Source organism: Paeniclostridium hominis (assembly GCF_014306135.1).
In the GTDB taxonomy this organism is placed as follows: domain Bacteria; phylum Bacillota; class Clostridia; order Peptostreptococcales; family Peptostreptococcaceae; genus Paraclostridium; species Paraclostridium hominis.
Window position 1 is genome coordinate 1 of the sequence record NZ_JACRWD010000002.1, and the last position, 372,870, is coordinate 372,870.

At 27.3% G+C, this 372,870-nt stretch carries 375 protein-coding genes, 2 rRNA genes, 1 other RNA gene, 2 pseudogenes, 2 riboswitches and 3 other annotated features; of the genes and pseudogenes, 31 read left to right on the forward strand and 349 right to left on the reverse strand.

Features of this window, described 5'->3' with window-relative positions; all coding sequences use genetic code 11:
- From H8891_RS07850 to H8891_RS07980, 27 genes are all read right to left on the reverse strand, one after another.
- Positions 1-2,150, reverse strand: a 2,150-nt coding sequence (locus tag H8891_RS07850; RefSeq protein WP_187006000.1) for a chemotaxis protein CheA, incomplete at its 3' end; no start/stop codon positions are given.
- Between the two features lie 94 nt (positions 2,151-2,244).
- Complete coding sequence (locus tag H8891_RS07855) at positions 2,245-3,984, reverse strand: HAMP domain-containing methyl-accepting chemotaxis protein (protein ID WP_187006001.1); 1,740 nt, start codon at positions 3,982-3,984, stop codon at positions 2,245-2,247.
- 623 nt (positions 3,985-4,607) lie between these two features.
- Positions 4,608-5,228, reverse strand: coding sequence for a hypothetical protein (locus tag H8891_RS07860; RefSeq protein WP_187006002.1), 621 nt, complete (start codon positions 5,226-5,228; stop codon positions 4,608-4,610).
- Between the two features lie 18 nt (positions 5,229-5,246).
- Positions 5,247-5,831, reverse strand: coding sequence for a hypothetical protein (locus tag H8891_RS07865; RefSeq protein ID WP_187006003.1), 585 nt, complete (start codon positions 5,829-5,831; stop codon positions 5,247-5,249).
- Positions 5,832-5,911: 80 nt separating this feature from the next.
- On the reverse strand, positions 5,912-7,846 hold the full coding sequence (locus tag H8891_RS07870; RefSeq protein ID WP_187006004.1) for a [FeFe] hydrogenase, group A: 1,935 nt from the start codon (positions 7,844-7,846) through the stop codon (positions 5,912-5,914).
- Between the two features lie 183 nt (positions 7,847-8,029).
- A complete protein-coding gene (gene ispG / locus H8891_RS07875) occupies positions 8,030-9,091 on the reverse strand; it encodes a flavodoxin-dependent (E)-4-hydroxy-3-methylbut-2-enyl-diphosphate synthase (RefSeq protein WP_187006005.1) in 1,062 nt (353 codons plus the stop codon).
- 31 nt (positions 9,092-9,122) lie between these two features.
- A complete protein-coding gene (gene rseP / locus H8891_RS07880) occupies positions 9,123-10,151 on the reverse strand; it encodes an RIP metalloprotease RseP (RefSeq protein WP_207723602.1) in 1,029 nt (342 codons plus the stop codon).
- Between the two features lie 12 nt (positions 10,152-10,163).
- Entirely contained in the window at positions 10,164-11,315 is a 1,152-nt protein-coding gene (locus tag H8891_RS07885; RefSeq protein WP_187006006.1) for a 1-deoxy-D-xylulose-5-phosphate reductoisomerase, read from the reverse strand.
- 64 nt (positions 11,316-11,379) lie between these two features.
- Entirely contained in the window at positions 11,380-12,156 is a 777-nt protein-coding gene (locus tag H8891_RS07890; protein WP_187006007.1) for a phosphatidate cytidylyltransferase, read from the reverse strand.
- A gap of 12 nt (positions 12,157-12,168) precedes the next feature.
- Complete coding sequence (locus H8891_RS07895; RefSeq protein WP_147543396.1) at positions 12,169-12,903, reverse strand: isoprenyl transferase; 735 nt, start codon at positions 12,901-12,903, stop codon at positions 12,169-12,171.
- 30 nt (positions 12,904-12,933) lie between these two features.
- A complete protein-coding gene (locus tag H8891_RS07900) occupies positions 12,934-13,137 on the reverse strand; it encodes a hypothetical protein (RefSeq protein WP_187006008.1) in 204 nt (67 codons plus the stop codon).
- Positions 13,138-13,139: 2 nt separating this feature from the next.
- The gene (frr, locus tag H8891_RS07905; RefSeq protein ID WP_187006009.1) at positions 13,140-13,697 is read right to left on the reverse strand and encodes a ribosome recycling factor; all 558 of its coding nucleotides are present in this window, start codon (positions 13,695-13,697) and stop codon (positions 13,140-13,142) included.
- Positions 13,698-13,719: 22 nt separating this feature from the next.
- A complete protein-coding gene (gene pyrH / locus H8891_RS07910) occupies positions 13,720-14,424 on the reverse strand; it encodes a UMP kinase (protein ID WP_147543393.1) in 705 nt (234 codons plus the stop codon).
- Between the two features lie 62 nt (positions 14,425-14,486).
- Positions 14,487-15,392 carry a translation elongation factor Ts gene (gene tsf, locus H8891_RS07915; RefSeq protein WP_147543392.1) on the reverse strand — a complete coding sequence of 302 codons (906 nt, stop codon included), beginning with the start codon at positions 15,390-15,392 and terminating at the stop codon, positions 14,487-14,489.
- A gap of 63 nt (positions 15,393-15,455) precedes the next feature.
- Positions 15,456-16,178, reverse strand: coding sequence for a 30S ribosomal protein S2 (rpsB, locus tag H8891_RS07920; RefSeq protein WP_147543391.1), 723 nt, complete (start codon positions 16,176-16,178; stop codon positions 15,456-15,458).
- A gap of 279 nt (positions 16,179-16,457) precedes the next feature.
- Positions 16,458-17,639, reverse strand: a complete 1,182-nt coding sequence (locus tag H8891_RS07925) for a D-alanyl-D-alanine carboxypeptidase family protein (protein ID WP_187006010.1) — start codon at positions 17,637-17,639, stop codon at positions 16,458-16,460.
- 74 nt (positions 17,640-17,713) lie between these two features.
- Positions 17,714-18,676: a potassium channel family protein gene (locus H8891_RS07930; protein WP_187006011.1), complete on the reverse strand. Its 963-nt coding sequence runs from the start codon at positions 18,674-18,676 to the stop codon at positions 17,714-17,716.
- Positions 18,677-18,794: 118 nt separating this feature from the next.
- On the reverse strand, positions 18,795-19,766 hold the full coding sequence (locus tag H8891_RS07935; protein ID WP_187006012.1) for a serine/threonine-protein kinase: 972 nt from the start codon (positions 19,764-19,766) through the stop codon (positions 18,795-18,797).
- Positions 19,767-20,102: 336 nt separating this feature from the next.
- A complete protein-coding gene (locus H8891_RS07940; protein WP_187006013.1) occupies positions 20,103-21,392 on the reverse strand; it encodes a VanW family protein in 1,290 nt (429 codons plus the stop codon).
- A 109-nt stretch (positions 21,393-21,501) separates the two neighbouring features.
- Positions 21,502-22,137: an endonuclease/exonuclease/phosphatase family protein gene (locus H8891_RS07945; protein WP_187006014.1), complete on the reverse strand. Its 636-nt coding sequence runs from the start codon at positions 22,135-22,137 to the stop codon at positions 21,502-21,504.
- A 30-nt stretch (positions 22,138-22,167) separates the two neighbouring features.
- Positions 22,168-22,326, reverse strand: coding sequence for a hypothetical protein (locus H8891_RS07950; protein ID WP_187006015.1), 159 nt, complete (start codon positions 22,324-22,326; stop codon positions 22,168-22,170).
- 533 nt (positions 22,327-22,859) lie between these two features.
- Complete coding sequence (locus H8891_RS07955) at positions 22,860-23,732, reverse strand: DMT family transporter (RefSeq protein WP_243207813.1); 873 nt, start codon at positions 23,730-23,732, stop codon at positions 22,860-22,862.
- 57 nt (positions 23,733-23,789) lie between these two features.
- Positions 23,790-24,371, reverse strand: coding sequence for a CDP-alcohol phosphatidyltransferase family protein (locus H8891_RS07960; protein WP_187006016.1), 582 nt, complete (start codon positions 24,369-24,371; stop codon positions 23,790-23,792).
- An 8-nt stretch (positions 24,372-24,379) separates the two neighbouring features.
- Positions 24,380-25,036 (reverse strand): TVP38/TMEM64 family protein, encoded by a 657-nt coding sequence (locus tag H8891_RS07965; RefSeq protein WP_207723603.1) that lies wholly within the window; start codon positions 25,034-25,036, stop codon positions 24,380-24,382.
- A gap of 20 nt (positions 25,037-25,056) precedes the next feature.
- The gene (locus tag H8891_RS07970; protein WP_187006017.1) at positions 25,057-26,166 is read right to left on the reverse strand and encodes a (Fe-S)-binding protein; all 1,110 of its coding nucleotides are present in this window, start codon (positions 26,164-26,166) and stop codon (positions 25,057-25,059) included.
- Positions 26,167-26,252: 86 nt separating this feature from the next.
- Positions 26,253-26,939 (reverse strand): TVP38/TMEM64 family protein, encoded by a 687-nt coding sequence (locus tag H8891_RS07975; protein ID WP_187006295.1) that lies wholly within the window; start codon positions 26,937-26,939, stop codon positions 26,253-26,255.
- Between the two features lie 444 nt (positions 26,940-27,383).
- Positions 27,384-28,676, reverse strand: coding sequence for an NCS2 family permease (locus H8891_RS07980; protein WP_187006018.1), 1,293 nt, complete (start codon positions 28,674-28,676; stop codon positions 27,384-27,386).
- A 226-nt stretch (positions 28,677-28,902) separates the two neighbouring features.
- Between H8891_RS07980 and H8891_RS07985 the strand changes: the two genes are divergently transcribed.
- On the forward strand, positions 28,903-29,247 hold the full coding sequence (locus H8891_RS07985) for a RidA family protein (protein ID WP_147543382.1): 345 nt from the start codon (positions 28,903-28,905) through the stop codon (positions 29,245-29,247).
- Positions 29,248-29,568: 321 nt separating this feature from the next.
- Here H8891_RS07985 and H8891_RS07990 read toward each other — a convergent pair whose 3' ends face one another.
- The 9 genes from H8891_RS07990 to H8891_RS08030 all read right to left on the reverse strand — a co-directional run bounded on the left by H8891_RS07990 (position 29,569) and on the right by H8891_RS08030 (position 37,360).
- Positions 29,569-30,816, reverse strand: coding sequence for a hypothetical protein (locus H8891_RS07990; protein WP_187006019.1), 1,248 nt, complete (start codon positions 30,814-30,816; stop codon positions 29,569-29,571).
- A 13-nt stretch (positions 30,817-30,829) separates the two neighbouring features.
- Positions 30,830-31,654, reverse strand: a complete 825-nt coding sequence (locus tag H8891_RS07995) for a hypothetical protein (RefSeq protein WP_187006020.1) — start codon at positions 31,652-31,654, stop codon at positions 30,830-30,832.
- Positions 31,647-32,339 (reverse strand): ABC transporter ATP-binding protein, encoded by a 693-nt coding sequence (locus tag H8891_RS08000; RefSeq protein WP_147543379.1) that lies wholly within the window; start codon positions 32,337-32,339, stop codon positions 31,647-31,649. Before H8891_RS08000 ends, H8891_RS07995 begins: the two co-directional genes overlap by 8 nt.
- A gap of 11 nt (positions 32,340-32,350) precedes the next feature.
- Entirely contained in the window at positions 32,351-32,707 is a 357-nt protein-coding gene (locus tag H8891_RS08005; protein WP_147543378.1) for a GntR family transcriptional regulator, read from the reverse strand.
- A 142-nt stretch (positions 32,708-32,849) separates the two neighbouring features.
- Positions 32,850-33,821, reverse strand: a complete 972-nt coding sequence (gene asrC / locus H8891_RS08010) for a sulfite reductase subunit C (protein WP_187006021.1) — start codon at positions 33,819-33,821, stop codon at positions 32,850-32,852.
- A 12-nt stretch (positions 33,822-33,833) separates the two neighbouring features.
- The gene (gene asrB / locus H8891_RS08015; protein ID WP_187006022.1) at positions 33,834-34,625 is read right to left on the reverse strand and encodes an anaerobic sulfite reductase subunit AsrB; all 792 of its coding nucleotides are present in this window, start codon (positions 34,623-34,625) and stop codon (positions 33,834-33,836) included.
- Position 34,626: 1 nt separating this feature from the next.
- Positions 34,627-35,637 carry an anaerobic sulfite reductase subunit AsrA gene (asrA, locus tag H8891_RS08020; protein ID WP_187006023.1) on the reverse strand — a complete coding sequence of 337 codons (1,011 nt, stop codon included), beginning with the start codon at positions 35,635-35,637 and terminating at the stop codon, positions 34,627-34,629.
- Between the two features lie 134 nt (positions 35,638-35,771).
- On the reverse strand, positions 35,772-36,455 hold the full coding sequence (locus H8891_RS08025) for a Crp/Fnr family transcriptional regulator (RefSeq protein ID WP_187006024.1): 684 nt from the start codon (positions 36,453-36,455) through the stop codon (positions 35,772-35,774).
- Between the two features lie 176 nt (positions 36,456-36,631).
- Positions 36,632-37,360, reverse strand: a complete 729-nt coding sequence (locus tag H8891_RS08030; RefSeq protein ID WP_187006296.1) for a DUF975 family protein — start codon at positions 37,358-37,360, stop codon at positions 36,632-36,634.
- Between the two features lie 108 nt (positions 37,361-37,468).
- Here H8891_RS08030 and H8891_RS08035 point away from each other — a divergent pair, with 108 nt between their 5' ends.
- Complete coding sequence (locus H8891_RS08035; protein WP_187006025.1) at positions 37,469-38,236, forward strand: YaaA family protein; 768 nt, start codon at positions 37,469-37,471, stop codon at positions 38,234-38,236.
- Between the two features lie 50 nt (positions 38,237-38,286).
- Here the strand turns inward: H8891_RS08035 and H8891_RS08040 are convergent, their stop codons facing one another.
- Positions 38,287-38,613, reverse strand: a complete 327-nt coding sequence (locus H8891_RS08040) for a hypothetical protein (protein WP_187006026.1) — start codon at positions 38,611-38,613, stop codon at positions 38,287-38,289.
- A 155-nt stretch (positions 38,614-38,768) separates the two neighbouring features.
- Between H8891_RS08040 and H8891_RS08045 the strand changes: the two genes are divergently transcribed.
- A complete protein-coding gene (locus H8891_RS08045) occupies positions 38,769-39,536 on the forward strand; it encodes a hypothetical protein (protein WP_187006027.1) in 768 nt (255 codons plus the stop codon).
- A 55-nt stretch (positions 39,537-39,591) separates the two neighbouring features.
- Here H8891_RS08045 and H8891_RS08050 read toward each other — a convergent pair whose 3' ends face one another.
- From H8891_RS08050 to H8891_RS08070, 5 genes are all read right to left on the reverse strand, one after another.
- Entirely contained in the window at positions 39,592-40,170 is a 579-nt protein-coding gene (locus tag H8891_RS08050) for a hypothetical protein (RefSeq protein ID WP_187006028.1), read from the reverse strand.
- 79 nt (positions 40,171-40,249) lie between these two features.
- Positions 40,250-41,785 (reverse strand): glycerol kinase GlpK, encoded by a 1,536-nt coding sequence (gene glpK / locus H8891_RS08055; protein WP_187006029.1) that lies wholly within the window; start codon positions 41,783-41,785, stop codon positions 40,250-40,252.
- Positions 41,786-41,892: 107 nt separating this feature from the next.
- Complete coding sequence (locus tag H8891_RS08060; protein ID WP_187006030.1) at positions 41,893-42,354, reverse strand: hypothetical protein; 462 nt, start codon at positions 42,352-42,354, stop codon at positions 41,893-41,895.
- A 123-nt stretch (positions 42,355-42,477) separates the two neighbouring features.
- A complete protein-coding gene (locus H8891_RS08065) occupies positions 42,478-43,746 on the reverse strand; it encodes a SulP family inorganic anion transporter (protein WP_187006031.1) in 1,269 nt (422 codons plus the stop codon).
- A gap of 139 nt (positions 43,747-43,885) precedes the next feature.
- Positions 43,886-44,074: a DUF1858 domain-containing protein gene (locus H8891_RS08070; protein WP_187006032.1), complete on the reverse strand. Its 189-nt coding sequence runs from the start codon at positions 44,072-44,074 to the stop codon at positions 43,886-43,888.
- A gap of 346 nt (positions 44,075-44,420) precedes the next feature.
- Between H8891_RS08070 and H8891_RS08075 the strand changes: the two genes are divergently transcribed.
- Complete coding sequence (locus H8891_RS08075; RefSeq protein ID WP_187006033.1) at positions 44,421-44,873, forward strand: hypothetical protein; 453 nt, start codon at positions 44,421-44,423, stop codon at positions 44,871-44,873.
- Positions 44,874-44,921: 48 nt separating this feature from the next.
- On the opposite strand, the gene H8891_RS08080 is transcribed toward H8891_RS08075, so the two are convergent.
- Entirely contained in the window at positions 44,922-45,179 is a 258-nt protein-coding gene (locus tag H8891_RS08080; RefSeq protein WP_187006034.1) for a TIGR03905 family TSCPD domain-containing protein, read from the reverse strand.
- A gap of 202 nt (positions 45,180-45,381) precedes the next feature.
- Between H8891_RS08080 and H8891_RS08085 the strand changes: the two genes are divergently transcribed.
- Positions 45,382-45,828: a hypothetical protein gene (locus tag H8891_RS08085; RefSeq protein ID WP_187006035.1), complete on the forward strand. Its 447-nt coding sequence runs from the start codon at positions 45,382-45,384 to the stop codon at positions 45,826-45,828.
- A 91-nt stretch (positions 45,829-45,919) separates the two neighbouring features.
- On the forward strand, positions 45,920-46,675 hold the full coding sequence (locus H8891_RS08090; protein ID WP_187006036.1) for a peptidylprolyl isomerase: 756 nt from the start codon (positions 45,920-45,922) through the stop codon (positions 46,673-46,675).
- Between the two features lie 58 nt (positions 46,676-46,733).
- Here H8891_RS08090 and H8891_RS08095 read toward each other — a convergent pair whose 3' ends face one another.
- Entirely contained in the window at positions 46,734-47,138 is a 405-nt protein-coding gene (locus H8891_RS08095; protein ID WP_187006037.1) for a CBS domain-containing protein, read from the reverse strand.
- 159 nt (positions 47,139-47,297) lie between these two features.
- Positions 47,298-48,449 carry an amidase domain-containing protein gene (locus H8891_RS08100; RefSeq protein WP_187006038.1) on the reverse strand — a complete coding sequence of 384 codons (1,152 nt, stop codon included), beginning with the start codon at positions 48,447-48,449 and terminating at the stop codon, positions 47,298-47,300.
- A 158-nt stretch (positions 48,450-48,607) separates the two neighbouring features.
- On the opposite strand from H8891_RS08100, the gene H8891_RS08105 reads away from it, so the two are divergent.
- The gene (locus tag H8891_RS08105) at positions 48,608-49,222 is read left to right on the forward strand and encodes a GNAT family protein (RefSeq protein ID WP_187006039.1); all 615 of its coding nucleotides are present in this window, start codon (positions 48,608-48,610) and stop codon (positions 49,220-49,222) included.
- Between the two features lie 197 nt (positions 49,223-49,419).
- Positions 49,420-49,740 (forward strand): YlbF family regulator, encoded by a 321-nt coding sequence (locus H8891_RS08110; RefSeq protein WP_147543357.1) that lies wholly within the window; start codon positions 49,420-49,422, stop codon positions 49,738-49,740.
- A 54-nt stretch (positions 49,741-49,794) separates the two neighbouring features.
- Here H8891_RS08110 and H8891_RS08115 read toward each other — a convergent pair whose 3' ends face one another.
- Positions 49,795-50,496 (reverse strand): M15 family metallopeptidase, encoded by a 702-nt coding sequence (locus H8891_RS08115; protein ID WP_187006040.1) that lies wholly within the window; start codon positions 50,494-50,496, stop codon positions 49,795-49,797.
- 106 nt (positions 50,497-50,602) lie between these two features.
- Complete coding sequence (locus H8891_RS08120; RefSeq protein ID WP_187006041.1) at positions 50,603-51,889, reverse strand: hypothetical protein; 1,287 nt, start codon at positions 51,887-51,889, stop codon at positions 50,603-50,605.
- Between the two features lie 230 nt (positions 51,890-52,119).
- Here H8891_RS08120 and H8891_RS08125 point away from each other — a divergent pair, with 230 nt between their 5' ends.
- Both H8891_RS08125 and H8891_RS08130 read left to right on the forward strand, forming a co-directional pair.
- Positions 52,120-52,314, forward strand: coding sequence for a hypothetical protein (locus tag H8891_RS08125; RefSeq protein WP_147543354.1), 195 nt, complete (start codon positions 52,120-52,122; stop codon positions 52,312-52,314).
- 131 nt (positions 52,315-52,445) lie between these two features.
- Positions 52,446-52,601, forward strand: a complete 156-nt coding sequence (locus H8891_RS08130) for a hypothetical protein (protein WP_187006042.1) — start codon at positions 52,446-52,448, stop codon at positions 52,599-52,601.
- Between the two features lie 47 nt (positions 52,602-52,648).
- Here H8891_RS08130 and H8891_RS08135 read toward each other — a convergent pair whose 3' ends face one another.
- The 5 genes and pseudogenes from H8891_RS08135 to H8891_RS08155 form a co-directional block, all read right to left on the reverse strand.
- A complete protein-coding gene (locus H8891_RS08135; protein WP_187006043.1) occupies positions 52,649-53,656 on the reverse strand; it encodes a DUF4097 family beta strand repeat-containing protein in 1,008 nt (335 codons plus the stop codon).
- 541 nt (positions 53,657-54,197) lie between these two features.
- Positions 54,198-54,365, reverse strand: a pseudogene (locus tag H8891_RS15715) (DUF1700 domain-containing protein); the annotation flags it as partial.
- Between the two features lie 13 nt (positions 54,366-54,378).
- Positions 54,379-54,690, reverse strand: a complete 312-nt coding sequence (locus tag H8891_RS08145) for a PadR family transcriptional regulator (protein ID WP_187006045.1) — start codon at positions 54,688-54,690, stop codon at positions 54,379-54,381.
- 189 nt (positions 54,691-54,879) lie between these two features.
- Positions 54,880-55,911 (reverse strand): M42 family metallopeptidase, encoded by a 1,032-nt coding sequence (locus tag H8891_RS08150; RefSeq protein WP_187006046.1) that lies wholly within the window; start codon positions 55,909-55,911, stop codon positions 54,880-54,882.
- Positions 55,912-55,930: 19 nt separating this feature from the next.
- Positions 55,931-57,265 carry a hypothetical protein gene (locus H8891_RS08155; protein WP_187006047.1) on the reverse strand — a complete coding sequence of 445 codons (1,335 nt, stop codon included), beginning with the start codon at positions 57,263-57,265 and terminating at the stop codon, positions 55,931-55,933.
- Positions 57,266-57,365: 100 nt separating this feature from the next.
- On the opposite strand from H8891_RS08155, the gene H8891_RS08160 reads away from it, so the two are divergent.
- Entirely contained in the window at positions 57,366-58,481 is a 1,116-nt protein-coding gene (locus H8891_RS08160; RefSeq protein WP_187006048.1) for an MGDG synthase family glycosyltransferase, read from the forward strand.
- A 9-nt stretch (positions 58,482-58,490) separates the two neighbouring features.
- On the opposite strand, the gene H8891_RS08165 is transcribed toward H8891_RS08160, so the two are convergent.
- The 3 genes from H8891_RS08165 to H8891_RS08175 form a co-directional block, all read right to left on the reverse strand.
- On the reverse strand, positions 58,491-59,177 hold the full coding sequence (locus H8891_RS08165; RefSeq protein ID WP_187006049.1) for a hypothetical protein: 687 nt from the start codon (positions 59,175-59,177) through the stop codon (positions 58,491-58,493).
- 190 nt (positions 59,178-59,367) lie between these two features.
- Positions 59,368-60,636, reverse strand: coding sequence for a cation:proton antiporter (locus H8891_RS08170; protein WP_147543346.1), 1,269 nt, complete (start codon positions 60,634-60,636; stop codon positions 59,368-59,370).
- Positions 60,637-60,965: 329 nt separating this feature from the next.
- The gene (locus H8891_RS08175; protein ID WP_187006050.1) at positions 60,966-61,754 is read right to left on the reverse strand and encodes a M23 family metallopeptidase; all 789 of its coding nucleotides are present in this window, start codon (positions 61,752-61,754) and stop codon (positions 60,966-60,968) included.
- Between the two features lie 158 nt (positions 61,755-61,912).
- Between H8891_RS08175 and H8891_RS08180 the strand changes: the two genes are divergently transcribed.
- Complete coding sequence (locus H8891_RS08180) at positions 61,913-62,293, forward strand: hypothetical protein (RefSeq protein WP_187006051.1); 381 nt, start codon at positions 61,913-61,915, stop codon at positions 62,291-62,293.
- A gap of 70 nt (positions 62,294-62,363) precedes the next feature.
- Here H8891_RS08180 and H8891_RS08185 read toward each other — a convergent pair whose 3' ends face one another.
- Positions 62,364-64,262, reverse strand: coding sequence for a type I glutamate--ammonia ligase (locus tag H8891_RS08185; protein ID WP_187006052.1), 1,899 nt, complete (start codon positions 64,260-64,262; stop codon positions 62,364-62,366).
- Between the two features lie 225 nt (positions 64,263-64,487).
- On the opposite strand from H8891_RS08185, the gene H8891_RS08190 reads away from it, so the two are divergent.
- A complete protein-coding gene (locus H8891_RS08190) occupies positions 64,488-65,333 on the forward strand; it encodes a 3'-5' exonuclease (RefSeq protein ID WP_187006053.1) in 846 nt (281 codons plus the stop codon).
- A gap of 29 nt (positions 65,334-65,362) precedes the next feature.
- Here H8891_RS08190 and H8891_RS08195 read toward each other — a convergent pair whose 3' ends face one another.
- Genes H8891_RS08195 through H8891_RS08205 form a run of 3 tightly spaced genes read right to left on the reverse strand, consistent with a single transcriptional unit; the run spans position 65,363 to position 67,470 of the window.
- Positions 65,363-65,689, reverse strand: coding sequence for a hypothetical protein (locus H8891_RS08195; protein WP_147543341.1), 327 nt, complete (start codon positions 65,687-65,689; stop codon positions 65,363-65,365).
- Positions 65,690-65,747: 58 nt separating this feature from the next.
- Positions 65,748-66,500 carry an exodeoxyribonuclease III gene (locus tag H8891_RS08200; RefSeq protein WP_147543340.1) on the reverse strand — a complete coding sequence of 251 codons (753 nt, stop codon included), beginning with the start codon at positions 66,498-66,500 and terminating at the stop codon, positions 65,748-65,750.
- A 19-nt stretch (positions 66,501-66,519) separates the two neighbouring features.
- Entirely contained in the window at positions 66,520-67,470 is a 951-nt protein-coding gene (locus H8891_RS08205) for a galactose-1-phosphate uridylyltransferase (protein WP_187006054.1), read from the reverse strand.
- 270 nt (positions 67,471-67,740) lie between these two features.
- Between H8891_RS08205 and H8891_RS08210 the strand changes: the two are divergent.
- Positions 67,741-68,954, forward strand: a pseudogene (locus H8891_RS08210) (pyridoxal phosphate-dependent aminotransferase).
- Between the two features lie 62 nt (positions 68,955-69,016).
- Here H8891_RS08210 and H8891_RS08215 read toward each other — a convergent pair.
- On the reverse strand, positions 69,017-69,469 hold the full coding sequence (locus H8891_RS08215; RefSeq protein WP_147543337.1) for a MarR family winged helix-turn-helix transcriptional regulator: 453 nt from the start codon (positions 69,467-69,469) through the stop codon (positions 69,017-69,019).
- Between the two features lie 258 nt (positions 69,470-69,727).
- Between H8891_RS08215 and H8891_RS08220 the strand changes: the two genes are divergently transcribed.
- Both H8891_RS08220 and H8891_RS08225 read left to right on the forward strand, forming a co-directional pair.
- Complete coding sequence (locus tag H8891_RS08220; RefSeq protein ID WP_330604965.1) at positions 69,728-70,783, forward strand: PTS sugar transporter subunit IIC; 1,056 nt, start codon at positions 69,728-69,730, stop codon at positions 70,781-70,783.
- A 350-nt stretch (positions 70,784-71,133) separates the two neighbouring features.
- Complete coding sequence (locus tag H8891_RS08225) at positions 71,134-72,189, forward strand: PTS sugar transporter subunit IIC (protein ID WP_330594302.1); 1,056 nt, start codon at positions 71,134-71,136, stop codon at positions 72,187-72,189.
- 61 nt (positions 72,190-72,250) lie between these two features.
- On the opposite strand, the gene H8891_RS08230 is transcribed toward H8891_RS08225, so the two are convergent.
- The 4 genes from H8891_RS08230 to modA form a co-directional block, all read right to left on the reverse strand.
- Positions 72,251-73,081, reverse strand: coding sequence for a DegV family protein (locus H8891_RS08230; RefSeq protein WP_187006055.1), 831 nt, complete (start codon positions 73,079-73,081; stop codon positions 72,251-72,253).
- 62 nt (positions 73,082-73,143) lie between these two features.
- Positions 73,144-74,190, reverse strand: coding sequence for a sulfate/molybdate ABC transporter ATP-binding protein (locus H8891_RS08235; protein WP_187006056.1), 1,047 nt, complete (start codon positions 74,188-74,190; stop codon positions 73,144-73,146).
- 2 nt (positions 74,191-74,192) lie between these two features.
- Positions 74,193-74,867 carry a molybdate ABC transporter permease subunit gene (gene modB / locus H8891_RS08240; protein ID WP_187006057.1) on the reverse strand — a complete coding sequence of 225 codons (675 nt, stop codon included), beginning with the start codon at positions 74,865-74,867 and terminating at the stop codon, positions 74,193-74,195.
- A gap of 32 nt (positions 74,868-74,899) precedes the next feature.
- Positions 74,900-75,652: a molybdate ABC transporter substrate-binding protein gene (gene modA, locus H8891_RS08245; RefSeq protein WP_187006058.1), complete on the reverse strand. Its 753-nt coding sequence runs from the start codon at positions 75,650-75,652 to the stop codon at positions 74,900-74,902.
- A 160-nt stretch (positions 75,653-75,812) separates the two neighbouring features.
- Between modA and H8891_RS08250 the strand changes: the two genes are divergently transcribed.
- Positions 75,813-77,039: an NAD(P)-dependent oxidoreductase gene (locus H8891_RS08250; protein ID WP_207723604.1), complete on the forward strand. Its 1,227-nt coding sequence runs from the start codon at positions 75,813-75,815 to the stop codon at positions 77,037-77,039.
- Positions 77,040-77,086: 47 nt separating this feature from the next.
- Here H8891_RS08250 and H8891_RS08255 read toward each other — a convergent pair whose 3' ends face one another.
- The 8 genes from H8891_RS08255 to H8891_RS08290 form a co-directional block, all read right to left on the reverse strand.
- Positions 77,087-77,458 (reverse strand): ribosomal maturation YjgA family protein, encoded by a 372-nt coding sequence (locus H8891_RS08255; RefSeq protein ID WP_187006059.1) that lies wholly within the window; start codon positions 77,456-77,458, stop codon positions 77,087-77,089.
- 97 nt (positions 77,459-77,555) lie between these two features.
- The gene (locus tag H8891_RS08260) at positions 77,556-78,494 is read right to left on the reverse strand and encodes a polysaccharide deacetylase family protein (RefSeq protein ID WP_187006060.1); all 939 of its coding nucleotides are present in this window, start codon (positions 78,492-78,494) and stop codon (positions 77,556-77,558) included.
- A 164-nt stretch (positions 78,495-78,658) separates the two neighbouring features.
- Complete coding sequence (locus tag H8891_RS08265; RefSeq protein WP_187006061.1) at positions 78,659-78,814, reverse strand: hypothetical protein; 156 nt, start codon at positions 78,812-78,814, stop codon at positions 78,659-78,661.
- Positions 78,815-78,952: 138 nt separating this feature from the next.
- On the reverse strand, positions 78,953-79,525 hold the full coding sequence (locus H8891_RS08270; RefSeq protein ID WP_187006062.1) for a xanthine phosphoribosyltransferase: 573 nt from the start codon (positions 79,523-79,525) through the stop codon (positions 78,953-78,955).
- Between the two features lie 93 nt (positions 79,526-79,618).
- Positions 79,619-79,720, reverse strand: a riboswitch (purine riboswitch).
- Between the two features lie 184 nt (positions 79,721-79,904).
- On the reverse strand, positions 79,905-80,510 hold the full coding sequence (locus H8891_RS08275) for a hypothetical protein (RefSeq protein WP_187006063.1): 606 nt from the start codon (positions 80,508-80,510) through the stop codon (positions 79,905-79,907).
- Positions 80,511-80,761: 251 nt separating this feature from the next.
- Positions 80,762-82,306 (reverse strand): murein biosynthesis integral membrane protein MurJ, encoded by a 1,545-nt coding sequence (murJ, locus tag H8891_RS08280; protein ID WP_187006064.1) that lies wholly within the window; start codon positions 82,304-82,306, stop codon positions 80,762-80,764.
- A 236-nt stretch (positions 82,307-82,542) separates the two neighbouring features.
- Positions 82,543-83,520, reverse strand: a complete 978-nt coding sequence (locus tag H8891_RS08285) for an LCP family protein (RefSeq protein ID WP_187006065.1) — start codon at positions 83,518-83,520, stop codon at positions 82,543-82,545.
- Between the two features lie 836 nt (positions 83,521-84,356).
- Positions 84,357-84,593, reverse strand: coding sequence for a lipid II flippase MurJ (locus tag H8891_RS08290; RefSeq protein ID WP_243207814.1), 237 nt, complete (start codon positions 84,591-84,593; stop codon positions 84,357-84,359).
- Positions 84,594-84,912: 319 nt separating this feature from the next.
- Between H8891_RS08290 and H8891_RS08295 the strand changes: the two genes are divergently transcribed.
- Complete coding sequence (locus tag H8891_RS08295; RefSeq protein ID WP_187006066.1) at positions 84,913-85,449, forward strand: VanZ family protein; 537 nt, start codon at positions 84,913-84,915, stop codon at positions 85,447-85,449.
- Positions 85,450-85,520: 71 nt separating this feature from the next.
- Here H8891_RS08295 and H8891_RS08300 read toward each other — a convergent pair whose 3' ends face one another.
- The 49 genes from H8891_RS08300 to H8891_RS08540 form a co-directional block, all read right to left on the reverse strand.
- Positions 85,521-86,885, reverse strand: a complete 1,365-nt coding sequence (locus H8891_RS08300) for a PTS ascorbate transporter subunit IIC (protein ID WP_187006067.1) — start codon at positions 86,883-86,885, stop codon at positions 85,521-85,523.
- 37 nt (positions 86,886-86,922) lie between these two features.
- Complete coding sequence (locus tag H8891_RS08305) at positions 86,923-87,195, reverse strand: PTS sugar transporter subunit IIB (RefSeq protein ID WP_147543324.1); 273 nt, start codon at positions 87,193-87,195, stop codon at positions 86,923-86,925.
- Between the two features lies 1 nt (position 87,196).
- Positions 87,197-87,598 carry a PTS sugar transporter subunit IIA gene (locus tag H8891_RS08310; protein ID WP_187006068.1) on the reverse strand — a complete coding sequence of 134 codons (402 nt, stop codon included), beginning with the start codon at positions 87,596-87,598 and terminating at the stop codon, positions 87,197-87,199.
- Positions 87,599-87,617: 19 nt separating this feature from the next.
- Positions 87,618-89,678, reverse strand: a complete 2,061-nt coding sequence (locus tag H8891_RS08315; protein WP_187006069.1) for a BglG family transcription antiterminator — start codon at positions 89,676-89,678, stop codon at positions 87,618-87,620.
- Between the two features lie 124 nt (positions 89,679-89,802).
- On the reverse strand, positions 89,803-90,729 hold the full coding sequence (gene galU / locus H8891_RS08320) for a UTP--glucose-1-phosphate uridylyltransferase GalU (protein ID WP_187006070.1): 927 nt from the start codon (positions 90,727-90,729) through the stop codon (positions 89,803-89,805).
- Positions 90,730-90,795: 66 nt separating this feature from the next.
- The gene (gene murJ, locus H8891_RS08325; protein WP_187006071.1) at positions 90,796-92,340 is read right to left on the reverse strand and encodes a murein biosynthesis integral membrane protein MurJ; all 1,545 of its coding nucleotides are present in this window, start codon (positions 92,338-92,340) and stop codon (positions 90,796-90,798) included.
- Positions 92,341-92,507: 167 nt separating this feature from the next.
- Complete coding sequence (locus tag H8891_RS08330) at positions 92,508-93,674, reverse strand: nucleotide sugar dehydrogenase (protein ID WP_187006072.1); 1,167 nt, start codon at positions 93,672-93,674, stop codon at positions 92,508-92,510.
- Between the two features lie 45 nt (positions 93,675-93,719).
- The gene (locus H8891_RS08335; RefSeq protein WP_187006073.1) at positions 93,720-94,886 is read right to left on the reverse strand and encodes a glycosyltransferase family 2 protein; all 1,167 of its coding nucleotides are present in this window, start codon (positions 94,884-94,886) and stop codon (positions 93,720-93,722) included.
- Positions 94,879-95,553 carry an LbetaH domain-containing protein gene (locus tag H8891_RS15605; protein ID WP_187006074.1) on the reverse strand — a complete coding sequence of 225 codons (675 nt, stop codon included), beginning with the start codon at positions 95,551-95,553 and terminating at the stop codon, positions 94,879-94,881. Before H8891_RS15605 ends, H8891_RS08335 begins: the two co-directional genes overlap by 8 nt.
- Before the next feature lie 74 nt (positions 95,554-95,627).
- Complete coding sequence (locus tag H8891_RS08345) at positions 95,628-96,842, reverse strand: O-antigen ligase family protein (protein WP_187006075.1); 1,215 nt, start codon at positions 96,840-96,842, stop codon at positions 95,628-95,630.
- A complete protein-coding gene (locus H8891_RS08350) occupies positions 96,826-98,067 on the reverse strand; it encodes a glycosyltransferase family 4 protein (RefSeq protein WP_187006076.1) in 1,242 nt (413 codons plus the stop codon). Before H8891_RS08350 ends, H8891_RS08345 begins: the two co-directional genes overlap by 17 nt.
- 137 nt (positions 98,068-98,204) lie before the next feature.
- The gene (wecB, locus tag H8891_RS08355) at positions 98,205-99,332 is read right to left on the reverse strand and encodes a non-hydrolyzing UDP-N-acetylglucosamine 2-epimerase (RefSeq protein ID WP_187006077.1); all 1,128 of its coding nucleotides are present in this window, start codon (positions 99,330-99,332) and stop codon (positions 98,205-98,207) included.
- Complete coding sequence (locus tag H8891_RS08360) at positions 99,332-100,462, reverse strand: polysaccharide biosynthesis C-terminal domain-containing protein (RefSeq protein ID WP_187006078.1); 1,131 nt, start codon at positions 100,460-100,462, stop codon at positions 99,332-99,334. Before H8891_RS08360 ends, wecB (H8891_RS08355) begins: the two co-directional genes overlap by 1 nt.
- A 32-nt stretch (positions 100,463-100,494) precedes the next feature.
- Positions 100,495-101,550 (reverse strand): nucleoside-diphosphate sugar epimerase/dehydratase, encoded by a 1,056-nt coding sequence (locus H8891_RS08365; RefSeq protein ID WP_187006079.1) that lies wholly within the window; start codon positions 101,548-101,550, stop codon positions 100,495-100,497.
- A gap of 6 nt (positions 101,551-101,556) precedes the next feature.
- Positions 101,557-102,774 carry a glycosyltransferase family 4 protein gene (locus tag H8891_RS08370; RefSeq protein ID WP_187006080.1) on the reverse strand — a complete coding sequence of 406 codons (1,218 nt, stop codon included), beginning with the start codon at positions 102,772-102,774 and terminating at the stop codon, positions 101,557-101,559.
- A gap of 10 nt (positions 102,775-102,784) precedes the next feature.
- On the reverse strand, positions 102,785-103,759 hold the full coding sequence (locus tag H8891_RS08375) for an NAD-dependent epimerase/dehydratase family protein (RefSeq protein WP_187006081.1): 975 nt from the start codon (positions 103,757-103,759) through the stop codon (positions 102,785-102,787).
- Positions 103,760-103,781: 22 nt separating this feature from the next.
- Complete coding sequence (locus H8891_RS08380) at positions 103,782-104,387, reverse strand: sugar transferase (RefSeq protein WP_187006082.1); 606 nt, start codon at positions 104,385-104,387, stop codon at positions 103,782-103,784.
- On the reverse strand, positions 104,388-105,233 hold the full coding sequence (locus tag H8891_RS08385) for a formyltransferase family protein (RefSeq protein ID WP_187006083.1): 846 nt from the start codon (positions 105,231-105,233) through the stop codon (positions 104,388-104,390).
- A 16-nt stretch (positions 105,234-105,249) separates the two neighbouring features.
- Positions 105,250-105,945, reverse strand: a complete 696-nt coding sequence (locus H8891_RS08390; protein ID WP_187006084.1) for a PIG-L deacetylase family protein — start codon at positions 105,943-105,945, stop codon at positions 105,250-105,252.
- Complete coding sequence (locus H8891_RS08395; RefSeq protein WP_187006085.1) at positions 105,914-107,881, reverse strand: polysaccharide biosynthesis protein; 1,968 nt, start codon at positions 107,879-107,881, stop codon at positions 105,914-105,916. Before H8891_RS08395 ends, H8891_RS08390 begins: the two co-directional genes overlap by 32 nt.
- A gap of 23 nt (positions 107,882-107,904) precedes the next feature.
- Positions 107,905-108,633, reverse strand: coding sequence for a CpsD/CapB family tyrosine-protein kinase (locus H8891_RS08400; protein WP_207723605.1), 729 nt, complete (start codon positions 108,631-108,633; stop codon positions 107,905-107,907).
- Entirely contained in the window at positions 108,630-109,328 is a 699-nt protein-coding gene (locus H8891_RS08405) for a YveK family protein (RefSeq protein ID WP_187006086.1), read from the reverse strand. Before H8891_RS08405 ends, H8891_RS08400 begins: the two co-directional genes overlap by 4 nt.
- 345 nt (positions 109,329-109,673) lie before the next feature.
- Positions 109,674-110,594: a UTP--glucose-1-phosphate uridylyltransferase GalU gene (gene galU / locus H8891_RS08410; RefSeq protein WP_187006087.1), complete on the reverse strand. Its 921-nt coding sequence runs from the start codon at positions 110,592-110,594 to the stop codon at positions 109,674-109,676.
- A gap of 25 nt (positions 110,595-110,619) precedes the next feature.
- The gene (locus H8891_RS08415; RefSeq protein WP_187006088.1) at positions 110,620-111,786 is read right to left on the reverse strand and encodes a nucleotide sugar dehydrogenase; all 1,167 of its coding nucleotides are present in this window, start codon (positions 111,784-111,786) and stop codon (positions 110,620-110,622) included.
- A 30-nt stretch (positions 111,787-111,816) separates the two neighbouring features.
- Positions 111,817-112,782, reverse strand: a complete 966-nt coding sequence (locus H8891_RS08420) for a N(5)-(carboxyethyl)ornithine synthase (protein WP_187006089.1) — start codon at positions 112,780-112,782, stop codon at positions 111,817-111,819.
- Between the two features lie 43 nt (positions 112,783-112,825).
- Positions 112,826-113,740, reverse strand: coding sequence for an ATP-grasp fold amidoligase family protein (locus tag H8891_RS08425; protein WP_187006090.1), 915 nt, complete (start codon positions 113,738-113,740; stop codon positions 112,826-112,828).
- A 108-nt stretch (positions 113,741-113,848) separates the two neighbouring features.
- Positions 113,849-114,289 (reverse strand): serine O-acetyltransferase, encoded by a 441-nt coding sequence (locus H8891_RS08430; RefSeq protein ID WP_187006091.1) that lies wholly within the window; start codon positions 114,287-114,289, stop codon positions 113,849-113,851.
- Positions 114,290-114,300: 11 nt separating this feature from the next.
- Complete coding sequence (locus tag H8891_RS08435; protein ID WP_187006092.1) at positions 114,301-115,512, reverse strand: O-antigen ligase family protein; 1,212 nt, start codon at positions 115,510-115,512, stop codon at positions 114,301-114,303.
- Positions 115,509-116,573: a glycosyltransferase family 4 protein gene (locus H8891_RS08440; RefSeq protein ID WP_187006093.1), complete on the reverse strand. Its 1,065-nt coding sequence runs from the start codon at positions 116,571-116,573 to the stop codon at positions 115,509-115,511. The genes H8891_RS08435 and H8891_RS08440 overlap by 4 nt, the downstream gene beginning before the upstream one ends.
- 17 nt (positions 116,574-116,590) lie before the next feature.
- Entirely contained in the window at positions 116,591-117,433 is an 843-nt protein-coding gene (locus tag H8891_RS08445) for an ATP-grasp fold amidoligase family protein (protein ID WP_187006094.1), read from the reverse strand.
- A gap of 15 nt (positions 117,434-117,448) precedes the next feature.
- Positions 117,449-117,925, reverse strand: a complete 477-nt coding sequence (pssE, locus tag H8891_RS08450; protein ID WP_187006095.1) for a PssE/Cps14G family polysaccharide biosynthesis glycosyltransferase — start codon at positions 117,923-117,925, stop codon at positions 117,449-117,451.
- A complete protein-coding gene (pssD, locus tag H8891_RS08455; RefSeq protein WP_187006096.1) occupies positions 117,922-118,380 on the reverse strand; it encodes a PssD/Cps14F family polysaccharide biosynthesis glycosyltransferase in 459 nt (152 codons plus the stop codon). The genes pssE and pssD overlap by 4 nt, the downstream gene beginning before the upstream one ends.
- A gap of 24 nt (positions 118,381-118,404) precedes the next feature.
- The gene (locus H8891_RS08460; RefSeq protein WP_187006097.1) at positions 118,405-119,091 is read right to left on the reverse strand and encodes a sugar transferase; all 687 of its coding nucleotides are present in this window, start codon (positions 119,089-119,091) and stop codon (positions 118,405-118,407) included.
- A 68-nt stretch (positions 119,092-119,159) separates the two neighbouring features.
- On the reverse strand, positions 119,160-119,891 hold the full coding sequence (locus tag H8891_RS08465; RefSeq protein WP_187006098.1) for a CpsD/CapB family tyrosine-protein kinase: 732 nt from the start codon (positions 119,889-119,891) through the stop codon (positions 119,160-119,162).
- A 2-nt stretch (positions 119,892-119,893) separates the two neighbouring features.
- Positions 119,894-120,586, reverse strand: a complete 693-nt coding sequence (locus H8891_RS08470; RefSeq protein WP_187006099.1) for a YveK family protein — start codon at positions 120,584-120,586, stop codon at positions 119,894-119,896.
- A gap of 611 nt (positions 120,587-121,197) precedes the next feature.
- Entirely contained in the window at positions 121,198-122,112 is a 915-nt protein-coding gene (locus H8891_RS08475; protein ID WP_243207815.1) for an LCP family protein, read from the reverse strand.
- A 191-nt stretch (positions 122,113-122,303) separates the two neighbouring features.
- Positions 122,304-123,452 carry a glycine/sarcosine/betaine reductase complex component C subunit alpha gene (gene grdD / locus H8891_RS08480; RefSeq protein WP_187006100.1) on the reverse strand — a complete coding sequence of 383 codons (1,149 nt, stop codon included), beginning with the start codon at positions 123,450-123,452 and terminating at the stop codon, positions 122,304-122,306.
- Positions 123,453-123,729: 277 nt separating this feature from the next.
- Positions 123,730-125,265: a glycine/sarcosine/betaine reductase complex component C subunit beta gene (gene grdC / locus H8891_RS08485; RefSeq protein ID WP_187006101.1), complete on the reverse strand. Its 1,536-nt coding sequence runs from the start codon at positions 125,263-125,265 to the stop codon at positions 123,730-123,732.
- A 180-nt stretch (positions 125,266-125,445) separates the two neighbouring features.
- Entirely contained in the window at positions 125,446-126,789 is a 1,344-nt protein-coding gene (gene grdB / locus H8891_RS08490) for a glycine reductase complex selenoprotein B (protein ID WP_187006102.1), read from the reverse strand.
- 25 nt (positions 126,790-126,814) lie between these two features.
- Positions 126,815-127,294, reverse strand: a complete 480-nt coding sequence (grdA, locus tag H8891_RS08495; protein WP_187006103.1) for a glycine/sarcosine/betaine reductase complex selenoprotein A — start codon at positions 127,292-127,294, stop codon at positions 126,815-126,817.
- Between the two features lie 68 nt (positions 127,295-127,362).
- The gene (locus H8891_RS08500; protein ID WP_187006104.1) at positions 127,363-128,649 is read right to left on the reverse strand and encodes a glycine/sarcosine/betaine reductase component B subunit; all 1,287 of its coding nucleotides are present in this window, start codon (positions 128,647-128,649) and stop codon (positions 127,363-127,365) included.
- Between the two features lie 66 nt (positions 128,650-128,715).
- Positions 128,716-129,033, reverse strand: a complete 318-nt coding sequence (gene trxA, locus H8891_RS08505; RefSeq protein ID WP_147543297.1) for a thioredoxin TrxA — start codon at positions 129,031-129,033, stop codon at positions 128,716-128,718.
- Positions 129,034-129,178: 145 nt separating this feature from the next.
- Positions 129,179-130,141, reverse strand: coding sequence for a thioredoxin-disulfide reductase (gene trxB, locus H8891_RS08510; RefSeq protein WP_187006105.1), 963 nt, complete (start codon positions 130,139-130,141; stop codon positions 129,179-129,181).
- Positions 130,142-130,184: 43 nt separating this feature from the next.
- Positions 130,185-130,556: a GrdX family protein gene (locus H8891_RS08515; RefSeq protein ID WP_187006106.1), complete on the reverse strand. Its 372-nt coding sequence runs from the start codon at positions 130,554-130,556 to the stop codon at positions 130,185-130,187.
- Positions 130,557-130,650: 94 nt separating this feature from the next.
- Positions 130,651-130,771, reverse strand: a riboswitch (glycine riboswitch).
- A 282-nt stretch (positions 130,772-131,053) separates the two neighbouring features.
- Positions 131,054-131,836, reverse strand: coding sequence for an ABC transporter ATP-binding protein (locus H8891_RS08520; protein WP_147543294.1), 783 nt, complete (start codon positions 131,834-131,836; stop codon positions 131,054-131,056).
- 15 nt (positions 131,837-131,851) lie between these two features.
- Positions 131,852-132,868 carry a FecCD family ABC transporter permease gene (locus H8891_RS08525; RefSeq protein ID WP_187006107.1) on the reverse strand — a complete coding sequence of 339 codons (1,017 nt, stop codon included), beginning with the start codon at positions 132,866-132,868 and terminating at the stop codon, positions 131,852-131,854.
- A gap of 2 nt (positions 132,869-132,870) precedes the next feature.
- Positions 132,871-133,884 (reverse strand): FecCD family ABC transporter permease, encoded by a 1,014-nt coding sequence (locus H8891_RS08530; protein WP_187006108.1) that lies wholly within the window; start codon positions 133,882-133,884, stop codon positions 132,871-132,873.
- Positions 133,885-133,973: 89 nt separating this feature from the next.
- Positions 133,974-134,912, reverse strand: a complete 939-nt coding sequence (locus tag H8891_RS08535; RefSeq protein WP_187006109.1) for an iron-hydroxamate ABC transporter substrate-binding protein — start codon at positions 134,910-134,912, stop codon at positions 133,974-133,976.
- Positions 134,913-135,092: 180 nt separating this feature from the next.
- A complete protein-coding gene (locus H8891_RS08540; protein ID WP_187006110.1) occupies positions 135,093-136,787 on the reverse strand; it encodes a M3 family oligoendopeptidase in 1,695 nt (564 codons plus the stop codon).
- 268 nt (positions 136,788-137,055) lie between these two features.
- Between H8891_RS08540 and yidA the strand changes: the two genes are divergently transcribed.
- Positions 137,056-137,865: a sugar-phosphatase gene (gene yidA, locus H8891_RS08545; protein ID WP_187006111.1), complete on the forward strand. Its 810-nt coding sequence runs from the start codon at positions 137,056-137,058 to the stop codon at positions 137,863-137,865.
- A gap of 124 nt (positions 137,866-137,989) precedes the next feature.
- Here yidA and H8891_RS08550 read toward each other — a convergent pair whose 3' ends face one another.
- The 10 genes from H8891_RS08550 to H8891_RS08605 all read right to left on the reverse strand — a co-directional run bounded on the left by H8891_RS08550 (position 137,990) and on the right by H8891_RS08605 (position 145,800).
- Positions 137,990-138,532, reverse strand: a complete 543-nt coding sequence (locus tag H8891_RS08550; RefSeq protein WP_187006112.1) for a VanZ family protein — start codon at positions 138,530-138,532, stop codon at positions 137,990-137,992.
- A gap of 195 nt (positions 138,533-138,727) precedes the next feature.
- A complete protein-coding gene (gene saoL, locus H8891_RS08555) occupies positions 138,728-139,354 on the reverse strand; it encodes a MerB-like organometallic lyase SaoL (protein WP_243207816.1) in 627 nt (208 codons plus the stop codon).
- A gap of 11 nt (positions 139,355-139,365) precedes the next feature.
- Positions 139,366-140,118: an ABC transporter ATP-binding protein SaoA gene (saoA, locus tag H8891_RS08560; RefSeq protein WP_187006114.1), complete on the reverse strand. Its 753-nt coding sequence runs from the start codon at positions 140,116-140,118 to the stop codon at positions 139,366-139,368.
- Entirely contained in the window at positions 140,118-140,921 is an 804-nt protein-coding gene (gene saoP, locus H8891_RS08570; protein ID WP_330604964.1) for an ABC transporter permease subunit SaoP, read from the reverse strand. Before saoP ends, saoA begins: the two co-directional genes overlap by 1 nt.
- A complete protein-coding gene (gene saoB / locus H8891_RS08575) occupies positions 140,888-141,682 on the reverse strand; it encodes an ABC transporter substrate-binding (seleno)protein SaoB (protein WP_243207817.1) in 795 nt (264 codons plus the stop codon). The genes saoP and saoB overlap by 34 nt, the downstream gene beginning before the upstream one ends.
- Positions 141,669-142,778: an ABC transporter substrate-binding subunit SaoX gene (saoX, locus tag H8891_RS08585; protein WP_187006118.1), complete on the reverse strand. Its 1,110-nt coding sequence runs from the start codon at positions 142,776-142,778 to the stop codon at positions 141,669-141,671. Before saoX ends, saoB begins: the two co-directional genes overlap by 14 nt.
- Before the next feature lie 32 nt (positions 142,779-142,810).
- On the reverse strand, positions 142,811-143,275 hold the full coding sequence (gene saoC, locus H8891_RS08590) for a Cys-Cys-COOH (seleno)protein SaoC (protein ID WP_187006119.1): 465 nt from the start codon (positions 143,273-143,275) through the stop codon (positions 142,811-142,813).
- Positions 143,265-144,344, reverse strand: coding sequence for an efflux transporter SaoE (gene saoE / locus H8891_RS08595; RefSeq protein ID WP_187006120.1), 1,080 nt, complete (start codon positions 144,342-144,344; stop codon positions 143,265-143,267). The genes saoC and saoE overlap by 11 nt, the downstream gene beginning before the upstream one ends.
- A gap of 11 nt (positions 144,345-144,355) precedes the next feature.
- The gene (gene saoT / locus H8891_RS08600; protein WP_240067705.1) at positions 144,356-144,610 is read right to left on the reverse strand and encodes a thioredoxin-like (seleno)protein SaoT; all 255 of its coding nucleotides are present in this window, start codon (positions 144,608-144,610) and stop codon (positions 144,356-144,358) included.
- Positions 144,611-144,798: 188 nt separating this feature from the next.
- The gene (locus H8891_RS08605; RefSeq protein ID WP_187006122.1) at positions 144,799-145,800 is read right to left on the reverse strand and encodes an ion channel; all 1,002 of its coding nucleotides are present in this window, start codon (positions 145,798-145,800) and stop codon (positions 144,799-144,801) included.
- Positions 145,801-145,983: 183 nt separating this feature from the next.
- Between H8891_RS08605 and H8891_RS08610 the strand changes: the two genes are divergently transcribed.
- Together H8891_RS08610 and H8891_RS08615 are read left to right on the forward strand one after the other, a co-directional pair.
- Positions 145,984-146,412 carry a hypothetical protein gene (locus H8891_RS08610; protein ID WP_187006123.1) on the forward strand — a complete coding sequence of 143 codons (429 nt, stop codon included), beginning with the start codon at positions 145,984-145,986 and terminating at the stop codon, positions 146,410-146,412.
- 93 nt (positions 146,413-146,505) lie between these two features.
- Positions 146,506-146,811 carry a DUF1540 domain-containing protein gene (locus tag H8891_RS08615; RefSeq protein WP_187006302.1) on the forward strand — a complete coding sequence of 102 codons (306 nt, stop codon included), beginning with the start codon at positions 146,506-146,508 and terminating at the stop codon, positions 146,809-146,811.
- Between the two features lie 92 nt (positions 146,812-146,903).
- Here H8891_RS08615 and buk read toward each other — a convergent pair whose 3' ends face one another.
- From buk to H8891_RS09045, 86 genes are all read right to left on the reverse strand, one after another.
- Positions 146,904-148,001: a butyrate kinase gene (gene buk / locus H8891_RS08620; protein WP_187006124.1), complete on the reverse strand. Its 1,098-nt coding sequence runs from the start codon at positions 147,999-148,001 to the stop codon at positions 146,904-146,906.
- Positions 148,002-148,004: 3 nt separating this feature from the next.
- Complete coding sequence (locus H8891_RS08625; protein WP_187006125.1) at positions 148,005-148,583, reverse strand: indolepyruvate oxidoreductase subunit beta; 579 nt, start codon at positions 148,581-148,583, stop codon at positions 148,005-148,007.
- 1 nt (position 148,584) lies between these two features.
- Positions 148,585-150,369, reverse strand: coding sequence for an indolepyruvate ferredoxin oxidoreductase subunit alpha (gene iorA / locus H8891_RS08630; protein WP_187006126.1), 1,785 nt, complete (start codon positions 150,367-150,369; stop codon positions 148,585-148,587).
- Positions 150,370-150,432: 63 nt separating this feature from the next.
- The gene (locus H8891_RS08635) at positions 150,433-151,689 is read right to left on the reverse strand and encodes an aminotransferase class I/II-fold pyridoxal phosphate-dependent enzyme (protein WP_187006127.1); all 1,257 of its coding nucleotides are present in this window, start codon (positions 151,687-151,689) and stop codon (positions 150,433-150,435) included.
- A gap of 51 nt (positions 151,690-151,740) precedes the next feature.
- Entirely contained in the window at positions 151,741-152,523 is a 783-nt protein-coding gene (codY, locus tag H8891_RS08640; protein ID WP_187006128.1) for a GTP-sensing pleiotropic transcriptional regulator CodY, read from the reverse strand.
- Positions 152,524-152,663: 140 nt separating this feature from the next.
- Complete coding sequence (gene topA / locus H8891_RS08645) at positions 152,664-154,766, reverse strand: type I DNA topoisomerase (RefSeq protein WP_187006129.1); 2,103 nt, start codon at positions 154,764-154,766, stop codon at positions 152,664-152,666.
- Positions 154,767-154,794: 28 nt separating this feature from the next.
- Positions 154,795-155,883 carry a DNA-processing protein DprA gene (gene dprA / locus H8891_RS08650; protein ID WP_187006130.1) on the reverse strand — a complete coding sequence of 363 codons (1,089 nt, stop codon included), beginning with the start codon at positions 155,881-155,883 and terminating at the stop codon, positions 154,795-154,797.
- Positions 155,884-155,908: 25 nt separating this feature from the next.
- On the reverse strand, positions 155,909-157,435 hold the full coding sequence (locus H8891_RS08655; RefSeq protein ID WP_187006131.1) for a YifB family Mg chelatase-like AAA ATPase: 1,527 nt from the start codon (positions 157,433-157,435) through the stop codon (positions 155,909-155,911).
- A gap of 26 nt (positions 157,436-157,461) precedes the next feature.
- Positions 157,462-157,806 (reverse strand): YraN family protein, encoded by a 345-nt coding sequence (locus H8891_RS08660; protein WP_187006132.1) that lies wholly within the window; start codon positions 157,804-157,806, stop codon positions 157,462-157,464.
- 165 nt (positions 157,807-157,971) lie between these two features.
- Positions 157,972-158,994, reverse strand: coding sequence for an alpha-hydroxy-acid oxidizing protein (locus H8891_RS08665; RefSeq protein ID WP_187006133.1), 1,023 nt, complete (start codon positions 158,992-158,994; stop codon positions 157,972-157,974).
- A gap of 56 nt (positions 158,995-159,050) precedes the next feature.
- Entirely contained in the window at positions 159,051-159,818 is a 768-nt protein-coding gene (locus H8891_RS08670; RefSeq protein ID WP_147543275.1) for a ribonuclease HII, read from the reverse strand.
- A gap of 92 nt (positions 159,819-159,910) precedes the next feature.
- Entirely contained in the window at positions 159,911-162,031 is a 2,121-nt protein-coding gene (locus tag H8891_RS08675; RefSeq protein ID WP_187006134.1) for an adenosylcobalamin-dependent ribonucleoside-diphosphate reductase, read from the reverse strand.
- 168 nt (positions 162,032-162,199) lie between these two features.
- Positions 162,200-163,528, reverse strand: a complete 1,329-nt coding sequence (gene brnQ, locus H8891_RS08680) for a branched-chain amino acid transport system II carrier protein (RefSeq protein WP_187006135.1) — start codon at positions 163,526-163,528, stop codon at positions 162,200-162,202.
- Positions 163,529-163,835: 307 nt separating this feature from the next.
- Entirely contained in the window at positions 163,836-164,741 is a 906-nt protein-coding gene (gene ylqF, locus H8891_RS08685) for a ribosome biogenesis GTPase YlqF (protein WP_243196505.1), read from the reverse strand.
- A gap of 167 nt (positions 164,742-164,908) precedes the next feature.
- On the reverse strand, positions 164,909-165,253 hold the full coding sequence (rplS, locus tag H8891_RS08690; RefSeq protein WP_147543272.1) for a 50S ribosomal protein L19: 345 nt from the start codon (positions 165,251-165,253) through the stop codon (positions 164,909-164,911).
- A gap of 106 nt (positions 165,254-165,359) precedes the next feature.
- Complete coding sequence (trmD, locus tag H8891_RS08695) at positions 165,360-166,052, reverse strand: tRNA (guanosine(37)-N1)-methyltransferase TrmD (protein ID WP_187006136.1); 693 nt, start codon at positions 166,050-166,052, stop codon at positions 165,360-165,362.
- A 15-nt stretch (positions 166,053-166,067) separates the two neighbouring features.
- On the reverse strand, positions 166,068-166,583 hold the full coding sequence (gene rimM / locus H8891_RS08700) for a ribosome maturation factor RimM (protein WP_147543270.1): 516 nt from the start codon (positions 166,581-166,583) through the stop codon (positions 166,068-166,070).
- Positions 166,584-166,671: 88 nt separating this feature from the next.
- Entirely contained in the window at positions 166,672-166,899 is a 228-nt protein-coding gene (locus tag H8891_RS08705) for a KH domain-containing protein (RefSeq protein ID WP_021127821.1), read from the reverse strand.
- 21 nt (positions 166,900-166,920) lie between these two features.
- Positions 166,921-167,193 (reverse strand): 30S ribosomal protein S16, encoded by a 273-nt coding sequence (gene rpsP / locus H8891_RS08710; protein WP_147543269.1) that lies wholly within the window; start codon positions 167,191-167,193, stop codon positions 166,921-166,923.
- A gap of 38 nt (positions 167,194-167,231) precedes the next feature.
- The gene (gene ffh, locus H8891_RS08715) at positions 167,232-168,584 is read right to left on the reverse strand and encodes a signal recognition particle protein (protein ID WP_147543268.1); all 1,353 of its coding nucleotides are present in this window, start codon (positions 168,582-168,584) and stop codon (positions 167,232-167,234) included.
- Complete coding sequence (ylxM, locus tag H8891_RS08720) at positions 168,581-168,949, reverse strand: YlxM family DNA-binding protein (protein ID WP_187006137.1); 369 nt, start codon at positions 168,947-168,949, stop codon at positions 168,581-168,583. The genes ffh and ylxM overlap by 4 nt, the downstream gene beginning before the upstream one ends.
- Before the next feature lie 101 nt (positions 168,950-169,050).
- Positions 169,051-170,298, reverse strand: a complete 1,248-nt coding sequence (gene ftsY / locus H8891_RS08725; RefSeq protein WP_187006138.1) for a signal recognition particle-docking protein FtsY — start codon at positions 170,296-170,298, stop codon at positions 169,051-169,053.
- A gap of 11 nt (positions 170,299-170,309) precedes the next feature.
- Positions 170,310-173,867: a chromosome segregation protein SMC gene (smc, locus tag H8891_RS08730; RefSeq protein WP_187006139.1), complete on the reverse strand. Its 3,558-nt coding sequence runs from the start codon at positions 173,865-173,867 to the stop codon at positions 170,310-170,312.
- A gap of 27 nt (positions 173,868-173,894) precedes the next feature.
- Positions 173,895-174,965 (reverse strand): elongator complex protein 3, encoded by a 1,071-nt coding sequence (locus H8891_RS08735; RefSeq protein ID WP_187006140.1) that lies wholly within the window; start codon positions 174,963-174,965, stop codon positions 173,895-173,897.
- A gap of 1 nt (position 174,966) precedes the next feature.
- Positions 174,967-175,668: a ribonuclease III gene (gene rnc, locus H8891_RS08740; RefSeq protein ID WP_147543263.1), complete on the reverse strand. Its 702-nt coding sequence runs from the start codon at positions 175,666-175,668 to the stop codon at positions 174,967-174,969.
- Between the two features lie 134 nt (positions 175,669-175,802).
- The gene (locus H8891_RS08745; protein ID WP_187006141.1) at positions 175,803-176,219 is read right to left on the reverse strand and encodes a CD1247 N-terminal domain-containing protein; all 417 of its coding nucleotides are present in this window, start codon (positions 176,217-176,219) and stop codon (positions 175,803-175,805) included.
- Between the two features lie 92 nt (positions 176,220-176,311).
- Complete coding sequence (efp, locus tag H8891_RS08750; RefSeq protein ID WP_147543261.1) at positions 176,312-176,869, reverse strand: elongation factor P; 558 nt, start codon at positions 176,867-176,869, stop codon at positions 176,312-176,314.
- Positions 176,870-176,896: 27 nt separating this feature from the next.
- Positions 176,897-177,964: a M24 family metallopeptidase gene (locus tag H8891_RS08755; RefSeq protein ID WP_187006142.1), complete on the reverse strand. Its 1,068-nt coding sequence runs from the start codon at positions 177,962-177,964 to the stop codon at positions 176,897-176,899.
- The gene (gene aroQ / locus H8891_RS08760) at positions 177,965-178,405 is read right to left on the reverse strand and encodes a type II 3-dehydroquinate dehydratase (protein ID WP_330604963.1); all 441 of its coding nucleotides are present in this window, start codon (positions 178,403-178,405) and stop codon (positions 177,965-177,967) included.
- A gap of 49 nt (positions 178,406-178,454) precedes the next feature.
- A complete protein-coding gene (locus H8891_RS08765; RefSeq protein WP_187006143.1) occupies positions 178,455-178,961 on the reverse strand; it encodes a shikimate kinase in 507 nt (168 codons plus the stop codon).
- Complete coding sequence (locus H8891_RS08770) at positions 178,958-179,491, reverse strand: hypothetical protein (RefSeq protein WP_187006144.1); 534 nt, start codon at positions 179,489-179,491, stop codon at positions 178,958-178,960. The genes H8891_RS08765 and H8891_RS08770 overlap by 4 nt, the downstream gene beginning before the upstream one ends.
- Positions 179,481-179,903, reverse strand: coding sequence for a pilus assembly FimT family protein (locus H8891_RS08775; RefSeq protein ID WP_187006145.1), 423 nt, complete (start codon positions 179,901-179,903; stop codon positions 179,481-179,483). Before H8891_RS08775 ends, H8891_RS08770 begins: the two co-directional genes overlap by 11 nt.
- Before the next feature lie 20 nt (positions 179,904-179,923).
- Positions 179,924-180,421 (reverse strand): hypothetical protein, encoded by a 498-nt coding sequence (locus H8891_RS08780; protein WP_187006146.1) that lies wholly within the window; start codon positions 180,419-180,421, stop codon positions 179,924-179,926.
- Positions 180,418-180,771 (reverse strand): type II secretion system protein, encoded by a 354-nt coding sequence (locus tag H8891_RS08785; protein ID WP_187006147.1) that lies wholly within the window; start codon positions 180,769-180,771, stop codon positions 180,418-180,420. Before H8891_RS08785 ends, H8891_RS08780 begins: the two co-directional genes overlap by 4 nt.
- A 1-nt stretch (position 180,772) precedes the next feature.
- Entirely contained in the window at positions 180,773-181,621 is an 849-nt protein-coding gene (gene aroE / locus H8891_RS08790) for a shikimate dehydrogenase (protein ID WP_187006148.1), read from the reverse strand.
- Positions 181,622-181,779: 158 nt separating this feature from the next.
- Positions 181,780-184,053, reverse strand: coding sequence for a sensor histidine kinase (locus tag H8891_RS08795; RefSeq protein WP_187006149.1), 2,274 nt, complete (start codon positions 184,051-184,053; stop codon positions 181,780-181,782).
- Between the two features lie 36 nt (positions 184,054-184,089).
- A complete protein-coding gene (locus tag H8891_RS08800) occupies positions 184,090-186,165 on the reverse strand; it encodes an ATP-binding protein (RefSeq protein ID WP_187006150.1) in 2,076 nt (691 codons plus the stop codon).
- Between the two features lie 401 nt (positions 186,166-186,566).
- Complete coding sequence (sigK, locus tag H8891_RS08805) at positions 186,567-187,217, reverse strand: RNA polymerase sporulation sigma factor SigK (RefSeq protein ID WP_147543251.1); 651 nt, start codon at positions 187,215-187,217, stop codon at positions 186,567-186,569.
- Positions 187,218-187,295: 78 nt separating this feature from the next.
- Positions 187,296-188,987 (reverse strand): peptidoglycan D,D-transpeptidase FtsI family protein, encoded by a 1,692-nt coding sequence (locus tag H8891_RS08810; RefSeq protein WP_187006151.1) that lies wholly within the window; start codon positions 188,985-188,987, stop codon positions 187,296-187,298.
- A 58-nt stretch (positions 188,988-189,045) separates the two neighbouring features.
- Complete coding sequence (gene udk, locus H8891_RS08815; protein WP_147543249.1) at positions 189,046-189,675, reverse strand: uridine kinase; 630 nt, start codon at positions 189,673-189,675, stop codon at positions 189,046-189,048.
- 58 nt (positions 189,676-189,733) lie between these two features.
- The gene (locus H8891_RS08820; RefSeq protein ID WP_187006152.1) at positions 189,734-190,669 is read right to left on the reverse strand and encodes a peptidase U32 family protein; all 936 of its coding nucleotides are present in this window, start codon (positions 190,667-190,669) and stop codon (positions 189,734-189,736) included.
- Entirely contained in the window at positions 190,662-191,330 is a 669-nt protein-coding gene (locus H8891_RS08825) for an O-methyltransferase (protein ID WP_187006153.1), read from the reverse strand. Before H8891_RS08825 ends, H8891_RS08820 begins: the two co-directional genes overlap by 8 nt.
- Positions 191,331-191,433: 103 nt before the next feature.
- Complete coding sequence (mltG, locus tag H8891_RS08830; RefSeq protein WP_187006154.1) at positions 191,434-192,489, reverse strand: endolytic transglycosylase MltG; 1,056 nt, start codon at positions 192,487-192,489, stop codon at positions 191,434-191,436.
- Positions 192,490-192,626: 137 nt separating this feature from the next.
- Positions 192,627-193,952 (reverse strand): pyrimidine-nucleoside phosphorylase, encoded by a 1,326-nt coding sequence (locus H8891_RS08835; protein ID WP_187006155.1) that lies wholly within the window; start codon positions 193,950-193,952, stop codon positions 192,627-192,629.
- 40 nt (positions 193,953-193,992) lie between these two features.
- Complete coding sequence (locus H8891_RS08840; RefSeq protein WP_187006156.1) at positions 193,993-194,814, reverse strand: purine-nucleoside phosphorylase; 822 nt, start codon at positions 194,812-194,814, stop codon at positions 193,993-193,995.
- A gap of 21 nt (positions 194,815-194,835) precedes the next feature.
- Positions 194,836-196,005, reverse strand: a complete 1,170-nt coding sequence (locus H8891_RS08845; protein WP_187006157.1) for a phosphopentomutase — start codon at positions 196,003-196,005, stop codon at positions 194,836-194,838.
- Between the two features lie 21 nt (positions 196,006-196,026).
- Positions 196,027-196,908, reverse strand: coding sequence for a tyrosine-type recombinase/integrase (locus H8891_RS08850; RefSeq protein WP_187006158.1), 882 nt, complete (start codon positions 196,906-196,908; stop codon positions 196,027-196,029).
- Between the two features lie 17 nt (positions 196,909-196,925).
- Positions 196,926-197,525 (reverse strand): hypothetical protein, encoded by a 600-nt coding sequence (locus H8891_RS08855; RefSeq protein ID WP_147543241.1) that lies wholly within the window; start codon positions 197,523-197,525, stop codon positions 196,926-196,928.
- A gap of 65 nt (positions 197,526-197,590) precedes the next feature.
- On the reverse strand, positions 197,591-198,121 hold the full coding sequence (locus H8891_RS08860) for an NUDIX hydrolase (protein ID WP_187006159.1): 531 nt from the start codon (positions 198,119-198,121) through the stop codon (positions 197,591-197,593).
- Positions 198,093-199,190, reverse strand: a complete 1,098-nt coding sequence (locus H8891_RS08865; RefSeq protein WP_187006160.1) for a DUF3866 family protein — start codon at positions 199,188-199,190, stop codon at positions 198,093-198,095. Before H8891_RS08865 ends, H8891_RS08860 begins: the two co-directional genes overlap by 29 nt.
- Before the next feature lie 4 nt (positions 199,191-199,194).
- A complete protein-coding gene (locus H8891_RS08870; RefSeq protein WP_187006161.1) occupies positions 199,195-200,019 on the reverse strand; it encodes a glycosyl transferase in 825 nt (274 codons plus the stop codon).
- Between the two features lie 5 nt (positions 200,020-200,024).
- Positions 200,025-200,717, reverse strand: coding sequence for a glycosyltransferase family 2 protein (locus H8891_RS08875; protein ID WP_187006162.1), 693 nt, complete (start codon positions 200,715-200,717; stop codon positions 200,025-200,027).
- A gap of 19 nt (positions 200,718-200,736) precedes the next feature.
- Positions 200,737-201,606: a copper transporter gene (locus tag H8891_RS08880; RefSeq protein ID WP_187006163.1), complete on the reverse strand. Its 870-nt coding sequence runs from the start codon at positions 201,604-201,606 to the stop codon at positions 200,737-200,739.
- Positions 201,607-201,625: 19 nt separating this feature from the next.
- Complete coding sequence (gene steA / locus H8891_RS08885) at positions 201,626-202,747, reverse strand: putative cytokinetic ring protein SteA (protein WP_147543235.1); 1,122 nt, start codon at positions 202,745-202,747, stop codon at positions 201,626-201,628.
- Positions 202,748-202,837: 90 nt separating this feature from the next.
- A complete protein-coding gene (locus H8891_RS08890) occupies positions 202,838-204,040 on the reverse strand; it encodes a CCA tRNA nucleotidyltransferase (RefSeq protein WP_187006164.1) in 1,203 nt (400 codons plus the stop codon).
- 92 nt (positions 204,041-204,132) lie between these two features.
- Entirely contained in the window at positions 204,133-204,945 is an 813-nt protein-coding gene (spo0A, locus tag H8891_RS08895; protein WP_330594180.1) for a sporulation transcription factor Spo0A, read from the reverse strand.
- A 120-nt stretch (positions 204,946-205,065) separates the two neighbouring features.
- A complete protein-coding gene (locus H8891_RS08900; RefSeq protein WP_187006165.1) occupies positions 205,066-206,040 on the reverse strand; it encodes a SpoIVB peptidase S55 domain-containing protein in 975 nt (324 codons plus the stop codon).
- 94 nt (positions 206,041-206,134) lie between these two features.
- The gene (recN, locus tag H8891_RS08905; protein WP_187006166.1) at positions 206,135-207,820 is read right to left on the reverse strand and encodes a DNA repair protein RecN; all 1,686 of its coding nucleotides are present in this window, start codon (positions 207,818-207,820) and stop codon (positions 206,135-206,137) included.
- 19 nt (positions 207,821-207,839) lie between these two features.
- Positions 207,840-208,649 carry a TlyA family RNA methyltransferase gene (locus H8891_RS08910; RefSeq protein WP_147543230.1) on the reverse strand — a complete coding sequence of 270 codons (810 nt, stop codon included), beginning with the start codon at positions 208,647-208,649 and terminating at the stop codon, positions 207,840-207,842.
- Positions 208,650-208,662: 13 nt separating this feature from the next.
- The gene (dxs, locus tag H8891_RS08915) at positions 208,663-210,525 is read right to left on the reverse strand and encodes a 1-deoxy-D-xylulose-5-phosphate synthase (RefSeq protein WP_187006167.1); all 1,863 of its coding nucleotides are present in this window, start codon (positions 210,523-210,525) and stop codon (positions 208,663-208,665) included.
- Positions 210,526-210,566: 41 nt separating this feature from the next.
- The gene (locus H8891_RS08920) at positions 210,567-211,004 is read right to left on the reverse strand and encodes a divergent PAP2 family protein (RefSeq protein WP_187006168.1); all 438 of its coding nucleotides are present in this window, start codon (positions 211,002-211,004) and stop codon (positions 210,567-210,569) included.
- A 9-nt stretch (positions 211,005-211,013) separates the two neighbouring features.
- Positions 211,014-211,901: a polyprenyl synthetase family protein gene (locus tag H8891_RS08925; protein WP_187006169.1), complete on the reverse strand. Its 888-nt coding sequence runs from the start codon at positions 211,899-211,901 to the stop codon at positions 211,014-211,016.
- Between the two features lie 2 nt (positions 211,902-211,903).
- Entirely contained in the window at positions 211,904-212,119 is a 216-nt protein-coding gene (gene xseB / locus H8891_RS08930) for an exodeoxyribonuclease VII small subunit (RefSeq protein ID WP_187006170.1), read from the reverse strand.
- A gap of 2 nt (positions 212,120-212,121) precedes the next feature.
- Positions 212,122-213,327, reverse strand: a complete 1,206-nt coding sequence (xseA, locus tag H8891_RS08935; protein ID WP_187006171.1) for an exodeoxyribonuclease VII large subunit — start codon at positions 213,325-213,327, stop codon at positions 212,122-212,124.
- Positions 213,328-213,329: 2 nt separating this feature from the next.
- Complete coding sequence (locus tag H8891_RS08940; protein WP_330604961.1) at positions 213,330-214,295, reverse strand: hypothetical protein; 966 nt, start codon at positions 214,293-214,295, stop codon at positions 213,330-213,332.
- On the reverse strand, positions 214,276-214,782 hold the full coding sequence (gene nusB, locus H8891_RS08945) for a transcription antitermination factor NusB (protein WP_187006172.1): 507 nt from the start codon (positions 214,780-214,782) through the stop codon (positions 214,276-214,278). Before nusB ends, H8891_RS08940 begins: the two co-directional genes overlap by 20 nt.
- 93 nt (positions 214,783-214,875) lie before the next feature.
- Positions 214,876-215,223 carry an Asp23/Gls24 family envelope stress response protein gene (locus tag H8891_RS08950; protein ID WP_187006304.1) on the reverse strand — a complete coding sequence of 116 codons (348 nt, stop codon included), beginning with the start codon at positions 215,221-215,223 and terminating at the stop codon, positions 214,876-214,878.
- Between the two features lie 102 nt (positions 215,224-215,325).
- A complete protein-coding gene (locus H8891_RS08955) occupies positions 215,326-215,961 on the reverse strand; it encodes a SpoIIIAH-like family protein (protein WP_187006173.1) in 636 nt (211 codons plus the stop codon).
- A gap of 75 nt (positions 215,962-216,036) precedes the next feature.
- Positions 216,037-216,585, reverse strand: coding sequence for a stage III sporulation protein AG (locus H8891_RS08960; protein WP_187006174.1), 549 nt, complete (start codon positions 216,583-216,585; stop codon positions 216,037-216,039).
- Positions 216,586-216,601: 16 nt separating this feature from the next.
- A complete protein-coding gene (locus tag H8891_RS08965) occupies positions 216,602-217,165 on the reverse strand; it encodes a stage III sporulation protein AF (RefSeq protein ID WP_187006175.1) in 564 nt (187 codons plus the stop codon).
- A gap of 12 nt (positions 217,166-217,177) precedes the next feature.
- Positions 217,178-218,341 (reverse strand): stage III sporulation protein AE, encoded by a 1,164-nt coding sequence (gene spoIIIAE / locus H8891_RS08970; RefSeq protein ID WP_147543220.1) that lies wholly within the window; start codon positions 218,339-218,341, stop codon positions 217,178-217,180.
- 14 nt (positions 218,342-218,355) lie between these two features.
- The gene (gene spoIIIAD, locus H8891_RS08975; protein ID WP_243207825.1) at positions 218,356-218,733 is read right to left on the reverse strand and encodes a stage III sporulation protein AD; all 378 of its coding nucleotides are present in this window, start codon (positions 218,731-218,733) and stop codon (positions 218,356-218,358) included.
- Between the two features lie 21 nt (positions 218,734-218,754).
- On the reverse strand, positions 218,755-218,952 hold the full coding sequence (gene spoIIIAC, locus H8891_RS08980; RefSeq protein WP_021122904.1) for a stage III sporulation protein AC: 198 nt from the start codon (positions 218,950-218,952) through the stop codon (positions 218,755-218,757).
- Between the two features lie 10 nt (positions 218,953-218,962).
- Complete coding sequence (locus H8891_RS08985) at positions 218,963-219,484, reverse strand: stage III sporulation protein AB (protein ID WP_187006176.1); 522 nt, start codon at positions 219,482-219,484, stop codon at positions 218,963-218,965.
- Positions 219,474-220,442, reverse strand: coding sequence for a stage III sporulation protein AA (gene spoIIIAA, locus H8891_RS08990; RefSeq protein WP_187006177.1), 969 nt, complete (start codon positions 220,440-220,442; stop codon positions 219,474-219,476). The genes H8891_RS08985 and spoIIIAA overlap by 11 nt, the downstream gene beginning before the upstream one ends.
- A gap of 150 nt (positions 220,443-220,592) precedes the next feature.
- Positions 220,593-221,831 (reverse strand): beta-ketoacyl-ACP synthase II, encoded by a 1,239-nt coding sequence (fabF, locus tag H8891_RS08995; RefSeq protein WP_187006178.1) that lies wholly within the window; start codon positions 221,829-221,831, stop codon positions 220,593-220,595.
- Positions 221,832-221,844: 13 nt separating this feature from the next.
- Positions 221,845-222,069 carry an acyl carrier protein gene (acpP, locus tag H8891_RS09000; RefSeq protein WP_187006179.1) on the reverse strand — a complete coding sequence of 75 codons (225 nt, stop codon included), beginning with the start codon at positions 222,067-222,069 and terminating at the stop codon, positions 221,845-221,847.
- A gap of 46 nt (positions 222,070-222,115) precedes the next feature.
- Positions 222,116-222,865 (reverse strand): 3-oxoacyl-[acyl-carrier-protein] reductase, encoded by a 750-nt coding sequence (gene fabG, locus H8891_RS09005; protein ID WP_187006180.1) that lies wholly within the window; start codon positions 222,863-222,865, stop codon positions 222,116-222,118.
- Entirely contained in the window at positions 222,865-223,815 is a 951-nt protein-coding gene (gene fabD / locus H8891_RS09010; RefSeq protein WP_187006181.1) for an ACP S-malonyltransferase, read from the reverse strand. Before fabD ends, fabG begins: the two co-directional genes overlap by 1 nt.
- Positions 223,808-224,758, reverse strand: a complete 951-nt coding sequence (gene fabK, locus H8891_RS09015) for an enoyl-[acyl-carrier-protein] reductase FabK (protein WP_187006182.1) — start codon at positions 224,756-224,758, stop codon at positions 223,808-223,810. Before fabK ends, fabD begins: the two co-directional genes overlap by 8 nt.
- 10 nt (positions 224,759-224,768) lie before the next feature.
- Entirely contained in the window at positions 224,769-225,755 is a 987-nt protein-coding gene (locus tag H8891_RS09020) for a beta-ketoacyl-ACP synthase III (RefSeq protein WP_187006183.1), read from the reverse strand.
- 35 nt (positions 225,756-225,790) lie between these two features.
- Positions 225,791-226,795, reverse strand: a complete 1,005-nt coding sequence (gene plsX / locus H8891_RS09025; RefSeq protein WP_187006184.1) for a phosphate acyltransferase PlsX — start codon at positions 226,793-226,795, stop codon at positions 225,791-225,793.
- Positions 226,796-226,807: 12 nt separating this feature from the next.
- Complete coding sequence (fapR, locus tag H8891_RS09030; RefSeq protein ID WP_187006185.1) at positions 226,808-227,365, reverse strand: transcription factor FapR; 558 nt, start codon at positions 227,363-227,365, stop codon at positions 226,808-226,810.
- Between the two features lie 189 nt (positions 227,366-227,554).
- Complete coding sequence (rpmF, locus tag H8891_RS09035) at positions 227,555-227,731, reverse strand: 50S ribosomal protein L32 (protein WP_021430121.1); 177 nt, start codon at positions 227,729-227,731, stop codon at positions 227,555-227,557.
- Between the two features lie 13 nt (positions 227,732-227,744).
- A complete protein-coding gene (locus H8891_RS09040; RefSeq protein ID WP_187006186.1) occupies positions 227,745-228,272 on the reverse strand; it encodes a YceD family protein in 528 nt (175 codons plus the stop codon).
- Positions 228,273-228,416: 144 nt separating this feature from the next.
- Positions 228,417-229,613 (reverse strand): acetate/propionate family kinase, encoded by a 1,197-nt coding sequence (locus tag H8891_RS09045; RefSeq protein ID WP_147543207.1) that lies wholly within the window; start codon positions 229,611-229,613, stop codon positions 228,417-228,419.
- A 322-nt stretch (positions 229,614-229,935) separates the two neighbouring features.
- On the opposite strand from H8891_RS09045, the gene H8891_RS09050 reads away from it, so the two are divergent.
- Positions 229,936-231,201: a nucleotidyltransferase gene (locus H8891_RS09050; protein WP_187006187.1), complete on the forward strand. Its 1,266-nt coding sequence runs from the start codon at positions 229,936-229,938 to the stop codon at positions 231,199-231,201.
- Positions 231,202-231,291: 90 nt separating this feature from the next.
- On the forward strand, positions 231,292-232,488 hold the full coding sequence (ylbJ, locus tag H8891_RS09055) for a sporulation integral membrane protein YlbJ (RefSeq protein ID WP_187006188.1): 1,197 nt from the start codon (positions 231,292-231,294) through the stop codon (positions 232,486-232,488).
- 47 nt (positions 232,489-232,535) lie between these two features.
- On the opposite strand, the gene H8891_RS09060 is transcribed toward ylbJ, so the two are convergent.
- From H8891_RS09060 to H8891_RS09085, 6 genes are all read right to left on the reverse strand, one after another.
- Entirely contained in the window at positions 232,536-233,054 is a 519-nt protein-coding gene (locus H8891_RS09060) for a hypothetical protein (protein ID WP_147543204.1), read from the reverse strand.
- 1 nt (position 233,055) lies between these two features.
- Positions 233,056-233,553: a pantetheine-phosphate adenylyltransferase gene (gene coaD / locus H8891_RS09065; protein WP_147543203.1), complete on the reverse strand. Its 498-nt coding sequence runs from the start codon at positions 233,551-233,553 to the stop codon at positions 233,056-233,058.
- 2 nt (positions 233,554-233,555) lie between these two features.
- The gene (gene rsmD / locus H8891_RS09070) at positions 233,556-234,110 is read right to left on the reverse strand and encodes a 16S rRNA (guanine(966)-N(2))-methyltransferase RsmD (protein WP_187006189.1); all 555 of its coding nucleotides are present in this window, start codon (positions 234,108-234,110) and stop codon (positions 233,556-233,558) included.
- Between the two features lie 40 nt (positions 234,111-234,150).
- Entirely contained in the window at positions 234,151-236,211 is a 2,061-nt protein-coding gene (recG, locus tag H8891_RS09075; protein WP_187006190.1) for an ATP-dependent DNA helicase RecG, read from the reverse strand.
- Between the two features lie 76 nt (positions 236,212-236,287).
- Complete coding sequence (locus H8891_RS09080; RefSeq protein ID WP_187006191.1) at positions 236,288-237,910, reverse strand: DAK2 domain-containing protein; 1,623 nt, start codon at positions 237,908-237,910, stop codon at positions 236,288-236,290.
- 15 nt (positions 237,911-237,925) lie between these two features.
- Positions 237,926-238,276: an Asp23/Gls24 family envelope stress response protein gene (locus tag H8891_RS09085; protein WP_187006192.1), complete on the reverse strand. Its 351-nt coding sequence runs from the start codon at positions 238,274-238,276 to the stop codon at positions 237,926-237,928.
- Between the two features lie 208 nt (positions 238,277-238,484).
- Between H8891_RS09085 and rpmB the strand changes: the two genes are divergently transcribed.
- Positions 238,485-238,673, forward strand: a complete 189-nt coding sequence (rpmB, locus tag H8891_RS09090; protein WP_021122933.1) for a 50S ribosomal protein L28 — start codon at positions 238,485-238,487, stop codon at positions 238,671-238,673.
- 137 nt (positions 238,674-238,810) lie between these two features.
- On the opposite strand, the gene H8891_RS09095 is transcribed toward rpmB, so the two are convergent.
- The 19 genes from H8891_RS09095 to dapF form a co-directional block, all read right to left on the reverse strand.
- A complete protein-coding gene (locus H8891_RS09095) occupies positions 238,811-238,957 on the reverse strand; it encodes a 2-oxoglutarate translocator (RefSeq protein ID WP_243196504.1) in 147 nt (48 codons plus the stop codon).
- Between the two features lie 131 nt (positions 238,958-239,088).
- Complete coding sequence (locus H8891_RS09100) at positions 239,089-239,739, reverse strand: thiamine diphosphokinase (RefSeq protein WP_187006193.1); 651 nt, start codon at positions 239,737-239,739, stop codon at positions 239,089-239,091.
- A gap of 9 nt (positions 239,740-239,748) precedes the next feature.
- Entirely contained in the window at positions 239,749-240,405 is a 657-nt protein-coding gene (gene rpe, locus H8891_RS09105) for a ribulose-phosphate 3-epimerase (RefSeq protein ID WP_187006194.1), read from the reverse strand.
- A 2-nt stretch (positions 240,406-240,407) separates the two neighbouring features.
- Entirely contained in the window at positions 240,408-241,292 is an 885-nt protein-coding gene (rsgA, locus tag H8891_RS09110) for a ribosome small subunit-dependent GTPase A (RefSeq protein ID WP_147543195.1), read from the reverse strand.
- A 180-nt stretch (positions 241,293-241,472) separates the two neighbouring features.
- Positions 241,473-243,305, reverse strand: a complete 1,833-nt coding sequence (pknB, locus tag H8891_RS09115) for a Stk1 family PASTA domain-containing Ser/Thr kinase (RefSeq protein ID WP_187006195.1) — start codon at positions 243,303-243,305, stop codon at positions 241,473-241,475.
- A gap of 12 nt (positions 243,306-243,317) precedes the next feature.
- Entirely contained in the window at positions 243,318-244,067 is a 750-nt protein-coding gene (locus tag H8891_RS09120) for a Stp1/IreP family PP2C-type Ser/Thr phosphatase (protein ID WP_147543193.1), read from the reverse strand.
- Between the two features lie 18 nt (positions 244,068-244,085).
- The gene (gene rlmN / locus H8891_RS09125) at positions 244,086-245,120 is read right to left on the reverse strand and encodes a 23S rRNA (adenine(2503)-C(2))-methyltransferase RlmN (protein WP_187006196.1); all 1,035 of its coding nucleotides are present in this window, start codon (positions 245,118-245,120) and stop codon (positions 244,086-244,088) included.
- Between the two features lie 8 nt (positions 245,121-245,128).
- Positions 245,129-246,454: a 16S rRNA (cytosine(967)-C(5))-methyltransferase RsmB gene (gene rsmB, locus H8891_RS09130; protein WP_187006197.1), complete on the reverse strand. Its 1,326-nt coding sequence runs from the start codon at positions 246,452-246,454 to the stop codon at positions 245,129-245,131.
- 56 nt (positions 246,455-246,510) lie between these two features.
- Positions 246,511-247,215 carry a zinc metallopeptidase gene (locus H8891_RS09135; RefSeq protein ID WP_187006198.1) on the reverse strand — a complete coding sequence of 235 codons (705 nt, stop codon included), beginning with the start codon at positions 247,213-247,215 and terminating at the stop codon, positions 246,511-246,513.
- A gap of 2 nt (positions 247,216-247,217) precedes the next feature.
- Positions 247,218-247,955, reverse strand: a complete 738-nt coding sequence (locus tag H8891_RS09140; protein WP_187006199.1) for a DUF116 domain-containing protein — start codon at positions 247,953-247,955, stop codon at positions 247,218-247,220.
- Between the two features lies 1 nt (position 247,956).
- On the reverse strand, positions 247,957-248,889 hold the full coding sequence (fmt, locus tag H8891_RS09145) for a methionyl-tRNA formyltransferase (protein WP_147543188.1): 933 nt from the start codon (positions 248,887-248,889) through the stop codon (positions 247,957-247,959).
- A 15-nt stretch (positions 248,890-248,904) separates the two neighbouring features.
- Entirely contained in the window at positions 248,905-249,345 is a 441-nt protein-coding gene (def, locus tag H8891_RS09150; RefSeq protein ID WP_147543187.1) for a peptide deformylase, read from the reverse strand.
- A 19-nt stretch (positions 249,346-249,364) separates the two neighbouring features.
- The gene (gene priA, locus H8891_RS09155) at positions 249,365-251,821 is read right to left on the reverse strand and encodes a primosomal protein N' (RefSeq protein ID WP_187006200.1); all 2,457 of its coding nucleotides are present in this window, start codon (positions 251,819-251,821) and stop codon (positions 249,365-249,367) included.
- 131 nt (positions 251,822-251,952) lie between these two features.
- On the reverse strand, positions 251,953-253,152 hold the full coding sequence (gene coaBC, locus H8891_RS09160; protein ID WP_187006201.1) for a bifunctional phosphopantothenoylcysteine decarboxylase/phosphopantothenate--cysteine ligase CoaBC: 1,200 nt from the start codon (positions 253,150-253,152) through the stop codon (positions 251,953-251,955).
- 4 nt (positions 253,153-253,156) lie between these two features.
- Positions 253,157-253,426 (reverse strand): DNA-directed RNA polymerase subunit omega, encoded by a 270-nt coding sequence (gene rpoZ / locus H8891_RS09165; RefSeq protein ID WP_147543184.1) that lies wholly within the window; start codon positions 253,424-253,426, stop codon positions 253,157-253,159.
- Between the two features lies 1 nt (position 253,427).
- A complete protein-coding gene (gene gmk, locus H8891_RS09170; RefSeq protein ID WP_187006202.1) occupies positions 253,428-254,042 on the reverse strand; it encodes a guanylate kinase in 615 nt (204 codons plus the stop codon).
- Between the two features lie 14 nt (positions 254,043-254,056).
- Positions 254,057-254,320: an extracellular matrix/biofilm regulator RemA gene (gene remA, locus H8891_RS09175; RefSeq protein WP_147543182.1), complete on the reverse strand. Its 264-nt coding sequence runs from the start codon at positions 254,318-254,320 to the stop codon at positions 254,057-254,059.
- A gap of 11 nt (positions 254,321-254,331) precedes the next feature.
- On the reverse strand, positions 254,332-255,213 hold the full coding sequence (locus tag H8891_RS09180) for a YicC/YloC family endoribonuclease (RefSeq protein ID WP_187006203.1): 882 nt from the start codon (positions 255,211-255,213) through the stop codon (positions 254,332-254,334).
- A 3-nt stretch (positions 255,214-255,216) separates the two neighbouring features.
- Positions 255,217-256,047, reverse strand: a complete 831-nt coding sequence (dapF, locus tag H8891_RS09185; protein WP_147543180.1) for a diaminopimelate epimerase — start codon at positions 256,045-256,047, stop codon at positions 255,217-255,219.
- Between the two features lie 179 nt (positions 256,048-256,226).
- Here dapF and H8891_RS09190 point away from each other — a divergent pair, with 179 nt between their 5' ends.
- Positions 256,227-257,996, forward strand: coding sequence for an Rqc2 family fibronectin-binding protein (locus H8891_RS09190; protein ID WP_187006204.1), 1,770 nt, complete (start codon positions 256,227-256,229; stop codon positions 257,994-257,996).
- 11 nt (positions 257,997-258,007) lie between these two features.
- On the opposite strand, the gene H8891_RS09195 is transcribed toward H8891_RS09190, so the two are convergent.
- The 53 genes from H8891_RS09195 to H8891_RS09455 all read right to left on the reverse strand — a co-directional run bounded on the left by H8891_RS09195 (position 258,008) and on the right by H8891_RS09455 (position 311,595).
- Complete coding sequence (locus H8891_RS09195; RefSeq protein WP_147543178.1) at positions 258,008-259,255, reverse strand: uracil-xanthine permease family protein; 1,248 nt, start codon at positions 259,253-259,255, stop codon at positions 258,008-258,010.
- A 101-nt stretch (positions 259,256-259,356) separates the two neighbouring features.
- Positions 259,357-259,890: a bifunctional pyr operon transcriptional regulator/uracil phosphoribosyltransferase PyrR gene (gene pyrR / locus H8891_RS09200; RefSeq protein WP_187006205.1), complete on the reverse strand. Its 534-nt coding sequence runs from the start codon at positions 259,888-259,890 to the stop codon at positions 259,357-259,359.
- Between the two features lie 194 nt (positions 259,891-260,084).
- Positions 260,085-261,005, reverse strand: a complete 921-nt coding sequence (locus tag H8891_RS09205; RefSeq protein ID WP_187006206.1) for an RluA family pseudouridine synthase — start codon at positions 261,003-261,005, stop codon at positions 260,085-260,087.
- An 8-nt stretch (positions 261,006-261,013) separates the two neighbouring features.
- Positions 261,014-261,457: a signal peptidase II gene (gene lspA / locus H8891_RS09210; protein WP_187006207.1), complete on the reverse strand. Its 444-nt coding sequence runs from the start codon at positions 261,455-261,457 to the stop codon at positions 261,014-261,016.
- 121 nt (positions 261,458-261,578) lie between these two features.
- Positions 261,579-262,331: a polysaccharide deacetylase family protein gene (locus tag H8891_RS09215; protein WP_187006208.1), complete on the reverse strand. Its 753-nt coding sequence runs from the start codon at positions 262,329-262,331 to the stop codon at positions 261,579-261,581.
- A 15-nt stretch (positions 262,332-262,346) separates the two neighbouring features.
- Positions 262,347-262,838: a TraR/DksA C4-type zinc finger protein gene (locus tag H8891_RS09220; RefSeq protein WP_187006209.1), complete on the reverse strand. Its 492-nt coding sequence runs from the start codon at positions 262,836-262,838 to the stop codon at positions 262,347-262,349.
- A gap of 11 nt (positions 262,839-262,849) precedes the next feature.
- Positions 262,850-263,227, reverse strand: coding sequence for a DUF5665 domain-containing protein (locus H8891_RS09225; RefSeq protein WP_187006210.1), 378 nt, complete (start codon positions 263,225-263,227; stop codon positions 262,850-262,852).
- 110 nt (positions 263,228-263,337) lie between these two features.
- On the reverse strand, positions 263,338-264,342 hold the full coding sequence (trpS, locus tag H8891_RS09230) for a tryptophan--tRNA ligase (RefSeq protein ID WP_147543171.1): 1,005 nt from the start codon (positions 264,340-264,342) through the stop codon (positions 263,338-263,340).
- 12 nt (positions 264,343-264,354) lie between these two features.
- Complete coding sequence (locus tag H8891_RS09235) at positions 264,355-265,053, reverse strand: 5'-methylthioadenosine/adenosylhomocysteine nucleosidase (RefSeq protein ID WP_187006211.1); 699 nt, start codon at positions 265,051-265,053, stop codon at positions 264,355-264,357.
- A 49-nt stretch (positions 265,054-265,102) separates the two neighbouring features.
- Positions 265,103-265,344 (reverse strand) — a binding site (T-box leader).
- A gap of 118 nt (positions 265,345-265,462) precedes the next feature.
- Entirely contained in the window at positions 265,463-267,151 is a 1,689-nt protein-coding gene (locus H8891_RS09240) for an AbgT family transporter (RefSeq protein WP_187006212.1), read from the reverse strand.
- 288 nt (positions 267,152-267,439) lie between these two features.
- On the reverse strand, positions 267,440-270,547 hold the full coding sequence (gene ileS / locus H8891_RS09245; RefSeq protein ID WP_147543168.1) for an isoleucine--tRNA ligase: 3,108 nt from the start codon (positions 270,545-270,547) through the stop codon (positions 267,440-267,442).
- Between the two features lie 56 nt (positions 270,548-270,603).
- Positions 270,604-270,836, reverse strand: a binding site (T-box leader).
- A gap of 65 nt (positions 270,837-270,901) precedes the next feature.
- Positions 270,902-271,411, reverse strand: coding sequence for a DivIVA domain-containing protein (locus H8891_RS09250; protein WP_187006213.1), 510 nt, complete (start codon positions 271,409-271,411; stop codon positions 270,902-270,904).
- Positions 271,412-271,423: 12 nt separating this feature from the next.
- The gene (locus H8891_RS09255) at positions 271,424-272,209 is read right to left on the reverse strand and encodes a YlmH family RNA-binding protein (protein WP_187006214.1); all 786 of its coding nucleotides are present in this window, start codon (positions 272,207-272,209) and stop codon (positions 271,424-271,426) included.
- A gap of 21 nt (positions 272,210-272,230) precedes the next feature.
- Entirely contained in the window at positions 272,231-272,482 is a 252-nt protein-coding gene (locus H8891_RS09260) for a YggT family protein (RefSeq protein ID WP_147543165.1), read from the reverse strand.
- 23 nt (positions 272,483-272,505) lie between these two features.
- A complete protein-coding gene (locus H8891_RS09265) occupies positions 272,506-272,976 on the reverse strand; it encodes a cell division protein SepF (protein WP_147543164.1) in 471 nt (156 codons plus the stop codon).
- 28 nt (positions 272,977-273,004) lie between these two features.
- Positions 273,005-273,709 (reverse strand): YggS family pyridoxal phosphate-dependent enzyme, encoded by a 705-nt coding sequence (locus H8891_RS09270; protein WP_187006215.1) that lies wholly within the window; start codon positions 273,707-273,709, stop codon positions 273,005-273,007.
- A 16-nt stretch (positions 273,710-273,725) separates the two neighbouring features.
- On the reverse strand, positions 273,726-274,934 hold the full coding sequence (locus H8891_RS09275; RefSeq protein ID WP_187006216.1) for an HlyD family efflux transporter periplasmic adaptor subunit: 1,209 nt from the start codon (positions 274,932-274,934) through the stop codon (positions 273,726-273,728).
- A 120-nt stretch (positions 274,935-275,054) separates the two neighbouring features.
- A complete protein-coding gene (spoIVA, locus tag H8891_RS09280) occupies positions 275,055-276,527 on the reverse strand; it encodes a stage IV sporulation protein A (RefSeq protein WP_187006217.1) in 1,473 nt (490 codons plus the stop codon).
- 83 nt (positions 276,528-276,610) lie between these two features.
- Positions 276,611-277,633: an NAD(P)H-dependent glycerol-3-phosphate dehydrogenase gene (locus tag H8891_RS09285; RefSeq protein WP_187006218.1), complete on the reverse strand. Its 1,023-nt coding sequence runs from the start codon at positions 277,631-277,633 to the stop codon at positions 276,611-276,613.
- A 29-nt stretch (positions 277,634-277,662) separates the two neighbouring features.
- Positions 277,663-278,274 carry a glycerol-3-phosphate 1-O-acyltransferase PlsY gene (gene plsY / locus H8891_RS09290; RefSeq protein WP_187006219.1) on the reverse strand — a complete coding sequence of 204 codons (612 nt, stop codon included), beginning with the start codon at positions 278,272-278,274 and terminating at the stop codon, positions 277,663-277,665.
- 11 nt (positions 278,275-278,285) lie between these two features.
- The gene (gene der, locus H8891_RS09295) at positions 278,286-279,608 is read right to left on the reverse strand and encodes a ribosome biogenesis GTPase Der (RefSeq protein WP_187006220.1); all 1,323 of its coding nucleotides are present in this window, start codon (positions 279,606-279,608) and stop codon (positions 278,286-278,288) included.
- 14 nt (positions 279,609-279,622) lie between these two features.
- Positions 279,623-280,951, reverse strand: coding sequence for a DUF512 domain-containing protein (locus tag H8891_RS09300; protein ID WP_187006221.1), 1,329 nt, complete (start codon positions 280,949-280,951; stop codon positions 279,623-279,625).
- A gap of 91 nt (positions 280,952-281,042) precedes the next feature.
- Positions 281,043-281,234, reverse strand: a complete 192-nt coding sequence (locus H8891_RS09305) for a capping complex subunit for YIEGIA (protein ID WP_187006222.1) — start codon at positions 281,232-281,234, stop codon at positions 281,043-281,045.
- A gap of 15 nt (positions 281,235-281,249) precedes the next feature.
- On the reverse strand, positions 281,250-282,164 hold the full coding sequence (locus H8891_RS09310; protein ID WP_187006223.1) for a YIEGIA domain-containing protein: 915 nt from the start codon (positions 282,162-282,164) through the stop codon (positions 281,250-281,252).
- Between the two features lie 12 nt (positions 282,165-282,176).
- Positions 282,177-283,109: a YIEGIA domain-containing protein gene (locus H8891_RS09315; RefSeq protein ID WP_187006224.1), complete on the reverse strand. Its 933-nt coding sequence runs from the start codon at positions 283,107-283,109 to the stop codon at positions 282,177-282,179.
- 60 nt (positions 283,110-283,169) lie between these two features.
- On the reverse strand, positions 283,170-284,456 hold the full coding sequence (locus H8891_RS09320; protein WP_187006225.1) for a HAMP domain-containing sensor histidine kinase: 1,287 nt from the start codon (positions 284,454-284,456) through the stop codon (positions 283,170-283,172).
- 12 nt (positions 284,457-284,468) lie between these two features.
- Complete coding sequence (locus H8891_RS09325; RefSeq protein ID WP_187006226.1) at positions 284,469-285,161, reverse strand: winged helix-turn-helix domain-containing protein; 693 nt, start codon at positions 285,159-285,161, stop codon at positions 284,469-284,471.
- A gap of 17 nt (positions 285,162-285,178) precedes the next feature.
- On the reverse strand, positions 285,179-285,889 hold the full coding sequence (pgeF, locus tag H8891_RS09330; RefSeq protein ID WP_187006227.1) for a peptidoglycan editing factor PgeF: 711 nt from the start codon (positions 285,887-285,889) through the stop codon (positions 285,179-285,181).
- Positions 285,890-285,893: 4 nt separating this feature from the next.
- A complete protein-coding gene (nrdR, locus tag H8891_RS09335) occupies positions 285,894-286,349 on the reverse strand; it encodes a transcriptional regulator NrdR (RefSeq protein ID WP_147543150.1) in 456 nt (151 codons plus the stop codon).
- A gap of 26 nt (positions 286,350-286,375) precedes the next feature.
- Positions 286,376-286,639 carry a YlmC/YmxH family sporulation protein gene (locus tag H8891_RS09340; RefSeq protein WP_147543149.1) on the reverse strand — a complete coding sequence of 88 codons (264 nt, stop codon included), beginning with the start codon at positions 286,637-286,639 and terminating at the stop codon, positions 286,376-286,378.
- A gap of 71 nt (positions 286,640-286,710) precedes the next feature.
- Positions 286,711-288,396 carry a bifunctional diguanylate cyclase/phosphohydrolase gene (locus H8891_RS09345; protein WP_187006228.1) on the reverse strand — a complete coding sequence of 562 codons (1,686 nt, stop codon included), beginning with the start codon at positions 288,394-288,396 and terminating at the stop codon, positions 286,711-286,713.
- Positions 288,397-288,463: 67 nt separating this feature from the next.
- The gene (locus H8891_RS09350; RefSeq protein ID WP_187006229.1) at positions 288,464-288,583 is read right to left on the reverse strand and encodes a cyclic lactone autoinducer peptide; all 120 of its coding nucleotides are present in this window, start codon (positions 288,581-288,583) and stop codon (positions 288,464-288,466) included.
- A 23-nt stretch (positions 288,584-288,606) separates the two neighbouring features.
- Complete coding sequence (locus H8891_RS09355; RefSeq protein ID WP_187006230.1) at positions 288,607-289,248, reverse strand: accessory gene regulator ArgB-like protein; 642 nt, start codon at positions 289,246-289,248, stop codon at positions 288,607-288,609.
- Between the two features lie 6 nt (positions 289,249-289,254).
- The gene (locus H8891_RS09360) at positions 289,255-289,716 is read right to left on the reverse strand and encodes a hypothetical protein (RefSeq protein ID WP_147543145.1); all 462 of its coding nucleotides are present in this window, start codon (positions 289,714-289,716) and stop codon (positions 289,255-289,257) included.
- A 127-nt stretch (positions 289,717-289,843) separates the two neighbouring features.
- Entirely contained in the window at positions 289,844-290,617 is a 774-nt protein-coding gene (sigG, locus tag H8891_RS09365; RefSeq protein ID WP_147543144.1) for an RNA polymerase sporulation sigma factor SigG, read from the reverse strand.
- A gap of 90 nt (positions 290,618-290,707) precedes the next feature.
- The gene (gene sigE / locus H8891_RS09370; RefSeq protein WP_187006305.1) at positions 290,708-291,430 is read right to left on the reverse strand and encodes an RNA polymerase sporulation sigma factor SigE; all 723 of its coding nucleotides are present in this window, start codon (positions 291,428-291,430) and stop codon (positions 290,708-290,710) included.
- Positions 291,431-291,460: 30 nt separating this feature from the next.
- Positions 291,461-292,297: a sigma-E processing peptidase SpoIIGA gene (locus H8891_RS09375; RefSeq protein ID WP_187006231.1), complete on the reverse strand. Its 837-nt coding sequence runs from the start codon at positions 292,295-292,297 to the stop codon at positions 291,461-291,463.
- A gap of 133 nt (positions 292,298-292,430) precedes the next feature.
- On the reverse strand, positions 292,431-293,603 hold the full coding sequence (ftsZ, locus tag H8891_RS09380; protein ID WP_187006232.1) for a cell division protein FtsZ: 1,173 nt from the start codon (positions 293,601-293,603) through the stop codon (positions 292,431-292,433).
- A 588-nt stretch (positions 293,604-294,191) separates the two neighbouring features.
- Entirely contained in the window at positions 294,192-294,926 is a 735-nt protein-coding gene (locus H8891_RS09385; protein ID WP_187006233.1) for a cell division protein FtsQ/DivIB, read from the reverse strand.
- A gap of 189 nt (positions 294,927-295,115) precedes the next feature.
- Positions 295,116-296,369 (reverse strand): UDP-N-acetylglucosamine 1-carboxyvinyltransferase, encoded by a 1,254-nt coding sequence (murA, locus tag H8891_RS09390; RefSeq protein WP_187006234.1) that lies wholly within the window; start codon positions 296,367-296,369, stop codon positions 295,116-295,118.
- Positions 296,370-296,452: 83 nt separating this feature from the next.
- Complete coding sequence (gene murG, locus H8891_RS09395; RefSeq protein ID WP_187006235.1) at positions 296,453-297,661, reverse strand: undecaprenyldiphospho-muramoylpentapeptide beta-N-acetylglucosaminyltransferase; 1,209 nt, start codon at positions 297,659-297,661, stop codon at positions 296,453-296,455.
- A gap of 15 nt (positions 297,662-297,676) precedes the next feature.
- The gene (gene spoVE, locus H8891_RS09400; protein WP_187006236.1) at positions 297,677-298,804 is read right to left on the reverse strand and encodes a stage V sporulation protein E; all 1,128 of its coding nucleotides are present in this window, start codon (positions 298,802-298,804) and stop codon (positions 297,677-297,679) included.
- 31 nt (positions 298,805-298,835) lie between these two features.
- Positions 298,836-300,194, reverse strand: a complete 1,359-nt coding sequence (gene murD, locus H8891_RS09405) for a UDP-N-acetylmuramoyl-L-alanine--D-glutamate ligase (protein ID WP_187006237.1) — start codon at positions 300,192-300,194, stop codon at positions 298,836-298,838.
- Positions 300,195-300,212: 18 nt separating this feature from the next.
- The gene (gene mraY / locus H8891_RS09410; RefSeq protein WP_270646579.1) at positions 300,213-301,178 is read right to left on the reverse strand and encodes a phospho-N-acetylmuramoyl-pentapeptide-transferase; all 966 of its coding nucleotides are present in this window, start codon (positions 301,176-301,178) and stop codon (positions 300,213-300,215) included.
- Between the two features lie 39 nt (positions 301,179-301,217).
- A complete protein-coding gene (locus H8891_RS09415; RefSeq protein WP_187006239.1) occupies positions 301,218-302,591 on the reverse strand; it encodes a UDP-N-acetylmuramoyl-tripeptide--D-alanyl-D-alanine ligase in 1,374 nt (457 codons plus the stop codon).
- A gap of 252 nt (positions 302,592-302,843) precedes the next feature.
- A complete protein-coding gene (locus H8891_RS09420) occupies positions 302,844-304,823 on the reverse strand; it encodes a stage V sporulation protein D (RefSeq protein ID WP_187006240.1) in 1,980 nt (659 codons plus the stop codon).
- Between the two features lie 11 nt (positions 304,824-304,834).
- Positions 304,835-305,191, reverse strand: coding sequence for a septum formation initiator family protein (locus H8891_RS09425; protein WP_187006241.1), 357 nt, complete (start codon positions 305,189-305,191; stop codon positions 304,835-304,837).
- 136 nt (positions 305,192-305,327) lie between these two features.
- Positions 305,328-306,263 (reverse strand): 16S rRNA (cytosine(1402)-N(4))-methyltransferase RsmH, encoded by a 936-nt coding sequence (rsmH, locus tag H8891_RS09430; RefSeq protein ID WP_147543132.1) that lies wholly within the window; start codon positions 306,261-306,263, stop codon positions 305,328-305,330.
- Between the two features lie 23 nt (positions 306,264-306,286).
- Positions 306,287-307,021, reverse strand: coding sequence for a prolipoprotein diacylglyceryl transferase (gene lgt / locus H8891_RS09435; RefSeq protein ID WP_187006242.1), 735 nt, complete (start codon positions 307,019-307,021; stop codon positions 306,287-306,289).
- A 9-nt stretch (positions 307,022-307,030) separates the two neighbouring features.
- A complete protein-coding gene (locus H8891_RS09440; protein ID WP_187006243.1) occupies positions 307,031-307,810 on the reverse strand; it encodes a tyrosine-protein phosphatase in 780 nt (259 codons plus the stop codon).
- 110 nt (positions 307,811-307,920) lie between these two features.
- The gene (yfmH, locus tag H8891_RS09445) at positions 307,921-309,207 is read right to left on the reverse strand and encodes an EF-P 5-aminopentanol modification-associated protein YfmH (protein WP_187006244.1); all 1,287 of its coding nucleotides are present in this window, start codon (positions 309,205-309,207) and stop codon (positions 307,921-307,923) included.
- 9 nt (positions 309,208-309,216) lie between these two features.
- Positions 309,217-310,479: an EF-P 5-aminopentanol modification-associated protein YfmF gene (gene yfmF / locus H8891_RS09450; RefSeq protein ID WP_187006245.1), complete on the reverse strand. Its 1,263-nt coding sequence runs from the start codon at positions 310,477-310,479 to the stop codon at positions 309,217-309,219.
- 9 nt (positions 310,480-310,488) lie between these two features.
- On the reverse strand, positions 310,489-311,595 hold the full coding sequence (locus H8891_RS09455) for a CbiX/SirB N-terminal domain-containing protein (protein WP_187006246.1): 1,107 nt from the start codon (positions 311,593-311,595) through the stop codon (positions 310,489-310,491).
- A gap of 113 nt (positions 311,596-311,708) precedes the next feature.
- On the opposite strand from H8891_RS09455, the gene ychF reads away from it, so the two are divergent.
- Entirely contained in the window at positions 311,709-312,806 is a 1,098-nt protein-coding gene (gene ychF, locus H8891_RS09460) for a redox-regulated ATPase YchF (RefSeq protein WP_147543126.1), read from the forward strand.
- 48 nt (positions 312,807-312,854) lie between these two features.
- Here the strand turns inward: ychF and H8891_RS09465 are convergent, their stop codons facing one another.
- The 3 genes from H8891_RS09465 to deoC all read right to left on the reverse strand — a co-directional run bounded on the left by H8891_RS09465 (position 312,855) and on the right by deoC (position 318,907).
- Positions 312,855-314,309, reverse strand: a complete 1,455-nt coding sequence (locus H8891_RS09465) for a UDP-N-acetylmuramoyl-L-alanyl-D-glutamate--2,6-diaminopimelate ligase (protein ID WP_187006247.1) — start codon at positions 314,307-314,309, stop codon at positions 312,855-312,857.
- 154 nt (positions 314,310-314,463) lie between these two features.
- Positions 314,464-318,000, reverse strand: coding sequence for a pyruvate:ferredoxin (flavodoxin) oxidoreductase (nifJ, locus tag H8891_RS09470; RefSeq protein WP_147543124.1), 3,537 nt, complete (start codon positions 317,998-318,000; stop codon positions 314,464-314,466).
- 235 nt (positions 318,001-318,235) lie between these two features.
- Entirely contained in the window at positions 318,236-318,907 is a 672-nt protein-coding gene (deoC, locus tag H8891_RS09475) for a deoxyribose-phosphate aldolase (protein ID WP_187006248.1), read from the reverse strand.
- Positions 318,908-319,156: 249 nt separating this feature from the next.
- Between deoC and H8891_RS09480 the strand changes: the two genes are divergently transcribed.
- Complete coding sequence (locus H8891_RS09480; protein ID WP_147543122.1) at positions 319,157-319,537, forward strand: winged helix-turn-helix transcriptional regulator; 381 nt, start codon at positions 319,157-319,159, stop codon at positions 319,535-319,537.
- 81 nt (positions 319,538-319,618) lie between these two features.
- Here H8891_RS09480 and pduL read toward each other — a convergent pair whose 3' ends face one another.
- The 9 genes from pduL to H8891_RS09520 form a co-directional block, all read right to left on the reverse strand.
- Positions 319,619-320,188, reverse strand: coding sequence for a phosphate propanoyltransferase (gene pduL, locus H8891_RS09485; protein ID WP_187006249.1), 570 nt, complete (start codon positions 320,186-320,188; stop codon positions 319,619-319,621).
- 82 nt (positions 320,189-320,270) lie between these two features.
- Complete coding sequence (gene aroA, locus H8891_RS09490) at positions 320,271-321,533, reverse strand: 3-phosphoshikimate 1-carboxyvinyltransferase (protein WP_187006250.1); 1,263 nt, start codon at positions 321,531-321,533, stop codon at positions 320,271-320,273.
- Complete coding sequence (aroB, locus tag H8891_RS09495) at positions 321,526-322,554, reverse strand: 3-dehydroquinate synthase (RefSeq protein WP_187006251.1); 1,029 nt, start codon at positions 322,552-322,554, stop codon at positions 321,526-321,528. Before aroB ends, aroA begins: the two co-directional genes overlap by 8 nt.
- Complete coding sequence (gene aroC / locus H8891_RS09500) at positions 322,539-323,711, reverse strand: chorismate synthase (protein ID WP_187006252.1); 1,173 nt, start codon at positions 323,709-323,711, stop codon at positions 322,539-322,541. Before aroC ends, aroB begins: the two co-directional genes overlap by 16 nt.
- Positions 323,712-323,760: 49 nt before the next feature.
- On the reverse strand, positions 323,761-324,363 hold the full coding sequence (locus tag H8891_RS09505) for a flavodoxin family protein (protein ID WP_187006253.1): 603 nt from the start codon (positions 324,361-324,363) through the stop codon (positions 323,761-323,763).
- A gap of 10 nt (positions 324,364-324,373) precedes the next feature.
- Positions 324,374-325,258, reverse strand: coding sequence for a SpoIIE family protein phosphatase (locus tag H8891_RS15300; RefSeq protein ID WP_243207819.1), 885 nt, complete (start codon positions 325,256-325,258; stop codon positions 324,374-324,376).
- A 311-nt stretch (positions 325,259-325,569) separates the two neighbouring features.
- Positions 325,570-326,133 carry a GAF domain-containing protein gene (locus H8891_RS15305; protein WP_243207820.1) on the reverse strand — a complete coding sequence of 188 codons (564 nt, stop codon included), beginning with the start codon at positions 326,131-326,133 and terminating at the stop codon, positions 325,570-325,572.
- A gap of 103 nt (positions 326,134-326,236) precedes the next feature.
- The gene (locus H8891_RS09515; protein ID WP_187006254.1) at positions 326,237-326,728 is read right to left on the reverse strand and encodes a hypothetical protein; all 492 of its coding nucleotides are present in this window, start codon (positions 326,726-326,728) and stop codon (positions 326,237-326,239) included.
- 33 nt (positions 326,729-326,761) lie between these two features.
- Positions 326,762-327,559, reverse strand: a complete 798-nt coding sequence (locus H8891_RS09520) for a nuclease-related domain-containing protein (RefSeq protein ID WP_187006255.1) — start codon at positions 327,557-327,559, stop codon at positions 326,762-326,764.
- A 278-nt stretch (positions 327,560-327,837) separates the two neighbouring features.
- Between H8891_RS09520 and H8891_RS09525 the strand changes: the two genes are divergently transcribed.
- A complete protein-coding gene (locus tag H8891_RS09525; RefSeq protein ID WP_187006256.1) occupies positions 327,838-328,311 on the forward strand; it encodes a hypothetical protein in 474 nt (157 codons plus the stop codon).
- Positions 328,312-328,339: 28 nt separating this feature from the next.
- Here H8891_RS09525 and H8891_RS09530 read toward each other — a convergent pair whose 3' ends face one another.
- From H8891_RS09530 to hpt, 10 genes are all read right to left on the reverse strand, one after another.
- Positions 328,340-328,507: a hypothetical protein gene (locus H8891_RS09530; protein WP_147543113.1), complete on the reverse strand. Its 168-nt coding sequence runs from the start codon at positions 328,505-328,507 to the stop codon at positions 328,340-328,342.
- 108 nt (positions 328,508-328,615) lie between these two features.
- Positions 328,616-328,834: an alpha/beta-type small acid-soluble spore protein gene (locus H8891_RS09535; protein ID WP_021123091.1), complete on the reverse strand. Its 219-nt coding sequence runs from the start codon at positions 328,832-328,834 to the stop codon at positions 328,616-328,618.
- Positions 328,835-329,044: 210 nt separating this feature from the next.
- Entirely contained in the window at positions 329,045-330,268 is a 1,224-nt protein-coding gene (locus H8891_RS09540; protein WP_243207827.1) for a BaiN/RdsA family NAD(P)/FAD-dependent oxidoreductase, read from the reverse strand.
- Between the two features lie 5 nt (positions 330,269-330,273).
- Positions 330,274-331,119, reverse strand: a complete 846-nt coding sequence (locus tag H8891_RS09545; RefSeq protein ID WP_187006258.1) for a phosphatase PAP2 family protein — start codon at positions 331,117-331,119, stop codon at positions 330,274-330,276.
- Between the two features lie 121 nt (positions 331,120-331,240).
- Entirely contained in the window at positions 331,241-331,642 is a 402-nt protein-coding gene (locus H8891_RS09550; RefSeq protein WP_187006259.1) for a PTS sugar transporter subunit IIA, read from the reverse strand.
- A 13-nt stretch (positions 331,643-331,655) separates the two neighbouring features.
- Positions 331,656-332,495 (reverse strand): PTS system mannose/fructose/sorbose family transporter subunit IID, encoded by an 840-nt coding sequence (locus H8891_RS09555; protein ID WP_207723176.1) that lies wholly within the window; start codon positions 332,493-332,495, stop codon positions 331,656-331,658.
- Positions 332,485-333,252, reverse strand: coding sequence for a PTS mannose/fructose/sorbose/N-acetylgalactosamine transporter subunit IIC (locus H8891_RS09560; protein ID WP_187006260.1), 768 nt, complete (start codon positions 333,250-333,252; stop codon positions 332,485-332,487). The genes H8891_RS09555 and H8891_RS09560 overlap by 11 nt, the downstream gene beginning before the upstream one ends.
- A 14-nt stretch (positions 333,253-333,266) precedes the next feature.
- Positions 333,267-333,743, reverse strand: a complete 477-nt coding sequence (gene agaB / locus H8891_RS09565; protein ID WP_187006261.1) for a PTS galactosamine transporter subunit IIB — start codon at positions 333,741-333,743, stop codon at positions 333,267-333,269.
- A gap of 171 nt (positions 333,744-333,914) precedes the next feature.
- Complete coding sequence (locus tag H8891_RS09570; protein WP_187006262.1) at positions 333,915-334,853, reverse strand: ROK family protein; 939 nt, start codon at positions 334,851-334,853, stop codon at positions 333,915-333,917.
- A 99-nt stretch (positions 334,854-334,952) separates the two neighbouring features.
- Positions 334,953-335,474 (reverse strand): hypoxanthine phosphoribosyltransferase, encoded by a 522-nt coding sequence (gene hpt, locus H8891_RS09575; RefSeq protein WP_187006263.1) that lies wholly within the window; start codon positions 335,472-335,474, stop codon positions 334,953-334,955.
- A 221-nt stretch (positions 335,475-335,695) separates the two neighbouring features.
- Here hpt and H8891_RS09580 point away from each other — a divergent pair, with 221 nt between their 5' ends.
- Complete coding sequence (locus H8891_RS09580) at positions 335,696-336,784, forward strand: pyridoxal phosphate-dependent aminotransferase (protein ID WP_187006264.1); 1,089 nt, start codon at positions 335,696-335,698, stop codon at positions 336,782-336,784.
- A gap of 3 nt (positions 336,785-336,787) precedes the next feature.
- Here the strand turns inward: H8891_RS09580 and H8891_RS09585 are convergent, their stop codons facing one another.
- The 13 genes from H8891_RS09585 to H8891_RS09645 form a co-directional block, all read right to left on the reverse strand.
- Positions 336,788-337,174 carry a DUF1232 domain-containing protein gene (locus H8891_RS09585; protein WP_187006265.1) on the reverse strand — a complete coding sequence of 129 codons (387 nt, stop codon included), beginning with the start codon at positions 337,172-337,174 and terminating at the stop codon, positions 336,788-336,790.
- 71 nt (positions 337,175-337,245) lie between these two features.
- Positions 337,246-338,250, reverse strand: coding sequence for an aspartate--ammonia ligase (gene asnA / locus H8891_RS09590; protein ID WP_187006266.1), 1,005 nt, complete (start codon positions 338,248-338,250; stop codon positions 337,246-337,248).
- Between the two features lie 137 nt (positions 338,251-338,387).
- Positions 338,388-338,649, reverse strand: a binding site (T-box leader).
- 337 nt (positions 338,650-338,986) lie between these two features.
- Positions 338,987-340,699, reverse strand: a complete 1,713-nt coding sequence (gene ptsP / locus H8891_RS09595; RefSeq protein WP_187006267.1) for a phosphoenolpyruvate--protein phosphotransferase — start codon at positions 340,697-340,699, stop codon at positions 338,987-338,989.
- 83 nt (positions 340,700-340,782) lie between these two features.
- The gene (locus H8891_RS09600) at positions 340,783-341,043 is read right to left on the reverse strand and encodes an HPr family phosphocarrier protein (protein ID WP_147543102.1); all 261 of its coding nucleotides are present in this window, start codon (positions 341,041-341,043) and stop codon (positions 340,783-340,785) included.
- Positions 341,044-341,094: 51 nt separating this feature from the next.
- Positions 341,095-342,306, reverse strand: a complete 1,212-nt coding sequence (locus H8891_RS09605; protein WP_187006268.1) for a patatin-like phospholipase family protein — start codon at positions 342,304-342,306, stop codon at positions 341,095-341,097.
- Between the two features lie 209 nt (positions 342,307-342,515).
- The gene (locus H8891_RS09610) at positions 342,516-342,860 is read right to left on the reverse strand and encodes a hypothetical protein (protein ID WP_187006269.1); all 345 of its coding nucleotides are present in this window, start codon (positions 342,858-342,860) and stop codon (positions 342,516-342,518) included.
- 50 nt (positions 342,861-342,910) lie between these two features.
- Entirely contained in the window at positions 342,911-344,644 is a 1,734-nt protein-coding gene (locus tag H8891_RS09615) for an Eco57I restriction-modification methylase domain-containing protein (RefSeq protein ID WP_187006270.1), read from the reverse strand.
- Positions 344,645-344,712: 68 nt separating this feature from the next.
- Complete coding sequence (locus tag H8891_RS09620; protein WP_187006271.1) at positions 344,713-345,621, reverse strand: patatin-like phospholipase family protein; 909 nt, start codon at positions 345,619-345,621, stop codon at positions 344,713-344,715.
- 99 nt (positions 345,622-345,720) lie between these two features.
- Positions 345,721-346,503 carry an N-acetylmuramoyl-L-alanine amidase family protein gene (locus tag H8891_RS09625; protein WP_187006272.1) on the reverse strand — a complete coding sequence of 261 codons (783 nt, stop codon included), beginning with the start codon at positions 346,501-346,503 and terminating at the stop codon, positions 345,721-345,723.
- A gap of 72 nt (positions 346,504-346,575) precedes the next feature.
- The gene (gene uppS / locus H8891_RS09630) at positions 346,576-347,220 is read right to left on the reverse strand and encodes a polyprenyl diphosphate synthase (protein WP_147543092.1); all 645 of its coding nucleotides are present in this window, start codon (positions 347,218-347,220) and stop codon (positions 346,576-346,578) included.
- Positions 347,221-347,520: 300 nt separating this feature from the next.
- The gene (locus tag H8891_RS09635) at positions 347,521-347,715 is read right to left on the reverse strand and encodes a hypothetical protein (protein ID WP_187006273.1); all 195 of its coding nucleotides are present in this window, start codon (positions 347,713-347,715) and stop codon (positions 347,521-347,523) included.
- 52 nt (positions 347,716-347,767) lie between these two features.
- Positions 347,768-348,289 carry an amidase domain-containing protein gene (locus H8891_RS09640; RefSeq protein ID WP_187006274.1) on the reverse strand — a complete coding sequence of 174 codons (522 nt, stop codon included), beginning with the start codon at positions 348,287-348,289 and terminating at the stop codon, positions 347,768-347,770.
- 4 nt (positions 348,290-348,293) lie between these two features.
- The gene (locus tag H8891_RS09645) at positions 348,294-348,878 is read right to left on the reverse strand and encodes a polysaccharide deacetylase family protein (protein WP_187006275.1); all 585 of its coding nucleotides are present in this window, start codon (positions 348,876-348,878) and stop codon (positions 348,294-348,296) included.
- A 152-nt stretch (positions 348,879-349,030) separates the two neighbouring features.
- Here H8891_RS09645 and H8891_RS09650 point away from each other — a divergent pair, with 152 nt between their 5' ends.
- Complete coding sequence (locus H8891_RS09650) at positions 349,031-350,002, forward strand: LCP family protein (protein WP_187006276.1); 972 nt, start codon at positions 349,031-349,033, stop codon at positions 350,000-350,002.
- Positions 350,003-350,876: 874 nt separating this feature from the next.
- Positions 350,877-350,966, forward strand: a complete 90-nt coding sequence (locus tag H8891_RS15720; protein ID WP_408637163.1) for an IS3 family transposase — start codon at positions 350,877-350,879, stop codon at positions 350,964-350,966.
- 145 nt (positions 350,967-351,111) lie between these two features.
- On the opposite strand, the gene murJ (H8891_RS09660) is transcribed toward H8891_RS15720, so the two are convergent.
- From murJ (H8891_RS09660) to H8891_RS09760, 19 genes are all read right to left on the reverse strand, one after another.
- Positions 351,112-352,653 (reverse strand): murein biosynthesis integral membrane protein MurJ, encoded by a 1,542-nt coding sequence (murJ, locus tag H8891_RS09660; RefSeq protein ID WP_187006278.1) that lies wholly within the window; start codon positions 352,651-352,653, stop codon positions 351,112-351,114.
- A gap of 64 nt (positions 352,654-352,717) precedes the next feature.
- On the reverse strand, positions 352,718-353,539 hold the full coding sequence (locus H8891_RS09665; RefSeq protein ID WP_187006279.1) for a LicD family protein: 822 nt from the start codon (positions 353,537-353,539) through the stop codon (positions 352,718-352,720).
- Positions 353,521-354,570: a glycosyltransferase gene (locus tag H8891_RS09670; RefSeq protein ID WP_187006280.1), complete on the reverse strand. Its 1,050-nt coding sequence runs from the start codon at positions 354,568-354,570 to the stop codon at positions 353,521-353,523. The genes H8891_RS09665 and H8891_RS09670 overlap by 19 nt, the downstream gene beginning before the upstream one ends.
- A gap of 90 nt (positions 354,571-354,660) precedes the next feature.
- Positions 354,661-355,401, reverse strand: a complete 741-nt coding sequence (locus H8891_RS09675) for a WecB/TagA/CpsF family glycosyltransferase (protein WP_187006281.1) — start codon at positions 355,399-355,401, stop codon at positions 354,661-354,663.
- A gap of 18 nt (positions 355,402-355,419) precedes the next feature.
- On the reverse strand, positions 355,420-356,511 hold the full coding sequence (locus H8891_RS09680) for a glycosyltransferase family 4 protein (protein WP_187006282.1): 1,092 nt from the start codon (positions 356,509-356,511) through the stop codon (positions 355,420-355,422).
- A 79-nt stretch (positions 356,512-356,590) separates the two neighbouring features.
- Complete coding sequence (locus H8891_RS09685) at positions 356,591-357,892, reverse strand: O-antigen ligase family protein (RefSeq protein ID WP_187006283.1); 1,302 nt, start codon at positions 357,890-357,892, stop codon at positions 356,591-356,593.
- Between the two features lie 14 nt (positions 357,893-357,906).
- Complete coding sequence (gene wecB, locus H8891_RS09690; protein ID WP_330604958.1) at positions 357,907-359,016, reverse strand: non-hydrolyzing UDP-N-acetylglucosamine 2-epimerase; 1,110 nt, start codon at positions 359,014-359,016, stop codon at positions 357,907-357,909.
- Between the two features lie 24 nt (positions 359,017-359,040).
- On the reverse strand, positions 359,041-359,739 hold the full coding sequence (locus tag H8891_RS09695) for a sugar transferase (protein WP_187006284.1): 699 nt from the start codon (positions 359,737-359,739) through the stop codon (positions 359,041-359,043).
- A 188-nt stretch (positions 359,740-359,927) separates the two neighbouring features.
- Complete coding sequence (locus tag H8891_RS09700) at positions 359,928-361,625, reverse strand: phospho-sugar mutase (RefSeq protein ID WP_187006285.1); 1,698 nt, start codon at positions 361,623-361,625, stop codon at positions 359,928-359,930.
- A 164-nt stretch (positions 361,626-361,789) separates the two neighbouring features.
- A complete protein-coding gene (locus tag H8891_RS09705; RefSeq protein ID WP_187006286.1) occupies positions 361,790-362,479 on the reverse strand; it encodes a sugar phosphate nucleotidyltransferase in 690 nt (229 codons plus the stop codon).
- Between the two features lie 19 nt (positions 362,480-362,498).
- Complete coding sequence (locus tag H8891_RS09710; protein WP_187006287.1) at positions 362,499-363,425, reverse strand: DMT family transporter; 927 nt, start codon at positions 363,423-363,425, stop codon at positions 362,499-362,501.
- Positions 363,426-363,428: 3 nt separating this feature from the next.
- Positions 363,429-365,282, reverse strand: a complete 1,854-nt coding sequence (locus H8891_RS09715; protein ID WP_270647732.1) for a phosphotransferase — start codon at positions 365,280-365,282, stop codon at positions 363,429-363,431.
- Between the two features lie 157 nt (positions 365,283-365,439).
- The gene (locus H8891_RS15495; protein WP_187006289.1) at positions 365,440-367,287 is read right to left on the reverse strand and encodes an N-acetylmuramoyl-L-alanine amidase; all 1,848 of its coding nucleotides are present in this window, start codon (positions 367,285-367,287) and stop codon (positions 365,440-365,442) included.
- Positions 367,288-367,616: 329 nt separating this feature from the next.
- Positions 367,617-369,401 carry a family 10 glycosylhydrolase gene (locus tag H8891_RS15500; RefSeq protein WP_276510621.1) on the reverse strand — a complete coding sequence of 595 codons (1,785 nt, stop codon included), beginning with the start codon at positions 369,399-369,401 and terminating at the stop codon, positions 367,617-367,619.
- 291 nt (positions 369,402-369,692) lie between these two features.
- Positions 369,693-370,030: RNase P RNA component class A (gene rnpB / locus H8891_RS09740), an RNA gene on the reverse strand.
- Positions 370,031-370,140: 110 nt separating this feature from the next.
- Complete coding sequence (gene galE / locus H8891_RS09745; protein WP_187006290.1) at positions 370,141-371,154, reverse strand: UDP-glucose 4-epimerase GalE; 1,014 nt, start codon at positions 371,152-371,154, stop codon at positions 370,141-370,143.
- A 35-nt stretch (positions 371,155-371,189) separates the two neighbouring features.
- Complete coding sequence (galU, locus tag H8891_RS09750) at positions 371,190-372,077, reverse strand: UTP--glucose-1-phosphate uridylyltransferase GalU (protein ID WP_187006291.1); 888 nt, start codon at positions 372,075-372,077, stop codon at positions 371,190-371,192.
- A 468-nt stretch (positions 372,078-372,545) separates the two neighbouring features.
- Positions 372,546-372,662: ribosomal RNA gene (gene rrf / locus H8891_RS09755) — 5S ribosomal RNA — on the reverse strand.
- A 79-nt stretch (positions 372,663-372,741) separates the two neighbouring features.
- A 23S ribosomal RNA gene (locus H8891_RS09760) occupies positions 372,742-372,870 on the reverse strand; the annotation flags it as partial.

Below are 372,870 nucleotides of genomic sequence, written 5' to 3' on the forward strand. Positions count from 1 at the left end.
ACATCAAATATTAAGCTTATAGAACCATCTTCTAAAATAGAACATCCTGATATGTAAGAATGTACCTTTTCAAACTGTGTTAATAATGTAGGTACTGGTTTAATTACAACTTGTTGTTGTCCAATTATACTATCTACAATAATACATACACTTCCCATTTCAGATTCAACTAATATCATAACTCCCTCATCAGAACTTGATTTATCCATTCCTAATATATTTGATAATCTACGAATCTTATAGCAATTTCCTCTAATAATACTATGTTCTTCTCCATTTGGATTTTGAACTATTTCATAAGCCCCATGTCTAAATACTTCCTTTATGTTTAAGGCTGGAATAATGTATATTTCATCTCCTATTTTTACCTTCATACCATCTACTATTGCTAGTGTTAATGGAATACGAAGTATAATCATTGTTCCTTTTCCTTTTTCACTGTCTATACTAATAGATCCTCTTAGTTTACGAATGTTAGTATACACAACATCCATTCCTACACCTCTACCAGAGTACTCACTTACTGCTTCTTTAGTAGAAAATCCTGGTGCTAGTATAAAGTTATAGGCTTCTTTATCACTGATATCTTCAATATTCTTATTTGTAATGCCTTTTTCAATTGCTTTTTTAACAATAGATTCTTTATCTAATCCTCTACCATCGTCCTTAATAATAATAACAACATCTCCACCAGTATTTTTTGCTTCTAATGTTACAGTTGCTTTTTCTGGCTTTGAAGTCAATTTACGTTCTTCTGGTGTCTCGATACCGTGATCCATACTATTTCTTACCATATGCATTAAAGGATCTGATATATTTTCTAAAATATTTTTATCTACTTCAGTTTGTTCCCCTATTAACTGTAATTCTACTGATTTTCCTGTTTTTCTACTCATATCCCTTACAACTCTTTGCATTTTTGTAAAGGTAGAAGAAATTGGAACCATACGAATTGACATAACTACATCTTGTAGTTCGTTTGTTAATTGGTGTAATCTTCTCGCTTGTTTTTCAAAAAGATCTCTATCAAAATTTTCTAGTTGTGACTGTTTTTCTACCATAGATTCAGTAGTAACAATTTCTCCAACTAAATTCATTAAAGTATCTACTTTACTAATGTTTACAGTTAAGTAACTATTTTTGTTATGTGCATGTGATTGATTATTTTCTTTTTTTACATTCTTTTCTTGCTTAACTTCTTTTTCTATTTTTTTATCAACATCTGATTTAGCAACTTCTTCTTTTTTAGTTTCTTCCTTTATTTCTTTTACTTCTTCTTTTACTTTTTCTTTTGCTTCATTTAATTCTTCTTTTGATGAATTATCAATAACTTCTACAACACCATTTACAGTATCATTATTACTTAAATTAACTTCTCCAAAGATATTTTCTAACTCCGCTTTATCTGTGACTTCTTTAATTTCAAAACTTTCTAAAAACATAGTTTCTTTAATAGGTTTTTCAAGTACAGATTTTTCTTCTGAAGTTTTTACATATAAAATAAATCCATCTTTGATTATAGTATCATCACATTCACCCATTAAATCTTCAGGTATAGTTTTTATAAAAGAACACATATTTTCAATTGAATTGACTACTCCAAATGCTCTAATACCTTCCATACCACATCCATTTTCAAATAAAACTTTTATATAAAAATATTTATCTTTAGTTGTTTGTTCATTATTATTATCATTATCACAACTTTGTGGTAATTCTATATCTGAATTTTTTTCACCATTATTTTCTTTAGCTCTTTTTAATAAATTTACAACTTTTTCATGTAATTCATCTATACTAGCTTCTGGAAGTAATCCATCTTGAATATTTAACATTTCTTCTTTTAGAAAATCGATACTAGATAATACAATATCAATTAATTCTTCCCACTTATCACTAGAAAGTTCAAGTCCGCTACGTATTTCATCAAAGACATCTTCTATACTATGAGTAAGTTTTGTTATACTATCATAACCCATCATAGCTGAAGAACCTTTAATAGTATGCATTGTACGGAAAATCTCTTCAATTTCTTCTTTCCCCAAACTTCCCGTATCTGATTGTCCTCCAAGTAAAATCTCTTCTAACTGCTCTAATAATTGCATATTTTCATACACGTAAAATTCATTTAAAGAATCCATTCCACTCATATTTTTCTCCTTTATTAATTAAAAAACATAATAAATCTTGTCTTTAAAAATGGAAGCATAAAAGCTTCCATTTTTATCAAATTTATAACATATTTTATTGGACTTCATTCATTCCAAAATAATTCATTTCATCGCTATTAAAACTTAAATGCTTATTAGATCCATTAGCATCTTTTAAATTAAAGTTTTCAATAAGTGCTTTAAGCATTTGAGCTTGTCCACTTAATTCTTCACTAGCAGCAGCACTTTCTTCTGATGTTGCAGAGTTTGTTTGTACTACTTCTGAAATTTGTTCTATTCCCAGTGTAATTTGGTTAATTGCACTAGCTTGTTCTTCAGATGCCTTTGCTATTTCATCAACAACTACAGTAGTTCTATTTGTTGTACTTATTATTTTTTCTAATGCCTTAGCCGTATTGTCTACAATTTCAGTTCCTTTATCCACTGCTTCTATTGAATTTTCAATAAGTGTAGCTGTATTCTTAGCAGCTTCTGCTGATTTAGCAGCAAGATTTCTTACTTCATCAGCAACAACAGCAAATCCCTTACCAGCTGAACCTGCGCGTGCAGCTTCTACTGCAGCATTTAATGCTAATATATTTGTTTGGAATGCTATATCATCTATTGTTTTTATAATTCTACTTATTTCATTAGAAGTAAATGAAATTTCTTCCATAGCCTTAACCATTTGTTTCATTTGCTCGTTACCATCTTTAACTTGACGACCTGATTCCAATGTTAATTCATTAGCTTCTTGAGCATTTTCTGCAGTACCTTTAATCTTATCTGATATTTCAATTATAGTTGCAGATAATTCTTGAATTGCGCTTGCTTGCTCAGTAGCACCTTGCGATAACATTTGTGACCCACTTGCAACTTGATTAGATGCTGCTCCTACTTCTTCTGAAGCTACATTTATTTGTGACATTGTTTCACTTAAGTCATTAGTTATTTTATTTATTGATTTCTCAATATCTTTAAATACTCCTATATATTCCATTTCAGTTGAAACATCAAAGTTACCTGATGCAACTTCATTTAATGTATGTACTGAATCATTTATAAGTTCTTTAGTCTTGCTACTCATTTGACGCATACTATCTGATAAAGATCCTAATTCATCTTTTGATTCGTAATTAATAGTTATATCATAGTCTCCATCAGCCATTTTATTTGCTGCTTCTTCTATTTCTTCAATTGGTTGCTTTAATCTATTTGTTATGTATAAACATGTAGCTAATCCTGCTACTATAGTAAATATACTAATTGTTATAGAAGCAAAAGTTGCTCTTGAAGCAGTGTCTTCTACTCCTTTATTAAATTTAACACCATAATCTTCTGCATCTTTATTAAGACTTACTGCATCATCTACACACTTATTATATGCATTAAAATATGGAGTGTTTTGTCTAAGCATTTCTATTGCTTGCTTGTAATCACCTTTATCTATAAATACAAAAACATTGTTACATTCTTGTTTTAAATTGTTTACTGAGTTTTGAAGCTCATCAATTGCACTTTTGTTTTCACTAAAAGAATTATTAAGTGTCTTTATACTCTTATCGATACTGTCAAAAGTACTCATCATTTTAGCTTTATATTGTACTGGATCTTGTTCCATAACTGCATTACCAATATATCTTGCAACAGCAACTAAATCTCTACGAACTTGCATAGTTTCAGTCGTTGATACATAAGGTCCTGTAAATAACTGATTACTTAATTTTTCTGCTCCCTTTAATTTAGATATTGTATAAAAACTTGTAAATGCTGAAAGCATTAATAAAATACCAAAAGCTAAAGTTAGCTTTTTACCTATTTTTAGATTTTTCATACATATTCCTCCCTGCAATTTTTTATTATATTTCTCTGCATCGACAATAAAATTTCCCTATTTTATAGAGTGTTAAATAATTTACTATATATATTTAGTAATATTTAAAATATATATAATTTTTTACTTTAAATATTTAAATATACATATATTACCTTTATACTTATGGAATTTTTTCCTAATTCAAATATAAGGTACTACTTTCTATTAAATTTTATTAAAAATCAATCTTTACTGTTAAAATTTTTTTGAATTCTTTATAATATTTTAAAGAATAAGTAATAATTCAGATTATTTAACCTAAATTCATATTGCTAATGTCAGTCTTAATAATTTTATGTAATTAATTATTTTTTCAACTCATCCTTCTATACGGATAAAAAAATATATACTTTAGATTCTACACTATTAATTTTCTTGTATTAATTTTATTATGAAGATCACTAATCGCAATAAATTCTAGATTTAATTTTAAAAAATTCACAAATTATTTTTTACATATACTTAGAAAGTAAATCTTCTTACATTAGATACAAATTCATTTGAATATATAAAAAATTATGTAAATAAAAAAATAAAAGCACTTAAATTATAAGTGCTTTTATTTTTTTATTTACATATATTTATTTTTTATTTATTTTATTTTTATTGTCTATACCGAAAAATTCTTGTGCATCTTTCATCAAATTGTTAAAATCATTTCTTGTTGTATTATCTACATTTAATAAATCATTTATACCTTTTCTAAATTCTACCTCTGATTTTTGCATTAAATTATTTGGTACTTCATCTAATTTTTTAGTTCTAGTTTTTAGTTCTGCTATTAATTTATTTCCTTCTGCTATCAATTTATCATTCATATCTTTTACTTTAGGATCTTCTGTTTTTACTCTTTTTAAAGAATCTACAAACTCTTGTAAATTTTTTTCACTATCTTTATATGCTTTTTTTAATCCTTCAAGATACTTTTCATTTCCTGGGTAATCTTTTGTTTCTTTTTCTACCAATATTTCATTATATCCATTATAATTTTCTAATCTAGCAATGTTGCTTTCATATAATTTACCGAATTCATTCTTATAACTTTCCATACTCATATTACCATATCTATTATCCTTAGTTTCTGTTGTTGATTTTGTTACTCTATTTTCATCTGTTTTTTTCGGCATTTTATTTGTACATCCTACCGTCCCAAATGATAATAACCCTATTAAACTTGCCGCTAAAATTTTTGAATATTTCATATTATACCTCCAAATTAATTATTTATTTAATTCTATATCTAGATAATTTCTTATACTTTCTATAGAATTTTCAAACTTAGTTTTTATATAACTTTGTATAGATATATTTTTTTGTAAATATACTATAAATTCTGATTTTGCCATTGAATAGTTATCTGGTGGTATATTATCTATTTCTTTAATCTCTACTTCAATTTCTTTTATTAAATTCAAAGTATTTTCTATTAATTCATTATTTAATTTAGTAAGATCAATATCTTTAGTAACTAAATTATTCATTCCTTTTTTAAACTCGATCAATTGTTGATTTGATATATTCAATAGCTTTTTATATTTATTTAAACTTTTATAATTATCTTCATTATCTTGTTTTAATAGAAATTTTTTTATATCATCATATTCTTCTTTTTCAATCGGATCTATATATTTTTTATATAAATTTGTAAATATATCATTATATTCGTATATACTTAAACCTTCTTGATTATTATTTCTGATGTTGATTTTATTTTCTCCATATTTATTATAAATTTCACATCCCATAAACAAAATATTACCAATCATAATCACTAATGCTACTGATAATATTTTAAGGTTTTTCATTGTTTACTCCTTCCAATTTCTTACAAACTTATTATTTCCGCTATGACAACTTTTATTTATACAATATTAATTTTAAAAATTTATTTCTTAACTTTAACAAAATATTTAGTGTGTAAAAGTTCACGAGCTTTATCACTTAATGGATGATCTAAATATTTATCATATATAGCTTGTACTTCTGGATTTTCATTAGATTTTCTTAAATTTAATGATCTATCTATATTATTTAAGCCTTCTGCCCTTTTTTCTATTGTTTCGGCTCTCTTTCTAGCTTTAGGTTGTCCACCTCCACCTACACATCCACAAGTACACGCCATTATCTCTATTGCATGGAAAAACTCTTCTTTATTTCTTATTTTATCAAGCATTTTACCTGCTTCCTTAAGTCCATAAGCAACTCCTATTCTAAGTTTTAATCCACCTACTTCTAAATCACAAGCTCTAAATGAATCCCATCCTCTAAGGCATTCAAATTCTACATTTTCTATTTTTTCTCCTGTCATATTCTCTATAGCAGTTCTAGTTGCTGCTTCTATGACTCCCCCAGTTCTTCCAAATATAATTCCTGCACCAGTATAATCTCCTAAAACGTGGTCTATCTCACTATCCTCTATATCCTGTAAATTTATATTTGAGTTTTCAAATATTTTTATAAGTTCTCTTGTTGTAATAACATAGTCAACATCATAATTAAAATCTCTTGAAAATTCGTGTCTTGATGCTTCATACTTTTTAGCCACACAAGGCATTATAGCAACTGATATTACTTGATCTCTAGTAAGACCTTTTTCTTTTGCCCATAAATCTTTAGCTACGGTTGCGAACATCTGCATAGGTGATTTAGCACTTGATGGCACATCTAGCATATCTCCATAGTTTTGTTCTATAAATTTAATCCACGCAGGACAACAAGATGTAAGTATTGGTAATCTAACATCTTCATCTCCTGAAAAATGTTTTTCTAATCTTTCTTGAAGTTCTGCTGCTTCTTCCATTATTGTTAAATCAGCTGCCCATGTAGTATCAAATACATAATCTACACCTAATTTTCTTAGACCTGCTGCTATTTTTTTTTCTACATTTACTCCAGGTTCAAATCCAAAAGCCTCTCCTATAGTAACTCTTATCGCAGGTGCCATTTGTGTTATAACCACTTTATTTGGTATAGCTAAATCTCTTAAAAACTTAAGAGTATTATCTCCTGCTGTTATTGCGTCTACAGGACAAACTGGAATACATTGTCCACAGTGTGTACATCTATTATAATCAATGTAATGCTGTTGTTTTCTATCTCCATGTATACAGTCAACTGGACAAACTCTTTCACAAGCTCCACAACCTATACATTTAGTTGTTATAGTCAATTTTATAAGATTATTACATTGAGCTGTGTAACATTTTCCTTCTTCTATGTGCTCTTCTATTTCATCATAAAATTTATCAACAATTTCTTGCATTATGTTGTGATTTTGATTTAAAGTATCCTTTACAATACTTGCAAGTTCTCTTAATATGAAAATATCTCTCATATTAGCTCTGCCTTTGCTTATTCTATCTAAAATTTTCCACATATGAAGTATCTCATTTTTTACTTTTTGATACTTTTTATATTTTTCTTCTTTCATTTTTCCTATTAAAAAATCTATGTAAAATTTAGCATACTGAACTATACAATCTTCTTGTGAAAGTATTATGATAGTTTTACTAGTATCTTTATCAAAAAAATTAAAGTCTAATTCTTTATCTAAACTATCTTCTGTTAAAAATCCCCCAAATGGTATACCTAATTGTGCAGCTTTAAAGTTGCTATTTTTTATTATTCCTCCCGCTAAGTCTATAACATCTCTAAGTGTAGCTTTTTCCGGAATTTCGATTATCCCAGGATTATTTATTTTACCTGAAATAGCAATATTTCTTTTGCTATTATCAGTTATTTGCTTTAGCTCTTCTTCACTAAACACAGAAAATACTGATCCCAATGAACTCTGTATTATACTCGGTTTTTTATCTGTCATTTCTTAACACTCCTTTATATAAATTGGTATTTAAACTATTAATTAACTTATCCATTATCGATAAATACTATTCTTGTTATTTATACAAAAATATCCTAATAACAAGAATTGATTAAATGGCTAATATAAATAAAAAAGCTGCTAAGTTAAGATTTAAAATCTTAACTTAACAGCTCTTTATTATTACTTATTATATAAATCTATCTCTGCTAACAGTTCTTCTACTAAACTATCTCCTTTTATTTTCCTTACTATCTCACCTTTTTTAAATAATAGACCTTCTCCTTTACCACCAGCTATACCGATATCAGCTTCTTTAGCTTCTCCTGGCCCATTAACTGCACATCCCATTATAGCTACAGTTATGTCTTTATCAATTTTATTAATTTTCGCTTCTACTTCATTTACTACATCTATAAGATTTATATTACATCTTCCACAAGTAGGGCATGATATAACTTTTATCTTATCATTTAATAATCCTAAACTTCTTAATATTTCTTTTCCTACTATTACCTCTTCAGTTGGGTCTCCTGTAAGAGATATTCTTACAGTATCTCCTATACCCTTTAATAAAAGAGCTCCTACGCCTATTGAAGATTTTATAGTTCCTTTTTTGACACTTCCTGATTCTGTTATCCCTATATGAAGTGGATAATCAACTTTCTTAGATATAAGTTCATAAGCTTCTATAGTTTTATATATATCTGATGATTTAAGAGATATAACTATATTATAAAAATCTAAGTCTTCAAGTATTTTTACATGGCCTAGTGCACTTTCTACTAAAGCTTCAGCTGTGGCAGAACCATATTTTTGTAACAAATCTTTTTCTAAAGAACCACCATTTACACCTATTCTTATTTTAAGGTTTTTCTCCTTACATTTGTTTACGACCATTTTTACTCTGTCTATATTCCCTATGTTTCCTGGATTTATTCTGACTCCATCTACACCTTGTTCTATAGCTTCTAGTGCTAATTTATAATCAAAATGTATATCTGCAATCACAGGTATATTTACATTTTTCTTTATTTCGCCTATGTTTTTAGCTGCTTCCATATCAGGAACTGCAACTCTAACGACATCACATCCAACTTCTTCAAGTCTTTTTATTTGTTCTATAGTTGCTTTTGCATCTCTTGTATCTGTATTAGTCATAGATTGTATAGATATTGGATTGTTTCCACCAATTTTAAGACTTCCCACACTAATTTCTCTACTTAATCTTCTTTCGTAACTCATTGTCTCACCTTCACCTTCTAGTCAAACTTTGCTACATTCTAATTAATTTAACTATATCTTTATATGTTATAAATAACATAAATATCATTAATGTAGCAAATCCTATTAAATTTACCATACCTTCTTTATTAGGATCTATTTTCTTTCCACCTCTTAAAAATTCTATAAATAAAAAGAATAATCTTCCTCCGTCAAGAGCTGGTATAGGTAATAAGTTTAATATTCCTAAGTTTAAACTTATTACAGCTGCAATTTGAAGAACACTTACTAACCCTGATCTAGTTGCATCTGCAACAATGCTTATTACACCTACAGGTCCTGCAAGAGAACCTTCGACTCCACCTGGTAAATTACCTGTTATTAATTTTCCTAAGAAAGTAACCATTTGAACAGTCATATTTATAGTTGCTTTTATTGCATTTCCAAACGCTCCTAATATATCTTTTTCATTTTTGGGAGATATCCCTATTAAATAATTTCCATCTTTAAACTCAGGCTTAACCTTAACATTTTTTTCTTTTCCATCTCTATTAATAGTTATTGATAACTCTTTTCCATTTGACGATTGAATTTCTTTACTTAATTCATTCCAACTTTTAATGTTAACTCCATTTATTTCAGTTATTTTATCCCCTGATTTAATTCCTGCTTTTTGAGCCACGCTATTTTCCATAACAGTTTGTAAAGTTGTTGTTGGCTTACTCGGATTTCCTATATACATAAATACAGGAATTAAAATTATAACTGTAAGTATTATATTGAAAAATGGACCTGCAAATAATATACTAGCCCTTTGTAATATGCTTTTATTACCAAAAGCTCTTGGATCCTTCGAATCACCATCTTCACCCTCCATAGCAACATATCCACCAAGAGGTAATAACCTTATACTGTATAATGTCTCTCCTTTTTGAAAACTATATATTTTTGGCCCCATACCTATAGCAAATTCATGTATCCTAACCCCTGCTCTTTTAGCAAATAAAAAGTGTCCTAATTCATGAATGAATACTATTATACCAAAAGCTAAAATAGCTGCTAATACAGTTATTATATTCATACCTTCACCACCTTATTTAATACATTTTTTTACGAATTCTCTACTCCAATTATCTGTATATAATATTTCTTCTAATGTTGGCTTTTCTATACTCTTATGAGCATCTAATGTTTTTTCTATATAGTATGGAATATCGTAGAATTTTATTTTATCTTCTAAAAATTCATTAACTAGAACTTCATTAGCTGCATTTAAAACTGCTGAGTATGTTCCTCCCATATTTAAACTATCATATGCTAACTTTAAACAAGGAAAAGTATTTAAATCAGGTTTTTCAAATGTTAAGCTACTTAACTTAGAAAAATCTAATCTTTCAAAATCATTAAGTATTCTTTCTGGATAAGTTAATGCATATTGTATAGGAAGTTTCATATCCGGGCATCCCATCTGAGCTATTATTGAACTGTCTACAAATTGAACCATTGAATGTATTATACTTTGAGGATGTACAACTACATCTATTTTATCTGAGTTTACATCGAATAACCATTTAGCTTCTATAACTTCTAATCCCTTATTCATAAGAGTAGAAGAATCTATACTTATTTTTCTTCCCATACTCCAATTTGGATGTTTTAATGCTTCGTTTTTAGTTACATTTATTAAATCATTTTTAGACTTACCTCTAAATGGTCCTCCAGACGCAGTTAATATTATGCTTTCTATTTCTTTTTTACTCTCCCCATTTAAACATTGGAATATTGCACTGTGTTCACTATCGACAGGAAGTATTGCTACATTTCTTTTCTTTGCTTCTTCCATAACTAATTGACCTGCTGTAACTAATGTTTCTTTATTAGCTAGTGCTATAGTCTTACCTTTTTTTATTGCTTCAAGAGTTGGTACTAAGCCTATCATACCCACTATTGCAGTTAAAAGCACATCAATTTCATCTAAAGACGATATTGTAATTAACCCTTCCATTCCGCTTAATACTTCAATTTTTATATCACTTGGTATCATTTCTTTTAATTCTTTTGCACTATTTTCATTATATACCGCAACATATCTAGGCTTAAATTCCTTTATTTGCTCTAAAAGTAGGTTTATGCTACTATTTGCAGATATAGCTACAACTTCAAATTTATCTCTATTTTTTCTAACTACATCTAAAGTTTGTGTTCCTATCGATCCTGTTGATCCCAATATTGATATTTTTTTCATACTATTTATATTCCTTTCCAATAATTTATATACTATACAATTAAAGCTTCAGAGGAACCTGAAGCTAAATAAATATATATATTGCATAGTAAACAAATGGTGCTACTAGTATAACACTATCAAATCTATCTAATATACCACCATGTCCTGGTATTAATTTTCCATAATCTTTTATTCCTACGTATCTTTTTATAGCTGATGCAAATAGATCTCCAAATTGTGCTACGATACTTCCAATACTTCCTACTAAAATCATATGAGTTATATCTAATTTAAATATATATCCAAAAATTACGCAACAAATTGTAGAACCTAAAATACCACCAATACTACCTTCTATCGTTTTCTTAGGACTTATGCTAGGTATTAATTTATGTTTTCCAAATAGATATCCACTAAAATATGCAAAGGTATCTGTCATAAATGATATTATAAATATCAACCATACATAAATTCCGCCTAATCTAAAATTATTTATTGTTAAAACTATATAATCTAAAAATATTGGTATATAAAATATACCTATAAATGTTATAGAAAAATCTATTATGTTTTTCTTATTCGATAAAATATAAACTATTCCTATTAAGAATAATATAAATACAAATATATATGTATATTCGGTTTGTAATTTAAAAATATTTTTTATAGATAAGTATATAGCAAATAAATACCCCAAAATACTTATAGGTTGTATACTTTTGCTTTTAAATGCTTTATAGAACTCATCTAACCCAATTATTCCTATAATAGCCTCTGCTATGTATAGTGGCAATCCTCCATATATTACAAATAGTAATAATGGAATTAAAGCTAGTGCTGCAATGATTCTTACAACCATAAAATAATCTCCTTACTTAAGTCCACCAAACCTTCTATCTCTATTTTGGTAAACATATATAGCTTTTCTAACCTCAGTTTCATTGAAATCAGGCCAGTATATATCTGTAAAATAAAATTCAGAATATGCAATCTCCCACAATAAGAAGTTACTTATTCTTTGTTCACCACTAGTTCTTATTATTAAATCTGGGTCTGGTATAGACTTTGTACTTAAATGTTTTGTTATAGTATCTTCATTTATATCTTCTATATCTATTTTACCACTTTTATAATTTTTTACTATATCTACAACTGCATTTTTTATATCATTTCTACTACCATAATTTAAAGCTATATTTAAGTTTAATCCAGTATTATCTTTAGTTACATCAATTGCATTTTTTATAGCATCTATAGATTTACGTGGTAGTACATCTATATCACCTATAGTTGTTATTCTTACATTATTTTTATGTAATTCTTTTAACTCTTTATTTAAATATGTATATAATAGATTCATTAAAGCATCTACTTCTAACTTTGGTCTTTTCCAATTTTCTGTTGAAAATGCATATAAAGTTAAATGTTTTACCCCTAATGCTGAGCACTCTTTTGTAACTGCCCTTATAGCTTCAACCCCAGCTTTATGTCCAACTGTTCTTGGAAGTAGTCTCTCTTTAGCCCATCTACCATTTCCGTCCATTATTATTGCTATATGAGTAGGTACATTACTTAAGTTTATGTCATATATATTATTTTTATTCATAAACTACCTCCCAATAAAATTTTCTGACTCCTATTTTAAGGAGTCAGCAAAGTAAGTTTGTATTATCTCTACACTATTATCTAACTCAGATATTTTAATAACTCTAGGTACGATTAATTTTTCTTCATCTTTATATCCTTTTATGGTAGTTATAGTATAGTTTTTATTTTCTTTTTTAAAGAAATTTTCTACCTCATTTGTATGAAGTCCTAATAAATTGTAGTATTTTTTCAATATTATACCGCCATTATATCTTGTTCTTTAGCTTTTAATAAAGAATCAACTTCTTTTATAAATTTATCAGTTACTTTTTGAACTTCATCTTGAGATTTCTTTAAATCATCTTCAGTTATTTCGCCTTCTTTTTCCATCTTTTTAAGCTTATCGTTAGCATCTCTTCTTTCATTTCTTAATCTAACTTTAAACTCTTCTGCAACTTTGCTAGCTTGCTTAGCTAATTCTTTTCTTCTTTCTTCTGTTAAAGCTGGAACTGATATTCTTATAACTTGTCCATCATTAGTTGGATTTAATCCTAAATCTGAGTTTCTTATAGCTTTTTCTATTTCAGGCATAGCTGTTTTATCCCAAGGATTTATCATTAAAGTTCTTGGTTCTGGTACAGATATAGCACCAACTTGATTTATAGGAGTTGGTGTTCCGTAATAATCAACTCTTATTTTATCTAACATTTGAGCATTAGCTCTTCCTGCTCTTATAGTAGTAAATTCTGTTTTAAGTGCTTCTATTGTTCTGCTCATTTTTTCTTCTAATTGTTTTTTTACTTGTGCGCTCATTGTTAATCCTCCTTATATTTAATTATTTTACAGTAGTTCCTATATTTTCACCCATAACTGCTTTTATTATATTCTCTGTAGAAAGTTCAAATACCTTTATTGGTATCTTATTATCCATACATAAAGATGTAGCAGTTGAGTCCATAACTTTAAGTTCTTTTTGTAATACATCTATATAACTAAGTTCTGTAAATTTCTTAGCATCAGCATGTACCTTTGGATCTTTATCATATACTGCATCTACATTTTTAGCAAGTAATATAACTTCAGACTCCATTTCTGCAGCACGAAGTGCAGCTGCTGTATCAGTTGAGAAGTAAGGATTTCCTGTTCCCGCTCCGAATATAACAACTCTAGATTTTTCTAAGTGTCTAACTGCTTTTCTTCTTATATAAGGCTCTGCTATTTGTCTCATTTCTATAGCAGTTTGAACTCTTGTTAATACATCTATATTTTCAAGAGCATCTTGTAGCGCCATAGCATTCATAACTGTAGCTAACATTCCTATATAGTCAGCAGTAGTTCTATCCATTCCTTCAGATGTTCTTCCTCTCCAGAAGTTACCTCCTCCAACAACTACAGCTACTTCTACACCAATTTCTTGTATTTGCTTTATAGCTTGTGCTATGTCATTTACAACTTCGTTATTTATACCAAATCCCTTATCTCCAGATAATGCTTCTCCACTTAATTTAAGTAATACTCTTTTGTACATGGGCTTTGTCATTTGAAATCCTCCTTAGTTAACTTTTTAAAAAAGAGAACACCGAAGTGTTCTCTTTTGGTTAATTACTTAAGTTGCTTAGCAACCTCTTCAGCAAAGTTTTCTTCTTTCTTTTCTATACCTTCACCAACTTCGAATCTTACGACTCTAGCAACCTTTATTTCAGAACCTACTTTTTTAGCAACGTCTGCAACTAATTGCTTTATAGTTAAATCTGGGTTTTTAACGAAAGTTTGCTCAACTAAACAAACTTCTTTTAATTGTTTTTCTAATCTTCCCTTTATCATCTTTTCAACTATATTAGCTGGCTTTCCTTCGTTTAAAGCTTGTTGAGTTAATATTTCAGTTTCATGAGCTATGTACTCTGGATCTACATCATCCTTAGAAACATATTTAGGGTTCATAGCAGCAACTTGCATAGCTATATCTCTTCCCATTGCTAATACTTCAGCATCTCTAGCTTCTGTTTCTAATTCAACTAATACACCTATTTTTCCACCACCGTGGATGTATCCAGCAACTTGTCCGTTTGTAGATATTTTAGCAAATCTTCTTATATCTAACTTTTCTCCTATAGTAGCTATTCTGTTATTTAATACTTCAGATAAAGCTCCTTCTTTGTGAGATTCAGTTAATAATCCAGCTACATCTTCTTTTTCAGTAGCTAAAGCTATTTCAGCAACATCTTTAACGAAAGTTTTGAAATCTTCGTTTTTAGCAACGAAATCTGTTTCTGAGTTTATTTCAACTATAGCCCCAACAGTGTTGTCAGCGTTTATTTCTATAGCAACTAAACCTTCAGCAGCTATTCTATCAGATTTCTTAGCAGCTTTAGATAATCCTTTTTCTCTTAATATATCTATAGCTCTTTCCATATTTCCTTCAGCTTCTTGTAAAGCTTTTTTACAGTCCATCATTCCGGCACCTGTAGTTTCTCTTAACTCTTTAACCATTTGTGCAGTTATAGCCATTGGTATTCCCTCCTATATATTACTAATGGTAAGGGGATATACCCTTACCATTAAATTATGTTATTATTCTTGATCTTCAGTTACTTCTTCTTGATCATCAGCTATAGCTTGTCTACCTTCTATTATAGCAGTTGCCATAGCACCAGTTATTAACTTAACAGCTCTTATAGCGTCATCGTTTCCTGGTATAGCAAAGTCTAATTGCTCAGGGTCACAGTTTGTATCAACTATACCTATTACTGGTATACCTAATCTGTGAGCTTCTTGTATAGCTATGTTTTCTTTTCTTGGATCTACTACGAATATAGCAGCTGGTAATTCAGGCATATCTTTTATACCGTTTAAGTATTTTTCTAATTTTTCTTTTTCAGCTCTTAATTTTATAACTTCTTTCTTAGGAAGAACGTTGAATACTCCTTCTTCTTCCATTTTTTCTAACTTTCTTAACTTGTCTATTCTAGTCTTTATAGTTTTGTGGTTTGTTAACATTCCACCTAACCATCTTTCATTAACGTAGAACATTCCACATCTTTCAGCTTCTTCTTTTATAGCTTCTTGAGCTTGTTTCTTAGTTCCTACGAATAATATTGGCTTTCCAGTTTCAGCTATTTCTTTAGTGAACTTGTAAGCTTCTTCAACTTTTTTAACAGTTTTTTGTAAGTCTATTATATATATTCCATTTCTTTCTGTGAATATATATTGAGCCATCTTAGGGTTCCATCTTCTTGTTTGATGTCCGAAGTGAACACCAGCTTCTAATAATTGTTTCATTGATATTACTGACATTTTTACCTCCTGGTTTTACCTCCGACCTGGTCAACTCTTTAAAAAACCATTTAGGCACCTTTTAAAGATCACAAAGCCGTGCGTTATTTTATTTTTTACCTCAGTTAGTATATCATAGGCGATTATAAATTACAATATTTTTTATAAATTTTATATCATTATATATATGTACTATTAACTTACATTTTCTTAAATAATTATTTACAAATAATAACCTAAATATTCATTATATTATTCTTTAATATAAGATAGGGATATAACCCCTATCTTATATTAATTTTAATTGTTAAATAACATTTTTACTTTTGTAATAAGAGAAGCACTATCTACATCATTTGTACTTATTATATCTACACTGCCTAATACTTCTCCATTATCAGCATAATATTTTATAACACCTACTACATCACCTTTTTTTACAGGGTATTCTAATTCTTTCAATGTAACTTGAGTATTTATATGTTCTTTATTTCCTATAATAGTATATAACTCTTCTTTTGTTCTTAACTCTACTTCTAGCTCTTTAAGTCCTTTAATATATTTTTTTCCTATCAATTCATTTTGAGTTATAACTTTTTCTGTATGGTAATTTTCTTTACCATATCTTAACATATCAAGAGAAGCTGATAATCTCTTATTTTTATGATTTGCTCCTAAGCTTACTCCTATGATTCTATATTTTCTCATGTCATTTTCTTTTTTCACATTCATAGAAAATGATAAACAATATCCAGCATTACCTGTATATCCTGTTTTTATTCCATCTACGTCTGGTATCATTCTAAGAAGTGGATTTGTATTGTTTCGTTCAAATCCTCTGTCTGGGTTAGAATAAGTTATCATATCTGTAATAGATACAACTTGTTTTTCATATTTATCAAACAAATATTTACCAAGAGTGGCTATATCTCTAGCTGTAGATATATTTTGTTTAGGTTGAGCCTTTGGGTTTTGTAAATCATATATAGGTAAACCATGAGGATTTACAAAATTAGTATTATTCATTCCTATTTCTTTTGCTTTTTTATTCATAAGTTTTACAAAATCATCTACATCTTTTGATATGTGAGTTGCTATAGCTATTGCTGCATCATTTCCAGATACTATCATAAGTCCTTTCATAAGTTCAATAAAAGGAACTTCTTCATTTTCTTTTAAGTGGTAACTAGAACCTCTTACTGAAGCTATCTTTTTGGTTATTTTAACTTTTTCTTTGGGATTAACTTTATTACTTTCTATAGCTTCTATAGCTATTAAGAAAGTCATCATTTTACTTAAACTTGCTAATGGTCTTTTTTCATCTGGATTTTTAGCATATAGTACTCTATTTGTATCTTGGTCTATTAATATTGATGATAAAGAATACTTATCTACTTCTTTTTCATTTGCAAATGCAGTATATGGAGTTATAGCTGCTAAAATTAAAATAAATGATATAAACTTTTTTACTCCTGATGTCATTTTTTCACCTTCTTAAATTAATAAGTATATATTAATTTTTAACTTATTAATCTAAATATATATCTAGTAATTATTTACTTTCTTGAAATCTTCCTAAAAATTACAGAAGCCCAAGAAGCTGCCATAGTTAATCCAAGAAACACTTCAATGCTTACTAATATTTTCCCTAAAATATTAGGTACTAATATATCTCCATATCCGACAGTAGTGAATGTAATCATACTAAAATACCATAAATCTATATAATGTTTTACTATTTTATTAATATTATAATTTTTAATTGTATTTAATCCTATAAATTCATTATTTATATTTTTTACTCCAGTAAACATATAAAATAACGCAAATATGCTTATTATTAAAAGTGATATTATAAATATATTTACAGGTTTTTCGCCATATCCAATAACATACCGAGATAATAAATCTATAAACTTTGTATTTACATATTCAACATTGCTATCAAAATTTTTTCTTTTTATACATTTACCCCCATAATACCTTTCCATATAATAATAGTGACCAAGCTTTTCATAATCGCCAATAATACCAGCTTGATTTTTAGCTATCCTATAATTCACCTTTGCATATTCATAATCTTTCTTTTCGTAAACTATATCTTTAAGTATTAATTTACAACAATGGCTTAAAAATACACCATCTAATTTAGGTAAATTATGCACATCTTCAAAAAGCAATTTTTGTCCTTTTATTTTTGACTTTATAAATATATTTTTATTAGTTATATCTTTGTTAAAATTTATATTTTTAAATATACAATCTCCATAAAAAATACAATTAATAAATGTTATATTTTTCTTAAATCTAGTATTTTTAAAAATTATATCTTTTTTAAACTCACAGTTTTCAAATATAACATCATTATTAAATATGCTATTTGAAAAATTTATATCTTTATATTGTCTTAATTCATCTATTTTATTAGTATCAATAACTATAACCTCATTAAATATTAAATTAGTATAATCTATATATTCTTTTTCTAGCTTATTTTCTTTAGCTTTTTTAATATCCATAGGTTATGTTGCCTCCAAATTTATTTTTATTAATTATTTTTGAATTTATAATATTTTTTATTCAATTTCAGTGTAAATAAAAAAACTGTATCAAAACTTAACTTTGATACAGCTTTTTTTACATCGAAATACCTAATATTAAAAATGAAATAATTGCAACTAACCCAACTGCTGCAATTTTTTTAAATTTATAATCTTTTTTCACAACATCTATATTTTTAATAACTTCTAACTCTTCTACTAAATTTTCTTTATTCTCCTGAATATTTTCAACTTCATACATATATTCACTTAAATCTATAATTACCTCTTGTGGAGTTTTGTATCTATCATCTCTACTTAATAACTTATTTATTATATGTAATATTTTTTCTGGTACAACTTCAGTATTAAACTTATTCCAATTTATACCTTTATCCATTTCCATTAGAATATCTTCTTCATTTTCTAAGCTTCCAAATGGATGTTCTCCAAAAACTAACTCAAATATAATTACTCCAAGTGCATAAAAATCGCTACTTTTATCAGTGTAACCTAAGCAAATTTGATGAGGACACATATATCTTAAATCTTCAGAAAACATCTTTATTCCATTATTAAAAATTTTATTATTAGCTTTTATAATTCCTATATTACCTAATTTTACATTATATCCTTCATCTATAATTATACTTTCAGGATGCAAAAAACCATGATATATATCATAGCTATGAGCTACTTCTAATGCATTTAATATTTGTCTTAATATAATAACAATTTCATCCATGTTTAATCTATAATACCTAGTTAATTCTTCTAAGGTACTACCTTCTACATATTCACTTATAGTATAGTATAAACTACATCCATCTTCTAGAGTATGAACCCCTACATCTTTAAGTTTAAGTATGTTTGGAGAATCTATTTCATTCATAGTCGTAGCTTCATCTATTAAGTTAGATACAAATTTTTTACTCCTTATTACATCTTGATCTATTATATTTATAATAACCATTTGGCCATCACAAGAATCTTTACCTTTATATAAGCATGATTTAGATCCTCTTCCAATTTTGTCTATTATCTCATACCTATTGCTTATATATAACAAATAAACTCCCCCCCTATGTATTACGAACTTGTTCTTTAACACTTCATTCTTATTATAACACCTTATGTAAATTATTGGAAAGTAAATAAGAATTGTATAAATATATTTAAATAGTTTTGTCAAGTTTTAAGATATTATAGTTTATCTATGTCATCATACCTAAGAATTATCTTATTATAATCCATTTAAATACTAAAATCGTAAAATAGGTTTCATTTAAAAATTCTATAAAAATATCCGTATATGATTTCCTAATCAACATAGTCAACTTGACTACTTTTATAGAAATTATATACGGATATATACTTATATTATTTAGCAAATTATTAATTAATTTTATTTTTTCTTATATGAGCTAGTTGTTATATATTCACTTTTTATTATGTTCCCTGAAGAATCTTTAAAATCTCTGTAGGTTTTGACTACATTACCATTTCCACCTTTAACTTTTTCAACTCTTATGCTTATGTTTTTTCTATCTTGTGAATTTCCATATATTTTACTTGTAACAACACCATTATAAGTTGTATTTTTTATATATATAGGATGATTATATGGATTTTTAAATTTCAAATCTAAATATCCATCAACCACAGTTGCATCCTTACCAACAGGTGCGTAAGCAGATGGTAAAGAGTGATTTCTGACCTTGGTTATATCTAGCCCAGAATATAGTGCTGAGTTATATATAGTTGTAGATACCTGACATACTCCACCTCCAGTACCATCCTGTAATTTACCATTAACTATAACAGGAGCATTTTTGTATCCATTAGCTTTACTTCTAGGTCCTGTTGATTCATTATATGAAAATTCTTCTCCTGGCATAAGAATTATATCACTTGTACTATTAGCTGATTTTATAATATTATGAGTTCTGTTAGGCACTGAATTGTTAAATTTAGTGCTATGAGTAGCTAATACTGAATCTACACTTTTTAATACTTCTGTCTTTATTTTTGGTTCCTCTTTTTTAACAACTAAATTTACAGTTTTAAAATTTTTCTCATCTATAGAGTTTTTTATTTTATATTTACTTGATTTTATATCTACCTCTCGCCCAACAACAGAAGGAGTTATATCAAATCTACCTGAATCAGATATGTACAGCTTAGCATCTTTTACTTTAGAATTTACCTCTTTAGCCATATTTTGTAAGTAATTATCTAATTTATTTTCATCATATACTGATTTTATTTTGAAACTTTCTTTATTTCCACTTTTTAAAGAAATTACTTTCTTAACATTTTCTAAATATGAATCTGTTTTATTAAAATTGTAAGCATTAGATATAGCTTCGTCCAAATTGTATTTTAATCCTATATCTGATGGCTTTATATTAAAAGTTTTATCTTCATAAGATATAACAATAGATTTAGGTGTATATTTTTTATTTAATAATTCTTTAGCTTCTTTTTGGTTAAGATTTGATACATTAACACTTTCTATATATACATTGTTTGCAATTTTACCATTGTATATATACTTATTATTAAATGAGTTTATTCCTATAAAACCTATAATTCCAGAAATTACAATAGCACAAACTATAATTGCAAATTTTTTTTTATAATTTTTTAACTTAGTACTATCTTCATTTTGTTCTAATAATACATCTTGTTGCATTATATCCCCCCTAACTTTACCTAAGTTTATTATATTTAAAACATTTTTCTAAAACAATGATTCTTAGGTATATGTAACTTTATTGTTACAATTGTAGGAAGGTAAGTATTTATATATTAAATTCTCCAATTACTGGGTAGTGATCAGATAAATTTTTAAAATCCACTTTATATTTTTTAACACATATATTTTGAGATATAAACATATAGTCTATTCTAGATTTGCTTATTTTGAAAGTTTCAACATTTTCTTTATCAAATAATTTAGCTAAATCATAATAATTATCTATGCATAAATTTATTTGATTAAAATCTCCACAAATTATTATTTTTCCTCTTAATTTATTTAAATAATTTATCACTTCTTCTATTTGCTGTTCTCTCTCATCCACATTTAATCCTAGATGAAGGTTTATTAAATTTATTAACTTATTATTAATAAATAATTCTAGATGAATAAATCCTCTTCTTTCATTTTTACTAGTTAAATGAATTCCTCTTACCAAACTTATATTTTCTTTACAATATATACTTATTCCATATTCATCATTTTTTAGATTGACATTAGATAAAAAATATCCATTTAATTTAAGATGAAATAATATTTTTTTATGAATACTTCCTAAAACTTCTTGTAGACATATTATATCAGCATCTATACATTCTAAATAGCTTAATATTTGTGTCAAGGTATTTTCATTATTTTCATTCATACCCCTGTGAATATTATAAGTTAATATTTTCATTCATGACCCCCTATATATTCATCTAACTCTTTAACATCTTTCTTTTCTTATTCTTGTACACTTACCTTGATTTATAACAAATAAAAATCCCATTTTTTTATATATTTCGTCTAACTCCCCTATACTAACTTCTCCATTTCTTAAGTTTTTTATAGTTATATCCTCTATTCTTCTATTTGATATTATCATAGGTTAATCGCTCCTTTATTAATCAATAATTTATACTATTTTATTCACATAATTTAATATTTATTACCAATAATTTTTCGAACATTCGTTCTTCGCAAGAATTATTATACACCAAACACTCGTTCGATTTCAATAGAAAAATATTATTTTTTATATTTTTTTGTCATTAATTGGATTTTGTTAATTTTTTAATAATTCAACAAAAAAATAGGAGTACTGTATAACATATTTAATATGTTATACAGTACTCCTATTTATAAGCATTTATTTATTTTATCTATTTAAGGAATCATTTATTTATATTGTATACAGTATACTATACACTATTAATAACATTCTGTCAATATAATAAATCATATTTTATATAAATAGTATAACTATAATATTTAAACAAAACTGCTTTTAATTTTATAGTTAATATATTTAAATTATTTATAATTAAACTCATTATATAATTACCTATTTTGCTATCTTTTCACTTAACATTTTAATACACAATATATTTTGTAATAAAAAAATTAAGAGTCAATATGCTAACTCTTAATTCTTTTATTATATAAAAACATATAATATGATGCTGTAAATATTATAATATAACCTATAAAACTATATGAATCTGGCATTGTATTAAATATTATTATACTTATAATTGCTGAGAATATTATATTTGAGTAATCAAATATTGATATTTCTTTAGCTGGAGCATACTTATATGCTAATGTTACCCCAAATTGACCTATACTCGCAAATATTCCTGCTAATATTAAATACGTAAATTGTATAAGGGTCATATGTTTATAAACCATTATAGTGAACGGAAGTATTAAAACCGTAGAAAATAAAGAAAAGAAAAAAACTACAGTATAAAACTTTTCTTTTCCTCCTAAAACCCTTAAACAAGTATATGCTGATGCAGCAAATATAGCTCCTAAAATACCAGAAATATATGGTATCATTTCAAAGTCAAAAGTCGGTTTTATTATAAATAAAGCTCCTATAAATGCTATACACACAGCTATAGCTTGATTAGATTTAATCTTTTCTTTTAAAAATATAGCTGAAAATATTATTACAAAAAATGGACTCAATTTATTTAACATGTTTGCATCAGAAAGTACTAATCTATCTATAGCATAATAATTTAGAATTATTCCTAATGTTCCAAATATAGATCTAAGTATTAATATTTTTCTATTTTCTTTGTTTCCAAAAAAACTTTCTTTATACTTAACTATCATTGCAAATGATATTATGCAAGATACTAAATTCCTAAAAAATGTTTTTTGAAAGCTTGGTAAATCTCCAGATAACTTTATAAAAGCTGACATCATAGCAAATCCAAAGGCTGATAATATTATAAAGATAATACCTTTATTTCTGTCACTTATATTATTTAATTTTCCCAAGTCTATCACCTCCTATATAATTTATTATATACAGTATACTACATAACTAATATATTTTTATAATAGTTTCTTAGCTTCTACTATTCTTTGTATAATAGTTATAAATATAATAAAAGAAAATATATTAGTAAAAAATAATATATACTTTGGAAGCAATATAATTAAACTAAACATTATAAAACCTTCACTTCTCTCGGCTACCCCAGCTTGATAATAAAAAGACTTTATACCTTTTTTCTCCACCAATGCTCCTACAGTTAAAAATATAGTCATAGAAATTATTATACAAATCAAAAGTATTATAAAACTCATTCTTGCATCTACATATTTTAAGGCCAGTACTAATATCATACAAGTCTCAACAATTCTATCAAAAGTTATATCCATAAGAGTCCCAAATAACGATGTAGTATTAGTTTTTCTAGCTATAGCACCATCTACAGCATCTAAGTATCCTGATATCCAAAGTGTTAAAACTGCTATTATATTCATATCAAAATATATAAATACACTTGTTAGTATACCTATCAAAAGAGCTATAATAGTTACATTATTAGCTGTTAGTTTTAATTTTAATAAAAGACTTGCTCCACTATTTATAATTGGATCTACATACTTTCTACCATGTGTATCTAACATATAACCTCCTACTTTTTATAAAAACTTACAAATTTATTTTTTAGAAATATCGACGCTATAACTAATAATATTAGTGCCATTATCGACATATAAAAGCCATTGCTACCTATATTAACTGATTGTGCACCTATATTAGTAAATACAAGTATTCCCGGTATAGTACCTATAATAGTTGCAAGTAAAAAATCTTTATATTTTATAGATGTAAGGCCAGCTCCGTAACTTATTATATCAAATGGAAATAATGGAATTAATCTTAACATTAAAACAACAAAGAACCCTTTAGAGTTTATCATAGATTCAATACCATCTAATTTTTCCTTAGTTAATTTTTTTACAAAATTTCTACCAAGCTTTCTAGATATATAAAAAGATAAACTTGCTCCTATTAATGCTCCTATAAGTGTGTATATATACCCTTTAAATAATCCAAATATAAGACCTCCCCCTATCGCTAAAACAGAGTCTGGGAAAAGTGTTAAAGGAACTAAAGCAAACATAATTATATATACTAAAGGTGCTAATTTCCCAAAAGAGCTGACATAAGCTTGTATATCTTTAGAATTTATATTCATATTTAATAATTTATATATTGTGCTTCCTACTATTATAATTAATATTACAGATATTAAAATCTTTAAAATTTTATTTATTTGACAATTCATAGAAATCTCCTATTAGTTAATTATTTTGATAATTTTACAGTTTTATATCTCATTTTCCATTTATCTACAGTGCTACTTTTACTTTGAGTAAGTTTTTTATGATTTATAAAATTTTCATTAAATAATAAATCAAGAATATGAAGTATATTTTTATCACAATTAAGTAAAGATTCACAGCAAGATTCACAATAACAAACAATGTTTTTGCAATTTGTTTCATAGCCTCTATTTTTCATTTGTTTTAAAGCTAAATTTTTGTTCGTTACACCAACCATACCACCAGCACCACAACAAACTGTATTTTCTCTGTTATTTTCAAATTCAATTATATTTGCTCCTAATTGTCTTAATATACTCCTTACACTTTCATGTATATTACTTTGATTTCTCACAGAGCAAGAATCATGTACTGCAAAATCTAAATTTTTATAATTGTTTTTTAATTCACTTGGTATCCCAAACTTTTCTATAACTTCATATATCGAAATTACTTTTATATCCTTACTATTTTTACTTATAGTATTGTAGCAATTAGGACAGGCAACTATAATTTCTTCAATACCTTCATCATGTATTTCTTTCTCTAAACTAGAATAGTATTTATTAAATTTTTCTATATCTCCCATAGCTATTGTAGGCTTTGAACAACACTTAAAAGTAATTCCAATATTTTCATAGTGTGTATTTAAATATTTATAAGTTTTTAAAACTATATCTTGGCTATAGCTACTTAAACTACATCCAGGTAAAAATACAACTTTGCTATTTTTTAAGTTCTTACTTTTTGAAAATAATGGAGAAAAACTATTTATTTGATGAAATCTAACAACATTATAGCCTTTATCTTTAACTGATTTTTTCTCATTTGAAATTACATCTTTTCTTATATCATAAAAGGTAGACTTTAAATCTATATCTTTTGGGCATTTTTGTGTACACAAATCACATAACATGCATGAATATGAAATTTCACTTAAATCAATTTTATCTTCTAGTATTTTTGACATTAATTCTTTTGGAGAATTACTAAATTCTTTCATCATAGGACAATTGTTAAAGCATAATTTACAATCTATACACTTCTCCTTATCTTCCATAACTTTATTAATGATTTTTTTGCTTAATTTCATGCTATCACCACCTTAGTCTCAAACATATAAAACGGAATATCTCAAAATACTCATATTATAGTATCTTAAAATATTCCTTATTAAAATCAATATTGTTTTAACTTCTTTTCATTGTATATTTTCTTTAAAACATATATAAAAATACTTATTGCACTTAATATAAGTAATCCCATCATCATAAGCTTTGCACCACCTGTAAGCATACCACCTACATAAGAGTATATTATAGTCGCAGGCAATTGACCTATACCTGTTGCTATAAAAAATGATACAAAACTCATAGATGTTAACCCTGCTGCATAGCTTACTATATCAAATGATATAAAAGGAAGTAATCTTGCTATTAAAATCGTATGTTTTCCATATTTTTCGAAAAACTCATCTATGCTATCAAGCGCAAATTTACTAGTAAGTTTTTCTACCGTATCTCTTCCTAAAAATCTAGCTATATAAAAACACAGTGCAGCTCCTGCCATAGCACTTGTCCATGAAAGTATAGCCCCTTTTACCCATCCAAATAACGCTGCATTTGCAAATGTAATTAAAAACGCAGGAAGTGGAGCTACAATAGATTGAAGTATCATGAGTATGAAAGATACTATAGGTGCCCAAACACCAAATGATAATATATATTTTTTTAAACTTTCTAAATCTAGCATACTTAAATAATATACCATCTGATTTATAAAATTATTAATTGGATTAACAAATAGATATACCCCTATTACTAGCGCTAAAATTCCTATTTTAATAATTATAGATTTTTTATTCATTTTTTTCACAACTTTATCCTCCCACCTTATTATAGGATCAAATTTATCCCCTATATATTAATAAAAATCTATATAACATTTATCCCCTTTTATAAATTAAAGAATTCAATGATAAATTATATTACCTAAATAGATTTTAATACTCTAATTAAGTTGATAATTGTCATATTACGCATTATACCTAGGATTATACCATATAAGTACTTTTGTTTATTATAGAAAAATCCTATATTAATTTATATTTGTATAGATATATACTATAACCCATAATTTTGTTATAAATATAATAAAAGACTAGCAATACTGCTAGTCTTTTATACACTATAGAAACTTTGTTTTAATTCTTATTTATTTTATCAGTCATAATTTTATATCTTTTGTATTTTGTGAAATTTTATATTTGTAATTTCTTTTTATGCTTTCAGTTAAAAAGTTAAATTTTAATTAAATTAAAAATTTAAGTAAGAAAACTAATCCTATTATAACTGTAGTTAAACTTATTTCTTTAACTTTTCCAGAAAATAATTTTAATACTATATAAGATATTACTCCAAATACTATACCATCTGCTATAGAATAAGATAGAGGCATCATTATTATAGTTAAAAATGCTGGTATAGCTTCTGTAAAATCTACTAATTCTATTTCTTTTATTGGTTCTATCATAAATAATCCAACTAAAACTAATGCTGATGCTGTAACAGCTGGTGTTATAATAGAAAATATTGGTGCAAAGAATAATGCTAAAAAGAACATACATGCAGTAGATACAGCTGTAAGACCTGTTCTACCACCTTCAGCAACTCCTGATGCACTTTCAACAAAAGTACTTACAGTACTTGTTCCTAAACAAGCTCCGATTGTAGTACCTACTGCATCTGCAAATAATGCTTTTTTAACGTTAGGAACTTTTCCATCTTCATCTAACATTTTAGCTTTTGTAGCAACTCCAACTAAAGTTCCTATAGTATCAAACATATCCATAAATAATAATGTAAATAAAACTATTAACATATCTATGCTAAATATATTATGCCATTCAAAATTAAATAAATTAGAAGATATTGAAGGTGGCATACTAATAATTTTAGTAGGTAAATCTATAATTCCCATAGGTATTCCTATTATAGTAGTTATTATCATACCTATAAATAATGCACCTTTTACATTCTTCGTTAATAATATAGATGTTATTAATATTCCTATTATAGTTAATAATCCTGTTCCTGATGTTATATTTCCAAGTGCAACTATAGTTCCTCCACCATCTGGATGAACAATTACTCCAGCTCCTTCAAGCCCTATAAGTGATATTAAAAGTCCTATACCTACTGATATAGCTTTTTTAATATTGTTTGGAATAGAGTCAACTATAGCTTCACGAACATTAAATATAGTTAATATTATAAATATTATACCTTCTAAAAATACTGCTGTTAGTGCAAACTGATATGAATATCCCATTCCAACAACTACTGTATATGCAAAAAATGCATTAAGCCCCATTCCTGGTGCTAGTGCAAATGGCAATTTTGCATATAGACCCATAATTAATGTTGCTACAACTGCTGAAAAAGCAGTTGCTGTAAATACTGATCCTGAATCCATTCCTGCTGCAGATAATATACTAGGATTTACTATTAATATATATGCCATAGTCATAAATGTAGTTATACCTGCCAAAATTTCAGTCTTTATTGTAGTGTTATTTTGTTTAAGTTTAAAATACTTCTCCATTTAAGTCATCACTCTTTCTGTCGAATTTTGTTGTTTCACAGAATTATATAATATCATATTTTGATATTTTGTACATACTTTTTCGAATATTTTTTTTAATTTAGGTTTTATTGTATGCATTTTTAATCATTATTATTTTTATATTAGATTGATTGAAAATGTTTTTATATTATCTTATAATTAAAGTCTGAACATAAACTAATAATTTTATTCGGAGGTACTTATTATGGAAATAAAAAGATATGAAGGAACTGGAAGAATGAGTAGAGCTGTTGTTCATAACAATACTATATACTTATGCGGTCAAACTCACGGAGAAGGTGACGTTAAAGAACAAACTAAAATGGTTTTACAAAAAGTTGAGGATTTATTAAATAAATATGGATCTGATAAAAATCATATTTTATCTGTTACTATATACTTAAGAGATATGAAAGATTTTGCTGATATGAACTCTGTTTGGGATGCTTGGGTAAATGAAGGTTTTGAACCTGCTAGAGCTTGTGTTGAAGCTAGATTAGCTAGAGAAGCTTTATTAGTTGAAATGTCAGTTACTGCTGCTGTTAAATAAATTTTAATTAATAATATACTTAAGAACTACACTTTTTGGGGTAGTTCTTTTATTTTTTATAATCCCCAGATAATTTCACATGTATTTATATATAATTATAAGTAGAGATATATTTTTTATTAGATAGAAATTTTATGAAAATATTTATCAGTGGCGATATCAAAAGAACTTAGGGCATTGTTAAGGCTAATGAAATTAATATAAACTCACAATTTAGCATGTATCATAATTAAACTTCCAAATAACTCTAATTTTGAAGTTCTCAGAATGATTTTATTTTTAGTTTAATAAAAAATGAGCTATTTAAATAGCCCATTTTTTCTATAATTCATCTTTTGTTAATATATGATTAATTGGATAGTCTAAGCTATCATTTATATATTCACCTTTATAAAGAATTTGTCCTGTTTTTTCATCTAATACTACTATGTCATTTTTCATTCTTTCATCTTTTGAATATTTTCCATTTGAGTCTTTCCAACTATTTATACACATATATATTTTATTATTTAAAACTCTAAAAGCTACGACATCATAATTACCATCAACATTACCAGTTTTATAATCTTTATCTACATAATCTATTTTATCATTTTTCAAATCAATTTTCGAAAGTTTAATATTAATATTTTCTTCTTCACCATTATTATGTTGTAATAAATATAATATATCTCCTTCTACATCAGAACTTATTGTTATATTTCCACCTAATAATGATGTTGAACTATCTTTTATTACTGGCTCTTTTATAGTATTAAATTTATTATTATTTATATCATAATATACTAAATAATAATCTACCTTACTCTTATCTTTTAAATTTGCTTGTTCTACAAGAGTATAGATTTTATTGTTTTTATTAAAACCTTCAGTTAAGTTTAAAATAGCTTTATAACCTTCTTTTTCAAAAGCTTTATAGGTATTATTTTTCTTAACTTCTTGATTATTTAAATTAAAAGTGTATAAATTTAAAGAACTATCTCCAATACTAGTTAATTCCCCTTTATGATTATAATCTATACCGTCTACTATTGAGTTTAATATATATACTTTATCATTTTTTATACCTACTACAAATTTATGTTCAATATTTTTATCTTCTTTTATTTTTTCTGGTAATGTAAAATACCACTCATTTATTTCACCAGTTTTTAAATCTTTATTATGGATAGTAAACTCTTGAACAAATTCACCATTTTCATTGTATGTTGTAGAAAAACTTTCTACATATCCTACATTTTCATTTGACTTATATATTGTATTTCCCTCTGGATAAGAATTTTTAAACAAATCTGGATTAGAAATTATAATCTTATTGTATTCTCCTCTAAACTTTTCATTATTTTTATATTTATTAACTTTAAATCCATCTTTAGATACAATTGATTGTATACTTTTGTACAAATCAGTTTTTTGACTTTGCAAAAATACAACATCTCCTAAATTTTCTTTACTTCCTTGAATATCTACTAAATCATAACTTGGTTCATTGATAACGCCACCTACTCCTATACCTATAAGAGAGGCTAAAGTTATTATTAAAACCGATATTGATAATTTCTTGTTCATACATAAACCTCCCTTAAATTGAAATCTTCTTATTCATAATATAATATGATAAAAGCAAAGATATCATAAATAAAAATATATAATACCCTATATGAACAGTTAGTAAATTAAGTAACAATAATCTACTAAATTTAAATAAGTATAAATATCCAAATATAGATAATGCTATATATAAAATCCCTAATATTACCCCTACTTTTTTAACGCTTCTTTCTATTAAAACAGCTGTAAATATAACTACAACAGCTAATATAACCCCAATTATATCTACCATTAAGAATTCCACAATATTTGGTGATACTATATTAGGTATTCTTACACTGTGCATCATATTTTTAAATATATTTAAAAATATTGGAGACTGTATTCCAGCTAAGTTCTTAACTATAGTTAAATTTATATACCAAAATACAAACTGCGATACTATAGTTCCATATATCATAACAACTATAGTTATTAGTTTAGATAAATATATATTAAATCTTGACTGAGGTAAGCATAATAAGGTATATATTGTTTTACTTCTTGAATAATAATCTCTATACCATATTATAAGAGCATATAATAAACACATTAGCACTGCTATTCCAAGTGCAATAGTTCCATATATATATATATCTTCCACAGTAAATGTATTTACAAATTCATACCCTGTATTAGTTTTTAATATACTTATATTCATTGGAAGTTTATTATCCATACTAATTTCTTTCACAGAATTTTTTATACTAATTGCTAATCCGGCTAAGTTTCCTAGAAATAGCATACCTATCAATGCAAAATATAGTTTATATATCCTTTTAAATTCTATATTGTATAAACTTAATATTTTATTCATTCTTATACACCTCCCTCATCTTATCAATTATAGATTTCCCTTCTTCTTCACGAGTTTTTTCTGCATTAAATATTAAAGATAACTTTCCTTCATCTATTAAAATAACATCATCTGCTATCATCTCTATTTCTGCTATTTCATGAGTTGTTATTATTATACTTTGTTCATCTGTTATATACTTTGTAATTACACTTAAGAAGTCTTCTCTTTTAAATATGTCTATCCCTGAAAATGGCTCATCAAGTATTGTGTATTTTGCATTTTGAGCAAAACCTAATATTATTTTAACTCTAGCTATATTACCTTTTGAAAGATTAGCTATTTTTCTATCATCTGTTAGTTCAAATAATTCAAGCATTTCATAAGCTTTTTTCTCATCCCAGTTTTTATAAAACTCTTTCATAAATTCAAAGCTTTCTTTTATAGTTAATTGTGCAAAATAATTGTCTACATCTGGAACAAAAGCTATTTTATTATAAGTTTTATAATTTAATTTTTCACCATCTATAAGTATCTCGCCACTATCTAATTTTATAAGTCCACATATAGCTTTTAAAATAGTTGACTTTCCAACCCCATTTATACCTAATATACAAGTTATCTTACCTTCATGTATTTCAAAAGATATATCATCTAATGCCTTAACTTTTTTGTATCTCTTTTTAGCATTTTTAACTTCTATCACAACCCCACCTCCTAATATCTATCGTTTATTATTTTTATAAGTTCTTCTTTATTTACATTTATAGCTTTCATATTCTCTATAAAAACATTCATAGACTCATTTATCAAATCTTCTTTTATTCTAGTTATAAGTTCATTATCTGTAGTTATATTACTTTGGTAGTTTCTTTGAGTTGTAATTATCCCCATATCTTCCATCTCCTTATATGCTTTTTGAACAGTATTTGGGTTTACCTTAATATTTACTGCCATCTCCCTTCTAGATGGTATAGGGTCTCCAGGCTGTAAATCTCCCCTTACAATTTGCTGTTTTATGTATCTTATAATTTGTATATACACTGGTTCTTTGTCATTTGGAATAAAGTTCATATCCTCACCTCCGTATTACTGTACTATATCAGTAGTACACTTCATAAGTGTATTATATATATAATACACTTATAGTTCAAGTATTTTTTATAATTTATTAAAATAAATAAAAAATGGATGACTCTATTTTGAGTCATCCATTTTATTTATATCTTATTCCGCTCCAATACACATTTTCATTAACTTGTGCTATATCCGGCAATTCTACACCTTCTAATACCCATTTTTTAAATTCCATAAAACCTGTTCTATCAATAATATAACCTACATGTTCTTTTCCTGTTGGAGCATTTTTATCTATATACGCCTCAACATATTTATAAGTATTTTTTATAATCTTAACTATACTTTCTTCATCTGCCCAAACTATAAAATCTTCTCCAAGTCTTGGGTTTTTCTTTCCTGTTCTCCCCATTATAGATAGTCTGAAATATTTTTTTTCATCTCTAGTCCATGCATTTGTTGGGCAGTTTAGTACACACTCTCCACATCCTATACATTTTTTATGATCTCTAACTGGTCTATAGTTTTGCGCACTTAAGGCTTCTATTGAAAGTTGTTTGCACTTTTTAACACATGCCCCACAATATACACATCTTTCTTTTTCAAACTTAGGTAATGCCATACCTATTATTCCAAAATCATGCATTCTAGCTTTAATACAATCATTTGGACACCCTGTTAATGCTACTTTAAAGTGAAAATCATTTGGATAAATTTCTTTTTCAATTCTCTTTGCAAATTCTGTAGTGTTGTATTGAGCTTTAGGACAGACTTTATTTCCAATGCATGAAGCTATATTTCTAGTACCTGCAGCTGGATATCCTTTATCTTTTTCATATTGATTTATATTCATTTTTTCTATAACTGGTTGTATTATCTTATTAACTTCATCCATTTTTTCCATAGGAATCCCCAATATTTCAAACCCTTGTCTTGTTGTCATGTGAATTTGCCCATTTCCATATTCATTTGCTATTTTAGAAATTATCATAAGACTTTCTGGATCTACACATCCACCAGGGATTCTTACTCTAAGAGCTGTTTCATATTTATTCTTAGTTATTCTATATGCATTTTTCATTACTTTCTTAGTATTTAAATCTCTTATCATAATCTTACCCTCCTAGTCTATTAAATTTTTAGCTTCAAAATAGTTAAATACAGGTCCATCTATACATATATAAGTATCATCCATTTTGCAATGTCCACACTTACCTACTCCGCAACACATCTTTCTTTCATATGAAACCCATATATTTTCTTCATTTAAATCTCTTTTTAAAAATTCTCTTACTGTAAACTTCATCATCATAGGTGGTCCCACAACTATAGCCGATACATTATCCATATTTTTAATTTCAAGATCTGGAATATATTTAGTTACAAGACCTACATGCCCTTCATATTCTTCTTCTGCATTATCCACAGTTACTATAACATCTAGTTTTTCACTCCATCTTTTTAAATCATCTTTAAATAAAATATCTTTAGGTGATTTAAATCCTACTATTAGCTTAAAGCTTTTACATTTTCCAAAGTTATCGTAATAATAGTCCATTATACCTCTTACTGGTGCTAATCCACTTCCTCCAGCTACTACTATAATTTCTTTATCTTCATAAAGTGAAACATCAAATCCATTTCCATATGGCCCTCTTAAGAAAAATTTATCTCCAACTTTATAATTAAATATTTCATCTGTAACCTTACCTACTTTTCTTATTGTAAAATCTATATAATCTTTACCTATTCCAGAAACTGATATAGGACTTTCTCCATATTTAGGTATTGATATTTCATAGAATTGACCTGGCAATACACCTTTAGAATTACACTTTGTTCTAAAAGTCCATTCAATCTCTGTATGTTTTATTATTTCTAAAATTTCAGCTCCAACTGGTATATATGGATTCATATTATTTTTCCTCCTTATTTACTAGGTCATTTACTTTTTCTATACAAGTTGAAAAAGATATATACTGTGGACATGCATCATCACATCTACCGCATCCAACGCACATTTGATATCCAAACCTCTTGTTAAAATCATATATTTTGTGTAAAGTTTTAAATCTCATTCTATCTCCACGTAACTTTCTAAATGAATGTCCTCCAGCCATATCGGTATATCCATCCACATGACATGATGCCCATACTCTTCTTCTTTCTCCTACATTTTCATTTTCTTTATAAAAGATATCTTGCATAGTAAAACATGTACATGTAGGACATACAAAGTTACATCTACCACAAGCTATACATCTATCATCGTATTCTCTCCACATATCATCCATGCTCACCTTAAGAGGATTTATACTTTTATTTATACTTACGCTTATATCATTTTCTTTGACATAATCTACTTCAAAATCTATAACTTCTCCATCAAAGTAATTAATAAACTCTTTATCATTTATATGTAATTGTATTTCATCATTTCTTAAATTCAGACCTATTGAGTAATTATCAGTTTTATTAGAGTTCATACTTACACAAAAGCAATTTCTAAAACTTTTACTACATCCTATAAGAACAAATTTTACTTTCTCTCTAATTCTTTTGTAAAAGTAATCTTCTTCTTTTCCGTTTCTTAAATATATCTCATCTATCCTTTTAATCCCATTAATATCACAAGCTCTTAAAAAAATTAATATATCTTTATCATATTTTTGATTAGCTTCTTTAAATTCATCTTCTGTAAAATAAAATAGAGTTTGCGATATTGGTAAAACAATTTCCTTAGGAGAAAAATTTGACTTTTTATTTAACTCAATTTCCTCTATACTATCTACTTCTTTATATCTAATTACATCTGTATCTGAGTACGTTCCTTTGTATGGCAATGATACAGGTGCAAATAACTTATATTTTTCTTTTAATTTCTTTAATGAATTATTAAATTCACTTGTAGATAATTTTATTTTCATATAACCCACCTTCTCAATTATTAGTTTGTTAAATAAATATTAACATTATTTTAATTTTACTTCCGTGATATATATCACACTTTGACTAAAATCTAACAATTTTTAAATATAAAAATAGCAAAATACTTTAGTTCCTAATTCCCTTTAAAGTATTTTGCTATTTCAGCTTTTCTTACATATATATTTTTATTTATAAATTTTACAAGTTCATGTTTTTCTAAGATTTTCATTGCTCTTGATAAACTTTCTCTTGGACATCCTAACATATCAGATAAATAAGTTATAGTTATTTTTAAATCTATAAAATGCCATCCATCTATTTCTTTTCCATATTCATTAGCTAGCCTATAAAGTTTTGCAGCTAATCTTTTGTCTATTTTTATTGAAATAGAGTTTTTAACTTGTCTGTATAATCTTCTGTTTCGCCTTTCCATATAACTTATAATATTTTTGGTTAATTCAAAGTCATTTTTCATCATATCTAAAAAAGCTTTTAAATTATATTCTAGTATTAAACAATCTTCAAATGCTTCACAACTTATAGTAGATTTTTTAAATTCTAAACTTATTTCATTTATCATCTCACCTTTGTTTAATATAAATATTATTTTTCTATCTCCATTTTCACTTATTTTAAATATAGAAGCCTTTCCTTCAACTAGAATATATACCTTATCAACTATATCTTTTTCATTAAATAATATGTGTTTTTGATTTAGAGAAATTAAATTTCCATTTCTAAAAATTTTTTCTTTTGTGCTATCATCTATATTTTTAAATATTTTTATATGTTCTAAATTATATTTATTATTTCCCATAAAATCTTGTTCTCCTTGAAAGTTAATCCTCTAATCTACATTTTACTTTTTTGTTTAAACTCTGTCCACAGATTAGTATATGTTTAATTTTATTTATATAATAAATACTTTTAACAATTACAAAGTTCATAAAAAATATAAAAATAGCTATCTAAAAATTTAGATAGCTATTTTATTTAATTATTTATACTATTAAAGCTTAAGTCTCTATAAAAATTAGCTTGCGTTAAACTCACATATGGAATTAACCATAAATAACCTATTCCTAATGTAATAATAGCAAGAATTGCCCATCCTATAAAACTTAATTGTATAACAAAATATCTCCATTTATTACCTTTCATCATCTTTATACTCAAACTCATAGCTTCAATAGTACTTAAATGTTCGTGTTCTATTATTATATATGGAGTTAAAGCTAAAGCTAAATCAAATATTGTAAGTGCAATAATGAATAAACATATTACCAATATTCCTATAATAGCTCCTAGTCCCCATGTTATATCAGTAAAAATAAATGAAGCAATAGCTCCACCAACAACAAACATTACTATAAACATTGATACGAATACAACTAAGCTTATTATAATTGTAAAAATTAGTGATTTTACTAATTTACTCATGGATACTAATAAATCACTAAAACTAACATTTCCTATTTTTTCAATGAACATTAGATAAAAATTAGGTAATCCTACAGTTGCCCATACCCCAAGGCCAAAAACTAATATAAATGTTATAATTGAGCTAGTTTCATCTTGAAATAAACTTAATACAGTTGACAATACAACATATAACAGTGTTAATACTACAGGAATTGTCCAATGCCCTTTTAATTGACTCTTTGATAGCTCTTTTAATTCTACCCTATTAATTTTAAACTCCTCCTCTAACCCTTTAGTTATATACTAAAAAAATATATACATTATATTATATTAAAAACTTTGATTTTATTGATTAGATTCTTATTTTATTGATATATATTATATATAAATAAATTTTGAGGTGACATAATGATAACAATAATTTCCCCGGCAACAACTATGAACTTTGATAGAAATGTAGATATTAAATTTTCTAAACCATTCTTTGATAAAGACATAAAAAAACTTATAGATATACTAAAATCTTTAGATATTATTGAAATTGGAAATTTTATGAATTTAAGTGATGACTTAGCTAATTTAAATTACGATAGATATAAAATTTTAGGTACTGATAAAAGTAAATATTTACAAGCAATACTTGCATTTGATGGACAAGTTTTTAACTGTATAAATGTTGATGATTTTAATGATGATGATTTTGAGTTTGCTAATAATCATCTAAGAATTATGTCTGGATTATATGGCATTTTAAAACCATTTGATTTAATCCAATCTTATAGACTTGAGATGAAAGCTAAACTAAAAAATGAATTAGGAAATGATTTATATAAATTTTGGAAAAATAAACTAACTTCTTATTTATATGATGAGCTTTTAAATCAAAATGATAAAACTTTAGTAAATTTAGCTTCTAATGAATATTCTAAAGCTATAAATCTTAAATCTTTATCTAAAGATTTTAATATTATTAACATAGAGTTTAAAGATTATAGAGAAAATAGTAACTCATATAAAGTTATTGGTCTTTACTCTAAGAAAGCCAGAGGCTATTTAACTAGATATATAATAAAAAATAAAATAGATAATATAAATGAACTTAAAAACTTTAATTACGATGGATATGTTTTTAATAATGAACTTTCAGATAGTAATAACTTCATATTTACTAGATAAATTTAAGCAAAAAGTCTAAATAAAAATTATTTTATTTAGACTTTTTCTTATTATTTTATATCTATTATAAAATTATCTTTAACCGTAGAGTTTCTACCTGACAAATCTTTTAATATAAGTTCTACATCTATATTATAAGTTTTATATCCTAGCTGATTAATATTTAATATTTTATAACTATTTACCCATTTCTCTGAATCATATCTACTCCATTTATAAGTTTCATTATCTCTTAATTCTTCTATAAATGCCTGTTTTATCTTTTTATTTAAATCTACGCTTAAATTTCTTCTAAATCCTATATTACTCATAAATGATAAGATAACTAAGCATATTAAAATTATAAATCCAGTTACTTTAAATCTTTTTATATTCACTATACCACCCTTTTTAAGATTTTTCTGATATAGTTAATTTTAACTTTTTTAACTTTTATTATTCTAATATATTACTTGTATATTAAATTTTTATAGATTATAATTTTAATTTTTGGGTATATACTAAAAGACTTAAAATTTGGAGGTTTCTGAATATGAAATACAATTATAATTTAGAATTAAATAATATAGTAGAAAAAATATATAAAGAACTGATATATAAAATAGCTATTAATGATTCAAGAATAGATTTTTCAAAGGATAAAATAGATAATACTAAGAAATTACTTTCTAGTGAAAAAGTTTATATAGGAAGCGATATGGATGAATTTATAATAAATTATATACCTAAAGGTCATGAAGGAAATTTATTTAGAGTTTGCATCGCAAAGTATCATAATAGACTTCATCCTAGATTTGAAAACTATAAAGGCGAGCCTATAGTTGATTCTAGCTATAATAAATTTGCATTACTTCTTTGGGAAGAACATATGAATAATTTACTAATTTCAGATGTTCAAAATTTATTTAATCAAAAAAATTTCATAAACTTTGTAGATGATAAATTAGATAATTATATAGATGAGTTATCATCTCGTATTACTGAATATAAAAATAAATTAGTAACTATAGATTTTAAAAATAAAGAAAATCTATTAGAGACTATAGCGAATATGATATTAAATGAAGAACTTCCTTTTGAGCTTTCTCACTCAATAGTTGATATGGACAAGCTTAGAGATGATATGACTAAAATGGCTACATCATTTGATATGTATAATGAATTTGATAAACTAGAAGACGATACAAAATACTGTTTAATAAATTACTGTAAATATAATCCAGATGATTTACTTAATGAATTGACAAGTAATCATGGATTTAAATTAGTAAGTAATGGCTGTTTAATTAAAAATAAATAATATAAACAAAGGTAGTATAACTATTTTTTCTTAATTTAGTTACACTACCTTTTAATTATCTTTTTATAATATGTCCAAAGAAGTTTGTATCTAAATGGTCAAACTCTACATGTTTTTCTCCTCCATAAGTAAAGTATATCCCATCTACCCATTCACCTTTATACTCTCTTTGAAGTAAACTTTCAACTAAAGTATAGCAAGTTATATTTGCACCAGTGCTTCCTTGGAAAAATCTATTACTCCAAAATTTTTCATTTTGATCTTCACTAATATCTATATATGCTATATTATCTTTTATTTTTAAGCATTTTATAGGAGCATTTTCAAATTGTACTTTTGAAACTTCACTTATAACTAAATTTAATTTATCTTCTATAGATAACTTTTCATCTATTGATACACTTCCTGTAACTATAGTTTCATTTGTATTAGCATCCTTACTTAAAATTTTAAGTTTTGATTGATTTGTATTTGAAACCTCATTTCCTTTATTATCAGTATCAGATTTGTTTTCACCTTGAGTCTTATTTACACTCGGTACTTTATTTTCTATATTTTTTTCTATTCTACTACATCCTGTTAATAAAAAAATACTTATAAATACCAAACTAAAAATTTGTTTAAACTTTTTCATATGTATACCTCCATATTTTTTATATAATATGTATTTAATAAATTGTATGAATTTACATATGAAAATATTTTAAATATTTTTAGTTTATGCTATTTAACTCAGATACTAATTCTTCATCTTCCTTCGCCCATAAAAGTGATCTTTCAACTGCTCTTTTCCATCCCTTATATAATATTATTCTCTTTCTTTCATCCATATTAGGTATGAATTCTTTTTCTATTTCCCATTTTTCTTTAATTTCATCTACACTTTTATAAAATCCTACTGATAGTCCAGCAAGATATGCTGCCCCTAAAGCTGTGGTTTCTATAACCTTAGGTCTATCTATATTAACATTTAATATATCTGATTGGAATTGCATTAAAAAGTTGTTAGCACTAGCTCCACCATCTACTCTAAGACATTTTAAATCTATATCAGAATCCTCTTGCATAGCATTTAAAACATCCTTAGTTTGATATGCAATAGATTCTAATGTTGCTCTAACTATATGACCTCTTTTTGCTCCTCTAGTTAACCCAAATATAGCTCCTCTTGCGTACATATCCCAATAAGGTGCTCCAAGTCCTGTAAATGCTGGAACTACATAAACTCCATTAGTGTCTTTTACTTGATTTGCATAATATTCTGATTGTCCTGAGTCATATATTAATCTAAGTTCATCCCTTAACCATTGAATGGATGCTCCACCAACAAATATACTTCCTTCTAATGCATAATTAACCTTTCCATCCACTCCCCAGGCTATAGTCGTTAGTAATCCATTCTTAGATTCAACTATTTTATCTCCTGTGTTCATTAATAAAAAACAACCTGTTCCATATGTATTTTTAACACTACCTTTTTCAAAGCAAGTTTGCCCAAATAGTGCAGCTTGTTGATCTCCTGCACATCCTGATATAGGTATCTTTGCCCCTGCTAACATTTCTCCATCTGTATATCCATATATTTCACTTGATGGCCTAACTTGTGGTAGCATACTTTTTGGTATATTTAGCTCATTTAATATATCTTCATCCCACTTTAATTCTTTTATATTGTATAACATAGTTCTAGATGCATTTGAATAATCTGTAATGTGAACTTTCCCTCTAGTTAAATTCCATATCAACCAAGTGTCTACTGTCCCAAATAAAAGTTCTCCATTTTCAGCCTTTTCTCTTGCACCTTCCACATTTTCTAATATCCAGTTTATCTTCGTCGCTGAAAAGTAAGCATCTACTATTAATCCTGTTTTTTCTTTTATGATAGGTTCTAATCCTTTTTCTTTTAATCTATCACATATATCTGCGGTTCTTCTACACTGCCAAACAATAGCATTATATATAGGCTTTCCTGTGTTTTTATCCCAAACTATAGTAGTTTCTCTTTGGTTTGTTATACCTATTGCTGCTATTTCATCTGGCCTTACAGATGAAGTTTCCAAAACTTCTCTTAAAACCCCGCTTTGACTTCCCCAAATTTCCATAGGGTTATGTTCTACCCAAGAAGGCTTTGGATAAAACTGAGTAAATTCTTTTTGTGCAGATGAAACTACATTACCATATTTATCAAATAAAATCGCTCTGGAACTAGTCGTTCCTTGATCTAGTGCTATTATATATTTTTTTTCCATATCTATCTCCTTAAAGTCATCTTATTAACATACTATGCTTTAAGTAAATATTAACAATAAAATACATCTACTACAATGACTTTAAATAAAGTTATTTTTTAAACAAGTTATCTTTTTTCTATTTTATAATTGCAATTTTTATAAGTTATAGGTGTTCCACTTGTTTTATTGTTATGATATTGTACTACTTCAATTTTGTGTATACCTTCATTTAAATCTTCCTCATATATAGTTAAATTTATAGAATTAGATTTACCTAGTTCTTCTATCGTATTTAATTTTTCATCTATGTATATATAGCTAGACTTAGAACTATCAAAATCTTTTGATTCAAGACCTAATTGAACTAATCCTTTATAATCATCTATGTATATAACTGGTGTTTCTCCATCTTCTGAATTATCAGTAGGCGTAGTTATTATAATTTTACCCTTACCCATTTCACTTGTTAATTTATTTGGAATTACCTTATCTTCCTTTAACTTTTGATCTACAACTTTTTCAGAACACCCAACTATTAATATAATTACTAAAAAAATCATTGGAAATAAATATAGTAATCTTTTCATATAAACCTCCATAAAATCTATATTAAAGATTATTATTCCCAATATAATAAAAAAAAAGCATGAATTATATAATTCACACTTCTTTTTCTAAATTTAATTATATAGAAATTTAAATAATATACATTAAGCAGCTTCTAATTCATCTTCTGCTTTTTCATTTCTATCTTTTACAAATTTAAGTATATAATGAACAACCATACCTACACCTATTGCAAATACTAAATCAAATACTACCGTAAGTGTAAAAGTTATAATTAATACTAAAACATCAGATTTGCTTGAAGATAACAATTCTTTAAAATGTGACCATTCTCCCATATTGTAAGAAACTACTATAAGTATTGCTGCTAACGTAGTCATAGGTATAAGCTTAGCAAGAGGCATTAGTATAACCATTATAAGTAATAATGTTATAGCATGTACCATTCCTGATATAGGGCTTCTTCCTCCATTTTTAACATTAGCTGCTGTTCTAGCTATAGCTCCAGTTGCTGGAATTCCTCCAAATATTGAAGAAGCTATATTCCCAAGTCCTTGTGCTACTAATTCCATATTTGAATCATGCTTGTCATCTATCATATTATCAGAAACTACGCATGAAAGTAGTGACTCTATTGCACCTAATAAAGCAATAGTCATAGCCGGCTTTATTAATTTTGTAATTGTTTGTAAGTCTATATGTGGTATTTGTGGTTTTGGTATAGATGATGATATTTCATTGAATCTAGTCCCTATTGTATCTGTTGGTAAGTTAAATAAATTTACTACTAAAGTAGATAGTATTAATACTATTATTGATGCTGGTATTTTCTTGTTTACCTTAGGCCAGTAAACTAATATAAAAATACAAGCTATTCCTATTAGAAATGATGCTATATCGAAAGTGGATATATGTTGTATATAGCTTCCTATTTTACCTATAAACTCAGCTGGTACATTTTTTATCTTAAATCCAAAAAAATCCTTTAACTGAGTTGTAAGTAATGTTACTGCTATACCACTAGTAAATCCTACTGTTATAGTTTGTGGAACATATTTTATTAAAGATCCAAATTTAAGTAATCCCATAACTACTAATATAACTCCTGCCATCATTGTAGCAGTTATAAGTCCTGTTATTCCATAAGTTTTAATTACACCATAAACTATTACAACGAATGCTCCTGTTGGCCCACCAATTTGAACCTTGCTCCCACCTAAAAAAGATATTATAAATCCTGCAAATATAGCAGTTATAAGTCCTTTTTCTGGAGATACTCCAGATGATATTGCTAAGGCTATAGATAAAGGAAGAGCTATTATAGCAACTATAATTCCAGCTATTACATCTTTACCTACTTGCTCTTTTGTTAATTCATTTTCTTTTATCATTTTAAATAACTTTGGTAACACTTAAACACTTCCCTCCAAAACTAATTGTTGCAACATTTAATATATTAATCCTATTTTTAAATAAAGTCTATACAATAATCATAAAATTTATATAAAAATAAAAAAAGATACTCCGCATCCGAAGTATCTTTTTTTATTTTTATATTTCATTCAGTTTTTGTAATAATTCTTCTAAATCTATTCCATGTATATATGCTGCTTGTTCTAAAGTTTCCATTTGAGCTGATGGACATCCTAAACATCCCATTTCATACTTCATAAGTACATCTACAGATTCTGGTTTTTTGCTTATTAATTCCCCTATTAATATGTTTTTATCTATTTTCATTTTAAATTCTCCTTTTGATATATCGTTCGTATTTTGTTTTAATTATCTGTGTTTTAATATTATAATAATTTCAGATTATTTTCTGTAACATAAGTTACATTTTTATAATTTAATATAAAATAATAAAAATTATAAACTTTTATTAAGATAAAATTTTATTTTACGTTAAAATTTTACATTCTCCTTTATTTTCTTTTTAATATTTTTATGATAAAATATGTTATATATTTATACTTGCTTGAATATAAATTTAAATATGAAACTTGTACATAATATAAATATATTTTAAATTTCAAGCATGACTTGTTATCATAATTTAAATTTGAAACAATCTAGGAGGATTAATATGAGCTTAAAGGACAAATTTGCACAATCATATGCTAGATCAAAAACAATGACTGGTCCAGAAAAAAAGGCTAATGAAATAATGGGAAAACTATTACTTAGAAAAAGTATTATACCTATGATTATAATGTTAGTTATTTGGATTGGTGGTATAGCTTTAAAAGTTAATGGCTGGGTTTTATTTGGTGTTGAAATAGCTTTAGCTGTGGGAGCTTACTTCTATATTAAAAAACAAGGTGATAAGTATCAAAACTTTAAACCTTTTGTAGGTAACTTAATAAGTCTTGAGAAAAAAGGTAAAAAAGAATATGTTGCTATAATAAAACAAGGTAAAAAAGTTGATAAACTACAAATAAAATATGGTGGAGAAGACTTAGAGAAAGTTAAGAAAAATCAATTAGTACAAATAAGTTATAATAAAGATGAAAAAATAGCTATAGTTGTAACTAGATAAATAATTTAAAGGAAAAGCTTCTACTTATGCAAAAGTAGAAGCTTTTTTTTACTCATTTAGTACGTATTTTTTATATATTTTTAGTGCATTAGCTAACTGATCCGGACATGATGTTTCTCTGTTTTTACACGGTATTCTTTCAAATGTTTCTATTATTTCATCTATTGTTTTACCTTCTATTAAATTTTTAATTCCTAATAAATTTCCTGCACACCCTCCTTCAAATATAACATCAACTAACATGTCTCCATCTAAATCTAATAAAATTGATTTTGAACAAACTCCATTAGTATAATATCTATACATATACATCACCCTATTATATATTTTATTAATATATTATTTATAAAGCATAAGATTTATGTGAATATTTTATGAAATTTTATTAATATATATTTTTAATAAATAAATTAATAGTTATAATTATATATACATATTAAATTTGTATTGAATATCTTTAAAATTTTTGTATATAATCTTATAGATTAAATGTTAGGAAGTGATAAGTTTGAGTACGGCAAATAAATATAATAAACTAAATTTATTCAATAATATATTTAAATTCTTATTTCTTGCATTTTGGATTATATTTTGGTTCGTAGGTATTATACTAACAGATAATAAATTTAACAAATTATCTTCATCTTTATTCATCATATATACGTCTCTTTGCATAACATATATAGTAACTTATATAGCTTATATGAATTATACTAAAATTTATGAAGATAAAATAGAGATTTTTTATAAATTAGTTACTCTCATATCCTTTATTTTTTCATCATATACCTATTATATGTTCTCAGTTAGTATATTTGGATTTTTATTAAAGTTAATATTTTTAATTATATATATGTATATATCAATAATTAAAGTTCATAAATATAAGCTAGAAGAAGGAGTTGTTGGAATAATAGCTTCTATTTTAATGATATTTATGCTTTTAAGATACTAGTTTTGAAATATTAGACATATCTAGAATTTTTTGATATTATTTATTTTAATAGTTAATACTATAATAAACAAATTACAAAGGAGTTAATATTATGGAAAGAAAAGTTTTAGCTACTATTGGAGAAAAAGAAATAACTAATATTGATATTGAAAATGCTTTAAAAAGCTTAGATCCATACCAAGCTATGCAATTTAATAATGAAGAAGGCAAAAAAAGATTATTAGAAGATTTAGTTAATCAAGAGTTATTCTATCTTGAAGCTAAAGAAGAAAATTTACATAACGATGAAAACTTTAAAGCTGAAATGAAAAAGATAGAAGAAAATATGTTAAAGCAATATTCTATAAACAGAGTATTAGCATCAGTTAAATTAACTGATGAAGAAATAGCTAATTTCTATGAAGCTAATAAAACTAGATTCGTTAAACCTGAAACTGCATCAGCTAAACATATACTAGTTGATAACGAAGAAAAAGCTAATGAATTATTAAATAAAATAAATAACAATGAAATATCATTTGAAGAAGCTGCTAGAGAGCATTCTTCTTGTCCATCTAAAGATGCTGATGGTGATTTAGGCACTTTCCCAAGAGGACAAATGGTTCCTGAATTTGAAGAAGCAGTATTTTCTATGAACAAAGGAGAAGTTAAAGGTCCAGTTAAAACTCAATTCGGATATCACTTAATAAAAGTTGAAGATAGAAATGAAGGTGGACAATCTGAACTTGATGAAGTTAAAGATGACATAGCTAAAAGCTTAATGTATCAAAAACAAAATGAAGTTTATTCTTCAAAGATAAATGATTTAAAATCTAAATATACAGATATGGTTAAATTTAATGACTAATATATTTATATAAATAAAGAGTAACTTAAATTAATATTTTAAGTTACTCTTTTGATTTTTAAGACTTTATCTTTTTATAGCAATATTCAATTATATCTCTTCTTTTTATTATCCCTATGAAAATATTTTGATCATCTATAACTGGAACAAAATTTTGATTCATAGATTTAGATATTAAATCTTCTATATTAGCATTTATAGATACAGGCTTATTGTCCATTCGTCTTTTTATATCACATATATATACATCTTCTATAGCTTTTAAATCTAACTTCAAATCGTTTTTCAAATACCATAGGAGATCTCCTTCTGTGATAGTCCCCACATATTCTCCACTACGATTTATAATAGGTATAGCAGAGTATCTATGATACTCCATTTTCTCTAATGCCTGTCTCATCGTATAATCATCATATATATATGCTACTTCACTTTTGGGTGTTATAAAAAATAGTATATTCAAATACTGAACCTCCTAATAAGTAGTCTAAATTAAAATATATTTATTATCATTTTACCATATATTAACCAATATTAAAATAAATTAGATTTTGTTATATTATAAAAACCTTTTAAATTAAAAAGTAACTACCCTAAAAGAGTAGCTACTTTTTAATTTTTATTAATAATGAACTTTTATTAAATGAAATCTTATAGATTTATCACTCCATCCTAAATCCCATGGAACTAGTAATCTATCAGTATTATGACATGTAACAAGTGGATACCCTCTTGAATCTAATCCTGTTACAGTAGATACATGGGTTATCCTTCCACCCTTTTCGTATGCTACTATATCTCCAGGCCTCATATTGTAAGCAGTTTTGTACACGTCTTCATAAGATCCTTTAGATATTAAACTCCCTCTTCCACTATTTAATAAATAATTTTTAAATCCTTGTGCATTTACCCAGGCTTTAGTTCCTGAATTACCTTCATAATTCCAAATTCTATTTTTCTTAAATCTTTTACTTTCATACATTATTTGAGAAGCAAAATTTGCACAGTCTCCTCCATCTGGGTTAAAATCTTTATATTTTGGATTAAATTTCATTCCATGTTCTTCATCAGCTGCTGCTCCACAATATTTGTGAGCATATTCCATTGCTTTAGTTTGTTCATTAGTTAAACTTATTGGTTGATTTTCCTTTGATAAAATATAATTTCTAATATCATCAGATTTTATATTGTCTAGATGTAATGAATCAGCAAATGGATCCGTATACCATTCTTTAGTTATTACATATTCATTATCTACTATTCTCATATTAAGATAATGATAAGTACCTATTCTAAACATATTTTTAGTATCTAATTGATTTTCATATGAATAATTATATTCTGTAGATACTGCACATATTATTCCATATAAATTTTCTTCTTTTTCTTTAACTTTTCGAACTTTAACTCTAGTTTTTATATCATTAAATTTAACACCTTGTTTATATGACCAATTTTCTAGATATTTCATTTTTGTAACTTCTTGTTCATATGCCCAAAGTCCAAATTTATGATCTATATCATATAGCTTTTTTAAAACTTCATCATTCTTAGTTAATATAGCTTTATTTCTATTATCAAATAAATTTTCAAGTAACAATTGGAATTTAGAAATCTCTGAATCCTCTTCTAATTTTGTAGAAGCTCCTTTTCTTATAAAGGTATTAATATTTTCTTTGTTTGCTTGTATTAAAGTTATAGTACTAATTATAAAAACACCTACTAAAACTAGTATTTTCCTTATTTTCTTGTTTTTTTCTTTTCTTGAGTTCAAATTTGTGCCTCCTATCAAATAATAGACTTAAGCTTAAGAATATGGAGTATTTTAAAGCTATTATAATATTTTTTATAGTTTTTACATTTTTTTAATCAAATATAATCAAATTTATGGTATAATTGTCTAACATTAAATCAAAGGAAAGAGGTGCTTAGTTGCTAACAAAAGTTAAACTATCTAAAGTAAATAATGTTCTTACTAATAATATATATGCAAATATCTGTTTTTTAAGTGAGGAAAATTTTGGTGATATATCAAAACTATATGAAGAAGTAAGTAATTCTATGGATAATAAAAATTGGTTAAAAAATAGAGATTATGACTCTTTGAAAAAAACAATAGAAAATGGTGGATTTATAATTGGTTGTTATGTAGGTTTAGAACTTATTGCTTGTGCTCTTTGTGATGTTCCTAACATAAATGATTTAGAAACTTTATCTTCTTTAGGTATTTCCATAGAAGATATAAAAAATACATTTATATCAGGTTTTGTTATGGTACATCCTATGTATAGAGGCAATTCTTTACAAAGTAAATTACTTGATTTAAGAATAGATATAGCTAAATCACAACAGAAAAAATATATAGTTACAGTTTCTGCTGTTGATAATATACATAGTCTTAACAATATAATAAGCAAAGGATTTGAATTTAAGACTCAACAAAAAAATGAACATGGAATTTTAAGAAATATTTTCATTAAAGACTTATTCCCAAGTGATATAAATGAAAATATAATAGATGAAAATATAATAACTTGTGTAATATAAAAGAGACCTTGTAAAAAGGTCTCTTTTCCACGTTGTATAGTTCTTATAGGTCTTTTTGTTTCATAATATATACTATTCTATAAAATTAAATTTGATACAAATTTAATTTTATAGTTTTGGTAACACTTCTAAATATTTTTTATAAAATAATTTATAGGCATCAAATTTTTTGTTTAATTCTAAAGGGGGAAAATAATTTGAATATAAATGAAAAGGCAAAAGAACTAGCTTTTTGCATTAGGAGTAGTAATGAGTTTAAATCTATGAATAAAGCAAAAAAAGAGTTAGATAAAAATGCATCTTTGAAAAAGCAATTTGATGAGTACGTTAAAAAGAAAAATTTAATATATTCAAGATATAAAATTGAAGATGCATCAAAAAAAATAAGTCAACTAAATAGAGATTATGATAAATTTTTTAATCATCCTTTAGTTTCTAATTATATGAAATCTAATCGCAGTTTTAACACTATGATGGAAAATTTATATAAACAAATAGAAGCTGAATTAACTAAATAAAATATTATTCCATAAAATTTTAAAATAAAGGAGATTATTTAAAAATAATCTCCTTTATTTTTCGAAATGTTGATAATCTTTTAAAGTATTCCAATCTCCACCCCAAGTCCATCCTCTCTTTATAAATGCTTCGTAACATGCATCTCCTTTTTTTATCATTCCTTTGACATTAATCGTTCTATCTATATACTTTTCTCCTTCTTTAGGACTTACTTGACCATTTTTAACCATAGGATTTATAAGTGTGTTAATATCTATTGCTAAACCTTTAGCATGATTAGATAATACATTAGATCCCTCTATAACTCTATAGTTGAATGCAGATGTATTGTTATCTTTCATTGCTAGATTATCATCTGCATTATACTCATCAATTAATCTCATTTTTTCTATTGGATATTTTTTTTCAAAAAGCTCTTTAAATATATCTAAAACCTCATTATCAACTGATTTATTAACTATCATTTCTCCTATATGAGGTTTATCATCAAATCCATAATATGTAATTGTTAAATAAGATAATTGGCTTATGTCCACTAAATCTTTATTAGGAATAGACTTACCCAACATTTTTTCATACACAGATTTTGGTATATCCTCTTTTTTAAAAACTGGAGTAAATTCCTCTTTTTTCTTATCAATACTAATTTTATTATTATTACTTACATCTTTAACGTCTTTTTTATCACACCCAATAACAAATACAAGTATTACACCTATAATTAATATATAAAAACTACATTTAAAAATTTTCATGTTAATTGCCCCCTACTCTTAATATAAATAAATTTTATTCAATCTTATTTTACAATAAATAAATCAAAGCTCATAGTCTTAACTATGAGCTTTGATTTATTTATTATTAATCTTCCATATTTTGCATCATGTTTTGCATCATATTTTGCATATACATATAGTAATTCATCCACATATCTTGCATTTCTTCCATTCCCATTTTATCCATATGCATATATGGTTCATCCATAGATGGGTACTTACAAGCAAAATCTCCCATGTATTGCATTGGCTCCATATTATATATTGGATTTATATATAGTCCAGTCTCTTCTTCTTTTATTAAAGTGATATCATCTAAATCACAGTAATTATCTTCATAATAATACTCATTTTTTTTATTACATTTATCAAACATATCATAATATCCATATTCACATTCGTTATTTTTCTTCATTTCTTTCTTAGGTTTTTGAGTGTATGTTGGGCATACATATTTAACTTCGCAACCACAACTTGGATTCATTTTTTTACCACACTTAACATATTTATCTTCACATTTATCATGCTTATTATATTTTTTATCACACTTGTCGTGTTTATCATGGCAAGATTTAGGCTTGCAAGGTTCTTCTATTCCTAAATCAACATAACAGCTTTTTTTCATTTTCTTACAATCATCCATGTCATAGCATCCTTTTATTTTATCTTGACATTTTTTCATCATATCTTCACATTTTTTAGATTTATCTTCATACTCTTTTATTTTTTCTCCTGCTGCTTTATAACAGTTCATAGCTTTTTCATCACACTTCATAGCTTGAGAATATAAGCATTTTGCTTGTTCATTTTCATTTTGCGCTTTTTCATATAAACACTTAGCTTTTTCACAGAATCTCTCAGCCTCATCCCCTGCAGCTTCTGCTTCTTTGTATAAACATTTAGCTTTTTCGCAAAGTTCTTCTGATTTGCATAAAAGGTCATTTGCTTGTCTTCTTAGTTTTTCAGCTTCACATTCATTTTCTACAGATTCTTTAGCCAATCTTTTTGCTTTAGCTTCTAGTGCTTTAGCTTTTTTATCAAATTCTCTAGCTTCTTCATATGATTCAACTGCTAAACATTCGCAGTCTAAAGCTTTTTTGAAAAGTTTTTCAGCTTGTTGAGCTAGCTTAACACATGTATCGTCAAATTTTATTTCACAGTCTTCACATGGTCCTGGAGGACAACAAGACATATCATGTTTTTTATGCATATCATAATCTTTACATGGATCTACTTTCTTACATGGATCGCACTTTTTATAAACTGGCTTTTTGCATGGTTCACAGTAAGTATCTTTCTCTTTTTTACAATGACAACCTGAATTCATAGCACAGCTATTATTAGATTTTTTCTTTTTTCTCATAATAGTCATAGATAGTCAAAACTCCTTTGTTGTATTTTTATTTTAACTAAGCAAATTAATATGCTTAATAATAATTATATGAAAGTAGCTTTTTCTGGTTACTAATAAAATCTAAAAGTTATACATAAATTACCTTTAAACTTATTTTTTTCTTACTATAAAATATTAGTTATTGCATAATATACTATTGAATAAAGATTTATCAAAACATAAAATTATAGTTGATTGGAGTGATTTAATTGGATAACAATAAAATTAATAATCAGATTGATGATTATACAAAAAAAGGACAAGAGTATATAGAAAAAGCTGATAATAAAGCTAATGAACTTTTATCAAAAACTAATACATTAGCTCACGATATAGTAGATAAAGCTAATGAAATGACAGAAGATATGGAAAATATGTTAAAAAAAAAGACAATTCTAAAGTAAATTATTATAATGATGATTGCTGTGGTATTAGTTATGAGTGTTTTGATGAACCTAAAACTACAGTTGACTATGTAAAGGATTATGCTAAACAACATCCTGTTATAACCGCTACAGCAGCTTCTGCAACAGTATTGACAGGAGTAAGCTTAATTAGTCCTAAAACTAGAAAAATAACTGTACCTGTTGCAAAATATGCAATCAAGCAACAAGCTAAATTTACATTAGGAATTGGAATGCTTGCTATGGCTTCTTATTTAACTAATAAAAATAGTAATAATGTTTTTTAAATAATAAAGGAGCTTTTGAAAAGCTCCTTTAGTTAATTTCAATTATATTATTTTTTATATACATTTATATTATCTGAGTTAACATATACATTATATTTTAATTCATTTTCTTTTTGGTCTCTAAAACTACCTTCAAATTTATTTATTAATTTATCAGATTCAACATCTTGATTTTCATTATCAAAATGTATACCTTTTAATGAATTTAAATCAAAATGTATATTATAACGATCTACAGGTAAATCTAAATAAACATTTCCTGATTTATTATCTATATTTAAATTTTTAGCAATAGGTATATTAGATTTTATATCTATAGTATCAAAATCTCTACTAGATGTTATTATATTTATAGATTCTGGTATGAAACTTTCTATATTATCTACAAATATATCATCTGGCGTAGATTCTATATAAACACTATCTTGAGTACTTATATCTATATTTTTTATTCCTAAAAGTTCACTAACTTTTAGATTTATAGTTCCCATAGAACTAATTTTTAAATTTTCTAGATTTTTACTTTCTTTAGGCAGTATAATTTGACCTTGTGAAGTGTTAAATTCTATTTTATTAAGTAACACATCTTTATTTTCTACTATTAAATCTCCAACACTAGTTCTAACCTTTATATCTACATGATTTGGAACAAATACTATAATTTTATTATAAGAGTTATTGATCATATTTAATATAGCATCACCAAATCCTTGTATTTTTGAATCTAAATATTTATTTTCATTATTTGATTTTATTTTAAATTCCTTATTATTTTCATCTATAGTAAATGAATTAGTACTTAAGTTACCTACTTGTTTTATTATAAGTTTATCTGAGTCACTTTTTCTTATCTCAACATTTAAATTCTTAGTTTCTATATATAATTTATTTATATCTACTTTCTTTTCATATATCTTAACTTCTTCATTGGCTTTTTTTATAATTTCATTTACATAATTTGTTGCAAATGGAACGGCATTCACTGCTGATGATATAGTTCCTATAATTCCTATTACAATTAATATAACCGCAAATACTGTTATTTTTTTATTCATCTATATCATCTCCTTTATAATTTACTTTTCTTTCTTTTGCATTTATATATATCTTTTTATTCTTTAGCCAATTTATATAACGCTTATATAATTTTTTTCCTAATTTTAATAAATATATATATACTTGAATTCCCAAAATATCAAACCCTAATATAGTTATACTTGTAAATATTATCAATAAAGTTATAGATTTATCTAAAGCAAATAATGGACCTGATGTTATTATTAATGTAACGAATGCAATATTTGATGCTATTATTCCTATACCTATAAAAATCATAAATAATACAAATAAAACTCCTATAAATACTAACCCTGTACTTAATACTGTTAAAAGTATTTTTATAAGTTTAGTTGATAATCCTTCTTCATCATTTTTTAAGTCTGGAGTTAATTTATTATTTATAATTTCTTTTGATTTTTGATACTTATCTCTAAATTTTAATTTAATTTTATTTAAATTATCATAAATTTTATCAAATCTTTTGTTACTTGAATTTATCTTGCTTGAATTCATTTCATCTACCAAATCCCTTACTATAGATTTAGGAGACCCCAATGACTCAATTATTTGTATATCACTTTTTCCCTCTATTTCGCCATCTATAAAGTATTCTTCATAATCTCTTAATATATCATTAACTTCATCATCTGAAAAATGATTAGATAAGTAATCTTTTAATATCTCTAAAAACTCTCTTTTATTCAACACAACTACCTCCTTAATCTAAATTTATAAGATAATCTACCGCACTAGTGAAGTTTTTCCATTCACGTTTAAGATTTATTAAATTATCTCTACCAAGCTCAGTTATTTTATAATATTTTCTTGCTGGCCCTTCACTTGATTCTAGTATATATGTTTCAAAGTAACCTTCTTTTGTAAGTCGTCTTAATAAAGGATATATAGTTCCTTCATTAACTTCAATTACTTTAGATATATTTTGTACTATCTCATATCCATACATATCTTTTTTATGTATAAGAGCTAGCACACATATTTCTAAAACACCTTTTTTAAATTGTGTATTCATATACTCTATCCTTTCTACAATAAACAAACTACTATGCTTTATACAGTACCTTGTTTAATTATCATATTTTTATATTAACACAATACTATGCATTACACAATACTATGTTAAATATTTTTTCATACCTCATTTCAAATGCTAGCAAAAAAGCTGTTAAGACACTATATAATATGTCTAACAGCTTTTTTATTATTTAATATATTCCATTATTAGTTTTATAGTTTCTATTATAGCTTTTATATTTGTTCTTTCATATCCATGTGATGCAAATATACCAGCACCTATTAAAGCAGTTTTGGCATCATATCCAGCTCTTATCATAGCCCCTGCATCTGAACCATAGTTTGGATAAGTATCAACTTTATATCCTATATTATTATCCTTAGCTAAATTTATAAGTCTAGTAGTTAACTCATAATCATACGGCCCACCTGAATCTTTTGCACATATACATACATCATACTCAGTTGAATTTTGGCCTTCTCCAGGGCATCCCATATCAATCGCTATAAATTCTTTTGTTTTTTCTGGTATAGCTGCTGATGAACCATGACCAACTTCTTCATAATTACTAAAGAAGAAATTTATAGTATTTTTAGGTTTTATACCAACAAGTTTTATATATTCTATTATATATAAAACTGCTGCTACTGAAGCTTTGTCATCTAAATGTCTAGATTTAATAAATCCAGAATCAGTCATTTTAACTCTTGGATCAAAAGATATAAAATCCCCTACTTCTATTCCTAACTTTTGAGTATCTTCTTTTGTAAATACTTCTTCATCTATAACTACTTCATAATTAGCTGGAATTCTTTGTAATTCTCTAGCATCTGAATGTATGTGTACAGATGGTTTAGTAGTTTGTATAGTACCTTCATAAACCTTACCATCTCTTGTATGTATTTTACAACACTCCCCCTCAATAGAGTGCATCATATATCCGCCAACTTGAGTTAGTGCTAATCTTGAATTAGATTTAATTTCTTTTACCATAGCTCCTAACGTATCTACATGACAAGATAAAGTTTTTTGATATTCTGTATCTTCCCCTTCTATAGTCGCAACTATAGCTCCTTTATTTGTAACTTTATAGTCTACATTATGTGTTTCTAAAATTTTTTTTATATACTCCATTATGTTTTGAGTATATCCTGATGGACTAGGTATGTTTAATACATCATTTAAATACTTTTTTACTAAATCAGATTTATAATCCATAATCTAAACCTCCTATTATCTATAAATAAATTAAATTTAAATAATAAACTAAAGATATTAATATTAGAGTTATTAATAATTTCTCCATACCAATTATTATGAATTCTACTTTTTTTAATGGTATGTTTATTCCACTTGAATATAATATATTACCAGTTATTGATATCGTTTGCATAATAGATATAACAAATATTATAAAAATCGATATATTAGATATATCATTATTTATAAACTTTATAACTCTATTAGCATTAAATAAACTTAAACATATACACTCGCTTAATTGTATTTTATTTGGTAATTTTAGCAGTTCCATAATCGGTTGTATAATATGACTAATAGTATTAACTAATCCAGTATTATTTATTAAAAACTCTCCTATAAATATAATTATAACTAAATTTGGTAATATTGTCATAATTATATTAAATGATTCTTTAAAACTATCTATCATAAGTGTAGATAACTTATTATTTTCCTTATTTAATAAATATTTTCTTACAGCATTTTTAAATTTATCTTTTTTAAAATTACTTTCTTTATACGATGTTTTATTTAAGTAAGACTTTTTCTTGTTCTTTAATGGCCATATTCTACATACTAAATAGTTTACAAATAAACTTAAAAATAAAGATATAATCATTGTTAATAATTTAGATTCTAATTTTAATTCATCAGCTATATAAAAGTAATTGATTATACTAGTAAAAGAAAAACATGAAACTAATATACAAGCTTCATTATGCCTTAGCTTTCCTTTTTTATATAATTTATTTGTCATAAACATACCACTAAATGTATCTATAAATAAATATATCATAATATTTAATATGCATTTTCCACTTAGCTTAAAATTTTTTTTCATATACTTATGAAAATACGCTTCTACTATATCCAAAAGACCATATTCAGTTATAAGTGGCATAAATATAGAACTTAGTGAAAGTAATATAACTGATTTTAATACTAAATCTTGCATAAATAGTAAACTATCATCACTATATAAGTTATAATCTTTTTTTGAGAAAATTATAAGTATAAATATTATACTTATAGGTTTTATACATTTAATTATATTACTAAAAATATCACAATCTTTATCTTTATATTTTAGTATTGGCAATATTGCTCCTATAGATACCATTATAAAAATATATATTTTAATTAATTCTATATACTTTTCTTGTATAAAAAAGTACATATGATATAAAATTGTATTTGTATGTCCATTTATATTTATAGGTATAAAAAATATAAATATACCTACTATTGAATATATTACTATTCTAAATGAATCCATTAATTCAAAATCTTTATATAAATTTTCCTTACTTTTTATACCTGTTCCTTCCATTTATTCACTCCTTTGCATATATTTAATATATATTTGATTTAATAATTATATAAATGTATAATACTATCATCAGCTAAATTTATAAAGAAGAGGTGATATATTGGATAATACCAATAAAACTATCTTAATTCTCACAGCTCAATTTGGTGCAGGACACATAAGTGCTGCTAATGCTATTAGAGATTACATTCTTGAAAAAGAACCTACATATAATGTGGTTATACAAAACTTTATAAGTGCTAGTCTTCCTAAAATGAACAAACCACTTGTTAAACTTTATGAGGCTAATACAAAATATACTCCAGGACTTTATAATTATTATTACTATCTAAAAAAGTCATTTGATTCAAAACATGATGTATCATATAAGATGTATACACCTAAATTATCTGAGTATATTTTAGATACTAATCCAGACCTTATAATATCTACATTTCCAATGGCATGTGCTTGTGTTGATCATTTTAAATCTAAAAATCCTGATTTTAAAGTTCCTGCTATAACTGTAGTTACTGATGTCGTAGATAGTTTAGAGTGGATTTACCCTAGTACAGATATGTATTTTGTCGCTTCTCATGAAATTAAAAACAGATACGTACAAAAAGGTATAAATCCTAATATAATTAAGGTCACAGGTGTTCCTGTAAAAAAAGAATTTAATAACCATTCTAACTTAACCTCTAATAAACATAAACTGCTTATAGTCGGTGGTGGTAGAGGTCTATTTGATATGGAAACTGATTTTTTTTACTACATAGATGAATTAATACATGAATATAGTGATAAATTAGAAGTTACTATTGTATGCGGTAAAAATAAAAAACTATATGATAAATTAACTGATAAAAAACCCCTTAAAAATATAAATGTACTTGGCTTTGTAACTAACATGCCATCTTTATTAAAAGAGCATACGCTATTAATAACAAAACCAGGCGGTGCAACTTTGTTTGAAGCCATAAAAAGCGAAATACCTATAGTCGTTATGCTTCCTAAAGTTGGACAAGAAATTGAAAATGCCAAATTTATTATAGATAAAGGCATAGGTATTATATATAACGATGAAAGTGATTTAAAAGAATTATTGGATGCATTAGTAAAGCAAAAATTAGATGATAGAATATCATTTATGAAAGATAATATGGCTAAGTTTAAAAACTCTATAGATTCAGATAAAATAGCACATTTTGTCACACAAATAATAGGGACTGTTTAGAATAGTCCCTTATTTATTTAGATTTTTATATTTATCAAAGTTTATCACTCTAGGTTCTGAGCTCATAAATTTAATATTTTTTATTTTTCCATTTTGCAATATATCATTTATCTTTCTTTTAAAATAAGTAACTAGCACTGCTTCAATTATAAAAAACAAGGTACATATAACTATCTCTAAATTTAAGTTTTTTAAATATTCATTTTTACCTAAAATAATAATTGAATATAATCTAATTAAAACTAGTATCAATATGTGTAAATTTGCAATATTTGTGATTTTATAGAAATCTTTATATAAATTATTCCTTTTTATAGTATTCATGATTTGAACTTGACTTAAATTTAATAACTTAAGAACATCTATATATAATTGCTTAAATATATTTTTATTAAATAAATTTAAAGTTATTATAAATATAGATAGTAATAATAAGCAATAACTATCATATATGTATATATGATATGAATCAGTTAGACTTATCTTTAGAGATTGAATTACAGTATATATTGATGCAAATAATATTCCTGATAAATTAAATCTACATTGAGTATATTTAATTAATATAGAATAAGATATAAATAATATAAATGATATGATTGTTGAATAAAATTTAGCCTTTTCTTTAAAAAAGGCAAATAAAATAATTGGAGCTATGAAATAAATTAGTACATCTCCTAATAACCTTTTTTTCATTAACCAACCCCCAATTTATTGAATTTTTCAAATTTTTATATATAAAATAAATTCTATTAATATCTATTTTTTCCTTCTATATCTATATAAAATTTAATCTGGATTAGTTAAGTTTTTATTTTCATATATAAAAAATAAAAAAACTATCTAAAAAAGTTTAATATAAACTTTTTTAGATAGTTTTTTATTATTATGCTACATCTTTAGCTTTTATATTTTCATCTTTTTCTTCTTCTAATAAATCTAACTTTTTAGCTAATAGTTTAGTTGTACTAGCTTGTACTATTAATGTTATTAATATTGTCATAAACACTACTGATGATATTATTTCATACCCTTGTATTTGCATAGAAACTATTATCCCTGATAATGCAGCAGGTATAACTCCTGTTTCTCTTACCCACATCATAAATAATTTATCTTTAAATTCCCATTTAGCCTCTCTATCAAATAAAGTACATATCAATACTACCAAAGGTCTTGCCACAAACATTAGGACTAATACTACTAATAATGATGGTAACCAATATTGACCAAGTGCAGCTAAGTCTACATGTGTTCCTAAAACTATAAATATAGCCATACGACATAATGCTCCTACACTTTCTCTAAAGAAATGTTCTGCATGAAAATCTTCTTCAGGTACCCATAATCCAAATAATTTTCTATTTCCTGCTATAAGTCCTGCTATAAATACAGCCATATATCCACTACCATGTAATTTAGTAGCTATTTCGTAAGCTAATGCAACTTTTAAAACTGATATTATTGGAGCATATGAATGAAATACTCCCCACTTTTTATCAGATACTAGTAATGAAAATATTAGTCCTATTGCCATACCAACAATTAACCCTACTACAACTGAAACTATCAATTCTTTTAAACTTTCTCCAGCTGAAAATGAACCAGATGTTATAACTGCTAATAAAGTACTTACTAATATAGCTCCAACTGCATCATTAAATGCCGACTCACTAACTACAGTTTGCTTTATTTTGTTCTTTATATTAACTTGCTTAAACACTGGTATAAGTGCCGCTGGGTCAGTTGATGCTATAACTGCACCTATTAATAAAGCTGTCATTATAGAAACTGGAAATATCTTACTAGTTGCAAATCCTACTACTACAGTAGATATTACTACACCTAAAGTTGCCAGTAACCCAACACTGACTTTAACTTTATTTAATACTCTTAAATTTACTTCCCTACCACCTTCATATAGTATAAATGCCGATCCAAAGGTTAATATAAGATTATTTTCTATTGGAAAAGATTCTACACTTATTATATTTAAAACTGCAGGACCTATTATTATCCCCGCAATCAAATATAATATTACATCAGGTAGTTTTAATAGCTCACTAACTTTCCCCAATATTATACCTGTTACAACTACTACCGAAAATATAAATAATAAATTATTAGTAGCTATAGCTTCCATTGTATTCTCCATTTAATTCACCTCTTTTTTAATTAGATATCTAACTATTTTACTTAACATTGAATAAGTATAATACTATAAATTTGTAAAGTCAATTGTTTATAAATATTTCTTTTTTTTTGGAAAAATCAGAAAATTAGTTTTCTAACCTTTAAACTTTAAAATATTTAATCAATTGAATATTTTTTATAAATATATATTTTAAAATAAACTTTTTTTGTTATATTCCTTATATTTTAAAGTAAAAATAAAAAAGCATAGATAATAAAGTAAAAACTTTTTGATATTATCTATGCTTTTATTATAATTTTTTATAATTTTTTATAATTTTTTCACTTAATTTATTTGATTGTTATATCTAATGGATTTTTTAATTCTCCATTTACACTTATTTCAAAATGAACATGATTTCCAGTTGATTTACCCGTAGACCCAATTTTAGCTATAGATTCTCCTTTTGATACTATATCTCCTTCTTTAACTATATTTTCACTATTATGACCATATATGGAAACTTTGCCATCAAAATGTTGTAAATAAACAACATTCCCATACCCATTTTGAACTCCTGAAAAAGTTACAACTCCATAATCTGTAGCCACTATATCAGTTCCATAGCTAGCGGGAATATCTATACCTTTATGTAACTTTTTTTCTTTAGATATAGGATGAATTCTATATCCAAAAGGTGAACTTATATCTTTAAATCCTGGAACTGGCCAACATCCATAGTTAATAGTATCTTTTATATCAGCTTTAAGTTTAGATTCTTGTTCGTTTAAATCATTTATATTAATATTTAATTGATTTTTTAAATTTTCTAATTCTTGTATCTCTTCTTCAAAAGTTTTTTGAATTTCATTATTATCTTTTAAACTACTATCATCAATGAAACTTAACTGTACAACTTCAGTATCATTTATATCATTTGTATATGATCTTTTAGATTCTATTACTTTCTCTATTTTAGAAATTTGTTCATTTATGCTCTTTTGTTCTATTTTTAAATTGTATATATTTTTTACAGTTTCTTCATTTGTAGTAGCTTGACTTTCTAATCCATATACATTGAGTGTGTTTATAGTAGTTATTAAGCTTAATATTATTAATATTTTAAAAGTTTTAATCATAAGCTTTTCCTCCTTTTCCATCACTGTTTTTTAATATGGACAAATTTACTATAAATTATTCAAAAATCATAATATGTACAATCACAATATACAACTAAACTTAGTAGTATATTGGAGGACACTTTTTATTTTTCTATATTAATAAGGGGGAAGGTAGTATGTTTAAAAATCAAGAAATCCTATTCGGAGTTATATCTTCTATATTTATATTAATATATGTGTCTATATACATACTTCAAGACATATATTTATTAATTAGTTCTAAGTATTTAAAATCAACTATAAATAAAGTACTTCCTGCTCTTAATAAGCTTAATACCATATCTTTAATACTTGCTTTAGTGTTTATGATACCTCATATTTACTATTTAAGAGAACAATTAACATCATTTGATACTGGATATATACTTTTATTTTTATTGATGATAGCTACATTTACTAAAATTCATTTTTTAAGTAAATTTAATATAAAACAGTATTCATCTATAATAGCTTATTTATTAACAATAAACTTAGCTGTACACATATTTTTTAGGTAAATTTATTTTATGAAATTAAAAAGAGCAATTAAGATTTTACTTGATTGCTCTTTTATATTTTTATAAAAATTTAAAATATATTCTTTTGATATTGTATATATAAATGTTGCACTTCTTTCATTTTATCTTTCATTTCTATTTGTAACTTTGAAGCTAGTTCATAATCTTTACTTTCTATAGCTTCCTTTATTTGAGTAAATAAAGATTTTTTACTCATAGTATCTTTCATTAAATAATGTTTTAAATTATTTATATTATCCCAAGCTACTTCATCTAATGTATTCATATCATCAGTATCATGTAATTTTTTTAAACTTCTTATTATATCTATATTATCTTGTATAATTCTATTTTTAAGTTCTTTTTTCCATTTATCTATTGCCCCAGTTTTAAATGAATTTATAATTTTCTCAGTAAATACATCCCCTTGTATTAAAGATTCTATTTTATAACTTTGAATTTCTAAGTTTTTCATATTCTCATAAACTGTAGCTGGTGGAATTGAAAATCTTTGATTTCTTTCTTCAATACTATAATCTTCAAATACATCATTCTCATCTCTATATGATCTATCTTTTTCTAAATAAAATCCATCTTCTCCAATTTCTTTAGATAATTCTTTTTCCAAGTCCTTAGTACTTAATTTACTTTCTGCTACTGCTTTTATACCATGAAGTATAGTTTGATAAGCTCCTGCTATAACTAAGTATGTATTTGATAGTGGATTTGGTGATCTTAATTCAAATCTTGTAGACAAAGGACTGTTTATATCTCTTATAAGACCTACTAAAATAGATCTATTTCTAGATGGTAACTCATAAGTATGTCCTAATGATGTAACTATACACACAGGCGCTTCAAATCCAGGTACTAATCTATTAAACCCATCATTTGATGATGTTACAAACGGATTTAACACTTCATAATTTTTAAGTATACCCATTAATGCCCCATATCCAAATTTAGTTGTATAATCACTTGTCATGTTATATGGAGAAAATAAATTTACTATTTTTCCATTTTTAAGTTTTGCACTTATACCAAAGTGTGTGTGTTCTCCACTTCCAGCTACTCCATCTAAAGGCTTAGCCTTAAATGTAACTTCTAGTCCATTTCTAGAAAATACATCCTCTATAACTTCTCTTGCTAGTAACTCATTATCAGCACATTGAAGTGGTGTTGAATATTTCCAATCGATTTCCAACTGCTCCATAGCATGATTTGTTTTACCATCTATGCTTATAGAACTAGTTATTCCTCCTACTTCTTTGTGTCCCATTTCTGGTTCTAAACCTAATTTTTGAAGTATTGTTAAACTATTTTCTAAACAAGTTCTAATTATTCCTTTTGTTCTTTTCCAATATTGTTCCTTAAGGCTTTGAGATACATGAAGTGCTTCTAAATCTACTTTATCTTCTGGAGTATTAACCCAAAATTCTAATTCTGTAGCTGAAGTTAAATTTATACTTTCTATATCATATGGGTTTTCTATTTCTAATTCTTCAATCATGTGTGGATATTTATGTATTATCTCTAGTATAGAATCTTTTATATACTGTTCTGATTTCTTTAGTATACCTCTTGAACAAACTCTCTTACCTTCATGCAATAAAAATGATGGTATTTTTAAAGTTCCTATTGGTAAGTTGCACTTATCGCATATATTTTCCATATTATAATCTATATACCATACAGCATCATTATCCGGCATTAAATCTACTTTTGCATTGTTTAGTGTTGCTATGTTATATAATTCAACACTCGAACCATCTGTTTGTATACCAGAATTTAAGAAATCATTAATATCTTCTAGGAAAACTTTCATAGGTATTTTTTCATCTATAGCGTTTCCGCCTAGGTCAACACCCATAAGTGAAACAAACATTATATTTTTATGCTTAGATAGTATTTCTTTTAAATCTTTTTCGTTGTGATTTTCTTTTTTTATAACATATAATAAAGATTGCATTGTTGTTCTTCCTTTCACTTATTTTATTTTACGAATTGTACATTACAATATATTTAACAATAAATTGTAGTTTAAGTTCGTAAGTTAATTTATATTATTATAGTATAAAGATATAATATTCGCAATATTTTTCACTTTTAAACTTAAGTTTAAAATCCTATGTATAAATTTTTTTTTACATAGGGTATACTAAATTAATAACTAATAATTTTAGGAGAGATTTGTATGGAATATATAGTTTTCGATTTAGAATTTAATCAGGGATTTGATAAAGAGAATAATAAAACATACTCTGATGAAAAATGTCCCTTTGAAATAATACAAATAGGAGCTATAAAATTAGATGCTAATTTCAATATAATTGATAAATTTAGCAGTTTTGTAAAACCAAATATATATAAAGATATTCATCCTTTTGTTGGTAAGATGACTCATATAACACTAGATAAAGTTAAAGACGCGCCTTCATTTAATACTGTGTATAAAGACTTTAAAAAATTTATATCAAGTAAGTCCAGTATAATGTGTGTATGGGGATCAGGCGATTTAAAAGAATTGTACAGAAATATAAATTATTATTCACTTCCATCAAAAGGATTACCCAAGCTCTATATAAACGTTCAACAATATGCTTCATCTTACTTTAATAATCCAACAGGACAAAGTATAGGTCTTCAAAACGCTATACAGATATTAGACCTTCAGGAAAATAAAGCTTATCATGATGCATTAAATGATGCTTATTACACAGCATTAGTTCTTAAAAATATTTATAATGAAAATATAGTTGCTGATACTTATGTTTATACTCCAGTAAAACCTAATAGAACTAGATCAAAATCAGCTAAGAAGAAAGTTGATTATAATAGCTTATTTGAGGAATTCAAAAAAATATTAGGAAGAGATTTAACTTCTGATGATAAAAAACTTATAGATTTAGCTTATAAAATGGGGAAAACAAATCAATTTTTAATAGATGAAGCTTCACAACCCCAACCTAAAACTAAAGTTTCAAATAAATTTATTAAAAATAAATCTAAAAATGGATTTAAATATAAAAAAAGAAGATAGGTCTTATAAATTAGGACCTATCTTCTTTTTTATACATTTAAAAATAACATTTTTATTTCTTCATACTGTGCAAATTCTACAATTTCCACAGGTTTATCTTCACTTCTATATTTTTCGTCTTTACCTACATATACATCTACATTCCCAATTTGATTATATATTCCATCTATAATATTTAAAAAATCTTCACTTTTTAAACTTTCACCTTTTGATTTTAAAAATATTATACTTTCATTTCCTTCATCTCTAATTATTGATTCTATTCCAAATAAAAGACTATCTTCCTTTATATAAACAACTTTAGCACCTAGTGCTATTCCTTTATTAACTTTTTCTTTAAGCTGTAATAAATTCATAATTCCCTCCTTATTAAAAGTATATTAAATTATATTAAAGAAATTATGAATTTATGTTTTATTTTATAACTAATTCTACAGGACAATGATCAGATCCTAAAATTTCAGTGTGAATACTAGCTGAAACTAATCTATCCTTTAATTTTTGAGAAACACAAAAATAATCTATTCTCCATCCTGCATTATTTTTTCTTGCATTGAATCTGTAAGACCACCAACTATAAACTCCTTCTTTATCAGGATTAAAATATCTATAAGTATCTATAAATCCAGAGTCTAAAAACTCAGTAAATTTGTTTCTTTCCTCATCTGTGAAACCTGCATTTTTTTTATTAGTCTTAGGATTTTTTAAATCTATTTCTTTGTGAGCTACATTTAAATCTCCACACATTATAACTGGCTTGATTTCATCTAATTTATTTAAATAACTTCTAAAATCATCTTCCCACTTCATTCTATAATCAAGTCTTTTTAATCCCTGTTGAGAGTTTGGAGTATAAACTGTTACAAAGTAAAAATCTTCAAACTCTAAAGTTATAACTCTACCTTCATTATCATGTTCTTCAATATCTATTCCGTAACTTACACTAAGTGGTTTCTTCTTTGTAAATATTGCAGTACCTGAGTATCCCTTTTTAGTGGCATAGTTCCAATAATCATAATATCCTTTTAATTCTAATTCTATTTGACCTTCTTGTAATTTAGTTTCTTGCAGACAAAATATATCTGCATCTACCTCTTTAAAATAATCCATAAATCCTTTAGTAACACAAGCTCTTAGTCCGTTAACATTCCATGATATAAATTTCATATTTTTCTCCTTTGTTTATCTATTTAAATATTATTTTTTTTGCAAAGTCTTTTGGCAGTGTAGAAGATACATAAATTCCATTACTTATCTCAAATCCTCCAAAACTATATTTTCTAGGTATTACATGAAAATGTAAATTAAATAAATCACTACAATCTATATTTTTAGGGTGTGAATGCATACATAAATTAAACGGCATATAACCACATACTTTATATATTTTTTCAAATAAATTTTTAAATATATATGCAAGTTCATGTATATTATCATTTTCTAAATCTTCAAACTTAGTACTATCTTTACATATAATTCTAACTTCATTACTATACATAGATGCATAAGGAACTAATACTATAAATTTACTACCATTATACACAACTCTTTCATTTAAACTTAATTCTTTTTTAATTGTCTTTTTGTATAAACTTTCATTTTCGTTTTCATAATACTCTTTTAATATATTAATTTCATTTTTAACATCTTTAGGCACCATGGACATGGAAATAATCTGTGAATGTGGATGGATTAGAGATGCTCCTGCTTTTTTTAAGAAGTTTTTAAATATACTAACATATAATACGTCTTTATCATTTATATACTTCTCATATCTATTTTTATACATTAAAAACATATTATTAAACTCTTTTTCACTCATGTTATAAAAAGAACCATTATGCCTATAAGTATCTATCATCACTTCGTGATTTCCTCTTATACCTTCACAACTTTCATCTATAATTGGGTATTTATTATAAACTGACCTACAAACCCACTCTGACCCATTACATATTTCAAATGTTTTTTCAGCTGCATATTCTTCATTACCTCTACAAAATGGACAATTTAAATCATATATATCATAAACTTCTTCTTCATCCATAATTGGTTTAATATCAGTAGGTCTGCTTGACCTATCAGGTGCAGATATAACCATATCACCACTAAATAAGTCAATTCTTACATCTTTCATACCAAGCACCTCTTCTAAGAGTATTTATATATCAAATCATATATATTTATATCTTATATAATATTTTCACAATAATATTTTGTTATAACTATTTTTGTAAATTAATCAAATACACATTTATAATTTTACAGATTTTAACATCAAATGTAAATCCTCTTACTCTTTTATTTTAACATTAAAAATTGAATGATTTTTAATATAACTTCTGCTATTATACTCTTGTAAAGAGATTTTACAGATTTTTCAAACAAATAATAGGGGGTATTAAAAATGAACTTTTCTAATAGAGTTATATCTATGCAATCTTCACCTATAAGAAAGCTAGTTCCATATTCAACAGCTGCAAAGGAACGAGGATTAAAAGTTTATCATTTAAATATAGGTCAGCCAGACATAAAAACACCTAAAAGCTTTTTTGATGCTATTAATAATTTTAATAGTGATGTGTTAGAATATGCAGTATCTCAAGGATTACCTGAGTTAATAGAGGAAATGATAAATTATTACTCTACATATGATATAGACTTTAAAAAAGATGAGATACTTATAACTAATGGTGGTAGTGAGGCTTTACTATTTGCTATGATGGCTACTTGTGACCCCGGAGATAATATCTTAGTACCTGAACCATTTTATACTAACTATAACGGATTTAGCTCTTGCATAAATGTTTGTGTAAAACCTATAACTACACATCCAGAAGAGGGATTTCATTTACCTAAAAAAGAAGATATAGTTTCTAAAATAGATAAAAACACTAAAGCAATACTAATATCTAATCCAGGAAATCCAACTGGTTGTGTATATACTAAAGAAGAAGTTTATATGCTATCTGATATAGCTATAGAAAATAATTTATGGATAATAGCTGATGAGGTTTACAGAGAGTTTGTTTATGATGGACTTGATTATATAAGCTTTGGTAATATAGATAAAGTAAAAGATAGAGTAATAATAGTTGATAGTGTGTCTAAAAGATATAGTGCATGTGGCGCTAGAATAGGCTCTCTTGCTTGTAAAAATAAAAGTTTCATATCCCAAGTTCTAAAGTTATGTCAAGGAAGATTATGTGTGTCTACACTTGATCAAGTAGGCGCCATAGAATTATATAAAACGCCTAAATCTTATTTTAACGAAGTTAATGAAGAATATAAAAAAAGAAGAGATGTATTATCAATGAATTAATGAAAGTTGAAGGAGTTATATGTGAAAAACCTAAAGGTGCATTTTATATACTTGCTAAATTACCTATAGAAAATGCTGAAGATTTTGTAATTTGGATGTTAAATGAATTTGAGGTTGATGGAGAAACTGTAATGGTATGTCCTGCTGAAGGATTTTATGCAACAAAGGGTCTTGGAAAAAGCGAAATCAGACTTGCTTATATATTAAATGAAAACGATTTAAAGAAAGCTGCTAGTATATTAAAGCAAGGTATTGAAAAATATATTGAAATTAAAAATAATTTAGCAACTAATATATAAAAAATAGGCATTCAATTGAATGCCTATTTTTTACTTGTTACTCAAATTGGGTTTTTATATACTTATTTTAAATTTTCTTTTATAAGTATATCTTCTAAATTTTTTATTGACTGCATGAACTTATCTCTATCCTCTTCACTTAATTCTAAAAATCTAGATTCTAGCTTTTTACCTAATTCTTCTAAAAAGTCTTTAGCTATTACGTCTCCTTCATTAGTTAAGTTTAATATATACTTTCTTCTATCTCTTAAGTCCCTTGTCCTTGTTAAGTATCCTTTTTTAGTTAAGTCATCTACCATAGTAGTAAGACTTCCTTTTTCTATATTTAATTTTTCACATAAGTCCGTCATTGTTATTTCCCCATTATTTTTTATGAATACAAGTGCTCTTAATTGAGTTCTATTTACATCAGTATTTGCTGCATATTCTTTTAAAGATTCTAGATATAAACTTGCATGTATCTTTGGAAAAGTTTTAGATACAAAGTCTATAATATCTTTTATTATTTCATTCATACTTTCACCTCCAACCCCTTTAGATTATCGTCAAATACTAGTTTACACTAATTCTTTTGTATAAACAACACCAAAACAACAATTCATGTTTATTAAAGCTTTTCAATATTTTTTAAATCTTATTTTATTTTCTACATTTTTCTACATTTTCATACATTTTGCACTATTTGCAAAATTTACATTTTATAATATAATTTTAATCACTGCTTAAAAAGCGTAACGACTATTTATTTTAATCACCGAGGAGGAAATTTTTTTATGATGCAAATTATAACGAGTACAGCATTACTTTTGGCTGTACTAGCATTATTCAGTCTATTTTGTTACAAAGCACCTTATGGTATGAAAGCTATGGGTGCATTAGCAAGTGCTGCTTGCGCAAGTTTTTTAGTTCAAGCATTTCATGGTGCATTATTCGGAGAACAAGTTCATATTGCATTCTTAGGAAGCGTTGGATCTGCTACTGGTAGTTTAAGTGGAGTTGCTGCAGCTATATTAGTTCCATTAGCTTTAGGTGTATCTCCAGTATATGCAGTTTTAGTTGGTTTATCAGTTTCTGGTTTCGGAATACTTCCAGGATTTGTTGCAGGATATTTAACAGCATTTGTTGTTAAATTCTTAGAGAAAAAAGCTCCTGCTGGTCTTGATTTAATAATTATAATATTAATTGCTGCTCCTTTATCAAGAGGAATCGCTACATTTATGGATCCACTTGTAAAATCTACATTAATGCAAATAGGACAAGCTTTAACAGCTGCTTCTTCAACATCTCCAATATTTATGGCTATAATACTAGGAGGATTAATAACTGTTGTTGGTAATACACCTTTATCATCAATGGCATTAACATCTGTAATAGGATTAACTGGACTTCCAATGGCAATAGGTGCATTAGCAGTATTCGGTTCTTCTTTCACAAACTTCGTATTTTTCTCTAAAATGAAATTTGGTGATAAAAAAGACACTATTTCTGTTGCAATAGAACCATTAACTCAATCAGATGTAATATCTGCAAATCCAATACCAGTATTTACTACTAACTTTATAGGCGGAGCATTATCAGGTATTGTAGTTGCTTTAGTAAGTATGTACGTTGCTCCACTTGCAATAAGCGTTCCTGGTATGGCTACTCCAATCGCTGGTTTTGCTGTAGCAGTTGGACAAAACGGAACTCCTGCTTTAATTGCTGCTGGTGGATGTATAGTAGCAAGTGTATTCTCTGGATTATTAGGACATAGAATATTCAGTAACCACAAAATAGTTACTGTTGCTGAAATACGTGGTGAAAAAAACAACGAATGTACTGCTGCTTAGACCAGTATGTTTTACATAAAATGATATTATAAATAAAGTTGCTTTTACATTGTTAAAAGCAGCTTTTTTCATATTTAAGAACAATTTTCATAAAAAATCTTACTTATTCAAAATATAAACTAGCATATATCTACTCTATAATAACACTCCAAAACAGCAATCTGATGCGGTTGCAATTTTAACATTATTTTTCAAACTTTACTTTATTTTCTAACTCTTTCTACATTTTTCTACATTTAAACTATTTACAAAAATGTTTTTTTATAATATAATTGACTCATAGCTTCCCGAGACAAGCGGGAAAACAATAACAAGCATTTGTTTATTTTACATTTAAGGAGGCAATCATTATGATGCAAATACTTACAAGTACAGCATTATTATTAGTTGTACTGGCATTATTCACTTTATTTAGCTACAAAGCTCCTCATGGTATGAAAGCTATGGGTGCATTAGCGAGTGCTGCATGTGCAAGTTTCTTAGTTGAAGCATTCCACGCTTCATTATTTGGACAACAATTTGGAATAAAATTCTTAGAGCAAGTTGGATCTGCAAACGGTAGTTTAGGTGGAGTTGCCGCTGCTATATTAGTTCCATTAGCTTTAGGTGTTTCTCCAGTTTATGCAGTTTTAGTTGGTTTATCAGTTTCAGGATTCGGAATACTTCCAGGATTCGTTGCTGGTTACTTAATATCATTCGTTGTTAAGTTCTTAGAGGAAAAAACTCCTGCTGGACTTGACTTAATAGTAATAATATTAATAGCTGCTCCTTTATCAAGAGGAATAGCTCAAGTTATGAACCCAATAGTTAATGATACTTTAATGCAAATAGGACAAGCTTTAACAGCTGCTTCTACTACATCTCCAATATTAATGGGTATAATACTTGGTGGCTTAATAACAGTTGTTGCTACTGCTCCATTATCATCAATGGCTTTAACATCTATAATAGGATTAACAGGTCTTCCAATGGCAATAGGTGCATTAGCAGTATTCGGTTCTTCTTTCATGAACTTCGTATTCTTCTCTAGAATGAAGTTTGGTGATAAAAAAGATACAATAGCTGTTGCTATAGAGCCTTTAACTCAATCAGATATAATATCTGCTAACCCAATACCAGTATTCACTACTAACTTTATAGGTGGAGCATTATCAGGTGTTGTAGTTGCTTTAATAAGTAGTTATGTTGCACCACTTGCAATAAGCGTTCCTGGTATGGCTACTCCAATAGCAGGTTTTGCTGTAGCAGTTGGACAAAATGGAACTCCTGCTTTAATGGCTGCTGCTGGATGTATAGTAGTAAGTATTGCTGCTGGATTTATAGGACATGCATTATTCAAAAACTACAAAATAGTTAGAGCTGATGTAATCCGTGGAAATGGAAATAACGAAGATACAGCTGCTTAGTCAGTTATTATATAAAAAAAGCACATCAAATGATGTGCTTTTTTATTTTTACTTATATTAGTTATTTAACACAAAATATTCCTAATATGCCTGGCCCTGCATGAGACCCTACACAAGATCCAACATCTGTAATTAATATATCACTAATTCTAAGCTCATTATTTGTCATATCTCTTAATTTTGTCATATCACTTTCACAATCCCCATGTCCTATAGCAATACCCATTCCCTCAGTATAGTGTTTTTTAGCTAAATCAACCATTTTAGCAAATACGTGTTTTTTTCCTCTTGCTTGAGCCACTGGTGTAACTAGTCCATCCTTAACTTCTAATATAGGTTTTATATTGAGCATATTACCAATTACCGCCTTAGAAGAAGATATTCTACCGCCTCTTTGTAAATACTTTAAATCATCAACAGAGAATACAACATACATATTATCTCTCATGTACTCTAATTCTTTTATAATCTCTTCTATAGATTTACCTTCACATGCCATCTGAGCAGCTTTTACAACCTGCATACCACATCCATATGAAAAATTTAAAGTATCAAATGTATATATTTTTCCTTCAGTATCATTTTTAGCCATAACAGCACTTTGATAAGTTCCTGTAGCTTTCGATGATCCCGATATGTATAATATTTCTTTACCTTCTTTTATAAATTTATCAAATACTTCTTTAAATTGGGCATATGTAGCTTGCGATGTTTGAGGAAGTTTACCTTCTCTTAACATGTCATAAAAATTTTTAGGTTCTAAATCTATTCCATCTTTATATTCATCTTCTCCAAATCTAACAGTTAAAGGAACCATTTCTATATCATATTTTTCCCTTAAATTTTTAGGTATATCAGATAAACTATCACATATTATCTTTAAATTATTCATAATAATTCCTCCTTCACAAATAATATTATACAATAAACTCAGATTCTATTAAAATTTAGTTGTTAAAAAAAGCATAGTTTATCTTTATCAAATTCTATATTTATAAAATTTCCACTAAGTGAATTCATATCAGTCTTTTTTATATTAATATAAATAGGAGATAATTTATCAGACTTAGCTTTTTTTAAACTTACAGTATAGTCAAAAGGATTTTCTATAATATTTATAAGTTCCATATTAAATACCTCAGTCCTTCTATTATTACTAATTTTTATATCCTCTTCTCTTATACATACATAATTTAAATCTTCATTTATACTCATATTGTTTACATTTATATAAATATCCCAATCTATGGCATAAATAACTTCACCTTTTATAAATTTAATTTTTGATATATTCTTAAAACCAGTTAATTTAGCCTCTTTCAACGATTTTGGACTTTTAAATAATTCATCTTTACTTCTTTTGTTGATTGCTAATCCATTATCATATACAACTATATCATCACAAACTCTATAAGCTTCATTTATATTATGAGTTACAAATATAGTGTTACCTTCATAGCTCTTAAGTGTATTTCTTAAATTTTCTTCCATAATATCTCTTAGATGATAATCAAGAGCTGAAAATGGTTCATCTAAAAGTAATATTTCCGGTTCTTTAACTAATGCTCTAGCCAATGCGACTCTTTGCTGCTGTCCCCCTGACAACTGATTTGGATATAAATCTTTTAACTTCTTCAAATTAAATTTATCTATATATTCATTACAAATTTCATCTGTAGCAAATTTACTTTTATTGATTAACCCCAATTTTATATTTTCATCAACTGTCATATGAGGGAAAAGTGCATAATATTGAAATACAAAACCTACATTCCTATCTTGAGGTTTTAAATTTATATTTTTACTAGAATCGTATAACACCTTATTGTTCACTATAATCTTTCCTTTATCTGGGGTTTCAAGTCCTGCTATACATTTTAAAGTAATACTTTTACCACAACCAGATTCCCCCAATAATCCAGTAATTTTATTATTTTGATTTATATTTACTTTTAGAACATAGCTATTTAACTTTTTTTCTATATCTATATATAAAGACATCTTTAATCCCTCTTTCCAAGTTTTCTAAGCTTAGATTTTGATATACAATTAGACACTACTATAACTATAGATGATAATCCAATCATAATCATAACCCAGAGCATTGCTTGATTCATATTTCCGCCTTCAGCCTCAAAAAATATAGCTATTGGCATAGTTTGAGTTTTACCCGGTATATTTCCTGCTACCATCAAAGTTGCTCCAAATTCTCCAAGTGCCCTAGCAAAGGATAGCACTACTGCACCAATTATTCCTGGATAAGCTAAAGGAATAACTATTTTGTAAAATATCTGCTTTTCACTAAGTCCTAGTGTTCTAGCTGCGTATACCATATTATTATCTATTTGTTCAAATGAACCTTTTAAAGTCCTATACATTATTGGAAAGGATACTACTGTGGCTGAAATTACTGTCGCTGTCCAAGTAAATATTAAATTTATATCAAAGTTTTTAAGTAAAATTCCTACAGGACCATTTTTACCTATTATAATTAACAAAAAAAATCCTACCACCGTCGGCGGTAGTATTAATGGCAAAGTTAATAATGTATCTATAATATTTTCATACTTACCTTTATACCATGCCATTTTATAAGCAATTAAAATACCTAATGTAAAGGTTATAAATGTTGCACTTAAAGACGTTTTTATCGAAATAATTAATGGTGAAATATCCATTTGATAATCTCCTATCTAAATTGTTGTCAAACTTATGATTCATACCCATAATTTTTTAATATGTCCTTAACGTCATTGCTAAGTAAATATTTATTAAACTTTTTAATTTGATCTAAATTATTTTCTGATTTAATTATTCCAACTGGATATACTATAGGTGAGTGTAAATCATTTGCAATATTGTATATATGTAAATTTTTCTTGTTTATTGTATCACTTGAATATAAAAATCCTGCATCTACATTTCCAGACACTACCCATGCTAATACTTCTTTTGCATCTTTTCCATATACAAGTTTGTTTTCTATGTCATTTTTTATACCTTTATTAATTATTACTTCATTTGCATATTGACCTACTGGAACACTTTTTAAATCTCCTATTCCTATCTTTTTATATTCATTATTTTTTAAATCATCTATGCTTTTTATATCTTTTGTACTACTAGCTAAAACTAATCTATTTTTTGTAAATTCATTATATTTATTATCTATCAAATAATTATCTTTTTTTAATTCATCCATATATTTTTTAGAAGCTGATATAAATATATTACATGGAGCTCCTTGAACTATTTGTTGCTTTAGAGAACCTGAAGATCCAAAATTTAAAACTAAATCTATATCTTTATTTTCTTGTTCATACAACTTTTCAATTTCTTGAAATGGATTTTTTAAACTAACTGCAACACTTACATTAATTTTTGTTTTTTCATGTTTTTCGCATCCTAAAACAATCATTCCTATCGAGAGTATTATAAAAAGACTTAATAATTTTCTATACATAGTAAATACCTCCTATTTTATACTTTTAATTATATATTTACTCAAATTTATAGTCAATTGCGCAAATATTCTAACAAGATTTGTATTTTTCGACTTTATTATATATTATAAATAGTTATTTTAGGGTATAATAGTATATATTATTAGAGGTGGTGATAATTTGTTAGATTTAAATTTAGAAGCTAATAGATGTTTGGTATGTAAAAATGCTAGATGTAAAAATGCCTGTCCAATTAATACAGACATACCAAATGTTATAAATTTATATAAAGAAGGTAAATTAAAAGAAGCTGGTGAACTTTTATTTAATAACAATCCTTTATCTGCAGTTTGTTCAATAGTATGTCCTCATGAAAATCAATGCTTAGGAAACTGTATTAGAGGTATTAAAGGTGAACCTATTCAATTTTATAAAATAGAAGAAGAAATTTCTAGAAAATTTTTAGAAGAAGCTAAGTTTGATAAAGTTGATAAAAATGGTAAAAATATAGCTATAGTTGGTTCTGGTCCTGCTGGCCTTACAGTGGCACTTGAACTTGCTAAAAAAGGTTATAACATAACTGTATTTGAAAAAAATGAACAATTAGGTGGTATACTTAGATATGGTATCCCTGAATTCAGATTACCTAGAGAAATAATAGATAACTTAGTTGATATATTAAAATCTATGGGAGTTAAATTTAAAATAAACTCTGTTGTAGGTCCTGTATTAACTCTTGATAAATTATTTGATGATGGATATGATGCTATATTTATAGGTACTGGAGTTTGGAATCCTAGAAGACTTGATATAAAGGGTGAGAGCTTAGGTCACGTTCATTATGCAATAGATTATTTACGTTCTCCTCAAAACTACGATTTAGGTGATAAAGTAGTTGTTATAGGTGCTGGTAATGTTGCTATGGATGCTTCTAGAAGTGCCAAACATTATAGCTCTAAAGATGTTTATGTAGCTTATAGACGTGACTTTGAAGATATGACTGCTACTAAAGCTGAAATACATGAAGCTATTGAAGAAGGAGTACAATTTATGACTTATAAAGCTCCTGTTAAAATAGTTAATGAAGGAATTATTTTAGCAGATACTAAAAAAGTTGTAGATGAAAATGGTAAAACTTCTTTAATTACAGTAGAAGATAGTGAAAAACTATTTAAATGTGATTCTATACTAATTGCTGTTAGTCAACTTCCTAGAAATACTATAGTTTCTAATAATAAAGGTCTAGATGTTAATAATAGGGGTCTTATTATGACTGATGATAGTGGACATACTACTCGTGATGGTGTATTTGCTTGTGGAGATGTTACACATGGAGCTAAAACAGTTATAGAAGCTGTTGTTGCTGCTAAAACTGTTGCCAACTCTATAGACGAGTATTTAAAATAAATAGTTAAAAAGCTATAGAAATTCAAATTTTTCTATAGCTTTTAATTTTATTTACTTAATTTATCTACCACACATCCTAAAATTATTCCTATACTATAGCTGATTAAATCTTCAAATAAAAATCCATGTCCAAGAATCAATCCTCCAATTATAGTATTTCTTATATTATTTATCCATTGAGCTTGATATAATTGACTTATTTCTATAGAAAAAGAAAATAAAAAAGCTAGTACTAAACTTTTTGTAATATTTAATTTAGGAAATAAAAATCTAAATCCAAAGTAAACCATCATAGCCCAAAGCATATCTCCAATAAAAGGAGCAATATTTCTTGGGAATATAAACATAAACTTTCTAGATAGCAACCCCATAAACATAATTATAATTGTAATTATAAAATATCTTATCCTATTTTTCATAATATCCTCCATACTTTTAATTATACATAAAAAAAGAGCTAATCTCTATTTAGATATAGCTCTTCTTTATATATAATTTAATTTTTAATTTACATAATTATACTAAAACCTTAAATTGATATCCATTATCTTTGAAATATTTTATAATTTGAGGAAGAGCCTTAGCAGTATTTTCTTTACCATAAGTATCATGCATTAATACAACTACCATATCTTTTCCTGCTGATGTTTTAACAGCATAATCATATAATTCTTGAGGATTCTTTTTCTTTCCTTCAGCATCTCCACTTAAAGCATTCCAGTCAATAGATGCTATACCATTTTCATCTAAATACTTATCTAAAGGTTGCATACCTTTCCAAGACATATGTCCACCTGGACATCTTATAACCTCAGTTGAGAAGTAAGGTCCTAAAACATCTTTTAATATATCATCAGTCTTTTTAAAATCTTCTTTGAATGATTCTAGGTTTAAAACTCTATTAGGATATAATATACCATAATCGTGACTATATGAGTGATTAGCTATAGCATGTCCTTCTTCAAATTCTTGCTTTATAAGTTCTTTGGCTTTTTCTCCACCACGCTCTATATTTTGTCCTGTTAGAAAAAATGTTGCTTTAACATTTTCATCTTTTAAAGTTTTTAATATCTGTGGAGTAACTGTAGTTGACGTACCATCATCAAAAGTTAAAAATACTATCTTTTCACCGTTATTAGAATAATCCATTTTTTTTAACTTGTCTTCAACTTTTTTAGCACTGTAACTATAACTTTCCGCTCCATGCTTAACACCAATCATTTTTTTCTTAGCTTCTTCAGCCTCTTTACGTTTTTTCTCTTCTTCAGCTAATCTTTTTTGTTCTGCAATCTTTTGTTCTTGCTTTTCTTTTATAGCTTCATCTACATAAGCTTTAACTTTGTTAAACGAACCAAAGATTACTAAACAAGCTACCATTAACAAAAATGCTCTTTTTATGTTTACCTTTCTTCTTCTATTTTTGTTTTTAGGATTTTCAAAAATATTTTTCTTCATAAAAATTCCCCCCTAACTGTCGTTTCCTGTCATTTTTTCTTATGAATTAATTATACTATATATAACTATCTTTTTGTATTACAGATTCGTAACAACTATTTCAAAATTGTAAATTAAGTATTTTTTAAATAAAAAAACTGCTTACGCAGTTTAATTTCGTAGTATTATATTTTATTTTCTTCTTTATATTCATAAAGATAATTTGAAATACTCCCAAATTCTTGATAATACATTATAGTAGTGTTTATAATAATATATGATAACCCCAACATTATTAAAATCAAGGTAATCCCAATTACCAATTTTATCTTTAACCTCATATGGGACCTCCCTTTTTTAACCCATTTTTTCCCATATTTAGATTATATAATATTTTTTTATTATTTAATAGTAATTCTTATCTATTTTTTTCTACAAATTAATTCATAAAAATAAAAAAGTCGGGATATCCCAACTTTTTATCTAAAGTTTACTTTACCATCTTTAATTGAATCAAGTACAACTAATGATTGTAAGTTTATATTTTTAGATTCTAAAAGCTTAGCTCCTTCTTGGAATCCCTTCTCTATAACTATACCAACTCCAACTAAGTTAGCTCCAGCTTGTTCAACTAATTCATTTAATCCTATAGCTGCTCTTCCATTTGCTAAGAAATCATCTAAAACTAATATATTTTCACCTTCATTTAAGTATTTTTTAGAAACTCTTATAGTATAATTTTTAGCTTTTGTAAATGAATATACTTGAGCTTCATATACATCTTTATCTAAATTTTTTGATTCAACTTTTTTTGCAAATACAACTGGAACATTTCCAAAATGTTGAGAAGCTATTGATGCGATAGCTATTCCTGAAGCTTCTATAGTAAGTATCTTATCAATTTTTTTACCTTCAAATCTTTTAGCAAATTCTTTACCTATTTCATTTAAAAATGCTACATCTAGTTGATGATTTAAGAAACTATCAACTTTTAATATATCATCACCTGAAACTCTTCCTTCAGTTAATATTTTTTCTTTTAACTTTTCCATAAGTACTCCTCCGAATTGTAGTACCTGCATAAATGCTTTAAGAAAGCTTATAAAAAAACTCCTGTCACAAAAGACAGGAGTTTATATTTTCTATATAATAAATAAACTTCCTGTAGTCAAATCATTTACGGTGATTTGGTAGAAACTCTTGACCCTTATTGTCAAATTTATACAGGTATAATAATTAGTTGTTTAGTTTATCTAATTATAAATCATTAGAGTATATTAATCAATATTAAATTTCTCATATATATTGTAGCTTGCATTCTATCTTTTAAATTTAATTTAGCAAATTTAATAATATGTTTTTCACTATATCCTCCGTTATATAAAGTTTTTTAGACATGTCTACTTTTTTTATAAATCTATTTAATAATAATTACGTATCTAATTCTTCTGTTACTTGTGGATTTTCTGGCTCTATCGGTTGCTCTGGTGATGTCGACGGTTGTTGTGTTTCTGGTTCTATCGGTTGCTCCGGTGATGTCGGTGGTTGTTGTGTTTCTGGTTCTATCGGTTGCTCTGGTGATGTCGGTGGTTGTTGTGTTTCTGGTTCTATCGGTTGCTCCGGTGATGTCGGTGGTTGTTGTGTTTCTGGCTTTATCGATGGTTTTGATATTATTGGTTGTTGTGGCTTTTGTTCTTGTATTGATGGTTTCTGATAACTTTGTATCTCTAGTTTTACTGGTTTAGTTTTTTGTTTAATGTAGTTTTGATTTTTATATGTATTTTTTTGCTCATTTTTTGTTTTAATTTTTTTAGTTTGTTCTTTGTTTTCTTCAACTTTAATCGAATCCTGAGTTACTTGTTCTGTTTTTTCAATTTCCTTTAAATTAGCTACAATATCTTTTACAGCCACTTCTTGTTCTACCCTTTTATATTCTTCTTTATCAAGCACTATAGGTCCTTGAGATAAAGTAAACCCAGATACTACCGCAGTTGTTAATATTGTTGATGCTGCTACTATTTTACTTTCCTTATTCATTTGTTTACTCCTTATTATATATTCTTTTTATCTCAATTCTCTTGATTTTATTAATTTTCCTTTAGTTAAATTCTTTCATATTTTTTCTATGATAGTCAAAACTTCTATAAATTTGTATATATCTATAAATTTATAAACTTATTTCTAGAAAATAAAAACAAAAAGAGTCTATTTTTAAATAGACTCTTAATACAGAAATTATATATATTTTCTTTTATACTTAATTTTTATGTTAATATTTATTAGATTTCCTATGCTCTAGTTGCCTTTTTCTTAATCATATCTATAAATATATATATCTCATCTACTTTAAATACTATAACTAATACAGCATATACTATAGCTCCAATTCCTACAGATATACCTAATGATATGGCTTCTTTTATAAATCCTAATCCTAATATAGCAATACAAAACTTATAAGCAAAATAAGTTATTAATCCCATTATAAGACTTGCTATTAGCGACTTAAAAAATGTATTTTTTATTTTATCTTGCCCATAATAACCCATTCTTTTCTTTAGACTGCCAAATAGTAATAATATACATATAATAGCCGATAAGCTAGTTGCTAATGCTAAACCACCATGCCCCATAACCTTTACTAAAGCTAAATTTAGAATAATATTAAGAATGACTGCTAAAACACCATTTATCATAGGCGTTTTAGTATCTTTTAAAGAGTAAAATACCTTACCTAATATGTCCCTTAACCCAAATCCTATTGTACCTACTGAATAAAATATTAAAGCAGTAGCAGTAAGCGATGTAGATTTTGCATCGAAAGCTCCTCTTTGAAATAATACTCTAACAACAGGAGTTGCTAAAACTATTGCACCTACTGTCGTTGGTAGTACTACTAAATTTACACAGTTAACACTATTAGCTATAGATTCAGCGAACTTTTCCTTATTATTTTCAGTAGATAGTTTTGACAATGTTGGATATATAACAGCTCCTATAGTAGATATAAATAATCCTAAAATAAACCCATTTAATTTACTCGCACTATTTAATGCAGTTATAACTCCATCACCTAACCCTGAGGCTAGACTTCTATCTACCATAGTATTAACTTGGTTAACTGCAACTCCTATAAATACAGGAATTACTAGCCATAACATCTTCTTCAAGTATTTATCTTTAAAGTCTAATACAGGTTTAAACTTATAACCTTTTTTAATTGCAAATGGCACTTGGAATAAAAACTGTGATGCCATTCCAAGTAATCCTCCTATAGCTAGAATATCTATATTCTTCATAATAGCACTCAACGCTATAGATGCTATTACTACTATGTTGTTAGGAAATGCTATCATGCCTGGTATAGTGAAATCTCCTTGTATTTGTAGATATGAAGTCATTATATTGCTAAGTCCTATACAAACGACACCTATTATCATTATTCTTACGAATCTAACAGTTAATTCTAGTTTTACTCCTATAAAGTTCATAGCAAATAACTTTACTAATGGCACTGCAAATATATATCCTAATATGGCTAAAATTAAACTTAAGATTACTACTATACACATTATGTTATTAGAAAATTTTAACGCTCTTTTTTCTCCACCATGTTCTAAGACTTCATGATATAGCGGTATAAAAGTTGTAGCTAAAGCTGTTCCTATTGCTGCGAATACCACTAAAGGTATATTCATAGCTGTTATGTATACGTCACTGTATGCACTTGTTCCGTAAAAGTATCCAAGTACTATCTCTCTTGCAAACCCTAAAACCTTTGATAGCATAGTGACTACCATAAGCCAAAATGCTGATTTTGCTAAACTACTCATATCTTCCTCCAATTTCTAACTTTGCCTAAATAATATTATATATAAACTTTTATAAATTTAATATAAATTTAACATATTTGTAATAATATTGTTTTTTTATTTTAACTTCTTAACATTAAAGCATTTATTTATCAAAAACTTTACTTCATTCATTTATTTTTCATATTTAAACTTATATCTATATAAAAATATTTTTACTAAAAAACTCATAGATTATAATCTATGAGCTTTTTATACTACTTTTTATAAGGTTGCCCAAATATAAATTCATGTAGAGCATTCAAATTATAATCCTTATCCCACTCTAAAACCCAACCTTTTTGTTTGCTTATAATATGACCATTTCTATGACCTTCTAATGGAAATTCTAGTTGTTCAATATTACTATCTTTTATATTATAAACTGTAAATCCTAAATCTATCATCTCCATAGGACTTATATTAGTTTTAGTATTTCTTAACAATATGTCAGCAGCCTTTTTATACATCAGAGGATCTTGTTTTAAAAATTCGTTATAAACACTTTGAGCAACTTCTCTATGTCTATTGTCTCTTGCAAAAGCACTATCAGTATATCTAATTCTACTAAATGCTAATGCTTGGTACCCATTTAATTTTTGTACCCCAGGCTTAGTTATATATTCCTTAGGAGCTTTATTTTCTCTATCTCCATAGTATTTATAGCAAGCATCTATATAAGTATTGATTTCATTTATATCTTTAGCTTTTATATCTACTGTCACTCCTCCTATCTCATCTATAACATCTATAAATGAAATAAAGTTTACAGCTACATACTTATCTATATTTATATCAAAGTTGTTTTTAAAAACTTCTTTTAATAAGTCAATTCCACCATATGCATATGCATGAGTTAATTTCTCATATCCGTGTCCTGGTATATCAACATATGTATCTCTTGCTATTGATGTTATCTTTAACTGTTTGCTTTTACTATCTATTGTAGCTAACATAACAGAATCAGATCTATTTCCTTTATCTATACGAGTTCCATCTATACCTACTAAAAGTATATTAGTTATACCATCTACCATCTTGCCACTTTGTTCCTCACCTTGACTAGATTTATATTTATTATCTGAACCTTTAACATAAATAGAATCTAACTTCGCATAAATATATCCAAATGAACCTAAAATTATTATAGCTATAGCTATAAATATTCCTAAAATTACCTTTGTGGGTTTTCTCATACTAATACCTCTTATCTAAATTGTAATTATAAACTGATATTGCTAATTGTAATTATAAACTAAGCTTATATAATTTAAACCTTCAGCTACATAATCAGCAAACTTCTCTTTATTATTTTCGGTAAATAGTTTAAAAAGTGTAGAGTAATATATATAATTATTTATATATATTATAACTAAAAAAAGCTGATTCCCAAGTAATTTAGAAGTCAGCTTTAATATTATTTAGACTATCCATTAAAAGTTCCTATACAAATATTTATGAAATATAGTTTTTGTGAAATATATGATTTATGGTTAAATACTTTAGTTGGATTTTGTGGAGCTAAATTATATTTTAGTATTCAAATGTCTTTTTTAATATATAAATAGTATTATCGAAATTTTATTTAATATTTATAAAAACGTTGAAGTATGTGTTGACCTAGGTGTTTTTTTGTCAACAGTAATTTTAGGTTTATATGTTGACGAATTTTCTCGGTAACACTTAGGGTACCTAATTTGGTAACATTTTAAATTAGACGTTCTAATGGTTTCATCCTAGTGTTACTGATGTTGACGAATTTTTATGTAAAATGGTAAATTAGGGATAATTAGTTATATATTTATCTAATTTAGATATAAGTTATTGCGAATTTTTTTCGGTAACGTTAAGAATAGATATTTCATTTTGAAATATCTATTTTGTAGATATGCTATTATTAAATCGAATTAAAATGTATCTATTACTACTATTTTATCTTATGATTTTTTTAATTTTTTCTTTACCATACTTATCAACATATTGCTACCAAATTTACACAGTTAATACTAGTTGCTACTGACTCTGCAAGTTTTTACTTATTGTTTATACTATATAACTTTGATAATGTGGGATATATAACCGCTCCTAAAGTGGATATATATAGTCCAATTACAAATCCATTTAATCTATTTGCATTATCAAGAGCAGTTATAACTCCATCTCCAAAACCTGATGCTAAATTTCTATCTACCATAGTGTTTACCTGGTTAACAGCAAGCCCTATAAATACTATTCCTATTATCATTATTCTTACAAAATTAACAGTCAATGCTGATTTGCTAAATTACTCATGTTTTCCTACCATTTCTAATTTTGCCTAGCTACTTTTATATACAAATTTGTGTAAAATTTAAATAAACTTAGCTTATTTGTTATACTATCATTTTTACTTTAAGTTTTCTCATCAGTTAAAACTATTTCCTTACATCCTGACTATACCTATTATTCCAATATTATAACCTTCTCAATACTTTATCAGCTTTATCTATTTTTCATACTTATTCCTATTTCGAATAATTTTTTGTATCTATATTTTATAAATAGTCTATAATTAGTTATACAGTATTATTTTTAGGAGGATTTTAATATTGGTAATAGATTTTAATTTAATGGTTTTAGTGTGTTTTATAGCTATTTATATTTTTTCAAGATCATTAATTTGTTTTATAAAGGGTACTAATTTAAATATTAAAAATGAAATAACTAATTTGGGTTTATATATGTCGGTAGTATTTGTTTTTTCTGCTACCCTATTTCCTATTAAGTTAAATGTAGCCTATGAAGGATTTGAGATTTATAACTTAATTCCACTTAAGGTACCTATAGGTATTTTTATGAAAAACAGCTTTGGATATTTTTTATATCAAACACTAGGTAATATAGCTTTATTTGTTCCATTTGGATTTTTTGTTTATTCAAAGAGTGGATATAATATGAAAAAGACTATTATATGTTGTTTTGCTTTAACGTTATTTGTAGAGTTTATCCAAGGATTTATACCTTATAGATTTTGTGAGATAGATGATTTATGGTTAAATACTTTAGGCGGGTTCATAGGAGCTATAATTTATATATATTATCTAAAGTTTAATGATAAATATAAAAAGATTAATAATATAAATTAAATAAAAATAAAAGAGTGTATTTCTATTTTTGATAGAATGCACTCTTTTATTTTTAATATTTTTTATATATACTAAGCTACTTCCCTAACTTCATCACTTTTCTTAAAATCAAAACTCATTACAACCAATACTGCTAATATTCCCACAAGTACTGCTGTAAGTCCAAATCCACCTACAAATTGTTGTATCTTACCTAAAAATATTCCAACTACTCCAAAATCTCCATCTGAAAATGTAGAGTTAGCTATTCCTAAGTTTCCAAGTACAGGAAGTAATGCTACTGGTAATAATGATATTACTACTCCATTTAAAAACGAACCTAGTATAGCTCCTCTTCTTCCACCAGTTGAGTTTCCAAATACTGCCGCTGCTGCTCCTGTGAAAAAATGAGGGACAACACCTGGTATAATTATTACAAGTCCTGCTACTCCTAGCACTAACATAGATACTACTCCACCTATAAATGAGCTTATAAATCCTATAAGAACTGCATTTGGTGCATAAGGAAATACTATTGGACAATCTAGTGCTGGTTTTGAATTTGGAACTAGCTTAGTTGCTATTCCTTTAAATGCAGGTACTATTTCATTTAATACTAGTCTAACTCCATTTTGTATTAATATAAATCCTGCTGCAAAAGTTAATGCTTGTATCATAGCATAAACTATAAAGTTTTTACCATCAGATAAATTTGTTTCAACATATTCAGGCCCTGCAACTAATGCAACTATTATGTATAAAGTCAACATAGTTATTGATATAGAAACTGCTGAATCTCTTAAGAAACTTAATGACTTAGGAACTTTCATTTCCTCTGTTGACTTAGACCCTTTTCCTACAGCCTTTCCGATTCCTGCTGCTAAGAAATATCCTATAGAAGAAAAGTGTCCTAATGCTACTGAATCATTCTTAGTTATTCCTTTCATAAAAGGCTGACATACTGCAGGAGATATAACCATTATAAGCCCTAGTGCAAGTGATCCTGTAAATATTAAATGTGGTCCACTCATTCCACTTGAAACTAATATAACAGCTATCATACAAGCCATAAATAAAGTATGATGTCCTGTTAAGAATATATATTTAAATTTAGTAAATCTCGCTATAAGTATGTTCATCAGCATACCAAAAGTCATTATAAGAGCTGTATAAGTACCATACTCATCCATAGCCATAGCAACTACAGCTTCATTATTTGGTATAACTCCACTTACCTTAAATCCATATTCAAACATTTTACCAAATGGCTCAAGCGAACCTACTATAACTCCAGCGGCTGCTGATATAACAACAAATCCAACCATTGCCTTGATAGTTCCTTTTATTACGTCTTCTATTGGTTTTTTCTGAAGAACTAAACCAATTATAACCATTACCCCTATCAACACAGCTGGTTCAGATATGAAATCTACAATAACTTTTAAAAACCCATTCATAATGTCCCCTCCTAACGTCTTTTTATATTATCAATTTCTATAATCCTAAAGCTGCTTGTAACTTTCCTTTTAACTCATCTTTATCAAATAAAGCATCTAGTACTATTAAATTTGGTAAATGAGATGCACTTGATTCTAAGTCACTAGCTGTTATAAATATATCTGCTTGTTCTGGTGTAGCATCTGCTAAAGAGTTATGAGATACTTCATATCCACTTAACCCTAATTCTCCTAATATTTCATTAACATTCATTTCAACCATAAAACTTGATCCTAATCCTGATCCACAAACTGCCATTATTCTTTTCATTTTAAATTACCTCCATAATTTCTTCTTCTTTATTTGTATTTAATATTTTATTTAATTTACTTTCATCCATACATATGCCTGCTACCTTTTGCATAAGCTCTAAATGTGATTTACTATCTATTGAACTTAATGTTAAAAATAAACTAGTTTCTTTTCCCAAAAAATCTACTGGTTCATTTAATTTTAAAATGCATAGATCTGTTTTTTTAGCACCATCCTCTGGTCTTGCATGTGGCATTGCAATTTTTGGTGCTATACAGAAATATGGTCCATATTCATCTATTTTACTTATTATTGAATCAAAATAAGATTTTTCTATAGATCCTCTATTTTCTAAAATATCACATGATATTTTTATAGCTTCTTTATAATCATCTACCTGGTTAATAACTTTAACTATCATACTATTCCCTTTCTTCTGTTTACCTTGAATATTTGTCTATTAGTTTTAAAACTATATTTTTATCATCTGTATTTATAATTGTTTCTATATTATCTTTATCTCTAAGCATCTGAGTTAAACAAGCAAGTGCTTTTATATGTGATTGCTTATCTTTAGGTGCTAAAGTTACTATCATTTTCACATTATGATTTTCATCATTAGAAAACTTAATTTTATTTTTAAATGTAGTAATACTCATTCCCAACTTATTTACACCGTTTTCAGGATTAGCATGAGGCATAGCAACATTTTGTGCTATTACTATATATGGTCCTAATTGGACTACATTATCTATACAAGCATTCACATATGAATTTTCGATATATCCAAGTTTTATAAGATTTTCTGATGCTACTAATATAGCCTCTTTCCAATCGCTAGCTTCTTTATTTAAACTTATAGTGTCTTCGTATAAAAGTTCTTTAAGTGTAGCTTTTTGAATTTTTGACTTCTCTCTACTGTTAATTATTATAGTTTTTATTTCTTCTCTCAATTTTTCTTTATCTGAAATATTTGCATGTCTTTCAATACTACTCATAATCTTATCTATTGTTTCTTGTTCTTTGTTAAATGTCGATTGAGCATTTGAAATTTGAGATACTAAATTTTTCTTATCTAAATCTGTAAGTACTGGACTTACTTTTATAAACTTAGATACATCTTCATCAATATCTACAGTACTTATAGCAAAATCATAATACTTATCGTATTGTTTAAACTTTTCTAAAGATAAGATATCTTCTATTTCAATAAGGTCAAATAACTCTTGTATCTGATTTTTTAATAATTGAGAAGTAGCCATACCAAAATTGCATACTATAACAATTTTAGGAATTTTTATTTCTACACCCATCTTACTTGTATATCCACCAAAATACATAGATACATATGCAATTTCATCTTCATTTAAAAACATATCCATTAAATTGTCTACATGTTTTATAGCTTGCTTAGTAAATTGATATATAGATTTATACTTTTTCTTAATTTCATTTTTTACTATGTTGGGATAATACACACCATATTTAATTCTAAATAAAGAAGGCATTAAATGATTAAGTATGTCTTTTTCCAAAGTTTCATAATCATCAATTGATATACATGATATTTTTTCAAACTCTTTTATCATCATCTTAACTGAAGAAATATATTCACCTTTTAATTTGTGTTCATTGAAAAATTTTCTAATATCATTATCACTAACCAAAAATGTTTGTATATAGTAAACTTCCATATCACTTATATCCTTAGCTATGATATTTCTTATAATATTCAACAATACTTCAGCATCATTATTAGAAGTTAGATTTTGTAAAAATTGAATATCTTCTTTATGAAAACAGTTCATGCTTTTCTTGTAATAATATTTATAAAAAATAGTTAAATACATTAAGATGTAATTTAGATTATTATGTTTTAAAATATCTAAGTCTAATTTTTCAATTTCTGTTTTTATATATTTGTATTCTTCAATTAGTTCATATTCATAAAAAAGGTATCCATACTCATTGTATAAGTTTATAAACAAGTATCTTTTTTCTTTTTCTTTTCCTTCTAATACATATCCCCCTTGAGTGTTAAGAATTAAGTTATATTTATTTATATATTTCTTAACTTCTTTGATATCACCTAAAATAGTGTTTCTACTTACATATAGACTGTCACAATATTTTTCTATAGTCGATTTTTCTAAACCTATTAGTAAATCTATAATTATTTTTATACTTCTTTCTTTTGGTGATAGTATATAATCATCTGTTGAGTATTTTAATAATTTTTTTATATCATCTTTGTCACATGGGTTTATGTGATATCCTAGGTTTCTAATGTTTGTTATCTCTAGTCCGCTTTTTTGTAAGTATTCATTTATTTTAGATATATCATAATAAGCAGTTCTTTTAGACACATTTAATGACTTCATTATTTTTTCAAGCTTTGTATAATCATTATTTAATAGTATGTCTAATATTTTTTGTAACCTTATGTTGAGTTGCATATCTGATATCCCTTTCTTGATTTTATTATACTTTATTATAATCATTGCACAAAAGTCAAAATTAAAGCACTATATAAGTGCAATAAATTGTACTCTGGTGTTAAAACATATATAAATATAAAAAAACTGAAGGCTAGTTTTACTTTGCCTTCAGCTTTATGTATATTTATTAATTTATTTCTATATCGACTGCAACCTCATCTATAACAAACTCAGTACTTTTAGCTTCATCAATCTTTTTTGTTAAAAAGTTCATAAATTCATCTCTAAGTTCTGGTCTTTTAAGTGCAAAGTCTACTGTAGCTTCTAAGAATCCTAATTTATCACCTACATCATATCTTATTCCTTCAAAGTTATATGCATATATAGCTTCATACTTTGCTAAAGTTTTAAGCGCATCTGTAAGTTGTATCTCTCCACCTTTTCCTGGCGCTTGCTTTTCAAGTATTTCAAATATATCAGGAGTTATAATATATCTTCCTAGTATAGCTATATTTGACGGAGCTTCTTCAACTTGTGGCTTTTCAACCATATCATTAACTTTGTATACTCTATCTTCTATGTATTTAACATCTAGTATACCGTACTTATCTGTATCTTCTTTAGCTACTTCTTGGACTCCTAATATAGAAGTATTATATTCATTATATACTCTTATAATTTGTTTTAGACAAGGCTCCTGGCTATCTACTATATCATCCCCTAATAATACAGCAAATGGCTCATTTCCCACAAAGCTCTTTGCACAGTATATAGCATCTCCAAGTCCTTTTGGCTCTTTCTGGCGTATAAAGTATATATCTACCATGTTAGAGATATCTTGTACCATTTTTAACATTTCTATTTTTCCCTTTTGTTCAAGTTCTAACTCTAGTTCAATAGAACGATCAAAGTGATCTTCTATACTTTTTTTACTTCTTCCTGTTACTATCAATATCTCTTCTATCCCTGATTGTACAGATTCTTCTATTATGTATTGTAGAGTTGGTTTATCAACTATCGGAAGCATTTCCTTTGGTTGAGATTTTGTTGCTGGTAAAAATCTTGTTCCTAATCCAGCTGCGGGTATAACTGCTTTTCTTACTTTCTTTTTCATAATATGCCTCCCTAATTTATGTAAAAATAAATACCCTTAATTCACGTAATTAAATGCATTTTGATTTTATGCTTTTTTTACCTTTTTCTTTACCATATCTATTAGCATATCTATCTCTTCTACCTTAAACACCTTAACTAATAAAGCATATACAATGACTCCTACTCCTACAGATCCTCCTAGAGATATAGCTTCTTGTATAAATCCTAATCCTAACATTCCATTAAAGAACTTATAAACAAAATAAGTAACAACTCCCATTACTAAACTTGCTATTAATGATTTAAAAAATGTATTTTTTATCTTATCTTGTCCATAATATCCTATCTTTTTCTTTAAACTACCAAATAGTAATAATATACATGTAATAGCTGATAAACTTGTAGCTAATGCTAGTCCACCATGTCCCATAACTTTTACTAACGTTATATTCAACACGATATTAAGAGCTACAGCTATCATACCATTTATCATTGGTGTTTTAGTATCTTTTAAAGAGTAGAACACTTTGCCTAATATATCTCTTAATCCAAATCCAATCATACCTACTGAATAAAATACTAATGCAGTTGCTGTAAGAGCAGTAGATTTTTCATCAAAAGCTCCTCTTTGGAATAATATTCTTACCACAGGTGTAGCCAACACTATCGCTCCTACTGATGCTGGTAATACTAATAAGTTTACACAGTTTACACTTGTTGCTACCGATTCTGCAAACTTTTCCCTATTATCTTCAGTAGATAACTTAGATAATGTAGGATATATGACAGCCGATAATGTAGCTATAAATAAACCCATAACAAATCCATTTAATCTATTCGCATTGTTTAGTGCAGTTATAACTCCATCCCCTAGTCCCGATGCTAAACTTCTATCAACCATAGTATTTACTTGATTAACAGCAACACCTATAAATACAGGAACTACTAGCCATAACATCTTCTTAAGATATTTATCTTTAAGGCTTATAACTGGCTTAAATCTATATCCTTTTTTAATAGCAAATGGAACCTGGAATAAAAATTGAGATACCATCCCAAGTAACCCTCCTATTGCTAATATATTTATATTTTTAGTAAGTGCACTTATTATTATCGATACTATTATAATTACATTATTAGGAAAACCTATCATGCCTGGTATAGCAAAATCACCTTGTATTTGTAAGTATGCAGTCATTATATTACTAAGCCCTATAAATATAATTCCGATCATCAATATTCTAACAAATCGAACAGTTAGTATTAGTTTTTCTCCTGTAAAATTCATTGCAAACAACTTTACTAAAGGTTGTGCAAATATGTACCCAAATATAGCTAATAGTAGGCTTAAAATTACTACAATACATACTATATTGTTAGAAAATTTTAGAGCTCTTTTTTCTCCTCCATTTTCTAGCGCCTCGTGATATAAAGGTATAAATGTTGTTGCTATAGCTAATCCTATTGCTGCGAATAATACTAATGGTATATTCATAGCAGTTATATATATGTCACTATATGCACTTGTTCCATAAAAGTATCCTAGTACTATCTCTCTTGCAAATCCTACTACTTTAGATAACATAGTAACTACCATAAGCCAAAATGCCGATTTCGCTAAATTACTCATAACTTCCTCCCGGTTTTAATGTTGTATTATATACAAATGTATGTAAATTTAAAATAAATATATATATTTGCATATAATTATAGTTACTATAATATATATATTATATTTAACAAATGGAGAATAAATGCAAATGCCTTTATTCTCCATTTGTTAATATTTAAATTTATTTAATCTCTATTAAATAAGTCTCTCGTGTAAACTTTATCTTCTACATCACTTAACTCTTTAGCTAACCTATTCGATACAATGACATCACACATATTTTTAAATTTATCTAAATCACTAATAACTTTAGAGTTATAAAAAGTATCTTCTTTTAATGCTGGCTCATATACAACAACTTCAATACCTTTACCTTTTATTCGTTTCATTATACCTTGTATGGATGATGATCTAAAATTATCCGAGTTAGTTTTCATCGTTAATCTATAAATCCCTACAACTTTAGGTTTTCTAGCTATTATCTGATCTGCTATATGATCTTTTCTAGTTCTATTTGCATCTACTATAGCACCAATGATATTGTTAGGCACATCTTCATAATTCGCTCTTAACTGTTTAGTATCTTTTGGTAAACAGTATCCACCATATCCAAATGAAGGATTATTGTAATGAGTTCCTATTCTTGGATCTAATCCAACCCCTTCTATAATTTGTTTCGAATCTAATCCTCTAATTTCTGCATATGTATCTAGTTCATTAAAGTAAGCTACTCTAAGCGCTAAATATGTGTTAGAAAATAATTTTACTGCTTCTGCCTCTGTAGAGTTAGTAAATAAAACTGGAATATCTTCCTTTATAGCTCCTTCAGTAAGGAGTTGTGCAAATCTTTCTGCTCTGTCTGATTTCTCTCCTACTATTATTCTGGAAGGATATAAATTATCATATAGAGCTTTTCCTTCTCTAAGAAATTCTGGTGAAAATATTATATTGTCTGTTTTAAACATAGTTCTTACTTTTTCTGTATATCCTACCGGCACAGTTGATTTTATAATCATAGTAGCATCTGGATTTATAGCCAATACATTAGCTATAACAGCTTCAACCGTTCGAGTATTAAAGTAATTTTTATCTGGATCATAGTTCGTTGGAGTAGATATTATTACGTAATCTGCTTTCTCATATGCTTTAAATACATCTGTTGTAGCAACTAAATTCAATTTTTTATTCAATAAATATTCTTCTATCTCTTTATCTACTATAGGAGATTTTTTGTTATTAATCATGTCTACTTTTTCTTGTATTATATCTACTGCAACGACTTCATTATATTGCGCTAATAATACCGCATTAGATAAACCCACATATCCAGTTCCTGCTATAGCTATTTTCATACTATTCACCCCTCATATAGTTTCTTTTCTAATCATTACATGAATTTATTTTAATTTTTTTATTCTTTTAATTACATATTTTAGCCATTCTGTATACTTAAACTTAGTATACTCTAATAAGTCTCCTTTATTTGCTTCACCTTGATAGTACAAGTGTGAATTGTATCTATGTATTTTTGATTTGATATAATTTTTTTCAATAATACTAGTATCGTATAAGAATATACCATTTCCTTCTATTTGATTTATTACATTCATCTCATGTGGCTTTAATTCTAAACCAAATGACTTAATAATTCTAAAATCTTCTAATCGAGTCGTTAACCAGTATTTTTTATTTTCTTTATTTTGCTTCATTCCATATATGTCAATGCATAACTCACCTCTGTCTATTCCTAGCATATCCCCTAGGTCCTCTCTTTCAAAGAATGAATCATACTTTATTGCATTTTTATTAAACGGCATAAATTTATATTCTTTTTTCCCATACATTAAATCTGTTTGGTATGCAGGGCTATTGGCAATTGCATGGCTTCCCATATTATTAAAATTACTTGAGTGACTTATATTTGGATATACAAAGTATTTATTATTCTCTATACAGTACCTTATGTGATACTTTAACCATGATTTATTTGACCATTGGAATAAATTTGAGGGAACTTTATTTGAATACTCAAAGCTATCACCATTTTTATTATACCATTCCATAAAATTATTCCATTCTTTTCTGCTCCATACTTGTCCCCATGATTGCGCATATTGTATAAAGAATGAATCAAATTCGTTTTTTTCATTTTCAAAAACTTTTGAAGCATCTATATTTCGCTTATGCTTGTATAAAGATATTCCTGCTATATTTTCATTATTTTCATAAAATTTAATTGCTTGTTTAGTATAGTTGTAAAAATACGGTGAGACATAAGTGTCATCTTCTAATACTACTATGTATTCATATTCTTTAGTCAAGTTTCCACACTCAATTACATGTTTTTTCAACCCTAACCTCTCACTCCTAATTATTACTGTTTTATTTCCAAACTTCCAATTAAATTCTTTTACATACTTGTATAAATCTTCATTACCGCTATTATCAATACTAATAATTAAATCTATACAATCATCATATACCGCTCTATCCAAAGATTTAAGCAATCTTTCTATACAATGCAATCTATCATATCCAATTACTACAATAGCTATATTATCCATTTAATTGCTCCTTTATAAACTCATCTATATTGCTAAATTTATCTATATTATCAATAATCCACTCTTCACTTCTATCCCACCATTTTAATTCATTTAAAATAGTTATTTGCTCATCTGTAAATCTTTGTCCTATTTTTTTAGCTGGAACTCCTCCGTATATATAATATGGTTTACAATCTTTCGTAACTAGTGAATTAGCACCAATTATAGCTCCATTTCCTATCTTCACACCACTAATTAGGCTCACATTGTCACCTATCCATACATCATTTCCGATAATAACTTTAAATGCTTTATTTTCATTGTTACTTTCATCAAATAATTGTTTTTCCACATATGTAAACCCAGCTTGCTTTTTTAAAGAAAAAAAAGCAGGATGAGTCGATACAAATATTTTCGTAGGATGAGTACCCATAATTAGATTTATATTGGATGCTATTGAACAATATTTACCTATCCTCATACTTGCTAAATTATTATTTCTACCCGTGTAAGTTCCATAACCTATATATGAGTTTGATATTATATTGTTTTCTCCAATGCGGTTTCCACCTTCTACTACAGTTTTAAAATTCACTCTTGTTTTTTTCCCTATAGATACACTTTTTCCTAATTCCATTTTTTTTCGTAAAATATAAAATACTAATCTTTTTACTACCTCATTCACCAAATCACACTCCTCAACTTTAACTTAATTAATTTTAATTTTTTCATAATTTACATAACTAATAAATTGTATCATTATACTTTTGATATTCTTTCTAAATAAATAGTTTGATCTAATACTCTCTTTGTCATTCCATTTATAATACACATAACTATAAATATATAAGGTACACCTTGTAATATAGGCTCTACTGAAAAATTCAGCAATAATGCTGAATATATAGACAATACCATATATTTATCTTCTTTTTTTATTCCGTTATGTTTCATAAATTTAATTATAGTTATCAAAGTCATTATAGTGTATATAACTAAAATAAAAAATGGTAAAATACCAACCTCTATAACTGTATCTAACCATAAGTTATGGGCGTAATTTAAACTTCCCTGAATTTTATTTCCTCCTAAAGGATATTCAAACATTTCATCAATTACGGTTTCATACATTTCAAATCTTGGGTCTTTATCTAATTCAGTTTCATATTCACTATGTACACGCTTATACAAAGGCGATTGTTGATATATATTTTTAAAATCAAAAACATTATATATAGCAAATGCTACAACAATCAGCAATACTAGATTAATTAAAAATTTTTTTACTATCTTTTTATTATATCTATTTATAAATAGATATAATATTGTATTTATCATAAATACAATAGCTACTATAACTAAAATACTTCTAGATGCAGTCTGTGTTGTTGAAAATATTGAAAACAAAACACATCCTATAATTATAAGTTTTAATCCAAAATTTTTTTCTATAAATATAGAATAAAATACTAAACTACAAATCATTGTAAATAAAACTCCTTGTAGTGTAGCTGTCATAGCTATACCTGACCATATATCGGGTATATGTCTTCCATCCATTCCCTTTTTTAAAAAAAATATCATATTTAATGCTCCATGAATAAACGTTCCGAATGCTAATATAAGTAATGCATGTTTAATCTTTATACCATTAATTTCCCCACATATATGGTATCCAACTATATACGCGATTATCGGGCCTATCCAAATTACAATAAAACTTTGCAAACTTATAGGATTATATATTTTATATATTAAAAAATATAGCGTAAAGCATATCGATAATACAATAAGCTCATATGTTATATATAAATATCTTTTTTTTGTCAACATCCAAATGGAAAAATTAAACATTAATATTAATATTATATAATTTGATTTATTTAAGAAATCAATTGCAAATAAAAATATGGTCAATATTAATAATACGTCAATTAAGCTACCTTCATTTTTTAATTTATTTCTTTTTATCATTTTGTTCTCCTAATAAATCAAAGATCTTCTTAGTTTGAGCTATGCTATTTTTTTCACTTAGTACAAATTCTCTAGCTCTTTTTCCTGCTGCATTTAATTCTTCTCTAGTCTTTTCACAAACTTCTACTATTTTATCTCTTAATGATTCAATTGAGTCATTTTCTATATAATAAATATAGTCATCATATTCTGTTGGGATACCATCCAGTTTATATGCTATTAGTGGTGTTCCTGACGATAAATATTCTAAATTTTTAGACGGAAAACTATATTTAGTAAATTCTTCTTTATTCTGCCTTGGATTAATTAAAACGTCAGCTTCATTTTGTAACTGTAAAACATCTTCCCTTTTAATTTGACCTTTAAATATAATACGCTTATCTGTTTTTTCAGCTTCTAATACTTCATTTATGCTGTCTCCATAGCCACACAATATAAGTCTATAATCTTTATTATCTATCAACCTAAATGCACTTATTAAATTTAATATGCCATATCTTCTATTTAATGTTCCCGTATATAAAATTATTTTTTCACTTTTTTTACTCTCTTTTAACTTATCATCTTTTTGTTTTAATATATCTGTAGCTATTCCTTCAACAACAATATAATTATTTACATTTAAAGCTTTTGACATTTGCTCTGTTAACAAAACAAAATTATCTATATATTTCAAATTTTTACTTATTGATTTTATTTCAATGTGTTTAAGTATTTTATATATTTTAGATACATCATCTGAGGTATTCATATATTCTGGTAAATCTGGTACTATTATACAAGTTTTTATATTTGGGTTAACCATTTTTATATATTTAAGTGCTTTAACAAATACAGATGTTAATGCGTATGCTATAATTACTTTATTTTCTTTCTTATCATTAGCCCATAGCTTCAAATATTTTTTTATACTAAAATATCTTAAATATTGCTTAACACCAAATATATTAATAAATCCAACATTAATATTTTGGGATTTAACATTTTTTCTGAATTCGCTAGTTTTTATATATAATTTTTTATATCGTTTAGGATACGATCCTATGTATAATGAATTAATAATATTTATAGGATCTCCATTATTCGCTTCTAAACCATTTATGAAATTCCACTGTAATACATTTGCTGCATTATCAATATTTCCAATAGAATTAGCTACAATTTCTTCTTCAATTTCCCTTGGAAATAATCCACCTAAAAAAGTAATATCCATATTACTTGACATTAAAAATTCTTCCTCCCTAACAAGTATATTTAATAAAAATAATATGCTTATAGCAATATATTGCTATAAGCATATCTAATATTAAAATTAATATACTTATATATTTTTAATAGCTATTAATTTCTAGTCTTTTTATACTATAACTTTCCCCATACAGTTTTATCAACAATATGCGTATAGCTTTGAATTAACTTTACTACTTTTACAGATACATTTGTATCTTCATAATCATTTGGTAATACAACTTCTTCATTATTTTCTTTCATTATTACCGCAAGTTCAACAGCTTGTTCTACATCGTCTCCTTTTATTCCTCCAATAACAACCGTCCCCTTATCCAATACTTCAGGTCTTTCAGTAGATGTCCTTATAAGGACTCCTGCAAAATTTAATATAGCACTTTCTTCAGAAAGAGTTCCGCTATCTGAAAGCACACAGTAACTATTCATTTGAAGCTGATTGTAATCCATAAATCCAAATGGTTTTAAACTTTGAACTAATGGGTGGAAGTTAAATCCTCTTTGCTCTATAAACTTCTTACTTCTCGGATGAGTTGAGTATATAACAGGCATTTGATACTTTTCTGCTATGTTATTTATAGAGTTCATTAAAGACATAAAATTTTCTTCGTTATCAATATTTTCTTCTCTATGAGCAGACACCAATATGTATTTTCCTTTTTCAAGATTAAGTCTTTCTAATACATCACTCTTTCTAATTTTATCCATATTTTTTGTTAAAACTTCTTGCATAGGCGACCCCGTAACAAATATTGTTTTTCCATCTATTCCTTCTGAAATTAAATATCTTCTTGAATGTTCTGTATATGGTAAGTTTATATCAGCTATATGGTCTACTATTTTTCTATTTATCATTTCAGATACATTCCAATCCCAACATCTATTTCCAGCTTCCATATGAAATATTGGACACTTTAACCTTTTTGCAGATATTGCTGACATCGCTGAGTTTGTATCTCCTAATACTAATAATGCATCTGGATTTTCTTTTTGTATAACTTCATAAGATTTAGCTATTATATTCCCCATAGTTTCACCTAAATCCTTTCCTACTGTATCTAAATAGTAGTCTGGTTCTCTTAATTCTAGATCTTCAAAGAATACTTGGTTTAATGTATAGTCCCAATTTTGTCCTGTATGAACTAATATATGTTCAAAATATTTGTCACATTTTTTTATTGTTTCTGAAAGTCTTATTATCTCTGGTCTAGTACCAACTATCGTCATTAATTTTAATTTTTTCATTATTTATTCACCTCTAAAAAATAAGTATCTGGTTTTTCTGGATTAAACATTTCATTTGACCAAAAAAGTGTTATAACTTCATCTTGTCCTATATTTTCTATAGAATGAGTATACCCTGGTGGTATATCTAATACCTGTGGTATTTCACCATCTACTATATACTCTATTACCTTGTCTTCATCTATCTTTCTAAAGCTTATATTGGCTTGTCCTTGTATAACTATAAACTTTTCAGTTTTAGTGTGATGCCAATGGTTGCCCCTAGTTATTCCCGGGTGTGTTTTAGATACAAACATTTGACCGAATTGTTCTGACTTAACAAGTTCAGCTAACCATCCTCTATTATCTTCTTTCTTATCTAAGAAGTATGAAAAATCATCTTCTTCTAAATATGTTAAATATGTAGAATATAATGCTTTATTAAATCCATCACTTAAATCAGGTATTAATAAACTTTTTCTCATATTTCTAAACATCTTTAAAGAATCTACTATATTCCCTAATGTTCTCTTATATACAGTTGTTACTTCATAGTAATATTTATCTATTTGTACACTATTTGCTCCTATATCTTCTATAGCATCCATTATAGCCGCCACAACATCATCTATATAAACTAAATTTAATTCTATTGATGGATCATTAACCCATATATCTAAGTCATGAGCTATATTGTAGCAAAATGTTGATACTGCTGAGTTATAATTAGGTCTACACCACTTTCCAAATAAGTTTGGTAGTCTAAATATATATACCTTAGCATCACATTCGTCACTATATTTAACTAATGCATCTTCTGATTGTTTCTTACTTTTACCATAATCATTGTCTAAAACAGCATGAGTTGATGATGTTATTAATATTGGAGTATTTTTGTTTTCTTCTTTTAAAAATCCAACTATCTTTTCAGTAAGTCCTCCATTGCCTTCATAAAACTCTTTAGTTTCTTTAGGTCTATTAACTCCTGCTAAGTGAACTATAAAGTCAGCATCTAATGTAGCTTTTTTAAGTTCTTCCTCTGTATTATTTCTATCTATAGTAAGTACTTCATATTTCTTAGCTTCATTTAAAGCTACTACCGTATTTTTACCTACAAATCCATTTGAACCTGTTACTAATATTTTTTTCATATTAATCAATCCCCACTATTAAAATTTTTATATTATTTAGTTATAGCTACTTCTTTAAGTCTTTGTTCTTCTTCAAAGTTTGCTAATTCTTCTTGTATATAATCTAACTTTAATAGTAATTTTTTCATTCCTTCTACATCTAGTCTTTCTGTGTTATGTGAATGGTAATCATCTAATATAGATACTTTTTCTTTCCCATCTTCAAAGTAATTATCATAATTTAAATCTCTATTATCGGCACAAATTCTATAGTAATCGCCACAGTCTTCTGATTTTCCTAATTCTTCTCTTGTAGCTAATGTTTCATATAGTTTTTCTCCATGTCTAGTACCGATTATCTTTATTCCTGTTTCACTAGATCCAAATAATTCCGTCATAGCCTTAGCTAGGCACTCGATTGTAGCCGCTGGAGCTTTCTGTATAAATAGATCTCCTTGTCTAGCATTTTCAAAAGCATATAAAACTAGCTCAACTGCATCCGGTAAACTCATCATAAATCTTGTCATATTAGGATCTGTTACTGTTATATCCTCTCCTCTTTTCATTTGATCTATAAATAAAGGTATTACAGATCCCCTTGAAGCCATAACATTGCCGTATCTTGTTACACTTATTAATGTATCTTTAGGATCTACTTGTCTAGCTTTTGCTATTGCAACTTTCTCCATCATAGCTTTTGATATACCCATAGCATTTATTGGATATGCCGCTTTATCTGTACTTAAGCATACAACTTTTTTTACTTTATTATGTATACATGCATTTAATACATTTTCTGTACCTATTACATTTGTTTGAACAGCTTGCATTGGATAAAATTCACAAGATGGAACTTGCTTTAATGCTGCTGCATGAAATACATAGTCAACACCTTTTAGTGCATAATCTATACTATTATGATCCCTTACATCTCCGATATAAAACTTCAACTTATCATTTCTATAAGTTCTTCTCATATCTTCTTGTTTTTTTTCATCTCTACTAAATATACGTATCTCTTTTATATCTGTATCTAAAAATCTATCTAATACAGCATTGCCAAAAGACCCTGTTCCTCCAGTTATCAAAAGCACTTTATTTTCAAACATAGTTTTCTAATCCTCCATAAGTTTATTTCTATACATAATATTTACAAATTTAACTGTTACAATATTACGTTCATAGTTGTTATTAAATATGTCTTCAACATTGTTTTGTATATCTTTATATAAATTTAGTTCTCGATTCATACTTAGTATAAAATTAGTTATTCTAATTACTTCCCCTGAATCAACCCTTATTCCTAACTTATTCCCTTCTACTAAACTACCTATTTCACTATCTTTATTCATTATTGCAATTATAGGTTTTCCTGCTGCTAGATATGAATATGTCTTGGATGGCACCCCTAATCCTTCTATTCCTTTGTCTAATGTTGTTATAAATAAATCAGCTGAATTTAATAGTTGATTGTAAGTTTCTCCATACTGATAATCAAAAATTTTTATATTTTCTAACCTAAATTTTTCTACATATGCTTCTATATCTTTCTTTTTATATCCATCTCCTACAAATATAAACTTTATATTTCTCACTTTTTTTAATTCATATGCTGCTTTTAATATTGTTTCTATATCATGAAATCTACCTATATTTCCTGTGTATATTATGTTGAATGTATCATCTATATTGTTTTTTATAGAGAATTCATTAACTTTGCTTATTTTGTATATTTTTTCTTTATCTGCCCAGTTCGTTATTATTTCAATTTTATCTTCTGGTACTTTCTTATTTAGTAAATTTTGTTTCATATCTTTACCCAGAACAATAACTTTATGTGCATTATTATATATTTTTTTATTTATAGCAGTCATAACTTTACATATTAACCCATCATCTTTTATTGCACCTACTTTAACTGCCATATCAGGATATATATCATGCAATAAATATATATATGGTTTCTTCCGTATTTTATTTACTAAATACCCTATAAGGGGAAGTATTGGTGGGTTCGATACTAATAATATGTAATCATAATCTTTTTTTAGTATAGTATTTATAAATGCACTTACTAAAAATGTTAAATAATTAGTTATTCTACCTAGTGCTTTATTTCTATTAAACTTGGAACTGTATACCCTTTTTATGTTTATTCCTTCATAAACTTCTTCTGATTTTAGATCACTATTTTGACCTCTGTATGAACAATCTGATGTTATTACATCTACATCGATTCCATTTTTAACAATGTCTTCAGCAAGTTCCGTTAATACTTTAGGTGTTGAGCTTTTATCAGGATAAAAATATTCTGACAGTATCAATAACTTCATTTTTATCACCTTACTTTCCATATTCACTTATGCAATCCCATTTATTAAATTCATTTACTTCATCAGTATCTATAAAATCTAATGAATCTTTAAAATCATACGTGTTATCTGTCATTAATACATCTATATTTCCTGATATATTTTTTATTTTATTTATGGGCACTATATTCCCACACTTTATAGCTAACCTTGATATTCTATTAGGAATCTTTATTATCTTAGCTCTCGCTATATCCTTTTCAAATTTCTTAATTATAGTTTCATATGATAAACTTTCCGTTCCACATATATATGTATTTCCTATAGCTTTATCTGATTCACCAATAGTTTTCATCATCTGAGCTAGATCTTTATAGTAAATAGTACTTTTTCTGTTTAGCCCATTACCAAATTGAACTAATAAACCCTTTTGAGCTAAGTTATATAACTTCTTAAAATTGCCTCTATCATTCCCTCCATATACTACTACAGGCTGTACTATGGATACTGGTAACTTTTTTTCTCTATATAGTTTATTAGCATATGCTTCTGCTTCATTCTTGCTCCTTGCATATGGTGTAATTGGATTTCTTGTAGTTTTTGTACTTATAACATTGTCTTGTGACTTACCATATACTGCAACTGTACTTACAAATACTACCTTCTTAATACTATACTTTATTGATAGATCAAATAATTTGTTTGTAGCGTCTCTATTTATTAAATAAAACTCATTCTCTTCTTCTTTATTTTTAGGTTTAGTGTGAACTTTAGCAGCTAAATGATATAAACAATCTGTATTTTCAAGTTCACTTTCCCAATTTTCAATATCTATCATATCACCTTGAAATATCTTTAGCCTTTCTTTATACTCCTTAGACAAGTTGTTCAGTGATGCATTGTTTCTTCTACTCATAGCCTTAACTGTATATCCATCAACTAATAATTTATTTACAAGCTCTAATCCTATCCATCCACTCGCTCCAGTGACCAGTGCTGTTTTCATTTAATCTAACTCCTTTTTTATTTTATGAGTTTGCTTTACCTTCTTCTTTAGCAAATTTATCTTCTCCGAACAATACAACCCCGACTGTTAAAAGCATAATTTTTATATCCATTATTAAACTAAAATTATCAACATAATATACATCTTTCATATGTCTTTCATCTAGAGATATATGAATATTTCCGCTTACTTGAGCAAGTCCTGTTAATCCTGGTCTCATATTAAATCTTTTTAGTTCTTCTTGTGTATATTCACCCAAATAGTCCATTCTTTCTGGTCTAGGTCCAACCAAACTCATTTCTCCTTTTATTACATTTAGTAATTGTGGCAATTCATCTATTTTATATCTTCTCAAGAATTTTCCTATTTTAGTTACTCTATCATCATCTACAAATACTTCTTTTCCTTTTATCATTTTTTCAGATCCAGGCCTCATAGTTCTAAACTTATATACTTTAAATATCTGGGTTCCTTTACCAGGCCTCTCTTGAAGGAAGAATACTGGTCCTTCTGAATCTAGTTTGATTATTAATGATATCATCAATCCTATTGGAAAAAAAATCACCAGTATTACTAGTGATGCTGCAATATCAAATGCTCTTTTTATAATTAGTTGTAAACTTACCATTTATTGCACCACCTCTAAAATTTCTATTTCATAATCTATAGGTATTATGTAACCATCTTTTAATTTTATTGATATAGATTCATCTACAGCTTCTCCTGTTGCTGTTTTAGCTGTCCATATAATTATCTTTTTATTATTATCTTCATAAAAAGCTCCTGGATATGGTTTTGTTACTGCTCTAACTAGTCTATCTGCTTCTAAACAAGTCATTTGATTACTGATTCTACCATCTTCTGCTTGTCTTCCTTCCCAGTATGTTGCTAGACTTTCATTTTGTTTCTCTAGGGTTACATTATTATTTACTATGTCATTCCAATATTTTTCCATCAAAGTTATATGTGCACTATTTACTTTTTTATATAAAGTTGTTGCATTTTCTCTTTCTTCTATAGATATCTCAACTTGACCTAATACTAATCCTGTATCTACACCTTCATCTAACTTAAACATTGTTACTCCTGTTTTTTCTAGACCTTTTATTATCGCCCAAGGAATTGCTGCTCTTCCTCTTCCCATTGGTAATAGTGTTGGATGCATTCCTAAGCATCCTAGTTTAGGAGTATCTAATAGTTCTTTTTTAGCTATTTGTGACCATCCTATTATGAATAACCAGTCTATATCTTTTTCTTTTAAAGCATTTATAACTTCTGCTTGATTTATATTTTCTATTTTAACTAGTGGTATATTGTGTTTATTTGAAAATTCGTCAAGATATATTCTTCCTGATTTATGCTTAGCTCTTTCATCTTCTAAAGTTATTAATAACTCTAATTCTCCACCTATTCTATATATTTCTTCTATACAACTAAGTCCTAATTGTACAACAGTTGCAAAAGCAATTTTCATAATATTTTCTCCTTAACTAAATATTGTCCGATATATCAATTCTTCTAAAGGCACTTTCAAATGCTTCTGCGTACATAGTTCCTGATTGACTTCCTCTGTATGCAGCTAAACCTGTTATTCCTTCTTTGCTTCTAGGGTGAGGATACGGCCTCATTACCCCCCTATATAATGATAATGCTTCTATTTTTTTCTTTACTCTTTCTTCTCCAACCTCAACAAATACATTGGGTGTAAATTGTCTTCCACTCGAATCTGTAGACCATTCAGTTGCAGAAGGTACCTCCATAAATAACAATTCCTTTAATGGCTTTATATCTGTCCTTCTTTGATATATTCTAGTTGCAGCTTGGCATGCAATAGAAGTATGGTAATGATCATTGTTTAAGTCTTTAGGATGATGTGTAAATACTACATCTGCCTTAGTTTCAATAATAGCATTCTCTATAAATTGAACTAAATCTAGATGCTTCACAGTGTTAAGTGCTATGTTTGGGAAAACTCCTTTTATAACTCTTTTTATACCTACCATATTTGTTGCACTATTTATATCATAATTAAGTTCTTCTGTTTCTGGCCTATATTGGCGCACTTCTACATCCCCACATAGGATACACACATTAACTTCTTTATTTTCTTGTGCTAATTTATATATCGTAGCTCCAGCTCCTAATATTTCATCATCAGGGTGAGCTACTACTACAAGATAAGACATAATTTATTTCTTCCTCTCTTATATTTTTGTTTTGGACCTCTCTTAACTGTTTTTCATTTACATCTTCTGGTCTAATATAAGTAGTAACTAGTTCTCTCATAACATTATCAATTAGATCTACTTCTTCCTTATCAACTATATCTTTTAATACTTCTAAATGTTTTTTAGCTCTATCAACATCAAACTCTATTGGCTTTCCAATAAATATCTTCTTATGCTCAGTATCCATTAATCCTTCCTCAGACATAAGTAACTCTTCATATAACTTCTCTCCAGGTCTAAGCCCAGTAAACTTAATATCTATATCTACATTAGGCTCAAATCCACTTAGTCTAATTAAGTTATTTGCCAAATCAACTATCTTTACTGGATCTCCCATATCAAGTACGAATATCTCTCCACCCTTTGCCATAGCTCCTGCTTGTATAACAAGTTGCACAGCTTCAGGTATAGTCATAAAATACCTAATAATATCTGGGTGAGTTATAGTTACTGGCCCACCTTCTTCAATTTGTTTCTTAAAAAGTGGTATAACGCTACCATTGCTTCCAAGTACATTTCCAAACCTAACAGCTACAAACTCTGTTTCACTACTTTTGTTCATAACCTGAATTATCATCTCAGCAGCTCTTTTAGTAGCTCCCATTATATTAGTTGGATTAACTGCCTTATCGGTAGATATAAGTACAAATCTTTTAACTTTATACTTATCTGCCATGGTAGCTACATTTTTCGTTCCAAATATATTGTTTTTTATAGCTTCACTTGGGCTATTTTCCATAAGAGGAACATGTTTGTGTGCAGCAGCATGAAAAACTATATCTGGTTTATATGTATTAAATATTTCATCTAATCGTTTTCCTTCTCTGACCGAAGCTATAATTGTTTTTAAATTTAATTTATTTTGATACTTTCTTATAAGTTCTTGTTGTATTGCATATGCATTATTTTCATAGTTATCAAGTATTACAAGTTGTTTTGGATTAAAACTTGCAACCTGTCTGCATAGCTCACTTCCGATACTTCCTCCCCCACCTGTAACAAGTACAACCTTATTTTGTAAATACTCACTCATCTCTTTTAAATTAACTTTTATAGGTTCTCTACCTAATAAGTCTTCTATCTCAACATCCCTAATTTTTTTTATATCAACTTTTCCATCTATTATTTCAAATATGCCTGGTATAGTTCTAAGTTTACATTTTGTATCTTTGCAAACTTCAATAATTTCTTTTTTCTCTTGTTTAGTTATATTAGCTATTGCGATTATAATTTCGTCTATATCATTTCTTTCAACTACATTTTTTATGTGGTTTGTTGTTCCTAATATTGGTATATTATGAATTCTTCTTCCCATTTTATTTATGTCATCATCTATAATTCCTACTGGTTTTTTTAAAAGCTGCGGGTTGTTTTTTAATTCTTGAATTACCATATCTCCCGCACTTCCAGCTCCTACTATTAGTACTTTGCTAGCTTTATCTTTTAAGTTATCTCTAATAGCTATTCTTCTTGCCGTTCTGTATATTAGTCTAATTCCACCCGTTAGTGATATTGTTAATATCAAATTTAATAAATAAAAAATTATTGAAAGTTGTCCCCCTACAAACTTATGTATTAAATATGATGGCATTACTGCTATTGAACAAGCTAATACTATAGATAGTAGTTCTTCTTCTCCTGCGTATCTCCATAGACTGTGATAACACTTAAATACAGTAAGTAATGATATATTTATTACTATATATATTACTGATAGTAATATCATTTCATGTTCTAATGGTTTAATTTCGTGAACTAACCATACTGATACTATAAACGATATTAATATACATACTATATCTGCAAATTTTAATATTAGTTGCCTTGTTTTATATTTACTTAAAGCTTTATCTAATAAATTTTCTTCTCTTGGAGATCTGATTTGCGCATCCATTTAAATTTTACACCCCCTTTAAATTAAAAATGTGCTAATTTTTTAGCTTTCTTTTTATGCTTAGCTTTTCTGCTACTATCATTTTTTTCATAGCAATAACTATAGTATCCATAAGCATTGTCTTCCCCTGTATATTTATTTAAAATAACTCCTATGATATTTGCTTTTACTTTTTCTAATTTTTCTTTTGTTATTTTTGCCATTTCTATATCTGTTTCTCCAGATCCTACAACTAATATTGTCGCATCTGCGTAATTAGCTATAGCCCCTGCATCCGTTATAACTCCTATAGGTGGAGTATCTATAAATATGTAGTCATAACTTTCTTCTAGTGTTTTTATAAATTCTTCCATTTTTTTAGATATTAGCATTTCTGATGGATTAGGTGGCATCTTCCCAGCTGCTATTATCTGTAAGTTATTAATTTCTGTATTTTGTACTACTTGTTTAAAATTCTTTTGTCCACTTAATATTTCTGTTAATCCATATGTATTTGTCAAGCTAAAATTTTTGTGTACACTAGGATTTCTAAGATCTGCATCTATTATTAGAACTTTTTTTTCTTCTAATGCTGCAAAACTTACTGCCATGTTTGATATAACTGTTGTTTTTCCTTCATCTTGTTTACTGCTAGTAACTAATATTGTTTTTATATTTTTATCTATGCTAGAAAATTTTATATTAGTTCTTATACTTCTGTAAGCTTCTGATACTGGTGATTTTGGTTCTTTAAATGTTACTAAGCTTATCATTTTTTATTTCCACCTCTCTTCCCCTTGTACTCATCTGGAACTACTCCTAATAAAGGCAGTTCTAAGTATTTTTGTATATCTTGCGGTGACTTTATTTTATTATCCATATACTCAAGTAAAAATATTACAAATAATGAGATCATAACTCCTAAAACACCTGCTATTGCTATATTCATAATTTTATTAGGTTTTACTGGAATTTTGGGAACTATAGCTTTGTCTATTACTTCTACATTATTGGCCTTTGTTATTCTTTTTACTTCCTTTGTAAATGCTTTTGGTATTGCATTTGCTATATCTGCTGCTCTTTTAGGGTTATGATCTTGTACAGAAACTTCTAATATTTGTGTATCTGTTACTGGTGATACACTTAATTTTTTTTCAATTTCTGAGTATCCACCTTTTATTTTTAATTCTTTTGCTACTTCATCAAGTACTACTTTTGATTTTATTATTTCTCCATAAGTTACTGCCAGTTTTTGAGATACGCTTATCTGGTCTCCTGTTACTACATTTGTACCTGGTGCTTTGTCGCTATTTACTATTAACGTTGTTTTAGTTTGATAAATTGGACTTAATACAAAAAAGCTTATGATTCCACTTACAAGCATTGCAATAGTTGTTATTAAAACTATTATCCAAGCTCTTTTTTTGATAATCTGAAAATATTCTTTTAAGTCAATAGTTTCTTCCATTTTTACCTCCATTTTCTTTGATTTTATAAATTTTTAGCATTTTATAGCTATTTTTCTTTAATTCCTACTATTTTACTTTGTTTTTTTGTAGTTTTCTGTTTTATTCTTCCTTATTATAGTAAAAATTTTTACAACTTCAAAATAATTCGTTCTGTGTTTTTTTGCATTTTATTCCTTTTTTTTGTAATTTTTGTTATTTTTCGACAGATTATTCTGTCGAATATCATTAAATTTGTCGAAAATTTTCTAAATATTATTTATCTTTTCTAACTAATTTTTTACTTTTTGGTAATAATAATTAAATTTTAAATAAAAAAATTCGTAGGTTTTATCCTACGAATTTTTTTATTGTTCTATTTCTATTTCTGCTTTTGGTGATTCAATAGATTTATTTCTATTATTAACTTTTACTTCTAAGAATTTCATAAATTCTTCTCTTAATTCTGGTCTTTTTAGTGCAAAGTCTACTGTAGCTTCTAAAAATCCTAGTTTATCACCTACATCATATCTTCTTCCTTCAAAGTTGTATGCATATATTGCTTCATGTTCACCTAATGTTTTTAGTGCATCAGTTAATTGTATTTCTCCACCTTTTCCAGGTTTTTGATTTTCAAGTATATCAAATATAGCTGGAGTTATTATGTATCTCCCTAGTATAGCCATATTCGATGGAGCTTCTTCAACTTTTGGTTTTTCAACCATGTCTTTTACTTTGTATACTCTATCTTCTATATATTTAACATCTAATATTCCATATTTGTTAGTGTCTTCTTTTGCTACTTCCTGAACACCTAGTATAGATGTATTGTATTCATTGTATGCATTTAGTAATTGTTTTAAGCAAGGTACATCATTATCTACTATGTCATCTCCTAAAAGTACTGCGAATGGCTCGTCTCCTACGAAACTTTTAGCACAATATATTGCATGTCCAAGTCCTTTTGGTTCTTTTTGACGTATAAAGTATATATCTACCATGTTAGATATACTTCTTACTAGTTCTAACATTTCATTTTTACCTTTTTGCTCTAATTCAAGTTCTAATTCTATACTGCGGTCAAAATGATCTTCTATAGATTTTTTACTTCTACCTGTAACTATTAATATTTCTTCTATTCCTGAGTTTACTGCTTCTTCTATTATGTATTGTAGTGTTGGTTTGTCAACTATAGGAAGCATCTCTTTTGGCTGAGATTTAGTCGCAGGCAAAAACCTTGTTCCTAATCCAGCTGCTGGTATTATGGCCTTTCTTACTTTCTTTTTCATTTAAATTTCACCTCCAAATTCAATTTTAATCTCTATTAAATAAATCCCTAGTATAAACTTTTTCTTCTACATCAAAAAGTTCTTTTGATAATCTATTTGATACTATAATATCGCATATTGACTTAAATTCATCTAAATCTCTTATAACTTTAGAGTTAAAGAAGCTATCTTCTTTTAATACTGGCTCATATACAACAACTTCTATTCCTTTTTCTTTTATTCTCTTCATTATTCCTTGAACCGAAGATGCTCTGAAATTATCTGAGTTAGTTTTCATTGTTAATCTATAAATTCCTACTTTTTTAGGATTTCTTTTTATTATTTGATCTGCGATATGATCTTTTCTTGTTCTGTTCGCATCAACTATAGCACCTATTATGTTGTTAGGTACATCTTCATAATTTGCTTTTAATTGTTTTGTATCTTTTGGAAGACAATACCCTCCATATCCAAAAGAAGGATTGTTATAATGACTTCCTATTCTTGGATCTAAGCCTACCCCTTCAATTATTTGCTTCGTATCTAATCCTCTAAGTTCTGCATATGTATCCAATTCATTAAAATAAGCTACTCTAAGTGCTAAATATGTATTTGAAAATAATTTTACAGCTTCAGCTTCTGTTGAATTTGTAAATAATACTGGAATATCTTTCTTAACCGCGCCTTCTAATAATAAGTTTGCAAATTTCTCTGCTCTTTCTGATTTTTCTCCTACTATTATCCTTGAAGGATGTAAATTATCATATAATGCTTTTCCTTCTCTTAAAAATTCAGGTGAAAATATGATATTATCCGTATCAAACATAGCTTTTACTCTTTCTGTATATCCAACTGGTACTGTTGATTTTATTACCATAGTAGCTTGTGGGTTTATGGATAATACATTTGCTATAACAGCTTCTACTGTTCTTGTATTAAAGTAGTTTTTTTCTGGATCATAGTCTGTTGGTGTTGATATTATTATAAACTCTGCATCTTTGTATGCTTTATAAGCATCTGTCGTTGCTATTAGATTTAGGTTTTTAGTAGTTAGGTATTCTTCAATTTCTTCATCTACAATTGGAGATTTCTTGTTGTTTATCATATCTACTTTTTCTTGAATTATATCTACTGCTATTACTTCATTGTTTTGTGCTAGTAATATAGCATTAGATAAACCTACATATCCAGTTCCTGCTATTGCAATTTTCATTGTTGTCTCTCCTTTTTGCAAGTTTTATAATTAAAGTCTTTTTTGAAACTTATTTATTCTATCATCTATAATGTTTCCTTGGCTTATTATAATTGCTTGTTTTAGTGTGTTGTTTGTTTGTTCTTTTTCTTCAATTATTAAATCTATGTACTTACATACCTCTTCACTTAGTGATTTTGATACGGTTTTGTAGTAAAGTGACGGTGTATGGTCAACTACATAGTGTAGTATTCCTTCCTCATAGTAAATTGGATCTTCTATAGTTGTAGCTTTACTCGTTTCTATACCTCCGTTGGCATCACAGCTTATGTCTATTATCATGCTACCTTTTTTCATTCTTTTTAAATCTTCTTTGTAAACTATATGGTCAGTTCTTTCTATATCCCATAAGATTGTGTTTACTATTACATCGTATTTATGTAGTTCATGCTTAAATAGTTCTTCTGTTTTTCTATCGTATACAGTTACGTCTGCGCCTAATGCTTTTAATATATTTAAAGCTCCTCTTCCTGTGTTGCCTTTGCCTAGTATCGCTACCTTCGTATCATAAGGCATTTTTTTGTATAAGCTATATGCGTGCAATATTGAAGCTTCTCCAGCTATTTCATTGTTTTTCCAAAATACATGTCTTCCGTATTCATACATGTCTTCCCATGCTATTGCTGTGCATTTGCTGTTTACTATTTTGTCTGTAATGTGCTTGTTTTGAACTGCATGTATCCATCCAAATAATACTTGTCCTGTTGATAGTTGTTCTAAATATTCTGCATCTCCTATTTTAGGGTCGCATAAAACATCTTTTTTTAGAAGATCTTCTCTATCTACAACTTTAGCTCCCGCTTTTATATAGTCTCTATCTTCAAACCCTAGTTTTTCTCCATATCCTTTTTCAAAAAACAACATATCTTTATTTTTAATTTTATATATGTCTTCTGGCGTTAATGCTCTTCTATACTCATTTTCTTTTGAACTAACTAAAAATCCAACACTCCTCATAATAACTCCTCCTATGTTGACTCTTTGCTTTGTTTTATTTGTCTTATATTATCTTTTCTTTTGGTAGTGTGATTAAATCTCCCATCATGATATCTACATCTTTATCTAATCTACTATCTATTCCTCCACATGGAGTAAAAGTCATTTCTCCTAATACTGGTCGTCCATCTACATCGTAGAAATCTACCCTAACAAAAGGAAATGGCTCGCTTAGTTTTTGTGCATATTCTATCATTTTTTCAAAAGATTTTGGTTTGTATATATTTTTAACTTTTCCTTCTTTTTGAACAATTTTAGAGTCGTTATTATAAGGAAGTATGTTCCACTTATTGTCTAAGAAATAAAATTTAGCTCTTTCGCTTCCTCCTCTTTCCTCACATACCATAGTAAATTTTGCTTCTCCATTAAAGCAAAAGACTTTATAGTCTACAGGTCCGTTTCCATCTCTTCCTTCTATGAATTTTTCAGCTATTAGTTTTGCTTCCATTTTATCGTATTGCACTTCTGCTGATACTTGTGAGTATCTACTTTTTAACCAAATGTTACATTTTTCTTTTGTTTTTTCTAAATCTAATTTTTCTTTGTCTGTACAAATTATGTTATATCCGCATCCATGAGTCCCTTTTAGTGCAAATTTCTTTGGTAATTTATTAAAGTCTATATCTTCTGCATTTTTGTACATTCCATATATAGGGTTTAATATCTCTTCTAAACCACAACTTTCAACGTATTCTCTTACATCGTACTTATCACCACATTTGGCAACTCTATCATCTTGCCAGTATAGTTTTAGCCATTGAATTTTTTCGTTAAAAGTTATAGGATTTTCTAAATCTAGCCTTTTTTTCATAGCAAATAGAAATAGTACTTTTGAAGCTACTACTGGTGATATTTGATACAGTATTGGCGATATTGAGAACCACACCTGCTTTTGAATGTTTCTTAATTTTGATTTCAAGAATAAATCCTCCCATTGTATATATAATTTGTTTATCAGTGTGTTTTTTTACGGTATATTTTGCTATGTTTTATGCTTGGTTTAGTGTTATATTCAGTTTTTGATTTGTTATTTTGTATATCCTATTTTTTTTGCTGGTATTCCTGCCCAAATTTCATTTTCTCCTGTAGAACAAGTTAGTACTGAGTTTGCGCCTACTAAGCTTCCTTTGGCGATTGTTAAAGTTCCTTTTTTACATAAAATTTTTGCTCCAGCGCATATTATTGAATTGTCTCCTATTTTAATTTTCTCAAATTCACTTTCGTGTATTTCTTTATGTATATCCGCTCTTCCTAATGTAACTCCTTGGTATAGCTTTACGTTATTTCCTATTTCAGTTTGTGGATGAACCACTAGACCTGGTGCGTTATGTGCTAAAATAAAATTTTCTCCTATAACTACTTCTCTAGGTAAATCTATTTTATATAAGAGATGTAGTAAAAATCTTACAACTCTGCTTTTAGCATGTCTATTTCTATATTTTAAAATTATCTTTAATAATTTTTCCATCCGGTCCCTCTCTACTTATTTATTTTTTCATAATAGCTTTTTCGAATCGTCATAAACAGTGCTAAAACCATAAATAATGCAGCACACTTGTTACTTGAATATATAGGTTCTGCTATACTTGTTACTACTGTATAGCAAATTAATCCAAATGTAATAATTTTACTTTTATAGTCATTGTAGCCTTTTAAAAATTGAACAAATATAAAATATAAAACTAGTATTAGTAATACAACTCCTATAAATCCAGTTTCTCCCATTATCATTGCCCAATATGTATCAGCTATATAAGATGGCATACTTGGAGATAATCCCCATACACTACTTAATCCGTATTCATAATATAATGGAGAGTAAAACTCCCTAGACATATATGATCCAAATGTTCCAAATCCTGTTCCTAAAGGGAAATAGTCTGTGGCTATTTTATATCCTGCTGTGTATAAGTATCCTCTAGCTCCATTAAAAAATTCTGATATTATTCTCGGTAGTGCTATGTATACCATTATTGGTATTAAAAGTATAAAGTATTTTAATTTGAACTTTTTAATTAATTTCATGAAATAAAATAATATTATATAAACACATATAAATGCTATGGCCTTACTTCTTCCTGTAAAAAGTACCAATAAACTACTTGCAATTATTACTGAAAGTTCACCTTTAGTTTTGTTTGTATAGTTATAATATAAAAGTATTGTAGTCATTGAAATTATCGCAAAGAAAGCAAGTTCTGTTGGATGTGAAAATCCTATAGAAACTGTATGTAGACCAAATCTCATACCTTGATCTTCTAAAAAGTTTAAAGGAATATTTACTATACCTATTAGTGCTAATATGTATAATGATATTTCTAGTACTTTACTTATATTTTTTAATATACTTGCTTTAACATCATAGTATTGAAATATTACTCTACAACTAAAGTAAAGCATATACCCTTTTGCTGTCATAATCATACTAAGAATTCCATGTTTAAATCCTATGATGTTATGTGTAGCATTTGATACAAATCCTAAAAATAAATATAGTAAGAAAAATATTAATGCTATTAATTCGTACTTAGTTATTTTTATAGCTTTCTTTTTGTTTAGTAATAATATTAGCGCATATATTGTAGTAATCATTGCTAAGCCTTCATCCATGTAACTGAAAAAAGGTACATTTACTTGTATTAAATCTTGGAAAATCATTGCTATCAAAATCATCTGAAATACAGGTATCATTTTTTGCTCCTATTTCCACCAGTTAAAAGATATAAGTCTTTTATTTTATTATGGTTAACTTCGTTGCTGTAATTTTCTTTTATATCTTTAAAACTTTTGTTGCTGTAATTTTCTCTTAGATTTTGATTTTCGATCATTTCTTTAGTTATACTTACAAGTTTTTTTATATCTCCTGGTACAAAAATTCTACCATTTTCCATATCTTTTATAACTTCTGGTATACTTCCTATGTTTGTAGCTATTGTAGGAACGCCACAACTCATAGCTTCAAGTATAGCCATTGGCATAGCTTCTTTGTATGATGGAAGCACAAATATCATAGTATCTTTTAGTTCTTTTTCTACTTCCTCTTTACTTACCCATCCTAATAGTTCAAATTTATCTTGAAGGTTATATTTTTCTATTAATTGCTTAGTTTGTTCTAGTTCTCCGTCTCCACAAACAGTAAATCTTATACTGTCATCGCTTTTTACTAATTCTTTTGCCATTTCTATAAAATCAAAAATTCCTTTATCTTTTTCTATTCTTCCAATAAAAAGTATTTTCTTAGATTTTGTGTTATAGTGATTATTTTTATTTGAATTAACTGAATTATTTATAACAACTATTTCTGAATTAGTCATTTTTTCTATTTTCTTTTTCCAAGCTTCACTTAAAACTATTATTTTGTTACATTTATTTAGGTTTTGAGTTATTTTGTTTTTTGTACTTGGATTAGCATTTAGATATACATCTTCAAAAGCTCCTCCATGTATGTGAAGTATGATTTTTTTATTAAATTTGTTGGCGATTTTTATAAACATACTTTTTCTAAAAAAACTCTTACCTGATGCTGTATGTATGTGAACTAAATCTATGTTTTTAAAAGTTAGGCAATAGCTCATAATAGCCATTGAGTTTAACCCATATAATATCTTTTTTATTTTCGATCCAGGCACCACAGTATGTATGTTTTGTATATTAAATTCTTTTAAGTATTTTGAATTTGTATACTCCTTTATAACTGTTGACATCCCACCTTTGACCTTGTCTTTGTGGGGGCCAATCATAAGTATATTCATTGCATTGCCTCCTTTGTTTAATATTCTGAAAGATCTATTATTTTTGCTATTTTAATATCTTCTTCTAGAGGCTTCATAGGATCTGTTCCATTTGCAGGTGTAAATGTTAATTCCCCAAAGTATATTTGATTGTTAACAGAATAAAAATCAACTCTTACGTATGGTAATCCTGTAGATAATTTTATTGCTGCTTCTTTCATTTCTTCTAAATTTTTAGGCTCATCTATATGGTCTACTCTTCCTAATTTACAAATTACATCTAAATCATTCCAATCTGGATCATAGTAGTTTTCTTTATGATTTGTAAATCTATCTGTGTGTACTTCAATCATATGAACTTGTTCCTTTGAACAATGGAATTTGTAGTCTCTTAAACTACCTGTTTCATCTTCTAAATATTCTTCACATACAATTCTTGATTTTATATTTTTATATTGATTTTCTTTAGTGTACTTATAGAACTTTTCTTTTTGCCAAGAGTTTAATTTTTTTATTGTTTCTTCTATATTTAGTTTACTTTTATCTTTACATATGATGTTTCCACCAGTTCCATTTGTCATTTTTAAAACAAACTGCTTTGGTAACCTGTCAAAATTTATTTCCTGTGCACTATCATAAACTCCATATAATTTGGGTAAATATTCAGGTCCTAATACTTCTTCTACATACTTTCTTACTTCATATTTATCAACATATTTCCCAAATTTTTCTAAGTTGCCATTGAATTTAATCCATTGAATTTTTTCACCAAAGTATTTAGGATTTTTCAAGTTTAATAGTTTTTTGTAACTTCTTCCATAATCTATATATAAAACTACTTTTGTAGGTAAAAACATCCCTAACTTTCTTAAACTTTTCATAAATTTACCTCTCAATTATTTTTGTAAAAACTCTTCAATACTATTTATTATCGTTTTGGTATTTGAAATGTATTGTTTCACTTCTATTTTTTCACTATTATTTATTGCATCTTTTAACTCTTTTATATCATTTATACCTATTACGAATTTTAGATCACTAAATTGTTCTACTATTTGTAGTTGGTGGTCATCTACATGCTCTTGAAATTCTTTTAATCTAGGTATTGCTATTGTCTTTTTACCTTTTTTTACTGCTCCTATTATAGCTCCTGTTCCACCATGAGTTATCACTGTGTCACAGCTTTCCATTACTCTACTAAATTCTTCTCTATCTAAGAAGTTTTTGTATTTATAATGTTTTGGCTTATATCCACTATAACCTGTTTGAGCAAATACTTCTTTTGTTATAATTTTTTTTTCAACTAAATTGTCTAGTTCCTCTAATAATCTATTAAATTGAAACTTTTGTGAGCCTACTGTTACAAATATCAATATATCCCCCCCTTATATATTGCCTCTGGATATACTTTTTTCATTTCTTCCCATTGAACATAAAATTGATCTGCAAATTTATATATTAGTTTTCCTGTAAGTGTAGGAGATTTTATTTTTGCAAAAGATTCTATGAATATAAGTTTTTTTCTAAATATCTTTGCAAGTAAACACATAGGTATTGTAGATAAAGCTCCTGTAGATATAACTACATCAGGCTTTTCTTTTAAAAATATCTTTAATGTCTTTATACTGTTTATAATCATGTAATATATAAATTTTATTTCATGTCTGTTGACTTGTTTTAAATAATAAAAGGGTATATCTTCGTTTGATACTGAGTAATTAGTTTTCTCTGTCACAACAAAGCTATCATGTTTTTGTATTAGTGGTTTTAGCATCATTATTTGTTCAAAATGCCCTCCACTTGATGCTATAAAGCATATTTTTTTCATCTAATCACCTTAATTCTTATTTTTTTATGATGCATTGTCATCTCCAAATAATACAAAAAATGTCTTGAATATTAACTTTATGTCAACCCAAGTACTTCTTTCTTGTATGTATTTTAAATCTAGTTCTACCCATCCATCAAAGTCTATACTGTTTCTTCCTCCTACTTGCCAATAACAAGTAAGTCCAGGTTTAACAGCTAATCTTTGTAATTGGTAAGCATTATACTGTGCTACTTCTCTTGGAATAGGTGGTCTAGGTCCAACTAAACTCATTTCTCCTTTAAGTATATTAAATAGTTGGGGCAACTCATCTATACTTGTTTTACGTATGAATTTCCCAACTTTTGTTATTCTAGGATCATCTTTAATTTTAAAAACTGGTCCAGTTTGTTCGTTTAAGTGTTGAAGTTCTTTTAATAGTTCTTCTGCATTGTATACCATAGATCTGAATTTTAGCATTTTAAATGTTTTACTGTATTGACCACATCTTTCTTGTCCAAAGAATATTTTCCCTTTTGGATCTTCTAGTTTTATAAGTATTGATACTATTATAAATACAGGTAGTAAAAGTATTATTCCTATTGCTGATCCTATAATATCTATAATTCTTTTGACAACTAAGTAGCCTTTACTTACACTATTGTTTAGTTCAATCAATTCCTCTCTAACGAGAGTCTCACAAAAACTAAGATTAGTGCTAGTATTTTGCATAAATTTACCTCCTTTGACTTGCTTTATCATATGTGCTAAGTGAATCTACTTAGCACATATACTTTTATTTATTTTGTTTTGTTATTTTTTCGTTTTGATTTCTTTTTAGCCCTACCCTGAGATGATTCACCTTCATAATAGTAGTTATAGTATCCATGTGAACCACTTGAATCTTCGAATTTATTAAGTACAACCCCTAATATATTTGCATTTACTTTGTCTAATCTTTCTTTTCCTATTTTTAGCATTTCAACGTCTACTTCATTTGATGCAACTACTAACATAGTCCCATCTGCGTAAGTAGATATTATTCCTGCATCTGTTATAATCCCTATTGGTGGTGCATCTATAAATATGTAATCATAGCAATCTCTTAATGATGCTATGAATGATTTCATTTTTCTTGATGCTAACATTTCTGATGGATTTGGAGGTATTTTACCACATGTAACAACACTAAGTCCTGGTACTTCTGTTTGATTTACACATTCCTCAAAATTTCTTTGGCCTGTTAATATTTCTGTAATACCATGAGAGTTGCTTACGTTAAACATTCTGTGTACTGTAGGGTTTCTTAAGTCTCCTTCTACTACTAATACCTTTTTATCTTCCATTCCTGCAAAACTAACTGCTAGGTTTGCTATTACTGTACTTTTACCTTCATTTTGTTGAGAACTTGTTACAACAATTGTCTTTATTTCTTTATCTAAGTTTGAAAACTCTATATTAGTTCTTACAGTTCTATATGCTTCTGAAATAGGTGATTTTGGATTTATTTTTGTTATTAGTCTTTCTAACATAATTATCTACCACCTTTCTTTTCCATATTTTCATTAGGGATAACTCCAAGTATCGGTAATCCTGTGTATTTTTCTATATCTTGTGGAGTTTTTACTTTATTGTCCATATAATCGAGTATGAACGCTACAAATAATCCTATTATAAATCCTAAAAATGCTGCTATTACTATATTTAAGGCTTTTCTAGGCTTTATTGGTTTTTCTGGTGCAACAGCTTTATCTATTACTTCAACGCTATTTGCTTTAGTTATTCTTTTTACTTCTTTTGTAAATACTCTTGGTATAGCATTAGCTATATCCATCGCTTGTTCAGCGTCTTTATCTTGAACTGTTATTGATATAATTTGTGTGTCCTTAACTGGAGATACAGATATCATTTTGCTTAGTTTTTCATAATCTAAATTTAAATCTAACCTATCTATAACAGAGTCTAATACTGCTCTAGATTTTATTATTTCTCCATAAGTTAGTGTTAATTTTTGAGTAACTGTAAGTTGATCTCCTGTTATAAATTCTGCCTTTTTATTTTGCTCTGTGTTAACTATTAATGTTGTATTTGCTTCATATACCGGACTTAATATAAAAAAACTTATTATTCCACTTAATATCATTGCTACTATAGTTATTACTGCAATTATCCAAGACCTTTTTTTGATAATTTGAAAATACTCTCTTAAATCAATAGTTTCTTCCATTTTATCCTCCATTTTTTCTTTACGTTTTTTGTTTTTAGATAAATTATTATTATTTCACTATAGATTTTTATCTTTTCCCTTGTAACTTCCACGATATTTCTATAGAAAATGTTTTGTAGTGTTGCATAATACTATTTTTTTAGATACTAATTTCCATTATCGACATTTCATTTTCATTCTTTACTGTTTTTTGCGTTTTTCTATTATTTTTTAATATATAAAACGTTCTCATGGCATTTTATTTTATTTAATGTGTATTTTTTATTTTTGTCTGCTGATTTTATTAAAGTTTGAGTTTAAGTTTCTTGACATTTTAAATTTTTTTCTCTACTAATCTCATCAAAATAGATATATTTCAAATGACTTGTTTTGCTTTTTTTACAATTTGGGTTATTCAATTTTGATATTTCTTTTTGTTATGAATTATTTACTTATTAAACTAATAGACATTGTAATATATAATTTTTATTATTTCTAAATTTCATGACTAAACCTGAACTCTAGCTTATCCCCTATATTACTTAATATACCTATTACATCACCTTGCTGAATATTATTCTCGTATTTTTTTTAATAAAAAAAATTACCCAAAATGGGTAATTTTTTATTTTCTACTTATTTTCAAAACTCTTATAATCATATATAAACTTGTGTAATTGTTCATTGTTATATTCTTTATCCCAGAAAATTACCCAACCTTTTTCTTGACTAATAGTTTTTCCATCTCTATGCCCATCAAGTGGGAATTCAAGTTGAGCAAAATTGGTACTATTCATTTTTAATACCTTAGTTGCTAGCTTAAATATTTCCATTGGAGGCATATTTGTTTTAGTGTAACTAATTATAGTGTTTCCTAATTCAATTAAATCTCCACTAGATGTTTTCGCTAATTTATTATAAGCTGCTTGAAGTACAGTTCTCTGTCTATTATCTCTGTGGTAAGCATCATCTGCATATCTTATTCTACTATAAGCTAGAGCTTCTGCTCCGTTTAATTTTTGTTTACCTGGTCCATCAATTCCTGGTATATGGCTTACCTCTTTAGGTAATATATCAATTTCTACACCACCTATAGCATCTATTATTTTTTCAAAAGAATCAAAACTAACAGCTGCATATTTATCAATTTTTATTTTGAAATTTTTATCTATGGTTTGAAGTAAAAGTGCAGGTCCCCCATAAGCATACGCATGAGTTAACTTTTGCTCTCCATAACCGGGTATATCTACATATGTATCTCTAGCTAATGATGTAATTCTTATATCATTATTTTTATCATCTATAGTAAGTATCATCATAGAATCTGATCTATTTCCTTTTTCTAAGTTATTTCCATCGATTCCAGCTAGTAAAATATTAGTTACACCTCCTTTTTCTTCTACCTTTTGAATCTTTGATTTTATATCTTTAGCAGAACCTTTATCATACATTGAGTTTAGCTTAAAATAAAAGTATCCAAAAGCTACCATAGGTACCGCTACTATAAAAACTATTAGCCCAATAACTACCTTTTTTAACGTACTCATAAATCTCCTCCAATATTAAAATGTAATTATTTATATCTTATCATATACAAATATCTGTATCTACTAGTTTTATCTTTTTAAAACTTTGGATTAACCTAAAACCCCCAATCAAATTAATAGTATTCTTTATTTTAATACAAAAAAAGACTGCATATGCAGTCTTTTTTTCATGGCAAGGATTCATTTTTTATTTATTTTGCAGTATAACCCGCATCTAGAAGCATCTTAACGCAAGCTTCACCTTTTCCGTCAGCAACAAGCACTATAGGACCCGTACATCCCATACCACTTTCTGCATATATACCGTTTTTCCATAAAACCCTAACAGCATCTTCTAAGTCCATTATATCTATACCAGAAATTTGATGAGTAACTACCTCTTTTTCAGGCATTTTTACTTCTTCCTCATCATCTTTTTTAACTTCTTTCTTAGTTAAAGCTGCTATTATATCGTCATATTTAGCATTTTTAGCTGCTTTAAATTCTTCCTTAGATACTTTAGTAACGTCACCTTTAACAACATCATAAGCATATCTAAGTGCATTAGCAACAACTGGAGAACCAGATGCTCTTGATAATATTAATATCTTTCTATCATAGTCTTCACCTACACCAGGACCATAGCCAAATCCATTAGCTTCATAGTCTCCACCAGTAGTAAATGAAGAGAATACTTTCATAAATATATTTCCGCTTAAAGTATCAGTAACCATAACATCCGGAGCGCCACATAATAAATCATTACCTCTCATTACACAACCACCGTCAGCTCTAACTGATTCAGCAAAACTTATATCGTATCCATTAGCTTGTAAATCTTTTAGCGCTTTTTCAACTTGTCTAGCACCGTCAACATTTAATATACCTACAGTAGGATTTTTTATTCCTATAGATTTAGCAGTAGATATTCCATAAACTGCATTTCTAACCATAGCTTCTATTCTGTGAGTAGCACTAGTACCAGTAGTAGTAGCAAGAATCATTTCCTTACCTCTACCTGGAGTTATAACTCTACCAACAGTAGATACTCCTATAGGGAAGTTATAATGCATAGTTACACAAGCATCAATGTATCCTGAGTCTAATAACTCTTCCATTTTTGAATGCATTTCACTTTCATCATTAACTTCAACAACCTCTAGATCAGTATCAACCTTAGGCCCTATTAACACTATATCAAATAGGTTTGACTTAGCTAAGTGAGCACCTTTTACTAAGTTTTCAGTTCCATGTTCACTACCTAAAGTAGTCAAACCAACTCTTACTTTTTTACCAAATTCGCCGCTTTCAATAGCATTAGCTATATCAAGAAAAGTATCAGCAATAATCTTCTTAGGCATAACAATTCCCCTCTCAAAGTGAATTTTTTAAAATTCTATCCGTCTTATTCTTTTTCTCTACTCTACCAATAAATCTAATTTAATAAAGAAGAAGTGTTATTAACTGATAGCATAAATAATTTTTCACCGTAGGGCCTTATCGCTTGTAAGGATTGACTTTGGTCATATTAACTTTGTTTTAAAGCCTGCAGTACTTTAAACTCTTAAGTTTCATATTACCAACCCCACACCTTGCAAGCGATACGCTCTACCTTTTATCTATACTCAGTCAAAGTTATTATTCTTCTATTAACATATCTTGAGCTAATTTTCTCATTGATTCTGCTATTATTTTCTTTATTTCTTCTTTAGAAACAGCATCAGCTTCTTCTTCTACACCTTGGTTTCTTTCTACTATGAAAGAAACACCATCGAATAAGTTAGTCATTCTACCTAAGAATAAACTTCCTTTACCAACTATCATAGCTCTATTTTTATCACCATTAGTTAAATCATCTATACAGAATCCTATATATGGAACTCCTGATGGTATATGTCCTTGAGTTGGAGCCCATCCTGGTATCCCTCTATCAGTTACAAAGTTCTTTAATTCTTTTTTCTCTAAGTCTCCACGCTTAACAGCAAGAGCACCTATCATTTTGTAGTTAGCTTCTGGAACATCTCCAGCTCCAGCTGGCTTAGTTATATCTGGGTTTTGCATTTCAACTGAGTAAACATCAACATCAGTTATTTTTAAGTTAGCTCTATCAAGACCTGTAGTTATTAAAGCCGTCATAACAGCTTGTGGAGAAGATCCTGTTCCAACACTGTGTTTTCCTGTTAAATCAGTTCTTATTATTGGGTTTACACCATCATTTTCAGAAACTAATATAGCGAATCCTCCAACAACGTCTTCTAAAACTGGAAGACCTTTTTTAACATGGTCTTTAGCATTCATTCCAAGTTTAGCACTAGCTCCACCTGCAACTACCATAACATTTTTATAAACTCCTGATTTAACAAGTGCAGCAGCATTTATTAAAGCATGAGTAGGTCCAGCACAGAATCCTCTTGTATCAGAACCAGAAGCGTTTTGAAGGCCAGCCATTTCAGCTATAGACTTAGCAAAGTTACCTCCACCTCTTTGATTCATATCTCCACAAGCCTCTTCTGAACACTCTATAACATAATCTATATCTAGTGGGTTTATATTATTCTTTCTAATTAATTGTATAGCTGCAACAACACCTGAAGCTTTAACAACTAAATTTTCAAACATTGTATGAGCATTTAAGTTAACGTCAACATCATGAGCTCTTTTTACATATCCAACTAATTCACCATCATGATATAATCCTTCAGCATGGTGATCAGCTATTAATTCTTTTGCATCATCTATATTAGAACCCTTAACTTTTCCAAAGAATGGAGCTAGCTCTGGGTAATTATTTTCGAAATCAGGTTTTATATTATTTACAAAATCTTCTTTTAACTTAACTAAGTCAAAAGCATCACATATTTGCATCATTAATAAGAATTCATCTTGAGGCATTATTTCCCCAAGTTTTCCTTGTCTAGTACCTTCCATTTTGTGTTCGCACCAAGGAAGAGCTATTTCTCTTAATTCTTCCGGTCTATTGTTTCCTATGTAAACTTGGTTTGGCATGTAGTTTACAACTTCTTCATATCCTCTTATGTGGTTTTTTACTTCTTTTAAAAATTCTGAATCTGGATGTGTTTCTCTTTCAACAGCACAAGTAGTACCATTTTGAACTATCATATCTGGTGTGTGAACTAAGATGTAGCTTGCCCCTTTTAAAACTGGAAATGTCATATTATTTACCCCCAATGTATATATGTATTATTTTTTTCAACGGACTAAATAATAGCCTCGTTGCTAAAACCTACAATATTAGATTCATTACATTATTAATTTCACTTATAATATCTAAAAAATAGATGGGTAAAAATACCCATCTATTTAATTTTTATTTACTTATATGCTAAACCTCTATTAAGCCTTAGCTGATATATCTTTTAAAGTTATATCTTCTTCAAATACTGTTTGACCGTCAACTTCAGTAGCTAAAGCAACTAAAGCTTTTTCAACTAATTTTCTTCTTAAAGCTTTTTCCTCAACTGGATCTAACTTAGGATTTCCAAGTGGATGAGGTATAGCTATAGCAGGAACTATTCTGTTAGCTCCAACTGTTAAAGATATAGGTACTACTGTACAGATATGAACAACAGGAAGTCCTGCTCTTTCTATCTCTTTTACCATCGTTGCACCGCAACGAGTACAAGTACCTCAAGTAGAAGTTAAGATTACTGCATCTACGCCTGCATCTTTTAATTTTTGAGCAAACTCAGAAGCAAACTTCTTAGAACTTGCAACAGCAGTTCCGTTACCTGTAGTTGAGTAGAATAACTCATGTAAAGATCCTATAGCTCCTTCAGCTTCTAAATCTCTTAAAACATCTACTGGTAAAACTCTATCTGAATCTAGGTTACAATAAACTGGGTCGAATCCACCATGAGCAGTTTCATAAGTGTCTTCAGTTAAGTCCATAACACCTGCTATACTGTACTCTCCGTACTTAGAAGCAGAAGATGACTCTATTCTATCTGGATTTCCTTTAGGAACTATACCACCAGAAGTAACTAAAGCTATCTTAGCATTAGCTAAATCTTTTACAGCTGGGTTTGGATCTACTCTATCAAAGTTAGGCATTGGATATTCAGTTACGAATTCTTCACCTTTTATTTTCTTTAATAACATATCTACAGCTCTCTTAGAACCTCTTTCTTTAGCGAAGTAGTTAACTCTTATTCCTCTTTGTATATAACCTTCTTCAGCTGGAGATCCTATTTCTTCACCATTAGCTAACTTCTTAGCTAATGCTGCAATTTTTGGAAGAGCCTTTCTCATACCAGCAGCAGAGTCAGCAGTCTCTATTATATAAAGATCTTTCTTGAACATATCTGCTCCTGGGTTTTCAACGTACATTCCTGTTAAAGCTGGTATATTTAACTCATCTTTTACAAACTTAGTTATTGTTCCTGCAGCAACCCCGTATCTACCTGCATTGAACGCTGGACCAGCTATAAATAATTGTGGATTGAAGCTTTTAACCATCTCTAAAACTTCTTGGCTAGCAGACTCCATATTTTCTCCAAAGTAGCTGTCCCCACAAACTACTGTTCCAACTATCTCGATTTCATCCCCTAATAACTTGTTTAATTGTGCACTTATTGGAGGTAATTTTTCAGCTATATGTGGTTTTGTATCAGCTTTTTCTTCTCCACCAATTCCTGCAAAGAATTGGTTTACATAATGAACTACTCTTATCTTTTCCATCTTATCTCAACCCCTTTTGATTTGATTAGGCATTATATTTACAGAATTGACCTCTTATACTGTTCATTTCTTCTACTATTTCATCAACTTCAAGAACCATTTCCATCATACTTATTTGATCTTCATAAACTGACTCATCAAATAATTCTTTTACTTCTGGTTCAACAACATGATAAACAGCTAATCCTAACTCAACACCAGCAAGTGGTCCAGCGAAAGTTGGATCTCCAGCAGTTACTGTCTCAGCTGCAAGACCTGCAGCTTCGGCTTCAGCAGCACCTAGTAAAACCACAACATTTTCAGCACCGAATTTATCAGTAGCTTCTTTAACTCTGTTTTGGTTTTCTAAGTCCATAGCCCCAGCAGCAGTTCAGACAAAACATTCTGTTGAAGCAAAAACTATTTCAGTATTTTCTACAGTGTTTACACACTCTTCTATAGCAGGTCCCGGAATACCATCACGGTCACCTATTATTATGATTTTCTTATTACTTAATACGCTCATAATAATTCTCCTTTTCCTTTATATTTTTTATTTTATATTCAACTTTAATTTTAAAGTTATTCCTAAATTTAATATCCTTTAGCTGTTAAGAATCCAAATCCTGTTTCGTTAGTAGCTCCAGTTATAACTTGTATCTCAGCTTCTATAGATCCATCTTCTCTTAAAGATCCAGCAGATCCACCAGCTATTACATCAGCAACTTCAACATGTCCTATTACTCTATCCATCTTAGGTAATACAACAACTTGGTTAGCATTTCCTCCTGTTACAACAGCATCTGCTTTAGCATCTGCATCAGCTAATGATTGAGAAGCTCCATCTCTACCAGCATACTCATCAGTAACTATAACAGTTTTAACACCTTCACCTTCAATTTTCTTGCAGTTCATTATAAGGTCAGTATCTGGGTTACCGAAACCTTCTTGAGATACTATAACAGCATCTAATCCTAATTGCTTACATAACTTAGCAGTCCAGTTAGAAGATCTTTCTTTATCTGCTAGGTATACGTTTTCATTAGTTATAATAACACCTACAAAGTTTATTTCTTTTCCATGTTGAGCATATAAATCTTCAACTACAGAGTTATTCATGTGTACATAACTTGGGTTCTTGTCACAAGCAGAAACACAGTTACCACTTACTATAGCTCCATCCATTAATTCAGTTGGGTATAATAAAGTTGGTACTATTTGCTTAGCATCAACTCCGTATACATATGTATCATGTAATAATCCTTGAGTTTGAAGCATATATACATATCCTACCTTTGGAAGTTCTGGATACTCAGCTATTGATTCAAGTAATGGCTTAGTTTCATAAGTTACTACTTCATCTGGAGTTAAATCTTTAGCTAATTGTCCTAAGTAAGTAGCAGCTTTAAATCCTATCATTCTAACAGCCTTTTCATGTTCATGTTGCTTTAATCCATCTACTGGTTCAGCTATAACAACAACGTTGTTTAACTTAGAAAATGGAGTATATTCAGCTCCAGGACCAGTCATATCTATTATACCTTCTTGGAAACCAACTATTTTACCAGTTGTAACTACTCCTACATTTTTAAGTGCGTGAGTTCTACCTTCTCCAACAGTATCAACTTTAGATATAACACCTGGGAATATTCCACCCTTACCTTCAACTTTGACTCTCGGTTCTATAACGTCTTTAACTGGTATTATTCTAACACTTTCTCCAGGACGAACTATATCTAAATCTATTGATTTTATATGCTCATCTCCACCAATTACATTTAACATCTCTTCTTTGTTGATGTATAATACTGAATCTTTAACTTCTGTTACTTCTCCAAATTGTACATCTTTTATAAAGATTTTCCCTAACTCAAGACGCATATTGGCACCCCCTAATTTTTTGAACTTAATTTATTTTAACGGGGAAATTTATCCCCCATTAATTTCTTATAAGTACTTCTTTATCATAGCTTCTATATTAGCAACTGTTGCATCATCCTTAGTTACTTCGTCTATTTTAGCTCCATCTTTGTATATAGCTATAGTTGGAAGACCTAAAACCTTCTCTCTTATAGCAACTCTTCTAGCTTTAGTAGTATCGAATTTACAGAACTTTATATTTTCCCCATACATTTCTGCAAATCTTTCTATATCAGGAAGTAATGCTTTACAAGGTTCACAACCTTGACTCCAGAAATCAACTAAAACTAACCCTTCAGCTTCTAAAACTTCTGGATCGAATGTGTTTTTTTCTAATGCTATCATTTCTAAATCCCCCTTATTGGATTTTATATATTTTAATATATTTTTTAAATATATTATTAGCTATTATAATTTTTTAAAGTACCGTCCTAAGTAATGTCTAAGCTTTGCCTAAACATCATCCCCCGATAACCTTAGTAAAAGTACCTTAGCAGCTAGTAACTTCTTCTTCAAAATTTGCTTCTATATATTTTTCAGCTGTAACAGCAGCTATAGCCCCATCAGCAGTAGCTGTAACAACTTGTCTTAAAGATTTTACTCTACAATCCCCTGCTGCAAATACACCTGGTATATTTGTAAGCATATTATCATCAGTTTTTATGTATCCACGCTCATCCATGTCTACTTTACCTTTGAATAATTCAGTTTGAGAATCAAATCCTACAAATACGAATATTCCCATTGTTCCATCTTCTTCATCAGCGAAGTATTCATTAGTTTCACCAGTTTGAGTATTTTTAAATACTACAGATTCAACTAATCCATCACCTTTGATTTCTTCTATTACTGTATCTAATAAGAATTCTATCTTATCATTAGCTCTAGCTTTTTCTTCTATAGATTTAGCACATCTAAATCCTTGTCTTCTATGCACTATAGTAACTTTTCTAGCAAATTTAGTTAAGTATAATGCTTCTTCTATTGCACTGTCTCCTCCACCAACTACGAATACTTCAAAGTCTTCGAAAAAGTCAGCATCACATGTAGCACAGTAAGAAACTCCTTTACCTGTTAATTCTTTTTCTCCAGGGCATCCTAATTTCTTAGGAGTAGCTCCAGTAGCTATTATAACAGTCTTAGCTCTGTACTCACCTTTTTCACCCTTTAATACTTTTATATTTCCATCTAACTCAGTATCAACTATGGCATCTCTAACTATTTCAGCACCAAACTCCTTGCATTGTTCTACCATTCTTGCTATTAAACTTGGTCCAGTAGCATTTTCGATAGATCCTGGATAGTTTGCAACTTCATGAGTTATAACTATTTGACCACCAGTTTTACCTTTTTCAAGTATTAAAGTCTTCATTTTAGCTCTTGCACCGTAAAGGCCAGCTGCAAGACCTGCAGGTCCACAACCTATTATGACTATGTCATATAAATTTTCCATAACCTACGACCCCCTGTTTTTATTAATATATATACATCAAAGTTTATGCATATTGCATTCTTTGAATTGTATTTCTCATTATATCAAAATCTATTACTCTGAAATCGTCTAATACTCTTTCAGTCCATAAAGGAGTTGCTTTGTTGTTTTTAAATTTTTCTGCTGTTTCTATTGCGTCTTCAATTAAGTTTAGTGAATTTATGTCTAAAGATTTCCCCTTTTTCATTATGACTGTACGATATGGTGTCTCATTGGGTTTTACGCTCCCATAAAGCGGATGTGATAGTAGTTCATACCCCTCATGAACTAAATCTCTACAATGTTTTAGTGTTCCTATATAATCTATGTCTAACGTTAAAACTTCCTTATCTTTAACGTTTTCCTGAATCATAGGATTATTAGTGATTATTAACATTAGTCTACACTCACTTTCAAAATATCTTTTGTTAAACTAAAAACAGGAAACTAAGTCCCCACTTAGTTCCCTGTCAAATTACTTTTCAGAGATCCGTCCAGTTAAAGTCCTTTTACCTGAGAATTTCACTTAAATTTCTTTGGGATAAATTTAAGTTTGTCCCTTCGGTCCCCTCTAACATCCCCACATTAGAAGTTGTCTCCTTTAACCTTCAAACGGTTTGATTTTTAGTTTTGTCTAGCCCCTTTGTTGCTTTGTATTTCTTAATTACATTATATCTACGTTGGTAAATATATACAACAGTTTTTTAAATATTTTTTTAAGTTTTTTTGTTTTATTTGTCTATTTTTTGTCAAAACATTGATATTGCTCAATTCTTTGAAATAACTTTCATTCATGGTTTTTTGTATACAATTTAATTCATCCTTATAACTTATATTTATTCTATATTTTTATAAATATTCCTACTTTTCTAATTGTTATTTTTAATTTATTTTTTATACCATATCATAAGTTATACATACAGGCTTTTTAGTTCTTGGATCTTTTACTATTTCTGCATCTATATTAAATATTTCTTTAAGATTTTCTTTTGTCATAACTTCATCAGCACTACCTTCACATACAACTCTACCTTTTTTTATACCTATCATGTGATCTGCAAATCTGGCAGCATTATTAAGCTCATGTATAACCATAACTATAGTTCTTCCCTGTTTTTTATTTAAATCTTCTAATAACTTTAAAATTTCTAATTGATGAGCTAAATCTAGGTAAGTTGTTGGTTCATCAAGTAAAAGTATATCCGTTTCTTGAGCTAGCGCCATAGCTATCCAAGCTCTTTGCCTTTGTCCTCCCGATAAATCATCTATGTTTCTATCTTTAAACTCTTCAATTCCAGTTATTTCTAAAGCCCAATTTACAATATCCTTATCTTTGTCATTAGCCTTTCCAAAACCTTTTTGATGAGGGAATCTTCCATATGCTATTAGCTCTTCAACTGTAAGTCCACTTGGTGCTTGTGGACTTTGAGGTAGTATAGCCATATTTTTTGCAATTTCTCTTGGGTTTTCCTTATATATGTCTTTTCCATTTATATATATATTTCCGCTCTTTGGAGTTATTACTCTTCCTATAGTTTTTAAGATTGTAGATTTACCACAACCGTTAGCACCAATTATTGTAGTTATTTTACCTTTAGGTATATTTAAATTTAAATCTTTTACTATATCTACATTTCCATAAGATATATTTAAATTTTTAGTAGTTATACAATTCATAATACTCTCCTCTTTCTATTTTGATAACATTAAATAAATAAAATATGGTACCCCTATTATAGAAATAACTATTCCTACTGGAATTTCTATTGGAGCTAATAAATTTCTCGATATAGTATCTGCTACTAAAATTATTAAAGTTCCTATAAGTGCAGATATAGGAATTAACCTTTTGTGTTTTGGTCCTACTAACTTTCTTCCTATATGAGGTGATACTAGACCTAAAAAAGAAATACTTCCAGATACAGATGTAGCTACACCAGCTAAAATTACCGCATATACTATTAATTTTCTTCTTTCTTTTTCTACTTTAACACCTAGTCCTGTAGATATCTCATCTCCTAAATTTAACACATCTAGATATCTCGATTTATAAATTGAAAGTCCCATAAATATAATTATGAAAGGTAATATTGCAATTACATATTTCCAGTTACTTCCCCATATGCTTCCTGAAGTCCATGCCATTACTCTATTAAACTCTTGTGTTGTAAATTTCAACTGGAATATAGTTAGTATAGATGTAAACGCTACATTTATTCCTATACCTATTAACAGTAACCTCTGAGAACTAATCCCTTTTTTAAATGCTAGTGTGTATATTAAAAAAGCTCCAAATAAAGCACCTGAAAGCGCAACTATTGGCATTGTAAAAATAGTTAAATTACTTATACCATCATAAACATTTCCATTCATTAAAAACATATAAATTACTACAAAAAGTGCTGATCCTGAATTTATCCCTAAAATTCCTGAATCTGCTAAGTCATTTTTAGTTACTCCTTGAAGTATTGTTCCTGCTGTTGCAAGTGCCGCTCCTACTAAAATTGCAATAACTATCCTAGGTAATCTTAACTTAAAAATAGCTATTTCATGATTTCTTTGACCTTGTCCTATAAGTGTTTTTATCACATCCATAGGTTCTATAGCAAAAGATCCTAGATTTAAACTTACTAAAAAAGTAATAAAAATTAAAGCTATTAGTATTGATGCTATAATTAAAGTTTTTTGTCTATTAACTTTAGCTTTCATAATTATCTAGTTTCCTTTCTTACAAGATATATAAACATAGGGACACCTATAAGTGCGGTTATTGCTCCTACTGGTGTTTCATATGGTGGATTTATCATTCTTGATAAAACATCACTATAAACTAAAAGGACAGACCCAAGTACTAAAGAACTTGGTATTATATATTTATAATCAGCTCCTACTATTGCCTTGGCTATTTGAGGAATTATAAGTCCTACAAATACAATGTTGCCTGCAACTGATACCGATGCTCCTGTCATTAAAATTACTACTAGTAAAGATATAAATCTAACTAAATTAGTTTTTTGTCCAAGTCCTATAGCTACCTCTTCTCCAAGACTTAAAATTGTTATTCTTGGTGCCATTATAATAGCTAATAAAAATCCTATACCACCAGCTATAATTAAAAGTTTTACCCCTTCCCATTTAGCACTTACTAATCCCCCAGATATCCAAAAGCTCAATTGTTGAGATAAGTTAAAGTACATAGCAATAGCTGTAGCTAATGAAACCAACAAAGTTCCTAGTGCAGTCCCTGATAATGCAAGTTTTACTGGATCAACTTTCCCCCTAGATTTTGAACTTATAAAATATACTAAAATGCCACTTATACTCGCTCCTAAAAATGCAAATATCATAAGCATAAAACTTCCTGGAGCAAATCCCGGTAATACCTTTTGAAGTACTAAAGCTATAGCTATTGTAAATGTAGCTCCTTGTGTTATACCCATTACAGATGGTTCTGCTATTGGATTTCTAGTTATACCTTGCATTATAGCTCCCGAAACAGCTAAAAATCCTCCCACTAAAGCTGCAGCTAAAGCTCTTGGCAATCTAACATCTCTAACTATCTTTGAATCTAAGCTATCTAAATTTAAAAATAAGCTATCTGCCAAAGTTTTTAAACTTATATCTTTAGATCCTATTGATATAGATAAAATTATCCCAATTAATAAAAGTGCTAACCCAATTATTATTAATAATGCAGTTAAACCTTTCTTACTTAATTTACGCATACACTTTTTCCTTTCTTGAAATTTTTAAGTTCTAAAATATTTAACTAAAAAAGGCGTGAAAATGAAAATCATTTTACACACCTTTTGTATTATTTTGATAATTCATTTCTAACTGATTCTAATAATAATTCTCTTCCTATTGGATTATATGATTGAGCAAAATAAGGTGTAGCATCAAGTATTGTTACATTCCCCTCTTTTACAGCTCTAATTTGTGGCCAAACAGTACTTTTTTCTAAATCTTTCTTATCAGAATCCGTAGCTATAACAATTATATGATCTGCATCTATTTTAGTTAATCCTTCCATACTAACCATAGGTAATGTTATACTATCTTGTTTTGGCATGTTTTTAGGTCTAGCTAGTTTCATATCATCATTAACTACAGTTCCTAATCCAGCATCACTAAATACCATAAATTGACCTTGAGATGCTAATACCGTTAAATAAGTTTTTTCTCCTTTTTTAGCAATTACTTCTTTTCCTAATTTTTCAGCTTTTTCATCATAATTTTTTATCCACTTTTTAGCTTCTTCTTCTTGATCAAATAATTTAGATACATCTACTAATTTATCTTTCCAGTCATTTGCATAGTCTTTCATCATAACTACTGGCGCTATTTCTTTTAATTGATCATATATTTTTTCTTGTCTTTGACTCATTATTATTAAATCAGGATTAGTTGATAATATTGCTTCTACATCCATAGTATCCATCATTGAGTGGCCTACTATTTTAGCATCTTTAAGATCTTTTTCTATGTATTTTGGTAATTTATCAGTTTCATATGAATCTACGTTAGCAGTTCCTACTGGTTTATGACCTAATATCATTAATTCTTCACTACTACCTGATATATCTACTATTCTTTTAGGATTTTTAGGTATTTCAACTTCGCCTTTTACAGACTGAACGATTCTTGTCTTTGATTCTTCTTTGCTACTTGTCTCATTACTTGAACATCCTGTAACTATTCCTAATGTAGCTACCATCGATGCAAGCAATACTAATGATTTTATTTTTTTCATGAGTATCCCTCCCAGTTGTTTAAAATTATTAATTGAAATTAGTTATCATTATGATTATTTTTTATTATAACATATACTTAATAAGAGTCAATACTTTTTTAATTTCCAAAATAAGGATATGAAAAAAAAGAAGTTTGAAATTTACAAAAGTAAATTTCAAACTTCTTTTTTAGCTTTTTCTTATAAGTTTTTATCATCTATAGATTCAAGATATTCATTTATAGTTCCTATAACACTACTTACACAACCTTCTTCAAATGGAGAAATTAAATTAGCTTCTTTAACTATATCTAAGAAAGATTTAGTTCCACCAATCTTACATATATTTAAATAATCTTGCCACCCTGACTTTCTGTCTTCTCTCATCTTTTTCCAGAATTGTAAAGCACATATTTGAGCAAGGGTATAATCTATATAATAGAATGGATTTTTAAATATATGTCCTTGTTTGAACCACCATCCTCCTCTTTCAAGAAGATCATTACCTTTATAGTTTTTGTGTGGTTGATATTTGTTTTCTAAATCTCTCCATACAAGTTTTCTTTCTTCTTTTGTCATATTAGGATTTTCATATATTATATGTTGGAACTCATCTACTAAAACTCCATAAGGTATAAACTTAATAGCACTTCCTAAGTGAGTAAATTTATACTTATCAGTATCTTCTTTAAAGAATAACTCCATCCAAGGCCAAGTTATAAACTCCATACTCATGGAGTGAATTTCACAGCTTTCATAGGTTGGGAAGTTTATATCTGGTATTTCTATCCATCTAGACATATAAACTTGAAAAGCATGACCAGCTTCATGAGTTAATACATCTATATCATCTGCTGTTGAGTTGAAGTTTGAGAATATAAATGGTGATTTATAGTCTGGTATATAAGTACAATAGCCTCCGGCACCTTTTCCTGGTTTAGTTTCTAAGTCCATTAATTCATGTTCTATCATAAATTCAAAGAACTCTTTAGTTTCTTTTGATAACTCAGAGTACATTAAAACTCCATTGTTCATTATAAACTTTGAGTCTCCCTTTGGAGTTGCATTTCCACTATTAAATTCAAAATTCTCATCGTAGTATCTTAATTCTTCAAGTCCTAGTCTTTCTTGTTGTCTTTTAAATAGTCTAGATGCAGCAGGTACTATATATTCACTGACTTGATTTCTAAATTTTTCAACCATTTCAGCATTATAGTCTGTTCTTAGCATTCTTATGTATCCTAGTTCTACAAAGTTCTCAAAACCTAACTTTTTAGCCATCTTATGTCTTACTTTTACTAATTTATCAAATAATTCATCAAACTTTTCTTCATTTTCCTTAAAGAATCCATAATAAGCTTTAGATGCTTTTTCTCTTTCATCTCTAAATTGGGATGTCATGTAAGGTCCAAGCCCTGAAAGATTTCTTTCTTCTCCATCAAAAGGTATTTTAGCTGATGCTAAAAGCTTAGTATACTCTGATGTTAATTTATTTTCTTCTTGTAGTTCACTTATTATATCTTTTGAAAATGATTGTATTGAATAATCAGCTATAGACATAAACTGTTTACCTAAATCATTAGTAAGTTCTTCTTTAAATTTTGAATCTACTATGGCTTTATAAAATAATGAGTTTAATTCTTCATAATGAGGCCCATTTTCATCCCAATATTCTTTTTCTTTTTCATAAAACTCATCTTGTGTGTTTATGCTATATCTTATAGATACTAATGTTGCCATACTTTCTATATGATTTCTTAATTTATTAATCTTATTTATGTTCGCTTTAAGTTCATTATAATCATGACTATTTTTCATAGCTTTAACTAAATCTTTAAACTCAATTTTTATTTTTTCATAGTCAGGTCTTTCATATTTAAAATCATGAAACTTCATTTTATCACCTCTATATTTTATATTTAATTATTATACTGTATTAATAACTATTATTTTATGTAATTTTACAATAAATAATAGTTATCATATTTCACTTTTTTCTAATATATTCCTTATATGAGATACTTTACTATAGCACTAATATAAAGTCAATCAAGATACTTTCCCTTTAATCCTACTTATTCTGCCATAGTTACAACTATTGATATAATTAGATATATAATATAAACTGTATTTAATAAATTAAATATAGATTTGGAGGAATATAATGTATAAACTAATCGCTTTAGACATAGACGGGACTCTTCTTAATAGTAAGAAAGAAGTCACTAAAGAAGTATTTGATGCAATACAAATGGCAAAGAAAAAAGGTGTTAAAGTTGTTTTATCCACTGGAAGACCTCTTCCTGGTGTTCAATCTTTGTTAAAAGAATTAAAACTTAATGATGAAGAAAATTATGTTGTTACTTTTAATGGTGGTCTTGTACAAGAGATTTCTTCACAAGAAGTTATTTCTAATATAGAAATGAGTTGTGAAGATTTTGATATTATATATAATGAGTTATCTAAAAAACATAATATTAAAATTCATATAAATACTCCAGATTCTGTAGTAGTTCCTTATAAGGATGCTCCTAAGTACAGTATCCATGAAGCTAATCTTAATAATATTCGTGTAATTTGTATGGATGAATCTGAAATAAATGAAAATTTAACATTCTGTAAGGTAATGCTTATAGATGAGCCTGAAATAATAGATAATATTATAACTAAAATTCCTAAAGATTTTCATGATAAATATACTATAGTTCGTTCGGCACCATTTTTCTTAGAGTTTTTAAACAAGAAAGTTAACAAAGGTTCTGGACTTCAAGCCTTATGTAACAAGTTAAATATTGACCCTTGTGAAGTTATTGCTGTTGGTGATGAGGAAAATGATAGACATATGATTGAGTTTGCTGGTCTTGGAGTTGCTATGGGTAATGCTAGAGATAGTATAAAAGAAATAGCTAATTATATAACTGATAGTAATGACAATCATGGTGTAGCTAAAGTTATATCTGAATTTATATTGTAATATATTTTATACAGTCTAAATAAGGTGGAAAATGTTTATTACCTAAATAAAAAATTTAAGTTCTCATTGTTTAAATCTATAATAAACATATATTTTCCACCTTAACTTATTAATTTTTTAATAACTAAATAGTCTCTTTATTCTTCTCATGTTCATTTTTCTTAAATAAAAATTTAAAAAATCCTCTTATACCTTTAAATGTTATTATTATAATAAGTAGTATAAAAATCCCTGTAAACGCCCCTGAAGAATCTATAACAACATCTTTCATACTCCCTACTCTTCCAGCTACTGATAATTGTCGCATTTCATCATAATAGGCATAAGTAATACTAGCTATCATAGCTACTAAACTAGCTATATATATTCTTTTACTAAGAACATAAACAAATAAACTTATAGAAGCTCCTATACATGCATATATACTAAAATGCGCTAACTTTCTAACTATATACCCCTTACCTCCATATTGTTTAAGTACATTAAATACCTTCTCTTTTACACTTATTAATCTATGATCTTTTAAAGTAACTTCTCCTCTAATATCATCTATTACCTTAACTGCTGTATCTGACTGCTCTTTTGAGACATTACCTTTTTGACTTGAAAAATAATACATAGTTCCCATAGTTAAAACTACTAATAATAAACATAATAGTTTTTTCATTATATCATCACCTTTCTTGATTAAACTAAGTATACAATATATAATTATCTATTTACAGTAACATTTCTGTAAAATATATTTATGCTATACTAATTACATAAAATTTTATATTTATAATCTTTTATTTTCAAACTAAAAAAGACTATACAAATAAGTAATATATATTTATACTACTTTTTCATATAGCCTTAATATTTATCCTACATAAAAAATATCATATGAAGCTTCCATGGCTTCATCAATATCTAAACAGTATATATCTTCATCATTTTCAAGCCCATTTTCTTTTATCCATTTATCAAATTCATTCTTCGTCCAGAAGAAGTTCATGATATTTCAGCAGCTAGCTGCCCAATTTGCATGTTTAGCTAAGTTTAAATGTAATACTCTTAAATTTGGATTATTTAAACTTACTATTTTTCCATCTTTTATAGATATATTTATTTCTTTTCCAGTAACGTAACATCTAGAACTTATATCTATATCTTGGTTAAACGTACATCTCCATCCAAGTGCATCAATTGCACACATCGCATTAAATTCTCTTTTGTCTGCTAAAGTAACTTTATGCATTGTAGGATGTGCTGAAACTGGATATATATAGTTTATATAATTATCTTCATCTACAACCATTATGTTTTCATCTATAAATAGTTTTAAAGTTTTATTTATACTATCTCCCTCTAAATTAAATCTTAGTTTTAATTCTTTTATAACTTCATTTAAACTTACAGGCCTTTTTTTATCTATTATAATATCCATTATAGCTATTCTAATTTCTTTTTGAATTTTGTCTAAATTTCTATACTTATTAGTCTTCATTAATATCTCCCTTAAACTCCGTAACACTTCGATAACTGTTTTGTTAATCTATTCTTATACTCTAAATACTCATCACTTTCTCTATCTCTAGGTCTACCTAAATCAATTTTTAAATCTTCTATTATACGTCCTTTATCCCTAGACATTACTACAACTCTATCACTCATATATACTGCTTCATCTACATCATGAGTAACCATTATTGCAGTTATTTTATTTTTTATCCATATATTTTCTAACTGTTCTTGAAGATTTTGTCTCATTTGAAAATCAACTGCTCCTAAAGGTTCATCCATTAATAAAACTTCAGGGTTACAAGCTAATGCTCTTATAACCGCTACCCTTTGTTTCATTCCTCCAGATAGTTGATGAGGATACATTTTTTCTTTTCCTTTTAAATCAGATATCTCAAGCAACTCTTCTAATTTTTTTTCTCTTTCTTCTTTTGAAAGTTTTTGTTGTTTCATAGGAAATTCTACGTTAGCTTTTACTGTTTTCCAAGGAAATAATGCATAATTTTGAAATACAAAAGCTCTATCTATTCCAGGTCTATCTACAACTTTATTATTTAATAAAACTTGTCCTTCTTCACAACTTTGAAAACCACCTATTATAGTTAGTAAAGTTGTTTTTCCACATCCAGATGGACCAAGTAAAGATACAAATTCCCCTTCTTTTATATCTAGATTTATATTTTCTAATACTTTATTTTCAACTTTATTATTCATAAAAGTTTTATTTACATTTTCTATTTTTAATTTCATTAATCATCAAACCTCCATTTGCAAAGGCTTTTGTTTATAAACTTTAATATTCTATCTATTATAAATCCTATTAATGCTGCAAATATCATAAGCCCAATTAAAAGTTCTGTATTCATCATTGTTTGAGCTTGTACCATAGAGTAACCAAGACCGGCACTCGTTGCTATGAACTCGGCTCAGATTACAGACATCCAACCAGTACTAATTGCAAGTCTTGCTCCTGTTAATATATCTGGAAGTGCAGCTGATAACATTACATTTGTAAATATGGTAAATGATGATGCTCCCATACTTTTTGCTGCATTGTAATAATCTTTTGATATGCTTCTAACTCCTTGTATTGTATTAAGAATTATAGGAAATACTCCTGCAAATGCTATTAAAAATATAGTAGGTCCATCTCCAATTCCAAACCATACTATAGTAAGTGGTACCCAAGCCATTATAGGTACTTGTCTTGCAGAGTCTACTAAAGGTGAAAATAACTTTTCACAACTACTTGAAAATCCCATTATAAGTCCAAGCGGTAACCCAAATAACATAGCATACATAAATCCTTTTAAAACTCTCTGAAGAGTTATTAATACATTTTTTACTATTTCAGGATCTGTTATGCATGTTATAAATCCTTTAAATACATCCATCGGCATAGGCAATAACAATGAACTCCCAATTTTTTCTGCACTAAATTGCCAAATTCCAATTATAATTATAACTGTTATTACTTTATATAATAAATCCAAAAATTTTCCATTGATTTTTTTCTTTTTTAATTTTGTATTTGCAGAAACTTTAACTTCCACTTTTTAAATTCCCCCAAATCTTTATCTGATATTTTTATATCTGTGTAATTTTCTAATTCATTTTTAAATATAGCTTTATTTTGTAAATCATTAACACTTTTATTATATAGCTTTAAAAATTTTTTATATGACTTACTTTCTTTAAATGTTTTATTAACTACTAAAACATAAGTATCATAGCTATTATTTATAGATGTGGAAAGTTTTGTACCTTCTAAACTAAGTGATTTTATAGCATCAACTATTACTCCATCGACTTTGTTACTTTCAAGTGCATAAGCTAATCCTCCACTTATAAAAGGTATACTCTTTGCTTTTTTATAATATTGTTTTATTAAATCCAACTGATAATTTCTATTTTGTGTATATCCTATTTTTTTAGGTTTTTTATCCTTAAGTAAAAATACATCTGAATTTTGAACTAAAGCATTAACTATTTCAAAATCTTTATCATATTTAACAAATTTATCTGCTGCTTCTTTACAAATTATAGCCATATCTATTTGGTCTGAACTCAGAGCCCATTGCATAGTACTTGCTCAACAATCATTTATAGAATATGGTTCTAATAAATTTTCAATATCTACGTCTGAAAAATAATTTTGATTTTTCATATAGTTAATTACAAAGCCAGAGGTATCATCAGATACCCCTACCCTTATATTTCCATCTATTTTTTCACTGTTTGGATTAAAAAACAATATAAATAAACTTCCGATTAATATTGCTAGCCCAATTAGTATATTTTTACTTTTGTCCATCTATCTCCATAGCCTTTTCTTTCCATTGTTCATAGCTCATACCTTCTGGGAATACTGGATTTACTTTTTCTTTTATAAAAGTATCAAAATCATCAGCTCCACAAGATTTTAAAAGCTCTTCATTTACAACTTCAGTGTACTCAGGTATCTTATCTAAAGCCTTATTATCTTTGTACATATCTAAGTTATTTTTATACTCATTTCCATCTATCTTCCAAGTAAGAGTTCTTCCTTCTCCTACAGTTTTTTTGTATATAGTCATTAGTGCAACTTCTTCATCCACATTATAGTTTTTAGCAAATATTTTAGCTGCTTTAACTGGATTAGTATATATATACTCTATAGCTTTTGTATGTGCTAAAACCATTTTCTTTGCAAGATCTGGATGTTCTTTTATAAAGTTTGTATTTAATGAAAATGAACAACAGTTATAATCTTTTCCTGTATTCTTTTCTTTAAATTGAGTTGTTGATATTATCTTCCCAACACCTTCTTTTTCAGCAAGTGATCCCCATGGGTCACAAGCACTAAATGCTTTTATTTGTCCTGTTTTTAAAGCTAAATAAGCATCTTTACTTGAATCTATATTTATAACTTGATACTTAGATGCATCCACTGGAAGTCCTGTTTCTGGACCATAATCTGTGGTCCATAGTAAATCATTTGCTGGATCTGATGCTATCTTTTGTCCTATTAACTCTTTTGGATCTTTTACATTTTTTGATACTACTAAATATTCTGATCCACCAGTATGATTATTTGCTGCCACTACTATTGGTGATCCTTTTGGAATAGCCCCAACTAATCCTTTAGTTCCAATGTAACCTGCATCCATTTGACCCGCTGCCATAGCTTCTGGTACTTTACCATTTCCAACAGCTTGTACATTTAATCCCAAATCTTTATATATACCTGCATCTACAGCAACTGGAGCCGCTGTCATATGATCACAATTATAATATCCTAATTTTATAGTATAATCTGAATTTCCTTTTGTAGCAGTTTCTTGTTTTTTATCATTACTACATCCTGTTAGAACTGTTGTACTTATTGCCCCTATCAATACTAATGCTTTTACTCTTTTTGATATTTTCATTTAAATCCTCCCAAATTATGATATATATTATATTAACAACATGAGTTCATGCCTTCTCCAAATAAATCTGTGAATTTATCTCCTTCTAACCTATATATTGCATATCCTACATTCCCATTTTTAGATCCTGATAATATTAATTCCATTTCATCTTTATTATCTATATTCTTAAATTCTATTGTCACATCTTCTTTTGGAGCTAATATAGATTTAGTCATATACATTTGACTTTCATCACTTATGATTCCTACCATTTCGTTATATTTATCATTTTTTTTATAAACTACTAATAAATCTTCAACATTATCATTATTTATATCTTTCTGAGTATACGTGATTATATTTTCATACTTTGCATTTTTCTTAAAGTAATTTAAATAAGATTCATTTACTTGTGGCAAATCTTTACTTTGCTTATTTTTTTCAGCACTATATATACCGATTCCAATAAAAACTACAACAACTCCTAGTAAAATTAATATTTTTTTACGCTTCATTTCTAACAACCTTTCTTAAGCTAGGCAATATAGCTTTTATACAGAAAATAACTATTATAAAAGAACATACATATTTCATGCTATCTGGTATATTTAACATTATAGAATTTGCTATATTTATAGATTCTTGTGTATAACTCATATTTATATTTGTAGCTTTACCCATTAGAAGATAATTTGTTATGTATCCTATAACTAAAGCACAAGTTGTAAGAGTTAAGGAATATATTGCTACAGTTCTTTTACCTATTACATTGTACATACTTATAAGTTCTGGTAAATTAGTAGCGGCCCCTGCTATTAAAAAAGTTATTGCCACTCCTGGAGATGCTCCACTTGCAACTAAAGCCGCTATAAAAGGAATATGACCAACTGCACATACATACATAATACATGCAAGTATTGCTATACTTCCTAAAGATAATACACCTGGATTACCTAAATATTTTTGAATTATGCTACTTGGAAATACTGTAGTTATAAAGCCTGCAACAAGCATACCTATTACTACATATTTACTAATAGTAAGTGCTAATTCTGAAAAAGACCATTTAAGTCCTTCTATTATTTTTTGACTAAAGCTTAAACTATCTTCTTCTAGCTCTATAGCTACCTCTTCATCTTCATCTTGTTTAATATATAATTCATTTTTTCCTAATTTATTTCCTAAAATTCCAACTATTAAAGGTACAACAAACCCTGATATAACATAAATAATAGTAATATCTGGCCCTAATAACCCTAAACTTAATACAACTGCTATAGGATTTATAATTGGAGTTGAGGTCATAAACGCAAGAACTGGACCCAAGTAGGCCCCTGAAAAATACATACTTATACCAATTGGAATAACTCCACAACTGCATATTGGAAGTAACATTCCTGAAACCGTACTTTTTAGCAATGATGAAATTTTTGTGTTTCCTAGAGATTTTTGAAATTTTTGAGGACTTATTAGATTATGTAGTAGACCTGCTATTATAAAACTTATGATAAGCCACCCTGAAGCCCCATTTAAAATACTTATAGATGAATATACTACATCTTTAAAAAATTCTAATATATACATTATTGTCTCCCTTAATTATTAATAGCTTGTATTATTGCTTTTTCTATAGTATCTTTTGACAATCTATCATATTTTTTTCTTTGATTTATAATTAAAGTTCCTTTTGTTATAATTCCATATTTTTTTATATAAGAAAAATCTTTTCCCGCTTGATATAACTTAATATCTAACTTATCTTTATACTTCTCCCCTATTTTTTTTATTAGCATCCCATGCTCGTCACATGTAGGTCACGTATTTATAAATTCCACTAATACCTTTGACATTTTATTCTCCTTTAAAGCTTAATTTATAATGAATATCTAAATTTCCCCCTTACCATCATCAATTATAACCATTTTTTACCATAATTGTACAATAGAATATATCTATAATTACTATTCTAAATATAGACAATTTCTATATTATTTTTACATTATTTATTAAATTGAATCAACTTTATTAAAATTTTAACTTACCTATTTATTTTTCTAGCTAAAGTAGCTGTCCAAATTCCAACCATAGTAACTCCCAAAAACATTTCTACCCCAGATAATAATATACTATGTCCAACTGGTATTATATCGCCATATCCTACTGTAGTGAAAGTAACTATACTAAAGTGAAATGCCCTTATAAAATCATTTATTGCTAAGGTAAGAGACTTATTTTCTAAATATATTTGTCTATATGATATAATTTCATTTTCTAAATTAAGCCCAAATGCCATATATAAAACAGTAAATATAAATATCATTTCTAATGAAGTTATAAGAGCATAAGTAGGTCTTTCACCATAACCACATATTAACCAAAAAGCAATAGATTTAAATTTACTTAATCCTTTTAGAGTATTCCGTTCCATATTTTTGTATATATAAAAATACTCTCCATAATGATTCAATAAGTTATTTTGCTGAAATTTATAAGCTATATCTCTATAAAATTTATAACTATTTTCTTTATTTTTAAAACCTGACTTATCAAAAAAAGTTTCTTCATCAAATCTGCTTACTAAACTATCATCAAATTCAAAATAATTAATATTAGATTCAACAAATTTAAAAGATTTAAAATCACAATCCTTAACAATCATACGATTTATACTACATTTTGATATTATACTCTTTTTTAAAATGCTATAGTCTGTAGTTAATTTCACAATATTTAAATCTTTAAATATTGCATTTTGCATATTACAGTTAATGAAATTTAATTTATTAAATCTACAATTTATAAAAATACTATTTTCAAAACTACAATTTTCAAATTCAATATTTTCAAATTCAATATTTTTAAATTTTATGTTATTAAGATTTAAACCTTTTACTACATTTAAATTTTTTTCTAAGTCAAAAGATATATAACCCTTAATTATGTTTAAACTATTTTCCTCTCTTATAGATTTATTTGCCAATTTTTTTTCAATATGAACATTAATGTTTTTTCGTAATTTATTAAAATCAATAGACTTCATAATCCTCTCCAAATAAATATTTTTTAAATTAATTAATTTTAACTTTATTTTACTAATTTATTAATTATTCAGTTTTGATATTAAATATTCCTTTGAAATAAATTAATTGAAATAAGTTTTTATCATAATTATTAAATTTTATTAATATACTTGTACAAATAACCAATATTGGAGGGTATATTTATGAATACTAAGATAAAAAATTTAGAAGAAAAACTACCGAAAAAATGTTGTTCATATTGCAAGCATCTTTCTCTAGAAGGTCCTAATAAAGATTTCACATATAATATTAAATGTATAATTTCAGATGATATACCTTTAAATGCAGATTTGTGTGAAAACTTTGACCCTGAAAATACAAATTTTAATACTTCAGATTTAGATGCTATTTATATTAAATTTTTAGAATCTAATCTTAGAGTTGACTATAATTCTTACTTAAAATCTTTACACTGGCAAATTTTCAAAGAAAAGGCTTTAAATCATTATAATAATCAGTGTTCAAAATGTGGATGTAGCGAAAACCTAAACGTTTATCATATAAATAAATATTTAGGAAGAGAAACATATGATGATGTTAATATACTTTGTGAAAATTGTTTAAATAATTAAATTTTATATATTACTAATATTTTTTTCAAATAATCAAATAATAAATTCATAGTCATTAATGACTATGAATTTATTATTTTGGAGGTATTTAATATGTCAAACCCTATAACTTGTTCAGCTACAACTTGTACTTATAACAGAAGTGGCGGATGTTATGCATCTGGAATAAAAGTTGATGGAAGTAAAGCTAATACTACTAGCGAAACAACTTGCTCAACTTACCAAGAAGGAGAATATAGTTCATTTACTAATAATGCCACAGAATCTACTATTGCACAAACAAATTCTATATCATGTGCAGCAACTAATTGTAAACATAATTATAGTGGTGCTTGTAAAGCTGAATCTATTCATATAAATATGAATGATGCTTCTTGTGAAACTTTTGTAAGCAAATAGAAACTTATACATCTACAAAAAAGGTATCTTAAAATCATACTATCAGATATTATTTTCCTATCTGTTAATATATTTAAGATACCTTTTTAAAATTAATTTACACTATAACTTTCTAATAATTCTTTTTCTTCATATTGTCTGTAATTTTCTTCCCCTCTTAATATTCTAAGCGCTCCATAAGCAAGTGCTTCTAACTCATTTTCCCCTGCAAGTATATTTACAGGAGCTATAAACTTAACTTTATTAGCTAATTCTTTAGTCAACTTTTTAGAATATGCTATTCCCCCTGTCAAAATTATAGCATCTACATTACCTTCTAAAACCGTAGCTAATTCTCCTATCCCTTTAGCAATTTGATAAATAAGTGCATTATATACTAATTTTGCTTTTTCATCATTATTTTCAATCATATTTTCTACTTCTCTAATATCTACAGTATTTAGGTGACCTACTATACCACCTTTTCCCCTGATTTTTTTTAACATTTCTTTGTGTGTATATTTTTTGCTATAACACATATCAACAACTTTTTTTACGGGTATTTTACCACTTCTCTCAGGAGAAAATGGACCTTCATCATCTGAAACTACATCTACCATTTTTCCTTTTTCATGTGCAGCAATTGTTATTCCTCCACCTAAATGCGCAACTATTAAATTCATATCTTTGTAATCTTTTTTATTATCTTTTGCAAATTTAATAGCCATAGCTCGTGAATTAAGTGCATGACTTAAACATGTTCTTTCTATTTCTGGAAATCCTAATACTCTAGCCACATCAGTTAGTTCATCAACTGAAACACTATCATATATATATGCATTTATATTTAATTCTTTTGATATTTCATAAGCTATAAGTGCTCCCAAATTAGATGCATGTTCAACAATTGCTCTATTTTTTAATCTATCTACCATAACCTCATTAATTAAATAAGCTCCTGATTTAACTGGAGGTAATATTCCTCCTCTACCTACTATGGCATCTAAATCGCATATATTGAAATCATTTTCCCAAAGAACATTTAAAACTTTTTCTTTTCTCATTTCAAATTGATCGGTTATATTTTTATAAATTTCTAATTCATTTGCACTATGATTTATACTTTTTGAAAAAATCATTCTCTCATTTTCATATACTGCAATTTTAGTAGATGTTGAACCTGGATTTATTGCTAATATTTTATACCCCATAAACTACTCCCCTTTTACTAAATTCATTCCCACCTCAAATGCTTTTATATTTATGTCTATAAACTCCTTTTTTACATTATCACTTATAATTTTGTTCCAGTCAATATTTTCAAGATTCATAGACTTAACTAAACTTCCAAGCAATATTATATTCATAGTTTTAGGATTACCTAGCTTTATTGCATCATTTGATGCATCTACTAATCTTGCACCAACTCTTTTTAACTCTTCATTTATTTCATCTTCTAAATAATTAGCTTTTCCTGTAATTATTGGCATAGAATTTATTTTATAATCGTTAACTATTAATTTTCCACCTGATTTTAGATACTTTAACCATCTTAAAGCTTCCATTTTTTCAAATGAAACTAATATATCAGCTCCTCCAATTTCTATAACAGGAGAGTAAACTTTATCTCCATATCTAACTTGGGAAGATACTGAACCACCTCTTTGACTCATACCATGTATTTCACTCATTTTAACATCATATCCAGCTTCCATAAGTCCTATTGTCAAAAGCTTACTAGCAAGTATAGTTCCTTGCCCTCCAACTCCAACTAAAAGTATACTATTTGTCATTTTATTTATCCCCCTTATATATAGCTTGCTTAGGACATATTTGTGAGCAAACTTCACAGCCTACACAACTAGTTTTATCTATAAAAGCTTTTTTATTTTCTTTGTCAAAAGATATAGATGGACATCCTGATTTTATACACAACTTACATCCTATACATAACTTTTTATCTACGTCACATTTTTCTTTAAATACTCCTTCAAATTCTTTTTTGTCTTTTATAGATAATTTTTTAAGTACACAAGGCCATCTAGTTATAATAACTGAAGGTTCATCAAGTTCTAATGCCCAATCTAAAGTTTTATTAACTTGTTCTAAATTATTTGGATCTATAGTTTTAACATTTTTTATTCCACAAGCTAAAACTAATTTTTCTATGTCAATCTCTTCAACTTCTTTACCCTGTAAAGTATATCCTGTTCCTGGATTTTGTTGATGCCCTGTCATTCCAGTTATTCTATTATCTAATATTACAGATATAGTATTGCTCTTATTATAAGCTATATCTATAAGTGAATTTATGCCTGTATGGAAAAATGTTGAATCCCCCAAAACTCCAACAACTCTCATATTATTATTTTCCTTCATATTAAATACTTGTTGAGCTCCATGTCCTACACTTAAACTAGCTCCCATACATACTATAGAATCTAATGCATTATAAGGAGATGCAAACCCTAATGAATAACATCCTATATCTCCTGATATCATCACATTTTTTCTTTTACCTATCTCATAAAAGAATCCTCTATGAGGACATCCTGAACATAGTGTTGGTGGTCTTCCTACAACTAAATCTTCATTATATTTTATAGTTTCTTTATTTTCATTAAAAATAGCTTTTCTTATTACATCTGGAGTCATCTCTCCTGTATATGGAAATATATCTTTTCCTATTACGTCTATTCCCATTGATTTCACTTGATCTTCTATGAATTTATCATTTTCTTCTATTACATAAATCTTTTTTACCTTATTAGCAAATTCTTTTATTTTTTTATCTGGCATAGGATTTGTAAATCCAAGTTTCAAATAAGATGCATTATCTTTAAATACTTCTTTTGCATATGTATAACAAACACCACTTGATATTATCCCAATTTCATTATTATTTATTTCCATAAAATTAAGTTCTGTAGTATTTGAATATTCTTTTAATTTATCTAATCTCTTTTCTACTTCTATTCTTAAATTTCTTGCATGTGCAGGAACTGTAACCCTTTTTTTCACATCTTTTACATAACCTTTAATTTTTATTTCTTCTCTATCAACGCAGTTGACTATTCCTTTAGAATGACACAATCTAGTAGTTACTCTATATAATATCGGTGTGTCATATTTTTCACTAACTTTATAAGCCTCTTTTATCATATCTTTAGCTTCTTGACTAGTTGATGGCTCAAATAATCCTATTTTAGCAAACTTAGCATAATTTCTATTATCTTGTTCATTCTGAGATGAGTGCATTCCTGGTTCATCTGCTGAAACTAATATCATTCCTCCATTAACCCCTGTATATGCAAATGTAAATAATGGATCTGCTGCTACATTTACTCCAACATGCTTCATGCAAGCAAGTGTTCTAGCCCCTGCTATAGAACCACCTATGCTAGCTTCAAGTGCTACCTTTTCATTTGGAGCCCATTCAGCGAGTATACTATCTTTATACATAGCTATATTTTCTAATATTTCAGTACTTGGAGTTCCTGGATATGCAGATGCATATTTAACTCCTGCTTCATAAGCTCCTCGAGCTATAGCTTCATTACCAGTCATTAATAATTTCATATTTATCCCCCTATATGTAATTTATTAAATCTATTTAAATTTTTAATTTAAGTTTTATATAAATTAATTCTTTTTATTTACAAAATCTATTGCTTCTTTTATTATTTTAGGTGCTTTTTCACATTTCTCTTTACTTACAGCACATATTGCAAATCTTATTCCCATTTTAAGTGGTATAGTATAAAGTTTACTTTCTATAGCTTTTTCGCATACTTTCATAGAATTTTCACATGGTATACTTATAAAAAAACCATCCCTGTATGGAAGTATATCAAGATTTATCTCTTTAGCTTTGTCTACAAATACTTTAGCTCTTTCTTTTAATAAATTTTTATATTTGTTTTTTTCATCTTCATATCTTTTTAATTTTTCTTTATCATTTATTATAGATGTTAAAAGTTCCATAGCGCCTCTATTGCAATTTGACCAATTTGCTCTTGCTGAATGCGAACAAGAATAATAAAATTCATCAGCTATTTCTTCATCTGATGACACACAAATACAAGCTCCACTTCTCATACCATAAGCAGTATATCCTTTTGACATACTAAATCCTATTATTACTAATATATTTTCTGGTAAGTTTGAAAATTTCTCAAAAAATTTCCTTGTATCTTTACCATCTTCTCCTGAAAAATCTATATATGCTATATCTATAAATAGTATTATTTTCTTTTTATCTTCTAGTGCTACTTTTTTACAAAGGTCTAATATTTTGTCCCATTCTTTATCATCTATTGTATACCCTGTAGGATTATGTGCTGGTGTATTAAATATAGTAAAAACTCTTTCCTGATTATATGATATGTTTAAGAATTGATCTTTAAATGAATCGAAATTAAAATTTCCTTTTTCATTGAATAAATCATAATTTATAAGCTCTCTATTTATTTCTTCTGAAATAATATTATATGGACCCCAATGCCAATTAGGTACTAATATTTTTTCATTTTCATTTGTATAATTAAATATTGCCAATTTTATTGAACCTGTTCCACCTGGAGAAGCTACTACTTTTATGTGACCTTTTGGTATATAATCTTTAAAACATGCTTTTTTTACAGCTTCAATATAATCCTTTTGTCCCGCTATCTGTGCATATGATGCAATTAAAGTATTATCTAAATTTTTATATTCATCATATACAGATTCTAATGCTACAAGTTTTCCTTCATCATCTATAAGTGCTCCTATAGTAGAATTTATTACATTTTCTTTTCCATATATATTTTCATCAATTTGTGCTCTTTCTGATAAATTAAATATTATATCTTCTTCTTTAGGCCAAATAGCATGTTTTGCCACCATTGACTTATTCATTTAATCCCTCCTAAATATGTGTATACTTATACATATTAATATTTTTTATCATTAATTAGATTTTACTTTTTCTAATTCTTCTATTAATTTATCATTAAGTACTTTTATATGCGTACCTTTCATACCTAATGATCTTGATTCTATAACTCCAGCACTTTCGAATTTTCTTAATGCATTTACTATTACAGATCTTGTTATACCTACTCTATCAGCTATTTTACTAGCAACAAGTAATCCTTCTTTTCCGTTTAATTCTTCAAATATATGTTCTACAGCTTCTAATTCAGAGTAAGATAATGTCCCTATGGCCATTTTAACTACAGCTGTTTTTCTCATTTCTTCTTCTAATTGTTCTCCCATAGATCTTAATATTTCAAGACCTATAACTGTAGCACTATATTCCCCTATTACTAAGTCATCATCTGTAAACTTTTCATCATATCTAGAAAGTAATAATGTCCCTAATCTTTGTCCACTAGATAATATAGGAACTATAGTTAGGTATTTATCCTTTCTTTCTGATTCATAAGGGAATAATTCAATCATTTCATCCCCAGTTAAGTTTTCTTTTGTCTCAGCTACTTTTAGTAAGCTCTTTGTATACGTTTCAGGAAACATTTTCTTATGTGTTTCTTGATCTTCTATAACTGAACTATCTTTTTCAACATTAAGATATACGCCTAATATTTTCCCTTTAGTACTTACTACATACGCATTAGAGTTTAAAACTTCACCTAATGCTTCAGCTAATAAACTAAAAGATACACTACTACCACCACTAGTTTGTAATGTCTTATTTATTTTTCTTGTTTTCTCTAGCATTTGACTCGCCATCTATTAATCATCTCCTCATGAAGTTTGGCTACTTTTATAACCCTTAATACATTTATATTGCATAACGTTCTTGCTTTAGCAATTGTCATCTTATCATAATTTAAAATCTTTTTCAATACTATTAATTGCTTTTCAACACATTATTTGCTATTTTCGCTGCTTTTATCATTATTTTCTAAATTTTTAACTTTTTTGCATTCTTTATTAGAGCAAATTACTTTTGTCTCTGACTTAGTTACTTTTTCTATTAAATATGAATTACATTCACTGCATAGCTCTCCAGTTGGTTTGTTCCATGATATAAAATCACATTCAGGATAATTAGAACATCCGTAAAAAGCCTTACCTTTTTTAGATTTTCTAAGTATTATATCTCCTTTATTGCACTTTGGACATTTCACTCCAACTTTATTAACTAATGGTTTAGTTGTTTTACACTCAGGATAGTTTTTACAAGCTATGAACTTGCCAAATCTACCATATTTTATAACCATGTTAGATCCACAAGTCTCACAGATTTCATCAGTTTCTTCATCCATATTTATTTTTTCAATATTTTCAATTGCTACTTCTATTGCTTCTTTTAAAGGTGCATATACATCAGCTACAACTTCTTTCCAATATATATTTCCCTCTTCAACATCGTCTAACATATTTTCCATATCTGCAGTAAAATCTACATCAACAAACTTTTGGAAATTTTCTTCTAATATATTAGTAACTATTTTTCCTAGTTCAGTTGGACACAAGCTTGATCCGTTTTTTTCAACATATTCTCTATTAAGTATAGTAGCTATAGTTGGAGCATAAGTAGATGGTCTTCCTATTCCTAATTCTTCTAGTGTTTTTACTAAACTAGCCTCTGTATATCTTGCTGGAGGTTGAGTAAAGTGTTGATTAGGTGTTATATTTTCAGTAGTTAATTTATCTTTTTCACATACTAAAGGAAGTAATTTATCTTCTCTATCTGTAAAATTGTATACTTTAGTGTATCCATCAAACTTTAATTTTGAACCTGTTGCTTTAAATACAATATTATCAACTTTACAAATTAAGTTTAAAGTATCAAATACTGAATCTTCCATTTGACTTGCTACAAATCTTCTCCAAATTAAATCATATAGTTTATATTGATCTCTACTTAAAGATGATTTTATTTTGTTTGGAGTTCTATCTACAGATGTCGGCCTTATAGCCTCATGTGCATCTTGAACTTTTTTAGATTCAGCTTTAACTTTTTTCTTATCTTCAAATTTATAATATTTTTCATTAAATTCTTCAAGTATAAATTCTTTTGCTTTTTCCTTAGCTTCTTCTGATATTCTCTTTGAATCTGTTCTTATATATGAAATTAAACCGACAGTTCCTTCACCTTCGATATCTATACCTTCATATAACTCTTGTGCAATCATCATTGTCTTTTTAGTTGTAAATCCAAGTTTATTTGCAGCTTCTTGTTGAAGCATACTTGTTGTAAATGGTTTTGGAGCCGATTTTCTTCTTGATTTAGACTCTATACTATTTACAATTAAATCTTTATCTTTAATTCTATCTAATATATTGTCTACTTGTTCCTTAGTTTCAAGTTCTACCTTTTTATCATCTTCACCATAGAATTTTAAACTTAAGTTTTCTCCTTCTTTTGTTTTAGCTTCTAATTCTATAGTCCAATATTCCTTAGGTATAAACTCTTCTATTTCTTTTTCTCTATCACATATTAGTTTTGTAGTAACAGATTGTACTCTACCTGCACTAAGCCCTTTTCTTATCTTTTGCCAAAGTATAGGACTTATTTGGTATCCTAATAATCTATCTAAAACACGTCTTGCCTGTTGTGCATCTACTAAATCTAAGTCAATATTTCTAGGATCTTTTATAGCTTTTTTTATAGCATCTTTAGTTATTTCATGAAATTCTATTCTACAGTTTTCTGTATCATCTAGGCCTAATATATGAGCTAGATGCCAAGATATAGCCTCACCTTCTCTATCGGGGTCGGTTGCTAAAAAGACTTTCTTTGATTTTTTTGCCTCTTTTTTTAATTCCTTTATTACATCCCCTTTACCTCTTATATTTATATATTGAGGTTCGAAATTATTATCTATATCTACTCCTAATTTACTTTTAGGTAAATCCCTTACGTGACCTACTGATGCTTTTACTGTATAATGACTCTTTCCTAAAAATTTTTCTATGGTTTTAGCTTTTGCAGGCGACTCAACGATGACTAAGCTTTTTGCCATATAACCACACCCCCACAATTTTTTAATTCTATTTTACACTATATATCTTATTTCGCATTTCTACAACCATTCCTTCTATTTCAAGAGTATTTAAAATGCAATTTATATCTTGTATATTCATATTAGTATAATCACAAATTCTATCTATATGCAAGCTTCCTTTCATTTTTATAATGTCAAAAATGCTTTTTTGAACACCCTTTAATGGCTTATTATCACTATTATTAGGTATTTTATTAAAATTATTTAAATTATATTCATTTATTATATCTTCTATATCATCAACAAGTTTTGCTCCTTCTTTTATTATTTTATGGCAACCCTTGCTCATATCTGAATTAATATTACCCGGTATAGCAAAAACGTTTTTACCCTGCTCAAGTGCAAAGTCAACAGTTATTAATGCCCCACTCTTTTTAGCGGCCTCAACTACTATAACCCCTTCACTTATCCCACTTATTATTCTATTTCTAGCAGGATAATTACCTACAGATACAGGATGTTCTACATTATACTCTGATATTAAAAGTCCTCCATCTTCTAGGATTTTTTCAGATAACTTTAAATTACTTTTAGGAAGAGGGTTCTCAACTCCCGAACCTAATACTGCTATAGTCTTTGATTTTCCTTTTATACAACCTTTGTGTGAGTGTTCATCTATTCCTATAGCCATACCACTAATTATGTTTATACCACAATTAGATAGTTTTTCACTCATATTTTGAGCACACCATATTCCATATGGTGTAGGTTTTCTTGATCCAACCATAGCTAATGATAAATTATTTATTTGATTTACATCTCCTTTGTAAAAAAGTATACTTGGACAATTATAAATATGCTTTAATTTAGAAGGATATATACTTTCATCTTTACTCATATAATTTACACTATACTTTTGTAATTTCTCTTTTATAGAGTCTATGTAAGTACGACTTTTATATTTTACTATATTCTGCTTAATATTTAAATTTATATTTTCTAATTTTAATATATCTTTATCTGAAAAATCTATAAGTTCTTCAATATTTGATACACTATCTTCTATCTTTTCAATAGTTTTATTTCCTATCCCACCTATAGATAACAGCCATAAATATGTATCTTTTTTATCCATTATTCACCTCTAAGTTAAAACTATTTTATTCAGCCATAAAGTAGTTATAGTAAGCTTTTCTAAAAGAAAAAGCTTCTAGTATATGGTTTTGTTCTATAAATTCTTTTTCATCTAAATCAGCTATAGTTCTGGCCATTTTAATTAATTTTATGTAACTTCTATTGCCTAAATTATATTTATTAAATATAGTCTTTAAAATATTATTTGCCTCATTAGTTAATATACAATATAAATCAATTTTAGAAGATTTTATTTCATTATTAAATTCTATATTTTCATATTTAAATCTATTCTTTTGTATATTTCTAGCTTTATCTACCCTTTTCTTTATATCTATTGATTTTTCTTCAATTTTATTACTATTAAACTCATCATAAGGTATGGAATTTACTTCTATAAACATATCAAATCGATCTAGTAAAGGTCCTGACATTTTATTTAAATATCTATTAACCTCATAAGATCTACATTTACATTCTTTATCTGACATATAAAATCCACAAGGACATGGATTCATAGCTCCTATAAACATAGTATCACATGGATATCTTAAACTCATCTTTACTCTAGATACATTTATATACTTATCTTCTATAGGCTGTCTTAATGTTTCTAATATCTTTTTATCAAACTCTGCTATCTCATCTAAAAACAGTATCCCCTTATGTGCAAGTACAACTTCTCCAGGTTTTGCATCAATTCCACCACCAATTAGTGATTGCCTAGTTGCAGTATGATGTGGAGATCTAAAAGGCCTAGATTTTACTATTCCTTCATTGTCTTTCATAAGTCCTGCAGCACTATATATTTTGCTCACTTCTAAAATTTCTTCTTCATTAATTTCAGGCAATATAGTTCTTATTCTCTTCGCTATCATGGTTTTTCCTGAACCTGGAGGACCTATCATTAAAAAATTGTGATTTCCTGCTGCTGCTATCTCAGCACCTCTTTTTACAAAGTAATTGCCTTTTATATCTGCAAAATCCTCATCATATTCTTCTTTATTATGAATAATTTCTCTTTTACTTGAAATTATATCTACTTCCTTATTTATAAACCTTATACATTCATTTAAATTATTTATAGGGATTATATCTATACCTTTTATAAATAAAGCTTCTCTTTCATTTTCTTTAGGCAAAAATATTCTTTTTATACCCTTATTTTTGGCATTTATAACTAAAGATAAAACTCCTTTTACTTTTCTTAGTTTACCATCTAGTGATAGTTCACCTATAAATACACTTTCATCCATATATTTATCATCTTCTTTTATAAGACTTCTCAGTATTCCTATGGATATGGGTAAATCAAAATATGCACCTTCTTTTTTCATATCAGCTGGTGATAAATTTACTACTATTCGTGAGTTCGGAAACTTATATCCACTATTTAATATAGCAGATTTAACTCTTTCTCTAGATTCTTTTATTGATGTGCCTGCTAACCCAACTATATTAAAACTGGGTATCCCATTTGTTATATCAACCTCTACTTTTACTATTATTCCTTCAATACCTAATAATGTACTAGACTTTATGATACTTAACATTTATTTACCTCTTTTTTTAATTATTTCTAAAAAGCATTTTCGATATGGTTTATTTTATTATCTTTTAAATAAACTTCTATAACATCAAATCTTACTGGCATTTCTTCTAATTTATGTTTTAATATATAGTATTTTGCTACATTTACTATCTTTGTTTTCTTTTTGTAATTTACAGATTCTGATGGATACCCATACTTTATATTACTTCTAGACTTTACTTCTACAAATAATATTTCATCATTTAATTTTGCTATTATATCTATTTCTCCAGATTTTATTTTAAATTTATTTTCTATTATATAAGCACCTTTAGATTGTAAGTATTTAGTTGCTAAACTTTCACCTAAATCTCCTTTTTGTATATTATTCATAAAAACTTTCCTCATTATAATTTTTTTCTTAAGTATTGTCATTACTTTATCTTTGTATACAAATTTAAAATGTAATTTTTTTAATTTATCAAAATTAAATAAAAAATAACAAAGGATAATGTAAACTTACATTATCCTTTGTTATTTTTTATTTATAATATCTTTCTATGCTCTTTTAAATATAACTTTCTTATCTATATCTTTTATACTTTGGCATCCTGTTAAAATCATAGTAGATTCTAATTCATTTATAATCTTTTTAACATACATATCTACACCTTCACTAAGTCCGCCAAATGAAGCTGTTACAAATGGTCTTCCTATTAGAACTCCATCTGCTCCAAGGCCTAGCATTTTAACTACATCTACTCCTGTTCTAACACCACCATCTGCAAGTATTATAACTTTTCCCTTAACAGCATTTGCTATATCCTCTAATACATCACAAACTCCTGGAGTATGATCTAGTACTCTACCTCCATGATTTGATACTACTATAGCATCCACTCCAGCTTCTACAGCCATTAAAGCATCTTCTTTAGTCATTATTCCCTTTAATATGAAAGGTAAGTTTGTAGATGCCTTTAAATCCTTTATAGCATCAATTGATTTAGGTTCAACTGTTTTGCCGTGCATAGATAATGTTACTAATCCACAAGCATCTATATCTACACCTACAGCAAATGCTCCAGCTTCTTCAGCCAGTTTTATTTTTCTTTTTATATCTGAGTTTTCCCATGGTTTTATAAATACTATCCCATTACCATCAAATTCTTTTAAAACTCTTAAATTTTCTATTAGAAATTCATCTACCGCAGTATCTCCTACCATAGGATATATATCATTTTTTACACACCCATCTACAACACTTTTTATATACTCTCTTTCAGTTAATTTTCCCCCCATATTTAAAGTAGTTCCAGTTACAGGAGCTGCAAATATAGGAGCTTTCATTTTCTTTCCAAACATCTCTATACCTGTATCAGGATTTTTTACATTATGTATTACTCTCATATTTAGTTTAACTGCATCTAAACTTTTATAGTTTTCTATAAATGCACTTCCGCTTCCTTTACCACCCATTCCAGGAACTTCACCTGCACAAACTATTCCATTACAAACTTTACATACCCTACAGCTCCCATTTAAATTTTCCCTTGCACTTTTTAGCATATCATTGTATTGCATCTAAATCTCTCCCTTCAATTTGATTGACAAATTAATTATACCACTTCAATTTATTTTTATAATATGTTCTTTAAAAAACTCTTTCTATGTATAGGAGTTATCCCATGTTCTCTAATAGCTTTATAATGCTGATCAGTTCCATAGCCTTTATGAGAAGCAAATCCATACTCAGGATACATTTTATCATATTCATACATTAAACTATCTCTCGTAACTTTTGCTAATATACTAGCTGCTGCTATAGATATAGACTTTGAGTCTCCTTTTATTATAGATTTTTGATCTATATTAACATCAGGCACATGGGCTGCATCAACCAATAAATAATCTGGAGTTTTCTTTAAGCAATTAATAGCTTTTTTCATAGCCATATAAGTTGCATTTAATATATTATATTCATCTATTTCATCCTTTTGAACAATCCCTATACCATAATCTAAGGCTTGTTCTTTTATTATATCGAATAATTCATCTCTTTTAGCTTCACTTAGCTTTTTAGAATCATTTATACCTTCAATTTTAGTTCCAGGCTTAAAAACTACTACAGCAGCAACTACAGGTCCAGCTAGTGGCCCTCTTCCAGCTTCATCTATACCTCCTATATATGTATAACCTTTTTGATAACCTTCATTTTCGAAAGTATTTATCATCTCTAATCTTTCATTTTCAGCTCTAATTTTATCTAGTTTTTTAGCTAATTTAATAGCTATGTTTTTAACTGACTTTCTTTCATCATCTTTTAAAATGTCTATATATTTTAAATATTCATTGGGGCTAATAGATTCTATAATTGCATTTATTTCCTTGACACTTTTATCTTTCATTTTAATATCTCCTTTAATTTTATCCTATCTTTATATTTTATCAAAAAATTAAAGTGCTTAATATAAATTTAAGCACTTTAATTAAAATCAATTTAATTACAACCACTATATCCACATTTTAAGCAAATACTGCATCCTCCCGTATTTGCCATTTGTTCGTTTCCACATTCTGGGCATATAAATTTTTCATTTTCTTCTTTTGTTATCGATAATTCCTTTTCAGCAATATCTTCTTTTTCTTTTTTAGGTTTTTCATTTATAAGTACACCACTTCTTTTACAACCATCCCTAAATATTGTTATACCTTTAAGTTTAGCTTTCCATGCACTCATATAAATTTTATATACATCTTCAACAGTAGCTTCATGTTGTAAATTAATTGTAGACGAAATTGATGCATCTATATATTGTTGCCAAGCTTGTTGCATTTTTATTCTATCATTATAATTTAAATTCATTGCTGTTACAAATATATCTGGTAAATCTTTTTCATCTGTTATGTTTTTTAAATCCATATATTCTTTTACTATAGGAGTATAAACTTTATAATATACATCTTCATCATGTAAGCTTTCAGTTTTTCTTATATAAGATAAATTAAATATTGGCTCGATGCCTCCACTTATTCCCAACATCGTAGATATAGAACCTGTAGGTGGTATTGTTAGTAATTGAGAATTTCTAAGTCCATATAACTTAACTAATTCTTTTACGTCTTCATCTATATTTCTTTTAAAAAATTCTGATTTAAATATAAATTCTTCTTTATATTCTTTAAATGGTCCATATTCTTTTGCAAGAAGTGCTGATTGTTTTACTGCTTCATTTAACATTGTTTTTGCAATTAAACTACATAAGTTTATAGATTTATCTGATCCATATCTTATATTCATCTTAATAAGCATATCTCCTATACCCATAACCCCTAATCCTATTTGTCTATATTTAGAAACACTTATTTTTTGCTCCTCTAAAGGATGTAAATCCAATCCTTCATCTAACACTTCATTTAAAGCTATAACAGCTTCTCTAACACACGCTTTAAACTTATTAATATCAAAAGTAGCACCTTCATAAAAAGGTTGTATAACAAACTCTGATAAATTTATAGAGCCAAGTAAACAACTTCCTCCACTTGGAAGTGGTTCTTCTGCACAGGGATTGACTCCAGCATGAGAAAAGGTATTATCTTCACTCATAAAATGATGTTTTTTTATATTATCCCAAAATAATATACCAGGCTCTGCATAGTCCCAATTATTTTTACATAATTTCATAAACAGTTTTCTTGCATCTACTTCTTTTATTATATGTTCTTTATTTATATCAACTGTAAATTCACATTTATATTTTTCATTATTTTCAACAGCTTTCATAAATTCATCATTTATCCTTACAGAGATATTTGCTTTAGTTATTTTATTTAAATCAGTTTTTATATCTATAAAATCTTCTATATCAGGGTGTCTAATATCCATAGATATCATAAGAGCACCTCTTCTACCTCTTTGGCCTATTAATCCTGTAGTCATACTATATAACTCCATAAAAGAAACTGACCCAGTTGTATTTTTTGCAGAGTTATTAACTTTCGCTCCTTTAGGTCTTAATTTTGAAATATCAATTCCTACTCCACCCCCATAACTAAAAGTTCTAGCAAGTTTTTTAGCTGTATCGAATATATCTTCTAAGTTATCTTTTGGTGGTTCTAATACATAGCAATTTGAATATGTAACTTTTAAATTTTCTTTATATAAGCCCCTATTTGCTAAAATCCTACCTGCAAATAAAAATTTCTTCTGTCTTATTAATTTTGCAATTCTAGTATTTTTAGCAGATACTCTACTTATCCAATCATCAAACTTTTCATCATTATGTCTATATTTATTTTTCCATATAGATTTTTGAAGTTCATCCATATCCCAAGGTTTCTTTCTTATATTAGCTCTCTTTTCTCTGTAAAGAATATAATGCTTAGCTACATCTTTTCTATTTGATTCCATAAGTAATACTTCTACTAAGTCTTGTATTTCTTCTACGGTCAATGATTTATCTCTATTTTTAAATATTTCTTCTACTTTATTAGATATAGCTATTCCTAATTTTTCATCTATTCCTTTTTCACTATTTATAGTAGATTTATAAACAGCATCTGCAATTTTAGTTTTACTAAATTTTTCAATACTTCCATCTCGTTTTACAATTTTTTTCATATTAAACCTCCAAGTTATACCCTTTTTCCGCTATTTATATAGATACACTTTTTGAATATGATATTAAACATAATAAATTTTTTAAAATTTAGCTAATTATTCAATATAAATAAAAAAAGCCGTTGATATTTCTATCAACGACTTTAGGTTTCCTTATATTAACTTACTTTATTCGCAATTTGCATCTATACTTAAACATTCACTTGGCTTTATAAAACTTCCTATAATTCCTCCTACTATCGCAGGTACTATCCAGTTAAATCCTAAAGGTGCAAATGGAAGTGAAGATAAATATGGTATATTTATAGGTAATCCATATGTTTTAGCTAATGAGTTTACTACACCTAATATACTAACTATTAAAGTCACATAAGCTGCCCCTTTAAATATATTGTCATTTTTTATTTTATCTGAGAATAAAGTCATAACTACTAATAATATAGTTACAGGATAAACTATATCTAATATAGGTGCTGATACCTTTATTATAGTTCCAACTCCAAAGTTTGATACAATTGCACTAAATACACATACTATTGTAACTACTACTTCATACTTTAACTTATTTTTAGTAAGTTTAGTAAAATACTGTCCTGTTGCTGAAGTTAATCCTATAGCAGTTGTTAAACATGCTAATGCTACTATAACACCTAATATAACTTTTCCTGGATATCCAAGTAATTGTTCTGTTATTCCAACTATTAGTGAAGTTTGAGATATAGTACTTATATCTTGACCTACATAAGCTTTAGATATTGTTGCCCCTAAGAATGTAAGTCCACCATATACAAAACATAATGCTACTCCAGCTACTATACCAGCTTTTAATGTTAAACTAACTTTTTCTGAATTTGACTCATATCCTTTATTATGAAGAGATGCAATTACTATAGTTGAAAGTGCAACTGCTCCTAATGCATCCATAGTTTGATATCCTTGTGAAACTCCATTTGAAAATACATTTTGAACCATAGTTTCTGGTCTTATTTCTCCTAATGGAGTAACTATTCCTTTTATTATTAAAACTGCTAGTGCTATAAGAAGCGCTGGCGTTAATATTTTTCCTATTATATCCACAACCTTAGATGGTCTTATTGTAAGTAATAATACTACAACAAAGAATATTATAGAGAATATTATTGGAGATACTGCATTTCCTATTATTGGATGTATTCCCATCTCAAATGTAGTAGCTGCTGTTCTAGGTATTGCTAGTAAAGGTCCTAAGCATACCATTATAGCTACGCCTATTATTACTGCTAACGTTTTTCCTGATCTACATAATATCTTATTTACTTCTCCTCCACACTTAGCTGCTGCCGCTATAGCAATTAAAGCTAAACCTACATCTGCTAATATAAAGCCTGAGAACCCTGTTATCCAACTCTCACCTGATATAAGTCCTAAAAATGGTGGGAATATAAGATTTCCTGCTCCAAAAAACATAGCAAATAGCGCAAAGCCTACTACTATTATATCTTTGTTCGTATCTTTCATATTAAATCCCCCTCTAAAGTTTCTTTTAATTAAATATTCTGAAAATATTATATAACAAATATTCCTAACTGTCAATAATATTAGAAATATATGCAATATTCTTAAAATTTCAGATTATTGTTTAAATCGTATTATTTAACTTTTTTTAAACTTATTTTGATTAAAAATGCTATTTTTAATTTTATAATTTTTTGCATTTTTTTATAAAAAATAAGAGATTAAAAAAATTAAATTTCAAAAGTAACTTTATCTAAAATCACTAAATCAATTTAATTTTTTCAATCTCTTTTGTATATTGAATATATTTTTATTCAGCAATCATATCTTTAGGTATTTCTAAAGTTATTCTTCCTATCTTTCCATCTCTAAATTCATTTAATACAGTAGTAGCTATTCTAGTATAATCTAATTCATTTCTTCTTAGTATAAGACCTCTTTTAACTCCTATCATTTCCATAGTTTCTAAAGGTGTCTCTCCTAATTCATTTAATTTATATCTTTCTTTTAATTTTTCTGGTTCTATTTCCATTAACTTTTCGATTAATCTAAGTCCTAATGTATCAACATCTAAAACTTCATCTTTTATTGCTCTACAAAAAGCTAATTTTAATGCAACTTCCTCATCTTCAAATTTAGGCCATAATATACCTGGTGTATCTAATAACTCTAAGTTTCCTTTTAGCTTGACCCATTGTTTGCCTTTAGTTACCCCTGGTTTATCTCCTGTTTGAGTACTTTTTCTTCCTGTAAGCTTATTTATAAGAGAAGATTTTCCTACATTTGGTATACCTACTATCATAATTCTTATAGGTCTTTCTATTCTTCCTTTTTTAACTAAGGCTTCCATCTTTTCTTTTGTTTCATTTTTACATTCTTCTATTATTTTATTAATACCCTTGCCTTTTAAAGTATCTACAGGTATAGCTTTAATGCCTCTTTTTTTATAATAGTCAACCCATTGATTTAACTTATTTGGATCAGATATATCACTTTTGTTTAATACCACAACTCTTGGTTTATCTCCAACAAATCTATCAATATCTGGATTTCTACTACTAAATGGAATTCTAGCATCTAAAAGTTCTACGACAACATCAACTAATTTTAAGTTGTTTTTAACTAATTCTTTAGTTTTTTTCATATGCCCTGGATACCAGTTTATATGTAAACTTTCATCCCTTAAATATTCATCTGTCATTCTTTGTATTTTCATATTTTTTCTCCTTTTTATAATATTAAAAACACAAATTATTTTTTATATTAAATTTATAATTTATATTTATTTATATTTTAAAATTAATTAAATTTTATATTCATAATAAAATCCTTATATTTAAAAAGGAGACTGAAATTTCAGTCCCCTGTATAGTAAAGTTTTTATTATCTAGCTTCTTTTATCTTAGCAGCTTTTCCTACTCTACCTCTTAAGTAAGTTAACTTAGCTCTTCTTACTTTACCTTTTCTAGTTACTTCTATCTTCTCTATCTTTGGAGAATGAACAGGGAATGTTCTTTCTACTCCAACGTTGAAAGATATTTTTCTTACAGTGAAAGTCTCTCTAGCTCCTCCACCTTGTCTCTTTAATACAACACCTTCGAATACTTGTATTCTTTCTCTTTTTCCTTCAACTATTCTAACGTGTACTTTTACTGTGTCCCCAGGTCCAAAGTTAGGAACATCATTTTTTAATTGTTCTTGCTCTAATGATCTTAATATTTCGTTCATTTTAATCCTCCTGGTATCATAGACGCTCTTAATTACTTGACCATTTGTAAACAGAGGAACGCCCGTTTTATTTTTTCAACAGATTTTATTATACTATATGTCCTATTTATTTACAAGCTTTTTTGTATAAATCAGGACGTCTTTCTTTAGTTATTTCAATAGATTTCTCATATCTCCACTTATCTATCTTCTTATGATTTCCAGATAGTAAAACTTCTGGAACTTCCATTCCCATAAATTCTCTAGGTCTAGTATAATGAGGGTATTCTAATAAATTATCTTTAAATGATTCTTCTTCAAAAGATTCATTTTGATTTAAAACTCCAGGTATAAGTCTTGATATAGAATCAATAAGTATAAGTGCAGGAAGTTCTCCCCCTGTTAATACATAATCTCCTATAGATATTTCATCTGTTACTATAGAATCTATTATTCTTTGATCTATACCTTCATAGTGACCACATAACAATATGATATCTTCAAAAGTTGACATTTCACTAGCTATATTTTGACTATGAACTTTACCCTTAGGAGTTAGATATATAACCCTTGGTTCTTTTATATTGAATTTATCCACTATATGCTTATATGTATCATATATAGGTTGAGGAGTCATAACCATACCTGCTCCTCCACCAAAAGGATAATCATCTACCTTTTTGTGCTTGTTATTTGAAAAGTCTCTTATATTGTAAATATTTACTTCTATAATTCCTTTTTCTACTGCTCTTTTCATTATACTTTCACTCATATATGAATTGAATATTTCTGGGAATAAAGTCATTATATGAAATCTCATAATATCACCTTAAATTTATTCTAACATTCCCTTTATTGGGTCTATTATCATTTTTCCTTCTTCTATATCTATTTCAGGTACAAATTTCATGACTGCTGGTATAAGATATTCTTTATCATCTTCACCTTTTATAACATATACATCATTTGCTGAATATTGTAATACATCATCTAGTGTACCTACATATTCATCATTTACTGTATATACTTTAATTCCTATCATATCAGCTATAAAGAATTCATCTTCTTCAAGGTCTCTAGATTCTTCTCTTGATACGTATACATTTTTATTTCTTAGTTTTTCAGCCATTTCAACTGTATCAATACCTTTTATTTTCATTATAACTAAATTACCTTTATATCTAACTCTCTCAACTTTATATTCGGTATTAAAGTCTTTTCCTATATAAAAAGTATTTAAGTCATCAAATCTATATATATCATCAGTTGTTGAGTAAACTCTTACTTCACCTTTTAATCCTTGTGTCTTTACAATTTGTCCTATTTTAAAATGAGTTAATTTATTTTCCATAATCTCACCTTCTTCAAAAAATTATGCTTTATCTTTGTGTAATATATACAAAGTATATACAAAAAGGATTAGGTTAATACCTAATCCTTTATATTATTTCAAGAGTAACCTTTTTATGGTCTCTATTTGAAGCAGATTTTATAACAGTTCTTATAGCTTTAGCTATTCTACCCTGCTTACCGATAACCTTACCCATGTCATCTTGAGCAACTTTTAATTTTAGAATTGTTTCATCTCCATTAAAAGTTTCCTCTACTTCAACTGCCTCTGGATTATCGACAAGAGCTTTTGCTATATCTAGTACTAGCTCTTTCATATCAATTCGCTCCTATTAAAATTACTTAGCTTGCTTAGAAGCTTCGAACTTTTCCATTACTCCGTTGTTAACTAATAAAGTTTTAACTGTATCAGTTGGTTGAGCTCCACATCCTAACCATTTAACAGCTTTCTCATCGTTTATTTTAACTTGCTTTGGTTGAGAAACTGGGTTGTAGAATCCTATTTCTTCTATGAATTTTCCATCTCTTGGAGATCTTGAATCTGCTACTACTATTCTGTAGAAAGGTTTTTTGTTAGATCCCATTCTTTTTAATCTTATTTTAACTGCCATATCGACACCTCCGAAAAAATTTATCTTTTTGTTTTCTATTATTTAAAGAAAGGTAAACCGGCAAAGCCTCCCCTTTTCTTCATGCTTTTTTGAGTTCCTGTAAACATCTTCATCATCTTTTTCATTTCACCAAATTGCTTTATAAGTCTGTTTACATCTTGAACACTAGTACCACTACCTCTTGCTATTCTTTTCTTTCTAGAAGCATTTAATATACTAGGATTTCTTCTTTCTTCTATTGTCATAGACTGTACTATTGCCTTAGTCCTAACAATTTCTTTATTATTCATATCTATGTCCCCAAGTTGGTCTTTTACTTGTCCCATTCCTGGTATCATTTCTAAAACCTTATTAAGAGGACCCATCTTTTGAATTTGTTCCATTTGCTCTAAGAAATCTTCAAAATCAAGTTCTTGCTTTTTGATTTTATTTTCTAATTCCTTAGCTTTTTCTAAATCTATATTTTCTTGAGCCTTTTCTATTAAGCTTAGTATATCACCCATACCTAATATTCTAGATGCCATTCTATCTGGATGGAAAGGCTCTAAGTCATCTAGCTTTTCTCCCATACCTATAAATTTTATAGGTTTTTGTGTTACGGCTCTTATTGAAAGTGCTGCTCCACCTCTGGTATCACCATCAAGTTTAGTTAAAATTACACCATCTACTCCAAGAGCATCATTAAAACTCTCAGCAACATTTACTGCATCTTGTCCTGTCATAGAGTCTACAACTAATAATATTTCATGTGGTTTAATTTCTGACTTAATATTTTTTAACTCATCCATTAAAGTTTCATCTATATGAAGTCTACCAGCTGTATCTATTATAACTAAATCGTGATTATTTTTTAATGCATGATTATATCCAGCTTTAGCAATATTTACCGGGCTTTCTTTATCACCCATACTAAATACTGGTATATCTAATTTTTCCCCTACAACTTGTAATTGCTTTATAGCTGCAGGTCTATATATATCACAAGCCACTAATAAAGGCTTTTTACCTTGCTTTTTAAAGTATCCTCCAAGTTTACCAGATGTAGTTGTTTTACCTGCACCTTGTAATCCTACCATCATTATAACTGTTGGTGGCTTTGATGATATCATTATTTTACTTTGAACATCACCCATTAAACTTGTAAGTTCTTCATTAACTATTTTTATGACATGTTGCGCTGGTGTCAAGCTTTCCATAACTTCTTGACCTACAGCTCTTTCTTGAACTTTCTTTACAAAATCTTTAACTACCTTAAAGTTAACATCAGCCTCTAATAAAGCTAATTTAACTTCTCTCATAGCATCTTTAACATCTTTTTCAGTAAGCTTTCCTTTAGATTTTAATTTATCTAAAGCTCCCTGTAGTTTATCTGCTAATCCTTCAAATATCATTTTAACATCTCCCTACATACATCTTCTAAATTTTCTAACTTAGGGATTAAATTAGCACAATCTCTATTTTGCAATAAATCTTGTTTAATGTCAACAACTTTATTATATATATCTTGTGTAAACTTTTCACGCTCTTTTGACTTTTTTACTAAGCCTAATTTGGCTTCATAATCTTTTAATATTTTTTCTGAGCGCTTTAATGTATCATAAACTCCTTGTCTAGATACATTTAAATTTTCACTGATTTCTCCAAGAGAATAATCTTCATTATAATAAAGGGATACAATTTCTCTTTGTTTATCAGTTAGAAGCATTTTGTATTGTTCAAACAATAACCCAATCTCTACCAATTTTTCTAGATTCATTATTACACTTCCCACTTACTATACTGTAAAGGTGATTTCCTTTACACATTGTATTTTATATCATACTAATAAAGTTGTCAACAGTTATTTTAAAAAGCTAATTAGTTCCCAAATAATGCGTCTATAAATGCTTTTGAATCAAAATCTTGTAAGTCTTGTACTTGTTCTCCAACACCTATAAGTTTTACAGGAACATCAACTTCTGATTTAACAGCTAAAACTACTCCACCTTTTGCAGTACCATCTAACTTAGTTAAAACTATACCAGTAATATCTGCAACTTCTTTAAATGTTTTAGCTTGAGAAACTGCATTTTGTCCAGTAGTAGCATCCACAACTAACAAAACTTCCTTTTTAGCTTCTGGATATTCTCTATCTACTATTTTAAACACCTTTCCTAATTCATTCATTAAGTTAGTTTTATTGTGAAGTCTTCCTGCTGTATCACATATTAATATATCTGCTTTTCTAGCTTTAGCTGCTTTGACAGCATCAAATATTACAGCTCCAGGGTCAGCACCTTCTTGATGTTTTATTATATCAACATTGCTTCTATTGGCCCATACTTCTAATTGCTCTATGGCTGCTGCTCTGAATGTATCACCTGCTGCTAGTACTACTTTTTTACCTTGCTTAGTATATCTATTAGCTAATTTACCTATAGTAGTAGTTTTTCCAACTCCATTTACTCCTACCATTAAGATTATATTTGGCCCTTTTTCCATATCTAATTTTGAATCATCTTCACCTAACATATCTGAAATTATAGCTTTTAGCTCATCTCTAACAGCTAGTGGATCTGTTATACCTTTAGATTTTATAGCATCCCTTAACCTATCTATCATTTCCATAGTTGTATTTACACCAACGTCCGCTGTAATTAGTATTTCTTCAAGTTCTTCTAAAAGATCTTCATCTATAGTTGTATACGAATTTAAAACAGCATCAATCTTATCAGTTATTCCTTGTTTTGCCTTTGTTAAACCTTGTTTTAATCTAGCAAGTAATCCAACACTTTCTTCTTCTTCTTCTTCTTCTTCTTCTTCTTCTTCTTCTTCTTCTTCTTCTTCTTCTTCTTCTTCTTCTAAACAATTATTTTCTTTATCTTCTTTATCTTCAACATTTTTTTCAACTTCTATAATTTCTTCCTTAATTTCTATAGGTTCTACGTTAAATTCTGAAGCTTCACTAACTTTTTCTTCTTCAGACTCTACTTCATTTTCTACAGCTTCACTTATACTTTCTTTATTATCTTCTTCAAGTTCTACTGTTTCTTCAGATTTTTTATTTTCTTCAACTATGTTTTCTTCCTCTTTTTTCTTGTTAAATTTAAATAGCTTTTTAAACATAGCTTTCCTCCTTATACTATATCTTTTGTTAATTCTTTAGCTTCTTTTAATTGAAGACTTATAACCTTGGATATTGCTTTTTCTTGCATTGTAACTCCATATATATAATCTGCAACCTCCATAGTTCCTCTTCTATGTGTTATTGATATAAATTGTGTGTCCTTAGATAATTCTTTTAAGAACTCTCCAAATCTATATATATTAGCATCATCTAATGGAGCTTCTATCTCATCTAATATACAAAACGGAGTTGGTTTAGCTAAAAGTATTGCAAATAATATACTTATTGCTGTAAGTGCCTTTTCTCCTCCTGATAAAAGATTTAGATTTTTCATTTTCTTTCCTGGTGGTTGTGCAACTATTTCTATATCACTTTCTAGTATACTTTCTTTATCTACTATTTTAAGTTCACCATTACCTCCACCAAATAGCTTTTTATATACAAACTTAAAATTCTCATTTATTAATGTGAATTTTTCCTTAAATTCTTTTTTCATATTATCTTCAAGTTCTCTTATAAGTTTATATATTACATCTATAGATTCTTCTAAATCTTTCTTTTGTTCACTATAAAAGTCATATCTTTCTTTTATTTCTTCATACTCTTTTATAGAATCAATGTTTACATTTCCTAGATTTTTTATCTCTCTTTTTAAAGATTCTAATTCTTTTTTATCTATAACTACAGATTCATCTTTTAATTTAATTGCTTCCTCAAGAGTTATCTCATATTCTTCCATTAACTTTTCTATATAGTTTTCTTGAGATGTTTTTAATCTTTCAATCTTATTTTCTACTTTAAATAAGCTTTCTTGAATTTTCATAAATTGTCTATCTATATTTTTTAATTCTATAGATAAATTATCTCTATTTTTCTTTATAGATTCTTTTTGCTCTTTTTTTAGGTTTAACTTTTTATTTTCATCTATAGTTTGATTTTCTAAATTTTCTTTTTCAGATGTTTCTATCTTTATTTGCTCTTGCAACTTAATCTTACTCTCTTTATTGTCTTTAAGTTGTATTTTTACTGATTCCAATAAACTCACTTGATATTGGTTTTCTTTATTAATTCTCTCTATATCTTTAATTATACCTTCATAAATTTGATTTAATTTAGTATACTCTATATTCAAATCATCAAACTTATTTCTATCAATTTCATATATGTCATTAAATTCTTTAAGTTTTAAATTTAATTTATCAATCTTATCTTTATTAGATATATGTTTTTTATCTATATTATCTATATCTTCTTTTAAAGAACTTGTTTTTGTTAAAATATACTCTAAATTTTCTGCTAGTCCTTTTTTTTCATTTTGTAATTTCAATAAATTACCTTCTAAGCTTTTTAATTCATCATTTGATTTATTTATACTAGTATTTATAAATACTAGCTTTTTATCATTTTCGCTTAATTCTAACTTTATGTTTTCTATTTTTTCTGATTGTAAATTAATATCATTACTTAGTTTTAATTTATTTCCATCGAATAAATCTAATGATTTTTTCTCTACTTCTATCTTTTCTTTAAACTCTTCAATAAGTCTTTTTCTTGAAAGTATATTTCCATTAGTTCTTATTGTTCCTCCAGTTAAAGCTCCTCCTGGATTAAGTATTTCTCCATCTAATGTTACAACTTTATATCTATGATTAGTTTCCCTAGCAAACTTTATAGCTTCATCCATATTACTTATAACTATAGTTCGACCTAATATATTTTCTATTATATTTTTATATTTATTGTCAAATTTGACTAACTCACTAGCTATTCCTATGTATTTGGTGTTACTTTTTATTGAGCTTTTATCTATCTTGTTAGATTTAATTATATTTAAAGGTAAAAATGTAACCCTTCCTAAGTTATTTTTCTTTAAATAATTTATAGCTAATTTTGCACTGTTCTCATCTTTAGTTATTATATTTTGCATATAACTGCCTAGTGATGCTTCTAAAGCTTTTTCATATTCTTTAGAAGATGATATAACTTGTCCTAATGCTCCATATATGCCATCTAAACTTTTATTTTTTAAAACTTCTTTTACACCTTTATTAAATCCTTCATAGTGTTTTTCCATATCTATATATATATTTAACTTAGAATTAAATTCATTTAATTTTAACTTAGAATGTTGAATATCTTTTTCAACTTTTTTATATTCTTCTTTTAAAGAATTTATATTTTTATCAACTTCACTATAATCTTGTCTTAATTTTTCTATTAAGTTTAGCTTCTCTTCTTTATCTGTATTATAATTTAATATTTCTTCATTTTTATCACATATATTTTTTTCTATGTAATTTATCTCTGTATTTATAGTCTCAGTTCTTTTTTCAATATTTTCTATATTTGCATTTAAAGTAGATAATTTATTTGCACTATTTTGCTTAGAATCTAATAAACTTATTATTTCATCTTTTAAATTTTCAACATCTTGAGTTAAATTACTTATATTATCTTTTTTATTTTTATTTTGTAATTCTACTTCATTTATTTGCTTTTTTATATCATTTAAATTATTAAAGACACTATCTTTATTTTTATTTAAATTACTTAATTCTATCTTATTATTATTTAACTTTTCATTTATATTAGTTATTTCATTATCGTTTCTTAATATATAATTATTACAATTTTTTATCTTTTCATTAAGAACACTTAATTCTGAATATTTTTTATTTATTACACTCTTTATTGTATTTATATATTCAACAGTTTTATTTATCTTATTATCTACATCTTCAATTTCTTCATTAGATTTAGTCAATGAATTTTCTAAATTCTCTTTTTTAACTTTAACATCTTTAATTTGGTTTAGTAATAAATTATTATGATCTATTGACTCATTAACTTGCTTATCTAAATCTTCTATTTCTTTTATATAGCTATTCACTTCAAGAGTCTTTAATTTATCTTTTATCTCTAAATATTTAACAGCTTTTTTTTGCTGAATCTCTAGAGGTTTTAATTGATTTTCTATTTCAATATATATATCTTCAATTCTATTTAAATTTTCTTTTGTGTTTTTTAAATTTCTCTCTGCTTCTTGTTTTTTATATCTATATTTAGAAATTCCACAAGCCTCATCAAATACTTTTCTTCTATTTACAGGATTATTACTAAGTATTTCATCCACTTTACCTTGTTCTATTATAGAATATCCATCTTTACCTATTCCTGTATCTAGTAAAAGTTCTTTTATATCTTTTAATCTACATGCTTTATTATTTAAGAAAAACTCACTTTCTCCACTTCTATAAGCTCTTCTTTTTATAGTTATTTCACTATATTCTAATTCTAACTTTTTATCGCTATTATCTATAGTTAATGCAACTTCACAATAATTCATAGCTTTTTTTGTATCTGTTCCTGCAAAAACTACATCTTCTAATTTATCCCCTCTTAAACTTTTTATACTTTGTTCCCCTAATACCCATCTTACAGCATCTGATATATTACTTTTACCACTCCCATTTGGTCCAACTATAGCAGTTATACCTTCATTAAAAAGTACATCGGTCTTAGTCGGAAAAGATTTAAATCCTTTAAGTTCTAATCTTTTTAAATACAATATCTGTCTCTCCCTTCAATAATAAAACTAAAGGTTATATATTTGTTTTAAAACATTATATATCTCATTAATATTAATCTCTATGAGTTTTTTATCATCTATAATAAAACCTAATTTGTCTATATCCAAATCATCTTCCTTAGTTTTCAATGAAATTCCATATTTTTCTTTTAATTCTTTAACATTAGATTTTTTATTTCCTAATATTCTAGATACATTTTTCTTATTAACTAACACGTTAATATTTTCTTTAACCTCATATTTATTTATTAAATATTCAATGTAATCTCCATACATTTTGCTTTCAACTAACTCTCTATACGCTGGATGATAAGGCCCAGCTAATACTTCTTTACCTATAGCTATATCTTCTGTAGCTTGTAATCCAACTCTTATGACATTTATATTATTTGTGTAAAATAGTACTAGTACTTTTTTGACAATTTCTATACTTTCGTCTAGCGTAAATGGTGTATATTTATTTTCAACTAATAATTTTTCAAGTCCTGTTTCTTTAACTACTAATGTAGGGTATACCCTTACACAATCTGGATTTAATTTTATAAATTCTTTAGCTGTATATATACATTTTTCTTCAGTATCAGATGGCAGTCCTATCATCATTTGAAGACCAAGCTTTATTCCGTATTTTTTTATAAGGTTAGCACTTTCAAATACATCTTTATCACTATGACCTCTTACACTATCAATTAAAACTCTATCATCTAATGACTGTACCCCAAGTTCTATTATACTAACTTTATATTCTTTTAACATAGTTAGTATTTCATCATTTATACAATCTGGTCTTGTAGACATTCTTATATCACTTACTATATTTTTATCTACATATTCTTTTGCTACAGAAAGTAAATTTCTTTGTATATCCATATCTATAGCTGTAAAACTACCTCCAAAAAATGCTATTTCAATACTTGCATCTTTATCTATAGTAGTTAAATATTCTTCAATTATTCTTCTAACATCATCACTAGTAATATCTGTACTTACTCCCGTTATCTTTTTTTGATTACAAAATATACAATCATGTGGACAACCTCTATGTGGAACAAATATAGGTATTATTCTTTTTTTCATATTACATCATCCTTCTTAATGCTTGTTTTGCAGCTGATTGTTCTGCTTCTTTTTTACTTTTTCCTTCTCCACGTCCTAATACTTCATCATTTAACTTAACTTGCATTACAAATCTTTTGTTATGATCTGGTCCAATTTCTTCTACTAAATTATAAGTTATGTTGCTATCTCCTTGACTTTGTACAACTTCTTGTAAATGAGTCTTATAGTCTCTGAAGATTCTTCCTTTTATAGAGTCTTGTATTATTTCTTTCATATGATCTAAAACAAATACTTTAGCTTCTTCTATTCCACCATCTAAGTATATAGCTGCTATAACAGCTTCAAAAGCATCTGCTAATATAGATGCACGTTCTCTTCCTCCTGTGGCTTCTTCTCCTCTACCTAAAAGAATATGTCTACCTAAGTTTATCTCCTTAGCTACATCACTTAAAGACTCTTCACAAACTATATTGGCTCTTAATTTTGTTAACTCCCCTTCTGGAAGTTTTGTCTCATTTTTAAACAAGTAATCACTTATTACTATTCCTAATACAGAATCACCTAAAAACTCTAATCTCTCATTAAACGAGTATGCTTTATTTTCATTAGAGTATGAACTATGTGTTAAAGCTTCTAATATATACTCTTTATTTTTGAATTTATATTTTATAATATCTTCAAAATTAGATATATTACTTAATATGCTTGATTTTATTTTCATTTAACTACCTCCAGCTTAAATCTCTCTAGACTATAGTGTACTATTTTTCTAAAATTATTGCAAAACATAAAATATAAAAGCCCATGAAACTTATTTGATTTCATAGGCTTTATAAATTATTACACTATAAAATTTTACTTTTCATCATAACAATCACAGTCAGAATCTAATTCATCAGCTGATAAAATTATTGATTGGCAATTAGGGCATACAATATCAACACCTTCATCATATAATAAATCTTCATCTATTTCTACAAAATCATTGCAACTTGGGCATTCCATTTCTATATAATTGAATTCATCATCGTCGTCATCGTCTTCAGCTTCTTCATATATGTCATCTTCTATATCTGCTAAGTCTTCATCTATAGATTCAACATACTCAATAAGTTCTATTTGTTCTTCTTCTAATTCTACTATAGCATCTGCGAAACTTTCTAAAACATCTACAATTTTATGTATTATTTTTCCTTCTTTTGTATCTTCGCTTATGTCTAGACCTTCAGCAAGACCTTTTAAGTATGCAACTTCTTCATATAAATATTTCATTGGTACCCCTCACTTTCATAATTTTGTTTATATAAATTTAAAAGCCCATATATCTATTATTAGATATATAAGCTTTTATATACATGTTATTATTAAACTCTTGATAAATATTCTCCAGTTCTTGTATCTATCTTTATTCTATCTCCTATATTTATGAATAAAGGTACTTGAACTACTGCACCAGTTTCAACTGTAGCTGATTTAGTAACGTTACTTGCAGTATCTCCTTTTATTCCTGGTTCTGTTTCAACTATTTCAAGTTCTGCAAAGTTTGGAGCTTCAACTTGGAATGGTTGTCCTTGGTAGAATCTTATTGTTGCAGTTTCATTTTCTTTTAAGAATTTGATTGCATCTTCAACCTTTTCATAATCTAGTGGTATTTGTTCAAATGTTTCGTTATCCATGAAGTAGTATAACTCTCCATCATTGTATAAATATTGCATTTGTCTAGTATCTATATGAGCTTTAGGAAACTTATCACTTGGGTTGAAAGCTTCTTCTCTTATAGCTCCTGTTTTTAAGTTTTTGTACTTAGTTCTAACAAATGCTGCACCTTTACCTGGCTTAACATGTTGGAAGTCAACTATTAAACATGGTTGTCCATCCTTCTCAAATGTTACACCTTTTCTAAAATCACCTGCTGTTACCATATTTGTCCCTCCATAATTTTACGATTTTTAAAATTCTAATTCTATTAATTCCTTTGGTGATGAATTGATTACTTCACATCCATCTTCTGTTATTATAAGTAAATCTTCAATTCTTACACCACCAAAATCTTCTATGTATATACCTGGCTCATCACTTATTACCATATTAGGCTTTAATATCTTTTCTCCTAATGTATTAACATTTGGAAGTTCATGTACATCAAGGCCTATTCCGTGTCCTAAGCCATGACCAAATTTATCACCATATCCTTTTTCAATTATATATTGTCTTGCGATATTGTCAAGTTCTATTCCACTCATATTAGCTTTAGCGTGTTCTATGACTTTAAGTTGTGCCTCTAATACTATATTGTATATTTCTTTTTGCTTATCACTTGCTTTTCCTACAACTATAGTTCTAGTCATATCTGAACAATATCCATTATATACACATCCAAAATCTATTGTAACAAAATCGCCTATTTCTATTACTTTGTCACTAGCAACTCCATGAGGCATAGATGATCTTTTCCCTGAAGCTACTATAAAATCAAATGATACTCCTGTAGCTCCTTGCTTTCTCATAAAGAATTCTAATTCTAAAGCTACTTCACTTTCCTTCATTCCTGGTTTTATGAAGTTTATTATATGCATAAATCCATTATCCGCAATTTTTGAAGCTTGTCTTATAATTTCTAATTCTTTTTCATCTTTAATAGCTCTTAGATTTAACATTAATCCATTTAATGGAACCATTTCTGTATCATATAAATTTTTATTATAGTTTGAATATGTAGCAAAACTCATCTTATCATCTTCAAACCCTAATCTTTTTATATTCATTTTCTTCAAGAAATTAGTTATAGGGTTTGTTCTAGATATTTCAACTATATCAAAATTATTAGTTTGATTTTTAGCTTGTTGTGTATATCTAAAATCTGTAAATAATATATTTTTTTCTTTAGTTATTATTATAGACCCAGCTGTACCTGTAAATCCAGATATATATCTTTTATTTTTAGAATCTTCAATTAAAACTGCGTCTAGGTTTAATCTCACCATTTCTTCTCTTAATTTTAAAACTCTTTTTTCCACTTACTCCACCTCATAATTAATTATTGAATTTATCCCTAAAATGTAACTATAAAATCCAAAACCTGAAATTTGACCTATACATGCACTTGCAGTAACACTTTTTGTCCTAAATTCTTCTCTATTATGAATATTAGAAATATGCACTTCTACAACCTTTGTACTTATAGATCTTATAGCATCTGCTATAGCATAGCTATAGTGAGTAAATGCTCCAGGATTTAAAACAATTCCGTCAAATTTACAATTAGCTTCATGTAATTTGTCTATTATAAAGCCTTCATGATTACTTTGAAAAAATTCAAATTCAATAGTATCTTTAAATGTTTTTCTTATACTACATTCTAAATCCTCTAGAGTATTTTTTCCATATACATTAGGTTCTCTTTTCCCTAACATATTTAGGTTTGGTCCATTTATTATTAATATCTTTATAACATTCACCTAACCTTTTTCATAAAACTTATTTACATTAATATAATAACATATTTTGTTAAATATAAACAAGTATATCACTTACCACTTGGTCTACATTTTTATTATTGACATTTACTCTTATATTGGCAGATTCTTTGTATTTATCATATCGTTTATTTAAAAGATTTTTTATAGATAATTTTAAATTATCATCTTCTTTTAATTTTGGTCTTTTCTCTATTTCATTTTTAACATTATTTTCTATTGTATCTTCATTAGCATCAAGCCATATAACATATGATTGTTTTTTTAAAATTTCTATATTAAATTCATTTTCTATTATTCCACCGCCTGTAGATATTACACTATTTTTTAGTGAACATAATTTTTTTAATAAACTTGATTCTTTCTCTCTAAAATATTTTTCTCCATTTTCATTAAAAATTTGATTAATTTTTTTATTTTCCATTTTCTCAATTTCTAAATCCATATCTATAAATTTCATATTCTTTTTATCTGCTATAATTTTTCCTATAGTAGTTTTTCCACTACCCATAAATCCAATTAAAATTACATTTTTCATATACTCTCTCCCATACTTATATACTTATTATACATTGTAAATTCAATAGTATTTAACTGTTTATTCTTTGATAATTCTAGTTTTATTCGTATTAATTCTCCATCTTTTTCTTTTGATATATACATATTATCTAGATAATCTCCAATTTCATATCCTGACGCAGAGTTTCGTCTTTTTATAAAAATTTTTTGTGTTTTTTTATTTAAAAACAATTCATCTAATCCCATACTAGATAATCTATCTATAGGTTTATATTTAATTGATATTACGTTTTTTAAATCAAAATTTTTTGATGTTAATATTTGATTATTTTGAGTTTTAACATTTACTACTTCTATACCTTCACTTAATTCTTTTTCTATATGTTTTTGTATTTCAATTCCTTGTTGTTGTATCTCTATACTACTATGAATTTTTTTATAAATTTTTAAACTTGAAAATAATAAGCCATATAGTCCAATTATTATAACTAGCGATATACATATAGATAGTGAAGCTTCTATAATTAGATATCCATTTTTAGTTTTCATACTTATCCTCTTTTAATAATACTCTTCCACTAAAAGGTACTATTGTTATTTCTATTTTTCTATTATTTGAATTAATAATTATAGTTTCTCCCTTTGAATTTAAAGTACCATCTGATTTGAATTTAATTATAGATGTTGGAGCCGATAAGGTTGAATCCTTTGGAAGGTTTACAGTTTTTATTATACTAGAATTGTTCTTTATTATATATCTTGGATTATCAAAAACCTTTATATTTTCTAAATATAAATTCATATTCCCATTTATATTCATACTTCTTACATATCTTATATCTGAAACAAGTTGCCTTGCAAAAGAATCTATTTGATATTTATCTGCTTTGTCTTTTGGAAAACTTATAGCTATAGCTATTAATACTATTCCTACCCCTATAACTAATTCTATTAAAGTCACATTCCTTCTCTTTTCATAAATTATATCTCCTTATAGTTGTATTTATATACCTTGTTCTTATTAATATCTTCTATATTCATACTTATTTTAAATGAACACCTCACACTTTTTTTAATTTCTTTATTACTTTTAGAACACGTTATATCTAATTTTATATAGTTATCTTCTGTGTAAATTTTATTATTAATTACATCTAAAATTATGTTTTCACAGTCTAAACTCTCTATAGATTTTATAAAATTTATTTTATTACTTCCTAAGAAATAATCCTTATATTTATCTTCAGGATATTCATCTTTTATAGCTATTTCTATAGCTTTATCAACTTCCTCTAAAATTTTACTGTGTGCTAAATTCAGTCCACCTTTTACTTCGTATTGCAAGTTTAATGATTCTTCATAAACACTTATTATATCATTATTTGAACGTATTATATCTAAGCAACTTAAACATAAAATGCTCAATATAGAAAAGCAAAAAAGTGTTGTAACCATTATAGATCCTAAATTTTTTCTCAACTTTTCACCACATAACTATTTAATTTTACTTCTTTATCTTTATGCCTTACAGCAATATCAACTTTATAACAATTATAATATTTATCACTTTTTTCTATTTTATAATCTATTTCATAATCTTTTATCATTTTCTTTCTATGTTCTTCTTCTACATCTGTATTATCTATAGAATATTCTATATCACACATCTCATTTTTTGCTATATTTAGCATCTCAGTACTTTTGTAAGACCTATTTATACAAAAAATGCTAGTTGATAAAACAGATACAACTAGCGATGATATTAATCCTATTAAGCTTAAAGATATAACATTTTCTAAAATAAGAAACCCATTTCGTTTAATTTTCAATTTAAATACCTTTCAATTTATATTTTAAATTTTTTGTTTCATCAGCCTTTATGTTAGTCCATATATAAAACCCATGTATAGCCTGATTTATAAGCATGTCTATTCCATATACAACATCAAATTTATTTTTCTTACCCCAAGCTATAAATTTAGTTTCATGAGGATTATAAACTATGTCACATAAAAGAATTTTTTTATCTATAACTAAATTTTCATCTATAGGACAATTATCTTTATCTTTATCCATTCCAATAGGCGTCGTGTTTATAATTATATCTATGTCCTCTAAATCACTTTTCATTATAGGTTTTGATGAGCATTTGCTTTTAGTTTTAAAATGCTTGTTTATTACATTACATATAACTTCTGCATTTTCTATACTTCTATTTCTTATTTCTATTTCTTTAACACCATTAGATGCCAATTCTATAGCAATACTTCTACAAGCACCACCTGCTCCTATAATTAAAATTTTTTTATTTTTCAGCTTATATCCTTTATCTATTATTGATTTAACAAATCCTACTCCATCTGTATTATATCCTATAAGTTTCCCATTTTCATTTTTTATTGTGTTTACAGCTCCTATTAATTTAGCATTATTATCTACTTCGTCTAAAAATTTAATAATATCTACTTTATGAGGAATTGTAACATTACACCCTTTTATTCCTAGTGCTTTTAACCCTTTTACAGCTTCTTTTAAATTTTCTTTTTCTACATCAAAACATACATAATTCATATTTAAATTGTATTTATTTAAAAGATAATTGTGTATATCCGGTGATAAGCTATGTTCAATTGGATGCCCTATTAAACATATTAATTTAGTTTTTGCATTTATATCCATATTTTCCTCCTAATAAGTTTTATTTCCATTTACCTTATTTATTATACAATTTTACAATTTAATTTTCATTACATACAAAATAAGCTATATTAAAACATAAGCCAGTATAATAGTATTTTTTAATTACCATTATATTATGTTTTAATATAGCTTGTATTTTATAATGCATTCATCATAGAGTATTCAGCATAAATAGCTTCCTTATTTAAGATTGATTCCTTCTTATTTTCATAATTTATTTTATTTCCTGAACTTAGATTTATAGCTATTTCTATGTCTTTTTCATATTCAAAAATATCTATGTTGCCATCATAAATTTTCATTATAGATTTAGCAACTTCAATATTCATATTTATATTTTCTTTAGATTGATTATTTAAATATGAATATTTATCATAATCACCTTTATTTTTTATAGATATATTTATATTATCATTTTTATGTGAAAACTCTACATATATAACGCTCTTAGATTTAGATTGTTTTACTATTTTACTAAACAGTAATAATATTACTCTTTCTATATCATAAGGATCTATTTTTATTACTTTTTCTTCTATATCTGTATCAAATATAAACTCTATACCATCATTTTTAGAATATTTATTAACTTCAATTATTATATCTTCAACTATACTTACAATATCATAATAATCTAATTTTGGTTTATAAAAATCTGATTCTAACTTAGCTAAAGTTATTATATTTTCAATAAGCCTTAACGATATATAACCTTGCTTCTTAACTATTTTAGTAGCCTTGGCTATTTCTCCTTTAGGATTTTTAAATATTTCATCTTTAAATATAGATTCCATCAATTGATTAGATGACATTATTAAATTAAGTGGTGTTTTCAATTCATGAGACATATTTATAAAAAAATGATTTTTCTGTTTATATTCTAATCTTTTCTTAGTAATCTCTCTTTCTATATTTTCTGCCTTAACTTTTTCAGTTATATCATTCATAATTCCAATACATTTCATTTTATTATTTATTTCCAGGGTAATTCCCCCTAATTCTACATCTATACTTTCTCCATTTCTATTTTGTATTTTGTGTCTTATAAATTTGACATCTTGTCCAAACTTATTTAGGATCCAAGATATATCTTTTATTATATTGCTTTTGTTGAATTCTTCTACATTTTCAAATCCAGACATATTAAGAAGTACATTATTTGCATAAATAGTCTTTTTAGATTCAAAATCATATATATATATTCCTTGTGGTATAGAATCTACTAAAGATATATATTTTTTCGAACTATTTTCTATATTATCTAATAATGTTTTATATTCTGTTACATCTCTTAATATGGCTATTTGCTTAGTTATATTATTTTCTTTAAAACTGGTCTTACTTATATTTAAATATTTTTTTCCTATATTATTTTCATTCCCTTTAAAACTACCTTTCACTTTTGTGTCTATTATAAATTTTTTTAAATCTTTGTCATATACATCTATATCTAAATTTTTATTATTATTATAAATAATCTCTTCCCCTTTTGTTACAACAATAGTATGAGGAATATTTTCTATAGTTTTTTTATATTTAATCTTGTTAAAATCTAACATCTTTTGAGAGTATTTTTTATAAGTTATATCTGTCATTATACATACTACACCCATAGTTTCATTATTAACTTTTAAAGGTGTGTACTTACAATCAAAATATCTATTATCCTTACTAATTACTTCTCTATTCATCTCTATACCTATATCGTATACTTTTTGGACATCCAATAAAACTTCAGTGCTATTTTCTATACTTTTGCTTAAAAAATATGAAAATTTAATTTTATAATTACAGAATTCATATTCTTTCCATGTATTTGAAAAGCTATTATCTTCATTGGATATATACCCATGCTTATCTATAACTATTACACATTTGTTGTTCTGCTCTAATATAATATTTAGCATTTCTTTTTTATTATTTAATGTATTGTATATTTCTTTAGTTACATCTTCATTATCTTTTAAAACCTTAATATCACTACTGGCTTTATCTTTTAAAATTTGTAAATCCTTATATACATGTTTATCTTTTACAGTAGTTTCATATATTCTTTTATAAAATATTTTTAATAAGATATATGCATTTAATAATATATTAATCAAGCTTAAATACTTTAATTTATCTTTTAATATAATGGTACTTAAAACAATTAATATTAAAGTAATTAATTTAGTATTTTTGTCTTTTCTTAAATCATAATCATTTATAATCAAAATACAATTCAAACTAATAAATGCAGATATTATATATATATAACTTAACATTTTAAAGTTAAAAAAGTTTAGAAAAAATATTAAAACTATAATTAAATTAATACTTATATTTTTTTTGTTTTTATGAGAAGTTAGACAAAATATACTAGCTATTAAAAGTGACAAATTCATTATATATATTAATTTATCAACCATAACTTATTCCCCCTATACATTTATGGTTATACTTTTTTAAAAGTATATATCAGCAAACTCTATATGCATTTTTTCCCACATAGGTAAATTGTAGTTATTTACTTCTATTAAATTTTCATCACTTATATTTAAGACTTCTTTTAAAGATATCGTGAACTTACTTCCTTTTCCTTCTTCACTTTCCACATTAATATTACCTCCATGTAGATTTACAAAAGCCTTAACTAAGGACAATCCAACCCCACTTCCTTCAGTATTTCTAGATAAAGTTTTATCTACTTGTCCAAACTTTGTAAATATAAAACTCAATCGATCTTTCGGTATTCCTACTCCATAATCTTTGATACTTATATTTGTATATTCTTTATCCTTTGTTATCTCTATATCTATCGAATTTTTAATATCACTAAATTTTATAGCATTAGATATTAAATTTAATATTATACGCTCCATCTTGTCTATATCAACTTTTAAAACACTTGAATCTATATCTGTTTTGAAATTTATGCTAACACCTTTATCAAATAAATAATCATTTGCATATCTAATTATATTTTTTGTAAATTTAATTATGTCGCAATATACAAAATTAGTTAAACATGAACCATTTTCGACTTCTACGACTTCATTCATATTATTTATCAACCTTTTTAATCTGTAACAATTTCGTTTAACAAGATTATTATAATTATCTATATGATTAGATTTATATTTATTAGCTTCTAATATTTTATTTATAATTATAATATTTTCTATAGGATCTTTTAGACATTTAGATGTATTGATTAAAAATTCATTTTTCACGTGATGTTGAACATTTACCAAATCTAGTTCTTTAATAGCTTCTAAAATTCTATCTTCATACTCTAAAGGTCTTATTATGACCATTAATTGATTTTCTTCTTTAATATCTTTTATAGTTATTCCTATTGGGTAGCTATAATTTTTATTAACCTCATATCTTTTAGTCTGTCCATAATATTCATTAGAGATATAATCATTTATAAATTTATTTATAGAATCCACCTTAACTTTTTTTAGAATTTTTATCATAGATCTATTTTGGTATACGTATTCTTTACTTTCCTTGTCTATAACAATTATTCCGTCTGGTAAATTTTGAGCCAATGCTTGATATGTTTTTTTACTTCCTTCTAATTGCTTTAATGCAGCTTCCATATCAGTTATATCTACAACTATACTTAATAATGCATCAGAATCTTTGACTTCAATTTTTGTAGTTATAAATTCGATGTACATTCCATCTATAGTTTTAAATTTATTAACTGATTTTTTAACTTTACCTTTATTTACAATATTTAAACTTTCATTTAATTTCCTAATACTAGATTTATCTATCTTGTTTTTTATATCCTGAAAACTTATATTCTCATTATTTTTATCAATATTAAATATATTCATTGCAGAATCATTAATATAACTTATACCATCAATGTCATGGATTATGACACCATCTATTAATAAATCCATAAGCTTTCTATATTTTTCTTCACTTTCTTTTATTTGCTTTTGGATTAAGGTGCTTTGAGTTATATCATTAAAGATGCATATTTTTAATTCTTTATCTTCTCTTTTTTCCTTAGTGCATATAAACCTATATACTTTATCTTCATAGCTATATAAATTGATAGAATCATATTTATTTGATTGTAAATTATTTATCATATTTAAACACTCTTGTCCATTTTTAAAACTTTCACTTAAATAGTTTAAAATATTTACTTTATTTAAATTTATACTTTTTGTATTCCAAGAATGTTTATTACAATAAATTATATTGTTTTTTTCATTTAATATAACTATAGGCATATCAGATTCTTCTATAGCTTTATTTATGTCTTCTTCTATGTTTAATATTTCTTCCTTATATTCACTTTGAATTATTTTTTCTTTTTCAATTTTATTATTTATAACATTTATATTTTCATTAACTTTAGTAATTTTATTTTTCTTATATTCTAATCTATTATGACTAGCTTTTATTTTATTTAATATAAGAAATTTACATACAAATAAATTAATAATTATATTGATTAAAAGATATATAATTATATTTAAGTTTATATAAATTAAACTTAATATATCTAACATACATATTAAAATAAATGGCAGATTTTTTAATTTTAATTTGCTTTTAAATAAATATATAAATATAATTTTGCCCAAAGTGTATAAAATCAATATAGGTTTATATGAATATATATATTTATTATTATAAATTAATACTACATATATTAAAGTTTCTACAAAATACATAAGATTTAAGTATTTGATATTCTTAAATTTTTCAATAAACCCTATATATATACCGTTTATGAGTAAAGCTACTATAATGATTAAATTTATGTCCAAGATTTTTTCTAAATTACTTGTATAATTAATCATATATTCCCACCTTTTATCTACTTATTTATTATTTACAATAATATTAGCACATGCTTTTCAAATATTTTGTCATTTCTTGATTCAATAAAAAAAAAATAAAAAAAGCCTTAGTTAAGGCTTTTTTCTGATTTTAATTCTTTTCTTAATTTTTTTAATGCTCTTTTTTCTATCCTAGATACATATGATCTAGATATGTCTAATTTTTGCGCTATTTCTCTTTGAGTTTTATACCCAAGAGGCGTTAATCCATATCTTAACTGAACTATTTCGCGTTCTCTAGGAGTTAATATATTCTCTAATTTTTCATATAGTTTACTTATTTGTACTTTAAGCTCCACCTGATCTAGAATATGGTCTATATCAGTACCTAATATATCAATTAGACTTATCTCATTCCCTTCCTTATCAGTTCCAATTGGATCTTGTAAGGAAACTTGAACTTTGTTCTTTTTATTAGTTCTTATATTCATTAGTATCTCATTTTCTATACATTTAGATGCATAAGTTGCTAATCTTGTACCTTTTTCTACATTGTAAGTCTCTATAGCTTTTATAAGACCTATAGTTCCTATAGATATAAGATCATCTTGATCTTCATTTGAATTATTATACTTTTTAGCTATATGTGCCACTAATCTCATGTTTCTTTCAATTAAAACTTCCTTAGCTGATTCATCTTTTTCAAATTTAAATTTAGTTAGATAATTATACTCTTCTTCAGGAGTTAAGGGTTTTTCAAAAGATTTTAATATAGTCAATCAGGCCACCCCTTTCTTCCTTCCATGTCATTTTAAATTATATGAAAGTGGCCTGATAAAATTGCTTGTATAAAAAAATTATTTTAATATGTTCTCACATATGTCTTTAAATAAAGGTATTGCTGATTTACTTGAATCTTTAGTTCCTTCAATTATAACTGTTATTGCATACTTAGCACTTTCTTGGGGGTAAAATCCTGTTATCCATCCATGAGAAATATTTTGTTTTTTAATTGTCTTATCTGCATTCTCTACATTAATTTTAGCTTGAGTTGTTCCCGTTTTAACCCCACTTCTTTTTTCTAAAGCAGATAATTCTTTAGCCGTTCCTTCTTGAGAAACTGAATTCATCATGTCTTTTATCTTAGTCATAATATATGGGGATATCACTTCTTCTTCCTTTATAGTTTTAAAAGTTTTTAATATATTTTTATTATTATCAATAATGCTATCATAAATATGTAATTGCTTATATAGTCCACCATTAGCAATAACTTGAGTCATTTGATTAACTTGAAGAGGTGTAAACATCATTTTGCCTTGTCCTATAGATAAATTCACTATATCTATATCATCTTGTATACTTCCACTTTTCTCTCCATATATATCAATTCCTACTTCTTGATCCAAATGTAACTTCTTTGCTGCTTTTAATATATTTTCTTTGCCTACTTTTAGAGCTATATCTAAAAAAGCAGGGTTGCAAGAATTAGCAAAAGCTTGTTTAAGTGTTAAGTGACCATGTCCATTTAAATTATTACAATTTAATTTCCTACCATTTACTTCTTTTGATCCTGTACATGTATAAGTATAGTTTTCATCAATTATATTATTTTCTAACGCTGCATATAAAACTACAATCTTAAATACAGATCCTGGAGCATACATATATCTAATAGCTCTATTTTGTAATTCTCCATTGGACGCATTTAAAGAATCTTCAATTGAATTCTGATTATAATTAGGTCTTGATGAAATAGCTAAAATTTCTCCAGTTTTTATATCTGATATAACTACTGCACTTGGATTTTCTTCTTTATCAACTAAAGTCTCTAATTTTTTTTGTATATTATAATCAACCGTAAGCTTTAAATGTCTATCATCTTTATTTTTATTGGTTTTGACACTTCCATTTAAAACACCAATTTTTTTAGATTTACCAGAATTTCCAGAACTCCCAGCTTTAAACACTTCTATATATTCTAAGTTTTTATCTTTTAAAATATTGTCCTGGCTTTTTTCTATTCCACTTATAGCTTGGTTATCACTATCTATATACCCTATAGTATGAGCTAAGATATTTTCATCTGAATATCGATAAGTTTTTTTATCTACTAATATGTTTTCTTCTTCTAACTTAGATTTTAAATTTTCATCTATATTTTTTATCTTTAGTTCAACAATAGGAGATAGTGGATTTTCTTGAATTTTTTCATATATCTCCATGCTACTTAAACCCGTAACCATTTGTATAAGTTCCATGTATCTATCATTTATACTAATTTGATCTTTTTGAATTATTATTATATTTTCTGATTTTATATCAGTTAGCTTTTTATTATTTCTATCGTATATAATTCCTCTTCCAGAACTTAAATTTAAAGTTGAATTACTTTGCTTTTTTGCACATTGTTCATAATAATTAGCTTTTATTATTTGTATATCTACTAATCTATATATTAAAAAAACATAAATCAATATACATATTATAAATACAAAATATAGCCTATTTTTACTAGTATACTTTATCACACTTTTTTTTCTAGACATAAAATCACCCCTTAGTAATTGTAATTCTTGACAATTTCTAAGGGGTTAATACTATTTATTAATGTAATTGTGTTTTTATTCTTGCTATTACCATATCTATAGCAACTTCATTTTGTCCACCTTCTGGTATAATTATATCTGCATACTTTTTATATGGCTCTATAAATTGATCATGTGCAGGCTTTACAGTTGTTAAGTATTGCTCTATAACAGAATCAACTGTTCTTCCTCTTTCTTTTATATCTCTTTGTATTCTTCTTAATATTCTTAAATCGTCTTCTGTATCTACATATATCTTTATATCTAATTTATTTCTTAATTCCTCATCTTCTAATATCATTATACCTTCTACAATAACTATATCTTTTGCTTCTGTAGTTATAGTCTCTTCTAAATTTCTAGTATGAAGTTCATAATCATATATTGGTTTTTCTATAGTTTCTCCATTACATAACATATCTAAGTGCTTTATTAATAATTTATTGTCAAAAGCTAGAGGATGATCATAATTTGTTTTTAATCTTTCTTCAAATGATAAATGAGATTGATCTTTATAATATGCATCTTGCTCTATTATGGCTATATTTTCTTCTGGTATACTCTCTTTTATAGATTTACATACTGTACTTTTTCCTGATCCTGTTCCACCTGTAATACCTATTATAAGTGTCTTTTTATCTTTTTTCATATGTCTCTCTCCTTAAAAGTTTTTATTTATATGATTTATTTTGATAATTATTTATAGATTATTCATAATCATCTGGCATAGACTCGCCTGTATAAAACCCATTTGTTAATGGTCTATGACTTTTTGATTGTATTTTTTCTAACCATTTAGAGTCAAATTCATATTCATTTGGATTTTTATAGAACTTATCTAAAGCTTCTCTATAAACTTTTATAACTGTTTCTAAATATTCATCACTTTGTAATCTTCCATCAATTTTTAAGCTAGTTACACCTGATTTTATGAATTCTGGTATAAATTTTAGCATACATAAATCTTTTGAGTTAAAGAAAAATGTTCCTTTTTCATCTTCATATACTGGGTAATATTCACCTTGTCTTTTTTCTTCCAATAAATTATATCTTTTTTTATCCTTTTCATACTCGACATTATCTTTTCCATTTAAATAACTACTTATAAGACGTCTTCCTGAATAAGATATACATATAGGACCATGTACAAAGGCTTCTATTTCTAAATCTAGCGGAGTCTTAGCTCTAATTGTGTTTATCTCATCAAAAGATAATTCACTAGTTACGATTATTCTTTTTATCCCTTGATTGTACCAAAAGTTTGCACTATTGTAATTAGTGACATTAGCTTGCTGCCCCATATGAACTCTAACTTTAGGTATAGTTTCCTTTACTATAGCAAGTACTCCTGGATCTGAAACTATGATGGCATCTACTTTTAATTTTTCAAGATTTAATAAGTATTCTTGTAATTTATCAAAATCTTCATTATGCGGCATAACATTTACAGCTATATAAACTTTTTTTCCTTTTTCATGTGCAAAATTTATTCCATTTTCTAAATCTTCTTTTGAAAAGTTTTTAGCAATTGCATCGATTCCAAAAGAATCTCCACCTATATACACAGCATCTGCTCCACTTTCTAATGCTATTTTTAAATTATTTAAATCTTTAGCAGATGATAAAAGCTCGATTTTATGCATCTAAATCACCTCTTACTTTCTTTTTATAACTAAGTGTAACTCCATCTCCTATAGGAATTATTGATGTATCTAAATAATCACAATTACATATATAATCTAAGTAACTTCTCATTCTCTTTACTATAGTTTTTTTTCTTCTTATAACGTAACTATCATGAGCTACCATACCTTTATAAAGAATATTATCTGATATAAGTAAACCATCTACTTTTAACTTGTCTATTACCATATCATAAAATAATTTATACTGACCTTTAGCTGCATCTAGGAAAATCATATCAAATTCTCCTTCAACTTCTTTTAAAAGTTCTTCAGCATCACCTTCTAATATAGTTATATTATCTTCCATCCCTGCTCTTTTTATATTTTCCTTAGCTTTTTCTATCATCTTTTCATTTCTTTCAACAGTTATTATTTCAACATTTTTATTTAATACTGTTGCAAAGAAAATAGATGAATATCCTATTGCACATCCAACTTCTAATATTCTCTTTGGCTTTTGCATTTTTAATAAAACTTTTAAAAAATCTGACACTTCCTTATGTATTATTGGTACATTGTGCTCACTTGCATACTCTTCTAATTCTTTTAATAATCCTTCTTTATCTTTTAATGTATTTCTTATATAATCTTCTACTAAATCATCAACTATATTACTCATATTTTCAGCTCCTTGATTGCCCTAAAAAAGGCAAAAGTTTCGCTTTAAATACTATTTAAAATTTTTAGCGATAATCCTTTGCCTTTGTGGACAAATATTTTATTTACTTTTCTGATTTTTCTTGATTTAATTTATCTCTATCTTTTTTATAATTTTCAACATGTTTTAAATGTTCTTCATATGTTTTACTGTAATTATTTTTACCATCTATAGTTGCTACAAAATATAAATAATCACTATTTGCTGGATTTAATACAGCTTCTATAGATTTAACACCTGGATTAGATATAGGTGTAGGTGGCAATCCTTTATTAATGTAGGAGTTATATGGAGATTTTATTTTTAAATCTTTATACATAACCCTATCTTTTCTTTCATCAAATATATATTGTATAGTAGCATCCGATTGTAGAGGCATGTCTACATTCAATCTATTGTAAAATACACTCGCAATCATAGGTCTATCCTCATCTAAAACAGCTTCTTTTTCAATTATAGATGCCAAATTAACTACCTGTTGAAGAGTTAAACCTCTTTCTTTTTGCTCTTTTTTAAACTTATCTGTATACATTTTTTCAAATCTTTTTAACATAGCAGATAAGACTTCTTCTTCAGTAACTTTTTTATCAAAGTAATAAGTATCAGGATATAAAAAACCTTCTAGACTTAGAATATCTTTTTCATCTAAATATTTAAATTTACTATAAAATTCTTTAGGATTATTTATTAATTTTTCATAATTTTCCTTTTTACCGATTCCTTTAGATGTTAAGTATTTTATTACTTCTTTATAAGTTGAACCCTCTGGTATAGTTACCTTTATACCATCATTATAAGTTTTACCACTAAAAAGTATATCTAGTATCTTAGAATTTGAATAGCTTTGACGTAATAAATATTTACCAGCTTTAACACCGTGTTCATTTGGCTTAAATTTGCTAACTACTTTAAATAAAACTTTATTTTTTATAATTTTATTTTCTTTTAAAATATTTGATACATCTGTTAAAGTTGATCCATTAGGTATTTCTACTATCATGTCCTTTTTACTATTTTTATCATATGGACCTACTTGAATATATATATATCCAGCTATTAAACCTAGTATAATTATCGTTATAATACTTATAACTTTTAAGTTTACCTTCCTAAAATTCATAGGGTTATCTACTCCTTATGCATATTTATATCCTTTATATTATAAATCTTAGTATAAAAATTTTCAATAAGATTGTCGAAACAAAATAAAAAGCCTAACGTTATTTTTTACACGTTAGGCTTTTTTTAATCATCTCTTTAGAATTTTACAATTTTATCTTTAGTTACAACTCCGTAAACTAATTTACCTTCATCTACTTTTTCATCAGATATTGTATATGCATTTAAAAATCTTTCTTTAGCTACTTCTATTTTATCTAATTTATTGTAGTGCATATAAGCTATAGTTTCTCCTTCTTCAACAAAGTCTGAAACTTTTTTAGTTAAAACTATACCAGCAGATAAATCTAGTTCATCTTCTTTAGTTTCTCTACCTGCTCCTAAAATCATAGCTGAAACTCCTACTTCTTCAGCTTCTATTTTCTTTATATATCCTTTTTTAGGTGATTTTATTTCCATTATCTCTTTTGCTTGAGGAAGTAGTGAATAATCATCTACTACTTTGCTATTTCCACCTTGATTATCTATAAATTCTCTTAATTTATCAAGTGCTTTTCCACTAGATATAGCTTCTTGTATTTTAACTTTACCTTCCTCAAAACTTTCAACCACTTTAGCTAATAATAACATATATGCTCCTAAAGTTTCACATAGCATTACAAAATCTTTAGGTCCTCTTCCTTTTAAAGTCTCTATTGCTTCTATAACTTCTAAAGAATTACCTACTGCAAATCCTAAAGGCTCATCCATATCAGTTATAAGAGCTATAGTTTCTCTATTCATATTGTCTCCAATGTCAACCATTTCTTTTGCAAGTGCAAATGAGTCATCTATAGTTTTCATAAATGCTCCATCTCCAGTTTTAACATCTAAAACTATAGCATCTGCACCTGAAGCAAGTTTTTTGCACATTATACTACTTGCAATTAATGATATATTATCAACTGTAGCTGTAACATCTCTTAATGCATACATTTTTTTATCTGCAACTGCTATTGATGCTGTTTGTCCACATACTGCTATTTTATGTTTATTTACTGAATCTATAAATTTGCTTGGTTCCATTTCAATTGAAAAACCAGGTATAGACTCTAACTTATCTAATGTTCCTCCTGTATGACCAAGTCCTCTTCCTGACATTTTAGCTACTGGAGCATTACAAGCAGCTACTAAAGGTGCCAATGCTATAGTTGTTTTATCTCCTACTCCACCTGTACTATGCTTGTCCACTTTTATTCCATTTATAGCAGATAAATCTATAACTTCTCCAGAATTCATCATGGCTTCTGTTAAATAAGCAGTTTCTTCTTTGTTCATTTTATTTAAATATATAGCCATTAAAAGAGCTGATGCTTGATAATCAGGAATTTCTCCTTTAGAATATTTCTCTACAAAAAAATTAATTTCTTCTTTGCTTAAAACTTCATTATCTCTTTTTTTCTTTATAATGTCATAAATTCTCATAGCTAATCTCCTTATTATTAGTTATATACTTTAACAATATTTATAATTTATTTATTATTGATTTTACTAAACTTAAAAATTCTGATTTTACTTTTTGTGTTGTTTCTATAACTTCTTCATGATTTAAAGGCTGATTTAATATTCCTGCTGCCATATTTGTTATACAAGATATGCCTATAACATCTAAGTTTGAATGTCTAGCAACTATAACCTCTGGCACAGTTGACATACCTACTGCATCTGACCCTAAAATTCGAGCTAACTTTACTTCTGCTGGTGTTTCATATGTTGGTCCACTAAAGAAAGTATATACCCCTTCTTTTACATCTATTCCTAAATCTTTAGCACATTCTTTAGCCAATTTTATATACTTTGGAGTATATGCTGTTGACATATCAGGAAATCTTACGCCTAATCTACTATCATTAGGTCCTATTAATGGATGATGTCCACTAAAGTTTATATGATCTTTTATTATCATTAAATCTCCTGGATTGAAATCTTTGTTAGCTCCTCCAGCTGCATTAGTAACTATAACTGTTTTTACACCTAATTCTTTCATAACTCTAACTGGAAATGTTACTGATTCCATTGAGTATCCTTCATAAAAATGAAAACGCCCTTGCATAGCAATTACACTCTTTCCTTGTAATTGACCTATAACTAATTGACCATTATGTCCTTCTACTGTTGAAACTGGAAAATTAGGTATCTCATCATATTTTATTTTTACTGGATTTTCAATTTCATCACCTAAAACTCCTAAACCTGAACCTAATATAAGTCCTATTTCTGGAGATTTGTTTATCTTAGATTGTATATAGTTTTTACTCTCTTGTATTTTATTATATAAACTGTTCATGCTAATCCCCTTTATACTAATTTATTTAATAATTTCATTTTTAAAACTCTTACCATTTTTAGGACTATCCACATTTAATATATCTGCTACAGTTGCACCTATATCTGCAAAACTATTTCTAGTTCCTAAGTTGTATCCGTTAACTACATTTTTACCATAAATTAGTATAGGTATATATTCTCTTGTATGGTCTGTACCTTTGTATGTTGGGTCATTACCATGGTCTGAGTTTATAATTAATATATCATCATCTTTCATATTTTCTAAAATCTCAGGTATTCTAGCATCAAATTCTTCTAATGCATTTTTATAACCCTCTACATCTCTTCTGTGTCCATATTTAGAATCAAAGTCTACTAAGTTAGTAAATATTAATCCTTTATTATCTTTTTTCATATAATTTATAGTTTGGTCTACTCCATCCATGTTATCCTTGGTATGTATAGCCTCAGTGATTCCTTGTTTATTGAATATATCTTCTATTTTTCCAACTCCTATAACATCTAAGTTGGCATTTTTTATATTATCTAATACAGTATCTTCAAATGGACTTAAAGAATAATCTCTTCTATTTGCAGTTCTTTCAAATGATCCTGGAGTTCCTATAAATGGTCTAGCTATTATTCTAGCCACTGCATTTTCGCCCATCATTATTTCTCTAGCAATTTCACACATTCTATATAATTCATCTAAAGGTATTATATCTTCATGTGCTGCGATTTGGAATACACTATCTGCAGAAGTATAAACTATAACTTCTCCAGTTTTCATTTGTTGTTCACCTAACTCATCTAATATAGCTGTTCCAGATGCAGGTTTATTACCTATTACTTTTCTATTTGTTTTTCTTTCAAATTCTTCTATGATTTCTTTTGGGAATCCATTTTCATAAGTTTTAAAAGGTGTTTCTACTAAAACTCCAGTCATTTCCCAATGTCCTGTTGTTGTATCTTTACCTTTAGACACTTCTTTAGCTCGTCCAAATGAACCTTTAGGGTTATTTATACTTTCTAGACTTTCAACACCTTCTATATTGCTTAATCCTAAGTTTATCATATTAGGTATTTTTATATCCTTATATGTTTTAACTATATTTCCTAAAGTATTTACATTTACATCTCCAAATTTTTCAGAATCAGGAAGAGCTCCTATTCCAACACTATCAATTACCATCCATATAACTCTGCTCATAAAATTGCCTCCTATAATGTATTATTTTCTAGGATGTTTTTCTTTTAATTCCTGTCTTACATTTTTATCTATACAATTTAAATAATATTGCAAACTAGACAAATTAGAATTACCTAATATTTTACTAACTACAGCTATATTTGCACCTTCATTAATCAAATGTATAGCAAATGAATTTCTTAATATAGTTGGATTTATGCTTTTATTTATATTAGCTCTTTTTGCATGTTTTTTTATAAGTTTCCAAAGACCTTGTCTTGTAAATCTTGTTCCATTAGAGCTTATGAATAAAGCCTTTTCCTCATAGTTAAATTTTAAAATTTCATTTCTTGATTTATTTAAATATTTATTAAGATATTTGCTTGTAATTTGTGATAAAGGTATCACCCTTGGGTTTTTGCCTGATTTACAGCAAATATAGTCAAATTCTATATTTACATCATCTAAGTCTAATTCTATTAGCTCAGTTACCTTCATACCTGTTCCATATAATACTTCAAATATAGCTTTATCTCTTATATCTTTTATATTATCTAAATTTTGAAAATTAAGTAATGCTTCAATTTCATCTTTTGTTAAAATATTTATTTCCTTTTTTTCTATTTTTGGTTTTTTTATGTTTTTAGATACATTGATTTTAATATACCTATTTAAAAATAAATATTCATAAAATGATTTTATAGATGATATACTTCTAGATACAGTAGATGTAGATAAATCTAATTTTTCTAATTCTATTATATAGCTTATTATATCATTTTCTGTCGAATCAAATAAGTCAATATTTTTATTTTTTATATATGTTAAGTACTTTTTTATATCTATAAAATAAGAGTTAATAGTATTATCACTCAAATTTCTTATAGATTTTATATATTCTATATATTCGTTTAATAGTTGCATTTTTTAATCCTTTACTTTTAAAATATTTGTAAAGTTACTATAGACAAAGCATTTAAAATAGTTTGTACAAATATTGTTCCCATTATTATCAAAGTTGAATTTATTAAATATCTTTTCATTAAGTATACACAATTTGATTTGTTTTTCTTTTTAATTTCATATATTGCTTCAAATAAATATTTAAAAGATATCAATGCTAAAATCAACATTCCCGGTAATACTACAACAAATTTAATAAGTGTTATTAGTACTATTTTAAATGAACTTAATTTCATGGCTATTATAAAACTATTTATAGTATATCCTATAGATAGCCCTTTTATTGCAAAAACTATAATAGCAATTGGAGATAGTATAACAGTCATTGTTCCTATTGCCATAATTAATAAAAAACTTAAATCCATTTTAAGGTTTGATATTAATATTTCTTTTAAATTCACATCTGAATTATAGTAATTTGCAGTATATGATACTTTCTCACTTATGACATCACTATACTGAGGAAAAAATTTATTTAATAGTGATCCTATAATTACAAATACCATAAATAAACTAGATATAAATATTATCTCCTTATTAATTTTGTCTAACATATTTCTTTTGTTTAATCTTCTCAAAAATTACAACCCCCTCTTTTGTACTTACATAATTTTTATGCAAGATAAGAGGAGGTTATTCCAATTTATAAAAGTTCTTTTGTAAGTAAAAGCCCTATAGATGTCTTAGCATCTTCTATATCATTTTTATTAATCATTTCATAAACTTCTTCTAAATCTACTTCTTGAACATCTAAAAATTCATCGTCTTCTAAGCTAGCTTCTCCTGCTTCTAAATCTGTAGCTAAATAAATATATATTTTTTGATTTGAAAAGCCAGCCGAAGTATAAAACTTATGTATTAGCTTTATATTATTAGCAGTATATCCTGTTTCTTCTTTCAATTCTCTTATTGCACAATCTCTTGGATTTTCACCTTGTTCTAATTTTCCTGCAGGTATTTCCCATATTGCTTTTTCTATAGCTTTTCTATATTGTTTAACTAATACAACTTTATTTTCATTAGTTATAGCCACTATACCTACCGCTCCTGGATGTTCAATTATTTCTCTTTTTTGATATCCTTTTCTAGGAACTTCTACTGTATCCACTTTTAAACTTATAACTTTTCCAGTATATATCCTATCACTACTTACTGTCTGTTCCTCTATTATCATAACAAACCTCCATTAAGTAATATGCTGCATTGCTTGCTGCATCAAAAAATTCACTATCTTGTTCATAATTTCTGCCCATGCTTTTAACTTTTAATCCATAGTAACTTAAGTCATCAAAAGTATTACCTGGTTTGATATATACTATATTATGTTTTTCCTGTAAATTATTTTTTTCTATCTGTTTATTTACATATTCAAGTTTATCTTTATCTTCAATACCTATTGGTATATTAACATTTACATTTACAATTTCACTTAATACAGTAATACTATGGTGACTAATTCCTACATGTCTATCCCTTTTATCAGCAAAGCTAATTCTAGGTATAGCAATTGGATTTCCACCTAATTTTTTAACTGCATCTAATATAGGTCCTTGTTCTATTCCTGTAAATCCATATTTAGTTCCTGTACCTGCTATTCCAGGTCCCATACTTACAAATACAGCATCAGCATTTAAAACTTCTTTAGCTGTTATTAAAGCTGAGTAAATATTTATGCACTCATAATCTCCACCAAATGCATTGCCTATTGTTATAGTATCGTCTATTAATTTCTTATTTTTTAAGTTTTCTACATTTTTACTTAAGTATATAGGTAAAGAAGCTCCATCTGTCATTATATAGACAAGCTTTTTATTTGGATTATGTCTTTTATATGAAGCTGCAAATGGAGTCAGCATACTATGTAGTGTTCCTACTACTACAGGAAGGTTCTCTAAGCTTTTAAATTCATTTATTTTATCATGTAATTTACTATCTTGTTCTTCAACTGAATCTACTTTTACTTGCATAGGTGTATATCTTAACTTCATTATATGTCCACCAGGAGTCATATTAGACTCTAGTTTATTTAAGTTTAATATAACAAAGTGATATCCACCTGTTCCAAGACTTAATTCAACTGCAGTAGTATTTAATACTACTTCATTTCCTATATCTACACTTCCTGTCATTTTTGGATAATTGTATGCTTTTGCTATATCTCCATTAACATTTACAGTTATTTCTTCTAAATTTTCTGATTTACTTATTATAGATTCTACCAACCCAATCTTTTTACTTATCATAAGATTACCTTCCTAGTTTATCAATAAAGTTTAAAACTTTATTATTTTCTATTATTTTAGTTAAAGAATATTTTTCAGTTAGTATATGTATAAATATTAAAAATACTAACCATGATATTCTTATAGGCATATCATATCCCATTGATATAAGTATACCTATAGATATTCCTAAAACATTTGATCCAGTATCACCCATCATAGCTCTAGCTTTTAAATCATCTATAAAGTATACACATACACTTGGTAATAATATAAGTAGTAATGCTTTAGGATATCCTACCAATGTTAAAAATAAAGTTATAGATATAACTAAATATACCTTTATAGCTCTTCCTGGTCTTAAATCTAATAAATTCATTAAATTTGTAGATAAGGCTATTATTAATGTATTTATAACTATATCAGTTAAATTTTTAGATATCGCTACAGATATAATAAGTCCTACAAATCCTCCAAATAATGCCTTAAATCCACCAGTTGTCAGATTTCCTTTTAATAAACTTTTAAAATGACCTTTTAATCCACTTACATCCCTATTTCCAACAATATCATCTAATATACCTGCTAAGCACATTGCCATTAATCCAAACATATACATAAATATATAAGCTATATTTTCATAACTTTTAGTAAAATATGCTAATATAATTCCATTTATAACTATTGTAGGTAAAAATACTAACCCCATACTTACTGGTATCATATCTTTTTTGTAATTAGGTCTTATTACATCACTTGAAATTAACATATTTTTAAAAAATGGTATAACGATATATGTTACTAATATACCTGCTAGTAGCATTATTATATATAATATAGATGTATTCAATAACACTACCTCCATTCTTTCTTTTTCTTATTAACTATTTTTTTTATGTGATAAAATTGCTTACCTCTATGTATAAATCCTTTTAAGTCTCTTCCAGTTTCACTATGAGTCATATTAACTAGAACTTCTTTTATAGAATATCCATGTTTTAATATATCTATAGTCATGCCTACTTCAACACCATATCCATAAGGTATTTCTTTAAATTTTTCTAAAACTTCTCTTTTAAATATTCTCTGACCTGATATTGTAGCATCTAATTCAACACCTGTCATTTCTAAAACGGATTCTTTAGCCAATCTTTTTACAAAGCCCATTCCTCCTTTTTTCTTAGCAGGTGGGAATTTAGCTATAGTTACATCCACTTCATTATTTATAACAGGTTTTATAAGTTTTATAGTTTCACTAGATGAACTACCTAAATCTCCATCTAAAAAACCTATTATATTTGCATTTTTCATGGCTATATCAAGTCCATAGTTTAATGCGTATCCTTTACCTCTATTTTTATCTAATTTAAAAACTTTTACTTTATCATTGTTTACTGATTTAGCCATCTTTTCTGTGTTATCACTAGATCCATCATCTACAACTATTATTTCATTTATTTCGTCTATATTTACTATTCCTAAAAGTGTATCTTTTATTTTTTTCTCTTCATTGTATGCTGGTACTATTATACTAACATAAGGATTCATAATTAAATCTCCTTTATTTTTACTTAAATGGTATTATAGAATCTGCACTTTCTCCTCTACCAAAATTGCCTTGTTCCGTAGAGTCTTTAAGTGTATAAACTAAAGATAATTTTCCTAATCCTTCTTCTGAATTATTTATAGTAGGTATTTTTGATTTTTTATACATATCTATATATGAAAATCCTACATCACTTTTTTGAGTAGCTACTATGTACTTATCTTCTGATTTTAATTTACTTATTAAGTTTTTATCAATATCTTCAAACTTTTTAGAATCTTCATTGTTATTTCCTGAAGCTATGACTACTTGTGAATAATCTACATAATTATCAGCTATAGAATTAACTTTTATCATATCTAATTTTTCAAGTTGTTGTAGCTTCTCAATCGCATTTGATTCTTTTAAAGAGTCAATTAAATAATTTATTACATCTTTACTAGATTTTAATTCTAAATTTTGAGAACTAGAAAGTTCTTTTATTTTATCATTATTAGTTATACCATCTTTTAATATTATATTAAATGATACTTGTCCACTTGCATCTGTTATTGTATTAGCTACATCTTGAGTATAATCATAATTTTCTGTAGTTGAAATTATTCCTATATGTTTATCTTGAAGTTCATCTTTTATTAATTTGGCATAATTATCATTTACATATTCAACTAACTTATTATATTCATTTTTATTTTTTGATAATTTCTTTTCTAAATCCTTGTTTGTTGTTTTTATTTCCTCAAATTTGTTATCTAAATCACCTATTATCGAGGCTTGTTGCTTGCTAAGTGCTTGGTCATAATTTAAGTTAAAACCTACTAACATTCCTATGCCTAATGCAATAAATATAGCACCTATCGTAACTATGTAATACTTCATATTTATATGCATGTTAATCCTCCTCAACTAATTACATCTGTAATAATAATTTAATTTTTAATTCCATCAAATGCATAAACTGCTGAACACTTGGTAAAATCGAAGCAAGTATTATTACTGGGAATAATGCTGTAGCTATTAATGCCCATATATACTTTAATTTTAATTTGCTTCTATATAATAAATTTACACCTTTTGCATCTATAAGTTTAGAACCTATCTTAAGTCTAACTAAAAATGTACTAGCCATACCAGGTCTTCCTTTTTCTAAGAAATCTATCATATTAGAATGAGTACCTACAGCTACTATTAGTTCAGCTTTATATTCATAAGCTGTAAGCATAGCTATATCTTCACTAGTTCCTGGCGCAGGGAAAACTATAGCATCTAATCCTAAGTCTTGAACTCTTTTAAGCCCCGGAGCTCTACCATCCGTATATGCATGCACAACTATTTCTTTTGTCTTTTTTAAAGCCTCATCACTTACACTATCCATATCTCCTACTATTACATCTGGAGTATATCCAAATTCTAAAAGAGCATCAGCCCCACCATCTACACCGACTAATATAGGCTTCATTTCTTCTATGTAAGATATTATTGTGCTTAAATCTTGTTTATAATCCTGGCCTCTTACAACGATTAATACATGTTTATTCTTATAGTTTGTGTTTACCTTTGGTATTTCAACTTCACCAAGTATAAATCCTTTTTCTTTTTTAGCATAATCTATAGTATTATCTATAAATCTATCTAATTCTACAGATAAATTTTCATATGCTAATTTTATCTTGTTATCAACTTCATTTTTATCTAATACTTCCCCTTGGCCTAATAATTCACCATCTCTATAGATTTTACCATCTATAACCTCTATTACTTGGCCTTCTTGTAGATTGTTGAATAACTCTTCTCCTACATTATCTACAATAAGTATATTTTTATCTACAAGTATACCAGGTCCTTTGTTTGGGTATCTTCCACTTATAGACTGGGCTGCATTTATAACAAGTTTTATCTTTCCTTCTACTAATGAATTAGCAGCAACTTCATCTATGTCTTTATGATTTATAACTGCTATTTCTCCGCCAGTAAGTCGCTTTGCAAGCCTTTTAGTTTTTCTGTCTACCTTAATAGGGGCTTCGACTCTCATACTTAAAACCTCCACTTTTCGTTTTTGAAATCACATTACATTATAGCATTATTTTATAACAATTTAAATAATTAAAATTGGTCAATAGACTTATACGTCCCTAATAATACTAATTAAATCTATTTTATTGTTAACTTTTGGATTTTCTATAACATTTTTTAATAAGTAGTCAAGTTTTTGTCCTATATCTTTTCCAGCATACCCTAAAGCTCTTAAATCACTTCCATCTATAGCCAGTTTATCTAGAGAATAACACTCTTTATTTCGTTCTATGTCATTTATAATTTCATAAATCTCGTCATAATCTTCATTAATAAATTTTTTTTTAAGAATTTTTTTAATATATAATAAATAACTTAAATTTTCCTTACCAATCTTATTTAAATATAATTTTATGCATACTTTATCAGCTATTATTTTGTTGTCTAAATTATCTAATATAATACTACATTGTTTTTTAATTTTATTTGAATATCTAAATATATTGAGTATATTTTTGCTTTCTTCACTATCTCCTGTTATGTATGTAAATATAGATAATCTTATAATTAAATCTTTTTTTGATTTTTTTATATATTTTAATTCATTTTTATTTATTTTCACACTATTAAATTTTAAAACATCAAACATTCCTACTTGATAAAGTATATATAAATTTTCAGGACTATCACTAAGTAGTATTTTATTAAATTCATTTTGTATTCTTTCAATACTTACATTTTTTATTAAATTTATATTTTTATAAATACTTGTTAATGTATCTTTTTCTATATCAAATCCTAATTTACAGCTAAATCTAACAGCTCTTATTATTCTTAATCCATCTTCATTAAACCTCTCATCAGCTTTTCCAACTGTTTTTATTATCTTTTTACGAATATCACCTATTCCATCAAAGGTATCAACTATACCAATTCTATGGTTATATGCTATAGCATTTATTGTAAAATCCCTTCTTTGTAAATCTTTATTTATGTCATTTGTAAATTCTACAAAATCTGGTCTTCTATTATCATTATATTCTCCATCTATCCTGTACGTTGTAATTTCATACTCAATATCATTTTTTATTAAAGTAACAGTTCCATGTTTAATTCCAGTTTCAATTATTTTTTCATTTTTAAATATATTCATAATTTCATTTGGTTTTGCACTAGTAGTTATATCGTAATCATTAGGTTTTAATCCTATTATAGAATCTCTTACACACCCTCCAACAATAAAAGCCTCATATCCATTATCATATATTTTATTAATTATGTATTCTACATCTTTTGGTATTTGTAATTTCATATTCTCACCTCTACTAAATTAACTATTATATATTTTATACATTTAGATAAAAAAATAAAGCCTTCATTTTATTGAAGACTTTATTTTATCTATTACTTAACCATACTGTGTTCTAATCTTAATTTGTCAGCTATCATAGCTATAAACTCTGAATTAGTTGGCTTTCCTTTAGTATTGTGTACTGTATATCCAAATAATTGATTTATAGTATCAACCTTACCTCTGCTCCAAGCAACTTCTATAGCGTGTCTTATAGCTCTTTCAACTCTACTTGGTGTAGTGTTAAACTTCTTAGCTATACTTGGGTATAACTCTTTTGTAACAGCTCCTAATAATTCTACATTATCTATAACCATCTTTATAGCTTCTCTTAAATATAAGTAACCCTTTATATGCGCTGGAACCCCTATTTCATGTATTATATTAGTAATTTCAGTTTCTATATTGCCTACATTTTTTACAAAATCAGTCTTAGTCATTTTTATATCCATATTACCCCTAGATTTAGACTCTACAACTGTATTTTTATTTGAAACTAAACCTCTTATTCTATTTATAAATATTACGAAATCAAAAGGTTTAACTATATAATAATCTGCTCCTAAATTAATTGCACTTTGAGTTATTTTATCTTGACCTACTGCAGATAAAACTATGATCTTAGGCATTTTGTCTAAGTTCATAGAATTTAATTTTTCTATTACCCCTAATCCATCAAGATGTGGCATTATAACATCTAAAACTAATACATCTGGTTGTGTTCTAGAAACTAAATCTAATGCTTCAATACCATCTTTTGCAATCCCTAATATTTCTATATCATCTTCATTAGATAAATACTCTTTTAATACTTGACAAAAGTCCCTATTATCATCAGCTAAAACTATCTTTATTTTTTCGTTCATTATTTTTCCCCCCATAGAATTTATAATTTATTAAAAATATTATCTTTATTTTTCACTAATTAACTTATTCGACATTTAATATTTATAATCCTTCTACTTATTTTATTTTTATACATATAATTATATTATCATCTTATCTATAAAAATTCCATATCCTATTTTAGAGTTATCTAGAAAAACATGTGTTAGTGCACCGATTATTTTATTATTTTGTATTATAGGTGCTCCACTCATACCCTGGATTATTCCTCCAGTATAATCTATTAGTCTATCATCTACTATCTCAACTATCATATCCTTACCATATTTTCTGTCTTTATTATTTATTTTTTTTATTACTACCTTATATTCTTCTATTATTCCATCTTTATTTTGAAATAATATACTAGCTGGACCAGCTCTCACATCCTTTTTATCACTTACTTCTAATATTTTATGTTTTCCACCATTATCATATGTCGTTAATTTTCCATTTATACCAAAATCATCATTATTATTAAAATTACCTATAGATTTATCAACATTAAAATTAGCCTTTATTTGCCCAACACATCCATCATCTCCCTTTATAATTTCTATATCTTTAGCATTATATATGTTTCCGTTTTTAACCTTTATCAACTCATTAGTATCTATATCTTTTATCGCATGTCCTATAGCTGAAAACGTATTATCTTCAGGATTGTAAAATGTCATAGTACCTATTCCAGAAATTTTATCTCTAATCCATAATCCTAATTTATATTCATTTCCATTTTTTTTTAACTTAACCTCTTTTTGTATGTAATCGCCATCTCTATCTACTAAAACATCTACGAAATCTTTATTACAGTGATTTATAATTTTTTTTACATCCTTGCTGCTGTACACCCGTTTTCCTTCTATACTAACAATGTTGTCACCTGATTTTATTCCATCTATATAATCTTCCTCATTTTCCAAAACCAATATTCCATCTGTGTTAGCTCTTATACCTACAATATTACCTAATGGAATTAAATGCTTAACTTCTTTTTTTTCACTACTATTTACTCTTGCTATCCCTAATATAAACATAGATATAGTTATAATTGATAATAAATAAAATTTTTTCATTTTCTATTCCATGTCCCTTCTAATATATTCATATACATATAGTTTCAATTTTTCTATTTTTTTATCCATCACAAATATAAAATAAAAAAGGTACCTAATTAGGTACCTTTTTAGCAAGCTCTATTATTTCACTAGCATGTTCCATTGTTTTTTCAGTTATATTACTTCCAGCTATAAGTCTAGCTATTTCATTTTTTCGTTCTTCATCATTTAATCTACTTATTACAGTAAATGTTCTATCTGTAGAGGTCTTTTTCTCTATACAATAATGAGTGTCTGCATTAGCAGCAATTTGAGGAAGATGAGTTATACAAAGTATTTGCTTTTTCTTAGCTATAACCGATAATTTTTCTCCTACAATTTGTGCTGCTATTCCACTTATACCTGTATCTATTTCATCAAATACCAAAGTGTCTATCTCATCTATATCAGCTAGTATAGTTTTAAAAGCTAACATAAATCTTGACATTTCTCCTCCAGAAGCTACTTTGTATATAGGCTTAATGTCTTCTCCTAAGTTAAAAGAAATCATAAATTCTATATCATCTTGACCTTTTAAATTAAAATTACTTTTATTAAAAGCAACTTCAAATACTATATTTTTCATATTTAAACTTTTAAGTTCATATAGTAATTTTTCTTGGAGGTCCTTAGCTACATCTTTTCTTTTTTCAGTTAGTTTGTCTGCCTTAGATTTTAATACTACTTCTATATCCTGAAGTTTTGATTTTAATTTTTCAACCTTTTCATCTCTATTAAGTATTTCATCTAATCTAGTAGAAATTTTATTTTTGTACATTAAAATTTCATCTATAGTATCTCCATACTTTCTTCTTAATGTGTTTATTTCATCTACTCTTTGTTCTATTTGATCTAATTCATATGGAGAAAAATCTATACTGTCTTTATAACTTCTAATATCTCTAGATATATCTTGAAGTTCATACATTATTCTTTCTATTGTTTCATTATATTCATTTAATCTATCATCATACTTGGCTATAGAACTTAAATCTCCTAGTGATTTAGATATAAGATCTACAGAATTTATACTTCCATCGTATAAATTTGAGTATGCATTATTTAAGTTTGTATATATTTTTTCACTATTTCTGTATACTTCTCTTTGTTTTAATAAATCTTCATATTCATTACTACTTAAGTTAGCTGATTCAATTTCATTTATTTGAAATTTAATTAAATCTATTTCTCTTTGAATTTGCATATCATCTTTATTTTCTGTTAATAAATTTAAAGCTTTTTTAATCTCATTATATTCATTAAATATGCTTTCATATTCATTTTTATATTCAAATAAATTTTCTTCTCCAAATAAATCTAAAAAATCTATATGTGTATCTTTATCGAATAAAACTTGATTTTGATGCTGTCCATGTATATCTATTAAATATGTAGATATCTCTCTTAAAAAAGATACTTTTACACTTCTTCCATTTATTCTAGATACACTCTTTCCATCATCAAATATTTCTCTACTTATTATTATTTGGTTATCTTCTTCTATATCTATTCCATTTTCTAATAACTTTTCTTTTAACTTATTGTTATTTATATCAAATACTGCTTCTACTAACCCTTTTTCTGTTCCTTTTCTTAAAAAAGACCTATCGTATTTTCCACCTAAACATAGGCCCAGGGCACCTATAATTATAGATTTTCCTGAACCTGTTTCTCCTGTTAGTATGTTTAAATTTTTATCTATGTGTAACCTTAATTCATCTACTAAGGCACAATTTTTCATATATAATTCAAGGATCAATCTAAATCCCCCTCTTTTATTACATTAAATTATGAGAATTATCTACAACCTTATCTATAGTCAGCTTAAATTCTTCTTTGTTGTATTCATATCCTTCATTGGAATTTTTTAAATGTATTAGATATTCAATATTACCTTCTGGACCTTTTATAGGTGAGTAATCTAATCCTAATATTTCAAATCCTGATTCTACTGCAAAATTAGATATTTTTTCTATAACTTCTATATGCGTAGACTTTTCTCTAACAACACCTTTTTTTCCTACCTTTTCTCTTCCTGCTTCAAATTGAGGCTTTATTAAAGCTACAATTTGTCCATTAGGTTCTAATAGCTCTTTTGCTTTTGGTAAAACTAATTTAAGAGATATAAATGATACATCTATAGATGCAAATTGTCCAAACTCTTTAGTATCTTCTATAGTTACGTGTCTTATATTAGTTCTTTCCATGCAGACAACTCTTTCATCTTGTCTAAGTTTCCACGCTAGTTGCCCATATCCAACATCTATTGAAAATACTTTTTTCGCTCCGTTTTGAAGCATACAATCAGTAAATCCTCCTGTTGATGCTCCTATATCTAAGCACACTTTATTTTCTAAAGTTATATCAAAGTTTTTCATAGCTTTTTCTAACTTTAATCCACCTCTACTAACATAAGGTATAGGATTACCCTTAACCTCTATATTACACTCTTCCTTAAATTCAGACCCAGCCTTATCACATCTTTGATTATCTACAAAAACTAATCCAGCCATGATAGCTTTTTTAGCTCTTTCTCTGCTTTCGAAAAATCCTTGCTCTACAAGTAATATGTCTATTCTTTTTTTCATATAAGTTACCTTTCTATCTTAACAAACTCTCAACTTTTTCAGCAATACATTCAGATGAGATTTTACATTGTTTATATAAAGTATTAACATCTCCATGATGAATAAACTCATCATCTATACCCATATTAACAATATTATTGTCAAATTTATTATCTATTAAAAATTTATTTATTCTACTTCCAAATCCACCTGTAATAACATTATCTTCTACTGTTACAACATACTTATGATTTTTTAATAATTCACTTATTAAATTTTCATCTATTGGTTTTAAAAATCTTGCATTTACAAGTGTTGGATTTATATTTTTTTCATTTAATATATCTATAGCATCTATAGCTTGTTTGACCATATTTCCTATAGCTAATATAAGTACATCCTTCCCTTGATTTAATATCTCATATTCGCCAAGTTTTATAGGTTTATAACTTCCTCTATCAACAAAGTAGCTATTTCCTCTTGGATATCTAATTGCCATAGGCCCTTTTATATCTAAAGATAAATCCATCATTAATTCAAGTTCTTTAGTATCTTTAGGAGCCATAACAACCATGTTAGGAATACTATTTAAATAACTTAAATCAAATATTCCATGATGAGTTTCTCCATCATTACCTACAAGTCCTGCTCTATCTATAAGTAATTTAACATCTTTTTTAGTTATAGCCATATCATGAATTATTTGGTCATAGGCTCTTTGTAAAAATGATGAATATACAGCAAAATATGGTTTCATTCCAGCTTTGGCTAAGCCACAACTAAAAGTTACAGCATGTTGTTCTGCTATACCAACATCATAATATCTATTAGGATATACTTCACTAAATTTATTAAGACCTGTTCCTGATGGCATTGCAGCAGTTATAGCTACTACCTTATCATCTTTAGTTGCTAAATCAACTAGTTTATCACCTACAACAGCTGATATGCTTTTTGTTGATGATGGTTTTAGTCCTGTTTTTATATCAAACTTAGAAACACCATGATATTTATGTGGTTTTTCCTCTGCAAACTTATAGCCTTTACCTTTTTTAGTTATAACATGTAATAATATAGGTCCATCCTGCATTTTAGCTTTTTCTAAAGCTTTTATTATTTCGTCTATATTATGTCCATCAATTGGTCCTAAATAATTTACTCCTAAGGAATCAAAAAGAGCACATTCTTGTAAAGAGAATTTACCTTTTATACTATCTTTTACTTTACTTGCTGTTTTAGATATTATATTTCCTCCAGGTGCCACATTCAATATTTTTTCGACCTCGTCTTTAATCTTATTTACGGTAGAATTTTTGATTATTGAAGATAAATGTTTAGACATTCCTCCAACATTTTCATCTATAGACATTTCATTATCATTAAGAATAACTATCATATTGGTATTTATATATCCTAAATGATTGAGCGCTTCTAAAGCCATACCTCCTGTTATAGATCCATCTCCAATTATAGATACAACGGAGAAATCTTCTCCTTTTATATCTCTAGCACAAGCAATCCCAGTTCCTACAGAAATAGATGTACTACTGTGACCTGTATCAAATGTATCATGTTCACTTTCACTCTCCTTTGGAAATCCACTTAACCCATTAAATTGTCTTAATGTATTAAATTGATCTTTTCTTCCAGTTAGTATTTTGTGAACATAAGCTTGATGCCCTACATCCCATATAAATTTGTCCTTAGGACTATCAAATACTTTATGTAAAGCTAGTGTAAGTTCTACAACACCTAAGTTTGATGCTAAATGTCCTCCTGTGTTTGAAACTGATCTAACTAAAAATTTTCTGATATCTTTAGCTAATAAATCTAACTCTTTAGTGTTCATATTTTTTATATCTTTAGGAGAATTTACATTATCTAAATAATTATACATTGTTTCTCACCTTTATCTAATTAGTTTTACCTTAACAAATATTAACTAAATATTAAGGCTGTAATAATTCCTAAAATAGCTCCAAAGAAAACTTCTATGGGAGTATGACCTACTAACTCCTTTAACCTTTTATGTTCTATATGTTTTTTATGATGTAAGTCATCTACTATTTTATTTAATATAACTGCTTGTTTTCCAACTGCACGTCTAACTCCAGATGCATCATACATTATTATCATAGAAAATACAGCAACTACTGCAAATTCAATTGAATCAAACCCAAAATCCATACCAACTAAAGTAGATAGCGAAGTTACAAAAGAACTATGAGAACTTGGCATGCCTCCTGAAGTAAAAATCCTAGATATTTGTATTCTTTTTTCCTCTCCAGTAAACACTTTAAAAAATTGTGCTAAAAAACAAGCAAACATACTTATCCCCAATACTTTGTTGCTAAAAATTTCTGAAATAAAGCTCATTTTTCCTCCTTAATACTCTCTATCCACTATATAATCTGCTAATGAATTTAAAAATTCACTATCTTTATCAATATTACTAATACTTAACTTAGCTTCTTCTATTAAATTTTTTGCAATTTCTTTAGATTTATCAAGTCCTATTAATGATGGATATGTAGATTTTTCATTATCTATATCACTACCCACTTTTTTGCCAAGTTTAGCTTCATCTCCAACTACGTCTAATATATCATCTACTATTTGGAATGATAATCCTATGTTTTTTGCATATTTAGTTATATTCTCTAATTGAATTTCACTAGCCCCACCTATTATAGCACCAGCTCTCATACATCCAATTATTATTGCTGCTGTCTTATTCATATGTATAAAATCTAATTTATCCATAGATATTGACTTTCCTTCACTTTCAATATCAACAACTTGTCCACCTATCATTCCATATATGCCTGATGCTTTGGCAATTTCATTTATCGCTTTTAAATATTTATTTGAATCATCTTTTCTTATAGATTCTTTAAGCATTATTTCATAAGCATAATTTAAAAGCCCATCTCCTGCAAGTATAGCCATTGCTTCCCCATATACTTTGTGATTTGTCTTTCTTCCTCTTCTTAAATCATCATTATCAAGTGCTGGTAAATCATCATGTATAAGTGAATATGTATGTATCATTTCTATCGCTGCCGCAAATGGTATTGCATCTTTTTCATTTCCCCCAACTAATTTACAAGCTTCTAATGTAAGAATTGGTCTTAATCTTTTTCCACCTGCACTTAAACTATAATTCATAGCTTCAAATATAGTTTTTTGATATCCTTCTTCCTTTGGCATATATTCATTTAATAATATTTCTACATTATTAACTCTACTTTTTAACTCATCCTTAAAATTCATAGCTATTCCTCCTCTATGCTAAAAGGTATCTCCTTACCATCTTTATCGAATTTATTTATTTTTAGAGTAGCTTCCTCTAACAATTTATTACAATGTCTATAAAGCTTTATTCCCTCTTCATATAAGCTAAGCGATTCATCTAAACTAGTATTTCCTGATTCTAACTTAAGCAAAATATCTTCTAAATTTTTATATGCCTCTTCATAAGATAAATTCATTTTTATACCTCTTTAAATTTTATTTTTTCTACAATACAGTCTACTTTTCCGTCTCTTAAAGTAATTTCTATCAAATCTCTTTTATCTAATTCATCTACACTATTTACTAACTTTTTATTTTTTTGTAAAATACTATATCCTCTATCCAAAGTTGATAATGGGCTTAAACTATTAAGTACCGTAGCACTAGTATTTAAATCTTTTTTTCTTAAATCTATTGTATCTTTAATCTTATTAGTTATTTTATCATATATTATATCTATTTGTATAATTTTATCTCTTATTATATAAGAACCAACAATGGTATTTATCTTATCAAAAGTACTATCTAATTTATTTTTATCCAATTTTGATTGGTTTACAATTGAATTATCCATTCTATTTTTTATATTTTCTAGTTTATATAACAATTCATCTAATTTTGGAGTAGCTATTTCTGCAGCAGCAGATGGTGTTGGAGCTCTCATGTCTGCAACAAAATCTGCTATCGTAAAGTCAGTTTCATGCCCAACTGCTGAAATTATAGGTATATCAGAGTTGAAAATTTCCCTAGCTACTATTTCTTCATTAAAAGACCACAATTCTTCTATAGAACCTCCGCCTCTGCCAATTATTATTGTATCTACATTATTAGCATTATTAAAAAATTTAATTCCTTCACATATCTCTATTGATGATTTTTTTCCTTGAACAGATACAGGATACAATTTTATATTAACTTTAGGATATCTACGTTTTATTACATTTATTATGTCTTTTATTACAGCTCCAGTATCAGATGTAACTACTCCTATATTTTTAGGAATCATTGGTATAGGTTTTTTATATTTAATATCAAATAAACCTTCTTTGCTTAATTTTTCTTTTAACTTATTAAACTCTAAATATAAATTTCCTAATCCATCAATTTCTATCGAATCTATATATAATTGATATGACCCATCTCTTTCATAAACGGATATATATCCATTAGCAATTACTTTAACTCCATCTTCTAATTTTAGACTTTCATCGTAATTATTTTTAAATATTACACAATTTATTTTAGATGAACTATCTTTTAGCGTTAAATATACATTCTTACTACTATGAATTTTAAAGTTTGAAATTTCACCTTTTACTTTTAGGTTAAATAAAATAGCATCATTACTTAAGATTCTTTTTATATATGAATTAACTTCACTGACATCTAAAGCTCTTAATTTCATCTCTATTCTCCTATAAATTTATTTAATCCTATCTTTGCACACCCAACTGCATTATCAGTACTATACTCACTTTCTGTAAAATAACATTTTATTTTATCTTTATATAACTTTTCATTTAGATTCTTTCTTATATATTTACTCGATGCTACACCACCTGCAAATACTACTTCATTTATATTATATTTGTTGCATATATATTTAAGTGATTTATATAAACTTCTAACTATTGAGTCCATTAATAACTTTGATAAATAGATTTCATCATACTCTTTTGCATATTTATTTACCTGATTTTCAATTCCAGATAAATTCATATATCCATCTTTCACAGATGTTTTAAGCCCTACTTTTATATTTTCTTTACAATCTAAAGCATTTTCATCTATATTTTTTCCACATGGAAAATCATATCCTAACTCAACACCAAGTCTATCAATAAGCTGGCCAAAACTTATATCTTTACTACCTCCTACTATTTCTATTTTTAAATCATTTTTAACATTTTCAACTAATAGTATTTCGGTTGTTCCTCCTGACATATGAACAGATATAAATTTATTATTCTTTAATTCATTAGTATGTAAACTAGCATATATATGATTTTCTTGATGTGTTGTTTTGTATAGGCTTATATTATTCATACTACTAAATAGCTTTGCAAAGTTATATCCAACTGTAAATGCAGGCATATATGAATCTTTAACTGGTCGTGGTTTTTCTGATGCACATATAGCAACTACATTATATTGAGTCATTAATTTTTCTATTTTCTCACTTAAACTACCTAAATTATTCACATGTTGAAATACCATTTCACTTTGTCTAAGACCCTTACATTCTTTACCTACCTTTAGCATTATCTTTTTATTAAATACTATATTCTTATCTAAAGATATAGCTGCTATAGAAGTCGTATAGCAGCTAGTATCTATTCCTATTATTATATTTTTATTTTTGTGAAGATTCACTTGCTATACTTCCTAATATACCATTTATAAATTTAGGAGATTTATCATCACAGTAAAGTTTAGATATCTCTATTGCTTCGTTTATAGAAACTTTAGTAGGTACATTTGAAACGTATAGTATTTCACATACTGCAAGTCTAAGTATAGCTAAATCTACTTTAGCCATTCTATTTATAGTCCAATTTTTAGCATATTTGTTTATTAATTCATCTATATGATCTTTATGTTCTTTTATATTTTGAGCTACTTCATTAGCATAATTTATATCTATTATTTCATCTAACTTAGTTTCACTTAATTCAACATTAGCTTCATCTGAAAATTGTAATTTTAATTCCTCATATCTGTTCTTTATATATTCAAAGTTATTATTTAAAAAATCATCTAATTTAGAGTTTATATCTTCTAAATCCTCTTTATTTATGTCTATTTGGTATATAAATTTCATCATATACTCTCTCGTTGTTATCATCTTTGCTTTTTTCATTTGCTGCTTCCTCCTTTGAATTTATTATATACATATTTAGTCATAAAAAAACCCTCTGATTTTCAGAGGGTCATATTAACTTATAGTAGATGCTTACTTTGTTTCTGTCTTTTCAACTTTATCTTTTTTAAAGTTGATTCCTTGAACATGTATATTAACTTGAGAAACTTTTAATCCAGTCATTGTTTCAACTGTGTTTTTTACATTTTCTTGTACTTTAAAAGCTATATCAGGTATAGATATTCCATAATCAATTATTATCATTACATCTAAGATAACTTCATCTTCCTCTATTTGTATCTTAACTCCATTGTTCTTTAGTAATTTATCTGTGAAAGTCGATGTAGTTTCTACTCCTTCTACTTCTATAGCTGCAAGTCCTGCTATAGTAGCGATGACATCATTTGATATCTTAACTTGACCAAAGTTATTATTTTCCATCATATATCACATCCCTATATTAACTATTTTATTATATAATAATACCAAATAGTAATTTACTTTGCAACAAAAAACGCCCCAGTATAGCTGAGGCTTTTATACTTATTTTAATTTATTATTCATAAGTTTAATATTTTCATGCTTTACATTTGATTCGTTTACTACTAAATCAAATATTTTAGTTGCATCTTGCTTATTTAATTTCTCTTCATTAACAACTACATTAACAGTATCATTACTTATGTAAACTAATGAATTTGAAAATCCTTTAGCTCCTAATAAATCTTCTATCTTAAGTTCCATCTCTTGATCCTTAACAAGTTGTAATTTCATATTTGATGCTTGTTTTCTTGTTTCTTCTGCTGTAGAAGGATTATTTATTATTTCATTTAAATCTTCTGTTAATTCATTTCTTTGTTTTTCTCTATTCATTTTCATATCAACTGCATATGATGCCTTTTTCATATTTTTATCAGAAGTTATTTGAGTTTTTATTTTATTACTAGTTTCTTTTGCTTTTTCATTAACTACAGTTTCTTTACTATCTACTACTTTAGCTTCTTTTTTATCATTATTTTTTGCAAGTTGTTGATTTTCATACATTTCCATCTCTTTAGATGCCTGTAAAACCGATTTCTTACTTAAATTATAGTTTACTGTTCCAACTACTACTAACATTAATGTTAACGTCATTACAACAAACCCTCTGCTTCTAAATACATTCTTATTAAACTTCATTTGTACTCCCCCTAATTAAAATTTATTTTCTTGTAATATTTATATGTACGAGCTTTACTATTATGATTATTTTTTTTATTTTGAGTAAATTTGTACCTGATGACCTGAAATTTGAAGTGCTGTTTGTACTGCAGAATATAATTTTTCTTTTACAATTGGATCATTTGCTCCACTTGAAACTACTAAAACTCCCTTTATCTCTGGTTCTGATGTTTTTAGTACTACTGGTTTATTTTCACTTGATGTTATCATGGTTTTATTTTCACTTGATGTAGTAACAGTTCTTTCTCCACCTTGAGAATCTTTTTCTGTCGTTTCTTCCTTTGTAGAATTTGAGTTAAATGCTGGTTCTATTTGTTCCCCTGCCTTAAATGTTATCATTGCTTTAACTTCTCCAGCTCCTTCTATTTGAGATAATATATTTTCTAGCTTACTTTCTAAATCATCCTCTTCCTTAGTTTGAGTTTCCTTAATTTTTGTATTTTCACTTTCAGTTAATTTATTTTTATTACTTTCTACTTCAAAATCCTTAGAAAAAATAACTAACCCTATAATACATACAAATGATAAAGCAGCTAAACTATATATCTTTTTCTTATCTTCTTCTTTAAAATTCTTAAACATCTTTACTCAACTCCTATTAATCAATTTCTATGCTTTCAATTGATATATCAAGTATCTCAACTAAATCTTTTTTTATTTTTTCATCTTTATCGTCTAAATTATAATCTGAATTTTCTTTAAATACTTGCTTGTCCTTTTCACTCTTGTTAAATTGTATGTCTTTTTTTTCATTTTTATTACTATTATCTTTTACTTTTATTTTGCTTATATCCGATCCATCAAACTCTATGTCTTCTAATTCATATCCAGATCCCTCTAGTTTAAGCTTTAATACACTCTTTAGTCCATCTTCATATCCTGATTTTATGCTTTTATCCCCTGTGTCTTTTGATAAATTATTCATACTCTCTATATAAGCTTGATTATATTTTGTATATGTTTTTAATAACCTATCTTCAAGACTTATATTTTCTGAAAAAAAGTCTATTACAGGACTTATAACTATAAATATGAATATAAAATTTAAAACTAAATTTATGTATGATTTAATTTTAGAAGAAGGCAAAACCATATTAACTATATTAACTATAAATGCAGCTATTAAAATACTTACTATCCAAGCTTTAACACTCTCTAACATTTTTCCCTCCTTTTACTGAGCTACAACACTAATAGATATTACTATTGCAATTGTAACGAAAAACATTATGGTTATAGCGATTATACATGCTAACATTATCCCCATAAGATTAGAAACTTCATTTAAAAAATTTGATATACTCTCTTCTCCAACTGGCTCTACAACCATAGCCGATGTTTTATAAACTAAAATTATAGAAACTATCTTTATTATAGGTATTAGGCATATTCCTACTAATATAATTAACCCTACGCCTCCAAATAAATTTTTTATCAATTGAGATGAAGATAAAATTATATCAAATGAATCTGATACAAATCCCCCTACAACAGGTATAAAGTTTCCTATCGCAAATTTAGTACTTTTTACTGCAAATCCATCCAAACTTTTCACATACATACCTTGCATAGAAACAAGAGCAAGGTATATAGTAAATACTGCACCTATAGTTATTAAATTTATTTGCTTTATAAAAGATGATAGTTTTTTTAATTTTATACTTTTTGATATGTTATTTATAACTAAAATTGAAAATCCTATAGTTATAGATATAAAAAGAAAATTTTTAAATATAATATTTATAAAAGTTACACCTCCCATAAATATAGGAGTCATAACTGTAGATGTCATTGGAAATCCCATAACTACTAAGAATGTAATTAGTATGGGCATTACAATCTGCATTAAATTTATCATACTATTAATAGTTGTATTACATATATTTAAAACATCTTTAAATCCTATTAGCATTAAAGTTACCATGACAATAAACACTATATATGTTGTGATTTGACTTATTGATCCTGATGAAAATGAATTGTCTAAACTTTTTAATATAGATGATAAAAGTGCTAAAACAAATATTATTGAAGCTACTTTTAAACTTGATTGAAGTTCATCAAATAAAACTAACTTGATTCCTTCTTTATCAATTAAATCTAACATTGTCTTTTTGCCCGATATTAAGTCTTTTATAAAAGTCTTTATATCTACATCTTCTATTAAACTTTCTTCTTTTATATGTTTTTGTATATCTTCTAAATTTATTTTACTTATCTGATCATTTATATATGATTCTACACTTTCTTTAGCTTCTTTTTCATTTGCAAATGATATATTGGCAAATGTAACTCCAATTAGTATACAAATTATTATACTAGCCAAAATTTTTTTCATAAGTAATCATTCTCCTATGGAATTATATTTAAAATCATATCTATAATAGATATCAAAATAGGGAATGACATCGTCATAACTATAATTTTCCCTCCAAATTCAAGTTTGGTTGCAATATTTCCTTCCCCACAATCTTTGCATATTTGAATAGCAAATTCCATTAAATATGCTATCCCAATAAGCTTTATTATTAAAGATATATACATAGTAGGTATATTTGCCTTATCAGCTAATTCATTTATACTTTCAATTATAAAATTGAACTTATACGTTACTGATAATAAAATCATTATTCCTGTTAATATACCTATAAACATTGCCATTTCTGGTCTGTCTTTTTTTATAATCAAACAAAGTATAGTAGATATAAGAGCAAGACCTACTAATTTCATTACATCCAAAAAATCTCCTCCTTAATACAATTGAAACATAGTTCTTACTGCATTAAATAAATCATTAATTTCTGTTATAACCATTGTAAGGACTATTATTACTCCTGCAAGCGTAGTTAAAGTAGTCCAATCTTTTCTATCTGTTTTTTCAAGCACCATATTAAGTACAGATATTAACAACCCAATACCTGCTACTTTAAATATCAAAGTTATATCCATATTACCCCTCCTAAATTAGAAAAATTCCTATAACTAGACCAATTATAGTTGATAATTTTTTATACACTACTCCTTTTTTATTTATGTCTTCTTTGCTTTCTGACGTTAACTTTTTAAGGTTTTCAATAGATAAATCAATCATTCTTTCTTGAGAATATATATCTCCTCTTCCAAGTGACAATATTAGTTTTTTTAATTCATCTAACTCTTTTTCTTGAAGATACGTTTCTTTTTCCATATAACAAAAATTATTTTCTAGCATCTTGTCTAATGTGATATTATTTTCATTTTTTAAATCTTCGCTCATATCTTTAAAAAATTTACTAGTTGTAAATTCTTTATTTTCTCCTACTCTAAAAAATATTTCTTCTAATGTGTATAATCCAAATGATAAGTCCATTCTCATTACTTCTAAAATCCTTATAAGTTCACTTATTTGCTTATGTCTTTTTACATATGCTTTATATATGTATTCACCTATCAAATAACTACAAGCTACTAATATTCCAATCATAACTATTTTAATTTGCAAAATACCACCTCTTCTCTTCTAGGTCATATACTTTTTCTACAGTTCCAGGTCCATTTCTTGCAGATAAAATTATTACTTTTTTAAATAGTTCTTTATCCAACAACTTACTCAATTCATTTCTTTCTTTTATATCCTCTATAGAATCACCATGTACAGTTGTTATTAAACTAACCCCTCCATTTAATGCTGTATAAAGAGCTTTTATTTCTTTTTCACTACCTATTTCATCTGTAACTATTACGTTTGGTGACATTGCTCTTAAAAGCATCATAATCCCTATATCTTTAGGACAAGTTTCAATAACATCAGTTCTTATTCCTACATCCATTTGAGGAACTCCTAAGTAAGATCCCGATATCTCATTTCTTTCATCTATTAATGCTACTTTTATTCCTTCAAATCCTCTACCTTTATTTCCATTGCTTAAATTTCTAACTATATCTCTAAGTAAAGTTGTTTTACCGCATTGTGGAGGTGATATTATCAAAGTATTGTTTACTTCTTTAAAATTTTTTATTATATGCCCTAAAACTTTGTCAGAACAATTCTTTATTTCTCTAGAAACCCTTATATTTAAAGATGATATATGCTTAATATTTTTTACATTACCATCTTCTATAATTACTTTTCCTACTATTCCAACTCTATGACCTCCCTTTAAAGTTATAAATCCTTTTTTTATATCATCGATAAAAGAATGTATTGAATATTTACACATAAGTTGAAAAGTTTGTTCTATATCTTCCTTTGTAACTATATATGGATTTAAGTTTCTAGTATCTAAATTATTAATTGATTTATTGTAAAAATAATCTTTACTATTGGAATTTACTATTAGTGGCTTTTGTACTCTAAGCCTTATTTCTTCTATATTTATATCATTATCTTGTATATTAACTATCTTTTCTCTTAAACTAGGTGATACTGAATTTAAAATTTCATCTGAAAGTTTTTTCATAATCCTTGTCCTCCTTTGTTTATATAATTATATTTTCACCCAAAGATATATATGCCAAAATGTTTAAAATTTATTTATAAAAATATTTATCTTAATTTATTTATTAAAACTAAAAAACCTTAGCTAACTTTTATTAGCTAAGGTTTTTTATTAATCGTATTTTTTAAATGCTAGCGTTGCATTATGTCCTCCAAATCCTAATGAATTTGATAAAGCATACCTAACATTTTTTTCCCTCCCTTTATTTATAACATAATCTAAATCTAATTCTTCATCTACATTTTCTACATTTATAGTAGGTGGAACATATCCATCATATATAGACATTGCACATACAATAGCTTCTATCGCTCCTGCAGCTCCTAGCAAGTGCCCCGTCATAGATTTTGTAGATGATACACATAAGTCATAGGAATGTTCTTTAAATACATCTTTTATAGCCATAGTCTCAAACTTGTCATTATAATAAGTAGATGTTCCATGTGCATTTATATAGTCCACTTCACTAAGAGGTATATTTCCATCCTTTATTGCCATATTTATTGCTCTAGATGCACCTTCACCATTTTCTGCTGGAGTTGTCATATGGTGTGCATCTGCTGTTAAGCCGTATCCAACTACTTCAGCATAGATTTTAGCGCCTCTTTTTAAAGCATGTTCTAATTCTTCTAATATAACTATTCCTGATCCTTCTCCCATTACAAATCCATCTCTGTCTTTGTCAAATGGTCTAGATGCAGTTTCAGGACTATCATTTCTGGTAGACATTGCTTTCATGTTACAAAAACCTGCAAATGAAAGTGGAGTAATTCCAGCTTCACTACCTCCTGCAACCATAATAGTTGCATCTCCTCGTTGTACTATTTTAAATGCATCTCCTATAGCGTGTGAGCCAGATGCGCAGGCTGTTGATACATTAGTATTTGGTCCTTTTGCTCCTAACATAATAGATACTTGACCTGCAGCCATATTAGATATCATCATAGGAACAAAGAATGGACTAACCCTTTTATTCCCTTTTTCTAATAGTATTTTGTGTTGTTCTTCTATAGTCTCAACTCCACCTATACCAGATCCTATTATAACACCTACTTTTTCTTTATTTAACAAATCCATATCAAGATTTGCATCTTTCACTGCCAAAGATGCAGATGCTATAGCAAAATGAGTAAATCTATCCATTCTCTTTGATTCTTTTTTATTCATATAATCTTCTGGATTAAAATCTTTAACTTCTCCAGCTATTTGAGTTTGAAATGAAGATGAATCAAATCTTGTTATTTTATCTATGCCACAAATACCATTTTTTATGTTTTCCCAAAATTTATCTTTACCTGTACCAACTGGAGTCACACATCCTAAGCCTGTTATAACAACTCTCTTTCTCATAACGTAACCTCCACTATTTGTTAGCTTCTATGTATCTTACTATATCTCCTATACATACAAATTTTTCTGCTTCTGTATCTGGGATTTCTATTGAAAATTCATCTTCAAGTGCCATCATTATTTCAACTGCATCTAATGAGTCTGCTTCTAAATCTTTCATTAGTGAAGTCTCCATAGTTATCTCTTTATCATCTATCCCTAATTGGTCCTTTATTATTTCTACAACTTTTTCAAACATAATTAAATCCTCCTAAATTTTTTATTTTTTTATATTTTTAAAATATTTATTGCATTACCATTCCACCATCTACATTTATAACCTGACCTGTTATATAACTTGCCATATCACTAGCTAAAAATAAAACTAAATTAGCTACATCTTCAGGTTCTCCAAATCTATTTTGTGGAATATTTTTTAGCATTTGTTCTTTTAAATTTTCATTTAAAACACTAGTCATATCTGTATCTATAAATCCTGGAGCTATTGCATTTACATTTATATTTCTTGAAGCAAGTTCTCTTGCACTTGATTTTGTAAGCCCTATAACCCCAGCTTTAGATGCACAATAATTAACTTGACCTATATTTCCAATAATTCCTACCACAGATGATATGTTTATTATCTTCCCATACCTTTTTTTCATCATGTACTTAGATACTGATTTAGTACAATTGAAAACTCCTTTTAAATTTATATCTATAACTTTATCAAAGTCTTCCTCTTTCATTCTTATTAAAAGTCCATCTTTAGTTACACCTGCATTGTTTACTAATATATCAATTTTACCAAACTCATTAATTGCAGTTTCAATCATATTTTCAACATCACTACTTTTAGATACATCACATTTAATAAGTACACATTTAACACCATATTCTTCTATTTCTTCTTTAATTTTTAGGGCATGGTTTTCATTTGATGTATAGTTAATTATTATATTTGCTTTATGTAATGCTAGTTTTTTAACTATAGCTTTACCTATACCTCTTGAACCTCCAGTTATCAAACAAACTTTACCATCTAAGTTAATCATTATATTTCACCTCTTTTGTAAGATTCTATAAATATACTCATAGATTCTGAACCCTCTATATTGTAAACGTTTACATTAATCTTTTTCTTACTAGATATTTTCTTTATAAATCCCTTTAATGTTTTTCCTGGACCTATTTCTATGAATGTGTCGAATCCTTCATCTATTAATTTTTCTATTGAATCTTCCCATAAAACCGATGAGCTAACCTGATTAACTAATAACTCTTTATAATTTTCTGTATAGTAATCTGCATTTACATTCGAAACTACAGAAACCTTACATTTCCTTAAATTAATATCATCTAGCTCTTTTTTAAGTTTATATCCTGCTGGCCTTAACATTGATGAGTGAAATGGTGCACTTACATTTAATAAAACTGCTTTTTTAGCTCCATTTTCTTTAAATAAATTAATACTATCTTTAACTGTATCAATTTCTCCAGATATGACAATTTGACCTGGTGAGTTGTAATTTGCAACTTCTATTACTCCGTTATTTATTTCATTTATAACCTTATTTACTTTATCTCTATCTAACCCTAATATAGCTGCCATGCTTCCTTTTCCTATAGGCACACTTTCTTGCATATACTTTCCCCTTTTTTTTACTATGGATACAGCATCTTTAAAATCCATTGCATCTGCAGCTACTAATGCACTATATTCACCTAAAGAAAGTCCTAAGCATGCATCATATTTTAAGTCGATTTTCTTCTTTAGACTTTCAAATAATGCTATACTATGTGTTACTATAGCAGGCTGAGTATTTTCTGTTTTAGATAACTCTTCATCACTACCTTCAAACATTATTTTCTTTAATTGTATACCTATTGAGTCTTGTGCCTCATCAATTACTTTTCTCGCTATATCATCACTATTGTATATGTCATTTGCCATTCCTACATATTGAGCACCTTGCCCTGGAAAAACTAATGCAATTTTACCCATGTGATACCTCCAAGTCTATATTTATATTAGATATTACAGATTTAGCATCTTTTATCATATCTTCAATTATTTGTTTACAAGGTTTTATATCATTTATATATGATGCTATCTGACCTGCCATAAAAGACCCATAATCTAAATCACCATCTATAGCTGCAGCTTTTAATGACCCTACTCCTTTTTTATCTATTTCTAAAATATCAGCCCCTTCTTTTTCCATATTTAATATATCTTTAGCTAACTTATTTTTTAATGTTCTTACTGGATGACCAGTACTTCTCCCAGTTACTATTGCATCCCTATCCTTAGATTTTAAAATAAATTTTTTATAATTTTCATGAACTATACATTCATCACTACATATAAATCTAGTTCCTACCTGAACTCCACTAGCTCCTAAACACAATGCTGCTGCTAGTCCTTTACCATTAGCTATTCCTCCAGCTGCAATAACAGGTATGTTAACGTTATCTGCAACTTGAGGAGTTAAGACCATAGTTGTTAATTCTCCTATGTGACCTCCTGCTTCTGTACCTTCAACTATAATAGCATCTGCTCCATACTTTTCCATTCTCTTTGCTAATGCTATTGTTGGTACTACAGGTATAACTTTAATATTTACTTCTTTTAATCTATCCATGTATTTTGCAGGATTGCCAGCTCCTGTTGTTATAACTTCTATTTTCTCTTCTATTACTAAATCAATTATTTCATCTACAAACGGAGAAAGTAACATTACGTTAACTCCGAATGGTTTATCTGTTAACTCTCTACATTTTATTATTTGTTTTTTTACAATATCCTTCGGAGCATTTCCTGCAGCTATGATTCCTAATCCACCTGCATTTGAAACTCCAGCTGCCAACTCTGCAGTTGCTACCCAAGCCATTCCACCTTGAATTATTGGATACTTTATATTTAAAATCTCACATAATTTATTCATTGTTTCCTCCTTATATACTCCATCTAACTACAGAAGCTCCCCAAGTTAGACCGCCTCCAAATCCTACTAACACTATATTATCGCCTTTTTTTATTTTACCTTCTCTATAAGCTTCATCTAATGCTACTGGAATTGATGCTGCCGACATATTTCCATATCTATCTAAATTAACATAAACTTTATCCATATTTAATTTAAGTCTTTTTGCTGAAGCTTCTATTATTCTTATATTAGCTTGGTGTGGTATAAGGTAATCTATATCTTGTATATCAAGGTTTGCACTTTCAACACACTTAATTGATGCATCTTGCATTATTCTAACCGCAAACTTAAACACATCATTTCCTGCCATCTTGACATAATGCAACCTATTTTTTAAAGTTTCTTCACTGGCTGGATTTTTTGAACCTCCAGCTGGTATATTAAGATAATCTTTTCCATTTCCATCAGAACCTAAATTAGTAGATAATACTCCACCTCCATTTACAGATCCCATAACCACAGCACCTGCTCCGTCTCCAAAAAGTATTGCTGTAGACCTATCTTCATAATCTAATATTCTAGATAAAGCTTCTGCTCCTATAACTAAGACATGTTTATATGTATTAGTTTCTATAAATTGTTTAGCTACTGTCATACCATATATAAATCCCGAACATGCTGCTTCTAAATCAAAGCATGCTGCTTTTGTTGCTTTTATATTAGCTTGAACTAAACATGCTGTAGAAGGAAATATCATATCTGGAGTTATTGTAGCTACAATTATTAAGTCTATATCTTCAGGAGTTAAATTTGCATCTTTTATAGCATTTAAAGCTGCTTTTGTTGCAAGGTCTGAAGTTGCCTCATTTACATCTGCAACTCTTCTTTCTTTTATACCTGTTCTAGTTCTTATCCATTCATCTGATGTATCCATTATCTTTTCAAGGTCAAAGTTTGAAATTATTTTTTCAGGTAAATAACTTCCAACTCCTAATATACCAGCCTTTGTATTCATAAATTAACCTCCAAGTTGGATTATTTCTATTTATCTTAATCTTCTTCTTCAATAGTCTTTATAAATTCTTTTATATCTTCAACTACATTTCCTTTAGAAAACTTAATAGCTTGATTTATAGCATTTTTTATAGCTTTTGCATCAGAACTTCCATGTGCCTTTATAACTCCTCCATTAACTCCTAAAAGAGGTGCTCCTCCATATTCTGAGTAGTCCATCATAGTTTTTAATTTTCTCAAGTCATCTTTTAAAAGAAGGGCTCCTAATTTACCTTTAGTACTTGCTAAAAATGTTTCTTTTAGAAGTCCTAGTATAGACATCGCAATTCCTTCTGCTGATTTTAATAAGATATTTCCAGTAAATCCATCACATACAACTATATCTGTATATGAATTTATAAGTTCTCTAGCTTCTATATTTCCGATAAAGTTTAAATCTAACTTCTTAAGTTCTTCATATGATTTTTTTACTAAATCATTTCCTTTACCCTCTTCAGTTCCAACATTGGCTAGGGCAACTCTTGGATTTTGAAGTCCTAGTACCTTTTTAGCGTATATATTACTCATACCTGCAAATTCAACTAAATTAATCGGCTTACAGTCTGCATTTGCTCCTCCATCTGCAATAAGAGTCATTCCTCCTTTTACATTTGGTATTGCTGGGCATAAACAAGGTCTGTCTATTCCTTTTATTCTTCCTACTACAAATAGTCCTCCTGCTAATAATGCTCCTGTATTACCTGCAGACACTATTGCATCAGCTTTATTTTCTTTGACCATTTTCAAAGCAACAACCATAGATGAATCTTTTTTAGATCTTATTGCTTTTACTGGTTTATCTTCGTTTTCTATAATTTCAGTAGTATGCACTATTTCTAACTTATCTCTATCAAATTCGTATTTTGAAAATTCATCTTCTAAAATATTTTTATCTCCAGTAATTATTACATCTATACCGTACTCTTTTATAGCGCTAACTACACCTTCTACATTAGACTTTGGTGCGTTATCTCCGCCCATTCCATCAATTACAATTTTCATAAATTTCTCCTCCTAAACTAACTCTTCAAATATAAATTTTCCTCTAAATATCTGTTCTTGCGCTTTATTATTAACTACAACTTTTACATAATGTTTTTTATCAACGTTTTTATATATTTCCGCTTTTGCTATAAGTCTATCTTTTTGTTGTATATGCTTAAGCGTTTTTATGTTCGCAAACCTCATTATTACTTGAGGTGCATCTATTATAGCCATAGCTAAAGAATTTGCTAGTGAAAATATATATTCATCTTTAAGAGTTCCAGTTTTGGAGTAAATCATATCTTCGGTAATATCTAACATAGATATGCCTAATTGACCAACAGATAAGTCAATTATCTCTCCTGTTATCTCTTTTATACCTAAAGTCTTAACTTTAGATGTTTCAGTTTCAGCTATTTGCTTAACTCTTTCTCTAAGCTCTGGAATATTTAATGCAAGTCTATCAAGTCTTATAGTTTGTATACTTACATCAAATACATTTGCCAATTCTTCATCTGTATAAAAAGGATCATCCTTTAGCATCTCGACAAGTTCATGTTGTCTTTCTGCTTTGCTTTTCTTTTTCATATTACCTCCAAGTTTTTATAGTTGGAATTAGTACCAACTACTAATAGTAGTATATAATATTAATTATAAATAATCAACTATTATTTATCTTTTATTTATAATTTTAGATATATTTAAATTTTATCATAAGTTTTGCCGTAATTAAGCAAAAAAAAACATGTAGAGTATTCTACATGTTTTTTAGAAGTATTACTTAGATACAACTTCTTTACCTTTATAATATCCACAGTCTGGACATACTCTATGTGGTAACTTTGGCTCATGACATTGTGGGCAACTTACGAATCCAGTTGCTACCATTTTTGAGTTAGCTGCTCTTCTCATTTTTGTATTTGATTTAGATGTTTTACGCTTTGGTACTGCCATTTACGCCACCTCCTTAGTCATTTTTAAACATTTCTTTTAATTTAGCAAAACGGGGATCTATTACATCCTCGTCGTTCGCGACTTCATCACAAGAACAAACTTCATTGTTTAAGTTTGTCCCACAAGTTGAACAAAGACCTTTGCAATCTTCACTACAAAGAACTCTTTGAGGTAAATTGAAATCTAATGTTTGTTCTATTAAATCAATAAAGTCAACTTCATCATTTATATAAGTATAAACATCAAATTCTTCTACTTCATTCTCGTCAACTTCTTCTTTAATTAAAAATCCTTGGATAGGATAACTTAATTTTACTTCTACTTCATTTAAGCATCTAGCACAATTATCAATTAAAGTAAATTCAACATTGCAATCTAGAAACAAACCTTTATTGGTTTTACTTATTTTCCCGTTTAAAATTACAGGAGAAGTTAATTTATAAGTATTATCACAATAATTAATACTATCAATTTTTTCGCAAAAATTCAAGTGTAAATTATCAGTTTCTCTTCTTATTATTTTATCTAAACTAATTTTCATTAAGTTCACCTCAATTTATTGCCAAATTTATTATACAAATATAAACTATGTTTGTCAAGTATTTTTACTTGATAGTTAATTCCTTTATTGGCAAAAATTAAGGTAGGTTTTAACCTACCTTAATAGTATTATATCCAGTTACAATTATTTTACTAATGCAACAGTATCTTTTGCTATCATTAATTCTTCGTTAGTTGGTATTAATAATATCTTAGTTTTAGAATCTTCAGTAGATATTACTCTCTCTTTACCTCTAACTTTGTTAGCTTCTTTGTCTAATTTCATTCCTAAGAATTCCATGTTAGAAGCTATAGTTTCTCTTATATCTATACCATTTTCACCAACACCAGCAGTAAATACTACAGCATCTACTCCGTTCATTTCTGCAGCGTAAGCTCCTATATATTTTTGAACTCTTTGAACATAAGCATCTAATGCAACTTGAGCTTTTTCATCTCCTTTTGCAGCAGCTCCTTCTATATCTCTGAAGTCACTTGATATACCAGTCATTCCGTATACTCCAGATTGCTTGTTCATTAAATCAGATAAACCAGCAGCATTTAATCCTTCTTTTTCCATTAAGAATGGTAATATAGCAGCATCTATATCTCCACATCTAGTTCCCATTATTAAACCTTCTAATGGAGTGAATCCCATAGAAGTATCTACACATTTACCACCATCAACAGCAGCTATAGAAGCTCCGTTTCCTAAGTGACAAGTTATTATTTTAACATCTTCTATGTTCTTTCCTAACATATCTGCAGCTCTTTGAGATACATACTTGTGAGAAGTTCCGTGGAATCCGTATCTTCTTACGCCATATTTAGTATATAATTCATGAGGTAATCCATATAAATAAGACTTCTTAGGCATAGTTTGATGGAATGCAGTATCAAATACAGCAACCATTGGTACTCCTGGAAGTATAGCTTCACAAGCTTTTATTCCCATTATGTTAGCTGGGTTATGAAGTGGTGCTAATTCAACACATTCTTCTATTGCAGCCATAACTTCTTCGTTTATTTTAACTGAGCTAGCGAATTTCTCTCCACCGTGAACTACTCTGTGTCCAACAGCTTCAACTTCACTTATATCTTTAACTCCACCGAATTCTGGGTGAACAACACCTTCTAATACTAATTTTATAGCATCTTGGTGGTTTTCCATTGGTTGCTCAACTACAAGCTTACCTTCTACTCCATCTTTCTCTTGCTTTAATATAGAACCTTCTATTCCTATTCTTTCAACTAATCCTATACATAAAACTTCTTCATTTGACATATCTATTAATTGATATTTTAATGAAGAACTACCACAGTTTAATACTAATACTTTCATTAGTATACCTCCTTAAATCTTTACCAATAATTATGTAATAAGTTTATCTACAATTAAAAATTGAACAATATTACTTGTATACATTAAACAAATTTATTCATTATTACTATATCATTTTTTTTGATAAAAGTACATACTTTATAAGATTTTTTAATTTTTTAAGTTATATGTACATTTAATTCAAGAATTATTGTTCTCATTTTTGTTTAATATTATAATAAATATAATTTATTTTTTATAATATTTTAATTCTACTTATATAATAACAGACCTTCTGTTTTTTTGATATATTTTAAAGAAATTTAGCGTAAAGGAGATTTTCATGAAAATATTAGGATTAATAGTCGAATATAATCCATTCCACAATGGTCATTTATATCACTTAAAAAAATCTTTAGAGATAACTAATTCCACTCATAGTATAGCAGTAATGAGCGGAAACTTTTTACAAAGAGGAGAACCTGCTTTATTTGATAAATATAAAAGAGCTGAAATGGCAGTTTCAAATGGAGTTGATTTGGTTGTAGAACTTCCAACACTTTATGCTTGTCAAAGTGCTGAGATATTTGCTCATGGTGCTATAACTTTACTAAACTCATTAAATTGTATAGATTCAATTTGTTTTGGTAGTGAACATGGAGATATAGATTTATTAGTTGAAATTTCAAAAATATTAATTAATGAACCTGATAAGTTTAAAACTCTTTTAAAAAGAAATTTAGATGAAGGGATTTTATTTGCTTTAGCAAGAAGTAAAGCACTTTCAGAGTATATGCTAAATCATACAAATCTAAATATATATGAAAATAAATTAAATGATGTATTAAGTACACCTAATAACATATTGGGTATTGAGTACATTAAAAGTTTATTAAAGCATAAAAGTACCATAAGGCCATATTCAATAACTAGAATTCAAGCAGATTATAATTCTGAAACTATAGAAAGTAATATTTGTTCGGCCACAGCAATACGAAAAACTCTTAAAGAATATAATACACTAGATAGTATATCTAATGTTGTTCCTATTAAGACATTTGAATTAATATCTAAAAGTATAGATAATAACTTTAACCCTATGTTTGATGAATATTATTTTGATACAATAAGAGAATTAGTTATTAGAGATTTAAATATATTAAATTCTTATTTTGATGTAAACGAAGGAATTGAGAATAAAATATATAAATCAGTATTTTCGTGTAAAAATATATTCGAACTTCAGCAATCAATAAAATCAAAAAGATACACTTTAACAAAGGTAAAAAGAATCCTAAATAATATACTTTTAGGCATAACTAAAGATGATATGAACACTGTAAAAAATATAATGAAATTACCTTATGTACGCATATTAGCTTTTAATGATAAAGGTAGAGAAATTATAAAACAGATAAAATTAAATTCAGAAATAAAAATCATTAATAAATTTTCTAACGTTAACTTTGAAGATGATAAAGTATTTGAAACTTTAATTAAATATGATATAAAAGCTACAAATATGTATAATATCCCGTACTATAAAAACAACATGAATTTACTTAAAGGTCCTATGGATTATTACCTTTCCCCTGTATATATAAAGTAAAACCTACCAATTACATGGTAGGTTTTTTATCATAGTTTATAATTTAATTTAATATAATTATTGTAGATTATATTAAAAGTAGGTGGTGAAGTGAAAAAAAGCAAATTTATAAAATTTTTAATTCCATCTTTAGTCGTAATGATAATAATTATAGGTATAATATTATTTCCAACTGACTCTATAAATGCTGCTAAAAATGGTTTTTCAATATGGGTAGATACCTTAATACCTTCATTACTTCCATTCATTATAGCAGCTAACTTAATAGTAAAATTAAAATTTGTAGACATATTAGGATTAGTAGTAAATCCATTAACTAGAAAACTTTTTAATGTATCAGGAAAAAGCTCTTTAGTTTTTGCTATATCTACAGTATCTGGATACCCTGTTGGAGCAAAATTAGCTTCTGAACTTAGACAAAATAATGAAATTTCTAAATATGAAGCTCAAAGGTTGGTATCATTTTGCTCTACTTCTGGTCCATTATTTATAGTTGGAGCTGTTGCAATTGGAATGTTTAATAATACTGCTTTAGGATACCTAATTCTTATATGCCATTATTTAGCTTCTTTAACAGTAGGAATATTATTTAAAAATTATGGTAAGGAATGTGTTAAACGCGAAAATATAGACTTTAAATCAGAAGTTAATCTTATTGTAGCTAATAGAAAAAAAGAAAATAAAGGTTTTTTTGTTTTGTTTGGAGATGCAGTATTTAATGGTATAAACACAATTCTTATGGTAGGAGGATTTGTAATAGTATTTTCAGTTGTATTTAAAGTATTATCAATATTTAATTTTATAGACTTAGTATCTGCTATTATTTACTTACCTTTATCTTTTTTTGGATTTTCTAAAGAATTATGCTCAGCTTTTATAAGTGGGCTATTTGAAATAACTATAGGTTGTAATCAAGTCTCTAGTATTACAAATATCCCTGAAATCATTAGAATTTCTTTGTGTAGTTTTATAATAGCTTTTAGTGGTTTATCTATATTAGCCCAATGTTCTAGCTTTTTAGCCCAAACTGATATAAGTATAAGTACATATATATTTTCTAAATTTTTGCATGGTGTATTTGCATTTATCTTTACTTTCATATTTTATCCATTAATAGATTTAATTCCACTATTTGAGAAATTAACAAGTATATCTAGTATATTATATAACAATTTCATTTGGAATTATTATATAAACAATTACTATTTAATATTACCTGTATTAGTACTAATATATATAATATTTACCTTTTTTTTATTAAAACGACTAAATACTCACGCTAAGTAAAGAATAATAAAAATAGCTATCTATAAGTTTATAGATAGCTATTTTTATTATTCACTTAATTCTCTTCTATTTGTTGAAATTTCGTCCATTATATTTTGAAGATTATATTGTAATCCTTCTAATACATCATCTGCATATCTTATAGAGCCTAACTTTATTTCTCTTGCTGTATAATCAGCTTTTTCTATTATAGCTTTAGCTTTTTCTTCAGCTTCTACTACTAACCCATCTGAATCAATATATGATTTTATTATATCTTCTGAATTTTTCTTCATATCTTCAGTTTCTTTCATAGCTTTTTCTATAATTTGCTCAGCTTCTTTAGTAGCTTGTTCTATTAAAATTTCTGCATCTTGATTAGCATTATTTAATATTTTTTGTCTTTCTTTATTTATCCAAACTGCTTGTTTTACTTCTTCAGGAAGTATCGCTTTTATATCAGCTATTATATTTAATACTTCTTCTTTATCTATCCCTGATTTATGAGAAAAAGGAATTGAACTAGCATTATTTATAGTGCTTTCTAACTCCTCTAATAATTCCATTATTTCTAAGTCTATATTCATATTATCTCCCCCTATTAGTTTTTCTTTTTAATTCATCTATTATTACCTTAGGAACTAAATTCTCTATATTAACATCAAAATGTAATACTTCTTTTATAAGCGATGAACTTATATATGAATACTTTGTAGTTGTAGGTAGTATTACAGTTTCTATATTCGGGTTTAATTCTTTATTCATATGAGCCATCTGAAGTTCATACTCTACGTCAGCTCCGCTTCTTATCCCTCTTACTAAAGTTTGAATACCATGTTTCTCGCAATAATTAACTAATAATCCATCAAAACTAACTATTTTTATATTTTTAATATGGCTTGTACATACTTTTATTAAATCTATTCTTTCTTCAAATGTAAAAAGTCCTTTTTTGTTAGGATTATATAATACTCCTATTTGTAATTCATCAAATAATTTTGCAGCTCTTTCTATTATATCCAGATGTCCATTAGTTATAGGATCAAAACTTCCTGCAAATATAGCTTTTCTAACTGTACTTTCCATTATTAATCCTCCATACAATAGAATGTAAGCGTAGTATTTCCGTACTTTTTGCTTCTATCTTTTATTAGCTTCCCTATACTTTCAGGGAATTCCTGCTTTGTATCATGTTCCACAACTATAATTCCATCATCTTTTAATATATCAGATTCATCTATTTTTTTTAATGCATCCATAAATATATTTTCATAATATGGAGGGTCCATAAATATCATGTCAAATTTATAGGTTTTGTTCTTAACTTTGTCTATTGCAGATTTATAATCTATATTTAAAATTTCAGCATTATCTTCTACTCTAGCTTTTTTTATATTACTTTTTACTATATCTATGCTAGTTTTACTTACATCTACAAATACACATTTGTTAGCTCCTCTAGATAAACACTCTATACCTAATGAGCCTGTCCCTGCAAATAAATCCAAGATTTCTCCATCTATTATGTATCCATTTATTATATTAAATAGCGATTCCTTAACTCTATCAGTAGTAGGTCTCACATCTTCATTTTTAGGTGTATTTAATTTTAATCCTCTAGCTTTTCCTGAAATTACTCTCAATATAACTGCTCCTTCCACTTTATTTTACCATAAATTACATCTAATTTAATGATATTTCTTTTAATCTATTTTCAAACTTTTTTAACACTTCTTTCTTTAAATCCTTATTCTCATAATTTACTAGTTTTGGGTCTTCCCCTACTATATACCTAGCTTCTTGTTGAGCTACTTTTAATATTTTCATATGCTTAAATATATTAGCTACTTTAAGTTCAGGTAATCCATGTTGTCTTGTTCCAAAAAACTCTCCTGGACCTCTTATCTCAAGATCCTTTTCAGAAATTTTAAATCCATCTGTAGTTTCTTCCATTATACCCATTCTTTGAGAACAAACTTCTGATTTTGATGAGTAAATCAATATACAATAAGACTTATGACTACCTCTTCCAACCCTTCCTCTTAACTGATGAAGTTGGGCCAATCCAAATCTTTCTGCATTTTCAATTATCATAAGTGTTGCATTTGGAACATTAACTCCAACTTCTATAACGGTCGTTGAAACCAATATATCCAACTCTCTATTTTTAAATTTTTTCATTATATCGTCTTTTTCACCAGGTTTCATTTTACCATGCAAAAGACCTAATCTCAAGTCAGCAAAATATTCACTCTTTAATTCCTCTACTAAATCTACGGCAGCTTTTGCTTCTATAGATTCACTTTCTTCAACCAAAGGACATACTATATATACTTGTCTACCTTTTTCAACTTCAGATCGAACTAAACTATTATAAGCCCTATCTCTTTTGTCTTTATATACAGCTAAAGTCTCTATTGGTTGTCTTCCTGGTGGTAATTCATCAATTATAGATATGTCTAAATCCCCATATAAAATCAATGCTAGTGTCCTAGGTATTGGAGTTGCTGTCATTACTAATATATCTGGATTATATCCTTTTTCTGATAACTTATTTCTTTGTCTAACTCCAAATCTATGTTGTTCATCTGTTATTACAATCCCTAAGTTGTTAAACTCTACCTTATCTTCTATTAGTGCATGTGTTCCTATTAATATATCTATTTCATTATTCTTAACTTTTTCTAGTGTAACTTCTTTTTGCTTTTTTGTTAAACTACCAACTAATAAACCTATTTTAATCCCAAACTGTGATAGCGTTTCATTTAAAGATAAGTAGTGTTGTTCTGCTAATATCTCAGTAGGTGCCATTAAAGCTCCTTGATATCCATTTAAAACACAATTTGCTAATGATAAAAGTGCTACTACAGTTTTGCCACTACCAACATCACCTTGAACTAGCCTATTCATAACTTTATTAGAGTTCATATCATTTAATATCTCATTTAATGCTCTATTTTGAGCATTAGTTAAATTAAATGGTAGAGAATTTAATACTTGTTTTAAATTTTGTTTTTTTTCAAAAAATATTCCTGACTTTTCAGTTACTCCATTTTTAAACAAAAATAAGCCTAATTGAAGCATTAAAAACTCTTCAAAGACCAATCTATAAAGTGCTATTTTTAAACTATCTTTACTTGAAGGTGCATGCAAATTTTTAACTGCATAATCAATACTACATAATTTGTATTTTTCTATAATTCGCTTTGGTAAATACTCTTTTATTTTAATTTGTTCATTATTAAACACTGTCTTTATTATATTTGTAAGTTCTTTATTTGTTAATCCATAAGTCAATGAATATATTGGCATTATGCCACATGTGTTTTTAGGATTATTAGTCATTTGTTCTATTTCACACGAGCTTAATTCTACTCCATGAGAATTTTTTTTAACCTTCCCAAAAACTAATATAGTATTTCCTTTTTTTAAAGTACTACTTATATATTCTTGATTAAAAAATACTAATCTTGCAAATCCAGTTTCATCTCTTACTCCTATTTTAGTTATAACTAACCCTTTTCTAATATTAGAAGTTTCTATACTATTTACAATCACTCTTATAGTTACTTTTTCTTCATCTTCTAGTTCAAATATCTTTTTTAAGTTATTTCTATCTTCGTATTGTCTAGGAAAGTAATATACTAAATCGGATACAGTAAATATTCCTAATTTGTTTAATTTGTTAGCTCTTTTTGGCCCTATACCTTTTACATATTTAATCTCTTTATTTAAATCACTCATATTTATCACCTTAAAATAAAAAATCCTGTATAATTTAACTTACCTAATAGTAAGATTATACAGGATTTTAAAAATATTATTCAACAGATATTAAATAATAATAAATTGGTTGTCCTCCGTAGTAAAGTTCTACATCTATATCTTCATACTTTTCTTCTAGCATGTCTTTAAATTTATTAGCTTCATGTTCACTTACATCTTCACCATAAAATAAAGTTATTATAGCACTATCTTCATCAACAAGCTTTTCTATTAGTCCTAAAGTTATATCGTCCTTACTTTCTCCTGCTGATAATAATTTACCTTCACCTATACCTATGAAATTTCCTTCTTTTACTTCTATATCATTCATAATTGTATCTCTAACAGCATAAGTTACTTGTCCTGATTTAACTATTGATAAAGCTTCTAACATAGTAGCTTCATTTTCTTCAATAGATGCATCTGCATTAAAGCTTACAAGAGATGTAAATCCTTGAGGAACAGTTTTACTTGGTATAACTATTATATTTTTATCACTTAAAGCTTTAGCTTGGTTTGCAGCCATTATTATATTGCTGTTATTTGGTAATATAATAATATTTTCTGCATTTATAGAATCTATTGCTTTCATAAAATCTTCAGTACTAGGATTCATTGTTTGACCGCCTTCTATAATGTAGTCAACTCCAAAATCCTTAAATATATCAGCTAATCCACTTCCCATTGATGTAGCTATAAATCCATATTCCTTCATTGGTTCTTGTGATACAGCTGTTTGATTTTCAATTAATATATTTTCATGTTGTACTTTCATATTTTCTATTTTTATAGTTATTAATTGACCATATTTTAAAGCTTCTTGAAGTACTGAACCAGGTTCATTTGTATGTACATGGACTTTTATTACTCCTTCATCTCCAACAACAGCTAAACTATCTCCATAACCTAGCATTATATCTCTGATTTTATCATAAGTTATTTTATCACTTTCTAATATAAACTCTGTACAGTAAGCAAATTTTATATCTTCAGTGTTTATTTCACTTTGAGCTGATTGTGATGAAGATGTATCAACCTTGCTATTTCCGTCCGCTTTTATCATATTTCCTCTTAAGGCTTCATACATTCCTTCATATATAAGAACTAATCCTTTACCTCCAGAATCTACAACTCCAGCATCTTTTAAATTTTTAAGTAAATCTGGAGTTCTTTCTAAAGAGGCATTAGCTTCTTTTATAACTAACTCTAGAAACTTTAATATGTCTTGTTCTTTCTTAGCAGCTTTTACAGCATATTCTCCACTTTCTCTAACTACAGTTAGTATAGTTCCTTCTATTGGTTTTATAACAGCTTTGTATGCTGTATCTGATCCACCTTTTAATGCATTAGCTAAATCCATAGAACTTAATTTTTCTTTTCCTTCTATAGACTTTGTAAATCCTCTTATAATTTGAGATAATATAACTCCAGAGTTACCTCTTGCTCCCATTAAAGATCCCTTAGCTAAAGATTTACCTATATTAGTTATATCATCATCATTAACCTTTGATAACTCCTTCATAGCATAAGATATAGTAAGGGACATATTAGTACCTGTATCTCCATCTGGAACTGGGAATACATTTAGCTTGTCTACTAAATCTTTATTATTTTGGAGATTATTAGCTCCAGAGATCATCATATCTCTTAGATTTTTCCCATCAATATATTGAATCATATTTTTCCTCCTAAATTACTTAACTCTTATTCCTTGAACATTAACGTCTATTCTACTTACTTTTATTGCTGTCATTTTCTCAAGTGTATATTTTACTTTATCTATTATGTTATTTGCAACAGTTGATATATTTGTTCCATATTGCATTATAACGTAAAGCTCTATAGCTATCGTTTCATCTTCTAATTCCTGTACACTAACACCCTTAGTTGCATTTTCACCTTTTAGTAATTCAACAATACCTTTACTTTTATGTGCTAAACCAACTAGTCCATAACTTTCCATAGCAGCTTTATATGCTATTTGTGCTATTACTTGCTTGTCTATTTCTATAGTTCCAAATTCATTGTTTATTTTAGCGCTCATGATTTGACCCCCTAAAATTATTTTTAGTTTTATTTTTAACTTTAATATTTACTTTATATAGAATTATATATATAATTTTATATGATAACAAGAATTTCTTCAATATATGTAAGACAAATATATATTTCTATTGCATTTTTTAGAGATTTATGTTAACATAAACTGTGTTTTCAGTGTTATAGTTATCATTTAAGGAGGTGTACGAAAAATGGCAAAGGTATGTAACGTATGTGGTAAAGGTAAAGTTTCAGGAAACCAAGTGAGCCACTCAAATAAACATAGCAGAAGAACTTGGTCTGCTAACTTAAGAAACGTTAGAGCGATAATAGATGGTACTCCAAAGAGAATAAAAGTTTGTACTAGATGTTTACGTTCTGGAAAAGTTGAAAGAGCTTAGTTTTAATAAAAAAGCCTACAACCTGTAGGCTTTTATTTTTTTCTCATAAAAAACATTATTATCTTAGATAAAAATTTAGGACATTTAACAGTTATTATTTTCATAAATTTATCCCCCTTAAATTTCTAATATATATTTTACATAAATAACATTACCCCACACCCTATAAGTACAATAGATAATAGCATCATCCATAACCAATTAGGAAGTATCAATCCCAAAATAACAGTTATACCTGTAGCTAAACATAGCACTCCAAGTAAATTTCTATATTGATTTCTCAAATTATTCCCTCCTATAAATACCTTCATAAAATATAATATTCATATTTATATCCCTTTAATACAATTTAACAAAAATAGGCCAAGCTATTATGATTATTTTTATAAAAATAAAAATACCAAAATAGCATATGCTACTTTGGTATTTTATTTCTAACTATTATTAAACATCCATTTTTAACTTTTATACTACATTGATTACTTTTCATTACATTAGATATACCTATTGGATTACCATATTTTATAATTGCATTTTCAAGAGGATACTCTAAATTTTTAAGTGTAACTCCACTTACATCACCTTTTGCTGGAATTATAGATATAATATCCCCTTTTTGTCCCATTATATTTATAACTTCACTGTCAGCCATATATATATCTTCAACTTTACTCTTAATTATGGGATTTATTCCTAACTCTTTTATATAATACATAAGATTTATATTTGCAATAGTATGATCAATACGACCGCCTAGAGCTCCTAGAAGGTGAATTTCTGATGCATTTAAATCTTTTGCTAAGTGTATACATAACTGAGCATCTGTCTCATCTTTTCTTTTAGGAAATTTTTTAAAATCGACACCTTTATTTTTATAATAATTAATTATCGACTCTTCTAATGAGTCTAAATCGCCTATTATATAATTAGGTACTATATTTAATTTATATAAATGTTTTGCTCCTCCATCTGCACATATTATGTATCTGTAATCATTGTTATCTATAATATTTTTTATATAATCAAGATTATCTACTTCTCCATTTAATAAAATACAAGCTTTCATAATTACCCCTTATTTAGATGCATTTAGTCTAAATTCTTTAACTGTAGTCTCTATATCATCACTGTTAAATATAGCTGATCCTGCTACGATAACATTAGCTCCTGCTTTTACTACTTTATCTACATTTGAAGGTTTTATACCTCCATCAACTTGTATATCTACATTTAGATCTTGCTCATCTATTAAAGATTTTACTTCTTTTATTTTATCTACCATACCATCTATAAATGACTGACCTCCAAATCCTGGATTTACAGTCATTATAAGAACCATATCTAAGTCTTTTAATACATATTTTATATTTTCTATTGGAGTTGCTGGATTTAATGCTACCCCAGCTTTTACATTATGCGATTTTATATTTTGTATAGTTCTATGTAAATGAGTACATGCTTCTTCATGGACAACGATTATATCACAACCTGCATCTACGAAATCCTTTATATAATTATCTGGATTCTCTATCATTAGATGTGCATCAAATACCATTTTTACATCTTTTCTTAATGATTTAACAACATTTGGACCTAATGTTATATTAGGAACAAAATGTCCATCCATAACATCAATGTGTAAATACTCACATCCTGCATTTTCTACTTTCTTTACATCCTCTAATAATCTTGCAAAATCTGCTGATAAAATTGATGGTGCTATTTTTATCATGCTTAGTACCTCCTCTTCCCTTGTCTCTTTTCATTTAGTAATTGTAGGTAACTTTCATATCTTTCTTTTGATATTTTATTATCCTTTACTGCTTCTTTTATACCACATGATGGTTCATTTTCATGCATACATCTACCACCAAACTTACACTCATCAGAAAACTCGTCAAACTCTATAAAGTATTCTTTAAGCTCAGTTTCTTCAATGTCATCTAAAGTCAATGAACTAAATCCAGGTGTATCAGCTACCATACCCCCACATTCTAATTTTAAAAGTTCTGCATGTCTTGTTGTATGCTTTCCTCTTTTTATTTTATCACTAACTTCACCTGTTTGCAGTTGAAATTTACTATCTATATGATTTAATAGTGTAGATTTTCCTACTCCAGATGGTCCTGCAAAGACAACTATATTTCCTTTTAACTCTTCTTTTACTTTATCTATGTTTAAGTTTTCATTATTGCTAACTGGTATTACTTTATATCCGCTCATTTCATATATTCTTTTTAAATTTTCTAGTTCTTCATCTGTAGCTAAATCAGCTTTAGTTAAAACTATAACTATATCTAAACATTCTCTTTCTGCTAAAACAATAAATCTATCTAATAAAGATAAATTAGGATTTGGGTTTTTTATTGCAAATACAATTATAGCTTTATTTACATTAGATATTGGTGGTCTTACTAATTCTGTTTCTCTTTCTTTTATTTCTTCTAATACGCCTTTTTTATTTTCTTCATCAACTATACTTATTTTTACATTATCTCCAACTAAAGGAGTTATCTTATTTTTTCTAAATATACCTCTAGCTCTACATTCATATATTCCTTGGTTTGTATCTATGTAATAAAACCCTCCAATACCTTTTGTAATAATTCCTTCTATCATTTAAATCCTCCTTATAGATTAATAAAATTACTAAATACTATTATTTATATAACTTTACATAAATATTACAAAAAAGTCCAATAATTATTAATCATTGGACTTTAATATAATTATTTATTATACTTTGTAAACATAAACTAATTATATAACAATTAATATTATATAATTAAAACTTTTATGCTATTGGACTGTAGCATCACCTGTTTCTGGTGTTGTTGTTTCTCCATTTCCATTATTACCATGCTGTCCGCTATTATTACTTCCTTGTCCTGATCCATGTTGACCACTACCACTGGTACTGCCACTACCATTTTCTAGTTGTCCTCCGTTTCCACTTCCTGAACCATTTTCTGTTTGTTCTCCATTACCATTATTACCTTGATTAGTTTCATCTTTATCTGGAACTATTGGTTTTTCTGGTTCTTTTGGTGTTTCTGGTTGTTTTGGTGTTTCTGGCTCTTTTGGTGTTTCCACTGGTTTTGGACCATTACTAACTACTAAGTTTATTTTATCTCCTGCCTGTATACTTCCCGAACTAGGAGATTGATGTAATACCACATCTTTTTCATGTGAATCATTATATTCATAATTTACAGTTCCTAAACTCAACTTATTTTCACTTATTATACTTTGAGCTTCTCCAAGAGTAAGTCCTACTAAGTTTGGTATTGAAGTTTGTTTTTCACCTTTACTTACAACTACACTTATAGTATCCCCAGGATTTATTTGTGTACCTGCCTTTGGTGCTTGGTCAATTATATGATTTTTACTAACTTTGCTACTGTATTCTTCTATTCTAACACTTATATTGATTCCCATGTCACCTGCAACCTTTTGAGCTTCACTTAATTCCATATTAATAAAGTCTGGTGCTTTTCCTTCTTCTGTTTTATTTTTACCAAACATTGATGATGCAATTTTTCCTACAACTAGTACTTGTATTATAAGTATTATAGATAAAACTACAGCTGCTATTTTCCACCTTTTTTTACTTTTTGGATTGTCTTCTTTTTTATTCTTTTTCCTCTTAGAATTCTTTATCGGAGGTGTTTTCTCATCCTCTTCTTCTAAGTCTTCTTCATTGTAATCAATTCTTGGATTAGTATTTCCCATTTTTATTGCTTTATTTAGTTCATTTTCATCTATCTTTTGTGTAGCATAGTTGTCATATTCTTTTATAAAGTCTAAATCTATATTTTTTTCTATATATTCAATATCCTCTATAAGCTCATCTGCTCCTTGATATCTATCTGCACTAGATTTAGAAGTTAACTTTTTTATTATATTTCTAACACTTTGAGGTATAGCTACCTTTTCTTCTTGAGTAAACTCTATCTCATCATTTATATGCTGAAGTGCTATAGATATAGGACTATCTCCTCTAAATGGTACTCTACCTATTATCATTTCATATAAAACTATCCCCAAAGAATATAAATCCGTAGTATTACCTACAAATTTACCTTTAGCTTGTTCTGGTGAAAAATAATGAACAGATCCTATTACACTTCCAGTGCTAGTCATAGTGGAACTTGAAACAGCTTTAGCTATCCCAAAATCAGCTACCTTTACAATCCTACCTTCATTAGATATAAGTATATTATGAGGTTTTATATCCCTATGTATAATCCCCTTTTTGTGTGCAGCTCCTAATGCTCTTGCTATTTGCTTAGTTATATCTAAAGCTGTATATTCATCTAAAGTACCTTCATTTTTTATGATATCCTTTAAGTTTTGTCCTTCTATAAGCTCCATAACTATATAATGTACTTTTCCATCTTCACCAACATCATATACATTTACTATATTAGGATGTGAAAGACTTGCAACCGCTTCAGCTTCTCTTTTAAACTTAGTTAAAAACTCTTGATCATCTACAAATTCAGGTCTTAAAACCTTTATAGCTACAGTTCTGTTTAACAGTCTGTCCCTAGCTTCATAGACAAAAGCCATACCCCCATCGCCAATTTTTTTAATTATTTCATATCTATTTCCTAAAACTGTCTCTCCCACTTTATCACCATCCTAATTATACTTAATTAATATAACTGATACATTATCTTTACCTGAAACTTCATTAGCCTTATTTATCAAACTATCAGTTATTTCATCTATATTCTCATCTTTACATATAATGTCATATATATCTCTTTGATCGACAAAACCAGTTAATCCGTCTGTAGCTAATAATATCTTATCATCCTTATTTATGTCTTCTTTATAAATGTCAACTATTATCATCTGCTCTGTTCCTAATGCTCTAGTTATAACATTTCTTCTTGGATGTGTTTTTGCTTCCTCTTCAGTTATAGCATTTTGAGCAATAAGTTCTTCTACTAAAGAATGATCTCTTGTAATTTTATTAAATTCATTGCCTCTTAATATATAACATCTACTATCACCGACATTTGCAATATATGCTTTATCTTTATATATTATTACTGTAGTTAATGTAGTTCCCATACCACTACATTCTTCATCTATTTTAGATTTTTTATATATTATAGAGTTTACGTCATTATAAGCTTGCTTAAGAATATCATCTATATAATTTATTTTAACGTGTTCATTTTGTATTAGGTTATTTTTTAAAAAACGTACTATATTATCTACTGCTAGTTCACTTGCTACTTCACCTTTATTATGGCCACCCATTCCATCAGCTATAGCAAATATACCTATATCACCAGATTTTGTCGGGATAATTTCTCCCTTACAACAGTCTTCATTATTTTTTCTAACTTTTCCAATATGGGAAACACAGTTATATATCATAATTTTTCCCCCTCTATTTTATTTATGTTTTCTTCTTAATTGACCACAAGCACCATTTATATCTGCTCCCATTTCTCTTCTTATAGTAGCAGGTATATTTTCTTTTAATAACATATCTCTAAACTTATATACATACGTTTTATCTGGTTTTTCATAATCTCTTTCTTCTACTTTATTTATAGGTATTAAATTTACATGGCATAATAACCCTTTTAAAATCTTTGATAATTCCTTTGCATCCTCTTTGGAGTCATTAACTCCTTTTATTAGTGAATATTCAAATGTAACCCTTCTATTGGTAATTTTTATATAATTTTTACATGCATCTATAACTTCTTTTATTGAATAAGCATTAGCTATAGGCATTATTTCTTTTCTTGATTCATCATAAGGCGAATGTAGCGATAATGCTAAGTTTATAGGTATTTTTAAATCTGCTAATTCATACATTTTAGGAACTACTCCACAAGTAGATAAAGTTATATGTCTATATCCTATATTAAGTCCATTTTTTTCATTTACTAATTGTAAGAATTTCTTAGTATTATCAAAATTATCAAGAGGCTCTCCACTTCCCATTAATACAATATTTGACACTCTTTTGCCTATATCCTCTTGTATTTTTATTATTTGGTCTAATATTTCCCATGGTTCTAAATTTCTTAACAGTCCATCTATTGTAGATGCACAGAACTTACATCCCATTCTACACCCAACTTGATTAGATATACATACTGTTACACCATGTTCATATTCCATCATTACACTTTCAATTATGTTTCCATCATTTAATAAAAATAAATATTTTCTCGTTCCATCTATCTTGGATTCTAATTTAAGCTCTGTATCTAAATTCCCAATACACGAGACCTTTTCTAACTTTTCTCGTAAAGACTTTGGTATATTATTCATATCATCGAAAGTCTTTGCACCTTTATAAATCCACCCATAAATTTGAGTTCCTCTAAAAGCTTTTTCTCCTATACTTTTTATAAATTCTTTTAATTCTTCTTCAGTTAAATTTTTTAAACACACTTTATTGTCATTATTCATATTGATTCCTACCTTACTCTTTTTAGTTTAGCTATGAAAAATCCATCCATTCCGTGTATATTAGGGTATATTTTTATATATCCTTTATCTTGATTATCTAAATCCACATTAACTTCATCAATAGGTACTAGTTCAAAATTATCATTAACATTTAAAAATTCTTTAACTACATTTATATTTTCTTCATCATGTATAGTACAAGTGCTATATATTAAATTTCCACCTAGTTTAACATACTTTGAAGCATTATTTAAAATCTTTTTTTGTATTATAGGTAAGTCTTTTATTTCTTCTTCTTTTTTAAACTTTATTTCTGGCTTTCTTTTTATTATTCCCATACCAGAACATGGTACATCACAAATAACGTAGTCAAATTTATCTATACTATTTTCATCTATATTAAGAGCATCAAAATTTTCAACTTTTATATTTTTAAGACCTAGTCTTTTTACAGTATTATTAATAAGTTTTAATTTATGATCAAATATATCTCTTGAAATTACTTGACCAGTATTTTTCATTATAGTTCCTAAATGAGTAGTTTTACCTCCAGGTGCACTACATACATCTAAAACTAATTTCTCTTCTTTTGGATTTGCAACTTTTCCAACAAGCATAGAACTTATGTCTTGAACTGTAAAATATCCTTCTTTAAATAACTTATTATTTTCTATATTTTTTAGATTCTTAACCATTATAGCTTCATCTATTCCGTTTACTTTACTACAGTCTATTCCTTGTTCTCTTAATTTATTTATAAGCTCATCTCTATTTATTTTAAGTGTGTTTGATCTTATATATAAATTTGGTTTTTCTGAGTTTGCCTCTAATAAATCTTCTGTAAATTCTTGTCCAAATTCTTCTATCCACTTTCTAATTAACCATTGATTATATGAATATTTTATAGATAAATATTCAACTATATCTTTTTTATCAATTTCCATTATATTTTCTTTGTTTCTTATTACATTTCTTAATATGGCATTTACAAACCCTGATGACTTTTTGTCATATTTTTTTATAAGTGCTACACTTTCATTTACTGCTGCGTGATCTTTTATACTATCTAAAAATAGTATTTGATAAATTCCTAACCATAATGATATTTTAACATAGGTAGACATTTTTTTCGATTTTATCTTAGATAGCTTGTCTATTATATAGTTTAAATAATATTTATTTTCTATAACTCCATAAATAAGTTCAGTAGCAAGACCTTTTTCTTGATCACTAATATCTATATCTTTAAAATTCTTATTTATAGATATATTTGAATAATTTTTATTTCTTTCAATATCATATAACGTTTTAAATGCCAATCTTCTTGCGTTCATTAAATACCTCCATCTCTAAATAGAAAAAGTCCTAGAAACCCCTAGGACAATCTCTATTAATCATCATGTCTTTGTGCTATTGCAATTAATCTTAGTAATTGAAGTACTGATGTTAATGCTGCTGCTACATATGTTAATGCTGCTGCAGTTAATACTTCTCTCCCTTGCTTTATCTCTTTTCCTTCTAATATACCCTCATTTCCAAGTTGAACTAAAGCTCTACTAGATGCATTAAATTCTACTGGTAATGTTATTATTTGAAATAATACAGATGCTGAAAATAATAGTATACCTATTTTTAGTAAAGGACCTGACATAAAAAGTCCTGCAAATATTAAAAACCATGAAATATTAGATGCAAAGTTTACTACAGGAACTAAACTACTTCTTATCTGAAGAGGAGCATACCCTTTAGCATGTTGAATAGCATGCCCACACTCATGCGCTGCAACAGAAGTAGCTGTAATAGATGTTCCATAGTATATATCCTCAGATAATCTAACTACATTACTTCTCGGATCGTAATGATCACTTAATCTTCCTGGGACCATTTCAATTCTGACATTATAAAGTCCATTTGCATCTAATATTCTTCTAGCTGTTTGTTCTCCTGTATAACCTAATCTACTACTAACTTTAAAATACCTACTAGTTGTGTTATTAACTTTAAATTGAGCATACATAGTAAAAAGTATAGCTGGTATTAAAATAATTAACGTAGGATCTAAATGATATCCATACCCACCATAAAATGGCATCATATCTAACACTCTCCTATAAAGAATTTTATTGCATTTTCAACTTCTTTGGCATCAATTTCAGTATCTACACAAGGACCATTAGGTCTTTTGTTAAATACGCCTAATACTGGAATTTGATTTATATCTTGAACTCCAGCTGTTAAATCTCTTTCACAAGCTACAGCCACTACAGCTTTAGGTCTAAATTCTTTTATTTTTTTTCTTGCTAATGTACCACCTGTAGCTATAAATACATTAACACCATACTTATTTTGTAATTTTAATAAGTCAGCTACATTACAAAGACCACAACTTTTGCAATTTCTTACGTCTGTTGTAATTTTTAGTTTACACTTACTTTTTTGAATACAATGTGGTATAAGAATAAGTATGTCTTCTGGTTTTATTTTATACCTATTACTATATATATAATCATTGTTTAATTTAACATAAACTTTTCTTATTTCATCTTTAGGTATATTTAAAGTATTGCCTAATGCTATAAGTATTGGATATAGTAAATTAACTATTTTAAAGTTAATTTTCATTATGTCTTTATTTACTTTTTTACCTTTCAATACACTATAAGTAACTACACTTGAAAATATAGTTATAATTAATAATAATATTATTAATGCATTTATCGTTATAGAAAACAGATTTTCTAGGCTTTTCATAAAAATATTCATTCCTAAAAATAATCCGACTAATATTAATATGAAAAAGCCTATTGTTGTCATATACTTTTTAAAGTTTATCATCTTATATTCCTAATACAATATCAGTACTTATAGTATTTCCTTTTATATATTCAGATACTACCATTCTTTTCTTTCCAGACATTTGTATCTCACTTATTTGAATAACTCCATTTCCTGTATTTACTTCTATACCCTCTTTATCAACTTTTAATATAGTCCCTGGAGCTTTATCACTATTTTTATCTACAACTTTAGTTTTCCATATTTTCATAGTTTGATTCTCATAAGTCGTATATGCACTAGGCCATGGATTTACACCTCTTACAAGATTATGTATATCTTTAGCAGATTTATTCCAATCTATATTTCCTAATGTTTTATCCATTATAGGTGAATAACAAGTTTCATCGTCATTTTGCTTTTCTCTTGGAGCTTTTCCTTGTGCAATAAGGTCTATTGTTTCTTTTAATACATTTGCTCCATCTATCATCATTTTATCATGAAGTTCACCTGCTGTTATTTCATCATCTAAAGGTATTTCACTCTTTAAAATCATATCTCCTGTATCTAGACCAACATCCATATACATTGTAGTTACACCTGTTTTTTCTTCTCCATTTATTATAACCCAATTTAAAGGTGCTGCTCCTCTGTATTTTGGTAATAATGATGCATGTACATTAACACATCCAAACTTAGGTATATCTAATATACTCTTTGGTAATATCTGACCAAATGCCACAACTACAATTAATTCAGGATTAATTTCTTTTAATTTTTCTACAAAAGATTCTTCTCTAGCCTTAACTGGTTGATATACATCAATATTATATTTTAAAGCTAATTCTTTAACTGGAGGCATAGCTAGTTTTTTTCCTCTACCTTTAGGTTTATCTGGTTGAGTAACAACTGCTAGTACTTCATGTCCTTCATCTATTATTTTTTGTAAACATGGAACTGCAAATTCTGGCGTACCCATAAATACTATTTTCATATATATCAACTCCTACTACTTTTCAATTTTATCTACAAATAATATTCCATCTAAGTGGTCTATTTCATGACAAAATGCTCTAGCTAAAAGTTCTTCTCCTTCCATTTCAAACATTTGTCCTTTTCTATTCATAGCTCTTACTTTAACATAATAAGGTCTTGTAACTGGTCCTGATTCATTCATAACACTTAAGCATCCTTCATCATCAGTTTGTTCTCCTGAAGTCTCTATTATCTCTGGATTTATAAGTTCTATTATTCCATCTCCAACATCTATTACTGCTATTCTTTTTAATATTCCAACTTGTGGAGCTGCAAGTCCTACACCGTCAGCTTCATACATAGTATCAGCCATATCATCTAATAATTGTATTATTTTTTCATCTATTTTTTCTACAACTTTACACTTTTTTCTTAATACAGGTTCTCCTATTTGAACTATTTGTCTTAACGCCATTTTATATTCCTCCTAATTTTTATAATACACTATAAGGATTTATATCTATAGATATATTTATATCCTTATCAAAAACTATCTCGCGCTTAGTTATACATATATATTTTATTATACCCTTTAATAGATTTATTTCAATATCCTCATCTTTAAATAATATTTGCCACCTATAATTTTGATTTATTTTTCCTATAGAACATTGGTTAGGCCCTAATATAAAAGATAAATCATTTATACCACGCTCTCTTAATAAATAAGCTAATGAATCATACATTTTTTTAGAATTACTTTCTACTAACTTATTATCTTTTCCACTTAATACAACACTAACCATATTATTAAATGGAGCATAATCAAATAATTTTCTTATTTTTATTTCATCTTCATAAAATCCTTTAAAGTCATAATTTATAGCACGTTTAATTGCATAGTGATCAGTATCATAAGTTTGTAAAATTACTTTTCCATCTTTTTCAGCTCTTCCTGCTCTACCTGCAACTTGAGTAATTAGTTGAAAAGTCATTTCCGAACTCCTAAAATCTGGAAATTTAAGTATCATATCTGCTGATAATATTCCTACTAATGTTACATTATCAAAATCTAATCCTTTGCTAAGCATTTGTGTTCCTATAAGAATATCGGCTTCTTTATTTTTAAAACTATTTAAGATTCTATCAAATGAGCCTTTCCTAGAAGTCGTGTCCTTATCAAGCCTTAAAACTCTTAAGTTAGGAAATATAGTTTTTATTTCTTCTTCGATTTTTTGAGTACCTATTCCAAATGGTTTTATGTATTTGCTTTTACATTCTGGGCACTCGCTAGGAATTTCCTTTTCATATCCACAATAGTGGCATTTTCCTGTATTACTTTTTTTATGATATGTAAGTGATATATCACAATTCTCACAAGTAAATACATAACCACATTTTCTGCAAGATACAAAATTTGAATACCCTCTTCGATTTAAAAATAGCATCACTTGACTATTATTTTTTATAGCAAGTTCTATTTCTGACTTTAGTTTAGTACTAAATATGCTTTTGTTACCTATCATAAGTTCTTCTTTCATATCAGCAACTTCAATTTTTGGCATAGGCTTTTTATTTGCTCTTTTATTTATTTCAAGTAACTTATATTCACCATTAACAGCTTTATAATATTCTTCTATAGATGGTGTTGCAGATCCTAAAACTAAAGAAATATCTCTTTTCTTTGCTATAAACTTAGCTACTTCTATAGCACTAAATTTAGGATTTTTATCTGATTTGTATGCACTTTCATGAAATTCATCGATAATTATAACACCCAAACTTGTAAATGGTGTAAATAAAGCCGATCTAGCACCAATTAATATTCTTATTTTCCCCTCTTTTACTTGTTTATACACATCATGTTTTTCACCTTCTGATAGTTGACTGTGAAAAACTCCTACAATGTCTCCAAATTTGTTTTTAAATCTTGATATAGTTTGAGGAGTCAAAGAAATTTCAGGAACTAAAACTAAACCATCTAATCCTTGAGTTAATGCATTTTCAATTATAGCCATATATACTTCTGTTTTACCACTTCCTGTCACTCCATGAATCATATATGGTTTTTTATTTTCATCAAACATTTCACTATTTATTGTACTTACTACTTTACTTTGTTCTTCATTTAAATTTATTTCTTTTTGCTCTATAGAGTATATTTGTTCTGGACTTCTATAAAAATCAACTTCTTCTATTCTAATAAGATTTTTTTCTTTTAGCTTATTTATACTTTGTCTTGTTATTTTTAAATTTTCTAGTACTTCATTTAAATCAACTTCTTTTTTTTCTTTTAAAAATTCTATAATTTCTTTTTGCTTATTTCCTAATCTTATTTTATTTATATTTATATAATCATCAATATCTACTATATCTTCAATTAATGATATTGAATAAACTTTCTTTTCATTTTTATGGTCTTTATATTCCCATTTTAACTCTACTATATTATTTTTTTGCATTTTATATATCAAGTTATTTGCATTTGGTATTTTCTTTATTTTTTCAAATTTTATTTTGCCTTTATTATTTTTTAGTATTTCTAAAATTTTATTTTCATTTTTATTTGTACTTTTATAATCTTCATCTTTAAGCTTAATTACTTTAAAATTATTTAGTTTATATCCTTTTGGATATAATAAATTTATACAATCAATATATGTACATAAGTATTTATTTTTCATCCATATTATTAAATTTATATCATCTTTATTAAAAATAGGCTCTTCATCTAATAAATCAAGTATTTTTTTAGTTTTTATATTTTCGTCAATAAAATCAACTATATCAAATACAAATGCTTCTAACGGTTTATTATACATTCCAAAAGGAACTAATATTCTATGTCCTATACATATATTTTCACTAAAAAAATCTGGTATTTCATACGTAAATAAATTATCTGTATGTATAGAATTATTTCTTACTATAACTTTTGCATATTGCTTCATATTTTAACCTCTATTTATATTTTTATATACTTATTCTTATCATTTACAGTAAACATATTATTTATAAGTACCCTAATAATATACTATTTATCTATAAATGAAAATTAAGCATCTATATTTAATATAGATGCTTATATATTTAATAGAGTTTTTATCTTATCTAAGATAACGTCAGCTACCTCTTCTTTTTTCATTTTAGGATACTCATTTATGATTCCATCTTTATCTATAACTTTAACTATATTGGTGTCCACTCCAAATCCGGCACCCTCTTGAGTTAAATCATTTGCTACTATAAAATCTAAGTTCTTTTTATCTATTTTACGTTTAGCATTTTCTAATAAATCATTAGTTTCTGCAGCAAATCCAACTAAGATTTTATCTTTTTTTATTTTACCTATTTCTAATGCTATATCTTTTGTTCTATCTAGCTTAATGCTTAAATCATCATCTGATTTTTTAATTTTTTTACCAGAATAATTTTTAGGTTTATAATCTGCAACTGCAGCACTTTTTATTATTACTTGATTTTCATCTATGTTCTCTAAAACAGCATTATACATATCATCTGCTGATTCAGTTTTTATAAACTTTTTCAGATTTTGAGGCGGTATGATATTAGTAGGTCCTGATATTAAAGTCACATCTGCACCTCTTTCTATAGCTTTTTTAGCTATAGCATATCCCATTTTTCCTGTTGATCTATTTGTTATATATCTTACAGGATCAATACTTTCAACTGTAGGACCTGCTGTTACTATTATGCTTGTACCTTTTAAATCTTTTTTTTCTTGTAAAAGATTTATTATACTTTCAAATATAACATCTACAGATGCCAATTTACCCGAACCGATATCTCCGCAAGCTAATCTTCCGCTTTCAGGCTCAACAAACTCATAATTTAAATCTTTTAATGTTTGTATATTTCTTTGAACTACAGGATTTTCATACATATTCGTATTCATTGCAGGAGCTATAAGCACTTTAGCTTTTGTAGCCATAACTGTAGTTGTTAGCATATCATCTGCAATTCCATTTGCTACTTTACCAATTAGATTTGCAGTAGCAGGAACTAATGCAAATAAATCAGCTTTTTTTGCCAATGAAACATGTTCTACATCCCAAGTTTTTGGAGATTCAAACATATCTTCTACAACATAATTTTGACTTAATGTTTGAAACGTAAGTGGAGCTACAAATTCAGTAGCTGATTTAGTCATTATTACATGAACATTTACTCCAACTTTTTTTAATTTACTCACTAAGTCACAAGCTTTGTATACAGCAATTCCTCCAGAAACACCTAAAACTACTGTTTTGTCCTTTAACATATTATTACTCCTCTATTATGTTTTGAACTTGAGCTAAATGTTGCTTAGCTTCTTCTATTTCTATTTCTTCTTCTGTTAATTTTCTAAAAGTTATTTTTCTATCTGCAACTTCTTGTGTAGCTAATGTAACTGGTTTTATTTGTTGGTGCTTAGTTGTAGGAACATATGGTGTTGCTCCATCTATTAATTCTCTAGATCTTTTAGCTACTGTTACTACTAAATAATATCTGTTATCGATTTGGTTTAATACTTCATTTATTGATGGCTTTATCATCTTATAATTCCTCCTTGAATTTTTTTATTATATTTTCTTTATATCTATAAACTTTATTTTTTTCAGCTGATATTATGTGTTCTAATTCTTGAGCTGAAGTTTTTACATCATTATTTACTATAAAATAATCATAGTGTTCTATTTGGCATATTTCATCAACAGCTGAACCAAATCTTTTATTTATTTGTTCTTCTGTTTCTGTGCCTCTTCCAACAATTCTATTTTTTAACTCATTAAGAGATGGAGGAAGTATAAATATAAATACACCTTCTGGATATACATCTTTTATTTGTCTAGCACCTTGCATTTCTATCTCTAAAACAACATCATTTCCATTTTCTAAGTTCTCTAGTATAGCAGCTTTTGGTGTCCCATAGAAATTATCATATATTTGAGCATGTTCTAATAATTCATTGTTATTTATCATGTCTTTAAACTTTTCTTTAGTTACAAAGAAATAGTTAACTCCATCTACTTCTCCTTCTCTTGGATTTCTAGTAGTTGCAGAAATTGATAATTTAACATCCTTATTATTTTGTAAAAATTCTTTACATATAGTTCCTTTACCTGCTCCAGATGGTCCAGAAACAACTAGTAATAAACCTTTCCTTTTCATTTATATCTTCCTTTCTAATTCTCTATCTGCTGATCGTCTTTATCGGTGAATCTGTGTGCTACAGTTTCTGGTTGAACTGATGATAATATTATATACTGACTATCAGTTATTATAACTGCCCTAGTTTTTCTACCATAAGTAGCATCAATTAACCTTCCACTTTCTTTACTTTCTTGTATTAATCTTCTTATAGGAGCTGACTCTGGGCTTACTATAGCAACTACCTTATTCGCCATAACTACATTACCATATCCTATATTTATAAGGTTCATGCTCATAATAATCTCTCCTATTCTACATTTTGTATTTGTTCTCTTATTTTTTCTAATTCGCTTTTTATTTCAACTACTAAGTTAGTTATATTAAGATCTGATGATTTTGACCCTATAGTGTTTGTTTCTCTATTCATTTCTTGTATTAAGAAATCTATTTTTCTACCTATAGATTCATCTTTATGTATTGTCTTTTTAAGTTGTAAGATATGACTTTTAAATCTTACTATTTCTTCTGTTATACTACACTTATCTGCATATATTGCAACTTCTTGAGCTAGTCTATTTTCATCAACAAGACTTGGATTGTCTAGTATTTCAGCTATTCTATTATTTAATTTTTCTTTGTATTCATTAACAACATTATATGAATAGTTTTCTATTTGTTCAATATAATCTTTTAATAAATCACATCTCATATCTATGTCATTAGAAAGTTTTATACCTTCTTCTTTTCTCATATCTTTTAACTTAACAAGGCAATCGTCTAAAGCTACCTTTAGCATTGACCATAATAAGTCTTCATCTTCTTCTTTTTCTTCACTTTTTATTATATCTGGAAATTTAGCTATATTCATAACTGTTATATCATCTTGTAAGTTAAATGTTGATTTTATATTATTTAATATATTTACATATTCACTAGCTAACTTCTCATCAAATTTTAAGTTTACATCTTCACTACCTATTAAGTCAAGTTTTATATATAAATCAACTCTACCTCTTTTTACATATTCTTTAACTACATTTCTTATTTTATCCTCTAGAAAAGATATTTTTCTCGGAAGACGTATATTTATATCTACATATTTATGATTAATAGTTCTGCATTCTACTGTAAAATGATAATTATCATTTTTATATTCGCCTCTTCCAAAGCCTGTCATACTAATAGCCATTTACTATACCTCCAAAGTTCCTTCACATATTTTAACTGCATTTCCTATCATGTATACATCATCTAGTATTTCTATTTTTACACTTCCACCTTCTGATTTAACATTTACTTTTTTATTAACTTTATTTAAGTAATTAGCTACTATAACAGATGCAGTCATTCCTGTTCCACATCCTAATGTATAACCACAACCTCTTTCCCATGTATAAACCTGAATATTATTTTTATCATCTATCTTTACAAAGTTAACATTAGTATTTTGTGGGAATATTTCATTTTTTTCTATTAATTCTCCATACTTATATATGTCTTTTTTTATTATTTCATCTACAAACACAATTGTATGAGGAACTCCCATAAGAACCGAACTAACTTCTATTTCTTTATTATCTATTACTAACTTTTCATTTATAAAGACTTCTTTATTTGTTTTTACTGGAATTATATTAGGATTGAAATTTGGTTTTCCCATATTTACTTTTATAGTATCAATTTTTTCTTTGTTTATATTTAAAGATATTTTTTTTATACCGTCAAGTGTATATACACTAAATTCATTTTCTTTTACTATATTATTGTCATATACGAATTTACAAAAACATCTTAGACCATTTCCACACATATTAGCTCTAGATCCATCAGAATTGTAATATACCATTTCAACATCACATATATTTGAATTTTTAACAACTAGTAATCCGTCTGCACCTATACCAAAGTGTCTATGACAAACTTTTTTAGCTAAATCTGAATAATTATTAGGATCTATATTATCAAATCTACCATCTATTGCTATAAAATCATTGCCGACTCCATGTAATTTCCAGAAGTTCATTTATATCCCCCCTATAAATTTGAATTCTTAGCTTATTATACAATATTTTGTTCATAAAAGGAAATTATATTGATTATAACCTATATATTATTTTAAACTATATTCTAAATATTATATTCACATTATTATACATCTGTGTAATAATCTACTTATCAATAAATTTTGAAAGGAATGATATTATGGCCTTTGATGGTTTAGTTATCCACGCTATTTCAGATGAATTATCATCTAAATTAGTTGGCGGTAAAATAGATAAAGTATATCAACCAGAAAATGACGAAATAGTTTTACATATAAGAAATAATAAAGAAAATTTTAAACTTGTACTTAGTGCAAGTGCATCTAACCCTAGGGTTTATCTTTCTGCAAATTATAAAAAAGAAAATCCCATAAATGCCCCTATGTTTTGTATGTTACTTAGAAAGTATATACAAAGTGGGAATATAGTTAGTGTGTCTCAAGTTGGATTTGAAAGAATTATAAAAATAACTGTTGAATCTCTTGATGAGCTAAAAGCTAAAACTACTAAAGATATAATAATAGAAATAATGGGAAGACATAGTAATATAATACTTACTCACGAAGAAAATAAAATAGTTGATTCTATAAAGAGAATTCCTCCTAGTGTAAGTAGAGTTAGACAACTACTACCTGGTATGACTTATGTATTACCACCTGCTCAAGATAAGTTAAACCCTCTTGATAAAATATCTAAGGATAAATTTAAAGAAACAATATCTGAGTTTGATGGAAGTATATCAAAATGTATATACTCTAAGTTCTTAGGTATAAGTCCTATTGTATCTAAAGAGATATGTTTTAGATCAAATTTAGATATTTCTAAACCAGCTTCAAGTATTGATGGTATAGATTTTGATAATTTATATAAAGAATTTAGTAACGTAATTTTTAATATTAAAGATGGTAATTATAATCCTTGCTTAGCAATAGATTCTTCTATAGATAAACTTATAGATTTTAGTTCTATAGATTTAACATTATTTGATAGCTTAAAAGTTGTTCATGATGAAAGTATATCATCTATAATAGAAAGTTTTTATGCTAATAAAGATGCTAAAGAAAGAATAAACCAAAGAGCTTCTGATTTTAAAAAGAGTATATCAATTAAACTAGACAGATTATACAACAAATTGAAAAAACAAAAAATTGAACTTAAAGAATCTGATAATGCTAATATCTATAAAATAAAAGGCGAACTTATAACTGCATATATATATATGATTGAAAAAGGTATGGATTTTGTAGAGGTTCAAAATTTTTATGAAGAAGACTGTCCTTTAATTAAAATAGATCTTAATAAAAATCTTACTCCATCAGAAAATGCTCAAAAGTATTTTAAAAGATATAATAAACTAAAACATGCTAAAAAAGAAATAACAACTCAAATAGGATTAAGTTTAGAAGAAATAAATTATCTTGAAAATATAATACTTAGTATAGATAACTGTGATAACTTAGCAGAACTTGATGATATAAAAGAAGAATTACAAAAACTTGGTTATATGCGTGGTAAGGTAAAATCAAAAAAAGATAAAAACAATCTAACAACTAAACCAAATGAGTTTTTATCTTCAGATGGATTTACAATATTAGTTGGTAAAAATAATAAGCAAAATGACTTTTTAACATTAAAAATTGCTAATAATGATGACTTATGGATGCATACTAAAAATATACCTGGATCTCATGTAATAATTAAAACCGAAGGAAAAGAAATTCCAGAATCTACAATATTTGAAGGTGCAATGCTAGCTGCATTTTTCAGTAAATCTAAAATGTCTTCACAAGTTCCTGTAGATTATACTTTAAAGAAAAATGTAAAAAAACCAAATGGTTCTAAGCCTGGTATGGTTATATACGAAACTAATAGCACTATTTATGTAACACCATCAGAAGAATTAGTTGTTAAATTAAAAAAACAGGGTTAATCCCTGTTTTTTTATACAAGTTGAGAATTAAGAACTGATTGTTCTTCTTTCTTTTCAACTTTGAATTCATTTCTATTTAAAACTCTATTTAAGATTATTCCTACTATAGCAGCTAAACTAAGTCCTGTTATAGTAACTGTTTTTGTTATAGGAATTCCTATAACTATTCCTTTATTACCTAAATAAGTAGTTCCTAATCCAATTATCATTATAGTTAATACTATTATTATATTCTTTTTATTACTTATGCATTTGCTATCGTTTATAGTCTTTAATCCTACATATGAAATCATAGAAAATAACATTATACTTATACCTCCCATAACTTCTGTAGGTATACTTTGTAAAAATCCACCAAATTTACTTACACATGCAAGTAATATTGCACATATAGCTGTTCTTCTTAATATTGATGGATCATAATTTTTAGTTATTGCAAGTACTGCTGTATTTTCTCCATAAGTAGTATTTGCTGGTCCTCCTAAAAAACCAGCTGCTATTGTAGCTAATGCATCTCCCATTAATGTTCTATGAAGTCCTGGTTCTTCTATGAAATTCTTTCCGACTACAGTTCCATTAGTAGTCATATCGCCTATATGTTCCATGAATACCGCTAAAACTACAGGTGCAATTAATACTGTTGCTTCTAAACTAAATTTAGGTAATCTAAATGCTGGTATTTGTAAAAAAGATGCACTACTGCTCATAAAAGATGTATCTACATTTCCTAACATTAAAGATATTATATATCCTATGGCAACAGCAATTATTATATTTAATTGCTTTACAAAACCTTTACCAAATACATTTATAGCTACTGCTGATCCTAATGTTATAACTGCTATAATAAAATTATGTGATGCCATATCCAAAGCTGTAGGTATTAAATTAAGTCCTATAACAGCTATCATAGCTCCAACTACTTGAGCTGGGAAGTATTTTTTTATTTTATCTACTCCGATTTTTTTTATTATAGCTGACATTACTAAATATATAAGCCCTGCTACAATTATACCTCCTTGTGCATAAGCTAAATCTCCATTGTGAGCTTCCTTAGCTGCTAATATTACTGGTATAAAAGCAAAACTTGATCCTAAAAATGCTGGTACTACTCCTTTTGTACATGTATGAAATATTAAAGTCCCTATTCCTGCGCAAAATATTGCTACCGCTGGATCAAATCCTGTTAATATAGGAACTAAAACTGTAGCTCCAAACATAGCTAATAGATGTTGCAATGATAATATTGTTTTTTTCATAAAAAAACCTCCCTATTTTTTAATGCGGGAGAAATAATTCTCCCTTTTTCAGCATCTCTGTACTGAATTAAAAGGTATTAACCTTATATAATTTTATGTTTTTACTCTTTTATAGTTACTGAATCTTGTTCGTCAGTTTCACTTAACATAACTGATATTATTTCATGTCTTGATGTAGGAACATTTTTACCTACATAATCTGCTCTTACTGGTAATTCTCTGTGTCCTCTATCTACTAATACTGCTAATTGTATAGACTTAGGTCTTCCTATATCCATTATAGCATCTAATGCAGATCTTACTGTTCTTCCAGTATATAAAACATCATCAACTAATATTACTACTTTATCATTTATATCAAAATCTATATTAGAACCATTTATAACTGGATCTACATCAATTTTTTTTAAATCATCTCTGTATAAAGTTATATCAACTTCGCCTGTATTGACTAATTTACCCTCTATACTTTCAATCTTTTTTGAAATTCTATTTGCAATAGGTACTCCTCTAGTTTTTATTCCAACTAAAACTACATTTTCTATACCTTTATTTCTTTCTATAATTTCATGACTAATTCTTGTTATAGCTCTTGTTATAGCCTTATCATCCATTAATTGAGCTTTTTCTTTCATTAAAATCCTCCTTTACTAGGTAACTAAAAAAGCTTCTTACCTTTTGGGCAAGAAGCTATAATTAACCTATACACATTCCAAATATAAATATAGTTATAATTATATTTGTACTTTTAATCTTGCCTTATGATATCTCTGTATCACTTAAAGGTAATTTTCATTTTTTATAATTATATAATACTAGTTATATTTTCTCAACTATTTTTATTTAATTTTTTAATTATATTCTTAAAATGTTCTGGTAGCTCTGAATCAAATTCTACATATTCCTTAGTTGTTGGATGTATAAATCCAAGCTTTTTAGCATGTAAAACTTGGCCTTTAACTCCAAATTTATTATTTTTAGGTCCATATATTGGATCTCCTAATAAAGGATGATTTAAAGATAGTGCATGAACTCTTATTTGATGTGTTCTTCCTGTTTCAAGAGTAGCTTTTACATGTGTAAAATTTTCATATCTATTAATAACTTCAAAATGAGTAACTGCATGTTTTCCATCTTTAACTACTGCCATTTTTAGCCTATCCTTAGGATTTCTTCCTATAGGTTTATTTACAGTTATTTTATCTTCTTTTATAACTCCATGACATATAAATTCATATTCCCTAGTTATTGAATGATCTTTTAACTGCTCTGATAAATAGTTGTGAGAATTATTATTTTTTGCAATCATTAAAAGGCCAGATGTATCTTTATCTATTCTATGTACTATACCTGGTCTTATAACTCCATTTATAGACGATAGATTGCCTTCACAATGATATAATATTGCATTTACTAATGTATTTTCATAGTTTCCTGGAGCTGGATGTACGACCATATCCTGAGGTTTGTTTACTATTAATAAATCATCATCTTCATATACTATATCTATAGGTATATCTTGAGCTATAATTTCAAGAGTTTTTGGCTTTGGTATCTCTATAAATATATCATCATTTTCTTTTACTAAATATTTAGCTTTCTCTACTTTTCCATTAACTTTAACTCTCTTTTCTTTTATTAATTTTTGTATATAACTTCTAGACATATCTCCTAATTGTTCCGATAAATATACATCTAATCTAGAGCCTTCTTCTTCATCTATAACTAAAAACTGTCTTATCTCTTCCATATCTTCACCTACTTGTTATTTTCAAAAAATATTATATAAATACATAATAATATAGTTCCTGCTACTACAAAAACATCTGCTATATTAAATACATAATCCCAAATTATTCTAAAATCAAAATAATCTACAACAAACCCTAATCTTATTCTATCTATAAGATTTCCTATAGCTCCAGATATTATAAGAATAATAGCTGTTTTACCTAATAAGTTTAGTTCTTTTTTATATAAATAATATAAACCAAATATACATGCAATCGATGCTACTACAACAAATATTATTTGGTTATTTTGAAACATCCCAAATGCCGCACCTCTATTTTCAACATATGTTAAATGAAATATATCTTTTATTATTGGTATACTTCCTATACCAGCTAAATATTTTATAGCAATATATTTTGATATTTGATCTAAACCGATTAATCCTAATATTATTAGTATGTATGTCAATAAATTTTCCTCCTTATAATATTTATATACATATTATTATATATATTAATATTACAAGGGGCAATATAGATTATAAAGCAAAAAGAAGGCAATATTATATGCCTTCTTTTTGCTTTATAATTTATTTTATCATATCAGATATTGTCACAAACTCATATCCTAAACTTTGCATCTTAGGTATTACCTTTTCTAATGCCTGTATAGTTTGAGATTTATTATTTCTAATTTGATTATAATCATGAAGTAAAATTATAGTTCCATTTTTTGCGTTGTCTTCTATTGTTTTTATAATATTATATACTCCTGGATTGCTCCAATCCTTAGTATCCAAATCAGACCATAAAACAACCTTCATATCTTTTGATTTTATTATATTAAACAAGTTTTCATTTATCGCTCTATATGGAGGTCTAAATAAAGTTGGCTCTTTGCCTGTTACATCCTTTATTATTTTTTGTGTTTTATTTATTTCATTAATTATTTGTTCATTTGTACTTTTACATATATTTATATGTGAAAAGGTATGATTCCCTATATCGTGACCTTCATCAGATGCCCTTTTAGCTATTTGGGGATTCCATCCAACTTTTTGTCCTACCATAAAAAATGTTGCCTTTACATTATATTTTTTTAGTATATCTAATATTTGAGGTGAGAAATCCTCATCTGGACCATCATCAAAAGTTAATGCAATTGCCTTTTTAGATTCATTTCCCTTTGTTATTACTATATCTTCATATTGTTTAATTATATTTTTATTGTTAATCATCGCTGATTGATGATCGTCTAACCCACTTATATTGGAAGTGTTTATTCCATAAATAATACTAATTAATAAAAAAATAGATACAATTGGTATTATTAATTTTCTCATATTTTAACCTCTTTTCTAACGTCTACCTCTCATGTCTCTATTCATATTTACTAAATCTTCAACAGGGCTTCTATATAAGTTTGGTCCACTAAAATTATCTTTTATGCTTACACTTTCTACATTATTAAGATGACTATCTTCTTTTTTTGCACAGTTTGCACACAGCCTTGCCTCAGGAATAAATTCTAATCTATCTTCATCTATATTTTTATTACATTTTTCACATATACCATAAATTCCATTTTCTATTTTATATAAAGCATCATTTATTTCATTTAGTTTAAGTTTTTCATGTCTAGTTAAACTATCTTGCATTTCTTGCATATATACTTCAGTTCCTATATCTCCTAAATGATTATCATAGCTTGACAGTTCACCTGATGTATATTTTTCACTAGTATGATTTGTTGTATATCCAAATACCGTATTATCTTCCATTTTAGAAACTAATTTAATCAAATTATCTTTCTCTTTTAATAAAGCTTTTTGATATTTTTTATTATCCATAATGTCCTCCTTTAATTTTTCCTAAATTGGTCTATAATATCTAAAAACTTGGCTATATATGCTCCTACTATAGGTAGGTTTACCCACTTAGAAATTAAATATAAAACTATAGCTGTTAATACGCTAAATCCTATGGCTTGACCAAATCCTTTTCCTACTCCAGCTATAAAATTAATTGTAAATAATCTTCTTTTGCTATCTGTTAAAATCATAAAATCTCTTATTCTACTTCTTTCAATTATATACATTAGATTATCTAGTTTGTTATTAACAACTTGAAGCTTCTTAAAATAGTGCCCATCATCTTTATTTCCATTAATTCTTATATCTATTTCTTTCATATTTTTTATATCACTACAAAATTTGTTGCCAGTCCTATACTTTTTCAACTTTTAACACGCCCTCTTTATATTGAAAAACTGTTTACACTTTTATTATGTCAATTTTTATATTTAAAATGCAAAAAAAGTCCTAATAAATAGGACTTTAAATTTTTAGATTATAGAAACTTCTTTTCTATTAATCCAACTTTCTTATAAACTTTTCTAAGTGTTTTTCTTGCTTGATATTCTGCTTTTTGAGCTCCTTTAGCATATACATCTTCTAAATAATCTTTATTAGATAATAAATACTCATATTGTTCTCTTAAAGGTCTTAAAGTTTCTACAATAACTTCAGAAACATCATTTTTAAAATCTCCGTATCCTTTACCTTCATACATAGCTACTAATTCTTCTATAGATTTGTTGTCTAATTTAGAATATATATCTAAAAGATTCTTTATACCTGGTTGTTCATCATTATATTGAACTATACCTATCGAATCTGTGACACTTCTTTTTATTTTTCTTCTTATCGAATCTGGATCATCAACTAATAATATATATCCATTTTCATTTTCATCTGATTTACTCATTTTTTTAGTAGGTTCTTGTAAGCTCATGACTCTAGCTCCAGCTTTTGGTATATAGGCTTCAGGAACTTTAAATGTAGGACTGTATCTATTGTTAAATCTATTAGCTAAATCTCTTGCTAATTCTAAATGTTGTTTTTGATCTTCTCCAACTGGAACTAAATCAGTTTGATATAATAATATATCAGCTGCCATTAATACTGGATAAGTAAATAAACCTGCATTTAAATTTGCCTCATTTTTTTGAGATTTATCTTTAAATTGTGTCATTCTACTTAACTCACCCATGTAAGTCATTGTATTTAATATCCACATAAGTTCTGTATGTGCACTAACATGAGATTGAATAAATATAGTATTTTTTTCTGGATCTAATCCACTAGCTAAATATTGAGCTAATAATTGCATAGTGTTCGCTCTTAAGTTTTTAGCTTCTTGAGGTACTGTTATTGCATGTAAATCAACAACACTATAATAACAGTTATATTCTTCTTGTAACTCAGTCCAGTTTTTTATAGCACCTAAATAATTACCTAATGTTAATTTCCCTGATGGCTGAGCTCCACTAAATATTATTTTCTTTTCACTCATATTTAACTCCTCCTATATATTTTTTAGCATACTAATTACTATATCCTTAGAATTATGAGCAGCTTGTTTTACAAATTCTTCATAAGTTACATCAGCACTTCCATCTGCTTTGTCAGACATAGCTCTTATTACTACAAACGGAGTATTATTTACATGACATACATGTGCTATAGCTGCTCCTTCCATTTCTCCACAGTATCCATTAAATTCTTTTACTAACTCGTCTTTTAATTCTTTGCTACTTATAAATATATCTCCACTTAAAACTCTTCCTTTTAAAACTTTGTGAGTTTTTACTTCTTCCTTTGATGATTTATATGCAGCATCTATTAATTTTTCATTTGCTACAAATATTGAATTTTCCATTCTTGGAATCATACCTTTTTTGTCTCCAAATACTGTTGTGTCAAAGTCATGTTGAATAGCATCTGTTGAAATTACTATATCATATACATCTAATTCTTCATTTAATGCTCCTGCAACTCCTGTATTAACTACTGCATCAACTTTAAATTCACTTATTAATATTTGAGCACATAATGCTGCGTTAACTTTTCCTATACCACATCTAACTAAAACAACATCTTTTCCTTCTAATTTTCCTACATAAAACTTTAAACTTGCCTTTTCTATAGTTTCTTGGATATCCATTATATCTTTTAATATATCTACTTCCTCATCCATTGCACCTATTATTCCTAGTTTGTTCATTTTTATCTTCCTCCTATGTATTTTTAAAATAAAAAAATCCGTCCTAAGTTAATAGGACGGATATAGTTTCCGCGGTACCACCTAAATTATATACATAATTATTAAATGTATATCTCTTTATATAATCTGCTATAACGTGCAGTCACGATATCAGCTACTCTTTAATATTTTTAAATTTCACCTAATTCCTCCAAGGTCCATTCACTAGATTTATTTATATCGAGCTCTCAGCATCCTCAATTCTCTGTATTAAATCTATACCTAGTTACTAATCCTTTTCATAGGATATATATATTTTATTTTTAATTATTGTTTATTTTATATAATATGTTTTAATTATTAAAAAGTCAACTATTTAATTCTTAAAATTAAAAAAGAGCAAAGAATATATCCTTTGCTCTTTTATGTATTAATTAATAAAGAATTGAGTTCCTGGTCCTATTGGAACTCCTGATAATGCCCAAATTATAGCAAACACAGTCCATCCTATTAAAAATGCCATTGATATTGGCATCATCATACTCATTAAGTTTCCAACACCAAAATCTTTTTTATACTTTTGTCCAAATACTACTATAACTCCAAGATAACTCATTAATGGCGATATTACGTTAGTAGATGAATCTCCAATACGATACATTAACTGTACACCTGCTGGAGAGAATCCTGCAACCATTAACATAGGTACAAATATTGGTGCAAGTAATCCCCACTTAGATGATGCTCCACCCATGAATAAGTTTACAAATGCTGTTAAGAATATAAATGCTACCATTAATACCATAGACATAAACATGTTACCTTTTGGTATAAGTGAAACTAAATCAGCTCCTAAAGATGCTACTAATACTCCTAAATGTGAATCATTAAAATAGTTTATAAATTGTGCAACAAAGAATAATATAACTATTATTGGAGCCATATCAGCCATTGCTTTACACATAGCTGGTACTATATCTGAACTCTTTTTAAACTTACCTGATTTAAATCCATATACTAGTCCACTTATAGCGAATATAACAAACATTAACATGATTACCATATCGCCTTTGAAGAATATAGAATCTAAGAAACTATCTACAGTATTAAGAGTTGCTGTTCCATCTGAATTAACTACCCATAATTTAACATTAGTAGATAAATCTCCAACTAATGGTATCTTATTACCTGTATCTATTGGTAATGCAGCTAAAACTATAAGTCCTATAACTAGTAATAATATTTTATTTGTAAATTTATAGGCTTCTCTTTCCTTTTGAGTTATTTCATGATCAGCTTCAACATCAGCTTCTTTTGTGTTATAAGTCCCTAATCTTGGTTCTACGAATTTATCAATTACTAATGTTCCTAATATTATAATTACAAGAGTTGATCCCATCATGAAAAACCAGTTACTTGTTACTGAAAGTCCCCCTGCTAAACTAGTTCCTACCATAGCATCTCCAGTTTCCGCTGCTGCTTGAGTAAATGGTAATAATAATGCATCAGTAGAGCTTACAAAAAGGTTTGCACTGAATCCACCAGAAACCCCAGCAAAACCTGCCGCAAGTCCAGCTAATGGATGTCTTCCTAAAGTATAATACATTAATGCTGCAAGAGGTATTAATACAACATATCCTGCATCAGATGCCATATTAGACATAACCCCTAAGAAAATAACAACTGGTGTTACTAATTTAGAAGGCGTTGCTGAAACTATACTCTTCATAGATATTGATAAATATCCACTTTGATCCATAAGTCCTATCGCTAACATTATTATAAGTATAGTCCCTATTGCATACATATTCATAAAGTTAGCTATAGCAGTACCTATTACATAAGATAATCCATTTGAATATCTTTCTGCTACTGCAGTACCATTTGCACCTACTTTTAATACTTCTATAGGATCTTGCCCTAATAAGTTGTTTATTGGGAATTCTCCAAGTGGTGTCTTAGCCACTACCCCAAATGATCCCAGCACTGCCGATAATACCAATACAAATGCAGCTATGTACATAAACATAAGTACTGGATGAGGTAATTTGTTACCAAGCTTTTCTATTGAGTCCATAAAAGCTTGTACTTTAGTTTTTTTCTTACTTGCTGTACTCATTAAACTTCCTCCCTGTTGTCTTTTAAAATAATATTTTAATATTTTAATACTTTCTTATTTTACCATATCAGGCAAACATTTTCATAATTTTTACAAAAGTTCTTATTTTTTATTTATTTCTATATTTTTCGTCAATTTTCACATTATTTTATTAGGTATATAGTTAATATTGCTTTTTATTTTTAATTTGTATACAATGATTTTAACAATTTTTGCATAATTTTTAAAATTTATTGCAAATAAAAAAATTCCTAGACAATTTATCTAGGAATTTTTATTACAGTAAAATTACTTTTTTATAACCTTTATACCAGTCATATGATCATTTAAGTTATGTTTTTCTATAGATTCATCTTCAACTCTATTTATATCTATAGCTAGAGTTTCTGATTTTATATACTCAGAATATTCATTTATAGCATTAGCTATTTCATCATCTGAGCAATAATCTATTTCTATATTATCTAAAACATCAAAATCATTAGACTTTCTTAGTTGTTGTACTTTAGATATGAACTCTCTTGCATATCCTTCATTTATTAAAGCTTCATTTAAAGTTGTATCTAATATTACAAATAAATTATTTTCCATAGTAACATTAAATCCTTCTTTAGCTGATATGTTTATTAAAACATGTTCTTTATTGAAGTTAAACTCTTCACCATCTATATCTACAGTTATAGATTCTCCAGCTTCAAGTTTAGATACTACTTCACTTGCATCAAGCTTACTTAATGCACCAGCAAAGAACTTCATTTTAGCACCAAGTACAGGTCCTAAAACTTTAAAGTTTGGTTTTAATGTAAAGTTCATGTATTCTCCTAAATCTTTAGCAAATACAACTTCTTTAACATTTAATTCTTCTTTTATTAAGTCTACAACGTCATTTATAGTATCTTCATATTTTCCATCCACTAATACTTTTTGTATAGGTTGACGTACTTTTATTCTTGTAGCTTCTCTTGAAGCTCTTCCTAATGTAACTAAGTTTTTAACTAAGTCCATTTTTTCTTCTAAGCTATTATCTATTAAATCCATATTAGCTTTTGGATATGAAGCTAAATGAACTGATTCTTCATTAGTTAAGTTTCTATATATTTCTTCTGCTATAAATGGAGTAAATGGAGCTATTAACTTACAAAGCTCTGTTAATATCTCGTAAGTTGTATTATAAACTGATTTTTTATCTTCAGTTAATTCTGTAGCCCAGAATCTTCTTCTTGAACGTCTTATATACCAGTTTGATAAATCTTCATTTATAAACTCTTGTATCATTCTAACAGTTTTATTTAATTCAAATATTTCTAAGTTTTCTTCAACTTCTTTCTTTAAGTTATTGAACTTAGATAATATCCATCTGTCAAGTTCTGGTCTATCTTTATATTCAACAAAGAATTCTGATGGGTTTATTTCATCAGTATTTGCATATAGCGTAAAGAAGTTATATACATTTTTCATAGTTCCTAAGAACTTACTTTGAACTTCTTTTAATCCATCTTCATCAAATCTTGTTGGAGTCCATGGCGGAGATACGTATAGTAAATACCATCTTAGAGCATCTGCTCCATATTTATCAAATAATTCAAAAGGATTTACAGTGTTTCCTCTTGATTTACTCATCTTCTTACCTTCTTTATCTAATACTAAATCGTTAACTAAAACTCTTTTATATGGAGCTTTTCCTGTAACGAAAGTAGATATAGCAAGTAATGAGTAGAACCATCCTCTAGTTTGGTCTATTCCTTCACAAATGAAATCTGCTGGGAATAACTCATCAAAGTTTTCTTTATTTTCAAATGGATAGTGATGTTGTGCAAATGGCATTGATCCACTATCGAACCAACAGTCTATAACGTCTGTTACTCTCGTCATAGTACCTCCACACTTTTCACACTTAAAGTGTATATCATCAACGTATGGTCTGTGTAATTCTATAGTTTCTGGATCTACATTTTCTATAGCCTTTTCTGCTAATTCTTTTCTTGATCCTACAGATTCTTTATGTCCACATTCACATTTCCATATATTAAGTGGAGTTCCCCAATATCTACTTCTAGATATTGCCCAGTCATTTAAGTTCTCTAACCAGTTACCAAATCTTCCTTCTCCAACAAAGTTTGGATACCACTCAACAGTTTTGTTATTAGCTATTAATTGATCTTTTAGCTTTGTCATTTCTATATACCAGCTTGGCTTAGCATAGTATAAAAGTGGAGTTTGACATCTCCAGCAATGTGGATAATTATGAGCTACCTTTTCTTTGCCGAATAATTTATTTTCTCCGTGTAACCATTTTATTATCTCAACGTCTACTCCATCTTCCATTACGAATTTACCTTCCCATGGAGTAGTTGTAAATTTACCTGCTTCTGAAACTGGTTGTAATACTGGTAAATCATACTTTCTACCTAAGTTGTAGTCATCTTCACCAAATGCAGGTGCAGTATGAACTATTCCTGTACCATCTTCAGTTGTTACATAATCACCACATGTTACGAAGAATGCTTTTTTATCAGCTTCAACAAATGGCATTAATTGTTCGTACTCAACGTACTCTAAATCTTTACCTTTTAATTCTTCTATAACTTCGTAGTCTTCTCCTAAAACCTTATTAGCTAAAGCTTTAGCTACATAGTAAACTTCATCATTTTGTTTAACTTTTATATAATCTATTTCAGGTCCTACAGTTAATGCTACGTTTGATGGTAATGTCCAAGGTGTTGTTGTCCATGCTAAGAAATATTCATCAGCATCTTTTCTCTTGAACTTAGCTATTACTGTATTATTTTTTATTTCCTTATATCCTTGTGCAACCTCATGAGATGCAAGGCCTGTTCCACATCTTGGACAGTATGGAAGTATCTTATGACCTTCATATACAAATCCTTCTTTATTAAACTTATTTAATATCCACCATACAGACTCTATGTAGTTATTGTCTAGAGTTATATATGGATTATCTAAGTCTATTTCATAAGCCATTCTTTCAGTCATTTCTCTCCATTGTTTTTCAAATGTGAAAACTGACTCTCTACATTTTTTATTAAATTTATCTATTCCATAAGCTTCTATTTGTTGCTTATCTGATAAACCTAATTCTTTTTCAACTTGTATTTCAACTGGTAATCCGTGTGTATCCCATCCAGCTTTTCTTTTTACTTGATATCCATTCATAGTTTTATATCTACAAACAGAGTCTTTAAGTGTTCTAGCTATAACGTGGTGTATTCCAGGGTTTCCATTTGCTGTAGGAGGTCCTTCGTAGAATACAAAACTTGGATCATCTTTTCCTTTTTCTAGAGTTTTCTCTAGCATATTTATGTCATCCCAGTATTTTGATACTTTAGCTTCAGCTTCTTTTACAGAAGAATCAACTAATGACTTAAATTTAGTCATTCTAATCCACCTTCCTTTTTTTATTTTAAAATTTTACATAAAAAAACCCGTCCCCATAAAGGGACGAGTTATTACTCGCGTTACCACCCTAATTTTACATATATAAATTAAATATTACATATGTAACACTCTTTCAATATAACGGTTTTTAACCGGCACAGCTTAATAGTTTTACCGTTCAGCCTGCAGCTTAGGAGTGATTTTCACCTTTATAAATTTATTGGTTCTCAGCTTTTTCCAACTCTCTGTGAAATTATCTAAAGACTACTCTCTCCATCATAGCTTTTATTTATAAGTATAATTTTGTATATGTATGAAATTTTATAATAAATTTTTCAAATAGTCAATATCTTTTTACTCTAATGCATCTGATAATTCTTTTTGAAGTTCATCTATTTTTTCTACACTGCTTTCATCTATATCTGAGAAAATGTCATCTACACTTCTTATTTCATCTTCTAGTAGTGATTTAAATTTATTTCTAAATATCTTAAATTCTTTAACAAGAGAGTCATATTCTTTTCTAATTTCAATTACTCTATTGTTAGCTTGTTCTATTATTTGTCTTGATCTAAGCTCAGCTTCTTCTACTATTATCTTAGCTTTTTTATTAGCTGCACTACATGTATCCTCTGCTGCTGTTTGTGCAGTTATAAGTGTAGCTTTTAATGTTTCTTCTATATTTTCATACTTATTTATTTGATCATTATACATTCTAATTTTTTCTTTTAAGTCTAAATTTTCTCTATATATATTTTCAAAATCTTCTTTTACTATATCTAAAAATTCATCTACTTCATCTTCTCTATATCCGCGTATACCTTTTTTAAATTCCTTATTTTCTATTTCTACTGGAGTCAGCATATGTTCCCCTCCCTATACTATTAGTTTTACTTTTACTTTTATTTTGCCTTTTTTAGTAATATCTCCTATATCTTCTATTATAGCTCTACCTTTACCTCTTACAGATATAAGATTTTCCCGTTCTAATATTTTCGACGCAGAGGTTATTTTTTCATAATCTACAAATACCTTTTCTGCATTTATAAGTTTTAAACTTTCTTGTCTTGAAATATTATATATGCCACTGATTAAACAATCTAATCTCTGAGATGATACTGTAAAAGATACTTCCTTAAATTTAGGATTTATGTAAAATATATCTTTTTTGCTTATCTCTTTTATAGTTACATTATTTCTTGAGACTTTGCTTAAATTTATTATTATAAAATCAGCTATATCTTTACTTACTATTACTTGACAGAAGTTGTCATGTATATTTATATCTCCAATTTTCTCTCTTTTTATACCCAAATTAAGTAAAGCACCTAAATAATCTTTATGTTTTACTTCTTTAAATTTAAAATTTCCTTCTATTTGCAATACTTTAATTGATTCTTCTATATCTTCATAATCCATATAATATGGATATATACATATTAACTTTCTTTCTGCTTCATTAAATCCACCATCAACAGTATATTTAATGTCATTAAAGTTATTTAATATAGATATAGCATTTTTAACTTCATAAGGATTTAAAAAATCAGTATACTTTACATCATAATTTTTCATACAAGAATATGCTTTATCTATGACCTTAAACATTTTATTTTTTAAATCAATATCTCTAATATGATTTGTAAGTGTTATCTTATCCATAAATAATTCCTAAATTTTAATTTACAATATATACCCTATTAACACATTTATAAGTTGTAATGCAAATAAAGCCACTATAGGAGAGAAATCTATAGGACCTTCAAAATATTTATTCATAATATTTCTTATAGGTCCTTCTATAGGCTCTGTTAACATTCCTATTATATTATAAGCCTTTGATTCTATTGCCCCCGGAATCCACGTCATAAGTGCTCTTATTACTATTGCAAATTGAATAATATCAGTTAAAACAAATAAAGAGTATTTTATCATATTATATCTTACTCCTTTTTTTATTATTTATTTTGCCATGGGAAAAAAGCTTTACTTTCTAATTCTTTTTTCATATTTGCATCTATATCTACATTATTAGGCGCTAATATAAATATAGCTTTAGATACTTTTTGTATACTTCCATCTAGTACATACACAGCTCCATTCATAAAATCAAATATAGATTTACGAGTAACTGCATCATCTAAGTTTTCTAAGTTAACTATTACAGCTCTTCTTTGTTTTAATTGGTCTGCTATAGATGTAACTTCTTCATATTTTTTAGGTTCTACTATAACAACTTTCATTTGTCCTGCTGTATGTATATTTACTATTTTATTGCTTTTAGGTTGTGCTATAGCTCCTACTCCACTGCTTAAATCTTCTGATACTTCTATTTCTTCTTCTATTTCTTCTATCTCGTCATCCATAAAGTCTTCTTCTACTTCATCAGTCATCCAATCTTTTATTTTACTTATGAAACCATTTCCCATTATTAACATCCTCCATTACATATATTAATTATTTTTTATTATAATTTCTTTTTCCAAATATAGAAGTCCCTACTCTAACAAAAGTAGCTCCTTCTTCAACAGCTATTTCAAAATCATTACTCATACCCATAGATAGCTCATCCATAGATACACCTTCTATATTTTCATTATCTATAGCAATAGATAATTTTTTTAATTTTTTAAATACAGATCTTATTAATTCCTTATCATCTGTATTTGGAGCCATAGTCATAAGGCCCTTAACTTTTATATTAGGATAACTATTTGCTATAGTTTTTATAAAACTTAAAGCATCTTCCTCATAAATTCCATGTTTACTATCTTCTTTTGATATATTTACTTGTACTAAGCAGTTTATTGTTCTGTCAATTTTTTCTGCCCTTTTTTGAATCTCATCACATAAAGATAATCTATCTATTGAATGTATCATATATACTTTATCAATTATATATTTTACCTTGTTGGTTTGTAAACTTCCTATAAGGTGCCATCTAACTTTATTTCCTATAACTTCAAACTTTCTAGATAATTCTTGTGGTTTATTTTCTCCAACATCTGTTGCACCACACTCAATCGCTTCATTAATAGCATCTATATCTACTGTTTTTGTTACTGCTATTAATTTAACATCTTCTTCATTTCTATTTGATATTTTACAAGAATTATTAATTTTAGTTTTTATATTTTCTATATTAGATTTTATACACTCCATTTAATCACCTACTTTATCAAAAAAAATTTTTAAATTTAGGATTTAATATTATTTCATCATAAATACCTATAGTATTTATTCCATTTATATCATTTTTATAGTGGTCAATGATTATATATTCTTCACTATCATATAAATTTCCTTTTATCTCTACAAATTTTGCGTCTCCAGTTTCTGATATAGCATATACGCCTTTTTTACCATCAACATTTATTATCGACTTCTTAGGAACCTTTAACCCCTCCATTGACTTATATATTATATCAAATTCTTTAACTCTTGTATCGTAAATTTCCACATTTTGTTCACTTATCTCCAATATTACAATATAATCTTTTCCATCCTTATATATATCATATACGTTACTATTTATTTTTTCAATCTCACTAGACAATATAATTTGCTGACCTACATCTAATTTTTTAACTTCTTCTTTGCTACAACTTATAGCAACATACTGTTTGAAATTATTTATAACTCTCGCCAAAGTTTCTTCTTTTTTAACTTTATTTTTTTGTTGTATATTTTTATACTTGCTTTCTGTATTTTCTATATCTTCTTTTTTTATTTCATTTATTCTATCGATTTTAAATTTATCTTCATTCCCATCAAATTTATACGATACGATGCCTGAATTTTTAGCTTTAAATAACTCTGAATTTTTACTTATTATACTATTAACTTCTTTTTCTTCTAATTTTTTATTTTCTAATGATTTACTATTTAAGTCGCTTCCTATTATATAATTTTTATCTTCAATCAATTTACTTAAATTTTCTACGTCTTTACTTACAGCTATGTCACCATTTAATAATTTTTTCTGTATACTATTACAAGATTTATTTATATTATTATTTAAATTTTTCACATCTGATTTAACTATATTTGTATTTCCTTTTTCTATATCAGATATATCTTTTTGTAATTCATTTAATTTATCTACAACATCTTCGTTAACATTATTATTATAAATATAAGCTATCTTATCATTTTGCTTTACTCGTTCACCTTCTTTAATACAATATTTTATATTTCCAGACATACTAGAATTTAGTAAATACTCATCCCGTATTATTAACCCCTTTTTTTTAAAACTATCTTGTATAGTCTCATTCTTTAAAACCAAAGTATCCATGTTCTTTTTTATTACTATCCCAATTATATTTGAAACTATATAAATTAATATACAAACTAAAATAAGCTTAGTTAATTTTAATTTTCTCAATATATCCCCTCCAACAATAAAATGTATATTATCTATTTCTTCAAGTAGAATATAACTCCTTCTTATATTAAAATTAACAATAAAAGAGGCACATACAAATTTCGTATGTGCCTTTTTTATTTATAAAATAATAGTTATTATATTTGAACAACCATCATTAATTATTTTTTGTAAAGTTTTTTGTATTTTTACTCTCACATCATCTGGCATCATATACAATTTACTTTGTAATTGATCTTTTACCAAATCATGTAGTGATTTACCAAACATATTGTATTCCCATATTTCATTTGGATTTTCTTCAAACCCCTTAAGAAGACTTTCTAACATTTCTTTTCCTTGTTGCTCTGTTCCTACACCTGGCGATATTTCAGTTGATATATCAGCTTTAATCATATGAATAGATCCAGCTTTAGCTCTTAATCTAACTCCATATTGCTTTCCTTGTTTAACTATTTCAGGTACGTCTAATGTAAGTTCATCTAACGTAGGTGCAACTAATCCGTATCCTTTTTCTCTTACATCTATTAATGCCTGTTCTACTTTTTCATATTCTGTATTAACTTTAGACAATCTAGTTACTAAATTTAATAACTCGTATTCTCCATCTATCTTAAATCCACTTTTTTCCTCTAGTACATTGTAGAATAAATCTTTCTTAGTACCTAAATTTATACTTATTATACCTTCTCCTAATTCAACGTTATCAACTTTAGTTTCCTCTAAGAATTCCAACTCTTCAAATCCTTTTATAATGTTATTTACATCTCTTATAACTCCAACATCATCTATACTTTGTTTTATTGCAAATATTATATTATTTTTTATCCAATGATTTTTTTCTAAACCTTCTATCCATTTAGGGAAGTTTATATTTATTTCATTAACTGGGAAATCATATAATACATTTTCCATAACTACTTCTATATCATCTTCATCCATAGCTAAAACATTTAACGGTATTACAGGTTTGTCATATTTCTCTTCTAATTCTCTTTTTAATTCTAAAGTTTCCTCAGCATATGGATTTAAAGTATTTAAAACTATAACAAATGGTTTTTTTAGCTCATTTAACTCCTTTATAACTCTTTCTTCTGGTGCAGCATATCCTTTTCTATCTATTCCTGTAACAGTTCCATCTGTAGTCATCACTATTCCTATAGTAGAATGATCTCTTATAACTTTTTTTGTTCCTATTTCTGCAGCCTTTTCAAAAGTCATAGCTTCATTAGACCATGGTGTAGATACTAATCTTTGCTTACCATCTTCCTCATGTCCTAAAACTCCATCAACTATGTACCCAACGCAATCTACCATTCTAACTTTCATAGACACATTTTCTTTTATTTTTATTTCTACTCCATCGGCTGGAACAAATTTAGGTTCAACAGTCATTATAGTTTTTCCTGATCCACTTTGAGGTATTTCATCTTTTGTTCTTTCTCTTTTAAACTCATTTTCTATATTAGGTAAAACTAACAACTCCATGAATTTTCTTATAAATGTAGATTTTCCTGTTCTAACAGGTCCCACTACACCTATATAGATATCCCCCTGAGTTCTTTTTGCTATGTCCTCATATATATTATTCATCTATAACCCTCCTGCATACAAATTCTTAATAAAGTATATTTTAGTATTTAAGATAATATTACAAAAACAAAAAAAAACTAGACTTAAATGTCTAGTTTCTCTTTAACTACCTCTTCAACTTCATGAGTTCTATTTCTCATCATTAACTCATCAACTACTTCATCTGGATTAGCTCCATCATGTAACACAGAATAAATAGCATTAGTTATAGGCATTTCTATATTTAATTTTTTTGCTACTTCATAAGCAACCTCTGTAGCTGTAATTCCTTCTACAACCATTTTTACTTCTTTTAATGTTTCTTCTAAGCTTTTACCTTGCCCTATAAGTATTCCTGCTCTTCTATTCCTACTGTGCATACTAGTACAAGTTACTATTAAATCTCCTATACCTGATAGTCCTGAGAAGGTAGATGTTTCAGCTCCCATTGCTACTCCAAGTCTACTTATCTCCCTTATTCCTCTAGTCATAAGAGCTGCTTTAGCATTATCTCCATATCCTAGTCCATCACATATCCCAGCTCCAAATGCTATTATGTTTTTTAAAGCTCCACCAAGCTCAACTCCAACAACATCTGGGTTGGTATAAACTCTAAACTTAGGACTCATAAATATATCTTGAATTTTTTCTGCAGTAGTTAAATCTTCTGATGCTACAACTACAGTAGTAGGTATATCTCTAGATACTTCTTCTGCATGAGATGGTCCTGAAAGAACAACATATTTGCATTCAGGCAATTCTTTTTCACATACTTGTGAAAGTCTTAATCCAGTTCCTTTTTCTAAACCTTTTGCAACATCAACTAATATTTGATTTTTGTTCACAAATGGCTTTATTTGTTTACATACACTTCTTATTGCTTGTGAAGGTACTGCTAATACTATAACAGAGCTATCATTTATAGCTTCTTTTAAATCAGTAGTAATATGTATATTTTTAGGTATATTAACTCCTGGAAGGTAATCTACATTTTCTCTGGTGCTATTTACCTTTTGACATTGGTCTTCACTTAAAGTCCACATCGAAACATTATAGCCTTTTTTAGCTACTACAAGTGCTAATGCAGTTCCCCAGCTTCCAGCTCCTAATACGCATATTTTTTCCATAGAAACACCCCCTAAGTACAATCAAAGTATTATTTTTTATCGCCTATTTTTCTTTCTGTTCCATTTAACAACCTTTTTATATTTTCTCTATGCTTAAATATTACTGATATAGATAAAAATAATGTAACGGCTAAGCCTTTATAATTTCCTATACAAAGCATTATTATAGGAGATGTGCATATACTAAGTACAGAACCTAAAGAAACATACTTAGTTACATATACTATAAGTATAAAAAATGCAAAACAGCTTAAAGCTATTATTGGATTTACAGCTATCATAGCTCCTAAAGACGTAGCAACGCCTTTTCCACCTCTAAATCCTAAGAAAACTGGCCAATTATGTCCTATTACAACAGCTACAACCGCTATATAAGCTGCATTACTTGCATCCATCTGAGCTAAGTATGCTATAAACTTAGCTATAAATACAGCAATTACACCTTTTAGTAAATCACCTGCGAAAGTCATTATTCCAGCTTTTTTTCCTAAAGTTCTTAAAACATTTGTTGACCCAGCATTTCCTGAGCCTTGTGTTCTTATATCAACGCCCATCATCCTCTTAGCGATTATATAGGAAGTAGATATACTTCCTATACAATATGAAATAATAATTATAATTAGGTAATTTATCATAATCATCCCTCTAATTCTTATCTTCTCTTTTCTTTATAATCAAATCTAACAGGTGTACCTTCAAATCCAAAGTTTTCTCTTATTTTATTTTCAAGATATCTTTGATATGAGAAGTGAGTAAGTTCCTTATCATTTATAAATAAAGTAAACTTAGGTGGCTGAGTTCCTGTTTGAGAACCATAGTAAATTTTTAATCTCTTACCTTTATCTGAAGGTGGTTGATTAAGAAGTACAGCTTCTCCTATTACATCGTTTAAAGTTGATGTTGGAACTCTCTTAGCATGTTCTTCAGCTATATATACTACAGTTTCTAATATTTTGTTCATTCTTTGGTTAGTTTTAGCAGATACAAAAACTATCGGAGCATAAGACATGAACGGGAATTTTTCTCTTATTTCTTTAGTATATAAACTCATAGTTTTATCATTTTTCTCTATTAGATCCCATTTATTTATTACAAATAAGCAAGCTTTACCTTCGTCATGTGCAATACCAGCAACCTTAGTATCTTGCTCTGTAACTCCTTGTTCTGCATCTATAACTATAAGTACTACATCAGCTCTATCTACAGCACTCATAGATCTTATTACACTGTATTTTTCTACATTTTCATATATTTTACTTTTTCTTCTAAGTCCTGCAGTATCTATTAAAAGGAACTTATGATCTCCTTTTTCTAAATAAGTATCAATTGCATCTCTAGTTGTTCCCGCTATAGGACTTACTATAACTCTTTCTTCTCCTAATATATTGTTTAATATAGATGATTTACCAGCATTCGGTTTACCTGTTATAGCTACTCTTATTATATCTTCGTCATACTCTGTATTTAATCCTTCTGGGAAATTAGCTACAACTTCATCAAGTAAATCTCCAAGTCCCATACTATTTGCACTAGATATCGCAAATGGAACCCCTAGTCCTAATTCATAAAAATCATATACATTATCAAATTGTTTTTGACTGTCAATTTTATTTACAACCAATATAACTGGTGTATTAGTTTTTCTTAACATTTGAGCCACTTCTTTATCTGCTGCTGTAAGCCCAGCTTTTCCATCAACAACAAATAATATAACATGTGCCATATCCATAGCAAGCATTGCTTGATTTCTCATTTGAGATAATATTATATCATTACTATCTGGCTCTATACCTCCAGTATCAACAAGTGTAAAATATTTATTTAACCATTCAACCTCTGTAAATATTCTATCTCTTGTTACTCCTGGTGTATCTTCTACTATCGATATTCTTTTTCCTGCTAATTTGTTAAATAATGTTGATTTACCAACATTAGGTCTTCCTACTACTGCAACTACTGGTCTATTATCGCTCATAATAATCTCCCTTCTTATTTTAATATCTTATCAACGAAATCTTTTCCTTCATTTAAACAAGGAACTATCTCAATATTCATTATGTTTTTTAATTCTTCTAAAGTTATATTATCTAAAAATATTTCTTCATCTGCCTTAAGCATACTTCTTGGTATATATAAAGTTTGTCCTAAATCTTTGTCTTTTAACTGATCTATTATATCTGTTGCTGTTATTAATCCTGATACAGTTATTGTATCACCAAAGAAATTATTTATTATTTTATATACTGTAATTTCTACACCTTTACACTTTTGCATTATACAATTTGCCATATCTTTTATAAATTCATATGCTGAATGTCCCGTAGCTATAGATACTTTCTTAGTTATATTCGTTTTTTCTTGAGGTATAGTATCTAAGTAATCTTTTATCTCTCTTTCTAATTTACTTATCATACCAACCCCATTTTCAAATTGTATGAATCCTTCATATTCATCATATTCTAAAAGTTTTTTATTAGCTATCATGTAAAACTCATCAGATAAGAATATGAATCTAGTTCCTAGTTCCTTAAGATACTTTTCTTGTAACTTGTGAACTAATTCAATTGTTTCACCTGCTGTTTTCTCATTATATATCTCTAAATGAGGAAGATGTTCTCTGTGTTTAGTTATACCTACAGGAACAGCAGCAGCACTATTTACATATGGATATAACTTAGTTAAATCTGATACAGTTCTTTCTAACTCTTCTTTGTCATTATATCCTGGACATAAAACAATTTGGCAATTCATTTGTATTTGTGCATCAGCTAATCTTTTCATAATTTCATATAATCTACCTGCAAACTTATTTTTTATCATAGTTTGTCTTAGTTCTGGATTTGTAGTATGAACAGATATATTTATAGGGCTTATTCTATATTTAATTATATTATTTATATCTTCTTCACTCATATTTGTAAGAGTTACAAAGTTTCCTTGTAAAAATGATAATCTTGAGTCATCATCTTTAAAATAAAGTGTTTCTCTCATTCCTTTTGGTAACTGATCTATGAAACAAAATACACATTTATTTCTACAACTTTTTGCTTTATCTATTATAGGATTTGTAAATTCTATACCTAAATCATCATCATAATCTTTTTCTATCTCATATACATATATTTCATTATTTTTCTTTTTTATTTCAACTTCTAAGTACTCATCACTTAATAAAAATTTATATTCTATTATGTCATGTATAGGTTGATCATTTATAGAAATTAGTAAATCTCCAACTTCTATGCCTAACTCTTGTGCAATACTGTCTTTATATACTTTACTTATTATATTGTTTACATTTTTTACATTTACTTCCATAAATTTCACCACTTTTCCTTTTAAGTACATCACATTATATTAACATGTTTTATTTGAAATAGTCAATAAAAAGGTACCATTAGCGGTACCTTTAATGTCTTACTATTATTAGAGTTCCCTTGAGTACATCATGTACCATTCCACCCATAGTTTTTGAGATTATTAAAGCTCTATCTTGTAATTCTTTTTCATTTTCTGCATAAAACACAGGAAAAATTGATGATTTCATATCTTTATTAATAGTAACAATAGCTAGTGTTGTATCAGTTATACCTACATTCATTAATAACACTCCTTTTTATTGTTTTATAGTAAAATCTTTTAAAGCCCAGTTGTTTCCTCTTGCATTTTCTATTATAGGAGTACTCTTAACTGCTGCTATTAATTTATCAATATCCTTTTCAAGTGGTATATAAGGCATTACTAAGCTTTCATTTTTTGGATTTCTTCTTAAAAGTGGTATAAAATCTGGCTCATCAGGTGTTCTCATTATTCCTAATCTTGAATATGCTATATTTGCTAAAGTTTGTCTTTGTCCAGGATTTAATATTATACCAGAGCTTATATAACTCCCTTTTTTAGGTATTATTTCTACAGCTAAACCATGATTTAGGTATCTTTGTCTTGATGATTCTAATCCTATATTCGAAATAACAACATCATTAACTTTTAATAATGGTCCATCAAAAGATATTTTAGCTGGAACTACCTCTGCTATAGATCCTATACTCTCTCTTACAAATAGCTTTTTAAATATAAGTGCCAATGCTATACCTGCAATAGAACCTAGTATAATACTTGGAAATTCATCTAAATATAATTCTGTTTTTGCAAGATGATAAACTGAAGATGTAGTAAGTGCTGTTAGTATACAAGTATAGCTTCTAACCTCATAAGTTAAAGCTATTTCTTCTATATATCCTTCTCCACGCTTTACTAAAAGAGATTTTTCCATATCCATTAGTGAACTTCTCTTAGTGTGTCTAACTTGTCTAAATTGGCTTGCTGCTAAAGATAAAAAAGTTACAGATGTATATGATTTTTGCATCAATGCAGGAACTAACATAGCTCCTAATGCAGATCCTATTACCGCTAACACAATTTGTGAAACTAACATATTAGGCTCTGTTGGATACTGCTTTCTATCTGTTTTAAGTGTTATTATTCTTGAAATAATTCCTATTAATATACCTATTAAAAAAATTCCTTTCATATATTCCACCTCTTAGGATTTTTTATTTTTATTGTTCTTACTATATGCATTGTTATTTCCCTTTGCACTGTCTAGTATAGGTGTACTTTTTATAGCTTCAACAGTTAAATCTATATCTTTAACAAGTGGGATAAATCCAAAATTCACAGATCCATCTTCTGTATTTGTTCTTGCTATAGGTATAAATTCAGGCTCATCTACATCTCTGTCTATTCCCATATGCAAATATACATTATGTATCATAGCTTGTTGTTGAGCAGGGTCTCCAATTATACCTGCAGATACCATATCTTTAGGTATAACTTTAAATCCAATACCTTTTTTTAGATATTTTTTTCTTGAATCTTCAAGCCCTATATTTGTTATACCTACTCCATCTACTAACATTAAAGGTCCTTTAAATTCGATAGGTACGACCTTAACATCAACAATATCTTCTAAGCTTTTATTAGATAATATTTTTTTAAATATATAACCTACTATTATAGTTGCTATAGCTGACGATATCACACACATAACGAAATTAAAATTCAACTTATTATTACATAAAATAAATGTAATAGATGCTGCTAAAGATGAAAAAATACTTAAAAAATTTCTAACTTCATATTCTTTTGAAATTTCATGTATATAAGTTGTTCCTTTTGATATCAATTCTGTATTTTCTAAATTTGATAGTGTAATTTCTTCTTCACTAGCTACTTCTTGAAATTGTTGTATACCTATAGCTAAAAAAGTTAAGGCCGAAAACTCTTTATCTAATAGTGCAGGAAAAGCTACTGCCCCAAGTGCCGATGCAATAAATGATAAAATTAATTGTTCAATATAATCTTGAGGTTGTGTTGGCTGTTGTTTATTTACTAATCTTAATACTATAAGCCTAGATAAAACACCTAATATTAAAGCAACCCCAAATGCACGCCTAAATAATGTAGCATCATCCATATTATTTCCTCCTTTTGTTTTCATTACATTTATTTTGTACAAAAACAAAAAAAAATTTCCTTAATTAAGGAAATTTTTTTTAGGTATAGTAACTATAAATTCAGTTCCTACATTTAATTCACTTTTAATATCAATAGATCCATTTAGTGATTTTACTATATGCTTGACTATAGCCAGTCCAAGTCCAGTTCCTCCAACCGCTCGACTCCTAGCTTTATCTACTCTATAAAATCTTTCAAAAATTCTATACTTATCATCTTTTGATATTCCAATACCATTATCTTTAACTTTTATACATATATCTTTTTCATTATTATAAATAATTGTTTCAACAAATCCTCCACTAGGAGTATATTTTATAGCATTGTCTATTAAATTTAAAAATACTTGTTTTATGTAATCTCTATTACAATTAATTATAATATCTTCATCTTCAAATTTATATTTTAACTCTATGTTTTTTGACTTTGCAAAAATGATAGTTAAATCGTATACTTCTTTAAATACACTCAATACATTTACTTTTTCAGCATATATAGTATCTTTATTTTCGATAAATGAAAGAAGTAAAATATCATCTATAAGCCTCTTTAATCTGTCAGATTCAGTTTCAATTATTCCTAAAAACCTGTCTCTAGTATTTTTATCAATATTTTCGTTCATTCTAAGAGTTTCTACAAAACCACTTATAGATGTTAAAGGAGTTTTTAATTCATGAGTCACATTTGCAACAAAGTCACTTCTCATATTTTCTAACCTTACTCTCTCTGTAATGTTTTCTATATTTATTATAGATCCTATTATAACATTTTTACTACTTTGTAAATAAATTGGATCTAGTTTTATATTGTATACTATATCTTCATCATTAGTAATTTGTTTCATCTTTGTTTTCTTAGATCCTATAAATTTAGATATTTCAGATAATATTCTATTATCTTTTATTACATGATTTATATTTTTACCTTCTATAACTTGATCATTTGAACTTTTTATCATATTCCTAGCTTCTTTATTTATCAATAAAACATTTCCATTTATGTCTATAGCTAAAATACCATGTGATATACTTTTTACTATAGATTTTAATTGTAAATTTTTATATTGAACTTCTTGAATAGTCTTATCTATAGTGTCTATCATATAATTAAAATTATCAATTAATTGCCCTAATTCTCCTTTTGCAGAGATATTTATTTTTGTATGAAACTCTTTATTGCTTATTTTTTTAGAAACAGCTATAAATTCCTTTAAGTAATTCCTAAGATTCATAGCATATCTTATCGATATTATAGAAATTATTATCGATATTAAAAAAAAGAAAAAATATATATTATCGTTTTGCATAATAAATGCTCCTTAATCTATTTTATAACCGATACCTCTAATAGTTTCTATATATTTTTCATCTTCACTACTTCCTTCTATTTTTTTTCTTAAATATCGTATATGTACATCTACAGTTCTAGTTTCTCCATAGTATTCATATCCCCATATTTTGTCTAATAAATAGTTTCTAGATAAAACTTTCCCTTTGTTTTCTAATAACAATCTTAATAATTCAAATTCTTTGAAAGTTAAATCAATTTTTTCACTTCCCTTAATCACTTCATGCTTTTGTAAATCTAACTTTAGATTGCCAACACTTAATATAGTTTCTTTAGAGATATTTTTATTTACATTATATCTTCTTAAAACTGAATTACTTCTAGCTAATAATTCTTTTATACTAAAAGGCTTAGTTATATAATCATCAGCTCCTGCATTTAATCCATCTATTTTATCATTTTCAATATTTTTAGCTGTTAACATTATTACAGGTATATTTTTTAAATCCTTATCACTTCTTATTTTCTTTAAAAGATCTATACCACTTATATTTGGTAGCATCCAATCTAATAAAATTAAGTCAGGATTTATTTCCTTAGCTTTAATAAATCCATCAAATCCATCATATGATGAATACACATCATAATCCATGGTCTCTAAGTTGAATTTAAGAAGTTCTACAATATGCTTCTCATCATCTATAACGAGCACTTTAGTATTCATCTTAAGTTAGCTCCTCTCTAATTTATTTCAAGTATCATCCCTAATCTTTTTGTTGTTTGATTATGCTTTCTATAAGAATGGAACTTATCGCTATTACAACTAGTACATATATTTAAATTAATTATATTTTCTTCTTTCACTCCACAATTTTTTAATATTAATTCATTTACTTTCCATAAATCTAGATAATACTTGTCTTCTTTAATTATATAGAATTTTTCATCGTTATTTGTAATGATTGTGTTAAATTTTTCAATTAAATCTTTTGATACTTCATAGCAACACGGTCCTATAGATGGTCCTAATACACAAACTAACTCTTTTGGATTTGTATTATATAAGTTCTTCATTTTTTTTATAGCATTTTCAGTTATCTTAGAATAAGTTCCTCTCCAACCTGCATGACATAATGCAGCTACTTTATTAGTTGGATCCATAATTGCTATTGGAACACAATCAGCAACAAATATCAATAATGGAGTATGTTTTAGATTTGTAATTAAAGCATCTCCTTCTTTTACTTTCCCTATATCTTCTTTTTTTATTATATTTACTATATCTGAATGTGTTTGTTTATTGTTAGTTAAGTTAACATAATTCATATTTAATTCTTTACAAATATTTTTTCTATCTTCTTTAGATGCCATATCTACATTTATAGTTGTAAATGCTAAATTTACAAAATCACTCTTTTTAGTTGCATCTTCAAATCTTATATAATTGTTCATAGTCTCACCTTTTCTCCATTATTATGTTTTTTAATTCTTTTACAAAAGTATTTATATCTTTAAATTGTCTATATACAGATGCAAATCTAACATATGCAACTTCATCTACATCTTTTAACTTATCCATAACCATCTCACCAATCTTTTTACTATCAATTTCAGATATATAACATTTATTTATATCATTTTCTATGTATTGGATTATATCCTCTATTTGCTCTATAGATACAGGTCTTTTTTCTGATGATTTTAATATGCCATTTTTTATTTTATTTCTATCAAAATATTCTCTACTATTATCTTTTTTTATAACCATTATAGGTGTTAGCTCTATTTTTTCATATGTAGTAAATCTTTTTTTACAAGATTCACACTCTCTTCGTCTTCTAATTGATTGACTATCTGTATGTCTTGAATCTATTACCTTTGATTCTTTATAGTTACAGTAAGGACATAACAAGCCTATCCCTCCTCTTCATTGTATCTTTATATATTAAATTCATCTAAACTATGATCTTGACCTTGATTAACTATTATAGTATCACACCCTATTTTTATTATATCATTCCAAAAAACAACTTGACCTTCTGAACCTCTTGAAAAGAAGTTCATACTTCCATCCCCTATTATATTAAATGATACTATTTTTCCTTCATTTATATCCATATCTATATCTGTTATGAATCCCATCCTTTTACCATTTTTTACATTTATTACTTCTTTATCCATTATATCAGAAATTCTAATCATATTATAATCTACCTCCTCTTAAAAATAAATATGTACAAGGATAAAAAAAAATGACCTTGTTGGTCATTTTTTTAATTATTTTTTAATTCTATCATTTTTATAAATTGTTCTACTAACTCTGGATCAAACTGAGAACCTGAGCATCTTTTAAGCTCTTTTATAGCTTCATCATGTCCTTTTCTAAAATTGTAAGGTCTATGAGATGTCATAGCATCAAAACTATCAGCTATAGCTATGACTCTTGCCAAGTATGGTATTTCTTCTCCTTTTAATTTATCTGGATATCCTCTACCATCATACCTTTCATGATGATGTTTTATAAGTGGTAATAATTCTTCAAAAGCTTTTATATGCTTTATTAACTCTACTCCTAGAACTGGATGTTGTTTTAACAACTCATATTCTGCATCAGTAAGTTTTTCTTTTTTATTTAAAACTTCCTCTGGAATTTTAATTTTACCCATATCATGTAGGTACGCAGCTAACTTTAAGTTCAATTTATCTTTTTCATTTAATCCTAAGTAGCTTGCAAACCAACCTAAATATATTACAACTCTTTCAGTATGTCCATATGTATATCTATCTTTTTTATTTATCATATTTATAAATCTTTTTAAAGATTTAGTTGTTTCTTCATCTATGTATATATGATCAGCTATTTCTTCTAAAACACTGTAATATACTTCTACCCTATTTTTACTTAAAGATTTAGCTCTATACAATGCATCGTCTGCAGTATTTATAAATTGGTGTTTGTTGCTTGCCCTTAATGGGTACGATGACACTCCTATTGACATTGTCACGTTATTATTGGGTTGATTTTCCTGACCATAAAAATAAGTTTCTTCTATATTTGATCTTATTTTTTCACCTATCTTTATTGCTTCTTCTTCAGTTGTATCTGGAAGTATAACTGCAAACTCTTCCCCTCCATACCTAGCTACAACATCAGGTTCCTTTACATTAGCTTTAAGTATATAACCTACTTCTTTTAGAACTAAATCTCCTGCTTGATGCCCATTTATATCATTATAATTTTTAAAATAATCTATATCCATAAATAATAATGATACAGATGTATTTTCTTCATCAGCAATTTTCATTTTATTCTCTAAAGATTCTTGGAAATATCTATGATTATAGAGTCCTGTTAATTCATCTAAATTCGCTAATTTTTGCAATCCTTTACTATACTCTTTTTCTATATTTACATACATTCCAAGTATCCATGATGTAACTAAAAAAGCACTAACTATAACTATATCAATTTGAAAATACTCAATAAGTAATTCTTGTACAGATTCATTTAATGAATTTCCTAATTTAATAGATAATATGTCTACTCCACATACTAATGTAGAACATATTATAGATACATATATTGCATAATTTCTTCCAAACTGTATAGATGAAATTATTATTATAAAAATATATAAAAATTTATAAGGGCTTTGTTCTTTTCCTGTTGAAATTATAATTATGGTAGAAATTAACATAAGTAATAAAATTTCTATATTATCCCTTATTTTAGGTATACAATTTATAATTTTATACTGCTTTTTAGACACCCATATAAAATACACAATTAATAAAAGTATTATAGCCACTATATAAATAAGAAATAATGTATATTTTAAATTGGCTCTGTTAGCATATGAACTTATCATAGCTACCATTCCTAAAAGCATGTATATAACTTTTATTATAGCTAAAATTTCAAATACTTTCTGATCCCTTATATTGTTAAATTCATCCATAGCCTTCTCCTAAATGTCTTTTATCAATTAATAAACCATAAGGATTCTTCCTTATGGTTTATTTTAATTATTCTTCTCTTAATGATTTTGGCATTTCTGGTTCAAAGAAAATCATAGTACACATTGTAGATGCCCCATTACCTAAAGATGTTGCAAAATCTGAGAATAAATTCACTAAAAAGTTCATAACTAATCCCCCTTAAAAATTTTTTATTTAAGAAAACAATCTATTTTTAGTATAATTGTTTCTCCTAGCTTAGTTAATGATATTGTTTGCAATATAATTCCTAATTCTATACAATATATAAAACTAGTTAAATTATATTTAATAAATTCAGTTTGTCCAACTAAAATACATAAAATTATAATCACAATATATAAATTAAGTAATCTAAATACTTTTTTTCTAAGTTTTTTTCTAGTAGACTCTTTTTTAAGAGGCTTATTTTTAGTACCTACTGGTGCTTTCTTATAAAATATATAATAGCAAAAAGCAATAATTATTAAACTAAATAAATATATAAACAGGCTATCCCCATATATATTAAATATCTCGCAAATATAAGTTAAAATTACACTAAACATCAATCCTATTATAAGACATCTATTAGGTGAAGTTGCATGTACACCTCCTGAACATCTTTTTAAGCTTGATGCAACTAAAGTAATTATAAGCATTTCCTTTAATCTTCCTATTAATATTCCTATAATTATGGTGATTATAAAAGCTACAATAGTATGTAAACATATGAACAGTCCATAATTCATAACTTCTATTTCATCTTTTGACTTGTTCGCCTTTTCTCCAATTTTTGTCGCTATACTATTTGAAACGTTTTCTATCATACTCATATACTTCTAACCCCTGTTTAACTTTTTAGTAATTAATTTTATTACAATAATTAATAAAATAAATATCAACAAAGAAGGGAGCGCTAATAACGCACTATATACACTTGTATTAGCAGTTAAAACTTGTGTTGGTATTTTAAAAACACAATTAGCTATAATCATATATATCCCTTCACTAATTGCTAAGCATATATAAATTTTAGCTATATTTAATATAGTCGTTATAATTTGTTGATTTTTTAATTTATAAAAAATTATACCTATTACAAACATACTTAAAACGGTATGTATTCCAAAGCTTATCGGCATCATTCTAATAAAAGTTAAAATAATTAAATACAATATAGAATTTTTCAAAACATCTATTATATCAATTTTTAAATTAAATAAAATATACCCAGCTAATATTAAAAGTACGCTTTCTGGAAAACTTCTAATAAAAATATATGATAATGACGAACTTAGCATTAAATTCTCCTTTTTTCTTAGATAATACACAATAAAGTATAGCATAATTTACATTCTTTTACAATTAATATACTATCTTCTACAAATAAAAAAATATGCAAAAGCGGATTCGCCTTTGCATAAAATTTCATATATATTTTCTCATATTTTTTAATGCATTTTTTTCTATCCTAGAAACTTGTGCCTGAGAAATACCAATTTCATCAGCTACTTCAATCTGAGTTCTTCCTTTATAAAACCTTAAATCTAAAACTAATCTTTCTCTACCATTTAGTTTTTTTATAGCTTCCTTAAGAGCTATTTCTTGTAGCCAATTTTCATCTGTATCTTTTTTATCTTGAACTTGATCCATAACAAATATTGCATCTCCATTATCTTGATATACAGGATCAAATAATGATATAGGATCTTGTATAGCATCTAGAGCCATAACTACATCTTCTACATCTAACTCTAGCTCTTTTGCTATCTCTGAAACAGTTGGTTCCTTAGAGTTAGATCTTACTAATCTTTCTCTTACCTGAAGAGCTTTATATGCAATATCTTTTAAAGATCTACTTACTCTTATAGGATTATTATCCCTTAGATACCTTCTTATCTCACCTATAATCATAGGGACTGCATAAGTTGAAAATCTTACATTTTGACTTAAGTCAAAGTTATCAATTGCTTTTATAAGTCCTATACAACCTATTTGAAATAAATCATCGATATTTTCCCCTCTATTATTAAACTTCTGGATGACACTCAAAACTAATCTTAAATTGCCTCTTACAAATTCTTGTCTTGCAACTTCATCTCCATCTTTTATCTTAATAAGAAGTTCTTTCATTTGATTATTTTTAAGAACTGGTAACTCAGAGGTATTTACTCCACAGATTTCAACTTTATTTATTTGCATTTTATCTCAGTCCTCTCTTAAAAAGTATTTCTTATACAATTATTTACATATCATATATTTTTATACTTTCTAAGTAGAATTATTTATAAGCTAAACAAACTTTTTCATCTCTTTTTTCAATCTAGATATTATTTTTTTCTCTAATCTAGAGATATAAGATTGGGAAATGCCTAACATTGTAGCTACTTCTTTTTGAGTTCTTTCTTCTCCTTTGCTAGCTAATCCAAATCTAAGTTCCATAATTTGCTTTTCTCTATCTGATAGTCTATCTAATGCCATAACCAATAAATCTTTATCTATCTCTTCTTCTATTACCTTATATATTTCATCATTTTCAGTACCTAATATATCAGACAATAGCAACTCATTTCCATCTAAATCTATATTTAGAGGTTCATCAAATGATACCTCTGACTTTTTTTTGTTATTTTTTCTTAAATACATAAGTATCTCATTTTCTATACATCTAGAAGCATATGTAGCTAATTTTATATTTTTATTTAGTTTAAATGTGTTTACAGCTTTTATTAAACCAATAGTTCCTATAGATATTAAATCTTCAACATCAATTCCTGTATTTTCAAATTTTCTAGATATATAAACTACCAATCTAAGATTTCTTTCTATCAATATAGTTTTTATACTCTCATCACTTTCTAAATTTTTAAGTAACTCAGCTTCTTCTTTACTTGAAAGAGGTGGTGGTAATATATTTACACCGCCTAAATAATAAAGCCCTTTTGCCTTTAATAAACCGAGTTTGGATAAAACTCTAAAAAAATAACTTATACATTTTGTCTTTAATTTTATCAATTTCTTCAACAATCTCTCCCCCTTAAAAAATTATATACCCATTAATAGTTGTGGATTTAAAATAGCACTATATCCATCCTCTTTAAAATTTGATAAACCTAAAATAACATTAGGTATCTTTTTGCCATCTATTTCTATGTAATCTGATTTTATTCCTATTACTAAATTCTCATCATTTATTTGTCTCACAGGTATAATTCTAATTCTATAATATACATCTTCACCAATCTCATCTATAACATCATTAACAGTATTAATACTAATATTTTTTAAATCTATTTTTTGTAATTCTTTAGGTAAAATTTCATATAATTTATTAGCACTTATAATTACTACTTCGTCCTTTGTTATGGGATCTTTTAATAAATTCCCTGTATCGATTAAAGCCCTAAGCTCTAATTCATTTTTATCTATACACACTTTTATATCTTTTTTCATACTATTTAAGTATTTTAATTCCTTTATATCTTTATAAATATATTTAAGAATAATTCCACTTATATACGATATTAAAATTATTAAAGATATATTTATATGACTAATCCCTGTAAAATATATTATAAAAAATGAACTTCCGGCTATAAATATATTAACAAAATAAAATACAACCAAAATTCTTATATAATCTTTTAAATCTTTATAATCAAAACTTATCTTCGCAATAGTCAGTATCAATAATATTTTCATGGGTAGTGTAAAAATTAAATCTAAATTTGGAAGTAAATAAGCAATAGCGTATATCATTCCGACTATTGCCCCTGTCCATTTTTTTTTATTAGAATTATAATTTTTAGTTAATATTGATGTACAACTTATTATAATATAATTTATTAATAAGTTCTCAATTGCATAATATTCTACATACACTATCATCCCCCCTTAAAGCATTTATCTATATTATAGTTTAGGTTAAATGAGTTTTATGTCATAATTGATAGTCGAATTATAATTAATTTATTATTTAAAAAAACAAAAAATCGCAAAAAAAAAGAAGATAGTATTATCTTCTTCTTCTTAGGAATGTTGGTATTTCCATATCATCATTTTCTATATATGATGGACTTGCGCTTTGTTTAGCAACAGGTTCTTCTTCTCTCTTTGGTTCTTGCATTACTGGTCTTTGAACTTCTCTTGCCATATTATGGTTTATATTAGGTTGTTGAAATCCTTGATTTTGGTTCATCCCACTATTTCTATTAAAATCTAATTCCATATCTTGTCCATCTTCAAATCCAGTAGCTATTACTGTTATAACAAGATCATCCTTTAAGTCTTCTTTTATTGTAGCTCCAAATATTATGTTGGCTTCAGAATCGCAAGACTCTTGAACTAATGTTGAAGCTTCATTTATTTCAAATAGTCCTAGATTAGCTCCACCTGTTATATTAAGTAAGACACCTTTAGCTCCTTTTATAGATGTTTCTAATAATGGTGATTGTATAGCTTGAGTTGCTGCTTCTATAGCTCTATTTTCACCTTGTGCTTTTCCCATTCCCATATGAGCTAACCCTTTTTCTTTCATTATAGACTGAACATCTGCAAAGTCTAAGTTTATTAATCCAGGGGCAGCTATAAGATCAGATATTGACTCTATACCTTGTTTTAATACATCATCTGCTATAGAGAAAGCTTCTAGCATAGATGTATTTTTTTGAACTATTTGTAATAATCTATCATTAGGTATAGTTATTAGAGTATCAACTTTAGTTTTTAATTCTTTTATACCTTGTTCTGCATTTTTCATTCTTACTTTACCTTCAAATGCAAAAGGCTTAGTTACAACTCCTACAGTAAGTATACCCATTTCTTTTGCTAGTTGAGCAACTACTGGGGCAGCTCCTGTTCCTGTTCCTCCACCCATTCCTGCAGTTACAAATACCATATCCGCACCTTCAAGGACTTTTATTATTTCATCTTTACTTTCTTCTGCAGATTTCTTCCCAACTTCTGGGTTAGCTCCTGCTCCTAGACCCCTTGTAAGTTTTTCACCAACTTGGATCTTGTGCTCAGCTTTAGATGTATATAAAGCTTGTTTATCTGTATTAACAGCTATAAATTCAACACCTTTAAGTTGTGCTTCAACCATTCTATTGACAGCGTTATTTCCACCGCCACCTACGCCTATTACTTTGATTTTTGCAAAGTTATCCATTTCTACGTCAAAGTTTAGCATCTATAAACCTCCTTATTTAATATTCAAAGTAAATCTATGTATTAATTATATCATTTTATATTAGCATTTTGTTAATATTTAACTAACTTATTCCACAAAAAAGTTTATTTTCCTCTTTTTTTATTTGATAAATTGGATATAATATATCTGCTTATAATTAACAAATTGTCAAATAATCTTATTCTAAACACTAATATGACTTAATAATACATAAATTTTTCTAATCTCTATCCTATATAATATAAAACATTGCAATTAATATATTGCAAAAAATTCAGTTATAAATATAATATTGTTATATTTACTGTCAAAACTTGATTTTATATACCAACGACATAAGCCATTATATATGCTATTGGAATATAATATGTAATTATTATAACTTATGCAATGCCTCCAATTATCCATATCATAAATATTCACCTTTTATATTTTACTTTGAAATACCTACATTATTCAAGTTTTTTATGTATGTTTTTTATAAGAATTTATAAATATCGTATCTTTTTCTTCAATATTTATATAAATCCAACAAAATTCCTTTTAAAAATTAATATATAAACTTGGATATTTCAATGATTCCTTATATCAAGGAGAATACACCGCTTGTTCTTTACTAACCAAATTAACATTTCCTTTTTTAATATTATTTGATTTTAAATCTATTAATATCTCATTCAATCGTTTTACATTGTATTGTATATTTTCATCTAACTTCATAGTTATTTTTATATCATCTGTATTTTCCATATTTATATAATTTTTTTTAATATCTATGGTTTTAATTTCTCTTAGCATTTTATTATCTTTTAAAATTTTTAAAGTTTTTATTAATAAATCTTGATTATTATTATTTGTTTTTATAAAGGTATTTATATCTTTTTCTTTAAGCTCAATTCCCTTTATTATAGGTATATGTTTATTGGTTATATCATTCTTTTCAGACAAAATCAATCCGTCTTCTTGTATATAAAGATATCTTTTATCAACCTTTATTATAGCATCTTCAGTATTTTCTTTTATTTCTATTATCAGTTTATTTGGAATTTTTCTGCTTACCTTTACATAATTAATATAAGGATTCTTAAGTATATTTTTTTCTATTTCATTTATATTATATTGAAATAAATTATTACCTATTTTTATTGATGATATCTTTATTATATCATTTTTAACTATTTTATCATTTCCCTTTAAAATTACTTCACTTAAATCAAATATACTACTACTTATACAAATATATATTAATAATATGATCAATAATATAAAGCTATATATAGTTATCTTGCCTCTTTTATTTATTCTATATCTACTTTTTCTCATATGCCCCCACCTTTTGTATAATTTTAATTTTACTCCTTAGTTTATTATTTAAGTGTTATATATTAAATTCTTAATATATAAGATACTACTAATTTTGAATTTTCCCTCTCAATTTATTTTATATAATGCAAAAAATGCAAAAAAGAAATCGTAATAGCATTACCTAATTCGACTTCTTTTTAATATACCTTATATTTTTTCAATATCTGCTCCAAGATTTCTTAATATAAACTCAAAATCTTCATATCCTCTTTCTATATAATTTATACTAGAAACTTCAGTTGTCCCTTCTGCTACTAAACCTGCAAGCACTAAAGCTGCTCCTCCTCTCAAATCCATTGCTTTTACTTTCTCTCCAGTAAGAACATCAACGCCTTTTACCATACAAATATTCTCAGTTATATTAATTATATTAGCTCCCATCTTTATGAGTTCATCACAGTGCATAAATCTATTTTCAAAAATAGTTTCATGAAATACACTAGTCCCTTTTCCTAAGCAAAGCAATGTCATTAACTGGGATTGCATATCTGTTGGGAATCCAGGATGTGGAGATGTTTTTACAATATCTATTGGTATTATCTTTTTAGGTGGACTCATTATTAATCCTTTATTTTTATACTCTATAATACAACCTGCTTCTTCTAATTTTTTAACTATAGGATCCATATGAGCTTTTATAACTTTGTCTACCTCTAAATTACCACCTGTTATAGCACTAGCTATCATATAAGTTCCTATAGCAATTCTATCAGGAATTATTGTATGATTTACTGAGTGTAGTTTATCTACTCCTTCAATTTGAATACAGCTAGTACCAGCACCATTAACTTTTGCTCCCATAGAATTTAGAAATTCTTGTAAGTCTTCAATCTCAGGCTCTTTAGCAGCATTATTTATTATAGTTGTGCCTTTTGCTTTAACAGCTGCAAGTATTGCATTTTCTGTTGCCCCAACACTAGGAAATTGTAAGTTTATAGTACTTCCAATTAAATTATCTCTGTGACAGTATATATATCCATTTTCTTCTGTAATTTTTACTCCTAGCGTTTTTAATGCATCTAAATGTAAATCTATTGGTCTAGCACCTATAGAACACCCTCCTGGGTAACTTATACTTATATCATTAAATCTTCCAATCATAGCTCCCATAACAATTATAGATGATCTTAACATCTTCATATATTCTTCTTTAACACTAGTAATATCTATATTAGAACTATCTAAATATAAAGTTGAATCTTCATACTTTGCTTTACATCCTATACTTTTTAAAATATCTATCATTACATGAACATCTGATATATTTGGAATATTATTTATTATGCTCTTAGATTCATTTAATATGGCTGCAGCCATTATAGGCAATACAGAATTTTTAGCTCCTCTTATAGACAGTCTACCTTCTACTTTATTGCCCCCATTAATTATATACTTTGACAAAATTATTCCCCCCTAGCAGCAAGTATTTAAGGCAAAATATAACTTCTTATATTTTTAATACTATGTCCCAGGGGGGAAATATGTTACTTTTTATTTTTTATTCCTATAGTTTTAACTTCTTTAGGTTCATCTTCTTTTTTATTATCATTCTTTGTTTGTAATTTTTCTTCTTTTTTATTATTCTTATTATTTCTGTTGTAAACTTCCATAACTTCTTTATATATTAAATCTATAGCCTCTGGTTTTCCTATTTCTCTACTTGCATTAGACATATCAATTAATAAATCTCTATCTCCTAATAATTTAAATACTGTTTCATTTAATGATTCAGGAGTAAGATTTTTTTCTAATATAGCAATACCAGCACCTTTACTTTCTACACTCTTTGCATTATATTCTTGGTGATTTTCTGCTGTATATGCTTTTGGTATTATTATAGAAGGCTTTCCTAAAGCTGTTATTTCTGCTAAAGATATAGCTCCTGCACTTCCTATAACTAAATCACACGCTGCTAATGCACTTGCCATATCTTCAAGGTAAGGTACAACTTTTTGATATGGTTTTAAATCTAGATCGCTTATATCCTTCATAAATCCTTCATAGAAATTTTTACCTGTTGCATATATAAACGCAGCATCTTCATTAACAAGGTTTCTTATTACTAGCTTCATTGAATCATTTATTTTTCTTGATCCTCCACTTCCACCATAACATAAAACCATTTTTTTATCTTCTTGTATTCCTAACTTTCTTCTTGAATTACCTTTTTTGGATACCAATATTTCTTTTCTAACTGGATTACCTGTAAGCACTAACTTATTTCTAGTTTCTTCAGGAAATCTACCATGAGAATCTTCAAAACTTGTTAATACTTTAGTTACCATCTTTGCCAAAATTTTATTAGTTACTCCAGGGAAAGAGTTTTGCTCATGAATTATTGTAGGAACTTTTTTCATTGATGAGTTAAATAATACAGGACCACTAACATATCCACCTGTTCCTATAACTATATCCGGTTTAAATGTTTTAACAATTTTTCTTGATTGTTCTAATCCTTTAAATAACTTAAAAACTCTTTTTACATTATCAAAATCTATTTTTCTTTTAAATCCTTGTACTGTAACTGTCTTTAATTCATACCCATACTTAGGAACTATTTCAGATTCTATTCCTTTTTCAGTTCCAACAAAAACTATCTCAGCATCTGGATTTTCTTCTTTTATTCTATTTGCTATGGCTATTGCAGGATAAACGTGACCTCCTGTTCCTCCGCCAGATAATAAAACTTTCATTATTTCATCTCCTGTCTAATTCATTTTTACATGCTTAGAGACATTAAGTACTATCCCTACTGCTGCCATGAATATTATAAGAGAGGTGCCTCCATAACTTATAAAAGGTAATGCAACTCCCGTAACAGGCATTGATGATGTAGCAACAGCAATATTTAGTGCTGCTTGAATACCAATTTGCCCTCCTATACCCACAACTAGCATACATGAAAATACATCAGGACATTTAATTGCAATTCTTATACATCTATAAACTAAAAATACAAATAACATTATAACTATAGCACATCCTATAAGCCCTAGTTCTTCACCTATTATTGCAAATATAAAGTCATTTTGTGGTTCTGGTATGTAAAAATATTTCTGCCTACTCTTTCCAAGTCCAAGTCCAAACAACCCACCTGATCCTAATGCATATAATCCTTGTATAACTTGATATCCAGCTCCTAATGGGTCTTTGAATGGGTCTAGAAAAGACGTAACACGAGCAAGTCTATATGGTGCTGCTAAAACCATTACAATAAATAGTGCAACTCCCGCTCCAAACATACTATATACAATCTTCATATCCATTCCAGCTACAAATATCATTACAAATGCAACTAAAACTACTGTCCCAGCAGTAGATAGATTTGGTTGAAGTATTATTAATGTAAAGAAAATCCCAGGTATTATAAGAAGTGGTATAACTCCTTTTGTTAATGACTTAATTTTATCATATTTTAATTCTATTAATTTAGCTGTTATTATTATAGTAGCAAACTTAGCTAACTCCGCTGGTTGAATAGTTAATCCTCCAAATCCTAACCATCTTTGAGCTCCGTTTAAAGATGTTCCTAATGGAGAAAGCACTAAAATTAATAATATAATAACAATTATCCCTAACTTTTTAGCGTTTTTATACCAAAATCTATATTCTATTTTAGATGTAAAAATCATTGCAATAAATCCTAGTGTTGCATAAATTAAATTTCTTTTTAAAAAATAATAGGAATCATCTAGTTTAAATGTAGATTGTATAAAACTAGCACTAAACACCATTATGATTCCTATAAATACTAATAACATAGTTGTATAAAACACAACATTATCAAAATCTGTCTTTATCCCCCTACTAACACGTTTTTTTATCTCTTTAGGCATTAATTAGACCTACCTCCATTCCCTTATATATCTATAATTTATATATATTTTCTTTGAAGTCTAATCCTCTTGCCTCGAAGTTTGGATACATATCCCAACTTGCACAAGCTGGTGATAATAAAACTACATCTCCTGATTCAGCTAGTGCATAAGCTTTGTTAACAGCTTCTTTCATATCACTAACCTTCACTATATTAGTAATACCTTGTTCTTTTGCACTTAATTCTATTTTATCTGCAGTCTCTCCTAGTAATACTAATGACTTAACATTTTTAGTTGCGCATTTCATCATTTCTGTAAAATCACTTTGTTTATCCATCCCTCCAGCTATTAAAACTATAGGTCTTTCATATGAAGTTATAGCTTTTATAGTAGAATCTGGATTAGTTCCTTTAGAATCATTTACAAACATTATTCCATTTTTATTTGTTACAAATTCTAGTCTGTGCTCTACGCCTTTAAAAGTCTTTAATGTATCTTTTATAACATTTAAATCTATATTTGATACATATGACATTAAAATAGCCGCCATAGAATTTTCTAAGTTATGATTTCCAGGTAAACTTAATTCATTTTTATTTAAAAGAACTAATTTTTCACCATCAACCTCTATAACTATATTATTTTTATCGTCTAAATATGCACCTTGTTCTACTTTTTCCTTTTGAGAGAAATATAAAACTTTAGCATTTGTCTTTTTAGCTAATTCTCTAACTATAGAATCATCATAATTTAAAACACAAAAATCATTATTATCTTGATTTTCTAATATTCTTGCTTTTGCATTTATATAATTTTCCATAGTATGATGTCTATTTAAATGATCCTCTGTTATGTTTATAATAGTGCTTACTTTAGGTTTAAAGTCTTCTATACTTTCTAATTGAAAACTACTTAACTCTGTTACAAGAAAAGAATTTTCATCTGCAAAATCAACAGTATCTATAACTGGGTTTCCTATGTTTCCAACTATGTATGTATCTTTATTTGCCTTTTTAAATATCTCTCCAACTAAACTAGTTGTTGTAGTCTTTCCATTAGTTCCTGTTATCCCTATAAATGTAGGATTTTTAGATAATTTATATGCTAACTCTACTTCTCCAATTATCTTGATATTAGCACTTTTTAGTTTCTCTATAAAAGGTAAATCAAGAGGAACTCCTGGAGATACTATAGTTAAATCTATATTATTTATATCTTCAGGATGTTTTCCTAAAATATAATCTACACTCTCTAAATTTTCTAATTCTTTGATTATATCTTTTAATTTATCCTCTGACTTAATATCATTTACTATAATATTTGCACCTAATTTATCTAATTTCTTTATAGTAGATACTCCTGTCTTTGCTAGTCCTACAAGTAAGACATTTTTATTTTTTAAGTCCATCGTTGTTACCCCCGTAAATTAGAATACTGCTATTATACCTATCCAAGCTAATACTATAGATGTTATCCAAAATACAAATATAACTTTAGTTTCAGGCCATCCACATTGTTCAAAGTGATGATGTATTGGTGCCATTTTAAATATTCTTTTCTTTCTTAATTTGTAAGACCCTACTTGAAGTATAACTGAAATTGCCTCTGCAAAATAAATCCCTCCAACGATAGGTATTATAAGAACATTATTTGTCAGTACTGCAAATGATATAACAGCACCTCCTAATGCCATAGAACCTGTATCTCCCATAAATACTCTTGCTGGATAAGAGTTAAATCCTAAAAATCCTATACAAGCTCCTATAGTTGCTGCTGCTAATATAGCTATATCTGTATATCCAAAGCTAACTGCAACTAACATAAAAAACATAGATACTATAACAGTTATTCCTGATGCTAAACCATCAAGTCCATCAGTTAAGTTAACTGCATTTACCGTACCAAGTATTATAAATACCATAATTGGAACATATAATGGTCCTAAGTTAAATGTAATATTTGTAAAAGGTATTATAAATTGAGTCGCACTTGGTGAATTAGTATATTGATAATATGCTAATAATGTAGCTAATGCAACTTGTAATAATAATTTTTGATATGCTTTTAATCCTAATGATCTTTTAAATTTTATTTTTAAGAAATCGTCTACAAATCCTACAAATCCAAATCCTAATATACATAAAAGACCCATAGTCATGTCTGAACTTATTTTTGTTCTAGTAAGAACTGTAACTAATATAGCTACTATCATCATTATTCCACCCATAGTAGGTGTTCCATTTTTTTGTAAATGTGTTTGCGGACCGTCATCTCTTACAGTTTGACCGAATTTAAATTTAGTTAACATTGGTATAAATATCGGACCTAGTATAAGTACTATAAGAAATGAAATCATTGCCGTATACGTAAGTTCTGTTATTCCTAACATAATATAACTCCTCTCCCTTGTTGGCTGTTTCTTAGATGTTATCTAATTGTTTAAATATTGTACTATATTTTCTAGTTGCATACCTCTAGAAGCTTTTACTAAAACTACATCACCATCGTTTATTATATCACTTAATTGCTCAATTGCTGTTTCTTTATTACAAAAATGGTATACATTACCTTTATCCAACCCTAGCTTTATAGATTCATCACTTATATATTTAGAATCTTTTCCTATGGTGATTAAGATGTCTGCATTATTAATTGTATATTCTCCTACAAGTCTATGCCCATATTCTGAGTGTTCTCCCATCTCAAACATATCTCCAAGTATAGCAACTCTTCTATTTTTATATCTTCCTAAAATATCTAAAGCTGCTTTCATTGAATCAGGACTTGCATTATATGCATCATTTATTATGGTTATGTTATCTTTTTTTATTATATCTAATCTCATTTTACTTGCTTTAAAGTTTCTTAATCCAGTTTTTATATCTTCTAGATTCATGCCTAAACTAAGTCCTACAAGTATAGATGCCATAGCATTATAAATATTGTGTTTACCAACTGTAGGTATAAATATTTCTTCTTCTTTACCATCTATTACGCAATTAAAGTTCAAGCTATCTTCACTTATGCTGTAATCAGTACAATATATATCATTATTTTTATCAAATCCAAATGTTTTTAAATCATACTCAAGATCATCTTTGCATATTTTTTTTAAGTATTTATCATCTCCATTTACAATTAATGTATTTGATTTATCAAAATTTGAAGTGATTTCTAATTTAGCTTTTAAAATTCCATCTTGAGATCCTAAATTTTCAATATGAGATAATCCTATGTTTGATATGACACCAATTTTTGGATTTACTATGTTTGCTAGATACTCTATTTCATTAAAATTAGACATACCCATCTCTATTATTGCACATTCGTGTTTAGAATTTAAATTAAATAATGTAAGTGGAACTCCTATGTGATTATTGAAATTCCCTTCATTTTTAAGAGTATTAAATTCAGTCGAAATTGCTGCATATATCATGTCTTTAGTTGTAGTCTTGCCTACACTTCCTGTGACACCTATATATGGGATTTTAAATTTTCCTTTATAATACTTAGCTATATCTCCAAGTGCTTTTGTAGTATCTTCTACTTCTATTAAATTTATATCCGAACTTATAATTTTTATGCCATTACTTTTATTTTTTATAAAAGTTTTACATCCATTTTCAAGTGCAGATTGCATAAAATTATGCCCATCTAAATTTTCACCTATTATAGCTATAAAAGCATCTACTTCAGTAGCTTTCCTACTATCTATAACTATATTTTTTATTGTGTCTAATTCATTTCCTTGCACCAATGTCCCATTAGATGCCTCTACTAGTTCTTTTATGGATAAAGATTCCATACTCAAACCTCCTTCTAAATAAGTCTACTAAAACATTATAAATCTTTTTAATCAGTTATTCATCTATATTTATAATATTTAAGTATATAGTTTTATAGAATATCAAATATTTTACATTTTTGTAAACCTTTTAAAATCCTAATAAAGAGCAATATATATAAAATTATATACATTGCTCTTTTAAACTATTAACTCATTAATTATATACTATATATTAGTTTTTTTGAAGATTTTTATTGGCAATAAAGCCTTTTAATTCTCAGTATACAATACTATTCCAGAATCTATAGGAACATCTGCTCCAGGTTTTGGAAATATATCTACAACCTTGGCACTTCCTTTTAATTCAGTATCTACATCTTGTATAGGCTTTAATTTATTTTCTTCTAATACTTTTAATGCATCTTCTATACTTAAATCTATTATATTAGGAACTTTAACTTTTTCTTTTTCAAATTCCTTCTTTTCTTCTTCAGTATATTTAGGTTCAACCCCTAAGTATTTTAACGAATCATTCATTATTTCTTTTACTATAGGACCTGCTGTACTACTACCAAATGCCATAACTCCTGTAGGTTCATCTACTATAGCTAAAACTATAATTTGAGGATTATCTGTTGGAGCTATACCTACAAATGAACATATATATTTACCTTGTGCATATTTTCCATCTATTACTTTTTGAGCTGTTCCTGTTTTACCACCTATTCTATATCCAGGTATATATGCCTTATTCCCTGATCCCTCACTAACAACAGATTCTGCGATTTCCATCATTTTTTTGGAAGTTTCCTCTGAAATCACCTGTCTAACAACCTTAGGCTTTATAGTTTCTGTTATATTACCTTGATTATCAACTAATTCTTTAACAATTCTTGGTTGCATAAGTTTACCTTCATTTGCAATAGCTCCTATAGCTGTTATTAATTGCATAGGTGTAACAGATATAGATTGACCAAACGATATAGTTGCTAATTCTACAGGACCAACATTTTTCTCATTATATAATATACCTTTAGCTTCTCCTGGTAAATCTAATTTAGTGGTTTCCATAAATCCAAAAGATTCTATATAATCATAAAGTTTTGAAACTCCTAAACGCTTACCTAATTCAACAAATACTGGGTTGCAAGAGTTTTGGACACCTTGCTTAAATTCTTGCTCTCCATGTGGTCTATAATGTCTCCAACATTTTATTTTTTGTCCTCCTATTGTAACACTTCCTGTACATACAAATTTTTCACCTTCTTTTATTACCCCTTCTTCCAAAGCTGTAGCTGATGTTATAAGTTTAAATGTAGATCCAGGCTCATATGTATCACTTACTGCTGGGTTTCTCCACATTGAGAAATATCCTTTTATTTTATCTTTATCTTTATATTTTTCAAGCTCTTCTTCGTAGTATGGGTATATAGGAGTTCTAGACTGATTAGGGTCATAGTCTGGCTTAGATGCCATAGATAATACATCTCCAGTTTTCGGGTCTATAGCTATAGCTGTAACTCTTTTTGCATTGTTTAGTTCATATGCCTTTTGAACTGCTTTTTCTGTATAATGTTGTATTACTTCATCTATAGTTAATACCAATCCATTTCCTTGAACTGGTTCATAATACTTTTCCATTCCATGAGGTATTTCTCTTCCAGATGCATCAGTGCTAACAATAAGTCTTCCTGGCTGTCCTTTTAAATGCTTATCATATTCCATTTCTATACCAGCTATTCCAGTTGAATCATCTGAAGTATGTCCTAACACATAAGGAGCAAAATTTCCATAAGGATAATATCTTTGATTATCTTCAGCAACCCATATACCAGGTAATTTAGCATCTCTTATTTTTGCTGCTGCTTCATCATCTATCCATCTTTTAATTTTAACTAATGCCATATCTTTTCTTTTTAATAATTTTAATGTATCTTCATATTCTTCTTCTATTAATTCAGAAATAACTTTAGCCGCTTTTTCTTTTTCTTTTACTTCTACTGGTTTTGCCCAAACTGTATACTTTGTGACACTTACAGCTAACTCTTTCATATTCCTATCATATATAGTTCCTCTTTTTGGTTCTATAGGTATATCTCTTGTTTGTTGATCTAGAGCTTTTTTTGTTAGCCAATCTCCTTTTACTATTTGTAAATAACCCGTTCTAAATACTAAAACAAAAAATACTGTACATGCTAAAATTAAAACGACCACTAATCTTTTTTTACTCAACTTTTTTATATTACTCAACTAACTCCCTCCTACTTAGATACTTCTATATACTTAATTTGATTTTCTTTTGGATAATCCATTCCCAATTCTTCATTGGCTTTTTTTTCTATATCTTTGCTTCTAGTAAGTAAATCTACTTCAACTTGTATGTTATCTCTTTCTATAGTTTTTTTATGTAATTTAGATTCTAATTCCCCTATTTCGTATTTGAGTTTAGATACTTCACTGTAACCATACATACACCCTAAAATAACAATAAAAATAACTGATATACAACTTATTTTGAATGTAAGCTTTAATAATTTTTTTAATGCTATTCTCTTATAGTTATTCTTTTTGTTTATTCTATATTCATTTTTATCTTTTTTTTTCTTTTTTCTTTTCATAGTATATCTCCTTAAAAATTTTATAAAAATAGTTATATAATATTTATATTTAACTTTTTAATACTGCTTCCTTTTAAGGATTAATACAAAATTAATTCAATAAAAAACAAAAAAGCCTAAGCTCTCGCTTAGACTTTTATATTCTTTCAGCAACCCTCAATTTTGCACTTCTTGATCTTGGGTTTTCTTCTATTTCTTTATCTGTAGGTAATATAGGTTTTCTAGTTATAACTTTTACTAAAGCTTCCTTATCACATTGGCATATAGGTAAATGAGATGGGCATATACAATCTGTAGCTAAATCTCTAAATTCATTTTTTACAATTCTGTCTTCTAATGAATGGAATGTTATTATGCATATTCTACCACCCTCATTCATTATTGATGCTGCATCGTCTATCATCTCAGTTATAACACCTAATTCGTTATTTACTTCAATTCTTATAGCTTGGAAAGTTCTTTTAGCTGGATGAGGTCCATCTATTCTAGCTTTTTTGGGTATAGCTTTTTTTATTATATCAACTAATTCGCCTGTAGTTTCTATAGGCTTTTCTTTTCTTTCATCTACTATAAATTTAGCTATACGCTTTGCCCAGTTATCTTCACCATAATCTTTTATTATTTTAGCTAATTCTTCTTCACTATATGTATTTACTACATCATAAGCTGAAAAATTGCATCTTATATCCATTCTCATATCTAATGGAGCATCTTGCATATAAGAAAATCCTCTATCTGCTTCATCTAATTGATGTGATGAAACTCCTAAATCCGCAAGTACTCCATCTATTTTGTATATACCTAATTTTTCTAACTCTTCTTTTAAATTTTGAAAATTACTATGAACAAATTTTACTCTATCACTATATTCACTTAATCTTTCTTTAGCTGTATTTATTGCATTTATATCTTGGTCAAATCCAATAAATAATCCATCTTTAGATAATCTTTTTACTATCTCCTTAGAGTGTCCAGCTCCACCCATTGTACAATCTACATATACACCATCTGGTTTTATGTTTAAATTATCAATACACTCATTTAAGAGTACTGATACGTGATGAAATTCCATATTTTATCGCTCCTTAGTGTCACTTATTTCTTTTTATTTTTATTTGATAAATACATATGAACTACTATACCACCTATTATTCCTACTAAACTTATAACTTGGGCCATTCTAAATGGTCCTATCATAAGGCTATCAGTTCTAAGCCCTTCTATAAAAAAGCGGCCTAGAGAGTATAGTATAGCATATAAAACTATAACCTGACCTTCATAAGATTTCTTTTTTCTAAATATCCATAAAAATACAAATATACCAAAATCCCATATAGATTCATATAAAAAAGTTGGATGAACTTTTACACCATTTACCATTATTCCCCAAGGTAAATTAGTAGGACCTCCATGAGCTTCTTGATTTATAAAGTTTCCCCATCTTCCTATCGATTGAGCTAAAGGCATACCTAGCATTACAGTATCTGCTAACTTGAAAAAATCTAACTTTTTATATCTTGAGAATATATATCCAGCTAGTACTCCACCTATTAAGGCTCCATGTATAGCCATCCCTCCACCTCTGAAGTTTAATATCTGTGATGGGTTATTAGAATAATATCCCCAATTAAATAAAACATAATACAATCTCGCACATATCAATCCAGCTGGTATAGCAATTATGGCTAAATCTAATATATAATCTTCTTTTATACCTACTCTTTTAGCTTCTTTTATAGCTATTAGAGTTCCTAAAATCATACCTGTGGCCATAAGTATTCCATACCACATTACATCTATTCCAAATATAGTAAATGCAACTCTATCCATATTTAATTCCTACCTTTTAAATAATCTTTTAAATAAACTCTTTTTCTCTACATACTTTTTAGGATTTATAAAATCTAAATCCTTATTGCTTAAAATATATTCTTGATTTTCTAAAAACAGCTTTTGAGAAATATCTTCTCCATACGATTTTTTTATATAATCATAAGTTTCTTTTATTAAAGGTCTTCTCTTTGTACTACTATGTGCATCTGTAGCTATAAAATGAACCATATCATTATCTAAAAGTATTTTAGTAGTTTTTTTAGCTTCAACTCCATTTTTACCTACTACACTAGATGCATTAATTTGTATTAAAGCACCTTCATTTATACAGTCATAAATTATATTAGGATCATCTTGTATTTTAGGATATCTTTCTACATGAGCTAATATAGGTATATACTTTCTCAATCTTATCTCATATACTATATCAACTAAATTATTTGGAAAATTATTAGGTGAAAACTCAATAAGTATATATTTACTATTGTTTAAACTATAAAAATCTAATTGATCAAAATTTTCAATCAAATCATATGTATAATACAATTCATTCCCTAATACAACTTCCACATCTATACCTTGAGTTTTTAATGTATCATTAAAATCATTAAGAATTTCAATTAATTCTTTACCCTTTTTAAATTTGAAATCAGGATGATAGTGAGATGTGTTAACTATCTTTTTTATACCTTCACTTTCTGCTATTTTAGCCATTTCTATTGATTCATCTAAGCTTTTAGAGCCATCATCAACATTCGGCAATATATGGCAATGTATATCTATCATTTAGCTATTACCTCCTTTATTATAAACTAAATAATACCATATTACCCATTAACCATCAATTTACTTTATTTTTTATATAAAAAAAGTGCTAAATTTTTAGCACTTTTTATCTATTTAGGCTCCACTATAGATATTACACAACTTTCTTCTCTTAAATGATTTTTTAATCTTTCTTCAACTTCTTTAAACTCAATTTCTTTTATAACTTCTAAATAATCAAGTAAATTTATATCTTTAAACTTATATGCTATGAAGTTATTTGCTATAAAGTTTACTGAATCAAAGCACTTTAAAAATTGTCCTATTTTTTTCTTTTTAACCCTATTAAAATCTAATTTTGATAATCCTTCTTTTTGATATTTATTTATATATTTTATTATTATATCCTTTACCTCTCTAGGATTATTAGATTCCCCTCCTATAATTGTATATCCATAATCAATTTGAGATGTAAACCCACATCCAAAGTTATCATTGATTAGACCTTTCATATATAATTCTTCAAAGGCTTCACTACCTCTTTTTAAAATCATATCTAATAATATTTCTGTAACAACTTCTTTTCTCAATAGTTCTTTACCTTTTATCCCTACATTACTATCTTTAAATCCTATATTAAACATAGACATAGATATCGGAAACTTTGCAACTATTTCTTTTTGATTAACAGTACTTGGTTCTTCAGGATAAAATCTCTTTATATCTGTTTTAAGTTTTTCTATATCATAATTATTACTTTTTCTTGCAATTTCCATAACTTTATCTGCTTCAACATCTCCTACAACAAATAAAGTCATATTTCCCGGGTTATAAAAAGTATTATAACATGTATATAACTCATCTTTTGTAATTTTATATATACTTTCCACAGTTCCTGCTATATCAACTTTAACTGGATAATTTACATACATAGCTTTCAAGCAGTTAAAATATACATTCCAATCTGGATCATCATTATACATTTTTATTTCTTGTTCAATTATCCCTTTTTCTTTTTCAACATTTTCTTCAGTAAAGTATGGAGTCTGTACATAATCTATTAAATGCTCTAAACTTTCATAAAAATTATCAGTGCATGAAAATAAATAAGCAGTCATAGTGAAATTTGTGTATGCATTTGCACTAGCTCCTAATTTAGAAAATTTATCAAATGCATTTCCTCCACCTGGTTGTTCAAACATTTTATGCTCTAAAAAATGTGCTATTCCTTCATTTACTCTAAGTTTATCCTTTTCATTTATAGGAATAAATTCCAAATCATTAGATCCATAATTAGTAGCTAATACTGCAAACTTTTTTGTAAATCCTTTTTTAGGCATGAAATATACATCAAGTCCATTTTGCAATTTTTCATAATAAACTTCTTCTTTTAATATATCATTAACTATCTTTTCCATATAGTCCTCCTAGTTTCTTAAGAAGTAAATAGTATCTAGTTGTAGCTTTTTAAAACTATTAACTATTTCTTCTTTAGTTACTTTGTCTATATAATTTATAATATCTTCTATATCTAAATTTGTTTTACTTATATCTTGAGCAAATCTAAAATCAGATAACCCACCTATACTATCTGTTAAAGCTCTCATAGAACTTATAAGTGATATCTTGCTATTTTCAAGTTCTTCATCTGTTATATTTCCTTCTACTATACTTTCTATTTGTTTTCTTATTAAATCCGTTGTTTTGTCATAGTTTTGAGTTTCTATACCTGATGATATATAAAGTATACCCTTATATTTTTCTACAGATGAATATATATAATAGCATAAGCTTTCTTTTTCTCTTATGTTCATAAACATCTTAGAGTGAGGCCCACCACCTAATATGTTACATCCTACTATTAATGAGTAGTAATTTTTATAATCTGCAAAATCTATATTTGTTCTATAACCCATAACTAGTTTACCTTGAGTTATATCCATCTTATCAACTATAGTCTTTACTGAGTCAACTTGTTTTTTATACTCTTCTCTAGGTATAGTTAATATAGTATCTCTTTCAAATTTAAATTTATCTTTAATAATTTCTATAACCTTTTTTTCATCAAATTCTCCTTCTACAACTATATCTATAGGTGATGTTTTTAAAATATTTTTATAATGGTCATATAACTCTTTTCCAGTTATAGATTCTATGTCCTCTATATATCCTTGTTCACTTATACTAAATCTTTCATCTTTGCACATTTCTTCAAAACATCTTTCAAGTGCAAATCTTCCTTTATCATTTATTTTTGCTTTAATTCTTTCAGCTAAATTTTGTTTTTCTAACTTAAGATATTTCTCACTAAATCCACCATCTTCTATTAATGGATTATTTATTATTTCATTTAAAAATTCTATAGCATCTGTAAATATAGGTTCATCTAAATATTGTTCATTAGTTGTTACTAATTTTATATTAAGAACTTGTCGCTCTCCTCTTTTGCTTGTATCCGCAAGAATAGATGCTCCATATAAATCCTCTAACTTATTAGATATATCTCTTAAAGTTTTATATTTATTACTTGAATTTGTTATCATATTTGGTATCAATGCATTTTTTGTAACTTCATTTTTGTCTAATATTCTTTGTATGTACACACTAACTAAATTTGTTTTAAATTTTTTAGACTGTATTAAAGTTAAATTTATATTATCATGCAAATTTATTTTCTTTATGCTATCCATATTATCCTCCTATTTTTTTATTAATGATATTTGAGTATATATTTCTTCAATTAATATTTTGACTTTATCTTTTGGGTCTATATAATGAAATTTAACTTCAGAAGTATCTAATTCTTGGAGTATACTTTCAACTAAGTTTTTATTATACATATTGTCAATTGTGCAGGTAGGAATTACTACATGTAATACATCTATTCCAAATTCTAGAAGTTGCTCCCCAGATTTTATTATATCGTTTTTATTATTTTCTAAAAGAGGTAATTTTATTTGAATTTCTGTATTTTTTTCTTTCTCTATGTAATATTTTATTTTTTCTCTAAAAATAATATCTTGTTCTAAATTATTTTCATCTTCTAACCCTATTAATAACACACCTGCATCTAAGTCTTTATTTTCTATATTTCCTAAAATTTCATTTTTATACGATTTTGCTAAATTATTTGATTTATAAAATACATCTGTTAACTCTACATTTATTCCATATTTACTAAGTTCCATCTTTTGCAACCTACTTTTAAATACTTCAAAGTCTTTACCCTCTGTTATAAACATCGGACACAATACTATATCTTTATAGCCTAATGATATAACTTCTTTTAAAGAATTTTCAAAATATGGTTTAGTATACATATATGAGTTAACTACTTTATATTTATTACCTAACTTTTCTCTTAAACCTACTGATATTTCATTTGCTGTATCTTTGAAATCACTTGATCCCAAGTTTTCATAATAACCTTTATATTTATATAAATTATATAAAACATTTATATATGATTTATACTTTTGCTCAAAATAAATCTCATTAGTCCTTTCGCTTAGATTGTAATTTCTTTCTTCTCCATCATATAAAAGCATAACTAAAGTTTCTTCTTGAGTATCTCCTATATCTGTAATATTAGGGTCTATATCATCTTTTACAAATAATACTAAAGATATATTAATAATAAAAAAAGATATCAAGAGCCCCACTAAAACATTTTTATAGTGATTTTCATAATATACAAAATAAGTATAAATTACAATTGTCGCAGCTATAATAAATATATTTTCCATATACCCATCAAATATAATACTCAATCCTAATAATATACCAAAGCACATTGGTATTCCCATTAAATCATCTCCATCAAAAGTATAGTTTGCATCACCAATATATATGATGTATAATTAGAATGTATGTCTAAATTAAAATAAATACGAGACTTAAGAAGAGAGGAAGATATAATATGAAATTAGGTATAGTTGGTTTACCAAATGTAGGTAAAAGTACACTATTTAATGCGATAACTCAAGCAGGTGCGGAGTCTGCTAACTACCCTTTCTGTACAATAGAGCCTAACGTAGGTGTTGTAGCTGTTCCAGATGAAAGATTAGAGCAATTAAGACAATTATATGACTCTAAAAAGATTGTACCTACTGCTATAGAATTTTGTGATATAGCAGGTTTAGTTAGAGGTGCTTCTAAAGGTGAGGGTCTTGGAAATAAATTCTTATCTCATATAAGAGAGGTTGATGCAATAGTACACGTTGTTAGATGCTTTGAAGATCCTAACGTTGTACATGTTGATGGTTCTGTAGATCCTTTAAGAGATATAGAAACTATAAACTTAGAGTTAATTTTCTCTGATATAGAAATATTAGAAAGAAGAATTCAAAAAACTCAAAAAGCTGCTAAAGCTGATAAAAGTTTAGCTTCTGAACTTGAATTCTTAAAAGAAATAATGGCTACTTTAGAAGATAGTAAATGTGTTAGAACTATGGAATTCACTGAAGAACAACAAATATTTGTTAATTCATTAAATTTACTTACTTCTAAGCCAGTAATTTATGCTACTAATGTTAGTGAAGATGATTTAGCTGATGAAGCTGAAAATAATGAATATGTTAATAAAGTTAGAGAATTCGCTGCAACTGAAAATGCTGAAGTTGTTGTTGTATGTGCTCAAATAGAAGCTGAAATAGCTGAACTTGACACTGATGAAGAAAAGAAAGAATTCTTAGAGACATTAGGACTTGAGCAATCAGGACTTGATAAACTTATAAAATCTTCATATGCATTACTTGGATTAATATCTTACTTAACAGCTGGACCTCAAGAGGTTAGAGCTTGGACTATAAAAGTTGGTACTAAAGCTCCTCAAGCTGGTGGTAAAATACACTCTGATATAGAAAGAGGATTCATAAGAGCGGAAACTATAGCATTTGATGATTTAGTTAACGTTGGAACTATGACTGCTGCAAAAGATAAAGGATTAGTTAGACTTGAAGGTAAAGAATATATAGTTAAAGATGGAGATGTTATATTATTCAGATTTAACGTTTAATATAATAAAAAATCAGTAAAGTGAAAATTCACCTTACTGATTTTTTTATTATTTCATATTTAAAAATTCATTTGCTATTTCTTTATCATCAAAATGATGTTTAACTTTACCTATTATTTGATAGTTTTCATGACCCTTACCAGCTATTAATATTACATCATCCTTTTCTGCAATTTCTATAGCAGTTTTTATAGCTTCTTTTCTATCTTCTACAATTTTATAATTTTCTTTAGATTTATCTAAACCTTTTAATATATCATCTATTATAAGTTTAGGATCTTCTGTTCTAGGATTATCAGATGTTACTATACATATATCTGAATACTTTTGAGCTATATCTCCCATTAAAGGTCTTTTTGTAGTATCTCTATCTCCACCACATCCAAATACTGTTATTATTTTGTTTTTAGCAAATTCTTTTGCTGTTTTTATTACATTTTCTAACGCATCTGGAGTATGAGCATAATCAACTATTACACTTATACCTGTATCATTTGATATGGCTTCAAATCTACCAGCTACACCACCTGTGTTTTTTAATCCATTTATAACAACATCTTTATCTATTCCTAATGCATAGCAAGTTGCTATAACTGCTAATGTATTGTAAACTGTAAATTTACCTGGTACAGGCACAAACACATCTTCTTCATATGTTGGAGTTATTAGTTTGTATGAAACTCCTCTAGCTTCTATTTTTATATCTTTTGCCATAAAATCAGCTTTATTTTCTATTCCATATGAATAACATTTTACATCTAAATCTTTTATATTTTTATAAATATCTTGTCCACCTTTATCATCAATATTTATTATATTAGCATTTGTTGTCATATAAAATAATTTTTCTTTAGCTTTTCTATAGTCTTCTAAATCTTTATGGAAATCTAAGTGATCTGGTGTTAAGTTAGTAAATACCCCTACTTTATATTTAGTTTGTGCAACTCTATTTAATGCTAGTGCATGAGATGAAACTTCCATTGCACAGTATTTACATCCATTGTCTATCATTTGATTAAAGTAATTTTGTAAATCAACGCTTTCTGGAGTTGTAGAATTTGATTCAACTTCATTATCTCCATCAAATATTTTAATTGTTCCTATTAATCCTACTTTATTATTAGCAGATGTTAGTATTTCATTTAAAAATGTTGTTATACTAGTTTTTCCGTTTGTTCCAGTAACCCCTATAACATCAAATCTTTGACTTGGATGATTGTAAAAATTATCTGCTATTTTAGCCATGTCTTCTCTTGTATTTTTAACTTTTATAAAAGTTGCGTCATCTCTATTTATATCTTCTTCTACTAAGAATGCTTTAGCTCCATTTTCAATAGCCTTATCTATAAATTTATGTCCATCAACAGTAAAACCTTTAACGCATATAAATAATCCATTATTTGTTACTTTTCTCGAATCATATTGAATGTTATCTATTTGTATATCTAAACTACCTTTAGTATCTAATATTTCTAAGCCATCTATCACTTCTCTTAGTAACATAAAATTTTACCTTCTTTCAATAAAAAAATTTATACTCATACTATTATATAATAATAATAATAAAATATAAATTGTCTTGTGTGCTATTTTTTATTGCAAAAAATGCAAAATAAAAAATAGAGAGGAGTACTCCTCTCTATTTTTATTAATTAGATTAATATTGAGCTAATCTCTTATAGCTTTCATATCTATCTTTTGAACTTTGTTCTGCTGCTTCGAATAATTCCTCAGCTACATCTGGGAATTGTTTAGCTATAGCAGCATATCTTACTTGTTTCATTAAGAAGTCTCTGAAGCTTTCAGTTGGCTCTTTAGAATCTAATGTAAATGGATTCTTACCTTCAGCTTTTAAAGTTGGGTTGAATCTGTATAAATGCCAGTATCCACACTTAACAGCTTGCTCTATGTTAGCTTGAGCTCTTCCCATACCTTCTTTTAATCCATGAGATATACATGGTGAGTAAGCTATTATTAATGATGGTCCATCATATTTCTCAGCTTCTACTACAGCCTTGATTAATTGATTCTTATCAGCACCCATACCAACTTGTGCTACGTATACATTTCCGTAAGACATAGCCATCATACCTAAATCTTTCTTTCTAGATCTCTTACCTGCTGCTGCGAACTTAGCCATTGCTGCAATTGGAGTAGATTTAGATGCTTGACCACCTGTATTAGAATATATCTCAGTATCGAATACTAATACATTTACATTTTCACCAGAAGCAAGAACGTGATCTAATCCACCGTAACCGATGTCATAAGCCCATCCGTCTCCTCCAAGTATCCATTGAGATCTCTTGATTAAGTAATCTTTTCTAGCTTCTATTTCAGCAACTAATGCTTTTATTTCAGCATTTTCTATATTATGAGCATTTGCTAATACTTCAAGTACTTTTTCACTTGCTTTAACAGATGCTTCACTGTCTTCTTTATTTTCTAACCAGTTAGTGAATGCTTCTCTAGCTGCATCACATATATCCATAGATACTAATGTTTCCATAGTTTCAGCTAATTTAGCTCTCATTTGTTTAACACCTAAGAACATTCCGTATCCATACTCTGCATTATCCTCAAATAATGAGTTTGCCCAAGATGGACCTTTACCTTCATGGTTAACAGTGTATGGAGTTGATGGAGCTGATCCTCCCCATATAGAAGAACATCCAGTAGCATTTGCTATCATCATTCTATCTCCGAATAATTGAGTTACTAACTTGATGTATGGAGTTTCTCCACATCCAGCACAAGCTCCTGAGAATTCCATAAGTGGTTGTCTAAATTGACTTCCTTTAACTGTAGTTGGAGCCATTATATCTCCTTTTACAGAAACTTTCTTAGTATCAACTGCAAATGCCCAGTTTTCAACTTCAGCTTCTTGAGTATCAAGAGGCTTCATAACTAAAGCTTTTTCTTTAGCTGGACATATGTCAGCACAGTTTCCACATCCTGTACAGTCCATTGGACTTACTTGCATTCTGTATTGTAATCCTTCAAATCCTTTACCTATAGCTTTTTTAGTTTCGAATTTTTCAGGAGCATTTTTCATTTCTTCTTCATTAACTAATACTGGTCTTATACATGCATGAGGACAGATATAAGCACATTGGTTACATTGTATACAGTTATCAACTATCCATTCTGGAACATTTACTGCTACTCCTCTTTTTTCGTATGCAGCTAATCCACATGGGAATGTACCATCTTCTACTCCATTGAATGTACTTACTGGTAAATTGTCACCTTCTTGTGCATTCATAGGTCTTACTATATTTTTTACGAAATCTGGTTCATTTACTTCTGTTTTGCTTTCTTCTTTAGCATCTGCCCATTCAGCTGGTACATTAACTTTAACTAAAGAGTTCATACCTGCTTCAACAGCTTTGTAGTTCATGTTAACTATTTTTTCACCTTTTTTACCGTAAGCTTTCTTTATAGAATCTTTTAAGTATTCTACAGCATCAGCTTCTGGTATTATTTGAGCTAACTTGAAGAATGCAGATTGCATTATCATGTTTATTCTGTTTCCAAGTCCTATTTCTTGTCCTAACTTAGTACCATTTACTGTATAGAATTGGATATCATTTTTAGCTATATAGTTTTTCATAGCTGCTGGTAAATGTTCATTTAACTCAGCTTCATTCCATATAGTGTTAAGTACGAATACTCCACCTTTTTTTAATCCTTTTAATAAATCATATTGATATACATATGACTGGTTATGACAAGCAATGTAATCTGCTTCGTCTATTAAATAAGTTGATCTTATAGGAGCATCTCCAAATCTTAAGTGAGACATTGTTATACCACCAGATTTTTTAGAGTCATATGCAAAGTAAGCTTGAGCATACTTCTCAGTGTTATCTCCTATTATTTTTATAGCTTGTTTATTTGCTCCAACTGTACCATCAGAACCTAATCCCCAGAATTTACATCTTACAGTTCCTTTTTGAGCTATTTTTAACTCATCTGCTAAATCTAAAGAAGTATTAGTAACATCATCAACTATACCTAATGTAAATTGATCTTTAGGATTTTCTGATTTTAAGTTTTCATAAACTGTTTTTATATGTGTAGGAGTAGTATCTTTTGATCCTAATCCGTATCTTCCACCTATTATCATAGGAGCATTTTCATTTCCATAATATACTGATTTAACATCTAGGTATAACGGCTCTCCAGTTGCTCCTGGTTCTTTAGTTCTATCTAATACACATATTCTTTCAACTGTTGAAGGCATTGCATCTACGAAATGCTTCATTGAGAAAGGTCTGTATAAATGAACTTTAACTAAACCATATTTTTCGCCTTGAGCATTTAATGCATCTATAGTTTCTTCTATAGCTTCTGTTACAGATCCCATAGCTACTATTACATACTTAGCATCTTCTGCTCCGTAGTAATCAAATAATCCATGTTTTCTTCCAGTTAACTCAGACATTTGGTTCATGTATTTTTCAACTATTCCTACTATATCATTGTAATATTTATTTGAAGCTTCTCTTGTTTGGAAGTATATATCAGGGTTTTGTGCTGTACCACGAGTAACAGGGTGATTTGGAGATAAAGCTCTATTTCTGAACTCTTGAACAGCTTCCATATTTAATAATTTAGCATAATCTTCATTTTCTAATAATTCAACTTTTTGTATTTCGTGAGATGTTCTAAATCCATCAAAGAAATGTATAAATGGTAATCTACCTTCTATTGCAGCTAAGTGTGCAACTGGTGCTATATCAGCAACTTCTTGAACTGATCCAGAAGCTAATAATACACATCCTGTTTGTCTTGCAGACATAACGTCTTGGTGGTCACCAAATATTGATAATGCTTGTGATGCTAACGCACGAGCACTTACGTGGAATACTCCAGGTAATAATTCTCCAGCTACTTTATACATATTTGGTATCATTAATAATAGACCTTGAGATGCAGTGAATGTAGTTGTTAATGCTCCAGCTTGTAATGAACCGTGGAATGCTCCAGCAGCACCTGCTTCTGATTGCATTTCTACAACACTAACCTTTTGTCCAAATATATTTTTTCTTCCTTGTGCAGCCCATTCGTCCACAACTTCTGCCATCGTAGATGATGGAGTTATTGGGTATATTGCAGCTACATCTGTAAATGCATATGCAACATGAGCAGCAGCAGTGTTACCATCTACTGTTTTCATAAATTTTGCCATAGTATGTATCCTCCTTGTATATTCCTCCCAAAATAGCTTTATAAAATTACTATATTGAGTAAATATTTTGAATAGTAAAGATTTCTAATTAATACCTTCAATATTAACTTACAAAATCCTTCTATACTTAATTTATATTTTTGTTTTTTGTATACTTAAAAGTTCAATATTCTAGTATACTTACTTTATATGTATACCCACTTTTGTATACTTAAAACATTTTTTAACAAATTTTTTAATATCCACTTGTTTGAGAGTCTTCACCTTTAGTAATTGCAACAGATGCACTAGCTCCAATTCTTGAGCATCCAGCTTCTATAACAGCTTTAGCATCTTCTTGGTTTCTAACCCCTCCTGAAGCTTTTACTCCTATATTAGGTCCTACAACTTCTCTCATAAGTTTTATATCTTCTGGAGTTGAACCACCTGTTCCAAATCCTGTTGATGTTTTTACAAAATCAGCTCCAGCTTTAACTGATAATTCACAAGCTATTTTCTTTTCTTCATCAGTTAAATAACAAGTTTCTATTATTACCTTTACTAAAGCTTTCTTATCAGCTGCATCTACAACTGCTTTGATGTCATTTAAAACATAGTCATAATTTTTATCTTTTAGCGCTCCTATGTTTATAACCATATCTACTTCATCTGCACCCTTTTTTATAGCATCTTTTGTTTCAAAAGCCTTAACTTCTGATGTATTAGCCCCTAAAGGGAATCCTATAACAGTACATACCTTAACATCTGAACCTTCTAATTCTTTTTTTGCAAGTTCTATATTTGCTGGGTTTATACATACTGAAAAGAAGTTATACTCTTTTGCTTCCTTGCATAGTACTTTTACATCTTCTTTAGTTGCAAAAGCCTTTAAAATTGTGTGATCAATCATTTTTGCTATATTATTCATAAATCTTTCTCCTTTTTTTTATAATGCTATTTAATTATATCAAATGTGAATACGTTTTTGTATATACATTATTATAATCATAATTTATAAATAAATATATTTTTATTTAATTTTTTAAAGGGGCTATTTAATAGATAGCTTATTCATTTAATGGTATAATAGTATCAGTTATAAAAATTTATAACAAGTAGGTACTTTTTCGTTTTATAGTATCTAAAAGTATACTATTATAGATTTAAGGTGGTTATAATGAAAATTCAACTAGAAGTTCAAGATCATTCTCAGTGCCATATGAATGAGCGTTGTAATAAGTATGAAACGTGTCCTATAAATTTAGTACATAAAATAATTTCAGGGAAATGGAAGATATTGATTCTTTGGTATTTATCTGCTAATCCACTTAGATTTAGTGATTTAAGAAGAAAGCTTCCTGACGTTACACAAAAAATGTTAACACAGCAATTAAGAAACCTTGAGGCTCATAATATTATATATAGAAAGGTATATCCTGTTGTACCTCCAAGAGTAGAATACGGTTTAACCAAGACTGGTGAAAAGCTAATACCTATATTAGAATCTATGTATAGCTTTGGGATTGATTATCTTAAAAACAATGATTTAGATTTTTAAATACTTATTATAAAGCTAATAAATAACTAATAATATAAATAAAAAAAGTATGTGAAAAGTCACATACTTTTTTTATTTATATTATTCAGCTATTAATTCTACCATTTCTCCGTTTTTAACAGCTGCTGCGTTTCCTTCTTCAACGTCTACGTGCATTTCTAATGCAAAGTTAGCATTAGCTCTTACTAATACATTTTCGAATACTACAGCTCTTGGTCCAGAAGTTCTAACTTTTACCATTTGCTTATCTTGTACTCCAAATTTAGCTGCATCATCAAGGCTCATGTGTATATGTCTTGAAGCAACTATAACACCTTCTGTTAATTCAACTTCTCCTACTGGTCCAACTAATTTTACTCCTGGAGTTCCTTCTATGTCACCAGATTCTCTTATTGGAGCTTTAACTCCTAAAGCAAATCCGTCTGATAAAGATATTTCAACTTGTGTGCTAGGTCTAGCTGGTCCTAAAACTCTAACTCCTTTTATAGTTCCTTTAGGTCCTACTAAATCAACTTTTTCTTCACAAGCGTATTGTCCTGGTTGGCTTAATGGCTTTAACTCCACTAATTGATGCCCTGCTCCAAATAATACTTCTATATCAGCTTGACTTAAATGAACGTGTCTATTTGATAGTGCTATTGGTAATTTCATTTTCAAAGTCCTCCTAAATTTTTTTAAATATTGCAATACAATTATACATAATATTCCTAATAAAATCAAATTTTATTCTAATTTACTTTAATAAAGTATTTAACAAATTAAAGTAACCAGGAAAAGATATATCGATACAAGTTGTATTATCTATATATGTTTTTCCTTTAGATATCAATGATGCAACAGAAAATGCCATAGCTATTCTATGATCATTAAATGCTTTTATTTTTGCACCTTTTAATTCACATTTTCCATTTATTACCATGCCATCTTCCAATTCTTCGATATCCGCTCCCATATTTTTTAGGTTATCTACAATTGCTTTTATTCTATTACTTTCTTTAACTTTTAATTCTTTTGCATCTTTTATTATAGTTGTTCCTTCTGCTTGAGTTGCTAAAACTGCTATTACAGGTATTTCATCTATTAACCTTGGTATTAAATCTGAATCTATAGTAGTTGCTGTTAAATTGTCACTATACCTAATTATTAAGTCCCCTACTATTTCGCCTCCAACTAATCTTTTATCTACAATTTCAAAGTTACCATTCATTGATTTTAATACATCTAGTATGCCAGTTCTTGTTTCATTTAATCCTACATTTTTAATTATAACTTCTGAACCTTTAACTATACTTGCAGCTACTATAATAAATGCAGCTGAAGAAATATCTCCTGCCACATTTATATTTCCTACTGAATAAAGTTCATCAATAGGACTTACATCTATTTTTAGTCCATCAGTTTTTATGTTTGCTCCAAAAGAATTTAGCATTATCTCAGTATGATTTCTACTTTTTGACTTTTCAATTATAGTACTAGCCTCATTTGCATATAAAGAAGCTAATATTATAGATGATTTTACTTGAGCAGATGCAACTGGCATATTATAATTAATTCCATTTAAATTACCACCGTGTATTTTTATCGGTATATAATTTGCATCATCTTTGCCATCTATACTACATCCCATTAACCTTAATGGATCTGTAACCCTCTTCATAGGTCTTTTTCCTATTGATTCATCACCTATTATAGTAGAATTAAAATCATTTCCTGCAAGTATACCCATCATAAGTCTTATCGTCGTTCCTGAATTACCTACATCTAAAATGTCTATAGGTTTTTTAAGACCTCTAAGCCCAACTCCTTTTACTAAAACTTCTTTACTATTTACAGATATATCTACTCCCATTTTTCTAAAACAATCAACTGTACTTAAACAATCTTGTCCCATAAGGAAATTACTTATTCTTGTAGTTCCCTTTGCTATTGAAGAAAACATTATAGCCCTATGCGATATAGATTTATCTCCTATTAATTCAAAACTTCCTTTAAGCATTAATGCACCTCTTTATTACATCTAATATTTCATCATCTTTTATATCATCAAATACCTTAACTTTTCCTCTTCCTACAGGGATGACTAAATTGATGTTTCCAAAGCTATTTTTTTTATCACTTTTCATTATTTCTAATATTTCATAAATATCAGCATTTTCAAATTTAGTAGGTAAATTTAATAATTTAGAAACACTAATAAACTCTTCATAATAATCTTCTTCTATAAATCCTTTATCTAAAGCTATCATAAAAGCCATATTAGTCCCTATATTAACAGCAAATCCATGACTTAAATTACATAACTTTTCTATTCCATGTCCAAACGTATGTCCTAAATTTAAAATTTTTCTAAGTCCACTTTCTTTTTCATCTTTATTTACTACTTCCCATTTTATGTCCGTACATTTTTTTATAATATTAAATAAAACGACCTCATCTTTATTTAAAATACTTTCCGAATTATTTTTTATATATTTAAGAAAGTCATAATCATATATAAATGCATATTTTAAAGCTTCACCTAATCCACCTAAATATTCTTTATCATTTAGGGATTTTAGAGAATTTACATTTATATATGTAAATTTAGGTTGATAAAAGGTTCCTATTATATTTTTTATATTTCCTATGTTTATACCAGTTTTACCACCTACTGACGAGTCAACTTGAGCTAGTAGCGTTGTTGGTACTTGAACTAAATCTATTCCTCTCATGTATGTAGATGCAACAAATCCAGCCAAATCTCCTACAACTCCACCACCTAAAGCAACTACCAGTGATTTTCTTGTTATATTTGTTTTTATACAAAACTTTATTATTTTTTCATATATAGATAATAACTTGGATTCTTCTCCACTTTCCACTATAAATACTTCTATAAAACTATGATTTATATTTTTTATAAAATTAGAAAATTGATATTTATGTACATTTTTATCAGTTATTATTAATACTTTATCGTATTTATTTTCTAATTTAAAGTTATTGTAATTGTAGTCAATTATTATAGATTTTTCCATCCTATATCACCTAACCTATTCATATATGAAGTATAACTTTTCTTTATATCTTCTATATTATCTTTACCGAATTTTTCTAGGAAAAATTGTAATATTACAAATGCTACTACATTTTCACATACAATACTACACGCTGGCACCGCACAAGTATCTGACCTTTCAACTGTTGCTTTATAATTTTCAAGTGTATTTATATTTATTGAATTTAGTGGTTTATATAATGTTGGTATAGGTTTCATGGCACATCTTATTAATATCTCATCTCCAGTGGTCATTCCACCTTCTATACCACCTAATCTATTAGTTTCTCTATAAATTCCTTTTTCTTTATTGTAAAATATTTCATCCATAACATCAGAGCCTTTTTTACTTGCAACTTCAAACCCAATACCTATTTCTACACCCTTTATAGCTTGTATACTCATAATATTCATAGCTATATGTGCATCAATCTTTTTGTCATAATGAATGTATGATCCAAGTCCAGGAGGAACATTTTTAACTCTAATTTCTATAATTCCACCTAAAGTGTCTTTATTTTCTTTTGCAAAATCTATTTCTTTAATCATAAGCTTTTCTATATTCTTGTCTACACATCTTACTTCACTAGAATCAACATTATCTTTTATATAATTAAAATCATATATTTTGTCTATTTCAGCATCACCTATTTTTACTATATGTGATGCAAATTCTATATTAAATTGTTTGAGTACTTGTTTACATAAAGCTCCAACTGCAACCCTACTTGCTGTTTCTCTGGCACTAGATCTTTCCAAGACATTTCGTGCATCATCAAAATCATACTTTAATGCACCAACTAAATCAGCATGTCCTGGTCTTACATTATTAACTTTTTTAGTTTCTCTATCTATATCATCAACCGGATTCATATACTTAGTCCAATTTTCATAATCCCTATTCATTATTTGTATAGCTATTGGACTTCCTATAGTAACTTTGCCTCTCATTCCACTTAGTATTTCTACTTTATCACTTTCTATTTTCATACGTCCACCACGTCCATATCCTGATTGACGCTTTTTCATTTCTAGATTTATTTCATCTATATCTACTAATACATTAGCTGGAATTCCTTCTACTATAGAAGTTAAACACTTACCATGAGATTCTCCGCTAGTTATATATCTAAGCATAATTTATACTCCTTTCCAGTATATTTTATGTTACAAAAAGAGCTTGTTTTTACCCAAGCTCTTTTATACTTTCTACGTAAAGATTTATATATTTATCTACCTTGTTTTTGGCATAATCATTTTTATTAAAGCATAACTTATCACTACTATCTATATAACAATTATATAATAGTTTAGTATTTATGCTTTTAAAGAAAAAGTCCATTACTATTTGTCCACCTTTAAATTGCGACTTATACGGCTCACTTCCCCCTACTGCAATATACATACCTACTCGCTTTTTATTTCTATCTATAGAAGGCTTTTTAAGTATATATTTACTTGCATATATCGCTTGAGTTCTATCAACAACAGTTTTAACTTTTGCTGATATGCAATCAAAATGAACCGGACTTACAACTATAGTCCCACTAGCTTTATCAAACATGTCATACATCGGACTCATATCATCTTTAAATTTACAGTATCCTGTTTTCTCACAAAACCCACAAGCAGTACAGTACTCTATATTCATATTATATATGTCAAAAACCTTGTAAGTTATATCATTTTCATTTAATTCTTTTATTATATTATTTATTATACTAACACAGTTTTTATTTTTCCGTGGACTTCCATTTATTATTAAAATTTCAGGATTAACCTTATTCATATGAATCTCCTTATTTTTCTCTAAGAGTAATAATTAATATATCATCTTCAAAATTACTTTTCTTAGAGAACTGCCATAACTTAGATTTTAAATTGGTAATCATATTTGTTTTATCTAAGTTACTATTTTCTTCTAAAAATTCTTTAAGTCTTTCTACTCCAAATTCTTCCTTATCACTATCTTTTATTTCTAATACACCATCAGTATATAAGGAAATTGATTTATATTTAGATATATCTATTTCTTTATCTAAATATGATACTTCATCTAATATACCAATAGGTATTCCTTTATTACATTTTATAAAACTCGCATTATTATCTTTATCGACTCCAATTGGGTAATAATGCCCTGCATTAGATAAAATCATTTTGTGTTCATCATTTTTTATAATCCCAATTATACAAGTTGCAAAGACTCCCATTTTATCAAATTCATCGAATAAAAATTGATTTATATTTTCCATTATTTCACTTGGTTTATCATATTGTTTTGCTAAAACTTTAAATGCACCTTTTATCATAGCTACCATATAGTTTGATACTATACCATGCCCCATTACATCTGCTAAAATCGCTACAATTGTATTGTCATCTTTTTTTATAGTATGATAGAAATCTCCACCTACAACTTTAGCAGGTTTGTGAAAATAAAATAATTCTCTATTATTTCCTAATTCTTTATTTCCTTTATTCATTATAAGTTTTTGTTGTTGATTTAAAACTTTAAGTTCATTTTCTAAAACATGATGCTTTACTTCACTTTTACTATATTCATATAACTGCATTGCTACTGATACTTGCTTTGCAAGTATACTTAATATATTTAAATCATCTTTTGTATAGTTTTTACTATTAATGCAAGCTATATATCCAATAACCTTATTTTTATTCATCAATTTATGATATATATATGAATTTACCATTCCTGAATACTCATCACTTTTTACTTCATTGGAATATGCACCTATAGTTTTATCATCTATTACTTTATTTAAAATTGAATATACATCTATAGCCTCATCTTCATCTAAACTGTAAAAACTAAATATCTGATTTTTCTTTTTATTGTTATCTATAATGATAATTGATTCTCTACTATTAGTTATATTACAAGCTTGTCTGCTTAAATGATTTAAGAAGCTTTTTATATCTTTATTTAAATAAAGCTTTTTAGTAGCTTCATTTATAGATGATATAGCACCTCTTAATTTATTAGTATTTGGATATCATTATTTTTACTAGTTACTTCTATAGATAAACTTATAAGCGATGCTACTGATGAAATAAAGTTCATATCATCATCACTTATCTTGTCTTGTTCTGTTAAAAAGCAAGTCATAAATCCTGTTACTTTTTCATTTACTATAAGAGGAAAAACTATTCTTCCTATATAACCTTCTTTTATTGCTAAATCTCTTTCATCAAGAGCTCTTTCATCACTGAATACATTTTCTATATACACAACTTTTTGTTCTTTTACTGCTTCGTGTATGTATTTAGGATATTCATTGAAGTTTATTTTTACCCCTATAGGCTTATCAATAGGAAAAACTTTTGATATATGATCTAAAGTTTGTGAACATACTAAATAAGCATGCTCATAATTATTTTTATAAAATAAGTTTACACATGCTTTTGCTGGATGAACTACATCTAACATTTTTTCTATAATTTTATCTTTTATCTCAAAGAAGTTGTTAGACTCAGTTACTAAAGTAGATATCTCTACAACGCACTTAAGTCTTTCATTTTCATTATAGTATCTCATATAAGTATTTCATCTCCCCTCTTTATATTAAGTCTATTTATTAATATTACTATATATATCTTTTATAGTAAACATAAAAACTCATACAAATCAAGCTCAAGTATTAATTAGAATTAATTTTATTTAATAGCTTTTTAAGGCTATCTATAAAAACTATAGTTAAACAAATTATTATAATATAATTAAATTCAGATACCAATCCTATAATAAATATAGTTAATGCTGAAATTATATTTACTTTGATGTTAGTATAATTTATTTTATTTCCTAAAGAATTTATATTGTATCGCATTCTAATATCATTATCTATACAATATCTTTCTATTTTATATTCATATATTTTTTTATAAATAACATGAGTAATCATAAGAAATAATAAACTATAACCTACTATACTCATATATTTAAGTAATGCAGTTATGATAAAACTAATAATCGCAACTTTAAACACATATAAAATCATATCATCTATGCTTTTATTTATTTTTTTAAATTTTTTACATTCATCACTAAAAATATAACTTTCATCTTTCATTTTCTTCATTTCTGATTTTACTTTATCATTATAAAATAGTTTAATAATTCCACTTATCATCTAATTTCCTCCTCTACTTGTATACAATTTTTCCTAAATGCTTTTCACAGCTTTAAGATGTCTATTTTTTCTATCTTCATCTACATTAGAGCATTCATCATGAAGATAGTTATAAACTTCTAATATTTCTTCATCTGATAATAACTTATCTTTTAAAACTAATTCACATTCTATCTCTTTTATAAAATTTTCCATTTGCTCTTTTAATTGTGCTTTACTTAATACCATTTGCCTAAATCCATCAGCTTCTATTTCGTAATTGACCTTTATTTTGTTTTTTTGAGTATTCATTACAACTATGGAATAGTAATTTTGAATAAAATCATATTTATCGGATAAGAAATTCTTTATCGCTTTAACATGATTTATATTTTGTTTTAAAGGACTATATATATTTTTCACATTTTCTCTATAGTATAAAATCCATCTTTCGTCTTCATCATCTCCTTTTATTAACTTAGCGCTTAAATTTTTAACTTCAAATACATATATTCCAGTATTATGTATAAAAACTATATCTATCTGTGTGTCTTGATTATTTTCTTTTCTAACATATAAATCTGTTAATACTTTTCCTCCTAATCTATATATAATTTCAAATATATTATATTCAAAAAGTTGCCCTTTATCATGTTTTATACTTTTATACTTTTTTCCACATTCATATTCATATGATTCTAATATTTTTAATACACTTGCATTTTTATCATTTAAACCTTTACTATTGCTTTCAATTATTCTTTTTAACTTATCTTTTTTAGAGCTTTCGATAAAATATACATATGTTATCGATATTATTATTGAAATAATTATTAAATATTTATCTTTCATATTCTATTCCTTCCTATTAACTTTAATTATCCAAATTATATCCATATTTACTAATATTAATAAGCTCATATGTTGTTAAAACTATTATTAAATTTCTCTATTACTATAGTTATATTTGTGATTACTCTTTTTGTTTTGGTCAATAATATAAAATAAGCATAGTTAGGCTACTATATTAAAGTTTATACAATTGTGTTTGCACCATAATTAGACAAACTTTTATAGATTGCTATATATTATGTATTTACACTATTATCAAAACCCTAAGGAGTGATTAAATGCTTATAGAGCAATTAGATTTAGAAACAAGAAGTAAAATCTATGGATATACAAAAAAGGTATTAAGAAAATATCAAAAGGGAATTGTAACTGGTAAACTGACTGCAGATAAATTTGCTGAAAATATATTGTCAAATGAAGATATAACTACTATACTCGATAAAAATATAATAAACGAACTGGATTTTAAAAATTCATACATAAAATATATAGAAACATTAATAAAAAATCAAAATGAAAACATAAGTAATTTCAAAAAAAATAAAAATATAAAACCAGATATAAAATCTTCTATAACTCAACAAATTAAATTAAAAAATTTATTAATTGAAACAGGATATGAGCTTACTATACCTTCTCAGTACTTAAGTTCTAGTGATATTAATAATTTATTTAAATATATATCTACAGGAAAAATCGATTTAGGAAATGAGCGAATTTTTAATTACATAAAAAAAAATGAAAAGCACTAAGGTTAAATATATACCTTAGTGCTTTTTATTAACCTAATGCCTTTTCTAATTTTGATAAATGTTGTATAGGATAATATTTAAGTAATTCTTTGAATTGTTCAACAGTAAGACCTTCAGTTGTAGTGTATATATTTATTTTCCCATCTAAATCTGCATTTATAAATTTAGTTTTTATTTCTTCAAAGTTTACAGCCATTTTAATTTACCTCCTATATATGTATTATCTTTTATATTTTATCCATATTAATTTTTTTTACTCAATAATAATAAAAAAGGAAGGTTTAAAACCTTCCTTTTCTATTAACTATTGTTGTTGACCACTCATTTGTTTTTCAGCCATTTCAACTAATTTTTTAGTCATGTATCCACCAACATATCCATTTTGTCTTGCTGTCATATTTCCTTTATCAGCAGTGTCATAGTTTGACATTCCTAACTCATTAGCTATTTCTAATTTCATTTGTTTTAATGCTGCTTTAGCCTCTGGTACTGATATTGAATTTTGGTTGTTATTGTTTGTCATGTTGATTACCTCACTTTATTAGTTTTTGTAGTGGTTTATGGAGTCTTAATTTTATTAATTGGTAAATTTACCTTGAACAACTTTTACTCCATTTTTCTTTTGCTGTTGTTCATGTTCTTATTATGCCAACTTGTACTTTTTATATACTTAAATTTATAAAAATTTTATAAAAATATATAAAACTTTAAACTACAAACTTTATAAAGCTTATTAACAACTTATACCTGCTAAGTATCCAGTTGAAAATGCTATTTGAAGGTTAAATCCTCCAGTATATGCATCTACATCTATTACTTCTCCTGCAAAAAACAATCCTTCTATTAATTTCGACTCCATTGTGGATGAATTTATCTCACTAGTTTTTATTCCACCAGATGTTATTATTGCTTCATCTATCGGTTTATAATTTCTTATATTAAATTCTAAATTTTTAAGTAAATTTACTAAATCTTTTCTTTGCTTTCTTGAAATTTGATGCACTACTAAATCTTTATCAATTCCACTTAAATCTATTATATAAGGTATTAATTTTTTAGGTAATAAATCATCTAAACTATTTTCAAACTTTTTATTTGTATACTTTTTAAAATCTTTTTGTATTCTTTTATCTAACATTTCTTCATCTAAAGCTGGCTTTAAATCTACTATCACTTTATAAGTTTCATTCTCAAAAGATTTCATTCTACAACTTGCTGACCTTATTACAGGACCCTCTATTCCAATATCACTAAATTCCATCTCTCCAAAGTCTTCATATATACTTTTTCCTTTTTTATCTATTACTTTTATAGCTATGTTTCTAAGTGATAATTTGTTTAAGCTATATACATCTTCAAAAGTTTCAAGCCCTATTAGTGATGGCTTTGGCTTAATAATTGTATGTCCTAAGCTTTTAGCAAACTTATATCCATCTCCTGTTGATCCAGTTCTTGGATAACTAACTCCACCAGTTGCTATTATAACACTATCACACTTTATTACTTTATTATTACTTAAAACAACACTTTCTATTTTTCCGTTTTTTTGTTCTATTTTTTTTACATTAGAATTTAACACCACATTTACTTTATTTTGCTTCATTTGCTTTTCAAGAGCTACAACAACATCTTTAGCCTTATCGCTTTCTGGAAATACTCTTTTTCCTCTTTCTGTTTTTGTTTTAACTCCTAGTGAATTAAACATGTCTATAACCTGTTCGTTAGTGAAAGTATAAAATGCACTATATAAAAATTTCCCATTAGTAGGAGTATTTTCTATAAGTTCCTCTATATCACAATTATTAGTTATATTACATCTTCCTTTTCCTGTTATAAGTAATTTTCTACCTAGTCTTTCATTTTTTTCTAATAATGTAACATCATGTTCCATACTAGATGCAGTTGATGCTGCAACCATACCAGCCGCTCCTCCACCTATTACAACTACTTTTTTCAAATTTATCATTCCTTCCAAATCTTCTCAAATATTAGTGGTGCTATATCCATTGCATATATCATCAATAAAAAATATCTTAAAAATCCACCTATACAATTTAATGGCATAACTAATTTTAATATTAAATAAATTGCACCTAAACTTATTAATCCGAATATATATCTAAATATTTTTAATTTCAAACTTACATTAACATTAAAATTCACATATTCTTTTTCTATTATATATCCGATTATATATCCACTTAATAACCCTAACATTTTAACATATTTAGTACTGTTTACAATAAACATCCATAATATCATAGGTATTATTATAAAATTAAAATATCTATACTTTTTATTTTTTTCAACTTTTGACATTATATAATTACAAATAAGAGTTAATATTATACCAAATACCCATCCAAATAAAACATCTGTAGGCCAGTGAACTCCTAAATATAATCGAGATATACCTATGCCTAAAAATATAATTGGCCCAAATATGTACAAATATTTATTTTTAAATATACTCATCATACTCACCCAAAATGTAGTTCCTATTTGAGTATGTCCACTAGGAAACGAGTATCCTGTAGCTGTTGAAACCCTCATAGACTCTATACCATCTACTCCAATAGGTCTTTGAACCTTAAAAAATTCTTTAACGCCTGTATTTAAAGCCACATTTCCTATTAATGCAAATAATAATCTTTCCCCATACTTTTTATTGACACACCAATATAAAATAGATGCTACTATTAGTACAACTGGAACTTCTGTGCTAATAGTTATAGTCAAAAATAGTATGTTTAGTATAGGATTTTTAAATGATTGTATAAATTTTAGTATTTCAACTTGCATGTTCATATACTAACTTAAACCTCCCGTCAAATAAAACTACTTTCAATACTTAATTCTTTAAATATATAATATTAAATTTCTATTATTTATGATTATATAAAAAAAGAGTAGCATAAGCTACTCTTTATTATATTCCTTCATCTTTAAATTCTACAACTTTCTTTTGTGGATTTATTGCATTTATACCAGTCTCTTTTATAAAGTTAACATCAATATCACACCCTAAAGATACCATCATACTTGCTTCAATAAGCATAGGTAAATTCGTACCGCAAAATACTTTTATGTTATTGTTAAATGCTAACTCACTACTAACTTTAAAAGGAGTACCTCCTGCTAAATCTGTAAATATATATAATTCGTTATCACTACATTTGTCTATTATAGATTTTATATCATTTTTTAACTCTTCAGGATTTTTATTTTCTGTAAAATCAACCACTTTTATAAAATCATAGTTCCCAACTATTAAATCTAAACTACTTTTTAACCCCGAAGCAAAGTTTCCATGGCCTGTTATTATAATCATTAGTATATTCCCCCTAGAATAATCCTATATATGCTCCTGCTATACCTATTAACACCATTATTAATATGTTTATCATAGGACTTACATTTTTCTTAACTAGCCCATACATACCAAATGTTAATCCAAGAGGTAATAATTTTGGCATTATACCATCTAGTATTTCTTGAACTTTAAGAGATGTTTCTCCTATAGGTATTTCAGTAACAATATCTATACTTACATATGAAGCTATTAATGCACCAACAACTATCATACCTAATATAGTAGCTGCTCTTGTAAATTCCTTTGCATTTTTTGTTATCTTCGTTATACCTTCAATACCAGTCTTATATGACCAATGCATTAACCAAAATCTTAATCCTAGGTGAACTATATTAAACATTAATAAAAATATTATAGGTCCTGCTATACTTCCTTCAAGCGCTAAGTTAGCTCCAACTCCAGCAGCTATTGGAAGTAAAGTAAACCAAAATATTGCATCTCCTATACCTCCTAATGGTCCCATCGCTGCAACCCTTAATGAACGTATAGTTTGTACATCTGCTTTCTTTTGTTCTAAAGATAAAACAATTCCCATAACAAATGTAATTAAAAATGGATGGCAGTTAAAAAACTCTAAGTTATGTTTCATAGAAGTAGATAAGTCTTGTTTGTTTTTGTGTATTTTTTTAAGTCCTGGAAGTATAGAATATAACCAACCTCCAGCTTGCATTCTTTCATAGTTAAATGAAGCCTGTAAAAACATAGATCTCCATGCCATTTGGTTTAAAGTTTTCTTATCTAGAGTTTCACCTTCTGTTTTATCTATATATTCAGTATGAATCATTGCTTTTTGTTCTATATTAGATGCCATCACTCATACCTCCTCCAACATTTTTAGTTTTTATGCTCACATTAAAATCGTATATAGCTACAACTAGCCCTATCATAGCTAAAGCTAAAAGTGGTAAATTTAAGTATGCAACTAATACAAAACCTAATATCATAAATATCGCATACTCTTTACTTAACATAACCTTAAGTAACATAGCAAATCCTAGAGCTGGCATCATCTTTCCTGCTGCAGTTAATCCAGTCCAAACTTGTTCAGGTAATACTTTAGTTAAAGTATCTCCTATCGCTTGCCCAGATAGTAAACCGGCTAAAACTATTAATGCAAAAGCTACTCCTAATATTCCCATAGCCATATAGTTTACTTTATCTATTCCTTTAGGGTTAGACTCTTCTGCTGCTTTATCACATAATCTCATTAAAGGAGACATTACTGTAAATAATGCAGTTACTGCATATTGACCTAATAATGCAAAAGGTATTGCAAGTGGTAATGCTGCACTTGTATCTAATCCTGATGTTATAGCAAATATAGTTGCCATTATACCTCCTATAACAGCATTTGGAGGCTGAGCTCCACCTACAGGCATTGCGCCTATCATCATAAGTTCATAAGATCCACCAACTATAAGTCCTGTGTTTAAATCTCCCATTATAGCCCCAACTATAGGACCCATTATTATAGGTCTATACAATGATTCTAAAAAGTTAAACTGGTCAATGGCTGCTATAAATGTAACAATTAAAATTAGAGCAATTTGAACAAACCCTATTTCCATAAAGCTACCCCTTTCTATTTAAATAATTCATCTATACTTTCAGCAGATTCACTTGGAACTCTCCTGATTTCTAGCTCTACACCTAACTCCTTAAGCTTTTTAAATGCAGCTACATCATGATCATCTACGCAAACTGCTTTTGAAACTTGTCTTTTACCTTGTGCCATATGCATATTTCCTATATTAACCTTCTTTATAGGAACACCACCTTCCACAAGTTTTAAAACATCTTGAGGATTTTCACAAATTATAGCTATATGCTGAGATTCACTAGCTTTGTGTATTATATTTATTGTTTTCTCTATTGTAAAATATCTAGTTTGTGCAAAGCTTGGTGCAGCCATATCCATAAGGCCCTGTCTAAATTCATTTGTTGCTACTTCATCATTTGCTACTAATAATAAATTAGCTCCTACACTAGATGACCACATAGTTGCTACTTGACCATGTATTAGTCTATTATCAATTCTTGTTAATACTATATTTGGCATAATACCGCCCCCCACTAATATTTTTTATATATACTTATAATTTTTAATAGCTTATGCTTAATTTTATGTTTTTAAATTTAAACTTATGATGTTTTTATCATCTTTTTTGCAAATTAGAAACATAAAAAAGAGAGGTTTATTAAAACCTCTCTTTTTTATGTTAAACTTATTTTAACTTAAAAATGCAGCACCAACAATTCCTGCATCAGCGCTTAACGTAGCTATAACTATATCTGCAAATTCTTCATCCTTAAAAACTACATATTTTTTAATTGTATCATTTAATCCATCTAATATTATATCTCCTGATCTAGAGACTCCTCCACCTATAGATATAACTTCTGGATCTATTGTATTTATAATTGCCGCTATAGATTTTGCTAAATAATCTTTAAATCTATTTATAGTTTCAATTGCAACCTCATCATTTTCTCTATATGCATCAAATACATGTTTAGCAGTTATATCATCTAATCTATTATTAACTAATGATAAAATTTTGCTATCTTTCCCTTCTTGGATTAGTTTTCTAGCATACTTTATTATAGCTGTAGCAGAACAGAAAGTTTCTAAGCATCCATTGTTTCCACAACTGCAATCATAATAGTTTGAATCTACAATTACATGTCCTAACTCAGATCCCATATTATGTGCTCCACTAAAAACTTTCCCATTTATTATTATTCCTCCACCTACACCTGTTCCTAAAGTGTACATAACTCCAACATCGCAACCTTTCATGCTTCCAACTTTAGCCTCTGCTAAAGCTGCAACAGTGGCATCATTTTCAGCATATACCTTAACCTCTTCAAACTTAGATTGCAAAGTATTTATAAAATCTTGTGATTTCCATCCTAAATTTACGCATGTAACTTGTCCTTTTTTATTTATAAACCCAGGCACTCCACAACCTATAGATTTTACATCTTTCATCTGTATATCATTTTCCTTTAAAAGACTTCTAACTAAGATGTTTATATCTTCCATTACCTTGTCAAATCCATTTTCTACATCTGTTGCACATTCTTTTCTATAAAGTATTTTTCCTTCTTTATCTACTATACCTGCTTGTATACCTGTACCACCTATATCTATACCTATATAGTACATATTTGTTCCCCCTATTACTAATTAAGTTTTAGTTATAATTTTATTATACATTCAAACTTAATTATCTAAAATATATTTTAAAAAAATAATAGTAGAAGATTACTCTCCTACTACTCCTATATATGGTAAATTCCTATATCTTTCTGCATAATCTATTCCATATCCAACTATAAATTTGTCTTCTATAACAAAACCTGTATAATCAACTTTTATATCAACTTTTCTTCTTTCAGGTTTATCTAGTAATGTACATAATTTTAAAGACTTTGGATTTCTAGTTTTTAATGCTGCTACTAAATTGCTTAATGTTAATCCACTATCTATTATATCTTCAACTATTAAAACATTTTTTCCTTCTATATCTACATCCAAATCTTTTAATATCTTAACTGTTCCTGATGACTCAGTTGAGTTACCATAACTTGAAACACTCATAAAATCTATATTAACATCTAAATTTATATTTCTTATTAAATCTGCAACAAATACACTTGCACCTTTAAGTATACCTACTACTAAAAGTTCTTGGCCTTCAAAATCTTTTTCTATCTTGCTAGCTATTTCTTTAACCTTTTTTGCTATTTCTTCTTCACTTATCATTACACCTGTAACTTTGTACATAGTTGTACCTCCAATTTGCCGTATATTAATATATTCCATTATAACATATCTTTTTTATTTTTTTGAATATTTTTTTGTTTTTTTGATTTATAATTCGTGTTTGTATTTTATTTGACATATAATTTATATATATTTTTAATTTTTACATATTAGTTATATATTATATACAAATTTTTATATATAATTATTATTATAAAAATTTTTTTAGGAGGTAAATTCCAATGAGTATAAATCATGGTGCTAACTTATATGATTTATCTAATAAGTTAGGTTTAAATAAAAACGAGTTAATGGACTTTAGCTCTAATATAAATCCTTTAGGATCTTCTAAATTAGCTAAACAAGCTATTATAGATAATATAGATATGGTCTCTATATATCCAGATCCTTCATATTTTAATTTAAAGACTTCAATTTCTAATTATTGTCATTGTTCTAGTGATAATATTCTTTTAGGAAGTGGGGCAACTGAACTTATATCTTCATTTATAGATATAATTAATCCTAAAAAAGCAGTTTTACTATCTCCATCTTATTCAGAGTATGAAAAAGAATTAATAAAAGTAAACTGTCATATTAATAAATATTTTTCAAAAAAAGAAAATCTGTTTAAGGTAGATGTAAATGATTTCATAAATTATATAAATAGTGATAATCATGATATTGTTATTATTTGTAATCCTAATAATCCTACTGGATTTGCATTTACAAATGAAGAAATAAGAAAAATACTTGAAAATACTAATACTTTTATTATGATTGATGAAACGTATATTGAATTTACTAATACAAGTAAATATTCTTCAACTAGATTAGTTGATGATTTTAATAAACTTTTTGTTATTAGAGGTACTTCTAAATTTTTTGGTACTCCAGGAATAAGATTAGGATATGGACTTACATCTGATGATTTAATAAAAGAATCAATAAATAATAAGTTAGATTTATGGAATATAAACACATTAGCATCTATAATGGGTGAAGTAATGTTTAAAGATGAAGATTTTATAAAAAATTCTTCGCAAACTTTAACTAAAGAAAGAGAATATCTTTTAAATGAACTCTCTTCTTTTGATGATTTTATGGTTTATCATAGTGATGGTAATTTTATATTAAGTGAAATAAAATCAAAAAAAATAAAAGCCTCAGAGTTAAGAGAACTTTTAATTGAAAAACATATAATAATTCGAGATTGCAAATCATTTGAAGGTCTAGATGAATATTTCTTTAGAGTTTGTACTTTAAGTCATAAAGAAAATGAATTTTTGATAAAATCTCTTAATGATATATTTACAAAAGATGAAGAGTAATTTTTACTCTTCATCCTTTATTGAGAAAGTTACACCTTCTATAATATTAGGATTTATTATATCTTTTTTAATTTTTTTATACTTTTCAATTTCTTCATTAATTATTCCAAAGCTCCAAAAAATTACAAATAAATCATCTATAAATCCAAACATACCTGTTATCACTTCTGGTATAAAATCTATTCCTGATAATAAATATACAAAGGTTATTAAAATTGCAAAAGTTACTTTAAATTTACTTATTATATTTACACTTTTATCTGTATAAAAATCTGGTAGTTTAAATAAATTAACAATAAATAAAATTCCAAATTTTCCATTTTTTAATCTAACCAAAGTTTTCTTAAGAATATCTAAAAATATATCTATTAATTTAAATAAAATTTTCATATATATCACCTCTAAAGCTATAATTTAAGATTATTATAACTTATATGAGTATTTCGATGAATATATTAAATTTATAATAAATGTATACCAAATTTATCACATTCTTTAATCATATCTTCTGGCCATATACCTGCTTGTACCTCTCCTATATGAGCTTTATTTAAAAAGTACATACATATTCTTGATTGTCCAATTCCTCCGCCTATAGTATATGGTAATTCTCCATTTAATAAAGCTTTGTGATAATCTAATTCTTTTCTATCCTCACATCCAGATAACTTTAATTGTTTTCTTAAACTTTCTTCATCTACCCTAATTCCCATAGAAGATAATTCAATAGCATTATCTAAAACTGGGTTATAAAATAGTATATCTCCATTTAATTCCCAATCATCGTAATCTGGACTTCTTCCATCATGCTTCTCTCCACAAGAAAGAACTTTTCCTATTTGCATTAAAAATACTGCACCTTTATCTTTTACTATTTTATTTTCTCTTTCCTTTGGAGTTAATTCTGGATACATATCTAATAGTTCTTGTGAAGTTATAAAAGTTATCTCTTCAGGTAAAACTTTTTTTATTTCTGGATATATTTTGTGTACATGTTCTTCTGTTTCTTTAAATACGGTATATATTTGTTTAACTTTAGCTTTTAAAGTCTCTATATTTCTATCATTTTTATCTATTATAAGTTCCCAATCCCATTGGTCTACATATATTGAATGAATATTATCTAACTCTTCATCTTTTCTTATAGCATTCATATCAGTATATAGACCTCTACCTACTGAGAAACCATACTTTTTAAGCGCCATTCTTTTCCACTTAGCTAGTGAATGAACTATCTCCGCTTTCTTTTTCATATCAGTCACTTCAAAGCTTACTGCTTTTTCTGTTCCATTTAAGTTATCATTAGTTCCAGTTTCCGGTAAAACAAATAATGGTGATGATACTCTAGTAAGGTTTAACATTTCTCCTAATCTATTTTCAAAGAAATCTTTTAAATCTTTTATAGCTTGTTGTGTTTCTATAACTCCTAAACTCGATTTATAATCTTTTGGTATTGTTAAGCTCATAATTATACTCTCCTCTTCTTCTTTTGATATTTTAATGATTTATTAAAGAGTATGACGTCATACATTTTTTAATTTTAGTATATGTGGCCACAATTATACTTTTTTCCAATAAAAAAAACCTTCATCTCTATATAAAATATAGGGACGAAAGTTTATAATTTCCGCGGTACCACCCTGATTAACTAGACCAAAATGTCAAGTTCTCTCAATAACACAGCAAGACTAATCTTAGTGCGTTCCAACTTGATAACGGTTTGGTTCCGTCTAAGCCTACTCTTTTTACAATTTCGGTTAGCAACTCCAGGATGTTCTTCAATATAGGCTTCGTGTTGGACTCTCACCATAACCAACTCGCTCATAACTACTTCCTATACCTACTCTTCCTTTCAAGGTCTTTTAACTATTTTTTAAATTATTTAACGTAATTTTAGTTGAATATATGAATTATGTCAATAAAAATTTCAAGATAATAATAATTTAATAAATTAATTTTTATATTAGAAATATATATTTTTTTAAATAATATATATATATATTAATAAATAACCTTATTTAATAAAGTATTAATTATCACTAACTGTATTTTCTAAAAAATTTAATTTTTCTGATTTATATATAAATATCTTAATAAATAAAAATTTATATTAGAATTTATACATCTAAAAATTCTGATATATTAAATTAAATATAATAACTATGTAATAAAAAAGATCGCTAAAGTTAGCGATCTTTTTTATTACATATTAAAAGTTTTATCTACATATGCTTTTATTTCTTCTGCAGTTCCCATAGTTAGTACTTCATTAGCAAATTTTTTCATATCGTCATACTTAACAGAAGTTATGAACTTTCTCGCTGGAAGTATTGATATAGGGGACATTGAAAATTCATCTAGACCCATACCTAAAAGTATAGGTATCATTCTTTGATCTCCTGCGGCTTCTCCGCACATTCCTACCCATTTTCCTTCTTTATGTGCATTGTCTATTACCATCTTTATAAGTCTAAGTACTGCCGGATTAAATTGATTGTATAAGTAACTTATCTTTTGATTCATTCTGTCAACTGCACAAGTATATTGTATTAAATCATTAGTTCCTATAGAGAAGAAATCTACATGCTTAGCTAATATATCTGATATAACAGCTGCTGATGGTATCTCTATCATCATACCCACTTCTACATCTTTTGAATACTCAATACCTTCTGCATCCATTTCAGCTAATACTTCTTTTATAATTTCTTTAGCTTTTAATAGTTCTTCTAAAGAGGATATCATTGGAAACATTATTCTTAATTTACCATGTACACTAGCTCTATATAAAGCTCTTAATTGAGTTTTAAATATGTCAGTTCTATCTAGACATAATCTTATTGCTCTATATCCTAAAAATGGATTCATTTCTTCATCCATTTTAAAGTATTTTAATTCTTTATCTCCACCTATATCTAATGTTCTTATAACTATAGGCTTTCCATTCATACCTTCAAGTACGGCTTTATAAGCTTCATACTGTTCTTCTTCAGTTGGGAAGTCATCTTCTTTATCCATATATAAAAACTCAGTTCTATAAAGTCCTACACCTTCTGCATCATTTTTTAATAATCCTTCAAGGTCATTAGGACTTCCTATATTCCCTGCAAGTTCTACATGTCTTTCATCAAGCGTTGTAGAAGCTTTTCCTATTAATTGTTTTAAAGCCTCTTTTTCTTCATCGAACTTAGCTTTTAGTTGACTATATTTATTTATAGTTTCTTTATCTGGATTAACTATAACTTCTCCAGTTTCTCCATTAAATACTACAAAATCTCCATCTTTAATTTTCTCTGTAGCATCATTAAGACCTACTACTGCAGCTATCTCTAAAGTTCTAGCCATTATAGCTGTATGAGATGTTCTTCCACCTATATCAGTTAAAAAACCTAAAACCATATTCTTATTCATTGTAGCTGTATCTGATGGAGTTAAATCATGAGCAATTAATATAACTTCTTCAGATAAAGCTGATAAATCTACAACTTTTATACCTAATATATGTCTTAAAACTCTATTAGTAACATCTTTTATATCAGCTGCTCTTTCTCTCATATATTCATTATCCATAGATTCAAATATGCTAACAAACATATCTTTAACTTCATTTAAAGCAAAATCAGCATTTACTTTTTCATCTTTTATTTTAGATATAGTCTGATCTATTAGTTCTGGATCTGCTAATACTAATAAATGTGCCTCAAATATTTCAGCTTCGTGTTCCCCTAATTCTTTTTTAACTCTTTCTTTTACTTGCTCTAATTCAACTTTTGATTTTTCTACTGCTTTTTGTAATTTTTCTACTTCAAAATCGGTATTTTCTATACTCTTTTTTTCTATATTAAGTTCGCTGTGTTCTATAACTAAAGCTTTTCCTATAGCTATTCCAGGCGATGCCCCTGTTCCTTTGTACATATATGTTTCCTCCTAATGTCTTCTGTATACAATATATATATATTCAATAAACCTCGGCTTTCACCGAGGTTTCTTAATTTTTATTATTCTCCAAATCCACTTTCTATTAATTCAACTAATGCATTTACTGCTGATTCTTGGTCTTCTCCATTAGCACATATAACAACTTCGTCTCCTTGAGCTAATCCTAAACTCATTATTCCCATTATAGATTTAGCATTAACAACTTTATCTTTTGCTTTTATTTCTACTGTAGCTTTAAATTCAGATGCTTTCTTAACAAACATTCCTGCTGGTCTAGCATGTAATCCACTTGCATTTTTAATAGTTACTGTTTTTTCCATTGTAATACCTCCATAAATTTCATTTGTTATAAATAATATAATTAGCACTTATTAAGTTTGTGTTTTTATATCATTTATTATTATATTTGTTAAAAGTTTAGTAAACCTATTCCTATGAATAGAAATTATAGGTCTAACTTCAAAATTAGACTCCCAACTCATATTAGAATTTATATTAGTGTTTACTACTTCTACTACCTTATTAAAATCATACAAATTTAACCTATTTATATTATTTTCTTCAAGCTTCTTTTCATAAATACAATAAAATAAATCTTTGTATGAAAACTCTTTTGATAAATTTAAACTTTCTCCTAATTTTGGTATTATAGCTTCTAAAAGAGTTCTTTTATTTATATCTCTTTTTATATTTAGTAATTTGCATAGGCTTTCTATAGAATCTTTACTTAAATTACTAAGCTTATCAAAACAATACTCATCATCATATTTATAATCCAAGTTGAAATAATATCTTATTCCATCATATCTGTTAAAGGTTTTCATGGCATCCATGTATCCCAATTTAATATTTTTATGCACATTATCTGGATCTACATTTAAACACCCACCTAAATACTCTGATGGAACTATAACTTTCATATTCATATCTTTATGATGATTTAAATTTACTTTTCCAAATAAGTCATCAATTAATCTTATTACAACTATATCTTCATATCCTTTTTCCCTTAATAAACTTACAGGTATATTATTATGAAATACGCCATCTAGGAACAACTTATCATCTAACTTATCTAATTTAAATATAGGTAAACTAGCACTTGCTATAAGATAATCTAATAATTTTCCTTTTGGTATATTCTCTATAAACATAGGATTTGGAACTATTTTACCATCCCACATAACTGTAACTAATCCAAAATCTTTATTTGAATTTCTTATTAAGTCTTCATTTATAGTTTTTTCTAATAGATTTCTAAATGGACTTATATCTATACCTTGATTTTTTCTAGCTTTATTTATCAAAGAGATTACCATATTTAAATTTTTAGGCGTAAAATCAATATTTTTTATGCTGTGATATGTTTCTTCATCAACATTCATAAAATGAGTATAGTCATAATTAGTCCATATATCCTCTAAAACTTCTATATTATCTTGAACTATATAAGCCCCATTTAAAGCTCCTATAGACGTTCCTGCTACACCCTTAAATTCTATGCCTAACTCCCTTAAAGCTTTATATGCACCTATCTGGTAAGCACCTTTTGTGCCTCCACCTTCAAGCACTAATCCTTTCATAAATATCACCTTAATTAAGTTATAAAGATATATATTCCTCAAAACAAATATATTACAAGTTTCATGGTATTTCAAGTAAAAATTATATTTTTTTATAATATTTATTAAATTTTAATTTTATACCTTATTCTACATATCCTATTAATCCTTAGTATTTTAAATAAAATATTAAAAATATTTATATTTTCAATTTATAGTTTTGTTTAAAATTATTTTATATCCGATTTAGAATTAACAATCTTTACTGCGTTTAAAAATACCTTTTTTTCTAAAGAACTTAGTCTTATATTTGACATTATATAATTTTTAGGATCTATTAAATATATCTTTTTATAACCAGTTTTATAAAACATCATACAAATATTTTTAATTTCAGAAATTTTCTCACATTCAAACATATCTGTTTCTATAATTAAGTTATACTTAGATGTTTTTATTCCTTTTATTTTTTGTTTATAATCATTTGCAAACTCTTTTATATCTTTACTACTTAAGTACCCATTTACACTAATATTAACACTATTGTCACTATTTATAACTTTGAAATCTATCATAAAATATCCCCCTATTAAACTTATTTTAATATGAATATATGAATATCTTTCTATAATAGTGAATTTATATTTAAAGAATCTTTTATTAATTCATTTATTTCGTCTTGTAAAATAATTACTTCTTTATTCGATTTATTATCACTTTCTAATATATTTATAATTTTTTTTGATAAATTTTCTATTGATTTATAATTGTGATCCTTAAAAATACCTATTTGCATTACCTTATTAGGGTAATAGTCATACAAATTTTTACCCATCTTTTTTCCAAAAGTTTTAAAATAAGTATCATATACACTTGAATTTAATAAAGCAGCTATATATTCATATGAAAAATCTTTTATATATTCATCTTTTATATAAAAAGAATATACATCTGCACTACAAAATCTACTTTTATCATCAATAGCAAATCTATTTTCTTTTGATTTATAAGGATACATTATTTTTTTTCTTTCAAATATCTTCTTATCTCTTCCCCATTGTAATTGATACCATGTTCTAATATTTTTTTTACATTCTCTTCTATTTTCTAATTTTTGTTTATAATTTTTTATATACTTTATAGAGTTTGAGTATTTTTGACAATCATCTATATCATCACTATAAATAAGTTTTAAGGAATTTTTTTCTATAAAATATTTTTGTATATTTTTACTCTTAATCCAATTTTTCAAAATATTTTTTTCTATACAAAAATTTTCTTCATATTCATTATCTATAACGAAAGCTTTATCACATCCAGTTATAATCCCTTGAAAACTTACACATATATCTTTTAATTTATAATTACAATAGTTTTCTATTTTATTATACAAATAAACATTTTCTTTTTTATCTATAATCCAATCATCTTTCATATCTCTTTGATTTAAATTTATTTTTTCAAATTCATCTTCATTTTTAAGTTCAATATTAATATCTTCTATAAAATCAAAATCTATACTGTAGTTATTTAATCTATAAATATCTACTGTGTTGTTTTCATTTATTCCTTTTCTCATAGTAAATATACAACTTGCTATGCTGGCACTTTTAAAAACATTTACTCCATTAAAATCTATTATTTCTTCTATACTTACATTTTTTAAAATATATTTTCTTAATAGATTTCCACTTTGACTCTCTATAAAATATCTAGGTGTTATTATACTTGCAATACCATCTTCTTTTAATAAATCAATTATTCTTTTGTAAAAACAAAAATAAATATCAGATTTATCTCTATATACTTGTGAATACTCTTTTAATAACCACTTTTTATAATTTTTATTAAGATTTTTATGTCCTATATAAGGAGGATTTCCTATTATATAATCAAATTTACTATCCCAAAATAATTTTTTTATATTTATATCTATTCCTTCACTATTTAAACTATCAAAGCAATATATATTAAATTTATCTATATTTTCTTCTGGACTTTTATTAATTAATGAATATTTTAATACTTTTATTGCATTTGAATCTATATCTATTCCGTATATACAATTGCTAACTATATGATTATGAATATCTTCAATTTTCAATTCATATTTATAACTTTCAAAGATTTCATATAAAATATCATATACCTCTAGTAAAAAATTACCACATCCACATGACAGATCTAAAATTTTAGGATACGGATTTTTCATAAAATCATGATTATATAAAGTTTTTTTAACTATATAATCTATAATATATTTTGGTGTGTAATAAATGCCTAAAGATTTTTTATTTTCTTCTGTTAAACTATTTTCATATAAACTAGATAAATAATAATTATTACTCGAAATCTCCATACTAATCCCCCTAATGAATACCTTTTCATAAGTTTAATTATATCAAATATTACTTAATATAATCTATATTATCTCCACTTTTCACCAATCCAACTTAAAATACTCTCTATATCACAACTTTCACCTATGTCTAATAATTTATCTATTGATTTGTAATCATCTAAACCTATTTTTATATCTATTTTAGGATTAAGTCTTATGTAATTCTCATCTAATAACTTACTAGTACATGATTGGCTAAATTTAGAATTGCCTTCTAATACTAGTGCCACTATTGGGTGTGATGGATTTTTGTTTAATATCCAGTCAATAGCTCCCCAATTTGGATTACCAACATCTAAGTAGTTATAAGTATATCCTGTACCTATAGATAATAACTTTATATTTTTTAACTCTCTTGCTAATCCATCATCTAATGCATGTACTAAACATGCTAAACTTGGATCATTTGCAATAATACCTCCATCTATATGATTTTTATAAATAGGAAAATATATAGGTGCTGCACTACTAGATAGCATAACATCAATTACTTTACTATTTGCTGTGCTTGATCCAGGTATATTGCTATAAAATATAGGTTCCCAGTTATTTTTTTTATCGCCTAAATAAAATGTGGGTATAACAACAAATTTTGATAAATCTTTTAAAGTTAAATCTTTAGGAAATATGTTTTCCAATACTTCTTTTAGCTTCTTATTATTATATTTACTCCTTATAATTTCCGGATAAGATTTTGAAAATATATACTCTAACCCCTCTCCTGTGTATATATTCATTATTTCCATAGGAGATAATCCGTGTGCAAGACCTATAGCAATAAAACTTCCTGTAGATGTCCCTCCCATTAAACTAGTTTTTTCAATAAGTGTTGGGTAATGGTCTTTTAATCTATTTAATAACGATATGCTTAATGCACCTCTTACTCCACCTCCATCAAAAGTCATTATATTAAAACTATTAATTCCTTCAAACATAAATTTCCTCCTAGCTTCACTTTATACTAAATCTATTAATATAATTTATATGTAAAACTAAAAAAAGAAAGTATATAAGATTTATATACTTCCTTTTTCCTATTTATGTTTAGAGTCTATATAACTTAAAATTCCTTGTGCTATACCCTCTGCCATTTTATTTTGATAACTTTGACTTTTTAAATTTTTTTCATCTTTTTCATTAGTTAAGAATCCAACTTCGACTAATGCTGTTGGCATATCTGTACTTTTTAATATTCCAACATTTGAAGGGTATATACCCCTATTTTTTGTATTTAAATATAAACATATTGTATCTTGTATTGATTTTGCTAATTTATCAGAATCATTAATTCCATTTTGAGGATAGTAAGTTTCAGTTCCATTAGCTGAACTTGCACCATTTTGCGCATTTTGATGTATAGAAACTACTAAGTCTATATTCTGTGAATTTGCCATGTCAGTTCTTTCTTCTAGTGATACATTTGTATCTTCACTTCTAGTTAAAATAACTTCTAAATCTTTTTGTTGAGATAGTACTCCAGCTACTTTTTTAGCTATTTCTAATGAGATATCTTTTTCTAAGCTTCCACTAAAACCTTTTGAGCCAGTATCACTGCCTCCATGTCCTGGATCTATTAGTATTTTAATTTTTTTATTTGATTTTTCATTTTCTAAACTCAAATGCTCAATTTCAATATTTTGCTGAGTTTTATCTTTTACATTATTCTTATCATCAACCTTATTGTCTTTTGCATTACCAAATACATTTTTAACTAAAAATGATATTGAAAATATACCTATTAATACTAAAAGTGCTAAAATAAATAATCTAGATTTTTTTATTCTTCTTTTTTTTATAATTTTTCTTTTCTTAGACATATATTCACCCTTCTAAACTATAATCCAGCTTAATTCTAGCATTTTTTTACTATATTTTCAATATTTCTAGTATTATCCACCTAAAGTTATATCTTGTTTATTGTACCAATCTATAGCCTCGTGAATATGGTTATTTTTAAAATCTGGCCAATACTCATCTAAAACATAAAAATCTGCATATATAGATTGTACAGGTAAAAATCCACTTAATCTCCTTCTTCCACCCCATCTTATTATTAAATCCAGCCTTGAAACATCAAAAGATTGTATGTACTCATGTATATTATTTTTATTATTGCCCTTAGCAGTTGATAATGTATTTAAATCCCAATGCCATCCATAATTTACTAATAAGTTTGCTTTTATTTGACCTTTTTTAGGCTCTATTCTTTGCGTATATGGTCTTAACTCATCTGGAAACATAGGCGAATTTGTATTTCCTATTACTAATAATGATGCCCCTTCATCTACTAACATTTTAGCAGCATTTACACATGCATCAGTAAATGCTTTAGTCTGATATGATGGTCTTTTAGTATTATCTGTAGTGAATCCATAAAATGTAACTTCTTCTACACCTATATCTCTACAAACTCTATAAGCTTCAAGACCTGGGTCTAATCCACTATCATAACCTCTTTCTTTCGTAAGGCCTTTAGATTGTGCCCATCTCCTATTCCCATCTGGAATTATTCCTACATGTTTTGGTATTCTCATTATAATCACCTCTTTCCATATGATTATTCCCATCAGATAAGTTTTTACACAATATTCAGTATATTATTATTAATTTCTTTATATTTTTTTGAAAAACTTTTAAATTTCGATATAAGATTATAATTACTAAATATGCTATTGAATATAAATCAATTTTCAGATCAATATTATAAAAGAAAATAGAGATACATCTGATTATTGTAAGCATGTTATCAAAGAATTAGATAAACTAGGAAAAGATTCTGTTAAAATAAGTAGTAGGGATTTCAAAAATTTTAAAGGAAAATCATATTTTAAAGATTACGCCAATGAATTAACTTCTTCTGCTAAATTCCCTATTCTATTAGTTGGTGGAAATAGAGCAGTAGATTCGATAACTGAAACTCTAAATACTACTAATATTGAACATTTCTCAATATGTAGACCATTAATATGTGAACCTGATTTTATTAATAAATTTGAAGTTGAATCAAATTTTGGGCATACATGAAACATTATTTTTTTAAGTTCATTTAAAAAGATGAGTCCAAAGTAGACTCATCTTTTTTTATTGATAGTATCCAAATATTTTTATATATTTTCTCTCTCCTATTTTTTCACTCAAGGGATAATCTAATAAATCTTCTGTATGTTGACATATAAGGTAATCTAATAAGTAATTTCTATCATCTAATATAACCTGTGTAACTATCATAGTATGATAAGCTCTTCCCTGATATACTAACTGTATTAAATCTCCAATTTCTAATTGATTATAATCTACAACTTCTGCATATATTCCATAATTTTGTGTTAATTCACTGTTATTTTTTATAATATATCTTCCAAATGCATCTGCTGCTGTCCATGATGGTGTTCTACTTGAATCACTATACCAATACCATTTTCCCATAACATCGTTTCCTTGATTATCAAAGGGAATATTACCTGCATGTATACACTGAGATATATAGTTTGTACAGTCTCCTCCCCATGGATCATAATCTTTATATTTAGGATTTCTGTATAATGCCCATGTTCTTGCATATTCTGCTGCTGCTTTTCTATTATATTCTTTAAGTTCTTTCATTAAGTCACCCCACTAAATATTTTCTTGTATACTCACTTAGAAATTCTTTTATTTCTCCAAAGTATAATTTTACATTTGTTATTTCATTAGAATTTAATATTTCATAAGATGAAAAGTTTATAGATATATATTTTGAAGTTATATAAAAAGATAGGTCACAAGTTATATATTGGGGCAATTCTTTTATTTGATTTTTTATACTGCTTTTTATAAGTTTTTCATAGTTACATTTTTTATTGAAAATATCTTCTATTAATATTTTTTTTTCATTTTTAAGATCATAATTATATGTGTTTATATAATTAATTATATGATTATTTTTGTATATTTCCGAAAATACTATGGATATGCTTATTATATTATTTTTATTTAAATGAGTTTCGTAGTCTATAAATATAGTTGATTTTTCATTAGAATATACTACTTCTTCTTTTGATATGTCTTTAAATATATTTATATCTTCATAAATTTTTTTATTTATGTTTTTTATAAATATATTATCTTCAGATGAAATTATCACAGGATATTCTATTATACAATTTAAACTCTCATCTTCTATATCGATATATATAGTTTTTATATCTACCATTAGAATACCTCCTGTTTTTACTTATATATTATTATGTATGTAATTTGTGTCAATTTTGTTATATATTTTGTAATCTTTATAGTATTGAATATATGTTTATAGTTTAATATAATTAAGTGTACGTTAAAAATAATAAGAAAGAAGGGATTTTTTTGTCGAATTTAAAAAAATTCGTTATTGCGCTAATACTATTAGTTATACTAATACCTGCAGGTGCATTTGGTTATGTATATTTTAAATTAAACACTGTATATGATGATAATGCAGATACAAAGCTACTTAATAAAACAAACTATAAAGTAGAAAAAGGAATAACTAATATATTATTAGTAGGTATAGATGCTAGAAATATGCATGAAAGATCTAGATCAGATTCAATGATGATACTTACTGTAGATAATAAACACAAAAGTTTAAAACTTACATCTTTAGCAAGAGATACATATGTAGACATACCAGGTCATGGTATGCAAAAATTAACACATGCATATGCATATGGAGGTATAAAGCTTTTAGTCGAAACTATTGAAAATAATTTCAAAATTGATTTACAAAACTATGCAATAGTTAATTTCTTCTCATTTATGGATATAGTTGATGCTCTTGGTGGTGTTAATATAGATGTTCAGAAAAGTGAGCTTAATGAATTAAAAAAATACACTCAAGAATGTTATGATCTTAATACAAATCCTAAAAAAGGTTCTCTTGAGTTTATTACTTCTCCTGGATATCAAAAACTAAATGGATACCAAACTCTTGCGTATGCTCGTATAAGATATAATGATTCTGCAATGAATAGAGATCATCGTCAACGTCAAATTATGCAAGCATTAACAACTAGTTTGAAAAATCTACCAATAACTAAATATCCTGAATTAGTAGATACTATTTTACCGTATATTAAAACAAACATGAAACCTGGTGAAATAATCAAACTTGGTGCAACAGTCCTTAATATAGGAAATTTTAATATAAAGCAATTAGAGTTTCCTGTCGAACAATATAGTAAAGGTGGAATCGTAGGTAAAAATGGATGGGTTCTTCAATTTGATTCTGATAAAAATCTACCTATACTTAACGATTTTATATTTGAAGATATTATATACAATAAACCTAATTATTAGAGTATTATAATAAAAAGATTGTAGATAATTTAAAATGGATCCTATATAGTGAACGTGAAAAAAGTGTATCTATATAGGATCTTTTTTGTAAAACATTAATTTAGGAGTTATTTAAAAATGGGTACAAATATATTTACAGAACAAGAAATTCTAGAACTATCTAAAAATAAATATATAAAAATGAATAACTCGTACCAATGAATTTAAATTGTAATTCATTAGTAAATATGAGGATAGCAAAACTTCGAGAAATATTTTTGAAGATGTAGGGTTTTAGGTTTCGATAGTCGGAATTAAACGTATAGATTCTGATAGTTTAAGATGGAGAGCTTCATATAAGGATAAAGTGGTTTTAGTTTTAGAAGATACTAGAACTTTAAATTTAATAATGTGACAAGACATTTATTCAAAATTGCTAATGTCTCTACTTTTGGTTATTATGAATTCTTAAATAACTTTAAAACTGAAAATATTACTAAAAGCATTTAATTTTCGTGGATATGAAAAATATTCTAAAACTATCATGATGGTATACGTAAAACTAATACATATAATTGTATAGCTAAATCTACAAAACGGGTATAGAATTGTTACAAATAAACTAAATAGAGATTTTAAATAAAACATACCATGTAAAATAGTATTAACTTATATTACATATATACCATATAGTAATAATAAAATTGCATATTTATCTACTGTAAATGACCCTTCAACTATAGAAATATTAACTGAAGCTGTGAATAAACTGGTCAATCGATGTATCAAAGAGGTGTTTTTTAGGATAATACTACGTAGAAATCATTCTTTGGACATATGGATTACAAAAACTATACAACAATAGAAGACCTTGAAACCTTAATTGATAGACTATATGGATTATTATAATAATGACCGATGTCAGTGGAATTTAAAAAAGTTGACTCCTACACAATATAGGAATCAACTTTTAACAATCTCTTAAAACACTCTTTTTTTACTGTCCTTACTAAGGGGTTCATTTTTTTAATATGAGCTCATTTTTTATATATTTAAATTAGTTAGTGAATATAAATTTCATAGAATATCAAAATTTATGATCTATCTTTTATATCTAACTGCATCTTATATTATTTTTTATTTATTTTAGATTTGATAATATTTACAATATCTATTAACTCTTCTGTTTTTAGTAATAATAGTATTAATCCATATACAATAGCACCTATACCTACAGATATAGTTAACGATATTATCTGAGATACTGTATTAAATCCTATTGCATTATATGAGATAGAGTATATCCATTTAGCAGCTACTCCCATAATAGTAGCAGCTATTAATGATTTTATAAAAACTAAATTTACTGCACCTAACCCTATATCACCTATACGTTTCCTTAAGCTTATTATGAATATAATTAGTCCTACAAACGCAGATATAGAACTAGCTATAGCTAAACCTGCATACCCCATAAATTTAATCAAAGTTATATTAAGTATTATATTGACAACCATTACTATAGCTCCATTTATCATAGGAGTTTTAGTATCTTTAAGCGAATAAAATGCTCTAGATATAACATCATTTAATCCAAATGCTACCATTCCTATTGCATATAAAGATAATATTGTAGATGTTACTATAGTAGCTTTATATGTGAATGCACCTCTCTCAAAAACAAGCTTTACTACTGGCTCTGAGAATACTATCGTTCCTATTGTTATAGGTATAATTAATAATATAATCGTATTCATGGTTTTTATTAAAGACTCTTTAAATCCTAAGATATCTTTACTTGATAATAAATATGATAATTTAGGATACATTACAGTTACTATGGATGCTATAAACAAACCTTGTACAAAATAATACAATTTATTAGCATAACTGAAAGATGCAACTATTGAAGGTCCCAATGTAGATGCTAATGACCTATCTATCATATTATTAAATTGATTTACAGAAACTCCTATTAACACAGGTATAACTAGTATCATTAGTTTCTTTATATTTTCATCTTTAAATGATAATATAGGTTTATATCTGAATCCTTTTTTATATGCAAATGGTAATTGAAATATAAGCTGGGATATAGTTCCTATTAAAGTTCCATAAACAAGCACATATACACCATATTTAGCACTTAATATTATTGATATAATAATTATGATACTTGATGGTAAACTTATTAATCCTGGAATATTGAAATTTCCTTTTACCTGTAAGTATCCAATCATCACATTACTAATACCTGTAAATAATATACCCCAAAATAAAATTTTAGTAAATTGTACAGATAAATTAAATGTCTCTTTTTCAAATCCAACTGCAAAAAGTTTAACTATCGGATCCGTAAATATTAATCCTATTATTAATATAACTGAACATAAAATAAATACTATTCCAATTATATTATTTATAAATTTATCAGCTTCTAACTCACTTTTTTCACTTTGTATGCTCGTATACATAGGAACTAAACTTGTTGATATTGCTGAACCTAAGCTTGCAAATATAACAGTAGGTATATTTAATGCTGTAAAGTATGCTGCTGCATAGTTTGAGGTTCCATAGTAATATGCTAATACTTGCTCTCTCGCAAATCCTATTATTTTAGATAATATAGTTACTATCATAAGTCCAAATGCAGCTTTAGCTATCTTAGACATGTTATTTCTCCTCTCGTGTCTTAATCTCAAAAAGCATTTACCTATATAGATAAATGCTTTTTAATTATAATTCTAAATTTATTAAGTGCCCATACCTTTTATCTTTATCAGGTAATTTCATATAGTCTCCATATAATTTTTTTAAATAGTTATCATAATTTCTAGGTGCATAAAATTTATATCCTTCAAACTCAATTTCAACTAGTGGATACACATCTGATTTCTTCTGGGCATATTTAAACTCCATAAATACGGTTTCTACCCCATACACTAAATAATCAGATTTTCCTTGTTTTTCTAATTCATTGCATTTTTTTATCCATATATTTTCTATAGTCATCTTTTGAAGAACATGTTTTATATAATCCTTAAGACAACTTTTATTTCTTCTTTCCATATGAACTATCTTATTTATTAATTTATATTTAGATTCATCGCAAATATTTTCATCTACTGAATCAACGGGAAATATATCTATATATGCACCTACATGAATTTGATTTACTTGTATGTCTAACCCTTTAAATTTTTCTGTATAATATATTTGTGTAAATCCATGTTTTTCCGTTTTATATTTTTGAATCCATCCTTTAGTTTGTCTATTCCCAAATTTTATATATTCAGGTAAAATATCTTTTTTAAGTAACTCATTAAATTTTTTATAATCTTCTCTCGGCATACATATGTCACAATCATCATCCCAAGGTATAAATCCTCTATGTCTTACTGCCCCTAAAAGGGTACCTGCATCTATCCAATATTTTAAATTATATTTTCTGCATATTGAATCAATTAGAACTAACATTTCAAATTCAACCAATTGATATTTTCTCAAAACATCTATATTTTTATTTTCTATTATTTTATCTATTTTTTCTTTAAGCATAATAAAACCTTTCTAAACACATGACTATATTTCGAAGTTTTAATAATTCCTTTAAATTTCATTTTAATATCTTCTATTTTATAATATTTTTTTGGATTATATATTTGTTTTTTTAGTTTCTCTGTTATTATATCACCAGTATTATTTAACTGAGTTATTATTTCATATCTTAATTTATCTTTTACTGAGTTATCTTCTTGCATTTTATCACAATATCTAAATGATGCCCAATAAAAAAACCTTATTTTTTCTTTTATTTTTTCATTTGTCTTATCATTAAATTTCTCTTTATTGCTTATGTAGAAATCATATCCGTCTTTAGCCACAATCTTCATGCCATATGCATTTTTATAACCTATTTTACTGGTCATTATTGAACTTTCTCTTACTCTTCTATTAAAGAATTGTTTAGGTATATACATAACCTTTTTAGCACTTGTTATTGCCTTTAAAGTATGTATTTCATCTTCATGTACTATTCCCTCATAAAAATATAACTTATTTTTAATTAAAAATTCTCTATTATAAAAATTTAACCATACAGGAGTTTCATATCCACCTCTTTCAGAAGCATAATTAAAAAATTCACTTCCACTCATGATAATAGATTCTAGTTTCTTACTTCTATCATAGTTTTCTATTAATTTTTTTCCTGTATAGCTACTATCTACAAATGATTTTGCATCAAATAGTACTATATCTAAATTATCTTTTTTAGCTATATTATAGCAATATTCCATAGAATCTAATGTGATATAATCATCACTATCTAAGAAATATACATATTCACCCTTAGCTTCGTTAAGACCTGAATTCCTAGCTACACTTACGCCCTTATTTGCTTGGTCTACTATTTTTACAAAATCATATTTTTCAGCATATTTCATTAATTTTTCCAGCGATGAGTCCGTAGATCCATCATTTACTGCTATTACTTCGAAACTATCTATAGTTTGATTTATTGCAGTCTCTATACATTCATCTATATATTTTTCTACATTGTAAACTGGTATAATTATACTTACTTTCATATTTATCTGCCTCTCAAATTCTATAATAATTCCCTTTGCAACTTAATTTCAACTTTAAATATATAATTTACATTTATCACCTTAAATACTTTATTTGTACTTTACTATAAGTTTTAATAAATCTAATGCGTTTTTAAAGTATCTAGATGCTAATCTTCCTGGTTCCTGCATAACTCTGTGTAACCATTCAAGACCTAGTTTTTGCATTATTTTTGGGGCTCTTGTAACTCTTCCTGCCAAGGCATTAAATGTTCCTCCAACTCCAATGAATACTTTTGCATTTATATCATCTATATTATTTACTATAAAATTTTCTTGAATAGGTGAACTCATACCAGCTAAAAGTATATCTGCCTTAGACTCATTTATTATCTCTATAACTTCCTTTAAACTTTTCTCGTTTTTCTCAAACCCTATAGGTGGGGAGATTGCACCCGCAATATTAGCATTGTATCTTTTCTCTAATACTTTTGCAGCCTCTTTTGCAACATCATTCTCTCCTCCAAGCAAAAATAGTGATATATTTTTATTGTTTGATTTCTTTGCAAGCTCAGTGCAGAAATCGATACCTGCTATTCTACTAGTTCCTTTTATACCTTTTATTTTAGATATCCAATATACAGGCATTCCATCTATTATAGATATATGAGCTTTGTCACATACATTTTTAAACTTTTCATTTTGATTATAACGAGTTAAAAAATCTACATTAGGTGTGATTATAAATGTTTTTTTATTATTATTAATCCTATCTAATGTATAATTTAAAATATCTTCAATATTTCCTAATGTAAAATTCATCCCTAATATATTACAACTGTTAATTTTCATATTACCTCCAATATTGATCTAACCTAGACTATCATATAATTCCTCTAATTTTTTTATAGATTTTTTTATATCAAATTGATCTATTAACTTTTTATGGCCATTTATCCCTAACTCTAATCTTCTTTCTTTATTATTTATTAAATATGCTATTTTATCACTTAATTCATCATAATCACCTGCTTCAAATAGCAATCCATCAATATTATTATTTATTATTTCAGGTATTCCACCTACATTTGACGCAATTATAGGCCTATATACATTCATGGCTTCAAGTATTGATATACCGAATGATTCATTTAACGATGGTTGTACATAAATATCCATTTTTTTTATATAATCATATATATTAGATTTAAATCCAACTAAGTTTATATAATTTTCTATTTTTAATTCTCTAGATAGTTTCAAAATTTCCTCTTTTTCTTCTCCATCTCCAACTATAATGCACTCTACTAAATATCCACTATTGATTATATTAGCTACAGCTTTTACTAAATATTTATATCCTTTAACTTTCTCTATTCTACCAACAGATCCTATAACTATTTTATTATTAACAGTTTCTATATTATTTTCTTTTATTATTTCTATTCCATGATTAATTACTCTTATTTTTTCTTTTTGCAGCCCTAAATTTATTAAGTATACCTCTATAGATTTAGATACTGCAATATATAATTCACTACTATTAAATAAAATTTTTTCTAAAATTCTAAATAGTTTACGTTCAACAAAACTTCGATCCATTCTATCTTTATCAGAAAAACCATGTACTGTTGAAATTTTTTTAATTTTTTTACCAGCCATTGATGATATTAATTCAGCAAATATTCCATTACTGTGTATAATATCTATATTGTTTTTATTTATATATTTCTTCAAAAAACTAATACTATTAAAAAAATTAGTTTTCGATATATTTAAAGCTACTATACTTAGCTCTTTAGAATCTATCTTATTTATGCTTTTGTGAAAGTCAGTATTGCTTCTACAACAAATATGCAAATTATATTTCTCTAAGTCTAAATTTTTTATAATATCATGTATATATTTTTCAGTGCCTCCAAAATGTGTTCCAAAATTAATTATCATTATATTTTTTTTCATAATATACCTCTTAAATATGAATTTACTAAAATACCTCTTTTTTTAATAAAATTATTAAAAATAGAGGTATTTTTATTTTCTAAAGTAAGTTTTTACTTGTTATTTTATGGATACTGAATCCTAATATAAAATATGGGAAGAAAGATACTTCAAACAATGACATTCCCATAGATTTAAAAGATGTAAGCACTATGAAAATTATTGTATGTATAGATATTAAACAATATAATTTATAATTATGATTATATACATTTGAGTTAAATAATTTATACATATAATATATAGCAAAAAACAGTAATATCGTCCATATACCATTCTCTACGATAAGATGTGATAAATATGAATCACTTAATGTTCTTACTACACCATCAAGTGCCTTATCGTATACAAAATTAGAGTATGCAGCTGATGCGTCACCCCATGTACCATACCCTGTCCCTAATGGATAATCGAATAGCATCATTATAGCTTGTTTCCAAGCTTGCAACCTCATCTCTGTAGAACCTTGAATTATATTATAATAATAGTATTCCCATAATTTATATAAAAGTTTTTGTATTGCAAATAATCCAAATGGAATCGTGATTATAATACCCCTAATAATCAATTTTTTTCCATCTTCTAACTTATATCTGAAACACATATATATTGTTATAACAATAGTTAGTATAAATGTCATTCTTGATGAAGATATTAAAATACCAGAAAATAAAATTATTAAATATATTTTTTGCTCAATATTTTTTTTAAATAAAATTAAATTGTTGACATCGAAATAATATAGCACTATAAATCCAAATGCTAAAAATTCGCCCAACACATTAGGATGTCCAAACATTCCAACAGTTCTTTTTTGAGGAACATAAAAATTGTAAAAATCTGGATAACTTTCAAAAGTAGGTGTAAATTTTATAAATTCATAAAATCTTAATCCAAATATCACCTCTAGTAAACTTATAATTACCATAAGTATACATATATTTATATATATTTTACATATTTTATAAAATTCATCTTTGTCTACATATAAATATGCGTACATCAATATAAATAAATTTCTAGTTAATTTGTAAAATTCCCAACAAATTCCTTTTATTGATAATGCCTCTCCCAATATAAGTTTTAACATTGATAAAGTAAATCCAATTAAAAGAAACATACTTCCAAAAATAATAACTTTTTTTAAGTTTTCGTCTAAATTTTTTATTTTTTCTAAGTTAAATTTCAAATTTTTTTTATCTTTAATTAGTCTAAATATAAATACAAATATAAATATAAAATACAGTAAATCATCTAATATCTTACTCGTAGGTATTTCATTCCATATAGTCCAAGTTTGAAAAATAGGAAGTATTAGCATTAATCTAAATATTATACTCAAGCTCATATCCTCCTTTATTTTTCAAATTTATCAATAATATAATTAGTTATATAGAAACTTGCTTTACCATCTCCATAAGGGTTAGAAGCTTTAGACATTTCTTTATATTTATTTTTATCTATAAGCAGTTCTTTTGTTTTATTATATATATTATCTTCTTCCGTTCCTACTAATCTTAAAGTTCCTGCTTTTACACCTTCTGGCCTTTCTGTTGTATCTCTCAATACCAATACAGGTTTTCCTAAAGATGGTGCTTCTTCTTGTATTCCCCCACTATCAGTCATAATTATATATGAATTATCTAAAAAATTATGGAAATCTAGAACTTCTAAGGGATCTATAAGATGAACTTTTTCATTATCGCCTAAAATTTCATTTGCAATTTTTTTTACTATTGGATTTAAATGAACTGGATATACAACTTGCACATCATTAAATTCATTTACAATTCTTTTAACTGCTCTAAAAATATTTCTCATAGGTTCTCCTAAATTTTCCCTTCTATGAGCTGTTAATAAAATAATTCTAGAACCTTTCATTTTTTCTAAAAATTCATTCGAATAATCTTTTTTTACAGTAGTATTTAATGCATCTATTGCTGTATTTCCTGTAACATATATTGTAGATTCATTTTTCCCCTCTTTTATTAAATTCTCTTTTGCTACTTGAGTTGGTGCAAAATGCATATCTGCAATTATACCAGTAAATTGTCTGTTTAATTCTTCTGGAAAAGGAGAATATTTATTATATGTTCTTAGTCCAGCTTCTACATGCCCTACCGAAACTTGATTGTAATAAGCTGCTAAACTACCTGCTAATGTAGTTGTAGTATCTCCGTGTACCAATACAATATCCGGTTTTTCTATTTTAATCACTTCATCTATCTTTTGTAATGATCTAGATGTTATATCTACCAAAGTTTGTCCCTTTTTCATTATATCTAAATCATACTTAGGAATAATGTTAAATGCATTTAGTACTTGATCTAACATTTGTCTATGTTGAGCAGTAACACAAACTATACATTCAATTTGATCTCTTGATTCTAATTCTTTAACCAAAGGTGCCATTTTTATAGCTTCTGGTCTAGTTCCAAAAATAGTCATTACTTTTATTTTTTTCACAGTTAATCCTCCTAATTTTTTCTATTAAGATGCATGTTTATCACCTAATAAAGCCGGTATTGTCATAAAAATAAGTTTTAAATCCAATAAAGTACTCCTCTCTCTAATATATTTTAAATCCAATAAAGTACTCCTCTCTCTAATATATTTTAAATCCAACTCTACCCATTCATCAAAATCTATATCATTTCTTCCGCTTACTTGCCATATACAAGTTATGCCAGGCTTTACACTAAGTCTTTGCATCTGGTAATCATTATATTGTTCAACCTCTCTAGGAATTGGAGGTCTCGGTCCTACTAAGCTCATATCCCCTTTTAATACATTTATTAATTGTGGAAGCTCATCTATGCTGGTTTTCCTAATAAATTTTCCTATTTTAGTTATTCTTGGATCTTCTTTTATTTTAAAAACAGGTCCATTCATTTCATTTTTTTCTTGTAATGAAGCTAATAACTCCTCCGCATTATGAATCATCGATCTGAATTTATACATTTTAAATATTTTAGCATTTTTTCCATTTCTATCTTGCTTAAAAATTATTTTACCTTTAGGATCTTCTAGTTTTATCAATATTGCTACTAATATGAATATAGGAGATAGTATTATTAATCCAATACTTGATCCTAATATATCAATTATTCTTTTTAATATATAATATATATTATTTTTCTTATTTACAGTGTAATTCATATTTTTTTCATAATCGACTATTTTGTTCATATTTACCTCCCAAACTACACTTTATATTTATAACTCAATAAGTATACTATATTTTGATTTTTTTTTCAAATAACTATACTAAATACGACAGTATTTTTGATATTTTAATTTGGATAAATTATCAGTAAAATCAAAAATAGTAGAGAGATTACTAAAATCACTCTACTATTTTTTGATTTTTATAATATCTATAGCATTTTTCGAATTTTTGAATTTATATATTGTTTTATTTTGATCGCTTTATCTTCTACAATCTTATTATCTTTTCCACAAACTCCAATATAAAATTTAAGCTTTGGTTCTGTTCCTGATGGTCTAATTGCTATCCAAGATCCATCTTCTAGTATAAATTTAAGAACATTTGATTTAGGAAGTCCATCTATACATTCATTATAATCCTTAGTTTCAGCAACTTTTAATACATCTGTCTCCTCCAAACCATTTGCTCTAAAATAATTCATTATTTCTTTAATTTTTTCAATTCCAGAAATTCCGCTTAATGTAACTGATAACATATCTTCTTTAAAGTATCCTACTTTATTATACAGTTCTATTAATCCTTCATATAAACTCATTCCTTTAGAATAGTAATATGCTGCCATATCAGAAATTAACATAGCAGATACAACTCCATCTTTATCTCTGGCATGAGTTCCCACTAAATAACCATAACTTTCTTCATATCCCATAATAAAATTTTTTTCATTTGTAATTTCGAATTGCTTTATCTTGTTTCCAATAAATTTAAATCCAGTTAATACATTTAAACAATCTACACCATAACTATTTGCTACTTTTGCTCCAAATTCTGAAGTAACTATAGTTTTTATTATTGTTGGATTTTGAGGAATTTTATCTTTATTTTCTAAGTTTTCTAGAATATAATTTGCCAAAAGTGCACCTATTTGATTGCCTGTTAATAGCTCGTACTCACCAACTTTTGTTCTTACTGCCACTCCTACTCTGTCACAATCTGGATCAGTAGCTATAACTAAATCAGCACATTCTTTTTTTGCAAGGTTAATTCCTCTAACTAGAGCTTTTTTATCTTCTGGATTTGGATAATCTATCCCCGCGAAGTTTGGATCTGGAATTTCTTCCTCTTTTACAACTAAAACATTGTCAAATCCAACCTCTTTTAAAACCCTTTGTATAGGTATATTACCTGTACCACAGAGCGGTGTATATACTATTTTAAATTTTTTTCCTACTTTATTAACAATATCTTTTCCTATAAATTGTTTTTTTACAGCTTCTATAAATGCCGTATCTTGTTCTTCGCCTAACATGACTACTAATTCTTTATGATTTTTTGCCATAGTAGGTATTTCACTATAATCGTTTATACGGTTAACTTCTTCCGTTATTTTATCTGCTACCTCAGGCATAACTTGAGCTCCGTCTTCCCAGTATACTTTATATCCGTTATATTCTGGAGGATTATGACTAGCTGTTATAACTACTCCAGCTATACAATTTAAATTTCTAACAGCAAAAGAAAGTTCTGGAGTAGTTCTTAATCCATTGAAGATATATGCTTTTATACCACACGCAGCTAAAGTATCTGCTGTTTTTAAGCAAAATTCCTTAGATTTGTATCTACTATCATATGCTATAACTACACCTCGGTTTTTTCCTTCTTCTCCAATATTTTTAATTATATAATTAGCAAGACCAAAAGTTGCCCTTGCTACAGTATAATCATTTATTCGATTTGTTCCAGCACCTATTATTCCTCTTAATCCTGCCGTCCCAAATTCTAAATTTTTATAAAACCTTTCCTTTATTTCATTTTCATCATTTTTTATAGATAATAATTCTAACTTAGTATCTTCATCAAAGTAAGGATTTAAAATCCATTCCTCATATATTTTTTTATAGTTCATGATTTGATTCTCCTTTTTATAATCTCTATTCCTTTTTATAATTATTTTATTATTTTACTATATATTAGAAATATTTTCTATATATTAAAAAACTCTTTATATTTAAATAAAAAAAAGCTTAAATTAATAGTACTACTTTACTATTAATCTAAGCATCTCTATGATTATTTTAACTGTTTTATATATTTCTCAACTACTTCTAAATCTTTAACTGAATCTATCTCAAATGAATCATCACTTTTAATTTTTTCAAAATAGATATCTAAATCTTCAAGATTATTTTTCACTATATCATCCCAGTATAAGTCTGTGAAATTTCCATTTGATATGCTTTCTTCTATTTTTTTTGCAATCAACTGTCCATCCTTTTTGCTCCAATAAGATATTCCAGATAATATATATCCATCGCCATCTTTTACAATTATATCATTTACTTTTTTATTTTCATCATAAACTAGCATCCACTCATTTTTAAAACTTTCTTTATATCCACTAAAATAAGTAGATTTATCTATATCTTCACATAAAAAATTTCTATGTAAATACACATCAGCGTCTATAACATAACTATCACCTAAGTAATTTCTTACTAAATACATCGTATATATATTGTTATATATATCAAACTTATTATTATGTATAAGCTTAACCCCATACTTATCTTTAAGATATTCAAACTTTTCACTTAAATATCCAGTTACAACTATTATGTCATCTATACCTTTTTCTTTTAAAAACTCAATTTGTCTTTCTAACATGGGTTGATTATTAACCTTGACTAAAGATTTTGGTGTTTCTAAAGTTAATGGTCTTAATCTTGTACCCATACCCGCTGCCAAAAGTATCGCTCTCATAAATACACTCCTTCATAAACTAGTTTTTTGAAACCATTATTGAACCTATTATTATAAATATACTGCATATTATTAATTTGATTGTTATAGCATTTCTTAATATTATTACATCAAATACTATAGCCCATATAGAATAAGTTATATTCAATGCTGTAGCTTTTACTGGTCCTATAGAATCTATAGCAGTATAATAAAATATATAAGATGCTGTTCCAAATAACGCTATAAATCCGATAAATAAAAATATGTCTGACTTCATTACTATTTCAGTTAAGTCCAATCCATTTATTAATGGGATTATTATTAATCCATAAAATAATGTAGATACAACCTGTCTTATCTGTAATGCTTGAGTTGGACTTACTTCATCCTCTCTCATTCCATATGCACATATCACACTCTCGAGAGACCATCCCATTACACATATTAAAGCTAATCCAAATCCTAATAAATAGTTACTACTAATTATCTTATCTGGAGAATATCCTAATATAATAACTGAAATTATACTTAATATAAGACCTAAAAATCCTCTTTTGCTTAATTTTTCTTTTAAAAAAATATATGCCCAAAAGGCGCCTACAGCTGGATATATAGAAGATATACTTGCCGTATATCCTGGCCCTATATATTTTATAGCTAGTAAGTATGAGGCCATACCTATCGGTCCTCCAAATATAGCAGCTATACATATAAATTTACCACTTCTTGTTTTCAAAACTTCTATCACTTTACTCAGCTGTTTTGTCGCTAAACTATACAAAATCATCCATAAACTAGAAAACAAATCATGTAAAAATGCACTTACAAATGGCGCTAAAAATATAGCTTCTTTTGTTTCTATAAATGGAGAAAGACTCAACACTATACTAGTTAAAACAGTATCTAGACCCCATAGCATTCCAGACATAGCACCAGAAAATAACCCAATATTTTTAATTTCCATAATTTAATTCCCCATATGTTTACTATAGAATTTTTTTAAATTATACTTTGCTCTATTGTATCTATCTTGCCCATAGGTTCCAAAGTTATCACCATTAGCTTCTTTTATATTTGTCCATATACTCCATAGAAAGTCTTGACATATTTTATATATAAGAATTTTAGCTTTGTGAATTTCATTCATATTATTTTCAAAATATATATCTAAAAACAATTCTTCTTCATCTTCATTAAAGTCACATTCTAGTATATGAGCCGCTAAATCCCACATAGGATCATTCATCCCTGCATACTCCCAATCTATTAAGTATATTCTATTTTCATCTTTTACAAAGTTTTCTGCTACTGTGTCATTATGACATGGTTTTAAATCTATACCATAGTGTTCTAATGTATCCTTTAATTTAAAAACCTTCTCTCTTACTTCAAAATAGTCATTAAATTTTTTTCCACCATTTTCTTCTAGTAAAATTTCATACTCTCTTATCTTATCAAATACATTAAATTCATTTTCAAAAGTTGATCCAGACCAATGTAATTTTTTTAATATATTGGTTGTAAGTTTCATATTTTCTTCTCTTTTTGCAGTTTTAGGATTTATAGTTTCTGCATTATTTATGTACTTACATAATTTTATACCATTAAATTCATTAAAATATAACATTTCTGCATCTAGCCCTAATTCACTGACAATCTTAGTATTATATTTTTCACTTTGTCTATTTATCATTGCCTCAGTTCCATTGCCTGGTATTCTCAATATATATTTCTCCATATTAATAGTTACTTTATAGTTTTTGTTCGTCATTCCACCAACTGCTTCAATACTATTTATGTCGTCAATATCTATTTTAAGAGAATCTGATAACATAAGTTTTATATTATTAACTTTTATCTCTTCTTCTTTTCTTTTTAATTTAGGATATACATATTTTATAGCTCTATAGTAATGGTCTTCATTATCTATCTCTGTCCATACTAAATTATCTGGCTTTATATACCCAATTTTATAATCCCTAGCAATATCCATTAATGCATACTCATAATTTAAATACGGATTTTTATTTTCCTTAAACAAATCTAACATTTTATTAAATACATCATATGATATCTTACTTATACCGATCATTTCTCCATCTATCTTATTGAACTGATGCATATCCTTTGACATTTTGTATACATACCCATCTCTTATTTCAATTAAGGCTTCATCTCCTGATCCACTCTCACTTGTTATTAACATACAATCTCTATGTTTATTTTTGAGTAACTCTTCTATAGCTCTTTCTTCAAATATCATATCATTTTCAATTAATATAAAATCATCACTTATATGATCTTTTGCCAGTGATAATGAGTACATAGTTCCTGTCCATTTGTATCTTTCACTTTTTACTAAAGTTATATTTGGATTGTTTTCATACACTTTGAAGTACTCACTCTTGTAACCTGTTATTATTACTATTTTTTCTATTCCATTATTATTTAGTATATCTATAACTCTATCTATTATTTTTCCATCTTCTAGATCTAAAAACGATACTGGCTTTTTAAATACATCTTTTTCTCCAGCGGCTAAAATTACTGCTTGGCTAATCTTTTTTTCTTCATTTTTATGTATAGATATTTTCTCTAACTTATTTTTTTGAATATATTTTTCCATATATTCAAATCCATTTTTAGTTAAACTATACAACTGCTTATTAGATTTTCTCTCAACTTCTATTAAGTTTTCTAATTCCATACTCTTTATAGCTGAGTTTATATTTCCAACTGATATATCTAAAGCCTTACTCATATTCCTTTGTGTAATATTCTCATTTTCATTTATATACTTTAATATGCTATATCTTCTCACAAATACACCCTCTTTGTTCATTTTTTGAATACACTTTAATATAACATTGTATATAAATAATTTCAATATGAAATTCGTATAAAAATAAAAGGTTATAAATAAATTTATTTATAACCTTTTATAATTTACAATTTTAAAATATGCTAATAGAGTTTATTTATGCTAAGCTCGCAATTCCGTTACTGCCAATTTTCCATCCATCAATAGTTTCATTAGTTACCATTCCCCCATAAATATCAAAATAGTACCAATCATTTCCTATTAATTCCCATCCTACTGCCATTGCTCCATTTGATTTTAAGTAGTACCATGTATCTCCCAATTGTAACCAACCTGTTTTCATTGCTCCTGAATTATTAAAGTAATACCATGTTCCTCCTACTTGTTCCCATCCTACTGCCATTGCTCCATTTGATTTTAAGTAGTACCATGTATCTCCCAATTGTAACCAACCTGTTTTCATTGCTCCTGAATTATTAAAGTAATACCATGTTCCTCCTACTTGTTCCCATCCTACTGCCATTGCTCCATTTAATTTTAAGTAGTACCATGTATCTCCTAATTGTAACCAACCTGTTTTCATTGCTCCTGAATTATTAAAGTAATACCATGTTCCTCCTACTTGTTCCCATCCTACTGCCATCGCTCCATTTGGTTTTAAGTAGTACCATGTATCTCCTAATTGTAACCAATCTGTTTTCATTACTCCTGAATTATTAAAGTAATACCATGTTCCTCCTACTTGTTCCCATCCTATTGCCATCGTTCCATCACTCTTATAGTAATACCATTCATCATTTTTTTGATTCCAACCTAATTCCATACTTGGAGGTTTGACAATTGTATCTAATTTTATGTAGCTTCCAGATATATATCCATACGTATTCTTGTATTTAATTTTATACCATCCATTCTTACTTTCTACTATTTCAACCTTATCTCCTTTTGATAGTATCCCTATTACGTCATATCCAGTTCCATATCCACTTCTAACATTTAGTGATGTAGCAGTTACCGTTCCTGTATTTATAATTTCTAGTCTATCAGAATTTTCGGAATCTCCATTAAGTTGTATATTTTGTTTTAAATATGTTTCTATTCCATTTACAATGCCTGTAGCTAACTTATCTTGATATTCAGGACTAGCTAATTTAGCTGATTCACTTGGATTTGTTATAAACCCACTTTCAAATAATGCCGCAGGCATATTTGTTTCTCGTAAAACTGCAAAGTTGGCATTCTTTACCTTCCTGTCCCTAGCTCCTGTTTCATCTATGGCGTGGCTTTGTATTTCCTTTGCATAAGGTTCATATTCGCCCTTTTTTGTATGATAATAAGTTTCTATACCATTAGCGCTAGAATTATCTGCTGAATTTTGGTGTATAGATATAAATACATCTGGTGAATATTGATTCGCCATTTTAGATCTATCTTCTAAAGATATAAATTCATCACTACTTCTACTCATTTTAACTTCTATACCTTTATCTATTAACTTTTTTTCTACTCTCTTAGCAACCTGTAAGTTTAGTTGATCCTCATTATTTCCATTACCTGATGCTCCATTATCTTTACCTCCATGGCCTGGATCTACAAATACTTTATAATAATTTCTTTTTTCTTTTGGCTTAACTGCAAAACTATAGCTACGTATTTGCCTTGGTACATATACCTCTTTAATCTTTACTTTATCATCTATTTCCTGGCTTAAAAACACTGTGCCTGAATTTTTAGGTGTCACTACTCCATTTTCAATATTTACAGTATTATTATCTGACATCTCCCAGTTTGGATTATCTGATAAATCTAATTTTTCACCTTTTCTTAAAGATACTCCATCTTCAACTATAATATCTTTAGATTTATATTTTTCAATTACCGACGAAAACTCTGATTCTATATTTCCATTAGCACTTATAGGAACTATGTTTCCTACAGCCGTTGTAGCTGAGATTATTCCAAAAGCAACAATATACTTTGTAAATCTATTTAACTTTCTTCTCATTTACATACTCTCCTCTAATAACACTTATATTTTCATATTTAATCATTCTTTTATATTTTAACATATGTATTTTTTTTTTTAATACTTAAATTTCTTTTATAAAATCCAATAAATTATACTATTTTTCTAAAAATTATGTATAATACTCCCAAAATAAAGATATCCCTTATAATTGATTTGAATTTATCATAAGGGATATCTTTATTTGGCTAAATTTTCAAATTTGATAATAACGTATATTTAACATTTAACTAAATCATTCATATTATAGTCTTCTACCTCAATTTAATATGTTATTAAATTTTTTAAGTGTTTACATATAAAAAAATTTAATTGATTTTTGTAGCAACCCCATTTGTATCAATTTTCCATCCATCAACCACTATATTTACACCCATATTCCCACTATTATGGAAGTAATACCAATTGCCCTCTATTAGTTCCCATCCTACTGCCATTGCTCCATTTGATCTTAAGTAGTACCATTTATCTCCCAATTGTATCCAACCTGTCTTCATCGATCCTGAATTATCTAAGTAATACCATGTTTCTCCTACTTGTTCCCATCCTACTGCCATTGCTCCATTTGATCTTAAGTAGTACCATTTATCTCCCAATTGTATCCAACCTGTCTTCATTGATCCTGAACTATCTAAGTAATACCATGTTCCTCCTACTTGTTCCCATCCTATTGCCATTGCTCCATTTGGTCTTAAGTAGTACCATTTATCTCCCAATTGTATCCAACCTGTCTTCATCGATCCTGAATTATCTAAGTAATACCATGTTCCTCCTACTTGTTCCCATCCTACTGCCATTGCTCCATTTGGCCTTAAGTAGTACCATTTGTCTCCCAATTGTATCCAACCTGTTTTCATTACTCCTGCATTGTTAAAATAATACCATGTTTCTCCTATATATTTCCATCCAGGTTCAGAGTATCCATTAACATTTAAATAATACCATTGGTTATCTCTTTTCATCCACATAGGTTCATATAATTTTTTTATAGAGCTTTTCAATATATCATTAGATACTATATCGTTGGTTGTAAAATAAATACTACCATATATGTTATTATGACACCTATTTAAATTTATCTGTTTATCTATCTCATTAGCTACTTTATCTTTATAAACTCCTTGTCCAATATACAAATCCACATTAGAATTTTTTACTTCATCGCTCCACCAAGACACTAAAGTTCTATAATCTGAACCACTTTGACCTATTGTCCAATATAATTGTGGAACTACATAATCTATCCATTCATTTTCTATCCACGCTCTAGTGTCTGCATATACAGAATAATAACTCTCATTTCCATTTGTATTAGATCCAGTTTTATCACTTGATTTATTTTTCCATATACCTGATGGGCTTACTCCAAATTCAACATTCTTATTTATAGATTTTATAGTGCTTCTAACACTTTTTATCATATTATTTACATTTTTTCTTCTTTGATTTGCTACATATCCATCTTTTCCTTGTCCTTCAGGAAGTGGATATCCTTGAGGATAAAAATAATCATCGAAATGAATTCCGTCTACAGAATAATTTTTTACTACTTCCGCTACCGTATTACATATATGTTTTTGTACTTCTTCTAATTCTGGATTATAGTACATAGCTCCATTGTAATATATAACCCAACTCGGATTCTTTCTTGCTGGATGATTACTACTAAGCTTTGTTAAATCTGTTCCTTTTGTTGTAATTCGATATGGATTAAACCAAGCATGTAATTTCATACCTCTTTTATGAGCTTCACTTATCATAAACTCTAAAGGATCATATCCAGGATTTTTACCTTGTACGCCTGTAAGTACATCTGACCATGGGTTTATATTTGATTTGTATAAAGCATCACCTTTTGGCCTAACTTGAACTACTACAGTGTTAAATCCATTGGCTTTTAGTTTATCTAATATCGATATAAACTCTTTCTTTTGATGATTTACATCTCCATAATTTTTTTCACTCGGCCAATCAGTATTATAAACAGTAGTTATCCAAGCTCCTCTCATTTCATAATTACTTGCAAATGATTTAATATTAAATATCAAAAATACAAATATAAATAATGTTGTCAAAAACTTTATAATTTTCATAAATCCCCCTACATATTTTTGTCTATATATTGCAAAAACTACATACATACTTGTGTATTTTTTTATAGTTATCGATAATATTGCACAATAAATTATATATTATTAAACTATATAATGTCAATTTAAGTGTTAATTTGTATATAATTCAAAATAAAATAAATTCTCTCAAATAAGCTTAAGGTAACGATAGATCCTATTCTACTTTATAATATTTACTATTCTTAATGATATACAATATATATTTATTAAAATAAAAAACACTAGAAATAATCTAGTGTTTAACTTTCAATTAATTTGAGCAAATCTATAAGCGGAGTTCTGTATTAGATAATCATCTTTCTAGGCTTATTGTCACCAATAAGCTCAAGCGGCCTACCTACCGGAGAGTACGAGCAATACTCTTTATATCCTATCTTGGCCTTGCTCCGGGTGGGGTTTACACAGCCAATTAGTCACCTAATTGCTGGTGAGCTCTTACCTCACCTTTTCATCCTTACCATAAATGGCGGTTATTTTCTGTTGCACTTTCCTTAAGATCGCTCTCACTAGGCGTTACCTAGCACCCTGCTCTGTGGAGCTCCGACTTTCCTCGTGTAGTAAATACTACCCGCGATTATCTGACTTACTCAATATTAAATTTTTAATAGTGTAATTATATTATCATAATGTATTTATAATGTCAATTTTTTATTCTTAATTCTATCTTTGTAAAATTTAACATTAAAATTTTTACAGTTATTTAATTATTATATCCATTTGGATTTAAACTTTGCCATCTCCATGAATCTTCACACATTTCATCTAATTTATATTTAGCTTCCCAACCTAATTCCTTTTTAGCTTTAGATGAATCTGCATAACACATAGCAATATCTCCAGGTCTTCTTTCTACTATTTTGTATGCAATTTCTTTTCCACTCGCCTTACTAAAAGCATTAACCATTTCTAAAACACTATATCCATTACCTGTACCTAAGTTATAAGTTACTAATCCTGAATTTGTTTCTAACTTTTCTAATGCTTTTACATGCCCTATAGATAAATCTACAACATGTATATAGTCTCTTACTCCTGTACCATCAGGAGTATTATAATCATTTCCAAATACACTTAACTCTTTTAATTGCCCTACCGCAACTTTAGTTATATAAGGCATTAAATTATTTGGAATTCCACTTGGTTCTTCACCTATTCTTCCACTCTTATGTGCACCTACTGGATTAAAGTATCTTAATATCGCAACATTTAAAGACTTATCTGCCTTACATATATCTCTTAACATATCTTCTATCATAAGCTTTGTTTTCCCATAAGGATTTGTAGCTGATAATGGGAAATCTTCCAATATCGGACAAGTATGTGGATCTCCATAAACTGTAGCAGATGAGCTAAACACAAAATTTTTAACATTATACTTTCTCATTGTTTCTAGTAAAACTATAGTATTTATTAAGTTATTAGAGTAGTATTCTAATGGTTTTTCAACAGATTCTCCAACTGCTTTTAATGCTGCAAAATGTATCACTGAATCTATTTTATTTTCCTTAAAAACAACTTCTAGTTTTTCTTTATCTTGTACATCTAATTCATAAAATTTAGGTCTAACTCCAGTTAATTCTTCTATTCTATCAAGAACTACTATATTACTATTTGATAAATTATCAACTATAATTACTTCTCGTCCTGCTTCTATAAGTTCAATAGTAGTATGGCTGCCTATATATCCTACTCCACCAGTTACTAAAACTGACATAAAATCGCCTCTTTTCATTTTTTATTTTTTATGAACTATTTAGCTGTTTTATTATTCTCAACTATATTTTTCATATAATCCATTAATCCATCTTTTAAATTATCTCTTTTTAATGCAAAGTCTATAGTTGCTTCTAAGAATCCTAGTTTATCCCCAACATCATATCTTCTTCCTTCAAAATTATATGCATATATAGCTTCATGTTGTGCTAAAGTTTTTAATGCATCTGTAAGTTGTATCTCTCCACCTTTTCCTGGAGCCTGATTTTCTAATATCTCAAATATAGCAGGAGTTATTATATATCTTCCTAATATAGCTATATTTGATGGAGCTTCTTCTACATTTGGTTTTTCAACCATATCTTTGACTTTATATACTCTGTCTTCTATATATTTACAATCTAGTATTCCATATTTATCAGTATTTTCCCTATCTACCTCTTGTACCCCTAATATACTAGTTTTATATTCATCATATGCATCTATTAATTGCTTAAGACATGGAGTTTTAGAATCAACTATATCATCTCCTAAAAGTACTGCAAATGGTTCATCACCTATGAAACTTTTTGCACAGTGTATAGCATGTCCTAATCCTTTTGGCTCCTTCTGTCTTATATAATGTATATTAACCATATTTGATATATCTTGTACCATTTTTAACATTTCAGTCTTACCTTTTTGTTCTAACTCAAGTTCTAATTCCACAGATTTATCAAAATGATCTTCTATAGATTTTTTATTTCTACCTGTTATTATAAGTATTTCTTCTATTCCAGAATTTATAGCTTCCTCTATTATGTATTGTAGTGTTGGTTTATCAACTATAGGAAGCATTTCCTTCGGCTGAGATTTAGTAGCTGGTAAAAATCTAGTACCTAACCCAGCTGCTGGTATAATTGCTTTTTTAACAGTCTTTTTCATTTTAATACCTCTTTCTTGTTAATTAATTTATATAAAAATTCCTAAATTTACTTATTTTATGTAACTATAGTATTTTACAACATTTCCATCAATTTGTCTGTCGATTTTTGTCGCATTTATAAATACTATATATCTATCTATTATCTTTCCTAATTTTATAAGTTTAAATAGATATAATATTTATGTTATCATACATATAAAATATAATAAATTTTATATAAAAAATAATACTATAGAATACGAATATGAGATTTTCTTTGCATAGGATATATGCACTAGAAATGATTGTTTGTTGTATAACTCTTATAATTAAAAATATCTTAAAATGGTATATAAAAAATGTAAAAAAACCGTATCTAAATATAATTTAAATAAAATTGACTATCAATAAATCTTTCTACTTGCATATATGATTTTAGGAATGATAGAACAATCTTTCAAATAAATTTAATTACATAAAAAAAGATTACGCGGCTACGTCCTACTCTCCCAGGCAGCTTCCCACCAAGTACCATCAGCGCTAAAGAGCTTAACTTCTGTGTTCGGAATGGGAACAGGTGTATCCTCTTTGCTATAATAACCACATAATCTTTAATAGATTAATATCTATTTAGTTAGAGTTAGTACCCTAAAAACTGAATAACATTTACTAGATTAAATAATCTTGGTCAAGTCCTCGATCTATTAGTATCAATAAGCTACATACATTACTGTACTTCCACCTTTGACCTATCAACCAGGTAGTCTTCCTGGGATCTTACCCTTACGGTGGGAAATCTTATCTTGAAGTTGG

Excerpts from the sequence above, each read along its gene's own strand:
- H8891_RS07855 (WP_187006001.1), bottom strand. The coding sequence starts at position 3,984 with ATGAAAAATCTAAAAATAGGTAAAAAGCTAACTTTAGCTTTTGGTATT.
- H8891_RS07860 (WP_187006002.1), bottom strand. The coding sequence starts at position 5,228 with ATGAAATATTCAAAAATTTTAGCGGCAAGTTTAATAGGGTTATTATCA.
- H8891_RS07865 (WP_187006003.1), bottom strand. The coding sequence starts at position 5,831 with ATGAAAAACCTTAAAATATTATCAGTAGCATTAGTGATTATGATTGGT.
- H8891_RS07870 (WP_187006004.1), bottom strand. The coding sequence starts at position 7,846 with ATGACAGATAAAAAACCGAGTATAATACAGAGTTCATTGGGATCAGTA.
- ispG (WP_187006005.1), bottom strand. The coding sequence starts at position 9,091 with ATGAGTTACGAAAGAAGATTAAGTAGAGAAATTAGTGTGGGAAGTCTT.
- rseP (WP_207723602.1), bottom strand. The coding sequence starts at position 10,151 with ATGAATATAATAACTGTATTAGCAGCTATTTTAGCTTTTGGTATAATA.
- H8891_RS07885 (WP_187006006.1), bottom strand. The coding sequence starts at position 11,315 with ATGAAAAAAATATCAATATTGGGATCAACAGGATCGATAGGAACACAA.
- H8891_RS07890 (WP_187006007.1), bottom strand. The coding sequence starts at position 12,156 with ATGGTTGTAAGAATCATTGCAGCACTAGCTTTAATTCCATTATTACTA.
- H8891_RS07895 (WP_147543396.1), bottom strand. The coding sequence starts at position 12,903 with ATGAATAAAAATAATATATATGACATAAACTTAAGTAATGTACCTACT.
- frr (WP_187006009.1), bottom strand. The coding sequence starts at position 13,697 with ATGAGCGCACAAGTAAAAAAACAATTAGAAGAAAAAATGAGCAGAACA.
- pyrH (WP_147543393.1), bottom strand. The coding sequence starts at position 14,424 with ATGACAAAGCCCATGTACAAAAGAGTATTACTTAAATTAAGTGGAGAA.
- tsf (WP_147543392.1), bottom strand. The coding sequence starts at position 15,392 with ATGGCTATAACTGCACAAATGGTTAAAGAGTTAAGAGAAACTACAGGT.
- rpsB (WP_147543391.1), bottom strand. The coding sequence starts at position 16,178 with ATGTCAGTAATATCAATGAAACAATTATTAGAAGCTGGTGTTCACTTC.
- H8891_RS07925 (WP_187006010.1), bottom strand. The coding sequence starts at position 17,639 with ATGACATCAGGAGTAAAAAAGTTTATATCATTTATTTTAATTTTAGCA.
- H8891_RS07930 (WP_187006011.1), bottom strand. The coding sequence starts at position 18,676 with ATGGATATTAAAAAAGCTAAAGAAAATAAGCTAGAAAAAGAATATATA.
- H8891_RS07940 (WP_187006013.1), bottom strand. The coding sequence starts at position 21,392 with ATGCAACAAGATGTATTATTAGAACAAAATGAAGATAGTACTAAGTTA.
- H8891_RS07945 (WP_187006014.1), bottom strand. The coding sequence starts at position 22,137 with ATGAAAATATTAACTTATAATATTCACAGGGGTATGAATGAAAATAAT.
- H8891_RS07950 (WP_187006015.1), bottom strand. The coding sequence starts at position 22,326 with ATGATAATATCAAATAGAAGAATAGAGGATATAACTATAAAAAACTTA.
- H8891_RS07960 (WP_187006016.1), bottom strand. The coding sequence starts at position 24,371 with ATGTTAGATACACATGGTAGAAAGTATGTAGATCCAATTATAAATAGT.
- H8891_RS07965 (WP_207723603.1), bottom strand. The coding sequence starts at position 25,036 with ATGAATTGTCAAATAAATAAAATTTTAAAGATTTTAATATCTGTAATA.
- H8891_RS07970 (WP_187006017.1), bottom strand. The coding sequence starts at position 26,166 with ATGAAATTAAGCAAAAAAATCATTAATAAAGTTATGGAAGATAAGGAG.
- H8891_RS07975 (WP_187006295.1), bottom strand. The coding sequence starts at position 26,939 with ATGAATAAAAAATCTATAATTATTAAAATAGGAATTTTAGCGCTAGTA.
- H8891_RS07980 (WP_187006018.1), bottom strand. The coding sequence starts at position 28,676 with ATGGAGAAGTATTTTAAACTTAAACAAAATAACACTACAATAAAGACT.
- H8891_RS07985 (WP_147543382.1), top strand. The coding sequence starts at position 28,903 with ATGGAAATAAAAAGATATGAAGGAACTGGAAGAATGAGTAGAGCTGTT.
- H8891_RS07990 (WP_187006019.1), bottom strand. The coding sequence starts at position 30,816 with ATGAACAAGAAATTATCAATATCGGTTTTAATAATAACTTTAGCCTCT.
- H8891_RS07995 (WP_187006020.1), bottom strand. The coding sequence starts at position 31,654 with ATGAATAAAATATTAAGTTTATACAATATAGAATTTAAAAGGATATAT.
- H8891_RS08005 (WP_147543378.1), bottom strand. The coding sequence starts at position 32,707 with ATGAACTTTATTCCAAATGACAAAGAACCAGTGTATATACAAATTATA.
- asrC (WP_187006021.1), bottom strand. The coding sequence starts at position 33,821 with ATGATAAGAGATTTAAATACTAAGAAAGTAATGAAAAATGCATATAGA.
- asrB (WP_187006022.1), bottom strand. The coding sequence starts at position 34,625 with ATGAATCCATATATACCAGTTGGAGCTGAAATTTTAGAAATAATAAAA.
- asrA (WP_187006023.1), bottom strand. The coding sequence starts at position 35,637 with ATGAAAATAAAATTATCTACAAGTGAATTTAATAATTCATTAAAGAAA.
- H8891_RS08025 (WP_187006024.1), bottom strand. The coding sequence starts at position 36,455 with ATGGGAAATAATAAATATAATTTAGAACATATAAAAATATTTAAAAAT.
- H8891_RS08035 (WP_187006025.1), top strand. The coding sequence starts at position 37,469 with ATGATAACAATAATTTCCCCGGCAACAACTATGAACTTTGATAGAAAT.
- H8891_RS08045 (WP_187006027.1), top strand. The coding sequence starts at position 38,769 with ATGAAATACAATTATAATTTAGAATTAAATAATATAGTAGAAAAAATA.
- H8891_RS08050 (WP_187006028.1), bottom strand. The coding sequence starts at position 40,170 with ATGAAAAAGTTTAAACAAATTTTTAGTTTGGTATTTATAAGTATTTTT.
- glpK (WP_187006029.1), bottom strand. The coding sequence starts at position 41,785 with ATGGAAAAAAAATATATAATAGCACTAGATCAAGGAACGACTAGTTCC.
- H8891_RS08060 (WP_187006030.1), bottom strand. The coding sequence starts at position 42,354 with ATGAAAAGATTACTATATTTATTTCCAATGATTTTTTTAGTAATTATA.
- H8891_RS08070 (WP_187006032.1), bottom strand. The coding sequence starts at position 44,074 with ATGAAAATAGATAAAAACATATTAATAGGGGAATTAATAAGCAAAAAA.
- H8891_RS08075 (WP_187006033.1), top strand. The coding sequence starts at position 44,421 with ATGAGCTTAAAGGACAAATTTGCACAATCATATGCTAGATCAAAAACA.
- H8891_RS08080 (WP_187006034.1), bottom strand. The coding sequence starts at position 45,179 with ATGTATAGATATTATACTAATGGAGTTTGTTCAAAATCAATTTTATTA.
- H8891_RS08090 (WP_187006036.1), top strand. The coding sequence starts at position 45,920 with ATGGAAAGAAAAGTTTTAGCTACTATTGGAGAAAAAGAAATAACTAAT.
- H8891_RS08115 (WP_187006040.1), bottom strand. The coding sequence starts at position 50,496 with ATGAAAATTTTTAAATGTAGTTTTTATATATTAATTATAGGTGTAATA.
- H8891_RS08120 (WP_187006041.1), bottom strand. The coding sequence starts at position 51,889 with ATGACTATTATGAGAAAAAAGAAAAAATCTAATAATAGCTGTGCTATG.
- H8891_RS08135 (WP_187006043.1), bottom strand. The coding sequence starts at position 53,656 with ATGAATAAAAAAATAACAGTATTTGCGGTTATATTAATTGTAATAGGA.
- H8891_RS08145 (WP_187006045.1), bottom strand. The coding sequence starts at position 54,690 with ATGAATACACAATTTAAAAAAGGTGTTTTAGAAATATGTGTGCTAGCT.
- H8891_RS08150 (WP_187006046.1), bottom strand. The coding sequence starts at position 55,911 with ATGGATTATAAATCTGATTTAGTAAAAAAGTATTTAAATGATGTATTA.
- H8891_RS08155 (WP_187006047.1), bottom strand. The coding sequence starts at position 57,265 with ATGGAAGGAACAGGTATAAAAAGTAAGGAAAATTTATATAAAGATTTT.
- H8891_RS08165 (WP_187006049.1), bottom strand. The coding sequence starts at position 59,177 with ATGAAAAAAAGGTTATTAGGAGATGTACTAATTTATTTCATAGCTCCA.
- H8891_RS08170 (WP_147543346.1), bottom strand. The coding sequence starts at position 60,636 with ATGGAGAATACAATGGAAGCTATAGCTACTAATAATTTATTATTTATA.
- H8891_RS08175 (WP_187006050.1), bottom strand. The coding sequence starts at position 61,754 with ATGATTAAAACTTTTAAAATATTAATAATATTAAGCTTAATAACTACT.
- H8891_RS08180 (WP_187006051.1), top strand. The coding sequence starts at position 61,913 with ATGTTTAAAAATCAAGAAATCCTATTCGGAGTTATATCTTCTATATTT.
- H8891_RS08185 (WP_187006052.1), bottom strand. The coding sequence starts at position 64,262 with ATGCAATCTTTATTATATGTTATAAAAAAAGAAAATCACAACGAAAAA.
- H8891_RS08190 (WP_187006053.1), top strand. The coding sequence starts at position 64,488 with ATGGAATATATAGTTTTCGATTTAGAATTTAATCAGGGATTTGATAAA.
- H8891_RS08195 (WP_147543341.1), bottom strand. The coding sequence starts at position 65,689 with ATGAATTTATTACAGCTTAAAGAAAAAGTTAATAAAGGAATAGCACTA.
- H8891_RS08200 (WP_147543340.1), bottom strand. The coding sequence starts at position 66,500 with ATGAAATTTATATCATGGAATGTTAACGGACTAAGAGCTTGTGTTACT.
- H8891_RS08205 (WP_187006054.1), bottom strand. The coding sequence starts at position 67,470 with ATGAAAGATGTAAGAATTGACTTATTTAGTGGTGATATGGTTATATCT.
- H8891_RS08215 (WP_147543337.1), bottom strand. The coding sequence starts at position 69,469 with ATGAATGAAATAATAAAAGATATTATAGACTTTGTATCTAAAACTTTT.
- H8891_RS08220 (WP_330604965.1), top strand. The coding sequence starts at position 69,728 with ATGATGCAAATTATAACGAGTACAGCATTACTTTTGGCTGTACTAGCA.
- H8891_RS08225 (WP_330594302.1), top strand. The coding sequence starts at position 71,134 with ATGATGCAAATACTTACAAGTACAGCATTATTATTAGTTGTACTGGCA.
- H8891_RS08230 (WP_187006055.1), bottom strand. The coding sequence starts at position 73,081 with ATGAATAATTTAAAGATAATATGTGATAGTTTATCTGATATACCTAAA.
- H8891_RS08235 (WP_187006056.1), bottom strand. The coding sequence starts at position 74,190 with ATGTCTTTATATATAGATATAGAAAAAAAGTTAAATAGCTATGTTCTA.
- modB (WP_187006057.1), bottom strand. The coding sequence starts at position 74,867 with ATGGATATTTCACCATTAATTATTTCGATAAAAACGTCTTTAAGTGCA.
- modA (WP_187006058.1), bottom strand. The coding sequence starts at position 75,652 with ATGTATAGAAAATTATTAAGTCTTTTTATAATACTCTCGATAGGAATG.
- H8891_RS08255 (WP_187006059.1), bottom strand. The coding sequence starts at position 77,458 with ATGAAAAATAGGATAAGATATTTTATAATTACAATTATAATTATGTTT.
- H8891_RS08260 (WP_187006060.1), bottom strand. The coding sequence starts at position 78,494 with ATGAAGAAAAATATTTTTGAAAATCCTAAAAACAAAAATAGAAGAAGA.
- H8891_RS08265 (WP_187006061.1), bottom strand. The coding sequence starts at position 78,814 with ATGAGGTTAAAGATAAAATTGGTAATTGGGATTACCTTGATTTTAATA.
- H8891_RS08270 (WP_187006062.1), bottom strand. The coding sequence starts at position 79,525 with ATGGAAAAGTTAAAAGAAAAAATATTAACTGAAGGAAGAGTTTCAGGT.
- H8891_RS08275 (WP_187006063.1), bottom strand. The coding sequence starts at position 80,510 with ATGAATAAGGAAAGTAAAATAGTAGCAGCATCAACAATATTAACAACT.
- murJ (WP_187006064.1), bottom strand. The coding sequence starts at position 82,306 with ATGAGTAGTTTAGCAAAATCAGCATTTTGGCTTATGGTAGTCACTATG.
- H8891_RS08285 (WP_187006065.1), bottom strand. The coding sequence starts at position 83,520 with ATGAGAAAACCCACAAAGGTAATTTTAGGAATATTTATAGCTATAGCT.
- H8891_RS08300 (WP_187006067.1), bottom strand. The coding sequence starts at position 86,885 with ATGAATGGGTTTTTAAAAGTTATTGTAGATTTCATATCTGAACCAGCT.
- H8891_RS08305 (WP_147543324.1), bottom strand. The coding sequence starts at position 87,195 with ATGAAAAGAATAATGGCAGTTTGTGGATCAGGATTAGGATCAAGTTTT.
- H8891_RS08310 (WP_187006068.1), bottom strand. The coding sequence starts at position 87,598 with ATGATAGTTAAAGTTATTAACCAGGTAGATGATTATAAAGAAGCTATA.
- H8891_RS08315 (WP_187006069.1), bottom strand. The coding sequence starts at position 89,678 with ATGATTATAATAAAGTATAATAAAATCAAGAAAGGGATATCAGATATG.
- galU (WP_187006070.1), bottom strand. The coding sequence starts at position 90,729 with ATGAAAAAGAAAGTAAGAAAAGCAGTTATACCCGCAGCTGGATTAGGA.
- murJ (WP_187006071.1), bottom strand. The coding sequence starts at position 92,340 with ATGAGTAATTTAGCGAAATCGGCATTTTGGCTTATGGTAGTTACTATG.
- H8891_RS08330 (WP_187006072.1), bottom strand. The coding sequence starts at position 93,674 with ATGAAAATAGCTATAGCAGGAACTGGATATGTGGGTTTATCTAATGCG.
- H8891_RS08335 (WP_187006073.1), bottom strand. The coding sequence starts at position 94,886 with ATGGATAATATAGCTATTGTAGTAATTGGATATGATAGATTGCATTGT.
- H8891_RS08345 (WP_187006075.1), bottom strand. The coding sequence starts at position 96,842 with ATGATAAAAAGAAATAAATTAAAAAATGAAGGTAGCTTAATTGACGTA.
- H8891_RS08350 (WP_187006076.1), bottom strand. The coding sequence starts at position 98,067 with ATGTCAAGTAATATGGATATTACTTTTTTAGGTGGATTATTTCCAAGG.
- wecB (WP_187006077.1), bottom strand. The coding sequence starts at position 99,332 with ATGAAAAAATTAAAATTAATGACGATAGTTGGTACTAGACCAGAGATA.
- H8891_RS08360 (WP_187006078.1), bottom strand. The coding sequence starts at position 100,462 with ATGAAAAAAATATTAGTAACAGGTTCAAATGGATTTGTAGGTAAAAAT.
- H8891_RS08365 (WP_187006079.1), bottom strand. The coding sequence starts at position 101,550 with ATGTTTGAAAATAAAGTGCTTTTGATAACTGGAGGAACAGGGTCTTTT.
- H8891_RS08370 (WP_187006080.1), bottom strand. The coding sequence starts at position 102,774 with ATGAAGTTATTGATACTGTCAGAATATTTTTATCCTGATAAAAGCTCA.
- H8891_RS08375 (WP_187006081.1), bottom strand. The coding sequence starts at position 103,759 with ATGAAAACAGCACTGGTCACTGGAGCGAGTGGATGGATAGGATTAGAG.
- H8891_RS08380 (WP_187006082.1), bottom strand. The coding sequence starts at position 104,387 with ATGGTAAGTTTACAACTAATTATAAAAAGAGCATTTGATATTGCAGCA.
- H8891_RS08385 (WP_187006083.1), bottom strand. The coding sequence starts at position 105,233 with ATGAAAATTGCTTTTGCAACTGTTGTACAATTAGGACTTAGTTGTATA.
- H8891_RS08390 (WP_187006084.1), bottom strand. The coding sequence starts at position 105,945 with ATGTCTTATCTTGTAGTAGTAGCTCACCCTGATGATGAAATATTAGGA.
- H8891_RS08395 (WP_187006085.1), bottom strand. The coding sequence starts at position 107,881 with ATGGATGCGCAAATCAGATCTCCAAGAGAAGAAAATTTATTAGATAAA.
- H8891_RS08400 (WP_207723605.1), bottom strand. The coding sequence starts at position 108,633 with ATGATAAGCTTAGTAACATTTAAAGAACCAAAATCACCAGTATCAGAA.
- H8891_RS08405 (WP_187006086.1), bottom strand. The coding sequence starts at position 109,328 with ATGGAAGAAACTATTGACTTAAAAGAATATTTTCAGATTATCAAAAAA.
- galU (WP_187006087.1), bottom strand. The coding sequence starts at position 110,594 with ATGAAAAAGAAAGTAAGAAAGGCCATAATACCAGCAGCTGGATTAGGA.
- H8891_RS08415 (WP_187006088.1), bottom strand. The coding sequence starts at position 111,786 with ATGAAAATTGCAATAGCAGGAACTGGATATGTAGGTTTATCTAATGCT.
- H8891_RS08420 (WP_187006089.1), bottom strand. The coding sequence starts at position 112,782 with ATGAGGAGTGTTGGATTTTTAGTTAGTTCAAAAGAAAATGAGTATAGA.
- H8891_RS08430 (WP_187006091.1), bottom strand. The coding sequence starts at position 114,289 with ATGGAAAAATTATTAAAGATAATTTTAAAATATAGAAATAGACATGCT.
- H8891_RS08435 (WP_187006092.1), bottom strand. The coding sequence starts at position 115,512 with ATGATACCTGTATTTCAGATGATTTTGATAGCAATGATTTTCCAAGAT.
- H8891_RS08440 (WP_187006093.1), bottom strand. The coding sequence starts at position 116,573 with ATGAATATACTTATGATTGGCCCCCACAAAGACAAGGTCAAAGGTGGG.
- H8891_RS08445 (WP_187006094.1), bottom strand. The coding sequence starts at position 117,433 with ATGAAAAGTTTAAGAAAGTTAGGGATGTTTTTACCTACAAAAGTAGTT.
- pssD (WP_187006096.1), bottom strand. The coding sequence starts at position 118,380 with ATGAAAAAAATATGCTTTATAGCATCAAGTGGAGGGCATTTTGAACAA.
- H8891_RS08460 (WP_187006097.1), bottom strand. The coding sequence starts at position 119,091 with ATGCAAAATACTAGCACTAATCTTAGTTTTTGTGAGACTCTCGTTAGA.
- H8891_RS08465 (WP_187006098.1), bottom strand. The coding sequence starts at position 119,891 with ATGTTAGAAAGACTAATAACAAAAATAAATCCAAAATCACCTATTTCA.
- H8891_RS08470 (WP_187006099.1), bottom strand. The coding sequence starts at position 120,586 with ATGGAAGAAACTATTGATTTAAGAGAGTATTTTCAAATTATCAAAAAA.
- H8891_RS08475 (WP_243207815.1), bottom strand. The coding sequence starts at position 122,112 with ATGAGTACGTTAAAAAAGGTAGTTATTGGGCTAATAGTTTTTATAGTA.
- grdD (WP_187006100.1), bottom strand. The coding sequence starts at position 123,452 with ATGCCTAAGAAGATTATTGCTGATACTTTTCTTGATATAGCTAATGCT.
- grdC (WP_187006101.1), bottom strand. The coding sequence starts at position 125,265 with ATGACATTTCCAGTTTTAAAAGGGGCAAGCTACATCTTAGTTCACACA.
- H8891_RS08500 (WP_187006104.1), bottom strand. The coding sequence starts at position 128,649 with ATGCGTCTTGAGTTAGGGAAAATCTTTATAAAAGATGTACAATTTGGA.
- trxA (WP_147543297.1), bottom strand. The coding sequence starts at position 129,033 with ATGATAGCATTAGAAAAAAACACATTCGATCCAGAAGTTTTAGAAGCT.
- trxB (WP_187006105.1), bottom strand. The coding sequence starts at position 130,141 with ATGGAAAATTTATATGACATAGTCATAATAGGTTGTGGACCTGCAGGT.
- H8891_RS08515 (WP_187006106.1), bottom strand. The coding sequence starts at position 130,556 with ATGTTAATAATCACTAATAATCCTATGATTCAGGAAAACGTTAAAGAT.
- H8891_RS08520 (WP_147543294.1), bottom strand. The coding sequence starts at position 131,836 with ATGAATTGTATAACTACTAAAAATTTAAATATATCTTATGGAAATGTA.
- H8891_RS08525 (WP_187006107.1), bottom strand. The coding sequence starts at position 132,868 with ATGAAAGCTAAAGTTAATAGACAAAAAACTTTAATTATAGCATCAATA.
- H8891_RS08530 (WP_187006108.1), bottom strand. The coding sequence starts at position 133,884 with ATGCGTAAATTAAGTAAGAAAGGTTTAACTGCATTATTAATAATAATT.
- H8891_RS08535 (WP_187006109.1), bottom strand. The coding sequence starts at position 134,912 with ATGAAAAAAATAAAATCATTAGTATTGCTTGCATCGATGGTAGCTACA.
- H8891_RS08540 (WP_187006110.1), bottom strand. The coding sequence starts at position 136,787 with ATGAAGTTTCATGATTTTAAATATGAAAGACCTGACTATGAAAAAATA.
- yidA (WP_187006111.1), top strand. The coding sequence starts at position 137,056 with ATGTATAAACTAATCGCTTTAGACATAGACGGGACTCTTCTTAATAGT.
- H8891_RS08550 (WP_187006112.1), bottom strand. The coding sequence starts at position 138,532 with ATGAAAAAACTATTATGTTTATTATTAGTAGTTTTAACTATGGGAACT.
- saoA (WP_187006114.1), bottom strand. The coding sequence starts at position 140,118 with ATGAAATTAAAAATAGAAAATGTAAATAAAACTTTTATGAATAATAAA.
- saoX (WP_187006118.1), bottom strand. The coding sequence starts at position 142,778 with ATGAAAATATCAAAAAGAGTAAAAGCATTAGTATTGATAGGGGCAATA.
- saoC (WP_187006119.1), bottom strand. The coding sequence starts at position 143,275 with ATGAAGCGTAAAAAAATATTAATTTTACTAGGAGTTGTTGTAGTTTTT.
- saoE (WP_187006120.1), bottom strand. The coding sequence starts at position 144,344 with ATGTATATATTAGAATTTTTTAAAGATGTAGTATATTCATCTATAAGT.
- H8891_RS08605 (WP_187006122.1), bottom strand. The coding sequence starts at position 145,800 with ATGAAGTCTATTGATTTTAATAAATTACGAAAAAACATTAATGTTCAT.
- H8891_RS08610 (WP_187006123.1), top strand. The coding sequence starts at position 145,984 with ATGAATACTAAGATAAAAAATTTAGAAGAAAAACTACCGAAAAAATGT.
- H8891_RS08615 (WP_187006302.1), top strand. The coding sequence starts at position 146,506 with ATGTCAAACCCTATAACTTGTTCAGCTACAACTTGTACTTATAACAGA.
- buk (WP_187006124.1), bottom strand. The coding sequence starts at position 148,001 with ATGGGGTATAAAATATTAGCAATAAATCCAGGTTCAACATCTACTAAA.
- H8891_RS08625 (WP_187006125.1), bottom strand. The coding sequence starts at position 148,583 with ATGACAAATAGTATACTTTTAGTTGGAGTTGGAGGGCAAGGAACTATA.
- iorA (WP_187006126.1), bottom strand. The coding sequence starts at position 150,369 with ATGAAATTATTAATGACTGGTAATGAAGCTATAGCTCGAGGAGCTTAT.
- H8891_RS08635 (WP_187006127.1), bottom strand. The coding sequence starts at position 151,689 with ATGAATAAGTCAATGGTGGCAAAACATGCTATTTGGCCTAAAGAAGAA.
- codY (WP_187006128.1), bottom strand. The coding sequence starts at position 152,523 with ATGGCGAGTCAAATGCTAGAGAAAACAAGAAAAATAAATAAGACATTA.
- topA (WP_187006129.1), bottom strand. The coding sequence starts at position 154,766 with ATGGCAAAAAGCTTAGTCATCGTTGAGTCGCCTGCAAAAGCTAAAACC.
- dprA (WP_187006130.1), bottom strand. The coding sequence starts at position 155,883 with ATGGATAAAAAAGATACATATTTATGGCTGTTATCTATAGGTGGGATA.
- H8891_RS08655 (WP_187006131.1), bottom strand. The coding sequence starts at position 157,435 with ATGTTAAGTATCATAAAGTCTAGTACATTATTAGGTATTGAAGGAATA.
- H8891_RS08660 (WP_187006132.1), bottom strand. The coding sequence starts at position 157,806 with ATGAATAATATACAAAAAGGAGATTTAGGTGAAAGTTTAGCAACTAAA.
- H8891_RS08665 (WP_187006133.1), bottom strand. The coding sequence starts at position 158,994 with ATGCAATACAATGATATGCTAAAAAGTGCAAGGGAAAATTTAAATGGG.
- H8891_RS08670 (WP_147543275.1), bottom strand. The coding sequence starts at position 159,818 with ATGAAAGATAAAAGTGTCAAGGAAATAAATGCAATTATAGAATCTATT.
- H8891_RS08675 (WP_187006134.1), bottom strand. The coding sequence starts at position 162,031 with ATGAAAAAAATTGTAAAACGAGATGGAAGTATTGAAAAATTTAGTAAA.
- brnQ (WP_187006135.1), bottom strand. The coding sequence starts at position 163,528 with ATGAAAGATACGAACAAAGATATAATAGTAGTAGGCTTTGCGCTATTT.
- ylqF (WP_243196505.1), bottom strand. The coding sequence starts at position 164,741 with ATGAAAATACAAAGAATGACAGATGAATATTTAAGGGATGAAAGTTTA.
- rplS (WP_147543272.1), bottom strand. The coding sequence starts at position 165,253 with ATGAACGAAATATTAAGATCATTAGAGCAAGAACAATTAAAAAATGAT.
- trmD (WP_187006136.1), bottom strand. The coding sequence starts at position 166,052 with ATGAGATTTCATATAATGACTTTATTCCCAGAAATATTCAATTCATAT.
- rimM (WP_147543270.1), bottom strand. The coding sequence starts at position 166,583 with ATGGAAAATAAATTAACTCATTTTAAAATAGGACAAATTGTAAAGACA.
- H8891_RS08705 (WP_021127821.1), bottom strand. The coding sequence starts at position 166,899 with ATGAAAGAGCTAGTACTAGATATAGCAAAAGCTCTTGTCGATAATCCA.
- rpsP (WP_147543269.1), bottom strand. The coding sequence starts at position 167,193 with ATGGCAGTTAAAATAAGATTAAAAAGAATGGGATCTAACAAAAAACCT.
- ffh (WP_147543268.1), bottom strand. The coding sequence starts at position 168,584 with ATGATATTTGAAGGATTAGCAGATAAACTACAGGGAGCTTTAGATAAA.
- ylxM (WP_187006137.1), bottom strand. The coding sequence starts at position 168,949 with ATGAATCTAGAAAAATTGGTAGAGATTGGGTTATTGTTTGAACAATAC.
- ftsY (WP_187006138.1), bottom strand. The coding sequence starts at position 170,298 with ATGTTTAAAAAGCTATTTAAATTTAACAAGAAAAAAGAGGAAGAAAAC.
- H8891_RS08735 (WP_187006140.1), bottom strand. The coding sequence starts at position 174,965 with ATGAAAAAAAGAATAATACCTATATTTGTTCCACATAGAGGTTGTCCA.
- rnc (WP_147543263.1), bottom strand. The coding sequence starts at position 175,668 with ATGAAAATAAAATCAAGCATATTAAGTAATATATCTAATTTTGAAGAT.
- H8891_RS08745 (WP_187006141.1), bottom strand. The coding sequence starts at position 176,219 with ATGAAATATTTATATGAAGAAGTTGCATACTTAAAAGGTCTTGCTGAA.
- efp (WP_147543261.1), bottom strand. The coding sequence starts at position 176,869 with ATGGTAACAGCAGGTGATTTTAGAAAAGGTGTAACATTTGAGAAGGAT.
- H8891_RS08765 (WP_187006143.1), bottom strand. The coding sequence starts at position 178,961 with ATGAAAAATGTAATTTTAATTGGATTTATGGGTAGTGGAAAAACTACT.
- H8891_RS08770 (WP_187006144.1), bottom strand. The coding sequence starts at position 179,491 with ATGAAAACTAAAAATGGATATCTAATTATAGAAGCTTCACTATCTATA.
- aroE (WP_187006148.1), bottom strand. The coding sequence starts at position 181,621 with ATGGATATAAATGCAAAAACTAAATTAATATGTTTAATAGGGCATCCA.
- H8891_RS08795 (WP_187006149.1), bottom strand. The coding sequence starts at position 184,053 with ATGGTTGATAAATTAATATATATAATGAATTTGTCACTTTTAATAGCT.
- H8891_RS08800 (WP_187006150.1), bottom strand. The coding sequence starts at position 186,165 with ATGTTAGATATATTAAGTTTAATTTATATAAACTTAAATATAATTATA.
- H8891_RS08810 (WP_187006151.1), bottom strand. The coding sequence starts at position 188,987 with ATGTCTAGAAAAAAAAGTGTGATAAAGTATACTAGTAAAAATAGGCTA.
- udk (WP_147543249.1), bottom strand. The coding sequence starts at position 189,675 with ATGAAAAAAGATAAAAAGACACTTATAATAGGTATTACAGGTGGAACA.
- H8891_RS08820 (WP_187006152.1), bottom strand. The coding sequence starts at position 190,669 with ATGCATAAAATCGAGCTTTTATCATCTGCTAAAGATTTAAATAATTTA.
- H8891_RS08825 (WP_187006153.1), bottom strand. The coding sequence starts at position 191,330 with ATGAGTAATATAGTTGATGATTTAGTAGAAGATTATATAAGAAATACA.
- mltG (WP_187006154.1), bottom strand. The coding sequence starts at position 192,489 with ATGAATTTTAGGAAGGTAAACTTAAAAGTTATAAGTATTATAACGATA.
- H8891_RS08835 (WP_187006155.1), bottom strand. The coding sequence starts at position 193,952 with ATGAGAATTTATGACATTATAAAGAAAAAAAGAGATAATGAAGTTTTA.
- H8891_RS08840 (WP_187006156.1), bottom strand. The coding sequence starts at position 194,814 with ATGAACAGTTTATATAATAAAATACAAGAGAGTAAAAACTATATACAA.
- H8891_RS08845 (WP_187006157.1), bottom strand. The coding sequence starts at position 196,005 with ATGAGCAGAGTTATATGGATGGTAATTGATAGTGTTGGAATAGGAGCT.
- H8891_RS08850 (WP_187006158.1), bottom strand. The coding sequence starts at position 196,908 with ATGCAACTATTAAACGAATATATAGAATATATAAAATCTATAAGAAAT.
- H8891_RS08860 (WP_187006159.1), bottom strand. The coding sequence starts at position 198,121 with ATGATAATAGAGGAACAGACAGTAAGTAGTGATAGGATATATACTGGA.
- H8891_RS08865 (WP_187006160.1), bottom strand. The coding sequence starts at position 199,190 with ATGATAAGTAAAAAGATTGGGTTGGTAGAATCTATAATAAGTAAATCA.
- H8891_RS08875 (WP_187006162.1), bottom strand. The coding sequence starts at position 200,717 with ATGAATCCTTATGTTAGTATAATAGTACCAGCATACAATGAAGAGAAA.
- H8891_RS08880 (WP_187006163.1), bottom strand. The coding sequence starts at position 201,606 with ATGCATATAAATATGAAGTATTACATAGTTACGATAGGTGCTATATTT.
- steA (WP_147543235.1), bottom strand. The coding sequence starts at position 202,747 with ATGAGAGTCGAAGCCCCTATTAAGGTAGACAGAAAAACTAAAAGGCTT.
- H8891_RS08890 (WP_187006164.1), bottom strand. The coding sequence starts at position 204,040 with ATGAAATTACAAATACCAAAAGATGTAGAATACATAATTAATAAAATA.
- spo0A (WP_330594180.1), bottom strand. The coding sequence starts at position 204,945 with ATGAACGAAAAAATAAAGATAGTTTTAGCTGATGATAATAGGGACTTT.
- H8891_RS08900 (WP_187006165.1), bottom strand. The coding sequence starts at position 206,040 with ATGAAAAAATTTTATTTATTATCAATTATAACTATATCTATGTTTATA.
- H8891_RS08910 (WP_147543230.1), bottom strand. The coding sequence starts at position 208,649 with ATGAAAAAAAGAATAGACATATTACTTGTAGAGCAAGGATTTTTCGAA.
- dxs (WP_187006167.1), bottom strand. The coding sequence starts at position 210,525 with ATGTATAATTATTTAGATAATGTAAATTCTCCTAAAGATATAAAAAAT.
- H8891_RS08920 (WP_187006168.1), bottom strand. The coding sequence starts at position 211,004 with ATGAGCTTTATTTCAGAAATTTTTAGCAACAAAGTATTGGGGATAAGT.
- H8891_RS08925 (WP_187006169.1), bottom strand. The coding sequence starts at position 211,901 with ATGAATTTTAAGGATGAGTTAAAAAGTAGAGTTAATAATGTAGAAATA.
- xseB (WP_187006170.1), bottom strand. The coding sequence starts at position 212,119 with ATGAATTTATCTTATGAAGAGGCATATAAAAATTTAGAAGATATTTTG.
- xseA (WP_187006171.1), bottom strand. The coding sequence starts at position 213,327 with ATGAAATTAAGAGCTTTAGATGTCAGTGAAGTTAATTCATATATAAAA.
- nusB (WP_187006172.1), bottom strand. The coding sequence starts at position 214,782 with ATGAAAAAAGCAAAGATGATAACAACGAGAGAGTATATGATGAAATTT.
- H8891_RS08950 (WP_187006304.1), bottom strand. The coding sequence starts at position 215,223 with ATGGAAAATAATAACTTTGGTCAAGTTAAGATATCAAATGATGTCATC.
- H8891_RS08955 (WP_187006173.1), bottom strand. The coding sequence starts at position 215,961 with ATGAAGTTTAATAAGAATGTATTTAGAAGCAGAGGGTTTGTTGTAATG.
- H8891_RS08960 (WP_187006174.1), bottom strand. The coding sequence starts at position 216,585 with ATGTTTAAGAATTTTAAAGAAGAAGATAAGAAAAAGATATATAGTTTA.
- H8891_RS08965 (WP_187006175.1), bottom strand. The coding sequence starts at position 217,165 with ATGTTAGAGAGTGTTAAAGCTTGGATAGTAAGTATTTTAATAGCTGCA.
- spoIIIAE (WP_147543220.1), bottom strand. The coding sequence starts at position 218,341 with ATGAAAAAAATTTTGGCTAGTATAATAATTTGTATACTAATTGGAGTT.
- spoIIIAD (WP_243207825.1), bottom strand. The coding sequence starts at position 218,733 with ATGAAATTAGTAGGTCTTGCTCTTATATCTACTATACTTTGTTTGATT.
- spoIIIAC (WP_021122904.1), bottom strand. The coding sequence starts at position 218,952 with ATGGATATAACTTTGATATTTAAAGTAGCAGGTATTGGGTTGTTAATA.
- spoIIIAA (WP_187006177.1), bottom strand. The coding sequence starts at position 220,442 with ATGAAAAAACTTTCAGATGAAATTTTAAATTCAGTATCACCTAGTTTA.
- fabF (WP_187006178.1), bottom strand. The coding sequence starts at position 221,831 with ATGAGAAAGAGAGTTGTTATAACAGGCTTAGGATGTGTGACTCCAGTT.
- acpP (WP_187006179.1), bottom strand. The coding sequence starts at position 222,069 with ATGTTTGAAAAAGTTGTAGAAATAATAAAGGACCAATTAGGGATAGAT.
- fabG (WP_187006180.1), bottom strand. The coding sequence starts at position 222,865 with ATGATTAACTTAGATGGTAAAGTTTGTTTGATAACTGGAGGTTCAAGA.
- fabD (WP_187006181.1), bottom strand. The coding sequence starts at position 223,815 with ATGGGTAAAATTGCATTAGTTTTTCCAGGGCAAGGTGCTCAATATGTA.
- fabK (WP_187006182.1), bottom strand. The coding sequence starts at position 224,758 with ATGAATAAATTATGTGAGATTTTAAATATAAAGTATCCAATAATTCAA.
- H8891_RS09020 (WP_187006183.1), bottom strand. The coding sequence starts at position 225,755 with ATGAATACAAAGGCTGGTATATTAGGAGTTGGAAGTTATTTACCTGAA.
- plsX (WP_187006184.1), bottom strand. The coding sequence starts at position 226,795 with ATGAAAATTGTAATTGATGGAATGGGCGGAGATAACGCACCAAAGTCT.
- fapR (WP_187006185.1), bottom strand. The coding sequence starts at position 227,365 with ATGAAAAAGAAAAGCAAAGCAGAAAGACAACATGAACTTGTCGAGATG.
- rpmF (WP_021430121.1), bottom strand. The coding sequence starts at position 227,731 with ATGGCAGTACCAAAGCGTAAAACATCTAAATCAAATACAAAAATGAGA.
- H8891_RS09040 (WP_187006186.1), bottom strand. The coding sequence starts at position 228,272 with ATGAAAATTAGTTTAGATAAAATAATAAGAAGAGAAACTGATAATTTA.
- H8891_RS09045 (WP_147543207.1), bottom strand. The coding sequence starts at position 229,613 with ATGAAAGTATTAGTATTAAACTGTGGTAGTTCTTCATTAAAATATCAA.
- H8891_RS09050 (WP_187006187.1), top strand. The coding sequence starts at position 229,936 with ATGAAAATATTAGGATTAATAGTCGAATATAATCCATTCCACAATGGT.
- H8891_RS09060 (WP_147543204.1), bottom strand. The coding sequence starts at position 233,054 with ATGAATATAGACTTAGAAATAATGGAATTATTAGAGGAGTTAGAAAGC.
- coaD (WP_147543203.1), bottom strand. The coding sequence starts at position 233,553 with ATGGAAAGTACAGTTAGAAAAGCTATATTTGCAGGAAGTTTTGATCCT.
- recG (WP_187006190.1), bottom strand. The coding sequence starts at position 236,211 with ATGAGTGATTTAAATAAAGAGATTAAATATGTAAAAGGTATAGGGCCA.
- H8891_RS09080 (WP_187006191.1), bottom strand. The coding sequence starts at position 237,910 with ATGATTCAATATATTGATGGGAAAAATCTAAGAGATATGATGATCTCT.
- H8891_RS09085 (WP_187006192.1), bottom strand. The coding sequence starts at position 238,276 with ATGAGCGCTAAAATAAACAATGAATTTGGAACTATAGAAATAGACAAG.
- rpmB (WP_021122933.1), top strand. The coding sequence starts at position 238,485 with ATGGCAAAGGTATGTAACGTATGTGGTAAAGGTAAAGTTTCAGGAAAC.
- H8891_RS09100 (WP_187006193.1), bottom strand. The coding sequence starts at position 239,739 with ATGAAAGCTTGTATTTTATTAAATGGAGAAGTAGATAATCTTGATTAT.
- rpe (WP_187006194.1), bottom strand. The coding sequence starts at position 240,405 with ATGATAAAAATAGCACCATCAATTTTATCAGCAGATTTTGCAAGATTA.
- rsgA (WP_147543195.1), bottom strand. The coding sequence starts at position 241,292 with ATGATAGAAGGAATTATTACAAAAGGTATTGGAGGGTTTTATTACATA.
- H8891_RS09120 (WP_147543193.1), bottom strand. The coding sequence starts at position 244,067 with ATGATATATAACTGTGTTTCCCATATTGGAAAAGTTAGAAAAAATAAT.
- rlmN (WP_187006196.1), bottom strand. The coding sequence starts at position 245,120 with ATGAATAATGACAATAAAGTGTGTTTAAAAAATTTAACTGAAGAAGAA.
- rsmB (WP_187006197.1), bottom strand. The coding sequence starts at position 246,454 with ATGAACGCAAGAAGATTGGCATTTAAAACGTTATATGATATTGAAAGA.
- H8891_RS09135 (WP_187006198.1), bottom strand. The coding sequence starts at position 247,215 with ATGATGCCATTTTATGGTGGGTATGGATATCATTTAGATCCTACGTTA.
- H8891_RS09140 (WP_187006199.1), bottom strand. The coding sequence starts at position 247,955 with ATGATAAACTTTAAAAAGTATATGACAACAATAGGCTTTTTCATATTA.
- fmt (WP_147543188.1), bottom strand. The coding sequence starts at position 248,889 with ATGAAAATAGTATTTATGGGTACGCCAGAATTTGCAGTTCCATGTTTA.
- def (WP_147543187.1), bottom strand. The coding sequence starts at position 249,345 with ATGGCGTTAAGACAAATAGTTCAAATAGGAGAACCTGTATTAAGAAAA.
- priA (WP_187006200.1), bottom strand. The coding sequence starts at position 251,821 with ATGAAGCAATATGCAAAAGTTATAGTAAGAAATAATTCTATACATACA.
- coaBC (WP_187006201.1), bottom strand. The coding sequence starts at position 253,152 with ATGTTAAAGGACAAAACAGTAGTTTTAGGTGTTTCTGGAGGAATTGCT.
- rpoZ (WP_147543184.1), bottom strand. The coding sequence starts at position 253,426 with ATGATAAAGCCATCAATAAATGAAGTATTAAACCAAATCGATAACAGA.
- gmk (WP_187006202.1), bottom strand. The coding sequence starts at position 254,042 with ATGAAAAGGAAAGGTTTATTACTAGTTGTTTCTGGACCATCTGGAGCA.
- remA (WP_147543182.1), bottom strand. The coding sequence starts at position 254,320 with ATGAGCATGAACCTTATAAATATAGGATATGGTAATGTAGTTATGGCG.
- H8891_RS09180 (WP_187006203.1), bottom strand. The coding sequence starts at position 255,213 with ATGGCTATTAGTATGACAGGCTTTGGAAGAGGCGAATATAAAAATGAT.
- dapF (WP_147543180.1), bottom strand. The coding sequence starts at position 256,047 with ATGAACTTCTGGAAATTACATGGAGTCGGCAATGATTTTATAGCAATA.
- H8891_RS09190 (WP_187006204.1), top strand. The coding sequence starts at position 256,227 with ATGGCCTTTGATGGTTTAGTTATCCACGCTATTTCAGATGAATTATCA.
- H8891_RS09195 (WP_147543178.1), bottom strand. The coding sequence starts at position 259,255 with ATGAAAAAAACAATATTATCATTGCAACATCTATTAGCTATGTTTGGA.
- pyrR (WP_187006205.1), bottom strand. The coding sequence starts at position 259,890 with ATGAAAGAAAAAGCTCAATTAATGGATGATAAGGCTATAACAAGAGCT.
- H8891_RS09205 (WP_187006206.1), bottom strand. The coding sequence starts at position 261,005 with ATGGAAGAGATAAGACAGTTTTTAGTTATAGATGAAGAAGAAGGCTCT.
- H8891_RS09215 (WP_187006208.1), bottom strand. The coding sequence starts at position 262,331 with ATGAGAAAATTAATAATACCAATTGTATCTATTTTTTTATTAATTAGT.
- H8891_RS09220 (WP_187006209.1), bottom strand. The coding sequence starts at position 262,838 with ATGGATAATAAAAAATATCAAAAAGCTTTATTAAAAGAGAAAGATAAT.
- trpS (WP_147543171.1), bottom strand. The coding sequence starts at position 264,342 with ATGAGTGAAAAGAAAATAATATTTAGTGGAGCTCAGCCATCAGGGAAA.
- H8891_RS09235 (WP_187006211.1), bottom strand. The coding sequence starts at position 265,053 with ATGAACAAACTAGGAATAATAGGTGCAATGGATGAGGAAGTAGATATA.
- H8891_RS09240 (WP_187006212.1), bottom strand. The coding sequence starts at position 267,151 with ATGAGTACAGCAAGTAAGAAAAAAACTAAAGTACAAGCTTTTATGGAC.
- ileS (WP_147543168.1), bottom strand. The coding sequence starts at position 270,547 with ATGACTAAATTTAAGTCATTAGTTGATTCTTCTGTAAAAGAAGCTGAA.
- H8891_RS09250 (WP_187006213.1), bottom strand. The coding sequence starts at position 271,411 with ATGCTGACTCCAGTAGAAATAGAAAATAAGGAATTTAAAAAAGGTATA.
- H8891_RS09255 (WP_187006214.1), bottom strand. The coding sequence starts at position 272,209 with ATGGATAAGATAACACTTACAAATCATATTAGAGATATTGATTTAAAA.
- H8891_RS09260 (WP_147543165.1), bottom strand. The coding sequence starts at position 272,482 with ATGATAAAATACTCTTTATTTGTTTTAACTGATATTATTCAATTTGCA.
- H8891_RS09265 (WP_147543164.1), bottom strand. The coding sequence starts at position 272,976 with ATGGGAAATGGTTTCATAAGTAAAATAAAAGATTGGATGACTGATGAA.
- H8891_RS09270 (WP_187006215.1), bottom strand. The coding sequence starts at position 273,709 with ATGGAGTGTATAAAATCTAATATAGAAAATATAAAAACTAAAATTAAT.
- spoIVA (WP_187006217.1), bottom strand. The coding sequence starts at position 276,527 with ATGAATAATATATATGAGGACATAGCAAAAAGAACTCAGGGGGATATC.
- H8891_RS09285 (WP_187006218.1), bottom strand. The coding sequence starts at position 277,633 with ATGGAAAAAATATGCGTATTAGGAGCTGGAAGCTGGGGAACTGCATTA.
- plsY (WP_187006219.1), bottom strand. The coding sequence starts at position 278,274 with ATGATTATGATAAATTACCTAATTATAATTATTATTTCATATTGTATA.
- der (WP_187006220.1), bottom strand. The coding sequence starts at position 279,608 with ATGAGCGATAATAGACCAGTAGTTGCAGTAGTAGGAAGACCTAATGTT.
- H8891_RS09300 (WP_187006221.1), bottom strand. The coding sequence starts at position 280,951 with ATGGAAGTAAATGTAAAAAATGTAAACAATATAATAAGTAAAGTATAT.
- H8891_RS09305 (WP_187006222.1), bottom strand. The coding sequence starts at position 281,234 with ATGAATGTAGGTATAACTGATACAACACTAGCTATTGTTACTATTAAT.
- H8891_RS09310 (WP_187006223.1), bottom strand. The coding sequence starts at position 282,164 with ATGAAAGGAATTTTTTTAATAGGTATATTAATAGGAATTATTTCAAGA.
- H8891_RS09315 (WP_187006224.1), bottom strand. The coding sequence starts at position 283,109 with ATGGATGATGCTACATTATTTAGGCGTGCATTTGGGGTTGCTTTAATA.
- H8891_RS09320 (WP_187006225.1), bottom strand. The coding sequence starts at position 284,456 with ATGCAAAACGATAATATATATTTTTTCTTTTTTTTAATATCGATAATA.
- H8891_RS09325 (WP_187006226.1), bottom strand. The coding sequence starts at position 285,161 with ATGAATACTAAAGTGCTCGTTATAGATGATGAGAAGCATATTGTAGAA.
- pgeF (WP_187006227.1), bottom strand. The coding sequence starts at position 285,889 with ATGAACAATTATATAAGATTTGAAGATGCAACTAAAAAGAGTGATTTT.
- H8891_RS09340 (WP_147543149.1), bottom strand. The coding sequence starts at position 286,639 with ATGATTAGAATTTCTGATATAATGGATAAAGAAGTAATAAATGTAAAA.
- H8891_RS09345 (WP_187006228.1), bottom strand. The coding sequence starts at position 288,396 with ATGGATGAATTTAACAATATAAGGGATCAGAAAGTATTTGAAATTTTA.
- H8891_RS09350 (WP_187006229.1), bottom strand. The coding sequence starts at position 288,583 with ATGAACTTTTTAGTGAATTTATTCTCAGATTTTGCAACATCTTTAGGT.
- H8891_RS09355 (WP_187006230.1), bottom strand. The coding sequence starts at position 289,248 with ATGAGTATGATAGAAAACGTTTCAAATAGTATAGCGACAAAAATTGGA.
- H8891_RS09360 (WP_147543145.1), bottom strand. The coding sequence starts at position 289,716 with ATGCTAAGTTCGTCATTATCATATATTTTTATTAGAAGTTTTCCAGAA.
- sigG (WP_147543144.1), bottom strand. The coding sequence starts at position 290,617 with ATGCAAATAAATAAAGTTGAAATCTGTGGAGTAAATACCTCTGAGTTA.
- ftsZ (WP_187006232.1), bottom strand. The coding sequence starts at position 293,603 with ATGCTAAACTTTGACGTAGAAATGGATAACTTTGCAAAAATCAAAGTA.
- H8891_RS09385 (WP_187006233.1), bottom strand. The coding sequence starts at position 294,926 with ATGAGAAAAAGTAGATATAGAATAAATAAAAGAGGCAAGATAACTATA.
- murG (WP_187006235.1), bottom strand. The coding sequence starts at position 297,661 with ATGAAAGTTTTATTATCTGGCGGAGGAACAGGAGGTCACGTTTATCCT.
- spoVE (WP_187006236.1), bottom strand. The coding sequence starts at position 298,804 with ATGCCTAAAGAGATAAAAAAACGTGTTAGTAGGGGGATAAAGACAGAT.
- murD (WP_187006237.1), bottom strand. The coding sequence starts at position 300,194 with ATGGACTTAAAAAATAAAAATGTCTTACTTGTAGGACTAGCAAAGACA.
- H8891_RS09415 (WP_187006239.1), bottom strand. The coding sequence starts at position 302,591 with ATGGAATCTTTATCCATAAAAGAACTAGTAGAGGCATCTAATGGGACA.
- H8891_RS09425 (WP_187006241.1), bottom strand. The coding sequence starts at position 305,191 with ATGAAAAGAAAAAAGAAAAAAAAAGATAAAAATGAATATAGAATAAAC.
- rsmH (WP_147543132.1), bottom strand. The coding sequence starts at position 306,263 with ATGGAATTTCATCACGTATCAGTACTCTTAAATGAGTGTATTGATAAT.
- lgt (WP_187006242.1), bottom strand. The coding sequence starts at position 307,021 with ATGGATAGAGTTGCATTTACTATATTTGGAATAGATGTAATGTGGTAT.
- H8891_RS09440 (WP_187006243.1), bottom strand. The coding sequence starts at position 307,810 with ATGATAGATATACATTGCCATATATTGCCGAATGTTGATGATGGCTCT.
- yfmH (WP_187006244.1), bottom strand. The coding sequence starts at position 309,207 with ATGGAAAAGATAGTTAATGATATATTAAAAGAAGAAGTTTATTATGAA.
- yfmF (WP_187006245.1), bottom strand. The coding sequence starts at position 310,479 with ATGGATAGCATAAAGAAAATAAATTTGCATGATAATATAAATTTAACT.
- H8891_RS09455 (WP_187006246.1), bottom strand. The coding sequence starts at position 311,595 with ATGGGAATACCAATGTGCTTTGGTATATTATTAGGATTGAGTATTATA.
- ychF (WP_147543126.1), top strand. The coding sequence starts at position 311,709 with ATGAAATTAGGTATAGTTGGTTTACCAAATGTAGGTAAAAGTACACTA.
- H8891_RS09465 (WP_187006247.1), bottom strand. The coding sequence starts at position 314,309 with ATGTTACTAAGAGAAGTGATAGATGGCTTAGAAATATTAGATACTAAA.
- nifJ (WP_147543124.1), bottom strand. The coding sequence starts at position 318,000 with ATGGCAAAATTTATGAAAACAGTAGATGGTAACACTGCTGCTGCTCAT.
- deoC (WP_187006248.1), bottom strand. The coding sequence starts at position 318,907 with ATGAATAATATAGCAAAAATGATTGATCACACAATTTTAAAGGCTTTT.
- H8891_RS09480 (WP_147543122.1), top strand. The coding sequence starts at position 319,157 with ATGAAAATTCAACTAGAAGTTCAAGATCATTCTCAGTGCCATATGAAT.
- pduL (WP_187006249.1), bottom strand. The coding sequence starts at position 320,188 with ATGAAATTACCAATAGCACTATCAAATAGACACGTTCATTTAAGTCAA.
- aroA (WP_187006250.1), bottom strand. The coding sequence starts at position 321,533 with ATGCTTAAAGGAAGTTTTGAATTAATAGGAGATAAATCTATATCGCAT.
- aroB (WP_187006251.1), bottom strand. The coding sequence starts at position 322,554 with ATGGAAAAATCTATAATAATTGACTACAATTACAATAACTTTAAATTA.
- aroC (WP_187006252.1), bottom strand. The coding sequence starts at position 323,711 with ATGCTTAGATATATAACTAGCGGAGAATCTCATGGTAAGTGTTTAACT.
- H8891_RS09505 (WP_187006253.1), bottom strand. The coding sequence starts at position 324,363 with ATGAATAAGGTTAATCCTGAAATTTTAATAATAAATGGAAGTCCACGG.
- H8891_RS15300 (WP_243207819.1), bottom strand. The coding sequence starts at position 325,258 with ATGAATAAAAATAAGGTTATTGGATATATAGCTTGCATTAATAGTAAA.
- H8891_RS15305 (WP_243207820.1), bottom strand. The coding sequence starts at position 326,133 with ATGAGATACTATAATGAAAATGAAAGACTTAAGTGCGTTGTAGAGATA.
- H8891_RS09515 (WP_187006254.1), bottom strand. The coding sequence starts at position 326,728 with ATGATAAGTGGAATTATTAAACTATTTTATAATGATAAAGTAAAATCA.
- H8891_RS09520 (WP_187006255.1), bottom strand. The coding sequence starts at position 327,559 with ATGAAAGATAAATATTTAATAATTATTTCAATAATAATATCGATAACA.
- H8891_RS09525 (WP_187006256.1), top strand. The coding sequence starts at position 327,838 with ATGCTTATAGAGCAATTAGATTTAGAAACAAGAAGTAAAATCTATGGA.
- H8891_RS09530 (WP_147543113.1), bottom strand. The coding sequence starts at position 328,507 with ATGGCTGTAAACTTTGAAGAAATAAAAACTAAATTTATAAATGCAGAT.
- H8891_RS09535 (WP_021123091.1), bottom strand. The coding sequence starts at position 328,834 with ATGACAAACAATAACAACCAAAATTCAATATCAGTACCAGAGGCTAAA.
- H8891_RS09545 (WP_187006258.1), bottom strand. The coding sequence starts at position 331,119 with ATGAACATGCAAGTTGAAATACTAAAATTTATACAATCATTTAAAAAT.
- H8891_RS09550 (WP_187006259.1), bottom strand. The coding sequence starts at position 331,642 with ATGATTATAATAACAGGCCATGGAAACTTTGCTTCGGGGTTAAAAAGT.
- H8891_RS09555 (WP_207723176.1), bottom strand. The coding sequence starts at position 332,495 with ATGGCATCTAATATAGAACAAAAAGCAATGATTCATACTGAATATATA.
- H8891_RS09560 (WP_187006260.1), bottom strand. The coding sequence starts at position 333,252 with ATGGAAATAGGGTTTGTTCAAATTGCTCTAATTTTAATTGTTACATTT.
- agaB (WP_187006261.1), bottom strand. The coding sequence starts at position 333,743 with ATGCCAAATATAGTATTAACAAGAATTGATAATAGACTAATACATGGT.
- H8891_RS09570 (WP_187006262.1), bottom strand. The coding sequence starts at position 334,853 with ATGTACTATATAGGTATAGATATAGGTGGTACAGGTATACAAGCAGGT.
- hpt (WP_187006263.1), bottom strand. The coding sequence starts at position 335,474 with ATGTACAAAGTTACAGGTGTAATGATAAGTGAAGAAGAAATAGCAAAA.
- H8891_RS09580 (WP_187006264.1), top strand. The coding sequence starts at position 335,696 with ATGAGTATAAATCATGGTGCTAACTTATATGATTTATCTAATAAGTTA.
- H8891_RS09585 (WP_187006265.1), bottom strand. The coding sequence starts at position 337,174 with ATGAAAATTTTATTTAAATTAATAGATATATTTTTAGATATTCTTAAG.
- asnA (WP_187006266.1), bottom strand. The coding sequence starts at position 338,250 with ATGAGCTTAACAATACCAAAAGATTATAAATCGAGTTTAGGAGTTATA.
- ptsP (WP_187006267.1), bottom strand. The coding sequence starts at position 340,699 with ATGTACAAAGGAACAGGGGCATCGCCTGGAATAGCTATAGGAAAAGCT.
- H8891_RS09600 (WP_147543102.1), bottom strand. The coding sequence starts at position 341,043 with ATGGAAAAAACAGTAACTATTAAAAATGCAAGTGGATTACATGCTAGA.
- H8891_RS09605 (WP_187006268.1), bottom strand. The coding sequence starts at position 342,306 with ATGAAAGGATTAGTGCTTGAAGGTGGAGGCACAAAAGGTGCTTACCAG.
- H8891_RS09610 (WP_187006269.1), bottom strand. The coding sequence starts at position 342,860 with ATGATAGATTTCAAAGTTATAAATAGTGACAATAGTGTTAATATTAGT.
- H8891_RS09615 (WP_187006270.1), bottom strand. The coding sequence starts at position 344,644 with ATGGAGATTTCGAGTAATAATTATTATTTATCTAGTTTATATGAAAAT.
- H8891_RS09620 (WP_187006271.1), bottom strand. The coding sequence starts at position 345,621 with ATGTTTGAAGGAATTAATAGTTTTAATATAATGACTTTTGATGGAGGT.
- H8891_RS09625 (WP_187006272.1), bottom strand. The coding sequence starts at position 346,503 with ATGTCTAAGAAAAGAAAAATTATAAAAAAAAGAAGAATAAAAAAATCT.
- uppS (WP_147543092.1), bottom strand. The coding sequence starts at position 347,220 with ATGAGAATACCAAAACATGTAGGAATAATTCCAGATGGGAATAGGAGA.
- H8891_RS09635 (WP_187006273.1), bottom strand. The coding sequence starts at position 347,715 with ATGTTTCATGTATGCCCAAAATTTGATTCAACTTCAAATTTATTAATA.
- H8891_RS09640 (WP_187006274.1), bottom strand. The coding sequence starts at position 348,289 with ATGAAAGAACTTAAAGAATATAATAGAAAAGCAGCAGCAGAATATGCA.
- H8891_RS09645 (WP_187006275.1), bottom strand. The coding sequence starts at position 348,878 with ATGGTAGATATAAAAACTATATATATCGATATAGAAGATGAGAGTTTA.
- H8891_RS15720 (WP_408637163.1), top strand. The coding sequence starts at position 350,877 with ATGGATTATTATAATAATGACCGATGTCAGTGGAATTTAAAAAAGTTG.
- murJ (WP_187006278.1), bottom strand. The coding sequence starts at position 352,653 with ATGTCTAAGATAGCTAAAGCTGCATTTGGACTTATGATAGTAACTATA.
- H8891_RS09665 (WP_187006279.1), bottom strand. The coding sequence starts at position 353,539 with ATGCTTAAAGAAAAAATAGATAAAATAATAGAAAATAAAAATATAGAT.
- H8891_RS09670 (WP_187006280.1), bottom strand. The coding sequence starts at position 354,570 with ATGAAAGTAAGTATAATTATACCAGTTTACAATGTAGAAAAATATATA.
- H8891_RS09675 (WP_187006281.1), bottom strand. The coding sequence starts at position 355,401 with ATGAAAATTAACAGTTGTAATATATTAGGGATGAATTTTACATTAGGA.
- H8891_RS09680 (WP_187006282.1), bottom strand. The coding sequence starts at position 356,511 with ATGAAAAAAAATATAATGATAATTAATTTTGGAACACATTTTGGAGGC.
- H8891_RS09695 (WP_187006284.1), bottom strand. The coding sequence starts at position 359,739 with ATGAACAAAATAGTCGATTATGAAAAAAATATGAATTACACTGTAAAT.
- H8891_RS09700 (WP_187006285.1), bottom strand. The coding sequence starts at position 361,625 with ATGAACTATAAAAAAATATATGAGGAATGGATTTTAAATCCTTACTTT.
- H8891_RS09705 (WP_187006286.1), bottom strand. The coding sequence starts at position 362,479 with ATGAGAGCGATACTTTTGGCAGCGGGTATGGGTACAAGATTAAGACCA.
- H8891_RS09710 (WP_187006287.1), bottom strand. The coding sequence starts at position 363,425 with ATGGAAATTAAAAATATTGGGTTATTTTCTGGTGCTATGTCTGGAATG.
- H8891_RS15495 (WP_187006289.1), bottom strand. The coding sequence starts at position 367,287 with ATGAGAAGAAAGTTAAATAGATTTACAAAGTATATTGTTGCTTTTGGA.
- H8891_RS15500 (WP_276510621.1), bottom strand. The coding sequence starts at position 369,401 with ATGAAAATTATAAAGTTTTTGACAACATTATTTATATTTGTATTTTTG.
- galE (WP_187006290.1), bottom strand. The coding sequence starts at position 371,154 with ATGTCAGTTTTAGTAACTGGTGGAGTAGGATATATAGGCAGCCATACT.
- galU (WP_187006291.1), bottom strand. The coding sequence starts at position 372,077 with ATGAAAAAGACTGTTAAAAAAGCAATTATACCAGCAGCTGGGTTAGGT.